The following is a 461,373-nucleotide window of genomic DNA, read 5'->3' as shown; positions in this document are numbered from 1 at the left end:
CTGGGTAAACCGGAGAATGGATTCTGGCGTGATCACCAGTCATCCAAGGTTAACGCCATTCGCACCCGCACCATGATCGAGCAGGCCGACCTCGTTGTCGTTCGTTTTGGCGACCAGTACAAGCAGTGGAACGCGGCTTTTGATGCAGGCTACTGCGCCGCATTGGCCAAGCCCTACATCACGCTTCACAGCGAAGACATCGTTCACCCGCTGAAAGAAGTCGACGCGCAAGCCCAAGCCTGGTGCACCACGACCGATCAGGTGGTTGAGACGTTGCGCTACGTACTATAAAGCCTGACCTTAAACAAAGAGTTTAATAGAGAGCTTAATAGAGAGCTTAATAGAGAGCTTAATAGAGAGCTTAATAGAGAGCTTAATAGAGAGCTTAATAAAGCGCTTTAATAAAGAGGACGCCCCATGCGCGAGAATGCCAAAACCCCCGAACGCCATGCCCAGCGCATGGCGGCCAAGCAGAAAATCATGAACGAGCGCATCGCCCGCGCCGATAAAGAGCAGGGCGTGCTGCTAGTGCTCACCGGCCCCGGTAAAGGCAAAAGCAGCTCCGGTTTTGGCATGCTCGCCCGCGCCCTGGGCCACGGTATGAAAGTTGGCGTGGTGCAGTTTATTAAAGGCGCCTTCAGCACCGGCGAAGAGGCATTCTTCCGCAACCTACCCAACGTGGATTACCACGTAATGGGGCAGGGCTACACTTGGGACACCCAAGACCGCGAACGCGATGTCGCCGCCGCCACTGCCGCCTGGGCAGAAGCCAAACGCATGCTGCAAGACGAAAGCTACCACCTGGTATTGCTCGACGAACTCAACATTGCCCTGCGCTACGAGTACCTAGACTTAGATCAAGTCCTCGACGATCTACAAGCCCGCCCAGCAATGCAGCACGCCGTCGTCACCGGCCGCTACGCTCCGCAACAGCTCATCGATCTCGCCGACACTGTCACTGAGATGAAAGTGGTTAAACATGCTTTCAAAGATCAAGGTATCAAAGCACAAAAGGGGATAGAGCTTTAATACGAAGTCTAAAGGGTAATGGAATAGTAAAACGCCGCCATCTGTTAAGTTGTAGCGCGGCGTAACGCTTGGCGAGGAACGAGCCAAAGGCACCCGCGAAGGCAGCGCCAGCTGCCCAAAGCCTGCTCCAGCTCAATTTTTCTGCAAAGGCACGTGACCTAAGCTAATTTTATGCATAGAGTATGGTTAGAGCAGCAAAACAAGCAAATAAGCAAATAAGCAAATAAGCGAATAAGTGAATAAGCGAATAAGCGAATAAGCGAATAAGCGAATAAGCGAATTTTGGATATACTTTTACATAATCAGATTAATAATTTATAGGTCAGTAGATTATAGGGAAATAGATAGATTAGATAACACCAATAAACGCAAAGACACGTTTGTCAGTATCGTGCATCGGGTTATATAAATTTTTTTACAAATAAAGGAGTCTGTCTTGAGCAATAATAAATTCTGGGGTTCCATTTCTCTTTTTGAAACGGGTCTGTCCGCTGCTGAATGGGCATGGAGAATATTTACACTGATAATAATTGGTGGTGGGGGAACGTTGACTGCACTGCTTGCTAAGGCCGATCCATTGCTTGAGCAATTAGGCCCCATTTATTGGGTATCTGTGGGCTTGATCACCTCATTAGTTATAGTATTTATTTTCTATTTGTTTAAGTCTGCTGTCCTGAAGCAAGCTGAAGCTGATTTTACTGCTGCAATGGCTATTCCCCCAAATACAATTAATCCACTACTCGACAATTTTCATGATGTTGTAATTCCTGTAGAAGATTTACGTCTGCCAAAATTACAGCTTCATGAGAACAAGCATTTTAAAAGATGTAAGTTTGTTGGTCCGGCGGCAATAGCTATATTGGGCGGTAACTACCTAAACTCAGGCTTTAGTGAGTGCGGGGATATTATAGCACTGCCTGATGATGTGTTGTTGACAGGCATTGTTGTGCTGAAAAATTGTACAGTAGAAAGCTGTGAATTTATTAGGATAACAATATTTACTGATCAAAATACTGCCAGAGGGTTTTCTGCGATTCCTGGCGCTCAGATTAAAGGTCTAAACGCGTAATAAAGCTATAATTTGCCTGTCTCCCGCAATCTTCAGTAGGCAAGTTATGAAGTTGAGCCTTAAGAAAAAACTGCTTTCGCCTAAGCTTTGGTAGGATCGAGAAAACAGACAAGAGTGGTCAGCATGCCGCGCTTTAAGCTTTATAAACGCGATCAGACCTCCATGGTGGTGTTCAACTACTAAGATCCGCTCCAACGCAGTGTATTATCTAATTGAGCACAAGTCAGGCCTATCCGTTTTCAAGGCCAAGTACCGCAAGGATGCGACCGCACGGCTGGCTATGATTATTCTATTAATTCAATTTATTCAAGGCGATACATCGATAATATGACGAGAAAAATACTAGGTTTGAAGGCGAAAAGAGAGATAGATGCCAAGCCCGCCGACGAAGTAGAAGATCAATTCCCTAATGATCCCGAAAAACGTTTTTTAAATGGCGTTGCTATTCATCCTTCCCCACGCATTTATTTAGAGCCTGGCTCTCAAGAGCGTACTGTGCGAGCGATGGATTTGATTACGCCCATTGGTATGGGGCAACGTGGGTTGATTGTGGCGCCGCCAGGCTCTGGCAAAACGACGATGTTAAAGCACATCTGTCAGTCCGTGGCAGAGGCGCATCCTGACATAAAACTGTATGCCTTACTGATTGATGAGCGCCCGGAAGAAGTGACCGATTTTAAGCGCAGTGTGTCGGCAGAAGTACATGCATCGTCTTCAGACGAAAGCTACACACACCATGTGCGTATGGCAGATAAGCTGCTTGAGACGGCGCGTAAGCAAGCAGGCGAGGGTCATAATGTGATGATTGTGATCGATTCGCTTACCAGACTCTCGCGCGTTCATAATGCCGAGCAGCGGGGCAATGGTCGCACTATGTCGGGTGGGCTGGATTCCCGCGCAATGGAAATCCCCCGAAAACTGTTTGGCGCTGCGCGAAAGATCGAAAACGGCGGATCGCTAACCATTCTGGCCACCGTGCTAGTGGATACGGGAAGTCGTATGGATCAGGTGATTTTCGAGGAGTTCAAGGGCACGGGCAATATGGAGCTCGTGTTATCCCGCGACGTGGCCAATCAACGGCTTTTCCCGGCGATCGATATTGCCAAAAGCAGTACCCGCCGCGAAGAGCTGTTGATTGATGCAAAGGATATTGAAAAAGTAAGAACGTTGCGTAGAGGTTTGACAGCGCTTAAGCCAGTAGAAGGCGCGCAGAAGTTGCTTGAGTTGTTGGATAAATATCCCACTAACGCCGAGCTGTTAGATGCATTTTTACCCGATTCGTGAAATATCGATAATAAAGAAGCTCACCTTTGTTTTTTTTTAAGAATACAGGGAGGTGAGCTTCTTGGGTAAGGTTTAACGATTACTTTGTTTATTATAGTTTAAGTTTGACTCGGGTACTGCTTTTCGAACCGGAAAGCCTGCAATCTCTTTGCGCTCAATAATGCTTTTTAACCGCCTTTCAATGGCGCAAAGATTTTTAAAGTCACTCATGTCGACTAAAGAGATGGCTTCACCTGAGGCACCCGCGCGACCGGTTCGGCCAATACGGTGGATGTATTCTTCTGGCTGAAAAGGTAAATCGTAATTCACCACACGACTCAGTTCATCAATATCCAAACCACGCGCGGCAACCCCCGTGGCGACCAAGTACTTTAGTTCGCCAGATTTGAACTGAGCCAAAATCTTTTCGCGCATGGCTTGGCTTCTATCGCCATGGATAGAGTCCGCGGTAATGCCGCGTTTTTCCAGCTGAGCAACAAGCTTGGCCGCATTGTGTTTTTTCTCGGTAAAAATAAGCGCCTGATCCCACTCTTGCTCATTAATTAAGTGACTCAACAAGGCTGACTTAGTGTCTTTGTCGACGGTGATTAACCACTGTTTGACATTAGCGGCGGCGCGGACATTGGGAGAAATGGATATTTCCGTTGCCAGATCGGTCATCTTGCTATCTGAAAAATCGTAGGCGAGGGCGCGAACGTCATCGGTGATGGTGGCCGAAAACAGTAGGTTCTGACGGTGTTCAGGCAGGCGATCTATGATTTTCTTGATATCGTCGACAAAACCCATGTCGACCATTCTGTCCGCTTCGTCCAGCACCATGACTTTCAGTTCATCAAAGTGCAGCGCACGCTGATGGGCCAAATCAAGTAATCTGCCCGGCGTGGCGACCAGAATATCCACCCCTTTGATCAGGCGTTCTTTTTGCGCTTCGGTATCCACCCCGCCATACATCGCCATCGAGGTTAACTGCGTGTGCTTAGCGTATTGCGCCACACTGGCTTCGACCTGAACCGCTAACTCACGGGTCGGCACGAGAATCAGCGCCCGTATGCGTTTGCCGCGTAACGTTCCCGCGTTGCTGAACCGTTCTAGCAGAGGCAGAACAAAGGCAGCGGTTTTGCCCGTTCCTGTTTGGGCGGTGGCGATTAAGTCGTTACCCGAAAGAATGGCAGGAATCGCTTGTTCCTGGATGGGCGTTGGCGTTTGGTAACCTAGTTCGGTAATAGCTTGAACAAGAGGAGGGGATAATCCTAGTTTTGAAAAGGGCATAAGGCGCTCTGACAGATGGTCGTAAGGTGTGGCGAAAAGAAAAGATGACGCATTATAGCGTAAAAGCAGCCGTTCATTGCTCGATTAGTGCAATTAGCTTGATGGCGCTGAATGGAGGTTTATATGATGAAATGAAAGGCATTCATAAAATTAATAGTAAGTGGTTTTTTGCTTATTGAATTTTAGTACTGAGTTTTTAACTTGGGTTCCAGTGTTACTAAACAGCATGTTATGAAAAAGAAATAGTGTATTGAATGTAATATGCACGTTAACCGGTCTATTGATTCACCTTAGCCTGCTGCTCCGCCTGATCCAAAAGCACCGGCCCGCTACCGACCTCTGCTAACTGGTCATCCGGGTTATAGAGTGGGCAATTGGTCATACTCAAACAGCCGCAGCCGATACAGCCAGTCAAGTTATCGCGCAGCTTTTGCAGATAAGCAATGCGCCCATCCAGCATGCGCTGCCAGTTTTTTGAAAGCTGCTGCCAGTCTTCAACCGTCGGCGTGCGGTTATTGGGCAGTGATTCAAAGGCTTGCTTGATCTCTTCAAGGCTAACGCCGACTTTTTGCGCGGCTTTGATGACCGAAATGCGCCTTAACACCTCAGGTTTATAGCGGCGCTGGTTACCGGCATTGCGAGAACTTTGGATCAACCCTTGCTGCTCATAAAAATGCAGTGCGCTGACGTTAATGCCACAACGCTTGGCCACTTTGCCGACACTCCAATTAGCTTCTGCCATCACGCACTCCTTAATTTTTTACCAATTTTACGCAAAAAACGCTTTACCTCAACTATTGTTGAGGTTTTAGCCTGTGAACTCCACTAACGCAAGGAGACACTTATGTACTTGGAACATGTAAATCTGGTCGTTGCTGATATGGAAGCCATGCTGAACTTTTACCGCGCCGTATTCCCACATTGGCGGGTGCGCGATGAAGGCCATGGCGAGTGGTACGGCAAACCGCGTAAATGGTTGCACTTTGGTGACGATGAACATTACCTGGCCTTAAGCGATCATGGCGAAGGGGAGAACCGCGATCTGAAAGGCCACAGCGTAGGGCTGGCCCATTTTGCTTATGTGACCGATAACCTTGATGCTGTAGTCGCCCGATTAACTAATGCGGGCTATGCCATTGCTAAACCGGGCTCGACAGAGCCGTTTCGCAAAAATGTCTATTTTGTCGATCCCGCCGGTTTTGAAGTGGAGTTTGTCGAGTATCTGAGCGACATCCCGGCCGAGCGGAATTTAAATCAAGATGCCCAGTAACATCAGTTCAGCACCCTACGGCGTACTGGGCTGTGATAAATTTAGATTTTATGCACCTAAAAATATTCTTTGAATAATCTGGTAAAATCTCTTTTTTGTTTTCAGTGAGATTTGAAAGCAAAAAGGCTATTAGAAAGTGAAGGGCGCTACTTAAGTCTATGTAAGAATCAGATGTCCCCGACAGAAGGCAAAGCATTCCCGCCTTATTTTTATGAAGCTACCTAGCCCCGGAATAGGTGCCAAGCCTATTTCGGGGCTAGGTAGCTTTTCAATAACGCCTTTGGCGCCGATGACCCTCATTAGGAACATCTAGATGATTCGTGAATACCGGGAGGCGGATATTGAGCACATTTTGGATATCTGGCTTTCAGCCTCGATTAAAGCTCACTCCTTTGCTGGATCAAAATATTGGCAGTCCAAAGTTAGTGAAATGCGTGATGTCTACATCCCCGCATCGGAAACCTTTGTCTATGAAGCTGATGAGCAAATAGCAGGGTTTTACTGCCTCTATGGAAATACGTTGGCAGCCGTTTTTGTGTCACCCAGCCTTCAGGGCCAAGGGATAGGGTCAGCGTTGATGGATGATGCCAAGAGCAGAAGGTCGTGTTTGCAGCTCAGTGTCTACAGCCAGAATGTACCCAGTATCAATTTTTATAAGCAGCATGGCTTTATTTCATTAGGTGAGCAGATTGATGAGCAAACGGGACAAGCTGAATTCATCATGGAGCATTACTGTTAATAGCGGCCAGCGGTCTGATCCTGATAGTTTAGAAATGACTAACTAAGTCCCGCAGGTCAATAGACGCTCCAATCCCGCTCCACCAGCAAGCATGCTACAAAAACCGAAAAATGAACGCCCGTAGCGCTATCCTCAAAGGGTATAATGTCAGCGGTCACGATGGAGTGGCTGTTTTGCGAACGTTCATGTTTAGCAGGTTTTTTGCTTGTTACAGGTTTTACTAAAGAAAAGGGTAGTCGTTCATGATTAACACCAAAATATACAAAGCGGTTTACGAACTTGCTGAAAAACTCATGAAGGCGGCCGATAAAGAGGATAGAGAGGCTTTCGATTCTCTATATGCAGAGTTGGAAGCTATCTGCACTGAGAACGAAAACACCGATAAGGATCACCCTGAGCAGTGGGAAACGCTGGCTGACTTTACTGAAGAGTTGGACGAGGCGCTGGCTGTCTACGAAAAAGCCTTTGAAAAAGCCGTCGCGGTTAATTCTAAAGACCACATGTCATCCATCGCCTTCTCTATGGCGAAGCTGCAGGTTGAACTGGGCCAGACCGATGCGGCTATCAATAACCTAAAAAATGCTCAAATGACCGCGAACAAAATAGAAGATGGCGAGCTTAAAGATGAAATTGATGAGCTGCTTGGAAAACTGACGGCGGGTTAAATTATTAAGCTGCTGTTTTGAATGTTATTCACGTTAGACATAAATGCACATGAAGCTTGATTGTGCTGGGTTTGCCTAAGACTAGGGACACTATCTTGACCAATAATGATATTTTTCGCCGTATACGCTACACCTTCGATTTAAAAGACAGCACCATCGTGGATATCTTCGCCTTGGCAGAGGTCAGCGTGGCTCAAGAGCAGGTCACTGCCTGGCTGAAAAAGGATGAAGACGACGCCTTTGTGACGATGAAGAACAGAGAGCTGGCGGCATTTCTGAACGGTTTTATTAGCTTTAAGCGTGGGAAGCGCGAAGGCCCCCAGCCTGCGCCAGAATCGCAGTTGAACAACAATATGGTGTTCCAGAAGCTGCGCATTGCGCTGAATTTAAAGGCTGAAGATATTCTGGCTATTTTTGAGCTGGCTGGTTTTCGCTTAAGCAATCATGAATTAAGCGCGTTTTTCCGCAAGCCAAGCCACAAGAATTATCGCGAGTGCAAAGATCAGGTACTGCGAAATTTCTTACTCGGCATCCAGCTTCAGTTACGCCCCAATCAACAACATCCCAGTGCGGAAGCATAACTGCCTAGCACAGCGTTAATAATCTGTATCGCCTCAGAGGCAAGGGGGATTAGCAATGGTCATCTCTTGCCTTATCAATCATGCTGCAACCGTGGCCAGCTATTACTTTTTTACGCACACAAAAATTGCATTGCCTGAGAGGCTGCTCCAGGGAGTGATTGTTTCATAATCGTGCTCAAACACATGCACTTCAAAGTACGGCGCTAGGAGGTCGATTAACTCCGCAAAGCTAACCGCCACCATGGGGTGCTCGTCGTTCCAGACCTGTGTCTCTTCTGCGTTGGTCTTCTCAATACTGAGCCTAAGCGACTGCTTTTCACCCTCCCCTCTGTAGTGCCAGCCCGAACGGAACGTGAACATATCCTCTGCTTGTGTGGCGCTGTGCTTAACAGATAAGCCGTTATCGATTTTGTCTTTATCGACCGCGTTAAAACAGAAAATACCGCCAGACTTGAGCGCGCGGTGCACGCTGGACATGCACGCTTCTAGCTTCTCAATCCCGTCGTTGTAGTGAATCGAGTATAAAAAACACGTAATTAAGTCTTGGGGGGCGTTAACTTCAAAATCACTCATGTCTTGCCGCGTAAATTGAGCTTCCGGGCAACGCATAGCGGCGATATCCAGCATGGGTTGATTGATATCAAGCCCACTGCTTAGGTAGCCAAAATCAATGAAATGACGCACGTGGGGGCCGGTACCACAGGCTAAATCGAGGTGGGTCGTTCCGTCGTTACCGAAGATCTGATGCAGTCTACGAATGGCATCGCTTTGCGCTTGGTAGTCAATATCCACGCACATCAAATCGTAGTAGCCAGAAAGGTCGGTATAGAGCGCGTTGACGGACATAGTAGCCTAATGGTGAGCACGGAAATAAGGGGGTGGCGCATAGTAAACGAGCGGATAGGGTTTGAGAAGCAGGTATAGCTTGGAGCTCTATTGTTACGCAATTACATCCCGCGGCCCTAAAGAAACCCTGACAATTACCGATAGATATCTAAGACCATCACGTTTTCTCTGGTCGTTGCTAAATACCACGAGAGCCCTCTATGCCCAGTATATTTACATTTATCTTCGCCTCCGTACTCCTCACTCTATCTACTCACGCTCATGCAAACACTAATGAGGCAGAAGCGGCGGCATTGGCGTGGCTAGAGGCTATTGATGTTGGAGAATATGAGCAAGCATGGGAATCTTCATCCAGGCTGTTACAAATACCATTGTCTCCTAATATGCTGGCCCGAACCATTGATGCTGCGCGCCGTGATTTCGGTGGTGTTCAATCCAGACGTCGAATAGGGGTCATCCGTGAAACCTCAATGCCAGGGGCTCCAGCGGGTGACTATACGGTTTTCACGTTCCAAACGCGTTTTGAAAATAAGCCGCAAATTATTGAAACTATTACCCCTCACTTGGAAGAAGGAATGTGGAAAGTAAGCGGCTACTATGTGAATTAGTCTTCGACTACAAAACCCGTTACAACCCATGCAGCTTTAAATTACTTTCACGCCGGTTGTGCGTGTTGCGCGCATAAATTCCCTATCGACACTATTCATGGCGAAGCTCAACGCGAGTGCTAAGTTATGTATATAACCCTCGGCTTTGAAAGCGGCCAATAGATTAATGCCAGGAATATAGCTTCAAGGTGCCGAGTGTGGGGAGTGATGATGGCTGCCCTTTCTCTCAAATCGCGCTGGTTCTGGCTATTGTTGGCCAGCTTGCTAGTGGCTGCGCTGTCGTTCACTTGGCAGGCTGTTGCGCAAACTAATCCTTCCAATGCTTTAGTTCTTAGCATTGACGGTGCTATTGGTCCGGCTACCAAGGACTATTTAGAGCGCGGTCTACGCAAGGCTCGCGAGCAGGGTAGTGAGGTAGTGATTGTTCAACTCGATACCCCAGGTGGGCTGGTAGACACCACCCGGGACATGATTCGAGTAATGCTCAATTCAGATATCCCTGTCGCAATGTATGTGTTTCCCAGCGGTGCCAGAGCGGCTAGCGCGGGTACCTATTTGCTCTATGGTAGCCATGTGGCCGCGATGGCCCCATCGACTCATTTAGGCTCTGCAACGCCGGTACAAATGGGCGGTGGCGGGTTGTCTGGCGGCGGTGCTGAAGAGGATGAAGACGCAGCAGACCAGCCGGGGCGTGAAAGCAGCGCTATGGAGCGTAAAGTGATGGAAGATGCGGTGAGCTTTATCCGCAGCCTAGCGGAACGCCATGGACGCAATGCCGACTGGGCTGAAGATGCCGTGCGCAATGCGGTTAATCTCACTGCCAGCGAGGCGCTGGAGCAGAATGTCATCGATGTGGTAGCACGTGATGTCGACGACCTGCTAGCACAGATCAATGGCATGACAGTCATCATGGAGCGCGGTGACTACACCCTTTCTACCGATAATCTCACCATTGAACGTTTTGATCCGGATTGGCGCACGCAAATCCTGTCACTGATAACCAACCCCAATATTGCGTACTTTTTAATGATTCTTGGTTTTTACGGGCTGATATATGAGCTTGCCAGCCCGGGAAGTCTATTTCCGGGCACCATCGGGATCATTTGCTTGCTGTTGGCTCTGTTTGCGTTTCAAGTGCTGCCGATTAACTACGCTGGATTAGCACTAATCGTAGTGGGATTGGCACTGATGGTGGGGGAGGCGCTCATGCCAAGCTTTGGCGTGCTGGGGGCCGGAGGCATTGTCGCCTTTGTGCTCGGGTCGGTCATGTTGATGGATGCCGAGTATCTCTCCATTTCATTGCCGCTTATCGTGGGGGTGGCACTGGTCTCAGGAGGCCTGATGCTCTGGACACTGGTACGCTTTGCAAAGCTTCGTCACCACCCGGTACATACTGGCGCGGAGCAGTTGATCGGCGCAATCGCCATTGCTCTGGAGGATTTTGAAACCAATGGCCATGTGCGCTTACACGGCGAGCGTTGGAATGCGGTAAGCGATGTTCCCGTTAAGCAGGGCGAACAGCTGACAGTGGTTCGCCTTGAAGGGTTGACGTTATACGTTTCGCCCAACTAGGGCCCGCAGCTGTCGGGGAGTTCTACGTGATAGTCCATCTGCTAGTGGAGGTGCCCCATGATTATTTCGTATTTGGTTCCTGTCGTACTGGTGTTGATGCTGATTGCTGCCTCGATCCGAATTCTGCCAGAATACAAGCGCGGCGTGGTGTTCTTTCTCGGTCGGTTTCAGAAGGTCAAAGGTCCTGGGCTAGTGATTGTAATTCCCGCCATTCAGAAAATGGAGGTGGTGGACCTGCGCGTCATTACCATGGATGTGCCGGAACAGGACGTGATCTCTCAGGATAACGTCACCGTTAAGGTTAATGCGGTGCTTTATTTCCGCGTCGTCGATCCAGAAAAGGCGATCATTCAAGTCGAGAATTTTACCCAGGCGACCAGTCAACTGGCGCAGACCACGCTACGTTCGGTGTTGGGTAAGCATGATCTGGATGAGATGCTTTCCGAGCGCGATAAGCTTAATGACGATATCCAGGAAATCATTGATACCCAAACCGAAGCGTGGGGTATCAAAGTCGCCAATGTTGAAATTAAGCATGTAGACTTGGATGAAAGCATGATCCGCGCGATTGCCCGTCAAGCCGAAGCAGAGCGCGAGCGACGCGCAAAGGTTATCCACGCTGAAGGTGAATTGCAGGCATCGAAGAAGTTGGTAGAGGCAGCCAATGTGATGCAGGAGAACTCGACTGCACTGCAGCTGCGCTACCTCCAGACCATGAGTGATATGAGCAACAAGAATGCGTCGACAATCGTTTTCCCACTGCCTATGGATATCATGGAGGCGTTCAAGGACATGAAGGCTAAACACATGGCATCTGGGCCGGATGCCCACAAAAGTGAAGGCTGATGCCTCCAAGCTTCATTATTCCCTTTTCAACCGCGATGGAACCTATGCTATACATTGCCGACACCCCTAAACCTCCTTATTACGCCGTTATTTTTACTTCACGACGCACCGAGGTCGATAATGGCTATGACGTAATGGCAGCAAGAATGGTTGAGCTTGCAGAACAGCAGCCAGGATTTTTAGGGGTGGAGTCTGCTCGCAATGAGGTGGGTGTAACGGTTTCTTACTGGACCGATTTGGCATCTATTAAAGCGTGGAAAGCCCATGCTGAGCATCAAGAGGCCCAGCGGCTGGGCCATCAGCAGTGGTACCAGCACTTCAAAACCCGTATTGCCAAAGTCGAGCGAGATTACGGTATTTAGCGGGTTGCTAACGACTCAACGGCTTACACCACCAGCCCCGCCAGTGCCTGCATCCCTATGGCCAGCGCCAGTACGACAACGCCTGCCACCAAACTCGTTATCAAGGCATGGCGTTTCCACAGTACCAGAACACGGTGGCCAAAGCGGTGAACCAGCCAGGCAAGGCCGAAGTAGCGCAAGCCGCGAGCAATTAATGCCGCCAGTACGAACAGCATAATTGGGTAGCCGGAAAGCCCGGCGGTAATCATCGCCACCTGGAAGGGGATTGGCAGTATGCCAATGGCCAAAATGGCGGCAAAACCGTACTGATCGAAAAATGTTTGGAATGCCTGGTAGCTACTCTGCATCCCCATAGATTCAATAAACCAGGTGCCCACCGACTCATAAAGCACTAAGCCAATGCTATAGCCCACCAGCGATGCGACGAGGCAGCCCGCAGTAGTGACCAATGCCAGTAACCACAGCCGCTGCCTATTAACGGCCATCAGCGGGATCAACACCAGCTCAATAGGAATAGGCAGAATAATCGTCTCCAAAAAGGAGAGGGTGGCGAGTAGCCACAACATATTGTTAGAGCGGTTAATACGCTCAAACCACTGTTTGGTGCGTCTGGATGCTATGGCCATGCAGGTCTCTACACTTCGGGATTAATGCGGCGATAGACAGACGCTAATAGGCTGTAGAGACCAAATGCGAAGAGTCCCAGCGCGACAAAACCCAGTAACCACTGGCCGTAGGGTTGGCTTCGCAGGGTGCTAAACACTTCGTCCATACCGCCTGCTTGATCAGGATTGATTTGATAAGCGGCGATGATGAAAAAGCTACCTACGATCACAAAGACAAGACCACGAATCACTAATCCGAAACGGCAGATAGGATAGGCCCATTGTTGCGTTTGCTGTGGCATAGCGAAGTGTTTGTCGAATTTGGCCTGGTAGCCTTTAAGTGCGTGGGCAATGCCTACGCCAATCATGATAAGGCCGACCCCGCCTACCAGCCAGCGCCCGAAAGGCTGCTGCATGAGCCAGCCCGCGACACCCTGTGAGCCGCCACCTGAATCACCTGAAGAACCCGCAAATTGAAAGATGAGCGTGGCGGCAAAAAAAGCCAACAACGTGTGGGTAATGGCGCTGGCCAATAAGCCCGCACGAATTGCCAGCCCCTTGGCGCCGTTGCCGTGATGGTCAGTGTCTTTAACCGCTTGGATGATTCGCCACATCGAGTAGCCCACCAAGCCGATGGCCATGATGGCTAACAAGACTTTTCCGAAGGGAGCGGTGAGCACGCGTTCTAAGGCGCCCCGACTGCCTTCTGTCTGGCCGCCTTGCCCAAAGGCTGCCAGCGCTGCGAGGCCGCCGACTAATACATACACAATGCCCCGAGAGGCGTAACCCATGCGGGCGAAAAGGGTAATCGCATCACGGTGGTCGGGGTTGTTCATACTATTAGCCATGGTGTCCTCCTGACATATTAGGCGTTGCGCATCCCTATGCAATCTAGTTCATATGGCGCTTATCAGCGGCCCATACTGGGCTTGTGCTGTGCTATTGTCCAGCCTAGTCCAAGCCCAAGTGTCAAAGGCTCTTTTTGAATAACACGAGCAATAGCATGAGTACTATTTCGTCACCTATCTTCTGGCGGGATGCGCGTATGCCCTACGTGGAACTGCGCAAGATTAGCGACGCGCGACAAGTTTGTTATGCGCCACATAGTCATACGCATTGGTCGCTGGGGGCCATTACCGCAGGTAACAGCACTTTTTGCTATCGCGATGCGGCGCATCAAATTAGTGCGGGAGACATCGTTTTGATGAACCCCCACTGGGTGCATGCCTGCAACCCCATCGAAAACCAGCCCTGGGCGTACATGATGCTCTACGTCGATACCGAGTGGCTGAGTGGACTGCGCTACCAATTAGGATTGTTAAATACGCCGGACTGGCAAGATATCGCTACCGCCGTTATTACCCAGCCAGCGCTTTATGCCGGGTACTGCGATATGGCCGCTTGTTTGTTGAATGAACAATGCGGCATTGGCGATAAGCAACTGGCGCTAGTCGAGTACTTGTCTGCCGTGCTGCAATTGCTTGCTCACGAGTCCCCTGCGGCATTACCCCAAGCACCCAGGGCGCTAGAACAGGTCGCGGCCTATTTGCGTGCCAATTGTACTGCTGATATATCGCTAGAACGCCTTTGTCAGCAGTCGGGCTATAGCGCTGGGCACCTGATTCGCATCTTTAAACAGCACTTCGGTCTAACGCCCCATGCTTACCTGATTAATCAGCGCATTCAAATGGGGCAGAAAGCGCTAAGGCACGGGCAACCTATTGTTGAGGCGGCTTTGAACGCTGGCTTTAATGACCAGCCCCACTTTCAAAGAACGTTTAAGCGGCTGGTAGCCGCGACACCCAACCAGTACCGCTATCCGTTACTCAACCAGTAAGACAATAGCGCTAGCCGCCAGGCAGATAGCAAGTGTTCGGTTAATCGTGAGTAAGACAATCGGACGATGAACATAGCGTTTCAGAAAAGCACCTGCATATACCCAGCTGGCTAGCGATAGCCAGCAAATAGGCAGATAGAGGCTGGCGAACAGCCATAGCTGATAGGGCTCATTCGCAGTCGTGTAGGCGCTAATGCCAGCGGCAGACGCCAGCCATGCCTTGGGGTTGAGCCACTGCATCATGGCGCCGGTCATAAACCCTGGCGCTTTGACGCCGCCTCGCTCCTGCAAACGCCCATCGTGCTGTAAAAGTTGATAACTGAGATAGAGTAAAAACAGAATGCCTGCCCAGCGTAAAAACGTTTCCAGCAGTGGCGCCACACTCAGTAGAGAGTAAAGACCAGCGCCGATGGCTAAAAATAGCGCGACAAACCCCAGCGTGGCGCCGGTTACAAAAACAAGCCCTTTAGCGATAGGGTAGTGCGTACCGCTACTCAAACAAACGACGTTGACCGGCCCCGGCGAAATAGACGCGGCAAGTGCAAATGCGGCCATGGGTAAGACTGTCGATGCTAATAAAACGCTCATTGTCATCCTCCTCGGTAGTGGAAGGAGTTTGCAATGGCGGCTGTTGGCGGTATTGCACAAAATTGAGGTGGTTGGTTAAGCAGTTGCCTTGCTAGTGCCCAAACACCGACCAGCCGGTATGCTGCACAAACATTTCGAGCGCCTGGGTGCCCAGCAAACTGTTGCCATAGGCATCCAGCCCCGGTGACCAAACGGCTATGGAACCATGGCCGGGTGCAATGGCCAGAATGCCGCCGCCCACGCCACTTTTGCCAGGCAGACCGACGCGGAAGGCGAATTCCCCAGAGGCGTCGTAGTGCCCGCACATCATCATTAGTGAATTGATACGACGTGCCCGCTGGGGGGCTACCACGCGAATGCCACTAGGTTTGTTGATGCCATCCGAGGCCAAAAACAGCCCGGCATGGGCCAGCTGCTCACAGCTCATGGCGATAGCGCACTGGTGAAAATAGGTGCCTAGCACCTTATCGACATCATGGCGTAGGCGGCCAAAGGCTTTCATAAAGTGCGCCAGTGAGGCGTTGCGGTCGCGGTGAGCCATTTCGGAAGCGGCCACCGCGTGGTCGAAGTAAATGCTGTCATCATCGGCGATATAGCGCACAAAGCTCAGGATCTCGCCCAGCGTCTCTCTGGGTTCATGGCCCATCATGATCGCATCGACCACCGCAATGGCGCCGGCATTGATAAACGGGTTACGCGGTTTGCCGCTTTCATGCTCAAGTTGAACAATGGAGTTGAAGGGATCCCCTGATGGCTCGCGGCCCACTTTTGACCACAGCGAATCACCCGCTTGGCCCAGCGCAATGGTCAGCGTAAATACTTTCGAGATACTTTGAATCGAGAAGGGCGTGGTAGCACAACCCGCCGAGTACACTTTGCCATCCACGGTGGCGAGCGAAATGGCAAATTGCTGTGGGTCAACATGTCCCAGCTCGGGAATATAGTCGGCAACCTTACCGCGTTCTTTGGCGTTTGCCATGGCGGCTGCAATGTCATTGATCAAGTCTTGCATGGGCGTATCGTGTACCGTCAATTGAGGCGGGGCATTACACTAGCGAAAACCAGTGGCGATGTCTGTTAAACATAGCGTCTCTTTTAAACATAAACGGTCTTATCACCTGCCAGTGCGCAAGATTCGGGTCGGCAACTTTCCTGTGAAGGCATAGGCTGAAAGGAACTAAGCAGCCCCGACGGCTAGAGAGATAACACAATGAATGACTATGAGCGTGTCGAAAAAGCCATGGCCTATATGGTGGCTCATGCGGCGGAACAGCCCAATCTGGAAACGGTGGCGGCTCATGTTCATTTGAGTGCCTTCCATTTTCAGCGGTTGTTTTGTCGCTATGCGGGGATTAGCCCCAAACGCTTCTTGCAGGCACTCACCTTAGAGCGCGGCAAGCAGTTGATGCAGTCGTCCACGTCTTTGCTAAATATCGCCCATACTCTTGGGCTTAGCGGTGGCTCGCGGCTTTACGACCACTTTGTTCAGTTAGAAGCAGTCACGCCCGGCGAGCATAAACGCCAGGGTGAAGGAGTGGAGATCGCTCACGGCGTTCATGCAACACCCCTCGGGAGCATATTCGTCGCGGTAACCCCCCGGGGAATCTGCCGGATGGGCTTTGTCGATGCGACGAATTCGGAGGAATTACTGGCACGGCTTGCCAAAGAGTGGCCGCTTTCCACACTTCATCACGATCCTGACGCCACGCGCTTTGCGGTAGAGGCGCTTTTCAACAGGTCGGGCGATGCCTCTGCCACTTTGTCGCTGCATGTGACCGGCACCAACTTCCAAATTGCCGTATGGCGGGCGCTGTTGACCATTCCCGAAGGCCAACTGGCCAGCTATTCGCACATTGCCCAGGCACTGGGCACACCCAAATCTTCCCGTGCAGTGGGCAATGCGGTAGGCGCCAACCCTATCGCGCTATGGATACCCTGCCACCGGGTGATTCAACAAAGCGGTGCCCTCGGTGGCTATCGCTGGGGCCTTGCGAAGAAGAAGATGGTGCAAGCCTGGGAACTGGCAACGGTCCACAGCGAGTCGCTTTCTCCCATGGTTACGTCTTAATCAATTAACCCATTGGCATCATAAAATGGGAAAGGGCCGGGGTAGGGATCGATAAACCCTTGGTGAGTCACCATACCGTTAGTCGCCGACCACTGGTGTAGCAGGTAACCGGGGGGCTCTAGCTGAAAGTGGGCGGGGCCGTCTGGGGTGAGATCCAAACTCACCTGGTGGGAAACGCCGGGGCAGCTAATCGCCAAGGTGTTAGCAAACCAAGCTTGGATCGAACGGTGCAGATGACCGCAGAGCACGCGCTCGACCTGGGCATGTTTTTCAATTACTTCAGCTAGCGCGTCTGGTCGCTTAAGCGGCTGGCGATCCATATGGTCGATGCCACTAACAAAAGGGTGATGATGCACCATGACGAGAGTCGGTTTTTCGGGCTGCTCTGCCAGCGTAGTGTCTAGCCACTGCAGGCTTTCATCGCTTAGCTCGCCATGGGGTTTGCCGGGTACCGATGAGTCTAGCCCTACAATGCGTACCGGATAGTCATCCACGACCCACTGTAAATAGTCGCGGTGCTGAAACAGATAACGGTGCTCGGGAAAGGCGGCGCGCAGATGCTCGCGGTCATCATGATTGCCAGGGATCAAGTACACGGGCAGCGTTAATTCAGCCAGGATCTGCTTAAAGGTGGCGTACTCGTCAGGATGGCCAAAATCAACCAAGTCACCGCTAATCAACACCAGGTCGGGCCGCGGCGCTAGCTGATTGAGCGTGCTAATTGCTTGGCGCAGCGCATTGGCGGTATCTACCTGGCGGTAAGAGAGTTTACCGCCCGCCTTGATATGCGGATCGCTAATCTGGGCGATTAGGCATTGCTGGGCATGAGGGGCTTTCTGAATGTTCAAACCTTGATCAGCCATTGGCCATCTCCTTGGCATTAACAGAGGCAGTGGGCTTATCTGGGTGAAAAAGCACCCTAGAAGGAAGTGCCAAACCAATGGCGGTTCCGTTTGGCCAGCGCTGGCGGGAGGGTGCCTCAATCTGGAGCGGTGAAGCGCCGCCGGTATCCACCATCAGGCGCTGGGTCTGGCCCAGGAAAATGCTTTGTATCACTTTCCCCTTTACATCGGCTTGGTCAACGGAAACCACCAGAATGTCTTCTGGACGGCAGTAGACAGTGGATACTCCCTGCAAATGGGCAGCGATTAGCTCACCGCCATGTACCACCAATCCTCCATCGGCGCGGGTGCTCAGGACGTCCAGGCAGTTCACCGCACCAATAAAATCGGCCACAAAGGCATTGGCTGGCTGGTGGTAAATTTCTTGGGGCGTGCCCAACTGCGCAATGCGTCCGGCCTGCATTACCGCGATGCGGTCACCCAAGGCCATCGCTTCGTCTTGGTCGTGGGTAACGTATACAGCGGTGGTGCCCAGTTCACGCAGTAGTTGGCCAATCTCGATGCGTAAGCGGTCGCGCAGTTTCGCGTCGAGAGCTGCCAACGGCTCATCAAACAGCAGCACCTTGGGGCGCACGGCGATGGCGCGGGCGAGGGCGACGCGCTGCTTCTGTCCGCCGGAGAGGGCATCGATACGCCGACCGCCAAAGCCCTGCAAGTCGACCATGCGCATCACTTCGTCAAGCCTTTGGGCAATCTCTGCCCGCGGTAAACGCTGTATTTTAAGGCCGTAGGCAATGTTGTCGGCGACGCTCATGTTGGGAAAGAGCGCGTAGTTTTGAAACACCATTCCTACATCGCGTTTCTCAATCGGCAGGGCGGTGACATCGCGCTCGCCAAACAGCACTTGTCCGCCTTTGTCGGGGCTTTCCAGGCCGCTAATAATACGCAGCGTGGTGGTTTTTCCGCAGCCGGACGGGCCCAGCAGTACTAGGGTTTCGCCCGCGTTAACCTGTAAATCAAGTGGCTGTAGCGCAGTAGTGCCACCTGCAAAGGTGCGACTGCACTGGTTTAGGGTAATGCTGACAGATGAACTCATAACGGATTCTCAAATAATAAAACTTAGCGGCGCTGCTCGGTGAGTCGACCTGCCCACTGAATCGCCACCAGCAAGGGCACGACCATGACCAGAAATATCAGCGTGTAGGCTGAGCCAATTTCCAGGCGCATCGAGGCGTAGCTGTCGGCTAAACCGACCGGCAGTGTTTTAGTTAGCGGGGTATGCAGCATCCAGGTAATGTTGAATTCACCGATGGATAAGGTCACCACCATCAGCGCTCCTGCAAGAATGCCGCTCATACAGTTGGGGATGACCACCCCGAAAAAGCGTTGCCGGAAGCTGGCGCCCAGGCTGGCGGCGGCTTCTTCAAGATGCGGAAGCTTGGCGGTTTGCATCACGGAGAGCACCGCGCGCACCATGAAGGGCAGGGTAAACAGCACATGGCCAACGAGGATAAATAGCCAGCTGCCGCGAAATTCACGGTAGCTGCCATAGGCGAGCAGTAGGGCAAGCGCGGTGGCCAGCCCAGGCACGGCAACCGGTAGCAGTAGGAGTTCTTCAATCGCGTTGGCCCAGCGGCGGCGGCTGCGCAGCAAACCATAGGCGGCGGGTACGCCAATCAGGATAGTGATCAGCAAGCAGGCCAGTGCCAGTTTAATGGAGAGCCAGATGGTATCGGCGTAGAGCTGCCACACCTCATTGACCCAGCGCAGGGTCAGACCACTCTCAAGACCCACAAAGTAGTTCTCGGTTAGCCCCGCCATGACCGACATGGCGACAGGCACAATCATGAACAGGCACACCAGCAGGGTGAAGCCTAATTGCAGCGTGAAGCGTAGGCGAGATTTCATACCGAAGCTCCCAAGTTGCCGCCTGCCAGCCTGCGGGCGAGGCTCAATGCCATCCAGGTGATCACGCCCAACACCACTGAAAGCGCGGCTGCCATGGCGAAATTGGCGTAGTTGGTGAACTCACCGTAGATATTGAGCGGCAGGATGCTTAAGCGTGTGCCCAGGGTAAACGCCGTACCAAAGGCGCCCATGCTGGTCGCAAAGCAGATGGCGCCGGTTGAGAGCAGCGCGGGTGCAATACCGGGCACGATGACGTCTTTGGTGACCTGCCAGGTGTTAGCGCCTAACGAGCGGGCTGCCTCTTCAAGGCTTTGATCCAGGTTGTCGCAGGCAGCCATCACGGTGGTGATAACACGAGGAATGGAGAAGTAGAGGTAGCCGATAAATAGCCCGGCCAGAGAGTAGGCGAAAATCCAGCGCTCGCCAAACAGCCACAGGCTGGTCTGCGCCAAGGCGCCTTGGCGTCCCCCCAGCATGATGACCAAAAAGCCCACTACCACGCCTGGAAAGGCCAGTGGAAAGGTGAGGATTGCCACTAGTATGGACTTGCCAAAAAAGCGCTGACGGGCGAGAAAAAAACCGGCAACGCCCGCAATGGCAACCGCTACCAGTGACACTATCAGCGAAAGGCCAACGGTGGTCGCTAGGCTGATTAAGTACTGACGATGGGTAAGAATGGTCAGGTAAGCACTGATGCCACTACTTGGGTCTGCCTCGTTACCCATCATAATCAGACGCGAAAAAGGCAGTAGCCAAAAGGCGCAGAAAATCACCAGGGCAGGCAGTAAGGCGAACATCGCGATAAGGCGTTTACGTCGGGCTGGGCCTGCCATAGTCGATGGTCTACTTAGGTAAGAAGCAGCCCTGGAGGGCTGCTTGGATGCCGCTGTCATGATTAACGAACCTCCGACAGATACCGCTCAGAGAAGCTACGTTGAGCAGCCGCCATAGCGGGGTAGTCAAGTGCTTCGGCGCGTGCATACTCGCTCTCGGGCAGGAAAACTTCACGTGCTTCAGGGGAAATGGCGCTGGCGCGCACGGGACGTAGGTAAGCGTCTGCCCATACCGCTTGGCCTTGATCAGACAGCACGAAATCAAGCACCTGTTTGCCGTTCTCGGGGTTAGGGCCATCTTTCACCAAGCTCATCACATAAGGCACCACCACGCTGCCCTCTTCGGGAATCACAAACTCAACGTTAGCCCCATCGCTATGGCGTGCACGGTAAGCGTTGAAGTCATAATCGAGAAGAATCGGGATCTCGCCGGAAAGCACTCGCGCATAGCTGGTTTGCTTGGGCACAATCGGGTCGTTTTCAGCAAGCTGGTTGAAGTAGTCGATCGCTGGGGTGAAGTCATTAAGATCGCCACCCATGGCTAGGTTGACCGCCACGGCACCGACGTAGCCGACAAAGGCGCTGGCCGGGTCAAGGTAACCCACCATGCCGCGATACTCGGGCTTGAGCAGGTCTTCCCAGGACGTGGGCACCGGGGCGCCATCCAAGGCGTCGACGTTGACCATAAAACCGAGGGTGCCAGAGTGAATGGCAAACCAGTTGCCTTCGGGATCTTTCAAACCTTCGGGTATCTCGTCCCAGTGCGCAGGCTGGTAGGGCGTCACTACGTCTTCTTCCATGGCTTGAATGCCGAAGGTCACCCCGTAGTAAACGACATCGGCCACCGGGCTACTGGCTTCGGCCACCAACTGGGCTAAGGATTGGCCGGAGTTTTTGTTGTCTTGAGGCACGCGAATGCCGGTCTCCTGTTCGATCAATCTCAGCTGCGTGCCCCAATCGGCCCATTCCGGTGGGCAGTTGTAGCAAATAGCGTTGTCGCTTGATTGCGCAAAAGCGCTTCCCGACGCGCTAATCACCGTCGTGGCCAATACCGCTTGATAAAGACGCTTGAGATTCATGACGTACTCCTCTATGAAGTGCCTAACATGGACTTACGGGATGTCGGGATTCCGACACTTTCGCCCTGACGCAATGCGTGGGGCAGGGGAGCAGGCGTACAGCGCTCTCCCCGAATCTTGGCTAACAAGGTGTGCACCGCGGCTCGTCCAATGTCGCTGCGCGGCTGATCAATAGTGCATAACGACGGATAGAGATGTTTGCCCAAGGCGATTCCATCAAAGCCCATGACGGAAAGATCCTCTGGCACCTTAAAACCGGCCCGCTGCAATTCGCCCATCAGGCTAATGGCGAGCAAATCGTTGCTACAGATCACTCCTGTGAGCGCATCAACGCCTTGTAACTTCGGTGTCAAACTGGTCAGGTCTGCTTGGGTATGACGTTCCATTTCAACCACCGGGTAGGGCTTGAAACCAGCGTCACGCATGGCATGGCAATAACCCTCATAGCGCTGTTTCGCACGGTCTGACTGCAATAAAGGCCCTGCTACCATGCCGATTCGCTGATGACTCAAGGCAAGTAAATGCCGGGTAGCGTCAGCGCCCGCGGTGTAGTTATCGACCCCTATTGAAGCAAAACCGCTCTGGCCAGGCGGGTTGTAGACCAGCAGACAGGGCGTGGTTTCCAGCCGCAGCTTTTCCAGGACAGCACTGTTTCCCGCATCGGCAACGGTGAGAACCAGGCCATCGACACGTTGACGGAGCATCTCTTCGACAATGTCACTTTCGCGATTGGCAGCGTACTCACTGGTTGTCACTATTAATGAATAGCCGCTAGCGCGAGCAGCCACTTCCATGGCCTGTAACTGTTCGGCAAATACCGGGTTATCGAGACTGGGCACCATGACGCCAATCATTTGCGTGGCCTGTGAGCGCAACTGCTGAGCCACTTTGTTGGGCCTGAACGAAAGCTGTTGAGCCGCGCTGAAAACTTTTTCGCGGGTAGCTGGACGCACTAGGTCGGGGCTTGAAAAAGCGCGCGCTGCGGTTGCCCTAGAAACGCCAGCAAGCTTTGCCACACTGAGTAAATCTGCCATGCGCCCGCCCTGATATGTTTGCAATGAGATCGATCTCATTTATTTGTAATCAGCCTAAAGAGGGCGTGTGACGGATTGATGTCGGTAAAATGTATTTTTGAGGAGAATTGTGTGACAAAGATACTGTTGCCTAAGAATTAGGGTGGGCGCAGAAAATATCTGAAGCTGGCTGCCCATCAAGCTAAATTAGATTCTTATCTATTAAAGTGTGTGTTAAATAAATAACTTTATAAAATAGTTGGTTTTTTATTGTGAAATATTGGAAATGATATAGCTTATATCTAATCGAAATTATTAATGATTAACCTTAATAATTTTAATAGATTTAATGAATAAAACAGTTGTTTATAGGTTGATTGTCTGTCAGTAATTAGTATTAAATACGCTTGGTTTTTCCAAAGCAGTTTTTTAGCGAGCGTTTCTGCAAAATGAAAATTAACGAATATTTTCAGGGTGTCGGTCATGTTTGACAGGCACCCTCTTTTTTTGGCGATAAGCACCGTTTTAGCGGGCATAGTCTTGGCTGGCTGCAGTTCTGGAGGCGGTGGCGCGAGCAGTGATCCCAATCAGGGGATTCATACGCCATCGCCTTTACCTTCCAACAGTGGCACCAGCACCGGCGCGACGCCTGTTGGGCCGTTAACGGTGCGCGTGGCGGTAGCCGATAGCGGCTTTGATGTGGCGGCTATCATCAACAATGAACGCGTTATTGATACCCTTAATATCCATACGGGTAACAGTGACGTCAGTGGCGGCGACGAATGGCACGGAAACGTGGTTGCCTCAACGATTACCAGTGGTGTGCTGGACAGTGCGCGTCTTGATCTCATTAAGGTCGAGAACGAGGGCGTTACGCGTAGCAGTGCCTTGGATTATGCCGTGGGTGAAGCGGCTCAACGTGGCGCTCGTGTCATCAATGCCAGTTTTTCTAAGCGCTTTATAGCCAGTGATCCGCGGCTTTCCTTTAACGGTGTCACCTCAGCAGAATCTTACCAGCGGGTCGTAAGCGCCAATGCCGGTAAAGGCGCTGTATATGTGGTGAGTGCGGGAAATGATGGTGCCGCTATTGATACACAAGGGCGGCCCATTTATGCCAGTCATCCTGATCTTTACAGCATGATGCTGATAGCGGTCGGTACCACTGCGGATGGCGAAATTCACCCATCCAGCAGCTACCCGGGTGATGACGCTAAATTACAGGAGCGTGCGATAGCAACCGACTACGTTAATCGGACGGTTGGTGCTCAAGGCACTTCTATTTCGGCGGCTCGTATCTCGGAATATGCGGCTGGCATCGTCGACCGATGGCCACATTTTAGCGCCCAGCAGGCAAGTCAGCGTCTGTTGGACACGGCCAGCCAAACGAGTGACCTGTATCAGCAGAATACATGCGGTGCTGATGCCAATGTGAACTGTGGTGCGTTTTATCTTGGTCAGGGGGAGGCCGATATTAACGCTGCGCTTGCCCCAGAAGGTGATTTAGTCGTTCCCCAAAGCGAACGCGTCGAAGTTGGGGGTGATGCTGCTGCAGGCTCTTTTATGCAGCTTTCGGGAGCGTACGGCAACGCATTGGCGGCGTCAGGTGTGCTCGACTCCGTGGCGGTATTTGATGACCTGGGCCGTGACTATCAGATGGATTTTGGCCAACAAACGCAACAGCGCGTAAAGCGGTCGAATCAGTTGCGCGATCAAATGGAGCGTATGTCACTAAGCTCGGCTCAAGCGGTCCAAACAGACACAATGGAGATGGATAATTACCGTTTCACTTCCCGCTCGAACGGTGGCGGTGAGCTTCTGAGTAGTCGTTTCGATGGGACGTTTGGTAACTCAATCCTGAGTGCTTTCAACTACGCGGGTGATCAAATTGACCCGATGAGTGGTTATGCGAATTCAGACATGATGCCAATGATTTCTTTCCAATCTGGCGCAACGATGACACAAGCGTTCGATAACGTGAATGGTGTGCAAACCCGCTACGATGTAACGGATAAATTTAGCCTGTTAGCGAAACATTGGGCGGGTGGGGTTGAGGATGACATGAGTTTTGCCAGCGACTATAGCGCCAATCGATCTGATATTGGCATGGCATATCAATTGACGCCGGGTATTAGCGTGAGTACTCAGATAGGCCGATTAGAGGAGGAGAATGGTCTGCTCGGTGCTAACGGTTCCGGGGCATTGGGTTTCGGCGAACATAATCAGATGACGTTCGTTGGCGCTGGCCTGCAGGCAAATGTGGGCAATGGCTTTGCTGCTTTTGCCGAGTTTGAGCAAGGGCGGGGTAATGCAGATGGCAGCGGTCTTGTAACACGCATTAAAGATATTAGTGCTCAGGAAATGGCACTGGGTCTGCAGTGGCAAAAGAAAGATGAGCGTGCGGCGTTAACGTTTCGCCAACCGTTACGCATTGACAGCGCGACGGCTGAGTTGAGCATACCCGTTGCCCGCACAGTAAGCGGTGAAGTGTTGCGAGAATCCCGCGAGGCGTCTCTCTCGCCTTCTGGTCGACAAATGGATATTGAGTTGGGTTATGCGTTTAAGCCCAGCGAACGTAGCCAGTTGCAGTTTAACCTTCTACACACATTAGAGCCTGAACACGACGCTGATGCTAGCTCAGACAGCGCGGCGATGGTGAACTATTTGGTAGCTTGGTAAACCCCCGTGGTTAATCAGCACGAGTACTGCTAATTTCGATACGTGCACTGTTGCACATTGCGCCGCTCAATACCTCCCGCTACAGTCTCGCTCTTGTTCCCAGGGCGAGACTTTTTTATGGCCACATTGATGATTCAAGGCACCACCTCGGATGCGGGTAAAAGTACCGTGGTGGCTGCGCTATGCCGCGTGCTGGCAAGGCGTGGCATCTCAGTGGCACCGTTTAAACCTCAGAATATGGCATTGAATAGCGCCGTGACCGTGGATGGCGGAGAAATTGGCCGTTCCACGGCGTTACAGGCGCAAGCCTGCTATTTAGCCCCCCACAGCGATATGAATCCGGTGCTGCTAAAGCCGGAAACGGATCGTGGTGCCCAGGTGATTTTGCGCGGTAAGGTGCATGGCCATATGGATGCCCTGGATTACCATGCCTATAAACGCACTGCGAAAGCGAGCGTGATGGCGGCTTGGCAGGCCCTGGAAAGCCGCTTCGATGTGATTATTGCCGAGGGCGCGGGCAGTCCTGCAGAAATCAATCTTCGCGAAGGCGATATCGCCAATATGGGCTTTGCCGAAGCGGCAAACTGCCCGGTATTGTTAGTCGGTGATATTGACCGCGGCGGCGTATTTGCCCAGTTGGTAGGTACGCTGGCGCTACTAAGTGAGAGTGAGCAGGCGCGCACCCACGGCTTTATTATTAACCGCTTTCGCGGTGATATTGCGCTACTCAACCCTGGACTTGAGTGGCTGGAGAAGCGCACAGGTAAACCGGTGCTGGGCACGCTGCCTTATTTACAAGGCTTGGTGCTCGATTCGGAAGATAGCATTGGCACTATCCAGGCAGAGAAGCAAAGTCACGTGCTTAATATCATTGTGCCCGCACTGCCGCGCATCAGTAATCACACCGACTTTGATCCGCTGCGTTTGCACCCTCAGGTTGCTTTAACCTTTATTGGGCCCGACCAGCCTATTCCCGCCGCCGATGTCATTATTCTCCCCGGCAGTAAAAGTACGGCCAGTGACCTTGAATGGCTGCAGCGCCAAGGTTGGGACAAGGCAATCCAGCGCCACCTGCGCTACGGCGGGAAAGTGCTGGGGATTTGCGGTGGCTTTCAGATGCTGGGTGAGTGGGTGGATGACCCTGATGGTCTGGAGGGGCAGCCAGGGAAAGTGGCAGGATTGGGATTGCTCTCGCTCACTACGCGAATGGTGGCGGGCAAGCAGCTTCGCAACGTGAGCGGCGTGTTGGTAGGAGAGGCGGCAAAGGTAGAAGGGTACGAAATCCATAACGGCGTCAGCGAAGGCCTCGCCCTGAGCAGGCCGCTATTTGATATCGATGGTCGACCAGAAGGCTCGGTCAGTGATGACGGACAAATCTTCGGCACCTATCTACATGGCCTGTTTGACCACCCAGAAGCTTGCTACGCGCTACTCAAGCAGTTGGGGCTCGCTGGCGGAGAGCAGAATGATTACCAAGCCCACCGCGAGCGCGAACTCGATCGCTTAGCCGATATGTTGGAAGCCCATGTTGATATTGAAGCCGTTATCGCACTGTTATAGTTTCAAAACCATGTGTTAAATCGTCTCTTTACCCCAGTGTTCCAGCAGAAGATCGATGAATAACTGCGCTGTGCTGGATAGGCTGTGTGAGTTGCTACGAACCAAGCCAATCGAACGCTGGATACGCGGCTCTGGCAAGTCACGAGAACAGAGCGTGTCGTGATCGGGGCCAGGCATGGTCATACGCGGCAAAATAGCCACGCCAAGCCCTGATTCGACCAGCCCCAAAGAGGTAGATAGGTGCTGTACCTCGTAAAAGCTATTGAGGTGGATGCCCTCCGCTGAAAGCGCATTATCCAGCAGTGTGCGGTTACCGCTATCGCGGCTTACAGTGATGAGCCGCACATCTTCTAAATCGCTCCATTCAATCTGCTGTTTGCTGGCAAGCGGGTGGTCCGAGCGCAGAGCTAGTACAAAAGGATCTCGCAGCAGCGGGGTAAAGCGCACCTCCGAGCTTTGTGCGCTGATCATGTTGATGCCGAAGTCCGCCTCGCCATTAATGACTTTTTCCAGCCCCTCGTTAGCGCTGACATCCAGAATTCGGATACGAATCCCTGGCCAAGCCTCGCTAAACACGCGAATGACACTAGGCAAAAAGTAGAAGGCCGCCGTGGGCAAGCAGGCAATCGTTACGGTGCCTTTTTTATGCGTGACTAATTCCCGAATCCCCAAAATAGAGGACTCGTATTCCTCTAACATGCGCCTAGCTCGCGGTAGAAAATCCGCCCCAATGGGCGTCAGCCGAGTGCGCCTAGTGGTTCTCTCAAGTAGTTCAACTTCAAGGAGTTCCTCTAATTTTTGGATACGCCGAGTGAGGGCAGGCTGCGACAGATGCAAGCGCTGCGCCGCCTCATGAAAGGTGCCCAATTCAGCGACCAAAATGAAGGCCTGGAGGTCAAGAAATTCGAGTCTATGCACCATAGGATTGTTGCACTTAAAAGGTGGATTAATAACCAAAACACATTAATGCAAAAAATGGATTTATGACACCCTATATTTGCATTTGAGACATTAAACATTGGCTGACATGCTCCTTTCATATAGTCATCGTGAACTATGGCGGAGCGATATGAACAGCATACCTTGTGTCATTATGCGGGGCGGCACCTCTCGAGGCCCCTTTATTCGAATGAAAGATCTGCCCAGTGACCAGGCCCAGCAGGCCGATATTCTGCTCAGCTTGATGGGGTCCGGGCATGCGCTACAGATCGATGGTATTGGGGGCGGCGACCCGCTCACCAGCAAAGTGGCCATTGTGGAGCGCTCGTCACACCCGGAAGCCGATGTTGACTACCTGTTTGCTCAAGTGGATGTGGTGAACAAGCGTGTCGACTTTAACCCGAACTGCGGCAATATGCTGTCTGCCGTCGGGCCGTATGCTATCGAGACGGGGCTGGTAGAACCCCAAGACGGTACTACCGTGGTGAAGGTGCATAACTTAAACACCCAGAGGCTGATTGAGTGTCATGTGCCCACACCGGGGAAGCAGGTGCAGTACGAAGGCAGCGTTACCATTAGCGGCGTTCCGGGAAGTGCTGCGGGCATTCAACTCAGTTTTTTAGACATCATGGGGAGCAAAACGGGCCAGCTGTTACCCACGGGAAACGCATGCGATGAGATCGCAGGTATCGAGGTGAGCTGTATCGATGCGGCCACCCCAATTATGCTGCTGCGCGCTGAGTCGGTCGGGTTAACCGGCCATGAATCACCTGCTGCGCTGGATAATAACGCAGCCTTGTTAACACGCTTAGAAACCCTACGCCGCGAGGCGGGGCTCCGAATGGGAATGGGCGATGTTAGTCAGAGTGTGCTGCCCAAGGTTGTGCTGATCTCGGCAACTGAAACGACATCGCACACGCTGAATGTTCGCTATTTTGTGCCCCATCGCTGCCACAAAGCGATTGCCGTGACAGGCGCGATGGCGGTGGCAGCCGCGATTAACGTGCCCGGCTCCGTTGCCAATCAAATGGCCATCAGCACTCAGAAGCTTTCCCATGGGCAGCTGCTATCACAGATTGTGTTAGAGCATCCTTCTGGTTCTATTGAGCTAACGGCCGAGTATCGCCAGCAGAATGCGTTTGACCTGGCGCGCGTATCGCTTATACGAACCGCTCGCAAAATTATGAGCGGACAAATTTTTTACGCGGCACCTTCAAAGGAAGCGGGTAACCACGCCATCGAAACCGTTGATTGAATAACCTTACCTTTATTACCAAAGACAATAATCAATAAAAGGAGTATCGCCATGACCACCCTGAAGAACACTTCTCTTAAGACCTTCAAGAAAGCGCTGTTGGTCGTTGCTTGTTCCACACTAGGCGCTATTAGTTTGAATGCCCAGGCTGACGATGTGATCGTGCCTGATACCATTCATTGGACCATTCCGTTTGGTGTCGGCGGGGGAACTGATGTATGGGCACGCTTCTTCACCACCTGGATGAGCGACCATATTCAAGGTAACCCTACGCTGGTGATCGATAACGTGCCTGGCGGTGGTTCTATCAACGGCAGCAACCTGTTCGCTATGCGGGCTGACTCGGATGGCAGTCAGTGGATTGGCACCTCTGCCTCCACCCAATATCCCGCCATGCTGGACGACCGCCGGGTCCGCTATAGCTACGATGATTGGACCCCGATTTTAGCGACGCCCACCGGTGGCGTGGTGTATGCCCAGCCGAGCTTGGGCGATACCGCTGAGGAAGTGCTGAACGCGGTCACTCACCAGCGTGTTAAATTTGCCGTGCAGAGCCATACAGGGCTGGAACTACCGGTGTTGATTGCGCTTGATTTGCTAGGTGCCGATGTTCAGGCCGTGTCTGGCATGCGTAGCCGAGGTGAAGGGCGGTTAGCCTTTGAGCGCGGCGAGGCGGATATCGACTTCCAAACCACCTCTGCCTATTTCAGCAGTGTAGAACCTTTGGTAGAGAGTGGCCGAGCGGTGCCGCTGTTTTCCCTGGGCGTGCTTAACGACAGCGGCGAGATCGTTCGTGATCCTGCCTTCCCTGACTTGCCGACCTTCAATGAAGTTTACGAAACCCTGCATGGCGAAGCGCCCAGTGGTGCCGCCGCCGAGGCGTATCGCAAATTCTTTGCCTCTGGGTTCACGCTGCAAAAATTGATCCTACTGCCTAGCGACGCCCCAGAAGCATTGATTCAGGAGTATCGCGATGCGGCGCGTCGTTTTGTGGGCACTGAAGAGTTCAAACAGGCGGCCATGGCCCAGCTTGGCCCCTACACGCCCGTCGTGGGGGAAGTCGTCGAGCAGCATCTGCACGATGCCATGACGCTTGATGATGCCACGCGACAGTGGTTGGTCGAATGGCTGCTCGAACAGCACGGTGCCCGTATTTAACACGCCAGTTAACACTAAAGAGGCACTGATAAAGCAGTGCCTTTGGGCTCCCTTACACTAAACAACATAAGAGCCACGACAATGTTAGATGTCTTATTCTCCAGTTTGGGGCAGTTGTTTACTGTTCCCCATATGCTGTACATGGTGATTGGTGTCCTCATTGGGTTGATTGTGGGCATTATCCCTGGGCTTGGCGGCATTGCCGGTATGTCGCTTCTATTACCGTTTCTTTATGGCATGGAGCCTTCCGTTGCTCTGGGCATGCTGATGGGTTTAGTCGCAGTGATCCCCACTGGCGATACGTTTGCCTCTGTACTGCTTGGCATCCCAGGCTCTAGTGCTTCCCAGGCCACCGTGGTGGATGGCTTTGCATTGGCAAAAAAAGGGCAGGCTGCACGAGCGCTCTCCAGTGCGTTTCTCTCGTCAATGATAGGCGGTCTTATTGGTGCGCTGGTACTCACTGCCTTTATCCTCATTGCCCGGCCTGTGGTGTTGTCGTTCTCTTCGTCAGAGCTGTTTATGTTGACGCTGCTGGGGCTGTCCATGGTGGCGGTCCTGTCTGGTAAAGATGTCTTTAAAGGTATTGCTGCCTGCGGTGTTGGCTTACTGGTCGGCACCATCGGTATGGCGCCCGCCACTGGGGAGTTCCGGCTGCCATTTGAAATTGACTACCTCTACGATGGATTGCCGTTAGTGGTAGTGGGGTTAGGTATTTTCGCGCTGCCTGAAATCATTGACCTATTAGTGAAGCGTGGCGCGATCGCCGAGCAGCCCTGCCAATTGGGCAAGGGCTGGAAAGAGGGTGTCAAGGACGTGGTTAAGCGGCCTGGTTTGGTGGCTCGCTGCGCGGGCATTGGCAGCTTGATGGGCACGATTCCTGGCTTGGCGGGCTCGGTGGTAGATTGGCTCACCTACGGCCATGCGGTGCAGAGTGCCAAGGATAAATCCCAGTTCGGTAAAGGCGATATTCGCGGTGTGATTGCCCCAGAGTCGGCGAACAACGCCTGTGCCTGCGGAGCGATGGTGCCCACGCTACTGTTTGGTATTCCTGGGTCTGGTACTGCGGCGGTGTTCTTAGGTGGTTTGCTATTGCTGGGCCTTCAGCCTGGGGTCAGCATGCTGGAAACCAACCTTGACCTGACTTACACCATTATTTGGTCATTAGCACTGGCGAATATTTTAGGCGCTGCGCTCTGTTTAGGCTTAGCGCGCCCGGTGGCCAGCTTAACGCGGGTGCCGTTCGTGATTTTGGCGCCGCTGATTACCATTTTGATTCTCTTTGCGGCTTATCAAGCAACGCGTTCGCTGGGGGATCTTTTTGCGCTCGGCATTATTGGTGCGATTGGCGTGCTGTTTAAGCAGGCCAACTGGTCTCGTCCCGCCTTCTTGATTGGCTTTGTGCTCGCGCCCGGTGCCGAAGCATACTTCTATCAAGCCGCCCAGTTTCAGGGGACAGAGGCCTTTATGCGGCCTGGTGTGCTGATTATTGGTGCTCTGATTGCGGCATCACTGGTACTTCCGCCTCTACGCAGCTACCTGCAAAAGCGTCGTCAAAGCGAGGAGTCCACTTCTCATCCGCTTCAGGAAGAGGTGGCTCCGCTGTCGCTGGGCGTTATTGATGTGGCACTGCTCGGCAGCCTGTTAGCAGGTGCCGCGTATATGTGGTGGGCGTTTGCTGATCTTTCCATGCTAGGGGGCATCATGCCCAGGCTGGCGATTGCTATTATCGTGGCAGCCTGCGTACTGGAAATTATTAGAACGGTCGTCAAACCGATGAAGTGGCAAACTCAAACATTAAGCCAGCAGTTGCTTTGGGTAGCCGGTTTCTTCGCGTTGATTGGAAGTGTCATGGTGTTCGGCTTCCTGTTTGCCGCTGCGGTATTTTGCCTTGGGTTCTTACTCGTGGTGGCGCGTATGAAGCCCGTGGCTGCCGTGGGGTTGGCGGCTGGGGTAACGCTTTTCCTGATGGGAATGGCGAACCTGCTAACGCTTACCTATCCGACAGGGATGCTTGCCGGTTTGTAAAAAAATGCGTTAGGGACGTAAACACAAAAAGCCATTAAATTGGCTTTTTGTGTTTAAAGAAATTAACGACTTGCGCGCTTCGCCATTACGGTAATTTCAACGCTGCTCCCGCCACATATATGAGTCGATTCGGTACAGGTGCGAGCAGGGTAGTGTCCAGGTTCAAAGTGCTCCGCGTAAACACTGTCCATGTCTTGAATAGCGTGTAGGTCAGTGAGATGTATATCCACCCGAACGATATCTGCAAGACTGCCACCTTCCATTTCTAGCATTCTTGACAGTGCGCGCATTACAAGACGCGTCTCTTCTTTTACATCGCCACGGGCGGCATGGCCGTTAGAGAGATCGGCCACGGTCAATCCGGAAATAAAGACATAGTGATCATCAACTACCATGTGGCTGCCGGGGAAATTGGGGGTGGGCATGGTAGGGTCATTCATAAAGGTGGGCATGCTAGCTCCTTCTAAGTGATGTTCACGCTTACGGTTCTCTTCGACAGGTTGTTAACAGTGGTGTTCAGTATCAGTAAAAATGAATGGAGGTCGCTTGAGGCACATCGCGCTGTCAAAACGGCGATAATTACTCTAGGCTTGCGGCTTTTTAGCCGGTGAGGATGATTCAAATGAAGGTCGTACACGTTAACGCAGAGGCCCATCGCAACGCCTGTCTGGCGCGATTATGCGCTGAGGTATACGGACAAGAGGCGGGTCTTACGCCGCTGGTCGTGTTCACCGGCACCTGCAGTGTGTTATTCCCTCAAGAAGCCGCACGACTGTTTGCTGCCGTTGACGGCCAGGGTAACCCCCAAGCGCTGGCGCTGCTAGTGCTGGACGAAGAGGGCGAGGGCATGACCGTGACCCACGCCTGTGCACTTGACCAAGTAGATGCCCAGCAGCGTTTGATTCGCGAGCTTACTCTGAAAGCGCCGCTACGTGTCGAAGTGGATAACGCTGAACAGGAAGCGTTCTATCAAAAAAGTGGCATTAAACGCTGGTTTGGCGGTGCGGATGGCAAACGTATAGGTTTAGGCGCACGCCACCCCGCCAAAAGCGTTAGTGAACTGGCAACCACCCTGGCTTTGGATGAAGCGCTCATTTTGCGCCGCTTTAAACATGACCCTAAGGCGTTTGAGGCTGCAAAGCAGGCCTTTTTGAAGGGTTTAAACGATTTTCCACAAACGCTTTAATGGCCCATTAGGAAACCTCTGATTAACTATTACGCTTGCCCAGATAAGCCGACTACTTCTTCGCTAGTTCGCGCATGGCCGTTTCCAACCCTTCAAGCGTCATGGGGTACATACGGTCTTCGATAATTTCTCGTATGAGATTAGTGGAGTAGGTGTACTCCCAGGCACGGGGTGGTAAAGGGTTAAGCCAAGCCAGACGCGGAAACGTTTCGCATAAGCGCTTAAGCCAAACGCCGCCCGCTTCGTCGTTAAAGTGCTCAACACTGCCGCCTGGGTGGGTGACTTCATAGGGAGACATGGCCGCATCGCCGACAATCACTACCTGGTAATCCGCACCGTAGGTATGCAAAACATCCATGGTCGGAATTCGTTCATTCCCACGACGCATATTATTTCGCCAAACCCCTTCGTAAAGGCAGTTATGGAAGTAGTAGTGCTCCAGATGCTTAAACTCTGAGCGGGCGGCAGAGAAAAGCTCTTCGCAGACGCGAATATGATCATCCATCGAGCCACCCACATCCAAAAATAGCAGTACTTTAACAGCGTTATGGCGCTCTGGGCGCATCTGTACGTTGAGTAATCCGGCGTCCTTGGCAGTTTCGCGGATGGTGCTATCCACGTCGAACTCATCTAATGCCCCTTGGCGGGCAAACTTGCGCAGGCGGCGAAGCGCCATTTTGATATTGCGCGTGCCTAATTCCAGAGAATCATCGTAATCGCGGAAGCGTCGCTCGTCCCATACTTTGGTGGCGCGGCGGTGGCGAGAGCCATCCTGACCAATGCGAATGCCTTCGGGATTGTAGCCGTAAGCGCCGAAGGGACTGGTGCCGCCGGTACCGATCCATTTGTTGCCGCCCGCGTGGCGCTCTTTTTGCTCCTCCAGGCGTTTTTTGAACGTCTCAATGAGTTCTTCGAGGCCGCCCAGGGATTCGATCTTGGCTTTCTCTTCATCCGTTAGCTGTTTCTCAAATTCCCGGCGCAGCCACTCATCGGGAATCAGCGCCTCAATGGCGGCGTCCATGTCCTCGAGGCCTTTAAACCAGGCGGCGAAGGCGCGATCAAAGCGGTCAAAGTGGCGTTCATCCTTGACCATCACCGTGCGGGCCACCTGATAGAAGGCTTCCATGTCGGCGAACACGACACCGCGCTCCACCACGGCGTGAAGATCCAGCAGCTCGCGTAGCGACACCGGGACGCCCGCGCGCTTGAGCGTTTCAAATAGGCCAATAAACATGGCTTAGCGGCCTGTGCCTTTCTGGCGACGAATCATAAACGCCAGGCGTTCAAGCAGTTGGGTATCCTGCTCGTTTTTGACCAGTGCCCCGGCCATGGGCGGCAGCGCTTTGGCGGGATCACGGTTGTAGAGTGCTTCTTGAGCAATATTGTCAGCCATCAGTAGCTTGAGCCAATCGACGAGTTCTGACGTGGAGGGCTTTTTCTTAAGTCCGGGCGCTTTACGTAGCTCAAAGAATACCTCCAGGGCTTCGCTGACAAGCTTGGGTGCGATATCCGGAAAGTGCACATCGACAATCGCCTGCATGGTCTCGCGGTCGGGGAACTCAATGTAGTGGAAAAAGCAGCGGCGTAGGAACGCGTCCGGCAGCTCTTTTTCATTATTCGAGGTAATAACGATAATCGGGCGCTGCTCGGCGCGGATGGTTTCGCCGGTTTCGTAAACGTGAAACTCCATACGATCCAGCTCTTGAAGCAGGTCGTTGGGGAATTCGATATCGGCTTTATCGATTTCGTCGATCAGCAGCACTACGCGCTCGTTGGCAGTAAAGGCTTCCCACAGTTTGCCGGGCTTGATGTAGTTGGCCACGTTCTCCACACCTTCCACACCCAGCTGTGAATCCCTAAGACGGCTGACGGCATCGTACTCGTATAAACCCTGGGCCGCCTTGGTGCTGGATTTGATATGCCAGGTAATCAACTGGGTATCGAGAGATTCGGCCAGTTCTTCGGCCAGTAGGGTTTTGCCGGTGCCCGGTTCGCCTTTGATTAACAGCGGCCGCTCAAGTACTACGGCGGCGTTGACCGCCTGTTTCAGCGCATCGGTTGCGATATAGGAAGAAGTGGATTCAAACGCCATGGGAGAGCCTCGGCTTGTCGAAAGCGTGGTGAAAATGATTCAAACAAGTGTACGTGAGGGTAAACCCCAAGGCCAACTAGCGGATTAACGGATTGGCGCTTAGCCCTGCCAATTTGGCGGCACTATGCCCTGGCGCTGCATTTGCCGGTATACCGTGGGCCTCGAAACCCCTAGCTCGCGAGCAACAGCGCTTATATTCCAGTGATGCCTTTTTAGCAGGTGGCTTAGCGAACTTGAAAGGGCTTCGTTCGTGTTGCCTTCAAGTTTTGCCGCCGTATTGCAGGTAATGCGCTGGCTTAGGCACTGCTCGGGCAAGTCATGAACGGTGATCTCGTCGCTTTCTGACGTGGCCATGGCAAAGGCCAGCGCGTTTTTTAGCTGGCGGATATTGCCGGGCCAGGCGTACGCGAGTAGGGCGCTAATGGCATCGGCCCGCAGGCGCGGTGATTGGCTGGAGGCTCTTGCTTGGATGATGTCATCAAAGACGCGACGAATAACGTAGAGTTTATCGGCGCGTTCGCGTAGCGCGGGCAGGCGCAATTGGGCGCCGTTAAGGCGGTAATAGAGATCTTCACGGAACTCACCCTGTTGGATCATCGCGTCAATATTGCGATGAGTGGCGGTAATCACCCGAATATCAACCCTCTCAGGCTTATTGGCCCCCAGTGGCATCACTTCACGCTCGGCCAGTACACGCAGTAGCCGGGTTTGTAGGGCCAGCGGCATATCGCCGATTTCATCTAAAAACAGCGTGCCACCGTGGGCCTGGGGAATTAGCCCACGCATGCCCTTGGCGCGCCCGCCGGTAAAGGCGCCGGGCTCGTAACCAAACAGCTCGCTTTCGATCAGCGCTTCGGGAATAGCAGCACAGTTCACTGCGATAAAAGGCCCTTTGGCACGGTTGCCGCTATCGTGTAACGCGCGTGCGACGACCTCTTTGCCGGTGCCGGTTTCACCGCTGATTAGCACATTAACGCTGGTTTCGTTGCGCAACCGCTCAGCCAGCTTCTGTACTTTACGCATGGCAGGATCATCAGCGCCTAGGCGTGCCAGTGGTTCCGGCAGGCTGATGGGAAGCGATTGCGCTTGCTGAACAGGTCTAGGGCGACGGGGCTCCAGCAAGCTAATAAAGTAAATGGTGTTGTCGACTCTGGCGCGAAAAGCGCGCAGTTGATCGTCGGTGGCGCTATTAATACTGAGCACATCGGCGATCTCACACTCGAATAGCTCTCCCAGTATTGGGCAGTGATGGACTGACCAGGGAGGCCAACGGCGTTGATGGCTGGCGATCAGTTCTCGGCCTACTGCGTTGGCGGCAATGACCTGTCCATTCTCTTCAATGGCGATGAGTCCACGCCCGTTCACATGCACGAACTCCCGCGAAGTATCCAGGCGCACCATCAGGCAGTCGCGGTAGCGCTGTAGAAAATAGGCGTCTTCAATCATGCGCGCGTAGAGCGTTACCAGAGAAAGGCTGAAGTTTTGGCTCTCATGCTGCGCAGGCGATTGCAGCGCCGAGATATCTAGCACAGCCATGACGTTGCCTTGCGGGTCGGCGATAGGGGCCGCTGTGCAGGTAAGCGAAATATGCGAGGCGTCGAAGTGTTCCTGGCGGTGGCAAATAATCGCTTGGCGATCATGCAGGCACGTGCCTACAGCACAGGTGCCCGCAAAGCGTTCGTCCCAGTCGGCACCGAGATAGAGGCCTGCTTTGCGCAGTTGCTGGTCTTGGTTGGGGTCGCCACGAAACTCAACGGTTATCCCGCGGTGGTCGGTGAGCAGCAGCACGTAGCCGAGCTGGGCGATTTGTTGATAGAGCTGGTCAACCCCGGCTCTTGCCACGTGGAGCAGTTCATCCACGGATTCGCGGTGCTCGATCAGGATTTGCTGGGGCACCACCCGGGCTGGGCGTGGCTGGGTGGGATCGAGCTGGTACTCGTTTAGGCAGCGCAGCCAGGAACGCCGAATGGTTTGCTGGGCCGGTAGCTGCGGAACTTCCAGGCCTTCGCCGAGCTGGAAAATATGCTCGATATGCTGGCGCTGAACGGATGGCAGCCGTGCAGGCAGAGGCGATTGAGTAGGCATGGCGTGGTTCACCGTGGGGATTGTTATTGTCCTTCCAGCCTATGCGCTTTGGCGTGGGTGTCAACGCAGTGCTATTACGCTGTTAGTCGTGGGTTACACCTGTAACGCCGTTTACAACTATATGTGACAGGTGTACGCCTTGAATAACGTCTAATAGATTATCTTTTTTTGATATTTATTTATATTTTTCAAATGCTTGTGGTTTTTCTGGATTGGTTGGCATGGCGGCTGCTTAGGGGTAGAGGTCTCACCAACAATTCAACAATAACAAACCATGGAGTACTCGCTATGTCCGAGATACCGGCACAAACTCAGCAAACCGCCACGGCTATTGTCCAAGAATGGCTAAGTGATTTTGATAAAGCGCTACAAGCCCAAGATATTCAGCGTGTTTTGTCGCTATTTGACGAGGAATGCTACTGGCGCGACTTTGTAACCTTTACCTGGAATTTAAAAACCTGCGAGGGAAAAGAGGCTATTCAGGCCATGCTCAATGCCACCCTGGAGAACGTGCGTCCTTCGAACTGGCAGCTAGAGGGCGAGGCTACCCAGAACGGCGATACTAGCGAGGCGTGGTTTACCTTTGATACAGCCGTCGCCAGCGGCAAAGGTTACTTGCGTCTGAAAGACGGCAAATGCTGGACGCTACTAACCACTATGCAGTCGCTTCATGATTACCCCGAGCCGCGTAAGCACAACCGGCCAAAAGGAGCTGAGCACGGCGCCAATAAACAGCGTGAAACCTGGTTAGAGTCACGGGAGCGTGAAGAGGCCGAGCTTGGCTACACCCAACAACCTTACTGTGTGATCATCGGCGGAGGCCAAGGTGGGATTGGCCTGGGGGCGCGGCTGAAGCAGATGGGCGTGCCGACTATCATTATAGAGCGCAACGAGCGGGCTGGAGACTCCTGGCGCAAGCGCTATAAATCCCTCTGCCTGCACGACCCGGTATGGTACGACCACCTACCCTATATTCCTTTCCCAGAAAACTGGCCGGTGTTCGCACCTAAAGACAAGGTGGGCGACTGGCTGGAGATGTACACAAACGTGATGGAGCTCAATTATTGGAGTTCCACCGAGTGTCAGAATGCGCGCTTCGATGAAGCCGCAGGCGAGTGGGTGGTTAATGTTAAGCGCAACGGCGAAGAGATCACGCTACGCCCGAAGCAGTTGGTGATGGCCACCGGAATGTCCGGGATGCCCAATGTACCGACATTTCCTGGCGCAGAGAGTTTTGCAGGCGAGCAGCAGCACTCCAGTCAGCACCCAGGGCCTGATGCTTATGCGGGCAGGAAGTGCGTGATTTTGGGCTCGAATAACTCTGCTCACGATATTGCCGCGGCCCTCTGGGAGCACGACGCCGATGTGACCATGCTGCAGCGTTCATCCACCCATATTGTTAGGTCAGACTCTTTGATGGAGGAAGTGCTGGGGCCGCTCTACTCCGAAGAGGCGGTGGCCAATGGCGTAACCCACGACAAGGCTGATCTGATCTTTGCCTCGATCCCCTACAAGGTGCTTCCGGACTTTCAGCGACCAGCGTTTGAGGCAATCAAACAACGCGACGCTGAATTTTATCAGAAGCTGGAAGATGCAGGCTTCCTGCTCGATTTCGGTGACGATGACTCTGGGCTGTTCTTGAAGTACCTGCGCCGAGGCTCAGGTTATTACATTGATGTGGGGGCCTGCGATTTAGTGGCCAACGGCGATATCAAGCTGCGCAGCGGTGTGGGCATTGAGCGCATTAACTCGCACTCCATCACGCTGACCGATGGCAGTGAACTTGAGGCAGATTTGATCGTTTACGCTACCGGCTATGGCTCCATGAATGGCTGGGCAGCACGGCTTATCTCTCAGGAAGTGGCAGATAAAGTCGGCAAATGCTGGGGCCTGGGCTCCGACACCACCAAAGACCCCGGCCCCTGGGAGGGCGAGCTGCGCAATATGTGGAAGCCCACCCAGCAAGAGGCGCTGTGGTTCCATGGCGGCAACCTGCACCAGTCACGGCACTACTCACACTATTTGGCGCTGCAGTTAAAGGCTCGCATGGAGGGGCTGGAAACGCCTGTCTACGGTCTGCAGCCCGTTCATCATACGTCTTAACAGGAAGGGTAACCCATGAGCCAGTCAAGCATGCAGGCAGCAGTTTGGTACGCAGCAAAAGATTTACGTGTCGAGCAAGTGCCGGTTCCCACTATCAGCGACCCCCATGAGGTGAAGGTGAAAGTGGCTGCCTGTGGTATTTGCGGCAGTGACTTGCACGAGTATGCCGCCGGGCCGATTTTTATCCCGGTGGGCCAGCCACACCCCATTAGCGGCGAACAGGCGCCGATCATTATGGGCCATGAGTTCGCTGGGGAAGTGGTAGAGATCGGCGAGAAAGTAACGCGGGTGAAGGTTGGCGACCGAGTGGCCATTGAACCCATTCTTTCACCCAATAAGGATGGCGCTTATCAGATGGAGCGCTACAACCTTACGCCCTTGCTGGGCTTTCATGGCCTCTCGGGCGGTGGTGGCGGCTTTTCCGAGTTCACCGTGATGGGTGAGCATATGGTGCACCAACTGCCGGATGATCTCAGTTACGAGCAGGGCGCACTGGTCGAGCCTGCTGCCGTGGCGTTGCATGCGGTACGCCAAAGCTGCCTAAAAGCCGGGGATAGCGCGGTCGTATTTGGTGCTGGACCAATCGGTTTGATGACCATCGAGGCGCTCAAGGCCGCAGGGGCAGCGCAGATTTATGCAGTGGAAGTGGCGCCCTCTCGCAAGGCCAAAGCTGAGGCGCTAGGTGCCACTGTGGTTGATCCGCAGCAAGAGGATGCCGTGGCGAAATTACAAGCCTTAAGCGGTGGCGGCGTTGACGTGGCGTTTGAGGTGACGGGCATTCCTGCCGTGCTCAACCAAGCGCTGCACAGCACCCATGAAGGGGGCGAAGTGGTGGTGGTAAGTATTTGGGAAGGAGAGGCCAGCTTTCAGCCTAACGACCTGGTCATCAAAGAGCGCACCATGAAAGGCATTATTGCCTATCGCCATGTTTATCCAGCGGTAATGGCACTAATGCAGCGTGGCTACTTCCGTGCCGAGGACATGGTCACCCAACGTATTCCGCTGGCGGATATCGTGGAGGAGGGCTTTGAGGCGCTGCTAAACGACAAAGCCCAAGTGAAAATCATCGTGACCCCTAGCCACTAATCTAAGGATTACAAAGCGTAAATAAGCTCATGTGATACTTTGTGATGCAAAAAGACCTCAAAGTGCGCAATGCTGGTGCATTTTGTTTGCTGCAGCGCGTCGAGAGTTGCTTTTAATCGAGCTGCTTCTTTTTAAGATATTGATATTTAAGTTTTTTTAAAATATTGGCACGCAGATCGCAATGTATATGGCAAAGGATGAGTGAATAGTGAAGCGCGATTAACCTCTAGTTTCTCTCCCTTCTTCATCTACATCGCTGCTTACCTTGTAGCGATAAACCGAGTGAGCTGGCGTGCTCCACCTGGGTCCCCTTCGGGGGACTTTTTTTGTGCCTGGATTTTATGTTATGGAAAACTATCAGAGTTCAGTTTCTTATAACAATATTTTACAAGATATTTGGAAACAGTGTTCGTATACTCTATACTGTATAGGAAAGCTGGATAGCAAGTACCGCAATCCCCAAGCGCAAGGAATTGCGCGCTGCATAGAGGATGACCCTGATGAGTAATATGAAACTGATTTCTGCCGCTGTAATCACTGCTGGTTTCGCACTGGCTAGCCAAGCGGCTCTCGCTTATAACGCTGGTGACGTGTTTGTCCGTGGCGGCGTTGCCCAAACGGATACGGGTTCAGGTAATGGTAATCTGAATGGTGATTCACTGAACGTGCAGAGCGCTCGCGGCTTCACCTTTGGTGCTGGTTACCTATTCACTGATAAGGTTGGTGTTGAGCTCAACAGTTCTGAGAAGTTCGAGCACGACCTCAACACGTCTGCTTTAGGCGATGTGGGTAGCGTTGACCGCTTACCTGTCAACCTACTGGTGAATTACTACCCAATGGGCGGCTTAGATTCTCGTGTTCAGCCTTACGTTGGTGCTGGCTTGAATTACACGCGTTTCTCTGGTGAACCCACCGGCGTAAGCATTGATGAAAGCTACGGCGCCATCGGCCAAGTAGGTGTTGATCTGGCGGTGACCGATAACGTTATGCTTAATGGTTATGCAAGCTACGCTGATGTGAACGCCGACATCAACGTTGGTGGTGAAGTTGATATTGAGCCGGTTACCATCGGCGGCGGTATTACTTACCGCTTCTAAGACTTGCCTGTTATATAGTGAACGTCAACGCTCGGCCTTGCGCCGGGCGTTGTTCGTTTAAGGCCATTGATAGTATCGTAAAGCACTTAAGGCGTTAGGTTAACAAAACCACTTTCCGTCACTGCGACGTTGTCTTCAATGCGAATTCCTCCGCAAGATGAGAGCTGGTCAATCAAATTCCAGTTCATTGGCAGCGAGCTGTTGCGCAGGGGGGCGAGCAGCATATTAATAAAATATAGCCCTGGCTCAATAGTCACGACCATTCCTGGACGGAGTGTGCGCGTTAATCTGAGTGCTGGGTGCTTTTCTGGAGCCGGCGCTGGAGTGCCGTCCGGATTACGCAATCCGGCAACATCGTGCACTTGTAACCCTAATGAATGGCCTAATCCATGAGGACAGAAAGCTCGGGTAACGCCTCCCTCAACTGCTTGCTCAGCGGTACCTGTGAAAAGATCGTGAGCGATCAATATTTCAGCAAGTTGGTGGTGCATTTGTTCGTGCAGTGCAATAAAACTAACCCCTGGAGCAATGCTGCTGACTAACTCATCTTTCAGACCGTGCATCGCCGTGACCAGCCGGCCAAACACAGCGGGAGCATCTGGGCCAGCGTAAGCGCGCGTAATATCGGCGCAGTAGCCGCGAAAACGACGCCCAGCATCGACTAACAGGCTATAACGCCGCTTGGGTGCATTTAGATCGTAGTGCTGATAATGCAGCACGCCAGCATGTTCATTTAATCCAATAATATTTTGATAAGGTACGTTTGACTCCCGCTGGCGGCTCGCCGCCAAGTAAGCCAACTGAATATCCAGTTCACTGGATGCGCCAATAAATGCTGCCTGGGCAGCTTCATGGCCCGCTATGGCTAAGCGGTTAGCTTCGCGAATACAGGCGATTTCATAAGGCGTCTTAAACATTCTCAGTTCATCAAGCGCACCGACAAGTTGCGTTGGCTGGCAAGCGGCTTTCAATGTTTGTATTGCGCTAGTAGAGAGCTGAGCGATATCGCCAATGATAGCGGCATTCCCGCTCACTGGTGGAGTGATCTTGTCACTGCAGAAGTGAACGTCGAACGCGGCTACCCAGGGTTCTTCAGGTAGATGCGTAGGTAAATGCCAAAAATCAGCGGGGGCGTACAAGTATAGCTGCGGGCGCTTTTCAGGCTGAATAATCAGCCAGCTATACTGCACATCAGCTAATCCCACCCAATGCATAAAGTGGCCGTACGACTGAAAAGTAGGCGTATGATCATCGGCAAAATGGACACTGGCATGTCCACTGTAAATAGCCAGACTGGTAAAGCTGTGCTCGGCCAAGATATCAGCATAAGCAAGCTGTAGGTGGGCTATATGATCTTGTTGCAAGTTAAAAAGAGAGTTTGACATGCAAGCCGTGTCCTTTCTCAAGTAAGCCTTGTTAAATATTGCTTCAAGTGTGAGGCGTAACGAGTTCACTCCAGAACCCGTCGAGTTCTGCGTGGTGATGGCTTTGATGTCGGTAGAGTCGTAGCTCCATAGGGACATCCCAGCGGCTATCACCCGCTCTCACCAATGTCCCTTGAGCTAGTTCAGCGGCAACATTGCGCTCCGGTAACCAGCTCATACCATAGCCAAGTAGCACAAGCTCTTTTATGCCCGCTGCATAGAGATTTTCACTCTGCGCAGTTAAATAACTACTCTGTGGCAGCCTAGCCAAATGGGCTTTAACGGCTGAACCAAGCAGTCCGCGTTTTGGATAGGCAAGCCATGGCGCTGGTTGGTGACGCGCCCCAGGCAGAAGGGCGCAAGGTGCCCCCTGGGGATTTAGTCCTGTCACCGGAATTAGCCTTTCATGGCCAATCACCCGGTAGTTACAAGCGCTGGTATCAATATCTAGATCACAGCGTCCTATCGGCCAGTAGCAAATGGCCAGATCGCACTCAGCACGCGCCAAGGCTTGAAAATAGTCATTGGCCACCCAGCCAGTCGCCCTTAAATAGGGCTGCACGCGGTCTTGCCAACCAGTGGATGCAAGCCACTCAGGCAAAAAATGCGGTAATAGGCTTTGTGGCGCCGCCACCATAATACGTCGCTGCTGGCCGGCATTTATCTCTCGCACACGGTCACGGGTCAGCCGCACTCGCTCGGTCACCTGTTCACACAGGGTCAGGAACTCCTCCCCGGCGGGAGTGAGCGAGAGGGGTAATGTTTGACGATTAATCAGCGTTACGCCCATCTCCTCCTCAAGTAGTTTGATCCGCCGGGAAAAAGTGGGCTGAGTTACGTTTTGATCATCTGCTGCGCGTGAGAAGTGCCGCGTCCTGGCCAGGGCGATAAAATCTTCTAGCCAGCGAATTTCCATGCTCTACCTCTTAGCGCCTTGGCTCGCTGTGTGATGTATGGTGCACTATTCATAGGCGCCTCTCCTCCACAGCGTGGCATGCCACACGGGTTCCGTCATCCTGCGTTTGCAGAACGGGAATCTCTTGCTTGCAGCGCGCATTGGCGTAGGGGCAGCGGCCATGAAATACGCAGCCGCTAGGGAGATTAACCGGGGTCGGCACCTCGCCAGTGAGACGAATATGCTGGGGCCGGTCATCCTTCAAACGTGGAATTGCCGAGAGCAGCGCCTGAGTATAGGGGTGGCGCGGCTTTTCAAACAGTGTCGCTGTGGTGGCAATCTCACATACCGTCCCTAAATACATCACGGCCACGCGGGTGCCAAAGTGCTCCACGACGGCTAGATCGTGGGTAATGAACAGATAGGTCAGGTTCCGCTCTTGCTGGGCTTCCATCAGCAGGTTGAGTACCTGTGCTTGAATCGAGACATCCAGCGCGGAAATAGGCTCATCGGCAACGATGAACTCAGGGTCAACGGCCAGAGCGCGGGCGATGGCAATACGTTGACGCTGGCCACCGGAAAATTCGTGGCCAAAGCGTTTGCCCCAGTCCGGGTCGATGCCGACCGAGCGCATTACCTCTTCCACCTTGTCGAGAATCTGTGGCCGTTTCCAGTCAGGGTGGTGTAGTCGTAGTGGCTCTTCCAGTGTTTGCTGAATGGTCATCCGCGGATTGAGCGACGCATAGGGGTTCTGGAAAATCATCTGCATCCGCTTGCGATACGGCAGCAGCTGACGCGAGCTTAAGTTATCAATGCGTTGGCCGTCGTAGCGTATCTCTCCCTCTGTGGGGGTAAGCAGCCCCATAACGGTGCGCGCCACGGTGGATTTGCCGCAACCAGACTCACCAACCACACACAGCGCTTCGCCGCGTTTGATATCCAAATTCACGCCATTAATGGCATGAACGTGCTCTTGGTGACGCACCAGCTTGCCGCCTTTAAAGCGCAGCTGATCGAGAAAATCGCCCGAAAGTGAAAAGCGCTTCTTCAGATCGCGAATCTGGAGCAGTGAGTCAGCGCTCTCTTCGTTCTGACGAGGAGTAGGATTATGGGTGTCCGTGATGGCCTCAGCGTGCTGACTCATGAGGTTTCCTCCTTCAAACGGCGATCTTCGAGCATTTCAGCCACCATATGACAGGCCACACGGCAGTTACCGGACTCAACAAATTCAGGCACCTGCTGGGTGCAGGCGGGGCGCGGCTGACCATCGGCACGATTGATAAAATCGCAGCGCGGATGAAACGCGCAGCCGCTTGGCAGGTTTGAGAGCGACGGCATGCTGCCGCGAATCTGATTGAGCTTTTCGCCGGGTGTTGCCATTTGTGGCAGGGCGTTGATTAACCCCTGAGTATAGGGATGCTGCGGGTCGTTAATGATTTCCCGGGTTGGACCTTGTTCAATGACACGTCCCGCGTACATGACCAGCATGCGCTGGGTCACCTGGCTGACTACGCCCAGGTCGTGGGTGATCAGAATCAAGCCCACATTATGCTGCTCGCATAGTTCTAGGAGCAGCGCCATGATTTCCGCCTGGATAGTCACATCGAGCGCCGTAGTGGGCTCGTCGGCGATGATGATGTCCGGGTCAAGTAGCAGGGCAATGGCAATAATAATCCGCTGGCGCATGCCGCCTGAAAGCTCATGGGGATACTGATCCAAGCGCGTGTCTGGCGAGGGAATCTGCACTTGACGCAGCTTATCTAACGCAATCGCGCGGGCTTCCTTTGAAGAAATACGGCGATGCGCTTTTAAGCACTCAACCATCTGCTCGCCAATGGAGAGCACCGGATTCAGCGTCATCATGGGGTCTTGAAATATCATCGAAACGCGGTTGCCGCGTACTTTACGCAGGCCGCGTTCAGACATGCGGTTAAGCACTTGCCCATCGAAATTGACAGTGCCGCCCGCGATAAAGCCTGGCTTGGCGATTAAATTGAGCAGCGAGAAGGCGGCGACCGACTTGCCTGCACCTGACTCGCCGACGATACCTAAACGCTCACCGCGTTCAAGGCTGAAACTAATGTCCCGCAAGGCGTGTACTTCACCCTGGCGCAAAGCAAAGCGGACATCCAGATTGTTGACTTCAAGTAGTGCCATGGTGTCCTCAGCCTTTGTAGAGTCGTGGGTTCATAACATCACGCAGCCAATCACCGAGTAAATTGATCGACAGCACCAGCACGACCAGTACCGCACCAGGAATTAAGGTAATCCACCAGGAGCCGGACTGAATGTAGTCAAACCCTGATTTGATCAATGAGCCAAGCGACGGGTGCGTCTCTGGCATCCCCAGTCCCAAAAACGAGAGCGCTGCTTCTGAGATAATCGCGTTGGCAATCTGCACGGTGGAAATAACAAAGATTGGCGACATGGTATTGGGCAGCACGTGGCGGAACATTATGCGCTTACTACGCAGCCCCATGACGCGGGCGGCGTCCACGTACTCTTTGTTTTTCTCAGCCAGCACCGAGGCGCGCACGGTACGGGCGTATTGCGGCCATTCGGCAAGGCCGATAATCAGGATCAACATCATTACCGCGTACTGGCTGTAGAAGGCACTGCCCATGGTCGCTTTGACCAAGGCGCCTACCACGATAGCAACCATCAGCGTCGAGAAAGAGAGCTGAATATCTGCCAAGCGCATCAAGATAGTATCGACGCGCCCGCCTAGATAGCCTGCCATTAGGCCAAAAGTGACCCCCAACAGTGCTTGCAGAATAACCGCGCCAAAGCCGATCAGCAGTGAAACGCGCGTGCCATACAGCACAATCGACCATAAATCGCGCCCTTGGGCGTCAGTACCCAGCGCGTACTGCTCATCTGCGCCTTCAATCCAGAAAGGCGGCAGCTCTGAAGCCATAATGTCAATCTGGGCGAGATCGTAGGGGTCAGTCGGCGCTAATAGCGGTGAGGCAAAGGCGGCGATGACCATGCAGATAAACACGGCCAAGCAGAGTTGGGCGGTACGGTCACGCTTGAAGCTGTACCACATATAAGAGTCGCGCAGACGTTCCCAGCGGTTGGGTGAAGCGCTCGCTTGTGGGGAATTACTTGTAGTGCTCATGCGGGCTTCCCGGTCAATTTGACGGTTGGGTTCACGAAGCCGTAGATAAGATCCACGATCGTATTGGTGACCACAAAAATAACGCCGACAATCATCAGGTAGGTCACGATTAGCGGGATATCGGCACGATTAATAGCGTCTAAAAACATCAGCCCCATACCGGGCCATTGAAATACGGTTTCGGTCAAAATGGTGTAGGCCACCATGGTGCCAATCTGCACACCGCCGACGGTAATCACCGGCAGCATGGTGTTTTTGAGGGCGTGAACGAAATATACGCGGCGCATAGAGATACCTTTAGCGCGGGCGTACTTCACGTACTCGGACTGGAGAACTTCCATCATTTCGGCACGGATAAGGCGAATAAATAGCGGTAGCATGATTGAGGCCAATGAGACGGCCGGCAATACTAAATGTTGTAAACCGTTCCAAGTCGCTAAGTTGGTATCCCAGTTACCCACTACATTAACCAGATCGTAGCCACGGCCAAAGGAGGGCATATTACCTTCAGTAGAAAAGAAAGCGTTTAGCCAAGCGCCCCAGCCAGTGCTTTCGGGGAAAAGCGTAACGGTAACGCCAATCGCAAAAATTTGAATCAGGACGATCGCGGTTAGAAAAACAGGGATGGAAATACCGATAATCGATATGCCCATAAATAGGCGTGAAATCGGTGAGCGGGGTTTGATCGCGCTATATACCCCGATAGGAACGGACAAAAGCACAATAATCATCGTCGAAGCAAATACCAGCTCGAGAGTGGCGGGTAAGTGCCGAGCAATGACTTCTAACGCCGGTTCACGGTAAAAGTACGAGTAGCCAAAATCACCTTGCACGGCATTTTTAGCAAAACGTACGTATTGCACTAAGAAGGAGTCATTGAGTCCTAGGCGTTCGCGAATTTCTTCACGTTCACTTTCGGGCACTGACTGGCCGACCATCTGCTGTACGGGGTCACCCAGGTTATCCTGAATGGCGAAGGCCAGCACGCTGATGACAAACATCACCAAAATCGCGTGCATCAGCCGCTTGATTAAAAAGGCAATCATGGCGTACGCCACCTATGTGAAGGGTTCATCAAAGAAAGTAGGGGCATGTTATTCAGAGCTCTCGCAGACTTTAACCGCAAATAAAAGGCTTCGCTCCCTGAACGATTGGGGAGCGAAGCAACATTGCGGTTTACTCTCTAGCAGTTAATGCTGCAGTGACTCTTTTTGATAAAACGCTATGCTACTGATTAGCAAAGGCGAATATTAGTCTTCGCTACGGTTAATGACTAAATCACCCAAATAGGGGAAGTCAATGGCGTTGACCACAGGCTCAACCTCGATGCCATCGGCTGCTGCGTAGGCAAGGTTCTGCCAATGCAGCATGATAAAGCCGACGTCTTCGTAAAGCATCGCTTCGGCTTCACGCAGCATTTCGTTGCGTTTTTCCAGATCGGTTTCGCTGTCTGCTTCGGTAACTAGCGCATCAATCTCTTCGTTGCAGTAGCTGCCGTAGTTGTACTGACCAGCGCCGGTTTCTTCATCAATACAGAAAGTGAGGTATTGGAAGAAGTTAGCGCTGTCTTCCGTATCGGCGTGCCAGCCAATCATCGCCATATCGGATTCGCGGGTATCGTATTCCGGCCAGTACTGGGCAAGCGGCATGGTCCGCAGGTCAACATCAATGTTGATCTGTGCAAGCATGTTGGCTACCGCTTGAGCAATCTGAGCATCGTTCACGTAACGGTTGTTCGGGGCAATCATTTCAACACTAAAGCCATCTTCATAGCCTGCTTCCGCCATGAGCTCTTTAGCACGTTCGATGTCGTAGCGCGGCACTAGATCCGCGTTATAGCCAGAGTAGCCCTCAGGGGAGAATTGGCCCGCGGGATTAGCAAAGCCGCGCATTAGACGGTCAGCAATGCCTTCCTGATTAATCGCTAGATCAACCGCTTGACGAACGCGAGCGTCTTGGAAGGCTTCAACGCGCTCTTCGTTCATTTGGAAGCCAATGATGCGGGTACCGTCAATTTCAACCAGGTTGACGCCGTCGGCATCACGCACCCGGTCTAAATCGTTAGGTGGTACGGCATCGATAAAGTCAACGCCGCCAGAAAGCAGTGCCGCAACACGCGAGGCATTCTCAGCGATAGGCGTCATTACGATGTTGGAAACGTTGCCTTCGCTTTCAGTATCCCAGTAATCTTCGAAGCGCTCGAAATCCACTCGGACGCCTTGGCGCCGGTCGGTGACAACGAACGGGCCTGTGCCTGAAACGTTGCGCGAAGCGAAGGAGTTGCCCGCTTTGACGATTTCAGCTTTATCGCTACCGTCTTCGGTTTCACCGGTGTAGAACTCGCTGTCCATCGGGAAAATGTACGTCGCGAGGTTGAGAAGCAGCGGGTAAGGCTCTGTCGTTACGATCTCAACGGTGTAATCATCAACGGCTTTAGCGCTGGCAACCGGTTCAAAAATGGCGCGGTAATCAGGGCTCTCTTTCAGACGCTCAATAGTCCATACCACATCTTTTGCGGTGAATTCGTTACCAGAATGGAAGGTAACGCCTTCGCGCAATGTCATGCGCATAGTGGTTTCGTCTACTTGTTCCCACTCTGTGGCCAGACGCGGCTCAAAATCAAAACCTTTGGTCCAGCGTACCAGAGGATCGAATGCCAGGTGAGAGAAGCGCAGCACGCCGCCAGAGAGCTGTTCATGTAAATCGAGTGTTTCAGGATCGGCAGAGTAACCGATGCGCAGTGTTTCAGCACTTGCTGTCATCGGTAGCAATGTTGTACCTGCAACCACTGCACCAATAACAGAAGCCAGTAGGGTTTTCTTGAACGTCATATTTATTCCCTTGGGTCATTGTTTATTGTTCGTTTTACGGGCACTTTTCCTCGCTAAACGAGGGAAATACCCTTAAAACAGACACGGTCAGCTTGAATGCTATGTTAGTAACATAGGCTAACAACATAGAGAGTGCCTATCGCGTCATACAATCGAAATAATGACAGACATCATTCGTCTGCTACATGACGTGGCTATTAGCGGTGCATGGGGGATTTTTTGATTAGACGAAAGTAGTAATCAAAAAGAGCGACGAGAATAGGCGGAGAAGCCATATGTTAAAAAAAATCACAATTGCAGCCATTGTCTGCTGCCTTCCTGGCTTGGCTATTGCCGGTGATACAATGGCAGGAAGTGTGGCTGAGCAAGTCGTAGGCAATGCGCAGGCAAATACATCGGAAATAGCCCCTCAGATCCAAGGGTCACTGGATGGTGAGCAACGCGAATGGTTTATTTTAAGTCATGGTAACGACTCAAATGCATCGTTCGTTGAGCTAGGTGATGATGTCGCAATCGATATTATCGGTTTTGTAGATGACGAAGCTTGGGAGACACAGGAAGCGCTCTCTATTAGCCTGACGGTAAGCGAAGAGCAGTTGATCAGTGCCGTGGTCATACATCCGTTAGGTACCTCACTATCACCCCCGCTGTATACTTCCGAAAGGGAAGGTTCCAAAGAGGGAGGGGTGGACATAACGCTCACCCACTATGAGCGTACCAGTCAATGGATTTACGTGTCTGGTAGAATAGAGGGTGTGTTAGCGCTCCAAGTCGAACTGGGTGAACCGCCGAACCAGGAAGAGATCATTGAAATTGATGTTGAGTTCGACGTTAAAGCACAAAAAATTGAGTTTTAGTCCCGCAGCCGATTCTCGTCGGCAGCGGGCCCTAACGCTGAGCTAAAACTACTTGGCGGCGTAGCGTAATAGGCGGTTAGTCAAACTGTTTGTGTAGCCACGCATTAATCGTATCGGATTCGTACATCCACTCTTCACGTCCGTCATCATGAATAATTTTTAAACAGGGTACTTTGACTTTTCCTCCACCCTCCAAGAGCGCCTGCTTATGCTCAGGATCCAGTTGGGCATCGCGCACCTCAATATTCAAACCTAGTCGCGCTATCTCTTTGCGAACCTTGATGCAAAATGGGCAGGTGCGAAACTGATACAGCGCAAGGCGCTGGCATGTCTGGTCAATTCGGGCTTGCTCTTCAGGCGAGCGCTCAACTGACTTAGGCGTGGAGAGCTTTTCAGAGATCAGCATAAACGGGGCAAGCACTAAGCGAACGCCACGGAAAAAATAGCGAATTAATATGCGCATCGGAAGGCTCCTTTTGCTGATGTTTAGGCTTACGTCAGCGTGACGAGTGGGAAGAGAATGATAGCCATCATTAATAAACGGTGGCCGCATCCTGCAACAACTGGAAGGATTTGTCACTTGAAGGGCGTTTAGGCGCAGTAAATCGCGGTTTAATGTGATGAGTGGATGAGCAAATTGAGTCGGCATGCTAGTCTATTCGGTCATTTTTACGCCATATTTTGGCTTTTTTATTTAACGAGTTTGCGAATAGTCTATTGGCGAATAATGGGGCGAAAGCCATGCATCTGCATATTATTGGTATCTGCGGCACCTTCATGGGGAGCCTGGCGCTGTTAGCACGTGAGCTGGGGCATCAAGTAAGTGGTTCTGACCAGCATGTCTACCCACCCATGAGTACCCAGTTGGTTGATGCGGGTATCACTTTAATGGAAGGCTATCACGCTGACCATCTATCGCCAGAGCCGGATCTCGTGGTGGTAGGTAACGCACTGTCACGCGGCAATAATGAGGTTGAAGCACTGCTCAACAGTGGCGTGCCTTACACCTCAGGCGCGCAGTGGCTGGCAGAGCACGTGTTGCCTGGCCGACGCGTGATTGCGGTAGCGGGTACCCATGGGAAAACAACCACCGCGAGTATATTAGCGTGGCTGCTGGAGAGTGGGGGGTTAACCCCAGGATTCTTAATCGGTGGCGTACCGCGTAATTTTGGTGTATCGGCGCGTTTAGGCGATGAGCGAGCACCTTTTGTAGTAGAAGCTGATGAATATGACACAGCGTTCTTCGATAAACGTTCCAAGTTCATTCACTACCGCCCACATATCGCGATACTCAATAACCTAGAGTTTGATCACGCGGATATATTCCCCGATTTGGCGGCCATTGAGCGTCAGTTTCATCATTTAGTGCGAACTGTTCCAAGCCGAGGCCAGCTTTTAGTGGCCGATGAACAGCCCGCCCTAGAACGCGTGCTTTCCCAGGGCGCATGGACACCGGTCGCCCATTTTGGTGACCAGACATCGAGTGAGTGGCAGCTTACCCTAGAGCGTGATGATGCCAGCCGTTTTCAGGTGCTTCACTGTGGTAGAGATTCCGGCCAGGATGAAGATGGTGTTGTCGAGTGGGCGCTTACCGGAGAGCATAACGCGCGCAATGCTCTGGCAGCATTAGCGGCAGCCAATCTTTGTGGGGTCGATTTAGTTCGTGGCTGTGCCGCGCTGGCACGCTTTGAAACCCCTAGAAGGCGGCAGGAAGTGCGCGGCGAAATCAATGGCATTCAGGTTATTGATGATTTTGCCCATCATCCCACGGCGATTGCCGCCACGCTTAAAGGGCTACGCGCGGCAACCACCAAAGGGCGGCTGTTGGCAGTGATTGAGCCGCGCTCCAACACCATGCGTTTAGGTGCGCTACGCGAACGTCTGGCCGAGAGTGTGGCTGATGCTGACGGTGTGTTCTGGTTTCAGCCCGCAGGGCTTGATTGGTCGATGGAAGCGTTAGTGGCCTCCCAGGGGGAGCGTGCTCAGTTGCATAGTGACATCGATCAGTTGGTAACAGCAGTGGTCACTCAAGCGTCACCCCTAGACCGTATTGTGGTGATGTCTAACGGTGGTTTTGAGGGGGTTCACGAGCGCTTGCTTGCCGCCTTAGCAACAGCCCAAGAAGCCGCCACCAAAGAGGGGTAAGCGTGACTAATCAATCTGAACTGGTATTTAAGAAGCCTATTACTGTCGCATTGACCGGTGCGTCGGGAGCGCAATATGGATTACGCCTGATCGATGTGCTGGTCGCTGCGGGGCATGAAGTGTGGGTCATGATTTCTAAAGCCGCGCACATGGTGATTGCCACTGAAACCGATAGCGAGCTGCCAGCGCAGCCCCAACGTTTAGCGCAGGCGTTAAGCGAGCGCAGTGGTGCACAGCCGGGGCAAATTCGCTGCTTTGGCCGCGAGGATTGGATGGCGCCGGTGGCCTCTGGCTCCGGCGCACCATCGGCCATGGTGGTTTGCCCTTGCTCAACGGGCACACTCTCGGCGGTAGCCACAGGGGCTAGCAATAATTTGATTGAGCGGGCGGCCGATGTAGCGATTAAGGAGCGCCGTATGCTGGTACTGGTGCCACGTGAAAGCCCGTTTTCCCCGATCCATCTTGAGCATATGCTGACATTAAGCCGACTAGGCGTCGTCATCTTGCCAGCGGCACCGGGGTTTTATCACTGCCCACAAAGCATTGATGACCTAATTGATTTTATCGTGGCGCGTATCCTAAACCAATTGGGAATTGAGCATTCGCTGGTTCCACGCTGGGGAGAGGTGGGTGGTGCTGGTAGTGTTTCATCAGTGAAGGATAATTAATCTATGATGTCGTGGGCGACGCTCTCGGTGTTTATTCCAACGTTTTTGTTTGTCTCACTTACTCCCGGCATGTGCATGACCCTCGCCATGGTGCTGGGAATGACCCAGGGCGTTAGGCGAACGCTGTGGATGATGATTGGTGAGTTGATTGGCGTCGGCTTGGTAGCGGCAGCAGCAGGTGCAGGGGTGGCGGCACTAATGCTTCGTCAGCCAGAGCTGTTCGTGTTGTTCAAATGGATGGGGGGTGCCTATTTAGGTTATTTAGGCATTATGATGTGGCGTTCCCGCGGGCGGATGGCGATCCCTAGCGAGCTGGACGCTGGCCCTCCGGTAAGCCGAGCACAACTGGCTATGCAGGGGTTTGTGACTGCGGTAGCAAACCCCAAAGGGTGGGCATTTTTTATGGTCTTGCTGCCGCCTTTTTTGGACAGTAGCCGCGCCTTGTCGGGCCAGCTCAGTCTCCTGATTGCGGTGATTTTAACCATCGAGTTTGCCAGTATGCTGATCTATGCTACCGGCGGTAAAACGCTACGTAATGTGCTCGGTAAAAGCGATAATGTACGCTTGCTTAACCGTATCGCCGGTACCTTGATGATTGGAGTGGGCCTGTGGTTGGCGCTCGGTTAATGTGTTTCTAAACCGGTGGTAACAGTCCCACTCGGGCGCTGATAAGCACCAGCGATGAGATGCTAAGCAGCAGCCAGGGGCAGGGGCGCAGAGGTGGGCGGGGTTGCTGTTGCCAGTGCAGCAAGGTCAGTGCGCAGACAACCAGACCCAGCAGCGCCCCTCCCACCAAATCACTAAACCAGTGTACGCCAACGACCAGTCTTGATAACGCCATAGGCAGCGCAAGCGCAAGCGCTATCCAGTATGCCCAAAAGCGTTTCTGGCGAGGGAGTTCAGCCGCTATAAACGCCGCAGTTAAACCAAACAGCACAACCGCCGTAGAGGTATGTGCACTTGGGTATGAAAACGACCCCATGAGATAGTCTGGTGTGTCAGGGCGTGATCGCCCAAAAAGTCCTTTCCCGATGATGTTAAGCAGCGCTACGCCTGCAAATGCGCCAGCCCAGTGCGAGAGGGCGTCCCAGCGTTTGACTGTCAATAACCACACTGCCCAAGGCAGAACCAGGGCGATAATGCCGAATGTGTCGCCGATTCGCGCCAGGATATTGCCCGCTGCGTAAGAAAAATCGCTCTGCAGTCCCGTAAACAGGCGATGAATAAAAACATCCATATTCAGCGGACCATTTTCGGTAATCACCATCAGTGTCCAGCCAGACAGGCTGCCAAGTGCTAATACCAGTAGCAGCAGTGAGGCCAGTGGTACGTCACCCGATTGGCTCATCGCAAGCCAGGGTCGCCTAAGCAACGGCAGACGACGCACGCTGCCTGCAATCGCCCGGTATAGTCGTCCATGCCGTGTCGCCTGGTGCCGACCCCAGGAAAAAATGATTGCGAGTATGACAATAATGACGGCCAGAACGAGCAACGCCGCTTCAAGGCCAGGCGGTAGATTTAAGTGGTGCTGCCATGTGCGACCGAGTAAGTAGCCGGGTAAAAGGTATGTAGGTGCCCATAGCGCAGCAGACGCTACGTTGGCCCAAATAAAGATGCGCGGCGGCATCCTCATCATACCGGCAACCAGTGGGATAATAGGTCTGACAGGGCCGACAAAACGGCCAATAAACACCGACCAGATGCCGTAACGCTCAAAGAAGCGTGCTCCTCGGCCCAGCCATTCAGGGTATTGTGAAAGAGGCCACCGTTGGGTGACTTGCTCGCGATGCTTGTACCCGAGCGAAAAGCTGATGCCGTCACCAAAAATGGCGCCCATAAAAGCCGCGCCAACCAACCATGCCAAGGCAATGTCTTGATGCCCTGCCAGCGAAGCTGCCGAGGTAATTAATACCACCCCGGGTACTAGCAGTCCCACCAGCGCAAGCGATTCCACTAATGAAATTATCAACACCAAACAAACTAATAGTGGCGGCGATGGCGTTAATGAGTGAAGCATATCGACTAGCGGCACATACATCTCCGGCGATAAAGAAGGGGCTTGGACTAAAAGGAAATTAAACGTTGGCGAGGGATTTTCCGCGGGCTTCAAGCCGCTTCACGTAACGCTCAAAGCTCTCTGCTCGGCTGGGCAAGCAGGCCGCTATGCGAGCTTCAAGTTGGCCAGTTTCAACCAGCACACTTTGCGAGAGCGCACGCTGTAGGCGCTCTCGCACTAAAAGCGCGCCACTTTCACTTGTGTCAGGCAGCACAAGCCAGAAAGTGGCATTGTCCGCGCGGCCAAGCACATCATGATCCCGGCAGCGACTATTCACTTCACGGCACAGAGCACCTAACAGCGCCGTCTGTGCTCGATGGCCAAACTGCTCCGCCGCCATATCCAATTGCGGCAGATGGAGTACTAATACAACTAACTGCTGATTGAGCATTGCTGCGCGCTGAAACTCACTATTCAAGCGCTCTTTTAGCGTGTCAATGTGGTAGGCATTGCAGTCGCTATCGTTTGGATCGGTAGCTCTAAGCAGCGCACGGCGACGGGCGTGCTCCCAGCGTGGTAGCGCCAGTAGTAAGGTTAAAGCGGCATATCCAACAATAATCGCTGGGGGAGCAGAAGCGATGGAGGGCAGCAGCCACCACAAAGGGCCAATAGCGATATTGATAAGTAGCGCAGCCCATAACGGTAATAATAAAAAAGCAGCGGTGATGGGCAGGCCTAACCAAATTGGCGATATCTGCTGGTGATAGTAAAAAGCGCTCAGCACTACTGAGTAGGTGCAGCAAAGCAAAATAATGCGCGGTAGATAGCTCTTTAGCCCTTGTCCAATATGCATTAGCAAGGCTGACATAAGTAGCAGGGTCATGAAGGTAGGAATAAGCAGGTCGCGGTAGTCTCCCATAGCATATAGCCAAAGGGCATAGCCGGTCATCAGCGCAATACTGGCGGCGTAAGCAAGCGTCATTAACCGCTTGGGAATATGGTGCTCCGTCATATCGTCTCCCGCACCCGCTCAGCCGGTAGCTTGCTCATCTCAAATACCGATAGCGTTGTCGGTTCGATATCAATTAATTCAAGGTATTCACTCGTGATATTGTCGGGTAAGTCTGCGAGCAGCAAGCTGCGACGTTGGGCGGCTTCTTTCGGTGTGCGTGCAAGAATCAAGGTGGCCAGCGTCGTGCTGCTTAAGCGGTATACGTTCTCAAAATCATGCGTCAATTCACAAAGTTTTTGTGCGGTTGGCCAGAGCTGATGGCGTTTTAAGTGCAGAATAAAGACTTCTGCATGAATGCCTTCACGCTCACAGCGCGTTTGTTCCCGGGTAATATCACGCAGTAATTGTTCTCCAGCCCATAGATTGAGGCCAGGAATCAAGCGTAAGCGTTGGCGAATAAACCCGTTCATATCAATAAGCTGTTGTGCTCTGGAAAGGGCCAGCAAGCCAAGTATAAGCAGACAACAGAGCAATAAAATAAATGCTGGGTTATCTAAATGAAATGCCACCATAACCGAACTAAGCAATCCAGCACTGAGATTAAATGCCGCCACCCAATTATTTTGAGGCAGCATCAGCATTGCAGCCCAGGCCCAAATTAAAATGCCGTGCCGCTCAGGCGCAGCCGCAATTAACGCGAACAGCAGCGCCCCCGGCACAATCTGCCAGGGTAAGCCCCGCGAGCGACGGTGACTGAAATCGAGCATGAGGGCGGTGATAAACAACCAGCCGACCGATAGCCAAAGCACCAATGCAGCTGCAGGTGGCGTAGAGGGTGTCCAGAGCGCCAACGCAACAGCAGCAGCTAAAAGATTGGCACGTAGCAGGCGTATTTTGTACTTGCTTTGCATGGTGACTTACTATTCGTCCTGAATAACCAGAAGTATCTGAGCAAGTGGGAGAGCGTATGATGGCTAACATACACAACATACATTAGCGCCTTGATCATCCTCAGTATAACGTTGAAATGGCGTAACATAAGCACAAACATGAAATTGACTGAATGCTTATGCCAAACCATGGCACTAAGTATATGGTTTCTTAACCACTGCACACGTTACCCTGATACTGTTTAGGGCATTATCAACCTTAGCTCGCGGGAGACAGTATGACCGTTTCAACACCGTTCCAAGAAGAGGCCCATCAGCACTTATCTACCGGAGATGTGCCCGCCTATGTCAAGGCCTTGGGGCAGGCAGCACGCCGCGCAGCTGGCAAGCTTCGCCGGGCAGATGCGGGACTGAAAAACCGTGCTTTGATGGCTATAGCGCAGCGTATGACAGAAGCGCGTGGTCGAATTCTAGACGCCAATGCTGAGGATTTACAACGTGGCCGTCAGAACGGATTGGATAGCGCGCTGTTGGATCGTTTAGCCCTCAATGATTCACGCGTGGATGCCATGATTGAAGGTTTAAACCAAGTGGCGAGTCTGCCGGATCCAGTGGGCGAAATAAGTGATATGCGCTATCGGCCCAGTGGTATACAAGTGGGCAAAATGCGCGTGCCATTAGGCGTTATCGGCATTATTTATGAGTCGCGTCCTAATGTGACGCTGGAAGCTGCCAGTTTATGTCTTAAGTCGGGGAATGCCTGCATTTTACGTGGCGGCTCAGAAGCCAGTGAGTCAAATGCTGCCATCAGTGACTGCATTCAAGCAGGGCTTGCTGATGTAGGTCTGCCAGCCGGTAGCGTTCAGGTGGTAGCGACCACGGACCGTGCCGCCGTGGGCGCTATGATTAGCATGCCAGAATATGTTGATGTCATTATCCCGCGTGGCGGAAAGTCACTGATTGAACGTATTACCCGTGAGTCGCGCGTGCCGGTCATCAAGCATCTCGACGGTGTTTGTCATGTTTACATCGATACCACCGCTGACCCTGCCAAAGCGTTAGCTATCGCCGTCAATGCGAAAACACACCGCTACGGCACCTGCAATACGATGGAAACCTTACTGGTCGATGCTCCGATTGCTGACCTGCTATTACCTGAGTTGGCCCGTGCTTATGCCGAACATCAGGTAGAACTGCGGGGTTGCCAGCGTACACGTGCTCTGCTGCCACAGGCCGTGGCGGCAGAAGAAGCGGATTGGTATGCCGAGTATTTGGCTCCGGTGCTGGCCATTAAAGTCGTTGATGGTATTGATGAAGCAATGACGCATATTGAGCAGTACGGCTCTCACCACACTGATGCGATTGTGACCCAGGATTATTCGCTTGCCCGACGCTTTATGGCGGAAGTCGATTCCAGCTCGGTAATAGTGAACGCTTCGACGCGCTTTGCCGACGGATTTGAGTATGGCCTGGGTGCTGAAATTGGAATTTCTACCGACAAGCTTCACGCTCGAGGACCGGTCGGTTTAGAGGGCCTAACGACGCAGAAATATGTGGTGTTCGGTGATGGCCAGGTGCGTGAGTAAGGTGGTGGCATGAGTCAGTGTTTGCAACGTATCGGTATGTTAGGTGGCACTTTTGACCCAATTCATTTGGGCCATTTGCGTAGTGCAGTAGAGTTGCATGAGGCACTGTCGCTTGATCGACTGCATATGATACCGGCTCAACAGCCGCTATTACGCGGTCAGCCTCACGTGCCAGCTCAACAGCGGCTGGCGCTGTTAAAAGCGGGTATCGGTGATACTCCTGGCTTGATAGCCGATAATCGCGAATTGCAGCGTGAAGGGCCTTCCTATAGCGCTGATACGCTTGCTGAGCTGCGTACTGAGTATGGAGAGCAGGCGCGCCTAATTATGGCTATCGGTTTCGATGCTTTTATGCGACTCGCACAGTGGTATCAACCGGCGCGTATATTTGATTATGCTCATCTCGTGGTTATTGCTCGACCCGGATATAGCGATCCGTTGCCACCTTCATTAATGGAACTGGTCGAGCATCGAGTAGTCGATAGCGTAGATACATTAATGCAGCGGCCATGTGGTGGCTATTTATCACTAGAGCTGCCGTCGCTAATGGCCATTTCGGCGACCTATATTCGCCAGCGACTCGAAGCGGGTAAAAGTGTGCGCTATTTAGTGCCACCTGCCGTCGAACAGGCGATTGCACACCATGGACTTTACCAACAGTGTGAATAGCACTGGCAGTCACCAAATAAGCCGTTACAATGGCCGGCTTTATTGACCGATTACCCCATGAGGTTGTCTTTAGGAGTCATGCACATCGATACATTGAAAAATCTAGCGGTTGACGCGTTAGAAGAACTGAAAGCACGCGACATTACGCAATTGGATGTCGCCAAATTAACCGAGGTCACCGACCTCATGTTGATTGCCAGCGGTACGTCGACCCGTCATGTCGCCGCTTTGGCACAAAATGTAGTGGAAAAAGCCAAGGCCGCAGGGCTTGGCCCGTTGGGTGTAGAGGGTGGCGATAACGCCGATTGGGTGCTGGTTGACCTGGGTGACGTTGTGGTTCACGTCATGATGCCTGAAGCGCGTACCCTCTATGATTTAGAGCGGCTATGGGCAGATCTGCCGAGTGATTCAGGTGCGATTGGTGAATCTCTGGAGCGCTTCCAAGAGCGAGCCGGCATGTCATGAAGATCCGGCTGTTAGCGGTGGGAAGCAAAATGCCTGCTTGGGTAGAAGAGGGCGTCGAAACTTACCGCAAGCGGCTACCGCGGGATTTTAATCTCGAGATAGAAGAGGTAGCGCTAGGTCAGCGCGGCAAAAACGCGGATATCGCCAAAGCGCGTGCTCAAGAGGCGCAGCGTATTCGCGATAAGCTGCGGGGTGATGAGTACGTAGTGGCGCTGGAAGTCAAAGGCAAGCCTTGGACCACCGAACAGCTGGCACAAGAAGCCGATGCCTGGCGCATGACAGGTCGCGATATCGTCTTGCTGGTGGGCGGGCCAGATGGTCTAGAGCCTTCGCTCTCAGCTGGCGCTGATAAAACGTGGTCGATCTCTCCGTTAACGCTGCCTCATCCGCTCGTGAGAATTATGCTGGCCGAGCAGCTCTACCGAGCCTGGACACTATTAGTGGGGCACCCTTATCACCGCTAACGACTGAGCAGTGAGCCATCTCTGTTTGCGTCCTGTTGCGCCCTTCGTTTGATTTGAGAGTCATCGTTACCATGCTCAAGCGCCCCAACACGCTAAAAAATTCTGAGCAAGAACTGCGTATTTTTCGTGTTAGAGCGCTGCTCGCCGTATTAGTGGTGTTGACTCTTGCAGGCTTATTGGCCGGGCGCCTTGTTTATTTACAGATTGTCCAACACGATATGTACAGCACGCGCTCTGAAAATAACCGAGTGCGCGTAGAACCATTGCCGCCTAACCGCGGCTTGATCTATGACCGCAATGGCGTGCTATTAGCTGAAAACCGTCCAACCTATAACCTGACACTAGTGCGCGAACGCGTCGATAATCTGGACGAAACCCTTGCGCTGCTGGTTGATCTGCTAGAACTGCCTGAAGAAGAGATTGAGGCGTTCAACGTGCGTTCACGGCAACGTCAAAGGCCTTTCCAACCCGCGCTGCTGACCAGCGATCTTAGCGAAGAGCAAATTGCCCGTCTGGCTGTTAATCGCCACCGCCTGCCAGGGGTGGAAATAGAAGCTCAGCCGCTTCGCTATTACCCAGATGCCGAAATTATGGCGCATGCGCTAGGTTACGTGGGCCGCATCAACGCTGAAGAGATGGAAACACTGGATGCGGGCCGTTATGCAGGCACTCACTTTATCGGTAAAACCGGTATCGAACGGTTTTATGAAGAGGAGCTGCATGGTCAGGCGGGCTTGCGTAAGGTAGAAACTAACGCCCGTGGACGAGTATTGCGAGAGCTGGGTCGAACGGACCCTGTGCCTGGGGAGAATTTAACGTTAACCCTCGATAAGTCACTTCAAATGCTGGCTTATGAACTGTTGGATGGACGTCGTGGCTCTATCGTGGCCATCGCGCCTGCCACGGGTGAAATTCTCGCCATGGTGTCGACACCGGGGTTTGACAGTAATCAGTTTGTCACCGGTATTGACGTCGCCTCTTATCGTGGTTTGCAGGAAGACCTTGATCTACCGCTTTTCAACCGAGCTATTCGTGGTCATTACCCTCCAGGCTCGACCATTAAGCCTTTTCTGGCCCTAGCCGGGTTGGTGAAAGGGGTAATTACTCCTGATAGCACGATTAATGATCCCGGTTATTACCAATTACCGAATGACTCACGGCGCTATCGCAACTGGTTGCGCTGGGGGCATGGTCGAGTCGATATGGAGCGCTCTCTCGCTGTTTCCAATAACACTTACTACTACACCTTAGCGCATGATTTAGGCATCGATAACCTCCATGAACAGATGAGCAATTTTGGCTTTGGTCAGCGTGTCGCTCACGATGTACAGGGAGAAAGCAGCGCTTTAATGCCCTCGCGTGATTGGAAGCGCGGTCGCTTTAATCAGCCATGGTATCCCGGTGAAACACTGTCGGTGGGCATTGGGCAGGGCTACTGGCAGGTGACGCCTTTGCAACTGGCCAGCGCTACAGCAACACTGGCTAATCGGGGACACTGGGTGAAGCCACGTTTAGCACGCCAGATTGGCGATACCCCTGTCCCACGCGACCTGCCTGAAACATTAGATGACATTCAATTAGCCAATGATAGCTGGTGGGATAGGGTATTCAGCGGTATGGAGAAAGTCATTAGTGGCACTGAGGGTACGGCGCGCCGAACAGGGGTGGGCCTTGAGTATCGTATGGGCGGTAAGTCAGGCACCGCACAGGTCTTTTCGCTAGGTCAGGATCAGCGTTATAACGCGGATGAGTTGGCGGAGCGCCTGCGTGACCATGCGCTATTCATGGCTTTCGCACCCTTGGAAGACCCCCAGATTGCCGTTTCCGTTATTGTTGAAAATGCCGGCGGCGGTAGTACCCACGCAGCGCATTTGGCCCGCGCCATGACGGATGCCTGGTTGCTCAAGGATGAGGCGCCTGACGCAGAGCAGGTGCGTGAAGTATTAGAAGAAGATAGTGCCAATGTGGAGGGTAACTAAGCCATGCCTTGGCATTACATAGCGCGCTCGATGCGTGGCTACCCGGTACGCCCGCCAGAGAGTGGAATTGCCCGGCGCAAAAGTATCTGGGAGCGGATCCATCTAGACCCATGGCTGCTTGGCTTACTACTGCTATTAATGGGTAGCGGCTTAATTGTGCTTTACAGCGCTTCGGGTCAGTCCATTGATGCGTTGATTGCACAAAGCATACGTTTTGGCATCGCATTGGTAGGCATGGTGATTATTGCCCAATTCTCACCCTCTACTTTCCTACGCTTTGCACCCCTGGCCTATGGTATCGGTGTGGCCATGTTGGTGGCCGTTGATGTTGTGGGGGATGTGGGCATGGGGGCCAAGCGGTGGTTGGAAATTCCTGGAGTGATCCGTTTCCAGCCATCTGAAATGATGAAACTAGCCGCCCCGTTAATGGTTGCAGCTTATCTCAATCGCTGTGAACTACCGCCGCGGCTACGCGATATTGTGGTGTGTGGGGTCATTATCGGCGTGCCCGTTGTATTAACGGCCATTCAGCCTGACTTAGGTACCTCTCTGCTGGTATCCAGCGCTGCCCTGATAGTGGTGCTGTTAGCGGGTTTGTCATGGCGCTTAATAGGTTTCATTACCGCGCTGGGGGCTGCAGGTGTGCCGGTATTATGGATGAATATGCACAACTACCAGCGCCAGCGGGTGTTGACGTTTCTCAATCCCGAAAGCGATCCATTGGGCGCCGGCTGGAATATCATTCAGTCGACCACGGCCATTGGCAGCGGAGGGCTATGGGGCAAAGGTTGGTTACAAGGTACCCAGTCCCAGTTAGAGTTTTTACCAGAGCGGCATACGGATTTCATTATTGCCGTCTTGGGCGAAGAGTTTGGCTTGGTCGGTATGTTGGTGCTGTTATGCCTGTATCTATTGATCGTGAGCCGTGGATTATGGATGGCCACCGCTGCTCAAGATACCTTTGGTCGCTTAGTGGCGGGCAGTATTATCCTCACGTTTTTTATCTATGTTTTTGTCAACATGGGCATGGTGAGCGGCATTCTACCCGTGGTAGGCGTGCCATTGCCGTTAGTGAGTTTTGGTGGCACCTCAAGCGTGACCTTGTTGGCGGGTTTCGGTATTCTCATGTCCATACATGCTCATCGGCGGCTGCTATCGCGCTAGCGAAGCTGCCCAGCCCAGACATATAAGTTCAGACGCCTGTGTTGCTCGGCAATGGAAAACTCAGGAATGGATGGTTCCAGAATTAATCGTTCTGGAATGAAGAGCTCAGGAGTGGAGAGTTAATGAACAAGGTACAAGGGAAGACGAGCAGCTATTTTTTGGCCGCCATGATGTGCTGGGTGACGCCCTCGACGTTTGCCGATGAGCTGCCTCCGCACTTTGCACCCACTCAGAATGCAGACAGCCAAGTGCTATTGGAAGAGCTTGTAGAGCAGGGGTTGCCCAAAGCGTGGCTTGAAGAGGCGCTGGGGAAGGCTAACTACACCCAGAGTGTCTTGGATGCTATGGAAGGGGCTGCCGAACGTCGTCTGACGTGGCATGAGTATCGCGCTATATTCATGACCCAGCAGCGCATTGAAGAGGGCGTTGAGTTTATCGACGCCCACGCCGACGCCTTGGCTCACGCCGAAAGCACCTACGGCGTGCCCGCTGAAATCATTACCGCTATTATTGGCGTTGAAACTTATTATGGTCGCCATAAAGGCCAGCACCGTGTGCTCGATTCACTGGCCACATTGGCTTTTCACCACCCGGCAAGGGGCGCTTTTTTCCGCGGTGAGCTGGCAGCTTTTTTACGTATAGCCTACGAGCAGCAGGTGGATCCTACCGAGCTACGCGGCTCTTATGCGGGGGCGATGGGCTATCCGCAATTTATTCCCACCAGTTATCAAGCCTATGCCGTTGATTTCGATGACGATGGCCGTCGCGACCTTTGGGAAAACCCGGTAGATGCGATTGGTAGCGTTGCCAATTATTTTGCCAGGCATGGCTGGAAATCTGGGGCCGATATTTACCACCAAGCCACTGGGCCAGAAACGTTATCTGAAGAGCTGTTAGAGGAGCTCTCATTTAACCAGACTTCACCTCCTGCGGTGAGCGTCGCACAGCTCGCAGCGAATGGTCTCGAGTCTAATGACCCGCTGGATGCGGAGCATTCGGTCATGCCGCTAGCGCTGGAGTTCGCCGATGGCGAGACCCAGTACCGGTTTGGCGAATATAATTTTTATGTGATCACTCGCTATAACCACAGCCACCTCTATGCCATGGCAGTCGCTGAGCTGGCGGAAGCGATCGCCGCATTGCACGATCAGCTGCATGAGGATGATATATGAATAGCAAGCTAACGATGGCCCGGCGTGCGGGCGGGTTGGTTGCTCTGCTGGCGCTGGTTAGTGGCTGTGCTAGTAACGAGCCCCAGCGAGTTGATACCTCTGGCTCGGCTAATCAAACAGCGGCCCCCGTATCGCCTGCTGCGAACACCAGTGGCGGCCGTTATGCCATGAATGGTGATGCTTACCCACTTGAGCCACCGGATGTTACCAAGGTGCCTGATGCAGAGCCGCGTATTGAGCAACCTTCTTCAGGCGGCAACCGCTCGACCTATGAGGTGTGGGGGAAGACCTACCACGTAATGCCAGATGCAACTGGCTATGAAAAACGGGGTACTGCCTCTTGGTATGGTGAAAAATTTCACGGTTACGCGACCTCAAACGGCGAAATCTATGACATGTATAAAATGTCGGCAGCGCATCGCTCGCTACCATTGCCCACGTTCGCTCGGGTAACGAGTTTAGATAGCGGGCAGTCGGTGATTGTCAGGGTAAATGATCGCGGCCCGTTTCATAGTGATCGTGAAATAGATCTCTCCTATGCTGCGGCAGCCCGCCTAGGTTTTCTCGACCATGGCACTGGATCGGTTAAAGTTGAAGCAATCAATCCACAACAGTGGCTAGCCGAGCGAGGAAGGGGTGGCAATGCTCCGGCGCAAGCAAGGGCTCCAGAGCCGAGACAAGTTGCTTCGAGCGCGCCGCCGGTCGTCACCCAGCAAGCGGCGCCTAGTGGGCCTGCGACTGAGACGCGATCACAGGCAAGTGTTCCTCCGCTAGCATCCAGCCAAGGCGGAACAGGTGACGCAGTTTATCTGCAGATTGCCGCTCTAGGTAATCCGGAAGGTGCACAGCAGTTACAGCAGCGTTTGCGGGTTGAACAGCCCCATGACGTACGTATTATGAGTGATGCCGACGTCTACCGCGTGCAAGTAGGTCCCATTAGACCTGGGCAAGAGACACAGGCACGTGAAACGCTGCGTCAAGCGGGGTTCCCTCAAGTCTTTGTTGTGCGATAATTAGCCCCCTATTTATTTCTTGTGGCGCGTCTTACGCGCCGCCGTTTTTTTACAAGTAAGCTTTGCAGGTAAGCTTTCAAGTTAAGTGAGACAACCGTATGAACGTGTTTACATCCATTGGTCGCTCTGCACGCCTATGCCTTTTTGCTGCAATGGCGACGGTTGCTGTGCCTGCCAGTGCCCAGCAAGTCCCTCAGCCGGTAATTCCGCAACCGCAAACCATTATCCCATCGGCCCCACAGTTAGCGGCGAGCTCGTGGATACTCATGGATGCTAACAGTGGTCGTATACTAGCGGAGCATAATTCCGATGAGCGTCTTCCTCCGGCGAGTTTGACCAAGCTGATGACGGCCTATTTGGTTGAACGTGAACTGGATCGCGGCACTATCAAGCCGACCGATATGATTAACATTAGCGAGAATGCCTGGCGTACCGGCGGCTCGAAAATGTTTATTGAGGTGGGGAATCAGGTTTCGGTTGATGACCTACTTCACGGTATCATTATTGTGTCGGGTAACGATGCCAGTGTCGCCATGGCAGAGCATTTGGCGGGTGGCGAAGCGCCCTTTGCCGATCTGATGAATCAGCATGCCACGCGGTTGGGTATGAACAACACCAACTTCCAGAACGCTACTGGGTTGCCGGCTGAAAATCACTACTCAACGGCCCATGACTTAGCACGTTTATCACAGCACATTATTAATGATTACCCTGATCATTACGAAATCTACTCCCACCGTACGTTTTCCTATGGCGGTATTGACCAGCCCAACCGCAACCGTTTGTTGTGGCGCGACCCGTCAGTAGATGGTCTGAAAACTGGCTGGACAACAGAAGCAGGCTTCTGCTTGGTGTCATCGGCAAAGCGCGAGGATATGCGCTTGATTTCTGTTGTGATGGGTACCAACTCCGATGAGGCGCGTGCTCAGGAAACCCAGAAACTTCTCAGCTATGGTTTCCGCTTCTTTGAGACCATGAAGCTCTATGAGCGTGGTGCCGTGCTGGCAACACCGCGGGTTTGGGGTGGCGATATCAATGAATTGCGGGTGGGTGTCGATGAAGAGGTCTTTATGACCCTGCCACGCAACCGTAATGAAGAGCTGCGTGCGCGTCTCAATCTGAATCCTGACCTTCAGGCACCGATCGCGATTGGTGATAAAGTCGGTACACTTGAAGTTCATCTCGGTGATGAAGTAGTGGGTGAGCGTCGCTTAGTGGCACTGGAAAATATCGAAGAGGGCGGTCTCTTCAAGCGTCTGTTTGATCAGGTTCAGCGCTTTTTTAGTGGTCTAATCAGTAAGTTTACCGATTAATTTTTGGTTAGGCTTAAGCCGTTGATTTTGTATTCGAAATGATGGGGTTGCTATGAAAAAAAGGACTCCACAGGGGCTGCGCGATTTACGTCAACCGGCGGTTCAAGAACCGCCTAAAATCACTTTTCCCTGTGATTACTCGTTAAAAGTCGTTGGCGATGCCGCTGACGATTTTCCTGCCTCTGTGTGCCAAGTTATTGTGCGTCATGCGCCGGATTTCGACGCCACGACAATGCAGGTGGTCGACAGTCGCAATGGCCGTTACCAATCGGTTCGTGTGGTGATCAGAGCGACCGGAGAGCAGCATATTAAAGAGCTGTTCGATGATCTCAAAGCCACTGGTCGTGTGCATATGGTGGTGTGATCGTGAGCGATCCCTCGCCCATTGGGTTGTATGTTCTTGGCCGCCAAGCCTACCAGCCAGTTTGGGAGGCCATGCGTGCGCTTACCGATACGCGCGATGCTAATACCCCTGATCAGTTCTGGTTGGTTGAGCACGACCCGGTGTTTACTCAAGGGCAGGCCGGCAAACCAGAACATTTACTTCTGCCTGGCGACATTCCTGTCGTGCATACAGATAGGGGCGGGCAGGTGACCTACCATGGGCCTGGTCAGGTGGTGTTATATCCATTGTTGGATGTACGACGAGGTAAAATTGGCGTGCGTGATTTAGTCACTGCATTAGAGAATGCGGTGATTGATGTTTTAAGCAGCTATGGGGTAAGCGCTCGTGCGCGGCCCGATGCGCCAGGGGTCTATGTAATGACGGCAGCGGGTGAGGCCAAAATTGCCTCTTTAGGACTACGTATTCGGCGTGGGGCAAGCTTTCATGGCGTGGCATTAAATGTCGATGGTGACCTATCGCCTTTTTTACGGATTAACCCCTGCGGTTATGCGGGTATGCCCATGGTGAGATTGGCCGACTTTACCACACTGCCAAGCGATCATCGGGTGGGAGAGCAGTTGGCGAAAGCCTTGGCCGGGCGACTAAGCCGAGAATTGGTCAGTGTTGACAGCTCGCCGTTATAAAACTGTCTTTATAATGTGATTCAAGCCGATGAAAAAGAGCAGTTTCAAACCTGTCTCGACCATGAGCTTCAATCACGGCAAGCTGTTCTGTGGTAACGCTGAGCCTATCCTACGTTAAACGCTGGGATCAGGTTCGGGTTTGCTTCCTGTTCTTGACCCGGGACGGCAGCGGGTGACGCAAGCCCCAAATTATTTTTCTCAAAAACCCGGTCCGCGCGGTAGCTAGAACGCACCAGTGGGCCCGATGGGACTTCCATAAAGCCTTTCTCCAGGCCGATCACGCGGTAACGATCGAACTCTTCCGGCGTAACCCACCGCTCTACCGGCAGGTGATTCTTGGTTGGGCGCAAATATTGGCCAAGCGTGACGATATCGACACCGATCTCCCGAAGGTCATCAAATGTCTGCAAAATCTCTTCGTCAGTTTCACCTAATCCAAGCATTAAACTGGTTTTGGTAATGATGTCAGGGCGATAGCGTTTGGCATGAGCAAGGACATCAAGCGTTTTACGGTAGCCAGCCCGACGGTCACGTACACGGCCTGTTAACCGTTCTACGGTTTCAACGTTTTGAGCAAATACTTGCAGGCCCGAATCGACAACTCGCTCAATTGCGCTCGATTCTCCATCAAAGTCGGGCGTTAGGGCTTCTACGACTACCTCGGGCGTACGCGCTTTAATCGCTTTAATGCAGTTGGCGTAGTGGGTGGCGCCACCATCGTCGAGATCATCTCGGTCTACTGAGGTGAGTACGATGTAACGCAGTCCCATCAACTCTACCGATTTGGCGGTGTTTTCAGGCTCCTCTAAGTCGAGCCAGCCTTGAGGGTTGCCGGTATCTACCGCGCAGAATCGACACGCACGTGTACATACTGAACCCATAAGCATGATGGTCGCCGTGCCGTTGCTCCAGCACTCGCCCATATTAGGGCAATGAGATTCAGCGCAAACAGTGCTTAGTCGGTGCGTAGCGACGTTTTTCTTGACCGCCTCAAAACGCTCCCCTCCAGGAATTTGTGCTCGCAACCACTTGGGCTTGCGTTCAAGAGAAGGGGCTTCTGCCTGCGCTTTGCGCTGCTTCATGCCATCCTTGATCACCGTCATGCCATGTTCATTACGGTATTTTTCACCGCTAGACACGCGTTGCGGAGGGATATTGCTCATAGGGACAGAGCCTCACTTTTGTGCGGTAGGTCGAGTACGGTTACGGGTGTTAAACCCTTACAAGACCAGCCAATTGATACCTGATTAATCGATACTAAATGCATCCGATATTTCATCGAGCTAATAATTACTAATGTAACATATCTCGCTGTCAACAGGACACCGCAACCCCTGGGTGAAAGCATTAGCAGGCAGGAGACACCTTGGCTTGGCAGCGGACTAGATGGTGCCTGAAAGTGGCGGCGATAGCTGGATAAATGACATCTCAGTTCATCCTGAAAGCCCTTTAGTGACGTTAAGGCGTAATATTCAAAACAGGCTTCAATATTTGTGCAAAGAATGCTACCACTGAATCTTTTGTGTTGTCTAAGCAGGCTGTCATTGGTCGCATAAGGCGTAATTATTAGGGGTAAAGATCGACGCCGTGAGCGTTGTGGCCTAAACTATATTGCACTGCAGCATCATTGCTTTCGGGTCTGATGCCGAAGCATCAACCCAAAAGGAGAACCTATGAACTTTCTCGCCAATCCTTTTCTTCCTGCTACCGCTTTCACAGGCGAATGGGGGAAGAAAAAAAATGATTCTACTACTTTGCCCAGTAGCGAGGAGCTTGCATCTCTTTTTGATCCGTTTGGGTTTGGGCGTGCAGCCTTCAATTACTGGCGCGACAGTGTTGAACGCAGCGTTTTATATCTGGATGTTATGCGCGAGCGTGGCAACCAGTACCTTGAACACATGGAGCAAACCAAGCCTAGTGTGTTGGGGTTTGATACCGAAGTATTAATGGATGGTCGAACGTTGCCGCGGCCAACCAACTATGAGTTGTTGCGCGTATTACCCCATGAAGGTACGGATATTGACCCAGAAAAACGCCCTTTTGTGGTGGTAGATCCCCGGGCGGGCCATGGGCCAGGTATTGGTGGCTTTAAACCTGATAGTGAGTTGGGTGTGGCGCTTAAAGCAGGGCATCCCTGCTACTTTATCGGCTTTTTGCCATTTCCTGAGCCAGGACAAACCGTCGAGGATGTGGTCGAGTCGGAAATTGCTTTTTTGCGCCATGTGATTGAACTGCATCCTGATACAACCGAAAAGCCCATGGTGGTTGGCAATTGTCAGGCAGGCTGGCAGCTCATGATGGCAGCAGCCTTGGAGCCTGATGTATTTGGTCCTATCTTGATTGCTGGTGCGCCTCTCTCTTATTGGGCGGGCGAGCATGGCAAAGCGCCTATGCGCTATACCGGTGGTATGACGGGAGGAAGTTGGGTTACTGCGCTCGCCAGCGACATGGGTAATGGGCTCTTTGATGGCGCATTACTGGTGCAGAACTTTGAGCGTCTCAATCCAGCCAATACCTACTGGAAAAAGCAGTACCACCTTTATGACAATATCGACACGGAAGCGGGCCGCTACCTTGAATTCGAACGCTGGTGGGGTGGCCACGTCGTATTAGGTGGTGAAGAGATTCAATATATCGTCGACAACCTGTTCATTGGTAATCGACTCTCTACCGCGCAACTGGTGACTAGTGATGGTCGCCGTATCGATCTGCGCAATGTACGTTCGCCCGTCGTGGTCTTTTGTTCACGAGGGGACGATATCACTCCGCCTCCTCAGGCGCTGGGCTGGATTCGTGATTTATACGAAGATGTAGACGACATCATCGCTCATGAACAGACCATCGTATATTGTCAGCACGATACTACCGGGCACCTGGGTATTTTTGTATCTGGTAGCGTATCGCGTAAAGAGCATACCGAGTTCACGGCGAACATGGATTACATCGATGTGTTACCGCCAGGGTTATATGAAACCACGGTAACACCAGCAGAAGAGGGTGAAGACGCTGAGTTATTCGAGCGTGATTACTTACTTGAGTTCATGCCTCGTGACTTTGAAGAGCTAGATCAAGCTGTAAAGCACAAACCTGAGGATGACCGTCGCTTTGCAACGGTGGCTCGTATCTCGGAAATTAACCTGGGTATGTATCGGCTCTTTATACAACCCTGGCTAAAAGCCATCATGACACCCGAGGCGGCGCGCTTGATTCGCCGTATGCAACCTATTCGGTTGGGTTATAAGCTACTGTCTGACCGCAATCCGTTGTCGGTACCATTACCGGTCTTGGCAGATGCGGTACGCAAAAATCGTCATCCAGTATCCCAGGACAATCTGTTTAAAGCGTTTGAGACCATGGGCTCTGATCAACTGGTTGCTAGCCTGAATGCGATGCGTGATCTGCGCGACAGCAGTACCGAAAAAATGTTTATGGAAATCTACGGTCAGCCGCTTTTGCAGGCCGCCGTTGGTCTCTATGGTGATGCCCATGTGCACCGCCGCCGCCCAGGCGCTGAGCCCGAGCATCGCCGCTTTCTCCAGGAGCGCCAGGAAGCGTTGCGCGAGAAAATTGCCCACGGTGGTGCCCATGAAGCGGTTATGCGTTCGCTTATCTATGTGGTGGGCGGTGCGCCAGCCACGGACGAACGTAACTTCAAGCGTCTTCGCGCTTCTCGGTCAGAGCTTGAGCCAGGCATCAAACTGAGTGAATTTAAACGCTTAGTCCGCGAGCAGTTCTTTATTTTGAAGCTAGACCGCGACCAGGCTTTGAGCTCGCTGCCTGATTTGCTCGCAGGCCAAAGCAACGATGAAATCGATGGCTGTATCAGCCACCTTGAACATGTGTTTTCCGCCAGTGGCGAGCTGACAGAACATGCGGCCGAGCGCTTTGATCAAATTAAAGCCCTGTTTGATCTAGCGCGGCCCAGTGCAAAGGCGGCGCCCGCTAAACCAAAAACGCCGTCAAAGCAGAAAGCCATCGCCAAGCCAAAAGCCAACGCGAACTCAAAGCCAACTAAGGCGAAAGCGATAACACCAGCCACGCCAACTGCCGGTAAGGCTGACACCGCTGCCAAGCCGAAAGTCGCCAGTGAAAAATCGACCAGTGAATCAGCAGCGACATCTGCAAAGCCATCAGATGCGAAAGCTAGGAATGTTAAGCCCACGCCGCAGTCCGCTAATTCTGAGACAGCTAAGCCTGAATTAGCTCATTCGACAGAAGCTAAGCCAGAAGCAGCGAAACCAGAAGTGGCTAAGTCAGAGAAAGCGAAGCCAGATGCACCGGCCAAGTCAACTCAAGAAACTATGCAACAGGGGGCTACTAAAACAGACACAGCGAAACCCGAACTGGATAAGCCCAAAGCAGCACCGCTGGCGTCAGTTAAGCCCGCAGCGATGAAAGAGGAAAAACCAGCTAAACCCTCTGCAACTGCTGAAGAAAGCACCAAGCCAACGACGCAACCTGATAGCACTAACGGGGGTGGTAAGCCACCCGGTAAGCGCTAAAACAGCACGTTAGCTCAAAGCGCCCCCGCCTATTTGGTGGGGGCGCTTTGTTTGTCTCAATACTTTTTGGGTTGCCGTAATGCCAGTGGCAGTCTAGTGTCTAGCTACTATTTATCTGAAACATAACCTTGGTTGCCTGAAATCTACGGATTCTCTCTACGACTTGGTTGCTACTGGCGCTTAGCCCAGGGCTGGGGTAGGGTAGGCGCATTTTTTCATCCGTATCTTTTTTAACGGGCGGTTTCATCCCGGCGATACGGCACCGAATTCAGGGCACGTGGTAGACAGCCCGTGCATTAGGAAAGTGGAGCACTATGGGCAAGTCACTGGTCATCGTCGAGTCGCCAGCTAAAGCGAAGACGATTAACAAGTATCTCGGCAACGATTTCATCGTGAAGTCGAGCGTGGGTCATATTCGTGACCTACCGACCAGCGGCTCAGGTAAGGCAGCCTCCGATCCTAAGGAGCGCGCGCGCCAAGCCGCAGCGACACGCAAGATGTCGGCGGAAGAGAAAGCAGAGTATAAAAAACGCAAAAGCCAAGATCAGTTAATTCGGCGGATGGGGATTGACCCGAACAACGGCTGGGAAGCACGCTACGAGGTGCTGCCCGGAAAAGAGAAAGTCGTTGCCGAGCTACAAAAGCTGGCTGAGAAAGCCGACGCTGTCTACCTCGCAACGGATTTGGATCGCGAAGGGGAAGCCATTGCCTGGCACCTGCGCGAGACCATCGGTGGTGACGACAGCCGCTATAAGCGTGTGGTGTTTAACGAAATCACCAAAAACGCTATTCAGGATGCCTTCAAAGCGCCCGGGGCGCTTAATATACCGCGGGTTGAAGCGCAGCAAGCAAGGCGTTTCCTGGACCGTGTCGTGGGCTTTATGCTTTCACCGCTGCTGTGGGCAAAAGTAGCGCGTGGCCTTTCGGCTGGTCGTGTACAGTCCGTCGCCGTTCGCTTGATAGTGGAGCGCGAGCGTGAAATCCGTGCCTTTATTCCAGAAGAGTTTTGGGATGTGCATGCCGATTTGGCCTCACCCGAAGGCGAGCTGGTGCGCTTTGCGCTGGTGCGTCAAGATGGCAAGGCCTTCCGGCCCACGTCAGAAAAAGACACCCTGGCGCGTATTGAGCAGCTTAGAAAAGCCAAGCTGGCGATTACTTCTCGTGAGGATAAGCCCACCAGTTCCAAACCTACAGCGCCCTTCATTACTTCGACGCTTCAGCAGGCGGCTAGTGGCCGGTTAGGTTTTTCTGTCAAGAAAACTATGACCATGGCCCAGCGCCTTTATGAAGCGGGCTACATCACCTATATGCGTACCGACTCCACCAATCTTTCAAAAGATGCCGTGGAAAGCGTTCGCAGTTATATCGGTGAAGAGTTTGGCGAGCGCTACCTTCCTGAAGCGCCTAATCGCTATAGCAGCAAAGAGAGCGCCCAAGAGGCCCACGAAGCGATTCGCCCCTCCAGTGTGGAACGTCAAGCATCCGACCTGGCTGGCATGGAGCGGGACGCAGAACGCCTTTACGAGCTTATCTGGCGCCAGTTTGTGGCCTGCCAAATGACCCCCGCTGAGTATCTGTCGAGCACGCTTAGCGTCGAGGTTGATGGGTATGAGCTGCGCGCTAAAGGGCGCGTGCTTAAATTTGATGGTTACACCCGGGTGATGAAGCCCAGTGGCAAAAATGAAGATCAAAGCTTGCCTGATTTGCCCAAAGGCACCTCCATGGCACTGGAAGCGCTTGATCCTCAGCAGCACTTTACCAAGCCAGCGCCACGTTACACTGAGGCAAGCTTGGTGAAAGAGCTGGAGAAGCAGGGAATTGGTCGTCCCTCTACCTATGCTTCTATCATTTCCACTATCCAAGATCGTGGCTATGTGAAACTGGAAAATCGCCGCTTCTATGCCGAAAAATTAGGCGATATCGTTACGGAACGGCTGAAAGAGTCCTTCCCCGATCTGATGGACTTCTCGTTCACCGCTCGCATGGAAGATAGTCTCGATGAAGTTGCCGAAGGCGAGCGTAACTGGCAGGCCTTGCTAGATGACTTCTACGGCGAGTTTCGTGAAGAATTGGCCAAGGCCGAAAGCGAAGATGGTATGCGGCCTAATCAGCCGGTATCGACAGATATCGACTGCCCAAGCTGTGGCCGTCATATGCAGATTCGTACTGCATCCACGGGGGTTTTCCTGGGCTGTAGTGGCTATAACCTGCCGCCAAAAGAGCGCTGTAAAACCACGATCGATTTGATTCCAGGCGAAGAAGCCGTTGCTGAAGATGCGGGCGAAGAGGCCGAAACCAACGCTCTGCGTGCCAAGCATCGCTGCACAAAGTGTGGCACGGCGATGGACAACTACCTCATCGACGAAACGCGTAAGCTGCATATTTGTGGCAACAGCCCTGATTGTGACGGCTACGAAGTTGAAAGCGGCAAATTCAAGATCAAAGGCTACGATGGCCCTGTCATTGAATGTGACAAGTGTGGCTCTGAGATGCAGTTGAAATCAGGTCGCTTCGGCAAGTATTTTGGCTGTACCAATAGCGAGTGTAAAAATACCCGAAAGCTATTGAAGAGCGGCGACGTGGCGCCGCCGAAAATGGATCCGATCCCAATGCCGGAACTGGCTTGTCAAAAGGTGGATGACCATTATGTGCTTCGCGATGGCGCGAGCGGGCTGTTTTTAGCCGCTAGCAAATTCCCCAAAAACCGTGAGACGCGGCCGCCGCTGGTGAAAGAGCTGAAAGCCCATGCCGAAGAGCTTCCCGAGAAGTATCACTTTATTCTCAAAGCGCCCAGTGAAGATCCGGACGGTCGCCCCGCTCAAATTCGCTATTCGCGGAAGACGAAAGAGCAGTACGTCATGACTGACGAAGAGGGTAAAGCGACTGGCTGGAAAGCCATGTTTGATGCCGGTAAATGGCACGTGGAGGACAAGCGTAAGTGAAAGCCCGGTCACGAACTAATCAGTTGCTTTACCAAGCAGAGCTGCTGACCACCTTGCCTGCGGGGGATGATGAACATGCCTCCGCAAGGCGGATGGCGTTGGAGGAGAGCGCTTTGGCGCTCTTTGAGTTGGCTTTAGAGTCGCTTTTACGTGAAGTTACCGAACATGCCCGTTTGTCAGAGCACCGCTGGAGCGTATTGTTATCCCACGAAGGTCCGGCTTTGGCAGAATTGCAGCGTCTTCGCGACTTAAAGGCTCAGCCAGAAAGTTGGCTAAATTGGCTGGCATTTCAGCTTGAGTGCCTGCATAGCGATGAAGGTGCGGCGCGTCGCACTGCACACAATCCCGCTATGATTGCGATCGGCAATCAAGCCGATTTACGTCAGCAGTTGCTAGACAATCTACAGTCTGCGAAGCGTGAAATTAGTGCTTTACGTGAAACCAGCCGCGAGTGGTAGCTCGGCTATTCACTAGGTTTGCAAGCAACCCGTTTTTATAAACGCGCATAAATAAGGGCGTTTTTGCACAACAGGGGTATCACCAGTATTAAGTATATGACGAAATTACTAACGGCGGATGCGGGAATAAGGTATAACAGCCACCATATGCGTCTAGTCGGTCAACCACAGGCTAATTTGTTTCGAGAGCTGCCATGTTTTTAGTTAATCGCCGTCGATTTCTAGCTCTGGTTCTGAGCTTGCCAGCGGTGGCCAGTGCTGCCGTCACAGGGTCAAGTCAGGCTGCTCCCTCTGACCTTATTGAGACAATGCTGACGCGTGCCCATTTGCCGCGCCATACTAACGAGGTATGGGTGCTGATTGAGGATCAAGAGGCGACGCTCAGCGTATTCCGGGGCAATGCGCTGTTAGAACGCTTTTCACCTATTTCATTAGGGCGCGCAGGCGCTAAAACTCAGCGTGTTCGTGGTGATAACGTAACGCCAATGGGCGAATTTCGTATTAACCGTTTTAATTACGAAAGCCAGTGGCGTACGTTCATGGGAATTGATTTCCCAACGCCTGCCCATGCTCGCATGGCGTTGGAAAGAGGGATTTATTCCCAAACTGATTATGAGGATTACTTCGATTTCTACCGACGTAACGGTCATCCGCCACAAAATACAGTCTTAGGTGGTGCGATTGGGATTCATGGGTTAGGTAGCGCAGACCCTAATATTCATGGTCGCTATCATTGGACCCAAGGGTGTATTGCCGTTACCAACGAGCAAATTGATCGCCTGGAAGAGCTAGTGGGTGTTGGCACCCGTGTAGTGATCCGTTAAGCTATTGCCGTTGAAGGAAGTTCGAGGTTTTTAAAAAGTGGCTATAGACAACCGCTGTAGTCTATTATAAAACAGCGTTTGACTTGCGTGCTTCGCAGCACAAGTCATTGTAAAGAACCTGCACCGCAGGTAGACAAATTTAAGCTAAGCACAGCAGTAAAGTGCGTAGACTTACTTTTGTCATACCCTTAATGTAGTACCCAAGGACGACTCAAGGAGAACACTATGACTCTGAAAACTACTCTGAAGATGACTGCTGCTGCCGCTTCTCTGGCAATTCTTGCAGGTTGTGCTTCTACCAGCGCTCTGGAAGAAGTTCGCATGACTGCAGAATCTGCACAAGCTGACGCTGCAGAAGCACGCAGCATGGCTTCACAAGCTATGAACACTGCAAACCAAGCCCAGCGCGATGCGCAGGCTGCTCTGCAGATGTCTGAGCAGAACCGTGAAGAAATGAACCGTATGTTCCAGCGTTCCATGCAGAAGTAATTCTGCTTGGGCTGTTGAGGGAGTCAACAGACTCTCTCAATAGTTGTTGGATGAAAGATGTAGTTAGTTGTACGTAGTAAGTGAATACGTTAGGCAAGCGGTTCTTGTCACTAGCTACGCAAAAAACCCCGCCTCGGCGGGGTTTTTTGTTAGTGCATTTTACTTATGCATCTTCTTTAGGTGTTGTTGATGCGCTCACCTCAACCTCGTTAATCAACTCAACAGGCTCGGGTTCTAGTACCGGTGCCTGAGGCCCGTAGAGCGCAATGAATTGACCGTCTGGCGCTTCAACGGCGCGTTCTATTTGCTCTGGGTCGATTTCGATATTGTTTTCCGTTAGTTCGGTGACTCGCTCAAGTGCGTTTAGCAGCGGCTCAAAGTCGCCTACATTCTCTTCCAGCTGCGGGAAAGACTGCACAAACAGCGTGCCATCCGCGCCCCAGCCTGCTTTAAACGGAGCGTCCATCAAATTGACCTGGGTCCCGCTAGGTAAGCGCTCGTAGAGCGATTCGATGTCTTCTGGGTACATACGAATACAGCCGCGGCTGACGCGCATACCGACGCCATCAGGGCGGTTGGTGCCGTGAATCAGATAGCTTGGCATCGCGAGTAGAATCGCGTGCTCACCAAGGGGATTATTAGGACCTGCTGGAACGATGGACGGTGCAGGTTCTCCGCGTTCAGCGGCTTCTCGACGCATGGACGATGGCGGTGCCCAGGCAGGGTCTTTAACTTTTACGGTGGTGCGTGTGATGCCCACAGGTGTCGCGAACTCCTCACGCCCTACGCTGACCGGGTAGGTTTCGACAATGCCGGGCTTATCGGCGGGGTAGTAGTAAAGACGCAGCTCAGAAAGATTCACCACAACGCCCTCACGTGGGGCTGGCGGTAAGATGTACTGAGCAGGGATCACTACTTCTGTACCTGCGCCAGGCACCCATAGGCTGACATCGGGATTGGCCATACGGATTTCTTCATAGCCAATGTTATGGCGCCGGGCGATATCGATCAGTGTTTGCTTGGGATCTTCAACCACTACCGTGTAGCGCTCGCCAATTACATCACCGCTTTCTGGTAGGCGGAAGTGACCACGTGGCAGCTCATCTTGATCAGCAACCTGAACGGCGCTATCAACGGCGTCGATGCTGACTTCCTGAGCTTGTTCCTGGGCCTGCTCTAGAGCCTGTTCTTGAGTCTGGCTGTCGGCCTGTTCGGCAGCCGGTTGCGCAAAAGCGGGGCTTGCCAAGCTCGCGGCTAATAGTACGGCCAAGCTAGTCGGGCCCCAGAGGGTAAAGCTGTCGCGAATGTTCATGATCGTTCCTAATGTGTTAATTCACTGCTGTTGCGCGTTGTTGGGCCACTATTGTTGACCAACGATTGCCGGTCAACTATGGCATGGCTATTGGCAAGTTTGCCCCAAGCTTCACGCCGCCGCTACTTTTTGATTAAGCATGCTGAGTAGGTTTTCGAGTTGCTGGAAGCGTTTATCGGCACTTTCCATAGGTAATTCAAATCTTAAGGTGTCAGAGCCGTCCAAACGGTAGTGCTTTGGAGAGGTCTGGATAAGTGTCACCAGGGTCAAAGGATCTACTTGAGTCGAGCCATCAAACAGTACACGCCCACGACTCTCGCCTGCTTCGATCTTGCTGATGCCCAGCTGCTCTGCGCGATGGCGGAGCTTTGTTTGGCGAATCAGATTTTTTAACTGCGCAGGCAGAAGGCCGAAACGGTCGATCAGCTCAACCTGTAGCTCTCTGAGTTCGCCATCGCTCTGAGTATTGGCAATCCGTTTATACATCACTAGCCGTTGCTGTACATCGTGAATGTAATCGTTTGGAATCAACGCGGGTAGATTGAGGCTAATTTCCACTCCTGTATTGAAGGGCGCATCAATATTGGGTGTTTTGCCCGAACGAATGGCCTTCACCGCACGATCTAGCATCTCCATATAGAGTGTATAGCCGATAGTTTCCATCTGGCCGCTCTGTTCATCACCGAGTAGTTCGCCTGCACCGCGAATTTCCATGTCGTGACTGGCCAGGGTGAAGCCAGCGCCTAAATCATCAGAAGCGCTAATGGCCTCTAGGCGCTTGATGGCATCTCGGGTCATCGATTTGGGCGGTGGTGTTAACAGATAGGCATACGCCTGATGGTGGCTACGGCCAACCCGGCCCCGCAGCTGGTGAAGCTGGGCCAAGCCAAACTTGTCAGCGCGTTCGATAATGATGGTGTTAGCGCTAGGCACATCAATACCAGTTTCGATAATGGTCGAGCACACCAGCACGTTAAAGCGGCGGTGGTAGAAGTCCGACATGATGCGTTCGAGGCTGCGCTCAGGCAGTTGGCCATGGGCAACGGCCACGCGCGCTTCAGGAATCAGCTCACGGATTTTTTCGGCACTGTTCTCAATGGTTTTGACTTCGTTGTGTAGCACATAGACCTGACCGCCGCGCAGTATCTCACGGAGCAGAGCTTCTTTAATAATACTGGCATCGTGCTGTTGAACGAAGGTTTTAACCGATAGGCGACGGGCGGGCGGGGTGGCGATAATCGACAAATCGCGAATGCCGCTCATCGCCATGTTCAGCGTACGCGGAATAGGTGTCGCGGTTAGTGTCAAAATATCGACTTCTGCGCGCAGCGTTTTGAGCTTCTCTTTCTGTGCTACCCCAAAGCGGTGCTCTTCATCGATGATGAGGAGTCCCATTTTGGGAAGCTCAACGCTTTTAGAGAGCAGTTTATGGGTGCCGATCACGATATCCGTTTGCCCGCTTTTAATACTCTCTAGGGTTTGGGTAACCTCTTTGCCGCTGGTGAAGCGAGATATCAAACCAATATTAACGGCGGTATCGGCAAAGCGGTCACGGAAATTTTCGAAGTGCTGGCGCGCCAGCAGTGTAGTAGGCACGAGAACCACTACCTGGCGACCTGACTGCACGGCGATAAACGCCGCACGCATTGCCACTTCGGTTTTACCAAAACCTACATCACCGCATACCACGCGATCCATGGGCTGCGGCGACGTCATGTCGCTGATCACTGCTTCAATGGCCGCATGCTGGTCAGGAGTCTCCTCAAACGGGAAGTTACTCGCAAAGCGAACATACTCATCGCCTGGTGCTTCGTAGACCACGCCCTGTTGAGCTTCCCTGCGCGCGTAAACATCCAAAAGTTCGGCGGCCGTGTCGCGAATCTTCTCGGCGGCTTTGCGGCGAGCTTTTTCCCACTGATCGGAACCCAGCTTATGCAGTGGCGCCAGTTCGTCACCGGCTCCGCTGTAGCGGGAGATCATGTGTAGGCTGTCGACAGGTACGTAAAGTTTGGCGCCATCGGCGTAGGAGAGCGCTAAAAACTCGTTTGCCTGACCACCGGCCTCTAACGTTTCCAGGCCTAGATAGCGACCAACGCCATGCGCCTGGTGAACCACCGGCGCGCCTTCGCGCAGTTCTGACAGGTGACGTACCGCTAGCTCGTTATCATCGGTGGCTTTTTCGCGCCGACGGCTCTGACGTACCACATCGCCAAACAGCTCTGTCTCGCTGATCACCGCAACGCTAAGAGTGTTCAGCCATAGCCCGCTGTCCACCAAGCCTTCGGTAATGGCATAGGTGTGATCGCTGGCGAGAAAATCATGAAAGCTGTCGGTATGCGAGAGCGAGAGCTTAAGTGGCGCCAATATCTCTTCCAGCGCTTCGCGGCGGCCCCTTGATTCGGCGACAAACAGCACTCGGGTGTCGGCATGAGACTTCAAAAATGCAGTCAGTTCGCCAAGCGGCTGCTTAGCGCGGGCATTGATAGAGAGTGTAGGCAGCGGTGCCGCTTCAGGCAGGTGGGCATGGCGCTGCTCGCTATCCTCAGTCAGCTCTATACGCGGACGAGCCTTTATAGCCGAAAAAACATCACTGACCGGGAAAAACGCCCGGTGCGGAGGCAGCAATGGGCGGGTCGGGTCGACGCCCAGGTTAACGTAGCGGGCGTCGATGGATTGCCAATGCTGCTCGGCGGCATCAAAAACCCCTGGCAGGAGTGCTACCCGGGTATCGTCGGTTAGGTGCTCAAACAGCGAGGCAGTCTGCTCGAAAAACAGCGGGAGATAGTGCTCAAGGCCCGGTGAGGGAATGCCCTTTAATGCATCGTTATAAAGGGGGCACTGGCGCGGATCGACATCAAAGAGGGTTTCAAACTGCTCACGAAAGCAGGCGATGGCGCTGCGGCTCAGCGAGTATTCGTGGGCGGGCAGTAACTCCAGCGTCTCAAGTTTATCGGTTGAGCGCTGGCTGCCGGGATCGAAGTGACGCAGTGTATCGATTTCATCGTCAAACAGGTCGATGCGGATTGGCTCGTCCATGCCCATCGCAAATAGGTCAATCAACGCCCCGCGCATGGCGTATTCGCCAGGTTCATATACTGTTTCCACAGCGCGATAACCGGCCCGCGAAAGTGATTCCCGGAACGCTTCGCGATTTAATCGCTCGCCGGTTTTGAGCGTCATTACCCGCCCGGCAATATACTCCACCGGCGGTAAACGTTGCATCAGCGTATTGATCGGCACCAATACAATACCGCGCACGCCATCTTGAAGCTGGCGCAGGGTGCGCAGTCTCGCAGAGACAATGTCTTGATGGGGCGAAAAGCTATCGTAGGGCAGCGTTTCCCAGTCGGGGAAAGGCAGTACCGGAACATCGCTATAAAAGTAGAGGTCTTGCTCCAGGCGCTGTGCACTGGCCGTATTGGGGGTGATCACCAATAGCGGGGCGTGCTTGGCCACGCGCGAAATAGCCAGAGCAGTCGCGCTGCCCGGTGGCGATGACCAGTAGAGAGTATCGCGAGTCCCTTGGGGCTGGGGTGGTTCGAGCAGTGAGAAAGTCGGCATAAGCAAGATATCGTTTTGCGCTGAAACGGAAAACAGATCATACACGATCACCCGTTTCAGTTAGAGTGCCGCGGCTTTAGGTAGCGGGTTAATCTGTCTAAAAGGCGTTTTGTAGTGAGATTGGCATTTCTGTAATACCCCTACATGTTGTGCGACTATCCTTTCATTGCGATGACTGCGCTCGCCCCGGATAATGTGTCACAAATATTGTCCATTACCTGATGAGGCCGCACGTGAGTCAGCAAGCGCTCGAAAACGTTTTTCAAGAATGGCAAGGCAACGAAGCCTTGGCGGAGCAGATGATCCCATTGGTAGGGCAGCTCTATCGTCAGAATAATGTCGTTGCCACCATGTTCGGACGTTCGCTTATTAAACGGTCGGTCATTCGTATTCTTAAAGACCACCGTTTCGTGCGGAAAATAGAGGGTACTGAGCTCTCCGTCGAAGATACCTACCCCATCGTGAAAGCGATGGTCGAGTTAAATCTCGGTCCTGCGCATGTCGATGTGGGCAAATTAGGGGTGATGTTCAAGCGCCAAGGCGGCGGAGATGTAGAGGCCTTTCTGCGCAAAGAGCTACATGAAATTATTGATGGCTATCAGCCTGGCGCCAGCACCGGCGAGCCACAGGATGTTGTGCTTTATGGTTTCGGGCGTATCGGCCGTTTGCTGGCACGAGTGATGGTGGAGAAAGCCGGTGGCGGTAATTTGCTGCGGTTGCGCGCTATCGTGGTTCGCGGGCGTGGCGATGTGGCTAAAGATCTTGAAAAGCGCGCCAGTCTGCTGCGTCGTGATTCCGTGCACGGCCCCTTCGATGGCACCATCATGGTCGATGCTGAGGCGCGCACGCTTACCGTGAATGGCAATGTTATTCAGGTTATTTATGCCGATTCACCGAGTGAGATCGACTACACCGCCTACGACATTAATAACGCCGTTATCGTTGATAATACCGGTATTTGGCGTGATGAAGAGGGCCTGGGTCAGCACTTGAAGTGTAAGGGGGCTGCCAAAGCGCTGCTAACGGCGCCGGGTAAAGGTGACATCAAAAATATCGTTTACGGCATTAATCACGAATCTATCGGCGATAACGACCTTATCGTTTCTGCTGCATCGTGTACTACCAACGCTATCGTGCCGGTATTGAAGGTGCTAAACGATCAGTATGGCGTGGTAAATGGTCACGTAGAGACCGTGCATGCATACACCAACGACCAGAATTTGATCGATAACTATCACAAAGGTGATCGTCGCGGCCGTAGTGCGGCGTTGAACATGGTATTAACCGAAACAGGTGCGGCTAAAGCTGTTTCAAAAGCGTTGCCTGAGCTTGAAGGTAAGCTGACTGGCAACGCCATTCGCGTACCGATCCCCAACGTTTCCATGGCCATTCTTAATCTGACCCTGGATAAAACGACGGACGCTGTTGCGCTAAATGATTATTTGCGTCGTATGTCGATTGAGTCTGGCTACCAGAAGCAGATCGACTTTGTTGATTCAGCTGAAGTGGTGTCATCTGACTTCGTAGGCAATCGCCATGCGGGTATTGTCGATGCTAAAGCCACTATTGCTAATGGTCATCATGCGGTTATCTATGTGTGGTATGACAATGAATTTGGCTATAGCTGCCAAGTCGTGCGTATTTTGCAGCAAATGTCTAATGTTCGTTTTTTGAAACTGCCACGCTAGAATATCGCTGGAGCAGCCTCACTGCAGGGCTCCCAGCTTTAATGTTGATGCAACGCCACCTTCGGGTGGCGTTTTTTTTTGCCTTGAGGGTGCCTTTTGCCAATGTATATAGCACTTTTGGCGATCATCAGGGATGTGGTCATTGGACGCGCTTATCTTTATAATAAGATGGATTTTTCGGGGTGGTTCAAGTGCTGCTTGGGCCGGACTGGTAACAATCTGAGCAGAAAACAACAATTCGCTGAGCAGAAAATAAGCATTCGAACCCCATACCTTCGTATATCCGATCCAACAACTGGGCGAGACTATGATCGAAGTCAAAAAAGGCCTGGATCTCCCCATCACGGGAGCGCCCGAGCAGCGTATTGAAGATGCGCGGTCTGTGCGCCATGTGGCAATCCTGGGTACCGACTACGTTGGCATGAAGCCAACCATGGAAGTTCAGGAAGGGGATAAGGTCAAACTAGGCCAATTGCTCTTCACCGATAAGAAAATTGATGGTGTGCGCTATACAGCGCCTGCTGCCGGTGAAGTGCTTGCAATTAACCGTGGCGAAAAGCGTCGATTATTATCTGTCGTAATCAAAGTAGACGAAACTGAGGAAGCGGTTGAATTCGCTGCTCATGATCGTAGTGCTATTGCACAGCTTGAGCGTCAGGTCGTTGTCGACCAACTGGTAGAATCGGGACTTTGGACGGCATTACGTACCCGTCCTTTCTCGCGTACTCCGGCTATTGATAGCACCCCGGTCGATATTTTTGTCACCGCCGTGGATACTCACCCGCTTAGTCCTGATCCTGCACTGATCATCAATGAGCAGTCTCAGGCATTTGAAGATGGCCTCAAGGTGTTAGCGCGCCTGACCGAGGGCAACGTCTTCCTGTGTAAGGGTGAAAACGCCTCAATTCCAGGTGGTGATGTAGAGGGTGTTAAAACCGAAAGCTTTGCTGGGCCACATCCGGCTGGTCTAGTCGGTACTCATATCCATTATCTCTCTCCGGTCGCACTGCATAAAAAAGTGTGGCACATCGGTTATCAGGACGTGATCGCGTTCGGAAAGCTGTTTGTGGAAGGTAAGCTGGATATGAGCCGAGTGGTCGCCATTGGTGGGCCGCGTGCTGAAAATCCTCGCCTGATACGTACGCGTGTCGGCGCTAGTACCGATGAACTCCTGTCCGGTGAAGTCATCAAACCCGATGACACCCGCGTTATCTCTGGTTCGGTATTCTCTGGTTTTGCCGCTGAAGGTAAGTTGACCTACCTTGGCCGCTTCAGCAATCAAGTGAGTTTGCTGGAAGAAGGCAATAAGCGTACGTTTATGGGTTGGCTCTCTCCCGGTGCTAATCGCCACTCTGTCTTGGGTATTTATATTTCCAAGATCAAGGGCCTGCATAACTATGCGCCGACTACCTCCACCAATGGCTCCGAGCGGGCGATGGTGCCGGTAGGTGTCTATGAGACTGTGATGCCGTTGGATATCATGCCAACTCAGCTACTGCGTTCGCTGATCGTGGGCGACATTGAGGTTGCTATGCAGCTTGGGTGTTTGGAGCTGGACGAAGAGGATCTGGCGCTGTGCACGTATGTTTGCCCTGGCAAATACGAATATGGCCCCATCCTGCGTGACAATCTCTCCATGATCGAGAAAGAGGCCTGATGATGGGTATTCAACAAACACTCCAAAATATCGAGCCGCATTTCCACAAAGGCGGAAAGTACGAAAAGTTCTATCCGTTATTTGAAGCGGTAGATACCATTTTTTACTCACCGCCGAGCGTGGCTAAAACCACTGCCCACGTGCGTGACGGTATCGATCTTAAACGCATCATGATTACCGTATGGCTGTGTACCTTCCCGGCAATGTTATTCGGCATGTGGAATGCCGGCTGGCAGGCCAATACGGCGATTGATGCAGGCTACGCTTCAATGGGTGGCTGGCGTGAAGCGATTCTAATGACCTTGGCGTCTGGGCACGATGCCAGCAGCCTGTGGGCCAACTTAGTTCTTGGTGCTACTTACTTCTTGCCTATCTACCTGGTCACCTTTGTGGTCGGTGGTTTCTGGGAAGTACTGTTTGCTATCAAGCGCGGTCATGAAGTCAATGAAGGTTTCTTTGTGACTTCCGTATTGTTTGCCCTGATACTGCCTGCAACGATTCCGCTTTGGCAGGTGGCTCTGGGTATCACCTTTGGTGTGGTGATCGGTAAAGAGATTTTTGGTGGTACAGGAAAGAACTTCCTGAACCCTGCGCTTACCGGTCGTGCATTTCTTTACTTTGCTTATCCGGCACAGATCTCCGGCGATTCTGTATGGGTAGCTGCTGACGGCTATACCGGTGCGACGGCGCTTTCGCTGGCCTTCCAGGACGGTATGTCTGCGCTGACGGACACTTTTAGCTGGTGGGATGCCTTTATAGGCTTTATCCCCGGTTCAGTGGGCGAGGTTTCAACACTGGCGATCTTTGTCGGCGCAGCCGTGCTGCTATGGACCCGGATTGCCTCGTGGCGAATCATGTTGGGGGTTTTCCTCGGTATGGTGGCTACCAGCACGCTGTTCAATCTGATCGGTTCTGATACCAATGCGATGTTCGCCATGCCGTGGTACTGGCATTTGGTGATCGGTGGTTTTGCGTTTGGTATGGTGTTCATGGCAACTGATCCAGTGTCAGCGTCTATGACCAACCAAGGCCGTCTGATATTTGGGGCGCTGATTGGTGTAATGACTGTCTTGATTCGCGTTGTGAACCCGGCTTTCCCGGAAGGCATCATGTTGGCGATTCTGTTTGCTAACCTGTTTGCACCGCTGATTGACCATTTCTTCGTCCAGGCCAACATCAAGCGCCGCGTCAAGCGTACCGGCGTTCCGGCCGAGGAGACTGCCTAATGGCACAAGGTAATAACTCCATCAAGAAAGTCCTGATTGTGGCGTTTGCACTGTGCATCGTGTGCTCCGTCATCGTCTCGACGGCGGCGGTCGCCTTGCGACCCATGCAGCAGCTTAACCAGGAACTCGACCGTAAAACCAATATCTTGAACGTCGCCAAGCTTTACGAGCCGGGCATGGACGTTGAAGAGGTGTTTGGCGAGCAAATCACTGCGCGAGTCGTAGACCTCGATACCGGTGAGTACTCCGATGAGTTTGATCCCGAGACCTACGACAGTTTTGAAGCTGCCCGTGACCCTGCTTCAGGTCGCACGCTTTCCGGTGATCAGGATATCGCAGGTCTATCACGGGTCGAAAACTACGCCACGGTTTACCTGATTGGCGGGGAAGAGGACCCGGAACAGATCGTGCTACCTATTCGTGGTCAAGGTCTTTGGGGCCTGATGCGTGGCTTCCTGGCAGTAGAGGGTGACGGCAATACCATTGTCAGTATCACTTACTACGAGCACAGCGAAACGCCGGGTCTTGGCGCTGAAGTCAACAATCCGCGCTGGCAAGCACAGTGGGAAGGTAAGAAAATTTACGATGAAGAGGGCGATCTCTCACCGGAAATTCACCTGACCAAAGGCGGTGCTAGCAGCGAATACGAAGTGGATGCGCTATCTGGTGCTACGCTTACCAGTAATGGCGTGACTAACATGCTGCAATTCTGGTTAAGCGAAGAGGCTTTCGGTCCCTATTTGGCTAAATTCCGCAGTGGCACTGAGCCGGAAGACGCCGAAGAGACTGATACCAACTTCGAAGACGTTGAGGGGGCCTGATCATGGCGGACGTAAATGCAAAAGGCGTTTTAACCGCGCCGATTTTCCAGAACAACCCCATTGCGCTGCAAATTCTGGGGATCTGTTCGGCACTTGCGGTAACCACCAGCATGAGCGTATCGCTCGTTATGGCGCTGGCGGTTATTTTCGTAACGGCATTTTCTAATCTATTCGTATCGCTGATCAGGAACCACATTCCTTCCTCGATCCGTATCATCGTGCAGATGACCATTATTGCCTCTCTGGTAATCGTGGTAGATCAGATTTTGAAAGCCTATGCCTATGAAATGTCTAAACAGCTGTCGGTGTTTGTTGGTCTGATCATTACTAACTGTATCGTCATGGGACGTGCAGAGGGTTTTGCGATGTCAAACACGCCTGGCATGTCTTTTTTAGACGGTATCGGCAACGGCCTTGGTTATGGCTTTGTCCTCATGGTGGTAGGTTTCTTCCGTGAGCTGCTAGGTGCAGGTAGCGTATTCGGTATCACTATCCTCCAGACCGTTCAAAATGGTGGCTGGTACGTTCCGAATGGCTTGCTGTTATTGCCTCCTTCAGCGTTCTTCATTATCGGCCTGCTGATCTGGGTGATGCGCTCCGTCAACCCAGAGCAAGTAGAAGATAATGAGTTCAAAATGAAGGAAAACACCAAACCCAAGGAGGCCGTGTAACATGGAACATTATCTGAGTCTTTTTGTTGCCTCGGTGTTTGTTGAAAACATGGCACTGGCTTTCTTTTTGGGGATGTGTACTTTTTTGGCAGTATCCAAAAAAGTCTCCTCAGCGATTGGTCTGGGTATTGCCGTAATCGTTGTATTAACCGTTACGGTGCCGGTGAACAACCTAGTATTCACCTACTTGCTACAAGAAGGTGCGCTGACATGGACCGGTATCAGTGGTGCTGAAAACATTGACCTATCGTTCCTGGGTCTACTCTCCTACATCGGTGTTATTGCTGCACTCGTTCAGATCATGGAGATGTTCCTTGATAAGTACGTGCCGTCGCTCTACAACGCGCTGGGTGTATTCCTGCCGCTGATTACTGTTAACTGCGCCATTCTTGGTGGCGTACTGTTCATGGTAGAGCGTAGCTATAACTTTGGTGAAGCCGTGGTATATGGCTTCGGCGCGGGCACCGGTTGGGCACTGGCTATTGCCGCCCTGGCGGGTATTCGTGAAAAACTGAAGTACAGCGATGTGCCGGGTGGCCTCCAAGGGCTGGGCATTACTTTCATCACCGTGGGGCTAATGTCGTTGGGCTTTATGTCCTTCTCAGGCATTCAGCTTTAATCGGAGCCGGTTTTTCCCAGCGGTGTTCAACACCGCTGGGTAATAGAAAACCTCCAGCAATAGGAAACCGACATGGTTGATACAACAGTCATCTTGCTCGGTGTTGTCATGTTCACGGTCATCGTTATTAGCTTAACGGCGATCATTCTGGCAGCGCGCAGCAAGCTAGTGAGTAGCGGGGACGTGACCATTGAGGTCAACGGCGATCCCGAGCACACTTTGAAAACCCAGGCTGGTGGCAAGCTGCTAAATACGCTTGCTGCTAACGGTATTTTTCTCTCTTCCGCCTGTGGTGGCGGTGGTTCTTGTGCTCAGTGTAAGTGCCGTGTGGAAGAGGGCGGTGGCTCTATTCTGCCGACTGAAGAGTCGCACTTCACCATGCGTGAGAAGAAAGAGGGCTGGCGCCTCTCTTGTCAGGTACCTGTCAAACAGGACATGAAAGTCGAAGTGCCTGAAGAAGTGTTTGGTGTTAAAAAGTGGGAATGCGAGGTTGTTGCCAACCCCAACGTTGCCACCTTTATCAAAGAGCTGAACCTGAAGCTGCCTGAGGGTGAAGAAGTTGCCTTCCGTGCAGGTGGTTATGTACAGCTCGTTGCACCGCCCTACGATATCAAGTTCGCTGATTTTGATATTGAGGAAGACTATCGTGGTGATTGGGAAAAATTTGATATGTTCAAAATTTCCCATAAGAACAACGAGGAAGTGATTCGCGCTTACTCGATGGCGAACTATCCGGATGAGAAGGGTATCCTCAAGTTCAACATTCGTATCGCGACACCGCCTCCTGGTACTAATCATCCGCCTGGCCTGATGTCTACCTTCGTCTTCAACCTTAAAGAGGGCGACAAGGTTACCGTTATGGGGCCGTTCGGTGAGTTCTTTGCTCGTGACACTGAAGCCGAAATGATCTTTATCGGTGGTGGTGCGGGTATGGCGCCTATGCGTAGTCATATCTTTGATCAGTTGAAGCGCTTGAAGTCTGATCGCAAGATTAGCTTCTGGTACGGTGCACGCTCCTGGCGTGAGACCTTCTATAATGAAGAGTATGATCAGTTAGCCGAAGAGTTCCCGAACTTCGAGTGGCACTTAGCACTTTCTGATCCACAGCCGGAAGATAACTGGGAAGGGCCGACAGGCTTTATCCATAACGTGCTGTACGAAAACTATCTTAAGGACCATCCGGCACCTGAAGATTGCGAGTACTACATGTGTGGTCCGCCGATGATGAACGCCTCAGTCATTAAGCTGCTGCTTGATATGGGCGTTGAACCAGAAAATATCCTACTGGATGATTTCGGTGGTTAAACAGTCGACGTAGTGTCGATAGTCGCTGTAAGCGGGGCTGGCCTTTTGGCTGGCCCCGTTTGTTTATAAGCACGTGTGAAGTGAAATGACGCATTACCGCGCTGATAAGAGAGGCTTGGCTCAGGTATAATCACTGTATTGATGAATAAACGTGAGGCACTTATCGCTACGGCTGTGGTCGGCAGGTAAGGCCAATAATTTAAAGCAAGACAATCTAATGCTGGGAGGTTGATATGACGATTTGGCTACTGGTATTCGGTTTCATGGCACTGATTATGGGTGCGATGGCCGTTGGCGTCATTATGGGCCGCAAACCAATTGCCGGTTCTTGCGGCGGCTTGAACCAAATAGGCATGAAGGACGGCTGCGATATCTGCGGCGGCAAAGATGAGGTTTGTGAAGAAGAGAACCGCAAGCGTGGTGGTGTGCGCCGCCGGAGCGACGAAAGCCGTGGTGCCGATTTGGGGTATGACGCGACACGTCGCTAACAAGGCTGCAGTGTATGCAATGGCACGATGATTGATCAAATATAGCAAGGGGACGCAGTTAAGCATGGCGGTTCACAATTACGATGTCGTGGTGATCGGTACGGGGCCTGCAGGCGAAAGCGCTGCAATCAATGCGGCAAAGCATGGAAAGCGGGTAGCGATCATTGAGAAGCAGGCTCAGGTAGGCGGTAACTGTACTCATTGGGGCACTATTCCTTCCAAAGCGTTGCGCCATCAGGTCAAACAGATCATGGCGTTCAACACGAACCGCATGTTTCGCGATATTGGTGAACCACGTTGGTTTTCTTTTCCCAAGGTGATGGAACGTTCAAGAGGCACCATCGACAAGCAGGTCGAAATGCGCACCACGTTTTATGCGCGTAATCGTATCGACCTGTTCCATGGTCTCGCCCGTTTTAAAGATGAGCACACTCTGGTCGTACGTGACCGTCAGGAAGGCATGGAAGAGCTTGTGGCCAAGAAAATTGTCATTGCCACCGGCTCGCGTCCCTATCGCCCGGCGAATATTAACTTCCGCCATCCGCGTATTTACTGTTCCGATACCATCTTGAGCCTTTCGCACACGCCGCGCACCCTGGTAATTTTTGGGGCAGGGGTCATTGGCTGTGAATACGCGTCGATATTTTCGGGATTAGGCGTCAAGGTTGATCTCATCAATAACCGAGGCAGCCTACTGTCATTCTTGGACGATGAGATCAGCGATGCGCTCTCCTACCATTTGCGGAAGCACGGCGTGTTGGTCCGCCATAATGAAGAGTATGAGAGTGTTGAAGGCGATGAATCAGGCGTCATCGTGCGACTCAAGTCGGGGAAGAAAATTCGCGCTGATGCCTTTTTGTGGGCCAACGGGCGTACGGGTAATACCGATAGCCTAGGCCTTGAAAATATTGGTTTAAAGGCCAACGGGCGAGGCCAGTTAAGCGTTGATGAGCACTACCGTACCGAAGTATCCCATGTTTATGCAGCGGGCGACGTTATTGGATGGCCAAGTTTAGCGAGCGCTGCCTACGATCAAGGCCTTAATTCATGCAACGAGCTGCTGGATAAGGAGTATCGCTTTGTCAGTGATGTGCCCACCGGTATTTATACCATCCCTGAGATTAGCTCGTTTGGACCAAATGAACGTGAGTTAACCGAAGCAAAAGTGCCTTACGAAGTAGGTAAAGCCTTCTTCAAAGACACCGCGCGCGCGCAAATTACCGGCGATACCGTGGGTATGCTTAAAATATTGTTCCATCAAGACACCTTGGAGATACTCGGGATACACTGTTTTGGTGACCAGGCGTCTGAAATTCTGCATATCGGGCAAGCGATTATGCAGCAGAAGGGTGAAGCTAATACGCTTAAGTATTTTGTTAATACGACGTTTAACTACCCAACAATGGCAGAAGCCTACCGTGTGGCCGCACAGAATGGCTTAAATCGGGTCTTTTAGAGGTTTTGAAAGTCGGCAGGGTTTAGCTGATAACCGATTGGGCATAAGCCTCTTCTGCATTATCTGATGTTGGAGAGGCGGGTGGCAACACGCTTTCAACGCGATTGCGACCCAGCGATTTAGCTTGGTAGAGCGCTTTATCAGCAAAAGAGTAAAGTTGCTCAAATGTCAGCGAACCGCCATCGCCTGTTGTTACGCCAATGCTAATGGTTGGGTTGGCGTGAAAGGCGAGTCCTACCAGCTTGGTTCCTTCAATCTCTAGGCGCAGCCTATCTGCCGCTTGCAGCGCATCGTGAGTGCTAGTGTTGGGCATTAATAAACAAAACTCCTCACCCCCTATTCGCGCTAATGTATCCGATGGTCGGCTGAGCTGACGCAGCTTTTTACTGATTTGTCGCAGTACCTCATCCCCAGTAGGGTGCCCATAGGTATCATTGATTTGTTTAAAATAATCTAAATCCAACAGCAGCAGACTGAGAGGCGTATTATCGCGCTGCGATTGGGTGAGTGCTGCGAACGCTGCCTTCACTAAATGGCGGCGATTATAAAGCCCGGTTAATTCATCGGTTAGTATCAGTTGATGCATCAAGTTACGCTGGCGATGTAAATGGACAAACGCCATGCAAAGCGTGATAGCGGCACTGACGACTAATACCAGCAGCACGCTAACGGCAAGTGATAGCCGCTGCATGGCATTGCGTTGTTGTATGGAAATCGTGTGAACCTTATCCAGTAACTGGTTATACAGCTCCGCCTGGGAGCTGCCCACCTCCATCGCAACACGCTGCAATTGGTCGAGAAGCTCAGGGCGTTGCTGAGCTTCTCGAGCCTGCTGAGTTAAGAGTGAAAGACGGTTATCAAGCTCAATGAAATCACGCTCGAGGTGTTTAACATCGGTAGTGAGATAGCGATGGCTCTCAATATTGTTTCGGATGTTACTAAGATGCTGTTTAGACAGAGCAATAAAATAATCAATGTACTCTATATGCTCGCTGCTGGGTTTGCGGCGGCCTTCTTCAAGTGCCGCCCGTAGCTTGGGAGTGGCTTGCTGAGCCAGCACAATATCACTTACCAGCGAGGTGTAATCGGCACTGGCTTTTTGACATGCACTATATACATAGCTGCTCATTACAACCGACATTGCACAGAGAATGACGGTGAAAAAAGCGGCTAGGCGTCTGCATGGCCGATGCAGGAGGCGGTAAATCATCACGAGGTAATCAACGAGCGGAGTGTGATGACGTCCCTCTGTGATGAGCTACGAATAAGAGACAGCATGTTGCTAAAGTAAGTGATTTCATAACAGTGCTTCCGTTGTAAAGGGCAGTTCTGCATGGCACCTCTCCTGTTTATGGTTAGGTAGTCCAATGAACAGCGTTGAAGATATCCTTTTGTAACTTAAGCACTTGCTTACAGCGTCTGCCATCCCACAACTTTACTAATCGCGGAATCATACTTTTACTTGTTATTATTGTTAGTTAATTTAAATCATTGATATTTATTGATATTTTTTATCATCTAAAGCTAAGCGCGCTTTTTCTTGCCAACTGCCTTCTAGTGATGCGGCTTGCATTAACGCCTTTCTTGCAGCCTCCGGTTCATCAAGCTGTAGCTGTAAAAGGCCCAGGTTTAGCCAAGCGGCGCCCATGCTGTTGTCCAGTTCGGTAGCTTGTTTAAACGCATCGCGTGCCTGCTCGGGCTGCTGATCAGCGTACAGCGCGTTGCCTAGCGCAAATTGCCCAATAGCATTGGTAGGGTGGTGCTCGCTAAATGTTTGCCAGCTTGATAATGCCGCATTAGGGCCGTTCGTTTCTTCGTAGGCACTGATGGCTTCAAGGGCATTTCGGGTGGTTATACCCGCAGGTAGTGTGCCGGGTTCGGCAACGACAAATCCCCAGCGTTCAGTGCGCGCCCAGGTGGCATCGAAACGGCTAAACGACATCGTATGGCGTTCAATCTCGCCGCTGCGCAGAATAAGCGTCTCACTGGGAAGATCATAGCCAATGGCCACCGCGTAATGCCACATCGGGTAAATGGGAAGCGATAAATTCTGCATCACCACCACCGGATCGCCTGCTGCCAAATGACCTAACAGAGCATCCATGGTGCCTCGAATGGGATAAGCGAGTTGATCATAGCGTCGCACGGTCGCTAGCATTTCTGGCTGTACGCTGCCATCCCGCTCAGGTAAGAACACTTGTGGAATCAATTGCTCAACATCTGTATCGACGCCTTGATGGTTAAGAACCATCGCCAGCGTGGCAGGGCCGCACTGAAACTCCGTTTGGGCGTAAAATGGGACGCTTGTGATTTCGGCGTGGGGCGGAAGCGCTTGATAGGTACTTTGTAGCAGTACCGGATTTCGTGCGCAGCCACTCAGCACTAGCAGCATAATAAAAACGCCCGCGAAGCGGGCGTTAGAAAGCATGTTATTCAAAAACGTATTATTCCAAAAATGAGTGGTCATCAGCTGGGTATCAGCGCGTAAACGGATAAACGTCGGTCAGGCCGAGAATATCGGTAATCAGCAGAATAATGAAGACGGCAAAGAGTGCACCGATTACGCCACCACCGGCACCGGCAGGCATCATCTCGAGCTGGTCAGCCATTTGCTTTGCTTCAGTATCGCTTAAGGCAGCAACGCGGGCATCGACTTCGTCCAGATCAACACCCTGTTTTAGCAGTTGATCCTGCACGTCGGCGCGGGCCAGGATCTCGTTAATGCGCTCACGGTCAGCGCCAGCACGATCAGCTGACAAAACAGATTGGGTAGAGACTAAATCAATGGATTGAGGCGCAGCGGGAGCCGCTGCAACGGGCAGGCTGGTAATAACAAGTGCCGCAATCAGCAGGGTGGAGAGGTATGCACGCAATGTTTTCATCGTCTTCTTCCTTATAGACTGGTCTGAGAGGGACAAGCATTTGTGTAGCTTGAACTATTTGGTCACGAATCAAGAGTATAGAAACAAATGGTCCAATTTTTAAGTCTAATGTGCAAAGTACTAATTATTTGCACTAATGCGATAGGTCCAGGCAGTTTCAGAAAGTAACCCCCGGCCTCCAGCCATGGTCATGGCGAGGTCATGTAAGCCAGGCCAAAGAGGCACCGTTGCGGCCCCTTTAACGGCTAAATCGAGTCTTTGTGCCATTAACAGCAATTTATGCAGACGCTTCATTGGCAGACGCCCAATCGCTTTTTGGTAGGCTGGGCGTCGTTTATCAAAAATCATTGGCTTTTGGCTTTTGCAGGCATGCTCAAAGCTTTGCCCTTGATCCAGATGTTGATGCAGCGAGAGCAGGGTGCGCAGCTCCCGGGTAAGTGCCCAAAGTACGATGGGCGCCTCGACCCCTTCACTACGCAAGCCAGTGACGATACGCGATGCGCGGCTAGGTTCTCCTTTTAGGCAGGCATCGGCCAAATTAAAAACATCGAAACGTGTGCTGTCTTCAACGCCTTGTGCAATGCTCTCGACGTTCAAGCGCGTGCCCTGAGGGTGAATCAACGCAAGTTTCTGCAGTTCCTGGTCGGCGGCCAGCAGGTTGCCCTCGGTTCGCTCACCCAACAGGCGAGCTGCATCAAGATCAATTTGTAAGCCGTGGAGTGACGCGCGATCTCGCAGCCAGTAACCTAACCGTGAAACATCGACGGGCCAGACTGGTACGAATAACCCTTGCTTATCCAGCGTTTTGAACCAGGCACTTTTCTGCTGCTTGGCATCTAATTTGCCCATGCTGATAAGCAAGATGTCATCACTGTTATCCAGAGTTTCAGCATACTGCGCTAGCGCTTTGCTGCCTTCTTGCCCTAGCTTTTGATTCCCCAAACGCAGTTCCATTAGCTTACTGGTCGCAAACAACGAGAGGTTGCTGGACATTTCCATCAACCGGCCCCAAGCAAAGTTGGGCTCTACATCGAGTACTTCACGCTCTTCAACGCCTGCTTGGCGAGCTGCTCTCCTTACAGCATCGCAGGCGTCGCGATGCTGTAAGGGCTCATCCCCCGCCACGATGACCACGCGGGGAAGCTTTTTTGCCAACGCAGCGGGTAGCTGATCAGCAAATACCTTCACTGCATGCCCTCAAGGTAAGCAAGCCGTTCGATGATTCGCTGCGATAGCTGACGTGAAAGCGTTTGCTTGGCCTCCGTCATCAGCGTTTCACGGTTGAGTAGGTCGTCATCGCTAACGCGAATACGCGTGCTCGTCGATACGGTCGCGTGATTGATGTGATAGGCATTGGAGGCCCGCTCTTGAACCGAAAGCGTCGTGCTTAGCGTTAGCTCGTGTTCGCGACTTCCACGGCCATCGCCTCCCAATCGCCGCTCAATTAACGCGGGCGTACCCAGAGTGACCCGCCATGGGGCATCTGTCGTTACCTGAGTACCCAGCTGTTGAAGGCGCAAAGCGACCTGTTGAGCCACGGCACTGTTAGTGTCGCCCTCTAGGGAAAGCGTGGGCAGCGTCGGCAGTGAATCAGTGCCACGTAGCTGAAAACCGCAGGCGCTGAGTAGCACCGCCGCTGAGGCGGCGATGCTGGCGGTTAAAAATGTGCGTCGGTTCATCCGCTCACCACGATGTTGACCAATTTGCCGGGCACCACGATCACTTTACGCACGGTGTTACCTTCAAGATAGCGCTGAACGTTTTCGTGCTCCATGGCGAGTTTTTCGATAGATACCTTATCAGCGCTTGCGGGCACTTCAAGGCGCGCGCGCAGTTTACCGTTGACTTGCACCACCAGCTCGATGCTATCGCGGGTAAGCGCTGTTTCATCCAAGGTAGGCCAAGTCGCTTCAATAGCCGGGCCTGTATGGCCGAATGCTTCCCACAAGCTATGGCACATATGCGGTGTAATCGGCGAGAGCAGCAATACGCCGGCTTCCAACGCTTCACGGCTAACGGCTAAGCCCAGTTCTGAAGTGTCCTCGAACTTACCGATTGCATTGGAAAGTTCCATCACTGCTGCGATTGCGGTATTGAAGGTAGTGCGGCGGCCAATGTCGTCACTGGCTTTTTTGATGGTCTCGTGGGTTTTACGCCGAAGAGCCTTTTGGTCATCGTTGAGCGCGTCAATGTCTAGCGTTCCTGGCGTGCCAGCTGCCAAGTGCTCATTCACCTGGCGCCATAGACGCTTCAGGAAGCGGTGGGCACCCTCAACGCCGGAATCCGACCACTCCAACGACTGCTCGGGCGGTGCGGCAAACATCATAAACAGGCGCACGGTGTCGGCACCGAACTTGTCGATCATCGACTGCGGGTCAACGCCGTTGTTTTTCGATTTGGACATCTTCTCGATGCCGCCCATCTCGACCGGATCGCCATCGCTCATCAAAATAGCGCTAAGCGGCCGGCCCTTTTCGTCGCGTTTCACTTCCACATCGGCCGGGTTAAACCACTGCTTGCCGCCGTTATCGGCAGGGCGGTAGAAGGTTTCGGCGATGACCATGCCTTGGGTCAGCAGCTGCTGGAACGGCTCATCGGAATCAACCAAGCCGAAGTCACGCATCAGTTTGTGGAAGAAACGGGCATACAGGAGGTGGAGAATGGCGTGCTCGATACCACCAATATAGAGATCGACTGGCAGCCAATAGTTGGCGCGCTCATCAAGCATGGCTTCAGTGTTATCGGCACAGCAGAAGCGCGCGTAATACCAAGACGACTCCATAAAGGTGTCGAAGGTGTCGGTTTCGCGCGTCCAACCATCGCCCAGGTCAGAGAACGCCGGCATCTTCTTCAACGGCGAGCCAGAGGCGTCGACGGTGACTTCCATCGGCAGCGAGACCGGCAGTTCGTCATCGGTGAGCGGAACAGTTTGGCCTTCCGGGCCATATTTGACCGGAATCGGCGCGCCCCAATAGCGCTGGCGGGCAACGCCCCAGTCGCGCAGGCGGTAGTTGGTTTTCACCTCACCACGGCCAAGCTCGGCCAATTTGGCAGCGATGGCATCAAAGGCCTGTTCAAAGCCCAGTCCATCGAATTCACCGGAGTTGACCACCGTGCCGTATTCAGCGTAAGCCGCTTCAGAAACGTCGGCGGGTTGGCCGCTTTCATCGGCAATGACCGGTTTGATCGCAATGCCGTACTTGGTGGCAAACTCCCAGTCACGTTGGTCATGGCCGGGAACTGCCATCACCGCGCCAGTACCAAACTCCATCAGCACGAAATTAGCCACGTAAACCGGCACTTCATCGCCCGTCAGCGGATGAACCGCCTTATGGCCAGTGAGCATGCCTTTTTTCTCTTTGGTGGCCATTTCCGCTTCTGAGGTGCCGCCTTTGGCGCACTCATCGCAGAAGGCTGCCAGCTCACTGTTCTGCTCAGCCGCCTGCTTGGCTAGCGGGTGGCCAGCGGCAACCGCGACATAGGTCACGCCTAGCAGCGTATCCGGGCGCGTTGTGTACACTGCCAGCGGGTCGCAGGTGTTGCCGTCTTTTGCCTTGATATCAAAAGTGAGCTCAACGCCGCGGGATTTGCCAATCCAGTTGCGCTGCATGGTTTTGACCTGCTCTGGCCACTCAACCTTATCCAGGTCAGCCAGCAGTTCATCGGCGTAGTCGGTAATTTTCAAGAACCACAGTGGGATCTCTTTGCGTTCAACCAGCGCACCTGAGCGCCAGCCGCGGCCGTCGATAACCTGCTCATTGGCGAGAACGGTTTGATCCACCGGGTCCCAGTTGACCGTCGACATCTTCTTATACACCAGGCCTTTTTCGACTAGCTTGGTGAAGAACCACTGCTCCCAGCGGTAGTAGCTGGTGTCACAGGTGGCGAACTCACGGCTCCAGTCGTAGGCAAAACCAAGCGCCTTCAACTGATTGCGCATGTAGTCGATGTTTTGATAGGTCCACTTGGCGGGCGGTACCTGGTTCTGAATGGCGGCGTTTTCCGCGGGCATACCGAAGGCATCCCATCCCATGGGCTGCATGACATTTTTGCCCTGCATACGCTGGTAACGCGACACCACGTCGCCGATAGTATAATTACGCACATGGCCCATATGCAGCTTACCGCTGGGGTAGGGGAACATGGAGAGGCAGTAGTACTTCTCGCGGTTCGCGTCCTCTACGGCTTTGAAGCACTGATGTTTGTCCCAATACTGTTGGGCGTCGCGTTCGATATCACGAGGGCTGTAGTGTGCGTCCATCGGTTTATTAATGCCTTGGCGTATTCGCCCAAAAGGGGCGCAAAGTGAATGTGAGATGAGATCTGTCAGATAAGTAAGGTCGATTGTATCCTATGCAGGTGTATCCTTGAACGGTAAGCCGATGATAGGAAACCGCATGCGTCGACAAAAGGAGAGGCACCATGAGTGAACAACAGAATGACAACCGCTTACGCGAAGGTTACGAACGATTGTTGGAGCGGATGCAGGGGGGTGCAAATGAGCTCACCTGGGAGAATTTGCAGAAGGATCTGGACGAAGCGGTCGAGTTTGAATCGGAGCTGGAAGAGTACACCAAAGACGAGCTAGCGTTGCTGCGCGCCTGGGTAGAGCGCGACCTTAAAGATATGCGCTACTTCATGGCGGATACTGGTAAACAGGTTGCCAGTTGGCTAGGTATCGACATTGACGGGCTTTCCCGTCGCGTAGCGGAATCGCTGCTTTCGATTGCCGACCGTAGTGTGGTGGAGCGCGAACGCTTTGAGGAAGACCTGGAAGCCGCCCGCGCCGACTACTGCGAAGGCGAAATGGCCGCGCCCGGTTTAATGGCCTGCACCCATTGCGATGCACAGGTAATGCTACCCACCGTTGCACGCCTGGAACCTTGCCATCAGTGCGGCCATCGCTACTTCTACCGGTTCCCCAACAAGATTGTCGAGACCTGAGCTTAACCAGAGCACTGCCCAGGCGGTTTAACCTGCCAGATAACTGACGCCTGCGATCGCACCCAGCGAAAGCAGGCTCATTATCGCTGCATAGAGCAGATTGTTTTTCATCATCCGGTAACCGCTTACTCCATAACGCCCCTGCAATGAAAGGTTGATCCCCGAAAGTGGCCCCACGCTGGTGCCCACCGCCCACGACGTTAACGCCACAAACGCAAACACGGTCTGTTCGCCACCCTGCAAATTAAGGATCGACGCCAGCACCGACACGCCAATAATCGGGTGCAGGCCCGCCAGCGCACTCAACGTAATGGCCGCGAAGCTGATCATCGCCTGCGGGGTGCCAAAGCGAGTGAATAGTGTCCAGTCGCTGCCTGCGGCAGCCGTGACCAGCGTCGAAAGGCCAATCGTCAAAAGTCCTGCGGCTAAAAACAGTGAAATCTCCCCACGCATGGCGGGTAAGCGCGTCGTGGTGTGTTGACGGATTCGCCGTAGGGTAAAGCGGGGCCCATGGTGCAAGTTACTCAGCACGGCAACGCTAGGCAGTAGAAAAGTGATAATGCTGACAATGGTGAGGGTAGGGGTGAGCCAAAAGTGAAACAACATTACCAGCAAGGCCATACCCACCGGCATAAGTAGGCTGCGCGGGGCTAGTGAAAAGCCATCTACCTCGGAAAGATCAAACCGACGACGTAATTCCAGCGTGGTTAACAGCCCCGACAGCATCGCCATGGGAAAACCCACCACGGCGATTTGTGCATACTCAACCTCCGGCACCAGTGCGATCACCACACCCATGGAAGCAAAAAACGGTGACCACAGTGCCGCGCTGGAAAGCCCGCGGTTGAGCGCTAACAGTTGCGGCGTCGTCAGCGGCCCCCGCCGGGCCAGTTTATCACCCACCATAAACACGGTAGAGAGATTCAAAATCGTGCCCAGAAAGTGAACCCCCAGCCAGGTACTCATCACGCCGCTGGCGCCGGTAACCCGCTTACCCGACGCGCCCTTAGTGCCTTGCTTACCAATCAGCGAAATAAAGCTAACGCCCACCAGCATCGCCGCCACAAAAGCATTGCCCTGCAACATTGCGGGCCAATCTACCTCAGCCCCATACACAAACCGCGCCACCAGCAGCATGCCCGCACCCAGCGCAATCAATACGCCCGCCTGAATCCGCGAACGCTTGGGAATATCCCGCCACAGCAACACAACTGCCGCCCACAGCAAATAGCTCACCGCATGCGCAGTGCTCAACCAGCCGGTAAAACCAATAATTTGCGCGATCAAACCAAACAGAATCAGCACGCCCGCCAAGCGCTGCCGAGGAGTCGTCTCTTGCATGCCAAACCCTTAATAGTGAATTAGCAGGCTAATCGGATTTGCGGAGGAAGGCCAGTGGCAACGACTTATGAAGCAAGAGGATCATGAATGTGCGACGAAAATTGGCACTATCCCCTGCATAGCCACATTCCGTAGCGCGTGGTAACGAGCGAAGCGAGGCACCCGCGAAAGTACCGCGCAGCGGTACTAGGCCAATGCAACCAACTGTCGGCCCCAAAAAGCAACTCTTTATTGCATTGGCACGTGACCTAAGCCAAATTTATCAATAAGGTATGGTTAATAAGTCACACACGGTCGCAACTGGAGCGTTTTAACGTAACCCAAGTGTGCCATGGCGGTAGCGTGGTTAGAGTAAATGCTTAGTAACTAAGTTATAGCATCCAGAGGGCTTGTTAAGCCCGCAAAATGTTGTCCAAGCACATGGGTATAAATCTGTGTGCTAGATACATCAGAATGCCCAAGTAACTCTTGAACCGTTCGAATATCCCTGCCGTTTCTAAGTAGCTCGGTAGCAAAGCTATGACGAAATGTATGGCAAGAGATCCGCTTATTAGTCAATTTTGCAGCCGCCACGGCTTTTTTTAACGCCTTCCTGGGTACAGAATCATGCAAATGGTGGCGACACATTACGCCAGTAACGGGATGGCGAGAAATGCTGCTAGATGGAAATAAATACATCCATGCATGCTGCCGGTAAGCAGAAGGGTATTTTTTTGCCAAAACACCTGGAATAGAAGGACCAATACTGTCCTGGTTGTCTCGTTCTTGTAGTGCTAACGCATTGCTGATGATATCGCGCGTGCTTTCATAAAGGGACGGGCTAAAGATGGTCACTCTGTCTTTTGCACCTTTACCATCTCTCACCGTTATTGATCCACGGGAGTAATCAATGTCTTTTACCCTTAAGCGCAGACACTCAGTAATTCGAAGGCCAGAGCCGTACAGAAGCGAAAAAATTAGTTTATCTCTACCGCTCATCTCCTTGAGGATACTAGCGACTTCAGCCGCCATGATCACTTCAGGCAACCGTTGTGGCTTGGAGGCATGCTTGAATTCAAGATCACCCAATGGCTGTTTCAGGAATTGGTTATACAAATATGCCAGCGCGTTCAACGCTATACGTTGGGTGTTGACAGCGACATTGCGTTCAGTGGCCAGGTGACCGAGGAAGCCCACAACTTCGGCTGCCCCCATTTCAGTTGGATGACGGCAATGGTTGTATCGAATAAAAAAGCGAATCCAGTAAATGTATGTTTTCTCAGTCCGAATGCTCATCCCACGGACGCGAATAGACGTGCGAACCTCATTTAGGAAAGGGCTACTGGCCATTTGGGCAAACTTTCTCAATTACTGTATATAAAGTCAGTATAATAAGGTATTCTTAATCTGCAATGCGCGTTTTTCCATATCGCTGGCGGGGTAAGTGCTCAAATTTGCAGCTGTGTATTAATAAAGCTTTTAAATAACAATTAGTTGATAAATTCAATTGTATGTTTATGTGCAATTAGTAAAGATGACTTAGAAAGATTACCCGCATGCGCATTTTTCTAGCGAGCTTTTGTATGGGGATTGGTGATTTATCAATGCTATCAATTGGTTGGTAGTTTTTGGCAGGGTTGGGCCTTCCAGAAAAGCGCGCATGCGCACTAATAAACTGTTAGAGAGAAAAAGAGGCAAGTTGTGGATCCAGGTTATGAAATGCTCTTTGAAACCACTATCCGATCCTTCATAGGGGATAAGGCATTCCATATTGCAGGGCAGGTTCATTCCGAAAAATCACGGAAAGATTGGTATCGAAAAGCAATCAAAAAGGTGATCCATAGAGTCTCGGAAATCGAAACGAGCACAAAGCACAAGGAGCAATTGTGCTATTGGAGCGAAAGGGCGCTTGGCTCTTTGAGTGAGCGTCCTTTTAACGAAACAGTGTTTACGTTGTGCCTGTTGAGGCTAGTAGCTTCTTTGGTTGGCTATTTCGGGGTAAGGCCATACAACATAGCTACGCCAGCATATTTCCAAACCCCGTCTCAGCACTACACCGAAATCATCGCTAACGGCGGTGATGTCATGCAGGATTACTACGATAAGAAGAGCTCGATAGAAACGAAAAGAAGGCTAATCCTTCAGCTCAAGCAAGAAGGGATGACAGATTTTGAAATCTCGTTGGTGTTCAATGTATCAGAGTATGAAGTTAGAAAACTGTGCAAAGAGCTCTAACAAATTGTTGTAGTTTGTTCCGGCCTTCGGCCTGCACCGGACGCCCCTGTCGGGCCGCCGCTAAACAAAAGCGTTAACCATAAAAGGAGAAAAGCAATGGAGATAAGTGCTGAAGTTTTGGAGCCGCAAGTTGCAGCTTCTGTGCGTGCATTAGAAAAGCTTTCGGCAAAAGAGAGGGAGAAGAAACCGAATGCACACTTTGCAGATGATTATAACCGGCTTCTAAATCTTGCTAAGGAAACCCTTCCGGAAGTTCCGAGAAAGCTATGGCCAGAAGAGGTAGGGAAAACCAATCCGGCAATGGGCCCGAACCACGCCGATGCTAACTATGTGGAAATACACTCATACCTTAACCAAGTCTTAGCGATACTATCTCAGAACATAGAGCCCGCCGAGGTACTTATGGGTTAACAATGCCAGTCACGGCGACGCCTACTACACTGCGGCTTCGCCTCCATTCCGTAGCCGCGCATGCTGGCTGGCGTTAGATTTCAGGAGAATGAATGTCGGATTTAGCATTAAGTGATAGCGGTGAACGGAAAACCGCCTCCGAATTTCATGATGACTACATGATGCATGGCGTCGAGTACCAAAGTTTCGTGTGTCCCTTCTGTTTTATTGGGCTCGTCGCAAAAGCTATTTATATTGATGGGCCTCAAGGAATATCTCCTCACTTTTCTTGCTTCCCAAAGAAACCGCATATAAATGGCTGCGATGGATATCCGGTGATTGATGGAAAAACAGTAAAAGAATCAAAGGTCAGCAATAAAATAAAGATCGGTAAAGACGAGTTTTCATTTCCGGAAAAGCTAGTCTCGCGAAGTAAGCCCTCACAAAACAAATTTATAGACGATTTCAGTCGACTCGTTGAAAACAATGACCCTGAAAAAGTGAAAGAAAGAAGAGATAAAGCAGGAAGAGAGCTTGGAAGTGCAAAATACACGTCCTCGATAATTAGATCTTTTGCATCTTCAAAGAAAGCGATTATATCGCTTGTTTATAAATACGCTAAAGAAGAAGGTTTGGCTGATGGAGACAGGAGAACGCTGCTAAAGGAGTCTTTGTCTAAAGCACCTATTGAGCTTGACGGCTACAAAACAAACTATCAAGTTGCTTTCCAAGGCACAAAATATTTCAGCAAATACAAAAAGATATGGAATGGAAGCGGTGTTGTAAAAATTAAAGGAAATTTTATCTATATCCTTTCTGATCAGCACACTGAGTATAGCGAAAATGATCATCGACATGAGCTAAATTTTTATGTAGCAGTAAGAATTCCTGGCGATCTAGAAGCCAGCCCAGCTTACCACAAGACCATTGTTGAGCGGTTGGTTAAAGCTCGAGAGAAAGAACTCGCTGTAAAATGGCATAGCTACGGTATGGCTAAGCTTGTATTGGACAAGGACTCAGTGCTTTTAGGAGTAGATAATCTCGACCATGTCTTTATTGAGAAAATCTAACAATTGTGTCAACGGGATTGGTTTTCCGCTAGCGCTCTAAACCGATCCGTTACGCTGGCGTTAAGCGCAAAGAGGTAATTCGTGAATTTCAACATAAGTGTTTGTTGCGAGACTTGTGACGAGAAGTCAAACTGCCGTTTAGGCATGTCCAATCGAGCATACCAACCACTCCGTTTTCGTTGCGCGTCTTGCGGTTCTCCCATTGATATAACAATGATTCCGGATTTTGAGAATGTGGGAATAGATATCAAGGTTTCCGGAGCTGAACAGGTCAAGAGTGAACACTTCGAGAAAGGTGTTAATTTCGTCGATTTGCATTTGGATTTTCCGGTCAGTTTTGGTGATTACGTGATGGGAATGACTCCATACATGGCGGCTAGGATGCGTATCGGTCATAAAGAAATGCAGATGCACTCTTTGCGTGTGAATTATTTAAACGAAGTATATGAAAGAGAAAAAGAAATAAAGTCTATTTTCAACCTATACAAGAAAGGAAAGGCTAACCTTTTTAGGAAAAAGGCACTTTCATTTTTAGGCTCTTCCATGGCCTGCAAGTCCCAGCTTGACCAAAACAGGGCCTTGTATTATGTGATTGAAAAATCGTTTTTCCCGTTTTCTGAACCAGAAAAGAACGTAGATGCGACAACTCTTTATACCGAAAAGCTCATGGAGTTGGAGAAGGCAAAGAAGGATAAGCTCGATAGGTTTATCAAGGAAATAGTAAACACTGGGTTCCTGAAAAATATTCAAGAGGACTGCTTAGAGATTTATCCAAGAATAATTGATATTGAGCTAATGCTTAGGCCTGCATTGTTTTTAGATTTTGACAAAGAATATCAAGGCAACCAAGTTCCATATCGTGTGTCTGCGCACGAGTTTGTGGATGCAAAAGATCTGTATAAAGATATTGCCGAGATAATTTCTAGAGCACTAGTTCTGGTTGCGGGATTCAATAACCTCCTTAAGCGCGATAGCCACGACGAATTCGAGAATGTACCCGGAGCCCCAAAGGATTTGGATAAGTTTGCTGACTTCCCATTGGGTAAAAAATTAGATTTTATTGATAAACCATGGTATGCGTTGGATGCAAAAGTAATGGACAATCAACTCCGAAATTCCGTGGCGCATTACAAGGCGGAATATGATGAGGTGTCTCAAGAAATAACTTATTATCCAAAGCGTGAAGGTATGAAGCAGCATAAATCAGAATCAATGTACTTCTTGGATTTTAGCCAGAGAATACTCATGGCTTTCAGGGAGCTACATAGGATGAATCACTTCACTAAATGCCTTTTCGTCTATTACTATTTAAGGGTGCTAGGTGAAAAAGGAACCCCAGTGTGATTTGTAGCAACTCGCTTAACCAGTGGGTGAAGCTGACCGGTACTCTGCTGCGCTCCGTTTCGGCAGCTTTCCCGAGGTGTTAGGTTTCACAAACAAGATTCGAGGTAACCTTGCAAAATACACTTTATACATCTCAAAAGAAGAAACTATTGGCTCAGATGGAGAAGTTAATCTCCGTCTTTGCGTAACCCTTGACACTGCGCCACAGCGACTGTCTGACTTCGCTGGCGGCATCGCTGAAATTTATGATGGTTACTCTACTTACACCTATAATTTCACAATAGAACTAGCTGGCTTTGATTCGCGTCGAATCGCACTGAAAAGTACTAATGGCGAGGAGAGTGTGATAAATCCTGAATTCATTAGAAAAGTCGATCAAGCAGATTCGTTCAACCAGCTAGAAGAGATTCCGCTGAAATTAAACCAAAACCTTTCAGGGTACATCGTTAGAAACTCAAGTTGGGGATTAAGATGAACCTTAACAATCGCAGGCACAGCGATGGCCTTTTCGTTGCGGCTTCGCCTTCACTGCAAAGCCACGCGTGCTGCGAGCGTTAAAGGTCACGATGGATACGTCTGAACACTGCAAAGAAGTCTACGCATACTTTGGCCTCGCAATGTATCGAGCACAATGTGTTGAGCAATCAATAATTCAGTTACTTATTTTCTATGATTTTTTTAAGGAGAACGTGCCTAAGTTTGAAAGTCGTCAGAAATGGGAAGCAGATTTTGATCGATTTGATGGCGCATTGTCGAAGAAAACTATGGGCCGCCTACTGGGTGCAATAAAAGAAACTGGTGTACTCGATAGCGATATTGAAAATACACTCTCACTAGCGTTGCAAAAAAGAAACTGGTTAGCTCATGCCTATTTTGTTGATCGTGCTTTGGATTTTATAAACGAAGCTGGCAGAAACAAGATGATAAATGAACTTGAAGATGCTATTAAGTTATTTAATTCAGTTGAAGACATTTTGAATCCGATTTCTAAATCTGCTGCAATTAAGTACGGTTTAACTGACGAGGTCTTGGAAAAGTTTAAAAATGAAATGTATGAGTCTGCGAAAGGTGACCTTTAACAAGGCCAGTCAGCATCGCTCCCTTTTCAAACCCGCTGCGCGGCTTTTCGGCCGCTGCTGGCTGCGTTAAGCATCACATGAATATAGAAGACTCAAACGAACCAATGTCTATGGATGAAGTTCTAGCTCACTTGAATGGTGAAAATATTCATGAATACCGGGCAGAAAAAGAACTCCGAATGAGAATTTCAGAGGAGTCTAAAAAATATGAAGGGTCTCCCTCTTCTGACTGGCCGCCTATAAAATTCAATTGGGATTTATCCTTTGAAGGCCAGCGCTTTTCATTGGACGGTACAAAAGCCGAGGAGTTTTTAGAATATTACCCAAAAGGCTTTCTTCTAGGCTATGTCAATCTACAAGATTTTGATTCTAAACTATGCCAATACAGTCGCCGTGATGAGGGTGAACTTTGGGATGTAGGGTCATCCGATAAGCTAGCTCGATTAATTGTTTATCTCTCAGAAAATAGAAAGATTTCACCTCCATTAGTGAAACCGCTCGAATCTGGAGAAGTCATCTTTAATGGCGGCCATCACCGATATGCAATAGCAAAAGAACTAGGCATCGTGAATGTACCTATACATATAGACCCCCAGTACAATAAAGAAATAGATTCGATTCTAAATATCGAGTGGCAAAATGCTTAACAAGTCAATCAAATTCGCGCCTTTCAGGCGCCGGACGCAGCAAAGCTGCGCCGGTTATTGAGGTGTTATGAGCATATCGAGCAAGCCAATAAGAGTTATTATTAATGCCAATTTTTATTAGTTACTCACATGAAAATAAAGACTTCGTCGATAAGCTTTCGATGCAGTTAGTTCATAGAAATATAAATGTATGGCTGGATCGCTGGGAACTGAGTATTGGTGATTCGATTTTTGATAAAGTACAAGAAGCTGTGGATGGTGCAAGCGCTCTGCTTGTCATTTTGTCAAAAGCATCTATCGCTTCCGAGTGGTGCAAAAAAGAGCTTTCTTCAGGATTTCTAAGAGAACTGGAGGAGAAGCGGGTTGTCGTTATGCCAGTTGTATTAGAAGACTGTGATATACCATTGTTTGCTCGAGGCAAACTCTATGCGGATTTTCGCACCAATTTCGATGATGGTTTGAAAACAGTAGTTGAGGGCATAGCTAAAGTTACAAACCCGTGCCTGGCAAGGATTAAAGAGCCTGAATATTATACTGATTGGTCTATTGATACTGGAGATATTAGTGGACAACTTGCGGTGATTTTGAACTACGTTCAGTTACCCAATGCACAACCATATACAGTTCTAACAAACATTGAGGTTTTAGCATCTCCAAGTGCATCTGCGATCTATCATGAAATTGCAGAAGAACAAGGTGATGATTTTGCAAAATTGAATGTGATGACTGCTATCTATAAACACTTCAAAAGCATACCTGATGAGAAGCCTCTACTTGCTAATCAAAGAGAGCAAGTGAAGCGATTTATAGTAGCGAATGGTAATGCAGATGAATTTTACGATTTGCGTATTGGAGTTAGGCGGCTGGGTGAGGACACAGGAAGAGATATACTCGTTCACACAACGAGCCTAATAACAGATACGTATACTCATATGAATCAGGTCTTGAGAAGCTCGAATGGAGCATAACAAGGCGCTGTTGTCGGATAAATTTTACGCTACGCTCCAAATTTACCGCAGAGCGCGGCGTTAGCCTCCTTTCCAAAGAGTGATGCCAATGCCCACAGAGTGGGGGAAATGGTTTGTTGAAAGAATTTCGGAGCTTGATGAAAGGCTCGGATACATCCTTGAGTTGAATCAAGTGCGTGAGCTTTGGCTTCAGGGTGAGTTGTATCTAATGTCAACTGACGTTCAGCAACTCAACTTGAACGTTAGAGATATAATTGCCGGTGGCTCAATTGATTTTGTCGGTGAATCCCCCAAAATGATCGCGGAGTTGAAAGTCTGCGGGCGAGGGTATTACAGCAAAATGCTGAACGGATTTTCTCTTACAGAGGATGTGGCATCGAAAAAGTCTTTTTCATTCGAAGACATGGCGAGCCATAGTGAAGCCGAAGGAAGTATTTTCAAGGATTTCTGTAGATTGTTTTCGGCCAACAGCGCCTATGAGAAATATATGATTATCGTTATTCCTAAAATACAAGGCCCTGACCGTCTCAGTGAAGTCTTGGAGGCTGCAAAGTTCCCCGGAGTGGAGGTCTCGCGGAGATTGCAGTGGTTTGATGTGAGAGTATTTTGCCTGCCAAAGTAGGCTAACAAGTTGCTGCACGCGGAAAGGCGTTAGCCATATGAACCAAGAAGAGCGTTGGAACCACATAGTGTCCCTTGATGACGAGCTTTTGAAGGGCGGTGTCATCTTATCGGAATGGTGCTCCTTCATCGTGCGAGAATCGGATCTGGCATTTGTGCATGGGGCGAACCTCGCATCAATATTGACAGCAGTTTCAGGTATCGAAACCTATCTGAGGTCCGAGTATGCCGGGAAGAAGCGCAGCAGCCTCTTTGAGCTAATCGATAATTCTCCCATAGCAAATGATCTTCGGTCTGATTTGCATAGGCTACGGAAGTACCGAAATAAGTGGGTGCACGTGAATGACCCGTGGGACGATCAGGAGTTGCTTGAAAATCCCGAACATGCGGAAAAAGAGCTGGAAGAAATGGCTCTGTTTGCCGCGAGGGCGCTGAGAAGGACAATTTATGAAAGTCCGTGGGTGTAAAATGGCTAACCAAGCAATCAAATTCGCTCCCTTCGGTCGCTGTACGCTCGTACCTCACACCGGTTATTGCTGCGTTAGGGGGCTGCAATATCCTCAGATGAGGAGGATTGCGGCTGCGAGGTAAGTAGTCCCGAAGTGATATCAGGCCTGATTGCGAGGTTTGGCGCGGTTGCTAAAATCCTCGCCTGCGTCGGCTATTAGTGTAGTTCGTCGATCAGCATGCTGCGGATGACGTGGGCCGCGTCAACTTGCTGGTCGCGCGTCCGCGATCGTGTACTGTTACATATTGACCTAGACCGGAGAACGCCATGCCTTCCCCCCTCGTGACCACCGACTGGCTGCAGGAGAATCTGGATAACGAACATTTGGTACTGATCGACGCTAGCATGGCCAATGTCGTTGGCAAGGAGCCGATCATTTATGACCGCCCGATGTTGATCCCGGGAAGTTTCCGAATAGACCTGGAAGGAACTCTTTGCGATACCGGAGCTTCCCAAGCCCACGCCTTCCCTACGGAAGAGCAGTTCACGGCGGAGGTCCGCAGATTGGGCATCGAGCCCGAGAGCCTGGTGGTGGTGTACGACGATCAGGGTATCTACTCGTCACCACGCGCCTGGTGGATTCTGCGGGCGATGGGCCTCAAACAGGTGTTTGTTCTGGATGGCGGCCTGCCGCAGTGGTTGGCCGAAGGTCGGGACACCGTTTCTGCTTCGGTGTCAGATGCGGCCAAGCATGGCAGCGTGGTTGGCAAGCTCGACGAGACCCTGGTTCGAGATTCTTCCTACGTTTTCCAGCACCTGGAGGACGAGCAAGTAACGGTCATCGATGCTCGATCACAGGCACGTTTCCTGGCGCAAGCGCCAGAACCCAGGCCTGGTGTGCGCGGTGGCCACATCCCCAATTCACTCAACCTGCCGTTTACAGAGGTGCTGGAGGGCTATCGGTTCAAGCCAGCCAGCCAGCTGGCGTCAACGTTTGCCCACCTCGCTCCCTCCCTTCAGTCCAGCAACGGACACCAACTGGTGTTTTCGTGTGGCTCCGGCATCACCGCCTGCATCATCTTACTGGCGGCCGAGCTGGCCGGGTATACTCAGTTATCACTGTACGACGGTTCGTGGGCCGACTGGGGCGGCAGTGAGTCGTTGCCGGTGGCGTAGCGGATATCATCTCGATACGAGATGAATTGGCAGTTCCTAACAATCACAGGCACGGCGACGTCTACTCCATTGCGGCTTCTCCTCCATTCCGCAGCCGCAGGTGCTGCCTGCGTTGAGTCTGTAGTAAAACTCCGATAACTGCTAAGTTTTGGTAGGATCGAGGAAACAGACGAGGAGTAGCCAGTATGCCGAACTTCAAACCCTATAACTAAGATCAAAACACCATGGTGGTGATCAGCTACCAATATCAGCTCCTGCCCAGCACCTTTGAATACGCAGCGCACTACCTAATCAAGCACACGCTAGACTTATCGTTTCTCCCCACAACCTGCCAAAATTTAGAGTAGGCGATTTGGTAATCCCCCGCCGAAATGATCCCTTCAAACATGTGGTTATTATCGTACTGCGTGCTTAGCGTGAAGCGATCGGTGAGTGTGTAGTTGTTAGTAATAAACGTGGCGACGTTCTCAAGCGACTAAACTGAACCCGAGCTACGGCAGCGAATACCGGCCTATTTTTTTATAAGTATTTGTGATGTCTGGCTTCCGCTTTAATAGTCACTGAGACACTGTAATGGATCTTATCAATGCAGAATAACGTCATGCAGGTCGGGTAATTGTTCCTAAAAACCCAACAGCCCGATGCGTGGGAAAAAGCACTGGTACATTTCTTTGGAGGCATTCCTTTGACCAATACTGCATTACGTTTGTGGGAAGGTTTTCCCGGGGCCACCGTGCAATCCAATGGCGTGCTGTTTGAAGGCCTCGACCGTAAGCTGTCGCCGTTGCCTGAAAGCAAAGACGCAGCGGTACATAATCCGTCGCTCAACCTGGCAATGCGCTTTCGGGTCTCCGGTGACTTTGAGATCAATATCACCGCTACGCTGACTGCCGCCAACTCCACCTACTTCCTGTTTCACGGGGTTATCCCGATGGTGCAGGACGAGTGGTACTACGCGCAGAGCACCTTCAAGGTCCAGATCGTCAATGGTGACTGGTGTTACTGGACAATGTATCACCCTGACAATACCGAGTCGGGAAATGCTGCTGCCAGTGTCGGCACCAATGTGGTTTACACCTTCAAGCGTGAGGGCACCGAGCTTGTGTTCCTCACCAACGGTGTGGAAGTTACCCGTCAGTCGGATATGTGTCTGTTTGCCGATGGGGTGGTTTATCTAAGCCTGGATGAAGTGAATGTGGGTGCGACGTTCCTTGTCACCCAGATCACCACTACCGATACCGTGGAAGAGACGCCTGTGCGTAGCGTGCCTAAGACAGCGGGCACCTTGCGTGACAAGGCCGGTAAGTTCCGCATCGGTACCGCGGTGTCCACGTACCCGATGGTGTTCGATGAGCAGTACCGCACGATTCTGGGCAATGAGTTTAACCAGATCACCCCAGAGAACTGCATGAAGTTCCAGTTCATCCAGCCTGCCCGTGGGGTCTACGACTTCTATGAGTCGGATAAGCTGGTCGACTATGCCGAACGTAACGGCATGGAGGTGCATGGCCACACGGTTGCGTGGAACGAAGCGACCCCGCAGTGGCTGTGGGATGGCTGGCTCGATGGAACCATCACCGCTACCGAAGTAGGCGAGATCCTCGACGAGCATATCGAGAGGTTGTTCGGTCGCTATAAGGGCCGCATGGTCTCTTTCGATTTGATCAACGAGCCTTTTCTGGACTGGACAGACCAGCTCCGTGATTCCGTCTGGTACCAGGCATTAGGACGTGGCTACATTGAACGGGCGTTACGTAAAGCCCATGAAGTGGATCCGGACGTACTACTGTTCATTAACGAGTGGGGTTGTGAAGAGGCGGGTGACAAACAGGACTTCCTGTTCAACCTGGTGGTCGAGTTGCAGACCGCCGGCGTGCCTATTCATGGCATCGGCTTGCAGATGCACGAGGACGTGAATGCTGAGTACCAGAGGAGCTGGCGACCCAATACGCCGTCCGTGACAAAGGCACACTTGAAGTCGGCCATTGCCCGCTTCAAGTCGCTGGGTATCGAGGTACGGCTGTCGGAGCTGGACATTAACCAGTATCAGATCTATGCCGATACCCCCCAGACCGTAGCCGATTTGTATTCCCAGTACTTGGAAGCGTGCATCGAAGAGGGTGCGCACTCGTTCACCATGTGGGGCTTCACCGATCGTTGGTCGTCACTCAATGAGTGGTACGACTATTACAACCATGGTAACGGGCTGATCTATGATGCCCAGTATCAACCCAAGTTGTCCTACCGAGCGCTTTCCAATAAGTTGGATGAGATGGCAAGTTCTCTTACCTCCCTCTGAAAGCAATGATCTTATGAACATCAGCATCAGATAGAGGCGGCTAAACGGCTCAGATGAATGTCCAGGCCAGTACCCTTGTCACCTTATTTCCCTGTTTCATCTCTATTTCCCGGCTATCAACGACACCGAGCTTACGAATTAGCTTCATGGCAGGCTTAATATTGTCGGCTTTTGAAACCAGGCTACTAAACCAGCGGCATTGAGTTGAATACACTTGGCTTTCTCTTATTAGCTTTTTAAGAAACAGCTGTTCGCCCCCCTTACACCAAAGCTCTGCTCCCAGCCCGCCAAAATTCAGAACGGGTGATTTAGTTTTTGTTTTTTGTTCACCACGACTACGCGCAAGGTTATTGAGCTTACGCTGGCTACCTTTAAGTGCTTCGTCTAGCGAGGCATGGAAGGGTGGGTTGCATACGCTGACGTCAAAGAACTCCCCCGGTTGAATGATCCCTTCAAAAATGTGGTTTTTATCGTGCTGCGTGCGCAGCGTGAAGCGATCTTTGAGTGTGGGGTTGTTGGCGATAATCGTAGCGACGTTCTCCAGCGACTGAGCGTTAATGTCACTACCCACACACTGCCAGCCGTAAATTTGGCAGGCCAGTAGCGGGTAGATGCCATTGGCTCCCGTCCCTATATCGAGCAGCTTGATGCTGGGCTGTTCACATCCAGGCCCCATTAAGTCCGCCATGTAATGGATATAGTCGGCGCGGCCTGGGATGGGTGGACAAAGCGCACCCTCTGGAATGTCCCAATCGACAATATTGTAGTATCGGTTTAATAACGCGGCGTTGAGCGTTTTGACTGCCAATGGGTCTGCGAAATCGATGGAACGCTCGCCATGAGCATTCGGTTTTACATGGACGGCTAGTGCTGGGTGGGTTTTTACAAGAGCTGGAAAGTCATAGCCTTGGTTGTGTAGATTCTTCGGGTGCAGGCCTTTGCGAACGGACCTAGCTCGGCTTTTTTCACTTCCATGGAGGGTATTCACAGTCATAGGCCCGAGGCGTTGAGTTAAATAGTCGCGTGGGTTTTGCTTGGTCCGTGATTATAACCTTAATAAAGGAGAGATAATGTCTAACACTGCCATTGTGCTCGGCGCGACGGGAGCTATAGGTACGCAATTAGTCACTCAGATAAGCCAACGCAAGGATGTGGCTCAACTCATTCTCATCACCCGCCGTGAATTAAATCTGCAGCATGATTTTCCTAACGCCATCATTGCAAAAATCCACACGCATGTTGTTGATTTTGAGCAGTTGGAACGCCAAGCAACAGCTTTGATACCCGCGGGTGCTGTTGCCTTTGTCGCACTGGGTACAACCAAAAAGCAAGCTGGCAGTGAGAAGGCATTTCGCCATATTGATCATGGTTTGGTGCTTGCGTTTGCCCGTGCCTGTAAGGCAGCAGACGTTAGCAGGTTAGGAGTGGTCACCGCGCACGGCGCTAATGTCAGTTCTGCGGTTTTTTATAATCGCGTTAAAGGAGAAGTGGAGCGCGATATCCAGGCGCTAGGGTTGCCAAGCGTGTTTTTTGCGCGGCCTTCGTTGTTGTTAGGGCGACCCAATGATGGTCGCTTTGCCGAAAAGCTGGGAAGGGTGTTGCTTACTCCTACTGCGGCATTATTGCCTAAATCAATTCGCCCAATCTCGACTAAGTGCGTCGCGGCCGCAATGATCGCGGTAGCTTTTGATGCAGGCTCTATGCCCCCATCTGTTGTACTAACAAATGCGGCAATGCATAAGCATGAAAATTGAGTTGCTTGCGGTCGTCTTTGGCGTTACTTCATGCTGCTCACGAGGGTTTATCGTAGGCTCATTACCACCGCTACATGGCAGGAGGACGGGTGGAGGTAGTGATTTCCATTCAGGCTTTGAGGCCTGAATGGAAGCCCTTGGGCAGTGTCAGTTAGTTGCTTGGCTGGGTGTGCCGACTAATTCGTGCTCACGTATAGTGAACTCGGTGGCCATCTCATTATTGACGTAGCTCTCCATATCGTTATCCATATAGCAATCGATTGAGAGTGTAGGCGGATCGAAATAGCGCAACTGACGTTTTAGATAATTGTTATACAGATAGCGGTTGTAAACGGCCCAGCAGTGAAACGTCAGGAAGGTAACGACAAAACCGACCAGGACTATTTTTAACATGACCGATTCAATGAGCTGATCAAGGATCGCCTCTTCCACGATGAAAAACATATACATCCTAGTCATCACCAGTATCCACAGTGCAAGGGTGGCAAGGGTGATTAAGGTATCCCGGGATCGGTAACCCCAACCTTTCTGGCAGGGGTTGTCGATGATGACGGACATTAATTTATTGTTCATGGAATTGCTCCCCTCGGTCCGGACTAGTCCAGGTGGCGTGCCTTCCCTTTTGGCGCATCATGGCTTTAGGGAAGGCGATAATGACGGTGATCATATTGAGAATCCAATAGGCGAACGGGTACCAGATACTCCAGTAGACGCAGCGGAAGATCTCTTTGTCGTAGCGGCTGTCAATATAGAAACTGACGGTGAATTGGATAAAGCTGATGGCGATCAAAAGACTGCCAAAATACGACAGTAGCTTGGCAGTGACAGGCCATGCCAACGGCATAACAAGTTGAGAGGACAGCCAGATGATTAGCAGGGTGATAACCGAGTAGCACCAAACCACGCTGACGATATATTCCACCATGAGCAGCCAGAAGCGCCGGTTTTTCCAGCGAATGGTCTGAGAGAAGTAGCGCAGGAAAACCTCGCCCCCTCCTTGAGCCCATCTCAGTCGCTGTTTGAAAAGTCCGCGCAGAGTTTCCGGCATTAATACCCAGCACATGGCTCTGGGCTCGTAGCGTACATGGCCGCCTGATAGCTGTAACCGCCAGCTCACATCGATATCTTCGGTGATCATGTCCGTATTCCAACCACCGATTTCTTCCAGGGCAGTACGCCGAAACGCGCAGATGACACCGGAAATGGTGAATACCATCCCGTAGATGCGCTGGGCACGTTTGATTAGGCCAATAATGGCTGAGAATTCACCCGTTTGTATCTTACCAATGGCAGTAGAGCGGGTTCTCACCCGTGGGTTGCCGGTCACGCCACTGACCTTTGGGCTTCTAAGGAAGTGGGTAACCATATAACCGATGGCGTCATAGTCGAGTATGGCATCCCCATCGATCCCAACAATGATGTCTCCTTTGGCATGGCTTAAGCCATGGTTCATGGCGCTGGCCTTGCCCTGGTTGGCTTGATGCAGCACTTTTAGCCTGGGGTACTCCAGTGCTAAGGCATCAAGCCGACTGGCGGTGTCATCCTTGCTACCATCATTAACGGCAATCACATCCATGTGTGGGTAGTTCTGCCTAAAGAGGTGATGAATAGTTTCCTTCACATTGGCCCCTTCGTTATAGCAAGGCAGCAGAACCGTTACGCTGGGGGCACTTTCGTCCCAGACGAATTTTTCGGGCCAGGGTTGCTTACGCTCCCAGTGCAGGTGAAAGTAAATACCGCCACATATCCATATGGTCGCCATCAGGCTGGGGTAGCCAAGTGTGAAAATTGCGAGATGGTCGAGTATGTTCATTCGATAGCCCTAAACCGACGTCCGATGGAAAATACTGGTCTCATCACATTCATATCAGGATGGTTTTCAATAAAATTGTCCGGATAGTAACCAATGTGCTTGATGCCTTCTTCACGCAATATGCGCACCCATTCGGCGATCTCCTTACTGGGGATAGGCGTTTGGGTATTCCAATTTTTGGTTTGTAGTTCGAACACCAGTTGATCCGCACTCACCTGTGCCAACGAACGCTGTGCAAGGCTTCTTAGCCATTCATTGGGATTTTCCGCTTCTTCCATGTACGGCATGGCCATGAGTGCAACGTAGTCGTAGCTATCGGCGAAGCTTTGAATATCTTGGGCAAACCAGCGTTGGCTTTCGGGTTCCATCACTGTGACGGCATAGATATTGCGCGAAGTGGTAAACTCTTTATTGTCGACCTGACGATAGTAGTTAGCCGCCTGAGCCAGCTCGTCTGTGAAATCGGTCAGGTAGTCGGTCTTAAAGCGGGTCCACATGGCCATCAGGTTTTCGTCATTACGGATAGCGTTGATATCGTTGGGCAGTGAAGCGCGCTCATAGGCTGCCAAGGCCTCAGGGGTGGCGTCTTCAAAATCGGTAAAGAAGGCGTCATCGTGAAATAGCAGGCCATCGAACTTGGTCAAGCGGCCAAGGTCTTGGTAGATATCACGAATGGCTTGACGGTTCTCTTCCACGAAGGGCGAGAGCCGACGGTAGTGGTCTGGAGATTCCTTACCGGTTCTCACATCGGTGACGTACTGGTAGCCTGCCCCCAAGTCAAACGACATCACCGGCATCCACGCATAGACTTTCACACCGGCGCGCTTCTTTAATTGCCAGGCCACTCGGTTAAACAGGTCGGCCCTGACCGGTAAGTGTCGGTTAGGAAAGTAGAGTGCATCGGCCACGCCATCAGCATCCGGGTCTGCATAGGCTTGAAGGTAAACAGTACTGACGCCATAGCGGTAAATACGCTCAATCAACTGATCGAGATTTTGCGCCTGTTGTTCCGGGTCATCGTCAAAAACGTAATCCAGGTCAACGTGCACAATGCGCAGGTCCTCTCGCTCCCATACGCGGTTAGAAAGCATCTCCTCAATGGTTTGCAGGCTGGTTTCCTGGTCAATAAGGTAGCGGTTCACCGTACTCAAGGAGTCGTTTAACTGGTTGGGTTCACTGAGCAGGCTAAACGTGTAGTCCATGCCATATTCGGCGGCGATATTAATTGTCGCCTGGCTGTAAGCCCCGTAGGGCCACACCATAATGCGCGGAGTGTGGCCTAACTCCTCTTGGAAACGCTGCTGGGTTTGAGCCATATCGTTGCGTATCCGCTCAATATAGGCGGCTTCGCTTTCATAACCACTGCGCGGATTCCAAATGCTGGTCACAGCAGCAGGCTGTTCGTTGCCCATGGGGTTGCCGATAGCACCGTAATGAAGGTTGTAGGTGTGAGAGGCAATTTCCACCAGCGGTGATTCATCCAGGGTTCTGAGCTGGTCCCATGAGAGAAAGCGATCGCGGGGCAGGGTGGTTTCGCCGTAGGGCACCCGTTCACCCGCAGGGACATCCAGCCAGCTGCCGACGACGGCTTGAACGGCGGGGAAGCCATATAGTTTGAGTAGCGGAAAGACGATGTCGTAAAAGCTACGATAACCATCATCGAAGGTCAGCAGTACCGCTTTTTCCGGCAGTGGTTGTCCCCCCGCTTTGGCATCAATAATCTGCTGCAAACTCACTGGATGATAACCACTCACTGCCATCAGGTTGAAGTGTTCGATTAAGCGGTTGCGGGTGATGGTCTGCGAATAGATGTCCAGGTCGGGAGTGACACTGGAATCCACAATGTCGTGGTAACTGATCACCACGAAATCATCCGGTGAACGAGCGGCTTGGGCGTGCTGAATGTTGACGATCACCAGCAAAACCGCACTCAGTACAATGACGCGCCAGAGTGTCATAGGAATCTCCATACAAAGCCGGCTGAAATAACATTGTCGTATTCAGGTACTCCGTCGTAGACGGCTCTTTCGCGGGCAATGCCGTATTCAAAGTTCACGGTAGGAAGTAGCTCCCAGCTATGCTGATAGCCAATCGACCAAGTGTTTTCATTGTCGTAATCTTCCTGCCAGTAGCGACCTGAACCAAGGGTAAGCGACTGTATAAAGGACTGGCGGTAATCGATGGGAGTCTCATAGTTGACGCTCAATACAGCGGACAAACTGGCATCGCGTCGCGGGTTGAAATAACTGGCTTCAACCTCATCATTGCGTGACGCAGACGCTTGAACTTCGCCGTTTATTTGCCAGCGGTCCAGATGGTAGAGCGTTTGATTCCAGTAGCCGTAAACGGATTGACGCAGGTTGCTATCGTCAAAGTCGGTAGCCATGACGCCGATGGCACCGGTACCGCGTTCGTCGCGCCGATAGGCTATTTGGGCACGATAGCGGTCGGCATAGATGCCATCACGCAGCGCCCGCAGTGGTGTGCCGGTGGTGTTGATTTCGACGCCCAGCGTGGTGGTCAAATGATCGGTTGGAGCGTACTGAAGTTCGGCAAGCGCCATAAAATCGTCGTTGAGCTGTGACCCATGGCCCGCCGCCAGGGTTACCGTGGCCGGATGCAGGTTCCATTCGTAGCCCGCAATGTTATAAGACGCATATAGGTTTTCATCTTGAAACTCCCCAAATTGGCCAATACGCTGAGCGAAAGGGCGAGAACCGCTGTCGTTGCGGGGGCCGTCAAGGCGGACTTCATACTGCCATTCCCGCGAGGCTTGGGTGCCGCTTCCTTGGCCTTTACTGCGCTCAAACGAACTGCTCAATTGAGGGGCGCGTAGCTCACGCCAGTCCCGGGCCATTTCGTCGCGAGACGCACTTGGCCGGGCTTCTGCAATTTCTTTAGCGATTTTGGTGGTGGTGCCTTCCCACTGGCCGCGCTGCAACCGGGCCCGCAGTATTCCGTGACGGACGGAGTCCTGCCTATCCTCTGGCATTAATGGTGCCGCGTGCTGGTAAGACTCCTCGGCTTGCCGCGGCCAGCCCCGGAGGCGCTCAAGGTCTCCTTTCATTAGCCACAAATAAGGATCCCCAGGTGCTTGGCTTTGATACGCGGCTAGGCGTTCGCTAGCCTCTCCGATACGGCCGCGCCAGGCTTCAAGTAGCACGCCGAGGAGTAGGACTTTCTGGTAGTTGGGGTTTTCAATACGCAGGGTCCGGGTGAAATCCAGACGTTGCTCTGGTTCAACCGCGAGCCACTCATCCAATAATGCATCTGCATCACTGAAGCGTCTGGCATCGGTATAGCTGTAAAAAAGCCCTTCATTTAAGGGGTCGTCAGGGTTGGTCGCCTGCTTGGGGTCTTGCCGAATCAGGTTTTCGTAGAGCACGATAGCTTCATCGGGGCGACCCATGCCATTTAATGCGTGGGCTCTGGAACGGGTCACGTAGCTGGGCAGCTGGCCATGCTGGTTTTCAAGCCTAACGGCCAGCGCCTCCGCTTCAGAGAAGCGCCTTAATTCGGCTAGCGCTACCACCTTGTCATATTCGGCGAGGGTAACCAGCTCCTGCGGCGCATCTTGGTTGCTCAGTACGCTGTTCAGTTGCTCTAAGCCGCTGGTGATTCGAAAGGGTTGTTCGGTATGAATACCCAGGCGTATATCAGTTACCCCTTCATAATAGGTAAGCCATAGGCGGTCACTCTCGCTGAAGACCGATGGGTTAGCATCCATGAGGCGGCGTGCCGCATTGCTGGCGCCAAGACCTACCGCTAGACGATAAAGCGCCTGTAGTTCGGCTGTGTTGCTGGGGTCTTGTGTGACCAGCGCCTGGCGGGCATCCAATTCTTGAACGGCGTTAGCGGTACGTGCTGCTAGATAGCCCCTGGCTTCGAGTCCAGCGGTCGTCGTGCCAGCTACCTGGGTGTACTGCTGCAGGGATATATCCGCCAGGGTATAGTTGTTCATATCGGTATGTACTAACGCCTGGCCTAGCCAGCCCTGGGCGTTTGACGGGTCGCGATAGGTGAGTGCTCGAAATAGTTCTAGCGCCTGATCGTATTCACCCACACTACGTGCGGCCCCGGCGAGATTGGCCAGTTCGGAATCACTGTAATCTTCTGTTTGACACCAGGTGCATACGGCCAGTGCCTCCTGATGACGACCGTCGCGCACCAGCAGCGCCACCAGATCTTCGCGAACTCGAATATCGCGTGTTTGGTAATAAAGTGTCTTTAAGCCGTCGATTGATGTTTCCATAGCCCCTTGGCGTGCTTGAATAACCAGTGCTTCGCGTTGCGCGTCGGTCGCCGTTTGCGCTTGCGCCGTGCCTGTCGCTAGGCAGGCAAGCAGGCAAATTGGCAGTAGGGAGCTAGGACGGTTATGCATGGTGATATTCCTACCCTGGGGGCTAATGACAACGGTTTGTAATCAAATGTATACTTCCAGTATATAGGAGTATCTTTGAGTAAAAATTAGAATAAAACGTGAACTTGAAGAGGAATATCGTCAGTATAAGAACTGAGAAATTTCATTAACGGCCCATGAAATCGGCCCTTATGCCCGCCGTTGCTAGGTTTAGCGACACAAGTAAAAAAGCGTTGGTTACTCTCAAATCGGCTTTAACCAATGTGGTCTAACCTAGTGAAACGTTTTTGTTGTCAGATTTCTCAGTTAAAAATTAGCTGTAACTTACGATAAGTTACACAAAAAGAAGGGGAAGCCATCCACTATTAAGGCGCTTGTTTTTGTGTTGCTGTAAGCGTCACTGTCGCGACATGAAAAACAACCATGTGGGGGTATGCCACTACTCAATGTGCCGAAAGTAAGGCGGCGGCCCGCTATTTGCAGCTGAGTTTGCTAGGGAAGTGGTATTTGAAGATGCAAGTGGGCTGAGCGTGGCTTCTACCGGCATTGCGCTACGCACCTGTTTTATCGTTTAAAGCAGAAGGGCACTAGGCGTTTCTCTTGGGGCTTTCTGATAGCGATGAGGAGTGGAAAATTATCGTGCAAGTGTTTATTGGCCAAAGGTCTGCCTACTACTCATTGGCATAAAGACCAAGCAGCTAATGAGAAAGAGGCATTTGCTCAATGCAGTGAGCAATGGCGATGACTGAATAGCAGTGTCAGTAAAAAGTGATAAAGCCTTTCATTTATGACTCTTAAGGCTGACGGGCGGTTTCAAGCTGCTCTATCATCCTACGTGCTGCATTGGAGAGTGTTCGGTTGGTATGCACCAGATAACCCAGCGGGCGGTGAATAGGGGCAGTATCGACGTCAAGTTCAACAAGTTCACTATCGATCATCTTTTCCGGCAGCAGGCTCCAGCCTAATCCTACGCTGCACATCATTTTTAGTGTCTCTAAGTAGTTGGTCGCCATACTCACCGGTAGCCTTAGCCCTGCTTCAGTGAAGCGCTGCGCAATCAGTGAACCGGTAAACGTTTTTGCGCCGGGCATTACACAGTTGAAATCGCAAAGCGCGGACAACGATAAACCTCCTTTGTGGGATTTTGTATGGGCGTTAACATGGGCGGTGAGAGGGTGATCCGTGGCGCAGGCAAAACAGAGACGGTCGCGCCAAAGCTCAACCACCTGAAGTTGCTCGTGAGGGTGGGGGGCAAGTGTTACCACGGCCATTTCCAGCGTGCCGTCCAGTACGTCTTGGTAAGCCTGCTCTGAGTCTAGAAAGTGTAGGTCGAGTTCGACCTCCGGGTGGCGCTGGGTATACTGCTTTAATAGCGGCGGTAAGCGGTGCAGGCCAATGTGATGGCTGGTGGCCAATGTTAATTTACCGCCGACTTGGCCGGAAAGGTTCGCCAGGGCGCGTCGGCTATCTTCGACGGTAAACAGAATACGCCGCGCTTGGGGCAGCAATACACTGCCCGCTTCCGTTAATGCAATCCGCCGACCGATGCGGTCAAACAGCCGTGTGCCCACCTGCGATTCCAATGTGGCGATACGTTTGCTGATGGCGGGTTGGGTGAGATGAAGCTGTTCAGCCGCGCGTGAGAAACTTTGCGTATCAGCAACGGCCATAAAGGCTTGCAAGCTTTGTGTATCCACGACGTATCCCTGATCAGCTATTCCTATATGGAATCCAATCTATGAATAACATGAATTGCTTTTATGCGCGAGTCGCGTAACACTCAGTTCATCGTCATATAAGCAGCACGTAGAGGCTGCCATACCGAACTAGCAGGGCACCGCCCCGGAGAGCCACATGTCAGGTCAAACCCTTTACGACAAGCTTTGGAATCAGCACCTGGTCAAGCAGCGTGATGACGGCACCGCGTTGATCTATATCGACCGCCAACTGCTTCACGAAGTGACTTCGCCCCAAGCGTTTGAAGGCCTGCGTTTAGCGAATCGCAAGCCATGGCGCTTGGACGCCAACTTGGCGACGCCTGATCACAACGTGCCCACTACGGTGAAAGAGCGCGCCGAGGGCAATAGTGGCATTAAAGACCCAGTATCGCTGATTCAGGTACAGACTCTGGACGACAACTGCCTTGAGTACGGCATTGAAGAGTTCAAAATCAATGACCCGCGCCAGGGGATTGTGCATGTGGTTGGCCCCGAGCAGGGCGCCACGCTGCCAGGCATGACGGTGGTATGCGGCGACTCCCATACTGCTACCCACGGTGCCTTTGGTGCATTGGCCCACGGTATTGGCACGTCCGAAGTCGAGCACGTCATGGCGACCCAGTGTTTGCTGGCGCAAAAGATGAAGAATATGCAGGTGCGCGTCGAAGGCGAGCTGGGACTGGGCGTCACCGCTAAAGATGTAGTGTTGGCGATTATCGGCAAGATCGGCACCGCTGGTGGTACCGGCTACGCCATTGAGTTTGCCGGCAGCGCGATTGCCTCGCTTTCCATGGAAGGGCGTATGACCGTATGTAATATGGCCATCGAAGCAGGCGCACGGGTGGGTTTGATTGCGGTCGACGACACCACCATTGATTACCTTGCCAAACGCCCCTTTGCCCCTACCGACGCGCAGTGGGAAGGCGCCGTGGCTGACTGGCGTAATTTGGTCTCTGACGATGACGCCCAGTTCGATAAAGTGGTTACCTTGAAAGCGGAAGAGATCGAGCCTCAAGTGAGTTGGGGTACCAGTCCTGAAATGGTCACCGGTATTTCTGGCCAAGTGCCTGACCCGCTAGCCGCGCTGGATGAAACCGTGCAGCGCAGCCACACTCGCGCGCTGGAATATATGGGGCTTCAGGCCAACCAAAAAATCACCGATATCAAGTTGGATAAAATCTTTATTGGCTCCTGCACCAACTCGCGTATTGAAGATTTACGTGAAGCCGCCAAAGTCGCTAAGGGCAATAAAGTGGCTGATTCCATCAAGCTGGCCATGGTGGTGCCGGGGTCTGGCTTGGTGAAGCGCCAAGCAGAAGCGGAAGGTTTGGATAAAATCTTCATTGAGGCTGGTTTTGAGTGGCGTGAGCCAGGCTGCTCCATGTGTTTGGCCATGAACGCAGATAAGTTGGGGGCCGGTGAACACTGTGCTTCTACTTCTAACCGCAACTTTGAAGGACGCCAAGGCTATGGCGGCCGCACGCACTTGGTCAGCCCCGCCATGGCAGCAGCAGCGGCGATTGCCGGTCATTTTGTTGACGTTCGTAGCTTGCCTGCCAACGACGCCACTCACGCACAGGAGGCCTAAGCCATGAAAAAATTTGAACGTTTTGAAGGCGTGGTAGCGCCTCTAGATCGCGCCAACGTCGACACGGATTTGATTATCCCCAAGCAGTTTTTGAAATCGATCAAGCGCACCGGCTTCGGCGTTAATTTATTCGACGAACTGCGTTACCTGGATGAAGGCCAGCCGGGGCAGGATTGCTCACAGCGCCCGCTGAACCCTGATTTTGTCTTGAACCAGCCGCGCTTCAACGGCGCGGAAGTGCTACTTGCTCGACGCAACTTTGGCTGCGGTAGCTCTCGCGAGCACGCGCCTTGGGCACTGGAAGATTTCGGTTTCAAGGTAGTGATTGCGCCTAGCTTTGCCGATATCTTCTATAACAACTCGTTCAAGAACGGCATTTTGCTGATTACCTTCCCAGAAGATGTGGTAGACCGCTTGTTTGCTGAGGTGGATGCCAATGAAGGCTATCAGTTGGATGTGGACTTGGAGCATCAGCGCGTCATTACCCCTAGCGGCGAAATTTTAGAGTTTGAAGTGGATGAGTTCCGCAAACACTGCCTGCTGGAAGGGCTGGACGATATTGGCCTGACGCTAAAAGATGAAGACGCCATTCGTGCCTTTGAGCAGAAGCATAAGGCCGCGCGTCCCTGGTTATTCCGGCAGTCTGCGTAATTTTTTTTGCGATTCCTCTATATGGCGGTAAGGGCAGGTCGACGTCACACAGGCCTGCCCTTACCCCTAAGTTATTTCATTGTAAGTGCTAAGGATTCAGCATGACTCATAAGGTATTACTGCTGCCGGGTGACGGTATTGGCCCCGAGATTGCTGCCCAAGCAGCACGTTTGTTGAAGGCGTGCCAAGAAACAGGTTTGGATATTGAAGTAGAAGAGGGCTTGGTGGGTGGCTCCGCTTACGATGTTCATGGCGAGCCACTGCCCGCGGAAACCCTTGAAAAAGCCAAAGCCGCTAGTGCTATTTTGCTGGGTGCTGTGGGTGGCCCCAAGTGGGACAAAATTGAAGACCTTTCCAAGCGTCCCGAAAAAGGGCTGCTGGGGCTGCGTAAAAATCTGGGGTTATTTGGCAACCTGCGCCCGGCAATGCTCTATCCGCAGTTGGCCAGCGCCTCCAGTCTCAAGCCTGAGCTAGTGGCTGGGCTGGATATTATGATTGTTCGCGAGCTGACGGGCGGTATCTACTTCGGCCAGCCTCGTGGCATAGAAGTACGTAACGGCGAGCGGGTGGGCTTTAACACCTACATCTACTCTGAAAGCGAAATCGAGCGCATTGGCCGTGTCGCGTTTGAAATGGCCCAAAAGCGCGGTAAAAAACTCTGCTCGGTCGATAAAGCTAACGTGCTAGAAGTCACCATTCTGTGGCGTGAAGTGATGGAGCGTTTGGCGCCAGAGTACCCTGACGTTGAACTCTCCCATATGTACGTGGATAACGCCGCTATGCAATTGGTGCGCGCGCCCAAGCAGTTTGATGTGGTGGTCACCGGCAATATGTTTGGCGACATTCTTTCTGACGCCGCCGCGATGCTCACTGGCTCTATTGGTATGCTGCCTTCTGCATCGCTTAACGAAAGCGGTCAGGGCATGTACGAGCCATGCCACGGCAGCGCGCCGGATATCGCTGGTCAGAACGTAGCGAATCCTTTAGCGATGATGCTCTCTGTCGCCATGATGCTGCGCTACTCTCTGAATGAAAATGCCCTGGCGGAGCGTATTGAAGCCGCTGTGGGCAGTGTGCTGGATGATGGTCTTCGCACTGCGGATATTGCTTCTGAAGGTATGCAAACCATCGGTACCGATGCTATGGGCGATGCGGTATTGGCAGCGTTTGCTAAGCAGTAAAGTAGTGACTGCGTTAAGGGCGCCTGGGACAAGCCGTAGAGGGGGTCATTTGCCATGGATGGCAAATGTAGCGCCCATGGATGGGTTTACAGTGCCCCTCGAAGGCTTGTCGCAGGGATAGCCCTTAACCTATCTACTGACTTCAAAAAATCAGCGTAAAGAATTGTGTATAATACCAAGACTCATTCTTTGCAGGAGGACTTCATATGTTGAAAGTCGGTTTCGTGGGATGGCGCGGCATGGTGGGCTCTGTATTAATGCAGCGCATGCTGGAAGATGGTGATTTTAACGGCATCGAGCCGGTGTTCTTCACCACCTCCCAGGTTGGCCAGCCTGGCCCCGATATCGGTGTGGATGTGCCTCCGCTTAAAGACGCCTTTGATATTGAAGCGCTCAAAGCGCTGGATGTCATCGTGACCTGCCAGGGCGGTGACTACACCAAGCCGGTTTACAAAGATCTGCGTAACGCAGGCTGGAAAGGCTACTGGATTGACGCCGCCAGCACCCTGCGTATGGAAGATGAAGCGACAATCGTGCTGGATCCGGTGAACCGCAAGGTGATCGATAACCAGCTAGCTAAGGGCGCGAAGACGTTTGTCGGCGGCAACTGCACTGTGAGCCTTATGTTGATAGGCTTAGGCGGTTTGTTCGAAGCCGATATGGTGGAGTGGATGACCTCCATGACCTACCAAGCGGCCTCAGGCTCGGGTGCCAAGCATATGCGCGAGCTGTTGAACCAAATGGGTCAACTGCACGACAGCGTTGGTGAAGAGCTGAAGGATACGTCCAGTGCGATTCTGGATATCGATCGTAAAGTAACGGCTGCGATGCGCAGTGGTAACTTTCCGACCGAGAACTTCGCCGCGCCGCTGGCGGGTAGCCTGCTGCCGTGGATCGATACCAAGTTAGATAACGGCCAGAGCCGCGAAGAGTGGAAGGGCAGCGTTGAGACCAATAAAATTCTTGGCCTCGATAATAACCCGATCCCCATCGATGGCCTATGTGTTCGTATTGGCGCGATGCGTTCGCACAGCCAGGCGTTCACCATCAAGCTAAAGCACGATGTGCCGCTGGATGAGATCGAAGATCGTATCGCCAAGCACAACGAGTGGGTCAAGCTGATTCCTAACGATAAAGACGCCACCATTGCTGGCCTAACGCCCGCGGCTGCCACTGGCACCCTGCAAGTGCCGGTCGGCCGCCTGCGTAAGATGCAAATGGGCGGTGAATACCTTTCAGCGTTCAGCGTCGGTGACCAGCTGTTGTGGGGCGCCGCAGAGCCGCTTAAGCGTATGTTGAAGATTCTGCGCGAACAGTAATTATTTGTTGTTGTACGCCAGTCGAAAACGGGAAGCTGTTCGCAGCTTCCCGTTTTTTTACGCTGCCATCCATCACGGTAGTGGGAAAAGCAGCGTTATTTCGTTAAGTTATGATAAAAGAGTCGTAATACAATAAGCTTGCATGAGTAGTAAAAAAGTAAGTAAGCGATCAGGGAACATTCATGAAAAAAACACTGACATGGATTACATGGCTCTCGTTGAGTGCAGTAAGTCCCTTTGCGCTGGCCGTTGGGCTGGGGCAAGCGAGTGTCAGCTCGTATCTGAATGCGCCTTTAGACGCCTCAATCCCACTATTGGAAAGCGGCGATTACGGGCTAGACGCTATTCGTGTGAGTGTTGCTGAACCGTCTGATTTCGCCGCAGCAGGTCTTGAGTGGACGCCGTTAGCGGCCAATGTCCGCGCTCAGGTTGTCGAGCACCAAGGGCAGCGGCAGGTGCGGTTAAGTTCTGAGCAAACGATGCAGGAGCCCTGGTTGGATTTGCTGTTGACCGTTGAGTTTCCCGGCGGGCAACAGTTTCGCGACATAACCTTACTATTTGATCCCCAAGGCTACTCCCAGAATCAAGCGCCGACTCCCAATGCTGCCTCCAGCCCGCCAGCGGCAAGCAATGCCGCCACACCTGCGGTAGCTCAACCCAGCTCGACAGTACCGCCGAGTGCCTATATAGGCAGTGGCGATACGTTATGGGGCGTCGCAGAGCGGCTTAAGCCTTCGCAAGCCAGCGTGCAGCAGATGATGGTGGCGCTGCTGGAGGCCAATCCTGAGGCCTTTCCATCGGGCAATATAAATGACATGCGCGCAAGCCAAACGCTGCGCGTACCTGGCACAGAACGAATTCTCGCACGCTCCCATCTAGACGCAGGCGCCGCTATTAAAGCGATGAATGAAGCTTGGCGTTCACGCCGCAACGGCTCATTGCAGGCGGTGTCGCTACCCGATGTCGAAGTTGACCCGGTTGCAGTGACTGCCAGCCAAACCTTGACCGCTAATGAGGCAAATGAACCTGCTAATGCGCTCGCCGCTGGCGGTTCAGAAATGGATGAGCCAGAAGCGGGCGAGCCGGTAGCGAGCGACTCAGCAGCGCTTGAAGTAGAAACCGACGAGCCTGAAGCGTTGACGCGTGCAGAGCTGACTGAGCAACTGCGTTTAAGCCAAGCAATGCTTCAACAGGTGCTTGAAGAGCGCGAATTAATGCGCGCCGAGCTGAATGAGTTGCGGGGTGAAGTCGCCTCGCTGACTCAGGCACTTAGTGATGCCTTGGCTGCTCAACAGCCATCACCAGCGCCACTGGTTGCCAGCATGGACGAGACGGAACGCCCGGGTGTGGCTGCCTTGCTTGAGCGCTATCAGTGGCCGCTGGCGTTGACCGCTCTTGCCCTGCTATTGGCTCTGTTGGCATGGCTACGTAAGCGACGTGAAGAAACTTGGGAAGACGTCCCGCTTGCCGAGCCAGTGGTGACGAGAACGGTTTCGCCCAGTGCTGCGCCTAAGGCAGCGCCTATGCCTGAAGCAATTTCAGTCGCTTACCCCATCCGCGCGAAAAGTGATGGAACTGATGAACAGCATGCCGAGGGCAGCCCACCCGTAGCGCATCACAACGAGTCGGCATCCGAGCCTGAGTCCGATATAGCCGAGGCTAATGCAGAAAAGACTGATGCGGATGAAATAAATCCTGCGTCATCAGTGAATACAGATGATTGGTTAGTCGATGAGCAAGGGTACGCGCATGAGCAGGCTGACTCGCTAAGTTATGAAAAAAGCCAGGCCGCCGGGTTGGCTGAGCAAGGCAGACAGCGGCGGTTGGGTTTGCATGCGGTTCCCGATGATAGCCAGTCAAACGTCTCATTAGCACCCCCACCAAGTTCTTTGCCTATGAGCCAGATGCTGGCCGGATTACAGCTGGCTCAACCTGCGCCAGCATCTGAGGGCGAGCCCGAAGTGGCGGCGGACGCTGGTCATCGTTTTATCGATTATCACCCGCCGATTTTAAACAGCGCCCTCAGTCACCAAGATGGCCTGCGCACCGAAACCCCCATGCAGCCCACTGTCGAGTTTTCCAACCAAACGTATGCCGAGCCTCTCAGACCTGCAAAGCATTCGCGTAGGCCAATTGAGGAGGAGTGGGAAATTGAAGAGGTAGCATTCAAGCCGCGAGGCCTGGATAATAGTGAACCTCCAAAATCTTCAAAATGACGTGGCTTGATGACGCTGTACTATCACTTCGATGAGAAAATTCCGCTTGCTGGCCGTTTGGTAATGGGTATCGAGTACGACGGTACTCATTACTGTGGTTTTCAGCGCCTTAAGCACGCCTCCTCTGTCCAGGCTTCGTTAGAGGCTGCACTTTCCAAGGTGGCCAATGAGCCTATTCAGGTGCATGCCAGCGGTCGCACTGATTCGGGTGTGCATGCCACGCGCCAAATCGTGCATTTTGATCCCACTGCGAAGCGTTCTGAGAAAGCCTGGATCTTTGGTGCCAACACCCATTTACCCCGCGATATAGCCGTACGCTGGGTGAAACCCGTGGGCGACGACTTTCATTCGCGCCTTGGCGCCCTGGGGCGGCGCTACCGCTACGTCCTGCTGAACCAGATTAGCCGCCCCGTACTGGAGCGGGCCAATGTCACCTGGTGTCGTGATCCATTAGATGCCGATGCTATGCACCGAGCAGCCCAGGCGCTGGTAGGTGAGCACGATTTTTCGAGTTTTCGTGCTGCGGGCTGTCAGTCCAAAACCCCCTGGCGGCATATGCACTTTGTCGACGTGAAACGTTACGGCCAACTGGTAATGATCGATATTCAGGGCAATGCGTTTTTACACCATATGATTCGCAATATTGCCGGGGCGCTGGTAAGCGTCGGGCGCGGGGCTCAGGATGAAGCGTATATCGGCAAACTGCTGGCGCTGCAAAATCGCCGCAAGGGCGATGTGACGGCGCCTGCCAGCGGGCTGCATTTTGTGGATTCGGTTTATGATGAGCGTTTTGATCTGCCCAAAGAGCCGCTGGGGCCTCATCTGCTCTCGTTTACCGGTGAATGGACGGGAGAGCGTGAGCTTCCCGATACGCCGCGGATTGCCTACCGTCGCAGCCGCACACTGAGTAACGCGCCGTTTAACTCTGAGCAGGAGAGGTCGCTATGAGTACGACACCGCTTGCCCGCACTCGAATTAAATTCTGCGGCTTTACCCGAACTGAGGATATTGACCGAGCCGTGGCGCTGGGTGTGGACGCATTGGGTTTAGTTATGTGGCCCAAAAGTGCGCGTAGCGTGAATGTTGAGCAACTAGCGGCGCTCTCTGCTCGTGTGCCCGCATTCGTGACTCGCGTAGGGCTGTTTGTCGATCAGCCTGCTGAACTCATCGAGCAGTGCTTGCCCTATCTTGATATGCTTCAGTTTCATGGCAATGAGACGCCCGAGGAGTGCCAGCGCTTTGCACGACCCTGGATGAAAGCGCTGCGCATGCGCGATGAGATAGATCTCGCCCATGAAGTAGAGCGCTATCATCACGCCCAGGCGCTGCTGTTAGACGCCTATCGACCGGGAACGCCGGGGGGCACGGGGGAGACTTTTGATTGGTCGAGAATCCCCGCAAATCTTGCAAAACCTGTTATCCTCGCCGGTGGGTTGAGTGCTGATAACATTGCTGATGCTGTTCGTCAGGTAGCGCCTTATGCAGTGGATGTGTCAGGCGGTATTGAAGCCTCCCACGGCTGTAAAGATGCCAACAAAATGGCGGCTTTTGTACGTCATTTGGCGCTCGCCGACGCTTGTTAGCGTTCGTCGGATACGTTTATATGCACTTAATTTGAGTGTAATTGATGCGTGTAGCTTATGGGTATTTTATCGAGCTACGTTTTTAAGTTGATTCATTTATTGTTTGCCTGTTCTGGCGATCTTGTGAGGTATCTCTGTGACCGTTTCTAAAACCAAGTTCAGCGACCTGACCCGAATGCCGGATGCCCGTGGTCATTTTGGCCCTTACGGCGGTCGGTTTGTGTCAGAAACACTGAGCTTTGCGTTGGAAGAGTTGGAGCAAACGTACTTAAGTCTGCGAGATGATCCCGACTTCCAAGCCGAGTTTGATTACGATCTTGCCCACTACGTGGGTCGTCCATCACCGCTCTACCATGCTAAGCGTTGGTCGGAGAGTCTTGGGGGCGCGCAGATTTGGTTGAAACGGGAAGACCTGAACCACACCGGCGCTCACAAGGTTAACAACACCATTGGTCAGGCACTGCTGGCCAAAAAAACCGGCAAGCCACGTATTATCGCAGAAACCGGCGCGGGCCAGCATGGCGTCGCCTCAGCGACCGTAGCCGCTCGCCTAGGGCTTGAGTGCGACGTGTATATGGGGGCTGAAGACGTTCAGCGGCAAAAACTGAACGTCTATCGTATGCGCCTGTTGGGCGCACGGGTCATTCCGGTAGAGTCCGGCACCCGTACCCTTAAAGACGCCATGAACGAAGCGCTGCGCGACTGGGTCACCAACGTTGATAACACCTTCTATATCATCGGTACCGTGGCAGGCCCGCACCCTTATCCGATGTTAGTGCGCGATTTCAACGCGGTGGTGGGGCGCGAAGCGCGTCGTCAGTCGCTGGAGCAAATCGGCCGTCTACCCGATGCACTGATTGCCTGTGTCGGCGGCGGCTCTAATGCCCTTGGCCTGTTCTATCCGTTCGTTGAAGATGACGACGTTGCCATGTACGGCGTTGAAGCCGGTGGCGATGGCGTTGAAACCGGGCGCCACGCTGCGCCGTTAGCGTCCAATGCGCCGCGCGGCGTCCTGCACGGTAACCGCACCTACTTGATGTCTGATGAAGCCGGGCAGGTGTCGGATACGCACTCCATTTCAGCCGGCCTGGATTATCCTGGTGTCGGCCCAGAGCACGCGCTGTGGAAAGATGTGGGGCGGGTCTCCTATGTGGCCGCTAACGATAAAGAAGTGCTGGAAGCATTTCGCGAGCTGACGCATATGGAAGGCATTATGCCTGCCCTTGAGTCCGCCCATGCGTTGGCCCATGCCAAAGTATTAGCGCCGACCATGCGTCCTGACCAGCATATCGTGGTTAACCTTTCCGGGCGTGGCGATAAAGACATCATGACCGTTGCTAAGATTGATGGCATCGAATTTTAAGGTCAGCTTTTTTAAGGGCGAGCATGAACCGTATTGATCAGCGTTTCAGTGAACTTAAACAGCAGGGCCGCAAGGCCTTGATCCCTTACATCACCGCAGGTGATCCAGCCCCGCAGTACACCGTGGGTTTTATGCATGCACTGGTGGATGCGGGCGCCGATGTGATTGAGTTGGGCGTGCCGTTTTCCGATCCGATGGCCGATGGCCCGGTGATTCAAAAAGCCTGTGAGCGTGCTTTAAAGCAGGGCACACGACTGGTTGACCTTATGCAGATGGTCAAAGAGTTCCGCCAAACCGATACCACGACGCCGGTTGTACTAATGGGATATTTGAATCCTATTGAACGCATTGGCTATGAGAGCTTTGCCGATCAGGCGGCCAGCGCGGGCGTAGACGGGGTATTGATCGTCGATATGCCGCCGGAAGAGGCAGAGGAGATCGGTCCTCTGCTGAAATCTCGTGATTTGGCAGCGATTTTTCTCGTTGCGCCTACCACTTCTAACGAGCGTGCCGCTACAATATGCGCCCATGGTGAAGGCTACCTATACTATGTTTCGCTGAAAGGCGTGACGGGAGCCGCTACCTTAAACGCAGACGATGTCGCTGAACACTTGGCGCCGCTGCGCGGGATGACTGATTTGCCGCTTTGTGTCGGTTTCGGTATCCGTGACGGTGTGACCGCCGCTGAGGTAGCTAAAGTCGCCGATGGTGTGATTGTAGGCAGTGCCTTGGTTAACCGTATCGCCGAGAGCCAGGACGCGCCGGAAACCATTGCGGGCCAGTTGAAAAGTGTATTAGCAGAAATGCGTACGGCGATGGATGCCTAAAGCTAGATGCTTTATCGCCTATACTGAATAGATAAACGACACTCATTGAGTCTGGTTTTGCCAGGCGTTGACGTATAACGGAAGCCTTTTTGATATGAGCTGGTTAGACAAGATCGTACCCTCAATGGGTCGTATCCAGCGTAAAGACCGTCGCGCTAGCGTTCCCGACGGCCTCTGGCGTAAATGTCCCAAGTGCGAAGCGGTTCTCTATCTCCCTGAGCTTGAGAAACACAATAGCGTCTGTCCCAAGTGCGACCATCACCTGCGCTTGACGGCACGTAAACGCTTGGACTGGTTCCTGGATAAAGCTGGACGTGAAGAGATCGCGGCAGAGATCGAACCCAATGATCGGTTGAAGTTTCGCGACTCTAAAAAATACAAGGACCGCCTGACCGCTGCGCAAAAAGATACTGGCGAGAAAGATGCGCTGGTCGCGATGCGCGGTGAACTGGATGGTTTGCCGGTCATCGCCGTTGCCTTTGAGTTCACCTTTATGGGTGGCTCTATGGGGGCGGTGGTCGGTGAGAAATTTGTGCGCGCCGCTACCCTGGCCCTGGAAGAGAATATCCCGCTGGTGTGTTTTGCGGCCTCGGGTGGTGCGCGCATGCAGGAAGCGCTCTTCTCGTTGATGCAGATGGCTAAAACCTCCGCAGCGCTTGAAAAGCTCAAGCAGGCGGGAGTGCCGTATATTTCTGTGCTTACTGACCCTGTGTTTGGCGGTGTCTCAGCCTCGCTGGCTATGCTCGGTGATTTAAATATTGCTGAGCCTAATGCGTTGATTGGCTTCGCTGGCCCAAGGGTAATCGAACAAACGGTGCGTGAAACCCTACCCGAAGGGTTCCAGCGTAGTGAGTTTCTGCTTGAACATGGCACTGTCGATATGATCGTTCATCGTCATGAAATGCGTGCCCGCGTGGGCAACGTGCTACGCAAGCTTACTCATCACGATGCGATGCTGATTAGTTCGCCGGGCACTGACGAAGTGGATATTGCTGAACCCATCGTTGAGGAAGCGACATTAGCAGACGCTGCTAACGTCACTTTTGACAAGGTCGAGGCGACGAAGAAAGACACTCCTCCTGCTAAGAGTGATGACCATTCACGCAATGCCTGATTCTCTAGCGCCACACTCTTTACAGCCACGTTCGTTACAGCAGTGGCTGCAGCATTTGGAAACGCTGCATCCGGTCGGTATTGATATGGGGCTGGAGCGGGTTTCCAAAGTGGCGCAGCGTATGGGGCTGTTTTCAAGCCCTATTGCCCCTCATGTTATTACGGTTGCAGGCACCAATGGCAAGGGTTCTACCCTTGCCATGATTGACAGCGTTGCCCGTGCCCATGGTTGGCGAGTAGGTGCCTACACTTCTCCCCATTTATTGCGCTACAACGAACGCGTTAAAATTGACGGTCAGGAAGCGAACGATCAGCTGCTTGTGCAAGGGTTTGAGCAGGTCGAACGGGCGCGATTGCAGGACAGTGAAATAAGCCTGACCTATTTTGAAGCCGGCACACTGTGTGGGCTTTGGTGTTTAGCCAATGCGAACCTTGATTTGGCGGTACTTGAAGTAGGCCTTGGTGGAAGGCTTGATGCGGTCAATATCATTGATGCGGATGTCGCCATCGTGACGACCATTGCTCAGGACCACGCTAACTTTCTAGGCACCGATTTAGCCCAGATTGGTAGAGAAAAAGCCGGTATTTTTCGTACCGACCGACCTGCCGTACTCGGCAGTGAAACGCTACCTTCAAGCGTTGTGGAGTGTGCCCAAGCGCTAGGGGCGCCTACGTTTAGCTTGGGCCAGCAGTTTAGCCATCAGATGATAGCCAGTGAGCATTTTCAGTGGCGTTGGCAGAGTCAGGATTCAAGTGGGCAAAGTGTTACCATCGATGAACTTCCCGACCCCGGGTTGCCTATTGATAACGCCGCTACCGCTTTACAGGCACTCTTACTCGTTGGGGTTGAGTTAAGCCAGTCTAACGTCCAAACGGGGCTTGCAACGGTACAATTAGCAGGACGCCTTCAGTGGATGGGACCGTGGTGCCTGGATGTAGGGCATAATCCCCATGCTGCCGCGTATGTCGGCCGCCATTTACCTTCTCCGCCAGAAGGGGGAAGGCAGTGGGGCCTTATCGGGATGTTGAATGACAAGGATATTGACGGTGTCGTACAGGCATTATCTTCTCGCATCAGCGATTGGGTGTGCGTGTCGCTGTCGGGCGAACGAGGTTGTCTGGCAAGTGAGTTGTCGCAATATATTATTGCTCAGGGAGGGCGGGTGCACTTTTGCGCAGATTCGCCGCAAGCTGGCGTCGATTGGTTAGCTAAGGTGTTAACGCCCAATGATCGTGTCTTGGCTACCGGGTCGTTCTTTACTGTAGCGGCATTGCTAGCTCAGCCACTGCCAACAGGCGCTGCTTCGCTTGATGGAGACGGAAATGAAATACGGTAAAACCGAACGCATTAGCGGTATTGTAATTTTACTCGCGCTGCTGGCGATTTTTGTGCCGTGGCTAATGAGTGATCCTGCACCCCGGGAAGATCGCCCTCAGCCGAACTTCGTGATTGAGCAGCCGGTTGAAGTGGAGCGCCGGAACGTACCCGCACCCGAGATGCCCTCTACCATCAACGAGCCTTCATTATCTTCATCCCCTAGTGAAGAGAGTGAGGATGGTTTTATACCTATAGATGCTGATCCGCGATCACCGCAAACCGATCAAATCGCGGCCTCGAGTGAATCGACTTCCAGTGCTGAAGCGGCTCGGTCAAGTGAGCCCGGTGAAGCCCCGGCGATATCCGATAGTGACCCCATCGCTGATTTAATTGCCTCGAACAGTGGTAGTGGACAAAACAGCGCTGGAAGCTCGTCACAGAGTGCCTCCACTCCTTCATCCAGCGCGCAGGGAGAGTGGGCGGTGCAAGTGGGCAGCTTTGGTGAGCCAGCAAATGCTCAGCGGCTTAGCGCAAAGCTATCAGAAGAAGGATTTAGCGTTTATCAGCGTGAGCGTGATAACAATATGACCACTGTATTTGTGGGCCCATATGCCACCTCCGAAGACGGTGAATCTGCCATGTCCTCGATTAAAGAACGCGCCAATGTTCAGGGCCTTCTTGTTCGAGTAAGAGACTAAACCATGGCGTTAACATGGATTGATGCGGTGTTCTTGGCCGTGCTGGCGCTGTCGATGCTAGCCGGGTTTGTAAGAGGGTTTGTACGCGAAGCGTTAGGACTGGCCGCCTGGGTGGTGGCGTTAATGGTGGCCAGAGTGCTGGCTGAACCAGTGGCCGAACTGATGAGCGGCTTCATCGAAAGCTTTGACGCCCGTCTTGTGCTGGCTTTCGTGCTGGTAATATTTGCCGTTATTTTACTCTGTGGCATTGTTATTCGCTTGGTGCATGCTGCGGTTGAGTGGGTAGGGATGGGGCTATTGAACCGCGTGGCGGGCGCCGCTTTTGGCGTTGCACGCGGGGCCGTCATTTTACTCGTGGCGACGGTGCTGATCACGCTGACTCCATTGTCTGAGCTGCAGGCGTGGCAGCAAGCAGAACTCCGCCCGACATTTATTCAATTACGCGATTGGGCGGTCAGCCAGTTAGACCAGTGGGATCGTGAGCTCCCCGAGGCACCGTCGTCGTTGCGCGACATTTCGCTACCCGAGCTGCGCCTGCCAAGTGGGGCGCAGCGGGAAGTTATCCCGGCGGGTGATTGACCTGCTACTGATTTTTGATTCTACGAACGTTCGGGTTTGCATAGGTAACTGACTTAGGTAAGTGACTAAAGTAAGCCATGGCATTAAGCGAGGTAACGTGAATGTGCGGTATAGTGGGCCTTCTGGGCAAGCAGGCGGTAAATCAGGGAATCTACGATGCCCTGACCGTACTTCAGCATCGTGGCCAGGACGCTGCCGGCATGATGACATGGAGCGAGGGACGCTTCCTACTGCGCAAGAGTAACGGCTTGGTACGTGATGTATTTCATACCCGCCACATGGCCCGTCTGAAAGGCAACCTGGGCATTGGTCATGTACGTTATCCAACGGCTGGCTCTTCTAGCGAAGCCGAGTCGCAGCCGTTCTATGTCAACTCGCCTTATGGTATTGCGCTGGCGCACAACGGTAACCTGACCAACTCAGAGCAGTTGAAGCAGGAGCTGTTCTCGACCGATTTACGCCACATTAATACCAGCTCCGATTCCGAAGTGCTGCTCAACGTGTTTGCCCACGAGCTGGGCAAGCAAGGGCTTCATCTGGAAGCAGAAGATATCTTCGACGCCGTGCGCCGGGTGCATCGACGCTGCAAAGGCGGCTACGCCGCCGTCGCGATTATCAATGGCTTTGGCATGGTGGCGTTTCGCGACCCCTTCGGCATTCGCCCGGTGGTATTCGGCACCCGCGAAGAAGAGAACGGTCAAGCGGTAATGATCGCTTCCGAATCTGTTGCACTGGACGTCGGCGGCTTTGAGCTGGAGCGTGATCTGTCTCCTGGAGAAGCTATATTTGTCGATATTGAGGGCAATATTCACACTCAGGTGTGCGCTGACCGCCCACAATTACGCTCGTGTATTTTTGAACACGTCTATTTAGCGCGCCCGGACTCACTGCTGGATGGTGCCTATGTTTACGGCACCCGCATGCAGATGGGGCGTAAGTTGGGTGACCGCATTCTTAACGAGTGGCCCGATCACGATATCGATGTGGTTATTCCAATCCCCGATACGTCTCGCACCTCTGCGCTCGAAATGGCGCAGCACCTGGGTGTGACTTATCGCGAGGGGTTCATGAAGAACCGCTATATTGGCCGTACTTTTATTATGCCGGGGCAGACGCAGCGTAAAAAATCGGTACGCCAGAAGCTCAATGCCATCGACGTTGAATTTAAAGGCAAGAACGTACTGCTGGTGGACGACTCTATCGTGCGTGGCACCACCTGTAAGCAGATTATCCAAATGGCCCGCGATGCAGGGGCGCGTAAGGTCTATTTTGCCTCTGCAGCGCCGCCAGTTCGCTTTCCCAACGTGTATGGAATAGACATGCCAGCCGCGTCTGAGCTGATTGCCCACGGCCGTAGCGAAGACGAAGTCGGTGATTTAATTGGGGCTGACCGTATTTTCTATCAGAACCTGGAAGATCTAAAAGCGGCGTGTCGTGAAGTGAATCCTGAGATGGAAGAGTTCGATTGCTCGGTGTTTGACGGTAACTACGTGACGGGTGATATTGACGACGCTTACTTGGCAGCGCTTGAAGCTAGCCGTAATGATTCCGCCAAGGATCAGAGCGCTGGTGACCATGCCCTGGTCGATATGCATAATCAGGATGATGACCTGGACGATTAGGAGAGAAGTCTAATGCATGATGATAATCACCAGGAAGACGGTCACCAGAATGAGTGGTCATTAGAGACGCTGGCGATCCGTGCGGGCCATCAGCGCACTTTTGAGCAAGAACACTCTGAACCAATCTTTCCCACCTCTAGTTTCGTCTATGAGAGCGCCGCTGAAGCGGCGCGTAAGTTCGGTGGACAAGAGCCGGGCAACGTTTACTCGCGCTTTACCAATCCCACGGTGCATACCTTTGAACGTCGCTTAGCGGCGCTTGAGGGCGGAGAGCGCTGTGTTGCCACTAGTTCGGGTATGTCCGCGATTCTTTCTACCGCGCTGGCGATGCTCTCGGCAGGTGATGAAATTGTTGCTTCTCGATCGCTGTTTGGCTCAACGGTTAGCCTGTTCGATAAGTACCTGGGTAAATTTGGTATTACCACGCGTTATGTGGAGCTTTCCAGCATCGCTGCGTGGGAGGCTGCTATTACCCCCAAAACGCGTCTACTGTTTGCCGAAACACCTTCAAATCCACTTTCAGAAATTGCTGATATCCCGGCCCTGGCCGCATTGGCCAAACGTCATGACGCGCTGCTGGCGATTGATAACTGTTTCCTCACACCGGCACTTCAGCAGCCATTAGCGCTAGGTGCGGATTTGGTCATTCACTCGGCGACTAAATATCTGGATGGCCAGGGCCGGGCGATTGGCGGGGCGGTAGTGGGCAGCCATGCGCTGCTTGAAGAAGTCTTTGGCGTAGTACGTACCTGTGGGCCGTGCCTTAGCCCCTTCAACGCATGGATCTTCACCAAAGGCTTGGAAACTCTGTCGCTGCGTATGAAAGCGCACTGTGAAAATGCCTTAACGCTAGCGCGCTGGCTGGATGCTCATCCGGCGGTTAATCAAGTTTTCTATAGCGGCCTGGAAAATCATCCCCAGCATAACTTGGCCAAACGGCAGCAAAAAGGGTTTGGTGCGGTGTTAGGTTTTGAGGTGAAGGGGGGGCAAGAGGGCGCCTGGCAGGTAATTGATGCTACCCGTATGCTCTCTATCACGGGTAATTTAGGTGATGTTAAAACCACCATTACCCATCCTGCGACGACCACGCATGGTCGTTTATCCGATACGCAAAAAGAAGCGGCGGGTATTGCGCCTGGACTTATTCGCGTAGCGGTAGGCCTTGAGAGCCAGCAGGATATCCAGCGGGATCTTGCACGCGGCCTAGATATTCTTGCTGGTTAGTTGGGGTTCAGTAACCTGGCATGAAAATGAAAAACCCACCTTTGAAAGGTGGGTTTTTTCATACTATTGAAACCCAATGCGTCATAAGCTTTGCAAGCAAAGAATCGTTATGTGTTTCAAGAAGCGTTGCGGTGAGGCAGATCTGACAACGCAATCTGGTCTTCATTGCTGGAAGAGTGATTGGTGTTAGAGCTTGGTGCAACAACGGTGTTGTTCTTTGCATCGCCGTTGACCAAAGGCAAGTCAGCTGGTGTCACGTACAAGTTGTCAGTGCTGTGATTCACCGAAGAGCTAGGGTGAATAATCTGATTAAGTTCGCCAGAGCCCTGTTCGGCTAAAACAGCTGTAGAAGTCAATGTCATTGCAATAGCGGTGATAAGGGTAATTTTTTTCATGATTGGCGCTCTCTAATAGAAATTTGATGTACCGTTTTTGAGTCAGATGCTAGATGTCTTTTAGGACATGCACTAATAGTAAGCGCGCAAATAAAATGATAAAATTGATTAAATTTGCTAATTATATTCGAATTTATAGAATGAATTGTCATTTGTTCGTTTAGAAAGGTGCACTGTGTAAAATCGTTAGCCGTTTATTCAATGGTTTTTACGAATGAAATATTCTGCTTTTTTCAGAGGTTTTCATTAGCCTCTAGCGGTAAAGTTCTGGAGGTGGCCGAACAGCGTTGGCCACGTTTTGTGGGCGCGCTGAATAAGTCTAAGTCGCCATGGAAAAAATGAGGAATACCACAATGTGGCGAAATAGTCGCAGCGGTTGGGGGTTGATCAGTATTCTATTTCATTGGCTAAGTGCGTTGACCATCATTGGCCTGTTTGCACTGGGCTGGTGGATGACCGACCTGGGCTATTATGACCCTTGGTATAATCAGGGGCCGTGGGTACACCGCTCGATTGGGATCCTGCTGTTGCTGGCTACATTGGCGCGTTTGGTATGGCGTTTCGTCCAGCCATCGCCCCATGCAGAGGGCAGCCGATTAGAAACTATCGCGGCCCATATCGGTCATATTGCACTCTATGTGCTTGTTTTAGTTGTTATGGTGAGCGGCTATTTAATTTCTACTGCCGATGGCAGTGGTATTAGCGTGTTTGGTTGGTTTGAGGTACCTGCTCTGCTATATGACCTCCCAAACCAAGCAAGTCTGGCGGGCAACGTCCACTGGTACAGTGCCCTGGCGTTGATGATTTTAGCAGCGGGTCACGCTATGGCTGCCTTTAAGCACCACTGGTTAGGCCAGCATACAACGTTGGTGCGTATGTTGAACCCAGCGCATAGCCAAGTCGGCAATCAAAACGCTCCAAGATAATGACGTTGTCTGTTGACGAGTTTTTCTAAACACTGCGGATAAGAGGTTTGACTGTCCGCGGTGCCTATTAAGTAAAGCAAGGAGCAATTCAATATGTTCAAGAAGACAGCATTTGCATCTGCGATCGCCGCTGTAGCGCTGGTACCATTCAGCCAAGCCCAAGCAGCTGACTATCAAATTGATACCGAAGGCCAGCACGCCTTTGTTCAATTTAAAATCAGTCACCTCGGCTTCTCCTACATTCTAGGTAGCTTTGAAGAGTTTGACGGCCAATTTGCTTACGATCCTGAAGATTTAGATGCCTCTTCAGCGGAAATTGAAGTTCAGGTGGAAAGTCTAACGACTAACCATGCTGAGCGTGATCGCCATATCTTGAGCGAAGATTTCCTCAATGCCAGCGAATTCCCGACAGCGACCTTTGCCTCTACAAGCTTTGAGTCCACCGGGGACGATGAAGGCGTACTGACAGGTGATCTCACTCTGCACGGCGAGACTCAAGAAATTGAAATGCCGGTTAAGATGATCGGTGAGGGTGATGACCCCTGGGGTAACTACCGCGCTGGTTTCGAAGGCAGCACGATGCTGAAGCTGAGCGATTACGGTATCGACATGAGTGATTTCCCGGAAACTATGCACGAGTTAGAGCTATACGTTACGTTTGAAGGTATTCGTCAGTAACAGCTTGCTGTTCTGTGTACGCCACTGCCCTCTAAGGGGCGGTGGCGTTTTACGTTAAATCCGATGCATTATTAATTCGTCAAAATGAGGAGAGATTGCTTGGCAGCCGTCCTGCATCAAAAAGAGTTGGCGATAACCCTATGGCGCCAAACATGGCCGATGGCCATTGGGGTATTGGCGCTATTGGGTTTTCAACTTGTTGATAGCGCATTCATTGCTCGTTTGGGAACGGCCCCGTTGGCCGCGCAGTCATTTACCTTTCCCCTGTCGTTTCTGATTATCGGCATTCAGGTAGGGATGGGTATTGCAATTGCCGCGCTTATTTCGCGGGCATTGGGAGCGGGTGAGGAGGCCCGGGCGAGACGCTTAAGCAGTCTGGTATTAATGGCCGGTGGTGGCGTTATCGGCCTTTTGGCGATCGCTTTATGGGCATTCTATGCGCCTATCTTTCAACTGCTGGGCGCGGATGAAACGACGCTTTCCTATATCCGCATTTATTGGGCGCCTCAGTTGCTATCCGCATGGTTGGGAGCGCTGCTTTATTTTAGCTACAGCGTTTTCCGTGCCCACGGTGACACCCGCCTACCAGGCAAAATGATGGTACTCAGTAGCCTTGTTAACCTTGTTCTCGATCCACTGCTGATTTTTGGCATAGGCGAGTGGGAAGGCTGGGGTCTCCCTGGTGCCGCCTGGGCAACCGCGATCGCATTTTCAGTCGGGTTGTTGGTGACCACGCGTAAATTACTCAAGCGCGAGTGGGCCGCACGAGAAGGGCTATGGCTGGAAGCGAAGCACTCTTGGCGGCCCTTCACGGGCATTGCCGCGCCTGCAATGGTTAGCCAATTGATGCCGCCCTTGGCGGCGATGCTGGCAATTTCCGTTGTAGCGGGCCTAGGTGAAAGTGAAGTGGCTGCCTGGGGCTTGGCGAGCCGTTTGGAAACCCTCTCGTTGATGGTGATACTCGCCATGACTATGTCGCTGCCGCCGTGGTTGGGTCGTTGTTACGGTGCTGGTGATTGGGGGCAGATTCAGCAGTTGATGAGTTTGGCAATTAAAGTGGCTCTGTTCTGGCAGTTAGGGCTTGGGGTGTTATTGGCCCTGGTAGCGCCCTGGCTGGCCATGGCGTTAGCAGGTAACCCGGATGTACAAAGCGAATTAACGCTGCTTATCCGCTTTTTACTGCCCAGTTACTCGGCCCTGGGGGTCTGTATGTTGGTGGTTTCTGCAGGTAATGCGCTGGGCTGGCCGCTGCGAGCCATGCTGCTTTCGAGCGCACGGCTATTTATTTGTTATCTACCCTGCCTGTGGCTGGGCTCGCAGTTCTTCGGGTGGTGGGGGCTAGCCGCAGGGGCGGCCATAGGTAACTTACTGGCGGGATTTACGGCTTGGCAAGTGATGCGACGTATATTATCCCGCCCGCATCGGCAGGCGGGATTTGTTAATTAATGACAAAGTTGGCAATGTTGTTTTGAAACAGAGCAAAGAACGCGTCGGTGTCTTCTTATTTGTACCATGGGTAAAGGGGGCTATCTGCCGCCATGATTTATACAAGGGTACGCTGAGTGTGCCGAAGAGTTGATTGATCTGTTAAGTGCCATGCACACAAAAACGCCCAGGCTTCCCTGGGCGTTTTTACGTTAGATAAAATGCTTACTAACTAGTCGTTTACAGCGGCAATAGCTTTAGCCAGGTAGGGCAGGTTCTCTTGTGAGAAGCCCGCTACGTTGGCGCGGCCTGAGCGAACCATATAAATCCCAAACTCGTCGCGTAAACGGTCCACTTGTTCCGGCGTTAGGCCGGTATAGGAGAACATTCCGCGCTGTTCAGCGACACAGGCGTACTTCTGATCCAGGCCATAAGGCTTCAGCGCTTCTACGAAATCGCGACGCAACGTGTTGATACGATCGCGCATTTCGGTCAGCTCTTCACGCCACAACGCGGTTAGCTCTGCGTCATGGAGAATCTCACTGACGATAGAGCCACCGTGTGCAGGCGGATTCGAGTAGTTTTCACGGGCAACGATGGCGACTTGAGAACGGATGTTTTCCATCTGCTCGCTGTCTTTGGCGACCATGATCAAGCAGCCGGTGCGCTCGCAGTAAATGCCAAAGTTCTTTGAGCAAGAGCTGGTGATGATGGCTTCATCGAGGTTTTCGGCCAGTAGACGGACGCCATAAGCATCTTCGTCCAAGCCTTCGCCAAAGCCCTGATAGGCAAAGTCGATCAGCGGAAGAAGTTTGCGTTCACGGACAATTTCCAACACTTCCTGCCACTGGTCGTGGGAAAGGTCGAAACCCGTGGGGTTATGACAGCAGGCATGCAGTACCACTACATCACCTTCTGGAATACTTTTCAGCGCTGATCGCATCCCGTCAAAATCCAGACGGTTGTCGGGATCTACGTAGGGATACTTGTGCAGCTCAATACCCGCCGCGGTAAAAATACCGTGGTGGTTTGGCCACGTTGGGTCACTTACCCAGATGCCCTTACCCGGCAGCTGTGAGGCAATAAAATCAGCGGCCAAACGAAGGGCACCGGTACCACCAGGCGACTGAGTTGCACTCGCGCGGTTGGCTTGCAGTACCGGGGACTCAGCGCCAAATACCATGGGAAGCACTACTTCGCCGTAGCTGGGCGCACCATGAGAACCGATGTAGGTTTTCGTCGTTTCATTCTTGAGCAGGCGAGCTTCTGCTTCCTTAACGGCGCGCATTACCGGCGTATTGCCTTGGGTATCGCGGTAAACACCAACACCTAAGTCTACCTTTTGTGGATTGGTATCTTTTTTGAAAGCTTCGATCAGCCCGAGAATGGCGTCTCCTGGGACTCGCTCAATATGCTCAAACATTTATTCGGCTACCTCGTCGGTTCTGGCGGCAAGAATGAAGTCATTTAGGTGCAGGCCATTGATAGCGTGAGACCACCATGTGACGGTGGCTTTGCCCCACTCGGTCACAATAACGGGGTGATGGCCGGCCTGCTCTGCAATTTCGCCAACGCGTTGGGTAAATGCCAAAGCGCTAGCAAAGTCACGAAAGGTAAAACATCGCGACAGCTTCATGATGCCATCGTGCTCGACAATCTGCCACTGGATGAGGTTTTTTAACCGTTCATTAACTTCCTTTTGGCTTAGCGGCTGCGCATTTTTACTGCAGGGTTCGCAAAGCTGTTTGGCGAGCGTTGTCATTGGTCCTCTCCTGCTAGTTAGGCGTTATTCTCTAGCGTAGAAGGCATACGCGGTCGCGACCAACGTCCTTGGCACTATAAAGTGCTTGGTCAGCCCGTTCGATTAAGCTAGTAAGGTTCACCACAGCGATACTCAGCGATCCCAATGCTTAACGTGACATGGCCTACTCCCATGCCAAAGTCTCGTGCGCTGATAGCTTCTCGTAATCGGTCTGCAAGCGTATGGCATTGCTGTAGCGGCGTGAGCGGCAGCACTACCATAAACTCTTCTCCTCCCAATCGGGCGATCATGTCTTCACAGCGAAGTAGCGATTGGGCCTGTATAGCCAGCTGCTTGAGTACGTGATCCCCATGCAGGTGCCCCCAGCGGTCATTAAGGCGTTTAAAATGATCGATATCGATCATCATAATAGATAGCGGTGTGCCGTGGCGGGTGCTGAGTGAGGCGACGTTCGTTAGGTGCACCATCAATTTTCGCCGATTGGGTAACTCGGTCAGTGGATCGGTATCGCACAGCTTACGAAGCCGCTGTTCCTCGGATACCTGATCGCTTATGTCCATCATGATACCGTTCCACTGGACGCCATCGTGAACCAGTTCTGGCTTTGCGCTGACGGCAATCCAGTGAGGCTTCCCTTTAGGAAAGGGTAGCCTAAAGCGTGTTGTAAGAGGCAGCATCCATCGCGCGGAACGCTCAATCGCCGACATGATTTTGGGGTGATCGTTGCCAGTTAGTTGCTCGACGAGTTGTCCTGCATTGCGAGCGAGCAGATCCCGGTCAATATGTTTGAGGCCCACGCCACCTCCCTCTAAATAAGGGAAGCGCATATGACCGTTATGAGCACGGTGGAACTGAAAGATGACACCAGGGATATGGGGGACTAATTTATCTGCACTGACTTGCTGTGGTGTGTCTATATCATTCACGGGCATGCGTGAATCTCCAAACATATGCCAATTTAAATTCGATCGTGAAGATTAGCGCTATTTTCGTAAACGGGATGTAAGTCATTACAGACAAAACGGCTATTATTTATATTTATTTAGAATATATTTATTATTTTTATTTATATATTCGATTGCATTCTAAGTAATCGATAAGGCGTTATTGGCATTTAATGATAAAATTAATTACTTTTTTGCATATTAAATATTTTTTTTATTCCTAAGGTGGTTTCTTGGACGTAGTACGAGAACAAGCGTCTCAGCCGAATGGCTTGGTGAGTTTAGTGGGGGCAGGACCTGGCGATCCCGAGCTATTAACGCTTAAAGCATACAAGCGTCTGCTGTCAGCGGAGGTCGTACTGTATGACCGCTTGGTCAGCGATGAAATCGTCGCGTTTATTCCACCCCAAGCACAGCGTTTTTACGTGGGTAAAGCCCGTTCGCAGCACAGTGTGCCTCAGGATGGTATCAACCAAGCGTTGGTGAAATGGGCCCAGCAAGGCAAGCGCGTAGTGCGCCTTAAAGGCGGCGATCCGTTTATCTTTGGTCGCGGCGGGGAAGAGCTTGAAGCCCTGGTGGCAGCGCAGGTCAGTGTAGAAGTGATACCAGGTGTCACGGCGGCATCGGGTTGCGCGGCTTACGCGGGGATACCCTTGACGCATCGCGATCATGCTCAGTCCGTTCGCTTTGTGACTGGACATTTGCAGCAGGGTGAGTGTGAGCTTGATTGGGATGCGCTCGCGCGACCAGGACAAACGCTAGTGTTTTATATGGGGTTGGGGAGCGTTAACGTTATTAGTCAGGCGCTGATGAAATACGGTTTAGCCCCGCAAACACCGCTCGCTTTGATTGAGCAAGGAACGACGCGCCAACAGCGCACCCATATAGGAAGTTTGTCAGCGTTACCCGATACTTTCTTGGCGGGCGAGATTAAACCACCTACGCTGCTAATAGTGGGCAGCGTGGTCTCGCTGCACACGGCACTTAGTTGGTTTGATGCCAATGAGGGTCAAGCATCGGGTTTTTACGAGGGTAAACATCCGGCCTCGTCCAAATCTGATTAATTCTAAGGTTGCGCAGTAACACTGCAGCAACATTTGTATACGATTTTACTAACAGACTGGCTAGATACAGTGAGCTGTGTATGCTTAAGGGGAGATCATCCACGGCTAGCAATATATAAGCAGAGCAACACCGTTAGCTTGGGCAAACGTTAGCTTAGACCATTGAGGAACACGTAATGTCAGAAGAAAATCATTCGGATCACCCAACACCGGCACCGGCCAATAAGCCTGAGCCAACAAAAAAAACAGAGCTGGCTAAAAAAACGGATATGAAAACCCTCTTTCAAGATAATCGGGTCAAAGCGATTGCCGGTATTGCTGCCATCGCCGTTATCTGGGCGATTATGGCGCAGTCTAACGCAGGGTCTCGTCAGGATCGCGTTGACAGCTTGGAAGAGCAGCTCGCCAGCGCTGAGCAAGAAAACAGCCAAATGAGCCAGCGCATTAGCGAAATTGAGGAAGCTGAAACCAATTTAGCTGCGCTGCAAGAGGAGATGGCTTCTCTTGAGGCTCAGCAGGAGGAGGCCAACTCGTCGCTTGAGAGCGCTCAAACCAATGTCAGCGATGTGCAGTCGCGGTTAGAAGAACTGGAATCCCAGCGTAATGCGCTGGAAGAGGAAATTGCCTCGCTTAATGAGCAGGTAGAGAGCGCTGAGAGTGAGATGACGACGTTGCGTGAAGAGCGCGATGAGATCACCAGCACTCGTGATGAGGCGGAAAGTACCCTCCAGCAAGTAGAAGAAGCGCGTTCTAGCGCTGAAGAAGCTCGTCAGGAGGCTGAAGCCGCCCGTCAGGAGGCTGAGGAGCAGCGTCAGCAAGCGGTTGAAGAACTGGCCAACACGGAAGAGGAGCTGTCTGGGCTAGAAGAGCAGATTAGTCAGTCAAATGAACAGTTAAGCGGTTTAGAAGAGGAAATCTCAGCTGCCCAAAGCGAGCTTGATGAGTTAAAAAGCGAGCGTGACTCCATCACTAGCGAACGCGATGAACTGCAAAACGAAGTTGATTCGCTAACGGCGCTTCGCGAAGAGGAAGAGCAGAGCTTGAGCGATGTGCGCACCGAGCTCGATGACGTCATGGTCGCTTTGGAGATGGGCCGCGAAGAAGTATCGAGTGTTGAAAGCGATATTGAAGAGCGTGAGAGCCAGCTGGAGCGTTTAGAGGGCCAGTTAAGCGAATGGCGCGACGAGCTGTCGACATTAGATAGCCGTTTGGCCGATGCGGAAGAGTCCGCTGGTGAAGCGACTTCATCCTCACAAGAGAGTGCCGGTGGCTCTTCTGAAGGTAGCGCTTCTGAAGAAAACTCCTCTGAAGAGAGCTCCTCCGAGAGCAGTTCTGCTAATGAAGGCTCTGATGAAAGCGCCAACGATAGCGACGGTGGAAGTGAAGAAGCGCAGCAAAATGCCGGCTAAAAATCGTTGTAAGCTGTTGCCGTGATGGCTTAGTTATAATGTGAAGAGAACAAGAGCGGATGTCGGGCAACCGGCATTCGCTTTTTGTTTGCTGGTTTATGATTGAGCCCCCGAGGAGTATCATCCACTCAACGTTAATTAAGTGCCTAAATGAGGAGTGCCATTGAATGGATGGGGTTAAACATATTATTGCAGTGGCATCGGGTAAAGGTGGCGTGGGTAAATCCACGGTCACCGTTAACTTGGCGTTAGCACTGGCTGCACAAGGGTATCGTGTAGGTGTTCTTGATGCCGATATTTACGGCCCTAGCCAGGCTCAGATGCTGGGCGTTAAAGAGGGCGTGCGCCCTCAAGCGGCAGCCAACGATAAATTTCTGCCGCTGGAAGCACACGGCCTACAAGCCATGTCGATGGCGTTTATGGTCAATACGCGCGAACCGATGGTATGGCGTGGCCCCATGGTCGTGGGTGCTTTTCAACAGATGCTGACGCAGACCCAGTGGGACAATCTCGACTTTCTACTGATCGACATGCCGCCGGGTACTGGCGATATCCAACTGACGCTGGCGCAGAAAGTGCCGGTGGCAGGTGCTGTGATCGTCACAACGCCCCAGGATATTGCGCTGTTAGATGCCCGCAAAGGCATTGAGATGTTCCGCAAGGTCAATGTCCCGGTACTCGGCGTGGTAGAAAACATGAGCCTTTACCATTGTGAAAATTGCGGCCATGAAGCGGCTATTTTTGGTACCGGTGGTGGCGACAGTATCGCGCAAGAGTACGACACCCAAGTGCTTGGACGTCTGCCGCTCACGCTCTCTATTCGTGAATTGACGGACTCAGGCCGCCCGAGCGTCATATCTGAACCAGAGGGTGCGGTTAGCCAGACCTTTGCTGCTATCGCCCAAAAAGTAGCCGAGGCGGTTAATGCCAACCAAGGCGATGGTCCCACTATTTCTTTTAGCGAGTGATGAAGTAACACATGAGTATCAAATCTGATAACTGGATCCGCCGCATGGCCAAGAGCGATGCGATGGTTGAGCCTTTTGAACCCGAACAGGTGCGCTATGTAAATGACCAGCGCGTTATTTCCTACGGTACTTCAAGCTATGGCTATGACGTGCGCTGTGCTGATGAATTCAAGGTCTTCACCAATATTCACTCAGCGATTGTGGATCCGAAGGCATTTGATGAAAAAAGCTTCGTCGATATTAAGGGCGATGTGTGCATTATTCCGCCGAACTCATTTGCACTGGCGCGCACGGTCGAATACTTCCGTATCCCGCGTAATGTGCTGACGATCTGCCTAGGTAAATCCACCTACGCGCGCTGCGGTATTATTGTAAACGTAACGCCGTTGGAGCCGGAGTGGGAAGGCCACGTGACCTTAGAGTTCTCTAACACCACCAATCTGCCCGCGAAAATCTATGCCCATGAAGGTGTCGCGCAGATGCTGTTCTTAGAGTCTGATGAGGTGTGCGAAACCTCATATAAAGACCGTGGCGGAAAGTATATGGGGCAGCGAGGGGTTACGCTGCCGCGTACCTAGTCCTGCAAAATGCATTGCCAAAAAAAGCGCCTTGCGGCAAAACCGTAAGGCGCTTTTTGCTGCTTGCTGTGAGGATACAAGTCTAGCTTTAAGACTCTTCGTCGAACTCCTCATCAAGCTCTTCAGCCGCATCTGCATGGGAGAGGCGCATGCCGTGTTCGGGCAGTAGGTGGCCATCCATTTTGGCACCTTCTGGACTGAACTGTAGCCTGCCTTCTAAAAACCACTGCACGGCAATGGGATAAAGCAGGTGCTCGCGAGAGCGCACCTTTTCCTGCAACGTTTCCACCGTATCGTCAGCGCTGACCTGAAGCTCGGCCTGGAGTACCACGGGCCCCCCGTCCAGCTCTTCGGTGACGAAATGAACGCTACAGCCATGGCTTGCAACGCCGTCTGCCAGAGCGCGGGCATGGGTGTTGAGGCCTTGGTAAGCAGGGAGCAGTGACGGGTGAATATTGAGCATACGGCCCAAAAATCGTTGTACAAAGCGAGGTGTCAAAATACGCATGAAGCCCGCCAGAACGATAAGGTCCGGCTCGTGACGCTCGATGACCTTGATCAGGGCGCCGTCATAGGCTTCACGGCTATCATATTCGCGATGGGGCAGGGCCACCGCTTCAATACCTGCTTCGTGGGCACGCTTTAAACCATAGGCATCAGCGATATTGGAGATGACGGCAACAATCTCGCCACCGCCTAGCCGGTCATGGGATTGGGCTTCAATTAATGCCTGTAGATTGCTGCCATTGCCTGACACCAGCACCACGATGCGACGCGCACCGAGAGGGTCTGGAACCACATCTCTAATGGTATCGCTTTGGTAGTCCGTATTGGTCATGCCGAGAGGTTCTCCAAAATAACGGCGTCCTCTTGGCGATCAACGATCTGCCCTAGGCGATAAACAGTTTCGCCTTCGGCTTCCAAGTGAGCGGTTGCCTGTTCAGCTTGCTGTTGGGAGACCACGACCACCATACCAATACCGCAATTAAGCACGCGATGCATTTCGGTTTCATTGACGTTGCCCTGGGCCTGGAGCCAATCGAACACGGCAGGGCGCTCCCAGCTGGCAATATCAATATGCGCCGCGAGATTATCAGGCAGTACGCGGGGAATATTTTCAAGCAGCCCGCCACCAGTAATATGCGATAAGGCGTGTACTGCAATATCGCTGCCGCGCATTAAAGAGAGCAGGGATTTTACATAGATGCGAGTAGGCGCCATTAGCGCATCACCGAGAGACTTGCCGTCAATGTCGGTGTCTAACGAAGCGTTGCTGACGTCGAGTATTTTACGAATCAGTGAGTAACCGTTGGAGTGGGGACCTGATGAGGCCAGCCCCAGGATCACGTCGCCTTTGGCTACTTTACTACCATCCAGGATGTCTGCTTTTTCAACAACGCCAACGCAAAAGCCAGCTAAATCGTAATCGCTGCCTTCGTACATGCCCGGCATTTCCGCGGTTTCACCGCCGACTAACGCGCATCCCGCTAGCTCACAGCCAGCGCCAATACCGGTGACAACATCAGCGGCAATATCCACATCGAGCTTGCCCGTGGCATAGTAGTCAAGAAACAGTAGCGGTTCGGCACCTGCCACGATCAAATCGTTGACACACATAGCGACTAAATCAATACCAATCGTGTCGTGTTTGCCAAGATCCATCGCTAGGCGCAGTTTCGTGCCGACCCCATCGGTTCCGGAGACAAGTACGGGTTGCCGATAGCCTGCTGGAATTTCACACAGCGCGCCAAAACCGCCCAGCCCGCCCATTACCTCTGGGCGAGTAGTGCGTTTGGCAACGTGTTTGATGCGGTCAACCAGGGCATTACCGGCATCAATATCGACGCCTGCGTCCTTATAGCTGAGGGAAGGAGTAGCCGAAGAAGAGGAGGTCTCGGTCATGACAGATCCTGTGAAGCAATTAGCGGTGCTGGTAGTGCTGGCGACAAGGCCAGAGCTGGGCTTAACTTTGGCGGATTGTAACACTCAGCGGCTCAGGTCGCACCGCTGTTACACATGTTGAAAAGCAGGCGAGCAGCTTTTGCTCATATGCGGCATAGTAGTGATAAGTAAAATAGCGACGATTATTGAAAATAGTGGGATTAAATCCACTTGTGAGAGGAAACTATGCGGAATTCTTGGTGGGGCGTCCTATTTTTGGTGGTGATTGGCGGCGCAATTTATTTGCTGGATGCAGTACTGATGCCTTTTATTGCTGGGATGATTCTCGCTTACCTAGCCGATCCGCTAGCGGACCAGTTCCAGCGCTGGGGCATGAATCGCCTGGTAGCGGTGAGTAGCGTATTTTTGGTGCTCCTCATCGTTCTCGTCATCAGTTTGCTTATATTAATTCCGCTGTTGGTACAACAGCTTAAACAGCTGGGAGAGGCTATTCCGAGCGTCTTTACCTGGGTAGAAACTGTACTCGCTCCGCAAGTTCAGGAGTGGACTGGCTACGATGTAACGACAGAATTAACCAATGTCAGAGAAACATTGGCCGAAAACTGGCGTGATGCGGGAGGATATTTAGCCCAGGCATTAGGCCAAATTGGCCGTTCCGGTATGGCGTTTGTGTCCTGGATTACCTATGTGGCGCTGATCCCCGTTGTGACCTTTTATTTGCTTCTGGATTGGGATCGGCTGCTCGATAACATTGCCAACCTGATTCCGCGTCAGTGGGCAGATGATACTTTTCGCTTGGCGCGCCGCTGCGATGAGGTGCTCTCATCGTTCTTACGCGGACAGCTGTTGGTCATGCTGTGTTTAGGGATTATTTACGCGGTTGGTTTGACGTTGATGGGGCTGAATTTTGGTCTGCTCATTGGTTTTGTTTCTGGGCTGGTCAGTATCGTGCCATTCTTGGGCTTTATCGTTGGCTTAGTCATCGCCCTCGTTGTCGCTCTTTTTCAATTCGCGACCTGGTGGGCGGTACTGGGGGTTATCCTGGTATTCAGTATTGGTCAAATGGCAGAGAGCGTTATTCTGCAACCTAAGTTATTAGGCGATAAAATTGGCCTTCACCCGGTTGCGGTTATATTCGCCGTGTTGGCAGGCGGCAATCTGTTTGGATTGACAGGCGTGTTGCTAGCACTACCGGTGGCAGCGATTATTCTGGTGCTACTGAAAGAGGTTAAAGTTCGCTATCAGCACAGTGAGCTGTACGACGAAAATAACACCGACAAACATAACAGCATCATTGAAGTCAGTTCTTCATACCATGATGAGCCGAACCGTGATGAGCAACGTCGTAAAGATTTAGGGGAGTCCCCATGAGCCGAGTACCGGCACAGCTTCCACTGGGAATTGGGTTGCGTGATGATGCTACTTTCGATAACTATTACGCGGCGCGGGCGAACGCGCCGCTGGTAGAGCACATTACCCAGCAGTTAACCACCGAGGGTGAACAGTTTCTTTACCTTTGGGGGGCGCCTGGTGTCGGCCGTAGCCATCTACTCCAAGCAGCCTGTCATGCCGCTTCGGATGCTGATAAACGTGCGCTCTATTTGCCCCTGGGTGATTTAGGACACTTTCCGCCGTTGATGCTCGAAGACATTGAGCGCTTGGATCTGGTGGCGATTGACGATCTGGAGTGCGTAATTGGTCGTAAACGCTGGGAGGAGGCGCTGTTTCACGCTTTTAATCGGTTGCGTGATGCGGGTAAAAAATTGGTGATAGCGGCGAGTGCGTCTCCACGCCAGCTTAATGTAGTGCTGCCTGATTTAGCGTCGCGTTTAACGTGGGGGGTTACGTTTCACGTTCACCCGTTAGATGACGACGGCGAGCGTTTAGAGGCGTTAAAGTTGCGTGCCAGCGTGAGAGGAATGCAGCTGCCAGATGACGTAGGGCGCTATATTTTGCATCGTGGCCCGCGTGAACTAGGGGAGTTGTGTCGCGCTGTGGAAACCCTCGATAAGGCTTCTTTGACTGCCAAGCGCAAGCTAACGATTCCGTTTGTGAAATCTGCACTCAGTTGGTGAAGTCATTGTTACTACAAACTGCTAGGGCTGTAACCAAAACGCCCCGCTGGCCGAGCCAGCGGGGCGTTGTTGCCGCTCTACTTAAAAGCACATGCGGCCCACGTAAACCTGTTTGGTTTAAGCGGTTTTCGTCATTTTGCTAGCGACAGTTTGCGCTTGCTTGACGTTATCTTCCGTGATTTTTTGGCTCTTCTGAATAAAATCCTGCTGCAGCGACACCACTTTATCCGCATCGCCTTTGGCGCGTTCAGCTAGTTCTTTAGCCACTTTTTGCTGGCTTTCCATGTAGCTACGCAGGCCTTCAGGATCTTTTACGTCCATCATCTGGCGCATTTGCGCAACGCCTGTATCGAAATAGGCTTTGCTAGCATCCATCTGTGCATTGACCATTTTTTCAGTGTAATCAACGCTCAGGGCCATGTAGGCACGAACAGGAGCCATGAACATATTGTCAAACTGTTGAGTCATTTCGTTAGTATTTAATGTACGCATCGTCATACCCTCCAGGGTTTAGTTTTGCCAGAAGCAGCTATCCAGAGGTTGGCGCTGCTTATTGAATAATTAGCTTTTTAGCGCTCCGCTTTTAAAAGCTATCTTGCGGTGCAGCATAGCAAGTGTTTTTGTGCAGTGCAACATGCGGCGTTTAGATTTTCTTTTTTATGCGTGATTAGCCTGCGTGGATAAGCTGGCTCGATTGCAGGTCGAGCTAGTGTACTGACGTATTTACCGCTGTGCTCTAACCAGCTAGCTTGAAGGTAGGTGTTGCCGATGGCGAACGATATTGCGGCTGCATGCTCAGATAATTAGCACGACTAATCTTACTGATGGGAGGCAAGTGCAATGGCAACAAGGATGGAACGCGACAGCATGGGCGAATTGGAAGTGCCTTCTGACGCCCTCTACGGCGCGCAGACCCAACGGGCTATCAATAACTTTCCTGTATCTCACACACCTATGCCCACCGCCTTTATTCATGCAGTGGCGCGCATAAAGCTGGCGGCAGCCCGGGCTAATCAAGCCCTGGGGGGGTTAGATAGCGAGCGTGGCGAAGCGATTCAAAAAGCGGCTCGGGAAGTATTAACGGGCAAGCATGATCAGCATTTCCCCATCGACGTTTTTCAAACCGGCTCAGGCACCTCTACCAATATGAACGTCAACGAAGTGTTGGCGACCTTGGCAAGCCGTGAAGGCGTTGAGGTAACCCCCAATGATCACGTTAATATGGGGCAGTCGAGTAATGATGTGATTCCAACCGCTATTCATCTTTCGGCGGCTATCGCAGTGCACGAATCTCTGCGCCCAGCGCTGGTTCACCTGCGCGATACCATTGACCAGCGGGCTAGTGAACTTAGTCATGTGGTTAAAACCGGCAGGACTCATCTAATGGATGCTATGCCGTTGCGCATGGATCAAGAGCTGGGTGGCTGGTCGAGTCAGCTAAATCAGGCCATTGAGCGTTTCGATAGCGCTATGAAAAGGCTCTGTCGACTAGCGCAGGGGGGAACCGCTGTGGGCACCGGCGTTAACGCACCAACCGGTTTCGCTGAGCAGGTTGCCCAAGAGCTTAGCGAGCAGACGGGATTAATGTTCACGCCTAACGACAGCTTCTTTGCCAGCCTATCGTCCCAGGACGCGGCAGTAGAGCTTTCAGGTCAGTTAAAAGGCTTGGCCTGTGTGATTATGAAAATTGCCAATGACCTGCGTTGGATGAACTCTGGTCCACTGGCTGGGCTGGGAGAAATTGAGCTTGAAGCATTGCAGCCTGGTAGCTCGATTATGCCGGGCAAAGTCAATCCGGTGATTCCAGAGTCAGCCGCCCAGGCGGCCGCGCAAGTGATTGGCTTAGATACCGCCATTACGGTTGCCGGACAAAGCGGCAACTTTCAGTTAAACGTTATGTTGCCGCTGGTGGCTTCCAACCTGCTTACCTCCATTAGCTTAATGAGCAATACTGCTCGGCTGCTAGCGGATAGGGCCATTGCGACCTTTAAAGTGCGTGAAGAGAATGTAAAACGCCCATTAGCGAAGAACCCCATCTTGGTAACGGCGTTAAATGGGGTAATCGGTTATAACGCTGCCGCCGCCATCGCAAAAGAGGCCTATCAGGCGGGCAGAGCAATCATTGATGTCGCCGAAGAGAGAACCGATCTCGATCGCGAAACGCTGGAGCGGCTGTTAGATCCATCGGTGTTAACTCAGGGAGGCATCCCTGAGTAACACGGTACAGTTTGGCTTAACACAGTGACTGCGAACTCAGGTCTCTTGTTCTTCCGTTTTGCCTTCGTGAATGGTCTCGTTGGCCTCGCTACGCTCTTCTGCGCTGGCTTCTGGCGTTTCGGCTTCGTTTTTGCGCGAGGGGCGATAGCAAAACGTTGCCAATATCGGGAAGTGGTCAGAACCGTAGTAGTCAAGTCGCTTCATGCCTACCAGCGTGAAGTGTTCTGTGACGAAAATATGATCCAGGGGCCAACGCAGCAGTGGGTATTTAGCATGGAAGGTACTGAACAGGCCGCGTCCTCGGCGTGGATCAAGCATGCCCCCAATACGGCAAAAAAGCCGTGTGGTACGTGACCATGCAACGTCATTCAGGTCTCCAGCCACTAAGGTTGGCTGGGGGTCTTCATGAATTTTTTTTCCGACCAGTAACAGTTCAGCGTCGCGCCAAAGGGATTTTTCACTTTCGCTAGGGGCAGGTGGGCGAGGGTGTAGGGCGAAGAGACGGACCGAGTCACCATTGGCGAGCGTTACTCGGGTATGAATAGATGGAATGTCATCTTGAATCAGCCATTCAACCGACGTGTTAGTCAGTTCAAGCTGCGAATAAAGGTGCATGCCGTAAAGGTTGTCTAGCGGGATTTTTACGTTATTGGGCCACTGCTCTGCTAGCGCTGGATCAAGCTGGTCTTGCCACCATTGATCAGACTCAAGGGTCAGAACAATGTCAGGCTGATGCTGTTTGATCATATCAATCAGCGGTTGAGCTTGGCGATTAGGTGTCAGTACATTCGCGATTAGCAGCGTGATGGTTTTGCCATCGTCGTTGCTCTTTGCCGTTTTAACCTGAATCGGCCAAAGGCGAGTAAACGGCATGATGTAGAAGCCTTGAATCAAAAAGGTGATGCCTGACGCAAGTAGCGTTACCCACTGCGAAGTACCCCCTTCCAGTAGTACAGCGGCTAATAGCCAAGTGATGATCGCTAGGCAGGCAATCTGCAAGCGTGGAAATTCAAAGCTGCGGATCCACCACCAATGTAATTCAATTCGCGCAATCAGCGTTGACAATAATAGCGCGATGGCTATGCATCCCAGCAAAATGCCCAGCATGGTTTATCTCCTTATAGGTAACGCCAAGAACATCAAAACACCTAGCCTAGCGCTATAGAGATATAAGTGTCGAATTAAACAACTTTTGTTAAAACAGTTAGTGCCGTGGCATAAGTGCTAGGAGCAGGAAATAGCTTGCAATTCAGGGATGAAAGCGTAAAATACGCATCCGTTGCTTAGCTAGCGCCATCGTTTTCAGCGCGCAATAGGACCATAGCTCAGTTGGTTAGAGCGCCACGTTGACATCGTGGAGGTCGGCGGTTCAAATCCGCCTGGTCCTACCAGTTTTATGCTAACACCTCTTTCTAGGACCATAGCTCAGTTGGTTAGAGCGCCACGTTGACATCGTGGAGGTCGGCGGTTCAAATCCGCCTGGTCCTACCAGCTGACATCAAAAGCACCCCGGCATTTATTGCACGGGGTGTTTTTGTATGGGCGCCTTAGCGTTCCATTAAGTCGGTCAGCTCTGTATGACGTATAAATGTGGCGACTAATGCTTCAATGCCTGCTTGGTCTTGTGGGGTAAAGCGCGCATGGAGAGGGCTATCCAGGTCAAGAACCCCCCATAGAGTGCCGTTGGTCACAATGGGTACTACCAGCTCGGAGCGCGAATTGGCATCGCAGGCAATATGGTCGGCCACGGCATGCACATCGTCGACCCGCTGGGTGATTTGCTGGCGTGCAGCGGCACCGCAAACCCCTTTGCTGAAAGGGATGGGGTGGCAGGCTGGTTGCCCCTGAAACGGTCCTAGGCCCAATACATCAGGCTGGCGCTGAAGATAAAAGCCAACCCAATTTAAGTCGCTTAGCTGCTGCTGAATAAAGGCACAGGTTTGAGCGCTATTAGTCAGCCAGTCACGTGTGTCGAGTAGCGCTTCAAGCTGGCGATTTAAGAAGGGGTAGTCAACACTCTTTTGCATAAGGTGCTCCTATTCTACTAACGCAACAGGCCGACACGTTGGTATAGGGGGTTACCTATATGTGTCGGCCTGATGTCATCTATTGATAGCGAATTCTTGGTATTACTCGATCCAGCCAGGTACCGCCGCGCCTTTAAAGAGCTCTTCCGCTTTTTCGATCACTTCATCGCGCTGATAGGCGTCGACCAATTGACGGATCTCTTCGCGCTCTTCGTCACCACCGCGTACGGCGATCAGGTTGACGTAGGGAGACTCAGGACCTTCTTTGATCAATGCGTCGTCCAGGCTTAAGCCAGCTGGCTGTGCGAACGTATTGTTGATGAAGGCCATGTCGACATCTGGCAATACGCGAGGAAGCTGGGCTGCCTCAATTTCGCGGAAACGAAAATCGCGGGGATTTTCAGCAATATCAATAGGCGTTGATTCTAGAAATTCAGGATCGTTAAGGGTAATCAAGCCTTCGTTGTGCATCAGAATCAGTGCACGACCTTCATTGGAAGGGTCGTTGGGCAGTGCAATTTGTGCACCTTCAGGCAAGTCATCAATGCTGTCGTACTTTTCAGAATAAGCGCCGATCGGGTACACAAAAGTGTAGCCAGCAATGGCTAAGTCATAGCCGCGGTCTTCAACCATTGACTGCAGATAGGGTTCGTGCTGATAGGCATTGGCGTCCAAGCTGCCGTCGGCCAGAGCGGCGTTGGGCGTGACGTAATCAGTGAACTCGATGATTTCTACATCCAGGTCATACTCTTCTTTAGCAATACGCGCCGCAACTTCCATCACTTCGGTTTCAGGACCTGCAACGGTACCCATTTTAATGCTGCGCGTTTCAGCATTTGCCACGTTAACCGCCAGGGCGAGGGCTGTAAGACTGCCAATTATCAATTTTTGCATAGGGTTTCTCCAGTGACGTTGTACATAATGGTGCAATAATGCGGCAATAAAAAACCGTTGTCTAATTCGATTTGGTTATATTGAATTGTTGGGATATTAGGCGCCTATTTACGATCACTTTTGCGTACTAAGTAATCACCCAAGCTCTGGAAGGCTTGCACCATGATCACCAGAATAACGACGGTAATCATCATAATGGTGGGGTTGAAACGGTTATAGCCGTAGCGAATGCCTAGGTCGCCCAGGCCGCCACCGCCGACAGCACCTGCCATCGCAGAGTAGCTAACCAGCGTGACAGCGGTAATGGTTAACCCCGTCATGATCCCGCCTCGGGCTTCTGGAATCAGTACCTTGCAGATAATTTGCCAAGGCGTTGCCCCCATGGCTTGGGCGGCTTCGATTAAGCCTGGGGAGATTTCATTCAGCGCGCCTTCAACTAAGCGCGCCACGAATGGAATAGCCGCAATGGTAAGCGGTACCGACGCGGCGTTAATGCCAATCGAGGTACCCACCAACATGCGCGTAAAGGGAATGATCGCCACCATTAAAATAATAAAAGGGATCGAGCGGCCAATATTGGTCACAATGCTCAACGCTTGGTTGAGCACGGGTTTCGCTAATATTTGGCGTGGGCGTGTAACGTACAGCATCACTCCAAGCGGAAGGCCAACGAGAGTGGAAATAAGTCCTGAAACGGCCACCATATAGAGGGTATCCAGCGTGGCCTGTAAAATAAGATCAATCATTGCGCTGGACATGGCCGAGTACCTCTACCTGTAGTTGATGAGATTCAAGATAGGTCATGGCTTGTTGGGTTTGTGACGGCGTGCCCAACAATTCGGCGATCATCAGACCCAATGTGCGCTCCTGGATCGACTCTACCTTGGCTTGCAGAATGCTGACATCGACCCCGCATTCCCGGGCCAGACGCGAAATCAACGGCGTAGAGACCGCATCGCCCGAAAACGTTAGGCGTACTACCGGGTGGGTATTTGCGCCGGGGGCATCAAGAAGCCTTTCAATCAGTTCTTTAGGTGGCGTGAGCTGAAGAAAATCATTGAGAAACTCACGGCCCAGCTGAGTGCGGGGAGCGGTGAAGAAATCACCCACTTCAGAGTCTTCTACCAGTTTACCATCTGAAATCAAGCTGACCCGATGGCAAATTGATTTAACCACTTCCATCTCGTGGGTGATCAATAAGATGGTAATACCCAGTTGATGGTTAATATCGCGCAGCAACTCCAGTATCGAGCTGGTGGTTTGTGGGTCTAGTGCAGAAGTGGCCTCATCGCATAGCAATACTTGTGGCTTACTGGCTAGCGCCCGGGCAATGGCCACTCGCTGCTTTTGACCGCCAGAGAGTTGAGCTGGGTATTGATCAGCTTTATCCGCTAAGCCGACCATCTCCAGCAACGGAATAACGCGATCACGAACGGTGTGGCGTTTTTGCCCCATTAGTTCCAGAGGTAGGGCAACGTTGTCGAACACCGTACGCGTGGTTAGCAGGTTAAAGTGTTGAAAAATCATGCCGATGCGATGTCGGGCTCGGTTAAGCGCCGCGTTGCTAAGGCGGGTCATCTCTTGACCATCTACTGTGACGCTGCCACTTGTCGGGCGTTCTAATAGATTAACGCAGCGAATCAGCGTCGATTTGCCCGCACCCGAGAGGCCAATAACACCATGAATCGTGCCCTTGGGAACGGTTAAATTGGCGTTTTTGAGTGCATGGACGTCATTTGAGCCGCTGCCCCTGGTGTTACTAAAATAAGTTTTACTGACGTTGCTAAGTTCAATCATAGCGTCTGCCTTACAGGTAGGCCGAAGACGGAGTGCGGGGTGCAAACTGAGGGCGAGCCAGTCCCGAATGGGAAATAAAAAAGGCCACCCTGATGGGCGGCCATTAACGCTGGACACACCCGTTTAGCTGCACTTCACCCATCAGTGACCAATACTACGTCAGAGAATAAGTGGACGCCCGCAATCTGGGTACAAATCGGCGTCATTACATTTGCGAAAAATTTTAGAGATAAGCAAGTGTTTTGTCAATTATAACGGTCTGATTTTATGGTTGAAGTGTTTATTATAGTCATATTATCTAATGCTTGGAGGCGCTTAAGGATATAAGTCTGCAGTGTAGATTTAGAATCCGACTCGCTAGATAAATACTATCTAAGTTGGCTCAACGTTTGAAAAGAAGATGGCATAGAATACCCTGGCCAATAAACCATCATTGCTGCATAAACATGGAGCATTGACAGACGCTTTCGCCAGCAGTTTTCAGGATCATTACTACTGATGTTATCAGGTGGTTTTTAACATCAGGTTTCAACAGCAGGTTTTTAACACATTGGTTTAACCACTTAGGAGTGACTGGCTTTATGTTTACCGGCATTGTGCAAGGAGTGGCCAGCGTTGTGGCAGTGCGTGAGCTTGATGATTTTCGCGTCCATGTCGTGAAAATGCCTCCATCAATGCGCGAAGGGCTTGAGATAGGCGCTTCTGTTGCTCATAACGGCGTTTGCCTCACGGTAACTGCCATAGACGGCGATAACGTTAGTTTTGATTTAATGCGTGAAACGTTACGACTGACCAATCTTGGTGCAATTGCCCCAGGGCAATGCGTCAATATAGAGCGCGCGGCGCGCTTTGGAGATGAGATTGGTGGTCACTCCATGTCGGGCCACATAATTTCTATGGCAGAAGTAGTGGCTATCGAGGAAGCGCCTAACAATCGTCGGCTGTGGTTTTCACTGCCTGAAAGGCTAGGGCGCTTCGTGTTTGAAAAAGGCTATATCGGCGTAGACGGTATTAGTCTGACCATCGGGGATGTACGGCATACTGAAGGTGGTGGCGTAGAGTTCAGCGTCAATTTAATTCCAGAGACGCTATCGCGCACCATGCTGCAGCATCGAGCGCCTGGGGATAAGGTCAACATCGAAATTGACCCGCAAACTCAGGTAATCGTTGAAACCGTTGAGCGAGTGCTATCTCAAAAAAGTGGGTTTCAGTAAAGCGAAATTCAATTGAGGGAGCAGCAACGTGCATAATGAGCTCTTTTGGCCACCATCTTGACCGATCGGTTAAATTATGGCCTAAAGATTGCTTGGTATTTGGCGGCGGGGCTTCTCCCGCATACATTGGTCGCCTTGCTAAGGCGCTCGCATCACGGTGAGCGTTTCGGTAATATGTGCGGCTTTTCTCAGCACCAGAACGCATACTCGTGCGGCATTAGCGCTAAGGACAACAAGATTCATGAAACTTCTGGATAACTATTTCAAGCTCACCGAGCACAAAACCAATGTGAAAACAGAAGTTATCGCCGGGATCACAACGTTCCTGACGATGGCCTACATTATATTCGTCAATCCGAGCATCTTGTCTGAAGCGGGTATGGATTACGGCGCGGTATTCGTTGCAACTTGCTTGGCTGCAGCGATTGGCTGTTTCGTGATGGGCCTTTGGGCCAACTACCCTATCGCTCAGGCGCCAGGTATGGGGTTGAACGCCTTCTTCACCTATGGCGTTGTACTGGGCATGGGGTATACCTGGGAGGCGGCATTAGGGGCCGTGTTCTTCTCCGGTTTAACGTTCTTCATGCTAAGCATTTTTAGAATTCGGGAATGGATTATTAACTCCATTCCCATGGCTTTACGACTTGGAATCGCCGCCGGTATTGGTCTTTTCCTGGCAATGATAGCCCTTAAAAATGCCGGGATTGTGGTTGCAAATCCTGCAACCTACGTTTCGCTAGGTGATCTCTCTCAGCCACCGGCTATTTATGCGCTGTTAGGTTTCTTTGTGATTACCGCGCTCTCTTACCTGCGGGTCACCGGTGCGGTAATGATCGGTATTTTGGGCGTCACCGTGATTGCGATAGCGCTTGGCCACAATGAGTACGGTGGTTTGATGTCCATGCCGCCGTCGATTGCCCCTACGTTTATGGCTATGGACTTAATGGGCGCGCTGGATGTAGCGATGCTCAGCGTGATTTTTGCCTTCCTGTTTGTGGATCTGTTCGATACGTCGGGAACGCTCGTAGGCGTTGCTCATCGAGGAAAATTGCTGGATAAAGATGGCAAGCTACCGCGGCTGGGTCGTGCCATGATGGCTGACAGTACCGCGTCAATGGCGGGCGCCGCATTGGGTACTTCCACTACAACGAGCTACATTGAATCTACTGCGGGTATCGTATCGGGTGGTCGTACTGGCTTAACGGCAGTGGTCGTTGGCGTTATGTTCCTTATCAGCCTTTTCTTCGCGCCCCTGGCGGGTTCAATCCCGGCCTACGCAACAGCAGGCGCGCTGCTGTATGTGGCGGTACTGATGGCGGGAAGTCTGGCGCATGCGAATTGGGAAGATCCGACAGATGCAGCGCCGGTACTGATTGCTGCCCTGGCGATGCCGCTGACATTCTCTATTGCCGAGGGGATAGCGCTTGGCTTTATTAGCTACGTTGCGATCAAAACACTATCGGGACGGTTTAGCGATCTGAACCCGGCCGTCGTTATTTTGGCGCTGCTGTTTGCAGGACGGTATCTATTCTTGGTGTGATCGGCTTTTCCCCTTTTAACATTTAACTTTTTTACTCAATGAGAGACGCGATGAGCATCTACGGCGACTACATCAAGTCCGTTATCCGCACGGTTCCCGATTGGCCTGAACAGGGCGTGAATTTTCGCGACATCACGCCCTTATTGCAGAATAGCGCTGCCTTTCGCAAGCTGATCGACAGCTTTGTGCATCGCTATCAGGAAATGAACCTGGATGCCATCGCGGCGATTGATGCGCGCGGTTTCATTATTGGCGCGCCGCTGGCTTATGAGTTGGGGTGTAGCTTTGTGCCGGTACGTAAGAAGGGCAAGCTACCCTTCAAGACGATTAGTGAAACCTATACGTTGGAGTACGGCCATTCGGAAGTTGAACTGCATTCCGATGCGTTCCAGAAGGATGACCGTATCCTGTTGATGGATGATTTGATTGCCACCGGTGGCACCATGCTAGCCGCGGCTAATCTCATTCAGCGCAGTGGTGGACGCGTAGTAGAGACGGCCACGATTATTGATCTACCCGAGCTGGGTGGTTCACAGAAAATTCGCGATGCGGGTTACAGCGTATTCGCAGTTTGTTCATTCAACGAAGACGAGTAATTCCCATGAGCAGCGACCGTTATCACCAACACTTCACTGTTTCCTGGGATCAGCTTCATCGTGATGTGCGTACGCTTTGCCATCAGATGATCGAGCGTGACTTTAAAGGCATCGTGGCCATTACCCGTGGTGGCTTGATACCTGCCGCTCTGATTGCTCGTGAGCTGGACATCCGCCTGATCGATACGGTGTGCATTAAAAGCTACGATCATATGGATCAGGGCGGTCTGGATATCATGAAAGGCGTCGACCACGACGGCGATGGGTGGCTGCTGGTCGATGACTTGGTGGATACTGGCAAAACTGCGCGCGCAGTTCGCAAAATGTTGCCGAAGGCTCACTTTGTGACTATTTATGCCAAGCCTGACGGTCGCCCTTTGGTGGATCAATACTTAACGGAAGTGGCGCAGCAGTGCTGGATTCAGTTTCCGTGGGATATGGGCGTTGCTTACGTTGAGCCGCTTGTCGATCAAATGAAGAGGTAATGATGACCAATCCACTTCCTGAAGATTGGAGTCAGTGGCTGGGTAATGAGTTTCAGACCGACTATATGCTGTCGCTAAAAGCGTTTCTGGCGCAGCAGAAAGCGGCTAAAAAGATCATTTATCCGCACTCTTCACAATGGTTTCGTGCCTTTGAGTTGACCCCATTGAGCGAAGTGAAAGTGGTCATTTTAGGGCAAGATCCTTACCATGGACCGAATCAGGCCCACGGCCTCTGTTTTTCCGTGCAGGCAGGTGTTCCCGTGCCGCCGTCGCTGGTCAATATCTATAAAGAGCTGGCTAGCGATGTGGGGTTTACCCCTGTTCGCCATGGTCATCTTGAGGCGTGGGCTAAACAGGGCGTGTTATTGCTCAACACGTCGCTAACCGTAGAGCAGGGCAATGCGGCCTCTCATCGTGGAAAGGGGTGGGAGCCGTTTACCGATCGTGCGATTGAAACCGTCAGCGAGCATGCCCAGCCGTGTGTGTTCCTGTTATGGGGGAGCCATGCGCGTCAGAAGAAGGCGTTAATCGACCAGCGGCGCCACTTGATACTCGAAGCCCTGCACCCTTCGCCGCTCTCCGCGCACCGAGGCTTTTTCGGCACTCGGCATTTTTCCCAAGCAAATCAATTCTTACAAGCCCATGGGCGGACGCCAATTGAGTGGCAATTGCCGCAAACCCCTTAACCTCTTAACGGGATGCAGGTAGAATGTGCGCAATTTTGCGCCTAGTGATAGATCCCAGGTTGCCATTCTGAATCTCCTGCAGTGAGGAAGTCCCATGAGTGTTTACGCCATTAACCATCCGCTTGTTCAACATAAGCTGGGACTGATGCGCGAAGTTGACCTAAGCACTAAGAGCTTTCGTGAGCTGGCAGGTGAAGTCGCTAAACTGTTGACCTATGAAGCAACGAAAGGTCTGGAGCTGGAAGACCATGAAATCCAGGGGTGGAACGGTGAGCCAATTGCGACACGGCGCCTGAAGGGTAAAAAAGTCACCGTTGTGCCGATTCTGCGTGCAGGCTTGGGTATGCTGGAAGGCGTCACTGATTTGATCCCTAGTGCCCGAGTGAGCGTTGTCGGCTTGTACCGTGATGAAGAGACCCTGCAGCCGGTGCCTTATTTCGCCAAATTTGCTAACGATATCGAAGAGCGCATGGCGATTGTCATTGATCCCATGCTCGCCACCGGCGGTTCGATGGTCGCCACGCTGGACATGCTGCGTGAACGTGGCTGTGAGCACATGAAAGTGATTGTGCTCGTCGCTGCTCCTGAAGGGATCAAGCGGGTGCAGGAAGCTTATCCCGATGTGGAAATTTACACCGCCTCGGTCGATGATCGACTCGATGAAAACGGCTATATCGTCCCCGGTTTAGGTGACGCTGGTGATAAGATTTTCGGGACGCGCTAAGCACTCCTCATAATATTGCCCCTTACGCTTCGCGTTAGGGGCATTTTTTTGCACACCTACTTTCTAATAAACACTAGGGATTTATCTTATGCGTGAAGCTGATAGCCCGGCTGAGTCGTGGCCAAAAATACTTTTAACCGGCGCACAGATGCTATTTGTCGCCTTTGGTGCCTTGGTATTAGTGCCGCTGCTGACTGGACTTGACCCTAGTGTTGCGCTGTTTACTGCGGGTGCAGGCACGCTGATATTTCATGCTGTAACTCGTCAGAGTGTGCCGGTTTTTTTAGCCTCATCGTTTGCTTTTATAGCACCTATTCAAGGTTCTGTAGCCAGCTTTGGCATACCGGCTACGATGGGCGGGCTGATGGCGTCGGGACTTGTTTACGTCGCTATTTCCCAAGCTGTGCGCTTAAAGGGCACTGAATGGTTGCACCGCTTACTGCCCGCAGTCGTCGTGGGTCCGGTCATTATGGTGATTGGTTTGGCGTTAGCGCCGGTGGCGGTGAGTATGGCCACCGGTGAAACCAGCGATAACATTGGCTATGGCGCGGCAATCTTCTTATCCATGACCAGCCTGCTGGTAACGTTACTGCTCGCGGTGTTTGGTCGCGGCCTACTGCGCCTAGTACCCATTATTGGCGGAATTGTGACAGGCTATTGTTTGGCACTGTTGATGGGGTTAGTCGATTTTACGCCGGTTCGAGAAGCCGCCTGGTTCTCGGTGCCCAGCTTTACTGCACCCAGTTTTCATTGGGCCGCTATTCTATTTATGATTCCGGTCGCTATCGCCCCGGCGGTAGAGCATATTGGGGATATGGTGGCAATTGGCTCGGTAACTCGCAAAAACTACCTGGAGAAACCCGGCCTGCATCGCACCCTGCTAGGTGACGGGTTGGCGACCAGTGTGGCAGCACTGTTTGGCGGGCCGCCAAATACGACTTACTCAGAAGTGACCGGTGCGGTAACGCTGACGCGGGCGTTTAACCCCAAGTACATGATTGTTGCTGCGATTCTTGCCATTGTGCTGGCCTTTGTGTCGAAGCTTGGCGCACTGCTTCAAACCATCCCAGGGCCAGTCATGGGCGGTATCATGACGCTGCTGTTTGGTTCGATTGCGGTGGTCGGCATGAATACCTTAGTACGGGCAGGGCAGTCGCTGACGGCGCCACGCAACTTGGTTGTGGTCTCGCTGATATTGGTATTTGGGATTGGCGGCATGCAGTTTGGCGGTGGTCAGTTTACGCTGCAGGGCGTCAGCTTAGCCGCCTTGGTGGGTATTGCGTTGAACTGGCTATTACCCCAGGAGCAAGAGGGCGAGTAAAGTCATCCTCTATAACCCTGTTTGCATCGTTGGGATGGCAGCGTTTAGTGATCTTCAGGAGTGTTAGCAGCATGGAAAACGAACTAACTGCACCCTTTCCCATTTTAGGGGTTGCCGCCTGGAGCGGTACGGGTAAAACGACGCTGTTAGAGAAGTTGCTGCCACGCCTAGCTGAAGATGGCTTGAAAGTGGCCGTAATCAAACATGCCCACCACTCGTTTGAAGTAGACCAGCCCGGTAAGGATAGCTACAAACTGCGCAGTGCTGGTGCCGCGCCTGTACTTGTGGCTTCCCGCCAGCGTTTTGCGCTGATGCAGGAAACCCCCGGCAACGGAGAGCCTGATTTAGCCGAGTTAATTGCCATGATGGTCCCGCATCATCCCGATTTGGTGATTGTTGAAGGCTTTAAAGCTTGGCCGATTCCTAAGCTAGTGCTTTATCGAGCTGAAGTAGGCGATGCTACTATTTTAACCGGGCCATGGGTGGAGGCGGTCGCACTGAACGCGTCACCGCCTATCAATTTAGCGCCGTCAGTAGCCCAGTTAAATCTAGACGATAGCGACGCGATAGCCCATTGGATAGTCAATTGGGTAAGCAAAAAAACGACGCCATGTTTTAAATGATTCAGTTTCAAATGCTTCAGCTTCAAAAAAAGGAACGGTGACAGCATGCAACTAACCCACCTTAATACCCGTGGCGAAGCCAATATGGTAGATGTTGGCGATAAACAAGAAACCCGTCGAGAAGCTATCGCTTCGGGTCGCATCATGATGCAGCCTGAAACGCTGAAATTGCTAAGCGACGGTGAGTTGCCTAAGGGCGATGTGCTAGCCACCGCGCGTATCGCCGGTATCCAGGCTGCTAAACGTACTCATGAATTGATCCCACTGTGTCATTCATTGGCACTATCCAAAGTGTCGGTTGAGTTCGATATTGATGTGGCCGAATCGTGCGTCCATGTGACTTCACTATGTCGTTTAAATGGACGCACTGGAGTTGAAATGGAAGCGCTTACCGCCGTCTCGGTAGCCTGTCTGACGCTTTACGATATGTGTAAGGCGGTCGATAAAGGTATGCGTATCGAAGCCATCCAGCTGGATAGTAAGCAGGGGGGGCAGCGCGGTGATTATCAGCGGACAAATTCTCAGGTGCCGATTGTAACGGGTGAAGGCGTGCCGGGAGAAGTAAGTTTGGGCGAACGTTGCCCATCGCCCTGCGTGCGGGTTAAGTTTTTAGCTGAACTGCGTGAGCGTTTAGGTGAAAGCGAGGCAGTGGTCAGTCTGGATCAGCTTGCGAGCCGAGATATTAGCGGCTTAAAAGCTGCCTTGGCGGAGCGCGATAGTCGCTTTAAGCAACTCACCGACCAGCGAACGCTGTGTGCGATTAATCAAGTGATGGCGAATGATGATGCGTTAGTGACCGATGACGACGAAGTGGCATTTTTCCCACCGGTCACGGGGGGGTAGAGTGGATATGGGGCTGGATATTAAAGTAGCGATACAAGCAGCGCCTTTCCCGATGGACTATGGATATGGCGATGCACTAGCAGGACGCAGTGACATTGGCGCGGTGGTTAGCTTTACCGGGCTGGTGCGTGATTTTAACGAAACGCCAGACGTTACGGGGCTAACGCTGGAGCACTATCCGGGTATGACCGAGCGCACGTTGACCGAGATTGGTGAGCAGGCTTGGCAGCGTTGGTCGCTGCAGGCAGTCCGGATTATTCATCGCATCGGTTATCTGGCCCCGGGCGATCCGATTGTTCGCGTGCTAGTCGCTAGCGCTCATCGCCGCGAAGCCTTCGAAGCCTGCGATTTCATCATGGATTTTCTCAAAACCCAGGCGCCATTCTGGAAGAAAGAGCACTCGACCCATGGCGAGTATTGGGTCAAAGAGCGCCACTCTGATCAACAGGATGCCGCGCGCTGGGACTAAGAGTGTCGTGTTGCTGTGCGGCGCGATTAAATGACTCGGCCCTAGCGATTGGCTGCATTGTCATACTCAGCAGGTTCAGGCATTTCGGCGGCCATGATCTGTAAATGCACATCTGGCAGGTGCTGCATATGCGCTGCTAGCCAGTGCACCAGGCGAGGCTGCAATGCTTGGCGCAAGTCGGCCAGTGTCTCCGCGGCAATCTCTTCAAGTTGGTCATCCAGCCAGTCGCTAAAACTATCTTCATCTAGCGGGCTGGCGCCCGAAGAGTCTAGCATCAATCGGCCAATACGCGCCCAGCCAATGTCAGTTGCGGTGACTGGTAGCGCTAAGTACAAACTGCCCCGGCGGGCCGTTTTGGCGTCATTCACTTCTAGACCAGGATGGGGCACGACGCTGTTTTGACTGACAATGCAGGGGGGCTGCGGGTAGCGCGCCTCACAGCGCAATCCATGATTGTCAAAGCAGATTAAATCGCCATTAATCGGCGTTAGCGGTGCGCTGATGCCCAGCTGGCTAGCAATGGCCTGATGGGCCTGCTGGTGTCGCGCTTCGCCATGAACGGGCAGCAGATATTTCGGTTTAACCCAGTGATAAAGCTTGATTAACTCATCCTGAGCAGGGTGCCCGGTGGCATGTAATTCGGGATGATTGAATTCATCATAGATGCGCACACCAAATTGCGTCAGACGCTTTTTAAGCTGTTCAATGGGGCGTTCATTGCCCGGAATGGCTTTAGCCGAGAAAATGACGTTATCACCTGACTGAAGGTCAACAAAGGGGTGGCGGCCCTGGGCAAGACGCTGGAGCGCCGCACGGGGCTCCCCCTGGCTGCCGGTGGCGATAATGACCACTTCATCCGGTGGTAAATAACCGAGATCGTGATTCGGCACCAGCGGCGGTAAATCATCCATATAGCCGAGCCCCCGCGCGACACTCACCATGCGCTCCATGGAGCGCCCCATCAAGCTGATGCGCCGGCCGCATTGGTGAGCTGCACGTCCTATGGCCAACACCCGTGCCAGATTGCTAGCGAAGCAAGAGACAACGACGCGGCCCTGGCAGTTGCTGAGGGTTTTTGTCAGCGCTCTGGCGACATCGCCCTCACTGCCGGAGTGCCCTGGCATTGGCGCATTGGTCGAATCGCCAACGACTAAATCGACCGGTGCGAGCGCCCTAAACTGTGCGGCGCTCATCGGTGTACCAATCAGCGGTTCAGGATCGAGCTTCCAGTCACCGGTGTGTAAAACACGGTAGCCACCGGCCATCATCATTAAGGCACAGCTTTCGGGAATTGAGTGCGTCAAAGGGAGGTAGCGTAGCGTAAATGGCCCGCTTTCAAGCGCCTCGCCTGGTTCGATAACTTGGATAGCGGCACTACTAAGCTGATGTTCAGCAAATTTCAGTCTCAACAACCCAGCCGCCAATGGGGTGGCATAAATAGGGCAGTTCCACATCGGCCAGAGCCAGGCGACTGCCCCTATGTGGTCTTCATGTCCGTGGGTGATGTAAAGCGCTTTGGGTACGATCCCTAATGCTTTCAGGGTATCGAGATTAGGAACCTGAAGCGGTGAGTTGGGAAGATCCTGGCGAATCATCATGCCGCAGTCGACGGCAATCCAGTGATCGTCATGGCCGTATAGCGTTAGATTCATTCCAATCTCACCGCATCCCCCTAGCGGCAGCATGCGCAGCGGTGGACGACGACGGGGACGAATTTGAACGCGTGGTGAATGCATCAGTTATGAAAAGCCTAAAAAGTAGTGCCTTAACTATACGGGAAGGCAGGGGCGGCTAACAATCATCCTTGGCCTTCCGATACAATACGCAGTCTAAGTCGCTGGTTTATCATAATTAGCGTAGAAATAGGTCAAGAGTAAATTACATGTCTCATTATTATCGTTTAGTTGTGTCCTGTCCCGATCAAGTAGGTATTGTGGCTCGCGTTTCGAGCTTTATTGCCCATCAGGGTGGCTCGATCACCGAAGCAAGCCAGCACTCTGACTTAGAAACCGGCTGTTTTTTTATGCGTTACGAAATTTTGGCAGATTCAGTGGCTATGTCGGTAGAATCGCTACGTGCATCGTTTGAAACGGTCGCTAGCGAATTCAATATGCAGTGGTCACTGGTCGATACCCAGAAGCGTCGTCGGGTGGTGTTAATGGTGTCGCGGGAGTCGCACTGCTTAGTGGATCTGCTTTATCGCTGGCAGGGAGGTGAACTGGATTGCGATATTGTTGGAGTGATCTCAAACCATGACGACATGCGTTCATTGACCGAGTGGTACGGCATCCCTTACCACCATGTGCCGGTCGATGCTGAAAACAAGCAGGCGTCGTTTGCCGACGTTCAGACTGTAATCGATAACGCCCGCGCTGACTGCATCGTGCTGGCACGCTATATGCAAATCCTACCGCCTGACTTGTGTGCACGCTATGAAGGTCGGGTGATTAACATTCACCATAGTTTTTTGCCCTCTTTCGCTGGTGCTAAACCTTACCACCAAGCGTATCAACGCGGTGTTAAATTGATTGGCGCAACCTGTCACTATGTCACCGAGGAACTCGATGCTGGCCCGATTATCGAACAGGATATTCATCGTGTTAGTCACTGTCATACGCCTACTGATTTAGTGCGCTTTGGCCGAGACGTTGAAAAGGCGGTTCTAGCGCGCGGTTTACGCTGGCATCTTGAGGATCGTGTGCTGGTTCATGGCAATAAAACGGTGGTCTTTAGCTAACGATTGGTAACGTAAGAGGTCGCTATGTCATTCGCGCAAAGTGTATTAGCGCCTTGGGCGCTAGTGCTTACCTCACTACTCTCGTTAAGCGTGGTAGCCTGGGCACTTTTGCGTCGGCCTTGGCAAGCGCTAATCAAGGATGGTGCACTTCAGCATCGCTGGTTAGGGGCAACCCTAGCGGTAGTGCTGATGTGGCAACTGCGCGCTCAAGCAGTGGACTGGCTAACGCTGCACCTTGTCTTTACGGTATTGATGACTCTGGTATTTAAAGCACCGTTAGCACTCATCAGCAATGTACTGATTAATGTGGCGATGGTGGTAATAGGCCGCAATGAGTGGATGCTGTTAGGCGCTAACGTACTGGTAACAGGGGTGGTGCCAGCAGCCATCATTGGCACGGTATGGCGGCTGGTCGATCGCCGACTGCCGGATAATCTGATGGTGTTTCTATTTGCCTGCGGTTTTTTCGGTACGGCGCTGGCTACGCTGGGGGGCGGGTTAGTAGCGGTGCTACTGATCACCGTAGCAGGTACCGACCCTGACGCTATTTATCTAGCCCAAGAGTATGCACGCTTCTTGCCCTTGTTAATGCCTTCGGAAGCGTTTATCACCGGCATGCTGCTGAGTATCCTGCTGGTCTATCACCCTAATTGGGTGGCCACTTTCAATGACCACCGCTACATCGATATGCAGTGAAGGTGATGTTAGCCGAGAGCCTGACCATTGCCGCCGCGAATAACGCCAACGCCCACTCCTTCGATATTGAGCGACTGGGAGCGAAGATCGATTTCAATGGGCGCAAAGTCTGGGTTTTCAGCAAACAGCGTTACCTGATGTCCTTGGCGCTTGAAGCGCTTGACGGTCACTTCATCATCTAAACGCGCCACCACAATCTGGCCATCGCGCACTCGCTCAGTGCGATGAACAGCCAATAAGTCACCCTCTAAAATGCCAATATCCTTCATTGAGAGTCCCCGGACGCGCAGCAAATAGTCGGCCTTAGGGGTGAAGTACTCAGCAGGCAGCGGGCAGTAGCGATCTATATGTTCTGCAGCGAGAATGGGGCTTCCAGCGGCGACTTCACCAATGACAGGCAGTCCAGCCGGTGGTGATTCAATATGATTGGCAACGGGTAACGTAGCCACGCTGCTGTCCACTATTTCCTGGGGCTCTTGGTTGGGCAGGCGAATGCCGCGTGACGTATTGCGGATAATGCGAATAACCCCTTTTCGTTCAAGCGCACGAAGGTGTTCTTCAGCTGCATTTGGGGAGCGGAAACCGAGTGCTTTAGCAATCTCAGCACGGGTCGGAGGGTAGCCAAATTCGCCCATGGTCTTAACGATAAAATCAAATACGTGCTGTTGGCGAGCGGTTAGCGGACGCGACATACCAGACTCCAAAAATAGTGAATAGACAGTAACAAGTTAAATGTCGACTTAATCGATAAGTGTTTAAGTATACAGTATGTTCCTCTGTCCAGTATATGGCTTGTCAATGCCTATTGCCGGAGGCGGTGAATTTTTCCTAATCGTTTGAAACTAAGTTTTTACTTATTTACTTGGCCGCATTTCATTAACAAATCAAGCGTTGAGCCTGTCAAAGTTATGGCATAGTATTTTGCTATGTTTTAAACACTCGTTTCCCTGGAGAGCAACATGGCTCAATCTGATACGGTGACCCGTATACTTGATACCGCGGAAGTGCTGTTTGCAGAGCGTGGTTTCGCTGAAACCTCGCTGCGCAATATCACTAGCAAAGCGCGCGTCAATTTAGCGGCCGTGAACTATCATTTCGGTTCAAAGAAAGCCTTGATTCAGGCCGTTTTTTCTCGCTACTTGGATCCCTTTACACAGCGTTTTCATACTGCGCTTGATAAGCTTGAAGCCCAGCACACAGGGAGCGTTATCCCGCTTGAAACGCTACTCGAAACAATGGCTACCACTGTGCTGGCAGTGCCAGCTGAGCGTAACAGCCTAAAAGTTTTTATGCGCTTATTAGGCCTGGCCTATAGCCAGGCGCAAGGACATCTTAGGCGCCATATTCAGCAAGAGTATGGTGATGTGTTTACCCGCTTTACCGAACTTGTGCGTCAAGCAACGCCAGACTTGCCTGACGCGGAGCGCTTTTGGCGGCTACACTTTATGCTCGGCACGGTAATTTTTACGCTTTCTGGTCTTGATGCGCTGCGTGATATTGCTGAAAAGGATTATCACGAGCAGGTCACCGTACGGGATTTAGTTCGACGGTTGCGTCCGGTAGTTGTCGCTGCCATGAATGCACCGTTACCCCCAGCACTCGAAGAAGGAAAATATGCGAACGCCCAGGCTAGCTGAGCTACCCCCAACGGAGAGTATCTGGTTAGAAATAGACACCACTCAGCAGCAGCTACGCTGCTGGCGAGGGGCAAAAGTTCTCCATGAGTGTGAGATATCGTCTGGTGCCGCTGGTAGTGGTGAGCGCAATGGTAGCGGTAAAACCCCCCATGGTTGGCACTATATAAGAGCGGCCATTGGTGACGGTATGCCAGAAAATGCGGTATTTCGTGGGCGGCGCTGGACAGGCGAGACTTTCTCCCCTGATCTCGCTGATGCGCATCCTGAGAGAGACTGGATCTTGACGCGTATTCTGTGGTTGTGCGGGCTAGAAAAAGGCGTTAATCGTGGTGGACAAGTAGACTCTCAGCGGCGCTATATTTACCTACATGGCACGCCGCCCGACGAGCCAATGGGGGTGGCCGCTTCCCATGGCTGTGTTCGTTTACGTAATAGTGATTTGCTCTATATATTTTCGCTAGCGGTGCCAGGCACGCCGGTTTGGCTACACGGTGGTCGGCAGTGCTTTGATTAATCAGGTTTTGACACCGCTAGACGATCGTCTAAAATCATCGCCCCTTTTATTGGTGGACCTATCACGATGACTCAACCGTTAGGCCCGGTCATGCTCGACCTTGAAGGCACGAAATTGACGGCCACAGAAAAGCGCTTGCTCACTGAACCGGCGGTAGGGGGTGTCATCTTATTCGCCCGGAATGTTGAGAATGGCTACCAGGTACGTCAGCTATGTAGCGATATTCGCCGCGTACGCGCTGATTTGCTGATTGGGGTTGATCAAGAGGGCGGGCGTGTCCAGCGCATTAAAGAGGGGATGACTCGCCTTCCTGCCATGGCGCGTATTGGCGAGTGTTATCGCGACATTCCGGAAGATGGGCTTGTATTGGCAAAAGATGCTGGCTGGCTATTGGGCATGGAAATGGCAGCCTGTGGGTTGGATCTTAGCTTTGCGCCGGTACTGGATGTGGAGAGCGGGGTCTCTAGCGTTATTGGCGATCGAAGCTTTAGTAGTGACCCCCATCATGTCGCGCAGCTCGGCGGCGCTTTCATTTTAGGGCTTCACGATGCCGGCATGGCCGCCGTGGGAAAACACTTCCCTGGCCATGGTGGCGTCGCGGCTGACTCTCACGTTGCACTGCCGGTGGACGACCGTTCATTAGAGGCGATTAAACAGCGCGACCTTGTGCCCTTTACCCATCTCGCCACCCAGTTAGAGGGTGTTATGCCTGCCCATGTGATTTACCGCGCTTTTGATAGCCGCCCTGCCGGATTTTCTCCGAGTTGGCTTGGGATGCTTCGCGAATCGCTGGGGTTTAAAGGCTGTATTTTTTCTGATGATTTAAGTATGGCAGGTGCCCACGAAGCGGGCGGCCCCAGGCAGCGTGCTCAAGCAGCACTATCGGCGGGGTGCGATATGCTGCTGGTATGCAATGATCGAGCAGCCGCGCTTGAGGTCGTTGAGGCTTGCAAAGGTATTGAAACGAAGCGTCCTGCCAAGCTGCGCTATAGCCGAGCACGGCCTGATTTGGATGCTTTAAGCGCGCTGGGTCGTTGGCGTCGGGCCCACGCGAAGCTGGAAGCATTGGCTGATAGGCCGAAACCGAATGCTGTGTAAATGCACACTGCTGATGTAAACGAAGCTTTTAACCCGCCTGGAGTTTAGATGTCAAAGTTGGATAAAGAAGCATTAGAGTCACTGGACTCAATGCGTGAGTTGATGGATAACGCCGACTGTCTGATTTCTCAGCAAGAGGTAGAGCGGGCGCTTGATCGTATGGCGGAAGCGATTACCCGGGATTTAGGAGACAAGCTGCCGGTTTTTTATTGCGTCATGAATGGAGGCCTGATCACCACTGGCCATCTGCTTACCCGGTTAGGTTTTCCTCTTGAAGTGGACTACCTGCACGCCACTCGTTACCGCAACGAGCTGCGCGGCGGCGAACTCTTTTGGCGCGTTTCTCCCGAAGTGCCAATGGCGGGTCGCCACGTGGTGATTGTCGATGACATCTTGGATGAAGGTGCGACGCTAGCCGCCATTTTGGCATACTGTGAAGAAGCCCAGGCAGCCAGTGTCACGACCGCTGTGCTAGTGGATAAGCAGCATAATCGTAAAGCGGTACCAGGCTTAAAGGCCGACTACTGCAGTTTAGAAGTCGCCGACCGGTATGTGTTTGGCTTCGGTATGGACTACAAGGGCTACTGGCGCAATGCGCCAGGTATTTTTGCCCCAAAAGGTATGTAGCTGATCGCCTAGAAACGGGGCTAGCGGGGCGAGAAGCGCCTCGCTAGTCCCGTTTCTGCAATCATCCGTGTTGAGATCTCTTCTACCGAGAAGCGCGTCGCATCGATATAGGGTATGTGCATCGAGCGGTAGAGTGACTCTGCTTGTTCCACTTCTTTAAGGCATTGATCCATTGAGCTGTAACGACTATTAGGGCGTCGCTCATTGCGGATCGCTGACAGTCGCCGAGCATCGATGGTTAACCCAAACAGTTTTTGTCGGTGGGGCGCTAGCGCTTTGGGTAGCTTTAACATGCCATCTTCGTCTAAATCATCTTCCGTCAGCGGATAGTTAGCCGCGCGAATACCAAATTGAAGCGCCAGATACAGAGAGGTGGGGGTCTTGCCGCAGCGCGAGACGCCGACCAAGATAATATCTGCCTTGTCGTATTGGTGAGTACGTGCACCGTCATCGTTATCCAGCGCAAAATGCACTGAGTGGATGCGGTCCATATAAACATCATCGCTACCAATCGAGTGGGTGCGCCCAACGCTGTAGGAAGAGTGAGTGTCTAGCTCTTGTTCCAGCGGCTCTAGGAAGGTTGAAAAGATATCAACTTTGAACCCAGAGGCCTGGCGAATGACGTTGCGAATTTGTTGATCAACGATGGTGTCAATAATGATTGGGCGATGCCCGTCCCGGCTGGCCGTCGCTTCAATGATTGCTGCTAACGCTTGCGCTTTTTCCAGCGTGTCGATATAGGGCTTGGTCTGCATGTCGATCTCAACATCGCTGAACTGAGCAAGCAAGCTGCGCCCTAAACTCTCCGCCGTGATGCCGGTACCATCAGAGATAAAAAAAGCCGTACGTTTCATAGTGACATCCAGTGTTAAGTAACCACCCTATTGTGTGCCGAGCCGATGGCTAGGGCAACTTGCTATCAGTGTTTGAAGCGGCATTGTGAGGGCGACTGACTACACAAATAGCTAAAAAAGCCCTGCTGTTGTAAAAATCCTCCATTCCCTTCGCTGTTAGACCAATGGCGAATACATTAGCGCGGTGCTAGGGTGTCTCAATGAATAATCCATGATGCTAAGTCTTAACGACATTAGTCATCGTGTCGACGTCTATGAGCGAGGGGGTTACGTGGAAGAGTACATTCTGTGGTTCGATCAATTAGGCATGACAGACGTCGAACGGGTGGGTGGTAAAAACGCCTCGCTAGGTGAAATGATTTCTAACTTATCAGGTGCTGGAGTAACGGTGCCTGGTGGTTTTGCCACTACTGCCCATGCTTACCGCGAGTTTCTCTCCCACGAAGGACTTAACGAGCGCATTAATGCCACGTTGGCGCGCTTGGACGTGGACGATGTTAAAGCGCTAGCCGAGGCAGGTCGCAACATTCGCCAATGGATAATCGATACGCCATTACCACCTACGTTTGAAGCGGCTCTACGGGATGCCTACGGCCAACTGCAGCAACAGCACCCGCTTTTAAAAGTTGCCGTACGCAGCTCGGCCACCGCAGAGGATCTACCCGATGCCTCCTTTGCAGGTCAACAGGAAACCTTCCTGAACATCGAAGGCTTTGACAATATTAAGCGTGCAGTACACGAGGTTTTTGCCTCGCTGTTTAACGATCGTGCTATCTCCTACCGAGTGCACCGCGGCTACGCCCATGAAAATGTCGCCCTGTCGGCGGGCATTCAGAAAATGGTTCGCTCTGAGACCGGTGCGGCAGGCGTGATGTTTACCCTAGACACCGAATCCGGTTTTAAAGACGCCGTTTTTGTCACTGGCTCCTGGGGCTTGGGCGAAACCGTGGTACAGGGCGCAGTCAATCCCGATGAGTTCTACGTGCACAAGCCGACCCTGGCGGCGGGCCGCCCTGCGGTGTTGCGCCGTAATTTGGGCTCCAAGCTTATCAAGATGGTTTATGGCCAAGATGCCAGCGCTGGCAAATCGGTTGAAACTGTCGATGTACCCCATGCTGACCGCAGCCGTTTCTGTATCAACGATCAGCAGGTGATGGAACTGGCCCGTCAGGCGATGACCATTGAGCAGCACTACCAGCGACCTATGGATATCGAATGGGCGCTAGATGGTGATGATGGTGAACTTTATATCGTTCAGGCGCGTCCTGAAACGGTGGTTTCCCAGCAGGAGGGCGGTAAGCTTGAGCGCTTCCAGCTGCGTGAGAAGGGCCGCACGCTAATCACTGGCCGGGCGATTGGTCAGCGCATTGGTCGGGGCACCGTCAAAGTCGTACTCAGCCCTGACGACATGGATAAGATCCATGATGGCGATATCCTGGTCACCGATATGACCGACCCGGACTGGGAGCCGATCATGAAACGGGCTTCCGCGATCGTCACCAACCGTGGCGGGCGTACCTGCCACGCAGCGATCATCGCCCGCGAACTGGGCATTCCCGCGGTGGTAGGCTGTGGGGACGCGACGACTCAATTAAGAGAGGGTATCGACGTCACGGTCTCTTGTGCGGAAGGCGACACCGGTAATGTTTATGAGGGGCTGCTGGAGTTTGATTGCAAAGTCTCAAGCGTCGATGCGATGCCTGAGATTCCATTCAAAATCATGATGAATGTAGGCAACCCTGATCGCGCCTTTGGTTTTGCCAGCCTGCCTCACGCAGGCGTAGGCTTGGCGCGTTTGGAATTTATCATTAACCGCATGATCGGTGTTCATCCTAAAGCGTTATTGGAGTACGACACGCTGCCGGTGGATTTACAGCAGGTGATCGATTTACGTACCGCGGGCTATGCCGACCCTGTCAGCTTCTATGTCGATAAACTGGTTGAGGGTATCTCCACGCTAGCGGCGGCGTTCCACCCTCAGCGTGTTATCGTGCGGCTATCTGACTTTAAATCCAACGAATATGAGAACCTGATTGGCGGTAAGCTTTATGAGCCTGGCGAAGAGAATCCCATGCTGGGTTTCCGCGGGGCATCGCGCTACATCTCAGAGGCATTCCGTCCCTGCTTTGAGCTAGAGTGCCGGGCGTTGAAGCGGGTACGTGAAGAGATGGGCTTTGAGAATGTCGAAATTATGGTGCCCTTTGTGCGTACTACCGATGAAGCACGTGAGGTAGTCGAACTGCTCGCCGCAAACGGTTTGGAGCGGGGCGGTCCAACAGGTCTTAAAGTGATCATGATGTGCGAGCTGCCCGCCAACGCGCTGCTGGCCGATGAGTTCCTCGAGTATTTTGATGGGTTCTCTATCGGGTCTAATGACCTGACCCAGCTAACGCTAGGGTTGGATCGTGATTCCGGGATTGTGGCGCACCTATTTGATGAGCGTAATGGCGCCGTTAAAAAGCTGCTTGCCATGGCGATTCAGGCCTGTAAGGCCAAGGGGAAATATGTCGGCATTTGCGGGCAAGGACCGTCAGACCATCCAGATTTGGCGAAATGGTTAATGGAGCAGGGTATCGATTCTGTATCACTTAATCCTGACGCCGTGTTGGAAACCTGGTTTATGCTAGCAGGGCAAAAGATCGATTAATGGGAGTCCTGTTTTAGCTTTATTTTACGCCCGGCCATTGTGCCGGGCGTTGATGTTTTTATAGGCTACTCTTTTATGTAGTTCTGCTATTTCACTAGTCGGAGAGCGGCGAGATGTTCCCAAGACGGGTTAAATTTTTATTGCCAGGATTGCTGGTATTACCACTGTATAGCTGGGGGTTTAGCTATGAGACACCCTCAATTTCGCCTGAAAGTGAGTCGGGTTATGAAGAGAAGCCAGGTTGGGAAACAAAGTCGTTTGCGGTGGCTGCGGCCAACCCTTTAGCCACGGATGCGGGGTATCAGGTTCTCAAAGCTGGCGGCAATGCCATTGACGCGGCCATTGCCGTCCAAATGGTGCTGAACTTGGTCGAGCCTCAGTCGAGTGGTATTGGGGGCGGGGCTTTTTTGATGTACTTCGATGGTAATCAAGTGAGCGCCTACGATGGCCGTGAAACCGCGCCCCAAGGCGCTAATGGTGCGCTGTTTATGCAAGATGGCGAGCCGTTGGCGTTTAATGAAGCAGTGGTTAGCGGTCTTTCCGTGGGAGTGCCAGGTACGCTGCGTATGCTAGAGAAAGCTCACGCTGAGCAGGGCGAGTTAGCCTGGGAGGAGCTGTTTACCCCGGCAATCACTCTGGCCGAAGAGGGTTTTGCGGTTAGCAATCGACTGCATGCCAGCTTGGCAAATGATGAATTCCTGCGCCAGGACCCAGTAGCAAGCCAGTTTTATTATGATTTAGACGGTGAGCCTATTGCCGTTGGTGAAACGCTTAAAAATCCTGCCTTGGCTGCCGTTCTTCGCCGCGTCGCTGCGCAAGGTAGTGCTGCCTTGTACGAAGGAACCGTTGCACAAGACATCGTTGAGCGCGTCCAGAACCACCCAAAGCGCCCAGGCAGTTTGACGCTTGAGGACATAAGTGGCTACGAAGCGGTTAACCGCGAGCCGCTGTGCACGCCTTGGCAGCAGTGGGAAGTATGCGGTTTCCCTCCACCCTCATCGGGCCATCTGACCGTGATGCAAATTTTAGGCATGCTTGATCAGCAGCCACTGCTTGAAGCCCCATTAGATAGTGGTGCGCCAAGCAGTGGGTGGTTGCATATATTCTTGGAAGCCTCACGCCTGGCATTTGCTGATCGCGGTCGTTACATCGCCGATCCTGACTTTGTCGAGGCGCCGGGTGGCGATTGGTCGTTAATGTTGGCCCCGGAGTATCTAGAGCAGCGCAGTGCACTTATTGAAGAGATGAGTATGGGTGATAGCGCCGAACCGGGTAACCCTGGCGAACTTAACGTTAGCTGGGCTAGCCAGCCCAGACAGCCCGAGTATGGTACCAGCCATATCAGTATTGTGGATGATGAAGGCAATGCGGTGGCTATGACCACCACCATTGAGCAGGCATTTGGGTCGCGGATTATGTCCGATGGTGGCACGGGGTTAGCGGGTGGTTTCCTGCTCAATAACGAGCTCACCGATTTTTCATTTACACCTGAAGTGGATGGCGAGCCCGTAGCGAACCGGGTAGAACCCGGCAAGCGTCCACGCTCCAGCATGAGCCCAACCCTAGTATTTGATCAAGAAACTGGCGAGCTAATCGCCAGTTTGGGCTCACCAGGTGGTGCTGCCATTATTCATTACACTGCCCGCACGCTAGTCGCGCTGCGCGACTGGGGGCAGAATGCTCAGGAAGCACTCAACCTTCCTCATGCCATTACGCTGGGCGGGGATGTCTATGTGGAAGAGGGCCGTTTTCCTGAGGCAACCATCGAATCACTGCGCGAACGTGGTCATACGGTAAGCGAGCGAGAGCTAACCAGCGGCCTTCAAGCCATTATGCGCCTTGATGATGGCACTCTGTTTGGGGGCGCTGACCCCCGGCGTGAAGGGGTGGTAATGGGTGACTAGGCCAACCGCTATTGGCGAAGCCAGTTGCGCAGCTTCACTAGCATTAGCGCACCGTCGCTTAATTCGCGACGGACTTGAATAAGCTCGGTTAAACGATCTGGGTAGTCGGTGATAATTGCATCGACACCCAGGTCAATCAGCGTCGACATTCGGGCTCTATCATTGACGGTCCAGGCATGTATTTCGTAGCCATACAGTCGTGCTAAGTGAACTTCACCTTCTGTAATGCGATTATGGCGTAGCCCAAGGGCCGCAAAGTCACGCCGGTTGAGCGTGCCGGGCAAAATAAGCTGAGCCAGCAAGGTAACGCGCAGCGATGGCGCTCGCTGACTCAAATATTTCAGTAATGATGGCGACATGGTTGCCATGCGCATGTCCATTAGCGCATTGGGAAAGCCGCACGCTGTATAACCGTCGAAGGCGCTTTGTTGGGTCGCCCAGCAGCGATAGCGCAAATCACTCTCTGTATTTAAGGCCTTGATAACGGCATCGGCTAGTACCTGTTCTTGGCCAGACAGGGGCTTGATGTCGATCATTAGTCCGGCTTTTCCACGCACCCTTTGCAGCGCATCATCCAAGCCTGGAATATTCTCACCTTGAAAAGCATCGCCAAACCAGCTGCCCACATCAAATTGGCTGAGTTGCTCTCTGGTAAGCTCGCCAAACTCACGGTTGTCACCGGTTAACCGTGCCATGCTGCGGTCGTGGTAAAGCATCACCTGCTGGTCACGGCTCAAACGTACATCTATCTCGATATAGTCGGCGCCATCAATCAGTGACTGTTCCAGCGCGGCAAGGGTATTTTCAGGCGCCACCATGGAGCTTCCTCGGTGGGCGATTACTGCAACATTGTCACGAATTTCAAAGCTATTGAGTATCCACCACGCTTGCAGACCGGCAAACACCAGCACGCTGAGTTCAACCGCCCAGGCGAGACGTCCCGCGTTAGTATCTTCCGGTGGAGCCGCAGGGCGCGATTCTTGATGCGCTAGCTGCATATACAAACAGGCAGAAAGCAGAGCATTGGCGGCAATACCCACAAACGTAATGGCCAGCGTTACCAACACATAGCCCAGTAAGTAGGCCAACATTGCCGGAATCAGCACTGCGTTATGTTCGGGTAGCCACCACAGTAGCGGCGTGAACAGACGGTCGAATAGCAGAGTGATCAGCAGTGGAAGGCTGATAATAATCAGCAGCAAAAACAGAACTGCTGCCCCAATCGAACGACGCCAGCCGCGGGTTAAGCTAACACTGCGCTTAAGTGCTCGCCAGGGATTGCATCTTTCCAGGGCTACTAAGGGCAGTGCGAGCAGCCAGCGCAGATAGAGCCATGATGCCGCCCATATCCAGGCAATAGTCAGAGGTAGAGCACAGCTAATGAAATACCACAGCGCGGGGGGGCGCACTCGCTGTAAATAGTAGGGGTCTATGTCGCTGAGCCAGAAACTATACAACCAAGCCAGCCCGATCATAAAAGGGGCCAGGAGCAGTAAATGTGTACCTACCTGAAGAATCACCAATCCCGAGAGTGCTGGCAAACGTCTAGTGCTCAGCCAGAGTGCTTCAAGCGCGAGGCGATAATGATTGTCACGGGGCCTAGTCGCAACTTGCAGCATCCCTGCCTGTTGCCAATAGATAATTAAAAAAGTGAACCCAAGTCCTACCAACATACCCACCAAGCCGAGTGGGCTAAACAGCAGCGTGATCAATTCATCGTTGGTGACGACTGTGCGGTTAAGTTGGGCAAGCAATCCACGTATCACCCAGGTAATAGCGGGCAGCAGCAGTGCAGAAGCGAGCAGCGTGAAAAACAGATGATAGGCGATCAAAGGGCGAAGATGATCGCGCAGCGTGCGTAGTAAGGCAGAGCCAAGATGGGTCAAAGGCTGCATCGTCACTAAACGGAAAGAATGGATCACCAGGGTGGCAGTAACCGCCACGCCTGGCAAGCGGATCGATTAGCATTGAGAAACAATGCCCTTAATACTTAGGGCAACGGCAGCTCATGCTCGGCAACAATAATGCCGTTGTTATCTGCATACAGCCATTGACCGGGCTGAAAGGTAACACCGGCAAACGTTACGTCAATATCACGTTGGCCTTCACCGCGTTTTTCACTTTTGCGTGGATGGCTGCCCATCGCCTGTACGCCAAGAGGAAGGGCGGCGAGGATATCCACGTCACGCACGCAGCCGTACATGACAACACCTGACCAACCATTCGCGACGGCTTGTTCAGCGAGCATGTCACCCAACATGGCGCAGCGGTGTGAGCCACCGGCATCCACCACCAGCACCGCGCCGTTACCCGGCTCAGCGACAGCCTGCTTCACCATGGAGTTATCTTCAAAGCATTTTATCGTACGAATAGGGCCATAAAAGGCTTCAAGGCCGCCAAAGTTTGCAAGCAGCGGGTCAAGTACTGCGACCTCAGGATGCGCATCGCAAAGGTCAGGGGTCACTATATCAATCGAATTCGTCATCATATGCTCCTAGGGGTAAAAACAGCTGGCATTCCAGCACCTTATAGAGGGAGTAAATAAAAAACGCCCCGCCCTGAAAAACAGTGGCGGGGCGTTCGGTCATCGACTCAGAAAATGCCATGTTTCACATTTTCTGCGATGGTGCGAGCATCGGCGATGGGGCGGTCTCAAAAGCGCCTAATGACTAAGCTTCTTGAGCGACCGGAATCACGTTTGAGGCGATTTTTTGATACTCCTCAATTTCGTGAAAATTCATATAACGATAAATCTCGCCCGCCATAGCGTCAAACTCACCCATATAGCGCTGATACTCTTCAACGCTGGGTAGGCGTCCTTCTACCGCGGCAACGGCCGCCAGTTCCGCCGAGGCAAGGTACACATTGGCACCGTCGCCAAGGCGGTTCGGGAAGTTCCGTGTAGACGTAGACACAACGGTGCTCTTGGCAGCAACGCGGGCCTGGTTACCCATACACAGTGAACAGCCCGGCATTTCCATGCGCGCACCGGCACGGCCGTAAATACCGTAGTAGCCTTCTTCGGTCAGCTGATGCTGATCCATTTTCGTCGGTGGTGCCAGCCACAGCCGAGTTTTTAAACTACCGGCAGGCTGCTTTTCAAGCAATTTGCCAGCAGCCCGGAAGTGGCCGATGTTAGTCATGCAAGAACCGATAAAGACTTCGTCGATTTTCTGGCCAGCAACTTCAGACAGTAAACGTGCGTCGTCTGGGTCGTTCGGCGCACAGAGAACGGGCTCTTTAATTTCAGCCAGGTCGATCTCGATAATTTCAGTATATTCGGCATCCTGGTCGGCACGCATCAAACTCGGGTTGGCCAACCATGCTTCCATACCTTCAATACGGCGACTGATGGTGCGTTCGTCACCATAACCGTTGCCCATCATCCACTTCAGCAGGGTAATGTTGGACTTCAAATATTCGGTCACGCTCTCTTCTGACAGGGTAATCGTACAGCCAGCAGCAGAACGCTCGGCAGACGCATCAGAAAGTTCAAAGGCTTGCTCGACAGTCAGATCTTCCAGACCTTCAATTTCCAACACGCGCCCTGAAAAGGCGTTTTTCTTGTTGGATTTATCAACGGTCAGCAAGCCCTGTTTGATGGCGTACAGCGGAATAGCATGAACTAAATCGCGCAGGGTAACGCCGGGCTGGCGTTGGCCCTTAAAGCGAACCAGTACTGACTCTGGCATATCCAGTGGCATTACGCCGGTGGCAGCCGCAAACGCTACCAGGCCTGAACCCGCCGGGAATGAGATGCCCAGCGGGAAGCGGGTGTGCGAGTCACCGCCGGTGCCCACCGTGTCGGGCAACAGCATGCGGTTCAGCCAGCTGTGGATGATGCCGTCGCCGGGGCGCAGCGAAACACCGCCACGGTTCATGATGAAGTCAGGCAGAGTGTGATGCGTATCCACATCTACCGGCTTTGGATAAGCGGCGGTATGGCAGAACGACTGCATGACCAGGTCGGCTTGGAAGCCCAGGCAAGCAAGGTCTTTCAGCTCATCGCGGGTCATCGGGCCGGTGGTGTCTTGAGACCCAACGGTGGTCATTTTAGGCTCGCAGTACATGCCCGGACGAACGCCGTCCAAACCACACGCTTTGCCAACCATCTTCTGGGCTAAGGTAAAGCCTTTGCCAGTATCTTTAGGCTGATCGGGTAGGCGGAAAACGTCAGAGGCCGGTAGTCCCAAAGACTCACGCGCTTTGCCGGTTAGTCCGCGTCCAATAATCAGGGGAATACGGCCACCAGCGCGGACTTCATCCAGAATCAGCTGTGTTTTGAGTTCAAAGGTAGTGATGACGTCATCGCTGCCATGCTTGCAGACTTTGCCAGCGTAGGGGTATACGTCGATGACATCGCCCATGTGCAGATTGGTAACGTCCATTTCAACTGGCAGAGCGCCTGAGTCTTCCATGGTGTTGAAGAAAATAGGCGCAATTTTGCTACCAAAACAAAAACCGCCAGCGCGCTTATTCGGGGCGTAAGGAATATCGTCGCCGAAGAACCACAGCACGGAGTTGGTGGCTGACTTACGCGATGAACCGGTGCCGACCACATCACCTACATACACAACCGGGAAGCCTTTGGCTTTTACGTCTTCGATCTGTTTGAGCGGGCCAGTGGTGCCTTGCACGACGGGCTCGATGCCATCACGCTCGTTTTTAAGCATCGCATTGGCGTGCAGCGGGATGTCAGGACGTGACCAGGCATCCGGCGCGGGAGACAGGTCATCCGTATTAGTTTCGCCGGGCACTTTAAATACGCTGAGAGTAATTTTATCAGCCAGCGCTGGTTTAGAGAGGAACCACTCTGCATCGGCCCAAGATTGAATCACATCTTTTGCAACGCTATTGCCGTTTTTGGCGCGACTTTCCACATCGTGGAAGGCATCGAACATCAGCAGTGTGTGCTTAAGCTGCTCGCCAGCTTCATGCGCTAGCTCTTCGTTATCGAGCAGTTCGACCATTGAAACTATGTTATAGCCACCCTGCATGGTGCCAAGCAGTTTAACGGCGTGCACCTTATCAATCAGCGGAGAGCTTGCTTCACCTTTGGCAATGGCCGTTAGGAAGCCGGCTTTTACGTAGGCGGCTTCATCAACGCCAGGCGGTACGCGATTGGTGATTAAATCAAGAATAAACTCCTCTTCACCGGCCGGTGGCGTTTTAAGTAGTTCAACCAGTGACGCTACTTGTTCGGCGGTTAGGGGTTTGGGCGGGATGCCCTCAGCAGCACGTTCCTCGACATGTTGGCGGTAAGCTTCAAGCACGTTGGGGCCCTCTCATCTACGTTCTCATTTACTTTATGGTGACGGCCTATACGTTGCACGGTGGTAGCAGCGCAGGGTTAAAAGCAGGGCCATTCACATATGACATACGCTTGACAAACAGCATATGGTTGGATGGCTGAGATTCTACGGCAAACTGTCGACAATGTTAAGCTGGCAAGAGGAGACGACTCTTGTACTTTGTGTTGATGTCGCGATCAGAATGAATCAAAAAAGCGCGCTTAATTAGTCGATTAGCTCTAGTTCAGGAAAGTTTTTTTCTCTTTCTAAGTTAACCTAAGCATGTGCAGGTGTGATTAACGTTACAGCGCGTTACCATAGTCCTCAATTTATTACCTTAGAGTCATCATGCTGCTGTGTAGCTATAAGTATCAGAGTGTCAGCCAGTAAAACGTGGCGATGAATGATGCCTATAAAGTGTGTGGAGCACTTTTGGGACCACTGCTACATTAGTAATAATCGATGTTAGGTATTAACAACCGCAAGCAACAGGGACTAAGCGCCTTGCGCGCTTAAATGTTGTACAATAGTGAAATACAAGATCGGTAATGGTGTTATGTTGATACAACCCAGTGCATTACATACGAGTGCCTTGAAAACGGCTGAGCATAGTGTGAAAGCTGATGATCTGCTGCCAGAAAGTTTGCACCAGTTTTTGGGCTGCGATACCCCTAGAGAGTGGTTGCAGTGGGCGCTTGAAAACCCTGAAACACTGCTTATAGACCATGCTCAGTGCGAGAAAAAAGCGGCTTCCACGGCAATGAGTTTGCTTTATCGCTACGTTGATCAACCGCTGTTGCTTAGCAAAATGTCACAGTTAGCGCGCGAAGAGCTGCTGCATTTCGAGCAAGTGGTAGCGTTAATGGAAGCACGTGGCGTTGCCTACCAACACTTAACGGCATCACGCTATGCGGAAGGCCTACGGAGACACTTACGTAGTAACGACCCCGAACGGCTCATCGATGTGTTAATCATCGGTGCGCTTATCGAAGCGCGTAGCTGTGAACGATTCGCTTGCTTGATTCCCTATTTAGATGAAGAGCTAGCCAAGTTTTATCGCACCTTGGTGAAATCAGAAGGTCGTCATTTTGAGGACTATTTGTTACTGGCTCGCCAGCAAACATCGGACTCAATTGATGAGCGGATCGCTTTTTTTGTAGCGCGTGAAGCGGAGCTGATTACTTCGCCCGATACGGCTTTTCGTTTTCATAGCGGTGTGCCAGCTTAAGCCGCTTAGCCCGGCAGGATGTTTATCATGCGCGATGCTCGTGAGACTGACCAGTTAACCCTCTTTGGCCATTTTTCGCTTACCCAGGGCGAAGATGTACTAACCCACTTTAGCTACGACAAAGTAAAGGCGCTGCTTGTTTATCTTCTTTTGCATCGCCAGCCTGTTAATCGTGCGGCTTTAGCAGAGTTGTTGTGGCCCGATCAAGGGTTATCGTCAGGCAGAACCAACCTGCGTCATGCGCTGCACTGCTTACGCCAGTCGTTGGGAGAGAGTGCCGACCAGGTGTTAAGCGTCTCTCGGCAAACAATTGCTTTTCAACTCCCTGCTCATTGGCAGGTAGATCTTCATACGCTGCAGCAATTGCTGGAAGGGCCGCGTGATTTAGATACCCTTGAGGCATTAATGTCTTGTTATCAAGGCGATTTGATTGAAGAGCTTCAATTAACCAACTGTAGCGAATTTCAGCGTTGGTTAGTCCAGGTACGTAATGAGTGGCGCCAGCGTGTCATTCGTTTTGCTGAACAGGTGCTTGAAGCCCATACAGATGTACCTGATCCCATTCTGGAAACCTTGGTTAGCCGCTTTTCAGGCTACGGCCCATTTCATGAGCGTTTGGTTCGTCAACTCGCTGAACAGAACCAAATGGCCGCTGCCCATGAGCAGTACAATAGCTATTTGCAGCTCTTAGCCCTATCAGGTCAGCAGCCTGAGCCCAGCTTTTTACAGTTGGCTAGCTTCTGGTCAGATGGGCACCATGATCCGCGCATGATGAGTCCACAAGGTGCTTTTTCCCGAGCACTGGCCGCGGACAGTAAACCCCTGCGTGAAGACGAAATTGAGCTGCGCCAGCTCTCCGTAATGGCTATTCGCCTGCACCTAAAAGGGGAGTGGCAGGATCGGGCGGCGACACGCCACTGCCTTACGCTGCAGCTAGAATTACTGCGCTGGTTAGAGCAACAGTGCCATCACCTGGGTGGCTTTTGGCTTCCAGGTGCTACTGGGGGGTTAGGGTTGGCGTGTTTTGGTACTCACGGACCCGCGCATCAATTAGCGGAATTGGTGGCGCTTTATGAGCATTGCCGCCAGGCTCTGCCTCAAGAGAGTGCCCGCCACTGGTCTGGTGAAGGGGACGTGCCGCAATTTGAACTGGCCGCTGGCTTACACAGTGGTCGAGTTGTCTATCTCCCTGAGCGCCAGTTAGCGGACCCTCTTGGGCAGGTGACGCAAACCTCGTTAGAACTTATGAGCGCAGCTGAAGGCAGTGAGCTGGTTATTTCTCAAGAAGCCAGCCAACACATGCCGCCGGCGCTCGATTTACAGCCGAGGCTGGTATCACGCTTGATAGCTAGCGACGGTCGCGTTCGTTTACGTGCCCTGGTGCTGGGTCAAAACGAAGGTGGCCGCGACGCCTTGCCGCCGAGCTTGGTTGGCCGTGAAACGTCATTGCGTACTTTACGTGATGCACTGGCACGAGCGGGAATTGGCTTACGTCAAAGCGTTTTGGTGCGTGGGGCATCGGGCATGGGGAAATCGGCATTAATGGTCGGTTTTCGCCAATTAGAGCTAAGTCGTGATGCGGCGATTTGTTGGCAGCCCACCACGCGGCTGTCGGTGCTGGATCCTTATGGCGTTGCCCGTACGCTGGTTGGCTGGTATCTCAAACAGACGCTGACCGTTGAATCTATTCACGAGTTACAGGCAACATTGGGCTTCGATCAGCTTGCCCCAGACCGCCAGCTTCTATTAGAGCAGGCACTTGGGGTGCAAGAAGTACAGGAAATTACCCAGCTTGCTCAAAGCGGTGAGGCCGTTGAGCTGGTGGTAATGTTGCTTCACCGCTTAATAGAGCGCCAGGCGACCACCCATACGCTTGTGCTAATGATCGATGATCTACAGTGGCTTGATGAGCCTTCTTTCAAGGTCTTGGCCGGACTCCAGGCACGTTTACCCATTAATACAGCCTTTATGTTGGTTGCCAGCCACCATGGCAGGGAAGTGCTGCCAGTGAAGCTGCATTGGGACCAGCAGATTAGTTTAGGCAATCTGGATGCCTTGCAGTCTTCGCGACTGCTGTCACAGCTGTCACGGCGTTACCGCATTCACCTGAGTCCTCGGCTGCGTAATCAGATTATTGAGCGTTGCGATGGCGTGCCGCTCTATATGCAGGAGATTTGCCGTCGCTTGGATATGGATCGTCGGGAAGGCCGCAGTGTCCAGTTTGATGAGCTTCCCAAGGGGTTGTTAGGGCTTTTGGCAAGCCGTATCGACCAGCTTGAGGTGGATCGCGAAATTGCCCATGTGGCGGCAGTGCTTGGTAAGCGTTTCCGGCTGGACTTCCTGCTTGAGTGCAGTGGCTGGGAAAAAGGGCGGCTTAACCAAGCGCTTGAGCATATGCGGGTACTGGAGATTGTCGAGCCGGTCGATAAAGACAGTGGCGAGCACGAATACCAGTTTAGCCATCAGCTGCTGCAAGAAGCCGCTTATTTATCCTGCCCACGTGATGTCCGTGTAAAGCTTCATCAGCAGGTGGTGACCTTAATTGAGGAGCGCTTCCCGGTATGGATTAGTCGCCACCCTGGCGATTTTGCGACCCATTTGCGGCGTAGCGGTCATTATGCCCGCGGCGCACGCTATTTTGAGCTGGCCGCCCGCGAAGCGCTCAAAGTGAGCGCTAATAAAACGGCACTTCGCATGGCCGACTTTGGTTTAGCCAGCCTGCGTCACGTTGATCACGAGATCGAGCGTGAAGTCAGCCTGCTCACCGTGCGCGGCCAGGCAGCCTTTTCATTAGAAGGGCATGGTTCGCCGACCGCTCATGAAAGCTTCGTGCGCGCCAGAGAGCTGCTGCGGGAGTCGGGTAGTGATAGCCTCGAAGACCCGGAAGACCTTGAGCAGATATTTCTAGTTAAATGGGGGCTGTGGGTCGGTCGTAGTCAGCGCTATGCCCATGCGGATGCGTTTGCCTTGGCCTCGACCTTGGCCGATATCGCGTCACGCCTCGAAGACCCGCGCTATCGCCGTTTAGCCGATTATGCCCGGGCTAATTGCGAGTATTGGGCTGGACGCATTCAGCAGGCGCACGATCATCTAGATGAAATCGATCCGCTTAATGCGCAGATGATGATTGAGTGGCTGCCGTTCTCCGATCACCCGCAAGTCTCTGCCGCTTGTTTCCAAGGCTGGGCGCTCTGCTTACGTGGCGATTATCAGCGTGCCGAGCGTCAAGTTTCAGCGGCCATTCGGTTGGCGGAGAAGATTGCTCACCCCGGCACCTTGGCCCTGGCGCTGCTATTTGCGGCCGCGCTCTATCGTCAATTAGGTCACGTGCACCTAGCTGCGCGACACGCAGAACGGGCGGCTGCAATGACCGGTACTCCTGATCTACAGCTATGGCAAATTTCTGCACAAAGCATTCTTGGCTGGCAGCGGGCATTAGCGGGTGATGCCACCGGGTTAACGCAATTGCGCGATAGTCTAGAGCAAATGGCGGAACTCAATGGGCGTGATCGCTATCAGCGGCCAGTACTGTGGTACTCGGACGCCTGTATTGAGCTTGGCGAGTTAAACGCTGCAGAAGATTACCTTGATCAGTGCCTGGTGATTGCTCGAGAGCGCACTACGCTCTTTCTGCCTGAATTAGCCACCCAGCTAGCCAAAGTGCGTGATTTGCTGGGTCACCCAGCCAATGAAGTCAAAGCACTGGCAGAAATGGCGATTAACCAATCCCGCGAGCATGGCAATCGTCATCAGGAACTAGCGGCCCTGGAGCTATGGTTGACGCGAATAGAGCCAAATGACCAGCAGGCCAAGGAGTGCTTCCGCCATTTGTTGAGCGAAGTCAGTCACAGTGATGCCCCGGTACTGACGCGTTGGATCAGTTTGCTGGATCGGCGTTTACCGCATCCAGTGGATATCGAGAGCTAATAGCGCAGCTTCATGGTGTCATTAGGGTAAGGTGCGCTGATGTTTAGCGGGTATCTTGCTCTAGCCACGTTAGCGTGGCGAGCGCCTCGTCACGGTGCTCGCCGCATACGCTAGCATCAAAGTTAAACCGCTCGCAGACTCTGGGGCGGCTCGGATCGCCGAACAGGCGGCACAGGTTATCCTCGTCTAACTGCACGCAGCGAACGCCTGCTGGCTTGCCTTCAGGCATGCCGGGTATGGCTGAGCTAATTGAAGGCGCTATACAGCAAGCGCCACACCCCGCACGACATCCTTCACTCATATCGCAACACTGGGTGAAGACAAGGCCATTGCGCCCTTATTGATGCCTTCAAAGGCTTGGATGCGCGTGGTTATACCGCTTTGCGTGGCTACCTCTTTAGCCAACCAAGCGGCGATATTTTCTACCGTGGTGGGGCCGGGCAGGACGGCACATAGCGACTGTGGCAGCGTAATGGAAAAATCACCTTGGGCGGCCCGGTAGCCGCAGGTAAGGAAGTCATTATCCTGTGAGGAAATATCCGCTTCTTCAAGCAAATAGCGATTTTCCAACCATGTCGCCCACTGCTGTTCGAGCTTGGGTTGACGTACGCCCTGCTGAAAGATATACAGTCGTGAACGGTGTCCGTGGGCGATACGCTGGCAGTTGCCTAGATGGCGCTTTAGGCCGTGTGTGTAGCCATAGGCAGCGCCATCAATGGCTTCATCGCTAAGCGTTAAGGTGACCCGGTGGACATTCTCTGGCCGCTCTTGGGTCAGCTGCTGGCTTAAATGCTCAGCAACCGTCTCAAGTTCAATGGTTTGCCATGGCAGCAGGCTAAACGCTTCTTTCGGGCCGCGCACTTCCATCGAATAGGGTATGTTGGTGCGAACGCATAGGCCTTCGGTGCATTCGGTGACACTGACGCCTGGCGCTTGCATGGGGACTAGCAGGGTATGATCAAGCCCGTTGTCCAGGGTGCGCTTGATCCATGGTTTTACTTCACCAAAATCAAACAGCATGCCATCTTCGCCTAGCTCGCCATCCAGTACTGCATCCACCTGCCAGCTACAGCCGACTAAGCCACGCTTGGAACACCAGAGAGAGACGTCGATATGCGTCAGTTGTGTAACGAATAAAGACATTAATCAAAACCTGCTAATTTGTGCATTTGCAGCGATAAGCGCCACTGCGGGTTGGCCATACAGTAAGCGGTCGCTTCATTAACGGTGGTCTTAGCCTGATTGAGCGGAGTAAGATCCATTGGCTGTAGAAAAAAGTGGCGAAACCCAAGGCCCGAAAACTGCTCAGGAGGAGCGTCCACCTGAGGGTAAACAAGCTTTAATTCATCGCCCTGGGTAATGGCTAGCGGATTGCTACCTTTAGGACTTACACATAGCCAATCAATACCAGGGGGCGGTGCAAGTGTGCCATTCGTTTCGACGGCCACCTCAAACCCATGGCTGTGCAGTGAGGCAATTAATGCCGCGTCCAGCTGCAGTAAAGGCTCCCCGCCGGTAAACACCACATAGGGCGTTGCCTCACCACTTTGGCTGGGCCATAGCGAGACAATATGTTCCGCAAGGGCGCTGGCAGTGGCAAATTTTCCGCCGTTGATGCCATCGGTACCGATAAAGTCAGTATCGCAAAAGGTGCATTTAGCCGTTGCACGATCGGCTTCACGGCCCGACCAGAGATTGCAGCCGGTAAAGCGACAAAAAACACTTGCCCTGCCTGCTTGGGCGCCTTCTCCCTGCAGAGTGTAAAAGGCTTCTTTGATTTGATACATCAGGGCTGACCTATCGTGTTGGCAGGGCTATATGCAAGAGGGTCAGTGACACCATTGGCGGCAAAAGCGGCTAGCCGTTCGCGGCAGCTGCCGCACACACCGCAGGCGAATTCGCGGCCTTCATAGCATGTCCAGGTGTCACGGTAATCCAAACCCATGGCCAGACCGTCGCGCAAGATGTCTGCCTTGCTGGCTGAGAGGTAGGGAGCGTGAAGCTTGACGGGCTCGAAATTGGCGATTCCGGCGACGTGATTCATGGCTTCCACAAATTCAGGCCTGCAGTCGGGGTAGAGAATATGATCGCCGCCATGGGCTCCGTAATCGACGCGCCCGGCTCCTATGTTGACTGCTTTGGCAATCGCAAGTGAGAGCAAAATCATATTACGATTAGGTACCACCGTTGCGCGTAAATTATCCGTGGCGTAGTCGCCGTGAGGCATTGTTTGGTCTGGATTGGTGAGCGCTGAATTATTGATCAAGCCGTGAATTGCTCGAATGTCGATCACTTGGTGTGGCACACCAAGTGAGGTGCAAACTTGGCGAGCCGTATCAAGTTCTCGGGCATGGCGCTGACCATAGTCAAACGAGAGCGCGTGTACGCTGAGGCCTTCACGCAGTGCGCGGTGCAGTACGGTAAAGGAGTCCATTCCACCGGAATAGATAACGACCGTCGTGGCGCTATTGGGCGCTGCAGGGGATATTGATGACATGAGGAAACACTCGTTGTCGGAGAATTTATTAATCGCGAACAGCACTAAGCTGGCGCGGCGATCCGGGGTCCGGTCCGGAAGGGCGGCAGTTTACGCAATAGCCGTTAATCTGACCAGTTTTAGCGCACATTGAGCCAAAAACTTTGTTGGCGGGCAGCATTAATATCAACATGCTACGCTAAGCGTCCACACTGTTAGAGGGATACCGATGGCCATCATTGAACACAGTGAAATTGTTAATGCACCACCCGAGCGCGTGTTCGAACTCTTACGCCGTGTGGAAGACTTTGCTGACTACTCCGATATGATTCGCTCTATCGACTCACTTGGTGAGAATCGTTATCGATGGCACGTGCGGGCAGTGGGTATGGATTGGCCTTTTGATGTCTTGGTTACCGAGATCCAGCCGCCACATGTGCTTGCTTGGGAGTCGTTAGACGGCGTTAAAAACCAGGGGCGATATCAACTTCGTGAAGTGCCAGAAGGCACGGAAGTGTCGCTGACACTAAGTTATGAGATCCGCAACCGATTAATGGAAAAAGCCGTTAACAAGGCCGCAAAGCCGTTAGTGGGTAAAGTAAGCCGACAAATCCTTGAGCGCGTTCAGGCGCGTTTAAATCAATAACGCCGCACTAGGCGGCGCATTGATCATCAAACCGTGGAGTTATTGAGATTTATGCATTGAGGCATCAAGGTGATCGACGACCTCCGCCCAATCGGCATCTTCATCAACCGCTTCTTTAAGAAACTCTGCCTGTCCTTCGTTCCAGCAAGGGGCTTCAGCAAGGGGCATTGTTTCTGGCAAAGGAGCATTGCGTTGTATAAAGCGTTCTATGGAGGCTGTGTCAGAAGCAAGGCCCAACTGTTCAAATAGCTCGCTAAAATGGTGTACCGGTTTTTCCATAATCTGTTGCTCCTTCAAACTGTTAGGTTAACTCCCTTCACCATAGCCTGAATCTCAGCTAATGCCAGCACTGCGGCATTCATGAAGTGTTAACGCTCACCGACGAGTGGCGTTAAAAAGCGCTGCCGCTGATCTTCTAAAGCAAGGGGCTGTGCCAATAAATGGGTAAGCTTAGTGTACGCGGCTTCCGGCGTCATGTTATCGCCTGCCATAATGCCTGCGTCGCTGAGACCATGCCCCGCTGCATAAGCACCTAGATGAACGCTGCCCTGGGGGCACTGGCTAATAGCCGCGATCAGCTTGCCTTCCCCACTGGCTTTAGCTAGAACATCCAGCAGGCTAGGGTCATTGGGTAGATTGCCCGCACCCCAAAGCTGGAGTAGTGCCCCTTTAACACGCGAATCACTGAGCCATGCATCCAACTGCCAAGCTGAAATACCTGGCCAGAGTACAATGCGAACGACTTCCCCTTGATTAACCAAACGGTAGTCAGGGAGTTCGAAGCGGGGTGCGCCCCGTTGCTGGACCCCGAGTCCTCGGCTAGGGTAATAAACGAAATCGTTGCCCACTCGCTCGCCAAGCAACGGGTAGTTAGGGCTGGCAAAAGCGTCAGCCGCATTGCTGTGCTGTTTGATGGCGCGAGTGCCACGGAATAGCTTCCCTGCAAAGTAGATGACCACTTCTTGTAGTGCAGGTGTGGCGGCAAACTTCAGTGCCCCATGTAGGTTCTCTAGGGCGTCACTTTTTGGGGTTTCCAGAGGAAACATGGACCCGGTGACGACAACTGGGCGGTCTACGCCCTGCAATTGGTAAGCAAGGCTAGCCGCGGTCCAGGAGAGAGTATCGGTGCCATGGATGATCACAAAACCAGCGTAAGAGGTCAGTTGGTCGTTAATATCCCGGGCCAGTTGTTGCCAAGTAAGCGGCGTGGCAGCGCTTGAGTCTATCAACGTCGAGTAGCTAATGACTTCATATGCGGGAAGCGCCTGCTGATGTGCAAGCGGCAGTTGAGTAAGCGCTTCTGCCATTCGGGTCGCAAAGTTACCACCTGGAGCTAGCCCATTGGCGTTCGGTTGCATCCCAATCGTACCACCGGTATAGATCACTAGAATGCGTTCTTCGGTCGAGGTATTACTGGCTAAAGGGGAGTAGGGGGGCATAGCCGTCTCCTAAGGTTTTGGATGAAACCTGCGAATCAGTTACTGCGTGCGACCCGCTCTACCAAAAGTCCACCGCTTTGGTCATCGAGGCGTTGATTACGTCCCGCTAGCAATGCAAAGCCACAGCAAGCCGTAATCAGGGTGATTAACAGCCAGGCAATATGCGAAGTGCTCGCGCCTGATTGAAGCATCACACCCACGCCGAATGGCCCGAGTGCTGCCAGTGTATAACCACCGCCCTGAACAAGGCCTGAAAGTTGGCCTGCAAGACGTGAATTGGCTGTGCGCAAGACTAACAGACTTAGCGCTAAGCTAAAGCTGCCACCCTGGCCAATACCTAGCAGAGCTGCGCCGGGCCATTTCCATATCAGTGGTGCGATAAGTAGCATCCAGAGTCCCATGGCGGTGCATAGTAAAACTAGCAACAACGCGGGGCGTTGATCTCGCCCCATGCGTGCTATCCAGGGAGCCCCTAACGCAGACACCAGTTGGCACATAATCGATACAGCCATGGTCCAGCCTGCATCGGCTTCGTTATAGCCGCGATCGACTAGCAGGGTGGGTAGCCACCCAAAAACGATATATGCCATGGAGGATTGAATTCCCATAAACAGCATGACGTGCCATGTCAGCGGCTGTTTAAGCAGGCGTAGAATGCCGCTTTTAGGGGCAGTAGGTGTATTCGATCGGTAGGCGCGTGGCATTTGATAGTGCCACAGAATAAGCGCTAGCAGTGCCAGCAAAGACCAGCTTATTAGGCTTGCCTGCCAACTGCCCAGCAGTTGCGTTAATGGCACGCTTAGGCCAGCGCCCAATGCGCCACCACAGCAGAGCGCCATGGTATAGAGGCCGGTCAATAAGTCGGCACTGTCCGGAAGTTCACGTTTCACCAGGGCGGGCAATAAGGTGCCGCTAATGCCAATGGCACAGCCTGCCATGGCAGAGCCGACGAATAACACACCGGGAAGCGGCAAGCCACGCAAAATAAGCCCTGCGGTGAGAAGTATCAGCGCCCAACTCAGCGCCCGCTCACTGCCTATTCGCTTGGCAAGCGCAGGGGCAAGTGGCGCAGAAAGGCCTAGAAAAAGCACGGGAAGCGTGGTGAGTAGCCCCGCCGCGGTTGCTGATAGCCCCGCGCTCTCTTGTAAGCGCGTTAGCAAAGGGGCGACGGATGACATGGCAGGGCGTAAATTTAGCCCTACCACGACCATTAGCAAAATAAACGTAATTGAACGACGCGATGCCATATCGATGCTTATTTCATACCAATGCTTACTTAAGGTGGGGGCGCAAGTCTCCGCGAACGGCATCGAGTAGCGTAATAAAGTGATAGTCTTGTGAGGTGTCTAGGCAATCCACTCTGACGTTAGTGCGCATGCCTTTGTCCATCTGAAGCTGATCAAATATTTCTAATGTGAGCTTGCGTGCAGGTTTATCACCTGGCGCCATAATGCCGTCTTCCAGGGTAAAGGTTTCAAGCAGGGTAACGCGTACGCGGGTGCTATTTCCCTCGCTCAGCACGCGGCGCACAAACAGCCAGCCTTCGCAGGGCAGGGCGTGGTTGTCATCGCGTTGGCGCAAGAAGATGGTGCGATAACAAGCGCCTTCGATAGAAGCCTTTTCAGCCATGCTGCGGTAAGCCTGCATCACTTGATTTGCAGATGCCCGAGCGTCTTCTAAACGCTGCACAATACCTTGATGCTCGCGGCTGAGTTGCTCTTGACGCTGAAACGTCAGCCATTGGCGATACTCCGCCATAAGTTGAGAAGACGCCATAATCACTCCATGAAAAGTTGTTCATGCCTAACGGCTAAAATTGCTGTCCGATACTAAGGGCTGGAATATGTAAAGGCGACACCTTCGCATATTCCAAGAAGCCGCGCTAGCGGCGAACGCGGCGCTTGCGTTCACCACCGGTATTTGCACTCTGCCCTTCAGGTTTGCGTTTGGCACGAGGCTGGCGCTGATTGCGTCGGCCATTCTCGATGGGCTCTGGTTTGATGGTGGGATCAGGTTCAAAACCAGGTTCTATATGCTTCGGCAGCGTCTGTTTAATCAGCCGCTCAATATTGCCCAGCAGACCGTCTTCATCGACACATACCAGCGAGACAGCTTCACCATTGCTGCCAGCGCGCCCGGTGCGACCAATGCGGTGGACGTAATCTTCCGCTACGTTGGGCAGGTCAAAGTTGACGACGTGCGGGAGCTCATTAATATCAAGGCCGCGTGCAGCAATATCGGTAGCCACGAGCACCTGTAAATCGCCACTTTTAAATGCCGTTAGCGCGCGGGTGCGAGCGCCCTGGCTTTTATTACCATGGATCGCCATGGAGGGGATGTCCTGCTTGGATAGCTGTTCTGCAAGACGGTTAGCGCCATGTTTGGTACGCGTAAATACCAGCACTTGGAACCAGCCATTCTGTTGAATTAAGTGGGCCAGCAGTTCGCGCTTTTTCTCACGATCTACACGGTAAATGGCCTGTTCAATTTTCTCAGCGGTAGCGTTGCGTGGGGCCACTTCGATCATGGCTGGATTGTCCAGCAACTGTTGAGCCAGGGTTTGAATCTCATTCGAGAACGTGGCAGAGAACAGCAAATTTTGGCGCTTTTTAGGCACTAGTCGCAGTAGGCGTTTGATGTCATGGATAAAACCCATATCAAGCATGCGGTCTGCTTCATCTAATACTAATATTTCTACCGAGGAGAGGTCGACATGCCCCTGCTGGTGTAGATCTAAAAGACGGCCAGGTGTGGCAACCAGTACATCCAAGCCGGCTTTGAGTGCGTCGATTTGAGGTTGCTGACCTACGCCGCCAAAGATAATGTGCGAGCGCAGTGCTAAATGTTGGCCATAAGTTGATACGCTTTCGCCTACTTGAGCAGCAAGCTCACGAGTAGGGGTCAGCACCAATGCGCGCACCTGACGTTTGCCAGGGCGCTTGCCGGTGTTTAGGCGTTGCAACATTGGCAGTGTAAAACCTGCAGTTTTACCAGTACCGGTTTGGGCGCTGGCTAGCATGTCACGACCTTCTAATACGACAGGGATGGCCTGTTGTTGGATCGGCGTAGGTTCGGTGTAACCTTGCGCTGTGACGGCGCGTAATAGGTCGGCGTGCAGGCCAAGTTCAGAAAAGCTCATGCGTTCTCCGCAGTCACCTAGTGTGTTACTACCGGTAATTGGTTGTTTCCACTAGATGTAATGTTCAAAAAGCGAGGTTGATTGATCTTCGCGGCAGCGAATCTCAGCGTGCCGCGATGGTCGTTGGTTAGCCGTGGATGACCGTGACAGGAGACGTGAAGACTACAGTACCTAGTAGCACTGCGATCTGATATGCACGGGCAAATCAGAAAACTTACGTATCAGTAATAAGCCGAACAGTGTAACACGATTATATGACGTCAGCTTGCTTGGCTGTCTCGTGTCAGCGAAGAGTGCTGGGCATGTAAAGGAATCAGTCGAGCCAGTGTTGCAGGCGGTAATTGAAGCTGGGCAAGTTCTCCAGGCGTCAAGGCAAAAAACTGTTCAGGGGTAAACACGCCTAATTGAAATAACTGGCGCGCCGTTGCTGGCCCTAGCCCCTCTAGGGCTAGTAGCCGTCGTGCAAACAGTGAAATCAAACGGTTTTTCTGTTGATCATTTAGCTTGTCGGTCGCGGTTTGATAGTAGTCACCCGCGCGCAAGGTAATAAATTGCTCAATACGTTCAAGCGCTGCGAGCGTTGATGCATCGAGTGAGTGCACTGCTAACTGATCTAGCAGGGCATCGTGACTGTGCAATGCTGATTCAAGGGTTGTGAGTGAAACTTTTCCCTCCAGCATCGTCGTGACTGTCTGCATCAGAGTGTTCACTGCATCGCGCAGTTGCACAGCGGGTAATGCAGCAGTGTTGTTCGGTTCATCTGTCATGGGAGCATCCCTGAGAAAGCTGGATTAAGCGTAGGTCAGTAAGCTACGTTTAGAAAACCGTGAATTACTTAAAATAATTGCCTTGGCGTATTTGGGTAGCAATAAGCGCGGCAGCTTGATCCCAGCTTTCACTTAGCGCTCGCACTAGTGCCGGGTAGCCGTCTGTTTCCAGTGGGGTCTCGGCGTGAAAATTCTCCATTACCAGTAGCTCACCAGCAGCGTTTAATAATTGCCATTGGCCACTAGCGACGGCTACGCCATCAAATCGACCTTGAAACTGGTCAATGCTTAGACGCAGGGTCAGTGCGTCAGAGGGTTCATTCTCTGCGCGTATAACCCTGAGGGTTGGCAGTGCTTGCGATAAGTTGGCACGCATTCTTCGCTCTAACTGACGATCCAGTCCTTCTGCCCATTGATGTTCACGTGCAGCGTTCAGCGTAATGTCGTCCAGCTGCATCACTATGCCGTCTACATCTAGGTAGTGGGCCAGCCGAGGCGCGCTTAGAACGAGCGTACCCTCGGGCTGGTTTGTGGTGCTGCTCATTTGGCCGGTCGGCAGCATATAGCGCGCAGGAGGGGCGACACTGCTGGCACAAGCCGATACCAATGCGCAGATCATGAGTAGCAGTAAACACTTGATCCAGTTCGTCATACTTCTCCCTATAAGCATGGAGGTCTCCTTAATCACGTGGCGCGCGCGGAATGGGGTCTTGGGTATCCAGGTTGTCAAACAGCAGAGCCCTGGGATTGTCATTAAGCGTGCGGGTAAGTGGCTGCAAATCACGCATTAAACGATCCAGTCGTTCGATGGCAGTGGTGAGCTCTTGATAAGCGGGCGATGACGGAGACAGCCCTTCAAGCGTGCTACGCAGTTCCTCAAGAGTCCCGTTTAGGTTGCCACCAATCGCCTGGGTCTCAGGATCATTCAGTAGCTCATTGATAGAAGCGCTGACTTCACGCACTTCATTAAGCACGCTTTCGGAGGCCTGCAAGTTACGATCCAAGCCAGCGAGTAACGGCTCAACCTCAAGGTCGTTCAATTTTTCAAGCAAATCGGTCACTTGCGCTTGAATCTGTGCAAACCCACCCGCCACAGTAGGGAATACGGCGCGCTCGGAAAAGCGTTCGGCAACATACTCATCGGCCAAGTCGCGATTGAAATTCAGGTCGACAAACAGCGCACCTGTTAGCAAGCTGCCACTTTTAAGTGACGCGCGTAGTCCAAGACCAAACATGCGTTCAAAACGTGCTTCCCACTCCTCTAAATCAATATCACTATTTTCAATGCCCAGGCGCTGAGGCTCTATTCTAATCAGTACGGGAATTGCAAAGCGCGCACGAGAATCGGGTTGGGGGGCTGTGAAGTTCCACGGTACTGCGGCAACGGTACCTATACGTACGCCGCGAAACTCTACAGGGGCTCCCTTGGTAAGTCCGCGCACCGTCTCGTCTACCAGCAGTACATACTCTAAGTAGCGATTAAATGTGCCTTCCCGGGCGGCGTCCTCATCCGCGTAGAGGGTGAAGCGAGTATTGGCTTCGACTGGCTGGCCCATTGGCAGGTCTTCAGGCACACCAAATGTCACGCCACCACCGAGTAACGCCTCGATGGATTCAACATTCACCCGCAAGCCATCGGCACCCAATCGAAAATCCACGCCGCTAGAGGTCCAAAAGCGTGTGCCGTCAGTCACTAAGTCGGTATAGGGCTCTTCAATAAATACTTGGTGCTGCATGGTGCGCGATTCTGGTTCAAAGCTGTTTTCTTCAATACGCCCTACGGTATAGCCCTGATACGAGACCGGGTCGCCGACGCGTAATGAGTTTCCTAGCTGGCTAGTTAAGCTAAGCCGCAGTCCTGCCTGCCCGGCAGGGGCCACAGGGGGGATGTCGCTAACAGGAAATTCGCGCCTTGGTGCGTCTTCGGTGCCTGGCTCAAGTTGAATATAAGCTCCCGATAGCACGGTGCCTAAACCGCTAATCCCTTCACGACCAATTCGCGGTTTGACTACCCAGAAGCGGCTGTCTTCGCGCAGCATATCTTCTACTTCTGGCTGGATGCGAGCTTTTAAAACGGCATGAGAGAGGTCGTCGGAGAGGCTTACGCTTTGCACTCGCCCGATTTCCACATTGCGGCTGCGAATAAGCGTATTGCCCGCTTCAATACCTTCTGCGCTCTCCATGGTCAGTGTTACCAGTGTGCCGCGGCTAGAGTAGTTGTCATACACCAACCATAGGCCTATTGCGATGGCAACGATCGGTACTACCCAGATAGGGGAAAGGCGGGTTTGACGCGAAGTTTTGGCCTTATTTAAATCCTGCTCACTGCTGGGTTCAGTGTTGCTTTGATTGGTATTAGGCGGTGTTTCATTAGCCATCAACAGGTTCCTTGGTGGCCGTTTTACGGCGAAGAAGATAGTAGCGAAGAGAGTTTCGTTGTGGGAGAGGGGTGTCCCAAATTAAGCGTGGATCAAAGGTCATCGCTGCCAGCATGGTTAACACAACTACGGAGCCGAAGGCGAGCGCTGCTGGCCCTGGTGTAATAGACATTAATGATCCTGCGCGAATCAATGCCACTAATATAGCCACCACAAATACATCCACCATGGACCAACGGCCAATAAATTCTGTTAGTCGATACAGCCGGGTGCGGCTTTGTGCATTTAGTACGCTGCTACGCCTTACCACTAAGCAAAGCCACGTTAAGGCGACCAATTTGCCCACTGGAACAATCACGCTGGCGATGAAAATGACGGCTGCGATTGGCCAGGAGCCCATTTGGATCAGCTGAACGACGCCGCCAATAATGGTGGATGGTGAGGAGTTGCCCAAACTGGTGGTGGTCATAATCGGGTAGATATTGGCAGGAATGTACATGATGGCTGATGCCCCCAGCAGTGCCCAGGTACGCTGTAAGCTATGGGGTAAACGCCGGTGAAGTTTTTCGTGACAGCGCACGCAATGCCCGCGGCCGTGTGGTGATAGGCGATTAATAAGTCCGCAGGTGGGGCAGCCCGTTAGCCCTTGATCCGCGGCAGGCATGCCCGTTTGAGTGTTATCAGGAGATAGTGGCTCCCCCTCAAGCGAGAACCACATCCAATCCGCATCGATAGACTGAGTCGTCATCAGCAGCAGCAGCGCAAAAGTGCAAAAGGCCCAAAAGGAGATGCCCACCTCAACCTCAGCCAAACCGGCGATTTTTATGAGGCTGACGAGGGCGCCAATGATGAATACATCGGCCATCATCCATGGTATTAGATGCGCTAATGAGCGGGCTATATCGCGGCTAAAGGGCAGGGGTTGGTCGCGCAAGAGGCCAAACTGGAGCCAAAGCACGCCAAGCAGGTATACCGCTGGCAATACCACTATGGTCATGATGATGGCGATCGCAACGAGGGGTTGGTGAAAGCCAATCAGGGCAGTGGCGGTCTGCGTCAGCTCAATGCGGTTGCTAATCCCGCTAACGGTAAAGCTAATAAAAGGGAATGAGACGGCCACCATCAGTGCAATGAGAGATGCGATGGCAAGCGCCATGCTGCGCTGCGCCGGGTAGCGGTGGCGTTTGACTAGAACATGCGAGCACCTAGGGCAGCTTGCTCTCTCGCCAGAGCTTAGCGGTGGTAGTGCGGATACCCAGTCACATTCATGACAGGCGCGCAAGCGCCTTCGCTGAGTGCGAACCTCAGGCGGTGAGCGGTCAACGAGGGGGGTGTTAACCGGTAGTGTGCGGCGTTTAATCAATCGTTGCTGGGGCAAAAACCAAAACTCTCAGTGCGAATGCCTAGCTAAACTACTAGGATGTGGCGAATTAAGCTGTTAATTACACATTTTAGCAAGTCTATGTCACTGAAATAATGTTCAAAAACATAGCCAAGCCGCTTGACCATGGCATTAGTTTAGACAACGATGCTGCGGCGCAATGGCAAGCTGAGTGTGACAGCATAAATGACCGCTTTCATATTCTGTCAGGATAGTTGCTTAACAGAAGGTCGCAATGTGTTAGTTATCATTGCTAGGAATAGCATCTTACTGACTAGGCTGAAGCGGTATTAAGATGCACCACCCTGAAAATTAGTGCCGATCATTATGTCATGAAGGAAATGAAATGTTGCTCCCCATATTAGCGGTTTTGTTTGGTTTGATCTTGTTGGTTTGGAGTGCTGAAAAGTTTATTGACGGTGCTGCAGCAACATCGCGTTGGCTTGGGCTTTCACCGCTGTTGATCGGCATGCTGGTTATCGGGTTTGGTACGTCAGCGCCGGAAATGATGGTTTCAGTGCTGGCGGCATTGGACGGCAACCCCGGTTTGGCGGTGGGTAATGCTTATGGCTCGAATATTGCCAATATCGGTTTGATTCTAGGCCTGATAGCGCTTATTTCGCCGTTGGCTGTTCACTCCAGCGTTATTCGCAAAGAGATGCCGATACTCATGCTGGTCATGCTGGCGACTGGCTTAATGCTACTGGATGGATTTGTAGCACGTTGGGAAGCTATCTGTCTCTTACTGGGATTAGTAACTTTTATCGTTGTCAGTATCGTCCGCTCACGCAGCCAGCCAGACGATGCAATCGTCTCTGAAGTCGCTGAGACACTGGATAGCAAGCCGATGTCTCGTGGTAAGTCCATTATGTGGACCCTGGTAGGCCTGCTTCTACTCATTGCAAGTTCACGCCTATTGGTGTGGGGGGCAGTGGAGATTGCGGTTCGTTTTGGCGTAAGTGACCTGATCATTGGTTTAACAGTGGTAGCGATTGGTACCTCGCTACCGGAGCTTGCTTCTTCGGTCAGCGCCTTGCGACGTAAAGAGCACGATTTGGTGCTAGGCAATGTGGTGGGTTCCAACTTATTTAATAGTTTGGCCGTGGTTGGGCTTGCGGGTGTGATCGCCCCTATCGAAGCCGGACGGGAAGTATTGGTGCGCGACTGGAGCGTAATGACCGGTATGACGCTTCTGATGATCCTGTTTGCGTTTTCTTGGCGTGGCCGTCCACGGCGCATTAATCGTTTGGAAGGCGGTATTCTGTTAGCACTATTTATCGCATACACCGGTTATATGGTCAGCGTTGTCATCATGTCACGGTAGCGGTACTAGGATGTGTTGTGCACCGCTCTAGTGCTTGGTGCGTCAATGCGACTCATCTTGGACATCTATTGATTATTGTATGATGATTGTCCAAGAAGGGCGTGGTCAAAGGTCATTAGCAGCGCAAAAGAATAAGCTTAGTGCTTATAACTAAAAGTGTCGTGCCACTAAGGCTCAACTAAGCTTGTTTGAACCCTTTTATGGGATACCGATTCAGGTCTTAGGAGAGTGAAATGGAACTTGATCCCCTCGTGTTATCGAGATTGCAATTTGCGTTCGTTGTATCGTTTCACGCAATCTTCCCCGTCTTTACTATTGGCTTGGCGTCCTACATTGCGCTGCTTCATGGCCTGTTCTTCAAAACGAAAAACCCAGCCTGGGATCGCCTGTCGCTCTTCTGGACAAAGGTGTTCGCCGTTGTCTTTGGCATGGGGGTGGTGTCTGGCATTGTGATGTCGTTCCAGTTTGGTACTAACTGGAGCAATTTTTCACAAGCATCCTCGAATTTTCTCGGCCCTATGCTGAGCTATGAAGTGGTGACTGCTTTCTTCTTAGAAGCGGCTTTTCTGGGTGTCCTGCTATTTGGGCGTGGAAAGGTTCCTCAAGGTGTTCATCTATTTGCGGCCATTATGGTAGCTGTTGGCACCTTCATTTCGTCCTTTTGGATTCTATCGGCTAACAGTTGGCTGCACACGCCTGCAGGAGTAGAGCTGATCGACTTCCGTTTCCATGTCACCTCTTGGACAGAGGCGATCTTTAATCCGTCGTTCCCATACCGCTTTATGCATATGGCCGTTGCCTCCTTCCTGACAGGTGGTTTTGTCGTCGCCGGGGTGAGCGCTTGGTTTCTGTTGCGCGACCGGGACCCGGAAGCTAACCGCCGTGCGCTCTCAATGTGCCTTTGGCTGCTGCTGTTTTTGGCGCCTACCCAGGCCGTTATTGGCGATTTCCATGGCATCAATACGTTAGAGCACCAGCCGACTAAAGTGGCTGCGATGGAAGGGCATTGGGAAACCTCCGGTAATGTGCCGCTGCTGTTATTTGCCATTCCTGATCAAGATGCGCAAACCAATCACTTTGAGCTGGGTATTCCTAACCTGGCCAGTATCATCTTGACCCACTCTATCGATGGGGAGGTGCCGGGTATTAGTGAGGCGGCGCCTGAAGAGCAGCCGCCGGTGTTGATCGTCTTCTGGGGTTTCCGAGTCATGGTAGGGATTGGCCTGTTAATGATTGCAGTGGCGTTAACGGGATTAGTGTTACGCCTTAAAGGGCGTATTTATGATAAACGGCTATTTTTAAAAGGCTTGACTGTCATGATCCCCATGCCATTTGTCGCTGTTCTGGCGGGTTGGATCGTGACTGAATCAGGGCGTGCGCCTTGGCTTGTTTACGGAATGATGACGCATGCCGAAGGCTTGACGCCTTCACTAACGGGCCCTATGGCGCTATTTACGCTGATTGGCTATGCCTTGGTTTACGGTGTGGTGTTTTACGCGGGCATTTACTACCTCACGCGCGTGGTGCGCAACGGCATGCTACCGGAAGAAGAGCGCGATACCACCGACGAGAACTTCAAGCGCCCCATGCGCCCCATGTCTGCTGCGCATACCCCTTTTGACGATGACGTTGACCCGGTGAGGAGCTAATCATGAGCTTAGAAATGTTTGATTTAACGTTGATCTGGGCCTTCATCATCGGTTTCGGCATCATGATGTATGTGCTGATGGACGGATTTGATTTGGGGTTGGGCATTCTCTACCCCTTTGCTCCCGATGAGGATGCTCGTGATGTGATGATGAACTCGGTGGCACCGATATGGGATGGCAACGAAACATGGCTGGTGCTAGGTGGCGCTGGTTTATTGGGCGCTTTCCCGCTGGTTTATTCGGTGTTCTTGCCAGCTCTGTACATCGGCGTCTTCTTAATGCTGGCAGGCTTGATCTTCCGCGGCGTGGCCTTTGAGTTTCGCTTTAAATCTCGCCGTAACCGCCGCTGGTGGAACCGTGCTTTCTGCTGGGGGTCGGCGGTTGCCGCCTTTGCACAAGGTGCCGTGGTAGGGGCCTATATCCAGGGCTTTCCGGTTGAGAATTTCGCCTACGTGGGCGGTGCCTTTGACTGGCTAACGCCGTTCTCAGTGCTGACAGGTCTTGGCCTGATGGCAGGCTACGCGCTGCTAGGGGCGACTTGGCTAATACTCAAATCAGAGGGCCATGTGCAGGATTGGGCCTATAAAATTACTCCGCTGCTGCTGGCGCTGGTGCTGTTTGTTTTCGCCGTGATTAGCCTCTGGACGCCGTTTGTGAATCCTAGGGTATGGGAGCGCTGGTTCGGCAATATTCAACTAATTTGGGTTTTTCCATTTGCTGCCTTGGCCTGTGCTTTTGTGGTTTTCCGTTCGGTACAGAAGCGCCGTGAAGGGGTGCCTTTCCTGGCCACTATCGGCATTTATGTCTTCACCTATCTAGGCCTGATTGTAAGTAAATGGCCGGTGATCGTACCGCCGGATTATACCCTTTGGGATGCTGCTTCCTCACCGGAGTCACAGCTGTTCATGCTAGTAGGTATGGTGTTCGTTATCCCGATTATATTGACCTATACCGCCTGGACCTATTGGGTATTCCGCGGCAAGGTGCGTGTAGGCGAGGGATACCACTGATCCATGGTAACTGAAGATGCGCTCTCTTTGACGCCGCGCAGTTGGCTGCAAACATTGGCTAAGGGAGAGCGTAAACGCCTGCTAGGCTCTGTACTTTGCGGCGTACTGGCAGGTAGTCAAACGATTGCCGTGGTAGTGGGTCTTGCCTGGCTTATTGATCAGTTAATAGTTCACGACCAGTCGCCAACGTCATTACTGCCAATATTTTGCTTGCTGGTGGGCTGTGTTTTTTTGCGCGCGGTCTTTCAGTGGGGACATGAAACGCTGAGCTTGGAAGCGAGCCTGCGAATTCGTCAGCGGGCTAGAGCTCAGTTGTTAGATAAATTATCTGAATTGGGTCCCGTTTGGCTTACCAGTCAGCATAGTGGTTCGTTAGCCAGTCAAGTGGTTGAACACATCGATACGTTAGAGGGTTACTTCGCGCGCTTTTACCCTCAACTGCGTATCACGTTCTGCTTGCCGCTGTTGATCTTGGCGGTGGCAGGCTGGCTCGATTACTTGGTGGCGCTGTTTCTGCTGCTTTCTGCACCGCTCATTCCGCTTTTTATGGCGTTGGTCGGTATGGGGGCGGAGCGCCTCAACCGTGATCAATTCGTTGCGGTATCGCGATTATCTGCGCATTTTATTGATCGCGTACGTGGTATGACGACATTGCAATTATTCGGCCGGACATCTGCTGCACAGAAAGATGTTTGGTATGCCACCGACGAATATCGTCGTCTAAGTATGCGTACTTTGCGCTTGGCTTTTCTCTCCTCTGCCGTTCTCGAGTTCTTTTCTTCAGTCGCGATTGCGGTGGTGGCCATGTATGTCGGTTTTGGCCTGTTGGGATATATCGAGTACGGGCCCTCTCCGTCACTGACACTTTTTTCGGGTTTGGCGGTGCTACTGCTCGCCCCCGAATTTTTCCAGCCTCTTCGTACGCTTTCTCAGCACTATCATGATCGCGCGGCGGCACTCGGTGCAGCTGAAAGTGTGGTGAATATACTTAATCAGCCAAGCTTGGTGAGCGTTCATCGCCATTTGCCTTTGCTGTCAGAAAGATCAGCTATCGAATTAACCGCTGCCTGCGTTGCTTATCCCAGCCGAGGGCAAGTAATAGGACCGATCAATCTCACTGTCCAAAGAGGGGAAGTGGCGGCGATAAGCGGACCTTCCGGTAGCGGAAAGTCGACACTGTTGGCGCTACTGGCGGGCTTTGTCGCCCCTAGTGCTGGAGAGTACCGGCGGCAGGTAAATGGCCATTATGCCTGGCTGGATCAGCAGCCTTGTCTCCTGCACGGCAGCTTGATTGATAATCTCCGCTTAGCGGCTCCTGAAGCTTCTCGTGAAGAAATGGTCACAGCGCTTCAGCGCGCAGGTTTTGGTGCTTTTTTGACGCAGTTACCCGAAGGCCTAGATACATTAATTGGTGAGCGTGGAGTCGGACTGTCGGGTGGCCAAGCCCAGCGTTTGGCACTTGCCCGTGTTTATCTCAGTAATGCTCCACTGGTGCTGTTAGATGAGCCTACTGCAAGTTTAGATCAAGAGACAGAGCAGTTCGTTATGGCGGCTTTACTTGAGCTTGCTCAAGAGGGGCGTACTCTTGTGATTGCTACTCACCATTCTGCTGTCATCGGCGTTGCCCATCGTCACTTTGCTTTTGAGAAGGGTGAATTGATCGAGGTGGTCTCATGATGGGTATTTACCGCGAATTCCGCCCTTGGTTGCTGCTTTTAGTTCAAAGGCGCAGGCGCTTCTTGCTAGGTGCTTTGTTGGTATGGATCACCCTGGTGGCAGGGCTGGCGCTGCTGGGGCTATCGGGTTGGTTTATAGCCGCCAGCGCATTGACGGGGATCGCTTTATCCTTAGGCCTTCCAGCGCGACTGGATGTGTATGTTCCCGGCGGTGGCATTCGTTTTTTCGCTTTGGCGCGTACCGTCGCTCGTTATGTTGAGCGGCTGTATAACCATAATACTGTGTTAACACTACTTGCTGACTTGCGGTATCGGGTGTTTGGCAATTTAACGCATTTCCCTGATGTCCGCTTGCACGGTGAGCGTGCCAGCGACTGGCTGAGCCGGTTAACGGCGGATATCGACACCCTGGATAATTTTTATTTGCGGCTCTTGGTGCCACCGTTAGTTGCGCTGCTCGGCGTGGTGGTCGTTTCGCTTTTTGTGGCTATTTGGTTGCCGGGTGTCGCCGTACTGTTGGCGTTGACGCTAGGCTTGCTTTGGTTAGTGGCAACACTCTTAGCTGCTATCTGGGGGTTTTCGCAAAGCTATCAGCAGGTGGTTGATCAGCAGTCGCTACGTCGTTTAGTGGTTGACCAAGTGCTGGCCTCGGCTGAGTTGATGAGCTACCAAACGACCGATTGGCATCGCACGCTTATCGCCAGTCAAGAGCGACGGGCTTTTAGCAACTTGCGGCGGTTAGGGCGTAAGACTGCGCTATTAAATTGCTTAATAAGTGTTGTTAGCGGAGTAATGGTAGTCGCCGTCGTATGGTTCGCCAGTCTTATGTTTAGCCAACAGTTGGTGGCGGGACCTATTCTGGTGATGGCTGCATTAATAGCGCTCGGGTTGAACGAGGCGTTTATTATGCTACCTGCCAGTTTTATAAAGCTCGGCGCGAGCTATGCAGCGGTTCAGCGGTTAAATGAATTAACCGATGTTCCCTCGGCAAGTAAAACCTCGGCTACTTTACCAGACGATCGCGGCCTAGATATTCGGGCGAATCAGCTATCTCTGCGATATGCCCAGACTCTTGAGCCCGCGTTGAGTAAGGTTGAGTTTCACCTGCCCGCCGGAAAGCGAGCGGTGATAACTGGCAACTCGGGAGCCGGTAAATCGTCTTTAGCTCGTCTGTTAATGGGGCGCTTAAAAGCGACGCAGGGAGAGGCGTTGGTAGGCGGGGTGCCATCGTTGCAACTTTCGACTGCAAGCCGTGCCCATCACTTTGCTATGCTTACTCAGCAGGTTGACCTTTTTGATGATTCTCTAGCCGAGAATTTACGTATTGCCAACCCTGCCGCTAGCGATGGCATGCTTTGGGGTGTGTTGAGCGCGGTAGCGATGGATCGTTGGGTTGAGCAGTTGCCAAAAGGTTTGGCGACAGCGGTGGGTGAGAAAGGTCATCAGCTTTCGGGTGGTCAGGGGCGGCGTATAGCACTAGCACGACTGATGCTATGTAACCCTCAAATTGTGATTCTAGACGAGCCATTTGCTGGTGTTGATGCGACGACAGCTAAGCACATTGCGACTTCCCTGGATAAATGGCTGATCAATCGAACGGCTATCTTCTTTGTTCATCAAGTGAGTTCGCTAGATTTATTGCCTGGGGTTGAGTACCACTGGCATCTGGATGCCGGTAAACTTAGCCAATGTCCGCTTGGATAATCGATAGTGAGTGACATTAATTAATTGATAAGGCAGCTAGGAGCCCTTCATGCACGAATTTTTACGCGACCTTCCCAAAGTAGAGCTCCATTTGCATATCGAAGGCTCATTGGAACCAGAGTTAATGTTTGCGTTAGCGCAGCGAAATGGGATCGATCTACCTTATGCGACAGTTCAAGAAGCCAAAGATGCTTATCGCTTCAACGATCTGCAGGGGTTTCTGAATCTCTATTTTCAGGGGATGAGCGTGCTTCGTAGTGAAGAAGACTTTTATGACCTGGCGATGGACTATTTCAAGCGTGCGCGGGGGGAGGGTGTTGTTCATATCGATATGCACTTTGACCCACAAGCGCATTTACAGCGTGGCGTTCCCCTTGAGGTAGTCATGGCTGGATTATTGAAAGCCAAGCAGGAAGCTGAAGAAACACTCGATCTCTCTATCGGCATGATTATGGCTTTTTTACGCGACCGTCCCGCAGAAGAGGCATTGCATGTACTGGAGCAAGCCGCTCCCTATTGGAAAATGATAGATGCTATCGGCCTGGATAGTGCTGAACAAAACAACCCGCCGGTAAAATTTGCTGAGGTGTTTAAACGCGCTAAGCAGCTTGGGCTTGTGCGCGTGGCTCATGCTGGCGAGGAAGGCCCCGCAGACTATATTAAAGATGCTCTGGATGTGCTTGATGTTCAGCGCATTGACCATGGGGTGCGTTGTTTAGAAAGTGACGAGGTAGTAGAGCGTCTGCGCAGCGAGCAGGTTGTTCTAACGGTTTGCCCGCTCTCAAATGTCAGCTTAAAAGTAGTCGAGGATCTGCGTGATCATCCGCTGCCCAAGCTTGTGGCGGAAGGACTCAAAGTAACCATTAGCTCGGATGACCCCGCCTATTTTGGTGGTGGTATGTTGACCAACCACATTGCTTGCGCTGAAGCGTTTGGCTGGGATGAAGCGGTTTTTCGTCAGTTAACGCGTAATGCTATTGAAGAAGCCTTCACTACTCAGGCACGTCGCGCTGAGCTGTTTGCGCGTTTGATGGCATTATAAAGAAGCTAACATCTAATTTAATTGATTGAATGTGTCAGTCGCTTAATGCAGAGCTAGGTTTTTGCTCATAAATATTCAAATCACTGTTGACCCTGGCGGTGAATCGGGTAGTATACGCCACACGTCAACGGGGCACGGCCTTGATGACCAGCTCTTTAACAATTTGATCAGGTAATTCATGTGGGCGCTTGCTGACGTTGGTGACAAATCACCAAATATCAAGGCAAGCGGTCATGACAATGTAAATTGAAATGAATTCGTTTGAACCTTGAGCCAAGTTTGATTCGCTTTTGTTGCCTTCGGGTGACGAGTAAGGATCACAATGATTGTAAACTGAAGAGTTTGATCATGGCTCAGATTGAACGCTGGCGGCAGGCCTAACACATGCAAGTCGAGCGGTAACAGATCTAGCTTGCTAGATGCTGACGAGCGGCGGACGGGTGAGTAATGCATAGGAATCTGCCCGGTAGTGGGGGATAACCTGGGGAAACCCAGGCTAATACCGCATACGTCCTACGGGAGAAAGGGGGCTTCGGCTCCCGCTATTGGATGAGCCTATGTCGGATTAGCTAGTTGGTGAGGTAATGGCTCACCAAGGCGACGATCCGTAGCTGGTCTGAGAGGATGATCAGCCACATCGGGACTGAGACACGGCCCGAACTCCTACGGGAGGCAGCAGTGGGGAATATTGGACAATGGGGGCAACCCTGATCCAGCCATGCCGCGTGTGTGAAGAAGGCCTTCGGGTTGTAAAGCACTTTCAGCGAGGAAGAACGCCTAGTGGTTAATACCCATTAGGAAAGACATCACTCGCAGAAGAAGCACCGGCTAACTCCGTGCCAGCAGCCGCGGTAATACGGAGGGTGCAAGCGTTAATCGGAATTACTGGGCGTAAAGCGCGCGTAGGTGGCTTGATAAGCCGGTTGTGAAAGCCCCGGGCTCAACCTGGGAACGGCATCCGGAACTGTCAGGCTAGAGTGCAGGAGAGGAAGGTAGAATTCCCGGTGTAGCGGTGAAATGCGTAGAGATCGGGAGGAATACCAGTGGCGAAGGCGGCCTTCTGGACTGACACTGACACTGAGGTGCGAAAGCGTGGGTAGCAAACAGGATTAGATACCCTGGTAGTCCACGCCGTAAACGATGTCGACCAGCCGTTGGGTGCCTAGAGCACTTTGTGGCGAAGTTAACGCGATAAGTCGACCGCCTGGGGAGTACGGCCGCAAGGTTAAAACTCAAATGAATTGACGGGGGCCCGCACAAGCGGTGGAGCATGTGGTTTAATTCGATGCAACGCGAAGAACCTTACCTACCCTTGACATCTACAGAAGCCGGAAGAGATTCTGGTGTGCCTTCGGGAACTGTAAGACAGGTGCTGCATGGCTGTCGTCAGCTCGTGTTGTGAAATGTTGGGTTAAGTCCCGTAACGAGCGCAACCCTTGTCCTTATTTGCCAGCACGTAATGGTGGGAACTCTAAGGAGACTGCCGGTGACAAACCGGAGGAAGGTGGGGACGACGTCAAGTCATCATGGCCCTTACGGGTAGGGCTACACACGTGCTACAATGGCCGGTACAAAGGGCTGCGAGCTCGCGAGAGTCAGCGAATCCCTTAAAGCCGGTCTCAGTCCGGATCGGAGTCTGCAACTCGACTCCGTGAAGTCGGAATCGCTAGTAATCGTGAATCAGAATGTCACGGTGAATACGTTCCCGGGCCTTGTACACACCGCCCGTCACACCATGGGAGTGGACTGCACCAGAAGTGGTTAGCCTAACGCAAGAGGGCGATCACCACGGTGTGGTTCATGACTGGGGTGAAGTCGTAACAAGGTAGCCGTAGGGGAACCTGCGGCTGGATCACCTCCTTAAACGATGCGTCACAGTCAGTAAGCGTCCACAATGAATTACCTGATCAGATATAGAGCAAACGGTAAAAGCACGATCCCCTCTTGGGTCTGTAGCTCAGTTGGTTAGAGCGCACCCCTGATAAGGGTGAGGTCGGCAGTTCAAGTCTGCCCAGACCCACCAAATTTTATCTCTCGCTGCGTTATTTTATGACTCGCATAGCAGGCTATGTGTCGCCATAAAATGCCTTGCGTTAAATAAAATTGGCCAGAGGTGAATGTGACGAAGAGTGACTCGATGGGGCCATAGCTCAGCTGGGAGAGCGCCTGCCTTGCACGCAGGAGGTCAGCGGTTCGATCCCGCTTGGCTCCACCATTACGCTATCACGCTGTTTCACCTTAACTACCGTTTGTGAATGTTTCGTGACCACTGATAAGTCGCTGTGTTGTCGTTATCGCACGCCGCTTTATCACTGTTCATTGAACAGCCGCTCTTTAACAATGTATATCATGCTGACAAGAACACTTCGCAAGAAGTGGTCTTAAATTGTGATACGTCTCAAGCGTATCCGGCAAAATGAAACGTGATCATTGCGACATCCAGACTCCTTCGGGTTATAGGGTCAAGCAATGAAGCGCACACGGTGGATGCCTAGGCAGTCAGAGGCGATGAAAGACGTGGTAGCCTGCGATAAGGTTCGGTGAGGTGGCAACAACCTGTGACCCGGACATTTCTGAATGGGGAAACCCACTGGCCATAAGGTCAGTATCTTACACTGAATACATAGGTGTAAGAGGCGAACCAGGGGAACTGAAACATCTAAGTACCCTGAGGAAAAGAAATCAACCGAGATTCCCCTAGTAGCGGCGAGCGAACGGGGACCAGCCCTTAAGCATGTGAATGATTAGGCGAACAGATTGGGAAGTCTGGCCGTAGCGGGTGATAGCCCCGTAGTCGAAAATCTGATCATGTGAAATCGAGTAGGTCGGGGCACGAGAAACCTTGACTGAAGACGGGGGGACCATCCTCCAAGGCTAAATACTCCTGACTGACCGATAGTGAACCAGTACCGTGAGGGAAAGGCGAAAAGAACCCCGGAGAGGGGAGTGAAATAGATCCTGAAACCGTGTGCGTACAAGCAGTAGGAGCAGACTTGTTCTGTGACTGCGTACCTTTTGTATAATGGGTCAGCGACTTATATTCAGTGGCGAGGTTAACCGTATAGGGGAGCCGTAGGGAAACCGAGTCTTAACTGGGCGACACAGTCGCTGGATATAGACCCGAAACCGAGCGATCTATCCATGAGCAGGGTGAAGATTGAGTAACATCAATTGGAGGCCCGAACCAGGATCTGTTGAAAAAGATTTGGATGACTTGTGGATCGGAGTGAAAGGCTAATCAAGCTCGGAGATAGCTGGTTCTCCTCGAAAGCTATTTAGGTAGCGCCTCACGTAGTACCGCCGGGGGTAGAGCACTGTTTCGGCTAGGGGGTCATCCCGACTTACCAACCCGAGGCAAACTCCGAATACCGGTGAGTAACGCGTGGGAGACACACGGCGGGTGCTAACGTCCGTCGTGAAAAGGGAAACAACCCAGACCGTCAGCTAAGGTCCCGAAATCCTGGTTAAGTGGGAAACGATGTGGGAAGGCTCAGACAGCTAGGAGGTTGGCTTAGAAGCAGCCATCCTTTAAAGAAAGCGTAATAGCTCACTAGTCGAGTCGGCCTGCGCGGAAGATGTAACGGGGCTAAACCAGGTACCGAAGCTACGGGTTCATCCTTAGGGATGAGCGGTAGAGGAGCGTCGTGTACGCCAATGAAGGTGGATTGAGAAGTCTGCTGGAGGTATCACGAGTGCGAATGCTGACATGAGTAACGATAAAGGGAGTGAAAAACTCCCTCGCCGGAAGACCAAGGGTTTCTGTTCGACGCTAATCGGAGCAGAGTGAGTCGGCCCCTAAGGCGAGGCCGAAAGGCGTAGTCGATGGGAAACGGGTCAATATTCCCGTACCGGACATGGTTGCGATGGGGGGACGAAGAAGGCTAGGTGAGCCAGGCGTTGGTTGTCCTGGTGAAAGTGAGTAGGCTTGGATCTTAGGTAAATCCGGGATCCTTTAAGGCCGAGACACGAGATGAACTGACCACGGTCAGGAAGTCACTGATGCCACGCTTCCAGGAAAAGCCTCTAAGCTTCAGATCATGTGCGACCGTACCCCAAACCGACACAGGTGGTCAGGGTGAGAATCCCAAGGCGCTTGAGAGAACTCGGGTGAAGGAACTAGGCAAAATGGTGCCGTAACTTCGGGAGAAGGCACGCCGGCGTAGGGTGAAGAGACTTGCTCTCCTAGCCCGAACCGGTCGAAGATACCAGGTGGCTGCAACTGTTTATTAAAAACACAGCACTCTGCTAACGCGCAAGCGGACGTATAGGGTGTGACGCCTGCCCGGTGCCGGAAGGTTAAATGATGGTGTTAGCCGCAAGGCGAAGCTCTTGATTGAAGCCCCGGTAAACGGCGGCCGTAACTATAACGGTCCTAAGGTAGCGAAATTCCTTGTCGGGTAAGTTCCGACCTGCACGAATGGCGTAATGATGGCCACGCTGTCTCCACCCGAGACTCAGTGAAATTGAAATCGCCGTGAAGATGCGGTGTACCCGCGGCTAGACGGAAAGACCCCGTGAACCTTTACTATAGCTTCACACTGGACGCTGATGTTGCCTGTGTAGGATAGCTGGGAGGCTTTGAACTCTGGACGCCAGTTCGGAGGGAGCCAACCTTGAAATACCAGCCTGGCATCATTGGCGTTCTCACTCAGGTCCGTTATCCGGATCGAGGACAGTGTGTGGTGGGTAGTTTGACTGGGGCGGTCTCCTCCTAAAGAGTAACGGAGGAGCACGAAGGTACCCTCAGCACGGTCGGACATCGTGCATTGAGTGCAAGAGCATAAGGGTGCTTGACTGCGAGACAGACACGTCGAGCAGGTGCGAAAGCAGGTTCTAGTGATCCGGTGGTTCTGTATGGAAGGGCCATCGCTCAACGGATAAAAGGTACTCCGGGGATAACAGGCTGATACCGCCCAAGAGTTCACATCGACGGCGGTGTTTGGCACCTCGATGTCGGCTCATCACATCCTGGGGCTGAAGTCGGTCCCAAGGGTATGGCTGTTCGCCATTTAAAGTGGTACGCGAGCTGGGTTTAGAACGTCGTGAGACAGTTCGGTCCCTATCTGCCGTGGGCGTTGGATGTTTGAGAAGGGCTGCTCCTAGTACGAGAGGACCGGAGTGGACGACCCTCTGGTGTTCCGGTTGTCACGCCAGTGGCATTGCCGGGTAGCTATGGTCGGACGGGATAACCGCTGAAAGCATCTAAGCGGGAAGCCCCCTTCAAGATGAGACATCCCTGAGGCCTAGAGCCTCCTGAAGGGCCCAGCGAGACCAGCTGGTTGATAGGCACGGTGTGGAAGCGCTGCAAGGCGTTGAGCTAACGTGTACTAATGGCCCGTGAGGCTTGACCCTATAACACCCAAGGGGTCTGGTCGTGATGATGACGTGAAGGAACCGGATACGCAGCGTGTGGCCCAGGCAATAAAATGCCGGGGCGGCAGGCAATGAGACGATCACAATTTAGTTAAAAACCGTCAGCATGATATATAGCCAGTTACGCCTGACGACCATAGCATGCGTGAACCACCTGATCCCTTGCCGAACTCAGTAGTGAAACCGCTTAGCGCCGATGGTAGTGTGGGGTCTCCCCATGCGAGAGTAGGTCATCGTCAGGCACCTATACCGTACCCCAGCTTCGAAAGAAGCTGGGGTATTTTAGTTGTGCGCAAGACAACAAGGGGTCTCCCCAGGGAGAGTCTCGGAGCGCCGGCCGCCGGATGGCCGGCCCAGCCATCGTCAGGCACCTATACCACGAAGAACCCAGCCACCCGGCTGGGTTTTTTGTGTGCATGGAAGAAAAATGAATAAAAAAGCCGCCTGGCAGACGGCCTATAAAAACGGATAATTATTTATCCCTTCGGTGCTGGCACTGTCCGCCTGCCCAGGTTTCATAAATAGCGCGGTCGTCCGCCAGCATCATTAGCGCAAACAGCCGCTCACCAAGCGTGGTGCAATGATTGATTCGTCGAGAGAGTAGCGATGTTGCCTGGGTGTCAATCACCACAAAGTCAGCCTCAAGGCTAGGAGCGAGCTGGCCGATATGGCTATCCAGCGAGAGGGCTTTCGCATTCCCCATGGTTAATCCATAAAACCCCTGCCACGCGGTAAGAGGCTGCCCGCCCAGTTGACCCACTTGATAGGCCGCTTTAAGCGTTCCAAATCCCGATAAATCAGTGCCTGCGCCGATATCGCTGGCAAACGTATATGCCATGCCCGTCTGTTTGGCTGCTTCCCGGTCGAATAACCCGCTACCCAGGAAAAGATTGGAGCTGGGGCAAAAGGCAATATTGGCGCCTCGATCCGCCAAACGCGTGCGCATGCCGTTATCAAGATGAATGCCATGGGCGAAGGTGCTACGGGGGCCAACGAGACCAGCTTCTTCGTAAACGGCTAAGTAATCTCGACTGCCTGGGAATAGTTCGGCTACCCAGTCTAACTCACCGCTATTTTCAGCCAAATGAGTCTGTAACCAAAGGGTTGAGTCATTACGTAAGAGGGCACCGGCAGCATCCATCTGCGTTTTGGTCGATGTAGGCGCAAAGCGCGGCGTGACGCTATAGCCCAGTCGGCCATTGCCGTGCCAATCCTCAATCAATCGTTCGCTGTCAGCAATGCCTGATGCGCCGTCCAATAGCGCATCAGGCGCGTTACGATCCATCAATACTTTGCCGACCAGCATTCGCAGCTGGCGTTTCTGGCAGGCGGTGAAAAATGCATCTACGGAGCCAGGATGGCTAGAGCCGAATACCTGGGCAGTGGTAGTACCCGCACGCAGCATTTCATCCAAAAAAGCATTAGACAGCGCTTCAGCATGAGCATGATTAGCAAAGCGACACTCTTCGGGAAAGGTGTAGTCGTTCAGCCAATCGAGCAGTTGGCGGCCATAAGACGCCATGATGTCCAGCTGGACATAGTGCACATGGGTATCGATAAACCCCGGCATAATCAGTTTGTCACGATAATTGAGAACGTCAGCACCTTTGGGGAGTGAAGGTGAGAGTTCGGCGAAATGGCCGACGGCATGAATATGCTGGCCTTTTAACCAAAGCAATCCGTCGCCGTAATACTCTAAACTGCCCGGTTCGGGCGTATCGCCATCGCCAGGGTCGCGGGCAAAACTTATCAATTCGGCACGAATAAACGTATTGGTCGAAGAATTCATATTAACTCGTGATTGTCGGGGAGTCGGTCATAAGCGTTCGCACTGCCTGGGAGTCAAGACCGCGGTTTTCTTGAGAAGAGGGCGTGTCCGTTAGCCAAAGCAGTTCAGCCACCACCGTTAACGAAATTGCGTAGGGCGTTTTATTGCTCAGCTTAGTGGCGTGGATGCGTCCGATGGGGCTTCGCACGCGCAAAATTTGTTCGGGAGAGTAGCCATCGCGCTTGAGGCGTCCTTCAAAGCTAGCCCATTTGCTGTCAGAGCCAATCAGTCCAATCGACACTACGTCCTCGCGCTCAATCAGCGCGGCGATCAGGGCATAATCTTCGTCATGGTTGTGCGTCAATACCAGCGCATGGGTATCTGTAGGCAAGGCAGCGACACTTTGCTGTGCATCTTGAAGTGGATAGCAACTCAGTCGCGGCTGTTGCTGATACTGGTCGGCAAAAACATCTATACGGCTATCGTACCAGTGCAAGTGCCAGGGAAGCGGCGCACTTAGCTTCACGATTTCCTGACCTACATGGCCTGCACCAAAAATGGCGATGTGCGTTGTAGTGCCTGGAAAGGCTTCCAAAAGGATATTGACGAAGCCGCCGCAGCACTGTCCGCTTCGTCCGCCCAGAGAAAAGGCTTCCAAGCTGAGGCCGTAGCGTTTTTCTGCCAAGCAAGCGCGTGCAGCGGTAATGGTTTGCCACTCAAAGGTACCGCCACCTAGCGTATCGAAGATATCAACGTCGGTGATAACCATGCGTGCACCAGGCTCCCGGGGGGTGGATCCTGCGCTGGTCACCTGGGTGGCTAATACATGCGGAATGCCGTCTCGCTGTAGACGGTGTAGCGCCGCATGCCAGGTTTCTGGGGTTTGACTAGAACTCACAGCACTTTCTTCCTGATAGAGTTGGCTGCCAGCATGACCCGCTCCGGCGTGGCCGGTGTATCTAAGTGGGGAGAGATGGCGTAATCAGTCAGGCTCGATAGCGCATCACGCAGTGCCGACCAGACACAAATACTCAGCATAAAAGGGGGCTCGCCCACTGCTTTTGAGCGGTACAGACTAGCCATGGAGTTGGGATGCCCCTCCATTAGTGCGACATTAAAGATAGGCGGTAGGTCGCCAAAGGTAGGAATTTTATAGGTTGCAGGTCCATCGCTGACCAGCACACCTTTATCATTCCACTTAAGCTCTTCGCTGGTTAACCACCCCATTCCTTGAATAAAGCCACCTTCCACTTGGCCAATATCAATGGCGGGATTTAGTGAGTCGCCGACATCGTGCAAGATATCGACGCGGTCGACCTGATACTCTCCGCTCAAGGTATCGACGCTTACCTCTGCCACTGCTGCCCCAAAGGCGAAGTAGTAAAAGGGTCGGCCCTGACCAACAGAGCGATCATAGTGAATGAGCGGCGTGGCATAGAAGCCTTTTTCTGACAGAGATATGCGATTGAGATAGGCTGTTTGTACCAACTCACCCCAAGGTATACGGCGTTCACTCTCGCCGAATCCTGCTATCAGCATGCCATCCTCTAAGCGCATGCCTTCACGGTCTAGGCCCTGCGCAAAGTGGCCTGCAGCAAAGTCGAATAGGCGATCACGCAGTTTGCTGGCTGCGTCCCGCGCTGCCATACCGTTTAAATCAGCGCCGCTTGAGGCTGCAGTAGGAGATGTGTTGGGGACTTTATCGGTTCGCGTAGCGGTAATGCGAACATTGTCTAAATCGAGTCCCAGCTCTCGGGCCACTACCTGGCAAATCTTGGTATGCAGACCTTGTCCCATTTCGGTACCACCGTGATTGATCATCACGCTGCCATCGGTGTAAACATGCAGAAGGGCGCCCGCCTGATTAAGATGCTGAGCGGTAAACGAAATGCCAAATTTAACCGGGGTAAGTGCCAATCCTTTCTTAATAACAGGGCTAGTGGCATTGAAGTCACTGACCGCTTTGCGCCGTGACCAGTAATCGCTGTCGCCTTCGAGTGTTTCAACGAGTGTATGTAGGAGTTGCCGCTGGTCGATCTGCTGGCCGTAGTGAGTCACCTCGCGGCCATCGCGGTAGAAATTACGTTTACGCACGGTCAGGGGATCTTCACCAATCTTGCGGGCAATATCATCCATGGCCGCTTCGATAATCATCATTCCCTGAGGGCCACCGAAACCCCGAAATGCGGTATTTGACGCGGTGTGGGTTTTTGCCCGATGACCGACTACCTGGGCATCTCCCAGCGAGTAAGCGTTGTCAGCGTGGAACATGGCGCGATCAACGATAGCGTCGGAGAGATCCGGCGAGTAGCCGCAGTCACCGATCACTGTGATCTCACCACCCTGAATAACCCCCTCTGCATCAATAGCGAGTCGATAGCGGTTTTGGAAGGGGTGGCGTTTACCCGTGGCGCGCATATCTTCGCTGCGCGGTAAGCGCAAGCTAACCGACTTGCCTGTGCGACGCGCTATAATCGCGGCGATGCATGCCCATGGCGATGCTTGAGTCTCCTTACCGCCAAACCCCCCGCCCATACGTCGCACTTCTACGGTCACTGCATGAAAAGGAATAGCAAGTACTTCGGCTATTAGCTTTTGCGTTTCGCTCGGATGCTGATTTGAGGTATGGACGATAACGCCTTCATCCTCGGTAGGATGAACCACGCAAGCCTGGCCTTCCAGATAGAAGTGCTCTTGACCACCGACGAATAGCTCACCTTCAATAATTTGCTCCGCTTGACCAAGCGCCTGTTGCCAATCACCACGCGTTTGAACATGAGTGGGGCGTACAAACTCTTCGCGCTCTGACGCCGCCACCGGATCTAAGCTTGCAGGCTGCTCATCTATATGGATAGCTGCTAATGCTACCGCACGGCGAGCTGCCAACAGCGACGTTGCGGCGACGGCAAAAAGGCATTGACCTGCATAGCTGATCGCTTGATCGACAAAGATAGGGTCGCCAGGAAATACCGGCCCGATATCGGTATGGCCCGGTACTTCATGAAAGGTAATGACATCGACAACCCCAATTGCCGCTTTCACTTTGGTGAGATCAAGCTGCGTTAAGGTGCCGTGGGCGACAGGGGATAGGCCAAGCGCCACATGGAGAGCGTTGGCGGGCAGTACCAAGTCGTCAATATAAGCGGCCTTGCCGGTGACGTGCTTTTCCGCACTCTCGTGAAAGCTTGCGCTTCCCGCCTGTCGCTGGCCACTACTGTCCACCGTATGGCGCGCTAAGGGGCCAGAGCCTTGAATGTGGTCGTGTAGTTCACGACGGGCACGGCTGCTATCGCCGTCCAGTTTAGTGAGCGTACGCATGGAGCATCACCTCGTGGTCGGGCGCTGAGAGAGAAAGATAGAGACGCTCAAGCAAATTCTTGGCGGCTTGTTGGCGATAATGCTGACTGCCCCGCACATCACTCATGGGCTGGAAATCACCTTCGAGTGCCTGCTGAGCGGCGCGAAAAGCTTCCGCAGTCATGGTGCAACCTTCGAGCGCTGCTTCGGTAGCTTTCGCACGTTTAGGAGTAGCGGCCATCCCGCCAAAAGCGATCCTTACATCGTGCAAGATACCTTGTTCAATGCGGTAGCTAAAGGCACCGAGTAGCGCAGAGATATCATCTTCGCGACGCTTGGATAATTTCCAGACGCGTAATTGACTGCCCTCAACCGGCTGGGGAATGAAAACCCGCGCAACGACTTCATCCGCTGCCAAGGCGGTCTTTTTGTAATCAAGGAAGAAATCCTCCAGCGCTAAGCAACGCTTGCCGTTGGTGCTGGCGAGTTCCACCTGAGTGCCCAAGGCAAGTAGCACGGGGGGCGTATCACCAATAGGGGAGGCATTGGCGATATTGCCACCCAGCGTTCCCCGATTACGGATTTGCTGGGAGCCAAGCCGGTGCAGCAGATGAGCAAATGCAGGAAAGTGTGTTTCAAACAACGGTTCGATCTGGGTATAGGTAACCCCGGCGCCTATCCACCAGCCACTCTGATTCTCATGCGTGGCCTCTTCAACCGTTAACAGCTCAGCAACCCTGGAAACGTCTATCAACTGAACAAGCGGCGCCAAGCGCTGAGTGCTTTCCAGCCAGAGATCAGTGCCTCCTGCCACTAGCCGTGCCTGGGGAGCTTCTTGACGCAATTGCGTTAACTCTTCCAAAGACGTTGGCTGAGCAAAAAATGGCGCTGTTCCTAACGAATCAATGGATTGAGAGTCGCTTTCTGCCGCTGGTAGCGTCGCGTCGAACCAAAGTGGGCGTTCGTAGAGAATATCGTTCATACGCAGCGCTGCATCGCGGATAGGGCGATAGCCGGTGCAGCGGCACAAATTACCACCCAGGGTGGCTTCTAGGCGTTCTGGTGACAGTTGTTGTAACAGCGGAGCAGGGCGCTGAGTAAGGTCGCTATGCAGGGTGAAAAGTGACATGACGATACCCGGCGTACAAAAACCGCACTGGCTACCATGGCATTCGATCATCGCTTCCTGGGCGGGATGAAGGTCTCCCCCTTGGGCTAAACCTTCAACGGTAACAAGATGCCTACCCTGTAATTGATGCGCTGGCGTGATGCAGGCATTAGCGCTGGCAAATCTACGTATGTCAGTCGAGGGGTCACCAATGGCAACGGTGCAGGCGCCACAGTCACCTGACGCGCAGCCCTCTTTGGTACCCTTTAGTGCTAAATGCTCACGTAATAGAGTTAAAATGCTCGTGTCTGGTGAAACATTACACTGCTGAAGGGTACCATTAAGCAGGAACTCAAGCGTTGCCATGCCAAACTCCACTGTGATTGTATAGACCGGGATTGTGCTGACCGATCGGTCAATATGTGTTGAGCTTGGGACAAAATTGCTAACCTTGCAAGTATTTGATCACTGCACAAGAGTGGAGCAATCTTGACGGTAATGCTGACTTTTGGGGCGCTTTGCCTATTCATTCACGCGACTAAGGAAAACCGTTAATGACCGCTGTCACCGTCACTCATGAAAGCCCAAGCCGTGAAAGAGTAGAGACAAGTATTCTAATGGCCGCTGAACAAGTGTTTTCTCAGCACGGTTACCGTGGAGCTAGCCTGCAGGTGATCGCTGATCGAGCCGGTCTCCCCAAAGCCAATATTCTGTATTACATGGGAAGCAAGCAAGCACTTTACGTGCGACTGCTTAATCGCATGATGCATCGCTGGAACGAAGTGCTTGAAGACATCACACCTGATAGCGATCCAGCGACAGTGCTTAGTGACTTTATTCGCACTAAAATGGTGCTTGGCCAGCGCTACCCGGAAGGCTCTAAACTCTTTGCGGCCGAAATTTTAGCCGGTGCCCCTTTCTTAAGTGATTACTTGGCGGGTGAACTGCGCAATTGGGTGACGTCCCGCGCTGAAATTATTCGTCAGTGGTCGGCGCAAGGAAAAATGGATGCTGTCGACCCTAGGTGGCTCATTTTCCTAATCTGGTCTGCCACTCAGCACTACACTGAATATAGTGCTCAGGTCAGCGGTATTCTAGGCCGCGATGCGTTAACGGAAGATGATCTTGAGTCCATCTCAGCCTTTCTTGAGCACGTCATTCTTAAAGGCTGTGGAATCAATCAGGTTAGAGCTAATACTGACTGGGTGGAAAAGTGAGCACCCAATGAGTGTTTTGCCCATTGACCAATATCTGAACCATCTTAAAAGCGTCTTAACCCAAAGCAATCGGTTGATGCTGATTGCCCAGCCTGGTGCGGGCAAAACTACGCGTGTCCCTATCTGTTTACTGGAAGAGCAGTGGGTCAAAGGGCAAAAGCTACTTTTACTTGAGCCCCGGAGGGTAGCCGCGCGTTTGGCGGCGAGCTTTATGGCCCAACAGTTGGGAGAAAGCGTTGGTCAAACGGTGGGGTATCGCATGCGGGGCGATAGTTGTGTGAGCGCGCAAACCCGCTTAGAGGTAGTGACCCAAGGCGTGCTTACCCGCATGCTGCAAGATGACCCACTGTTAGAAGGCGTTGCCGGGGTCATTTTTGATGAATTTCACGAGCGTAGTTTAGAAGCGGATGTGGGCTTGGCACTGACACTGGATGTGCAAAGCAGTATCAGAGACGATTTACGCCTACTGGTGATGTCGGCAACCCTGGATGTCGAAGCGCTCAAGCGGGTTCTGGGCGATCAGGTGACGGTCATTGAGTGTCATGGGCGACAGTTTCCGGTGTCGACGGTCTATCGTCCTTCACTAGGTGGTGAAGAGGGTGTCAGCCACGCGCTTCGGGTGGTCGAGGAAGCGCTTTTGATGCCTGATACCCAAGATATATTAATTATTCTACCTGGTGTCGCCGAAATAAACCGTTTGGTACAGGTGTTGGAAAGGGTATTGCCCAATCTCGAAATACGGCCTCTGCATGGCAGAATGAGTGTCGCTGAGCAGCAGGCAGCCTTGGCGGCGAACACATCAAAGCAGCGTATTATTGTCTCCACTGCCATTACCGAATCGAGTATTACTGTGGATGGGGTAAACGTAGTGATTGACGGCGGTCTAGAGCGAGTACCTCTTTTCCAGTCGCGTACCGGATTAACCCATTTAACGACTCGGCGCATTAATCGCGCCAGTGCTGATCAGCGACAGGGTCGAGCAGGTCGCCAAAGGGAAGGACGTTGTTATCGGCTTTGGGCCCAGGAGCAGACGCTAGCGCCTTACGGTGAGCCTGAAATTCAGCAAGCTGATCTATCCTCCCTGGTGCTCGAACTAGCGTTCTGGGGCGTCGGATCGCCTCAAGCGCTAAGCTGGGTTACCCCGCCGCCAGAAGGCGCCTGGCTCAGTGGCCAAGCACTGCTGATGCAGTTGGGTGTATTAGATGAGCACCACAAGTTAACCCCTTTAGGTAGCCGTTGTGCGAAGTGGCCCGTTGAACCACGCATAGCGGTGATGTTGGAGCGGGCTTCAGAGTTCAATGCTGGGCCCTTAGCCTGTGGATTAGCAGCATTATTGGAGGAGCGCGATAGTTCCGAACGCTCGATATACGATGCACTGGCCCTGCGCTTTCGCCAGCCTAAACGCTTCCCCAGTTGGCAGCGCGAAGCGCTAAAACTGGCGAGAAAAGCAGGCGTCGTACTAGGTGACGCCTTATTGGAGCCGCTTGGGCCGCTCTTAGCACTGGCATACCCAGAGCGCATTGGTCAGCAAATAGAGCCCGGTAAGTTTCGGCTGGCGAATGGTAAAACCGCCACACTGCCTTTAAACGATACGCTGGCGCATCAGCCCTATTTAGTTGTCGTTGCCTTAAAAAGCGTCGCAGACGATCAGGCGCGCGCCATGACAGCTGAGCCGTTGTCATTGGAGTCACTGCTTTTACTATATCCTGATATTCGACACTGGCAGCCGCGCGTAGCATGGTCGCAAGAGCAGGGGCGTTTAATCGGTGAAGAGGTGCAGGCACATGCAAGCCTTATCATTGCTAAGCGGTCTTTAGCCCACTTGCCTGACGAAGCAGTGAAAGAGGCGTTAATAAATGCACTGCGACAGCAGCCTGATCTGTTGTTTGACGATAATTTGCAGCAGCTACGCGGCCGAATGGCTCTGTTGCGTGAAAAACTGGGGGATGTTTGGCCTGATTGGTCAGAACAGGTGCTATCAGCTTCATTGGATGGCTGGTTAGCTCCTTATCTAAGCGGTATTAATCGACTGAGTCAAATTAAGAAATTGCCCCTAGAGCGCTATCTGCTCAGTACACTGCCTTGGGAGACACAAAATGAATTGGAGCAGTTAGCTCCGCGTACGCTAGAGGTTCCTAGCGGTAAGCAGGTTGGTTTAGATTACCTGCCGTGCCTTTCCCAGTGCCCACCTGTTTTAGCTTTGAAACTGCAAGAAGCCTTTGGCTGGCGTGTAACGCCAACCGTTGCCAATGGTGCTGTTGCGGTGATGATCCATCTGCTTTCGCCAGCAAGACGGCCGCTCCAAGTCACTCAGGATCTAGTTAGCTTTTGGCAAAATGGCTATCCAGAGGTGCGCAAGGAGATGCGTGGCCGCTATCCAAAGCATCCGTGGCCTGAAGACCCGTTGACCGCAACGGCGACTGCACATACTAAGCATAAACCGAAGTAAACGGCCGATGATTCCTTGTATGTTTGCTTATTCATTGCGTTTTTCTGGAATTTCGTCAGGAATACGATAGCGTACCCCTTCTACTTGATCTTCTTCGTAACGTTGATTTTCTTCTTCTGGTACTACACCGATGACCGTTTTCTGAGAGCCGTCGGGCCATGTGTATGTAGTACAGCCTGCGAGTAGCAGTAGTGGGAAAATTGCGAATAAGCTTTTAGCTGGTAGGGTAAGGCAACGCTTGAACATGAGGCTCTCCATTGGGGGGCGCTTAATTCTGAGGAAATTAAGTATCGCATATTGGGAACTATAGATTGCCATTGACCTGCCTGTAAATGCTTAGAATCCTTCCTTTTATCCTGACGTAATTCTTTTACCTGCCTAATATAAGGAGAGGTAACCCTGTGTTTTAAAGGGAACTGAAGTGCAAATAACCATCGGAGGTTTTATGTGGTCAGTGGTGAAGTCTGTATTGGCGGCCTTGCTGGGTGTTCAGAGCAACCAAAAGAGGCAGGAGGACTTTAGTAGTGGCAGGCCCGCAGCGTATATCGTCACTGGGATTGTTATTACGCTGCTGTTCGTTTTGGTGCTTGTCGTGTTGGCAACGTTGGCTGCCCGCTGAAAAGCGTTGATAGCGATCTATAAGCAAAGCGTGACGGATCCCACATGTTTTCTATACTGCTAATATCTCATTTACTCCTGCCCTAATTTAAAAGCAGGTGATAAGAACAATAAGATTGGAGGTATCTATGCGATCAGCATGGCGGTGGCTGGTAGTCACTTTCTTCTTGATGAGCGGGTTGCAGGCTCAGGCTAGCGATTGGAACATGCGCGTCGGGGTAACCGATGTTAGTGCCGATATTTTCGGCTTACACATGTCGATTTTTTGGATATGTGTTGTCATCGGTCTAGTGGTGTTTGGGGCAATGTTTTACTCACTGTTTCGCTACCGTCACTCAAAAGGTGCAAAAGCCGCCAACTTTCATGAGCACACTAGTGTGGAAGTACTTTGGACAGCCATTCCTGTCTTGATTTTGGTTGGCATGGCAGTTCCTGCTACGGCAACGCTTAAAAATATGTACGACTCTTCAGAGGCCGAGTTAGACGTCATGGTTACAGGCCAACAGTGGCGCTGGCGCTACGAGTACCTGGGGGAGGATGTCGCGTTTACTTCTAATATGAGCACACCCAGGTCACAAATTAGTGGGGATGAGACGCGTGGAGAGCATTACTTATTAGAAGTGGACGAGCCGCTAGTATTACCCATCAATCGCAAAGTACGTTTTCTGATGACATCAGATGACGTTATCCACTCATGGTGGGTGCCTGATTTAGCGGTTAAGCAGGATGCGATCCCCGGTTTTATTAATGAAAATTGGGTAAAGATCAATGAGCCGGGTATCTACCGTGGGCAATGCACTGAGCTGTGTGGTATCAATCACGGCTTTATGCCGGTGGTGGTGCACGCTGTGGAGGAGGAGGAGTTTGAAAGCTGGCTGACTGAGCGTAAAGAGGCTGCTGAACAGGAAGCCATGGGTGTTGATCGTGAGTGGGGGATGGAGGAGTTAGTGGAGCGGGGCGAGTCGGTTTATCAGTCGATCTGTATCTCTTGTCATCAAAGCGAAGGTCAAGGAGCGCCGCCTGCGTTTCCTGCGCTGGCGAATAATGAACAGTTGATAAGCGATGTGGATTGGCACCTCAATAAGGTGGTTAACGGTGTGTCGGGTGCGGCGATGCCAGCGTTCCGGAATACCTTGAACCCCGTTGAGATCGCAGCAGTTGTCACCTATACGCGTAATGCCTGGGGTAATGATACGGGAGATGTCGTACAGCCTTCTAAAGTAGCTGAGTTAATTGCCCAGTGATGTTGGTTTGTCACTCAATCAGACAACAACAATATTTCGGAGAGACACATGGCGCCCAAACCACTTCCTCAGCCACCGCTGCAACATAGCACCACGGCCGTCGCCGATGGGCATTCCCACGGAGATACTGCGCCGCCGAAAGGCATTTTGCGCTGGCTACTGACAACCAATCATAAAGAGATAGGCTCTCTTTATTTAATTTTTTCGCTGACGATGTTTTTTATTGGCGGCATATTTGCCCTGGTGGTGAGGGCGGAGCTTTTTCAGCCCGGTCTTCAGTTGGTCGAGCCCGAGTTCTTCAACCAGATGACCACTATGCACGGTTTGATCATGGTGTTCGGAGCCGTGATGCCCGCTTTCACCGGGTTAGCTAACTGGATGATACCATTACAAATTGGGGCGCCAGACATGGCGTTACCTAGGTTGAATAACTTCAGCTTTTGGCTGCTCCCTGTGGCTTTTACATTGCTGCTATCAACCCTTTTCATGCCTGGCGGCGGTCCTAATTTTGGCTGGACTTTTTATGCACCGCTGTCGACCAACTATGCGCCTCCTTCCACCACCTTTTTTATTCTCTCATTACACCTTGCCGGTATCAGTTCGATATTGGGGGCTATCAATATTATTGCCACTATCTTAAATATGCGGGCTCCGGGCATGCGTTTAATGGATATGCCGCTCTTTGTCTGGACATGGCTGATTACTGCCTTTCTGCTAATCGCAGTAATGCCGGTTTTGGCAGCAGTCATTACGATGATGCTTATGGACATTAACTTTGGAACCAGTTTCTTTGATGCCGCGGGCGGGGGCGACCCTGTTTTATTTCAGCATCTCTTCTGGACGTTTGGTCATCCTGAAGTGTATATCATGATTTTACCCGCTTTTGGTATTGTCTCGGTGATTATACCAACCTTTGCACGGAAACCATTGTTTGGTTATGCATCAATGGTTTATGCCACATCGGCTATTGCGTTCCTGTCATTTTTAGTCTGGGCGCATCATATGTTTGTTGTGGGAATGCCGTTGGTGGCAGAGCTGTTTTTTATGTATACCACTATGTTGATCGCCGTGCCGACAGGGGTAAAAGTGTTTAACTGGATCACTACCCTATTCCGTGGTTCGATCAGTTTTGAAGCGCCGATGTTGTTTGCCCTTGCCTTTGTCGTGTTGTTCACTATTGGCGGTTTTTCAGGGCTAATGCTAGCGATTGCACCAGCCGATTTTCAATATCATGATACCTATTTTGTAGTGGCACACTTCCACTATGTGTTAGTCCCTGGGGCGATCTTTGCCATTATGGCGGGGGTGTATTATTGGTTGCCTAAATGGACGGGGCACTATCCTAACGAACGTCTTGCTCAATGGCATTTCTGGTTCTCAATTATTGGCGTGAACCTAACGTTCTTCCCAATGCATTTCGCTGGTTTGGCGGGCATGCCTCGTCGTATCCCAGACTATGCACTGCAGTTTGCTGATTTCAATTTACTGTCCAGCATCGGGGCATTCTTCTTCGGTACATCACAGTTGCTGTTCGTTTTGGGGGTCATACTGTGCGTTCGTGGTGGAAAAAAAGCGCCAGCAAAAGCTTGGGAGGGTGCGGAAGATTTAGAATGGACAGTACCCAGTCCGGCACCACTGCATACGTTTGAAACGCCACCGGTTTTTCATCGTACTTCTCACTAAAACGACATGAACCGTATAGGCCCAAGAGGTGTTATGGACAGTCGAGAGCAAAACCAGGTGGGAGTGCGCCGAACGGTCATTAGAACACTGGCCGTACTGGTCGGTATGTTTGCCTTTGCTTTTGCCTTAGTGCCGCTATATGACGTTTTTTGTCAAATTACAGGTATTAACGGCAAAGTCGATGCAACTGCACAAAGTATCGTTCATGAAGAAGTGGACGAGTCTCGTTACATTAACGTGCAATTTGTCATTCGAGGTAGCCCAGGCCTAGCATGGAAAATGAGTGTTGAAATGCGGCAGATGAGCGTGCATCCAGGGCAAACAGCGGAAGTCGATTTTACGTTTACGAATAACAGCCATAGTGAAAGTTGGGGGCGGGCTGTGCCGAGCGTCTCTCCTTCAAATGCGACCCGCCATTTACGTAAAGTGAGCTGTTTCTGTTTTGAGGAGCAGCTATTACAGGGGGATGAGCGCTTGACCATACCCCTTGTATTCCAGCTAGCACGAGACCTTCCAGAAGATATCAATACTATCACGCTGGTGTATACCCTATATCCAGTTGAGCGTGCAGTTCAGAACGCCTCACTGGCTAATGCTAGCAATGCCAGATTGTTAAAAGAGCCCAACAACGAGTTACAGAACAATAAAACGGTGGGAGAAACGATATGAGCAGTGGTAGCTATTACGTTCCGGCGAGTAGTCGCTGGCCGGTTCTCGGTTCGATAGCACTCGGGTCGGTGATGCTGGGAACGGGTATAAAGCTTGTTTACGACACTGGGCTGCCGCTGATTTTAATTGGCGTGTTGGGCATACTGGCTGTTATGGGGCTTTGGTTCCGGGATGTGATCAGTGAGTCTCGCGGAGGACTTTATGATGCGCAAATGGATCGTTCGTTCCGCTGGGGGATGGGCTGGTTCATTTTTTCAGAAGTCATGTTCTTCGCCGCTTTTTTTGGTGCGCTTTTTTACGTCAGGATGTTTACTCTTCCTTGGCTGGGGGGAGAAGGAGCAAAAGGGGTGTCGGCGTTACTATGGCCTGACTTTGTTGCTACATGGCCACTGCTGAATCCTCCAGATGATTCCATTGCTGGCCCTCGGCAAGTTTTTAGCCCTTGGCAACTTCCTCTCGTCAATACACTTATTTTGATTACATCAAGTATTACGCTAACAGTTGCTCATGAAGCTTTAAAAGTGGGTTACCGGCGAACTTGCCGTAACTGGCTGACTGGTACGGTGCTGTTAGGGTGCTGCTTTATAATGATTCAAGGTGTTGAGTATTATGAGGCTTATACGCATTACGGTATTACATTGGAAGCCGGTATTTTTGGTGCAACGTTCTTTATATTGACAGGCTTTCATGGGCTACACGTGATTATCGGCACGATCATTCTTGCCACCATGTTGGTCCGAATAATTAAAGGTCATTTCGCAGGCGAAAATCATTTTGGTTTTGAAGCATCGTGTTGGTATTGGCACTTTGTTGATGTGGTATGGGTCGGGCTCTTTATTTTCGTTTATGTTTTATAGAGTGACTAACCTAATTGGCCGGACCAAAAGCCAAAAATGATGAGGGTCATTAATAGACAAGCTAGTCCGATACGCCATTTAAGGGATACAAGTAAGCGACGAGACGAGGAGTCATCACGCAAGAGAAAGCCGGCTCCCATGGCTAAGCAGATGACCATCGCGATAAATACGGCGGCAATGAGTAGTTGTAACCACATGATGAAACCCTCTCTGCAATGGCGTTTTTATAGCTGGTGTTTTTTCTGGAGTTTGCTGGTGGCATTAGGTATCAGTTTAGGACTATGGCAGTGGGAGCGGGCAGATGACAAGCGTTTAGCCATCGCCGTTCGCGATGCAGCTCCTGACTTGGTGCAACCCACCATACAGCCACCCCAAGGCGCCCAAGTAACGTTAAGGGGAGAGTACTTGGCTGAGCATACGCTCTACTTAGATAATCGAATCCTGGAGGGAAGGGTGGGTGTGGCGGTACTGACGCCACTGCGTGATAGCTATGGACAGCTTTGGCTAGTGCAACGTGGCTTCTTAGCTACAGGGCCACTTCGTGAGCCACCCCAGGCAGTTACCCCAAGCGGTATTGTGGAGTTGAGCGGTGAGTGGCAGGAAGTGCAGTCAGGTGGACCACTGTTTGGAGACAATAAAGAAGGGGTAAGACTGCAGCAGCTAAGTCTTGAACCATGGCGGGCGGTGCTGGGCTCTTTTAGCTATGAGGGTTGGTTACATGCTAGTGAAGGGGACGGAGTTCTTGCCCCTTGGTGGGAAGCCAATGTTATGCCGCCTAGTCGCCATATGGGCTATGCCTTCCAGTGGTGGGGTTTAGCATTGGCTGCTTTCATTGTCATGGTTATCGGCGCTCAACGCTTGCGTCGTGATGCGGTTCAAAGATGGTCATTACGCAATAAAAATAAATAGGGTGAATACTATGCATGATGCCAAATACATTCGTCGTCAGCGGCTCAAGTTAATACTTATTTTTGTCATATTCGCGGCACCCATGGTCGCCGCTTGGGGGATGGTGGAGCTTCGTATTGGCATACCTGATCGCCATACAGCGCATGGCGATGTCGAACTTGCGTTACCTATGCTTGATAAATGGCCCTTGACAACGTTCGCTGAGAACGAAGAAGACGAGTGGATTCTGGCATTTGATTGCACCCAGCAGTGTGAAGTGCGTCAGGATGAACTGTGGAGAGTTCACCGTGCTTTAGGAAGCGAGGCGCCTAGACTAAAGCGTCTAAGAATCGGCGGAAGTCCTGAACCGCTACCGGGAGAAGCAGCCAGCGAGTGGCAGCGCTTACCCACTTGGCATAAAGAAAACTCAGTTTGGTTGCTCGATCCTTCGGGGCGTCCGGCATTGGCATTTGATCAAAATGTCGCGACCAAATACTTGCTCGACGACATTCAGCACCTTTTTAAAGTCAACCCTCAGTGACGTGCACTAACCTCTCTTGCTAGGGGAATACCATGGACGATGTATACGGGCGCCGTTTGAAGTGGTTAGTGCGATTGACGTTGATAGGAACTCTTTTTACCGCAGTGGTTATGTTAGTTGGTGCATGGACACGATTAGTCGATGCTGGTCTGGGTTGCCCTGATTGGCCTGGGTGCTATGGAAAACTGATAGTCCCTGATAGTGACCTTACCACGCTGCGTCACCCAGATGTGCCTTTGGAACCCTTTAAAGCATGGGTGGAAATGATCCATCGTTATATCGCTAGCGTGCTTGGATTAGTGGTGCTGAGCGTTGTTGCGTTAGGTTGGCCGTTACGCCAGCGGGGCGGTTATCCATGGCGTCTAAGCTTGACGCTCCTGGCGGTGATTATATTGCAAGGTGCCTTCGGTGCTTTCACGGTGACGCTTAAGCTATGGCCACAAGTGGTTACCCTTCATCTTTTGGGTGGGCTAAATGTGTTGCTACTTTTTTTTGGGTTGCACCTTCGTTTACGTCGCGCTCACAGAAGTCCAATAAGTGAACCTCGTCGAGCTGATTTCTGGTGGGGAGTTGCGGCTTGTTTACTCGTAGGACAATTAGCTTTAGGAGGGTGGGTATCCACTAACTATGCAGGCATCGCTTGCCAAGGGTTCCCCACTTGCAATGGCCAATGGTGGCCTGAATTAGATTTAAGCGAGGGTTTTCATCTTACCCAAACGGTGGGTCCAAATTACTTGCATGGCCAGTTACATGCCGAGGCTCGCATCGCGATTCATGTTGTTCATCGCCTAGGCGCCTTCGCTTTAGGGGTGGGATTGTTAGTGCTTTGGTGGCGCCATCGACATTGGCAGTATGTCGCTAAACCACTCGCGGTCGTCGTTTTTCTTTATGCTTTGCAAGCCCTTTTAGGCATCGCCAATGTGTTGTTATGGCTACCTTTATGGCTGGCATTGCTGCATACGGCAGGCGCCATCGCATTATCTCTTGGGCTCGTTTGGGCATGGTGGTGTTGGCGCTACCATGAGGATGGCGTTTACTCAGAGACGCCTCGTACGATTTATAGCAACGTTATCGTTGACTGAAGGGGTCAGGCTGCTATGCGAAATGTAACAATGACACAGTCTGCACCCCTGCCTCACGTGGCATGGGGCTGGAGAGAGCTACTCGGGCTCTGCAAATTAAAAGTGGTGGCTGTGATGTTGGTGTGTGCCGCCGTGGGGGCGGCGTTAGCAACTCCAGGCCTGCCACCGATGTCAAACGTTCTCTTTGGCCTAGTCGGTATCGGCTTAGCTTCCTGCGGTGCGGCTGCTTTTAATCACGTTGTGGATCGCCATTTTGATGCAGTAATGACGCGTACCTCACGCCGCCCGGTTGCTAGCAAGCGGCTGCCTGTGCCGGTAGCGCTTGGGTGGGCGAGTCTACTTGCCGTATTGGGTTTGGCGCTATTGGCTTGGCAGGTTAATCAACTAACGGCCATACTCACCTTTGCTTCCGTGATTGGTTATGCGCTGATTTATACTGCTTTTCTCAAGCGGGCAACGCCTCAAAATATCGTTATTGGCGGTGTGGCTGGCGCGGCACCACCGCTGTTGGGGTGGGTTGCGATTACGGGGCAAGTCTCACCTGAACCGCTGCTATTGATGTTAATTATTTTTGCTTGGACCCCACCACATTTCTGGGCTCTCGCTATTCATAAGTGTGACGACTATGCACTAGCGGGAATTCCAATGTTGCCCGTTACTCACGGCATTCCATTTACGCGGCTGCAAATTTGGTTGTATGGCTGGCTGACGGTATTAGCTACTTTGCTACCGGTAATGATTGGTATGAGTGGCGTTCTCTATTTGTTCATTGTGCTATGCCTGAATGCGCGGTTCATGTTCTGGAATTGGCGTGTATGGCGCGGACAAGATCCCGCTGCACCAATCAGTGCATTTTGGTTCTCCATTCGCTATCTGCTAGGTGTTTTCGCTGCACTGTTACTTGATCACTATGCTTCGGCGCTTGCTTGGTAATCCAGCGGAGAAAGGTGTTCGGTGGAACAACCATTTAGCTTGAGGGCGCTCACGTGTGGATCACATTGGCTTAATGGTGGTATAAGGGGGTACAATTTTCGTCAAGTAATTTATACGTTTAATGAGGAATTTCATGAATTCGACGGGAGCGCTAATTTTACTAGCGGTGGCGATTGCAGTAATAGCAGGGTTGTGTTTTTACGCATGGACTCTACGCAAAGAAATTAACCGCCGAGAAGCTTACCGACGTGATGAAGATGCTCGCGCTCAACAAAATAGCTTAGAAAACCTTGATTACGTGGCCAGCGCGCTCGTGCAAGAGCAGGTTGATATTACTGAGGGAGCTTGGCGATGCAAGGTATTACTTGAAATTGTCGATCCTAGTTTAACCGAGAGGAGTGAGTTTCAGGCATTTGCTGAGCACTACAGCCGCACTCGTCACTTAAAAACGCATTCTGCTCGCCAGCAATTGACCGCTCGAGAGCGTATGCAGGAAGACAAAGAGCGATTGATGGTAGAAAATGATATGCGCGAAGAGGTTCTAGAAGCCGCCAGACAAGTCCTGAAGTGGCGTGCCAAAGGTTCAAGTGCGCTGCATTAAACAACGGTTTTGGCGACTTTTAGTCGCCAAAAAGCATAGCATGCTATTTTTTAGTGCCCATTGTGGCAATTTTGCTATGCTGAGTGATGTCGGTATTGGCAAGAAGTTGATATCTTGGCATTGTTGCCTTCTTGCGCTTAAGCGTTAATGATAGGCACACCGTTCTATGTCGACTGGGTGTTAGGTGATTAGTACGTCATTATTAGTACTGGGAGCTTGGTGCCATTGTCAGCGATGTAGAGCAGGCGAAAAATGGATGCTCTCGCAATAAGAAGCATTGGATAGATTTGGTCAATTATGACCATTTCAGCATTGGATCAAGAAGGAGTCTTGCATGAAAAAATCAACGACTGGCTTGCTAATCGGTTCCGCACTGGTAGTAGGTCTATCTGGCTGTGCTAGCTCGGCCTCACAGTCCTCCAGCCAATCAAGTGCTAGCAGCGACCGCAGCTGGTACCAACACCCTGCAGTATGTGGTTTAGCAGGTAGTTTGATCGGTGGCAGCATTGGCTATGCCACCAGCAGTAGTTCTGACGAAGAAAGCGGTGCTGCTACCGGTGCTGTTGCCGGTGCTGCTATCGGCGGTCTGCTATGTGCTGACCGTACTCCTGAGCCGGTTGCTCCGCAGTGCCCAAGCTATGGTGAAGTACCTGCAGGCGTTGCTGTCGACGCCGAAGGTTGCCCGCTAGATTCTGACGGCGACGGTGTGCCTGACTACCGTGACCAGTGCCCAGGCACACCAGCTGGCGTTGAAGTTAATGCCAACGGTTGCCCGCTTGATTCCGATAACGACGGTGTTCCGGATTACCGTGATCAGTGCCCGAACACGCCAGCAGGCGTAGAAGTTAACGCACTGGGTTGCCCGGATAGCGTTGTACTACAAGAAGTTAACTTCGAATTTGACTCTGCACAACTGACTTCTAACGCACAAAGCGTACTGAACGGTGTTGCTGAGCGTCTGGTTAATAACCCAGACGTACGTGTTAGCATCGAAGGCCATACTGATTCACGCGGTTCTGACGAGTATAATAAAAACTTGTCACAAGAACGTGCACAATCTGTTGCTAACTACTTAGCAAGCCGTGGCGTGCAAGCCAACCGTATGCGTGCGGTAGGTTACGGTGAAGAGCAACCGATCGCTTCCAACGAAACTGAAGAAGGTCGCTTCCAGAACCGTCGCGTTGAACTGGATGAGTGGAACTAAGTCCACTTATCTTCTGAGGTTTGTAGACGCCCTATAACCGGCTAACTGCAATCCACAGGTAAAGAAACGGGAGGCTTATGCCTCCCGTTTTTATTTTAAGTCTGCTAGGCTTGGCGCTGTTTAATAGTGATACATTTTGCACCTCCCAAGACCATTGATAGCGAAATGTGATCCTTGGTATGGATCACCACTGCGCTCAAGGAACCTGAATGCCTATTGTTACTCTGCCTGACGGCAGTCAAAGAACGTTTGAAGCACCGCTGACCATTATGCAGCTCGCAGAATCCATTGGCCCTGGTTTGGCTAAGGCCTGTATCGCTGGAAAGATCGATGGTGTGCTGGTGGATGCCGCTGACCTAATCGAGCAAGATGCAACAGTTGCGATAATTACCGCCCGTGATGATGAAGGGTTGGAAATTATTCGCCACTCTTGCGCTCACCTTGTTGGTCATGCGGTTAAGCAGATGTATCCCGAGGCCAAGATGGCCATCGGACCAGTCATTGATGACGGTTTTTATTACGATATTGAATTTGGTCAACCCGTCACCCCGGAAGACTTGGAGGCGATCGAGGCTCGCATGCAATCGTTGATTGAGCGCGAGTACGATGTTATCCGCGAATACGTGGATCGCGACCAGGCAATGCTGACTTTTTTACACCGCGATGAACCATATAAGCAGGAAATTATTCGCGATATTCCTGATGACGCGACAATTCGGCTTTATCATCACGAAGAATACACTGACATGTGCCGCGGTCCGCATGTGCCGAATACCCGCCACTTAAAAGCCTTCAAGCTGACCAAGTTGGCCGGTGCTTATTGGCGCGGAGACGCTGCCAACACTATGCTGACGCGTATTTATGGCACCGCATGGGGCGACAAGAAACAGCTTAAGGCTTACGTCAAACGTCTTGAAGAGGCGGAGAAGCGCGATCATCGTAAGTTAGCGCGCCGGCTGGATCTCTTCCATATGCAGGAAGAGGCGCCGGGGATGATTTTTTGGCATCCAAACGGCTGGGCGCTGTGGCAGCAGATCGAGCAATATATGCGAAACGTCTACAAAGAGGGGGGGTACCAAGAAATACGCTGTCCTCAGATTATGGACGTATCGCTTTGGAAAAAATCAGGGCACTGGGATAACTACGCGGACGGCATGTTCTTTACTGAATCCGAAAAGCGTGAGTATGCCCTTAAGCCGATGAACTGCCCTGGGCATGTTCAGGTGTTTAATTCTGGTTTGCGCAGCTATCGCGAATTGCCCGTTCGTTTTGGTGAGTTTGGTGGATGCCACCGTAACGAGCCTTCAGGTGCTTTGCACGGCATTATGCGTGTGCGGGCATTTACCCAAGATGATGGCCATGTTTTTTGTACGGAAGCTCAAGTTGAGCCGGAAGTGACTGATTTTCATCGCCAGGCATTAAAGGTGTATAGTGATTTTGGCTTTGAAGATATAGCCATTAAAATTGCTCTTCGCCCAGACAAACGCATTGGCAGTGATGAGGTTTGGGATCGGGCAGAAGATGCGCTGCGTAGCGCATTGAAAACCTGTGACGTTGAATGGCAGGAACTTCCTGGCGAAGGCGCTTTCTACGGCCCCAAGATCGAATACCATATGAAAGACTGCCTGGGGCGTGAATGGCAGGTCGGCACTATGCAGGTCGATTTTATGATGCCAGAGCGGCTTGGGGCCCAGTATGTGACTGAAGAAGGCCAGCGCAAGTCGCCGGTAATGTTACATCGTGCTATTGTAGGGTCCATGGAGCGCTTCATTGGCATCTTGATTGAACATTATGCGGGCGCTATGCCATTATGGCTTGCGCCACAGCAGGCGGTTGTCATGATTATTACCGATTCACAGCGAGAATATGCGCTTGATTTGGAGAAACGCCTGCAAAAAAGTGGCTTACGTGTTAAAGCGGACTTGAGGAACGAGAAGATCGGCTTTAAAATCCGTGAGCATACGTTACAGAAAGTTCCCTATCTCCTTGTGGTAGGAGATAAGGAAGTCGAAGCTGACTCAGTGGCCGTGCGAACACGCAGCGGCGAAAACCTCGGTACAATGACGGTCGATGAGTTTATTGAACGCCATACTGTCGAGAGAGCAGCCCTGGCGACATCGTCAATTGCCTAAGGAGACGGAACGATCAAGAGAAGCAACCAGCGCGGGCGTCCAGCAGACAAACGCCCACCAATGAACGAGCGAATTGTCGAAGAAGAAGTACGTCTTATTGGTAGCGACGGTGAGCAGTTGGGTGTCGTGCCCACCACCGAAGCGCTAGAGCGTGCTGAATCTGAAAGCTTAGACCTCGTGCAAATTTCGAATGCCGACCCCATCGTCTGTAAGATTATGGATTACGGCAAGTTCGTTTTTGAGACCAAGAAGCAGAAAGCGGCTCAAAAGAAGAAGCAGAAGCAAATCCAGGTCAAGGAAGTCAAATTCCGTCCTGGCACCGATGAAGGCGATTATCAGGTCAAGCTTAAAAACCTGACGCGCTTTTTGGAAGGTGGTGACAAGGGCAAAGTCACACTGCGCTTCCGTGGTCGTGAAATGGCGCACCAGGACATCGGTCGTAAGCTGATGGAAAGGATTGCGGCAGACCTGGAAGAGATCGGAGCGGTAGAGGCATTTCCAAAAATGGAAGGCCGCCAGATGATCATGATTATTGCCCCGAAAAAGAAGTGATCCAACGGCGATGTCAACGGGCCACCGTTAAACCGGTGGTCGGCCCTGGGTTTTCTAAAAAATATCGAGCGGAGTTTTCCTCATGCCGAAAATCAAAAGCAACAGTGGCGCTGCCAAGCGCTTCAAGAAGACTGCTAATGGCTTTAAGCACAAGCAGTCTCACCGTAGCCACATCTTGACCAAGAAAACGACCAAGCGTAAGCGTCAACTGCGTGGGATGAAGCAAATCCACGCGTCTGACAAAGCGCTTATCCAGCGTATGCTGCCGAATCTGTAAGTCGGGTTTTCGTTTTTCTGGGTGCACAATTTTTTGCCCCAGCCTTAAAGTCAGGAGTGTGTTATGACTCGAGTTAAACGTGGCGTAGTAGCGCGTCGTCGCCATAAAAAAGTATTGAAGCTTGCTAAAGGTTACTACGGTGCCCGTTCGCGCGTTTTCCGCGTTGCTAAGCAAGCCGTTATTAAAGCTGGTCAGTATGCCTATCGTGACCGTCGCAACCGTAAGCGCCAATTCCGCGCGCTATGGATCCAGCGTATCAACGCCGGTGCACGTATTAACGGTATGTCTTACAGCCGCTTTGTCGGCGGTCTTAAGAAAGCCGGTATCGAAATCGACCGTAAAGTATTGGCCGATTTGGCAGTACACGAGAAGGCTGCATTTGCTGCCATCGTGGAAAAAGCCAAGGCTGCCCAATAAGGTAGTTTGTGATGGGCTTTTGCCCGTGCAACGTGCCTGAGGTCATTTAAGAGTGACCCATCCAGGGGAAGAGCAGCCGCTCTTCCCCTGTTTTTTTGTCACCTTCAACGTGCCACGCCATCTTCAGGGATGGACACCGCTTAATTCGGAGTGAAACGGATGGATCACCTTCCTACTCTGGTATCTGAGGCTCGCGACGCCATTCAGGCTGCGCAGAGTGTCGCCGCACTAGACGAGTTACGAGTACGCTACTTAGGTAAGAAAGGTGAGGTAACTGCCTTGCTGAAAGGCCTGGGGAAACTGTCAGCCGAAGAGCGCCCGGCAGCGGGTGAGCGTATTAATCAGGCCAAGCATACCCTAGCCGACGAAATTGATGCCAAGCGTCAGCAGCTTGAAAGTGCTGCGCTGAATGCGCGTTTGGCTGCTGAAAGTATAGATGTCACATTGCCTGGGCGTGGCCAAGCCGAGGGCGGACTGCACCCTGTGACGCGGACGCTTGAGCGTATAGAGGGACTGTTCACTCGTATTGGTTATGATGTGGCGGTAGGGCCTGAGATTGAGGATGACTATCACAATTTCGAAGCCCTCAATATTCCTGCCCATCATCCCGCTCGCGGTATGGCTGATACCTTCTATTTTGATGCCACACGCCTGCTCCGTACTCACACCTCGCCGGTGCAAGTGCGCACGATGAAAAACAGTGAGCCCCCCATCCGTATTGTTTGCCCTGGGCGCGTCTATCGTAGCGACTCAGATCTGACCCACACGCCCATGTTCCATCAAGTCGAGGGGCTGTTGGTCGATGAGGGCGTTAGCTTTGCCGATCTCAAAGGTACGATCGAAGATTTTTTGCAGGCATTTTTCGAGCGCGATGATCTTTCTGTACGTTTTCGTCCTTCTTACTTTCCATTCACAGAACCTTCCGCGGAAGTGGATATTCAGTGCGTGATGTGTAGTGGGTCAGGCTGTCGCGTCTGTTCCCATAGCGGTTGGCTGGAAGTGATGGGTTGCGGCATGGTTCATCCTGAAGTGTTCAGGCATTCGGGTATCGATACTGAGCGCTATACTGGTTTTGCCTTCGGAATGGGGGCTGAGCGTTTGGCAATGCTGCGCTACGGCGTAAATGATTTACGCCTGTTTTTTGAAAACGATCTGCGTTTTTTACGTCAATTCGCTTAAGGCCGCCGCCGAATACAGGATCAACGATGAAATTTTCAGAACAGTGGCTGCGCGAGTGGGTATCGCCGCAGCTTGAAACGCAGGCTATGGCCGACCAAATCACCATGGCGGGTTTGGAAGTCGACGCTGTTGAAGCGGTAGCAGCCGAATTCAGCGGTGTCGTGGTGGCTGAGGTGCTGAGTAAAGAGAAGCACCCTGACGCGGACAAGCTCAATGTGTGCACCGTTGATGACGGTAGTGGGGAACCTGTTCAGGTTGTCTGCGGAGCCCCCAATGTCGATGTTGGTCAGAAAATTCCCTTTGCCCAGGTAGGTGGCGTACTGCCAGGTGATTTCAAAATCAAAAAAGCCAAACTGCGCGGCGTTGAGTCGCGTGGGATGATCTGTTCTGCATCGGAGCTTGGGCTTGAAGAAGAGACTTCGCCCGGCATTCTGGTGCTGTCGTCCTCCGCACCAGTGGGTATCGATTTCAGAGAGTTCATGCATTTTAACGACATGACGATTGAGGTCGATCTGACGCCCAATCGCGGTGACTGCCTAAGCATTAAGGGGCTGTCCCGTGAAGTTGGTGTGCTAAACCGATTGCCGGTTAAGGGGCCAATAATAGAGCCGGTGGCTGCTGAGATTCAGGATAGCTTCGCGGTTAGAATTGAAGCACCTGAGCAGTGTCCGCGCTATATCGGCCGTGTGATTAAGGGCGTCAATGTTAAGGCTGAAACACCCCTTTGGATGGTTGAGCGTCTGCGTCGCAGTGGCGTACGTTCTATTGACCCAGTGGTGGATATTACCAACTACGTCATGCTGGAATTAGGCCAGCCAATGCACGCTTTTGATCGTGACAACCTGCAAGGGGGCATGGTTGTGCGAATGGCTAAGCCAGGCGAGAAACTAACGCTGCTGGATGGTAATAATATAGCGTTGCGCCCTGAAACACTGGTTATCGCCGATCATTCTGGGCCGCTTGCCATGGCAGGAGTGATGGGGGGTGAAAACTCCGGCGTTAATGAAAATACCCGAACTATTTTTCTTGAGTCAGCCTTCTTTACGCCGCTTGCGATTGCAGGCCAAGCTCGCTCTTACGGATTGCACACTGATGCATCACATCGCTTTGAACGCGGCGTCGATCCGCAGTTAACGCCAGTTGCCGTCGAGCGGGCTACTCAGCTTTTAATTGAGATTTGTGGTGGTCAGGCTGGGCCTGTTGTTGAAGAGAAAAGTGCTGAGCATATGCCCGCAGAGCGCGCCATCATATTGCGCAGCAAGCGTTTGGAACAAGCGCTTTCCAAGACCCTCGACAGCGATGACGTGAGCGATATTCTTCAGCGTCTTGGGCTTGATGTCAGCATGCAAAGTGCCGATTGGGCAGTCACTGCACCCAGTTGGCGCTTCGACCTTGCCATTGAGGAAGACCTCATCGAAGAGGTGGCGCGCATCCATGGCTATAATAATTTGCCAGTACGTCGTCCGTCGGCACGCTTAGCGCTTCGTTCTGCGAATGAGGCGACACTCACTCAGTCGCGTCTGCGTCGTCAGATGGTTGCCCGTGGCTTTCAAGAAGCGATTACCTACAGCTTTGTCGCGCCTGAGTTGCAAGCGACGCTGTTGCCGCATGCCGTCACACCCGTGCTTGCCAATCCCATCTCGGCTGATTTGTCGGTAATGCGCGCAAGCTTATTTCCTGGCCTTGTTCGCGCCATGGAATACAACCTCAATCGTCAGCAAACCCGCGTGCGTTTATTTGAAACCGGGCTAGTATTTAACGGCGAGTTGGATGCTTTGTCGCAGGTACCGATGCTGGGTGCATTAGTGTGTGGCCCGCGTGAAGCCGAAGGATGGAGTGGCGCAAAAGACCGCGTCGACTTTTATGATCTGAAAGGTGATCTAGAAAGCGTCATCGCCTTGGGTGGTGATGCCGATGCTTGGCGGTTTGAGCCCGCAGAGCACCCTGCGCTTCATCCTGGCCAAAGTGCGCAGCTGTTGCATAACGGTAAACCTGCGGGCTGGATTGGTACACTGCACCCACAAGTACGAGCAACGCTGGGCCTGAAAATGGATGCTGTGTTGTTTGAAGTACGCTTGGATATGCTAAGCCAGGGTAGTGTGCCTGCCTTTGAACCGTTATCGCGCTTTCCAGAGGTGCGCCGTGATTTGGCGTTTATACTCAAGGAAGCCACTCCTGTTCAATCGTTGCTGGATTGTGCAAAAGAGCAAGCGGGGGATTATCTGCAGGATATCAAACTATTTGATGTTTATGCGGGTAAAGGGGTCGCTGAAGGACACAAGAGTATTGCGTTGGGCTTGACCTGGCAGCATCCATCGCGCACGCTAAACGATGAAGAAATCAACCAGTTGGTCGATTCAATTGTGACACAAGTGCGTGTCAAGCTGGATGCTGAGCTGCGCGGCTAGTAAGTAACTTAAGCTACTGCTTAGGCCACGCCACGATGCTTATCACGTTCTTGGCAATGCGTTTGCTACTGTACGGTTGATACGGTGCGTTTGACGCTGTATCTGCTTCAAGGATAAGGAGAAACCTTATGGGTGCGTTGACCAAAGCAGAATTAGCTGAGCATTTGCATGCTGAGCTAGCCCTGTCCAAACGAGAAGCGAAGGCCATGGTCGAAGCTTTTTTTGAAGAGATTCGAGCCTGTCTCCGTGAGAATGAACAGGTGAAGTTATCCGGATTTGGTAACTTTGATCTGCGTGATAAGCGCGAGCGACCAGGACGAAACCCCAAAACCGGTGAAGAAATTCCGATTTCTGCGCGGCGGGTGGTAACGTTCCGTCCAGGGCAAAAGCTCAAGCAGCAGGTAGAGCATTACGTGGGTGGCGAGTAATATTTTTTCAGTTTAGGCATATGAGCTTTGTCTAATATCGTCTTATCCTCAAAAAGGAGTGCCTTTGGGCGCTCCTTTTTGTTTTGGTAATAAGTCCAGAGTCGCGAGACTATGTATGTGGCTAGTGCAGCTACACGCTACCGCCTTCAATTAGCCACGCTATTACCACTTTAATGATGTAACCCAGCATGCCAGCACCCAGTACGACAAACAGCATGATGGTGCCAAATTTGCCAGCGTTGGACTTTTTAGCCAAGTCCCAAATAATAAAGCACATAAATATAATTAGCCCACCAACCATGATTGGAGTAATCCACGTCTCAAAAGTTTGCTGCATAGGGACTCCTAAATGTTGTGTGTAGGCCGCGCATTGCGGGTTGTGTGTTTCATTCTACCCAGCCATGTTAATATTTGAGCAAATTCATCGGGTATTTGTCGACTTGAGGGTTGGCACTGTGACACTTTGACAGGGGAGTGACGATGCCGAAACTGAATATTTTGGTGGGTACCATGTATGGCGGTGCTCTAGACGTAGCAGAACAAGTAAAGCCTCTTTTTGAGCAGGCTGGTTACACTGTGGTGATTCATGAACAGCCTTCAATAAACGATGTTGTAGAAGGTGACGCTGATTTAGCCCTTTTTTGTGTATCAACTACGGGTAGTGGAGATTTTCCGGGTAGCTTTGTCCCATTTGTACGTAATCTTCGTGATCAAAGTCCAGCACTCACTTCGCTCCGCTACGGGCTAATAGCATTGGGCGATAGTTCTTATGGCGATACCTTTTGTGGTGCAGGTCGCGCGTTAGATGCGCTGCTATTAGATCATGGTGCCACTCGATTAGGTGAGCGTTTAGAGATTGATGCTATGGAGACTTTCATGGCCGATGATGCGGCTATTCCGTGGGTTGAAGAGTGGATTGTTGCCCAGCAGTTAGAGGTCGTTTGAGCGATGCAGCAGGCTCCTTCCTCTCCAGAGCGCATAAGCGTTGCGATAGGTGTGTGTTTGGTGATGCTGGCAACGTTGCCACGTTATATGGCGGGTGGTCATGAAACGCGTCTAACTCTCATTGTTATCGCCTTTGCGTTGGTCGCTTTTGCAGCCCTTGTTCAATGGCGCCTATTGGCGGTTGCTTCTCGTCAACGTTTGCCAAAGCTGTTGAAACGGCTAATCGCGATGTTGTTACTTGGGGCGGCGGTAATGGGAGTTTGGCACGCATTGTTTACTGATTGGATCAGTTGGCAGGTATTCATCTCTCATGGCGCAACCCTTGGAGTGCTTCTCCATACGCTCAGTTTATGGTGGTCGAAAGAACGCCAGCCTGTCTAGGGTGATGTAATATCTAGGAGCTTGAATTGAAAAAGTCGCTGCCCGTGTCACAAAGCAGTAGAATGGTATAAATATCGCAGCATGGGGCTAATAATGATGCCAAGTACGCCCGAAAGTAGCTAATTCATCAATTATTACCTTGTTTTTGCAGTCACTGCCCCCATGTTGCGAGCATGGCGCTTGCCACCATGCGCTGGGGTTCTTAAAATTGCCCCTTTGATCTTTTTAGATCCAGTCAGCACAATTACATGCAATCAACACAACGCCCAGCCGTTAGAGGACAATTCATGCAAGTTTCTGTCGAGACGACCTCCCAGATCGAACGCCGCATCACCATTCAAGTGCCGGCTGCCGAAATTGACGAGGCCGTTAGCGCTCGCTTGAAAGACACCGCGAAGAATGTTCGCTTGAATGGTTTTCGCCAGGGCCGGGTGCCGATGGCAGTTGTTCAGCAGCGCTACGGCCAAGACGTACGTAACGAAGTGGTTAGTGAGGTGATGCGTGAACGCTACGTGCGCGCTATTACCGAAGAAGGCCTGAACCCGGCTGGCTTCCCGCAAATCGAGCCTTCTGTTAATGAATCAGGCAAAGACCTTGAGTTCGTGGCGGTAATGGAAATCTACCCCCAGGTAGAGCTGGCTTCAATCGAAGGCACTGACATTGAACGCCCTGTGGTATCCGTTAGCGATGCGGATGTCGATGAAATGATCGATACGTTGCGTAAGCAAAACGCCGCGTGGGAAGAAGTCGATGCTGCTGCAGCCGACGGTGATCAAGTGACTATCGATTTCCAGGGCTATATTGGTGACGAGCCGTTCGAAGGCGGTAGCGCAGAAGGTCATTCACTGGTCATTGGTTCTAATAGCTTTATTCCAGGGTTTGAAGAGCAGTTAATTGGTGCCAAAGCGGGCGAAGAGAAAACACTTAACGTTACTTTCCCGGCGGATTACCAGGCTGAACACTTGGCTGGTAAAGAAGCAACCTTCAAAGTGACGGTTCATAAAGTCAGCAGTCAGAAGCTGCCTGAGGTAGATGCTGAATTTATCGAGCGTTTTGGTGTTGAAGGCGGCGATCAAGAAAAATTCCGTGCTGACATCAAAAAGAACATGACCCGTGAAGCATCGCAAGCGGTGGATAATCGCGTTAAGCAGCAAGTGCTAGATGCGCTTAAAAAGGTTAACGAAATTCCCGTTCCAAGCGCATTGGTTCAGCAAGAAACTGACGGCATGAAGCGTCAAGCGGCTCAGCAGTTCGGATTGGGCGAAGATTTTGACGTCAGTCAATTGCCTAACGAACTTTTCGAAGAGCAGGCTAAAGGCCGCGTTCAAGTCGGCTTGTTGCTAGCGGAAGTGATCAAAGCTAACGAACTCGACGCTGACGATGACGCTATCAAAGCAAAAGTAACCGAGCTTGCTGAGCAGTACCAAGATCCAGAAGAAGTGGTTAGCTACTACATGGGTAACGAGCAGCTGAAAACCCAAGTGAAATCTGCCATTCTCGAAGAGAAAGCGGTGGCGAAGCTGCTCGAGCAAACGAATATTAAAGACGTTGAAATGTCTTATCAGCAAGCTCTTGCCGCTGCTCAACAGCAGGCAGAGCAAGATGAGGGTGCTGAAGAGGGCGAGAAAGCTAACGCCTAACACCCTGGAGCGTGGCGCACCCCTATGTCGGTGCGCCTTTCCCTTCTCGGACGCAAGGAATCACCTGAATGAGTGAGTTTGATATTCAAAACGCCGGCGGTTTAGTGCCCATGGTGGTTGAGCAGAGCGCCAAAGGGGAAAGAGCCTACGACATTTACTCACGCCTGTTAAAAGAGCGTGTGATCTTTTTGGTAGGCCCTGTAGAAGACTACATGGCTAATCTGGTTGTCGCTCAGTTGTTGTTTCTGGAGTCAGAAAATCCAGACAAAGATATTCACCTGTATATCAACTCGCCAGGTGGTTCAGTCACCGCGGGGATGTCGATTTACGACACTATGCAGTTCGTGAAGCCAGATGTGTCCACGGTATGTATTGGACAAGCGGCTAGCATGGGTGCGTTGTTGTTAACAGCAGGTGCTGCTGGCAAACGTTATTGCTTACCCAATTCACGTGTGATGATTCATCAGCCGCTCGGTGGCTACCAAGGCCAAGCATCTGACATTGAAATTCATACCCGTGAAATTCTGGGTATACGCGAGAAGCTTAATCAAATTCTTGCCCACCATACGGGTCAAGATATTGAAACCGTCTCGCGTGATACAGACCGGGATAACTTTATGAGCGCCAATAAAGCCAAAGAGTATGGCTTGATTGATGCAGTGCTGGATAAGCGGCCTACATCCTGATAGCGTGATAGGATTCTGCTTTTCTAACGAGCTTTTCCGGCGGCGTAAGCCGCCGCAGTGATAGAGGTATGCGAATGGCCGACGGCAAAGGCAAAGACGAAGGTGGCAAACTGCTCTACTGCTCGTTTTGTGGTAAAAATCAAAACGAAGTACGAAAGCTGATTGCGGGCCCGTCCGTCTATATCTGCGATGAGTGTGTCGACTTATGTAATGACATCATTCGCGAGGAAGTTCTCGAAGCCGATGCCGAGAGCGACGACGAGCGTTTACCTACGCCTCGCGAAATACGTCATACGCTAGATGATTACGTCATCGGACAAGATCGCGCCAAAATGGTGCTTTCTGTAGCGGTCTATAACCACTACAAGCGTCTAAAAACGGATGTGCGCGACGGCGACGTTGAGCTAGGCAAATCGAACATTCTGCTAATTGGCCCCACGGGTAGCGGTAAAACGTTGCTGGCGGAGACCATGGCGCGGCTGCTGAATGTACCGTTTACCATTGCAGATGCAACGACGCTTACCGAAGCAGGTTATGTCGGTGAAGATGTTGAAAACATCATTCAGAAATTATTGCAGAAGTGCGATTACGACGTCGAAAAAGCTGAGCGCGGCATTGTTTATATCGATGAGATAGACAAGATTTCGCGTAAATCGGATAACCCTTCAATTACTCGAGACGTGTCGGGTGAGGGTGTTCAGCAGGCACTGCTCAAACTAATTGAAGGTACGACCGCGTCAGTGCCTCCCCAGGGTGGGCGTAAGCACCCGCAGCAGGAGTTTGTCCAAGTCAATACGGGCAATATTCTGTTTATCGTTGGTGGCGCATTTGCGGGGCTTGATAAAGTAATTCGGGATCGCGCTGAGAAAGGCGGTATCGGATTTAATGCGGCAGTGAAGAGCAAGGAATCCTCCCGTGGGGTGGGTGAGCTGCTGGCTGACGTTGAACCCGATGACCTCGTGAAGTTTGGCCTGATTCCTGAGTTTGTAGGTCGCCTGCCCATCATCGCGACGCTGATGGAGCTCACTGAAGATGCATTAGTGCAGATTCTGACAGAGCCGAAGAACTCGCTGGTTAAGCAGTACGCCAAACTGTTTGAAATGGAAGATGTAACGCTGGAGTTCAGAGATGAAGCGTTACGAGCCGTGGCTGAAAAAGCCATGGAGCGTAAGACAGGTGCTCGTGGCCTGCGCTCTATTTTAGAATCTGTGCTGCTAGACACCATGTATGAAATTCCGTCGCTTGAAGGCGTCAGTAAAGTCGTGATTGATGGCTCGGTGATTGCTGGTGAGAGTGAACCTCTGTTGATTTACTCTCAGCAGGAAGAAGCACGTGTCGACGGCACTGATGGTTAGTCGCAAGTCGACCAGCCGACCCCAGCTTTAACCGCTTGCGCTAAAACCAAGGGGTCGCTTAGGCGACCCCTTGTTGTTGAAGAGCGTTTTTGCGAAGTGTTACTGCCCAGTCCGCTCAAAGCTACCGTGTTAATAGCCAGTTGATTGACGACTCTGCAGTACTTTTCCAAGTACTCTTTTTTAAGTACTCATCCGATTTGCCGAGGAACGTCTGCGATGCAGCAGAACGCCGAACAGACACAATGTCTACCCCTTTTACCATTGCGCGATGTGGTTGTTTATCCGCAAATGGTCATCCCCCTATTTGTAGGTCGTGAAAAGTCTATCCAGGCGCTAGAAGCGGCTATGGAGGCTGATAAGCGAGTGTTGCTGGTGGCTCAGCGCGAAGCATCTCAGGATGAGCCAGATAACGCTGATCTTTATTCTATGGGAACCGTGGCTGACATTATGCAGCTGCTGAAGCTTCCTGATGGCACGGTCAAAGTCCTCATTGAGGGTAACTTTAGGGCGGATGTCCTGAGCGTCGAAGAGAATGACGCCGGCTACACCCAGGCGCATTTAACGCCACGAGAGAGTGAGCCACTTACCACTCGTGAGCAAGAAGCGCTGGTTCGCGTATTGCTTAACCAGTTTGAGCAGTACGTGAAATTGTCCAAAAAAGTCCCTAACGAAGTCCTGAACTCCTTGTCAGGGATTGAAGATCCAAGCCGCTTGGTGGATACCATTTGTGCTCACTTATCGCTCAAAATTGGCGATAAACAAGAGCTGTTAGAGATGGATCGGGTGCGTGATCGCATTGAGCACCTAATGGCGCTGATTGAGTCTGAAATCGATCTCCTTCAAGTAGAGAAGCGCATCCGTTCGCGGGTCAAGGAGCAGATGGAAAAGACCCAGCGTGAGTACTATCTCAACGAGCAGATGAAAGCCATCCAGAAAGAGATGGGTGAGCTGGATAATGTGCCCAATGAGGCTGAGAAGTACGAGCTGGCGATTAAAGAATCCGGTATGCCGAAAGAGGCGTCTGAGAAGGCTACACAAGAGCTAAACAAGCTCAAAATGATGGCCTCAAACTCCGCAGAGGCGACCGTAGTGCGCTCCTACCTTGATTGGTTGGTGGCAGTGCCCTGGAAAAAGCGTACGCGGGTCAAGCATGATCTCGTGAAAGCACAACAAGTGCTTGATGAAGACCATTACGGACTGGAAGAGGTCAAGGCACGCATTTTAGAGTATCTTGCCGTGCAGACGCGTGTGCGCAAGATGAAAGGCCCGGTGCTGTGCTTGGTGGGGCCGCCAGGGGTAGGTAAAACATCGTTAGGTCAATCGATCGCGCGCGCCACTAATCGCAAGTATGTGCGTTTGGCGTTGGGTGGCGTGCGTGACGAATCTGAAATACGCGGTCACCGGCGGACTTACATCGGGTCATTGCCCGGCAAAATGATTCAGCGGATGAGTCGCGCTGGCGTTAAAAACCCGCTGTTCCTGTTAGATGAGGTGGATAAGCTCGGCATGGATCATCGCGGTGATCCCGCTTCTGCATTGCTAGAGGTGCTCGACCCTGAACAGAACAACAGCTTCAGCGACCACTATCTAGAACTTGACTACGATCTTTCAGAGACGCTGTTCATCTGTACCGCTAACTCGATGAATATTCCCAGCGCACTGCTTGATCGTATGGAGATTATTCGTCTGCCCGGTTACACCGAAGATGAAAAATTGGCCATCGCCAAGCGCTATTTATTGCCTAAGCAACTAGCCGCCAACGGGTTAAAAGGTGATGAGTTAACCTTAGAAGACAGCGCACTATTGGAGCTTATTCGCTATTACACCCGTGAAGCAGGTGTGCGTGAGCTTGAGCGTCAGATTGCCAAAGTGTCGCGAAAAGTGCTCCGTGAGCGTCTTGAAAAAGAGCGCGACCCGGCATCTGAAAAAGCTGGGAAAAGCTTAACGGCTGAGCAGATTGAGCACTATGCAGGTGTTCGTCGCTATAGTTACGGGTTAGCGGAGCAAGAAGATCAAGTTGGCCGTGTCACAGGTCTTGCCTGGACATCTGTCGGCGGCGAATTGCTTAATATTGAGTCAGTGGTTACGCCGGGTAAGGGGCGAATTAACAAAACCGGCTCACTGGGTGATGTCATGAAAGAGTCGGTTAGCGCCGCCCACACAGTGGTCAGAGCTAGGGCAGAAGCGTACGGAATTGATCCAGAGCGGTTTGAAAAAGAGGATCTGCACATTCACGTACCAGAAGGCGCCACACCGAAGGACGGCCCCAGTGCAGGTATTGCGATGGTGACAGCGATTGTTTCCGCTTATACCCAGCGGGCAGTGCGTTGTGACGTGGCCATGACCGGTGAAGTCAATCTGCGCGGTGAAGTGATGCCAATAGGCGGTCTGAAGGAGAAATTGCTGGCAGCCCGCCGCGGTGGTATAAAGACTGTGCTAATTCCTGAAGAAAACCGCCGTGATCTCAAGGAAGTACCTGACAATATCAAAGGAGCATTGGATATTCGTCCGGTACGTTGGATAGATGATGTCTTAGCCGTAGCTCTAGTTGCTAAGGTAGAAGAAGGTGCAAAGTTGAAAGGTAGCGACGCATCGTTTACCAATACCGTAGTTGCTAGTACTCATTAAGCTGTTAAAGTCCACTTTGGTCTTTAATTTTACTTAATATCTATGCTCGTTGCTATACGTGGCGGGTATCTCACGGCATGGTTGCTTGACAGATGTTTCAAGGCATTGCTATAAAACGCAGCTATGTTTTGTTCGTCGTATCCATCGGTGACCATGCCGTTCAGAGCCATTTTTTTAAAACAGTCAAGGGGTGAAGAGTGAATAAGTCCGAGCTGATTGAAGCCATTGCCGCGTCTGCAGATATCCCAAAAGCAGCGGCAACCCGCGCATTGGATGCCATGGTGGAGTCTGTCACCGATAGCCTTAAGAAGGGCGAAAGCGTATCACTGGTAGGTTTTGGTACCTTCGCAATTAAAGAGCGTGCAGCACGAACTGGCCGTAACCCACAAACGGGTCAGCCAATTCAGATCAGTGCCGCCAAAGTACCCAGCTTCAAAGCAGGTAAAGCGCTGAAAGACGCCGTCAACTAATTTGACCGCGTTTGCTGTAACCTTATGGGCGCATCGCACTGGCGATGCGCCCATGTTATTTTCTGGCCCTCTATTTGTTAGGATTTAGCGGGTCAATGTGTTTGGCTGTGACAATCTGAGGCTAGCATGCTGCAAAGTATTCGAGATGGCTCCAGGAGCTGGGGTGCCAAAATTATTATCGGTGTTATGGTCGCGGCCATGGCACTTTTCGGGATTGAGTCTCTGTTCGGGGTTTTTGGCAGCGATCCAAACGAAGTAGCAAGTGTCAACGGCCAGCCGATTATGCGCCAACAAGTTGAGCTTGAAGTTCAGCGTGCCTTACGATCAGGCCAGGTGCCGCCGGAGCAGGAGCGTGCCCTGCGCAGTGATATGCTTGATCAGCTCATCACCCAGCAACTGCTATCTCAATATGCTGAGGATGGCGGTTTTAGCGTATCCGATGAGCAGTTAGACCAGATGATTGTCAGCCTACCTGAATTCCATGACCAGGATGGTCGCTTCTCCGCTGAAGTATTCCGTAACCGGTTGGCGGGCGCTGGTTATACGCCCATGTCATTTCGCCAGGAGCTACGTGTCGATATTCAGCGGCAGCATTTGCAACAAGGGTTAGCCTTCAGTGATTTCAGCCTGCCCAATGAGCAAGAGCGCTTGGCGGAATTGCAGCGCCAGCAGCGTAGCTTGCGCTACGTTGTGCTGGGTGGCGATGACGTAGAGGCTGATATCAATGTCAGTGAGGAAGATCTTCAAGCATTTTACGATGCCCACCAGGAGCGCTATGAGCGTCCTGAGCAAGTGCGCCTTGAGTATGTAATAGTTGATCGTCAAGCAATGGCTGAAGGCCGCGACGTAGACGAAGAGGCATTACTTGATGCATGGCGTGAGCAAAACCGTGATGCTGATCGTCAAGTTTCTCACATTATGATCACGTTTGGTGACCAGCGCACCCGTGATGAAGCTCAGGAAATGGCCGAAACAGCCAAGGAAGCGTTGGATAGCGGTGAATCGTTTGCCGATACCGCGCTTCGTTACTCTGATGATACGGCCAGTGCTGAAGAGGGTGGTGATCTCGGGGTTATCAGCCGGGGATTCTTTGGTGAAACGTTTGATGAAGCTGCATTCGGATTAGACGAGGGTGATATTTCTCAGCCGATTGAGTTGGACAGTGCTTTCCACATCATTCAAGTAACGGATATTCAAGGCCCGACGTTCGAAGAGCAGCGCGATGAGTTGGCGCGTGAAGTGGCGCTACGTGACGTTGATGATGAGTTTAATCAGCGGGTTCAGCAGCTAATTGATGAAAGCTTTGCTGCAGACGATCTGCAAAGTGTGGCTGAGAGCATTGGTCTGACCCTCAATGAGAGTGATTGGCTGGCTCGTGACGATCAGGCTGAAGGCGTGTTATCTGAGCCTGGCGTGATGTCCGCAGCGTTCAGTAACGATGTATTGGAAGAGGGTTATAACAGTGAAGTTATCGAGTTAGATCAGGATCGCCGCATGGTATTGCGAGTTGCTGAAAAGCGCGACGCGACAATATTATCGTTGGATGATGTCCGTGAAGAGGTTGAAATTTCAGTGGCTGCTGATCAGCAGCAGCAAGCTCTACGTGAAGAGGCGCAATCACTGATTTCAGAACTGCAATCAGGTGAGCAGTTGGACATCGATTGGCTCGAAGCTAATAACGTTAGCCGTCAAGCTGATACCACCGTACCGCAAACGATTGTTCAGGAAGCTTTCCGCATGCCTCGTCCAGATGAGGGCGAAAGCGTTTATCGTGCCGTTGAGCTTCCCCAAGGTGTTGCCGTTGTTGCGTTGGATAGCGTTACTGATGGTGAAATCGATGAGCAAATGGAAGCGTTTGTCTCACAAATGGCTGAACAATTGCGTGCCCAATCGATCCTGCAGGGATTGATTGATGACTTGCGCAGTGACGCAGACATAGAGCGGTAGAATGTTTTTAAGCAAGCCAAAAAAGCCGATCTCGCGATCGGCTTTTTTTAAACCCGTAAACAGGGCTCAGGCATCAGGTAATTCGGTGAAAGAGAATTGACGCAACCTTGGTGCCGTGTGATCTGAGCGTTCAACCACGATATCCCAACCATGCTGGGTATTCCAATCGCCTAACACATAACGTTTGGCGGGTACTTCCTCAACTGTTAGGTCATGTACGTGAGGGCGGTGAGTATGACCATGAATCATGGTGGCAACACCAAACCGCTCCATTAGCGTGATAACTTCCTGCTGTGTCACATCCATGATGGCCTCAGCTTTATTGGCGTTAGCCTCGCCCGACTGCATGCGTAGGCTTTTGGCCAGTTCTAAACGTTGTTCCAGCGGTAGAGCCAGCATCTGCGCCTGCCACTCTGGATTGCGTGACTGCTGACGAAAAGCCATATAGGCTTCATCCTGGGTGCATAAGCTATCGCCGTGAAGAAGTACCACGGGTACCCCCTGAAGCTCGACCTCCTCAATGTCAGATAGCAGTATCGCCTGGCAGGCGTTAACAAAGCGTTCACCGAGTAAAAAATCACGGTTACCATGCATCAAATAGACAGCGGTGCCCTCGCTGCTAAGCTTTTTTAAGCGCTGAATGACGTCTTGGGCGACAACGCTAAGCGGATGAGTAGCGTTGTCCAAAAGATCATCACCAATCCAGGCGTCAAAAAGATCGCCCAGAATGTACAGGGCATCGGCTCCTGGGGCGGTTTGTTCAAGGTAGCGGTAAAACCCCTGATTAATCTCAGGGGTATCGCTACTCAAATGCAGGTCAGCAACAAGCAGTGTGCGCATAAGGCTCCCGGGGTTATTCCGCTTCCTTAACGTAAGCGCGCTCGATAATGACATCCTCAGAGGGAACGTCGGCGTGCATGCCGCGACGCGAAGTGGCTACGTTTTTAATTTCGTTGACCACATCCATACCGTCAACGACTTCGCCAAACACCGCATAGCCCCAGCCTTGAAGATTTTTACCGCTATGATCCAAAAAGCTATTGTCGCCCACGTTGATAAAAAACTGTGCCGTTGCAGAGTGCGGATCCTGGGTGCGAGCCATGGCTAACGTACCGATAGTATTTTTTAAGCCGTTGTCGGCTTCGTTATCGATAGGATCACGGGTCGGTTTTTGCTCAAAATCTTTATCGAAACCGCCGCCTTGGACCATGAACCCATCAATTACTCGGTGAAACAGCGTACCGTCATAAAATCCGTCACGAACGTACTGCTCAAAATTCGCCGCGCTAATCGGCGCTTTTTCGTGGTTCAGGGCGATAGTGATGTCACCGTGGTTCGTCTGTAATACGATCATAGGTAAATTCCTGTTCAATAAAGGCGTTCGCCTTGGCGCTGTGCATCGGCGTCACGTTATAATAGCGGTTTTGCCCTGCACCGCGAAGGGCCGTAGGAGTATCCTATGTCTTCACGGACCAGCACGCCATCCACCACGAGGTTATCAAACACCACCATGACCAACGAGACCACCCCAGCGCCGAACTTCATTCGCAACCAAGTACGCGACGAAATCGAGGGCGGCCAGGTCACTAAAATCGTGACGCGCTTCCCCCCGGAGCCCAATGGCTTTCTGCATATCGGCCATGCGAAGTCGATCTGTCTAAATTTCGGGCTGGCGGAGCAAATGGGTGGCGAGTGTCATCTACGTTTTGACGACACCAACCCTGCCAAAGAAGAGCAGGCCTACATCGATGCGATCAAAGAGGACGTCAGTTGGCTAGGCTTTGAATGGGCAGGCCCGGTGCGTTTTGCTTCTGACTACTTCGATCAGCTCTACGCTTGGGCGCAGCACTTAATGCGTGAAGGCAAAGCCTATGTCGACGATCTTTCCCCGGATGAAATCCGCGAGTATCGCGGTACTTTAACCGCGCCGGGCAAAGCCAGCCCTTACCGCGAACGCAGCGCCGAAGAGAACCTGGATCTACTGGCGCGTATGCGCGAAGGCGAGTTTGGCGAAAGTGAAAAGGTCGTGCGCGCCAAGATTGATATGGCCTCACCCAATATCAATCTACGCGACCCGATAATTTATCGAATTCGCCACGCCACCCATCATCAAACCGGTGATAAGTGGAAAATCTATCCTTCTTACGACTTTACCCATGGTCAGTCAGACGCCATCGAAGGTATTACGCACTCGATCTGCACCCTGGAATTTGAAGATCACCGCCCGCTGTACGAGTGGTTTTTAAATAATCTACCGGTGCCCGCGAAGCCGCGCCAAATCGAGTTTGCACGACTGAATCTCGACTACACCCTGACTTCCAAGCGTAAGCTGAAGCTGCTGGTGGATGAGCAAATCGTCGACGGCTGGGATGATCCGCGCATGCCGACGATCTCCGGTATGCGTCGCCGCGGTTATACGCCAGCGTCTATTCGTAAATTCTGCGAAATGATTGGCGTTACCCGCGCTGACGGTGGCTTAGTCGATATTGCCATGCTCACCCATGCGATTCGTTCTGACCTTGAAGACAATGCTCCCCGGGCCATGTGTGTGTTAAACCCGTTAAAGGTCGTCCTTACTAACGTGCCTGAAGATCACGAAGAGATGTACGAAGTGCCGGGACATCCTGCGCGTGAGGACATGACAATGCGCAAGGTGCCGTTTGCTCGTGAGCTATATATCGATCAAGACGACTTTATGGAAGATGCCCCTAAGAAGTTCTTCCGCCTCGCGCCAGGTAAAGAAGTACGCCTGCGCAACAGCTATGTGATTCGCTGTGACGAGGTGATCAAAGACGCCGACGGTGAAATCACTGAACTGCACTGCTCGGTCGACTTCGATACGCTGGGTAAAAATCCCGAAGGACGTAAGGTCAAAGGTGTTATTCACTGGGTCAGCGCTGCACACGGTGTGCCGATAGAAGTGCGCCTTTACGACAATTTGTTTACCGTTGAACAGCCGGATCGCGATAAAGATGTCGACTTTCTTGAGCACCTAAATCCAAATTCTTTGGTCGTTTGCCAAGCAATTGGTGAGCCTAGCCTTGCCGAGGCGACACCTGAATCACGTTTCCAGTTCGAGCGCGTCGGCTACTTCTGCGCTGACCGTCACGACTCTACGCCAGAGCATTTGGTGTTTAACCGTACCGTGGGGTTGAAAGATAGCTGGGCTAAAATCAAGCAGAAGGGCTAAAACAAACATGGATAGCCACATGCATATTTACAATACGCTGACGCGCCGCAAAGAACCTTTCACCCCGCTTGAAGCGGGAAAAGTAAGCATGTATGTGTGCGGCATGACGGTGTATGACTACTGCCACCTAGGGCACGCCCGCGTCATGGTCGCCTTTGACGTTATCACCCGCTATCTGCGTGAGCGCGGCTACGACGTTAACTACGTGCGTAACATTACCGATATTGACGATAAAATTCTCAAGCGTGCCGAGGAGAATGGCGAAAGCATCACCGCGCTGACCGAGCGCATGATTGACGCTATGCACGAAGACGAACAGCGTCTATTTGTTTTGCCACCAAATCACGAGCCACGTGCCACCGGCCATATCGGTGATATTGTGGCCATGATTGAAACGTTGATTGAAAAAGGCTTTGCCTACGCCGCAAATAATGGCGATGTTTACTACCGAGTGCGCAAATTTGCCAATTACGGCAAGCTAAATAACCGCCAGCTTGACGATATGCGGTCTGGCGCACGGGTTGATGTGGATGTTCATAAAGAAGATCCGCTCGATTTCGTGCTCTGGAAGGCTGCCAAGCCGGGGGAGGCGCACTGGGCGTCCCCCTGGGGTCACGGTCGGCCCGGTTGGCACATCGAGTGCTCGGCCATGTCGACCTGCTGCTTGGGTGACACCTTCGATATTCACGGCGGCGGGCCGGATCTAACCTTCCCACACCATGAAAATGAGATCGCACAAAGCGAAGCGGCCACCGGCAAAACCTACGTTAATACCTGGATGCACGCCGGCGCGGTGCGGGTGAACCAGGAGAAGATGTCCAAATCACTGGGCAACTTCTTCACCATTCGCGATGTGCTGGCCGAGCACGATCCAGAAGTCGTGCGCTTTCTGCTGGTGGCTAGCCATTACCGTAGTCCGATTAACTACTCGGTCGATTCACTGACTGAAGCGCGTAAATCGCTAACGCGCTTGTACACAGCACTGGAAGGCCTTGAGCTAGGTGAGGCAAGCGGTGACGCTTCAGCTTATCTTGAGCGCTTTACCCAGGTAATGGATGATGACTTCAATACGCCCGAAGCCTTGGCGGTGATGTTTGAGCTGGCTCGCGAGGTCAATCGTGCCAAGCAGGAACAGCCCAATGAAGCCGCCAAACTTGGGAGCGAGTTAAAACAGCTTGGTTCTATTTTGGGACTTCTCCAGCAAGCGCCACAAACGTTCTTAAAAGGCACTCAGCAGCAGGGTATGCCGCTTAGCGAGAGCGAGATCGAAGCAAAGATCGCCCAGCGCATCGAGGCTAAGGTGAATAAAGATTTCGCCCAAGCAGATGCCATTCGCGATGAACTTGCCGCTTTAGGGATTATTCTCAAGGACTCCCGAGAAGGCACGTCTTGGGTATTGGAAGCGCCATAACCCAAAACCTTCATCACTCGTTGGTGGCTTATGCGCTAACTTAAACGCTGAAGGCTCTTATAATGCCTATATAAGAGCCTCAGACGTTAAGAGCCCACTTCAAAAGGAATTCAAAGATGCGCTTTTCAGCTAAATTTTTAATTGCTAAGCCCTTGGTTGCTGCTTGTGCCGTATCGCTGGCGGCATTCTCTCAAGCCAGTGCTAACGAACCCGTGGTGGTGTCATCCAAAATTGACACGGAAGGGTCAGTATTGGGCGAGCTGATTATACAAACGTTAGAGCGGCATGATATTGCGACCGAAAACCGATTACAGCTGGGCGGCACTAGCGTTGTCCGCACAGCCCTGGAAGCGGGCGAAATAGACCTTTATCCTGAATACACGGGTAATGGTGCGTTCTTTTTCGATATGACCGACAGTCCCGTATGGAATAATGCTGATCAAGCTTATGAAACCGTACGTGAGCGTGACGCACAGCAAGGCTTGATATGGCTGCAGCCTGCCAGCGCTAATAACACCTGGGCAATGAGTATTCGTAAAGATGTTGCCACTGAAAATGAGCTGGAGAGTCTAGAAGATCTCGCCGCTTATTTGGCCGATGGCGGTGATTTCAAGTTTGCCGCTAGCGCTGAATTTGTTGAGTCTGCACAGGCGCTCCCTGCATTCCAGGAAGCCTACGGTTTTGAGTTAAGTGATGACCAGTTGCTGGTGCTCTCTGGTGGTAATACCGCCGCTACCATGCGTGCTGCTGCCCAACAGACCAGTGGTGTTAACGGCGCCATGACCTATGGAACAGACGGTGGTTTAAGCGCGCTGGGTTTGGTTGTTCTTGAAGATACCCTGGGCGTTCAACCCGTTTATCAACCTGCACCGGTAGTGCGTGAGAGCGTGTTAGAAACATATCCTGAAATGGAAACATTACTGAACGACGTTTTTGCTACCCTCGATTTGGTCACCCTGCAATCACTCAATGCAGATGTTGCCGTCAACGGTCTATCTCCAACCCAAGTGGCAAGCGACTACCTTGATACGCTGGATAACTAATTAATGTCGCTACTGGATGCTCTGCCCACCTCGCGGTTTCGTTGGGAGGGGCGGCACCCTAACATTGTGCTGGTGAGCCTTAGTCTTATCATGCTGGCCGCGTTCTGGTTGTTGGACGTGGTGAGTATGGCCCCCAATCGTATAGTGTTAGGAACAGGTTACGGTGCGCTTGATGCCCTTGGTTGGCCAGGCGCACTCTTGACCACACTGCTTATTAGCACCATCGGTATTTTAGCGTTGCAGCCGAGCCAGCGACACTATCACGCTTTGTTAGCGGCGGTGGTGATATTGATGTCCCTCATGCCCGTGGGATTGATTACCAGCAGCTATTTGCTCGTTGATCCCGAACTTCCCCAGGCGCGTTTGGGTTTGGGGGCAGCGTACTGGGTCACCCTGTTTGTGCTGCTGCTGTGCCTGATTGAAATTCGATTACGATTAAACCTTACTCGCCTCTGGCCCACGCTGTTGTTAACTGGGGTGGCGCTGGTGTGGTGGCTATGCGCAGCGTTCTGGCTGGATAGCCTTGCGCTGGTACAAGAGTTCAACGCGCGAGATCAACAGTTTCTTCGCGCTATCGGCCAGCACGTAAGGCTGGTAGGAATCGCCGTTAGCATTAGCGTAGTAATGGGCTTAGTACTAGCCATGCTGATGCGTCGCTATGTACGCTTGCAGAAAGGCGCTTTTGCGGTACTTAATTTTCTACAGACGATACCCAGCCTGGCGCTATTCGGTCTATTGCTGGCTCCCCTTGCTTGGCTTGCCACGAACGTGCCTTTCTTGGATCGGCTAGGCGTTAGTGGTATCGGCACAACCCCTGCCTTGATCGCCTTGATTGCCTACAGCCTGTTACCCATGGTGCGTAATACCTACACTGCACTTGAAGAGGTAAGCCCTGATACATTAGAAGCGGCCAAAGGGATGGGAATGCGTGCTGCCCAGCGCTTTTGGCAGGTGCGCTTGCCGCTGGCACTGCCGGTGCTGTTGGAAGGGGTGCGTATAACCACTGTCCAGGCAATTGGGCTGACTGCCGTTGCTGCCCTGATTGGTGCGGGCGGGCTTGGAACCTTTATTTTTCAAGGCTTAGGCCAAGCGGCCATGGACATGGTTCTGCTCGGTGCACTGCCCATTTTAATGCTGGCTCTGGTGGTTGATGCAGGCTTAGGTGCGCTTGCTGAAGCGCTGCGCCCCGGAGGAACAAGATGATTGAGCTTTCCCATGTCACAAAGCGATTTGGTGAAGAAACCGCGGTGGATGATATTTCGCTGCGCGTACCGAAAGGCAAATTCTGTGCGTTAGTGGGAACGTCTGGCTGTGGTAAATCGACCACGCTGCGTATGATCAATCGCTTAATTGAGCATAGCGAAGGCGATATCCTTCTGGATGGGCAGGCGATAGAGGTATATGACCCGGTAAAGCTACGCCGTCGAATTGGCTACGTTATTCAGCACACAGGTCTGTTTCCCCACTGGAGTGTGGCACGCAATATCGGTTTGGTGCCGCGTCTATTAAAGTGGTCGGCAGCGGAAGTTCAGGCACGAGTAGAAGAGTTGATGGACTTGCTGGGCTTACCAGTGGGTGAGTTTGCCCACAAATATCCTCACCAGCTCTCTGGTGGCCAAGCGCAGCGGGTCGGCGTAGCACGGGCACTCGCTGCTGACCCCGATATTTTGTTAATGGACGAACCCTTCGGCGCTCTTGACCCGATTACGCGTGAAAAACTTCAGGACGAACTGGCTAAGCTACAGGCGCGGTTACACAAGACCATTGTCTTTGTCACGCATGACATGGATGAAGCCCTTAAGTTAGCAGATCACCTTGTGGTGATGCGTGAAGGTCGAATCGTGCAACAGGGTTCTCCGCTAGCACTGCTCCAACATCCCGGTGATCCCTTTGTAGAGTCAATGTTAGGAGGGCTCGAAAGAGGCCTGAAGCAGGCCGCTTTAACGCGTGTTAAAGACCACATGACCTCTATGGGCCAAACTTTACCTGCGCAATCCCGCATTCCGGCGGGTTTTTCGCTGCGCCAGGCGCTCTCCATGATGCTGCGGGATCATAGTGACCGGCTGACTGTCGTTGACCAGCATGACGTGCCAATCGGCGAGCTTTCGCTGCGCAGGGTTATTAAGGAAGCCCAACTGGATAAAGGAAGCGTGCGTGAGTAATTCGCTAGGCGTTGCGCAACAGCGTCAACAAACTCCTCAGTGGCTGTGGCCACTATTATGGGGGGCATTGCTTCTAATTAGCGTCGTGGGGATGGCTGCAGCCGAGCCACTATTTCGCTGGGTTGAGCCTGATGCTCGCCAGGTGATCTATGAGCGTGCCGATTTTTATGTCCTGCTTGGGCGCCATTTGTTAGTGGTGGGCATTGCGGCTATTGTGACGATTATGGTCGGCGTGCTAGCGGGCATTGCAGTCACGCGTGAGCGGGGAAGTGATTTCCTGCCTCTGGTTGGTCAATTAGCCTCTCTTGGACAAAGTTTCCCCCCGGTGGCCGTCCTGGCGCTGGCGGTACCCGTACTGGGGTTTGGTACGCTACCCATTATTGTCGCCTTGATTCTCTATGGGCTGCTGCCCATCGTGCGTAACACCCTGACCGGTTTGCAGGAAGTTGATGCCGATATTAAAACCGCGGCCCACGCTATGGGTATGACACCCACCCAGACTCTGTGGCAAGTTGAACTGCCGCTGGCAGCGCCGGTGATAATGGCGGGCATACGTACCTCGGTGACCATTAATATCGCCACCGCCGCCCTGGGGGCTACCGTAGGGGCAAGTAACCTGGGTGATCCGATCATATCCGGTATTGTGAATGGCAATATGGCTTATGTGGTTCAGGGCGCGCTGACCATTGCGTTACTGGCATTAACCATGGATAGCCTATTTGAAGTGCTGCAGCGTCACCTACGCTCGCGTCTTTCTGCGTCATAATCTCATACGCCTGAGTGTAGCTAAGGGCTTCTGAGCTTGTCTGCGCCTTAAGTTGTATCCCTAAAGTTCTTGTGCTGCGTTACTGTCGCAGTAGTTGCGTTGGCCTATGGCAGATAAATCCACTGGCATAAACGGTCAATACCAACAACACTGCCCTCAAAAGGGGTAAAACAAGGACAATAATGATGACTCAATATGTACACCAGCCGGACTTCATGACCGGCGACGAATTTTCGATTCCCACCTTTAGTTTGCTCAATCCTGAGGGCGAGCTCTATAGCGGCGGTACCGAACCCGTCCTGGAGCGTGATCACGCTCGGCGTATCTACCAAGCAATGCTTGCTACGCGTATTCTGGATGAACGAATGATGGCTGCTCAGCGTCAAGGGCGGCTCAGTTTCTATATGCAGTGTACCGGCGAAGAGGCCGCCGTTGTGGGCGCTACCGCCGCGCTGAACGACGCTGATATGATCATGGCGCAGTACCGCGAGCAGGGCGCTCTGATGTATCGCGGCTTCTCAATCGACGAATTTATGAACCAGCTGTTTGGCAACGAGCTGGATTACGGCAAAGGCCGTCAAATGCCGATTCACTATGGGTCGCGTAAGCTGCACTACATGACCATATCGTCTCCCCTAGCGACTCAGATTCCTCAGGCCACAGGCTACGCTTACGGACAAAAATTGGCGGGTAACGGTCACTGCACGTTAACGTTTTTTGGCGAAGGCGCTGCCTCCGAGGGTGATTTCCACGCCGCGCTTAATATGGCCTCTGTGCATCAGGTGCCGGTGATTTTCTTCTGCCGTAACAATGGTTATGCCATTTCCACGCCTGCCGTCGAGCAGTTTGCCGCCGACGGTATCGCCCCGCGTGCTTTTGGCTATCACATGCACGTGATCCGGGTCGATGGTAACGACGTGCTGGCGGTCTATGAAGCAACGCGTCAGGCACGCAAGATTGCCGTTGAGCAAAATCAACCGGTATTGATTGAGGCCATGAGCTATCGCCTTGCCGCGCACTCGTCTTCTGACGATCCCTCTGGCTATCGCTCGAAAGATGAGGAGGAAGTGTGGCGTGCCAAAGACCCACTGCTGCGGCTACAAAAATGGCTCTTGAAGAAGCAGTGGTGGAGCGAAGAAGAGGAGTCTTCCCAGCAAGAAACCCTTCGCCGTGAAGTGCTGGAAACCATGAAGCGGGCTGAGAAACGTTCATCGCCGCCGCTAGAGAGTTTGATCAGCGATGTGTATGCCGATATTACCCCTGCGCTGCAGCACCAATTCGATCAGTTAAAACGCCATATTCGTCGTTACCCAGAGGCTTATCCCCGCGGGGCTCAGTCGTTGGATTTAGACGTGGGCACCGAGACTGATACTCAGGGAGAGGCGTAACATGGCTAACATGAACATGCTCCAGGCGATTAATAATGCGCTGGATATCGCCATGGCAGAGGACGAAAAAGTTATCTGCTTTGGTGAAGACGTGGGTATTTTTGGGGGTGTCTTTCGGGCGACCAGTCACCTGCAGGAGAAGTATGGCAAAGCGCGCTGCTTCAATACCCCACTGGTCGAGCAGGGCATTATCGGCTTTGCCAATGGCTTGGCGGCACAGGGCTCGGTGCCTGTGGCAGAAATACAGTTTGCCGACTATATCTTTCCAGCGTTTGACCAGATTGTTAACGAAACGGCCAAGTTTCGCTACCGTTCGGGCGATCTGTTTAACGTCGGTGGTTTGACCATTCGCACACCTTACGGCGGCGGTATCGCCGGTGGTCTCTATCACTCCCAATCTCCCGAGGCCTACTTTACCCATACGCCCGGTTTAAAAGTGGTCGTCCCACGTAACCCCTATCAAGCGAAAGGGCTACTGCTTGCCGCGATTCGCGATCCGGATCCAGTGCTTTTTCTTGAGCCTAAGCGTCTTTATCGCGCTTCCGTCGGCGAAGTGCCCGAAGAGGATTACCAGCTACCCATTGGCGAAGCCGAAATCACCAAAGAGGGCACGGATATTACCGTGGTGGGCTGGGGCGCGCAGATGGAGGTGATTGGCAAAGCGGTCGAGTTAGCTGAAGAGCAGGGCATTGCCTGTGAAGTGATCGACCTGCGCTCACTGCTGCCCTGGGATGCGGATACGGTGGCTGAATCAGTGTTAAAAACCGGCCGACTCGTGGTCAGCCATGAAGCTCCGTTAACCGGTGGCTTTGCCGGCGAAATCGCTGCCACTATTCAAGAGCGTTGTTTTCTCTACCTGGAATCGCCCATTGCCCGGGTGACAGGTTTGGATACGCCTTTTCCACTGGTGCTGGAAAAAGAGTATCTGCCTGATCACCTGAAAATTTTTGAAGCGATTCGCGAAAGCGTCAACTTTTAGCGGCTATTAATGCCTAAGAACGCATGGGGAGAATAACAATGAGCGATTTTCTACTGCCGGATATTGGCGAAGGTATTGTCGAGTGTGAAGTGGTTGAGTGGCGCGTTGCGGAAGGCGATACGATTGCCGAAGACCAGCCCATTGTTGAAGTCATGACCGACAAAGCGCTGGTTGAGATCACCGCCCCCGAAGCGGGTATTGTGACGAAGCTTTATGTGCCCCAAGGGCAAATTGCCAAAGTACATGCGCCCTTGTATGCCTATCAAATCGACGCAGAGAGCCAAGCAGATACCGATGAGGCCCAGACCGCCGAAGCTCCATCGACTGACGATGAGGTGTCGGTAGAGCAGCCATCAAGCCATTCCAAGCCAAGCTCGCCAAAGCCCGCCCCATCAACGGCAGCCTTATCACAGACGGCGACTGCTGGGGAATATGTGCCTGGGCATGGAAAAGTACCTGCTAGCCCTGCGGTAAGGCGCTTAGTGCGCGAGCATTCTCTACAGCTTAAGGAGATTGCGGGCAGCGGCAAAGATGGCCGAGTGCTGAAAGAGGACGTGCTGGCGCATCTTGACCACGCGGTGCAAGCAACAGCCACTTCTAATCAAAAGACGGGGCAATCTGAACCTGTAGCACCCAGAGTGGAACCGCTACGCGGTGTGCGTGCAGTGATGGCCAAGCGAATGGTAGAAGCGGCCAGCACCATCCCCCATTTTCATTACGGCGAAGAGATTGACGTTACCGCGTTGGTGGCATTGCGTGAACGTTTAAAGCCGCTGGCAGAGGTTCAGGGCGAGCGACTCACCTTGATGCCATTCTTTATGAAAGCCATGGCGCTGGCGGTGGCCGAAGAACCTATTGTTAACGCCCAGTTAAATGCAACTGGGGATGAGTTGCTCTACTACCCCCAGTGCAATATCGGTATGGCGGTTGATAGCAAAGCCGGCTTGCTGGTACCCAACGTCAAAGGCGTGGAACGCTTAACGCTGCTTGAAATTGCCCGAGAAGTTGGGCGTTTGACCACGGCGGCAAGGGATGGGCGGGTTGAGCAGGCCGACCTAAAAGGAGGCACGATTAGCATTTCCAATATCGGTGCGCTCGGTGGTACCTACGCAGCACCTATCATTAACGCGCCGGAAGCGGCGATTGTGGCGATTGGTAAAACCCAGTGGCTGCCAAGATTTGATGAGCAGGGTGAAGTGCAACGTCGCGCGATTATGACGATTACCTGGGCGGGTGATCATCGCTTTATTGATGGCGGTACAATCGCACGCTTCTGTAATGCCTGGAAGGGCTTTCTGGAAGCACCGGAATCCATGCTGCTCCACTTGGGCTAACAGGCCACACCATGCCTCAGGCACCGCTTCAGCAGTTTTACATACCTGAAGAGCAGTCGGTATATCTGCTGAGCCATCATGATGCCCGCAAGCTCAAAGACTGGGTGGCGCTGTGTCAGGCGCAGCTCACCCAGTTGGGCTATAAAGGCATTGAGTTAATCGGCAAGGGGGCGTACGGCTTTGTATTTGCTGGCAGTGCCCCCAGTGTTGGCGTGGGCGCTAACCCGAACTACGTGTTCAAGTTTTCACGCATTACCCTACCAACTCATCTACAAGAGCGCCTTGAAGAAGAGGCGTTTATGCTCGATCAAGTCTCCCACCCGCGAATCCCAGGGTTGATCACCTATCAGCGCTCGCGAGGGCAATCAATTCTGGTAATGGAGCGGGCGCCTGGCCTGAATCTCGAACAAGTGTCGCTCAAGCATGGACGGCTATCGCCCCGTTTAATCGTCCGTATAGCATCGCAGTTGGCTGATATTCTTATCACGCTTCGACGCGAAACGGGCGCCCAGTCCCGGCCAGTTGTGCATGGCGATATCAAGCCCTCCAATTTGGTGTTCGACGCTGAACACGAGTCCATCGCGCTGATTGATTGGGGGTCATCGGTATTTGCTCAGCTAGATGCTCAGCTGCAGTTTGTGAGCGCCAATGTAATGGAGCTGATGTCGGATAATCTGCAGCAAACCAATGCCCGCCTGGGGGATGTGTACTTTATCGGAGAGGAGCAGTTGAACGGGGCGCTCTCATCTCCGCGGTTTGATGAGCAGGGGGCCGCAGGTACTCTCTATGCGTTGGCATCGGCCCAATCCTGTCGGTTTGGTCATCGAGCGATTCCCGCCAGTTCGCTGGGCTTGCCGATGGAGTTTGCCCGCACTCTGGATGGCATGCTCGACCCTGACCCTCAGGTGCGGCGTAAAGCGGGCGACTACTTTTTAAACAACATGCCGCGTATGGCCAAGGTGGTAATGATCGATCTGCCCGCATCGCTCAATGTACCGCTGGTACCGGTATGGGCGCGCCCCGCGCATCAGGAGATCGATACCGTGGTATATAGCTCGCGCAAAGCCTTCCTGCGTGAAGCGAGTGCCCAAGAAACCCTGAATGATGTCAATGACGTACAACTCGACCGCTATTACAAGCAGTTTATGCAAGGCATGGGCGAGACCGAAAAGGCATTTTTGGCCTCGGTAAGCCGGTTAGGTAAATACCCCGTCGTGGGTGGTTTGGCGGTGCGCTGGGAGCGGGAAGGGGTATATATCGATTCGTCGTTAAACCTCCACGACCCAGCACTCAAGCCTGCCTTTATCGAAGCAGTGAATAACATGGTCCACTTGGCGCGGGCCATTCATCGCCAAGGGGTATTTAAAAGCTGCCTGTTTAACGCACGCCAGACACTGCATTTAGAGCGCGCTTCAGCCGAACATGCGTTTATAAGCGAGCCAGGCATGGCGATTAGCTACGAACTTAGCGCAGTGCCAGAGCTCGAAGATCGCACCCGCCAGCACAGCTACTTTGAAGATGGACCCGATCCTGAAGAGCTGCTTGTGCTTCCTGAAACGATAATGCACGTGCTTCAGCAGCTTAACGATATTCACCACACCGGCATGATTATTTTTGAAGCGTTACCTCAGCACCTCAAAATACATAGCTACTACCGCTTGCTGGATCCGGCCCGAGAGGGCGAGTTTCGCACGCTGCTAGCGCGCATTCTCGCTTCAGTAGACCAAATAGAGGGTCTAGGCGTCTCGGGCTACATGAAGATGCCCTACAAAGACACTCGTTACTTTACCCACTTGGAAAGCCAGCCCAAACGCTACTACCCCCGCGACCCGCGGGAGTATGTCCGAAGGGCAACAACGTCCTAATCACGCTGGCTTAGTCAATGCTAGCTTCATCAAGTGTATTACCTTCCTCCTGATTGGCCAGCCAGTTGATCAGTTTCTCAGCAAGCTCGTCACTAGCGATACCAAACGCATTAACCACATCAGGTATATCGGTGCTTATTGATTGCGCGCTGGTGGTAAAGCTCTGAGTGGCGATTGATGCGCGGTTTTGGGTGCTGACTAGCTGAACATCGAGCTGAATTTTCACAGTGGGCGGATGGGTAGCATAGTCGCTCTGAAAGTGACGTAGTTCGCTGAGCAGCAGTCGCTCGGAAGGAAGGCTATCGCTACCCACGCTGGCAAATAGGCGGCTCTGCTGTAAGCCAGTGATCAAGCGCGACTGAAGTAAATCAGGAGCATCCTCCTGCCAGCGGGCGCCTTCATAAACGTTAACGACATTGCCCTCTGGATAAACCACAATGCGGTTGCTACTCAGTAAATATCCCGCCTGGGGAGCAGCCACCGCAAGGCGTTGGCGGGTCGTTAAAGAATCGGAGGAAGGATTAACGGGCTGTACATCGCTACTGGGCAGGCGATACAGCGTTGCTGGTTCATTTTCGGGCAATATTGAACAGCCACTGCTGAATAGCAAAGCAGTGCAAACTAAAACGATAACGATAGGGCGCAAAATCATGGACGGAACTCCTCTACCTGATCACGGCCCAGGAAAAAGTCTGTTGGGCTCTCCTCTAGCTGGCGGGTAATACGATCCAATGTATCGAGGGTGGAGCGCAGCGAAGAGAGCGCCGGGGCAATATCTTGCGCGCCCTGCAGGCTGCCTTCTATAGCGCCAGCGTTAGTCTCTACTAATTGCTCAATACGCTGAGCCGCGCGAGCCACATCATCGCTAGCATCTGCGGCGCTCTGCATTACCAGCCGGCCATCTTGACGCAGCAACTGCGTTGCTTCCTGGCTAAGTGCGTCGATGCTGCTAAGCGTGGTCGTCGCTTGGCGAGCCGCCTCGCCGAAAAGCGCCATGTTTTGGTCCAGTGCGTCCTGCTGAGTGGCGATCATTTCGGTGATCTGAGCAATGTTGGTTAAAATATTGCCCGTCTCCTCACGGTTATTGTCGTCAAACAGCTCGTTAACGTTTTTCAGGATTGAGTTGATGTTCTCAATCATATCTTCGCCTTCATCGAACAGCGTGGCGATGGGTGAAGGGTCTGCGCTTATGAACGGTGCTTCGATATCCGATTGGTCAATCAGCAGCGGGGCTTCCGGGGTACCGCCGTGAAGTTGCACGGACATGCTGCCGGTAATACTGGCAAAGGCGAGTTTTGCCCGGGTGTCTGTTTTAATCGGCGCGTCATCGTATACGCGGATATGGGCAATCACCTGCCGTGGGTCATCAGGATTGAGGTTCAGCTCGGTAACGTCCCCCACCTCAATACCGTTATATTGTACTCGGCTGCCGACCGATAAGCCGCTGACGCTGCGCTCAAAAAGAATACGGTAAGGCTGGTAGCTACGTTCACCAGCTGCATAGCTCATCCATAGTGCAAACAGTAGCGCCGCGACGGCGGTTCCCAGTGTGAACAACCCTATCAAAACGTGATGCGCTCGGGTTTCCATCGACCCTCACTCCTGAGTGTAAGCATTCGTTGAAGAGGCGGTATGAGCATGCTGAGCGGCGCGACCACGCGGCCCGTGAAAGTAGTCTTGAACCCACTTGTCGTCGGTATCCGCCACTTTATCAATGGTATCTACGACTAATACGCGTTTTTGTGAGAGTACCGCTACCCGGTCGCAGGCGGCGTAGAGCGTATCCAAATCATGGGTAACCAGAAATACGCTGAATCCCAGCGCATCGCGAAGGGTGACCAGCAACTGATCGAAGGCCGCTGCGCCGATAGGGTCAAGCCCGGCGGTCGGTTCATCAAGGAATAGAATCTCAGGGTCAAGTGCTAAGGCGCGGGCGAGGGCGGCGCGTTTGACCATGCCGCCAGATAGCGACTCAGGAAATTGCAGCGCAGCCTGTGGCGGAAGCCCGACCAACGATAGCTTTACCCTGGCGAGGTGCTCGGCGTCTTCACGGGGTAGCCTGGCATGTTCAATCAGAGGTAGGGCGATATTCTCTTGCAGGTTCAACGAGCTAAACAGCGCACCGCGCTGAAAAAGCACGCCAAAACGCCGCTCTATTAGGCTGCGCTGTGCATCGTTAAGCTCGTTAAGGGTCGTGCCAAGGACTTCAACCGTGCCGTCATTGGGGCGCTTCAAGCCGACGATGCTGCGCAACAGCACTGATTTACCGGTCCCTGAACCGCCTACAACGCCGAGGATTTCCCCGGGTTCGAGGGTTAAATCTAAGTTTTCGTGAACCACATGAGCGCCAAAGCGATTGACCAAGCCTCGAACCTTAATGACCGGTTGGTTGTTTTGCTCTGTCGGATTATCTGAATCGATCACCAGCCCATCTCCATAAAAAATAGTGCGGCGACGGCATCAATCAGAATCACCATGAAAATCGACTGAACGACGCTTGACGTCGTGTGTTCGCCCACCGACTGTGCGCTGCCGCTGACCTTAAAGCCTTCAAGGCAGCCGATAACGGCGATCACAAAGGCAAATACCGGTGCTTTGCTAAGACCTACCAAAAAATGCGTTACCGACACATCTTTTTGCAGCGTGGTCATAAACTGGGTAAGTGAAATATCCAGGGATAGGGAGGTGACCATAGCGCCTCCCATTAGCCCGCTGAGCATACCCACGAAGGCGAGCATGGGCAGGCTAATCAACATTGCCATTACCCGTGGGAGCACCAAAAGCTCGATAGGATCTAGCCCTTGGGCCTTCAAGGCATCTATCTCTTCGTTGGATTTCATGGCGCCGATCTGGGCGGTAAAAGCACTGGCGGTTCGTCCCGCGAGTAGTATCGCAGCCAGCAGAACGCCGAACTCTCGCAAGAATGAGAACGCAACAAGATCGATGGTATAAATCGTGGCGCCAAAATCCTGCAAAACGGTAGCGCCAAGGAAAGCGACGACGGCACCCACCATAAAGGTGAGTAGCGCGACGATGGGGACGGCATTAAGACCGCTCTGCTGAATATGGGCCACAGTGGCCGTTAAGCGCCAGTGGCGTGGCCGCAATACCAAGTGGAAGAGGGTGGCCATGACAAGGCCAATAAAGGCCAACAGCTGGCGCTGCTGAGACCAAAGCCCCAGCATTTGTTGGCCCACGCTGGCAAGCGCTTGGCTAATACGCGAATAGGAGGGGGGATCAACGTCAAGCGGCGTTTCCATGGCTTCGGCAATGCGAATAAGCAGCGCCTGCTGTTCTCTCGGCAGCTCTGCTGCCCAGTCGGCTACTGCCTGCGCTTTCTCAACGCCAATCAGCTCTACAACAAGTATGGCACCGGCAGTATCAAGGCGCGTGATCGCGTCTAACGAAACGGTCTCATCCGTTGGCTTGCCAAGCTCTAAATTAATAAGCTCTGTGTGAATAAGCGCCGTTTTGATATGCCGGTAGTTGGCAAGCGTCCACTCGCCTTTGAGCGCTACTGTTTGATCATGACGCGCTATCCACTCGCTTGGCATCCCCACTCCTTGGCGCTCTTGATATCTATGCGCTTGTTTAGAAGTCTATGATGCATTCAAACGAGCGTTAGTGAAAGCCTCCCTGGCTCAAACCTACCTTATAGAGCGGTTTCTTGGCGCTAGTTCCTGCTTTATCTGGCTAGCGACTTCTTTGAGGCGTGGCCCTAGATTATTCACCAAACGATCGTGATCCAAACGCAGGCTGGATCCACCGCAGTTTATTGCCATTACTTCCGCACCGCCCTCTAATATCAGCGGCATGGCTACCGCGCTAATATCGCGCTGCCAATCTTGCTCAGAAAGGCAAAAGCCGTATTGAGCATAGTCCTTCAGGCTCTGTTGAATACCTGCTTCATAACGTGGCCATTCATTGCCATACTCGTCCGCCAGCTCTCGGAGCACTTGTCGACGGCGTTCGTCTGATAAACCGCATAGCCAGGCGCGTCCAATAGCCGAGGTAGCAATCGGTAGGCGTGAGCCTGCATCTAAACGAATAATCAGCGGGCCATGGCCATGACAGGTTTCCAGATAAACCATGTCGCTCCGGTCGGCGCCGCCCAGGCTAACGTTGCAGTCAGTGGCGTCGGCAAATTTCTGCAGATGCGGACGGGCAATTTCGCGAATGCCCATATTGGCGAGAAAACGATACCCCAAGGCTAAAACACCTGGCCCAAGGCGGTATTTTTCCAGGTGGGTGTTGTGCTGCAAATAGCCTAACTGGGTAAGGGTATAGGTTAACCGTGAAACCGTGGGGCGAGGGATGTTAGTTCGTTTAGAGAGTTCAGCATTACCTAAATACTCTTCACCAGCGCCAAAGGCGCGTAGTAACTCTAAACCGCGGGCGAGCGCGGTCACAAAGTTACGATCTTTTCCTGGCAGCTGTGGGTCGTCAGCATCAGTGTCAGTGGGGTGCATTCAGTGTCCCAACAATTGGTGGCTTATGGCGCCCAGTATCGCATATCTACTTTGGCGCAGCTGTTATGCCCATCAACGAAAAGGCGTCCGCTATAAAACTAACTCAGCGGTCAAGACGCCCAATAATGGTGGCGATACCCTGACCAACACCAATACACATAGTGACCAGCGCATAGCGCCCGCCAGTGGCTTCAAGCTGGCGTAACGCCGTTAGCGCCAGGCGCGCCCCTGAAGCGCCCAGCGGATGGCCAATGGCGATTGCACCACCATTGGCGTTCAAACGTGGGTCATCGACAGAAAGCCCCAACTGCTGCACGCAGCCAAGCACCTGCACAGCAAAGGCTTCGTTAATTTCGATAACGTCCATTTGCTCAAGGGTAAGACCCGCACGTGCAAGTGCCTTTTGCGAAGCGGGAACCGGCCCCAGGCCCATTACGCGTGGTGCAACGCCGGCAACGGCGCTGGCAACAATGCGTGCGCGGGGCGTTAAACCCACACGCTCGCCGACAGCTTTGGAGCCTACAATTAAAGCAGCCGCGCCGTCATTGAGGCCTGAAGCATTACCGGCGGTAACGACGCCGCCTTCAAAAAGTGCGCCCAGTTGGGCCAGTTTGGCTTGGGTGCTTTGCGGACGGGGGTGTTCGTCTTTATCTACCAACAATGGCGGCTGCTTGCGTCCTTGGGGAACCTCAACGCCAAACATCTCGCCGTCGTAAAAACCTGAGGCTAGCGCTTGGGCATAGCGGGCCTGGGAGCGGGCGGCAAACGCATCGCTGGCTTCACGGTCGATGTTGAGGTCGTGGGCTATGTTGTCAGCAGTTTCCGGCATGCTGTGGCTGCCGTACTCTTTGGCAATCCAGGGATTGGGAAAGCGTGAGCCAATCACCGTATCGTACATCGGCTGATTGCGAGCGTAAGGGGAGTCCGCTTTACCCAATACATAGGGCGCTCGGGACATGGACTCCACGCCACCTGCTAGAAATAGCTCACCTTCGCCCAGCCGCGCTGCCCGGGCGGCATCCATCATCGCTGCTAAGCCGCTACCGCAAAGTCGGTTAATGGTTTGTCCCGCCACTTCGATAGGCAGGCCTGCCAAGAGTGCACCATGGCGAGCCACGTTACGGGAATCCTCACCCGCCTGGTTAGTACATCCCGCCAGCACCTCTTCATAGCTCTCTGGCGCAAAAGGATTGCGGGCTACCAGTGCTTTCAGGGTTAAGCCCAGCATTTCATCTGGGCGAATAGCCGCTAAGCTGCCGCCGTGGCGACCAAAAGGGGTGCGTAAACCGTCGTAAATATAGGCGTTTTGCATGGTGTTGCTCCTTGTTGTTGGGGTGACCTTAAGCAGCGGTTAGCGACATTTGCAGTGCGGCACGGCGGCGCAGCCACGGACTTGGCCGATAGCGTGGGTCGCCGGTGGCATCAAGTAGGTTGGTCAGTATCGTCATAATGCGTGTGGCGCCGTAATGGTCGCCCATGCGCAGCGGGCCGAAAGGGTAGCCCAGGCCAAGCTCAACCGCCCGGTCTATAGTGGCGGGAGCGGCGACACCTTGCTGGGCAATGTCGGCACCGACGTTAACGATGCAGGCAATAACGCGCTGCAGAACGAAGCCGTTACTGTCGTGAAGCGTGCTCACCGGCGTACCATCGTGATTGAGCAGGCTTTGAGCTGCCTGAATAAAAGCCGTTTGAGTCATCGGTGTGGTCATTAGGCTGCGACGTTGATCAAGCCCAGCGAGCATATCCACCGCGACACACTGCTTGGCGTCGACCCCCTGGCGTAGTGCGCAGCTAGTGGTATCTTCGCCGAAAGGGGTAAGCAAACAGAGCGCTTGTTCAGACGGCTGCTTGCCGGTTTCTAACGTCCAGCCCGCCGCATTCACTAGCGCAGTGAGTGCTTTTGAGCTCTCGGGGTCTTCACGGCTAACCCATACTGGGCAAGGTGAGGCAGGCTTGATGGCCGGCTCATCCGGCATCTGCTGCTTGCCTTCTACGTAGCGGTAAAAGCCTTCGCCGGTTTTGCGCCCCAGCAAGCCCGCGGTGAGGCGTTGCCGGGTTAACGGTGAAGGACGAAAGCGCGCTTCCTCATAATACTGGTGATACACCGACTCCATTACGGCGTGGGAGACATCTAGCCCGGTAAGGTCAAGCAACGTAAAGGGGCCCATTCGGAACCCGCCTTGATCGACCATGATTCGGTCAATGGTGGCTGGGTCGGTAACGCTTTCCCCTAAAATACGCAGCGCTTCGGTACCAAAGGCACGCCCGGCATGGTTAACCAGAAACCCAGGTGTATCGGTGGCCTGGGCAGTAAAGTGGCCCATAGCTTCCCCTAAGGCATTAACCCGTTGGGTAACGTCCTCTGCAGTGCGCAGGCCAGGAATAACCTCGGCAATCTTCATTAGCGGCACGGGGTTAAAGAAGTGAAAACCGATCACTCGCTCCGGATGCTGGCAGGCGGCGGCAATGGCCGTAACGGAGAGCGAAGAGGTATTGGTCGCCAATACTGCCTGCTGGCTGACGATGCTTTCTAAATCGCTAAATAGCCCCTGCTTGGCCTCCAGTTTCTCAACAATGGCTTCGACGACAATATCGCAGGGGGCAAGGGCACTCAGCTCACGTGCTTCAATCAACCGTTGGCTATAGTGCTGTGCTTGTTCGTTAGTGATGCGCTGTTTCTCAGCGCTTCGCTGCCATAGGCCATTGATAAACGTTTTGGCTTCTTGTACAGCACCCTCCTTCACATCGAACAGCATGACGTCAAGGCCTGCTTGGGCAGCCAACTGCGCGATGCCGCGACCCATGGCGCCAGTGCCGACAATACCAAGCGTGGTGAAAGGCGAAGGTGTTGGTTCATTAGCCATACGCTAAATCCTCTCTGCAAATGGGGTCTTTTGTGTATTGTGATTCTGCATTGCAAAATGGTGTTTCAATTATTGACTGCCATCCTAGGCTATGCAAAAGTGCCTGACAAGAATAGTGGACAATAGTTTTGCTATGCAAAATATGTGTGCTGTCCACGTTTAGCACTATTTCTAATCATAAAACGCTAATGATAAAAACTGTTGCCACCAGGAGCCGTCATGATTCGCGATCCCGAATTAATTAACCAGCTTGTCGACACCATCGCCCGCTTTGTCCGTGAGCGCCTAATTCCCAATGAGGCACGTTTAGCCGAAGAGGATGCGGTGCCCCCGGAAATTCTTGCGGAAATGAAAGAGATGGGGCTTTTCGGGCTATCGATTCCAGAGGAGTACGGCGGCCTGGGCCTGACCATGGAAGAAGAAGCGCTGGTGGCGATGGAGATTGGCAAGACATCCCCCGCCTTTCGCTCGGTGTTTGGCACCAACAATGGCATTGGTGCCCAGGGTATTTTGATTGATGGTACTGACGAGCAGAAAGCCAAATATGTGCCGCGTTTGGCCACTGGCGAAATTCTTAGTTCGTTTTGCCTTACCGAGCCAGATTCAGGTTCCGACGCTGCCAGTCTGCGTACGACGGCGGTGCGCGATGGCGATCACTATATTTTGAACGGTACCAAACGCTATATCACCAATGGCCCAGAAGCCGACTTGTTTACCGTCATGGCACGCACTGATCCCTCTAATAAAGGCGCGGGCGGAATCTCAGCCTTTATTGTGGAAGGCGATACTCCTGGGTTAATCCGTGGGCCAGCGGATAACAAGATGGGGCAGAAGGGCGCTCATACCTGTGACATTATTTTCGACAACTGCCGAGTGCCCGCTGAAAATATTATTGGTGGTAAAGAGGGCCAAGGCTTTAAAACGGCGATGAAGGTGCTCGATCGTGGGCGGCTGCATATCTCAGCGGTCTGCGTAGGTGTGGCTGAGCGCTTAGTGGAAGAGTCGCTTCGCTACACCATGGAGCGTAAGCAGTTTGGCGCCGCGCTTGCTGAGCATCAACTGATCCAGGCGATGCTGGCGGACAGCAAAACGGAAGCCTATGCAGGCAAAACCATGGTGATGGATGCCGCACGACGCAAAGATGATGGTGAAAACGTCTCAACGCTGGCCTCTTGCTGCAAGCTGTTCTGCGCTGAAATGGTTGGCCGTGTGGCTGATCGTGCGGTTCAGGTGCATGGCGGTGCGGGCTATATGTCCGAATACGCGGTTGAGCGTTTTTATCGTGATGTGCGCCTATTCCGCATTTACGAAGGTACTACTCAGATTCAGCAAATCGTTATTGCCCGGAATATGGTGCGGGAGGCGTCCTAATGGCTTTGTCGGTTCCCTACCAAGCACCGGACGAAAATATTTTTGGTCGCCTTGCCAGCGAGCTGGTGGCTGAACTTCCTGACCGGCTCAGCACCCGCGTGCTTGAGAACGCCAAGCGCCTGGCTGAGCAGCCTGCCATTGTGGATGGCAACGTGCGCTGGAGCTATGCGCAGCTTGGACAGGAAATAGATGCCGCCTGTGAGTGGTTAAGCGCAATGGGTATTCGTCCGGGCGATCGCATTATGACGGTGAGTGAAAACTGTCGTGCCTTGGTTGTACTGCTGCTGGCTGCCAGTGAACTGGATGTATGGGTAGCGATCGTTAATTCTCGCCTCTCAGCACAGGAAGTTGACCTGATTCAGGGCAATTGCCTACCCAGGCGTGTGTTCTATACCTGCGATGCCTCGCCAGAGGCGTGCCAGCACGCCGAGCGTAATGCCGCTGACCGCTACCAGCATCCTCAGTTGGGCGGGCTGGCGATTTCACCGCTGTTTGAGAGTGAACCCGAGCCAGTCTGCGCAAGCGGTGCCGACCAGGTCGCGGCGATGATTTACACCTCTGGCACCACCGGCACCCCCAAAGGGGTCATGCTGACCCACCGTGGGATTCTTTATATCGCTTCGATTTCAGGTGGTATGCGCCACTTGAGTGAAGGGCAGCGGGTGTATGGCGTATTGCCAATGTCCCACGTGTTTGGCCTTTCATCTGTGTGTATGGGATCGCTGTATAACGGTGCCTGCCTATACACCGTACCGCGTTTTGATGCCGCTCAACTGTTGGCAACGCTCAAGCAAGAGCGAATTACCGTTCTCCAGGGTGTGCCTGCGATGTATGCCCGGGCGCTGGAGTTTTTAAAGCGCGAACAGCTACCGTTAGAAGCGCCTGAGCTGATTTACATCTCTGCAGGAGGTTCACCGCTAGATAGCGATACCAAGGTTCGGGTAGAGGCGGCTTTTGGCCTGACACTGCATAACGGCTACGGCTTAACCGAGGCTAGCCCTACCATCAGTCAAACGCGTATCGATGACCGTCACGCCAACAGCACCGTGGGTCGCGTGTTGCCTCTGCTGGAGTATCGTCTGGAGCCACTCAGTGACAGCGGCACTGCCGAACAGCCGGGTGACGAAGTGGGTGAGCTATGGGTGCGCGGGCCTAATATTATGAAAGGCTACTTCCGCCAGCCGGAAGCTACCCGCGCCACCCTAACCGAAGACGGTTGGCTTAATACCGGCGATATCGCCAAACTCGATCACGATGATCAACTTTATATCGTCGGACGCAGCAAAGAGCTGATTATCCGCTCAGGATTCAATATCTATCCGCCGGATGTGGAAGCGGTGATTAATCAGCATCCTGCTGTCACGCTAACCGCCGTTGTGGGTCGCCAAATCGCTGGGAACGAAGAAGTGGTGGCATTTGTGCAGTGTGAGCCTGGCGTTGAGGTGGATATGGCGGAGCTCAAGGCGTTTATCGCCGAGCGGCTTGCACCCTACAAACGGCCTACCCAAATCGTATTAATGGACACATTACCTTCCACCGCCAGCGGCAAAATACTAAAGGGTCGACTGCGGGATTTAGCTCAGCAGGAGAGCGCTTCATGAGTCAATCGGAGTCGTCTCAACAAGCGCTTATGGGCTATCACGATCTGCTGGGTATGCATGTGGTTGAGTGGCAGCAAGACCGTGCCGTGGTTGAACTCACCATTGAGCCAAAGCATCTTAACCGCAGCGGCAATGTTCACGGCGGCGTGTTGGCGTCAATGTTGGATAGCGCTCTGAGTCTTGCGGGTCTGCACTGTGATGTGCCGGGCAATATTCGTCGGGGAATGACACTGTCACTGACCACTACCTTTGTGGGGCCTGCACGGCAAGGCGTTCTGCGGGCAACGGGTACGTTGCGCGGTGGCGGCCAGAAAACCTATATGACCAGTGGTGAAATTGTCGATGAAAAGGGCAACTTAGTCGCGATGGGTGAGGGTTCCTTTCGGCGTCGCAGTGGTAGTGAATCGGCTGAGGGATTTCCGAAAAACAAACCAAGGGAGCCCGCTGAGTGAGCCCAGCCCGCCTGCGGGTCTCTTTGTTACTACTGGTCACCCTGGCAACGCTGTTTCATCTGGTGGTCGGTAGTCTGTTTTGGCAAGCGGTCGGTATCACGGCGCTGCTGCTCTATTTATCAACACTGGTGGGCAAGCTGACACGGATGGCCAACGGGTTAATCCTAGTAGCCCTCATACTATCGCTGCTCGCGCTTTGGCGATCGCCTAACCCCGGTCAGTTGCTGTTTGACGCCAGCGGCCGTTTTGCGTTTTTTGCCACCTTTGTGGTCGCGCTGAGTATGCTGCGCTTACCTGCCTATCGCTCACGTTTAGTGCGCCGCTGCGGAAAAAGCATGCTGCTTCAACCGCCCAGCCGTCGTTATCCTATTTTATCGTTAGGCTCGGCGCTGTTTGGCATCATTCTCAATATCGGCGTGCTAAACCTGTTTGCCGCTATGATTGAGAAGAGCAATACGTTAAGTGCAGCTCAAGGGCGCGTTTGGGTAAGGGAAGCTCGCCAGCGACGCATGATGCTGGCGCTGCTGCGCGGATTTTCTCTTGCTCCGCTGATTTCCCCCATGGGCATTGGGGTGGCCGTGGTACTTTCTAGCCTTCCTCAGGTCACCTGGCTACAGCTTGCGCCGTATATTTTGGGCGCAGCGGCACTTGTTTTTCTAGCAGGTTGGGCCATTGATTTTCTCACCGGACCACATCCCCCCGCCAATAAAGCCACGGTAGTCACCCCCTCGCTACGCCCGTTGGCCCAGTTTTGCGTACTGCTAATGGGGATTGTGGCGTTGGTGTTTAGTATTGCTTGGCTATTAGAACTGCGCTTACCTATTGCCGCGCTGTTAGGTGCACCCACAGGAGCGCTGATTTGGCTGGCCTTTCAACGGCGCAGGCTTGGCTATTTGGGTTTACCCGCAGCGGTTAGCGCAGTACATCGTCAGTTGCCGTGGCTGTTGTCGCCCAGTGCCAATGAGATTGTGGTGTTAGGGGCGGCTGGCTATTTGGGACATTTATGCGTCGGGTTAGTCGATACCCAGCAATTGGCACCACTACTCACTGTGTTAAACCAGTGGGGCGCCTTCAATGCCGCGCTGGCCATGCTGATGGTGGTCGGGCTGGCCCAAGTAGGCGTTAATCCTATTGTGACGGTAACGCTGCTAGTCGGCCTACTGCCGCAGCTAGCCATTGAGGGGCTAACGCCACCGCTGATTGGCTCATCGCTTATGGTCGGTTGGGCGCTAGCGCTAATGTCATCGCCGATGACGGCATCAATGCTGATTTTGTCCCGGTTTACCGGCGTACCTTCCACACGCATCGGCTACCGCTGGAACGGCCGGTTCTTGTTAGCTTCCATTCCGCTATTGGCAGCGTGGTTTGTGTGGTCGCCTTTTTAAGACGTCGCGAGATAGAGTAAGCGCTTGACCTTTAGTGGGCATTTTTCTATTGTGTTTCTTATAAAGTAAAATAATATTTCGCTATGCAAAATGGTGTAGTGGCTTTTTCATTAGAATAGAGAGTTGGCTAGTTACGCAATTGGAGCACGCCTTATGAAAATCCTCGTCGCGGTGAAACGCGTCATCGACTACAACGTCAAAATCCGCGTTAAGGCGGACCACTCTGACGTCGACCTTACCAACGTCAAAATGGCCATGAACCCCTTCTGCGAAATTGCCGTGGAAGAGGCGGTGCGCCTAAAAGAGAAGGGCGTTGCCACGGAAGTCGTCGCCGTCACGGTAGGCCCCAAAGCCGCCCAGGAGCAGCTGCGTACCGCGCTGGCGCTGGGTGCCGACCGCGCCATCCATATCGAAACCGATGAACGCGCCGAATCCCTGGCCGTGGCCAAGTTGCTGGCCAAAGTCGTCGAAGAAGAGCAGCCGGGGTTGGTGGTGTTGGGTAAACAGGCCATCGACACCGACAACAACCAGACCGGCCAAATGCTCGCCGCGCTGACCGGCCTGCCCCAAGGCACCTTCGCCTCGGAAGTCGCAGTGGACGGCGACAAGGTGAACGTGACGCGGGAAATCGACGGTGGCCTGCAAACCATCGCCCTGACGCTACCGGCGATTGTCACTACCGACCTGCGCTTGAATGAGCCGCGCTACGCCAAGCTTCCCGACATCATGAAGGCCAAGAAAAAGCCGCTGGAGGTGAAAACCCCCGCCGACTACGGCGTCGAGGTTGCCTCCAAGGTCAGTCTGCTCAAAGTAGAGTCGCCCGCCGAGCGCAAAGGCGGCGTCAAAGTCGCCTCGGTAGACGAGCTGATCGACAAACTGAAAAACGAAGCCAAAGTTCTTTGAGACAAGTACTTTGCTACAAGCGCTTTGAAAGGAGTTGATGCCATGAGCATTCTGGTACTTGCGGATCTACACGAAGGCCAACTGGCCGGTGCCACCGCCCACGTCGTGGCGGCTGCGGCAGCCATCGGTGGCGATATTGACGTGCTGGTGGCCGGGGAAGGCGTTCAAGCCGCGGCGGACGCCGCCGCTAAACTCGACGGCGTGAGCAAAGTCCGCGTTGCCGATAACGCCGTTTACGCCCACCAGCTGGCCGAGCCCATGGGCGCGCTGCTGGTGGAGCTGGCCGACGGCTACACCCACGTGCTGGCCAGTGCCTCCACCACCGGCAAAAACGTGCTGCCGCGCCTGGCCGCGCTAAAAGACGTCAGCCAGCTCTCGGACGTGATCGCCGTGGACAGCGCTGATACCTTCAAGCGTCCGATCTACGCCGGAAACGCCATCGCGACGGTGAAAAGCGACGATGCGCTCAAGGTCATCACCGTGCGCACCACTGGCTTTGATGCGGTCGGCACCAGCGGCAGCGCGACGGTGGAAGCCGTCGATACCGTGGTAGAAAACAGTCAATCCAACTTCGTCAAAGAAGAGCTGGCGAAGTCGGACCGTCCCGAGCTGGGCGGTGCCAAGGTGGTGATCTCTGGTGGCCGCGGCATGGGCAACGGTGAAAACTTCAAGCTGCTCGACGGCATTGCCGACAAGCTGGGGGCGGCGATTGGCGCCTCCCGCGCTGCGGTGGACGCAGGTTTTGTGCCCAACGACATGCAGGTCGGCCAGACCGGTAAGATCGTTGCCCCGGATCTGTATATCGCCGTGGGTATCTCGGGCGCCATCCAGCACCTGGCGGGCATGAAAGACTCCAAGGTGATCGTCGCGATCAACAAAGACGACGAAGCACCGATCTTCCAGGTGGCGGACTACGGCCTGGTGGGGGATCTGTTCGAGATCCTGCCGGAGCTTGAGAGCAAGCTGTAAGCGCAGCTAAAAGCAGTTCACGGAAGGCCCCAATCGGGGCCTTTTGCAGATTACCTCACAATAATAACCAGCGAGTTGCCCCATGCTAACGCGCCTAACCGCCTCGTTAACCCTACCGGTGATCGGTTCCCCGATGTTTATTGTTTCTGGGCCAGAACTGGTGATTGCCCAGTGCCAAGCGGGCATAATCGGTGCTTTTCCAGCCCTTAACGCCCGGCCAGCGGAAGCATTATGCGAATGGCTGCAAAAAATTACCCAAACCCTGGCTGACTATGACGAGCAACACCCCGAACAACCCTCAGCGCCCTTTGCGGTAAACCAAATCGTGCACCCCACCAATGATCGCCTAGAGCACGATGTCGCATTATGCGCTGAGTTCAAGGTGCCGCTGGTCATCACGAGTCTGCATGCGCCTAAACAGGTGGTAGAGCAGGTTCATGCCTACGGCGGGCTGGTGTTTCACGATGTGACCACGTTGCGACATGCCAAGAAGGCGATCGATGCGGGGGTCGATGGTTTGATACTGGTATGCCACGGCGCAGGTGGGCATGCCGGGCGGTTAAACCCCTTTGCGTTTGTGGCCGAAGTGCGCCGCTTTTACGACGGCCCGCTGGTGCTGGCGGGGGCGATTACCAAAGGTGAACAGATTGTTGCCGCCCAGGCGTTAGGGGTGGATTTGGTCTATATGGGTACGCGCTTTATCGCCAGCCAAGAGGCAAATGCTCAAGCGGCCTATAAACAGATGGTGTTGGACGCAGCGGCAGGCGACATTGTTTACACCAACCTGTTTACCGGCGTACACGGTAACTATCTGCGGCAAAGTATCGAGCAGGCGGGATTAGACCCCGATGCACTACCTGAAGGCGATAAAGCCTCTATGCGCTATGGCTCAAGTGGTAGTAGTAGGGCTAAAGCGTGGCGGGATATCTGGGGTGCGGGACAGGGCGTGGGCGGTATTGCCTCTATGCGCAGCGTGGCCGAAGAAGTAGCCACGCTGCGCCATGATTACCAGAAAGCGCTGGATCATTTGCGGCGGCTTTGACGAAACGCCGCCACCCGCGCGTGAAAATCTTCCGACGCTTTACACTGATCCTGAAGCTCTCCCTCTAATTGCATCGTGTCACTAAGCGAGCGCTGCGCCGCTTCCCGCAATGCGCGCTTGGTGGCACTTAACGCCTGGGGTGATTGCGCTACCAGCGCTTGGGCTAACGAACGAGCTTCCACTAACACCTGGTTATCTTCGGCGACTCGGTTAGCCAAACCGAGCGCCACGCAGCGCTCGGCAGTGATAGGTGTCGCTAGCGCCGCCATCTCAAACGCCTGGGCGTGACCAAGCTTGCGCACCAGATGCCAGCAGGCGCCCCCATCGGGGATGAGCCCAATATTGATAAAAGCAAGCTTCAGGTAAGCGGAGCGGCCCATCACCACCATATCGCTAGCGAGAACATAGGAAACACCGATGCCCGCAGCCGCACCGCTAACCGCAGCAATCACCGGTTTATTCATTGCCATTAAATTGCGCAGGGCGGGCAGAAAAAGAGTCTCCAGCCGTTCGCTGGCGGGCTGAGACGTCGCCTTCTCAAACTCCGCCAGGTCAGCGCCAGCGCAAAACGCACTCCCTTCACCGCGCAGAATCACACAGCGAACTTGCTTATTGTCAGCCACCTCCGCCAGGGCCTCATTGAGTGCCAGAGCGGTGGCTTCATTCAGGGCATTGCGTACTTCTGGACGTGCAATGGCGACTTTGACGATGCCGTTTTCAATCGCGCTGACAGTCACCAACTCGCCGACGTCATCTGGCATGTTTCGCTCCCTCATTAACTTTTCTGGCAACGTGCTCAGGCAACTTTTAACAGCTCGCTGGCCGTTTCGAGATGATAGTCGCTGTCGCCCAGGTAGTGATCGAACATGACCAGATGCTTGGCGTAGTTAGCGACATAGCACTCTTCGGTCATACCCATCGCTCCATGAAGCTGGATAGCCTGTTCGGCAATGAAGCGTGCCGATTCGCCACAGTAGGCTTTAGCTGCAGCAATTTTATAATCCCGCTCACCGGCAGGAAGAGTGAGGCTAGTGGCGGCCAAAATTGCCATCGAGCGGGACTGCTCCAGGTGTAAGTGCATATCCACCATGCGGTGTTGCAGCGCCTGGAAGGTCGAAAGCGGCACGCCAAACTGCTTACGCTCTTTTAGATAGATTAGGGTTTGATCGCAAGCCTCTTCCATTGCGCCTATAGCTTGGGCGCAGAGCGCTGCGCGACCCAGGGCCAGCACACTGGCCAGGGCCTTACTGACATCTTCGCTTAGGCAGTTTTCTGGTGGCAGCGTGACGTTATCCAGCGTCAAATCACCGGCAGGCTGGTCGTCGATAGTGCGATAGTGGTGCGTAGATATGCCCGGTGCATCAGCGGGCATAATAAATAGCCCTAGCTGGCCGTTATCTAACTGAGCGGTGACCAACGTAGCCGCAGCGGCCTCCAGGTTCAGTACCACGTCTTTTCTACCGGTTAGCTGCCATTGGCCGTCTTGCTGGGTAGCCTGGGTAGCTACCGAAAAGGCATCGTAGCGGGCGCCAATCTCCTGCCAAGCAAACGCCAATTGGTGCTCGCCCTCTAGCAGTGGTGCTAGCCACCGGGTTTGCTGCTCGCTGTTGGCGGTAAGGGCCAGCAGTTGGCCAGGTAGCACTAGGCCAGCCAAATAGGGTTCGGGCACTAAGCCGCGCCCCAATGACTGCATAATAATCATCAGGTCGGTGCCATCGCCCCCTAGCCCGCCAACGTCTTCGCTGAAAGGCATATGCAGCAGTCCCAGCTCGGCAAAGGTGCGCCATAGTGCAGAAGCGCCGTTTGAAGCAGCGGCCAGCATAGTGCGGCGCTGTTCGGGGGAAACTTGATCAGCCACCAAGCGGGTGAGCGTCTCTTCGAGCATTCGCTGCTCGTCAGTTAAAGCAAAATCCATGGTGACCTCACATATTTAAAATGGTTTTGGCGACAATACTTTTTTGTATTTCATTGGCGCCGCCATAAATCGACAACTTGCGGCGATTGAAGTACTGGGCGCTAGCGGCAGCGCTTTGGGCGCGTTCTTCATCCAGGCAGTCATCGCCATGCAGGAAATCAGGAAAAAACGGCAGTGCGGAGGGACCAAGAGCTCGGCGAGTCAGTTCACTTAGCTCCTGGCGGAGCTCTGAACCGCGCACTTTCAGAAGCGAGCTTTCTGCGCCCGGAACGCCACCGTCACGGGCTGCGGCAATCACGCGAAGATTGGTCACTTCCAATGCCATTAGCTCAAGTTCCGCTTTCACTACCCGCTGGCGGAAGCTGGGCAGCTCCAGCAGCGGTTTGCCGCGATGTTGAATCCGGCTAGCCAGGGACTTCAAGTGACGTAAGGCTTGCTTGGCGTGTCCAAGCCCTGCAATGCCCGTGCGTTCGTGGGTGAGCAGAAACTTAGCGCAGGTCCAGCCTTGGCCCTCTTCTCCGACACGGTTTTCAACGGGTACGCGAACGTTGTCTAAAAATATCTCGTTAACTTCGTGGGCACCATCCAATGTAATAATCGGCCGCACGGTAATGCCAGGGGTCTGCATATCGATCAGCAGAAAGCTGATCCCCGCCTGCTTCTTGGCATCCGGGTTGGTACGCACCAGACAGAACAGCATGTTGGCGTGCTGACCCAGAGTGGTCCAGGTCTTCTGTCCATTGACGATATAGTGGTCACCATCGCGCACGGCGCGGGTATTCAGGCCCGCCAAATCGGAGCCAGCGCCCGGCTCTGAGTAGCCTTGGCACCACCAATCCTGATTGCTCAAAATGCGCGGCAGATAGTGCTGTTGCTGCTCGGCGCTGCCGAACTTCATAATGACGGGGGCCACCATGTTAACGCCAAAGGGCACAACCGTAGGGGCATGGGCAGCGGCGCATTCTTCGTCGAAAATATGCTTCTGTACCGGACCCCAGCCAGGGCCGCCGTACTCCGCTGGCCAGTTAGACGCTAGCCAGCCCTGTTCGCTGAGAATGTTCTGCCAGCGTAGGTGATCATCGGCGCGTAGGTGACGCCCCAAGCGAACGCGTTCGCTGATATCGCTGGGCAACGCATTGACTAGAAAGTGCCGCACTTCTTCGCGAAATGCCTGCTCTTCAGGGCTAAAGGTGAGATTCATTGTTATGCGTCCTTAGCAGTCGAGATAGCAGTTGAAAGTGTGGCCTGGCGGTGTGGCCCACCGAGGTGACGCGGATAGTCCAACCCTTCCACCGCAAGCAAATCGATGTCGCTTGCGCGGTAGCAATAGCCCTGTTCGGCAATACTGACACTCACCTGTTCAAGCGCTGACTGCCTTTCACTGGTCGGGGCTTGCTGAATGACAGCATGCATCTCGTGAAGGATGCTTTTTTGCTGGCTGACCACGACGTTTAGCCGCAACGCTTTAAGAGTGAGTGCGGCGCACTGCTGGGTAATTGGCTCTGCACATAAGTTGACTAGCTCTGCTATATGGCCGTTTTCAGCCATGATCAGGCTTAGCGCAGTATCGCTGGAGCTGCTGGTTCCAATCTCTTCCAGTGCGATAACCGGGCACGCTTTGCCCGAAACCCTCTGGGCATTTGGTGCCAGTAGGCAAATGTCGGTGGCGTCGTCGGGTGCGCTGGTCAAGCTAATACCCGCCTTTTGCGCGGCTTTGTGTAGGCGTTCAAATAGCGGATGCTCACCGATCAGCGCAACGTGTTTAAAAGCACTGGCTTTCTCAATATCGGGCACAGAGTGTGGGCTGCGTGCGGCAAAAAACAGATGAATAAGCCCGGCGCGCTGGGGGGAGTCCATACAGGCTAGAAACAGCTCTCGCTCGCGGCGTAATCCGGCCTCTAGTGACTCGGCGTCCGCGCAGGCCTGAATCGCTTCAACAATGCGAAACGGCGAGAACAGTTCGGGAGAGTGTTGGTTAAGCTGGTCCAGCGTCGCAGTGATGGCCTGGGGATTCGCCGCAGGGGCAGGAAGTAGGCCGGTGATACGGGGCGTTTGTGCGCCTGCCAGCACTTTCTGGGCGGCGGCTAAACCCGCTTCAAGGGGCGATGGGGCGTCGCTAATGGCGTCGATAATGCCTGCTTCTAGCGCTTCTTCAGCCTCTACAAAGCGACCGCTGGTAATCATCTCTAATGCGCGCTCAACGCCGACTAAGCGTGGTAAACGTTGAGTACCTCCGGCGCCAGGCAGTAGGCCAAGCTTTACCTCTGGTAGCCCTACGCGGGTTCCCGTCAGCGCCACTCGGTAGTGGCAACCTAATGCCACTTCCAAACCACCGCCCAGGGCCGTGCCGTGTAGGGCGGCAATCAGTGGTTTTGGGCAGGCTTCCAGTTGGGTAATTACATCGGGGAGCAGAGGAGCTTGGGGAGGTTTCCCAAACTCACGAATATCCGCCCCGGCAATAAAAGTGCGGCCATCGGCTAGCACAACCAGCGCTTTAGCATCTGTGTCGGCAATACCTTCTTTGAGCGCGTTGATTAAGCCACTACGCACGGCGTGCCCCAAGGCATTAACCGGTGGGTTAGCGATCTGTATAACGCCTATATCGCCGTGGCGCTGGTAGTGAACGGACATAGCTTGCTCCCGTGTATGTATCGTGGCATTAAGGCTGATAAATGTTAGAAGACTGGTTTGAATCCAGCGTTGTCCAAGGCTTCTCTACGTTCTGCCATCCAGCCGGAAATAAACGCCTCTTCATCTTCAGGGGCATCCGCCTTGTAGTGTTCCCAGGCATCCATCAGTAGCGTCTGGCGCTCGACCAGCGAGTTTTGATGCGCTTCCATTTCATCTGTCCAAACCCCAGTGTCGCGATAGTAATCAACAACCGCATCGTGGAAAGGCACCACCCAGGTCATATTCTGGTTTTCCAGCGCATAACCGCTGGCGCCTGGCGCATTGTCTTTATAGTCGTCAAATGATTCGACCAGCGTGGTGATCAGACCTTGAACGGTTTCAGGAGCAAGGTCGGCATTGCTGACCATAATGGGATACGGGTAGCTGGCGCTGGCCAGTGGCTGATCGGCGTCTATACCTGCTCCCGAGGTCACGTCGTGAGGCTGAAAGTAGGGCGCAACTTCAAGTATGCGCGCCCAGCCCGCTTCATCTTCAGTGGGTAGTTCAGGCCACTGAAGGCCACGTGGACTTGCAGCAAGGCGCTGTGCCGCTGGGGTGACGGTCGTGGTGATAGCGGCATCAGCTCGTCCGCTGATGATGCCATCGAAGGCGGCGTTGTAACCCGGAAAGTCGACTCGCTCAACGTCGTCCCAGGTTAATCCGGCGAAGGCGAGATACGCCTCCGCAGCTTTATTTAGCGCGTCATCGCCGCGCAAGTACGCTAGCCGCTTACCTTCAAGATCAGCTATTGACTCGATTTCCACGTCACCGGCAACCGCCATGCCCAAGCCAAAGCTAGCAATCGACGTACTGATAACGCGAATAGGCTGCGGGCCCCAATCGGGCCGTGCAAACATCATCACGCCTTCTGAACCGTAGTAACTGGCGATACCGCATGCGCATAAATCTACACGACCGGTTTTCAGGGGTGTCATGCGCATGGTGTCATTTTCACCAGGAATAACTCTGGACTGAGTACCATGCTCTTCCTGCAACAGTTGGCTAATCGCCATGATTTGCGCATTGCCACTGGTGCCCGTGCCGTAAGCCGTCCAGTTCAGCGTACTAGGCATGGCGTTAGCGTGGCTCGTGATGAGTAATCCTGCAGCCAAGCTGCTTAGTCCGAGGGCGAGTATTGTTTTTGTGCTCATAAGTTTTCTCGACGTTTAGGTTAAGCGTTGGCAGTCAGCGAGCGCTGATGGTGGCGCTGGCTTAAACGCGCCATCAATACGGCGGGCACAAGCGCAGCAACAGCGAGGCTGATTAGCTCCCACTGGCTAAGCGGTACCATTCCGCCGCCGGGTAGCGCCAGTAGTAGACCCGCGATTAATACCAGGGCGCGAATAATGATCTCCTGCAGTGCGCCGTAGCCAAGCCGCCCAACGCCCATCAGGTAGCCCTGCATGGCGGAGGCGAACAGGATGATGCCAATCACTGCCTGGATAAACACAGCCACGATGATGAGCGGCTCACCTTGCATAATCAGCGCTGGGTTAAGCACGAACAGGAAGGGAATAAAGTAGATCACGCTACCTAGCCGCATCGCCTGCAGCCCGGTGGCCATTGGGCGGGCACCGGCCACGGTCGCGGCGGCAAAGGCACCAAGTGCAACCGGTGGAGTAATGAAACTCAGCATGCCCCAGTAAAGGATGAACATATGCACCGCCATGGGATCCAGTCCGCCGCCCTGGATCAAAGCAGGTGCCAGAGCCACCGCCAGGAAGATGTAGGCGGCGGTCACGGTCATACCAATACCCAGTACGAAGCTGGTCACGGCGCCCATCAGCAGCAATAGCGGCACACTACCGCCAGCGATGTTGATAAAGTCGTTGGCGATGGTGCCGGAAAGGCCGGTCATAGAGAGCGCGCCGACCAACATGCCCACGCCTGCCAAAATCGCGATAAGCTCGGCGAACAGTTTTGCCGCTGATGAAAGCGTATCGGCCACATCTTTCCAGCCCCAGCGGTTGTGCTTAGAGAGCTGGTTGAGTACCAGTAACAGTGCAGTGGCGTAAAAGGGCGCTACGGCTTCGCGCTGCATAATCAACAGCATCCATACCAGTAGCGCGAAGACGAAAACAAAGTACCAGCCCTCTTTCAGGGTTTGCTTAATTGAAGGTAGCTCATCGACAGGCAAGCCTTTGATGTCATTGCGCGCCGCGTAAGCGTCAATCTGTATAAACAGACCCAGGAAATAAAGAATGGAAGGAATCACTGCCGCTAGCGCAATGGTGGCGTAGGGAACATCCAAAAACATTGCCATCACAAAGGCGGTGGCCCCCATCACTGGCGGCATTAATACACCGCCGGTTGACGCGCAGGCTTCAACACCACCTGCAAAGGAGCGGCTCATACCGATTCGACGCATGGCTGGAATGGATAGTACGCCAGTGGTCAGCACGTTGCTGATTACGCTGCCGCTCATAGAGCCCATTAGGCCACTTGAGAAGATCGAGACTTTAGCAGGACCACCGCGCACATGACCCAATAGGGCAAAGGCTAAATTAATAAAGAATTTACCCCCGCCGCTTTTTTGCAGCACCACACCAAAGACTAAAAAGCCTATCACCAGACCTGCAAAAGCCTGCAGCGGCACACCCATGATGCTTTCGGTGCTCATGGTGTGATACATGGCCGTTTCTTCAAGAGTTGAAGGAAACGCTTGAATAGGGCCGGGGACGATATCGGCCACCAGCGGGTAGAGTGAGAACACCCCGGCAATAATCGCAATCGGCAAACCACCCGCCCGGCGCGACGCTTCAATAATTAATAGCCAGAAAGCGTAGCTGGCATAAATGGCCATATCCGGGGCAGCAAATGCCCAACCACGTTCAAGAATCGGTACGGCGTTATAAACAAAGTAGCCACCGATGATAAGCGTAGTGGCACTGAGTAAATAGTCGTACCACGGGATAGGCTGCTCTTGCTGGCTACTTCGCATGGGCCAGAGCAAAAAAACAAGCGGTAGTAAAAGTGCGACGACCGCATAGTAGAACTGTGTTTCCAGGCCAGTCACAAAAGTAAGCCAGCCAATATTAAACAGGTAATCCAGGGTCATCAGCATCAAGACCACGGTGACCGTGCCTGGTACCCAGCGCAACGCGGTGGGAAGCTGACGAATTTGGCTGATTTTTTCTTTAACCTGCTGAGTGTTCGCAGGCGAGGTATCTGTGGTCATTGGGACATCCGTCAATCAGCAAGGGGCGGCGAACGCCGCCCCGTGGAGTCTTACTCGAAGATCGGTTCGAAGCCGGCATCGTTCAGTGCGGTGGCGCGGGCTTCCATCCAGTCGGCAGTAAATGCTTCATTATCACTGGGCGCGTCTTGCATAAAACTTTCCCAAGCACTTAGCAGCACGTTCTGACGCTCAACGAGCTTGTCTTGATGTGCCTGCATTTCATCAGTCCACACATCAATCTCTTTGTAGTACTCCACTACAGCATCGTGAAACGGCACTACCCACTGAAGATCCTGCTGCTCAAAGGCATAGCCAAGCGCTCCTGGAGCGTTGTCTTTATAGTCGTCAAAATTTTCCTGCATTGCTTTGATCAGGCCATATGCGACGTTGTCTTCCAAATCCTGGTTGGCAACCACGATGGGGTAAGGGTAGCTGGCGCTGGGCACAGGATTGTCGGCACTAATGCCGCCTGCGCCGGCAGTGACTTCATGGGGGCGGAAGTAAGGTGCAACGGCGGCCATACGCTCCCAGCCTGCTTCATCTTCCGGGTCCAGCACTGGCCAGCTGATGCCACGTGGGCTGCTGGCAAGCTGCTGGGCAGGCGGCGTCACCGTGGTAGTGAACGAGGCGTCTACATCACCAGCGATAATGCCGTCAAAAGAACGCCCGTAGCCGGGGTAATCAACCCGTTCTACGTCGTCCCAGGTAAGACCTCCAAAAGCGAGATACGCCTCGGTGCCTTTATTAAGCGCATCGTCACCGCGGATATAGGCAATGCGCTTGCCCGCCAAGTCGGCAGGTGTTTCAACGTCCAAGTCGCCCGCGACCGCAAGGGATAGGCCAAAAGAGGCAGTCGACGTGGTAATGACGCGCAGCGGCTGAGGGCCCCAGTCACGGTCAGCAAACATCATTACACCTTCCGCACCGTAGTAGCTGGCGATGCCGCAGGCGCAAAGATCAACGCGGCCCTGCTTAAGGGGGGTCATACGCGATACGTCGTTATCACCTGGCAGTATACGTACCGATGAGTTGTACTTATTTTGCAGCATATTGCCAATGGCGACGGCTTGGGCGTAGCCACTAGAGTTGGTGCCATAGGCGGTCCAGGCCATGGTGTTAGGTAGTTCAACTTCACTTGCATGGCTGATCGAAGCGCCGAGGAGTGAGAGAGGTAGGGCGGCAACGAGTAGGCGGTATGTTAATGGGCGCATTTAGATGCTCCTTTATTGTGGTTGTGATGACAGTGGTGGTTACGTTCCGTTACTTTATGTTTTGCTATGCGGTATTGTATTTTGCTAAGTGGTCGGATGATAGTAGAGAAGCCGCTGGGTAGCTGTCAATGCCGTTGTCTTCAGCAACGTTTGTTGGTAATGGATAGACACAAAAAAGCCAGGCAATGGCCTGGCTTTTCAAAGAGATAGCTCAATTAATGCATTAGGAAAATTCTCGCCAAGCCGCGTAAGTACTCAGAAATACCCGCCCCGTTAGCGCCTCCAGGAAGTCACTCTTTTTTAGCTGGTCCATCACGGGGCCTTTGACTTCAGATAAATGCAGCTTCACATCGGAGTCTTTCAAGCGTGCGTTGATCGCATCCAGGCTCTCAAGTGCCGAGGCATCGATTAGATTAACCGCTGAGCAGATCAGCACCACGTGCTCAAGCTCAGGATGGCTGGCGACGAGGTTATATACGGTGTCTTCCAAATAGCGGGCATTCGCAAAATAGAGGCTTTCATCTATGCGTAGCAGCGCCACGTTATTGACTGTTTCCACATCGTGGCGGGTAGTGTTTCTAAAGTGTTCAGTACCGGGAACGCGACCTACCAAGGCGCTGTGAGGACGGCTGGTACGGTAAAGAAATAGCGCTATTGAAAGGGTGACACCGCCGATAATGCCCGCTTCAACGCCTTCACATAGTGTGAGCACGATAGTCACCGCCATCGCGGCAAAATCGCTCCGAGAGTAGCGCCAGGTTTGGCGCAACATGGGGATATCCACGAGCGTTAAGATGGAAACGGTAATCGTCGCCGCTAGCGTTGCAATGGGTAGATAATAGAGCCAACCGGTAAATAACATAGTGACCAGCGCAATACCCAATGCCGCAAAGGCACCGGCAGCGGGGGTTTGTGCGCCTGCATCGTAGTTAATCACCGTGCGAGAAAGGCCACCAGTCACGGGCATGCCACTTGAAAAACCAGCGGCAAGATTGCTGGCCCCCAGACCCACTAACTCTTGGTTTGGTGAAATGCGCTGGCGCCGTTTAGCGGCGAGCATTTGACCCATGGAAACCGATTCCACAAAGCCTACTAGGCTAATCAGTAACGCAGGAATCAATAGAGCCCGCCATAGCGAGTAGTCTCCCCAAGGAAAACTCAAAGTGGGTAAGCCACTTGGAATGCTACCCACTACGGTTACACCAGTCTCAGCTAATTGCCAGTGCCAGGTGATTAAGGTGGTAATGACCACTGCGAATACCGGACCGGCTTTTGCAATCAAGTCCGCTAAAGAGAGGGGTAAGCCTAATTTGTGCAGGGTGGCTTTGCCGTGGCGTCGCAGAACAATCAAAAATAGAAGGGTTCCGCCGCCAATCAGTAAGGTGGGTAAGTGGTAGGTAGGTAAATTGGGTACTAGTGTGACCAGGCGCTCCACGAGAGTGAAACCGCTGCTTTCAATCCCCAGCAAGCTGCCAAGTTGGCTAGCCGCGATCAAAATGCCCGATGCCGTTAAGAAGCCGGAGATCACCGGGTGACTTAGGAAGTTGCTGAAAAAGCCCATTTTAAGCAGGCCCATTACCACCAACATTCCCCCTGAGAGCAGCGACAGTATTAGCGCAGCCTGTAAATAGATGTCGGTCCCCGTTGGTGCTACCGACGAGAGAGCCGCGCCGGTCATCAGCGCGATGATAGCCACTGGCCCGACCGCCAGTGTTTTGCTGGTACCAAACAGGGTGTAGACCAATTGCGGCAAAATACTGGCGTACAGACCAACTACGGCAGGTAGCCCCGCCAACAGCGCATAGGCAAGTGACTGAGGAATGACCATCACTGTGACGATCAATCCCGCCAAAAGGTCGGCCCCCAGCAGGCGTTTATGATAGTGGGGCAGCCACGTCAAAATGGGCAAATAGCGCTTTAGCATGGGGTCCAGGTGTTTTGGGTAGTGTAGAAGAGAAAGGGTAAGGGATATTTCATTTAGTTGCAGTGCTTATATTCATTTGCTCTTCACTAACCTGATGCTGGAAAGGAGGCTTGAGTGTTCGGCCTCTTCCCCCAAAGTGCTACTTCTTTCATTAGCGTAACCCGCTAAGATTAGCTGCAAAGTGGAGTTAAGCTACTTTCTCCATGGTGTTAATTACTCAATAACGTCAATAAAAAGAGTATGACTTATGCGTGTGCTGCTATTGCTGGTTCCACTGCTGCTGTTGGCAATGTCGTTGGGCCTTGCCGCTCAAGGCGGGCTGTTGATTTACGCGGGGCTACTGTTCGCTGCCTTAGGAGGTGGGGCTAGTTTGCTCATTGCGCTGGAGGGTGTTTATCGTGCAGATCAGCGTCGTCTGGAGCAGCGACAGCGTGGTTTTAAATCGTTGCGCGATTATCGTTCTCTACGCGCTATGGCCTACCGGTTAATGAACCGGGCTAGTAGTACCGCAATTGCCTCGGCAGAAGTCTCGCACTATGCCGATCTGATGGATCAGCGCCTCACCCAGCAAGAAACCATGGCCCGAGAGGCTTCATCCAGCATGACCGCCATTAACGCCGCTATTATGCAGGTCAGTGCCAGCGCCAGCCAAGTAGCGGCGTTAGCCGAGAGCGCTCGGGAAGCCAGTCATCATAACCATGCAGAACTAGACGATATCATTCAGGATATGAGCGATGTTGCCGAGCGCTCCCATCAAGCGCTGGGAATGCTCACCGCGTTGAACGACAAAATTGAGCGAGTGCGCAGCGTCACCTCGATGATTGAGGATATTGCCGAACAGACCCATTTGCTATCGCTTAATGCCTCTATTGAAGCGGCGCGCGCCGGTGAGCACGGCAGAGGGTTTGCCGTCGTGGCTGGTGAAGTACGCAATTTAGCACTGAAGACCTCCACCGCTACACAGAGTGTTGATGAGCTCGTCAAGGATATGCATGCGAGTGGGCAAACCGTGGTCGACACCATTGGGGATTTAATGGCTCGTATCAGCGAGCGATCAAAAGGCCTGCAGGTAGTGGGCAATAGCCTCAGTACTATGACGCAAGAATTTGATCAGGTGCAGAGCGAAATTACCCGTGTCGCCGATGCGATGGAGAATACCCGTCAGCATAGCCAAACCGTCGCCGACAGCCTGCGTCAGTTAGAAGATGATGTCGACGAAGGCAACCGCAATATGCACGACTTGGCAGAACAGGCCCGTGCATTGATGGAAGCCGCAGAAGGCGTCGATGGAGAACTGGCGCAACAGCATTTAGAAGGACGCCACCAGCAGGTTTATCATGCTGCACGATTAACCGCTGACAAATTAGGCAAGCTGCTTGAAAAGGCGATTGCCAGCGGCGAGCTTTCAGAAACCAAACTGTTTCAGCCCCATTACGAACAAATTCCCGGCACCCAGCCGCCACTGTATAAAACCGGTTTTGATACCTTTACCGACAAGCATTTGCCTAGCTTGCAGGAGCCACTGCTGACGCAATTGGGCTTGAGCTACGCGATTGCCTGTGACCGTAAAGGCTATGTGCCGACCCATAATCAAGCGGTCAGCCGAGAACCCACCGGCGAGTACGCGCACGACTTGAAGTTTTGCCGCAGCAAACGAATTTTTGATGACCCTACTGGTAGCCGCTGTGGTGCCCATGAAAAACCATTACTGCTACAAACTTACAAGCGCGATACCGGAGAGATCATGCATGATCTCTCGGTGCCGGTATATGTGCAGGGTAAACACTGGGGCGGCTTCCGGGTGGGTTATCAACCTGAACGTGATACAGCATCCACGCCGTTGCTTGAAACAAGCTCAGGGGCTGGCTCACCTCCTCCACCGGCATTAACTAGCCGTCGCGTAGCGCGTGCGTGATTGCCACGCCGACCAAGAGTAGAGCGCGAGCCCGATCCAAATAAGCACAAAGGTCGCCAATTGGATAATGCCCAGAGGCTCGCCGAATACGGTTAACGCGATCAGGAATTGAATGCTGGGGTTGATGTACATCAAAAACCCCAGGGTCGCTAATCGCAATCGACGAGCCGCGCCTGCAAATGCCATTAACGGTAGCGCCGTCAATGCACCGCTGGCGATCAATAGGCTCGTCGTTGAGGTATTCTGCATAAAGTGTGATGTGCCGTTCCAGCTTAACCAGGTCAGTGCGATCAGGGCGAGGGGGAATAGCAGCAGGGTTTCCACAAACAGCCCTGATAAACCGTCCAGCGGTACCTGCTTGCGAAACAAGCCGTAACTGCCGAAGCTTAACGCCAATAGCAGACTAATCCAGGGCAGCTCGCCAAGCATTACGAACTGCGTAGCAATCGCGATACTGGCCAAGCCCAGCGCCACCAGCTGCAATTTAGCCATCACTTCCCGCAGCACCAGCATGCCGAGCGCGACGTTTACTAGCGGTGTTAAGAAGTAGCCCAGGCTCGCCTGTAATACCTGTTTGGACTCCACTGCATAGATATAGATGCCCCAGTTAAAGGCAATCAGCAGGGCGCAGGCCAACACCCGCCCCAACCGCCTAGGTTCACCAAGTGCCGCGACCACCGGTGGCCAGCGGCGCAGTATAGTGATCAGGCCGACCAAAAACAGGCATGCCCAAATAATACGGTGAATCAATATTTCAAAAGCGGGAACACCGTCAAACAAGGCAAAAAATAGCGGAAAACAGCCCCACATCGTGTAGGCGGTTAGCCCAAACATAACGCCTTTGACTGCGTCAGGGTCGCGTGTTGGAGTAGGAAGCATAGCAGCCTCATTATTTAAAGATGCTAATCTAGCATAAACGTTGCCTTGAGACTGACGAATTGGAGGTGTTAAGTGAGTCAACTTAGGAACACGCTAGTGCAGTGCGATTTGCGTTGGGAAGACCCTCAGGCCAACCACGCTCATCTTGAGCAGTTACTCGGCGAACTGGATAGCCGTGATACGGACCTTATTGTATTGCCTGAAATGTTTGCCACTGGCTTCACAATGAATTCCCGCGAAATGGCTCAGCCGATGGCAGAGAGCCAGAGCGTTGCTTGGCTGCAGGCCCAGGCGAAGGCCCGTAACTGCGTGATGACCGGCAGTGTGGCGATCGAAGAGAACGGTGAATTTTATAACCGATTGATTTGGGCGACGCCGCAGGGAGAGTTAACCCATTACGATAAGCGCCACTTGTTTCGTATGGCCGGTGAGCACGAACGTTACGGGATGGGTAGTGAGCGCAAAGTGGTGGAGCTCAATGGCTTTAAGCTGCTGTTAAGCGTTTGCTATGACCTGCGTTTTCCGGTGTGGATGCGCCAGCAGCCAGCAGAAGGTGAGCATTTCGAGTATGATGCGCTGCTGTGTATCGCCAATTGGCCAGCACCGCGTCGTCACCCCTGGCGTACGCTGCTACAGGCCCGCGCGGTAGAGAACCTAAGCTATGTGATTGGCGTTAATCGCGTTGGAGAGGATGCCAAAGGGCTTGCCTATAGCGGCGACTCCTTATTGGTCGACTTCAAAGGCGAAGCGTTAATTGATAAACCTGCCCATACCCCGTTTATAGAGACGGGCAAGCTGGATAAAACTGCCCTTGATGCTTTTCGTGAAAAATTCCCTGCCTGGCAAGATGCCGACCATTTTAAGCTGCTGCCAGGAGTGGGTTAATGATGCGCCTTGATCGCTTTTTGAGTGAAACTTCGCCGCTGACTCGCAGCCTTGCAAAACGGGCGCTCAAAAATGGTGAAGTCACCTTAAACGGTGAGCCAATTAAACAGTCGGCGACTCAAATCGATACCGATAATGATGTCGTGGTGTTAAATGGCGAACGGCTAGCGCTGGTAGGCGTTCGTTATATTATGCTGCACAAGCCTGTTGACGTTGAGTGCAACGCCCGTCGTGGTCTTTACCCACGGGCGATCGATCTAATCGATGTGCCCAAAGCCGAGCGCCTTCAGCCGGTAGGGCGGTTAGATGTGGATACTACGGGACTGCTGCTATTAACTGACGATGGTCATTGGTCGCATCGGGTTACCTCGCCTCGCCATCGCTGCGCCAAAGTGTATATCGCTGAGCTAGCTGAACCCATGGAAGGGGCGGCGGCAGAGTGGGCGATTGGCCAAGTAGCGGAGGGCATTATGCTGGATGGCGAGGAGACGCTGACTCAGCCAGCCACCCTAAGGTTTCTATCGCCAACTCAAGCTGAGTTGACGATTACCGAAGGGCGCTATCACCAGGTGAAGCGCATGTTTGCTGCCTTGGGTAACCATGTGAACTCACTGCACCGTAGTTCCATTGGGGATTTGGCTCTGGATGAAAGTTTGGCTCCTGGCGAATGGCGGGAGTTAACCGCCGAAGAAATCGCGCTTTTCTGAATTCTGCTTTACACCCTATTTGCCGCTTCACGCATTGGAAGCGGCTTTATTTTTGGCAAAATCTTTATACCGTTATCTTGCAGGCTTGCCTCGGCAATTCTCATTATGGTGCTAATCAGATAGAAACGTCGTCAGTTAAAGCGGCCATCCACCAGCACGGTTGCAATTGCATCGTCAGCCTTTACCTAGTCAGTTGTAAGAGGCCAGATGCGCGGCGGCAATCAGCGCTTGGGTATAAGCGTGCTGAGGTGCTGAAAGCACTTCCAGGCAGGGGCCTTGTTCGACCACTTCGCCATCTTTGAGCACCATAATGCGGTGCGCCATTGCGCGAATAACGGCTAAATCGTGGCTAATAAACAGATAGCTCAGTTGGTGGCGGGCCTGTAGATCACGCAGTAGCGTCACTAGCTGCTTCTGCACCGTGCGATCTAACGCAGAGGTGGGTTCATCAAGCACCAGTAGTTCCGGCTCCAAGATAATCGCTCGGGCTACGGCAATCCTTTGGCGCTGACCGCCGGAGAATTCATGGGGGTAGCGCGCGGCGCAGCTCTTGGGTAAGCCCACTTCATGCAGTGTTTGATTAACCCGCTGGGTGACTTCCTCATCTGTAAGGTGGGGGTAATGAAAGCGCAATCCCTCGCTCACGATATCAAACACCGGCATACGCGGTGAAAGCGCGCCATAGGGGTCTTGAAACACTATCTGCAAACGGTGGCGTTGGCGGCGCAAATCGTCACCGGTTAGGCTGCTTAACTGATCACTACCTAAAGTGATGTCACCTTGGCTGCTCACCAGTCGCATGACAGCGGATGCCAGCGTGGTTTTACCCGAGCCGGACTCACCCACAATGCCCAGGGTCTCACCCGGTTGGATATAAAAATCGGTAGGTTGAACCGCCACAAAGGGTGGGGGCTGGCGCTTGAATAGCCCCGTTTTCGGCCGTTTAAAGCTAACACTTAACTGACGAGCCGTGAGCAGCGGCGGGGCTTTTACTATGGCCTGGGGTCTACCTTCCGGCTCAGCAGCGAGTAGCGCTTTAGTGTAATCGCTTTGCGGTTGCTGAAAGACTTGCTCTACCGGGCCGATTTCTTGGATGTCCCCCTGGTACATCACGCAAATGCGATCTGCATGACGTCGCACCAGATTTAAGTCATGGCTGATAAACAGCATGCCCATGCCATGGTGATCGCGGAGCTCACGCAGCAAGGCGAGAATCTCTTGCTGTACGGTGACGTCCAGCGCTGTGGTGGGTTCATCGGCAATGAGCAGTGAGGGATTGTTGGCAATTGCCATGGCAATCATCACCCGCTGACGCTGACCTCCTGAAAGCTGATGGGGCCAAGCCTCCAGTAACTCATCGGCACGCGGCAGTTTCACTTGTTCCAACAGCTCTTTGCTGCGCTTACGCGCCGCGTGGCCGCGCAGGCCCTGATGCAAGCGAAGTGTCTCACCAATCTGCTTACCAACGCGATGTAATGGGTTCAGCGAGGTCATCGGTTCCTGGAAGATAAAGCCAACACGATTCCCGCGCACGCCGTTCCACTGCGCTTCCGTTAAGCTAGCAAGGTTGGTATCTCCCAGCCATCGTTCGCCCTGGATAGAAGCATTACTCGGTAGCAAATTGACCATGCCCAGTGCCGAGACTGATTTGCCCGACCCCGACTCACCGACAATCGCCAGCGTTTCACCCGCATTGATAGTCAGCGAAAGGGCGTGCACAACCGGGGTCTCCCCAAAGGCGATATTGAGGTTTTCAATGCGCAGAAGTGGGTTAGGCATGGGTGACCTCCTGAGCTGTGCCGATTTGGCGCTGCTGTACGTGACGAGGGTCAAAGGCATCGCGTAGCCCTTCGCCAATAAAGACCAGTAGCGACAGCATGATTGCCAGCGTCATAAAAGCCGTGATGCCCAGCCAAGGTGCGTGCAGATTGTTTTTGCCCTGGGCTGCCAGCTCACCCAGGGAGGGAGCGCCCGGGGGTAGCCCAAAACCGAGAAAGTCCAGCGCAGTGAGTGTGCCAATGGCGCCGGTAAAGAGAAATGGAATAAACGTCAGCGTGGCGACCATGGCATTGGGCAGCACGTGTCGCCACATGATTAACCGTGACGGCAAGCCCATCGCTTTGGCCGCACGCACATACTCCAAGTTGCGCGCGCGTAGGAACTCGGCACGCACGATATCCACCAAGCCCAGCCATGAGAAGAGCAGCATGATGCCCAGCAACCACCAGAACCCTGGTTGAACAAAGCTGGCTAAAATAATGAGCAGGAACAGAACCGGCAATCCTGACCAGATTTCAGTAATTCGCTGACCGATCAAATCCACTTTGCCGCCAAAATAACCCTGCACACCGCCTATGACAACGCCAATGATCAACGACCCTGCGGTTAGCACAAGAGCAAACGCAACAGAGAGTCGGAAACCATAAATGACCCGGGCCAATACATCACGCCCTTGATCATCCGTGCCAAGCCAGTGACGTCGATCCGGTGGTGCTGGGGAAGGGCGAGTCATATTCATATCGAGGGTTTGGTAGGAGTAGGGGATCGCTGGCCAGAGAGCCCAACCATGATCACTAATTTGCTGTTGGATAAACGGGTCTAAGTAATCGGTACGCGTAGGAAGAAAGCCGTCAAATTGGGTTTCTGGGTAGTCCACTAGCATTGGTACATACCATTGGCCGTCGTACTGCATAATGATCGGCTTGTCGTTGGCGATTAGCTCGGCAAACAGGCTAATGATAAACAGCGTGGCAAATAGCCAGAGCGATATACGGGCGCGACGATTAGCTTTAAAAGCTGCCAATCTACGCTGGGTAATTGGTGATAAACGGAGTGCAAATGACGCCATTATCATGACTCCCGGGTCGAAAAATCGATACGCGGGTCTACCCACACGTAGGTCAAATCAGATACCAGCTTGAGGATTAAGCCAATCACGGTATACAGGAACAGGGTGCCGAAAATCACTGGATAATCCCGTTGCATCACCGCCTCAAAGCCAAGCAAACCCAATCCGTCCAGGGAGAAAATGACTTCTATTAACAGTGCGCCGGTAAAGAAAATCCCAATCATGGCGGCAGGCAGGCCCGCAATAATGATCAGCATGGCATTACGAAATACGTGGCCATAGAGTACGCGGCGTTCATCGGCGCCTTTAGCCCGGGCGGTAATCACATACTGTTTATGGATTTCATCGAGAAAGCTGTTTTTGGTCAGCATGGTGAGCGTAGCAAAGCTGCCAATCGCGGCGGCGATGACCGGTAGCGTAATATGCCAAAAGTAGTCTTTAACCTTTCCCCATGTTGAAAGCTGATCGAAGTCAGGCGAGGTCAAGCCGCGTAAAGGAAACAGATCCCAATAGGTCCCCCCGGCAAATAGCACGATCAGCAAAATCGCAAACAAAAAACCAGGAATGGCGTAGCCAACAATTACCAAACCCGAAGACCAGACATCGAACCGTGAGCCGTGGCGCAGGGCCTTTTTGATACCCAGGGGAATCGAGATTAAATAGACTAGCAGGGTGGTCCAAAGTCCCAGTGATATGGAAACCGGTAGGCGCTCAATCATGAGCTCGGTCACCGGTCGGTCTCGGAAAAAGCTAGTGCCAAAATCCAGAGTGAGATAGTCCGCCATCATGCCGATAAAGCGTTCGTGGGCTGGCTTGTCAAAACCAAACTGCTGCTCGAGTTGCTCGATAAAGCGTGGATCAATGCCCCTGGCACCTCGGGAATCATCGCTTACGCGCACATCGGCACCGCCCATATCCAATCGGGTGCTGGCCATGGCATCTGCGCCTTCGAAGCGTGCCAACATTTGGTCAATAGGCCCACCTGGGGCCGCCTGAACAATCATGAAATTAAGTAGCATGATGCCGAAAAGAGTCGGAATCATTAGCAGCAATCGGCGTAGGGTATAGCGTGCCACAGAGCACTCCATGGTTCTTTTAGATTAAGCCGTTGAGAATAAACCGTTGCGAATATGTCGTAGATACTACCAATCAGCGGCGGAGCTGTAGTTCTGCTTCACGGTCGGTATCTACCCACCACGCATCCATATCCATAGCGTACTTTGGAAAAGGTTCGGGATAGCCAAATTTATCCCATATCGCTATGCGAGTTTCCCCTGAGTGGTAATGGGGAATGACATAAAACCCCCAGCGCAAGACCCGATCCAGTGCCTTGGCCGCGGTATCGAGCTCTTCGCGGCCATCGGCCCGAATTAACGTTTCCACCAGTGCATCCACAGCCGGGTGGGCGAGTGCCATGCGGTTACGGCTTTGTGGCGCCTCCGCAGCGGCACTGGTCCAGAAGTCGCGCTGCTCATTTCCTGGATTATTGGACTGAGGGAAATGACTAATCACTATGTCATAGTCGTAATTGCGCTGCCGATTTAAAAACTGATTGATATCAACGATGCGCAGTGAGGTTTGAACGCCCAGCCGAGCCATATTGCGCAGCATGGGTTGGACCACACGCTCAAGGCCGGAGTCGTAGAGTAAAACCTCCAGGCTTAAGGGTTGTCCGGTTGCTTGATTCACCAGAATGCCGTCTTCAACGCGATACCCAGCCTCACGAAGAAGGCCAAGCGCTTTACGCAATCGTTCCCGCAGTTCCGTGGGTTCATTGATAGGCAACGGCTCAGTGAAGATACGGTCAGAGCCATGGGAAGCTATCAACTCCTCTCGGTAAGGCTCCAGGAGCGCCAGTTCTGCATCTGAAGGTAAGCCGGTTGCCTCCATTTCAGAATTTTGAAAAAAACTCTCGGTACGTCGGTAGGTATCGTAGAAAATATTGGTATTGAGCCAAGGAAAATCGAAGGTGAGGCTCAACGCCTCTCGCACTCGAGGGTCTTGGAACTTCTCTTTACGCAGGTTGAAGACGAATGCCTGCATCATGGAAGGATTCACGTCGGGCACTGTCAACCGCTTCACCAAGCCCTCTTCATAGGCTGGGAAGTCGTAGCCAATTGCCCAGGTGGCAGCGCGGGCATCAATACGAAAATCCGTCAGGCCCGCTTTAAACGCTTCCCAGGCAATATCTCGATCCCGGTAGTAGTCATACACAATCCGATCAATGTTGTAGCGACCAACGTTAACCGGCAGGTCTTTCCCCCAGTAATCTTCATCGCGCTGATAAACAATGCGCCGGCCTGGATCTACTTCGCTAATCCGGTAAGGACCAGAGCCAGGATGCGCAGCTAGCGTGGGTGAGGTGAATTCACGCGGTTCCCAGTAGTGGCGCGGCAGTATGGGCAGTTGAGCAACGATTAACGGCAGCTCTCTGGAGTCAGTATCGCTAAAGGTAAAGCGTACCTGATGCTCGTTTAGGGCAATGGCTTCGTCAACGCCAGCGTAGTAGCTGGCGTAAAACGGGTTGCCTTCTTCACGTAGCAGGTTCAGCGAAAACACCACATCATAAGCAGTGACGGGCTCGCCGTCTTGAAAGCGTGCTTCTGGACGCAGGTCAAATTCGATCCAATGCCGGTCAGGATCGAGGCGTACCCCCTCAGCTAGCAATCCATAAAGGCTAAACGGCTCATTCGGGTTGCTGGCCATGAGGGTATCGTAAATTTGCGAAACGCCGGTAGCAGGCGTGCCGCGAATAATAAAGGGATTGGTAGAATCGAAACTGCCCCCCACGGCAGTATGGGTGATGGTACCGCCCTTGGGGGCTTGCGGGTTTACATGTGGGAAGTAGGGGAAATCAGCGGGTAACTCGGGGCTATCGTAAAGCGATAGCCCGTGAACGGTCTCAACAGGTACCACGTTGTTAGCGTCAGTATGTAAATCACCGACAACATTGCCGCTTGAAGCGCTGATTGGTGAATCGACACTGGCGGTTACTTCTGTGGCCAGTAACGGTACGTGGATAAGCAAGCCACAGATGAGCAGAAGCGATTTCGCCAAAAACAGACCACGCGGCATTGGTGACATCCCATGTGAACAAAGCCAACTATTTAACCCGGTTTCAACGCCCTGAAAGTGTCAGGAGTTGGCCCGGTTGTAAAGCGCTGGGGCGGTCAATTGCATTCCAGCGGATTAGATCTTGCTGGTCAATATTATAACGAGCGGCAATCGCTGAGAGACTGTCGCCTCTTTCCACTCGGTGAGTGTCATTGCTGTTGGACTGCGCGATCGTTGGAACGTTACCACGAGAAAGCTGAGCCAATACCTGAGTGTCAACCTCTTCCGGGACTAGCAGTGTTTGCGCGCTGCGCGGATCAATACTGCCATTGAGCAAGCCGGGGTTTAATTCGGCTAATGCTCTCTGGCTGACATCCAGCAGTTGTGACGCTTCTGACAAGCTAACCGCATGAGCTAATTGCACTTTAGCGAAGGCAGGATCGACATGGATTTCAGGTAAACGAACGCCGTACTTCTCAGGGTCGTTGATGATAGTGGCGATCGCTTTCAGCTTAGGAACATACTGCATGGTTTCGTAGGGCAGTGAGAGATCCCAGTAATCGCCACTCAGGCCTTGCCCTTGCGCACGACGCTGGGCGTTATTAACCGTACCCGCGCCGGCGTTGTAGGCGGCTAACGAAAGCATAAGGTCACCTTCGTACCACTGGTCTGCCTGCATTTCCAGGTAGTCCAGCGCCGCGCCGGTCGATGTCACTACATCTAAGCGGCCGTCATAACTACCGTTACGCACCAAGCCCAATGCGTCACCCGTGCCTGGCATGAACTGCCATAGGCCAGCGGCACCGCGGTGGCTACGCGCCCCGGGATCGAAAGAGCTTTCCACGAACGGTATTAAGGCCACTTCACCAGGCAACCCACGCTCACTCACTTGCTGGGTAATCCAGGCAAGCCAGGGAGTCGCGCGTTCAGTAATTGTGACAATGTTTTCCGGGCTCGAACGGTAGTGTTCAATCCATTCATCCACCCGTGCCTGCGCTTCCGCTGGCAACGATTTTTCTTGCCACTGAAAGCTTTTACGTAAGGTAGTCCAGGCATCCTGGGGTTCAAGCTCTAGCGCCTCCCAAAAATGGGTTTGGAAAGGTGTAGGGTAGGGCGTGGTATCGCTTGACGACAGGTTAGATGCAGCACTCGATGAGGCGGTGGCTGCATTTGTCGATCCCGGGGTGTATTCATAGGCTTGAGAACTTGCCGCAGCGGCTAACATTAGGCCCATAATTACGGTACTGCCAGCGCTCAGCATTAAGCGCTGGCGAATCGTTCGATAGGTCATAGTTGCATTCGTTTGGTTTCGATAGCGTTCTTAGAAACGGTTCTTCCACTCGCGTAGAGTGGTGAACGTAGCGAGATCATTGTCATTAACACCCTGAGTACCTGCCGCTTGGCGCACGCTATCAGTGCCCACGCGAAGGTAGGGATTAATTTTCAGCTCGCGTCCTATCGTGCTGGGTAAGGTGGGGCGATCCAATGCCCGCGCCTTTTCACACTCCTGCAAGGCGTGTTTAACGTCTTCGTTTTCAGGGTCCGCAGCACGGGCAAACGTAAGGTTTGCCTGCGTATACTCATGGGCTGCAAAGACCAGTGTATCTTCAGGTAGTTCCGTAAATTTGTTCAATGAGGCAAACATCTGTTCTGGAGTGCCTTCGAATAAACGGCCACAACCAGCGCAAAAAAGAGTGTCGCCGCAAAAAAGGAGCGCCGGAATACCCGAAGTAAAGTAGCTGATATGATCCAGCGTATGGCCAGGTGTCGCGATGACATCAAATAAACGGCCCATGATGCGGACTTCGTCTCCGTCGCCAACCGTTTTATCAATCCCTTTAATATTGGGATTGGCTGGGCCAATGACATATGGCGAATAGCGTTTAATTAATTCCGCTAAACCACCGGTATGATCATGATGGTGATGTGTGATCAGAATGCTTTCGAGGGTTAGCGACTCACGTTCAAGAAGCTCGATCACGGGGGCCGCTTCACCTGGATCCACCACACAAACGCTTTGGCTGTTATCTTGTCTTAATAGCCAAATATAGTTGTCGCTAAGGGCAGGGATCGGTGTCACGCTCATCATCGGCGAGATCCTTTAGATTTCGAAAATACAAAATTCAGTAACCAATATGCGTCAAAACGCTAAATATAGCGCTGCTTCTTGATCATAAACTCGATCTTAAGAAAGTAGCACTGAATCGGTGTAACCAAGGCGTTCAAAAGCAGTTACTGTGGAGGGAAGCGCTGTTCATGTCAAATTCGACCACGGCCAAGACACTCGCTAAGCGCTTAATAAGTAGCCATCCTTATTGGCAGTCCGAAGCTGGCCGTTCGCTATGGGAAACGCAGCGAGCCTGTTTAGGACCGGTAGTGGAATCACGGGTGGGCGGCCACAGCCTGGAACTGAGCATGGGGCCGGCATTAATGACCATGTCTGCAATTCCTCACTCTATAAGCTGGTCGCCTACTCGTCAGTTAGCCTATAGTGATAACACCTTAATATGCCCACCTGAGCACCTAGCGCTACCAGACCGCTGTTTGGATGTGATGGTCATTCATCACTGGCTAGAGTATTTAACCGATGCCCATTTCACGCTACAGGAAGCTGCGCGGGTGACCGCCGATAATGGCATTTTGGTTCTATTTGGTTTTAACCCCATTGGTGTAAGTGGGCTGGCTCGCCAGTGGCGTAAAAAACAAGGACAGTTTCCTTGGGACGGCACATGGCGTTCTGCTAGTCGTTTGCGCGACTGGTTGGCGTTTGTCGACTTTGAGGTGGAGCGGGTAGACTATTGTTGTTTTCGTGGTCGAATGAATGCCAAGTGCGGTGAGTATTGGGAGTCGTTAGGGCGCAGACATAACTTGCCGCTAGGTGAGAGCTACATGATTCAAGCCAAGCGCCGACAGCGTCACGCACCTGTGCAGCGCTTGAAGTTTGGCTTAGAGGCCCCCGTTTCTCCCGCCTCATTAGGTGTCACCCGATCAGGATCATCGGCCCACTACCAACCTTACCAAGAGCTCCCAACTAACGCTCAGACTCATCAAGCAAAGGCTCATCAAAACAAGGATTAAGAGATTGACTAAAGAGGCTGCCGGACATCTACCACGGGTAACGGTGTACACCGATGGAGCTTGTCGGGGCAATCCAGGCCCTGGCGGTTGGGGCGTTGTGCTAGCCAGCGGCGAGCACGAAAAGACGTTAAAAGGATACGAAGCAGACACCACCAATAATCGTATGGAGTTAATGGCCGCTATTATGGCCTTACGAACGTTGAATACGGCCTGTGAAGTGGCGTTATGGACGGACTCACAATATGTTCGCCAAGGTATTACACAGTGGATTCATAATTGGATAAAGCGTGGTTGGAAAACGGCTGCTAAGCAACCGGTTAAGAACGCTGAACTATGGAAAACGCTGCACGAAGAGACCCAACGCCACAGGGTAGAATGGCACTGGGTGAAAGGGCACAGCGGCCATCCTGGAAACGAACGGGCTGACTCACTGGCCAATGAAGCCATTGATGAGCACCAAAAAAGGAGAGCGTGATGCGCCAGGTAATCCTAGATACTGAGACTACGGGTATCGACCCTAAAGATGGCCATCGCTTGGTAGAAATTGGCGCGATTGAGATGGTTAACCGCCGTTTTACTGGCCGCACCTATCATCAGTATATTAACCCCGAGCGCCATATCGATGCTGAAGTGGTCGCCGTTCACGGGATTGACGATGCTAGAGTGGCCAATGAGCCGGTGTTCGCGGAAATAGCCGACGATTTCTGGGCCTTTATTGAAGGCGCCGAGCTGGTAATTCATAACGCCCCCTTCGATGTGGGGTTTATTGACCACGAACTGGGCATGCTCAATCAGCGGCGTAAAGCCCCTGCTTTGGGGCCGGTGCGTGATCACTGCGCGGTGTTGGATACCTTGACGATGGCCCGGGCCATGCACCCAGGCCAGCGCAATAGCCTCGATGCGTTGTGCAAGCGTTATGATATTGATAATGGCCACCGTGTTTTACACGGCGCTCTTTTAGACTCCGAAATCCTCGCGGAAGTTTATTTGGCGATGACCGGTGGGCAAACTGCGCTGACGTTAGATGCGGCCTCTGCAGCGGAGCAGGAGCAGGCTGACACCTCTAATGAAGGGCTATCGATTCAGCGTCTATCGCTCACGCCAGGTCAGTTGCGCGTGGTGCGCCCAACCGAGCAAGAGCAAGCGGCGCATAAGGCGAAGTGCGAAGCGCATCAGCTAACGTGGTTTGAGGGTGCGTCCAGCGATGCTTAGGCGAGAAATTCCTCATCATGAACCGGCCGGCCGGGTAATTCGTCTTTCGCGCAGTATGTTGGCGCCTGCCCCGTTAGCCGGCAGTGGCGAGCTAACCCCGCTGCAGCCTTATCAGCCTTGGACAGAGCAGATGCAGCCACTGTGTTACTGGGATGATGAGCCGGTAGCACTGCTGGTTGAGCCTCAGGCTGGAAGTGGCTGGATTGACGGTCGACAATGGATGAGCGAGCTTTCCACCGCTTGGTTTAGTCTGCTCTCTACGGCGCTTCAGGTGGGTGCATGGTTAGAAAACCACCGCTTCTGCGGGCGCTGTGGTGCACCAGCCACCAAGCTTACTTCAGAATTTGCCATGCACTGTCACGCTTGCGGGCACCGCAATTACCCCCGAATTTCACCTTGCATTATTACCCTAGTGACCAGTGGGGAAGCGATGCTGTTGGCGCGAAGTCCACGTTTTCCGCCAGGTCGTTACTCAACGTTGGCTGGGTTTATCGAGCCGGGAGAATCTGCGGAAGAGGCAGTGCATCGGGAGGTGTTTGAAGAAGTGGGCGTGCATATTGACCAACTGCGTTACTACCAGAGCCAAGCATGGCCATTCCCACACTCACTAATGTTTGGTTACTTTGCCGAAGCAACGACTCGTCGTATTCGCATTGATGGGGTAGAGATTAGCGATGCTGCGTGGTTTTCGCCTCGCCAGCTTCCATCTCTACCGCCGCCTTACTCGATTTCACGCGAATTGATCGAAACCCATTTGGCACGCTGGCGCGAATAAACGGCAGGGTGCAGGTAGGGCGATTATTCGCTGGGAAATAAGCTTGTCAGCTTAGTGGCCAGCATGACATTGCCGGTCGCTTTAAGCTTGCCGGTCATGAACGCCGTCATGCCATTGATATCGCCGCTCATAATCCCTTTAAGGGTATCTGTCGTCAGACTTAAGCTGACGGAAGGATCATCGTGCTCACCTTCTTGTACATCCAACGTGCCATCTTTGATGTTCAAGTAGTAGCTGCCCGCATCCGAGAAATGGAATTGGAAAACTTCATTCATGCCCTCGGCCGCTTCGGGGTTGAAACGCGCTTTCAGCTTCTCAAGGGTATTGTTGGACATAATATATCTCTCAATTAGGTAAATCAGACTAAGGCTAGCGATAATAGCCTCAAGAAACAATCGTAGTGGCAGGTGAGGTTATTTCATACATGCGTTTCAATCAAGCGCCGTGGTAGCTCCCCGCAACATTTTGGCAAAGTGTTCGTCATAAAAGAATCAATTTTGTTAATGGAGATCGTCAATGAATGATTGGATAGCAGAAATAGGCATGTTTGTTGTGCAAACCACTATCGTTATGACGCTAATAGGCATTGGATTGCTGCTCATAGCGCGAACGAAACAAGACAAAGGGAGCGACTTGAAGCTTTGTATTGAGCCGCTCAATGACCAGCGCCGTCGCCGTGGCCGCCGTTTGCGGCTAGCCGCTACGCTGCCAAGTGCTCGCAAAAAACTACTGAAAGCATTCCGTAGCGAGGATAAAAAACGTCAAAAGGTACCCAAGGGGCATCAAGAAACGGCCCAACCACCGCGAGTATGGGTGCTTGATTTTCATGGTGACCTGAAAGCATCGCAAACCGAGCACTTCGCGCAAGAGGTGTCAGCGATTATTGATGTTGCTACCCAAAACGACGAGGTAGTGGTACGGCTAGAGTCCGCAGGTGGTCTGGTGCATGCTTATGGGTTGGCTGCCGCTGAGTTAGACCGCCTACGCACGGCAGGATTAACCACAACAGTCTGTATTGATAAAGTAGCGGCGAGTGGTGGCTACCTGATGGCCTGTTCCGCGCAGCACATCAAGGCTGCGCCTTTTGCGGTCATTGGTTCTATTGGCGTGGTGGCGCAAGTGCCTAATATCCATCGTTTGCTTAAACGCCACGATATTGACGTTGAGCTACTGACCGCCGGTAAATACAAGCGCACCTTGACAGTGTTGGGTGAAAACACTGAAGAAGGGAAAGCAAAGTTTCTAGAAGACTTAGAGAACACCCATCACCTATTTAAAAGCTATGTGGCTGAGCGCCGTCCCGCCATGGATATGGATACGATTTCCACCGGGGAAATTTGGTACGGCAGTGAAGCCTTGCCCCAACGGCTTATTGACAGTGTGGGTACCAGCGAAGCCTATCTGGTTGAACGTATGGCAGAGGCTCACGTATTCACTGTCAAGCTTGAGGCACCCAAAACCGTCAGTCGAAAGCTTGGTTTGGCAGTGTCGGCAGGTGTCGAAAAAGCTGCACTTAAGGCGCTTGGTCTAATCGACGCCGCTGGGTGGCAGCGGCGCTGAGTTTTACGCTGGGTCTCTAAAGGGCCGTTTATGCGGCGTAATGATGTGCCAAGGTATCGATCACTGCCTTGGCACTTTCACTGCTCAGAGAATAATAGATCGTTTGTGACTCTCGTCGGGTATCGACAAGCCCGTCACGTCTCAATATGGCAAGGTGCTGGGAAAGAGCTGACTGACTTAACGCAAGTTGTTGATTAATTTGCGTCACCGACAGCTCTTTTTCGGCAAGCAGACAGAGTATTTGCAGTCGTTTTTCATTGGCCAGCGCTTTTAGCAGGTTGGTTCCCGCCTCAATAGCGCGACAGTTATGTTCAAGCAGGCGTGTAGCGGCGCTTGTAGAAGCAGACATAATGATCTCCTTGCCTACACTGTTACATCAGCGTTTTATAAGCATTGTTTTAGAGGCGTTTACGTTGTCGAGGCATCGTCGCGTCGCGAGGACCAAGTTGTTTAATGATCAGTAATTTAGCGAGTTTTGTCCAAGCTGCTGTTTAACGATTAATCAATGGTAGGCAATAGTTTGCTCGCTTGTCGACAATGGGGCTGGTTTCACTACTGTTTAGGCGGGTCTTCCGCCCCTAGCATGAGGATGAATTGACTATTTACTCCCTGCAGTGTCAACAATCCTTCTATCACTCCATGACAATAAAGATAGCGACATATGAGCCGCTTCCTACTGTGGAGGTGGCTACCCACTCAGCGGTGCCTGAGTGGGCGGGTTCGTGAACCCATTGATCCGATTGCTAGCTTCAAGTAGGTGTTAGTAGACGGCCGCTTTCCAGCCACCGACAGTTAGGGCAGCTTTCATTACCCGACTTTTAATACCTCGCAGAAGCCGTATAATGTTCTGCCCTGAATAGTGCTCGTCTTATCAACGTTGATTTACTAGCTGCACTTACTCCCCGAGGGTTCCCTAACCCCTCTTATCTATCAAAAAAAGGTCTATCTGCATGTTTGTATTGAGTGATACTCAGCACCACCGTTGCCTAATGGTCATGGTGGCTTTTCATATTGGCATTATTGCCGCCAGTAACTATTTAGTTCAGCTGCCGTTTACGCTGTTTGGTTTTCATACCACTTGGGGCGCGTTTAGCTTTCCGTTCATCTTTCTAGCCACTGATCTAACGGTACGTTTGTTTGGTAAAGGGCCGGCTCGATCGATTATTCTGCGCGTTATGATGCCCGCGCTGCTGGTTTCCTACGTGGTATCAGTCGTGTTTCCCCGCGGTAGCTTTGCTGGGGTTGGGGCGTTAACTGAATGGAACCTTTTTGTTGCCCGAATCGCGCTCGCAAGCTTTCTGGCTTATGTGATTGGCCAATTGCTGGATGTTCAGGTGTTTGACCGTTTACGCCAATGGGCATGGTGGGTGGCTCCCGTTTGCTCGACGGTGCTGGGTAATCTAGCCGACACTTTTGCATTCTTCTCGGCGGCGTTCTATAACAGCCCAGACCCGTTTATGGCCGCCAATTGGATAGAAATTGCAGCCGTCGACTATGCGATTAAGTTAGCCATCAGCCTGCTGTTTTTCCTGCCGCTGTATGGCTTGTTACTTGCCTGGCTAACGCGCCGCTTGGTTGTCTGGACAGGTCAAGTGGATGCCACTCCACGCACTGCTTAACCGCGTTAATACCACCGTAACCGCTAAGGTTTAGGAGCAAGCATGACTAACGTTGCCAACGTTGATCTCCATTTTATCGATCTGCCCGCTGAAGAAGCCGCAGCGGATACCACACCGCTAGTGGTGATCCACGGCTTGCTAGGTAGTGCCGATAATTGGCGTTCACATTTAAAAGTGTGGCAGCGCACTCGCCGTGTGATTGCATTAGACCTGCGCAACCATGGCCGCTCGCCCCATGTGGAGGGAATGCGTTACACCACTATGGTCGGTGACGTTATCGCGCTACTCGATAAGCTCTCGATCGAGCGCGCTCATGTGCTGGGCCACTCCATGGGGGGCAAAGTTGCGATCAGTTTGGCCCGTTTGGCGCCTGAGCGGGTGGCGTCGTTGGTGGTGGCCGATATTGCTCCAGTGGCTTATGAGCACGGTCATGACGATGTCTTTGCCGCGTTAGACAATGTGCGGGAAGGGCAGCCCAAAAATCGCCGCGAAGCCGATGAGTTACTTGGAGAGCATGTCGATTCCAGGCCCACGCGGCTGTTTTTGGCTACCAACCTTGTGCGCAATGACGATAATGTGATGGTGCTAAGAGTAGGATTAGATGAGATTAAGCGAGGTTATAGCAATATCATCGACGTGCCGGATGGCAAGCAGCCTTACGAAGGGCCTTCGCTGGTGCTGCGCGGCGGTGATTCTCATTACGTAGCCGACGACATGTTACCTACGCTCCGTGAAGTGCTGCCCCGCGCCCGAGTGGTAACGCTTAAAAATGCCGGTCACTGGCTACATGCCGATCAACCAGAAGCTTTCCAGCAAGCGGTCATGGCGTTCATAGATGGGCAGTAAAGCTTTACTTTCAGAGCGGTGTCACTGTTAGACCATGCTGTGACGGGTAACGTAAAAAACGGTTCAGTATGCGATAGCTATCCACGTCAAAGCTTGCAGGTGTATCTGCAAGCTTTTGTGCTTTTTCAAGACTTGATGCACTGCCTAGATAGCACCATTGACGAACCACATGCCATGCAGGTGCTTTAGCGCTCGCTGAATGCTCCTCAATAGCAATGCTGCCCGGCCATGGCCAAACATTCACCTGTAACTGCGTAAGCGCCGCCTGAGCCCGCTGGGTATGCTCTGTTAGCGACTCCTGGCCATTACATGCCCCGCGGCACTTGCCTATCTGATTGGCAAAACAGCGCCCCTTACCTTTTTCAAGCCCCAACACCCGCGGGCAGAGCTGCTGCTCCTCGGCAATACTTCGAAGCGCATTCTTGGCCTCGCGGGCATTACGAAATAATCCATACAGTGTGCCGCCTAGAGGTTGGTCCAAGGCGTTGCCGTCGAGAAGTTCAGGGCGACAGGCTTGCTCCTCCCAGTGCCAAGTAGTCAACTTACGCTGTTTGCGTAGCTGCCGGTTCATGATCGGCATCAGCGTTTTAACCAGCTGTGCTTCGCGTAATTGGGCGCCTAAATCACCCGCGGTCTCTTCCCAATCAATATGTTGAACTTGCTGGGCTAGGCGCATCTCTTTGTCATCTTGGTGGTCGCGCTGAAAATGGCCTAATACACGGCTCCGCAAGTTAATGCTTTTACCGACATACAAAGGCAACTGGTTGTGGCCGTAAAACAGATAAACGCCAGGGCTGTTAGGTAACCCTTCGAGTTGAGCGCTATCAAGATGGGCGGGCAGCGTCCGATGGCGGCGCTCATCACCCAATAGGCTCTGCCACACTTCATAGCTATGCTCAATTTGCCACGCTTGCCATAGGGCCCAGAGTGCTTCCACATCGTCGCCAGCACGGTGGCGGCGGACAGCTGTGATGCCGTAGTGGCTAAGCAGGGCGTTGAGGTTGTGCTGACGCTTCTGAGGGGCAATACGGCGAGATAAACGCAGTGTGCATATCAAGGACGCTCTGTAATCCTGCCCGGCGCGCCTAAACTCGTTGCGTAAGAAACCATAGTCAAAGCGTGCATTGTGCGCCACGAGCTGGCCGTCACCCAGCCACTCACGAAGTGACTCAGCTATCTGCCCAAAGCGGGGGGCGTCGCTGAGCATGTCGTCATGAATCCCTGTGAGCTGAGTAATTTGAGCGGGTACTTTGCACTCTGGGTAAATTAAGCTCGACCAGCGGTCACTTACTTTGCCGTTGATGACTTTAAGAGCGGCTATTTCAGTAATTCGATCACGCGTTGCGCGAGTGCCCGTGGTCTCAACATCGACAAAAATTAAAGTTGTTTCGCTCATGCGGCGCCATGCTGGAAATTGAAGAGCAATAAGGGTTGAAGGGCTATAAGGCGTGAGGATCTACCGCTAAACGCGATACGGGTAATTGAGCGCTAGTAACCCCCGTTTGCTGTAAAAATGTTTCAAATGCTGCGTAACGGTGGCTGTCCAAGGCCGATGGGTTTAGCGCCATCCGGCGCAGAATATCTTCCCACGCAGCGGCATTTATGTCGTTATCGACCACAGGGTAAGCGCTAATCATCAGTTCCCAGGCAGCGTCGGGATTATCGATGATCCAGTGACTTGCCTGTTCAAGGGCAAGCACAAAGCGAGACCAGGTATCGGCACGGCGAACAAGGGTGTCGCTATTGGCCAATACCACCAAGCCGTCAATACGAGGTATATCTAATTCATCGAAACGAATGATGTGGGTGTTAATACCTTCTGTCGCCAACTGCTGAGGAAGGTAGTGGTAAAAGCCATCGGCCACGGCATCGATTTGACCTTCTCTCATGGCTCGAATCGGGTCGAAGTGTAAGTTGAGTGGGGGGGTAAAATCATCGGTTTGCTGCACAGAGCGAGGCAGTAAGCGAGGAATACTGAGGTCGCGGCCTTCATCAGTGGTATAACCGTAATGTAGCCCTGCCAGAGTGTTTTCTGTTTCAGGTTGCTCATCACCCATCACCACCACTGCCGTTAATGAGGTTTCGATCAAGGTTGCAATTCGAGTGATCGGTGCGCCTCTGTGGGCATGTAGGTGAAGCAATGGCTGGCGGGTTAATGCCAAATCGACTTCGCCTGCGGTTAGCAGCTTGATCGCAATAGAAGGATCGGCGGGGGTCTGTAGCTCTACTTCAAGACCCTGGGCCGCATATAGGCCACGTTCCTGAGCAATTACTAAGGCTGCGTGCTGGGGGCTCAAATACCAGTCCAGCATCAGCGTCACGCGTTTAACCGGCGGTGGTTCAAGAGGCGGTGCCGGCGTGAGTGCCATGGTGGGGACTTCGTCTTCGCTGACGCTTTCCGCAGGACGCCATAATGCATCAGGCACCTCAACATCGGTATCAAGCGTTAGTGGGGCTGCTTCTTGGGTGCTTTCTGTACTCTCTTCATTTGCGTAACTGGCTGAACTTAAAAACAATAAGGTAATGAATAGACTTAGCCGGACAGGGTGCCAATAGCGTGATAGGCAACGCAACATAGTCAGTAACTCCAAATGTTGTAACGGCAAAGTGTAGCCGCCCAGGAAAGCTTCTGACTAGCCCTTTAGCCACAAGAGCGCACGGAGAAGGCACAGTAAATTCAACGGTTACATGTAATAATAGCGATGTATTGGTGTAGAGACGGAGAGTCATGGACGCAATTTATATGTTCTTTTTGGTAGGCGGTTCGCTGATGGCACTCAGCATTTTGGCCAGCCGTTTATCGTCAATGATGGGTGTTCCGCTGCTGTTGATCTTCCTTGGGCTAGGCATGCTAGCAGGTGAAGAGGGCGTTTTAGGCGTTGTGTTTGATGACTACTCCATGGCTTTTGCAATCGGCCATCTCGCGCTCGCCATGATATTGCTAGACGGTGGTTTACGCACCCGCCTTAAAACCTTCCGGGTTGGTTTTAAGCCCGCGCTCTCCCTAGCGACCTTCGGGGTCTTTATCACCAGCGCTATCGTTGGTGTGATCGCCATGTGGATTTTTGACCTCACTATTGTGCAGGGCCTGCTAGTCGGTGCCATTGTGGGCTCTACCGATGCCGCGGCGGTTTTCTCTATGCTTAGCGGACGGGGCGTTAATCTCAACGAGCGGGTGGGCGCCACGCTTGAAATAGAATCAGGCACCAACGACCCGATGGCCATTTTCCTAACCTTGATGCTCGTCGAACTATTGGTCGGTGATATTGGTGGCCCTGCAGAAACACTGCTGTTTTTCATTTCTCAGTTTGGTATTGGTTTAATTGTTGGCCTTGGTGGCGGCTGGCTAAGTGCAAAACTGCTGCGTTGGCTGGATTTGGCGCCGGGCCTTTATGCGATGCTGGCATTAGCAATGGGTTTCAGCGTGTTCGGCTTGACCAGCGTACTAGGGGGTAGCGGCTTCTTGGCGATCTACCTTGCCGGTTTGATGATTGGCAACCAACCAGGACGCCATCTAAATTTTATTCTCCCTGTTCACGATGGCTTGGCGTGGCTCAGCCAAATCGGACTCTTCTTGGTGCTAGGTCTACTCGTCACGCCTAGCGAGCTTTGGGACGTCGCACTGCCCGCTGGGTTAGTGGCGCTGGCGCTTATTTTTATCGCCCGCCCCCTGGCTGTGCTGATAACCATCAAGCCGTTTTTCAAATTTCGTTGGCGGGAAACCTTCTTTATTGCCTGGGTTGGTTTAAGAGGGGCGGTACCGATCGTATTGGCTATCTTCCCGGTGATTGGTGGCGTCGAAAACGCCTCGCTCTACTTCAACGTCGCCTTCGCGGTGGTATTAATGTCGCTGCTGATTCAAGGCGGCTCGCTAACGCTCATGGCGAAGTGGTTAAGGGTAGAAGTGCCGGTTGGCACCGTACCCAACCGACGCGGCCCGTTGGGGATTCTGCCAGAAAACGACTTTGAGCTGTTCGTATACGGAGTAGAGAACCAGGATTTAGAAGACGTGCCCATTCGGCTACTGCGTTTTCCATCAGGGGCGCTTATTTCCGCGTTGTTCCGTAATCACACCATGCTGCACCCCAAGGGCAGCACGAGGCTCAAGCTTGGAGACGTTATCTGCGTTATTGGCCGTTCAGAAGACCTGTACTCCCTGAACCGGCTATTCAATGGTGACGCCAAGCTTAAGCAGGAACGAGCTTTCTTCGGTACCTTTACCTTGGACGGCAGCGCGCAAATGCAGGATATCGCCCAAGCCTATGGTCTCACGTTAAGCCCAGGTGAGCAGAACATGACACTGGCTGAATTCATTGCTCTGCGCGTAGGTGGTCATCCTGTCATCGGTGATGACGTCGACTGGCATGGTATTCATTGGGTGGTCAGTGATATGGAAGGCGGAAATATTACCCGCGTCGGGTTACGTTTGTACTAAAAGGTGTTGACTTAAAAAGAAAAGCTGCTAGTATATGCACCCGTAAGCCGGAGGGATGGCAGAGCGGTTGAATGCACCGGTCTTGAAAACCGGCGTAGGTGAATAACCTACCCAGGGTTCGAATCCCTGTCCCTCCGCCACCTCGACTTTAAAACCCCTGATTCGTCAGGGGTTTTTTCGTTTCTAAGCTCGGCGTGTCCTGCCAAGCAAGCCTTCAATTAACTGCACTGGTTTTTCACTGTGTCCATAATGTGTCTGGCGCTGTTTCGCAACATCTGCCGGTGTGCTGCCTGTTGTGCGATTCCCTAGCCGGTTAACTGCATCTCTTGCACGGTGCGACGCCAGGTGAGCGTACTTCTCTGTCATCTTCACAGTGGAGTGCCCAAGCACCTCTTTTACATCCAGTAGCGGCACGCCTTCGCTGACCATCCAGCTCATCGAAGATGCTGGCTCCGATGCGGAGCGCCAGCGCGGCGGTATGTTCAGCTTTTAGGGGTTGCGCTGTAGATCTGGCTGCGGAAAGAGTTCGGGAGGCACACGCAGGTCATTCGGGATAGAAATGAAGGTACCAATCCACGAAGGCTTGAATGCCTGCTTTAACCGGAGTCGAGGGTCTATAACCTACCGCCTGGTGCAGCGCCGAACTGTCGGCGAAGGTATCTGAGACATCGCCGGGTTGAAGCGGTAGAAGCTCTCTAATCGCCAACTTGCCGAGTATCTCCTCAATGGCGGTGATACATTCGCCAAGGCTGGTCGGGGTCTGATTACCGATGTTGAAGATTCGATAGGGTGCATTGCTACTCGCAGGTGATGGGGCGTCGCTGTTCCAGGCAGCATCTGGTGTGGCGATCTGGTCACTAGATCGAAGCACTCCTTCGACGACATCATCGATGTAGGTGAAATCGCGGCTATGGTGACCATGGTTATATACCTGGATTGGCTGCCCAGCCAGGATGTTGCGAGTGAACTTGAATAGTGCCATGTCAGGTCGACCCCAGGGCCCGTAGACGGAGAAGAAACGCAGGCCTGTGGTCGGAATCTGGTAAAGATGACTGTAGCTGTGGGCCATCAACTCGTTTGCACGCTTGGTGGCGGCGTAGAGCTGCAGCGGATGACTGACGTCATGATCCTCAATGCAGGGCATATGTGTGTTAGCCCCATATACACTGCTGGTGCTGGCATAGGTGAGGTGAGCGACCTTCTGGCGTCGACAAGCCTCAAGGAGCACGCAGAAAGCGGTAATATTGCTCTCGATGTAAGCCAACGGTGCCTCTATAGAGTGTCGAACTCCGGGCTGGGCGGCTAGATGGATGACCCGGTCGAAGACATGTTCAGTGAAACAGTGATCTACCGCCTCGATATTCGCCAGGCTATCGCGCACAAAATAATAGCTCCCGGTGCTTTCAGCGGCGACGGTTTCCAGCGCCGCGAGTCGGGCCTCCTTGAGATTTGGATCGTAGTAGTCATTGACGCTGTCGAAGCCTACTACGCTATCGCCACGTTTAAGAAGAGCCCGCGCCACATGGAAGCCGATAAAGCCTGCATTACCTGTAACCAGCACCTTCATTAGCGTTCCTCTTCGAGCACTTCGGACGCATCATCTTGTTCATTGGGAATGTTTTGGTATAGCCCTGCCATGACGGAGCCGTCAAGCGTGGTCGGTGCCACAAAGAGCGGCGCAGCGGTGACATCCCCTTCGCAGGCGGTGAAGGCGCTGCCTGGGATAAGCCACCAGTAATGGCTGTTCTGGTGACCAAGGTAGAGTGCCTTGCTGAGATCGGCACAGGCGAGGCTTGACTCCTTGCGCTGATCGACCAGCATCCAGCGCTGGTTTGGTGCCTCCTGCAGCCAAGCGAAGGCGCGTAGCAGCTCCGCCTCTCCCTTCGTGTGATAGCCAAAGTGCACGATGGGCTGACGGGCCTGGAGCACGAACTCTTCACCGAAGTCGGGTAGGGCCAGCCAGGCGTTTGGTCCGGTCAGCGATACCACCTCCTGCATCATCCTTTGCGGCGAACGGGTTGAGTTAAGCTGCTGATAGCCCAAGGTCGACCATAGTACCCAAAACACCGCCAGCCAGACGGTCAGCCCTAGCATGCCGCGGCGTGGCCGCAGCCAAAAGAGCAGCCCTGCCGCCGTGACGCCCAGCAGGATCCACCAACCCCATGGCGTGACGTTGTATTTGGCGGCGAGCTCGGTCAGCTCTGACAGTCCGAAGGCACCCAGTAGCCCAGCGGCGAGAAAGGTGCCGCCGAGTAGGGCCAGTAAGCCGGTGGCAAGCCAATGCAGGCCCTGCTTGCACAAAAGGCCCGGCAGCAGTGGTGCCATGGCCAGCACCAGTAGCGGAGAGGTTGGCAGCATATAGACACCGCGCTTACCCGGCGACAGCGAGAAGAACAGCACTACCAGCAGCGTGCCGCTGAGTGGCAGCATTACTCGGGCATCAACGCGGCAGGCGCGATGCCACCAGGACGGTACTAGCCAGGGCAGCCCCAATATCAGCGGCAGCCAGACCCAGGGCAGTACCGAGACAATGTAGTAATGCCAGGGTTTGACATGATGCCAGGCGCTAGCTAAGCGCTTGCCGGTTTGCTTGAATAGAATGTTATCGCGATACGCGGTTAGCCCCGGTTCATCACTGAAGGTGGTGATCAGCGCCATCGGAATCGCCCATAGGCCCGCGACCCCAATAATCAGTGCTAGGCCAAACCCAAGTTCCTTCAGGCGCAGCGGCGTGGCCTGGTCGCGCCAGGCCAGCAGTGCCCATGCAGGCAGCATCAGCAGTGGCAAGAAGCCGACACCCTTGGTGATGATGCCAAGTCCCATTGAGGCACAGCCCAGATACCACCACCCCCTCGCTGGGCCGAGCAGCGCATGTCGCATTAGCCCGTAGGCACCCAGAGTGATCCACAGCGTGACCAGCATGTCTATCTGGGCAGTGCGAGCCTGCAGCTCGAACTGGAAGCACGAGAGCAGAGCTAGACCAGCGAGCAGCGCCACCCGGCGACCGTGCAACCGACTTGTTAGGTCCATCACCAGTGCCAGTGTACCCAGGGCACCCACCAGAGAGGGCAGCAGGAAGCCCAGCCGCACCGAGCCAGTCAGTTGGATCGCGGCGGCCATAGCCCATATGAAAACCGGTGGCTTGTCGGGGTAGGGTTCACCGGCACGATGCGGGATCCACCACTCTCCCGTCTTGAGCATTTCCAAGGCGTTGAGGGCGAAGCGCGGTTCGTCGGCGGGCCAGGGGTCACGCAGGCCGATCCCGACGCTGAGAAAAAGCGCAGCGAACGGCAATAGCCATATCCAGTGCATCGAGGGCAGGTGGTGCAGGTAGGCAGGGCGTGACAGGTGCGCAATATGGCGCGGATGCAAGGAGGTCATGACTTGGCCAGTTGCTCGCGAATCTCGCGGCGGATTAGTATCAGGTTGCGAGCGTAGATAAATAGCCCGGCCCCTTGACCGACGATGAACACTGGGTCGTTCCTGTAGATCGCATAGGCCAGCAGGGTCGTCCCCCCAGCCAAACTGAAGAACCAAAAGGTTCGCGGTATTATACTGCGTCGAGCCCGCTCGCTGGCCAGCCACTGGATCAGGAAACGAGCAGAGAACAGCGCCTGTCCCAGGAAGCCGACTCCCAGCCATAACCACTCAGTGTTCATGTCTCGTACCAAGTTGCGTCGGGTCGGCGAGTCTCGCCGACCGATGGGCTTCCAGAGGGGCTGGCATCCGTGATCGGCGGCGCAGCCACATCACTCCCGCCATGTCGATCAGGCCGGCCCAGAGCCGATCATTGAGGCCATAGTGTGAGCGGCCAGCACCTCGCGGGCGGTGGTTGACCGGCAGCGAGATGCAGCGACCACCCTGAGATTGGATCAGCGCTGGCAGGAAGCGGTGCATGTGATCGAAGTAAGGGAGGCGCAGAAAGGCGTCGCGATGGATGACCTTTATCCCACAACCGGTGTCCGGCGTGGCATCCTTGAGAAGACGGGCGCATACGCCATTGGCAATTCGTGACGAGACGCGCTTGAGCCAGTTGTCGTGGCGCTGAGTGCGATGGCCGGCAACCAAGCTAACATCGCCCTGACAGGCCCGTTCGATCATGGTTGGCAGATCCGCGGGGTCATTTTGACCATCGCCGTCCAGGGTGGCCAGCCATTCGCCGCGGGCCTCGTGTCCGGCCTGCCACACCGAGGTGCTCTGCCCGACGCTCTCAGCGTGGCGCAGGGGGCGGAGTCGTGAATCCGCTGCGGCCCGTGCTTCAAGCTGCGCCCAGGTCTCATCCTGGGAGGCGTCGTCTATGATGAGCACCTCATGATCGATGGTAGCCAGTGCATCGGCAATTTCGTCCAGTAGGCCAGGGAGATTGCCCGCTTCGTCCCGGGCGGGAATGATCACGGATACTAATGGGGGGCATAAAGTCACAGCGGGCATTCCTCCTTGAAGAGATGCTTGACGAGGCGGCGTTCTGGCACTCCATTATTACTATAGACTTATGCGGTAAAATTGCGGCTTTTGTCTGGTAAACGGGTAGATTTCGGCGTTTCCCAGCCCAATAGCAGTTGACTGTCCCACTCGCTCAATGAATGTCCTAATCGCTGTAATATGACTCGCCGGTCAAGGCTTTCTGCCAACTGGTCTCGTGCGGTAACGTTGGCGATACCTCCGTCTGTTAAAGCGTGTTTTATACATATTGAGAACTCCATCGACACAGATTGACTGTAACTACAGTCATTGTAAATAATGGCAAGCCAATAATAAGTACTGAGTTTAATCTATACTGATTATTAATCTTCTGCTCCTATCGTATAAACATGATATTTGTCATGTAGTATCAATTTTTCTCGCTCTAGAGTGGCGCCTTTAACACTACGTCAATTCAAATGATAATGAGCGAAACTTATCTATGAATAATCTATTTACACTTAGTTGTTTGCCACAAGAGCAATTAAATTTAGCTAGCTCACACGAAAACAATGAGCTCCAGCGCTACCGTTGTCTAGAACTCAGCTTCCTTGCCATTCACCCGCCGGTTAGCCGTCTTATGAAGGCGATCGGTATGGAGTGTTTAAACCGTCTTTGCAACTTGCACGATGTAGCAAAGCGCATGGACCTCGTGGCATGCGTTGATGAGATTCTATTGAAGAAACTTCCCTCGTATTACAACAAAAACAAGCAACATTACTATGTGATAGACGAGACAATGGGACGCAAGGTACTTAAACAGGCTGAAGAAGCAGCGATTGAGACGTACACGTTCTTTGGATGGATGCTTGAAACGAACGCCACACCTGAGCTACATCAACTTTTATTTAATTTCGTAATGCAGAAAAAAATGAGTACCAAGTACTTCAAGAGTGTAGAGAACATTTGGAAATAAGTTTTTCTGAATCTTTCATGCGCGAAAATATTTGAGAGATAAGATTAAGCCCATGGTTACGTCCGTACCAAGAAAATCATTGCTAACATTGACGTTTTATAGGCTCATTTATCCGCCAGTAGCGGCCTTTAAGGATGTTAACATGTATACCATAGCCATTCTGCGAACCATTGTTGTTCACTATTTTCAGGGAAAATTTTATTTTTAAGCCATCCTACTTATTCCATTGCATGTGAGTTTAATCATTTCGAATTGGTTTCAGTTGGGTCGCTAAAGCATTAAAAAACTTATATTGCGTTGCACAAAAAAATTGTTATATCTTAAAGCAGCAAAGGAAAAACCTGACCAAGAAGCGCCTAATCAAGGCGCGTTTATATGCTAGATTACATTTTGAGGTATTATAATGAATACAGTGACTGATAAAGCCCCACAACAGATTGAACCCGATTTTGTATCACCGATGCGTTCTTTCTCACTGACTGCGCTTGATTACTATGAACAGTTTCTGAGCATACGAATGGATATAGCCCGCGCCTATTCCGATATGGCCATTGCTCAAGCACGTAGTTGGCTTGATGTAAAAGACTCGGAAAGCTTCAAAAAAGCTGTGGAAACTCAGCAAAAAACCGTCGGTGATTTTATGGAACGTGTGAAAGAAGACACGAAAAAAGTGACCTCTATCAATAAAAGCTTTGCTCAAGATAGCCAAAAAAAAGCTGAAGAAGCCAGCAATAAAGCGGTAGAAACGGCTAAGAAATAAGTTTGCTGGCGGAATTGCAAAACGCCGCGTCCTGATGGGCGTGGCGTATTTTTTAACAAAATTAATTTTTAATAAAGCAAAGCTGCCAAATGCGATATTTTCGTTCGAGCCGTAGTCAGGTTCACTCTTCATTGCTAGTCTGGATTTTACACAGTACCTCATCGACCCATACAAGCAGCTATTAATGCCGCCAAAAGACTTTTTACCAATGCTCAGTCGACTACTATTTAGCTAGCTTCTGCGGCCCATACACACTATCACCTTACCCATTGGATCGTACTAGGGGAGCTCGATCAGCCCGAAACCAACCGCCTGACGAGCCAGAATAACTCTATCTTGTAGGAGAAGTTGTCACTTATCGGCACTGGGACTCGGAGGGCGCCACGGATATTGACAGCCGACTTTGATGAACTTGATTCGCAGATTTCCCGGCACTGATTAACCAACTAAGTTCATTACTGAATCCGTATGATTAATTCCTTATTCGCTGCCAGTTTAAGCGGCGCTTACTTCGCATTAGTGGTTGCGCGCCTAGCGATGAATTGACTCTTCGCATTGCTCAGGAACGCACCCAGCGATGGGTGGAAACATTGCCTTGCAGAAACGTTTGAATTTGAGCTACAAAGCGTCAGAGAGTGGAAAATGCCCATGGCCAGCAATTCCATAATCTAGTGTTATCCACTGAAACCGTAGGTGGGATCGCTGAATAAGCTGGACGGATAGCTAATTTCTGTTTACTTAACAGCAGTCTTGCAACATGACTCGACAGTGACCTGATCCTGCCGGACCACCCCAAGCTGAATAAAAGGTGCAACGCATGACTCAAGTAACGCTCAACGCCGACGACAGTAGGTTGTTTGTCCAGGGCGTCGACACCGCCATTGCCGTATATCATGAAGCGGCCACTCGAATGAATGGGAGTCTTCCCCCCTTGGGGATGGATGATCAGCCGCCTACCGACATTGATTATACACAGGATCCTATGGTGGTTACTGGACTGCTGACCACACTGCGAAGCCTAAAGGATTTACGCGATGCTATTCGCCAGCCCATAGGCCAACAATCGGCCATCACGGTGGAAGTTGATATTGATGAGTGTGGGCGTGACCTCATCACTATTCTGGTGCCAAGCCCTATCGCCACCGACGAGGCCGATAAACTGCTGATGCAAGCGATCTACTATGCCAACGCCAAAACCCAGAACCATGAGGTGTTGCGCCTTATAGAGCAAATGCAATAAACACCCTGCTTGCTAATCAGTACCAAGGGAGCGCGTGAGGGCTCCCAGATTGATGGGTTCACCCGTGCCAGCGTCACGGATCCGCACAATAAAAGAATCGTCTTCGAGGTCGCCATGCCGGGCCACTTGGCTTGGCTCACTCCGGTGAAGCCAACGGCGTTAAGGGCGGCCATCACTTGAGTCATTCTGCAGACTGTCTCTTCATGGAATGCTTCAATGCGTTCGGTAATGCTGCGAATCATGATGTTGGCGCGCTCGGCACGTTAGAAAGTATGCTCTCCGCAAAAGTCCATCCATTTTGTGGTATTAGATTTCAATGAAATAAGGTTGATCCATAGGTCGATGCTTAAGTGCTTCTGCCAGCACCGTAGGCTTTCGATACGAAAAAGCCCCTAAATTCGTTAGGGCCTTTTTCGTTGTGTGGTTTTTTCACTGATCATCGGAAAAAATACTCTTTGGTCATCATTAATTACTACGCTTGTGCCTGCATTTATGCGAGGTTAGCGGCCAGCAGCTCATCGATACTTGCATAAATGCTCGCCGCGTTCCCTGAAGTGGACTGCATCTATCTTCACACTATTGGCAGCAACCCAGGCAACCCTGACCGGCACACCCCGGTGGCCATTGCTGCGTTTGAGAGGTTTCATGTTTCTAAAAATTCTTCTCTGGGCCATTCGAGTACTGGTGTTCTTGATGGTAGTTGTCTGCCTATTGCCGTTGATACCCAGTGGGCAGTGGTGGATAAGGCTGTGGGATTTTCCGCGTCTGCAGTTAACGGTCGCACTACTGGTGCCATTGATCATGCTGGGTGTCCACGCGTGGCTGGCGCGACCGGCAAAAGAGCACGCCGCGTGGATAGCGGTAATTCTAGCGGTCGCGGGGTGGCACTTGTATCACATCTTGCCTTTTACATCGGTTTGGCCGACCGAGGTGCCCACGGCTGAGGTACAGCCCGGCGGCGACCGGACGACATTAAAAGTCCTGACCGCAAACGTGACCTTCACAAACGACCACTACGCCGAGTTGCTGGACATGGTGCAGAGTGAAGACCCGGATCTGCTCTTGCTGATTGAGGTCGACAGTTCATGGGTTGAGGGGCTGGCGCAGCTTGACGAGCATTACGACTACCGCATCGGCGAAGATCGTGACGAAGGGCAGGGGCTAATGCTCTGGTCGCGTTATCCGTTGCTGGAAAAGGAGGTCAAGTACTTGGTCTCTGATCGACGCCCTTCGGTCTTTGTAACTCTTGACGTCCCTGGCATTGGCCCGGTGCGGTTCGTGGGTGCTCATCCGGTGCCGCCGGGACTGCAGGAAAGGGTCGCTGGTGATGACGATATTGAGAACCGACGAGACAGCCGTGAGCGCGATGCCGAACTGATGCTGATTGCCCGCCATGTGCAGGAAGACCCGGACAACCGCTGGATAGTGACAGGCGACTTTAATGATGTGGGGTGGTCCTACACGACACGGCTGTTCGCCGACCTGAGCGACCTGAAAGACCCGCGGCGCGGCAGGCGATTACTGAGCACCTACCATGCGGATTACCCCTTGTGGCGCTACCCCATTGATCATCTATTCGTTTCTGATGGCTTCCACCTGGTCGATCTTGATCGGGTAAGGGTAGTCGGCTCTGATCACTTCGGTATTTTTACGACGCTGGCTGTTGGGCGTAAAGACCAGGAAAAGCCTGAGGCGTCGGGCGAAGAAGAGCAAGAAGCTCAGGAGATGGTAGAGGAGGGGGCCGAAGACGCCGCCGAACACGACGGCAATTCATCCGAAGCTGACTAAACCGCGCATAGCGTAATAACCCTAACAAGGCGAGTCACGGCGACGTCTACTGCATTGCTGCTTCGCCTCCATTCCGTAGCCGCGCATGCTGGCTGGCGTTTTGCTTCAGAAAAGGTGCGATTAGTACATTGAACGACTGGATTATCATTATTTTGCTGACGCTGATACCTGGGATCGCGATGCCGATCGGAGCGTCCTTAGCCGGGCTCGAACGTATCCGGCCACGCTGGCTTGAATCTGAGGTTCGCCACAGCGTAATTGCCTTTGGTGGGGGAACGCTTTTGGCAGCAGTCGCGCTAGTTCTTGTTCCAGAGGGGATAAGAAACCTGGACACACTGCTGATAGTCGTATGTTTTATGAGTGGCGCTGCGGCATTCCTGTTGCTCGACGTACTCCTGACTGCCAAGGCTACTCCGGCGAGCCAACTGGTGGCGATGTTGTCCGATTTCGTCCCCGAAGCCCTGGCTCTTGGTGCCACCTTCGCCGTCTCTAAGGCTTCGGGGGTGTTGCTTGCAGGAATTATTGCGCTACAGAATCTTCCGGAAGGTTTTAACGCCTGCGGAGAGGTTACAAATTCGACCCATTATCGTGTTTCACAGGTGGTTGGCGCATTCACTCTGATGGCCTTGTTAGGTCCCATTGCGGGGCTAACCGGATATTTTGTCTTGTCGGGTTTTCCGGAACTTGTTTCTGCTATCTCGCTATTTGCCGCTGGAGGTATCCTATACCTGATTTTTCAGGATATTGCGCCGCAGGCCAAACTGGAAAAGCACTGGGCACCCCCACTAGGCGCTGTAGCAGGTTTTTTACTCGGCGTTATGGGTAAAGTTGCAGTTGGCGCATAAAGGGGCAGTGGTTCTCGGCCGAGGCTGCGTGAAAACCCCAAATCAGTTGGCGATTACAGTGCTCAGCCGTTTTACCCTCACTACCAGGCCAGCAAGACAGACCAGAACGCCTATAGCAATGGAGCGTCTGGCCTTTTTCGACGTTCTTGAAGCCGCCAAACTAGTCGCTCTCTCGCGGGACAGCGATATTCATTACGTTTGGGCACGTAACGGAATGCTTCTCTGGGAAGCATTCCTTTGGCCTGATTCTGCGAGGTTTTGGGCTTGGGAAGATACGCCGTGATACCGGCCTCGTGACACGCAAGAATCTCCTCTGAGTAGTCGAGGGTTATTGAACGTTGTTGAGCAGGTCGCCCATCTGCTGTTGGGAAAGCCGGGTATTCGCCATGTAGTAAACGATATCGCCATCTTTCAGTGGTCGGTCGTTGGCGGGGTTAAGCATGTTGCCATCGCCATCTTCCTCACCACTGGTAAGCCCTAATACGGTGGCGTTACAGACGTTTTTTGCCTGTACGAACAGGTCGCCGAAGGTGGCACCTGAGGGCGGGTGATTTAATCGGGTCTGGTATTGGGTGGCGCCTCGATCGACGGCCAGCAGCTCGTTGACTACCCGTGAGATGCCTGCATCGGACGCGGAGCGAACTAGCATTTCCAGCGCCAGCGCCTGAGTACATTCGATGCCCGGAAGGGTGCGCCGTAGCATGGCTGCGGTGTCCGGGTTGGCACAGTGGGCCACGATGTGGGCCTTTGGCCCTTTTAGGCTGTAAGCGCTGAGCGCCACGGTGGCAACTCGGTCATCGCTGGTGTCGTAAATAATAATGCGACTAGCGCTTTCGATCCCTGCCCGCTTAAGCAGCTCGGCGTTCGAGAAGCTCTCACCTTTGATAAACTTCAAGTCGGCCGGGCGTGGGTTACTCATTTCCTTGGTGACGCAGAGCACGACTTCATCAGGCAGGCCCTTGTCGGCCTTCAGGATATCCAGAATGCGTTCTGTGGTTTCGCCGTGCCAGCCAATCACCAGGGTATGGCCGGATAAATGGCTAAAATCGCCTTTGCCTTGCATCTGCAGTCTCCAGAAGGTTGAAATGGTGACAGTGGCTTTACCGATCAGCGCGGCAAATAGTGAAATGCCGCCTGGGATGAGGTAAAGCGTGGCGATCCACTTGCCAGCCACTGTTTCGGGGCTGAAATCACCGAACCCCACGGTACTGGCAACCACCACGTAAAAATAGAGCCAGTCGGTGAAAGTGTCGGCCATCGTCTCGCCTACCAGCGAGAAAAGGGCCCAGCTGGTTCCCATGTGGGCCAGCACCACAAGCAGAAGAAATGTCCACGTGATTTGCAGCGTTGAAGCTTTTAGCACGCGGATTAGATGCTGAATAACAGGCATAACGCTCTCTTACGGTAATGGTGTGCCAATGGGACGGGCATGGCTAAGAAACGGGCGCTTGAAGAAAACAGTTGCTAGAAAAAACAAAAAAAGGCCGCTATCGGCGACCTTTTACTTTTTTCATGTTCGTGAACGTCGGTAGATGACACAGCATCGCTTAAGCGAAGCGCTTGGCGATCCAGGAAAATGCGCTGTCGGTCAGCGACTTTTTACCGTGATGTTCGCGGTGCTGGCTCCAGACCATGCCGCCTGATACCACCACAAGGCTCATCAACATACCGGCAAGAACTAGTTCGTTCATGGCTTACCTTCCTCATCCGAGGTTTTATCCCGTTCTACGTAACCATAGCCGAATGACCCTACAAAGATCAAGAGTATACCCAGCCCTACGCCCAGCCAGACATTATCGGTATTCAGGCTAGGGTTGGTTACCACCCAACCTGCAGTGAAGCAGGTGGCGACCACGATCACGCCCACATTGCGGGTCGCTTCCAGGAACTGTTGTCGCGTCGCCCGTGCGCCGGCTCTTCGGCGTTGGGCCAAGGCCTGGCGTTCCTGCAGGCTTTTTCTTAGCCTGGCGCGCAAGGCGTCTTGTGGATCCTTACCACCCTGTGGTTCTTTCAAGTGGCCTCCTGTTAACCAGCCTATTTGCTGTGAAGCGCAAGGTGGATGCTATTAAAAGCCGGATTTATTGATTTGGGTTCCACGCATACAGTCGCCATAAACCATTGTATCACCGGCTTCTTCAGCTAATTGGCGGCAGTCGGCGGTTCTGGATGAGGTGGGGCCTGAGCTGCAGCCTGCCAGCATAAAAACGAGTAGGCAAAGGGGGATGAGGGATTTCATTGGTAACTCCTTGTCAGCCATTCTATCTACGACCATTTAACCTCATCGACGTCCGATGTGTCGATGGATGGCCGGGGAACATCCTGCAGGGCCTTTAGGTCATAGCAGCCATGTTCATGGATCAGGATAAGCAGATGGATCGTGTATTTGCGTGGGATCATCATCACAGTCAGGTGGTATATCGCATTCCAGGGCACCACTATGACGATGGCAGGAAAGACAGTGACCTTTCACCCGTATGGTTGCCTGCCGAGGAGTCGGATTTGCCGGAGGGAGTCACGGTGGAGGATCTGCGTACTGTTTCGGTAAAGGAGTGAGGCTGGAAATGGAGCATCCTTGCTCCGCCTATTGGTCCGCCCATGGGTAAAGCATGCCTGCGCTAGGTCTTGTCAGGAGAAGCGCCGACGTTTGAAAGAAACATCGCGTAGGTAGACAGGGTTCGTGCCTATCCGACGAATGTTGGCCCAGGTGCCCTTGTAGTAGGGGATGCGGTTGCGATCCGTCCATTCGCTGATGACATCTCCCTGCACGCCGTTCGGGTAGCCAAACATCATAAACACCTGACCACGCTTTAAGTCGGGCTCCAGGTAGGCCATGGCGGTAGTGGCGCCGTAATCGTTGTAGACTTCGACGATGTCGCCGTTAGTAATACTCAACGCCTGTGCATCTAATGGGTGTATTTCCAACGGTGCCATGGGATAACGGCCCTTGCGAAAGATCAGGTGCTGGTCGTGGTAGGCAGACTGCCAGATATGGTTGGTTCGCCCATTATTGATCCAGAACTCATGCGTCTCTTTTTGTCGTTGCACTACCTCGGGGTAACCGTTCCAGGGGGAAGGCTGAAAGTGGGCCTTACCGTCGTTAGTATCGAAGCGGCCGTCGGTATACAGCATTTCAGTGCCGATGAGTTTGCCATCCTGATACTCCTTGATGGGGAGCTGGACACCGTTATTGCCCGCCGCGCGAAGACGTTCGTAGGTGGCCAGGTGACCGGTGGCGCCGCCCTGACTGTCAACCTTCTTCTCGTGAGCCATGCGGAAACCGTCATTGAAGGCGTCCTCCTCTGTACGCCAGTCAAAGCCGCTGAAACGACTGACCATGGTGGCGTTACCCGCTGCCTCATAGCGTTGCTTGAGGGCGTTGGCCATGTCCGCAGCAATCAGGCAGTCCGGTTTGGCCAGCCCTGGGGGATCCATAAAGCGCTCGGATAGCCGCAGTCGTCGCTCGCCATTCATTGAGGTGAGGTTCATCTCACCCGGATGGGCGGCTGGCAGCACAAGGTGTGCGTGTTCGGCGAACTTGGTGCGATACAGGTCGATATCGACAATGAAAAGACCGCCCTTGTTCTTGACTGCGTCATAGGCAATCTCGATCAGTTCGTCGCTACTGGTGCCGCGGGCCTGTGCCAGTGCCTGATTGACGATGGCGGCACGCTGCTTGACGACCTGACGGTAGGTCTCGGCATTGAGGGTGGTTTGGAACGCGTTACAGGCCCACACCGTCAGCATCATGCCGTTGCCGTCAATCAGTTCCTGATCAATGTAGGGAGCGGGACGACCACCGGGGTAGGGGGGGCGCACATAGCCCTCCTGATGACCGCCCATGCGTACTACGCCGGTGCCACGCTTGCCAACATTGCGCGTGGCCAGCGCAAGATTGACGATAGCAGACTGAATCCGATAGTTGTCGTTTCCCCAGATCACCCCTTTTTCGTAAGCGTGCATGGTGCGCGGTGGATGACCACTCATCTTGGGCCTGTAGGCCCACTCGGCGGCCTTGATCAGATCGTCCCGGCTGACGCCGGTGATCCGGCTGCACTCCTCCAGCGTCATGCGGTTGACGGCCAGAATCGCCTCGAAGCCACTGGTGTGTTCGTCGATAAAGGCCTGGTCTTGCCAGCCCTGATCGACCACATGGCTCAACAGCCCATTGAACAGGGCGGTATCGGTACCCGGTTGAATCGCCAGATGAAGCACATTCTCCTTGCCAGCAATCGTTTCACAGATGGCTACGGTGGGGGTGCGGCGTGGGTCTACCAGAATGACCTTGCCTCTGCCCACGGTCTCGCCAGGGAACCATGCCTGTTTCTTGGCGATATTGGTGCCGCGCAGGTTCGGCTCCCAGTGAGCGAGAAACCAGTTGGTTTGGGTCTCGTAGGAGTTTCCGCCAATGGAAAAAATGACATCCGCAACTTCAGCGTCCTCGTAGCTGTTGTTCAGCTCACCGATACCCATGTCACGGCTGGCATGGCACTCAGAGTTGTAGGCGGGCCGGTTATGAATACGCACCATCTTTGATTGAAGGCCATCAAAAATCAGCTTGCCGGTGGCCCAGGTGTTCTCGAAACCACCTCCGGCACCGCCGTGGTCGAAGAGGTTGAAGAACAGCTGATCGGGGCCCTCGGTGTCAAGGATTCGCTGGGTCAGCCCGGAGTAGAGGGCCATGGCCTGTTGCCAGTTGGTTTCCACCCAGTCGTCACCGGTGTACATCAGGGGATATTTAAGCCGCCGCTCGCTGGTGGGGGTGCTTTCCGAATACATCACGCTGGCCATCTGCCCGCCACGGGTGGATGAGAGGCCCTGGTTAACACTGCACTCCTTGTCGGGCAGAATCATGATGTTGTATTCGCGGCCGTCGTGATCCCTGATCTGGTTGGCCATGGCCGGTGTCATGGTGACCTGCATGGGGGCAAGCTGCTGGGTGAAGTCGAGGCCTAGCGCATTATCACTGGGCGTTCTGCCTCCCTCCTGGTTGGCTGGCCACTTATAGACATGATAACCGCAGCCGACAATGCAGAATTGGCAGGCCAGGTTGGTTTTCTGGGCATTGGTCGGAGGTAGCGGGATACGGTCCTTGAACTGCGTCATTATAGTTCTCCCGATTCAGATGATATTGGCCTGGCGGCCATAGATAAGGCCGTCAATCGACAGGGCAAACAGGGCATCCTCCGCCGGGTCATACTCAAGGATGATGCGGGGCAGGTTCTCGGTCGCCTGTCCAATGACCATCTGGCCGGTGTTGTCGGGGTCGAAGATGCTGTAGTGGCACGGACACTTGAAGGTTTCTGATGCCTGGTCATAGTTCACCGGGCAACCCATGTGGGTGCATTGGGTACTATAGGCCACCACGTCGTTGGCTGGACCGACCCCGCTCTTGACTTCACGGCCTCTGCGGATCATCACGCAGGGCGAACGGTTATCGGGGTAGTTGAAATAAAGCGGCTGGTTGATCTCCAGCTCGCTGAGCATGGCGATCATCTCCCTCGGGTAAGGCAGCGTAGTGCTTCCTGCAAGGGTAGAGGGGTTGCCATTCTGTGCATGGGTGATCGGTGACAGCGGTAGGGTACTCAAGGCTGCGCTGCTGCCGGTTAGCTTGAGAAAGCTACGGCGACTCAATTGTGCCATTGGCTGACACTCCGTTGTTGTTGGAACGCCCGAGCCGGGTTAGTAATATATGGATATCCGTATTTAATCCACATCTCAGCCTAGTTCTGCCTGGATAACCGCGCAAGATCAGATAACTCATCAACCATGGGTGCTATTGGGGCTTAATAATGTTGGTTTTAGTGGCTTTTCGTCAGACTTTTCCCTCCATTTTTCCATCTATTTCAGCCTCCGTTGATTGCTAGCTGCATAAAGCGCATCCACTTAGGCAATCGCCGTCTTCGCACTGCTATTTTGAAATTAAAAAGACTACGTATTCACTATATTATACTAAAGTATATTCTTTTTTTTATCATAAAGTTACGATTTTTTCGTGGTGGAAAGAAAGCAATATATTGAATACGTAGTCTTTTTCTTCTAGAACTGTTGGTGTTGATCGTTACCACGCCTTACCTGATCAAGCCGTGGCGGTGAACTTGCAGCAACAATAACGACAAAAGGAGCCAATCAAATGCACCACTTCCCACTTACTCCATTCAAAATCTCACTTATGGCCGGCGCGATTACCCTGGCAATGGCCACCACGGCAGCAGCGCAGGCAGAACGCGTGATCAATATTAGCTTGCCGCTTGGGCCTGAATCTCAGCAGGGGGTCGGGATATTAAAGTTCGGCGAAGAGTTAGAGCGTCTTTCAGAAGGGCGCCTGACCATCGAACCGCACTACAACAATGCCTTGGGCGCCGAGCGCGAGGTCGTCGAGGGCATGGGGTTCGGCATCATCGATGCTGGCATTACCTCAACGGGGCCGATGGGCGGCTTTGTCGATGAATTCATGCTGTTCGACCTGCCCTATATCTTTGAAAATCATGAGCACGCCTATGCCTTCCTTGATAGCGAGTACGGCGAACAGTTGGCGCAGCTCGCTGAAGATCAAATGAACGTCAAGTTTCTGGCATGGATGGAAAACGGTTTCCGCCATAACACCAACTCGGTACGTGCGCTCCATACCCCGGCCGACCTTGAGGGAATCAATCACCGCACCCAGGAAAGCCGAGTGCAGGTGGATACCTGGGAAGCGCTGGGAGCCAACGCCACCCCGATGGCCTGGACCGAGGTCTATACCGCTCTACAGCAGGGGGTAATGGATAGCCAGGAGAACCCGTTGCCGACTATCTACGATGTCAACTTCTACGAAGTGCAGGACTACCTGAACCTGACTCAGCACGTGTACTCCCCGGCGCCTCTGATGATGGGACTAGATCTGTTCAATTCATTCAGCGAGGAAGACCAGGCGATTATTCTTGAAGCGGCGCAAATTGCCCTGCCTTTTCAAAGAGAAGCAAGCCAAGAGCTCGAACAGCGCTATCTCGTGCAGCTCGAAGAGCTGGGCATGACGGTCACCAAGCCTGACCTCGCGCCGTTCCGTGAGGCGGTCCGCCCTGTCATCGAGGAGTGGTCACCGACTGTTGGTGAGGAGCTCGTCGAGGCAGCGATCAATTTCGAGCATTGATTCTCCCTTCTACACGCGGGGGGTAAGCCTCCCGCTCTCTCATCATGGGTGAGGCAGCTATGAAGTCTTTTCTGATACAGGTCAATAAAGCCATTGATCAGTTTAATCGGCTGGTGGGCTGGAGTTTGGCATTGTTGCTACTGACCATGACCGTACTAATTTTTTGGCAAGTGTTTGCCCGGTTCGTTGTCGGTAAGCCGCTGTTCTTCTCAGATGAAATCGCGCGCTTTGCAATGATCTGGCTGACGTTTATCGGTGCCGGTTACGCCTATCGGAAAGGCGCCCTGATTTCAGTCGATATTCTGCTTGAGTATGCCAATGCACGCTTCGCCTGCGCCTTACGCGTGGTGGTCGTACTTTGCTCTGCGCTGTTCGCGCTGATCATCGTGAAATATGGCTTTGATCTGGTGGGGCGTGTTGCCAGTCAGACTGCGCCCAGTACCCGTGTATCGATGATGTGGCCCTACATGGCGGTTCCTTTGGGTGGCATCGTCATTCTGGTCAACAGCGTTGGGCTACTGATCGATGAAGTGGTCGGCAATGCTCACTCCAAACAGGCGGAATACCAGCCGCCGGAGGTCATTTAACATGGCTCTGTTGTTGTTTCTACTGTTGCTTGGTCTGTTTGTTGCCGGTGTGCCTATTGCCTTCTCGCTGGGGCTGGCTTCGGCCATTACCGTGTGGCATGGCGATTTAATGCCCATGCTGATCGTGACCCAACAGTTGATCAGCTCGGTAAACTCCTTTCCGTTGATGGCCATCCCATTCTTTATCCTGGCCGGATTTCTGATGCAGCACGGCGGCATTTCCGAGCGCCTGGTGAATTTCTCGAACACGCTAGTGGGTGGCATGACGGGTGGATTGGCCATGGTCGCGATTGTCACTTCGCTGTTCTTTGCCGCCATCTCCGGGTCAGGTGCTGCCACGACAGCCGCGATTGGCTCGATCCTGATACCTGCCATGATCGCCAAGGGGTACCCGGGCAGTTATGCCGCGTCGAATCAGGCCGCTTCGGGGGCACTTGGGGTGATCATTCCGCCCAGCATTCCTCTGATCCTTTACGCGATAGCAGCGAATGTGTCGGTCGGTGACATGTTCATTGCGGGTATCCTGCCGGGTATTCTGGTGTCTGTCTCGTTGCTGATCTTCGCTTACCTGTTTGCCCGCAAGAACGGTATTGGCGGCAACCAGCGCAGCACAGTGAAGGAAATGTTGCAGGCGGCCCGTAAAGCATTACTGGCGATTCTGATGCCTGTGATCATACTTGGCGGCATCTACGGCGGTATCACGACACCCACCGAAGCGGCGGTGATCGCGGTAGCCTACTCCTTTATTGTCGGTTTCGTGGTCTACCGTGAGATTAAAGTGCGCGATCTGATGCGCATCTTGCAGGAGTCAGCGGTAACCACGGCGGTCGTACTGAGCATTATCGCCGCCGCCGGACTCTATGGACGCATCCTGCAGAGCTTGCGGGTGCCCACCATGGTGTCCGACTTTGTGCTGGCTACCATCGGTAGCCCGCTTGCCTTCATTATCATGGCCAACTTGCTGCTGCTATTCGTCGGTATGTTTATCGAAGCGGCTGCGGCAATTCTTATCTTTGTACCGATACTGTTGCCCATTGCCCTCAGCTTCGGCTTCGACCCCGTACATTTCGGCATCATTATGGTGGTCAATCTGGCCATGGGTATGTTTACCCCGCCGGTGGGGCTGAACCTGTTCGTTGCCTCGCAGATTTCCAGTATCGGTATTGCCCGGTTAACCAGGGCGATTCTGCCCTTTGTTGCCATTGTGCTTATCAACGTGCTGATCATCAGCGTGATTCCTGCACTATCCACGTGGCTACCGTCGCTTTGATAGCACGTTTCACCCTTTCATCGAACAAGGAGAACAACCATGTCAGTTATCGAAAGCCTCGTGCCACGGCAAGGATTGAAGGTTCTGATTACTGCCGGGGCCAACGGCATTGGTTTGGCGATTGCTAAGGCATTCAAGGAAACCGGCGCCACTGTGCATGTCTGCGATGTGGACGAAGCCGCGCTGGCTGCGTTGCCCGAAGGGATCTCTTACACGCTGGCGGATGTGAGCAAACCTCAGGATGTCGATCGATTGTTTGGCGAAGTAAATGCACTGGGTGGGCTGGACGTGGTGGTCAACAACGCAGGAATCGCTGGGCCAACGGCGGGGGTTGAAGAGATCGATGAAGAGGCGTGGTGCCGCACCATCGATATCAACCTGAACGGCCAGTACCGTGTCGCTCATCGGTCGGCCGCGTTACTCCGCGAGAGCCAGGGACTGATGATTAATCTCGCTTCGGTGGCTGGGCGACTTGGGTTTGCCTATCGTACGCCTTATGCGGCAAGTAAATGGGCGGTGGTTGGCCTGACCAAGAGCCTGGCCTGCGAGTTGGGGCCCGAGGGTGTTCGGGTGAACGCCATCTTGCCGGGGATCGTGCGCGGCCCCCGAATCGAAAAGGTGATTGAAGATCGCGCTAGCAAGCGGGGAATCAGCTATGAGGCGATGGAGCAGGAGAACCTCGCTAAGGTCTCCATGCGCAAGATGGTAGAACCCACGGATATAGCTGCCATGGCGCTGTTTTTGTCGGCCCCCGGTGGCGCCAATATTTCAGGGCAGGCGCTGAGTGTGTGCGGCAACGTCGAAACACTTTAATCAGAGGCATCGATCATGCAGACAGAGACATCACAGACCGCTGGCGCTGCCTCGCAACTCAAGATCGGGATAGTCGGGGCAGGCCTGATTGGCCGTGCCTGGGCCATCGTGTTTGCCCGGGCGGGATTCAACGTTAGCTTGTACGACGTGAATGCATCGGCCCTGGAAAACGCCGACGAGGCCATCCGGCAGTCGCTAGCCGACTTGGAGCAGGCGGGCTTGGTCACTGAAGTTGAGCAGGTGATGGCGCATATCCATATGGAGGCTGACCTAGCTCGCGCCATGCAGGACGTTGGCTACGTACAGGAGTGCGGGCCTGAAAGTATAGAGGGCAAGCGAGCCATCTATCGTGAGCTTGAAATGGTCGTTGCCGATGACACCATACTAGCCAGTTCCACCTCTGGTATTGCGGCTTCCCGGTTCAGCGATCATCTACGCTGTCCGGAGCGCTGCCTCGTTGCTCATCCGGTGAACCCACCTTATTTGATCCCGCTGGTCGAGGTGGTACCTACCCCCGATACCAGCGAGTCCGCGACGAAGACGACCTTGCAACTGATGGAAGCGGCTCAGCAGGCACCGATTCTGGTACGCAAGGAGATTGAAGGTTTCGTGCTCAATCGCTTGCAGGGGGCACTTCTGAATGAAGCGCTAAGGCTTTTCCGTGATGGGTATGTGTCGGCGGAAGATCTCGACAAGACCGTGAAGCAAGGGCTAGGGCTGCGATGGTCGTTCATGGGACCGTTTGAAACCATCGACCTCAATGCACCCGATGGCGTGGTGGACTATGCCAGCCGCTATGGTCCCTTGTATCACCTGGTAGACCAGCAGCGGGGTGGAGAGAACCCCTGGGATGAAGACACTCTGAAAGCACTGAATGAAGAGCGTCGTGCACTGCTACCTCCTTCAGAGCTCCATGCTCGCCATGAGTGGCGTGATCGCCGACTAATGGCGCTGATGGCACATCAACGCTCGATGAATGACTAAGCAGCTCGCGATAATACAATAAGGAGACATCAACATGGCTCAGAAACGTAAAGTGATCATTTCCTGCGCGGTGACCGGTGCGATCCACACCCCGTCAATGTCGCCGCACTTGCCGGTCACACCTGAGGAAATTGCCGAAGCGAGCATTGCCGCCTCCGAGGCTGGCGCCGCTATTCTACATCTTCATGCACGTGATCCCGATACAGGCAAGCCTACCCAGGATCCGGCGATGTTCGAACGCTTTCTCCCCAGGATCAAGGCATCGACTAATGCGGTCATCAACCTGACCACAGGGGGCAGCCCGCACATGACGGTCGACGAGCGTATGCGACCAGCCATGGAGTTCCAGCCTGAGCTGGCCTCGATGAACATGGGGTCAATGAACTTTGGTCTGTTTCCGATGCTCAATCGCTACCAGTCGTTCGAGCATCAGTGGGAGCGTGACCACCTAGAAAATAGCCGTGATCTAGTGTTTAAGAATACTTTTGCAGATATTGAAAAAGCGATCACACTCGGTACCCAAAATGGCACGCGGTTCGAATGCGAATGCTACGATATAGGCCATCTCTATAACCTGCGCAACTTGCTGGACAGAGGGGTTGTTGGTGGCAAGCTCTTTGTTCAGAGCGTGTTTGGAATTCTGGGTGGTATCGGCCCGCACCCGGAGGATGTCATGCATATGCGGCGCACTGCTGACCGCCTTTTCGGGGATGGCTACGAGTGGTCAGTGTTGGGGGCTGGAAGCCACCAAATGCGGATCGCCGCCCAGTCAGCCGCTATGGGAGGGCATGTGCGGGTAGGGCTTGAAGACTCTTTGTGGCTGGAACCGGGCAAGCTGGCCCAGAGCAATGCCAGCCAGGTAACACGGGTACGTGAACTGCTGGAAGCTCTCTCCTTTGAGATTGCCACCCCTGACGAAGCTCGCGAAATGCTAGAGTTGAAAGGTGCTGACCAAGTCGGCTTCTAATTGACCTTCGCACGTCACCTGCACTGTTGAAAGGCCCTAGCGACAGGGCCTTCTCAGCTTTGGTAAGTTAACCCAGTTCGTTAACCCATAAGCCAATAAGTTGAATAAATGAAGAGAAAATCCGTCACTTCGCGCGATGTAGCTCAGCTTGCCGGTGTTTCGCAATCAGCCGTAAGCCGCAGCTTCTCACCGGCGTCCAGTGTGTCAGAAAAGACGCGTAAAAAAGTGATGGATGCGGCACGCACGCTGGGATACCGACCTAACACCATCGCCCGCTCACTGATTACCCGCTCTAGCCGGACTATCGCGGTAGTCACCTATAGTCTTCAAAACCCTTTCTATGCCTACCTGCTTGAGAAAGCGTCACGCTTTCTACAAGAGCAGGGGTACCATCTATTGCTGTTTTTTGCCCCGCAAAATGGCGATTTCGACATGATGGTCGACGACCTGATCCGTAGTCAGGTAGAAGGGGTGCTGATGCTAGCCATCACCTTAAACCAGCACCAGGCGGCAGAGGTGGCAGACTTCGGGATTCCAGTCGTCATTATTAACCGTACCGTGGAGTATTCAGGCATTAGCCAGGTGGGAAGCGACAACTATCAAGGCGGCTATTGGGCTGGTCGCTACCTTGCCTCTTTAGGGCGCCAACGGATTGCCTATTTGGCTGGCATACCCGAGTCCACCACCAATCGCCAGCGTGAGGAGGGTTTTAAAGCGGGCTTGGCAGCAGAGGGGCTGGAGTGCTTTGCCTACGATATAGGTCACTATCGTTATGACGACGCCTGCGATGCTACGCGCCGCCTTTTCTCTACTCGTCGACCCGAAGCTACCCCAGATGCCTTGTTTGCCGCCAATGACTTGATGGCGATCGCAGGAATGGAGACATTACGCGATGAGTTGCATCTAGTCGTTCCGGAAGATGTATCGGTTATCGGTTTTGATGATATGGCGATGTCTGCGTGGCCCAGTCATTCGTTGACGACCCTGCAGCAGCCCGTCGAACAGATGATTATCAAGGCCACCGAGCTACTACTTACCCATATCAGTGATCCTGATGCCTTGCCTGAGCAGGTCGTGTTGCCTGTCACGCCGAGAATCCGCAGAAGTACATCGTCGATACTTTCCACTGAGTCGGTCAAAAGCGGAAGTAGATGAGGGCGTAATAAACCGCGCCGAGCAAATGTTCTTGCTTACAAATAGATTGTGTTTGGCTTGCTTTCAACTACTATGCGATTAATACCTAACTCCTCTGGATATGCCACCATGTTAAAAGGTTTGATCGTCTGTTTTGCGGTGCTTTTTGCGCAATTGGCGGTGCTGCATGTAATTGATGCTCGGCTTTACAACGCTTCGCAGGATGTCCGTCAAACGGTGGCAACCACCTTGACGCCGAATAAAGACGAACATGATGACGAAGAAGAGGTTCAGGGATAGACGTAACGAAGGGGGTTACGCATTTCACCTAGCCATTCATTAAAGGGCCTGCCATGAGCGTTGGTCGGCCCCCTGTTTGCGCGCTGGCGCTCGTAGTCATCCAGCCCGTCCCAGTCGTGAACAATAAGTATGCTGCCCTTGGCGTCATCTTCGCCCACAACAAAATAGCCCTGGAAGTTCTCCTCATTCACGCTGTAAGAGATATTGCTCCTACAGGTGACAAGGCCATGACCGGCATTGCCACTGCAATAAGAGTCAATGTACTCGTGGGAAGTAGCATTTTTTATTTTTAATATGCCCAGGGAGGTGCTCAATAAGCATAGATATTGCGTCGTGCGCTTGCACAACGTTGAAAGAGCATTGGCGAAGAGGATAGTGTGTATTAGACAAAGGCTTGCGTATGGAACTCGGTAACGGCATTCTTGTCAGTTGTTGGAAATACCTTTAGGGAGCATGAATACATGGCTTACAACGATACACGTACGGCTCGTACCCAGTCGGGTGGCGTTGCTAACAGTGTTAGTACTAACAAGGTGTTGCGAAACACTTACGCGCTGCTGGCGATGACGCTGCTGTTCTCGGCAGTGACAGCAGGTGCGGCAGTTGCACTTGGCATTCAGCAAATGAACATCTTTGTGTTCTTCATTGGTGCCTATGGCCTGATGTTCCTTGTCCACAAAACCGCGAACTCTGCAGCGGGCTTGCTGGCCACGTTTGCCTTTACAGGCTTCATGGGCTTCACATTAGGGCCAATTCTTTCTGCCTACCTGACGCTGCCTAACGGCGGTGCGTTGATCATGAATGCGCTGGCTATGACAGGCCTGACTTTTGTGGGTCTCTCCGCAGTGGCGTTAACCACCAAAAAAGATTTCAGCTTCTTGAGTAATTTCCTGATGGCCGGTGCCATCGTGTTGATTCTCGCCATGGTTGCTGGATTTTTCTTTAACATTCCTGCGCTTTCACTCATGGTTTCGGCTGGTTTTGTGCTGTTTGCTTCAGCCGCTATCCTGTATCAAACCAGCGAGATTATTCACCGCGCCGGTGAAACCAACTACATTCTCGCTACCGTGACGCTCTACGTTTCGATCTACAATCTGTTTGTGAGCCTGCTTTCAATTCTAGGCATCATGAGCAACGATTGATCTAAGAAAGCGATAGACGATATGACAGGCCCTATTTAGGGTCTGTTTTTTTTTAGCGCAATGGCCACTAGTCATCTATCTCTAATCATCAACCATCAGGTATCAATATGATGCAGTACGGTTTATTGGTGATGGGTGCACCATACAGCAGCCCGGCACCGCACTCTGCATTACGTTTCGCCCATGCCGTGCTGGCGCGGGGGCATCAACTCTCGGGTGTTTTTTTCTATCATGACGGCATTCATAATGCGTCATCATTGATGGCGCCTCCACAGGACGAACTCAACCTGCGTGATGCCTGGGTTGAATTGAATCAGCAGCATTCAATTCCTCTGGATGTCTGTATTGCTGCGGCCCTGCGGCGCGGTTTAATGAATGAGGCAGAAGCGCAGCGGCATGGAAAACAAGCGTTTAATCTATCTCCTCCTTTTGAGCTGACCGGTCTTGGCCAATTGCTTGACTTACAGCACCGCGTTGATCGTTTCATCACTTTTGCTTGAAAGGAAACCCCATGGCGACATCCGATGCGCTGTTAGTGATTATTCGTCACGCTCCACACGATTCAAACTGGTTACGTGAAGGCTTAGATGCTGCCTTGGTGGCTGCGGCGTTTGGTCAGCCTGTGCACCTACTGTTTATGGGGCAGGGGATATTGGCGCTGCTGAAGGAGCAGGGCAGTGGAGCTCCTGGGCAAAAAACGACGCTGCCCACTATCGACATGTTGGAAATGTACGATATAGATCAGCTTTGGGTAGGCCAGGAAGCACTGCAAGCGTTGCACCTTGGACCCGGTGCGCTGGTGGAAGGGGTAACTGTGATAGCTGAACGAGAGATACCTGATCTATTGGAAAATCACGCCAGTATACTCAATTTCTAGCAGGATAATGATGATTCTACACATCCTCACCAAAGGGCCTCACAGCAGCGCCTGTCAGCAGATGGTGCGAGCATTGGGAGAGCAGGACTCGATGGTACTGATCGAGGAGGGGGTCTGTGCTGTACTTGATCCAGCCTGGGCCATTTGGCAGCAATACGCTTCGCGTATTTTCATATTATCGGAAGACCTCATGTCTCGGGGGCTTGCCAGCATTGCGGCAGAGCACCAGCTGCCTACCTTAGACTTGGATGGCTTTGTGGCGCTAACAGAGCAGTATGAAAAAACAGTTACGTGGTATTAAATTATGTCAGATTTAAAAATATACCGTTATCTTGATTTGCAAAATAAATATCCGCTGGATCCGGAAGGCTACCTAGTTAATCAGTCAGAGTGGGACTCGTCCGTCGCTCATTTAATGGCTGAAGAAGAGGGTTTGACGCTGACCGCTGAACACTGGGAAATCATTGAGGTCGTTCGGGCATTCTACCAGCGCTATGAAATGGCCCCGGCCATGCGGCCACTCGTTAAGGCAACAAAAATTGCGCTAGGAGAAGAGAAGGGCCGTTCAATTTATCTGATGCAGCTCTTCCCCGGTAGTCCGGCAAAACGAATTGCCCGCATAGCGGGGCTGCCAAAACCTACCAACTGCCTTTAATGCTGTTAATTAATGCCGCATGTGCTCATTACGCCGTTTCGCCGCGAGTACACACAGATAGCACTACTGCGTCGTCCTGACTGGTGGAGACGAGCGCATGGCCCATATCACTATCAAAATAAATGCTGTCACCTTCGGTTAGAGCGAGTGGCGCATAGAACTCGGTGTAAAGCATGATATCGCCATGCAACACTATCAAAAACTCTTCGCCATCGTGACGCACCCACTGGTGATACTCATCAAAACTGCGTGCCCGCACGATGGTTTTAAAAGGGATCATGCGCTTTTGGGCTAACTGGTGGCCCAGTAGTTCGTGCTCGTAAGTCGGTGTGGGGTGAAGTTGCCCTTTGCCTTTACGGGTTAGATCGCGCCGCCCCATGGTGTAGCGTTCACGTTTAGGCGGCGTAAGCAGTTGGGGGAGGTCGATATTAAGCCCGGTAGTCAGCTTCTGCACCACGCTAAAGGTAGGTGAAACTTGGTCATTCTCTATTTTTGAGAGCGTGGAGCGGGCAAGCCCTGTGCGCTGGCTAACGTCTTCCAAGGTCCACTGATTGGCAAGGCGGATTTGCTTGAGGCGTTCACCCAGGCGTAGCGGCTCAACAAACGGTTTGCTACCCGATGCGATACGCAGCGCGGCATGCTCTTCAGAAGTGGCGGTCATAGGTTGTCACAGTGGCTGCGTTTGCTTGGGCATTGAAAACGCGCATGATACCACAGCCCAAACGCCTACCGTTGAGCAGAACGCAGTAAGCATACGCTAGGGAACTTCCGCAAAGGGCAGCCCCAAAAGCGCTTTCAAATGCGCCTCTACGCCACTGGCTAACGACTTAGGGTTATAGCCACCCTCAAGCACAGAAACAATCCGGTTTTCGGCATAGAGCGTGGCAATTTCCATAGCCATATGCGTCACCCAGTAGAAGTCCTCATCTTCAAGGCAAATATCGCCCATTGGATCATCGCGATGAGCGTCAAAACCGGCCGATATCATTACCAAGTCGGGTTTGAAAGCGTGCAGTGCGGGCAGCCAGTGGCGCTCGATAATACGTCGAAACTCAGGGCCATCGGTGCCTACTTCAAGCGGCGTGTTAACAACGTTTTGCCACTCACTGCGTAAATAGCGCCAGGGATAAAATGGGTATTGGAAGCTGGTGCAAATCAGCACCTCCGGATCGTTTTTGAAGATATCAATGGTGCCATTGCACTGATGCACATCGAAATCCAAGATGGCAATCCGTTTGGCACCATACTTAGCTCGCGCGTGGGCAGCACCGACGGCAATATTGTTATAAAAACAGAATCCCATGGCATCGCTGGCTTCTGCATGGTGACCAGGGGGCCTGACTGCACAAAAAACATTGTCAGCTTGGCGTTTAAACACCTGGTCTACACCGCGAATTACCGCTCCTGCTGCCACCCGCGCAGCTTGGAGGCTATCCGGGTTCATCATGGTGTCGCTGTCTAGCGAGACAATGCCCTCCCTCGGTAAACTCTTTTCAAGGGCGCGCAGATGACGTAAGGGGTGTACCCTGGCCAATGACTCTTCACAGGCTTCTTTGGCATCCGCCTGCATGGTTTGTTGCAACAGGCCAGCAAGCGATAGGCGAGCGCGAATAGCCTCCAGACGTTGGGGACTTTCGGGATGCTCCGGTCCCATATGGTGCAATGAGCAGTCTGGGTGGGTAAGGTAGGCGGTAATCATTCAAACGCTCCGTTATTATTGGTGTCACCTTAATCGCCTCCAGGCCCTATACGACAGTGTCAATAAGTCGTACAGCCGCTATCAATATCAGGGGAGACTCATTTGTGAGCACACGCTTTTTGCATCATTTTTTTGAACCCCGCACGATAGCGGTGTTTGGTGCCTCTGAAAAACCCGCTTCGTTGGGCGGTTTAGTGCTGCGAAATATTCAGGAAGCGGACTTTAAAGGCACGCTTTGGGCAGTCAATCTTAAGGGGTACTCCACGGTGTTTGGCGCCCCCTGCGTAAGTCGTGTCGGTGAATTGCCTGAAATACCAGATCTGGCCGTCATTTGTTCACCTATAGATGGTGTTCCTAGTTTAATCAAAAAACTTGGCCAGCATGGTGTTAAAGCTGCACTTGTTCTCTCTGGCGGCGCCTACCTTGATCGTGACAAAGGCAATAAAGGCTCTATTCGGGAACAGATGCTGAGTGCGGCACGGGTATCGGGGATTCGCGTGCTGGGCCCGGAGTGTATGGGGCTGATTGTGCCGGGTAAAAAACTCAACGCTTCTTACGCCAGTCAGCCAGTGAAAGCTGGCCGCGTCGCTTACCTGGGCCAGTCGGGTATGCTTGCCAATGCGATGATCGATTGGGCTGCGGGACGTGATGTAGGGTTCTCTCACCTGATTACCGTGGGTGACAGCGTAGATGTTCTACTGCCTGATCTGATTGATTACGTGAATCAGTTCTCACCTGCTCAGGCTATTTTATTGCACCTAGAACGCATCAGCGACGCCCAGCACTTTATGACCGCCGTGCGTGACGCCTCACGCAACCGCTTGGTATTGGCGATTAAAAGCGGCCGCACCCCAGAATCGGATATCTCCGGCATGGCCCCAACACCCGGTATCGCGAATCGCGACGTGGTGTTTGACGCCGCTTTTGCCAGGGCCGGCGTGGTTCGGGTTGATGACTCTGACGAGCTGCTTGATGCGCTGGAAACCCTGTCCCGGATGAAACCCCTTAAGGGCGACCGCTTGGCCATCGTATCTAATGGCTTGGGGCCAGCCATGCTTGCGATTGATAAGCTGATTAGCGCAGGTGGAAAGCTGGCTGAATTCAGCGCTGAAACTCAGGCCGAGCTGCACCGTAGCGAAGTCGATATGAGCAAGCCGGGGGAGAACCCGGTGGATTTGGGTGGTAACGCCTCACCTGAACGGTTTGTTCAAGCGCTTGAGATCGTCGCCGCCGATGCAAATGTCGATGCCGTGCTAGTGGTGCACGCCCCTACACGCATGGCTCCCTCCCTGGTGACGGCCCAAGCCTTAATCGATAACCGTAAGAAGTTTCGCCGCAATCTGCTCACCAGCTGGATGGGGTTAAAAGAGGCCCTCAACGCTCGCCACGCCTGTAATTTAGCCGGAATACCAACCTACATTTCGCCTGAAAAAGCCGTTAAAGCGTTTATGCATATGGTGATTTACCAGCGCGCTCAGGCGCTATTGCAGGAGATTCCTCCCAGCCTGCCATTTTCCACCAGTCCTGAAATACGTGCCCAGTGCCGCAAGCTGATCAAGCAGGCAAAAGAGCAGGGCAGACAGACATTAACCCACTCTGAAACGGCGCAAGTGCTTGAGGCTTATGGCATCCCCACCGCACCCAGTGTGTATTTGGCCACGCCTGAAGACGCTCTTGCCAGAGCGGGCGAAATCGCCGGTACCAAAGCGCTTAAAGTCGTTCATGAAGGCAACTGCCGTCCTTATCGGTACCGTAAGCATCCGCATAAAATTTCGGCGGGCTTGTTACAGGATTTAGAAACGCCGGAGCAGGTGGCGGCAGGCGTGCGTACATTGGGCGATAAAGTGTTTGAGAAATTTCCCGAATACGCGATTCGTGAGTACTGTTTGCAGCCAATGCAGCGTGGCAAGCATTCAATGCAGATTTGTGCTGGCATTACTCGCGATCCGGTATTTGGTCCGCTTATTGTGTTTGGGATCGGTGGTTATAAAGTTAACGTTCTGGCTGATCGCCAAGTCGCCTTGCCGCCACTTAACATGAGCCTGGCCGCCGATGTTGTTGGGAGGACTCATGCAGCATCATTGATTCGTGAGCACTCCGCCGACCCTGAGCGTGATATACAGCACCTATGTCAAATGCTCGTCAAGCTGTCACAAATGGCATCCGATTTGAGCGATCTCCGTGGTTTGGAAGTGAACCCACTGCTGCTCAATCGTGATGGGATGGTCGCCGTCGATTTCGCCATGGATCTAGGCTCGCCGTCGCGCTTCGCCATCATGCCGTACCCTGAAGAACTGCGGGAGTGGGTGACACTGAAAAACGGTTGGCAGGTCGAAGTAAGGCCCATTCGTGCCGAAGATGCCCATCTAATAACCACCTTTCATCGTCAGCTTTCAGAAGAGAGTATTCGCTTTAGGTATTTTCACAATAAATCCAATTTAACCCAGCGAGATTTGTCGATTCTGTCGCATATTAACTATGACCGACAGATGGCGTTTATCGCTGAGCATTTGAGCGAAGATGGTAGTAAGGAGATGCTAGGCGTCGTGAGGGTATGGAATGATGCTGATAATATCCGCACAGAGTTTTCGGTCATCATTCGTGATGATTTGCAGGGGCTGGGGATTGGCAGTCTTTTGATGAAGAAGATGATCGATTACTGCACCAATATCGGCACACTGGAGATGATTGGCAAGATCATGGTCGATAACCACCCGATGCGTGCGCTAATGAAGCACTTGGGGTTTAAATGCCGTTACAACATGGAAGAACAAGTTATTGATGCCGTGCTACGTCTCAACGAACCCGAAAGTGAATGGCAGCGGCACCGCCTTGAAAGTCTGCCGGACTAAGCGCGTTGTTAATCCAAAAGGCCTGCATCGTCATTGGCAGGCCTTCAACGATCGCGAATTATGGTGCCATGCGGAAGCGGCTCCAAGTACCCCCATCGCGTCGTTCAAAACGCAGCCGGTCATGTAGTCGGCTGGGTTGGCCCTGCCAGAACTCGATCATTTCCGGGGCAACGCGATAACCACCCCAATGGATAGGGCGGGGAATATCCTGGCCATCGTAGGCTTGTTCAAAGCGCTTTTGACGCTCTTCAATCCAGTTACGACCCGGAATCACCACGCTCTGGGTGGCAATCCAGGCGCCAAGCTGGCTGCCACGAGGGCGACTGGCAAAGTACTCATCAGACTCATCGGCGGACACCTGCTCAACAGGGCCTTCGATACGCACTTGGCGAGAGAGTGAGGGCCACCAAAAGGTCATGGCTGCGTAAGGGACATTGCTCAGCTCGCTGCCTTTGTGGCTATGGTAGTTGGTAAAAAACACCATGCCGCGTGCATCAAACCCTTTCAACAAGACGACCCGTGAATGTGGCCGGCCTTGGCTATCAACGGTGGCAAGCGTCATGGCGTTGCCATCTTTACCCTCTTTTTCCAGCGCAAGGGTGAACCACTCGTCAAATAACACAAATGGATCGTCGGGTGCCTGGGACTCGTCTAGCCTGCCGCCTTCATAATCACGCCTGATATCGGCTATGTTACGTGTCATCGAATACACCTCCCTTGAATTTCATCCATGTTCGCTGGTCTGCCTTTAAAGCTCAAGTGACCGACATCAATGCGTGTTAAACGCGTTGCGACTATCGATTGCGGCTAACTGTCTCGCATTCTAGGAGAATGCCCAAATAAATGCGAAGCTATCTCACCATTAAGAGCTTACCAACGGTTAGCTCATCACTGCTGATTCACCAACGCTTAGAGGATAGGGTTATGGGCAATCCCAGGGTAGCGATTAATGTATGGGATATTTGGATTCGCCTGTTTCACTGGGGATTAGTGGCGGCGGTGTTGGTTTCATTTTATACCACCAAGACCAGTGGCGTGCCTTTTCTGTTTCCTATTGAGGGGCACGCTCAAGCGGGCTATCTGGTTCTTGGGCTGCTGATTTTCCGCTGGTTATGGGGTGTGCTGGGTAGCGTGTATGCGAGATTCGAGACGTTTCTATACCCACCGGCAAAAACGATTGCCTATTCAAAGGCCCTCATCAAGCGTCAACCCAATGTGTATGCCAGCCACAATCCGTTAGGCGGCTGGATGGTGTTGGTGATGCTGCTCTCACTCAGTTTTCAAGCAGTGAGTGGTCTGTTTTTGAGTGACGATATTTTTTTTCAAGCGCCGCTCTATGGTTTATTGGGTGACGCAGTGGGCGGCCAGTTGAGAACATTGCATCAGTGGAACAGCAATCTGTTGATCATTTTGATAGGGCTGCATTTGGTTGGGTTAGTCGTGCACCGACTGCTAGGAGAGTCGCTGTTAACTGCTATGTTGGTGGGTAACAAGCGTTTTTGCCAGCAGCCTGCGGATGCACGTAGCGAGGCTTTAAACACGGCCACACTGCGTTTACGCGCAGTGGGTGTGCTATTAATTGCTGCTGGCGTCGTACTATGGCTTTGGTTTTAAGGCGTCTGCTTTTGACGTCTTTTTTGAAGTAATTGGCGACTACGAAAACGGGCGTAGCTCATGCACCCAGCAAATAGCGCCATGGCAACTGCCGCTTCTAAAAGTCCGCGAACGCTCTGCCCGGGCAGCGTTGCCAACATTATCCCTTGGGTAAAGTAGAGCAGACTAACAAACGCGAGCCACGCATGACCCCGTGCTCGCTGGCCAATGATCGAGGGCAAAAACAGCACCAGAGGCAGGACAAATGCCACCACCGGGCGCCAGTTAAACTCATCGCCTTGAACCAGGAAACCACGGTAAATAACCAACACCAGTAAAATAGCGAAGCTAGCTAAGACCAGTTGGCGGCTTCTCATGGTGAGTTTATCTACCCCATGCCGGGCCTCTATGTCTTCTAGCCACTGTCTCATAAAGCCTCCTGACGCATCTTGTGCAGTGCCAGGGCCAGTCGTGCCATCCGTTTACCCTGAGCAACGCAAAGTGCGCGTTCGTGCTCATCGACCGAGCGGTCGCTACGTGTTCCAGCCAAATGGCTTGAACCATAGGGCGTGCCACCTGTGCGGGTCTCTAGCAACGTGGTTTCGCTGTAAGGAACGCCTGCGTAGACCATGCCGTGATGCAGTAGCGGTACCAGCATGGTGAGTAGGGTGCTCTCTTGCCCACCGTGCAGGCTTGAAGTCGAGGTGAATGCGGTTGCGGGTTTGTCTATCAAGGCGCCGTTCATCCACAGGCTGCTGGTGGAATCGATAAAATATTTAAGTGGCGCAGCCATGTTACCAAACCGAGTGGGGCTGCCTAGTGCTAACGCGCTGCAGTTGCGCAGGTCATCCAGGTCGGCGTACACCGCACCTTCTGCAGGAATTTCTGGTTCTACGGCTTCACAGGTGGTTGAAACCGGAGCCACCGTGCGCAAACGCGCCTGGATGCCGGGAACGCTTTCTACGCCAGCTGCAATCTGCTGCGCCATGGTGGCGGTTGCGCCTGAGCGTGAGTAGTAGAGAACCAAAACGTACGGTGTCATTTCACTCATCATTATTCCTGGATAGGATCATGGAAACTGTTACGGGAATAGGCCATTAGCTGGGCGCCTATGTTACCAGAGCTATGGGTAATTCCGGGTAGGGGAGTCACGCATTTTGTCTCTCAGGCAGGCGTAGATAGACCCAAGCGGAAGTGCCATCGCGAAGAGTCACCATTACTCTTTCGTAGCGAATACCTAGACGCTCATAGCGGTCAAGGCGGGCGAGCTCATCGGCATTGACGCGTAGCAGTAGACCTTCTACATCACTTTCGGATTGCGGTGATAGGTCAAGACCGTCACGCTGATAGCCTTCAAGCACGGCAGATGAGGGGGCGCCAAAGCTCCCCATTACCACCAAACGGACAGGGGCGTAGCGTAACGTACCGTAGACAAAGACCTGATGGGTGCGTTGTTCGATGTCAGCTAACCCATCGGGTGGTTCATAAAACCATGGGCTAAGCATGGTTAACCAAAGCCAGCCGAACACGCAGAGAAGCCCGGAACCACTGACAATCACCAGGCGTTTGAACCAAACCGTTTCAACCAAATCAGAGCGCCTTTCGATAAAGGATTAAACATGGGTTGCATAGCTTGGCGCGCCCACTTGACGAAGACAAGCCCCATGTTATCGACTTATCTAATCTGCTTAAGCAAAGTCACTGTGTTTGCTAGGCTATATAAGCAAACTAGGTGATTATTAGACCCTGCCGGAGGAGCCTGCAATGAATCAGCCACTTCGTGATGATATGGATTTTCGTGCCCTCATAGGTGATGTCAAACCGCTGCCACCTAGCAATCGTGCAGATCCTGGCGCGCAGCGTAAAAGCCCTTCCGAAGCCCAGTTGGCCCAGCGTGAATGGGCGGAAGAGGAGAGTGGGGCGCGCAACTTTTTATCTGATGACTTTGTCGACTTACTGCCTCCGTTTGACCCTATGGAGTATCGCCGTGAAGGCATTCAACAAGGCGTGGTCGATAAATTAAGACATGGTGGCTATAGCGTTCAGTCACAGCTGCATCTGTTAAGGCGGCCGTTAAGTGAGTGTCGGCGCATGCTGTTCCCGTTTATTCAGGAAGCCTATGCTCACGATTTGCGATCGGTCATGATCGTTCACGGCCGTGGGCGTGAGATTGATAGCCCCGCTAACGTATTACGTTCATACCTTGCCAAGTGGCTCTGTCAGTTTGAGGAAGTGCAGGCGTACGTATCCGCTCAACCATCAGAAGGGGGGCTTGGCGCAACCTGGGTGATGCTGCGTAAAAGTGATCGCGCTAAAGCCAATAACCGAGAGCGCCAGCAGAAACGGCGCGGATAACCCTGCTGTTTAACTTTATGTGTTAAACAATAGGAAAAGGGCAGCCTCAGCTGCCCTTTTAAGTCTAGTTTTCTCTATTTATTAGTCGTTAAACGACGTTCAAATAGTGCCTGACGCTCTTCCACATCGGTCTGGTAGCGGACGCTGAAAAAACTGAGCGCCCGAAGGGCATCTTCTGGATGCTGGTCATCGCGTAGCGCCATGGCAGTGAAGCCACAGCGACGCATATATTCAAGCTGATCGACCAGTACGTCACCTACCGCACGCACTTCGCCAGTGTAGCCATAACGCTCGCGCAGTAGGCGGGCAATCGTGTAACCACGGCCATCTGTAAACGCTGGAAAATCAACCGCGATAGCGCTGGCACGACTAAGCTGTTGGCCTATTTCAGCATTAAGCTCTGTATCGCTAGTGAGCAGCGGCGCAAGCTCATCGTCTTCCTGGTTGGCTTGCCATAGCGCCAACGGTACAAACGCCGGACGCTGCTCAGGTAGCGCTTCTTGATCGTAGGAGACGCACCATGCGTTTTCCGCCGCCAACTCGCCGTTAGCAATCAAATGATCGACATGAACCGGTCTCTGTTCAACCGCTTCAGTTTGCGTCTCATCGGCTTTATTAGTGGTAGGTTTGTTAGGCATAGACACGCTCCTTAAAGGGTTTTAGACCAATACGGCGGTAGGTATCCAAGAAGCGTTCGTCTTCATGACGCTGGGCCACATAGACTTCCAATACTTTTTCGACGACATCCGGCACGTCAGAGCGGAAAAATGATGGGCCTAGAATTTTACCCAGTGACGCATCATCGGTGGAGTTACCGCCAATGGAGATCTGGTAGAACTCTTCGCCTTTCTTATCGACGCCCAAGATGCCGATATGGCCTACGTGGTGATGACCACAAGCATTCATGCAGCCGGAAATATTCAGATCCAGCGGGCCAAGATCATATAAGAAATCTAGATCTTCAAAGCGTTCCTGCAGTGCCTGTGCGATAGGAATAGACACCGCATTGGCTAGGCTGCAGTAGTCACCGCCAGGGCAGCAGATAATATCGTTGAGCGTGCCTACGGTGGGGTTCGCCATACCCAGCGCGTCAAGCTCTTGCCAAAGTGCTTCCAGCTCGTCGACCGGAACGTCAGAAAGCACCAGATTCTGCTCGTGGGTGACGCGCACTTCACCAAAGCTGTAGCGATCGGCTAAATCAGCCACGGCTTCCATCTGATCGGCGGTGACATCCCCGGGCGCGTGTTCGCGGCGCTTCAGCGATAGCGTTACGGCTTTATAACCAGGCACCTTATGATCGGTTACGTTGTTAGTGACAAATCGTGCAAAGCTACGATTTTCTGCACGCAGCCGGTCAAATTCTTCGTTAGCGTTTGCTGCCACCGGGCGACGATCCGGCTCGGGGAAGTGAACTTTAGCCGCATCGACCGCTGCTTGGTTAAGCGTCTGCGGGCCGTCTTTCAGATGCGCCCACTCTTCATCCACTCGACGACGGAACTCTTCAATGCCCAGCGCTTTGACCAGGATTTTAATCCGCGCCTTGAACTTGTTATCCCGACGGCCGAACTGGTTATACACCCGCACACAGGCTTCCAGATAAGTCAGCAGGTGCTGCCAAGGCAGGTCTTCACGCACTACATCGGCAATCATTGGCGTACGGCCCAGGCCACCACCGGCGAGGACTTTGATACGCAGTTCTCCGTCGGCATTGCGCCACAGGCGCAGACCAATATCGTGAACCTGAATCGCTGCGCGATCTTGAGAAGCGCCACTAACGGCAATTTTAAACTTGCGTGGCAGGTAGGCAAATTCTGGATGCAGCGTAGACCACTGGCGGATAAGCTCACACCAAGGACGAGGGTCTTCCACTTCATCGTTGGCAATGCCGGCAAACTGATCGCTTGTGGTGTTACGAATGCAGTTACCGCTGGTTTGGATAGCGTGCATTTGTACTTTGGCGAGATCAGCCAAGATATCCGGCACGTCTTCAAGGGCAGGCCAGTTCAACTGCAGGTTTTGCCGTGTCGTAAAGTGGCCATAACCGCGGTCATAGCGGCGCGTAATCTCAGCAAGCGCGCGTAGTTGATTACCCGCCAGCATGCCGTAAGGGATCGCAATACGCAGCATGGGCGCATGGCGTTGAATATAGAGGCCGTTCTGCAACCTTAATGGGCGAAACTCTTCCTCTCCCAAACGCCCGGCGCGGTAGCGTTCCATTTGGTCGCGGAACTGAGCGACACGCTCATCAACCAGTGTTTGGTCGTGAATATCATAACGGTACATGTGGCACGATCCTGCTAAAAAGCGAAATGGTCACGTTGAGACGGACGTTAATGTAGCGTCACCTTAACGTGGGCGTCATATTCTACAAAAGAATATATAATTATCTTTTTATCACTAAAAGCTATTTAGAAGGCGCAGAGATCATTGCGCCTTTGTTTAAAACTGGAGCAAGCCAGCGTTTACGCTGCCATACCCATAAAAATCCTAAGGAATTTATCAACCGGTAACACAGCTGCATCAGCCATATACCTAATAAGCCATGCCCTAAACCGATACCTACCCACCATGCCAGAGGCAAAAATAACAGCCACTGCATGCCCAGCGTTAAAAACATAACCGTACGTTGAGCGCCCGCACCCATTAACGCTTGGGCTAATACCAAGGCTGCGGCATCGAGCACAATCATCAAGCCGGTTAGCTGAAGGGGAAGTTTGCCCAGCATCACCAGGTCACTACTGCTGAAGAAGATGTTCAAGACGTACTCAGGAACGATCAACATAGGCAGCGCTAAAACAACCAGCAACAGCCAGGCAACGCGCAGCGCATCCAGTCCCCAGCGGTGCGCTTCCTGTTGGGCATCCCGCCCCAGCGCTTCGCCCACCAAGCTCATCGCGGCAACGCCGACACCCACTCCTGGCAATATCAGCAAGAGCGATAAATTAATCAGCACATGGCCAACCGCGACACTCGCCGTGCCGAGCTGGCTTAGCAGCCAAAATAGTACCGCGTAGCCCGCTGCAAACAAAAGCTGTTGTAGCGAGTGGGGCGCGGCAAGCGCTAAGGTTGTGCGTAGGGTGACTAAGCACGCAACACTTTTTATAAAAAGCGGGGAAGTAAGGCGTTGCGTGCTTACCCACCACCACGCGATCAACCCTACAAAAAGCGATAGCGTGGTACCGGCACCAGCTCCACTAGAGCCCATTTCCGGTAAGCCCGCCAAGCCATAAATCAAACCGGCACTGGCCACTACATTAAGTATATGGACGGCCACAATAATGCGCAGATAGAGATGAGTCTGCTGACGACCGTTCCAGTAACCGCGAAAGCAAAGCGTTAAAGCAATGGCCGTTAACGACATGACACGCCAGCGAAAATAATCCACCGCAACGCGTTGAACACTTTCGATTTGGGTAATAAAGCTAATCAGCAGCGGTGCGTGCCACCACGCCAGAAACGATAACGGTAGCGCAATGGCACACCCGATAAAGATCCCTGACTGCAGTGGGTGAGCCACATTGACGTGGCAGGCCCCCGTGCGTTGCGCCGTTTGTGACTGCACGCTGGAAGAGAGGCCAAATACCAACGCGGTCAGCATGAACATGGCGTATCCACCTACGCCAACACCGGCCAGCGCCACTTCACCTAAATGCCCTACTAAAGCAGCATCAATCAAGTTGAGCATGCTTTGTGAGAGCATGCCCAGCATGATGGGTAAGGCAAGACGAATTATCTTGCCGTGACGGCGAGCGACAAGCAGCACTAGTCAGCTCGGGTCGTAGGAGAGTACCGGTGAGAGCCAACGCTCCATTTCTTCAAGGGGCATCTGTTTACGCGCGGCGATAGCCTCGACCTGATCGCGGGTAATTTTACCGGTGGAGAAGTACTTAGACTGCGGGTGAGCAAAGTACCAGCCGGAAACCGCTGCGGCAGGCCACATGGCGAAGTTTTCGGTCAACTCTAGGCCGGTATTTTCAGTGGCATCAAGCAGCCGGAATAGCGTGGCTTTTTCGGTATGGTCCGGGCAGGCGGGATAGCCGGGGGCAGGGCGGATGCCCTGATACTTTTCAGCGATCAAGGCATCGTTGTCCAGCGTTTCCTCCGGTACATAGCCCCAAAACTCTTTACGCACCCGTTCGTGCATACGTTCGGCGAAGGCTTCTGCTAGGCGATCCGTCAACGCCTGTACCATAATCGCATTGTAGTCGTCGCCTGCCGCCTCATACGCTTTGGATAGCTCATGAATACCGTGACCCGTAGTGACCGCGAAGCCGCCAATCCAGTCGGCTTTGCCGCTCTCTTTCGGGGCTATGAAGTCGGCCAGGCTGTAGCAGATACCGTCGCGCCCCTTGGTGGTTTGCTGACGAATGTGATGCAGACGCTCAATTACTTCACTGCGCGACTCATCGGCGTACACCTCAATCACGTCGTCATCCACGCTGTTGGCGGGCCACAGGCCGATAACACCACGGGCCTGAACACGCTTCTCTTCGACAAGCTTGCGCAGCATGACTTTGGCATCTTCAAACAGGTTACGGGCGGCTTCGCCGACGACCTTGTCGTCGAGAATCTTGGGATACTTGCCCGCTAGCTGCCAGCTCATGAAGAAGGGCGTCCAGTCGATGCGCTCGATCAGCTCTTCCAAGTCGTAGTCGTCGAAGGTTTTTAGCCCCAGCATATTGGGCTCGGCGGGGGTGTGGACGCTCCAGTCGGTACGAAAGCGCCGCTTGCGGGCCTGGGTGTAGTCCAGATCCGCTGCTTTGGGGCGGCGCTTGGCGTTACGTTCGCGAACCTTTTCGTACTCTTCACGAATCTCGGCGACGTAAGGTGTTTTTAAAGCAGGCGTCAATAATTTGCCCGCTACCCCAACGGCACGGGAAGCATCGGTGACATAAATCACCGGATGCTCGTACTGCGGTTCGATCTTCACCGCGGTATGCGCTTTAGAGGTGGTGGCACCGCCAATCAGCAGCGGCAGATCCATCCCGCGGCGCTGCATCTCTTTAGCGACATGCACCATTTCATCCAGCGATGGCGTAATCAGGCCCGAAAGTCCGATAATATCGGCATTGTGCTCTTTGGCCGCCTGCAAGATCTTATCTGCGGCGACCATAACGCCCAGATCGATCACCTCGTAGTTATTACACTGAAGCACCACGCCAACGATATTTTTGCCGATATCGTGGACATCGCCTTTGACCGTGGCCATCACGATCTTGCCTTTGGCCTTGGTCTCTTCACTCTTCTCGGCCTCGATATAGGGAATCAAGTAGGCTACGGCCTGTTTCATCACCCGCGCAGACTTCACCACCTGGGGCAGGAACATCTTGCCGTCGCCAAACAGATCGCCGACCACGTTCATACCGTCCATCAGCGGGCCTTCGATGACCTCAATCGGGCGCTCGGCCTCGGCGCGGGCCTGCTCGGTGTCATCCTCGATATACACCGTAATGCCTTTAACCAGCGCGTGTTCAATGCGCTTATTGACCGGCCAACTGCGCCATTCGAGATCCTCTTTTTTGGGAGCGCCGCTACCGTCACCTTTATACTTATCGGCAATATCCAGCAGCCGCTCGGTGCCGTCGCTGCGCCGGTTAAGCACCACGTCTTCTACAGCATCGCGCAGCTCGGCGGGCAGGTCGTCGTAAACGGCAAGCTGGCCCGCATTGACGATACCCATGCTAAGACCGGCACGAATCGCATGATATAGAAACGCCGAGTGGATCGCTTCACGCACCGGGTTGTTGCCGCGGAACGAGAACGAAACGTTGGAGACACCGCCGGAAACCATTGCGTGGGGCAGGTTGTCGCGAATCCACTGGGTCGCTTCGATAAAGTCGACCGCGTAGTTGTTGTGCTCTTCAATACCGGTAGCGATGGCAAAGATATTCGGGTCAAAGATGATATCTTCGGCGGGAAAGCCGATTTCATCGACCAGCAGGCGATAGGCGCGCTGACAAATTTCGGTTTTGCGGGCGAAGGTATCGGCCTGGCCATCTTCATCAAAGGCCATTACCACGATGGCAGCGCCAAAGCGGCGGCACTTGGTTGCCTGTTCGCGGAAGGCGGCTTCGCCCTCTTTGAGCGAGATGGAGTTCACCACCGCCTTGCCCTGGACGCACTTGAGGCCCGCCTCGATGATCTCCCACTTGGAGGAGTCGATCATAATCGGCACGCGGGCAATATCCGGCTCGCCGGCGATCAAGTTAAGAAAGCGCTCCATGGCTTCCTTGGACTCGAGCATGCCCTCGTCCATATTGATGTCGATGACCTGAGCGCCGCTTTCGACTTGCTCAAGGGCGACTTCCAAAGCGGTGGTGAAGTCTTCTTCTACTATCAAGCGCTTAAAACGCGCCGAGCCGGTGACGTTGGTACGTTCACCAACGTTGACGAACAACGAGTCGGCTTCAATGTTGAACGGCTCTAGACCGGATAGACGGCAGGCGCGGCTGCGCTCGGGAATAACCCTGGGCGTCATATCGCGAACAGAATCAGCAATAGCGCGAATATGCTCGGGCGTTGAGCCACAGCAGCCGCCGATAATATTGACCAGGCCGCTGGCGGCAAACTCGCTAACGATCTCCGACATCTCCTCCGGCGTTTGGTCGTACTCACCAAACTCGTTGGGAAGACCCGCATTGGGGTGGGCGGAGACAAAGGTGTCTGCTTTGGTAGAGAGCTCTTCCAGGTAAGGGCGCAGCTCTTCGGCGCCCAGGGCGCAGTTTAAACCCACCGACAACGGCTGGGCGTGGCGTACCGAGTTCCAGAAGGCTTCGGTGGTTTGACCCGAGAGTGTACGTCCTGAGGCATCGGTAATGGTGCCGGAGATCATTACCGGCAGGCGCTCGCCGCGGTCATCGAACAGCTCTTCCAGGGCATAGATCGCGGCCTTGGCGTTAAGCGTATCGAAGATGGTTTCGATCATGATCAGATCGGCACCGCCTGCAATTAACGCTTCGGCGGCTTCATAGTAATTCTCGCGCAGCTCATCAAAAGTGACGTTACGCTTGGCGGGATCATTCACATCCGGCGATAGCGAGGCGGTGCGTGAGGTGGGGCCCAACACGCCGGCCACGTAGCGGGGCACGCCGGTTTCAGCGGCCACAGCGTCGCAGACCTCTCGGGCTATGCGCGCTGACTCGCGGTTGAGCTCAACCACCAGCGATTCCATACCGTAATCAGACTGTGACAGCTGAGTGCTATTAAAAGTGTTGGTCTCAATAATGTCGGCACCAGCTTCCAGGTAGTCACGGTGAATCCGGGTGACTACATCAGGGCAGGTGAGTGCGAGCAGATCATTATTGCCTTTGAGATCCGAGGGCCAGTCGCTAAACCGCTCGCCGCGAAAATCCTCCTCGCTCAACTGGGCATTCTGCAGCATGGTGCCCATGCCGCCGTCCAGAATCAGGATACGTTCGGCAAGGCGTTGGGTGAGGGTTGCGATCAAAGCACTATCAGCCATGGCAGGGGGAGTTCTCCAGCGTCACAGTCGTCAAAGGGGATGTTGTTATCGTCGGAAAAGCAGCATCTGTCGTTATAAGGCGCATAATGATAACAAAAGGGATGGCAAAAGGCGCCCCTGGGGAGCGCTATACGTTGCATAAGTAAAGACAATGAATACGCGATCCTGAAACGCCACACTTAAATAGCCTACTAAAACAGTCGGGATTGTGTCAGCGCGCTGTTTTGCTTACCATAGACACAAATGACATGTGAAGTGGCGCCGCCACTACCACGGGAGGAAGACAGCCCTCATGACCACGATTAGCGAAAAAAACACTACCGCTGATACTCAAGGTATCGACATTACCGATAGTGCACAGGTTTACCTCGCGGAACTGCTTGAAAAACAGAATGTTGAAGGCATTGCCGTCCGTATCTTTATTACCCAACCAGGCACGCCCTACGCGGAAACGTGTTTGGCTTACTGCCGACCCGGTGAAGAAGAGCCTACCGATGTCACGCTGGAACTCGAGAAAATCAATGTATTTCTCGATAAGAACAGCTTGGCCTTTTTGGAAGAAGCGGTGGTTGATTTCAACGCCGACCGCATGGGTGGGCAGCTGACGATCAAAGCACCCAACGCCAAAATGCCGAAGGTGAATGCAGATAGTCCGCTTGAAGACCGTATTAACTACGTACTTTACAGCGAGATCAACCCTGGTCTTGCCGCGCACGGCGGTGAAATTAAGTTGGTCGAACTGACGGAACAGCAATACGCCGTCCTCGCCTTTGGCGGCGGCTGCCAGGGTTGTGCAGCGGTTGATTTGACCCTGAAAGATGGGGTTGAAAAAACCCTGATGGAGCGTATACCAGAGCTTGCCGGTATTCGCGACGTTACCGATCATAGCGATACTACAAATGCCTACTATCGCTAGATAAAAGGTTAGTAATGCTCAAAAGCCCAGCTTTAGTCGCTGGGCTTTTTTTCGTCTCTGGGTTGTTTAGCCTGACTCACTGTTCTGCTTGGAAAGCGCATCGGGGAGCGCCGTTAGCTGTGTTTGTAGCGCTTCCATACGGCTCCAAAGCTTCTCTTGCCACGCTTGCTGTAGTGCAGCTTCTCGCTCGGCATGCTGCTGAGCTTGGCTGCTTATCGCGGCTTTGGCCTCATCAAGCTGCTGGGTCAGCGCTTTCTCCTGCTTGTGCAGTGCCGTCATTGTCTGCTTTTGCTCGCTAATCTGTTGCTCGCGTTCGCTGGCTTCCAGCTGAAGTTGATGCATAGCCTGCTGCTTTGTTTTTAGCTCCTGACTCAATGTCTCAATGCGCTGCTCTGACTGCTGCAAACGTTTTTGGTAACTCTTCTCTTCCTGGGCGCGCGCCTGCTGAGCACCATCCAGCATCGCCATCAGCCTTCCTTCAGCCGCCTCATGGCGCTGCTCCTCTTGTGCTAAGCGCTGCTCCCACGCTACCTGTTGCTCGCTGAGGGCGTTGCTATGCGCTTTGCGCTGTTCGCCTGCCTGGCTCTCTAACTGCTGCTGTGCTTGCTTCAGTTGAGTTGCTTCTTCTTGCGCTGCTTCAGCTTGTTGATGCCAGTGATGTTCGCTGGTTTGGCTAGCGGCCAATTCCCGGTTTAACGCCTCCATGCGCTGCTCCATATGACGCAAGTGCTTGGCGAGGGCGCTTTCGCGCTGCTCGGCGTTAGCGGCCTGCTGTTGAGCGTCATCTGCGAGCTGCTGGGCGTCTGCCACCTGGCGATTGGCATCTTCGCGATAGTGGAGCAGCGTTTGATTCGCTACCTCTTGTGCCTCGCGCCATAGCTCGCTGGCCATGGTCACCACGACTTCCGGCACTCCCTTGGGTGGCGGCACATCGCGATTCTGCTCTCGCTCACTGCGCCACAAGCGAAAGTGATCACTAATTGTCGTGAAGCTGCCGGTACCCAGCACATCGCGAATACGCTGCACGCTAGGCGTATCGCCACGGGCCAATAGGGCATCAATCGCTTGCTGAACATCACTGTACTGAATGCCATTGCGGGCCATGGAGTGATCCTTTCTTGAGAGCTTCTGTAACTGCCATTGTCGTGATTCACCAAATAAAAAGCAATTATTACGTATTATGTAATACGTAATAATATTTATGATCTTAGATATAAATTCAAGATTACCCTTATTATCTTGAATTTATAGTGCTACAACGGCACACTTCGACACTAGGCTGCTATTAAAAGGATATGTATGAATGCCGAGTAAGCTAATCCCTGCGGCCATAACGCTAAAGCCTTCGGAAACCTCGCTCATAAGCGGCCAGCTCAGTGGCCGAATTAACGCCCAAAATGATGCTCAGGCGGTTACGGCGTGGCTTGATGAGTACGTTGATAGCCCACAAACCTGTAAAGCGTACCGTCGGGAATCTGAGCGTCTCTTGCTGTGGTTAGCTAACCAGGGACTGACACTGGCAGATATAAACCGCGAGCTATTGCGCCAGTTTGAAGCTTTCCTGACTGACCCTCAGCCCAGAGAGCAGTGGGTGGGTCCTTCCAAGCCTCGAGCGCACGCGGATTGGCGTCCTTTTCGTGGTGGGCTGTCTCCCGCCAGCCGTCGCCAGAGCCTTGTGATACTGCAAGGTATGTTTGGCTGGTTAGTTGAAGCGGGGTGGGTTAAACACAATCCATTTCGCTTGATGAGGGACAAGTCGCGCCGCCTGAACAACCAAGCGCCAAGTATTGAACGCTATTTAGAGAGCGAGTTATGGGCTTGGCTATGGCGTTGGCTTAATGAGCCCATTGCCACTGTAGAGGGCAGTCGAAAGCATTTCGAACAGGCAAGGCGGCGCTTTATGTTTGGTTTTGCCTACTTGCTTGCGCCGCGCATCAGTGAAATGGCAGACGCATGCATGGGCGATTTTCAGCGCAGCGAAGGGCGCTGGTGGTGGAATGTCGTAGGAAAGGGCAGCAAGATGGCGCGAATTCCGCTACCTGACGATATGCTGGACTGCCTTCGGCAATGGAGGCAGGCGCTGGGTTTAGCTGACCAGCCGAGCGAACTAGAAACGAATACACCGGCGCTAAGAGCCCTAGATGGCCAGCGAGGCCTGGGACACAACCAGCTTTATCGATTAATTCGGGCTACGTTTCAAGAAGCGGCACAGGCGCTTGAAGAAAGCGGCGGCGCTGAGCAGCACGTCAACGCGCTGCGTAAAGCAACGCCTCACTGGCTACGGCATACCTCAATTACACATCAAGCACAATCGGGTATAAGCCTGCGTCATCTAGCCGAAAGCGCTCGGCATGCTCGCCTCGATACCACCTCACGTTATCTGCATACTGAAGATATCGAGTGGCATAGCGAGCAGCAGCGTCATCGTTTAAGCAATACAGGCCCTGATGATTCCCTCAAGCCATCATCGACTCGTTATAATGGGGCAAGTTCTTAGGATCCGTAATAGACATCATTCTTACTTTTCGATACCAATACAGAAGGAAACGCCATGAGCACTTCCGGCGCCGAACAGGCCCAGCAAGAGCTGATTGAAGATTTTGAAATTTTTGATAACTGGATGGATCGTTATCAGTACATTATCGATATGGGTAAGCAGCTACCTGATTTTCCCGATGAGTGGAAAATCGAAGAGTTTAAAATTCAGGGCTGTCAGTCAAATGTATGGATGCGACATCAAGAGGAGGGCGACAAGCTGATTTTTAAGGCGACATCCGATGCGGCTATCGTTTCCGGCCTAATCGCCGTGCTGCTGCGAATTTATAGCGAACGCACAGCCGCTGAGATTCGCTCTACCGAACCCCACTTTTTGAAAGATTTAGGATTGGATAAGCACCTTTCTCCCACGCGCAGCAATGGCCTGCACGCCATGCTTGAGAAGATTTACGCAGTGGCTCAGCAAAAGTCGCAATAAGGGTTGGGGAGGCTAGCGAGGGGGATGATCATTGCAGCAGGGCGGTGATGCATCCTCGTCTTCGCGACAAAGCTGTTCGCTGCGACCGCCGGGAACCGGATCCATACCACCAGGGCTGCCCGGATGGCACTTTACAATACGCTTGACGGCCATCCAGCCACCTTTTATTGGTCCGTGCACCTGAATCGCTTCAATTGTATAAGACGAACAGCTCGGCCAAAAACGGCAGCGCGGACCTAAAAGCGGGCTAAGCGTGTACTGGTAAACCTTGATGCAGCCAATCATTATGCTCATCAATACCCAGCGTAGGCCTGAAAACAGCGAGGAAAGCCAGCGACGATTCATGGCTAGGATGATGAGGCTTTGTTGCCGTAGAGGTCGTCAGGGTCAATCAGCGGAGTGCTGGTGATCGCTGCTTTTTGATCATCCACTGCAATATAGAAGCAGCTACGACGCCCAGTGTGGCAAGCAGGTCCGGTTTGCTCAACGTGCAGTAATAGCGTATCGCCATCACAATCAAGCGCGGCGGAGATAAGTCGCTGCTGCTGGCCTGATGACTCTCCTTTACGCCACAGCTTTTTACGTGAGCGCGAGTAGTAACAGACACGCTGAGTCGTTAATGTCTCTTCGAGCGCCTGGCGATTCATCCATGCCATCATCAACACTTCTTTGGAGTCATGCTGCTGGGCAATGGCAGGAATCAAGCCATCGCTATTAAAGCGAACCGCCGCCAGCAGGGTGGGGGCAGCGGGAAGGGTATCATCAGGTGTGGCTCGCTCAAGCTGCTTAAAAAGGGCATCTGGAGCCACTTGATCAAAACGGGACATACTTTTTTCTCGCTAGCTGTTTAACATAGCTGCTCAACACATCAGCTTGTTCGACAATCTTGGCAGAGCCCCTGGAGCTCAATCGTTTGGCGCTCAACGTTAAACCCTTGGCTCTTGGCCAATGCCGCCAGTTGATCACTTATCTCATCTAGATGCAGCTCTTCCACATAGCCACAGTGACGACAAATGAGCAGCTGAAAACCATGCACATGCTCAGGACATGCACAGGCCACATAGGAGTTCTGAGACTCTATTCGATGCACCAGGCCCTGATCAATTAAGAACTCAAGCGCTCGATAGACTGTTGGGGGCCGAGCAGCTGCGTGTTCCGTAGAGAGCTTGTCAAGCAGATCATACGCCTTCAAACCACCCCCGTTTTCGGCAATAAGTTCCAGCACACGCCGACGGATGGGGGTGAACCGAACGCCACGGAGATGACATTGAGACTCAGCCTGCTGCAGTAGTGTATTCGCTTGGGTCATGGGCAACTCGTTGAACGTGGTTAGCCTAGGCTCTCGTCACTAGTCTACGCGCCGGCGGCGGAGTTGCCAGAGCTTTCGACCAGCTCGCTTTGGCGAGCAAAATGGTGCTGGGCAAAGGCGACACGCTCTTTTGCAGGCACGCCATCAGGCTGACGCTCAATCAGATCAAGACGGCGGCGCAAGCCTTCACCATTGGTCATTTGAATAGCCAGCCCTGGACGGGCGTTAAGCTCAAGTAGCATGGGGCCGTATTTACGGTCTAACACCATGTCGGTACCCAAGTAGCCTAATCCTGTCATTTCATAACAGCCTGCGGCCAGGTTAAGCAGCGTTTCCCATTGCGGCACGACCAGGCTCGCTAAGTCGTGCCCCGTATCAGGGTGGCTAAAACATGGCCGGTCAAACTGAACGGCACGCAATGCAGCGCCTGTTGCAATGTTCAGCCCAACGCCCACCGCCCCTTGGTGCAAGTTAGCCTTGCCATCAGAAGCCGCCGTTGAGAGGCGCATCATGGCCATGACAGGGTAGCCCTTAAAGACGATAACCCGAATATCGGGGACCCCTTCATAGGTGTAATCCATCAGGCTTTCATCGAAATTAATCAGCGTTTCAATTACCGCCACATCGGGCGAGCCGCCCAGCGAGTATAGGCCTGAGAGAATATTCGACACATGACGCTCAACATCGGTAAGCGTTAGCTTGGCACCACTTGGCTTGATAAAGGCGTTATCCTCCACCTTTTCGATCACAAGAATGCCCTTGCCGCCGCTTCCCTTGGCAGGCTTGATAACAAAACCTGCGTGACCAGTAAGCATTGCCCCAATATGTTTGACGCCAAACTGGGTTGTTACCGTACCAATTAGTTCTGGCGTGGTAATGCCATACTGCTGAGCCAGCAGCTTGGTTTTAAGCTTGTCATCCACTAGAGGATAAAGTCGCCGTTTATTATAGCGGCCAATATAACGAATATTGCGCCGATTCATGCCAATGATGCCCTTGTCACGCAAGCGTGTTGGCCAAGTCCAATTGTTAAACAAACTCATGATGGTTTCTCATCATCAGTAATTGGCTTGAAACGGCGCAGTTCTAACAGGCGGTAGCCCGTGTAACTGCCGAGCAACAAAATCAACGCCATCAATATCAACTGCACGCCTAAGAAGTTGAACGTGATGTGACGCACCCAGGGATTATTCATCGCCAGGTAAGCAAGGACAGCCGTAATCAAGCTACCGCCACCTTGAATCAACACCTGCTTAGGACCTTCCTCTTCCCACAAAATCGACATCCGCTCAATGGTCCAGGCAAGGATGATCATTGGGAAGAAGGTGATGGTTAAGCCAGCGCTAAGCCCCATACGATAAGCCAGTACCGTGAAGATAGAGATTATCGCGATCACCGTTATGATGACCGCGGATACCCTGGCTACCAATAGTAAGTTGAGATAGGACAGATAGTTACGAATAATTAAACCCACCGCGACGATTAGCAAGAAGCCGATCAAGCCAGTTGGCAGAGTCGTTTGGATGAAGGCGAGGGCGATCAATACCGGCATAAAGGTACCGGACGTTTTAATGCCCACCAGGACGCGCAAAAACACCACCATTAACGCGCCAATCGGAATCAGCAGAATGGTTTGGAATAGCGCTTGTTCCTCCAACGGCAAGCTGTGAATGGAGAAGTTCAGCAGAGTGTCTTCTGAATAATGATTGCGAACCGCTGCAGAAGCCGGTTGATCGTGGGTCATCATGGCAAACGTAACCCGCGAGTTTGTGCCGCCTTGGACTTCTAAAACGGCTCGGCCGCCAGTTTCCCACAACAGCAGGTTATCGGGCTTGCCTTGCTCGCCTGTCAGTGGATTAAAAATCGACCACTGTTCGCCTGACTCATCAAATACCTGGATCCAACTGCTCAGCGTTTGGCGGCGACGACCATCTTCTAACAGCAAACCGCTTACTTCACGAGCATAAACGCCTGCCTGATTGAGTAACCGCACCACCAGAGCTGCTGGATTCTCTTGAGAAAGCAGCAGACGAGCGTTTTCCCCCTGACGCTCGCCATTTACATCTTGGATTAGTTCCCGGGCGAATGTCGCGTTGTTCGCACTTCGCGCCCAGGCTTGTTCGATCAGTTGGCTGGCCGCCGTGTCATAGGGGCTTTCCCAAGGTGTTACCGGGGTCATTTCAGGCGGTGCTTGTACGGGGGAGCGGGCATCTTGCGACACCAGCATTTGCACCGAGTAGTATAACGTTTGGCTGCCCACTGCCTCGCGAATAGTCCACTGAGCCGTGCGACCTAACTCATCCGCTTGATAGGCCAGGCCAAAGCCTGAGGATGCGGTATTTTCGGTCAACACACGATAGCCTGCCTGATGAGAAGGCAGGGCTAAATCGACCTGTACCGGACCGTCCTGAGCATTGAAGGTAATGCCAGCTTCAATTTCCCATACCTGGCGCTGCTCGCCGGGCAACCAAGGAATTTCAAACTGCACATGGCGATGCACACTGGTAGCAATACCTGCGACCAGCAACAACCCGACAATGATATAAAACATTAACCGTGACATGGAGATTCCTTTCTGGGTTTAGCGCCAGGGAAGAGCAGTTACTCTTCTGTATCGTCTTCATCAACCGCTTCATCAGCAGCAGCTTCATCGGCTGGCTCGCCACCAGGAAACTCGGGGCGCTCATGTATATACGTGTCGGCAACATCAATCACCGCAATATCTAGCAAGAAACGGCGACCAAGCAGGACAGGGTAATCAAGATGCGAGCGGTCATTGAGGGTAAATTCCACGTTTTCGCGAATAGGCCCTAAGGTCATTAGCAAAGAAATAACGGGGCGCGACTCTTCACCCGACGCCTGAAGGATACGCACGCGGCGCACTATGGGTGCTTCAATCCACTCATCACGCTGCGACTCAACAGCCACATCGTCGTCGTTGAGGGCCAGTTTAAAGCGCACCCAGTCTTCACCATCACGCTCAAAGCGAGTGATTTCGGCGGCAGATAACGACGATGTATTGGCACCTGAATCAACACGCGCCTTAAGGTAGGTACCCAAGCTCGGGAGACCGACCCATTCACTGCGTCCCAGAAGGGTTTTAGTGGTTAGCGTCTCATCGATTTCACACTCTTCACGGATGATGACCGGCTCTTTACCACTTACTTCTAACTGCTGAACATCTTGCCGTAGATAGCGCAACAAACTGCCTACTTCCCGCATGTCGGCAGTCAGTGTTTGCTGCTGGTCCAATTGGCGCGCCTGAAGCTCAGAACTCGAGTCGCATTGCTGTGCCAACTGACTTTCTAGTTCCAGGATACGAGCATTGAAAGACGCTTCACTTAAAGGAGGCGGTTCATTAGTTTCTGGCTGGGTTGTTGCTGCACAGCCTGCGATTGAAGACGACAAGCCAGCTATTAGCCACAAAACACCTGGGCGCATAACGAGAGATATCCTTGGACAATAGGTGGGGGAATGATAAGGAGATGGGCGACTAGTGTCCAACGACATCACATTATTTCGGATACATGGTTGCACAAGGAGGCTCAAAATAATTAACTTTCCTGGCAGGGGGCGTACTTTCAACGATAGGCGCCTGACATAGGCGAACATAAAGGCAAGGATAAAATCGCTTGTTGTCAAAAACTCTATGTCATGCAATTCAACGACAAAGCTAGTGAAAATGTACTAGCCTTGTAAAACTAAGAACAATGCAATTTACAGGGACTGTTAGATGCTGAATAAAGAATTTAGCCTACCTTCGGTCATTCTGATAGTGGAGGATCAGGCGACGGATGCGCTCGCGTTATCCGAGGCCGTACGAGACCTGGGTGAGGTGTATATAGCCAGTGATGGGGTCTCAGCGGTACATGTTGCAAAAGAGCATAAGCCTGACCTTGTGCTTTTAGACATAGAGATGCATGGCATGGATGGTTTTGCGGTCTGCAAGGCATTCAAAGCAGACCCTGAATTGTGCAACGCATCTATCATTTTTGTCACCTCACATTCCCAGACTGATAATGAGCTGCGGGCGCTTGAATATGGTGGTGTAGACTTTATTAGCAAACCGCTCAACTTTCCTGTGGTAAGAGCACATGTTAAAGCACATCTCACCTTGAGAACGGAAGCAAAGAGATTAGCTTACCATGATGCACTAACCGGCCTACCAAACCGTGCCTTGCTTCAAGAGCGTTCGGAACAAGTCTTGATTAATGCCAACCGTAATCACACTCGTGTGGCAATGCTGTTACTGGATTTCGATAACTTCAAAGGCATCAATGACAACTTGGGCCACTTCATTGGCGATGCACTATTAAAAGAAGCCAGTGTACGCTTGACCAATGCATCGCACACATTGGATACGGTCAGCCGGCAGGGAGGCGACGAGTTCACCATTCTCATGACCAATGTGAATAGTTTTGAAGTGGTAGCAGGCTTAGCGGAAAAGCTATTGAACGAGATTGCCACGCCGTTCATCCTGGACGGTCATCGCTACGACCTGAGTGCAAGCATGGGCATTAGTTTGTTTCCGGACGATAGTGACAACATTGAATTGCTTTATCGTCATGCCGGTGCTGCTATGTACCAAGCAAAGAAAGAAGGACGTAATCGTTATCACTTCTTCTCGCCCGAGATTGACAATAGCATTCGCAATCGACACTTTCTTGAACAGAAAATGCGCAGTGCTCTCGAAAATGGTGATTTTGAAGTGTTCTACCAATCGAAGGTGGACAGTAAAAGTACTGCCGTCATTGGTATGGAGGCGCTGGTACGTTGGCGTGATTCAGACGGAGGGGTGATTTCGCCAGCGGACTTTATTCCCTTAGCAGAGGAAACAGGACAGATTATTCCTATCGGCAAATTTGTATTGCAAAAGGCCTGCGAGGACACACAGAGACTGATAAAGGAAGGGTGGCATCTTATCGTTAGTGTCAATATTTCCACCGTTCAGTTTCTTGATGAGTCTTTCTTGACAATGGTAAAAAACATTCTGCTTGAATCGGGACTAAAACCTGAGTTTCTTGAGTTAGAGATTACAGAAGGGGTTCTGGCAAAGGATATTAGTCACACTCAGCACATCCTCTCATCCCTACGCGAACAAGGCATACGTATTGCTATTGACGACTTTGGAATAGGTTACTCCAGTTTGGCTTACCTTAAACGTTTCCCGATTGATGTTTTAAAAATCGACCAGAGCTTTGTTAGAGACATGCTTATTAGTAAAAGTGATATAGCCATTATTGAAGCCATTATTAAGTTGGCTCAAGCCCTCAGCCTTGAGTTAGTGGCTGAGGGCGTTGAACAACAGGAGCAGGCTACTTCTTTACGTAGCCTTGACTGCCAAACCATGCAAGGCTATTTGTTTGCCCGCCCAGTTCCGTTTGTTCAGTTTAGAGCTCTACTTTGGCAGATGACTACCCCCGCTGATTAGGCCCATAACAGGCTAATTATGAACTTAGCAGCAACTAACGGCGCAAAGACCCTCTTCGCAGGTATCATTTACCCATAGCGGGAAGATAATTACATATGAATAATAAAGTCCCTCTAGCCCGCACTAATCGCTGGGCCATTGTCAGCTTAATTACAGGCGTCACGTTGAGCGTTGCTGCTTGGTGGGTAGTTGCAAATTTCAATCAGCATCAACGTGAACAGGCTGTAACCACTGCAGCCGAAGCTGCTGCAGATAGAGTAGTTAGTCGCATTGAACTATATCAATACGGATTGCGCGGGGCTCGCGGCGCTATTCAAACGATGGCAGGAACTCAGGCCATCACACGAGAGGGTTTTGACCTTTATAGCAAGACGCGCAATGTTGACGAAGAGTTTCCTGGGGCGCGGGGCTTTGGTTTTATTCGTCGGGTTCCGCAGCTGGAAGAGGCTGAATTTCTCATGAAGGCCCGTGCCGATGGGATGCCTGACTTCACCATTCGACAGCTGACACCCCATAATTCAGAACGTTATGTCATACAATATATCAATCCGGCTGAGCATAATCTCGCCGCCATAGGGCTCGATATTGCTTCTGAGGGCAACCGCCGACAAGCTGCGCTTTCTTCAATGCAGAGCGGTGAAGTGCGGTTAACAGGGCCAATTACGCTGGTACAAGCCACAGGAAAGCCGCAGCAATCTTTTTTGATTCTCATGCCTATCTATCGAGACGGTAGCATACCCGAGACCCTCGAAGAACGAGAAGCTCAGGCATTTGGATGGAGCTATGCCCCGCTAAGTATAGATGCCGTGCTCAATGGGCTACGGCCACCAGAGCAGGCAATTAGTATTGAATTGCGTGATGTTACCGATCCTGAAAATAGCGTTGAGTTTTACACCAGTGCCGATGAAAGCTCAGCAGATATAGTGCTTTCGCGCACAATCGAACGTAATGTGTATGGGAGGCAATGGGAGCTTCAGTTTGAAGCCCATCCACTGTTCATCCGTGAGTTGCAACAGCTTTCTCCTATTCTGGTGTTAGGCATAGGACTGTTGCTCTCCTTGTTAATGGCGACTCTGGTGGGGGTTCTTAGCATCAGTCGCAAACGACAACAGAGTGTTATCGCAGGGCAGGCGAAGCTAGCAGCCATTGTCGAAAGCTCAGCCGACGGCATTATTGGCATGGATCGTAATGGCTATGTCACTAGTTGGAACAAAGGGGCTAAAGATTTATTTGGATACAGCGCTCAAGAGGCTTTGGGAGAACATATAACTGATCTGATAGTGCCAGAGCAAATGCAAGAAGAGGAGGATAACTTACTTGATTGCATTCGAGCGGGAAAGCCCACCTCTACATTTGAAACTCAGCGACAACACAAAAGCGGAAAGCTCATTCCGGTGTCAGTTACCATTTCACCTATTTTTAATTCCGATGGCTATGTTACCGGTGGAGCCAAAACAATTAGAGACATTTCAGAAAGAGTCGCCGCCGATGCACAAATTCATGAGCTGAATAGCAGTCTAGAGGCTCAGGTGGCTCAGCGTACTTCTGAGCTACTCCAGCTTAACGTCTTATTTGGCAGCGTGTTGAGTTCAGCTTCAGAGGTGGCAATCATTGCCACGGACTTGCTTGGCGTTATTAAAGTCTTTAATACCGGAGCTGAACGTCTACTGGGGTATCAGGCAGCTAGTGTGATTGATCAGCATAATCTGGTTGATTTCCATACAGATGACGAGATGGCAACACGTGCCAACGAGCTGACCGCCCAGTATGGTTACACGATTGAGGGATTACGCGTCTTTGTCCACGAGGCTGAGTTGCATGGCGCCGACACTCGCGAATGGACTTACCTTTGCAAAAATGGGGATATTTTACCGGTCTCGATGTCTGTCACCGCAATGTATGATGACCATGGCGATATCAACGGTTATTTAAGCATTGCCGTGGACTTGACGGCACAAAAGGCTTCCGAAAGTGCTGTCTCATCTGCCCGTGATCAGCTGCTTATGGCAGCCGATGCGGCGGAGCTAGGGATTTGGTCAATGGATCTAACAGATAACTCGCTAAGCTGGAATGATCGAATGTTCGATCTTTATGGCCTGCCACCGAGTTTACGTGATGAAGGGCTAAGGTATGAACATTGGTATAACAGTATTCATCCAGATGATGTTGAGATGGCAGACAATCAGTTACAGATGATGCTCGAGAACGGGGACGATTATAATCCCGTTTTTCGTGTGGTACGCCCTGATGGCACGATGCGCACTGTCCAGGGAGGAGCGCAAGTTGAACGCGATGAAAGAGGTTCGGCGGTAAGAATTACGGGCATCAATCGCGACATTACCGCCCAGCTTGAGCTCCAGGCACACTTGCTGGATGCTAAGGAGCAAGCAGATGCCGCTAGCGCGGCTAAGTCATCTTTTATGGCCAATATGAGCCATGAAATCCGCACGCCAATGAATGCAGTACTTGGCATGCTGCATTTAGTCAAAAATACCGGCTTGGATGTTCGCCAGCTAGACTACATCAGTAAGGCAGAGTCGGCGGCAAAATCACTACTTGGGTTGTTAAATGATATTCTTGACTATTCCAAGATCGACGCTGGCAAGCTGCAACTGGATGAACATGTTTTTGATCTCGAAGTCTTAATGCGTGACTTAGCCATTATTCTTGCCGGCAATCTTGCTGGCAAGGATGTTGAAGTCATGTTCGACCTTGACCCTCAACTTCCCAGTGCACTTTCGGGTGACGGTTTACGATTACAGCAGGTATTGGTAAATCTAGCCGGGAACGCTCTCAAGTTTACTCAACACGGGCAAGTGGTTGTTAAAATAGAACAACTCCATAGGCAAGCCGATGAGGTGCGCTTAAGCATTGAAGTCACAGATACGGGGATTGGAATCAGTCCTGACCAACTCGAACGTATTTTTGATGGCTTTACCCAAGCTGAAGCTTCTACTACCAGACGCTTTGGTGGCACAGGGCTGGGCTTGGTAATCTCCCGGCGACTCATTGAGTTAATGGGCGGAGAACTGCATGTCAGTAGCGAATTAGGGATCGGTAGCCGCTTTTGGTTTGAAATTAATTTGTGTGTCGTTCAAGAGTTAACGTTAAGCACCTTATTATCTGAGCCTGTCCAATCTAAGCGTATGCTAGTCGCAGATGATAATGAGGTCGCTGGTGAACTGTTGGTGCGAATGGTTGAAATAATGGGATGGCAGGTGGATCTTGTTGACGATGGCCAACGAGCCGTCGATCAAGTATTGCAGATGCAATTTGAAGGCAACCCCTACGACATGATCCTTATGGATTTACGTATGCCTCATATGGATGGTTTGTCAGCTGCACGTAAAATACATCAAGAAAGTCCCAATGAAACCCCTACAATCATTATGATTACCGCTTGCGGTCAAGAGGTGCTCTCGGATTCACAGCAAGCGGGTGATGCACCGTTTGTTGACTTCCTCAACAAACCCGTCACGCCACAGCAATTAGCACATTCGATAAACTATGCGCTGATGTCTAAAGGCATGAAACCACCCCCCAGCAATGTCGTGGTAACTCCGCCGAAGCGTTTAGAAGGGCTGCATTTTTTGATTGTTGAAGATAATATGTTAAATCGGCAGGTTGCCTTTGAGCTACTAAAAAACGAAGGGGCAGACGTTGCCCTCGCAGAAGGTGGACTTGAGGGTGTGCAGCTAGCGACACAACCAAACCCTACGCCTTTTAATGCGATTTTGATGGATATTCAAATGCCGGACATCGATGGATTTGAAGCTACCCGGCGGATACGCGCTAACAAAGAGCATGGTTCTGTAAAGATCATCGCCATGACAGCCAATGCTTCAGAGCTTGATAAGCAAGCGTGTTATGAGGCCGGTATGGATGATCATCTCGGCAAACCGATTGACCTTGATAACATGGTCACCACGCTTTTACACCATGCTAAACGCGAAACGGTTAAGCCTGAAGCGCCACCATCTTCATCCGTGGCGCTTAATGTTGACGTGGAACCAGAAGCCTCTATTAGCCGTCGTTTTGGCGGTAATCGAAAGTTAGTCCGGACAGTACTGAGCAACTTCGCAGAAGAACAAACCAAACAACTCGCCCGTTTGAAGGAGGCCTTTGAGCAATTCGACGGGGTAAGAGCTGCCAGTTTGCTGCATGCCATTAAGGGGAGTTCCGGCACCATGGGCGCAGTGGCTCTTTCAGAGCGGGCAGGGGCTCTTGAGCATGAATTACTGCACGCAGATGAAAATAGCAGGCAACAGCTATTACGGGATGAAACACACGTTGATGCTCTGAGTGCACTGTTACACGTTAGTGACAACCTATTAAGAGAGATATTTGACCTACCATCAACTGTGCCTTTACCAGTGAATGAAAGTGATGCTTCTCTACCCATTGAACAGTGGCAGGAAGCATTGCGAGATATCTTGCAGTTATTGGAAATGGGTGGCATGCAGGCGGTAGAGAAGAGTGAATCACTCCAGCTCGTCACTCCGCAGGCAATGCGATCAGATTATGCTATTTTTCATGATTTAGTTAAGTCCTTGGATTTTTCGGCTGCACAACTTGCCGGTCAAGAACTGCTGAGCTCAAACTGAGGAACTAACAGTGCAACATTGGCAAACCGTCGCGAAATCCAAGCCCAAACTGCTGCTAGTTGATGATCAGCGCATCAATATAATGGTTTTATATGAGTTGTTTCGCGAGGAATGCGAAGTGTTCATGGCCACAGAGGGAGCTCAAGCCCTGCAAATGTGCGAAACGATAACGCCGGATTTGATCCTGTTGGACGTCCATATGGATGTTCTGGACGGTCATGAGGTATGCCGACGTCTGAAAGCCGCACCTGCAACGCGTGATATACCCATCATCTTTGTAACGGCTCAGGGTGAAGAAGAGGATGAGGTGCTAGGGCTTGAACTCGGTGCTGTTGATTTTATCGTCAAGCCAATTAATCCGGTCATTGTTAAAGCGCGCGTTAATACACACCTGACTCTCAAAAGGCAGAGTGACTTGCTGCGCTCATTTGCGCTGCTTGATGGCCTAACTGGTGTAGCGAATAGACGGATGTTTGATGAACAGCTTGATCGCGACTGGCGCCAATGCCTGCGGGAACAACTTGCGTTGTCGGTGATTATGATCGATGTGGACTATTTTAAGCGTTACAACGACTTATATGGTCACTTGAAGGGCGACGATTGCTTACAAAAGGTAGCTAAAGCACTAACTGATGTATCTCTCCGGCCATACGATTTGATTGCGCGTTATGGTGGTGAAGAGTTTGCTTGCCTATTACCTAAAACAGATTTGAAGGGCGCTATAAACGTTGCAGAGCGTATCAGGGCAAGCGTGCAAGCGTTAAAACTTGAACATTTAGGCTCTGATATAGAACAGTATGTCTCAATCTCGCTGGGCGTGGCATCTGTTGTACCCGACAATAATAGCGGGGCGCAAACACTATTGTCTGAAGCTGATAAGCAATTGTACGGAGCGAAGCAAGCTGGACGAGCACGCGTTAGTTATCAAGCATAGCGGGACAAGCGAAAAAAGGATGGGCTTTAAAAGCTAGAGAAGCACAATTATAAAATAACACGCACCATATTTAACATAATATATATTAAGCGAACCCATAGGCAGCTGTAGCCATGACCGCTTAAGTGCACTATGCTATTAAAATATTCGACAATAATTGTACTTTAACCCGCTTTCATATAGGAAATGACGACATGATTCGCATTGGTCTTGTCACGCTGCTCTTCTTACTCGCTGGCTGTGCTAGCGTTGATATTGAAGACTATGCAGATTCGGAACCTCGGCTTGATATCGCTGAGTACTTCGCAGGGACTACACGCGCATGGGGCATGGTGCAGGATTACTCCGGCGAGGTACAGCGACGTTTTACTGTGGAGATCCAAGGCAGTTACGAAGATGACACCCTGACGCTGGACGAGTCTTTCGTGTTTTCAGACGGTGAAACCGATCGACGCGTTTGGACATTTGAGCGAATTGATGAACACCACTGGATTGGCACTGCCAATGACGTGGATGGCCAAGTAGAAGCACGTCAATACGGTCATGTTTTCCACATGCGCTACCCGCTGGAGATCGAAATCAATGGCCGAATGATCACATTCTCCATGGATGACTGGATGTACCTTCAGCCGGATGGCCGCTTGATCAACCGAACGGCAATGCGCAAATTTGGCTTTACGCTTGGCGAAATTACGTTAGTTTTCGATAAAAGCGGGATTTAGAAAACTGATCTTCGACAAAAATAGGCGCTAGGCCGTTGAGCCAACTCACTTAATGAAATCCAGCAAAAAAAGCAGCCTGCTAATTAGCAGGCTGCTTTCATATCTTACCGCTGACGTTTTACTCAAACGCTGCTTATTCTGGAGCTGCGTAGGAGCCATCTTCCTGGTGAACTTCATTGCCAGTAATCGGTGGCGTGAAGACACAGGCAACGGTCATGCCTTTCTCTTTACCGCGCAGCAGGTGTTCGTCGTGCTGATCTAGCAGATAAATATCTCCTGCTTTGATTGGCCAAATTTTACCGTCGGCCAGCGTTTCGACTTCACCTTCACCTTCGTAGCAAAATACAGCTTCGTAGTGGTTTTTGTAGTGAATATGTGTCTCGGTGCCTGGGAAAATGCGGGTGATATGGAACGAGAAACCTGCATTATCGTTAGCCAGGACAAGGCGTGTGCTGTCCCAGTTGCCGTTTTCGGCAGTTACCAGGCGTTCCGTTTTGCGTGCTTCTTCAAGATTACGAACGATCATAGAAATACTCCGTTGCGTAGTGGCTGGCGACTACCAGCCAATTTATCCCTAACTAAAAACCGTGAGCTTACGCTCTTAATCCTAACGGCTAATTACTCGCTAGCAACTGCCTTTACGCACATTTCTAGAATATCGAGTGCTTCAAGCAAGTCTTCATCCGTGATGGTAAGCGGACAAAGACACTTCACCACTTCACCATCCTGACCGCTGGTTTCAATCACTAAGCCATGCTCAAAAGCTTTGCTGGTAATCTTATCAGCGATGTCACCCGATACTACGTCAATACCACGCATTAGACCGCGACCACGCTCGGTAGCAGGCATGCCGCTCTCTGTAAGCAGCGCTGCGAGCTTTTGGAAACGCTCTTCTACAATACGCCCTTTGCGCTGAACATCACGCTCAAAGGTGTCATTAGACCAGTATTTTTTTAGCGCGGCGGTCGCTGTGACCATTGCCAAACTGAACCCACGAAAGGTGCCGTTGTATTGACCCGGTTTCCATTTGTCCAGCTCAGGGCGCATCAGTACATGGGCAAATGGCAGACCGAAACCAGAGAGCGATTTCGAGTTGGTAATGATGTCAGGCGTAATACCCGCATGTTCGAAGCTAAAGAACTTACCAGTACGGCCACAACCTGCCTGAATGTCGTCCACAATGAGCAAAATATCGTGGGCGCGGCAGATGCTTTCCAAACGCTTCAGCCAATCCAGACCCGCAACATTAATCCCGCCCTCGCCTTGCACGGTTTCAATAATGACACCGGCTGGAATATCCAAACCGCCAGATTTATCGCTGAGCAGTTTTTCAAAGTAATCCAGCGTATCGGTGTGCTCACCCATGTAGCCGTCATAAGGCAGGAAGCTGGCACCCTGTGTTGGGATACCCCCTGTCGCTTCACGGAACTTACGGTTACCCGTCGTCGCCAAGGCACCCATAGTGACGCCGTGGAAACCATTAGTGAACGTAACAATATTGTGGCGACCTTTGGCAACACGGGCCAGGCGGATAGCCGCTTCTACTGCATTGGTACCGGTTGGGCCAGGTAGATGCACTTTATATTCAAGGCCACGCGGCTTGAATATAACCTCTTCAAGCGTTTCCAAATAATCGCGTTTGGCATTGGTCCACATATCCAACCCATGAACAACACCGTCAGTGGACAGGTAATCGATCATGGCCTGTTTCATATGCGGATTATTATGACCATAGTTAAGCGTGCCCGCGCCGGCGAGGAAATCAATGTACTCACGGCCGTTCTCATCGGTTAGGCGCGCATTTTGCGCTTTGGTAAATACCACCGGAAATGAACGAGAATAAGTACGTACATTGGATTCCATGCGTTCTAGCGTCTGGGTCTGCATTAGCGACCTCCTTGGTCAATTATTGCCTTAAGGCGTTACCAGCCGGGAGCAACATGAGCGGGAAAAATAGTTTGTTCCTATCGAATATAAACGTAATAGGAACAGTGTATTAAATGCGGTCTGTTTGAAATGGACCAATACGAACCAAGTTTTCCGGATCATGCTCACCACCGAGCTGTTCGGTAGAGAAGTATTCGCGACTATTTAACGGTGCATGCCAACGCGAAGCTAAACGGCGAAAGAGCCCCCATGAAGCTAAATTATCGGGGGTAATAGTGGTTTCAAGGTGGTGAACATCGTCAAGCTCAGGGCGCGACATAATAGCCTCCACCAGGCGACGTGCAAGACCTGTACCGCGGGCTTTTTCGCCTACGGCTACTTGCCAAAGAAAGTACGTATCTGGCGCATTATCCTTTACATAACCAGACACAAAACCAACCACCTCGCCCTCTTCGTTCGTAGCTACCGCGCAGGTATCACGAAACTGCGTTGCCAGTAACAAGTATGCGTAAGCAGAATTCACATCCAGCGGCGGGCAGGCTTTGATCAGCTCATAAACCCCCCAGCCGTCATCTGCATTGGGCTTGCGGATGAAAAGCGGCATCTCTGCATGCCCTACAACGGCATCAGCCACCGTTGGCCGGGCGAGGTCAGCAGAGGGAGTAAAAGGTTGTATTGGCGTACTCATAGTTATGCTTCGCTGTAGCGAATTTGATGTCCATTATAACAGCTGATTATGAGCAATTCAAAAACCATATTATTCTCCACCCTGATTTCCATAATTTTTTGTTATGAACTGACTGCCTTTAGCAGCGTGCTCACGCTTAGTCTTGCATCCCTGCTTTTAGAATAGCGCAACTCAAAAACAAAAAAAGGCGCACCACCGGATACGCCTATTAAAGTGTTCAAAAACTTTGAACCCGTTTAAGTCTGTAGGGAGGTTAAGGCATTAAGTGCGTGTAAGCGTACGCAGCGTAACGAATTCCTCAGCTCCTGTTGGGTGAATGCCCACCGTGCGGTCAAAATCCCGCTTGGTAAGCCCCGCCCTCACCGCAATGGCGATACCTTGAATGATTTCGCCAGCGTCATCGCCTACCATATGAGCGCCCACTACCACATCCGAGGCGTCATCGACCACTAGCTTCATCAAGGTACGTTCTTGGCTACCCGATAGAGTGTGCTTCATGGCGCGAAAATCAGTGCTATAGACACGGATATGGGGGAATTTTTCTCGGGCCGCTTCTTCGGAAAGTCCCACGGTACCGATGTTTGGGTGGCAGAAAACGGCGGTGGGTATCGTTGAGTAATCCAGCGGCTCAGGAAGCGTATCGCCAAAATGGAACTCGACAAGCTGCATCGCCTCTGCCAAGGCCACAGGCGTTAACTCAGGCCCAGCAGTTAAATCACCCAGTGCGAGAATCGAAGGTAATGATGTTTCAAAACGTTCATTGACAGGGATTTTGCCCGATTCATCCAAGCTCACTCCCAACGTCTCAAGTCCTAAATCTACAATATTGGCTTTACGCCCCGTCGCTGCCAGCACTACATCGACTTCCAGCACCTCACCGCTAGTGAGGTGAACGTTATATGCATCCCCAATCGCTTCTATGCGCTCGATATTGGTATTGAAGTGTAGGTTCACTCCTTTTCTCTCCATCTCAGCGCAGGTGAAGTCGCGTACCTGTTGATCAAAGCCTTTCAAAAAAAGCTCGCCCCGATAAATCAAATGCGTCTCACTGCCCAGCCCGTTAAAAATGCTGGAAAATTCAACGGCAATATAGCCTCCACCAAGTACCAGGAATCGCTTGGGGAACGCCTCTAAATCAAAAATCTGGTTGGAATCTAATGCGTATTCACTGCCAGGAAAATCAGGCACCCAGGGCCACCCGCCTGTTGCGAGCAGAATTTTTTTGGCCGTCAGCGAACTATTTCCGTGCTCACCACTTAGCGTTACGGTGTGAGCGTCGGTTAATGTTGCCCGTGCGTTAAATAGTGATACACCTGCGCCTTCAAGCATGCGTTGATAGATGCCGTTGAGACGCTTAATTTCGCTGATTTTGTTGTCACGTAACGTTGCCCAGTCAAACGTAGCGGGGCCAGGCAACTGCCAGCCAAAACCGGCAGAATCATCAAAGCTGTCATGGAAATGGGCCGCGTAGGAGTAAAGCTTTTTAGGGACGCAGCCGACGTTGACACAGGTTCCCCCCAGGTATCGATCTTCGGCAATCGCCACCTTAGCGCCCGTAGCGGCTGCCCTTCGGGCAGCACGCACACCACCCGAGCCTGCGCCGATTACCAGAAGGTCATATTCGTATTCAGAAACGTCTGCCATCGTATGCTCCTGTGGAGTTAAACATTTGCGCCTCCTTGAGGTCAGGCAAGATAATTGACCTGGCCGTCAGAGAGGGTTAAAACCATTGACTGCTATTTTATACTGCATATTGCTCGATACTTTATACTGGCTAAGAATTAACATTCCGCTTTTCGATCAGCGACTTAACTCTATTTAACCCTGTTGGAGACCGTATGTCTGACTCTATTGCGACGCTACTCGACAATAATCGCGCCTGGGCTGAGCGCATGTGCGAAGAGGATCCCGAATACTTTAAACGTCTCTCAAGTCAGCAGAACCCAGATTATTTATGGATCGGCTGTTCAGATAGCCGTGTGCCTGCCAATCAAATTATTGCACTCCCGCCTGGGGAAGTTTTCGTACACCGCAACGTCGCCAACTTACTTCACCACACCGATATGAACGCCCTCTCGGTGGTTCAGTTTGCAGTTGATGTTCTTAAAGTCAGTCATATTATGATTGTCGGCCACTACGGTTGCGGGGGCATTAAGGCCGCCATGATGGGTGGCGAATGTGGTGTAGTCGATTACTGGCTGCATTCGGTTCGAGAGCAGTATAACCGTCACCGAGACTCGCTAGATCATCTTCCTATGGAAGATCAAATTGACCGCATGTGTGAGCTTAATGTTAAAGCTCAGGTCAATAGCTTATGCCGTACCAAGATTTTGCAGCGCGCTTGGCAGCGTGGCCAGCAAATCTCGGTACATGGCTGGGTTTACGGTTTAAGTGATGGCCGCGTTAAAGATCTTAATTGCACCATTAGCGGCCTGGAGCAGGTAGAGACACTTTACCGCATTGATCGTATAGAAAAAGGCGATTGATCACCCTCTTTACCGCCTACCGCTGCTTAGTCGTAGCGGTAGGCACGATGACAGCTTTTACAGCTTGCGCCAACGTCGGAAAGCGCTCTGGCAGTTTCGCGAAGATCATCTTGCTCAGCTACGTTGACCAAATTGGCAATTTTCTCTTCAAGATCAGTAAAACCAGCGGCAAACTCATCCCACTCCTCCCAAATAGAAGCGCGCGCCTCGGAACCACCGCCATGCGTGCCGGCTATAAATGCCGGTAATAAATGTTCTGCGCTTGCGCGTGCCTGTAGCTCCTCCAAACGCGGCGCAGCGGCCTCAACATCTTGATTATTAACCAGATCAAAACGCAGCTGCCGAATCAGGCTTTCAATATCCTTAAGCTCCTCACGACGCCATATGACGGCCTCACGGTCGCTTGCGAAAGGCGTGTCGCTAGCTGCTTGTGGCATTGCTAACGCGCCATTCACAGGCTCTTCAGCTCCAGCCAGTGGCGTGCACAGCAGAAGTGCCAATGCACTAACCAAAGTACTATTAAAAACAGGACCCAAAACGATGCCAGAGAAAGCCCTTTTTGAGTGATAGCGCTGCTGCATAATGGCTTCCTATGGATGGTTGAATCATTAATTTCTTAAATAAATAGAGCGCTAGCCAATGGGGCAGGTGACGCCAGTGCCTTTTAAACCGCAGTAGCCATTAGGATTTTTGTCGAGATACTGCTGATGATACGCCTCGGCATAGTAAAAGGTTTCTAATGGTTTTATCTCGGTGGTAATCGCTCCCCTACCCGCTTTATCTAGCGCCTGTTGATACGCGGCCGCGCTCTGCTCGGCTGCCTCTAATTGCGCTTGGCTGGTAGTGAAAATGGCCGAACGATACTGTGAGCCAATGTCGTTCCCTTGGCGATTCCCCTGGGTTGGGTCGTGCTGCTCCCAGAACACTTGCAGTAACGTTTCAAGGTCAACTTGCTGTGGATCATAAACGACCCGTACCACTTCAGTGTGGCCGGTACGCCCCGTGCACGTCTCATCATAAGTCGGGTTGGGCGTTTCACCACCGGCATAACCCGCCGCAGTAACATAGACACCTGGCAACTGCCAAAACAGCCGCTCAACACCCCAGAAGCAACCCATCCCAAGGACAATTTCCTCATGACCACTCGGAAATGGCGGATGTAGTGAGTGACCATTGATGGTGTGTACATCGCTTGTCTCAATAGGGACATCGCGCCCAGGCAATACACGGCTAGCATTAGCTTTAGAAAATAGCGACATAACGCCCTCACTTACTGCTGTAAAATTGTCGGATCACCGGAACGGGTAAAGGTGTAGATCAAATCGACGGCTTGATTGGTACCCGATACGGCCTGTAAATAGAGATTACGCCATAACGTGTAGCGTAGTGTTAGTTCTGCAATTGGCGAGAAAATTCCGACCCCATAACTAATTCTAAGATCGTCAGTCAGTTGGCCGCTAACAGCGACTTGACTATCCTCGCCCGCACCGGCGGTGTCTAGCGTAAGATCGTCAATACCAAATGCCTCCCCAATAGAGCCTACCGCGCCGCCAGTGCGCCCTAGTGACATACCGATCAAGGCAGTAGTGAGTGCGCTGTCCATACCGCCGCCAGAAGCATCCGGCGCACGACCCCGTAGCAGGTATGAGAGCGCACGAGATTCATTCATTGCCGGTTCAGAAAAAATCAGAACATTCGGCTCTTCGGCACTACCTGTTACACGCAGGCCCGCAATCACATCGTCTTCGGTGATATCCGGATTGCGAATAGCTTCAAAATCAAGGGTAGGCAGTCCCGGTGGACCGCTAAACAGCAGTTCTCCGCGACGAATAACCAAGTCCTGACCGAAGGCTTGGAAACGCCCATTGACCAAATTAACATCCCCAAACAGCTGAAGCGCACCGCTACTTTGACGGATTTCCAATGCGCCCCCTAGTCCAGACTCTAAGCCGTAGGCGGATATCTGCATATCGCTGCCCAGTGTTAGCGTCACCAAGACGTCAAGGGCCATGCCGGTAGCAGCGAGCTCATCCGCAGCGCTAGGGTCATCACTACTAGCGGCAGCCCGCTGCGCCTCAATTTCTGCCTGTCGGTCATCACGCTCAGTAATGATGATTTCATCCCCACTCGGCGTTACTGCTGATGACGGCATATCGCCAATTTCCAATCGCGCCCAGGGTAGATTGATATCGCCTCTCACCTGCAGTCTTTCAGGCGTTACTCGAATACGTATGTCAGGTGCAGCTTCTAGACGACCAAATTGTGGTAAGACAACCAGAATAGGCTCTTGAACTGCATTTAGATCGACCCCAATTCGCCAATCATCGCCGCTAGGCCAGTAGGCATCACCCGTGATTTCTAATCGGCCACGCTCCGCGGCTAGATAGCCGTCAATATCACCCTGCTCACCGTCAAAAGAGACCACCAGCTCACCATCTTGAACATCCACGGGTATTTCGGGACCGTTTACCCGGATACCACGAAGCCCAAGCTGGCCCTGTAAATCAGGCTGAGCAGTCGTGCCGGTAATTTGCACGTTGCCGGTCAAGTCGCCTTCCAGCCGATCCATCCCCACAAGCATGGGCCGATAAGGCTGTAGCGATACGTTCTCCGCCCGTAGCTCGCCTGCTAACTCACCTCTGCCCAGTGGGTCGTTGATCGACAGGTTCAGGTTTAGATCGCCCGCTTCGGCCAGCGAAAACACCACGTTGGCGTCTGCCTGCGCTTGATTAGCCTCAATCTGAGCGTCTAAATTTATTTCAGGCAGTTGCACTGGCTGACCATAATCATTGATAGCGGTCACTGAGAGCTCACTCAGTATCTGCAGATTAGCCTGCCACTGGGCTCCGCCCTGGCTCCAATTAGCGTCGAGATCCGCCGTCGTGTCACCCTCTAGCTGCCACTCTTCGGGTAAAAAGGGCTCTAGCATCTCCATTGGCACTTCACGTAGCGTAAGCACGGCATTGCCCTGTTGAGCCGATGCATTGATCTCTTCTTCAGAGCACACCAGTCCGCCCTCTTCGCGGCGTAAACAGAACGGGGCTATGTTTGCCTGACCACTGGCCATGTTATAGCGCACGTCTAAGGGGTTTTCGAGACGTATATTGCCTGCTTCAGAGTCGATTTCAAGCGGTGTGATTCGCGCTTGGTACAGCTGGATCTGTTGATTTAAACCCCCATCAAGTGCGAGCAGTGCTCGGCTCAAAACACCGTTTTCGGCACCCTGGGCGGCAAGCTCCAGACGATGTTCAGATAGACGTCCTGACAGATTGGCATCGATACTTGTTAATGCCTGACCACCTGCATTTACATTTTGTAGCGCGAGCTGAACATCAAGGTTAGGGTCATCAATGCCCTGAACATCAGCATCCAGGGTAAGTCGTTCAATGCGGTTCTGGCCAAAACGTAGTCCATCACCCTGTAGATTGGCGAGTACTTGCGGCTGATTAAAACTGCCGCTGGCCTCTAGTGTACCGGCGATAGTGCCCGCCAAGTCAGGAGAAAGCGTTTGCAGCTGGCGTAATGCGATGTCAGCATTTAACGACATGGCCTCTTCACTGATTTGCCCAGCCGCCTCTAAACGATTATCCCCTTGTGTAAACAGCAACTCCTCAATATCCAGTTCCAGGTTGCTGTTAGCATTAAAGACCGCTTGCAGGGTTAGCGGGTAGTCACGCAACTCACCGTCAATCGCTAAGTTGGGCACGCTAATCGCCCACAGGTCATCTTGCTGGCGCAGCTTGAGCTCGATGTCGCCGTTTAAATTACCCTCTAGCTGGTCTACGAAGTGGGCAGGGTTAAATTGATCCAGACGAATCGTCGTGTTGACCTGTAGCGGTGCTATCCAACTAATGTTGCCTTCGCTGCGCAGGGAGCTTTCGTCCACTGCGAGAGTGAGTGGTTGCCAGCTAAACTGCTCAAGATCACCCTGACCGGTGACATTAATTTGAGTGCGCGGCAGGTTCGGGCCTTCAACCGCCATGGCCAACTGAGCACTATAATTGCTCAGGCTACCCGTTACCTGTAGATCCAAGTCATCAACTATATAGGCTTGGGTTGCCTCTACTTCAGTGCTCTCATCGACGCTGTCATTTCTCTGGTCATCCCCGCTGACAGGTAAAGGCCACTGTACTTGGTCACTTTGCAGCTGAAGTTGAAACGGCAGTGTCGGGGCGAGTGCATCGACTTGACCACTCAATGACGCATTGACCTTGCCCGATGCATCCAACTGCGCTTCAAGCGCATCCAGTGGTCCAGACAGCGTTAAGGTTAAAGTTTCGCCACTGAGTTCAGGGTAACTCTCAGTTAAAAACAGTTCGACGGCTAAGCGAGCTTCGAGTGGGTAATTATCGGTTAACTTAGCGTTCGCAGTTAATTCAGCCTCAGCATCCGGGGTAACAACGTAAAGCTCGGTGACTTCAACGGTATCTCCCTCGGTTAACAACCCAAGCCGCAGTCGCTCGACGCGGTATTCGGTTGCCCCTTCCAATCTAAAATCGTTTACCGTGAATTCAGGAATCTGAATATCTACTGGTAGGGAGATATCGGGCAGCTCCAGGCGCCCGCGTTCTTCGAGCTGTTGCTCTGGCGGTTCCACCGCCGCTACGGCCTCTTGGGGTGGTTGGTTGAGCAAGATAGCGGCATCGATGGCCTCCGCATAAAGGGGTGTTTCAATGCCTTGAGTCAGCAGGACGCCCGCTGATGGAGGCAAATAGAGGCGTGGCTGCTCCAAATGGGTTGGCGAGAGTTTTACGGTGTTCCCTTCTGCAATAGCCGCCGAGCTAAGAGAGTTCCATACCACCTCTGTGCCATCGGCAAGGCGCACATTGACATCATCAAGTTGTAGCGAGCGTAACTCGATAGGAAAGGGAAAACGAATAGTCAGCGGCGGGCCATCCTCTTCAGGCGGGGGTTCCTGTTCACTGGACGGGCCTAATCGGATATCAGCACCTGCGACGCGGAGCGTTTCGATACATAACCGACCTGATAATACACAGTCATCCGCCCATTGCAGCTCAACTTCATCAATACGGATACGGGTTTCACCCAGCTGCAGCTGGAAATCTTCAAGCAGGAAGTGATCAAGCAAACCACCTTCATGATGCGCATAAGTAAAAAAATCGCGCTGCTCACCCTGCGAAAGCAATACCCCGGTGCCCCAAGGCGATAGGGCTATCCCAACAATTAACGCTACAATGCCCAATAACCAAATGGGCAATACGATGGCAAGGCGTAAAAGGCTCCATAACAGGAGCCCAGTGCGATCTTTGGGTGATAGCCGCTGGCGCTTATCAGCAGAAGCTGGTTCAACCTGAGACAAATTTCTCTCCTAGAATTCCGGTCCGATGGAAAAGTGCAAACGCCAATCGTCTTCGTGGTCAAAGGGATGCGCGATATCGAAGCGAATTGGCCCGACCGGTGAAACCCAGCGAACACCAGCACCTGCGCCCGTTTTCAAATCATCGGGTCCCCAGTTATCAAACGCGTCACCGTTATCTACAAACGTGGCTGCCCACCAATCGCCGGTCACGCGACGTTGATACTCCAGGGTCGAGCTAAGCATTTGTTGACCACCGCGAAGACGCCCCTCTTCGTTGCGCGGGGATAGGCTCTCGTAGGAGTAACCGCGCACACTGCGATCGCCACCGGCAAAAAAGCGCAGCGAGGGGGGGATTTTGGCAAAGTCATCTGTCTCAATGGCGCCTAAACTAATACGCGCTAAAAAGCGGTTATTATTGCCGATCATGCGGATCCATTCAGTATCCCCCGTCATGCGAGCAAACTGCGCATCAGAGCCCCATACGGTATCCGAGTACTCTAGAGAAAACTGTTGGCGATCGCCCCAGATCGGGAACCGTTGGGGGCGTGTCCGGGTACGCGACCACTGGATGCCAGGATAGAAAAGCCATACTTGATCAGCCTCGCCGCCCTGTTCGAAATCTTCGTAGGTGGTTCGAAAGTAAAGCGTTTGAACCCAGTCATTATCAAACTCCCAGCGTCGAGCCACTTCAACAGTGCCTTCTAACGATTGGGTATCGCTATCATCAATATTACGAATGCCGTATTGGAGTTGATAACTATCGCGCAGCGGGTCTTCAAGCGGAACGTTATAGACCCCTGTGAAACGCTGTTCTGGGTCGGATAAATAGAGATCATGATCCAGGCTATGGCCGTAGCGATTGATCCACGGCTGCTCCCAGCCAAAACGCAGACGCGGGCCTACATCTGTAGCAAAACCGATGCCGACTTCAAACTGATGACGATCAGCGGGTTCGACACTGACATCAATGGGTAGCTGAGTATCGCTAGGACTGTTGAGACTCAGCGCACTAACTAAAGCCGCGCTAGTTACTCGTGGGCGCTCGGGCTGCGATGCCGTGGCCTCACTCCACCAAGGGTCACCGCCACCAGTAGGAGAAATTGCCAGCTCTTGGGCTGTTTCAAGGCGCGGACGAACCGACACTGAGCTAAACCAGCCAGTTTCGGCAAGAGATTGATTATATTCAGCGAGCGTTTTCGCGAGATAGGGGTCACCCTTCTTAAAGGGTCGTATGCGAAGTAACCGGTCAATCTCAATATGACTACCCGTGATGGAAGTATCGCCAAACTGATAGCGTGGGCCGCTGTCGAAATCCATATAGAGACGTGCACTTTGCAGATACGGGCGCACTTCCATGCGTCGATCGGTAAACCCCCAGTCAAAGTAGCCCCGTTCTATTGCCAAACCAGAAAACTGGCTTCGCAGCCGATCCCAGGGGGCATGGCGAAGTACGTCACCCTCCTTCAAAGGAAAATCTTCTACTGCCTGCTGAAAAGGTGGATCGTTACTGGCATCCCCTTCAACGTTAATGGATAGAATCTCAATTTCTATCTGGGGCCCAGGCTCAATGTCGAGCCACACGCGCTCATCAGTGGAACGTTCAAGGGTTATTTCAGGTTCATAATAGCCGTAGACACGCATGGCTTCCTCAGTACGGCGGCGTACCTCGCCTTCTAGCCGCACCTCGGTGTACTGCTCTGCATCAATGTTTTGTAAATAGGCTTGGATATTACCTTCGACTTCTTCGGAGACTCCCTCGATAGTCGCGTTTAATGCCCAAGCGCCATGTGATACATATAACAGTGGCAGCACTACCAACATTGTGCGGCCCGTGGCTGAAGTCCATCGCCGTTGTCTTCCCATACATTTTTATCCTAACCTAAATCAGCGGCTTCATTATAAGCATTTCAACAGCCAAGCATTTCAATTACTGAGCAATTCAATATCCTGGCATTTCAAGACGTTAGTAAACACATGCTTGAAATGAAGATCACATGCGCTGTAGGCAGTGTTAACGCAACATTTCTAACTGGGCACTAAAGGCAAGCTGAGCTTGACGCACTTGCCGCACATCACTCTCGAGCGCACCTAAGCGTTGAGACCACTCCTGCTCCAATGCCTCAAGTTCTGCTTGATCTGCTGGCGCTTCGATCTCAGCAACGAATTCATCAAAGGAGGTTTGCAACTCATCAAAACGCGATTCAATGGCATTTCTCTGCGCTGACAGCTGCTCTTCCCAATCACTGATGGCATTATTAATCTGGCTATCTAGCGCGGATAAGCGCTGCTCGGTTAATTGTTCCAGGTGAGCAACCTCTTCCACTAAGTTACGACGCCCGGATGTGCCTGTTTGTTCCAGTGCATCAAGAGATTCTCGCATTGCCAATAGCTGGCTATCTCTTAGCTCGGCTTGCTCCCTTAGCTGCTCCAGTTGCTGTAACAACGTATTAATAGAATCGCTTGAAGCCATATCCTCATTGATTGTAAGCAAGCTATATAATTCTTCGCGCGTGTCGGTCAGCGAAGTAGAGAGTTGCTCCTGCTCTTGGAACAGCGTTGACATCTGAGCTTGTACAAAGGTTATCGTATCTTGTACATCGGTGTCATTCGAATCCAAACGAGCATGCACGTTAGATACTTCCCCACTCACGCGGCGTAGCTCACCTAAAAGTCTTTCACGTTCGTACCAAAGTCCAGCCGCCGCCGCGCCTAACAGAGCAATAATGAATATCAAGCATAACCACAGCGGCCACAGGGTAGGCCCCTTACGGTGGCGCAAATGTTGCGCCGTCAAGCTTTGATCCACATCGGGTACAATACGAGAAGAGGCGGTGGAGTCTGGCATGACATTTCCTCAAAGAGTCTTCGGGTCGGCACGACGGCCTATACCTCGGTACATTAAGCCGCAGCTGGCGACAAACTCGGGGTCGTATATATTGCGTCCATCTAATACGAGCTTAGCGTTTAATAGCGAACCGAGTCGATGCCAGTCTGGGTTCCAATACGTTTTCCATTCTGTTACTAGCATCAGTGCGTCAGCCCCTTCACAAGCTTGGTAGGGGTCATGAGTAAACGTACGCAGGTCATCGCGTTCGCCTACCAAAGCGTGAAGTGCGGGCACGGCAGCCGGGTCGTGTAACTGAACCTTAACCCCTTGCGCCCAAAGCGCCTCGAGCAGTGTTAACACCGGGGCATGGTCAATACGCGCAGTGCCAGGTTTAAACGCAGCCCCCCAGATAGCAACGGTTTTACCTTCTATTTCGCCAGAAAAGTGAGCCCAGAGTTTCCGGAACAGTGTCTCTTTTTTCTGCTCGTTAATATCCATCACCTGTTCGAGCAGTGCTGAATAGCGGCCACTTTGTAACTGGACATCGGCCAAGCGCATCAAATCACGCGAGAAGTTGGGCCCACCAAACCCGCAGCCTGGATATAGGTATTCAAAGCCGATACGTGAATCGGCGCCCATCCCCTGGCGAACATGCTCAACATCCACCCCGAGAGTATCAGCTAAGCCTGCAATTTCATTCATATAACTAATACGCGTAGCGAGCATGCCATTGATGGCTAGCTTGGTCAGCTCAGCCGCTCGGCGCGGCATGCATTGAAACACTTCACTGCGCCGATTAAAGGCACGTAGCAGTTCTCTGGCCACCTGTTCGCCAACCGCATCGTCACAGCCTAACAGACGCCGGGTAGGGCGAGTGAATGAGTCCCATGCCCGCCCTTCTTCTAGGGTATCGGGCAGCGCGACACTGGTGTGCTGGGCACCCATCAGCGCATGCAGGCGTTCGGTCTCGCCGACCGGGAAGGTTGAGTTGTTGATCAGCACAATCCCGCGCTGATCAGCAAATAGCGGGGCCTCAAGTAGCGCACTCGCCTCTAAGCGCTGACCAGGCGACAAGCCCAGCCAGATCACCTCAGGAATAGCGGCATCTTGAAGTTGCTCGATGACCTGTAACGTACCCTCCGCCAAGCCCTGCTCAAGATGCGTCATTAAGTGCGGTTCACTGCGTAACCAATCTACTTGTGACAGTGTTGACCAAGGCGAGCCCTCATGGGGTAACCATTGAACCTGATGACCCACCCAAGCCAACGCAGCCGCGGCCGTCGCTGCGCTTAATTCGCTACCGTACAGTAACACCCGCATACGTTACTCTCCCTGTTGGTAACGTGATAGCAAGGTTTGAAAAGCTTCTCCAAACTCTGGGTGACGTCGTGCATAGGCGAGTGTGGCTTCAAGATAACCCAATGGATGGCCACAATCGTAGGTTGTGCCCTGCATGCGATATGCCTGAACACCGGACTGTTCGCGCAGCGCCTCCAGTGCATCGGTCAACTGAATTTCGCCACCGGCACCGGGAGGGGTTTTTTCCAGTATTGAGAAAATGCTGCCTGGTAACGCATAACGGCCTATTACCGCTAGATTTGAGGGTGCAGCATCACGCTTAGGCTTTTCCACCATGCCAGCTAAATCCGCTGACTCATTTGGCGCGGGCACATCCCCGACGGGTGCCACAATGCCGTATTTTTCTACCTGCTCCCACGGCACCTCTTCCACCATCAGCTGCGCTGTGTTCTGTTGATCGAACGCCGCCAGCATGCCGGCCAAGTCGGTGGCAGAGTTGGCGCTATTATCAACCAACACATCGGGCAGCAGGACTGCGAAAGGTTCGTCGTCACCAATAATTGGTCGAGCGCATAGCACTGCATGCCCAAGCCCTAGCGGGACGCCCTGTCGAATGCTGATAATATTGACGTCGTCAGGCACCAAGTTGCGCAACATCGTCAATAGTTCATGCTTACCCTTTTTTTCGAGGCTAGCTTCCAGTTCGGCATGGGTATCGAAGTGGTTTTCGATAGCGCTTTTATTACTACTGGTGACCAACACAATATCGCGAATGCCAGCAGCAATCGCTTCTTCGACGACGTACTGGATCACTGGCCTATCGACAATCGTAATCATCTCCTTGGGAATGGCTTTCGACGCTGGCAAGCAGCGGGTACCAAACCCAGCAACAGGAAGTACAGCTTTACGAATCATAGCAAGGTCCTTTTCATGCGTTTCGACACAGGAGTGGTTAGAATGTCCATAATACTGAAGGCGTGAGTGGATGCCACCTCGCCAATGGCGATAACGAGTGCTAATAGCCAATCACCAGCAATTAGTCGTCAACTTTTCGCTTAATGCTTTATGACAACGGGAGCCACAACATGCAAGCGACACCACAGGATAGCACTGCTGATCACTATCAAGGCAATGTCGATGCAGCGGAAGTTGCCAAATTTGAAGTACTTGCTAGTCGCTGGTGGGATACTCAGGGCGAATTTAAACCGCTTCACGACATCAATCCTCTACGCCTTGATTTTATTGATGCGCGTGCGGGTTTAGCGGGTAAAAAAGTGCTTGATGTAGGCTGCGGTGGCGGTATTTTAAGCGAATCAATGGCCAACCGCGGCGCGAAGGTTACCGGTATTGATCTGGGTGAAGCACCTTTGGCAGTGGCTCGACTACACGCAGAAGAGCGTGGCGTTCAGGTTGATTATCAGCACATCAGTGTGGAAGCCATGGCCGTTCAAAAACCAGGGTTTTACGATGTCGTCACCTGTATGGAAATGCTTGAGCATGTACCCGACCCTGCCTCTGTCATTCGCGCCTGCAGCGCCTTGGTACGCCCAGGGGGGTATGTTTTTTTCTCCACGCTTAACCGCACTCCCAAATCCTATGCGTTCGCCATTTTAGGTGCCGAGTACGTACTTAGGCTGCTGCCCAGGGGAACGCATAATTACGCAAAATTTATACGCCCTTCTGAAATGGCTGCCTGGTCGCGTGACAGTGGTTTAGAAGTACGTGAACAGACAGGACTGACGTACAATCCGTTAACGCGCCACTATCGCTTAGTCAGCCATGATGTATCGGTCAATTACATGATGTACTGCCGCAAGGTGAGCGATTAAATGCCAATGCCAGCGCCTCAAGCGATCCTTTTCGATTTAGATGGAACTCTGGTTGATACTGCACCTGACTTGGCCAAAGCAACCAATGCATTGCGTCTTCATCATGGGCTACCACCGCTCCCTTTTGACGCTATTCGCCGCCAGGTTTCTAATGGCGGTAGTGCTCTGGTCACACTGGCCCTTGAGTTAGATGTCTTATCTCAGGAACATACCCAGGCTCGTGAGTTTCTACTTGATGCCTATGAGCAGGCAGTCGCCGTCGACAGCCGAGTTTTCTCGCCTCTCGATGTCTGGCTGCAAGATTGGCATGACGATCAACGGCCTTGGGGAATCGTCACCAATAAGCCGCGCCGTTATACCCTGCCGCTATTAGAAGCACTATCACTACAACCTGGTGCTTTACTGTGCGCGGATGACTTAAGCGTTAAAAAACCTGCGCCTGAGCCGCTCTGGGAGGCTGCCCGCCGTTTAGGGGTTGAACCTGAGCAGTGCTGGTATATTGGCGATCATGCGCGGGATATCGAGGCGGCAGTAGCGGCCGGAATGACCGCCGTCGCGGTTGGATATGGATATATCAGTGATGAGGATGATTACCAGCAGTGGCCTGCTGATTTGTGGTTTAAGGAGTGCGAAGCACTCGTCGATGCCCTTAGCGCCTTCAAACGCTAACTGAAGGCGGGCATCGACGCGACGCTTACCCCGATAACGGTTAAACCCGGGGGGGTTGGGCATCAAGCTTTTGACCGCTGGTGCCTGCGCTATCTGGCCCCATTAACCAAAGGTAGGTAGGCATAATGTCTTCTGGGGTACGTAACGTGAACGGGTCTTCGCCAGGAAACGCAGTACGCCGCATTTGCGTTCGTGTGGCGCCTGGGTTAAGCGAATTAACACGGATATTGGACTGATTATTCAGTTCATCAGCCAGTACGTCGACGAAGCCTTCAGTAGCAAATTTAGAGACGGAATAGGCACCCCAGTAGGCACGCCCTTTTCGGCCAACGCTGGATGAGGTGAAAATCACAGAGGCGTCTTCAGACTGTTGCAGCAGCGGCAACAATGCCTGGGTCATCCAGATAGGGCCATTGATGTTAACCTGCATCACTTGCTGCCACAGCTCAGGATTGTATTGCTCGAATGGCGTGATGCGTCCTAGCAGCCCCGCGTTATGTAGAAGACCGTCTAAGCGACCAAACTCCTTATCGAGTGTTTCGGCCATGTCATGAAAATCTTTGAGCGTAGCGCCTTCAAAGTTCAGCGGAAAGATCGCCGGTTGAGGGCCACCCGCCGCTTCGATTTCATCGTAAACACGCTCTAATTTGGCAATAGTGCGCCCCAATAGAATCACGGTGGCACCGTGTTGGGCATAGCTTAACGCTGCCGCACGGCCAATCCCGTCCCCTGCGCCGGTTACCAACACGATGCGATTTTCCAATAGACTGGGCGCTGGTTGATAGTCGATCTTGCAGCTCATGCTGATTCCCTGAAGCAAAAATAGATCAAAAAATTTTAACTCGCTGATTGGCGTAAAAAGTCATTGGCAAGCCCCGCCGCACTGCTTTGCGGATAGTCATCGCGCACTTGCTCAAGTAGCTCTCGACTGCGCTCCGCCTCGCCTTTACGCGCTTTCACCAAGCCTAACTTATAAATCGCGTCAGGTACTTTAGTGCTACCGGTGTATTTATCGATCACACGGCTAAACGCTTGATCAGCGGCATCCAGCTCGCCTTCCGCAGCATATAGCTCGCCCAGCCAGTAGTGACCATTAGCCGTTAGACTAGTATCAGGGTAGTCGGTAACGAAGGCTTCAAAGGCCGCGATCGCTTCGTCAAAACGACGCGCCTGAACATGCCCGAAGGCGGCTTGGTAATCGGCTTGGGCGTCCTCACTGACATTGCGGCTAGAGGGTGCATTGACAACCTTCTCGACGGCTTCAGGCTCTACCGCTGGGGTTGACTGCTCAATTTGAGTTGGGCCGCTGCTCATCAGCCGATCTTCAATATCGAGGTACTGCTGCTGTGATTGGCGACGCAGCTGTTCCAACTGGTGACGCAGTTCTTCGATCTGACCGCGTAGCTGCTGGATTTCCTGCTGGTGCTCTTGTACCTGGTTAAACAACACAAGATTGCCGCTGGATGCTTCCTGGCGCTGCGTCTGTTGATAGAAACTGCTGCTGTTGGAAGAGTTAGATAGGTCTTGCACGAGCGGCTGTTGAGCGGCGGCCGTTAAAGGCAATACGGATAGCGGGAGCGCTATAGCTCCCGCACCGCACAGCCTCTCAACGTAACGCTTGAGACTGTGATTCATGATGGCTCCGTAGATAAAAACGGCGTGCGGTTAGCACGCCGCCTTCATCGATAGTTAAAAGCTCAGTAGCTTAATGCTCAGTAATTAAATACAACGCGACGGTTCTGTGAGTAGGCGCTTTCGTCTTGACCATTAACGGCCGGACGCTCTTCACCATAGCTAACCACGCTCATTTGAGCAGAAGAAACGCCCTGAATATTCAGAAAACGCTCTACCGCTCCAGCGCGACGCTCACCCAGCGCCATGTTGTACTCACGGGTACCGCGCTCATCCGTATGCCCGTGAAGAACCACTTGAGCACTCGGGTTTGCACGTAAGTAACGTGCATGAGCCATTACTACAGATTCGTACTCGCTTTTAATGGTATCGCGGTCGTAATCGAAATAGATGGTGCGTACTTCTGGAATACGTGAATCAGCCTGCTGACCAGCACCTGAACCCGAACCAGTAGAAGAACCATACTGACTACCCGTGCCTGTGCCCGAGGTGCTAGATCCGGTAGTGCTGCCATCCTGGCTACCGTACGAGTCACCATCTTGGGTTCCGCCGGTGCTGGAACAGCCAGCGATTACCACGATAGATAGCGCTGCTGCTAGTGAGCGAGCCAACGGTTTAAGTTGCATAATCAGACTCCTTGCCTGAAAACTAAAAAATTTCGATATTAATCAATTGTGTTGATCAATTTAAGAAGGGTGACCAAGCTGGGTCACGGACATCGCCCTGTGCTGATGGCAGTCTAAATGAAGAGCGACCATCAGCCGAAACAGCACTTAGCACCCCACTACCACCCTGTTGGGTAGCGAAGATTACCATGGTCCCGTTCGGCGCAACACTAGGAGATTCATCTCTTGTTGATTCACTGAGTACAACCAAGCGGTTACCGCTTAGATCTTGCTTTGCCACTTGATAACCATTACTTGAACGGTGGATCAAGAATATCTGCTCACCATCCGGTGAATAACGTCCGCGAGCATTATAATTACCTGTAAACGTCAGGCGCTCAGCTTCGCCGCCGCCCATGGAGTACTGGTAAAGCTGCGGGCCACCGCTACGGTCAGAAGTAAACAACAAGCTGCGACCATCTGGCCCCCAAGCAGGCTCAGTATCGATGCTGTTGTTATTAGTAATGCGCTCTACTGAACGATTGGCGACATCCATGATATAGATTTCAGGCTGTCCATCTTTAGACAGAGACATGGCGATACGCCGGCCATCAGGTGACCATGCTGGTGCACCGTTAATACCGTCAAATGACGTGGCCATAACGCGCTGTCCAGTGGCTACATCCTGGATATAGATTGCTGGGCGTTCAGTTTCAAAAGAGACATAGGCAAGCTTAGAGCCGTCAGGTGACCATGCAGGAGACATAATAGGTTCATCAGAGGTCAACACCTGTTCGCTGCGGCGGCCATCGGCATCTGCAACGTACAAGCCAAACTGCATATTGTCACCAACACCCTGGGCAGTGACGTAAGCAATTTTGGTTGAAAAAGCTCCCCGAATATCGGTGATCTCTTCAAAGATTTGATCGCTGATATAGTGAGCGGCACCACGCAGGTCATTGCCTCTCACGGTCACGGTTTCGCCAATCATCCGGCGTTGGCCGCTAATATCCATCAGCTCAAACTGTATTTCAAAACCACCGCTGGTTTGCTCTGCCCGGCCTACTACCAAGTAGCGCACATCTAGCGACCGCCACGTACCGAATTGAACATCGTCGGATTGACTAGGCTGTTCAAACATAGCGCTACGCTCTAGCGGGTCAAAATAGCCACTACGCTCAAGGTCATCTTGGACAATCTGTGCAACATCTTCAGGCATTCCTTCTGAGCCTGCGAAAGGCACCACGCCAATCGGCAGCGCTTGATCACTGCCTCGCGTAATCTCAATGGTTAAGTCAGCACTTGCCACACTGCTGACTAGCAGCAGTAGACAGAACAACCATACTTTGCTCAAACTTTGCATCAGCGAACATCCCCCGGGGTAAATCGCAGATTAAACTGACGTAAATTACGCTGCTGATCGGCTGGTAAATCTCGCAATTCACCAAACGGTGCAGCATGTTCCACGGCCTGCATGACAGACCGGTCAAAAGCACTATCGCCGCTTGATGTCACAATCGACGTTGCCAGCAACTCTCCTGAAGGCCCTAGCCGTACCTGTAGGGTAGCACTCATCGCATCACTTGCACCGGGCGGAATCACCCACGCCTGCTCTACAGCGCTACGGACGATGTTGATAAAGCTGTTGGCAGCCTGTTCGGCCTGCTGAGCATTAGCCGCGGCTTCCGCTTCACCTGCCAACTGGCGCTGCATGGCTGCCTCTGCTGCTTCAGCCGCTTGGCGTTGACGCTCTGCTTCTGCTTCGCGTCGCTGCTGCTCTTCCGCTTCTCTTTGGCGCTGGGCTTCCGCCTCTCGCTCTCGTTGAGCCGCCTCCTGCTCACGTAGCTGCTCTTCTTCGGCTTCACGTTGGCGCTCTGCTTCGGCCTCTTCCTGGCGCTGCTGCTCTGCCGCTTCGCGCTCTCGTTCGGCTTCGGCCTCTTCCTGGCGCCGCTGCTCTGCCGCTTCACGCTCTCGTTCGGCTTCGGCCTCTTCCTGGCGCTGCTTTTCAGCGGCTTCCTGCTGGCGCCGAGCCTCTTCAACTTCACGCTGACGCTCAGCGATAGCTTCCGCTTCGGCTTCACGTTCAGCGGCCTCAACGGCTTGTTGCTCAGCCTGTGCAGCCGCTTCTGCAGCACGACGCTGCGCTTCAGCTTCCGCAGCCTCACGCGCTGCTTCCAAGGCTTGCGCTTCTGCTTCAGCCGCCACCTGAGCAGCTTCTTCTGCCGCTTGCTGTTCGGCTGCAGCCTGCTGCTCACTGGCAGAGGGTTCATCGGGCGCTTCAGGTTCTGTCGGCGCCTCCGCTGGCGCATTCATCGCCGCTTGCTGTTCTGTTGCCTGCTGAGCCTGATCGGTAAACGTTTCCGTACTCACCAGCGTCGCTTGAACGATCGACGAACTATCGGGCTCCGCCGTTCGGGTCGGCAAACTGATTAAGCTAAACAAGACAATGGCGACGTGCACGCCAATCGCCAGAACAGTCGGCCACTTATAGCCAACATCTTGAGGATCGCGCGGTGTGTTTACTGCCATATTCGCGCTACCCTTACCCATCTTGCGGCGGCTCTGAAAGCAGCCCCACGTTAGCTACTCCGGCGCCTTGCAACGTGCTCATCAAGACGACAATCTGTCCGTAAGCCACATTACGGTCACCGCGTACCATGACGGGCGTACCTGGACGGCGTTCTAGAATCGTTGCCACTCTTGCAGACATCTCATCCAGGGTCACTGACGTAGAGTCTTCCCCAAGCGTGATGAAGTACCCCCCATCGCTATCAACCGAAATAATGATCGGATCATTATCTTCCTGGGTCTCAATGGGTTGAGAGGTCACTTGCGGCAACTCAACTTGCACGCCCTGGGTTAGCATAGGCGCAGTAATCATAAAAACAACTAGCAGTACCAGCATAACGTCAATGAAAGGGACGACATTAATCTCCCCCATTGGCTTGCTTTTACCACTACGATTAAAAGGACCTTGCATGGCTGTCTCCCTTAACCCGCACTTGGCTTGCCATCACGACCTTGCAGATTGCGGTGCAGGATAGCGTGGAACTCCTCGGCAAAATCTTCGTATTTGCCAAGTAAGCGAGAAGATGTGTTCGACAAACGGTTATAGAAAATAACCGCAGGGATAGCCGCGAAAAGACCCATTGCAGTTGCAATAAGCGCTTCTGCAATCCAGGGGGCTACCGTTGCAAGTGTCGCCTGTTGTGTCAGCGAAAGCGCTTGGAATGAACCCATAATGCCCCATACTGTGCCGAAAAGACCGATATACGGACTGGCAGAAGCCACTGTAGCTAGAAACACCAGATGCTGGGTTAAGCGATCCTCTTCCCGAGACCAAGCAACGCGCATGCTACGTTGGACACCTTCCAAAACGGTGTCAGCGTCTCGGGTTTTAGGCATTAAGCGATTAAATTCCCGAAACCCCGACTGAAAAATATGCTCAGCGCCGTGGCGCGGGTCATCAGCGGGAATTTCACGATAGAGCTCGTTTAAGTCGACACCTGACCAAAAAGACTCCTCAAATTGGTTGTACTCTTTCTTGGCACGGCCCAGCGCAATGCTGCGCTGGAAAATGACCACCCAAGAGAGGATCGACCCCACCAACAGTAGCAACATAACCAGCTGCACCACGGTGCTGGCATTCATTATCAAGTGGGGAATGGACATGGTGTTATCGTTCACAGGTGCCCTCATCAATCTATTAGGGTCGGCATTGCCGACGCAGTGAATGACCTCTTGGTTAAGAGGCCCGTATTAAAATATTAAGCGATGTTGGCCATGCTTTAGGACGCATACGCTCGACGCTCAAACAGGCTATCTCGACTGTGGCTGAGCAGAGGAGTTCCTCGTCACGCCAAACTTGCTGCTCAAATGTCATTCGACAACGCCCAAGTTCTATAACGTGGGCAGTGATTACCAATGCGTCATCCAGACGAGCCGGTTTCGCGTAGTGACAGGCCAAGCGGTATACCACTAGCTGTGTACCTTCGTCTAGCAGCGTTTGCTGATTAATGCCTAATTGACGTAGCCATTCGCTACGTGCACGTTCCATAAACTTCAAGTAGTTAACATAGTAGACAATGCCACCAGCGTCAGTATCCTCCATATAAACGCGCAACGGCAGGCGGTAACCTTTCTGTGCACTAGCGCTCACGGACGGCGCTCCCCTTCCATATCGGTCGCCTGCTTGTGGGGCACTCGGTCGAAGTGCAGCCACGCTTGGCGGGTAACGACACGTCCGCGAGGTGTGCGCATAATCAAACCTTGTTGAATAAGGTAGGGCTCGATCACATCTTCGATGGTGTCGCGCTCTTCACTGATGGCCGCCGCAAGTGAATCAATGCCTACAGGGCCGCCATCGAATTTGTCGATCATTGCCAGTAGTAGCCGACGATCCATGTGATCCAACCCATGGTGATCCACGTTGAGCATATTAAGGGCGGCATCCGCTGTGGCGACATCGACAACGCCGTCACCTTTCATTTCTGCGTAATCACGCACTCGGCGCAATAGTCGGTTGGCGATTCGCGGTGTTCCACGTGAGCGCTTCGCCACTTCAACTGCACCTTCGTGACTGGTTTTAACGCCCATTAGGCGAGCCGAACGCGAAACAATTTCTGTCAACTCTTCGAGGTTATAAAATTCAAGACGCTGAACAATGCCGAAGCGGTCGCGCAGTGGAGAGGTTAGCAAGCCCGCCCTGGTGGTCGCGCCCACCAGGGTAAACCGGGGCAGGTCCAGCTTAATAGAGCGTGCGGCCGGACCTTCGCCAATCATGATATCCAGCTGGAAATCTTCCATGGCGGGGTAAAGCACTTCTTCGACGACGGGAGACAGGCGGTGAATTTCATCGATGAAAAGTACGTCGCCAGGCTCTAAATTCGTCAGCATGGCGGCGAGATCCCCTGCCCGTTCAAGCACCGGGCCGGAGGTCGATTTCATTCCAACCCCCATCTCAGTGGCAATAATATGGGCGAGTGTCGTTTTACCTAACCCAGGAGGGCCAAATACCAGGGTGTGATCCAGGCTCTCTTCGCGCAGCCTTGCAGCGCCGATAAAAATTTCCAGTTGTTCACGCACACGCGGCTGGCCAATATAGTCATCCAACCGCTTGGGGCGAATTGCGTAGTCAATACGCCCCTCTCCCTGTTCAGGTTCAGCGGCGATCAGCCGATCGTGTTCTAGCATAGATACTCTTCTTTATGGCGATTCAAATGCAAACTTTACCCAAATCTAGCACTGTAAAACCATCCACTTAGCCGTTCATTCGTTGAGTCAGTGCGGCTTTTATCAGTGCCTCGGTTGACTGATTGGGGTCGATATCGGCGAGCATTTTGGATGCCTCAGTCAGCTTATACCCCAAACTGACTAATGCAGCTTCTGCATCAGCAAGGCTATCGCGAGCAGATACTTGCCCATTAGCGGCCTCAAGAGGCAGTAGCGCATTGCTACCGTTCTCCCACTCAGGGAAACGATCTCGCATTTCAATGATAAGACGCTCAGCCGTTTTCTTACCCACCCCTGGCAGGGTTGTCAGCGCTTTACTGTCATCGTCACGAACGCAGCGCATAAAGGCATCTTCATCCATACCTGATAAAATCGCTAACGCAAGCTTAGGTCCTACACCGTTGACTTTAATCAAGGCTCGAAATAAGGCGCGCTCATGCTCTCTACCAAAACCATACAGTAGATGAGCGTCGTCACGAATAGTGAGGTGGGTGAACAAAGCAACATTTTCGCCGACGGCCGGAAGTGTCACCAGGGTATTCATTGACGTTTCCAGCTCATAGCCGACGCCATGAACGTCGATCACAATCCAGGGAGGTTGCTTTGCCAATAGCTGGCCACTCAGACGTCCAATCATAAAATCGCTCGCACTGGGGTGAATAACAATAGAGTGAAAAACAAACGTTTACTATAAAGCGACTCTGTACAGATGACCAGTAGTTCAGCCGTCGGCACAGAGGGAATTAAAGCCGCCAGCGGCCGGTGGAGCGACGGCGACCCCGAGATGGCGCGGCGGGCAAACCATGGCTGATAAAGACAGAGCCGTTATAAGCATGGGTTAACGCAATGGCCAGCGCGTCGGCTGCATCAGCCTGGGGAGTAGCAGAGAGCTGCAGAATAGCGGTCACCATGTGCTGTACCTGCTCTTTATCCGCGCCACCCTGCCCAGTCACCGCCTGCTTTATCTGCCGCGCGGCGTATTCGGCAAGGCTCAAGCCATGATTGGCCATACACACCATTGCCGCCCCCCGAGCCTGGCCCAGCTTTAGCGCGGAATCAGGATTTTTGGCCATAAACACCCGCTCAATGGCGACCTGATCGGGGCGATGCAAGCCGACGACTTCGCTAAGACCTGCATAAATTTGTGCCAAACGCTGCTCTAGCGCACCCTCTGCCGTACGAATACAGCCACTTGCTACGTAGCAGGGTTTAACGCCAATAACATCGATCACTCCGTAACCAGTTACCCGGGAGCCAGGGTCTATGCCCAAAATGCGGATGGGTACGACGGGCTTTTGCTCTTCCATGGCATCGGTACTCGTGTGACTAGAACATACAAAAACACCGACGCCGTAGCGTCGGTGTGGAGCGGCCAACCGTACAGATTTATTCGGCGGCGGGGTCCGCTTTGACTTTCTGGCGTAGACGGATATTCAAATCTTTCAACTGCTCGGGGCTGACTTCGCCCGGTGCATTGGTCATCAAACAGGCAGCGCTTTGGGTTTTCGGGAAAGCGATAACTTCACGAATGGTTTTGGCACCCACCATCAGCATGACCAAGCGATCCAAACCGAAGGCTAAGCCACCATGGGGCGGAGCGCCGTACTGGAGCGCATCCAACAAGAAGCCAAATTTCTCTTGAGCCTCTTCTTCACCAATACCCAGGATCTCGAAAACGGTGCTCTGCATGGTCTGATCGTGAATACGAATAGATCCACCGCCCAGCTCTGTACCGTTGAGCACCATATCGTAGGCACGTGAAAGCGCGCTAGCAGGGTCAGCCTTCAACTCTTCTGGGCTGCAAGAGGGTGCTGTGAAGGGGTGGTGAAGCGGGCTAAGACGACCGTTGTCGTCAGCTTCAAACATCGGGAAGTCGACGACCCATAGCGGCGCCCACTCCTGCGTGTAGAGCTCCAGGTCAGCCCCTAATCTAACGCGCAGCGCGCCAATGGCTTCGTTGACGATACGGGCTTTGTCGGCACCGAAGAAGATAATGTCACCATCTTCAGCGCCCACGCGATCGAGCAGCTCTTCAACGATGTTTTCCATAAACTTGACGATCGGCGACTGCAGACCTTCAAGCCCTTTGGCGCGCTCGTTGACCTTAATCCACGCCAAGCCTTTGGCACCGTAGATGCCGACAAACTTGGTATATTCGTCGATCTCTTTGCGCGATAGCTTGGCGCCGCCGGGTACTTTCAGTGCTGCAACACGGCCATCATCTGCACTAGCGGGGCCAGAGAAGACTTTGAAATCAACTTGCTGCATTAAGTCGTCGACGTCGGTCAATTCCAGCGGGATACGCAGATCCGGCTTATCTGAACCGAAGCGATTCATCGCTTCCTGCCAAGTCATGCGCGGGAACTCAGGAAGTTCGGTTTTTAGCACGTCCTGGAAAAGCTGACGAATCATGGCTTCGGTAATGCCCATGATGTCACTCTCTTCCACAAACGACGCCTCAATATCAATCTGGGTAAACTCAGGCTGACGGTCGGCACGCAGGTCTTCGTCGCGGAAGCACTTGGCAATCTGGTAGTAGCGGTCAAAGCCAGCCACCATCAACAGTTGCTTAAACAACTGCGGTGATTGTGGCAAGGCAAAAAAGCTGCCCGCATGGGTACGGCTAGGGACGAGATAATCGCGTGCGCCTTCAGGGGTCGCCCGGGTGAGTACCGGTGTTTCGATATCCAGGAAGCCCTGGTTTTCGAGATATGCTCGTACGTTGTGAGAAATACGCGAACGCAGGCGCAGCTTCTCGATCATATCCGGACGACGCAGGTCGATATAGCGATGCTTCAGACGCACCTCTTCACCTACTTTGCCATGCTCATCCAGCTGGAACGGCGGTGTAATCGCCGTATTAAGTACTTCGACGTCCTTCGCCAGCACTTCAATCATGCCTGTTGGCATGTTGGGGTTTTGGGTACCTTCAGGGCGCAGCCGTACGCGTCCAGTGATGCGCAGGACATACTCACTGCGGGCACGGTCGGCAGTTGCGAACGCCTCGGCGGTATCAGGGTCGACAACGAATTGAGCGATGCCGTCGCGATCGCGCATATCGAGGAAAATTACCCCACCGTGGTCGCGGCGGCGGTGAACCCATCCGCATACCGTAACCGTTTGATCCACCAAAGTTTCGTTTAGCTGGCCGCAATAATGGCTGCGCATGTCAAATCCTGTTCTGTTACGTGGCAATTAGTGTGTCGCGGGCGTCCCGACCCTGACTACCGCAGCTATGCCGCGGCGCCTTTGTCGCTGGGAGTAACGCTCTTGGGAGTAGCACTGGTATCGCTTGATTTAGCGGCATCTGCCGGAGCAGTTTTGCCGTCAGCAACCAGATTCTTTTTGCTACCCGTTTTGAAATCGGTTTCATACCAACCACCGCCGGCTAAGCGAAAACCCGCTGCCGAGACAAGTCGCTCCAAGCGATCGCTTTGGCATGCAGGGCAATCCTTGAGAGGATCGGCACTAATTTTTTGCAATTTTTCCAGGCGATGGCCACAGGCCTTGCACTCATATTCATAGATGGGCATGTTAATGGCTCCTAAAAAGCTCAACCCTGACAAACTACGTTCTTTTAAGACCCAGTCCTGACGGACCTAGTACTGAAAGAAAATAAATAGTGGCGAACACAAACGCTGCTAGGCTGCCAATATGTGGCCAGTCGGGATAAATTCCAAGGCTGCGGTTGATAAAGCGCCGCCATTATACCCTTTTGTGACCCCTGCCGAGCAAGGTTATGAAGCCTTCGGTAACTATTGGAGAGAATAAAATGCCTCATGCGGTGATACTGGACGCACAAAGCCTAGGCCCTGAGATCAATTTAAGCGCCATTGAAGAGTCGGTCTCACACCTTGAGGTGTTTGAGCAAAGTTCAACTCAGCAGGCGCTTGAGCGCCTTACTAACGCCGATATCGCGATCGTAAATAAAGTAGTACTAGACGCTGAAACCTTGCGGCAGCTGCCTAAACTGAGATTAATATGCGTATTAGCGACAGGCCTTAACAACATCGATCTAAATACCGCAAAAGATCAGGGTATCGTGGTTAAAAACGTTGCAGCTTACGGCACCGCCAGCGTTTCCCAGCACACCTTGATGCTGATACTTGCCCTGGCCAACCGGCTTCCTCGCTACCAGCGGGACGTCGCTGCAGGTGAATGGCAGCGCAGCGCCTTCTTCTGTTTGCAGGATTATCCTACGTTACAGCTGTCCGGCAAACATTTGGTGATGGTGGGTCAAGGTGAGCTCGGCACGGAAGTGGCACGTCTGGCAGAAGCGTTTGGTATGCAAGTGACGTTTGCTGCTCGGCCAGGCAATGAAGCGAATGATAAGCGCCCTGCACTGGATGATCTACTTCCCGATGCCGACGTTATCAGCTTGCACTGCCCTTTGAGCGAAGCCACTCGACATTTGATAAATCAACAGCGCTTGTCTCACGTTAAGCCCTCGCTGCTATTGGTCAACTGCGCCCGCGGCGGCGTTATCGATGAAGTCGCCGCACTTGAAGCGCTGCGCAACGGCAAGATTGGTGGACTGGGCGTTGATGTACTACCCGCTGAGCCGCCTAGAGAGGGGCACCCACTACTAGATGCGCTCAGCGAGCCGCTGAACTTAATCGTTACTCCTCACAACGCGTGGATAACACCGGAAGCCCGCCAGAATATTGTTAGCCTGACGGCTAACAATATCCGTGACTGGAAAGACGCTTCTTAGGACTTTGACGATACTTTCTGAGTAACCATAGGGCCTTCAATGGCCCTATTGGGTGCCAAAGTGACCTGGCGCGCGGCAATTGTTGAGCACCTCAAGCTCAACGTGAGTAACTCGTGCCCCTTCTGAACCTTGCCATAGCCATTCACTTAACAGCTTAACTGCGTCGGTATGCCCGCACATAAGTACCTCGACGCGTCCATCGGGTAGATTTTTGGCATAACCGGTGATGCTATGTTGAAGCGCTTTCTCTTGAGTAGCGCGCCGATACCAGACGCCTTGTACTTTTCCCGTGACCACGGCGCGTACACAGCAATTAGTCATACTCACCTCCCTCGCTACCAGCAAGTTATACGTACTCATGCTTAATCAACACCGCACTATTGCGCGGAATCAATGGTCGTCCTCGACGCAACAATAAAGATCGAGTGAATGCTGCCCCAAATAGCAGTATCAGCGAACTGTAGTAGACCCACAGTAAAATCATTACCACGGACCCGGCCGCACCGTAAGTAGAGGCCGTTGCTGTATAAGCCAAATAAACCGAGATAACGCTGCGTCCTATGGTGAAAAGCACGGCTGTGACAACGGCGCCAATAAGCACGTCTTGCCAGCGAAGCACCACATCGGGAAGTACCTTAAAAATAGTCGCAAATAGCATTGTCACCATGGCGACAGAAATAAGTGATTCAAGCGTCGTGGTAAATAGACTAACAAACGGGAGTAAGTTATCCGCAGCTAAAAGCATACCGCGCAATACGACCCCTAACACTAATGAAACAAGCAGTATAAACCCAATAGAAAGCACAACCGTCAGTGATAGCAATCGGCTCTTGATAAACCGTAAAGCACTATTTGACGTTGGCTTGGCAGTGACGCCCCAAATAGTATTGAGTGAGAACTGCATCTGGGCAAAGACCGTTGTAGCACCAACTATTAGGGCGCCCACGCCTAATAATGTGGGTAGTAACCCCGACTCTTCTATTCTAGATTGGGCAACGGCTTCTTGTATGGCCACAGCGGCATCCATACCTAAAGTGCCCTGTAGTTGAGCCACTATTTGCCCTTGAGCCGCCTCCTCGCCCATCACCACACCGATGACGGTGACCGCAATAATGATTGTGGGGGCGAGTGAGAAAAGCGTGTAAAACGCAAGCGAACCGGCATAGCTAAACGCATTACGCTCTAGCCATAACGCAGTCGCGTCTTGCGTTACCTTCCACCAGAAGTTAGCCGCACGTTTAATCATATCCACTCCCTGTGCCGTCGGTATCGAGGTGCGTTATAAGTATTATCAATAAGCTTTTTCATAGCATACCTAACCACAGCGTTTAGCGCAGTTTTCTGGTACGTTGCACATCTAATATCACCACCCCCAAAGGAAGCTTGGATGGCCACCGATATTGCGCGCTCTGCGACCGCCTACGACTTCGACTGCTTGGTGTTTATTGGTCGCTTTCAGCCTCCTCACCTCGGACATTTAGCGATTATTCGAGAGGCATTGAAACGTGCTCGCCAAGTGATCGTATTAGTAGGTTCAGCTTGGCAAGCGCGCTCATTACGAAATCCCTGGCGCTTTGATGAGCGCCAAGCCATGCTTCGTGCAGGATTCGATGAGGCTGAAAATCAACGTTTAGAAATCACGCCTCTACTGGATGCTCTCTATAACGACGACGTTTGGGTGCGCGACGTGCAGCGTAAAGTGCGCGATATAGCGGCGCCCACGAATGCTCGTCTACCGCGTATTGGCTTGATTGGAGCCAGCCGCGGGCAGTCAAGCTACTACCTTTCGCTGTTTCCTCAGTGGGAGTCGGTCAGTGTCCCTTCGGTAGAGGGAATTTCAGCCAGTCAAATTCGTGAGCGCTTGTTTCGCTCGCCCAGCTCAACGAACGACTATCTTAGTACCGGGGCATACCACGACCTGCCTCCTGGCGTTGTCGAGAGTGTCAAAAAGTTTTGTCAGGTAAGTGCCTATCAGCGGCTCTTGGAAGAGCAGCAGCTATTGGACCAGTATCGCCAGGCATGGGCACAAGCGCCCTACCCACCTATTTTTGTTACCGTGAATGCGGTAGTGGTGCAGTCCGGTCATGTGCTCTTGGTGCGGCGAACAGCTGCGCCGGGCAAAGGGCTTTACGCCCTCCCCGGGGGATTTATTAACCCTCATGAACGCTTGCTAGATGCTTGCTTACGTGAACTACGCGAGCGCTTGCGTTTAAAAGTCCCTGAACCCGTACTCAAAGGCTCACTGCGTGGTCAGCGATTGTTTGATGAGCCCCACCGCAGTTGGCGCGGCCGGACATTGGCGGAAGCTTTCTACTTTGCGCTGCGTCCAGATCAGCAGCTGCCTCGACTAAAGCCTGTCAAAGGGGGTGAACATGCGCGCTGGGTGGCGCTTGCCGACCTTGAGCCGGAGAGCCTGTTTGAAGACCATTTCTTTATTATTCAGAATTTTTTAGGTCTTCCCGCCGATTTTGGCAGTAGCTAAACGCCCCTATTGGCTCGTCAGGTTATGCTTGCAAAAAGTCCCGCGGCAATTTCATCATTTGTCGCCACAACCGCTCTACACCTGGCTTATGCACCATCGAGCATCGGTATAGGCGAATCTCCAAAGGAATATCCCAGCTTTGGTCACCCGCCCGAACCAAACGACCGCTTTTTAGCTCTTCACGAATACAAAAATCGGGTATCCACGCCACACCAACGCCTTGTAATACCATGCCTTTTAGACCTTCAGCCATGGCCGTTTCGTAAACGGTGCGAAGTTTCATTCTTAGCGGGTCATTTTTTAACAGCATGCGGACACTGCGACCTAAAAATGCCCCTTGTGTGTAAGAGAGGTAAGGAATCGAAGTATCGTGCTGAAGTGAAAACTTAGGCTGCCCCTGTGCATCAGGTAGTGAAACGGGCAACATATTGACCTTACCAATCGAGAAAGAAGGAAACACCTCCGCATCCAGTTGCATCGTCGCAAAAGGGTCGTAGTAGGCCAGCATCAAATCGCAGTTGCCCTCTCGTAATACATGGATAGCCTCTCCCACGTTCATGGCCACCAAGCGAGTCGGCAGCTCACCCAAGCCCTGCTGCAATCGAGATATCCAGGGCGGATAAAAACTCAATGCGAGTGAGTGTGCCGCCACAATATCGAGCGCCTCATTGGCGATTGACAGGCCCCGCAAATGGCTAAGCGACTCGTTTAGTTGCTCGACCAGATTGCGCGCTGTTACCAAAAATAGCTGCCCTTCCGGCGTCAGCCCTACGGGTGTAGTAGAACGATCGACAAGAGTCACATCAACCGCTTGTTCCAAGGCCCGGATACGGCGACTGAATGCCGGCTGCGTAACGTGCCGTTGACGCGCTGACGCAGAGAAACTACGCGTGTTGGCAAGCGCCACAAAGTCTTCTAGCCATTTCGTTTCAAGATTCACCCGGTGACTCCTTGTCTCACCCATCGTGCGCGCACAATGATTTTTCTTTTATGCTCTGCAACCTATTGAACCGGTGCCATCAAATAAGCGGCACGAGAGACGACTTTCATCCACACTGAGCGTTGGTTAATTTCATCTATGCTCACTCGGCGGCATTGGGCAAAGTCATTTTCTAGCATTACCTGCACGCTGGCAGCAAAATCCTGGCTTGGGATAAAGGCGGTTATTTCAAAATTCAACCGAAACGAACGGTTATCCAGATTCACCGTACCCACGGTTGCTGCTTCGTTGTCTACGAGTATGACTTTTTGATGTAAGAACCCGGGAAGATAACGGTATATTTTCACACCAGCTCTTAACATATCAGGCAAGAATGAAAATGCAGAGAGAAAAACCAGTAAATGATCTGGGCGCTCCGGGATCATTACCCGTACATCCACACCGCGCATAGCCGCCAGGCGTAGCGCATCCTGCACGCCTTGATCAGGTACAAAATAAGGACTGGTCACCCACAGGCGTTGTTTTGCACTATGAATAACCTGCTGAACCAGCAGACTGGCGGTATCTTGGCGATCAGCGGGACCGGATGGCACGATAACGACATGATGATCGGTTGAGGAGCACGTCTCCGCCATCCAGTTCAGACTTATCACTTCATCCGTTGCCCAGTGCCAATCTTCCCAAAACGCCTCCTGCAGGCCCAATACACTCGGCCCTTGAAGCTTTAGGTGGGTGTCTCGCCAAGGCCCATGGCGGGGATCCTCGCCCAAATACTCGATCCCGACGTTGAAGCCACCCACCCAGCCCTCCTTTCCATCGATAACCGTTACTTTTCGATGGTTGCGGAAGTTAAGCTGAAAACGGTGTTTAAAGCCACGGGAAGAGCGAAAAGCACTGACTGCCACCCCGTCGCTGATTAAATCATTGAGGTAACTATCAGCTAGTTTGCGGCTACCCACTTCGTCATAGAGAAAATAGACTCGCACGCCCCGCCGAGCGGCACTCTGCAAATGGTGCTTTAAGCGCTGACCGAGGGCGTCGCTGCGAACGATAAAAAACTGCAGCAGAATATACTGCTCAGCCCGATCAATACCGTCAAAAAGGCTTTCAAACGTTGCTGGTCCGTCAATGAGAAGTGTCGCGTTATTGCCATGGGTTAATGGCATCATGGCAAGCTGTTCAACCGCCTGAATATCCGCATTACTAGAGGGCGCGACATAAGGCTGAACATTGGCTCGGTAGCGCACAAGAACTCGGCGTAGCACGGTATCCCGCTGGCCTCGGGCAGATACGTAGCCATAAAAACGCGGCCGCCCGAAAAACCAGTATGCAGGAAGCGCGACGTAGGGGAACGTCAGCAGCGATATAATCCATGCCACGGCCCCTTGAGAAGTCCGGCTGGACATGAGGGCCATAATAGCTGAAACGATACCCATTAGGTGTATCAATAAGATGCCGGTCCCTAGCAACCAGGAGGTCATAACCACGTCCTCATAAAGCAAGGGCCTCGCCGTCAGCGAAGCCCTTATGCGTTCAAAGCCTAATCAATCTTATCATTCTGTCATGCTGACTGAGCGATAATCTCTTTCCACTTGGCAGGCCCTGTTTGATGGACCGATGTGCCTTGGCTATCAACGGCCACGGTTACCGGCATATCCTCGACTTCAAATTCGTAGATCGCCTCCATACCTAAATCTTCGAAACCGACTACACGCGATTTCTTAATCGCTTGGGCGACCAGGTAAGCCGACCCACCAACCGCCATTAAGTACACTGCTTCGTTGTCACGAATCGCATCAATAGCGGTTTGGCCACGCTCTGCTTTACCAACCATACCCAGCAGGCCCGTCTCTTCCAGCATGGTGCGGGTAAATTTGTCCATCCGCGTGGCAGTGGTGGGACCAGCGGGGCCCACGACTTCATCGCCAATGGGATCAACCGGACCAACGTAGTAGATAAAGCGCCCTTTCATATCTACAGGTAGGGGTTCGCCTTTGGCCAGCATATCGACCATGCGCTTATGGGCAGCATCGCGGCCGGTCAGTAGCTTCCCATTCAACAGCAGCGTATCACCAGGCTGCCAGGTTTTGACTTCAGCGGGTGTTATCGTATCAAGATTGACGCGTTTGACGTTTTCACCCTCCTCGCGAGTAATTTCTGGCCAGTCCTCAAGCTTCGGCGCTTCTAGTGTCGCAGGGCCGGAGCCATCCAAGGTAAAGTGGACGTGCCGGGTCGCCGCGCAGTTGGGAATGATCGCTACGGGCTTGTTGGCCGCATGGGTCGGATAATCCCTGACTTTAATATCCAGCACGGTGGTTAAGCCGCCTAACCCTTGAGCACCGATGCCGCTTTTATTGACCTTCTCAAACAGCTCTAAACGCAGCTCTTCGGCACGATTGCTGGGTCCGCGAGCCTGCAAATCCTGAATATCGATGGGGTCGAGCAGCGCCTCTTTGGCAATCATCATGGCTTTTTCGGCGGTACCGCCGATGCCAATTCCCAGCATGCCTGGCGGGCACCAGCCAGCGCCCATCTTGGGTAGCTGCTCCATCACCCAATCAACCACGCTATCAGAGGGGTTAAGCATCGCAAACTTGGACTTTGCCTCGCTGCCACCGCCCTTCGCGGCAACATGAATATCGACACTGTCGCCAGGCACAATCGAGTGGTGAATAATGGCCGGTGTATTATCTTTGGTATTGGCCCGTTTGCCGTCAGGATCCGCCAGTACCGAGGCACGCAGAATATTATCCGGTAGCAGGTAAGCGCGACGAACACCTTCGTTAACCATGTCGTCGAGACTCATATCCGCTTCCCAGGTAACGTTCATGCCTACGTGAACAAACACGGTGACAATACCGGTATCCTGACAAATCGGGCGATGCCCAGTAGCGCACATACGAGAGTTAATAAGAATTTGCGCAATGGCGTCTTTGGCTGCCGGGTTCTCTTCACGCTCGTAAGCGGCCGCCATGGCGTCAATAAAATCTTTGGGATGATAATAAGAGATGTATTGGAGAGCATCGGCAACGCTTTGAATAACGTCGTCCTGGCGAATCACGGTCATGGACTAACAGCTCCTAGGTTATCGACTAGTCAGCGGCATTCTTTCGCAGCTGCGTAAGTGCCGTCTTAGCGTGTGAGCAGTATACCGTATTGACCCACCTCCGGCAGCCCTCCCACCTGTCTAACGATTGGCTATCGCTAATGCATTGGTCGATGTTACCTACTAAGAAAGATAACGGTATAAAATAGTTATAAGCGCATTTATACTTAGCCAAAGAGCGTCTTACGTTTGCTGACAGCGAGGACACAGATAGAGCCTTCGTGATCCAACCATTTTGCGCTCAATAACCGAGCCACAGCGGTGGCACTCAAGACCTGCCCGCTCGAAAACGGTAAATCGCCACTGCCTGCGCGGCTCGCCTGCTTCTTTAGCCTGCTTGATCCACGCCTCACGATTGGTGACGCCAGCGGTTTTATAGGCTTGGCGGGTAATCTCAATAATGCAATGAGCCAACGTGTGTTGCTGATCGAGGGTTAAATCAACTGGTCGAGCGTTGGGCGGCAAGTGGGCGAAAAACAGAATTTCAGAACGCAGATAATTGCCCAATCCTGCCACCAGCCCCTGATCAAGTAGCAGCGCCCCTAAGCTTCGCTTGTGAAATTGCTTTGAATTCAAGCGCTGCAGAACGTCTTCTGGGGTTACTTCCTGACTCAACAAGTCAGGGCCCAACCGAGCTAAAAATGGGTGCTCAGCGAGTGTTTCTTGGTGCCAGAGCGAAATATCGGAGGCACTATAGAGACTGGCGCAGCGCCCTTCTGCGGTTAATCGAACGCGAAGCGTGCGCTTTGTAAGGGGTGGTTTATCTTCACCATGCAGCTTCCAAACGCCGTAGAGCTGATTGTGGGAGTAGAGCACGCGCTGATCAGCAAAACGAATTAGCATCGCTTTGCCCCAGGTATCTATTCGCGCAACACGAATGCCAATAAACGAAGCTGCCTGATCGGCCAGTTCTGGAAAGGCAAACCAAGCATCTTCGATAACCCGCCCGCCTATCTGTTGTTCAATACGATCCGCAGCGCGGCGAATTTCTGGGCCTTCCGGCATATCGCTAGCCCAGCGCCAGCTGTTTTTCTTTCATCTGATGCAGCTGATCGCGCAGCCGCGCCGCCTCTTCAAACTCCAGGTTTTGTGCGGCTTCGAACATGGCATCCTCAAGCTTACTAATGGCACCCAGCAAGTCATGCTTACTCATGCTGGTCACATCGTACTCTGCCGCACTTTCCGCCACTTTACGTTCATTGCCACGCCGACGACTGCTCTTCTTACCCGGCGCCTGGGCGGCTTCAAGAATATCAGCTACCGAACGGGTCACCGTTGTCGGCGTAATACCATGCTCTAAATTGTGTTCGGTCTGTTTGGTGCGTCGGCGCTCGGTCTCATCCATCGCTTTTCGCATCGAGTCGGTAATGCGGTCACCGTAAAGAATCGCTTTACCATGCGCATTACGAGCGGCACGCCCGATGGTCTGTATCAAGGAACGCTCAGAGCGCAAGAACCCTTCTTTGTCCGCATCTAAAATCGCCACCAGCGACACTTCGGGAATATCCAAGCCTTCACGTAGCAGGTTAATGCCCACCAACACATCAAATTTACCTAGGCGCAAATCACGAATGATTTCGACCCTTTCGACGGTATCGATATCGGAATGCAAGTAGCGCACGCGAATACCATGCTCATCAAAGTATTCGGTCAGGTCTTCCGACATACGTTTCGTCAGCGTGGTTACCAGTACCCGCTCGCCTACCGCAGTGCGCAGGCCAATTTCCGAGAGTAGATCGTCAACCTGTGTACTGGCGGGTCGTACTTCAATTTCCGGATCCAAAAGGCCTGTGGGCCGCACGACTTGCTCAACGGTTTGGCTGGCATGCTCATCTTCGTAGCGACCTGGGGTGGCGGAAACAAAAATGGTTTGCGGGGAAATCGACTCCCACTCTTCAAATTTCATTGGCCGGTTATCGAGCGCTGACGGCAGACGGAAGCCGTATTCGACAAGCGTCTCTTTACGCGAACGGTCGCCTTTATACATGCCGCCCACTTGAGGAACACTGACGTGGGATTCATCGATAAACAGCAGCGCGTCGTCAGGCAAGTAGTCAAAAAACGTCGGCGGTGGCTCGCCAGGGGCACGCCCCGAGAGATAGCGTGAGTAGTTCTCTATGCCGTTGCAATACCCCAGCTCCAGCATCATCTCAATATCATAGAGCGTCCGCTGCTCCAGTCGCTGAGCCTCTACTAAGCGGTCGTGCTTGCGCATCCACTCGAGGCGCTCTTTAAGCTCGGCCTTAATAGCATCAATTGCCCCTAAAATAGTTTCCCGGGGTGTCACGTAGTGGGATTTGGGGTAGATCGTCATCCGCGCCACTTCGCCATGCACCGCCCCGGTCAGCGGATCAAACATACGGATCGTGTCGATCTCACTGTCAAACAGCTCCACCCGAACGGCCTCTTCGTCAGAGTCGGCGGGGAAGATATCGATCACGTCACCGCGCACGCGGTAAGTACCGCGGCGGAAGTCCATATCATTGCGGGTATATTGCAATTCGGCTAAGCGACGAAGGAAAGCGCGCTGATCGATGAGCTCTCCACGGCTGAAGTGCAGGCGCATTTTCAGGTACTGGTCGGGGTCACCCAGGCCGTAGATGGCTGAAACCGATACGACAATAAGCGCATCGCGGCGCTCTAAAAGTGCTTTAGTGGCCGAGAGACGCATCTGCTCGATATGGTCGTTGATGGAAGCATCTTTCTCGATAAACGTATCCGACGAAGGCACATAGGCTTCCGGCTGATAGTAGTCGTAATAGGAGACAAAATACTCCACCGCGTTATCAGGAAAAAACGCTTTAAACTCACCATAAAGCTGAGCAGCGAGGGTTTTGTTCGGCGCCATCACAATGGTGGGACGCTGCTGCTGCTGAACGATATTGGCCATGGTGAACGTTTTACCTGACCCCGTCACCCCGAGTAGCGTTTGATGAGCAAGCCCTGATTCCAGGCCACTAATCAGTCCTTTAATGGCGGCAGGCTGATCGCCAGCAGGCTGAAATTTTGACTGTAATCGAAAGGCTTTGCTCATCGGTGCTCCAAATCATGGGAAAACTAGACAAGATTAACTACACAAGACGCGTGGCGATTTCGACCGTGGACTCCGTCATCAATCGCTGGATAGGGCAGCGATGGCTGATGTCTTCAAGCCTGGCGCGCTGCTCGGGATCATCAATACCGTGAAGCTCTAACGTGACATCAAGCTTGTAGACCCCCTTTTTTTCTTGGCTATCGTCCCGCTGCACCGTGACGGTAATACCCTCAAGCGGCCACGCCTTGCGCTTGGCATACATCTGCACCGTAATTGCTTTGCAGGTACCTAAGGCGATATCGAAATAGTCGTGTGGGTCAGGTGCGCTTCCTTCACCACCGACTACCGCCGGCACATCCCCATACAAATCTTCCAGGCCATTCACCTGAACTCGCTGCCGAAAAGCATGGTTGCGTTCACTAACGACGGTAATCGGTATGTGCATTAGGAGACCTTTATACCTAACTTAAGTTTTTCAATGGCGTTTATCAGCGTTTCACGCTTCGCTCGGCCATCAACATCCGCCCCATGGCGACCCACTTCGGCGCTGTCAACGCCATCAAGCATCATCAATGCCGTGGTTATTTTATTCACCTGCTCGACCGATTTTACACCCTGAAATGTTAACGACTGCTGCGCCATACCGTTTCCCTACCTGTTGACCTGTGCAAAACTGATACAAGGCAAAGAGTCTAGCACGCTAATAGTGCCTTGCAATTAATGCTGGCTGCCCGCATTTAATATCATCACTCGCACGCTCTATCATGGGTAAACCGTTACCCCGTTTGCACCACACCACTTTCTTCAGGAGTTTTTTATGGCGACCGTTACCGCTAGCAATACCGCCCTTGGCAGCGTCCGCCTTCGTCACTTAGCCGCGCTAGATGTGAAAGGGGCAGATGCAGAGAAATTCCTTCAAGGCCAGACCAGTGCTCAGGTCAGCCTAGCCGATGGACGTTTTGCGCCACTCACCTGCTTTTGTACGCCCAAGGGCCGCATGCTGGCTAACGCTCAGTTAATGCGCCTAGGAGACGACCATTTCCGCCTCATACTAAGTAATACTTTATTAGACAGTTTAGCCAACCATCTGAAAAAATTCGCTGCTTTCTATCGCGCAGAACTGACTCCCCTGCCCGACATCACATTTGTCGGTGCCAGTGGTGAGGCCGAGTCCCTTGCTGACCAACTGGACGTACAGTTACCAGAGCAAGTCGGCACCCACATCAATAACGAACGTGCCTGCGCACTGCGTTACCCTGGTGAGACACCCCGCTGGTTAATATGTTTCGATCACGCCATACAGTCTGACATTGAGGACGACGAAGCGAGCCGCAATGCTTGGCAGCTTGAAGATATTCGAAGCGGCTTGGCGTGGCTAACCGCTGACCAGCAGGATCATTTCTTACCCCAGATGCTAAATTGGGAAGCGCTAGGCGGCATTAGTTTTAAGAAGGGCTGCTATACCGGCCAAGAAGTGGTGGCCAGAGCGCACTTTCGCGGCCAAGTTAAAAAACGCCTAATGCGCATTAGCGTCACAACCGCCACGCTGCCCGACGTGGGTGGCAGCGTGGTTAATGGTGACGGAAAATCGGTGGGCGAAGTGGTGGTTAGCGCGTTTAACCAACAGGGGGACGTTGAGCTACTGGCAGTAATGAGCACCAAAGTAGCGGAAGAATCCACGCCTCTCTTTCTAGCAGAAGCGCCAGCTACCCTAGAAGCGCTGCCCTATGCCATTGAGCGAGTAGATCCAGAGCAATTGGCCATCAGCATTAACGCCTAACGCTAGGCTTTAACGTAAGCCAACATCATGCCTGTGTTAAACCAAACAGCGTCGCGACAGTAGCGCTGCTTTGATCTGCTACTTCATCTGGGGTTTGCTTGCGCAGTTGGGCCACCACTGCGCATACATCGGCAATACGACTCGGCTCATTACGCATGCCCTGATAACCACTTAACGGCATATCGGGGCTATCGGTTTCCAGCACAAAAGCGCCATCCGGTAGCGCCTTAACTGCCCGCCGCAAGCGCTGAGCACGCTCATAGGTCACGGCACCACCCAAACCCAATATAAACCCCAAGTTGAGAAACTTAGTCGCTTGTTCGATTGAGCCTGAGAAGGCGTGAATGAGTCCCCCCTTAGGCAGCGCAAGCTGACGAAGCCGTTTAGCGACTTGATCGTTAGCATGTACGCAGTGCACCACTACCGGCAGGGAGTGCTGCTTCGCTAGCTTCAACTGGGCGTCAAAGAAGTGCCACTGTGTTTCTAGGGTGTTTTTAAAACGGCCATCGATACCGCACTCACCTACCGCGACTACCTCAGGATGCTCACCAAGCTGTTGGTCGAGGGCAGCAATATCCGATTGCTGATGCTGGTCTAAGAAGTAAGGGTGTAGACCTAGGCATACCGACGTATCCGCCCGCTCCCCGAGCCTCAGCACCTGCTGCCAGCGGGCTCGTGTTGTCCCCGGTACGATAAAGTGCCTGACACCCACTGCCTCAGCGGCCTCGTATACCTCAGCTCGATCATTATCGAACTGGCTGAAATCGAGATGGCAGTGGGCATCAATCAACATGGGGACGCCTAGACTTAAAACAACTTAGTGTTCTCGGGTAGGCTGGAAGCGAATATCCGGCCAACGCTCCTGAGTCATCTGCAAATTAACCCGGGTAGGCGCAATGTAGGTGAGGTAGCCACCGCCATCAATCGCCAGATTATTGCTGGCTTTACGCTTAAACTCTTCAAGCTTTTTAGCATCTTCGCAGTAGACCCAGCGAGCAGTCTGGACATTAACTCCCTCATAAAGACAGTCGACCTTGTACTCCTCCTTGAGGCGATGAGCGACCACATCGAACTGCAGGGTACCCACGGCGCCGAGAATCAGGTCGTTGTTGTCCATCGGCATAAAGACCTGAGTAGCGCCTTCTTCGGAAAGCTGCTGCAAGCCTTTTTGGAGCGCCTTCATTTTTAAGGGATCTTTAAGCCGCACACGTTTGAACAGCTCAGGAGCAAAGTGGGGTATACCGGTAAAACGCATATCTTCACCCACGGTGAAGGTATCGCCGATCTGAATCGTACCGTGATTGTGCAGGCCGATAATATCGCCTGGCCAGGCTTCTTCGACCTGGGAGCGGTCAGAGGCCATAAAGGTCAAAGCGTCAGCGATTTTGACATCTTTACCAATACGCACATGGCGCATCTTCATGTTCTTTTCGTACTTGCCTGAGCAGACCCGCAAAAAGGCGATGCGATCGCGGTGATTGGGGTCCATGTTGGCCTGGATTTTAAACACAAAACCGGTGAAACGATCATCATCGGAAGTGACTACACGAGTATCGGTTTCGTGGGCCTGGGGCGGTGGCGCGTACTCGACGAAACCATCCATCATTTCGCGCACCCCAAAATTCCCCATGGCAGTACCGAAATAAACTGGCGAAAGCTCACCACGACGATAAGCGTCCAGGTCAAACTCATGGGAGGCACCACGCACGAGTTCCACTTCCATGCGCAGCTCTTCTGCTTGGTCTTCACCCAGAATGGCATCTACTTCAGGATTATTTAGTCCCTCAATGCGCTTATCATCAGGGATACGGCTTCCCTGCCCCTGGGTATAAAGGTGAATCACATCGTTATAGAGGTGGTAAACGCCCTTGAAATGACGGCCCATGCCAATCGGCCAAGTCATTGGCGCACACTGAATATTTAAAACGGTTTCGACTTCATCCATGACTTCAATAGGATCACGGATATCGCGGTCCATTTTATTGATAAAGGTCAGGATCGGCGTTGTACGCAGACGACATACTTCCATCAACTTGATAGTACGATCTTCAACGCCCTTTGCGCCGTCGATGACCATCAAAGCAGAGTCCACCGCGGTGAGTGTACGGTAGGTATCTTCAGAGAAGTCTTCGTGACCAGGGGTGTCCAGCAGGTTGACGATACGTCCACCATAGGGGAACTGCATTACCGAGGTAGTCACAGAGATACCCCGCTCCTGCTCCATCTTCATCCAATCCGACGTTGCGTGGCGGTCATTACGCTTGCTTTTGACCGAGCCGGCCAACTGGATAGCGTTGCCAAACAGCAGCATCTTTTCAGTAATGGTGGTTTTACCAGCGTCAGGGTGCGAAATGATCGCAAAGGTGCGTCTAAGCCCCGCTTCTTGGGCTAACTGAGTCTCTTTCATTGTGCCTCTTTGAAAATATTTACTCCGCGACGCTTTCCAGTGATTGATTAGCGCGCGGTGAGCAATGACCATTGGGACAATTGTAACGCCTGGAGACTGCTTTTGTCGCGGCTGGCTTTATGAGTGACCAAGCCGTAAAGAGACCAAAAAAAACGCTGACCTGGTCAGCGTTTTTAATGAAACAAGCAATGAGAGGCAACTCCTAACCATTAGGCGTAGGTATTTACCTGAGTACCGACATTACCCTCTTTGGCTAAATCCGGCTGAGCGCCAGTGTCTGCAGAAGCCATTATTTCGGTCACTTGTTGTGCCTGGGTATCTAGCGCTTCTTTAAACACCTGCATTTGCGCTTGCTCGGGAGTTTGCGCTTGATTCATATAAAGCGATGCACTGACTGAACTGCTAATGCCTACATCCATATTTCCACCTCATGGTATGCAAATGTACTTACAAACTAGCAAAGCACTAGATCACGCGCAAAGATATCGTCCCTATGACTACTGCCAGCATCTACTACTATCGACCTAACTCACCTAATCATTAACGAGTATAGCGCCCATTTAAAACCTGTCAGCGCGAAATGGCTTCATATCAATCGCGGTTGGCTGCCCTTCCATCATATCCGCCAGCAAGTGGCCCGTTGCAGGACCAAGAGTAAACCCTTGATGCCCATGTCCAAAGGCAAGCCATAGGCCTGGGTGGCGTGGCGCTGGACCAATCACCGGCTTCATGTCAGGCAAGCAAGGCCGCGCGCCTTTCCAAGGCGTTTCATCGCGTCGATCACCGAGTGGAAACACGCTACGTGCTACTTTTTCAGCAGCCCCCAGCTGGTTCACATCGGCGGGAGCATCCAAGCGATCCAACTCAGCTCCGGTGGTTAAGCGAATGCCTGCATTCATTGGCGCCAGCAGATAGCCAACCTCTGCATCCATAACCCAGTAATTGAGTTTGGCCGGGGGCTGAGAAGCGTAGTGCATGTGATAGCCACGTTTAACAAAGGTCGGGAAGTGATAGCCGAGCTCTTTGAGCCAGCTACCCGCCCAGGGGCCCAGCGCCACAACAACTTCGTCGGCTTCAATCGTTTCAGCGGCTGTGCTGACCTGCCACCGGGTACCCACCTGCTGAACCGATTGAATATCCGCCTGCAGGATACGACCACCATCATTACTAAATGCTTGTGCATAAGCCGCTACCAGCGCGCCAGGATCGGCAACGGTCCAGGGATCAAGCCAGTGAATGGCGCCAATAATGGTATCGCTCAGCGAGGGCTCTTTTTCCGCAAGCGCCCCTCGATCTAATTGCTCGAACTGAACACCATAAAGACGCCGCGCCTCTTCGGCGTCTTGTAACCGAGCGGCCAGTTTTTCAGGGGTACGGTAGAGCTCAAGCCACCCCTGTTTACGCACCAAGTGCTCTGCGCCAGCGGCTTCAATCATTGGGCCGTGGGTTTTCAATGAGAGTTGAATCAACGAGGCGTATTCCGGCACGATTTTCTGGTAAGCCTTCGGTGCGGAGTTCAACCAATAACGCAATAGCGGTGAAGCGGCGTTGACCATACCGGCAGGACGATAGCGGATATCAACCCGACGGTTAGGTAAAACACTGAGTAGCGTTTTGACATCCCGAGGGAACGGGTAAGGCCTTACCGCCTCACGTTGAATAATGCCCGCATTGCCAAACGAGGTTTCCCGACCAGGCTGAAGGCGGTCCACTACGGTGACATCATGTCCGCGCTGGCGTAAATGCCAAGCAATACTGACACCCACCATGCCTGCTCCCAAAACTACCGTTTGACGCGCCATTTTGATGCACTCCGATTTGCCGATTTAGAACCACGATTGGTGATCAATAACTATTTGAAAAATATCACCAAACCAACCGCATTAATACAGTAGAAAACGCTATTTTGACTCTTGAAATAAGTCATTATTGCTGCCAAAAGGGCTAATGAGGATGACAACACTATTAGCGGCATAACTATTGCTTAGTTTCTATTAGGAAACCATAACAGCACTCGATTAGAGCTGTTGTAACGGTATCTTCCCCTTCCGCGCACCACCTATAAAGCACCAAAGAGAAGCGCACTTGCACCAAAAGATGCCAAGGACACCACCATGCCTGCGACACTAAATTTGAACAGCTCGCTGATCGATACACTCTGGGTACTCTGGGCGGCGGCCCTGGTATTTGTGATGCAAGCCGGCTTTCTTTGTTTAGAGGCAGGCACTACACGAACCAAGAATGCCATCAATGTCGCTATGAAAAACGTAGCGGACTTTGCCATTGCCGTCAGTGTTTTTTGGTTAGTGGGTTTTGGCATTATGTTTGGTGACTCCTACCACGGCTTGATTGGTACCTCGTTGCTCGGCTGGCAGCTTGACGCTTCCGGCAGTTGGGTAATTACGCTGTTTATTTTCCAGGCAATGTTTTGCGCCACCGCCGCCACCATTGTGTCTGGGGCGGTGGCGGAACGTATGCCCTTTCTGGCTTATACCTGGACAGCTTTATGGACTGCTCTAATTATCTACCCGGTATTTGGCCACTGGGCCTGGGGCGGACTTTTAGGCGGTGCGGAAGGCTGGCTAGGATCGTTTGGGTTTGTCGATTTTGCTGGCTCGACGGTTGTTCATAGCGTGGGAGGCTGGATAGCGCTAGCAGCGGTACTCACTATCGGCCCACGCAATGGACGCTTCTCGCAAGGCAAGTCGCCCACCGCCTTTCCCTCAGGCAATCTGCCGCTCGCCATGTTGGGCGCTCTGTTTATGATACTTGGCTGGTTCGGCTTTAACGGCGGCAGCACACTGGCGGTGACTGATCAAATACCCAGCATTTTGGCCAATACTGTTCTCGGCGCCGTGGGCGGGATACTATCGGGCATGTTGATGGGATTTCGTACGCGACGCTACGCCGATGTGATGTACGCCATTAATGGCGCCATTGCAGGACTGGTCGCCGTCACTGCCAGCGCTCACGTCATTTCGCTACAGGCCGCCTTTGGATTAGGTGCGGTTAGTGGTGTCCTCATGGTGTTGACCAGCGAATGGTTACTAAGAAAGCACATTGATGATGCCGTTAGTGCTATCCCCTCCCATCTAGTATCGGGCATTTGGGGCACACTGGCTTTACCCTGGGTGGCCGACTTAACGCTTATGGACAGCGGCTTGTCCCGGCCCACTCAGTTTGGCATTCAGCTACTTGGCGTTATCGTTTGCGGTGTTTGGAGCTTTGGCAGCGCATGGCTGCTATTTCGAATCACCCGGCGCTTTCTGCCGTTACGCGTCTCGCCTGAAGCAGAAAAAATGGGCCTCAATTTAGCCGAGCATGGCGCCAACAACGAGCTGCACCAACTACTCGAACATATGCGGCAACACGAACAACAGGGGGATATGCGCCAACGCATAGAGGCCGACCCGTTTACCGAAGTAGGTGAAATAGCCGCCAGCTACAACCGGGTAACGGCGGCCCTGGAAACAGCCGTTGGGCATACCCGTGTGATGATACGCAACCTACGCGATGGTGTGATTACCTGGCAGGCTGATGGGGCTCTAACCAGTCTGAACCCTGGAGCAGAGCAGCTTTTCAATGTCAAAGCAGCAAACCTTATTGGTCAACCCGTCTCACATCTATTGCCTGGCTTTACGCTAACCCCCGGCGCGCGCCATGAAATTAAACGACGCTGCGATGATAAGCGTATTCGCTATTTGGAAGTTCAGGTTAGCGAAGGTGCTAGCGGCTCTGCATCAGAGCGCTCTGGCATGGTGCGCGACATTACCGAGCGCAGACAGCTTCAAGAGCAGTTAAACAGAGAGCGAGATCTTGCTCGTACTACGCTGGCTTCCATAGGTGATGGCGTTATTACCTGTGATGCCAGCGGCAACGTCACCTTTCTCAACACAGAAGCGCAACGCTTAACCGGCTGGACACTCGAAGAAGCAATGGATAAACCCATTCATTTGGTATATCCATTACTCGAGGAAGCCACTGGCGAGCTACTCAGCAACCCAGCCCGGCAAGTGCTAACGCAATTAACTTCTGTTCACTCCACCGAGCATTGCCTACTGGTACAACGTGACCAGTCGCATACCCCCATCCAACATAGTGCCTCACCCATACGTTCTCGTAGTGGTATCACTCTTGGGGCAGTCGTTGTCTTTCAAGATGTAAGCCTCACTCGCCAACTGACAGAACAGCTGAGTTACCAAGTAAGCCACGATAATCTAACCGACTTACTTAATCGGCGTGCGTTTGAATCAGCGCTCACCGCGCTGCTGAATCGCGATGATGGCCAACACATTCTCTGCTATCTCGATCTTGATCAGTTCAAGATAGTTAACGATACCTGCGGCCATCTAGCGGGCGACGAACTGTTACGGCAAGTGTCATTAAAGCTGAAATCCCATGTGCGCAGTAGCGATATTGCCGCTCGCCTGGGCGGCGATGAGTTTGCCTTACTGCTACCGGACTGCGGTCTTGATAAAGCACTTGTCATTACCGAAGCTCTGCGCTGCGATATCGAAAGTTATCGATTTTCCTGGCAAGAGCACACCTTTGGGATTGGGGTTAGCATTGGCTTGGTTGAACTCAACGCTGCTCAGCCCATGCAGCTTAGTCAAGCACTACATGCTTCTGACGCAGCGTGCTACGCCGCAAAAGAGGCAGGACGAAATCGAATCCATTGCTATCAACCCGATGACCATTCGTTACTGGAGAGGCATGGTGAACTGCAGTGGGTTCAGCGCCTGCAAAATGGCCTTGATAACGATGCTTTTCGACTTTTTGCCCAACCGATTAAAGCCATATACGGTGACGTTACCGCTTATCGTGAGATTTTGCTCCGTCTGGAAGAGCATGGTGAACTTATCGCCCCTGGAAGCTTTTTACCTGCCGCTGAGCGGTACCACTTTATGGTGCGCATTGATCGCTGGGTAATTCGTAACACCCTGGCATGGCTAGGAGATCAAAATCGCCACTCATCTCCACCAAACCATAGCCTGTGGGGTATCAATTTATCAGGGGCTTCGCTATCCGATGCTGATTTTTGTCACGACCTCATCACCCAAGTCTCTACAGCAGACCTACCCCACGGTACGCTCTGTTTCGAAATTACTGAAAGCACCGCTATCGCCCAGCTCTCCAGGGTAAAAGCGCTCATTAACACCCTGAAAGATTATGGCTGCCGTTTTGCATTAGATGACTTTGGAACCGGGCTCTCCTCCTTCAGCTATTTGAAGCAGTTACCCGTCGACTATTTAAAAATTGACGGCAACTTTATCCGCAATGTGCATCAAGACCCGATTGATCGGGCAATGGTTGAAGCCATTCACGCGGTGGTTAAGGCACTGGGGATCAAGACGATCGCAGAGTTTGTTGAAACTCAGGCTACGCTAGACACACTGCATCAGATGGGCATTGATTATGCGCAGGGGTATTTACTAGGCATGCCGGAACCGCTTACCAACATGGCCGGCAACCGCATTAGAGTCATGCCGCGTTAGCAAAAATGCTAAAAATCGAAAACAAAAAAATCCCAACAAAGGGCATAAGAACTGAAAAATAGAAACTAAAAACAGGAGGAAATAACAGGAAGAGTACATGGGGGGTAATGGGGTGGATGATGGGACTTGAACCCACGACCACCGGAGTCACAATCCGGGGCTCTACCACTGAGCTACACCCACCACAACCTAAAACTGGAAACGCAAACATTGTCACTGGGGTGGATGATGGGATTTGAACCCACGACCACCGGAATCACAATCCGGGGCTCTACCCCTGAGCTACACCCACCATAGACAATCTTACGTAAAAACAGGTATTACATACTTGAAGATATAATTCTCTGACGGGTTGTTACCACTGAAGTGAGTGGCACGCCCAGCAGGAATCGAACCCGCAACCTACGGCTTAGAAGGCCGTTGCTCTATCCGGTTGAGCTATGGGCGCACAATAAGCATTCAGAAATAACGAATACTGATGAGCACTAGACCACAACCAAAGCTTGGAAAAGCAAGCTACTACCTTTCACGTTTAGGTGTGGTCGGGATGGAGGGATTCGAACCCCCGACATCCTGCTCCCAAAGCAGGCGCGCTACCAGACTGCGCTACATCCCGATTTTTATCACCCTAGACGCTACCGCTTGGTCCGTCTCAAGCGAGGCATATATTACTATTTTTAATTTTAAAGTCAACCATTAAAGTGATTGTTCATGAAGGCGCTTTGCCTGGATGCCCTAGCGTGCGAAAATTGCCGCCTTTGAAAGCGCTGTCGTACGAGCGCTTGGTATCAGGATTTATCTAGACAGTAGCGCGCGCAGCAAGCTTCCAGACATAGCCTCAGCCTTTTAACGTCCACAGGGATTCCATTACATGACCGCCCAACTAATCGATGGGAAAACCATCGCTGCTACTGTTCGTCAACAGGTTGCCGAGAAAGTCGCCGCACGCCGTGAAGCTGGCGCACGAGCACCGGGACTAGCCGTGGTTGTAGTCGGGGACGATCCCGCCTCTCAAGTTTATGTCAATAATAAGCATCGCGCCTGCGAGCAGGCAGGCATTCTTTCCTTTCAGCACGCCCTACCGGCCACGACATCTCAGCAAGCGCTAGAAGCACTCGTTGACCAACTCAATAACGACACCACTGTTGACGGCATACTGGTTCAACTACCGCTACCCAAACACTTGGATGCTGGCCCTATTTTAGAGCGTATTCGCCCTGATAAAGATGTTGATGGCTTTCACCCCTATAACATCGGGCGCCTGGCACAGCGTATGCCTGCGCTACGCCCATGCACACCTAAAGGCATCATGACACTACTGGCACAAAGCGATATTGCGCTACGCGGCCTGGATGCCACCGTTGTAGGTGCTTCTAACATTGTTGGGCGCCCGATGGCGTTGGAATTGATGCTCGCCGGGTGTACCACCACCGTTTGCCATCGGTTTACTCAAAACCTTAAAGATCACGTTAACCGCGCGGACATCCTGGTCGTGGCCGTCGGCAAGCCGGGTATTGTCAAAGGTGAGTGGATTAAGCCTGGGGCAATCGTGATTGATGTGGGCATTAACCGCCAAGATGACGGCACGCTAAAAGGCGATCTTGATTTTGCCGCCGCCGCTGAACGCGCCAGCTTTATCACTCCCGTCCCCGGCGGCGTTGGGCCAATGACTGTCGCGACGCTGCTTGAAAACACATTGGAAGCCGCTGAGCAACATGATTCAGCACCACTGACTCACGGCTGATTTCCCCCTATCGATGCAGGAGCATGGCGCAGTGAAGCGTATTGGAATTATTGGCGCAATGGCGCAGGAAGTAAGCACTTTGGTAGATCAGCTAGACAATGCTGAACGCTATGAACACGCTGGATTTACATTTCATACCGGGACACGTTATGGCCTTGAAGTGATTGTGCTGCAATCAGGCATTGGCAAGGTCAACGCAGCAGTGGGTACCGCTATTTTATTAGAGCGCCACCAACCCGACGCTATTATCAATACAGGCTCTGCCGGTGGTTTTGCCACCGACTTAAACATTGGCGATGTGATTATTTCTGATGAAGTACGCCATCATGATGTTGACGCAGTCGTATTTGGCTATGAGATAGGTCAAGTGCCGGGGATGCCCGCCGCTTACCTAGCCGACACAGCACTACGTGAAGTAGCGCGCAACGCTATTACATCGTTAGGGGAGGTCAAGGTTCGCGAAGGGTTGATCGCCACCGGTGATGCTTTTATGGCCGACCCAGCACGAGTGGAAGCGACTCGCGCGCAGTTCCCAAGCATGCTTGCCGTAGAGATGGAGGGCGCCGCTATTGCTCAAACGTGCCACCTCTACCAATGCCCTTTCGTGGTTATCCGCGCGCTCTCGGACATCCCCGGCAGCGGTGATAACCATCTCTCTTTTGATGAGTTTCTGGAAGTGGCCGCCGACCATTCATCGCGAATGGTCGATCAAATGCTGAAGCAGCTCGGTGACGGCTAGTTCATAAGCTCATTTAAGCGGTCGACGCCTCGTCGACCGCTGAGCAACTCATGTGATCAGAACGCCTTACGCTTTAATTGCCCAATCCAGCGACTCACCCGCCAGCAATGGGATAATTTGCTCGCCCTGGGCGTAAGGGTAGCTTTCCGGCAGCCGCCACTCGCGACGCTCTAGCGTTATGGTGTCTGCGTTAGGTACAAGCCCATAAAAGCGCGGCCCATTTTGGCTTGCAAAGGCTTCCAGCTTGTCTAGCGCATTCATTTCATCGAAGGCGGCGGCGTAAAGCTCTATGGCCGCGGGTGCAGTATAAGCACCCGCACAGCCGCAGCTTGACTCTTTAGCACCTTGAGAGTGTGGGGCACTATCGGTACCCAAAAAGAACTTGTGGCTACCACTGGTGGCGGCTTTGAGCAGTGCTTGGCGATGCTGTTCGCGCTTGAGAATCGGCAAGCAGTAGTAGTGAGGACGGATGCCGCCAACCAACATTTTATTGCGATTGAAGAGTAAGTGATGGGCCGTAATCGTCGCGGCCACATTGTCCGGCGCTTGAGCGACAAACTCTGCCGCCTGCTGAGTAGTGATATGCTCAAACACCACTTTCAGCGTTGGGTGGCGCTTCAGCAACGGCTTCATCACTTTTTCGATAAACACCGCTTCGCGATCAAAAATATCAATCTCTGCATCGGTCACTTCACCATGCACTAAGAGCGGCATACCCACTTTCACCATCATGGCAATGGTTGCATCACAGTGAGCGATGTCCGTAACACCAGAGTCAGAGTTCGTAGTGGCCCCTGCTGGGTAAAGCTTCACTGCTTTCACTAAACCGCTTTGCGCCGCGCGCTCAATCTCATCCGGTGGCGTGGTATCGGTGAGATAAAGAACCATTAATGGCTCGAAGGCACTGCCCGCTGGCAAGGCGTCTAAAATGCGTTGACGATACTCAAGCGCCTGCGCGGTTGTGGTGATTGGCGGCGTCAAATTGGGCATGATAATAGCGCGCCCCATCTGTGCTGCGGTATGGCCAACTACCGCCCTTAACGCGTCATCATCGCGTAAATGCAGGTGCCAATCGTCGGGGCGAGTCAGTGTTACAGTGTCCACGGCAAGTCCTGTCCTGGTGTGATGTCAAAACGAGAGGGAAGGATAGTATACGCAATTGAGCGCTTGGATAAATCCACTCTTCGAGCACCACACCCTTGCCTAAGTGTCGTATCATGGCGGCACTTTTTCTTAATGAACCCGTTTTAACGGCTAGGGTTGTTAGCTCGCTTTAAACGTTAAGGATCCGATTGTATATGCAGAATGTGCGACGTTATGCGGATATCATTGCCAGCCTGGAGGGCGTGTTATGGCTAAGCCTGGCTTGGTCAATTTCGCTTTCTGTCCATATAGGCAGCAACGAACCAACTCTTGCCAGCTTGTTAATGATTGGTGCGCTCGTGGTGTTCTGCTGGGCGCATCGACCATTGCGTTTTTTGTTAGGTCGCTACCATATTCGCAAGCGGCGAACCGATATGTGGATTCATATTTTAGCCCTGCCTCTGCTGCTAGCAATGTTCTTCCACATTATGCTCGAAGCCCTGTTAGGCAGTGCCTGGTTACCGCCAAAAATGCTGCTGTTTAATATCCTGGCCTCTGCTGGCTGGGCTACATACGTCATGACTTTGTTTATTAAGTTTGTCATTCACGGCATTAAAACCAAGACGAAGTAACCTCCTCATGCCCACCGCCTTACCGCTTCCGCTCTCTACGCCCAATCGAAACTTAGTGCGCCTCACTATTGTGCGCGGCATCACCTGGACGGGTTTTTTACTGGCGATTATTGTCGGGGTCGAGCTGCTCGCTTTCGATTTACCGGTGACGGCGGTGGTGAGCGTGGTAATCGCGATGGGCGTACTCAATATCGCCACCTGGTGGCGGCTGGGGCGACCTCGCGCCGTCACCCACCTCGAATATTTGCTGCATCTATTGGCCGACATCGCCGGGCTCACGCTACTGTTTTACTTCTCGGGCGGCTCGACAAACCCCTTTATTACTTACTACTTGGTGCCCGTCACGATTGCCGCAGCCACCCTACCCTGGCGCCATGCCTGGATCATTGCCGCGTGCTCTATGGCGGGCTATACCTTTTTGATGTTCACTTACCATCCGATTCCACAGCTGGGCCATATTAATAGTGATAGCCCTTTGAGCCTGCACATATTAGGTATGTGGCTAAACTTCGGGCTGTCAGCAGGGTTGGTGACTTTTTTCATCTACAAAATGGCCCATGCGCTGCGCAGTCGTGACCAGGCGCTCTCCCGCACCCGGGAGGCCGCACTGCGCAATGAGCAAGTATTGGCGGTCGCTACACAGGCAGCGGGTACTGCACATGAACTGGGTACACCGCTCTCTACCATGGCGGTACTGCTTAAAGAGATGCAGGCCGACGCGGCACCTGCTTCAGAGCTGCATGAGGACATTTCACTACTACGCCAGCAGGTGGACGTATGCAAGTCACGGCTGCAGAATTTAGTCACTAATGCGGATCGACGCCGCATGGCTGAGCCCGAAGTGCTTGACGCAGAGGTATGGCTAGCCGGGGTCGTGCAGCGTTGGCTGGTACTAAGGCCGGATGTAAGCCATCAGTTCGATGTAGCGGAGAGGCGAGGAAGACCATGGCTAGCGGTTGACGCCACGCTCGACCAAGCACTAACGAATTTGCTTAACAACGCCGCCGATGCCAACCCGGAGCACATTGCGATCCGCCTGGATTGGCAAGAGGAAAGCGTGGTGATCGATATTCGAGATCACGGCCCGGGAGTCGCCATGTCGATTGCCGATCAGTTGGGTGAGACGTTTATCTCCACCAAAAGCAAAGGCATGGGCATTGGCCTGTTTTTAACTCATGCCACCATCAATCGCTTTGGTGGCGGCGTAAGCCTGTATAATCACCCGGAGGGGGGTACGCTAACAGAAGTTACGCTGCCTCGCTGCGCGGCTCCCAATTAATAAACGGCCGCCCCTGGCATCTCCTTTAAGGGATTGAGGACATAATGCAAACGCGAGAGCAACGCCTGCTGATTGTTGATGACGATGAAATGTTTTGCCATGTGCTTAACCGCGCTTTAACGCGCCGTGGTTACGAGGTGATCGTTGCCCACGATGCCGACCAGGCGCTGGCAATGGCCGCGCAATACTCACCCACCATGGCAACGCTTGATCTTAAGCTGGAAAACAGCTCAGGCTTAAAATTACTCCCTGAGCTATTGGCCATCACCCCCCACTGTCGCATCGTGGTACTCACTGGCTACTCAAGCATTGCCACGGCGGTTGAAGCCATTAAGCTCGGCGCCGTCAATTATCTTTGCAAGCCCGTAGACGCTGACGATGTGCTCATCGCTTTTGAACGCCAAAGCGGTGACCCGGACATTGAGCTGGCTGATAACCCGCCCTCGATTAATCGCATCACCTGGGAGCATATTCAGAAAGTATTGCAGGAGCATGATGGCAATATATCCGCCACTGCCCGGGCGCTGGGCATGCATCGCCGCACTCTGCAGCGTAAATTACAAAAACGTCCGGTGCGGCGTTAAACGCTAACTTAATAAGCTCTGCGCTCTAAGACCCGCCCCCGCATGATGACGATAGGTTATAGCGGGGGCAGGATTGCTTCGTTAATGCGCTGTCCAACCTAAGTCGATATTAAAGCTTGACCCGGTCATGGCACTGGCTGCGTCGGACGCCAGGTAGGCGACAAGCTGCGCCACTTCTGCCGGCTCGATCAAGCGCTTGATCGCCGCCTGCTTCAACATGACTTTCTCGATGACTTCCTGCTCATCCATGCCGTGCAGCTTAGCCTGGTCGGCAATTTGATTATCCACCAGCGGGGTTTTTACATAGGCAGGGCAAACCGCATTGGCGGTAATACCCTGCTCGCCCCCCTCCAATGCCGCCGTTTTGGTCAAGCCAATCATGCCGTGCTTGGCACTGATGTACGCGGCTTTACCCGGTGAGGCCACTTGGGCGTGTATCGAGGCCACATTAACGATGCGTCCCCACCCCTTTTCACGCATGTGCGGCCATGCCGCCTGAGTCAGTAAAAAAGGCGCCGTCAGCATCAGATCCATAATCTGGCGCCACTTCTCTTCAGGAAACGTTTCAATCGAGGCAACATGTTGAATACCGGCATTATTAACCAGTATATCGACACCACCAAAGCGCTTGACGGCATCGGCCACCGCTGCCCGACAGGCATCAGCGTTGGTGAGATCCGCTTCAAAAAAAGCGGCACCGGACTGCTCAGCAATCGCTTTACCCGCAGGGTTAAAGTCCACCGCAAGCACTTGATGTCCTAGTTCGCAAAAGTGCTTAACAACCGCCGCGCCAATACCACTACTGGTTCCGGTTACCAGGGCTACACGCGGTGTTGCAACTGATGGGGAAGTCATTGGCAATTCCTTTTCATAGTTATTTAGTCATAGGTGTTTAAAGAATATTATTAGTATAGCTGTGCTTTTCTAGCCGATAGGCTCTTCGACGGGTTGCATTAAACGCATCATCATTAGCTGAGCCAACCTGGCAGCCTCCTGCATCGTTTCAAGCTCTTGCAAATCACTCAGAATTACCCGCTTATAGAGTTCGTATCCACCAGGCAGGCGTTCAAGAGATAGCTGATAGGCACCGGAGGGTAATGAAAGCGTTAACGAATCGCTTATGGGTTCAGTGAGACAGGATTGATTTGGCACCACTACCAGCCAGAGTTCACAGGGTGTAATCAACGCGCCCACCATACTGTCAGTACCATGATGCTGAAAACATAGCGCATCAACCCCTAAGCGCGGGTTCCAACCCTTCTGTTGTTTGATCCCAGGTAGGTGCAAATCTCGATATGCTTTCGTCAGCTCAGCAAGAAATGCGTATTCGTCAGCAGTGAGCGTGTACATAGGCTTGTTAATAATTCCCAGGTGATAACAGGCTTTAATGGTCAGTGTAGCGAGCTGCTATTGGCGTAACGCGCTCTGCTCAGCCACAATGGGCTCAGATTTATCGTCTAGCCAACGACTTATTTAATTCAGTTGCGGCCCCACTTTGTAACTTACCCTGCTTATCGTAAAGGAGCGCCCCCATGTTTGTGGTTATTTTTGGTCGAATGTCATGTCCCTTCTGTGTTCGTGCCAAGCACCTAGCGGAACACCTGGAAAAAGCCGGTAAGATTGAAGGATATCGCTATGTTGATATGCCTTCAGAGGGTGTGACGAAAGAAGATATTGCCAAAACTGCAGGCAAACCCATTCATACCGTACCCCAGGTATTTGTTGATCAAACCCATGTAGGCGGTTTTACAGAATTTGATCAGTTTGTGCGCGACAAGCAACTACTGGCAGTTTAATTGCTTTCGGCTGTTCAAGAAGCGGCCCCCCGTTAAAACCCTCGTTAAACCCCGTTGAACCCTTGCCTTCCTCGCTTGCCTATACTGATAAGTTACTTAACGGCTCACGCGAGGTGCGCCATTTTTGGGCAAGGAGTTCACCATGCAGCGTCAGGAGTTTGTTCAGCAGCTGTGGCTAGACTATGTACATACCCACCCCAGCATAGGGGCATTGCGGCTATGGCCTCTTACGACCGCGGCCGAGTACTTAACATTAGTAACGCTCAATTATGGCCCTTTCACCGCCACCGCACTCAGCGGCAATCTCGCCCACATGGGATACCGCGCAATCGGTCATTACGCCATGGCTGACAAAGGATTGCTTGTGCATTTGCTCGCGCCAAGTGATGGCAGTAGCTGGCTGATACTCGCAGAACTCCAGATTGGCACATTATCCAAAGCACCACGGGAAGCCATTGAAGGACTGGTGCGACAATCGCATCCACAAGACTGCAAAGGGCATAATTTACTCTGCCGTGGCAGACCATGGCCCATGCCCTCCTGGGCGCTTTACCAGCAGCTGCAAAATGCCCACCCACTGGCTGCCTGGCTTTCAATAATGGGCCCCCGCCTACATCACGCAGGCTTTGATTGCGCCGAACTAGGTGAATCTTTAGAAGTTTTGGATCAACGCCTTAATGAAGTGGGAATGCCGAGTCTAAAAGGCCAGCAAAACGGTGTTTTCCCAGTCTCATCACTAATCGATCATCGCTTTTATCCCACCACTCCACAAAAAACAGTCTTTGCCGATGGCGATGAGCACCGCCTCTGCTTAGGGGGGCTAGCGCTCGTACAAAAGCACGTTGAAGATAATTACAAACGTATTGCCGACGTCCTGCTGCCTCATCACACACGTTGTGAAATGGCGTGAGACGCTAATCTGATAAGAGTTAGCGTCTCACTTGCTTGTATGAGGTCTAATTTGAGACCCCAAAACTCGCTCAATTAGGCATCAAATGTCATTTCGGGCACATGATCCGGCACGATCAGCTTGCCAGCAGTTTTCTCGATGATCTCTTCAACGCTGACGCCTGGCGCACGCTCCTTGAGAATGAAGGCGCCGTCTTTGATCTCCAAATAAGCCAAATCTGTCAGCACACGGTTAATACAGCCTGCGCCGGTCAACGGTAGTTCGCATTTTTCTAACAGCTTGGATTCACCATGTTTGGAGGCATGGGTCATAGTGCAAATAATGTTGTCGGCACCGGCGACTAAATCCATGGCGCCACCCATACCTTTGATGAGCTTGCCTGGAATCATCCAAGACGCGATATTGCCCTGCTGATCCACCTCGAAGGCGCCCAGCACCGTCAGATCCACGTGGCCACCACGAATCATCGCAAAGGATTCTGCTGAAGAGAAAATTGCCGCGCCGGGGCGAGCGGTCACTGTCTCTTTACCCGCATTAATCATATCCGAATCAAGTTCTTCTTCAGTGGGATAGCGTCCCATCCCCAGCAGTCCATTTTCAGATTGCAGCATGACATCAATGCCATCGGGGATGTAATTGGCAACCAGAGTGGGGATACCAATGCCCAGGTTGACGTAAAAACCATCTTGAAGTTCGCGGGCGACACGCTGAGCCATCTGTTCTCGTGTTAAAGCCATGGTGACTTCCTCTTGTTGAATCGTTAAATGAGAAACTAGTGAGACATTCGAAAGTTATGTTTTTGAAAAAGCGGCGACTCAGCTACGCACCGTGCGTTTTTCAATACGCTTTTCAAACGTGCCTTGAATAATCCGATCCACATAAATACCCGGCGTATGGATCTGGCTTGGTTCAAGCTCACCCGGTTCCACAATTTCTTCAACTTCCACCACGGTGATTTTTCCAGCAGTAGCGGCCATGGGGTTAAAATTTTGCGCCGTATGGCGGTACATAACGTTGCCATAGCGGTCTGCTTTCCACCCTTTAACGATAGCGAAATCACCCTTAATGGCTTCTTCTAAAATATAATGACGGCCATTAAATTCGCGGACTTCTTTACCATCACCAATCGGCGTGCCATAGCCAGTGGCGGTGTAAAATGCCGGAATCCCCGCACCACCCGCGCGCATTTTTTCTGCCAACGTGCCTTGTGGGGTTAACACCACCTCAATTTCATCATTGAGCATTTGCTTCTCAAACAGAGCGTTTTCACCGACATAAGAGGCCAAAATCTTACTGATTTGACGATCTTCAAGCAGTATCCCCAATCCAAAACCATCTACACCACAATTGTTGGAAACCACGGTGAGATCATTGACGCCGCGGCGCTTGATTTCCGCGATCAGATTTTCGGGAATCCCGCACAAACCAAAGCCGCCAGCGATAACGGTCATACCACTTTCGATGCCTTCCATTGCTTCTTCGTAGGAAGATACACGCTTATCGAATCCTGCCATTGTAGTGCCTCACCTTGTTGTCATTGATATGAGTTGTCAGTGATACGAACTGACGTTGATGCATAAAACGCACCGACGTTAGTGTCAGTGTTGTGCCAGATGATATATTTGTTAAGTTTGTTTTTCTTATCAATTTATTTTTAAAACTTATAAAAGGCCCTTTATGACCGTCAAACAGCTACGCGCCTTTCTGGCGGTCGCCCAAACGCTTAGCTTCACTCAGGCCTGTGAGCGGCTGCATTTATCCCAACCGGCGCTCAGTTTGGCGATTAAAGGGTTGGAAGAGTCATTGGGCGGCAAGCTGTTAATACGCAGCACCCGCAGCGTCAGATTAACCCCAGAAGGCGAGTCACTGCTACCGCTAGCCAAACACCTGTTAGCTCAGTGGGACAATACCGAGGAGCGTTTACGCCAGCGCTTCACGCTTCAGTTGGGTCGGCTGAGTGTCGCAGCGATGCCTGCCTTTGCCTGTAATTTGCTACCTGCCGCGCTGGTAAAGTTTCGCCAGCAGTACCCGAAAATCAACATTACTGTCCATGATGTGATCAATGAAGAAGTGACCGAAATGGTACGCTCACGGCAGGTGGAAATGGGAATTGCCTTTTCTCCTGAAGGGACCGGCAGCCTGCTATTTACCCCCTTGTTTGAAGATCATTTTGTAGCAGTGGTTCCACCCACTTCCCATTTGCTTCAGGCCTCACAGCTCGAGTGGTCAACGCTGCTCAGCCAGGATTTCATTACTCTTCAGCGCCCTTCGATGGTGCGCCGCTTACTTGAACAAGAACTGCGCAAGCAGGATATGGAGCTCCCGGTGGCGTTTGAAAGTCATCAGCTCTCTACCGTTGGTAGAATGGTAGCCGACGGTTTAGGGGTGAGCGCGGTGCCGTCTATGTGTATTCGACAAATGCATGAACTGGGCGCCCGATGCATACCGCTAACAGCGCCAGCCATCTCTTGCAGAGTGGGCATTTTGACCCACCAAGAGCTTTCTGTTGCTGCCCATGCACTACGCACCGTCCTCCTTAAGACCGTCCAAGCACCTTCCCTCTCTTGCGACTAACCCCCTACTAAGTTGATGAGACACACAGGGTTTCTGCTGGGCAGCGTGACTAGGATCATTTAGCATTCAGTATTACGCTATTCGTCCGACGGTAAGGAAACGTGGTATGCCTATTTTAAAGGGGCTTGTCAGCGCGCTGCTGCTAACGCTCAACACACTGTTCTGGGGCGTACCTCTCATTCTTTTGACGCTGCTCAAAGTCATTGCTCCTGGGCATCGACTGAAACAGAAGGTAATGCCAGGGTTATATGCCGTGGCCCTTAACTGGATTGGCTTTAACCTGTGGTGGATGCGGCACTGGCTCAAGCCTGACGTCAGCATTACCGTTCCCGAGCAGTTGAGTCCACAGCAGTGGTGGCTGGTGATATCCAATCACCGCAGTTGGACTGATATATTTATGCTTTTCATGGCGTTACACCGTCGCATACCGATGCCACGCTTTTTCCTTAAACGTCAGTTGATCTGGATCCCTATCGTCGGTTTGGCTTTTTGGGCACTCGAGTTTCCTTTCATGCGTCGCTTTAGCCGCGAGCAAATAGCCAAAAATCCCAAACTGGCCACCATTGACCGAGCATCCACAGAACGCATGTGCCAGCAGGCACGGAATGCGCCTATTTCGATTTTCAATTTTGTCGAAGGTACGCGTTTTAGCGTCGCCAAGCGTGACAAGCAACAAAGCCCTTATCGCCACTTGTTGCGCCCGAAAGCAGGTGGCGTTGCACAGGTTCTTAGCCTGCTAGGTAATCAGTTAGATGGTATCCTAGACGTGACGATCAGCTATACCAATCCATCCCCTACTTTTTGGGGTTTCTTGTGCGGCAATGAGGCGCCCATTACGCTGCACGCACGGCAACTGGATATTCCCCAGTGGATGTATGCCCCAGACAACCACGACGAAAAGCAGCATAAGGAACGTTTCCACACATGGATCAATTCACTCTGGCTGGAAAAAGATGGGTTGTTGGACGGCAGAACCGATCACGACTAATGGTTGTGTTAAGCAGTTGCCTATTAGCAGGAATGATTGCCGGCTGTGCCAGTAACCCTCAATCATCATCCCAGCGTACATCGGCTCCCAGCGCAACACAGATACGTGGCGACTGGGTTCAGGTGCAGCGCGGTGACACTCTTGGCAAGATGGCGGCTCGCGCTAATGTACCGTTAGAACGCTTACAGCGGTTTAACCCAGGCGTGGATGCCCGTCGTCTCGAAGTAGGTCAACGCTTGCTAATTCCCACCCAGCAAGAGCGAGCACCTTCAGGCGGCCCCTACCGTTACCAGATTCGTCCTGGTGATACTTTCTCGAGCGTCGCCCGACATTTTGGCACCACCAGCGGCCGCATCCAAAGTGCCAACCCAAGCGCGTCACCCACTAACCTGCGAGTCGGGCAAGTGGTCAGTGTTCCGCTAAGCGGCTCAGCTACGCGAAGTGCTGCTAGCAGCGGAGGTTCATCCAGCGCTAACCGACCCGCTGCTGCTCCGAGTAGCGCCCCTAGTCAGGCTCTTCCCGCTTCTGCTCGCCGCTGGCCCTGGCCGTTAGACGATTATCGTGTGGTGAGACGTTTTGGACCAGACAACCGAGGCACTCTGCAGCCGATGCTACTGGCGACTCAAGCTGGCGCCCAGGCAAAATCTGTCGCCCCGGGAGAGGTACGCTTTGCCAATGGGATGCGCCAGTTAGGTGAAGTCGTGATCGTGCACCATGCCGACAATCTTCAAACCGTATACGCCCTTTGTGAACGCGTGCTGGTGGAGGTAGGCAAGCAGGTGAATACAGGGGATGCGCTTTGCGAAGTGAGTCAAAGTGATGCCACTCAGCGCTACGATCTTCTCTTTGATCTACGCCAGGGCGGCAAACCTATCGATCCCAGGCAAGTGCTGCGCTAAATCAATAGCCCGATAAGACCGTTATTGAAGACCGTTTATAACAAGAGCGGGCACTGCCTAAGCAGAGCCCGCAGGTAAGTGGTCTCGATGCTAACCGCGGTAATAGCCCGGTTTTACAAACGGCGTGGGGGTTACAACCATCGGTAATTGCTTACCGCGCACGACGGCAAATACGCTTCTTTGCGGCGCCTCCCACTCTCGCGTCACATAGCCCATCGCCACCGGCTTACCGATGCTTGGACCAAAGCTGCCCGATGTCACCACCCCAATCTCATTGCCTGCTTCGTCTACCAGTTGGGCGCCCTCGCGTACGGGCGCACGACCGTCGGCCAACAGCCCAACGCGCTTGCGGGTATGATCTTTGGCATCGACTTGATGAAGGATAACGTCCGCGCCTGGGAAACCTCCGGGGCGCTCGCCACCGTGGCGACGCGGCTTACCAATCGCCCAAATCAGCCCGGCTTCGACTGGCGTCGTCTGCATATCCATATCATGGCCATAAAGGCATAGCCCTGCCTCAAGGCGCAAAGAGTCCCGCGCGCCCAAGCCAATGGCTTCTACCTCTGGCTCTGCCAGCAGGCGCTCTGCGAAGGCTTCACAGGCGTCAGACGCAACCGAAATTTCAAATCCATCTTCACCGGTATAACCACTGCGGCTCACCCACACGTCATGCCCTGCAATGTTGAAACGCCCATGCTGCATAAAGACAAGCTCACACGCCTCGGGGCAAAGCCGCTGCATCACATCACGCGCCTCAGGTCCTTGCAGTGCCAGCAGGCCGCGGTCTAGCGACTCAATCGTATGGGTCGATGCCAAATTGAGACGCAAATGAGCTAAATCTTGATCCTTGCAGGCAGCATTTACTACCAGGTAAAAATGATCGCCCGCATTTACCACCATCAGGTCATCGATAATTCCACCTTCAGTGCTGGTGAAAAGACCATACCGCTGCGCGCCTTTTTCCAATCCCATCAAATCAGCAGGAATTAACGTTTCAAGGGCTTCGGCGACATTATCACCGGAAACAGTAATCTGCCCCATGTGTGAAACATCAAACAGGCCGCACTTTTGGCGGGTGTGCTCATGCTCTTTTTTGACACCCAGCGGATACTGCACTGGCATATCGTAACCTGCGAAAGGGACCATTTTGGCGCCTAACTTTATGTGCAGCGCGTGAAGCGGTGTTTGCTTTAATTCGGACACAGGGCTTTCCTCACTTAAAAAATTGCTCGCTCAAAAAGGAACGGGAAGCCACTTACTTAGTAAGTGGCTTCCCGACTCAATCCTTATTCACATTTTATCGTTATAGCAGCCCACGTGGGTGAGCCACTGGATTATTGGTCGTGTTCCAGCTCTTCTCCCGGCAGTACGTCTTTGCCGTCGAAGTAGTCCTTGGTTAGTTTAAAGACTACCGGCGAAAGCAGTGCCAAGGCAATCAGGTTGGGAATCGCCATCATGGCATTAAAGGTATCCGCCATTAGCCAGATAAAGCCCAACTGGGCGATAGCGCCTAAAGGGATTGCCAGCACGAACAGCACGCGATAGATCATAATAGAGCGCGTGCCAAACAGGAACTGGCAGCACTTCTCACCATAAAATGACCAGCCAAGAATGGTGGTAAAGGCAAAGATCGCTAAAGCGACTGCCACAATCTGATTACCAAAGCCCGGCAATGCAGCGTCGAATGAGAGCGCCGTCAGTGAAGCGCCCGCCTCGCCCTCAATCCACACCGTCGAGGTCAAAATCACCAGTGCCGTAATGGTGCACACAATGATGGTATCGATAAACGTACCCAGCATGGCGATTAACCCCTGACGCACAGGATTTTTGGTTTTGGCCGCCGCATGGGCGATAGGCGCACTGCCTAGTCCCGCCTCGTTCGAGAAGATACCTCGCGCGACACCAAAGCGAATGGCGGCCATTACCGCCGCCCCGGCAAAACCACCTGCTGCCGCCATGGGATTAAAGGCGTAGTTGAAGATCAAACCAAAGGCCTCACCAATCTGCCCAGCGTTAATGATCAACACCAGCAGACCCGCTGCCACGTATGCGATGCCCATAATCGGCACCAACTTGCCTGCGACTTTAGCGATACGCTTGATACCACCCAGAATGACCGCGCCAGCCAGTACCATAATGACCACGCCCGTGAGCCAGTGCGGCACGCCGAAGGTGGCGTCCATGGCATCGGCTACGGAGTTGGACTGAACGGTATTGCCGATCCCGAAGGCAGCGACAGCGCCGAAAAAGGAGAACAAACCACCCAACCATAGCCACTTTTTGCCCAGGCCATTTTTGATGTAAAACATCGGCCCGCCCACGTGATAGCCGGTGCTATCAGTTTCACGGTAGCGAACCGCAAGCACCGCCTCGGCAAATTTTGTCGCCATCCCCACTAACGCAGTAATCCACATCCAAAAAACAGCACCGGGCCCACCCAAGGCGATGGCAGTGGCTACCCCAGCAATATTCCCTGTACCGATTGTCGCCGAGAGTGCCGTCATCAAAGCGTCAAAGGGAGATATTTCACCTTCATCGCTCTCTTTGGTTTTCGACTTATCTGCACTAGGTTTAGTATCGCGGCCCGCCCACATTAGCTTGAAACCCATGCCGAGCTTTCTAATCGGCATCAGTTTCAAGCCAAGCTGTAGGTAAATGCCTACACCCAGCAGCAAAATCAACATGACGGGGCCCCAGACCACGCCGTTGATCGCCCTTAAGAGGCTAGTTAATGTTTCCACGTGCTTCTCCTTATTTGGTTGTTTGATTCGTCACAGTGATCAAGCTTAATAACGTTGCTAGGGGTCATTAGCATACGATTTGAACGTTTTACACTATAAACTTAGCAATCATCTAGGGTGATGTCGCTTGCGCATAGAGGATGCCGCTTTTTTAATAACCCCACAGTATCCGATACATTACCAGTGCATGTGGCGTAACAGGCTCGCCTTAAAATTCTCTATGAAGCTCTCTGTGGAGCAAAGAAGAAATTTGTTTCCGATTGGAAACACGTTAACATGCACCCTTATTCGCTCGGCTATTGACCAAGCCATGTAACACACTAAGTGCTTGGTATTGTATCAAACGGTGCACCATTCGCAGTCGCCAAGGCGAGCGACAACCGCTAGTATGCTCGGGTCCAGAAAACTGTTTCATATAGGAAAACATCATGAGCAATCTTCCTGCCAATCTTCGTTACGCTGAAAGCCACGAGTGGGTCCTAGACCACAAAGATGGCACCGTTACCGTCGGCATTACTGATCACGCCCAGCAAGCGCTTGGTGACGTGGTATTTGTGGAATTGCCGGAAGTGGGAGCTGCGCTGACAAAAGGCCAAGAGTTTGGTGTCATCGAATCGGTTAAAGCCGCTTCTGACCTCTACTCCCCCGTGGCTGGCGAAGTCATCGAAGTCAACGACGCCCTTGAAGACGCCCCCGAGACAGTCAACGAAGCGCCCTATGAAGGCGGTTGGATCATGAAAGTCCGCTTAGACAGCGATACTATTGATGGCTTGTTAGATGCAGATGCCTATCAAGCAACGCTAAGCGCTGACGAATAACATTTGTAGTTGAGCCTGCCCTCGCGGCAGGCTTTTCGCTTTTTACCCCTGCACGGTCTCTCTTAACGTTCGGAATCTTCCCATGCCTTTTGAAACACGCCGCCTGGCCGAGTTGGCCGACCACGATGCTTTTATCAAACGTCACAATGGCCCAAGTCAGGATGACGTCGCCACGATGTTAAAAGCGCTCAATATGCAGCACATGGAAGATCTGATCGAACAGACCGTGCCAAGCGACATTCGCCTTGGGCGCGAGCTAGCACTTGAGGAACCCCGCAGTGAGGCTGAAGCATTAGAGTATTTGGCACAGCTAGCCCGACAAAATCGTGTGGCTAAAAGCTATATTGGTCAGGGCTATTACGGTACTCACATGCCGGCGGTGATTCAGCGCAATGTGTTGGAAAATCCCGGCTGGTACACGGCTTACACCCCCTACCAACCAGAGATTTCTCAGGGTCGCCTCGAAGGTTTACTGAACTTCCAGCAAGTTGTGATGGACTTAACCGGCATGGAGCTTGCGAATGCTTCGCTGCTCGACGAAGCGACTGCCGCTGCCGAAGCCATGGCGTTGTGCAAGCGTGGCAATAAAAAAAGCAAATCCAACGCCTTCTTCGTCGCCGATGACGTTTTTCCGCAAACGCTAGATGTGGTTAAAACCCGTGCCGACTTCTTTGGCTTTGAACTGATCACTGGCCCTGCCGAGGAACTGGCCAACCACGATGTGTTTGGGGCCCTGGTACAGTACCCGTCTGCCAGCGGTGAAGTTCGTGACTTAGCGCCGCTGTTGAGCGCGGCCGCCGACCAAAACATTATGACCTGTGTGGCCACCGACCTTTTAAGCCTTGTACTGCTGAAAGAGCCCGGCAAACTTGCCGCCGATATTGTAGTAGGCAACTCCCAGCGCTTTGGCGTGCCGATGGGCTTTGGTGGCCCTCACGCGGCGTTTTTTGCCACTTCAGATAAGCTGAAGCGCTCTATTCCAGGGCGTATCATTGGTGTGTCCAAAGATAGCCGCGGCAATACGGCGCTGCGCATGGCCATGCAAACTCGCGAGCAACACATTCGCCGCGAGAAAGCCACCTCCAACATCTGTACGGCCCAGGCGCTGCTGGCCAATATTGCTGGCTTTTATGCGACCTATCACGGCGCCGATGGTCTGCGCAAAATTGCGGGGCGCGTTCACCGCCTCACCACCCTGCTTGCTGAGGGGCTTAAGCAGGCAGGCGTATCGCTCGCTCATCATAGCTGGTTTGATACGCTATGCCTGACCGGCGTTGATGCAGGCAAGATCCATGGCCGCGCCATGACCCACGATATTAACCTGCACTACTTCGCCAATGGGGATGTGGGCATCAGCCTCGATGAAACCACCACCGCCCACGATGTAGCCACCTTGTTTGACGTGCTGCTGGGTGATGAGCACGGCCTTTCCGTTGCCGTATTGGATGAGCAGGTGGTGGCGAACGGCGACTCGGGTATTCCCGCTACTTGCCAGCGCGAAAGCGACTTTTTGAGCCACCCTACGTTTAGTCGCTACCGCAGCGAAACTGAAATGCTGCGTTACTTGAAGCGTCTGGAGAATAAGGATCTGTCGCTTGCCCATGCCATGATCCCGCTCGGCTCCTGCACCATGAAGCTCAACGCCACCAGTGAAATGATCCCCGTTTCCTGGCCGTCGTTTGCGCATCTTCACCCGTTCGCACCTCGCGATCAGGTGGCTGGTTATCATCAAATGATCGATGAACTATCGGCCTTCTTAGTAGAAGTTACCGGTTATGATCATCTCTCTATGCAGCCCAACTCCGGCGCGCAGGGTGAATACGCAGGCTTAGTGGCTATTCGCCGCTATCAGGCGGCTCAGGGCGAAGGTCATCGTGATATTTGCTTGATTCCTAGCTCCGCCCACGGCACCAACCCTGCCTCTGCAGCCATGGTGCAGATGAAAGTCGTCGTGGTGGAATGCGATCAAAATGGCAATATCGATATGGCTGATCTACGCGCGAAAGCCGAGCAGCATCGCGATCAGCTGTCTGCCATTATGCTGACCTACCCATCGACCCACGGCGTGTTTGAAACCAGCGTGCGTGAAGCGTGCAAGATCGTTCACGACAATGGCGGTCAGGTCTATATTGACGGCGCTAACATGAACGCTCAGGTGGGCTTAACGCGCCCGGGCGATTTCGGCGGCGACGTGTCCCACCTCAATCTACATAAAACGTTCTGTATTCCTCATGGCGGCGGCGGCCCAGGCATGGGCCCTATTGGTGTTAAAGCCCACCTCGCCCCCTATGTGTCTAACCACGTGGTAACCCCGATCAACGGTGTCAATAGTGATAGCAGTGCGGTATCCGCAGCCGCGTTTGGCAGTGCCTCGATCTTACCGATATCGTGGGCCTACATTAAAATGATGGGAGCGCGCGGTCTGCGTGAAGCTACCGAGCTTGCCATCCTAAACGCCAACTACATTGCCAAGCGATTGGAAGCGTCATTCCCCATTCTCTACCGTGGCCAGAACGGCACCGTCGCCCACGAATGCATCATCGATATTCGTCCCCTCAAAGCGGCCTCCGGCATTAGCGAAGAGGATATTGCCAAGCGCTTAATGGATTACGGTTTCCACGCGCCGACCATGTCCTTCCCGGTACCGGGCACGCTGATGATTGAGCCGACCGAGTCGGAGTCACTGTATGAAATTGATCGTTTCTGCGATGCTATGATCGCTATCCGGGAAGAGATCGCTCGGGTAGAGAGCGGTGAATGGCCACTGGAGAATAATCCGCTGGTCAATGCGCCGCATACTCAGGCGGATCTGATGGATAGCCACTGGGAACGGCCTTATAGCCGTCAGTTGGCAGCCTTCCCCACTGCAGCTGTGCAAGCCGCCAAATACTGGCCCGCCGTTAACCGGGTTGATAACGTGTTTGGCGATCGTCAGTTGATCTGCTCTTGCCCCAGCATTGACGAGTATCGCGACTAAGCGCCACTCAATCGCCCCTGCTGCCTTAACTAACTTGATGGCACCAGGGGCGTTTTTTCGTGCATACGCTGGGCGTGAAAACCGTTTAACAGCTTTTCGTAGCGCTTAGGGAGCACGGAGTCGCGGCGGCGAAGCAGGTAGAGCACTTCATTGACCGCATTGGGCAGGTTGAGGGCTTTGACCTGGCGCTGCCAGGGTGACGTTTCCAGCACCAATCTCGATACCACGGTAAAGCCTAGCCCCCTGGCGACTGCATCCAGCACCATGCTGACTTCATTGGTGAAACCTTGATGGCGGAAATGCGTCATTGAGCGAAACTCATCGGGATAATTAGCCCGTAACAGCGCGTTGGCATGGTTGATGCCATCGTAATAGTTGAGAAAGCCGATGCCCATCAAATCAGACAACGTGCTGCCCGCAAAGTCAGCGGGAACCACCAAACAGAGCGGTTCCTGATGCCAAATAGAGCAATCAAGCTCTGGGTGGTTCATCGCTTCCGTTACAATGCCAATATCGTAACGGCCTTCTAACAGATCATTCACAATTTCATGGTTAAAAGCGAAGCTATAGTTGACCGTTAAATTGGGATGCATTTGCTGTTGACCCAATATATACGGATAAAACATCAACCCTACGCTTCCCGGTGAAGCAATACGGCAGTCGCCACTGTCTAGTGAATCATCGTCCAAGCCGTGACGAAACTGCTCGTGCTCGGCAAACAGCTTTAACGCATAATCATAAGCGCGCCGTCCCGTTTCGGTTAGCGTAAAACTACGCCCTTTGCGTTCTAGCAGCTCTTTATTTAAATAGCTCTCCAACTTGCGTACATGCTGGCTTACGCCGGGCTGCGTCATTTCTAAGCGGTGAGCAGTTCGGGTAAAACTGCCTGTTTCCACTAACGTAATAAACGTACGAAAATATTGGGCATTAAACATAGTAAAGAACCATTGTCTTTAGCAGCCATTCTTTTAAACATACTTCATAGTAACACAGCGGCCTGGGTAGCCGTTGCGCCACTGTACCGACTGCCAGAGCATGGTAGACTGCCAATAGCACTTAAACGACCAGGGACAGGAGCACTAATGACCGCAACCTTTCAACCCCGCGCCACCCTTTCAAGCATTATTTCCCCTGAGGGGAGCCTTGAAGTACTTTCTCAGCATGAAGTTAATCGTCTCCATAGTACTTCTAAAAGCGGTCTTCATGACCTGCTCCGGCAATGTGCGCTGGCGGTACTAAATTGCGGTAATCCAAGCGACGACAGCGTGGCGATTTTAGAAGCCTATAAAGATTTTGATATTGAAGTAATGCAACAAGACCGCGGCATTCGCTTAAAACTGACTAATGCGCCAGCGGAGGCGTTTGTAGATGGCCGCATGATTCGCGGTATTCGCGAGCACTTATCGTCAGTCATTCGCGATATTGTTTACGTCTATAACGAAATCCAACACCACAACCGCTTCGACCTTAGCACTGGCGAAGGTACCACCAATGCGGTCTTCCATATACTGCGCAAAGCGGGCACGTTAAAACCCGGCCGCGACCCCAGTTTAGTGGTGTGTTGGGGTGGGCACTCTATTTCTCGAGAAGAGTACGAATACACCAAAGACGTTGGCTATCACTTAGGCCTACGTGATTTAGATATCTGCACAGGCTGTGGGCCTGGCGCGATGAAAGGCCCAATGAAGGGCGCTAACGTCGCCCATGCCAAACAGCGTCGTAAAGAGGGCCGCTATTTAGGCATTTCTGAGCCCGGCATTATCGCCGCAGAAGCGCCTAATCCCATCGTTAATGAATTGGTGGTAATGCCGGATATTGAGAAACGTCTGGAAGCATTCGTGCGCCTCGGCCACGGCATTATTGTTTTCCCTGGCGGTGTTGGCACGGCGGAAGAGATCCTCTATTTATTGGGTATTTTGCTACACCCAAGCAATAAAGATATCCCTTTCCCGTTAATTTTCACTGGCCCTGCCGATTCCGCTGCCTATTTTCAGAAAATTGATGAATTCCTGGTTTATACGCTCGGTGAGGATATTCGTCGCTATTACACGATTATCACCGGCGATCCGGTTGCGGTGGCGCGCACCATGCGCCATGGCATCGACGAAATCGCCGAATTCCGGCGTACGCACCAGGATGCGTTCTACTACAACTGGCGCTTGACCATCGCACGTGAATTTCAGGCCACTTTCGAGCCGACTCATGAAGCCATGCGCTCGTTAGCGCTCCATCGCCAACAACCCACCCATGAGCTTGCGGCCAACCTACGCCGCGCGTTCTCAGGGATAGTCGCTGGTAACGTAAAAGAGCCGGGCATTCGCGCTATTAAAGCCCACGGCCCCTTTGAACTCACCGCTGAACCCGAATTGATGCAGCGCCTGGATGAGCTTTTAACTTCCTTCGTCGCACAAGGCCGAATGAAACTTGACGGACAGCCATACACGCCCTGCTACGTTCTGAAATAGCACTCATCAATCCATATAAACCGCTATTTAATAGCGGTATGTAGAAGGAAACCGGGATACCTCTATGTTGATTGCGTTAATGACGCTATTAGCCGCTGGTATCGTCAAAGGTGCTATTGGCTCTGGTGTCCCGGTTATCGTCGTGCCTGTCCTCACGATGCTCTACGATGTGCAACTCGCGATTGCGGTACTGGTTGCTCCCAACCTGATCAGTAATGCATTACAGGTGTGGCAATACCGGCGGCACTTACTGCCATTACGTTTTTTGGCTGCATTCTCTCTCGCAGGTGGACTGGGTATTGTGCTTGGGACGTGGGGGCTGGTGGTACTTTCAGCAGACCTACTGTCCCTTGGGGTGGCGGGCGCGATTGTGCTGTATTTGGCTATTAAGGTGGCGAGACGCCGTATGGCGCTGCCGTTTAATGTCGCTGAGCGAATAGTGATCCCCGCCGGGCTACTGGCGGGAGTATTGCAAGGCGCCGCAGGAATGTCGGCCCCTGCGTCGGTGACATTTTTAAATGCCATGCAACTGGAACGTCGGGTCTTTATCGGCTCCATTTCTGTCTTTTTTGTTGCCATTACCAGCGTGCAAATTCCAGCGCTTTTAAGCGCGGGCATTTTAACCCTAGAACGTTTTCTCTACAGCGTTGTTGCCTTGATTATTATTGTGGTCGCCATGCCGCTCGGTGCGCATTTGGGCAAGCGACTGCCCCATCGCTGGTTTGATAATCTGATAATGCTGCTACTGGCGGGTATCGCCTGCAAAATTTTTATCGATGCCTGGTTGGCCAGCTAGGTACTCGCCGCGCCTTTTCGCTCTAATTAAGCAATATCGGGAACCATTGCAGAAAAAAAGAGCCAGAATAGCTACACTTAGAGGCCTTGCCTCACGACGCACCATTGAAAGGAACTCAACATGTCGATGATAAATCAACTAAAAGACGTCAATACGAAAGATTTTGCCAAGCACTGCTATGAAAGCAGCAGCGTTGAGAAACTCCGTGCTGCATCAGAAGGCAGCCCCGACCAAGCGGAAATGGAGCATTGGGGGATAACGGAAGGACAGTGGGAAGAAGCTATCGTGGCGGCCTTAGCGGATCATGAAGCTAAAGAGTAAAGCCAAAACTCTCCAATGTTTTTAGTGATTAATCAATGCGCCCTATCGGATTCCCGATAGGGCGCATTGTTTTATTCCGCCTGTGAAAGGGCGACGCCCCCATACTCTTCACGAAGACGCTCTAGCTTCGCCACTTCGCTTTCGCTGAGAGCGGGCGACGCCCATAACGGCTGGTCATCAGCACCTCGGAGGCCTTCCAAGGTTATCGTCAGCGCCGCATCATGAGGTATTTGGATATCCCCCCACGGGCCAAAACGGTTGGGAGCAAGGCTCAATTTCAGCGTTTCTCCAGGCTCAATGCCTCCCGCGACAACGTAGTAAAACGACTCATCAACCCAGGGTAAGGAGCGATCAGGGCTAGTCAACACGCCTCTCAGGAAAAGTTCGGATATGACCTGATCAGTGCCATTGGCGACTTCAAGGTCTATGACGGGCTCAGAGGCTCCATAGGGGCTTTCCGCCATGTAATAGCGAGCTTCATCAATGCTGAATCGTGCTAACTGCTGCTGGTCACTGCTGGCTTTAGCCTGTTTCTCTTCCAAGCGTCTTAACGTACGAATGGCCAGTTCACGTTCGCGTGACCGTCGCTCGCGAAGTATCTGGTCGGCTCGATGAATAACCTGATCCCCCGTTAATCCGTGCATTTGAAAATTAGCCGACTCAGCGATTTCAGCTGCATTCATACGGTGAGGATTAATAATATCAAGCCCATCGAACGTGGACGCAGTGGCAATAATGATTAGCCCCTGATCAAAATCATCGCGCTTATAAGTCGGCAGTGAATTGCGCACTTTCTCGACCGAAACCACTGACGCTGGCATGGAGCTGGTGTCAATTTTGGGATCTGAGCAACCCGCTATCATGAATAATGATAGTGCTATTGCAGACAGCCTTAGAAGGCTCCACATACACTCACCTCAACGCAAACAAAGATAAAAAATTGCAGAAGAGCTTAACGGAAAGTGCCAAACACCACTACCCTTTGAGACCGCCACGTTAATTTCGTCACTAACTGGGTGGCAATCCACCCGCGTTTTATCTTAACTGCTAGTTTAGATTAGATCGCTGACAATCAAACCAAGGTGCCACCTATCGTAATTGGCGGCAAGGTGATTATCTGTCAGTGCACATTCGTCATCTAAATCAAGAAAACTTAAACCCTAACAACTTTATAAAAAAGGAGTCCGAAGATGCTAAAAATTGGTTTTATAGGTCTTGGCTTAATGGGCCAGGGTATGGCTGAAAACCTCATTAGGCATAAATTCCCTTTGACGATTATGGCGCATCGCAACCGCGCGCCTATAGAAACGCTTTGCGAGTTAGGCGCAAAAGAGGTGGGAACACCCGCGGAAGTTGCTTCACAAAGTAACATCGTTTTTGTTTGTGTCAGTACCAGTGAGCAAATGGAAAATATTACTCTGGACAGTGAGGGACTTCTTGCAGGTGCGAAGCCTGGGCTGATTATCGTTGATTGCTCGACATCGCTACCTCAATCGACACAACGGTTATCCGCGCGAATCGAAGCTGCAGGATGCCACATGTTAGACGCTCCATTAGCAAGAACGCCGAAGGAGGCCCGCGAAGGTCGGCTCAATGTCATGGTGGGAGGAAGCCAAAAGATAGTCGACCAGGCGCGGCCTGCCATAGAAGCCTTTGCTGAAAATATATTTCATGTTGGAGAGCTAGGGTCAGCGCACAAACTTAAACTGATCAATAACTATCTTTCGCTTGGCGCCGCAGCCCTGGCGTCAGAAGCAGCAGCCATGGCGGCCAACATGGAGGTTGATCAACACAAATTATATGACGTGTGTTCACAAGGCGGCGCCAATAGCGCCATGTTCAACGCCGTTATGCCCTGGGTGCTTGAAGCAGATGAAACGCGGTTGCGCTTTAGCCTGGGCAATGCCGGTAAGGACATGGGTTATTTAAGCGAAACGATAGCGGCATCTGGTTTCGAGAGCATGATGCTGCCCGCCTTACGCGAGGTGTTAAAGCAAGCTGAAAACGTACTGGGTAGCGACCAGTATGTGCCTCGGCTTTACGACGCCAGCATGCTGCGAAATAAAAAAAATCAGTAAGCCTCCCCATTAAGCGAGTCGACATTGGAAGGCTACTGGTTAAAAGCAGGCAAAACATCGGCGTGCCGATTACACATTAAAGAAGTTCGCCACGTCGATGTTATTGGATTGCGCTATTCACAACATCTGCTGCTCAGTACGTTCCCGGGTAACTGCCACCATCCAGCAGTATATTTTGTCCGGTCATATAACCGGCCTGAGCGCTACACAGAAACGCACAGAAGGCGCCAAACTCTTCCGCCGTGCCGAAGCGCTGTGCAGGGACTTTTTGACGAAAGGAGTCCCGAACGCTTTCGTATTCCTGGTTGGATGATTTAGCGACGTTTTGATGGGTGCTCTTTAATCGATCAGTATCAAAAGAGCCTGGTAACAAGTTATTGATTGTCACGTTGCGCCCAGCCAACTGCGGCTGGCGAGCCAACCCCGCAATAAAACCCGTCAACCCACTGCGAGCCCCATTGGATAGCCCCAAAATATCGATAGGTGCTTTAACGGCTGCAGAGGTGATATTAATCACCCGGCCAAAGCCCCGTTCCGCCATTGCATCCACCGTTGCCTTAATGAGTTCAATAGGGGTGACCATGTTGACATCGACAGCGTCTAACCAGTCCTGCCTTGACCACTCTCTGAAATCACCTGGGGGAGGACCGCCTGCATTATTAATCAATATATCTATTTGGGGGCAAGCGGCTAACGCCGCTTCACGTGTCTTTTCTAGTGAAATATCCCCCGCCACGGTGAGCACCGTCACATCAGGGTTCATTTGCCTTAAATGAACCGCTGTTTCTTCAAGCAAATGAGAGGAACGTGCATTGATAACGACATTCGCCCCCTCCATGACCAACGCCTCGGCACACCCCTTTCCGAGACCTTTGCTCGCAGCACACACCAGTGCCCAACGTCCTTCAATTCCCAGTTCCATTTTTCTGCTCCTGTTTCGCCAGTGATCGATTTATAGGGACTGCTCAAGCATCCACTGATAATCCTGTTCACTTGCAACGCGGGGATTCGTTTTATGGGTGTGATCAGCTAAAGCGCCTTTGATAATTCGCGGGAATAGCGCTTGGGACACGTCCAATTCCGCTAAACCCATGGGTAACTCGAGGCGCCTACTCATGTCTTTAATGGCAGGTCCAATATCATCGGGGCTATGGAGCTGCATCGTCTGAGCGATGCGTTCAAGCTTTTGCTCATGCTTTACAGAATCACAGCTAGAATTGAACTCAATAACCGCGGGCAGGAAAATGGCGTTGAGCGTGCCGTGGTGAAGGCGCGGATTAATACCGCCTAACGAATGACTCAAACTATGTACGCACCCTAGTCCTTTCTGAAAGGCCATCGCACCCTGCATCGAGGCACTCATCATATTCATACGTGCTTCCCGATCACCGGGGTTGCGCGTTGCCCGCTCAATATTCAGCCAGCCGCGGCGTAGTCCGTCCAACGCGATGCCGTCAGCAGGCGGATTGAAAGCCGCCGACATGAATGTTTCAAGGCAATGAGATAAAGCGTCCATACCCGTGGCTGCCGTCATTTGTGCGGGCAGACTCAATGTTAACTCAGGGTCACAAATTGCAGATTTAGGTACCAAGTGGGGTGATAACAGGCCAACTTTACGTCCATCTTCCAGAATCAAAATCGCCCCGCGGCCTACTTCACTCCCGGTGCCTGCCGTTGTTGGAATAGCGATCACAGGTGCCGTGGCGGCGGTAATTCGTTCTGAGCCTCCCTCAACCACCGCAAAGGACTTCAAAGAGCCTTCATGGGTACCGCAAATAGCCACCCCTTTCGCAAGATCGATTGAGGAACCGCCTCCAATCGCAATGATGCCATCGAATCCTCCATCTCGGTATAAAGCAGTGGCCTCTCGAACGGCAGCCTCATTGGGGTTGGGAGGCGTCTGATCATAAATGGCTGGCGCTGGATCACGGAGATGCTTCAGTACCTGGTCAACAATACCCGCCGCCCGCACTCCCGCATCGGTCACTACCATTGGATGTCGAATGCCCAGGCGATCACACTCCTGCTGCAACAACGAGGCGGCCCCGAAATCAAATTGAATTTGAGTGACATAGTTGATTATTGCCATTTCATTACCTTTGGAATTGTTAGTGTTTTTAAGTAATAACGTACTCTCGTACGGCGAACAAGCCTGCTCATGAAACGCCACCAGCAAATATCGTTAAGCGTAATTTCGGCCAATTTCCCTCCTAAAAAGCCAGAGGAGAAGCGTCAAAATAGAACTAAAGTCTACAAAATATGATTATTGAACACAATGGTCGTTAATGCTAGATTTGTTTTGCCAATCGATAAATACACAAAAACCGAGGCTCACATAAAAATGATCAATAAAACTAAATCACTCAAGCACATCACTGCTCTACTCCTACTAACAGCATCCAGTTCAGTACTGGCGGCCTACCCTGAAAAACCTATTACTATTATCGTTCCATGGGCCGCAGGTGGCGGCACAGATGCGACCGCGCGCACCATTGCCGCTGCGTTGGAAGAGCAATTGGGCCAAACCGTCAATGTGGTTAACCGTACAGGTGGTAGCGGTGTGGTCGGCCACAGTGCCATGGCGAGTGCAAAACCGGATGGTTACACCCTGGGTTTGGCAACCGGTGAGCTCAATATGATGCACTGGCAAGGCTTAACCGATCTGACTTATGAGGACTTCACCCCGATTGGTCAGATCAACTTTGATTACGCCGGTATTCAAGTAGCCGCCGATGCTCCTTACGACTCGGTACAAGAACTCGTTGATGCTATTGCTGAGCAACCTATGGGTACCTTTAAAGCATCAGGTACAGGACAAGGTGGTGTATGGCATCTCGCCTTTGCGGGTTTCTTGATGGATCAAGGGCTTGAAGCCAACCGCGTAACCTGGATCCCCAGCCAGGGCGCTGCGCCAGCAATGACAGAACTCGCAGCTGGTGGTATCGATATTGTGCCGAGCTCAGTTCCCGAAGGTCGCTCGATGATCGAAGCCGGTCGTGCCAAAAGCCTGGGCATAATGGCACCAGAGCGCATTAACAGCTTCCCCGATGTCCCCACCATTAATGAAGCCATCGGCAGTGATTATCTCGTTGGTGAATGGCGAGGCATCACTGGCCCCAAAGGTATGGATGAGGAAATCGTGGCGACCCTTGAGGAAGCGCTAGAGGCCGCCTACAACAGCGATACCTATCAAGACTTCATGGCTAAACAAGGCTTTGGCACCGAATGGCGTAATGCCGAAGAGTTTGGTGAGCTAATGGTCGAAATGGATGCTGTGTATGGAGAAATTATTGAGAACGTTGGGCTGAGCCAATAAGGGGATAGTCAACATGAGAGATCTCCTTTTGGGGCTAGCCTTCATGCTGCTTGGCGCGGTTGTTATAACTGTCGCTAGCCAGTACCCAACGATGGCAAGCCTTCAATATGGTCCATCTCTGTTTCCCTCCCTCATTGGGGGAGGGTTTCTCATAGGGGGACTGGTACTTTCGGCCACGCAGCTACCTACGCTAAAACGCCAGCTGTCTGGCACAGAGGCGAATGAAGGCAAGCTATTCGACTTACGCTCTATTCTTGTCTCACTTCTCCCCTGCGCACTTATTATCTTTTATATATTCGCTAGCGAGTTCCTTGGCGCAGCCCTGTGCCTGGGCATCATTATGTTCGTGCTCATGCTGGTGAGAAAGACCTCCCTGCCCTTGGCACTGCTTGTCTCCCTTGTCGCGTCCCTCATCATCTATTTTCTATTCTCGCGATACCTGCTGATCCCCCTTCCTGAAGGGCTAATGAATTTTTGGGGTTAGATTATGGAAGCATTTCTGTTAGGGCTGCAGCTCGTTTTTAATATAGAAACAATACTGGTGATCTTTGCAGCCGCTATCTTCGGTGTGTTCGTCGGGGCTGTGCCAGGCCTGACTGCTACGATGGCCGTTGCGCTGCTGGTCCCCATCACCTTCTACATGGACCCCACACCAGCCATTGCGGCCATTGTCACCACATCGGCCATGGCCATCTTTGCTGGGGATATTCCCGCCACCTATTTGAACATTCCCGGCACGCCCTCTTCGGCTGCCTATGTCGCCGATTCACATCTATTGGCGCATAAGGGCCGAGCCAGAGAAACACTGGGCATGAACTTGATCTGTTCGGTGTTTGGCGGTCTATTCGGAACATTAATCCTGGTCTTTGTTTCCCCTTCATTAGCCGAGGTGGCGCTTCAGTTTAGTTCTTATGAATATTTCTGGTTAGCACTACTGGGGTTAAGCTGTTCTATTTTTATCTCCATTGGTTCCAGGGTTAAAGCCTTTCTCTCTTTAATGATCGGTTTACTACTCTCGACTGTCGGCCTGGATATGATGAGTGGTGCCCCCCGCTTCACTTTCGGCATCCCAGACCTGATGGGGGGGATTAACTTCATTCCAGTGATGATCGGTATGTTCGCCCTCAACGAACTCATGCTGTTTTATGGTTCGCGCAATGAGGGAAGAGAGCTGCCGTCGTTATCCAAAGATAGTGTTTTCAAGCAGGCACCGAAGCATATAAAGGCTTATTGGCCAAATATGATAAGAGGCAGCTCGATTGGAACGCTGATTGGTGCACTTCCCGGTGCGGGAGCTGACATTGCAGCCTGGATCGCTTATGCCGTTGGCAAAGGCCGCTCTAAACAGAAACAAGCTTATGGAACCGGTCATATCGAAGGCATTGTCGATGCCAGTTCTGCCAATAACTCGGGGATTAGCGGCGCTTGGGTGCCGGCCTTGGTATTCGGGATTCCGGGTGACTCGATAACCGCCATTGTTATTGGCGTGCTCTACATGAAAGGCATGAATCCTGGCCCCACCATTTTTATGGATGGCACCGGCTTGATCTATGCGCTTTTCATTGTGTTCTTTATTGCCAACTTAATCATGCTACCGATTGGCTATGCGGCAATAAAATCTGCCAAGGTGTTCATATTAACGCCCCGCAAGATCCTGATGCCGATCATCTTGTGCTTCTGTCTCGTCGGCGCCTTCTCTATTAATAATTCGATTACCGATGTCTGGATAATGCTCCTGATCGGGTTTATCGCTTCCATCCTGGCCCGGTGTGATTTTCCAATGGCACCGGCGATTCTGGGTCTAGTGCTGGGCACGACACTGGAAAACAGTTTTATGAGCTCAATGCTGAAAAGCAATGGCGATCTGCTGAGTTTCTTTTCGCGCCCCATCAGCGCCGGTCTTGGTGCGCTCGTTATCTTGCTATGGCTCTCTCCGTTATTAGTCATGGCCTACAAAAAAATCAAAAACAATAGCCATAATAAAGCGCAGAGGATTTCATGAAACGCTATACAAAAGGTTGGTTGGAAGACGTACTGGTTAGCCTGTTCATGGAGGCCGGGGCCTCTCGTGAAGTGAGTGAAACGACCAGTGCCATTCTCATTGAAGGAGATTTGTTAGGTCATCACACCCATGGCATAAAACTGGCTAACGGTTACTTAAAAGATTTGAAGTCGGGCCATGCGTGCGGTGACCACAACGCGATGGTCTTGAAAGAGATCAGCTCAGTCGCTGCCCTGGTGGATGGCCACTATATTCTTGGCCCTTATCTAGTGCAAAAAGCGCTGGAACGCAGTGCAGCGGCGGCAAGAGAGTCTGGGATTGGTATTGTGAGTATCAAGCGCTCACACCATATCGCCTGCCTGGCGTCATACTTGCAGCCTTTCGTCGAGCAAGGCTTGATGCCGATCATTATGACCTCGGATCCAGCGGTGAAATCGGTGGCTCCGTTTGGCGGTCTCTACCCTGTTTACACCCCCAACCCCATTGCAATGGGCATCCCCAGTCGCGTTCAGCCGATCATGATGGATGTCAGTATGTCGACCGTCACGAACGGCAGTGTTGCTAAAGCTAACGCCGAGAAAACCAAAATGGCGCACCCCGTCATCCTGACAAATACGGGCGTTGCTAGCGACGATCCAGCGGATTTTTTCAGCGACCCACAGGGTAGCATCCTGCCGCTTGGTGGCCAGGAATTCGGTCATAAGGGGTTTGCGATGGGATTGATGGTCGAGGCCCTGACCTCGGCATTAGGCGGATTCGGTCGTAAAGACGAGCCCAGCGGTTGGGGAGCCTCTGTCACGGTGATGGTGATCGACCCCGCGCTATTCGCAGGCACAGAGGCGTTCCTTGATGAAACGGATCATTTGGTTAAAGCGTGCCTGAGTTCTCCCCCCGTAGTTCCACAGCGTCCTGTGCGCATGCCTGGCCAAGCGGGCCTTAGCCGACGTGCAGAGTATCTTGATCAGGGTATTCCACTGCCTAACGATGTCGTGGTCGAGCTGCAGAAGGCAATTGATGACTCCTCTTTGAAGGGTCGTTTTTAAGGGGCCTTCGTGTCTGGTTTATAAAAGGGATAACTATGATGTTTGAGCATAATATGGTGCAGCTCACCAACGCTCAGGGTAAAACGGTAGCAGCCAGAGTCGATGGCAATACGCTCCATCTACTTGCTGAACCCCTCTATCCGATTGCATTAGAAGCCGCCAATAAGGGGTTGCGCCTATTTGACGTCGCCAAGAAGTACGCTACAGATGAAATGCTGGATTATGACCAAACGATCCGTGAGCAAAGGTTGTGCCCGCCCATAACGCACCCCGATCCAATGCATTTGGTACTGACCGGTACCGGTTTAACGCATATGGGCAGTGCGGCACCACGCAATAAAATGCATCAACAGAGCAGCGAAGAGAGGCCCTCCCAACAGGAAACGGCTACCGATACGCAAAAAATGTTTCAGCTCGGCGTTGATGGCGGCAAGCCTAGTGATGGCGAAGTCGGCGTACAACCTGAATGGTTTTACAAGGGAACCGGCCACATACTCAAAGCCCCCTATCAGCCGATTGAAATGCCTGAGTTTGCGCTAGACGGTGGCGAAGAGGCTGAGCTGGCGGGCGTCTATATCGTCAACAATGAGGGGCGCGTGTTCCGAATCGGCTATACGCTGGGCAACGAATTTGCGGACCATGTGACGGAAAAGCAGAATTACCTTTATCTTGCCCATTCCAAACTGCGTGAATGTAGCATCGGCCCGGAAATTTTTGTCGATGAGCTGCCTGAAGAGGTCATCGGACGGGTATCAATTCTGCGCCAGGGAAATACGCTATGGACACATTCGTTCTCAAGCGGCGAACGACACATGTGTCACTCCCTAGCCAACCTTGAATTTCACCACTTCAAGTATGCCCAATTTAGCGTACCTGGGCAGGTACACGTGCATTTCTTTGGCGCCGCCATTCTCAGCTTTGCTGATCAAGTTCAGCTTGCCGATGGCGATGAAATGCGCATCGAATGCGACATTTTATCCCGCCCGCTCAGCAATACTTTAAAACATGCCGAAGCTAGGGAAGCG

Annotated in this window: 418 protein-coding genes, 9 tRNA genes, 3 rRNA genes and 2 pseudogenes (2 of these 432 only partly in view); 240 read left to right on the top strand and 192 right to left on the bottom strand. The window is 52.5% G+C overall.

What is annotated here, in order from left to right; genetic code table 11:
- The 4 genes from AC5TBW_RS11120 to rho form a co-directional block, all read left to right on the top strand.
- A protein-coding gene (locus AC5TBW_RS11120; RefSeq protein WP_495508637.1) for a YtoQ family protein crosses the window boundary here: on the top strand, positions 1 to 291 show its 3' portion. 144 nt of this gene lie to the left of the window's left edge; the window shows 291 of its 435 coding nt (coding positions 145-435); the start codon falls outside the window, past its left edge; the stop codon is at positions 289 to 291.
- A 126-nt stretch (positions 292 to 417) separates the two neighbouring features.
- A complete protein-coding gene (gene cobO, locus AC5TBW_RS11115) occupies positions 418 to 1,029 on the top strand; it encodes a cob(I)yrinic acid a,c-diamide adenosyltransferase (protein ID WP_495508636.1) in 612 nt (203 codons plus the stop codon).
- 436 nt (positions 1,030 to 1,465) lie between these two features.
- A complete protein-coding gene (locus AC5TBW_RS11110) occupies positions 1,466 to 2,098 on the top strand; it encodes a hypothetical protein (protein ID WP_495508635.1) in 633 nt (210 codons plus the stop codon).
- 327 nt (positions 2,099 to 2,425) lie between these two features.
- Positions 2,426 to 3,382 carry a transcription termination factor Rho gene (rho, locus tag AC5TBW_RS11105; protein WP_495508634.1) on the top strand — a complete coding sequence of 319 codons (957 nt, stop codon included), beginning with the start codon at positions 2,426 to 2,428 and terminating at the stop codon, positions 3,380 to 3,382.
- A 72-nt stretch (positions 3,383 to 3,454) separates the two neighbouring features.
- Here the strand turns inward: rho and AC5TBW_RS11100 are convergent, their stop codons facing one another.
- Complete coding sequence (locus AC5TBW_RS11100) at positions 3,455 to 4,651, bottom strand: DEAD/DEAH box helicase (RefSeq protein WP_495508633.1); 1,197 nt, start codon at positions 4,649 to 4,651, stop codon at positions 3,455 to 3,457.
- A gap of 277 nt (positions 4,652 to 4,928) precedes the next feature.
- A complete protein-coding gene (soxR, locus tag AC5TBW_RS11095; RefSeq protein ID WP_495508632.1) occupies positions 4,929 to 5,393 on the bottom strand; it encodes a redox-sensitive transcriptional activator SoxR in 465 nt (154 codons plus the stop codon).
- Between the two features lie 102 nt (positions 5,394 to 5,495).
- On the opposite strand from soxR, the gene AC5TBW_RS11090 reads away from it, so the two are divergent.
- From AC5TBW_RS11090 to AC5TBW_RS11075, 4 genes are all read left to right on the top strand, one after another.
- The gene (locus tag AC5TBW_RS11090; protein ID WP_495508631.1) at positions 5,496 to 5,921 is read left to right on the top strand and encodes a VOC family protein; all 426 of its coding nucleotides are present in this window, start codon (positions 5,496 to 5,498) and stop codon (positions 5,919 to 5,921) included.
- Positions 5,922 to 6,234: 313 nt separating this feature from the next.
- Entirely contained in the window at positions 6,235 to 6,660 is a 426-nt protein-coding gene (locus AC5TBW_RS11085) for an N-acetyltransferase (RefSeq protein ID WP_495508630.1), read from the top strand.
- Positions 6,661 to 6,902: 242 nt separating this feature from the next.
- Entirely contained in the window at positions 6,903 to 7,325 is a 423-nt protein-coding gene (locus tag AC5TBW_RS11080; RefSeq protein ID WP_495508629.1) for a tetratricopeptide repeat protein, read from the top strand.
- A gap of 95 nt (positions 7,326 to 7,420) precedes the next feature.
- Entirely contained in the window at positions 7,421 to 7,906 is a 486-nt protein-coding gene (locus AC5TBW_RS11075; protein WP_495508628.1) for a YehS family protein, read from the top strand.
- Positions 7,907 to 8,008: 102 nt separating this feature from the next.
- On the opposite strand, the gene AC5TBW_RS11070 is transcribed toward AC5TBW_RS11075, so the two are convergent.
- On the bottom strand, positions 8,009 to 8,752 hold the full coding sequence (locus AC5TBW_RS11070; RefSeq protein ID WP_495508627.1) for a class I SAM-dependent DNA methyltransferase: 744 nt from the start codon (positions 8,750 to 8,752) through the stop codon (positions 8,009 to 8,011).
- A gap of 200 nt (positions 8,753 to 8,952) precedes the next feature.
- Here AC5TBW_RS11070 and AC5TBW_RS11065 point away from each other — a divergent pair, with 200 nt between their 5' ends.
- The 4 genes from AC5TBW_RS11065 (at position 8,953) to AC5TBW_RS11050 (ending at position 12,140) form a co-directional block, all read left to right on the top strand.
- Positions 8,953 to 9,360, top strand: a complete 408-nt coding sequence (locus tag AC5TBW_RS11065; RefSeq protein WP_495508626.1) for a DUF4019 domain-containing protein — start codon at positions 8,953 to 8,955, stop codon at positions 9,358 to 9,360.
- A gap of 210 nt (positions 9,361 to 9,570) precedes the next feature.
- On the top strand, positions 9,571 to 10,932 hold the full coding sequence (locus tag AC5TBW_RS11060; protein ID WP_495508625.1) for an NfeD family protein: 1,362 nt from the start codon (positions 9,571 to 9,573) through the stop codon (positions 10,930 to 10,932).
- A gap of 57 nt (positions 10,933 to 10,989) precedes the next feature.
- Positions 10,990 to 11,778, top strand: coding sequence for a slipin family protein (locus AC5TBW_RS11055; protein WP_495508624.1), 789 nt, complete (start codon positions 10,990 to 10,992; stop codon positions 11,776 to 11,778).
- Between the two features lie 44 nt (positions 11,779 to 11,822).
- Positions 11,823 to 12,140 carry an antibiotic biosynthesis monooxygenase family protein gene (locus AC5TBW_RS11050; RefSeq protein WP_495511954.1) on the top strand — a complete coding sequence of 106 codons (318 nt, stop codon included), beginning with the start codon at positions 11,823 to 11,825 and terminating at the stop codon, positions 12,138 to 12,140.
- 23 nt (positions 12,141 to 12,163) lie between these two features.
- Here AC5TBW_RS11050 and AC5TBW_RS11045 read toward each other — a convergent pair whose 3' ends face one another.
- Together AC5TBW_RS11045 and AC5TBW_RS11040 are read right to left on the bottom strand one after the other, a co-directional pair.
- The gene (locus tag AC5TBW_RS11045) at positions 12,164 to 12,766 is read right to left on the bottom strand and encodes a YqaA family protein (RefSeq protein WP_495508623.1); all 603 of its coding nucleotides are present in this window, start codon (positions 12,764 to 12,766) and stop codon (positions 12,164 to 12,166) included.
- 8 nt (positions 12,767 to 12,774) lie between these two features.
- Positions 12,775 to 13,593 carry a DUF1206 domain-containing protein gene (locus AC5TBW_RS11040; protein WP_495508622.1) on the bottom strand — a complete coding sequence of 273 codons (819 nt, stop codon included), beginning with the start codon at positions 13,591 to 13,593 and terminating at the stop codon, positions 12,775 to 12,777.
- A 155-nt stretch (positions 13,594 to 13,748) separates the two neighbouring features.
- Here AC5TBW_RS11040 and AC5TBW_RS11035 point away from each other — a divergent pair, with 155 nt between their 5' ends.
- The gene (locus tag AC5TBW_RS11035) at positions 13,749 to 14,582 is read left to right on the top strand and encodes an AraC family ligand binding domain-containing protein (RefSeq protein ID WP_495508621.1); all 834 of its coding nucleotides are present in this window, start codon (positions 13,749 to 13,751) and stop codon (positions 14,580 to 14,582) included.
- On the opposite strand, the gene AC5TBW_RS11030 is transcribed toward AC5TBW_RS11035, so the two are convergent.
- Together AC5TBW_RS11030 and AC5TBW_RS11025 are read right to left on the bottom strand one after the other, a co-directional pair.
- Positions 14,568 to 15,176: a LysE family translocator gene (locus tag AC5TBW_RS11030; protein WP_495508620.1), complete on the bottom strand. Its 609-nt coding sequence runs from the start codon at positions 15,174 to 15,176 to the stop codon at positions 14,568 to 14,570. The genes AC5TBW_RS11035 and AC5TBW_RS11030 overlap by 15 nt on opposite strands.
- Positions 15,177 to 15,261: 85 nt before the next feature.
- Positions 15,262 to 16,182: a glutaminase gene (locus AC5TBW_RS11025; protein WP_495508619.1), complete on the bottom strand. Its 921-nt coding sequence runs from the start codon at positions 16,180 to 16,182 to the stop codon at positions 15,262 to 15,264.
- Positions 16,183 to 16,380: 198 nt separating this feature from the next.
- Here AC5TBW_RS11025 and AC5TBW_RS11020 point away from each other — a divergent pair, with 198 nt between their 5' ends.
- Positions 16,381 to 17,238, top strand: a complete 858-nt coding sequence (locus tag AC5TBW_RS11020) for a bifunctional transcriptional activator/DNA repair enzyme AdaA (RefSeq protein WP_495508618.1) — start codon at positions 16,381 to 16,383, stop codon at positions 17,236 to 17,238.
- Here AC5TBW_RS11020 and AC5TBW_RS11015 read toward each other — a convergent pair.
- The 6 genes from AC5TBW_RS11015 to AC5TBW_RS10990 all read right to left on the bottom strand — a co-directional run bounded on the left by AC5TBW_RS11015 (position 17,235) and on the right by AC5TBW_RS10990 (position 22,934).
- On the bottom strand, positions 17,235 to 18,101 hold the full coding sequence (locus AC5TBW_RS11015; protein ID WP_495508617.1) for a phosphodiesterase: 867 nt from the start codon (positions 18,099 to 18,101) through the stop codon (positions 17,235 to 17,237). The genes AC5TBW_RS11020 and AC5TBW_RS11015 overlap by 4 nt on opposite strands.
- Positions 18,094 to 19,176 carry an ABC transporter ATP-binding protein gene (locus AC5TBW_RS11010; protein ID WP_495508616.1) on the bottom strand — a complete coding sequence of 361 codons (1,083 nt, stop codon included), beginning with the start codon at positions 19,174 to 19,176 and terminating at the stop codon, positions 18,094 to 18,096. Before AC5TBW_RS11010 ends, AC5TBW_RS11015 begins: the two co-directional genes overlap by 8 nt.
- Before the next feature lie 23 nt (positions 19,177 to 19,199).
- Complete coding sequence (locus AC5TBW_RS11005; RefSeq protein WP_280103733.1) at positions 19,200 to 19,988, bottom strand: ABC transporter permease; 789 nt, start codon at positions 19,986 to 19,988, stop codon at positions 19,200 to 19,202.
- Positions 19,985 to 20,821, bottom strand: a complete 837-nt coding sequence (locus tag AC5TBW_RS11000) for an ABC transporter permease (RefSeq protein ID WP_495508615.1) — start codon at positions 20,819 to 20,821, stop codon at positions 19,985 to 19,987. Before AC5TBW_RS11000 ends, AC5TBW_RS11005 begins: the two co-directional genes overlap by 4 nt.
- Before the next feature lie 62 nt (positions 20,822 to 20,883).
- Entirely contained in the window at positions 20,884 to 21,900 is a 1,017-nt protein-coding gene (locus tag AC5TBW_RS10995) for an ABC transporter substrate-binding protein (protein WP_495508614.1), read from the bottom strand.
- An 11-nt stretch (positions 21,901 to 21,911) separates the two neighbouring features.
- Positions 21,912 to 22,934, bottom strand: coding sequence for a LacI family DNA-binding transcriptional regulator (locus tag AC5TBW_RS10990; RefSeq protein WP_495508613.1), 1,023 nt, complete (start codon positions 22,932 to 22,934; stop codon positions 21,912 to 21,914).
- A 462-nt stretch (positions 22,935 to 23,396) separates the two neighbouring features.
- On the opposite strand from AC5TBW_RS10990, the gene AC5TBW_RS10985 reads away from it, so the two are divergent.
- Together AC5TBW_RS10985 and AC5TBW_RS10980 are read left to right on the top strand one after the other, a co-directional pair.
- A complete protein-coding gene (locus tag AC5TBW_RS10985) occupies positions 23,397 to 25,589 on the top strand; it encodes a S8 family peptidase (protein WP_495508612.1) in 2,193 nt (730 codons plus the stop codon).
- A 117-nt stretch (positions 25,590 to 25,706) separates the two neighbouring features.
- Positions 25,707 to 27,149, top strand: a complete 1,443-nt coding sequence (locus tag AC5TBW_RS10980; protein ID WP_495508611.1) for a cobyric acid synthase — start codon at positions 25,707 to 25,709, stop codon at positions 27,147 to 27,149.
- Positions 27,150 to 27,164: 15 nt separating this feature from the next.
- Here the strand turns inward: AC5TBW_RS10980 and AC5TBW_RS10975 are convergent, their stop codons facing one another.
- Positions 27,165 to 27,848, bottom strand: a complete 684-nt coding sequence (locus AC5TBW_RS10975) for a LysR substrate-binding domain-containing protein (protein WP_495511953.1) — start codon at positions 27,846 to 27,848, stop codon at positions 27,165 to 27,167.
- 39 nt (positions 27,849 to 27,887) lie between these two features.
- A pseudogene (locus AC5TBW_RS10970) lies at positions 27,888 to 28,070 on the bottom strand (helix-turn-helix domain-containing protein); the annotation flags it as partial.
- Positions 28,071 to 28,218: 148 nt separating this feature from the next.
- Here AC5TBW_RS10970 and AC5TBW_RS10965 point away from each other — a divergent pair.
- The 3 genes from AC5TBW_RS10965 (at position 28,219) to AC5TBW_RS10955 (ending at position 32,526) form a co-directional block, all read left to right on the top strand.
- A complete protein-coding gene (locus tag AC5TBW_RS10965; protein WP_495508610.1) occupies positions 28,219 to 29,343 on the top strand; it encodes a 4-oxalomesaconate tautomerase in 1,125 nt (374 codons plus the stop codon).
- Positions 29,344 to 29,394: 51 nt separating this feature from the next.
- Entirely contained in the window at positions 29,395 to 30,501 is a 1,107-nt protein-coding gene (locus AC5TBW_RS10960; RefSeq protein ID WP_495508609.1) for a tricarboxylate transporter, read from the top strand.
- Positions 30,502 to 30,582: 81 nt separating this feature from the next.
- The gene (locus AC5TBW_RS10955; RefSeq protein ID WP_495508608.1) at positions 30,583 to 32,526 is read left to right on the top strand and encodes a tripartite tricarboxylate transporter permease; all 1,944 of its coding nucleotides are present in this window, start codon (positions 30,583 to 30,585) and stop codon (positions 32,524 to 32,526) included.
- A gap of 62 nt (positions 32,527 to 32,588) precedes the next feature.
- Here the strand turns inward: AC5TBW_RS10955 and AC5TBW_RS10950 are convergent, their stop codons facing one another.
- Positions 32,589 to 32,978, bottom strand: coding sequence for a RidA family protein (locus tag AC5TBW_RS10950; protein ID WP_495508607.1), 390 nt, complete (start codon positions 32,976 to 32,978; stop codon positions 32,589 to 32,591).
- A 170-nt stretch (positions 32,979 to 33,148) separates the two neighbouring features.
- On the opposite strand from AC5TBW_RS10950, the gene AC5TBW_RS10945 reads away from it, so the two are divergent.
- Positions 33,149 to 33,712 (top strand): hypothetical protein, encoded by a 564-nt coding sequence (locus AC5TBW_RS10945; protein WP_495508606.1) that lies wholly within the window; start codon positions 33,149 to 33,151, stop codon positions 33,710 to 33,712.
- A gap of 52 nt (positions 33,713 to 33,764) precedes the next feature.
- Here the strand turns inward: AC5TBW_RS10945 and AC5TBW_RS10940 are convergent, their stop codons facing one another.
- The 3 genes from AC5TBW_RS10940 to AC5TBW_RS10930 form a co-directional block, all read right to left on the bottom strand.
- Positions 33,765 to 34,946: a vWA domain-containing protein gene (locus AC5TBW_RS10940; RefSeq protein WP_495508605.1), complete on the bottom strand. Its 1,182-nt coding sequence runs from the start codon at positions 34,944 to 34,946 to the stop codon at positions 33,765 to 33,767.
- A gap of 3 nt (positions 34,947 to 34,949) precedes the next feature.
- Positions 34,950 to 35,804 carry an AAA family ATPase gene (locus AC5TBW_RS10935; RefSeq protein WP_495508604.1) on the bottom strand — a complete coding sequence of 285 codons (855 nt, stop codon included), beginning with the start codon at positions 35,802 to 35,804 and terminating at the stop codon, positions 34,950 to 34,952.
- Positions 35,805 to 35,903: 99 nt separating this feature from the next.
- Positions 35,904 to 37,889, bottom strand: coding sequence for a sigma-54-dependent Fis family transcriptional regulator (locus tag AC5TBW_RS10930; RefSeq protein WP_495508603.1), 1,986 nt, complete (start codon positions 37,887 to 37,889; stop codon positions 35,904 to 35,906).
- Between the two features lie 288 nt (positions 37,890 to 38,177).
- On the opposite strand from AC5TBW_RS10930, the gene AC5TBW_RS10925 reads away from it, so the two are divergent.
- From AC5TBW_RS10925 to AC5TBW_RS10915, 3 genes are all read left to right on the top strand, one after another.
- Positions 38,178 to 39,992 carry an NAD(P)-binding domain-containing protein gene (locus AC5TBW_RS10925; protein ID WP_495508602.1) on the top strand — a complete coding sequence of 605 codons (1,815 nt, stop codon included), beginning with the start codon at positions 38,178 to 38,180 and terminating at the stop codon, positions 39,990 to 39,992.
- Between the two features lie 15 nt (positions 39,993 to 40,007).
- The gene (locus tag AC5TBW_RS10920; RefSeq protein WP_495508601.1) at positions 40,008 to 41,078 is read left to right on the top strand and encodes a 2,3-butanediol dehydrogenase; all 1,071 of its coding nucleotides are present in this window, start codon (positions 40,008 to 40,010) and stop codon (positions 41,076 to 41,078) included.
- Between the two features lie 500 nt (positions 41,079 to 41,578).
- On the top strand, positions 41,579 to 42,175 hold the full coding sequence (locus tag AC5TBW_RS10915) for an OmpW/AlkL family protein (protein ID WP_495508600.1): 597 nt from the start codon (positions 41,579 to 41,581) through the stop codon (positions 42,173 to 42,175).
- An 86-nt stretch (positions 42,176 to 42,261) separates the two neighbouring features.
- On the opposite strand, the gene pepQ is transcribed toward AC5TBW_RS10915, so the two are convergent.
- The 7 genes from pepQ to AC5TBW_RS10880 all read right to left on the bottom strand — a co-directional run bounded on the left by pepQ (position 42,262) and on the right by AC5TBW_RS10880 (position 50,446).
- A complete protein-coding gene (gene pepQ / locus AC5TBW_RS10910) occupies positions 42,262 to 43,560 on the bottom strand; it encodes a Xaa-Pro dipeptidase (RefSeq protein ID WP_495508599.1) in 1,299 nt (432 codons plus the stop codon).
- Positions 43,561 to 43,603: 43 nt separating this feature from the next.
- Positions 43,604 to 44,515: a LysR family transcriptional regulator gene (locus AC5TBW_RS10905; RefSeq protein ID WP_495508598.1), complete on the bottom strand. Its 912-nt coding sequence runs from the start codon at positions 44,513 to 44,515 to the stop codon at positions 43,604 to 43,606.
- A gap of 49 nt (positions 44,516 to 44,564) precedes the next feature.
- The gene (locus AC5TBW_RS10900; protein WP_495508597.1) at positions 44,565 to 45,638 is read right to left on the bottom strand and encodes an ABC transporter ATP-binding protein; all 1,074 of its coding nucleotides are present in this window, start codon (positions 45,636 to 45,638) and stop codon (positions 44,565 to 44,567) included.
- Positions 45,635 to 46,651, bottom strand: a complete 1,017-nt coding sequence (locus AC5TBW_RS10895; RefSeq protein ID WP_495508596.1) for an ABC transporter ATP-binding protein — start codon at positions 46,649 to 46,651, stop codon at positions 45,635 to 45,637. The genes AC5TBW_RS10900 and AC5TBW_RS10895 overlap by 4 nt, the downstream gene beginning before the upstream one ends.
- Positions 46,652 to 46,658: 7 nt before the next feature.
- Positions 46,659 to 47,615, bottom strand: coding sequence for an ABC transporter permease (locus AC5TBW_RS10890; protein ID WP_495508595.1), 957 nt, complete (start codon positions 47,613 to 47,615; stop codon positions 46,659 to 46,661).
- On the bottom strand, positions 47,612 to 48,661 hold the full coding sequence (locus tag AC5TBW_RS10885; RefSeq protein ID WP_495508594.1) for an ABC transporter permease: 1,050 nt from the start codon (positions 48,659 to 48,661) through the stop codon (positions 47,612 to 47,614). The genes AC5TBW_RS10890 and AC5TBW_RS10885 overlap by 4 nt, the downstream gene beginning before the upstream one ends.
- Positions 48,662 to 48,865: 204 nt before the next feature.
- Complete coding sequence (locus tag AC5TBW_RS10880; protein ID WP_495508593.1) at positions 48,866 to 50,446, bottom strand: ABC transporter substrate-binding protein; 1,581 nt, start codon at positions 50,444 to 50,446, stop codon at positions 48,866 to 48,868.
- A 275-nt stretch (positions 50,447 to 50,721) separates the two neighbouring features.
- Here AC5TBW_RS10880 and AC5TBW_RS10875 point away from each other — a divergent pair, with 275 nt between their 5' ends.
- Positions 50,722 to 51,303: a hypothetical protein gene (locus AC5TBW_RS10875; protein WP_495508592.1), complete on the top strand. Its 582-nt coding sequence runs from the start codon at positions 50,722 to 50,724 to the stop codon at positions 51,301 to 51,303.
- A 76-nt stretch (positions 51,304 to 51,379) separates the two neighbouring features.
- Here the strand turns inward: AC5TBW_RS10875 and AC5TBW_RS10870 are convergent, their stop codons facing one another.
- Positions 51,380 to 51,766 (bottom strand): glutaredoxin family protein, encoded by a 387-nt coding sequence (locus AC5TBW_RS10870; protein ID WP_495508591.1) that lies wholly within the window; start codon positions 51,764 to 51,766, stop codon positions 51,380 to 51,382.
- A 278-nt stretch (positions 51,767 to 52,044) separates the two neighbouring features.
- Between AC5TBW_RS10870 and mpl the strand changes: the two genes are divergently transcribed.
- Genes mpl through AC5TBW_RS10855 form a run of 3 tightly spaced genes read left to right on the top strand, consistent with a single transcriptional unit; the run spans position 52,045 to position 54,743 of the window.
- Positions 52,045 to 53,448: a UDP-N-acetylmuramate:L-alanyl-gamma-D-glutamyl-meso-diaminopimelate ligase gene (gene mpl / locus AC5TBW_RS10865; protein WP_495508590.1), complete on the top strand. Its 1,404-nt coding sequence runs from the start codon at positions 52,045 to 52,047 to the stop codon at positions 53,446 to 53,448.
- Positions 53,449 to 53,468: 20 nt separating this feature from the next.
- A complete protein-coding gene (locus AC5TBW_RS10860; protein WP_495511952.1) occupies positions 53,469 to 54,116 on the top strand; it encodes a flavin prenyltransferase UbiX in 648 nt (215 codons plus the stop codon).
- Between the two features lie 3 nt (positions 54,117 to 54,119).
- A complete protein-coding gene (locus AC5TBW_RS10855) occupies positions 54,120 to 54,743 on the top strand; it encodes a LysE family translocator (RefSeq protein WP_495508589.1) in 624 nt (207 codons plus the stop codon).
- A 7-nt stretch (positions 54,744 to 54,750) separates the two neighbouring features.
- Here the strand turns inward: AC5TBW_RS10855 and AC5TBW_RS10850 are convergent, their stop codons facing one another.
- The 3 genes from AC5TBW_RS10850 to AC5TBW_RS10840 are packed head-to-tail and all read right to left on the bottom strand — an operon-like array spanning position 54,751 to position 57,975.
- Positions 54,751 to 56,148, bottom strand: a complete 1,398-nt coding sequence (locus AC5TBW_RS10850) for a bifunctional DedA family/phosphatase PAP2 family protein (RefSeq protein ID WP_495508588.1) — start codon at positions 56,146 to 56,148, stop codon at positions 54,751 to 54,753.
- Positions 56,149 to 56,191: 43 nt separating this feature from the next.
- Positions 56,192 to 57,124 carry a diguanylate cyclase domain-containing protein gene (locus tag AC5TBW_RS10845; protein WP_495508587.1) on the bottom strand — a complete coding sequence of 311 codons (933 nt, stop codon included), beginning with the start codon at positions 57,122 to 57,124 and terminating at the stop codon, positions 56,192 to 56,194.
- Positions 57,121 to 57,975 carry a hypothetical protein gene (locus AC5TBW_RS10840; protein WP_495508586.1) on the bottom strand — a complete coding sequence of 285 codons (855 nt, stop codon included), beginning with the start codon at positions 57,973 to 57,975 and terminating at the stop codon, positions 57,121 to 57,123. The genes AC5TBW_RS10845 and AC5TBW_RS10840 overlap by 4 nt, the downstream gene beginning before the upstream one ends.
- Positions 57,976 to 58,232: 257 nt before the next feature.
- Here AC5TBW_RS10840 and AC5TBW_RS10835 point away from each other — a divergent pair, with 257 nt between their 5' ends.
- From AC5TBW_RS10835 to lipB, 11 genes are all read left to right on the top strand, one after another.
- Positions 58,233 to 59,540: a glutamate-5-semialdehyde dehydrogenase gene (locus tag AC5TBW_RS10835; protein WP_495508585.1), complete on the top strand. Its 1,308-nt coding sequence runs from the start codon at positions 58,233 to 58,235 to the stop codon at positions 59,538 to 59,540.
- Positions 59,541 to 59,549: 9 nt separating this feature from the next.
- Positions 59,550 to 60,209, top strand: a complete 660-nt coding sequence (gene nadD, locus AC5TBW_RS10830; protein ID WP_495508584.1) for a nicotinate-nucleotide adenylyltransferase — start codon at positions 59,550 to 59,552, stop codon at positions 60,207 to 60,209.
- Between the two features lie 78 nt (positions 60,210 to 60,287).
- Positions 60,288 to 60,674: a ribosome silencing factor gene (gene rsfS, locus AC5TBW_RS10825; RefSeq protein WP_007112938.1), complete on the top strand. Its 387-nt coding sequence runs from the start codon at positions 60,288 to 60,290 to the stop codon at positions 60,672 to 60,674.
- Positions 60,671 to 61,138, top strand: a complete 468-nt coding sequence (rlmH, locus tag AC5TBW_RS10820) for a 23S rRNA (pseudouridine(1915)-N(3))-methyltransferase RlmH (RefSeq protein ID WP_495508583.1) — start codon at positions 60,671 to 60,673, stop codon at positions 61,136 to 61,138. The genes rsfS and rlmH overlap by 4 nt, the downstream gene beginning before the upstream one ends.
- A gap of 71 nt (positions 61,139 to 61,209) precedes the next feature.
- Positions 61,210 to 63,117 carry a penicillin-binding protein 2 gene (gene mrdA / locus AC5TBW_RS10815; RefSeq protein WP_495508582.1) on the top strand — a complete coding sequence of 636 codons (1,908 nt, stop codon included), beginning with the start codon at positions 61,210 to 61,212 and terminating at the stop codon, positions 63,115 to 63,117.
- A 3-nt stretch (positions 63,118 to 63,120) separates the two neighbouring features.
- Positions 63,121 to 64,281 carry a rod shape-determining protein RodA gene (gene rodA / locus AC5TBW_RS10810; RefSeq protein ID WP_495508581.1) on the top strand — a complete coding sequence of 387 codons (1,161 nt, stop codon included), beginning with the start codon at positions 63,121 to 63,123 and terminating at the stop codon, positions 64,279 to 64,281.
- A 122-nt stretch (positions 64,282 to 64,403) separates the two neighbouring features.
- Positions 64,404 to 65,453 carry a lytic murein transglycosylase B gene (mltB, locus tag AC5TBW_RS10805; protein WP_495508580.1) on the top strand — a complete coding sequence of 350 codons (1,050 nt, stop codon included), beginning with the start codon at positions 64,404 to 64,406 and terminating at the stop codon, positions 65,451 to 65,453.
- Complete coding sequence (locus tag AC5TBW_RS10800) at positions 65,450 to 66,466, top strand: septal ring lytic transglycosylase RlpA family protein (RefSeq protein WP_495508579.1); 1,017 nt, start codon at positions 65,450 to 65,452, stop codon at positions 66,464 to 66,466. Before mltB ends, AC5TBW_RS10800 begins: the two co-directional genes overlap by 4 nt.
- Positions 66,467 to 66,564: 98 nt before the next feature.
- On the top strand, positions 66,565 to 67,779 hold the full coding sequence (locus AC5TBW_RS10795) for a D-alanyl-D-alanine carboxypeptidase family protein (protein WP_495508578.1): 1,215 nt from the start codon (positions 66,565 to 66,567) through the stop codon (positions 67,777 to 67,779).
- Between the two features lie 52 nt (positions 67,780 to 67,831).
- Entirely contained in the window at positions 67,832 to 68,143 is a 312-nt protein-coding gene (locus AC5TBW_RS10790; protein ID WP_495508577.1) for an HP0495 family protein, read from the top strand.
- A gap of 2 nt (positions 68,144 to 68,145) precedes the next feature.
- Positions 68,146 to 68,808: a lipoyl(octanoyl) transferase LipB gene (lipB, locus tag AC5TBW_RS10785; protein ID WP_495508576.1), complete on the top strand. Its 663-nt coding sequence runs from the start codon at positions 68,146 to 68,148 to the stop codon at positions 68,806 to 68,808.
- Between the two features lie 104 nt (positions 68,809 to 68,912).
- On the opposite strand, the gene lipA is transcribed toward lipB, so the two are convergent.
- Complete coding sequence (lipA, locus tag AC5TBW_RS10780) at positions 68,913 to 69,971, bottom strand: lipoyl synthase (RefSeq protein ID WP_495508575.1); 1,059 nt, start codon at positions 69,969 to 69,971, stop codon at positions 68,913 to 68,915.
- A 510-nt stretch (positions 69,972 to 70,481) separates the two neighbouring features.
- Here lipA and AC5TBW_RS10775 point away from each other — a divergent pair.
- The 5 genes from AC5TBW_RS10775 to AC5TBW_RS10755 all read left to right on the top strand — a co-directional run bounded on the left by AC5TBW_RS10775 (position 70,482) and on the right by AC5TBW_RS10755 (position 78,023).
- A complete protein-coding gene (locus AC5TBW_RS10775; RefSeq protein WP_495508574.1) occupies positions 70,482 to 73,310 on the top strand; it encodes a DUF3141 domain-containing protein in 2,829 nt (942 codons plus the stop codon).
- A 314-nt stretch (positions 73,311 to 73,624) separates the two neighbouring features.
- Positions 73,625 to 76,252 (top strand): type I DNA topoisomerase, encoded by a 2,628-nt coding sequence (topA, locus tag AC5TBW_RS10770; RefSeq protein WP_495508573.1) that lies wholly within the window; start codon positions 73,625 to 73,627, stop codon positions 76,250 to 76,252.
- Positions 76,249 to 76,710 (top strand): DUF6586 family protein, encoded by a 462-nt coding sequence (locus tag AC5TBW_RS10765; RefSeq protein WP_495508572.1) that lies wholly within the window; start codon positions 76,249 to 76,251, stop codon positions 76,708 to 76,710. Before topA ends, AC5TBW_RS10765 begins: the two co-directional genes overlap by 4 nt.
- A 194-nt stretch (positions 76,711 to 76,904) precedes the next feature.
- On the top strand, positions 76,905 to 77,534 hold the full coding sequence (locus AC5TBW_RS10760; RefSeq protein ID WP_495508571.1) for a L,D-transpeptidase family protein: 630 nt from the start codon (positions 76,905 to 76,907) through the stop codon (positions 77,532 to 77,534).
- A gap of 225 nt (positions 77,535 to 77,759) precedes the next feature.
- Entirely contained in the window at positions 77,760 to 78,023 is a 264-nt protein-coding gene (locus tag AC5TBW_RS10755) for an Lpp/OprI family alanine-zipper lipoprotein (protein ID WP_022523170.1), read from the top strand.
- A 163-nt stretch (positions 78,024 to 78,186) separates the two neighbouring features.
- On the opposite strand, the gene AC5TBW_RS10750 is transcribed toward AC5TBW_RS10755, so the two are convergent.
- Positions 78,187 to 79,335, bottom strand: coding sequence for a L,D-transpeptidase family protein (locus AC5TBW_RS10750; RefSeq protein WP_495508570.1), 1,149 nt, complete (start codon positions 79,333 to 79,335; stop codon positions 78,187 to 78,189).
- A gap of 111 nt (positions 79,336 to 79,446) precedes the next feature.
- Positions 79,447 to 82,896, bottom strand: a complete 3,450-nt coding sequence (gene mfd, locus AC5TBW_RS10745) for a transcription-repair coupling factor (RefSeq protein WP_495508569.1) — start codon at positions 82,894 to 82,896, stop codon at positions 79,447 to 79,449.
- A 233-nt stretch (positions 82,897 to 83,129) separates the two neighbouring features.
- Here mfd and AC5TBW_RS10740 point away from each other — a divergent pair, with 233 nt between their 5' ends.
- The 9 genes from AC5TBW_RS10740 (at position 83,130) to sthA (ending at position 92,827) form a co-directional block, all read left to right on the top strand.
- Complete coding sequence (locus AC5TBW_RS10740) at positions 83,130 to 84,584, top strand: glyceraldehyde-3-phosphate dehydrogenase (protein ID WP_495508568.1); 1,455 nt, start codon at positions 83,130 to 83,132, stop codon at positions 84,582 to 84,584.
- 307 nt (positions 84,585 to 84,891) lie between these two features.
- Positions 84,892 to 86,241: a Na(+)-translocating NADH-quinone reductase subunit A gene (locus tag AC5TBW_RS10735; RefSeq protein WP_495508567.1), complete on the top strand. Its 1,350-nt coding sequence runs from the start codon at positions 84,892 to 84,894 to the stop codon at positions 86,239 to 86,241.
- Positions 86,241 to 87,467: an NADH:ubiquinone reductase (Na(+)-transporting) subunit B gene (locus tag AC5TBW_RS10730; RefSeq protein WP_495508566.1), complete on the top strand. Its 1,227-nt coding sequence runs from the start codon at positions 86,241 to 86,243 to the stop codon at positions 87,465 to 87,467. The genes AC5TBW_RS10735 and AC5TBW_RS10730 overlap by 1 nt, the downstream gene beginning before the upstream one ends.
- Positions 87,467 to 88,288 (top strand): Na(+)-translocating NADH-quinone reductase subunit C, encoded by an 822-nt coding sequence (locus AC5TBW_RS10725; RefSeq protein WP_495508565.1) that lies wholly within the window; start codon positions 87,467 to 87,469, stop codon positions 88,286 to 88,288. Before AC5TBW_RS10730 ends, AC5TBW_RS10725 begins: the two co-directional genes overlap by 1 nt.
- Positions 88,289 to 88,290: 2 nt before the next feature.
- Complete coding sequence (locus tag AC5TBW_RS10720) at positions 88,291 to 88,959, top strand: NADH:ubiquinone reductase (Na(+)-transporting) subunit D (RefSeq protein WP_133732372.1); 669 nt, start codon at positions 88,291 to 88,293, stop codon at positions 88,957 to 88,959.
- A gap of 1 nt (position 88,960) precedes the next feature.
- The gene (gene nqrE / locus AC5TBW_RS10715; RefSeq protein ID WP_240719763.1) at positions 88,961 to 89,578 is read left to right on the top strand and encodes an NADH:ubiquinone reductase (Na(+)-transporting) subunit E; all 618 of its coding nucleotides are present in this window, start codon (positions 88,961 to 88,963) and stop codon (positions 89,576 to 89,578) included.
- A gap of 72 nt (positions 89,579 to 89,650) precedes the next feature.
- Positions 89,651 to 90,883, top strand: a complete 1,233-nt coding sequence (gene nqrF, locus AC5TBW_RS10710; RefSeq protein WP_495508564.1) for an NADH:ubiquinone reductase (Na(+)-transporting) subunit F — start codon at positions 89,651 to 89,653, stop codon at positions 90,881 to 90,883.
- Positions 90,884 to 91,116: 233 nt separating this feature from the next.
- Complete coding sequence (gene nqrM / locus AC5TBW_RS10705; protein ID WP_022523176.1) at positions 91,117 to 91,371, top strand: (Na+)-NQR maturation NqrM; 255 nt, start codon at positions 91,117 to 91,119, stop codon at positions 91,369 to 91,371.
- Between the two features lie 64 nt (positions 91,372 to 91,435).
- Positions 91,436 to 92,827, top strand: coding sequence for a Si-specific NAD(P)(+) transhydrogenase (gene sthA / locus AC5TBW_RS10700; RefSeq protein WP_495508563.1), 1,392 nt, complete (start codon positions 91,436 to 91,438; stop codon positions 92,825 to 92,827).
- Positions 92,828 to 92,849: 22 nt separating this feature from the next.
- Here sthA and AC5TBW_RS10695 read toward each other — a convergent pair whose 3' ends face one another.
- From AC5TBW_RS10695 to leuS, 6 genes are all read right to left on the bottom strand, one after another.
- Positions 92,850 to 93,956 (bottom strand): GGDEF domain-containing protein, encoded by a 1,107-nt coding sequence (locus tag AC5TBW_RS10695; RefSeq protein ID WP_495508562.1) that lies wholly within the window; start codon positions 93,954 to 93,956, stop codon positions 92,850 to 92,852.
- Positions 93,957 to 94,325: 369 nt separating this feature from the next.
- A complete protein-coding gene (locus tag AC5TBW_RS10690) occupies positions 94,326 to 95,255 on the bottom strand; it encodes a PA2778 family cysteine peptidase (RefSeq protein ID WP_495511951.1) in 930 nt (309 codons plus the stop codon).
- A gap of 49 nt (positions 95,256 to 95,304) precedes the next feature.
- Positions 95,305 to 95,709, bottom strand: a complete 405-nt coding sequence (locus tag AC5TBW_RS10685; RefSeq protein WP_495508561.1) for a PA2779 family protein — start codon at positions 95,707 to 95,709, stop codon at positions 95,305 to 95,307.
- 120 nt (positions 95,710 to 95,829) lie between these two features.
- Positions 95,830 to 96,897 carry a DNA polymerase III subunit delta gene (gene holA, locus AC5TBW_RS10680; RefSeq protein WP_495508560.1) on the bottom strand — a complete coding sequence of 356 codons (1,068 nt, stop codon included), beginning with the start codon at positions 96,895 to 96,897 and terminating at the stop codon, positions 95,830 to 95,832.
- The gene (locus AC5TBW_RS10675; protein WP_495508559.1) at positions 96,894 to 97,388 is read right to left on the bottom strand and encodes an LPS-assembly lipoprotein LptE; all 495 of its coding nucleotides are present in this window, start codon (positions 97,386 to 97,388) and stop codon (positions 96,894 to 96,896) included. The genes holA and AC5TBW_RS10675 overlap by 4 nt, the downstream gene beginning before the upstream one ends.
- Positions 97,385 to 99,970 (bottom strand): leucine--tRNA ligase, encoded by a 2,586-nt coding sequence (leuS, locus tag AC5TBW_RS10670; protein ID WP_495508558.1) that lies wholly within the window; start codon positions 99,968 to 99,970, stop codon positions 97,385 to 97,387. The genes AC5TBW_RS10675 and leuS overlap by 4 nt, the downstream gene beginning before the upstream one ends.
- A 161-nt stretch (positions 99,971 to 100,131) precedes the next feature.
- Between leuS and AC5TBW_RS10665 the strand changes: the two genes are divergently transcribed.
- The gene (locus tag AC5TBW_RS10665; RefSeq protein ID WP_495508557.1) at positions 100,132 to 100,653 is read left to right on the top strand and encodes a zinc ribbon-containing protein; all 522 of its coding nucleotides are present in this window, start codon (positions 100,132 to 100,134) and stop codon (positions 100,651 to 100,653) included.
- Positions 100,654 to 100,680: 27 nt separating this feature from the next.
- Here AC5TBW_RS10665 and AC5TBW_RS10660 read toward each other — a convergent pair whose 3' ends face one another.
- Entirely contained in the window at positions 100,681 to 101,994 is a 1,314-nt protein-coding gene (locus AC5TBW_RS10660; RefSeq protein WP_495508556.1) for a hypothetical protein, read from the bottom strand.
- A gap of 366 nt (positions 101,995 to 102,360) precedes the next feature.
- On the bottom strand, positions 102,361 to 103,323 hold the full coding sequence (locus AC5TBW_RS10655) for an integron integrase (protein WP_495508555.1): 963 nt from the start codon (positions 103,321 to 103,323) through the stop codon (positions 102,361 to 102,363).
- A gap of 351 nt (positions 103,324 to 103,674) precedes the next feature.
- On the opposite strand from AC5TBW_RS10655, the gene AC5TBW_RS10650 reads away from it, so the two are divergent.
- The 12 genes from AC5TBW_RS10650 (at position 103,675) to AC5TBW_RS10595 (ending at position 114,250) form a co-directional block, all read left to right on the top strand.
- Entirely contained in the window at positions 103,675 to 104,208 is a 534-nt protein-coding gene (locus AC5TBW_RS10650) for a hypothetical protein (protein ID WP_144813448.1), read from the top strand.
- A gap of 96 nt (positions 104,209 to 104,304) precedes the next feature.
- Positions 104,305 to 104,619 (top strand): hypothetical protein, encoded by a 315-nt coding sequence (locus AC5TBW_RS10645; RefSeq protein WP_495508554.1) that lies wholly within the window; start codon positions 104,305 to 104,307, stop codon positions 104,617 to 104,619.
- Positions 104,620 to 104,711: 92 nt separating this feature from the next.
- Positions 104,712 to 105,668, top strand: a complete 957-nt coding sequence (locus tag AC5TBW_RS10640) for a hypothetical protein (protein ID WP_495508553.1) — start codon at positions 104,712 to 104,714, stop codon at positions 105,666 to 105,668.
- A gap of 213 nt (positions 105,669 to 105,881) precedes the next feature.
- A complete protein-coding gene (locus tag AC5TBW_RS10635) occupies positions 105,882 to 107,012 on the top strand; it encodes a hypothetical protein (RefSeq protein WP_495508552.1) in 1,131 nt (376 codons plus the stop codon).
- A gap of 22 nt (positions 107,013 to 107,034) precedes the next feature.
- Positions 107,035 to 107,487, top strand: coding sequence for a hypothetical protein (locus AC5TBW_RS10630; protein WP_495508551.1), 453 nt, complete (start codon positions 107,035 to 107,037; stop codon positions 107,485 to 107,487).
- A gap of 214 nt (positions 107,488 to 107,701) precedes the next feature.
- A complete protein-coding gene (locus tag AC5TBW_RS10625) occupies positions 107,702 to 108,091 on the top strand; it encodes a hypothetical protein (RefSeq protein ID WP_495508550.1) in 390 nt (129 codons plus the stop codon).
- Positions 108,092 to 108,201: 110 nt separating this feature from the next.
- Positions 108,202 to 108,738, top strand: coding sequence for a ParB/Srx family N-terminal domain-containing protein (locus AC5TBW_RS10620; RefSeq protein ID WP_495508549.1), 537 nt, complete (start codon positions 108,202 to 108,204; stop codon positions 108,736 to 108,738).
- Positions 108,739 to 108,842: 104 nt separating this feature from the next.
- The gene (locus AC5TBW_RS10615; RefSeq protein ID WP_495508548.1) at positions 108,843 to 109,706 is read left to right on the top strand and encodes a toll/interleukin-1 receptor domain-containing protein; all 864 of its coding nucleotides are present in this window, start codon (positions 108,843 to 108,845) and stop codon (positions 109,704 to 109,706) included.
- Positions 109,707 to 109,794: 88 nt separating this feature from the next.
- The gene (locus AC5TBW_RS10610) at positions 109,795 to 110,328 is read left to right on the top strand and encodes a hypothetical protein (protein WP_495508547.1); all 534 of its coding nucleotides are present in this window, start codon (positions 109,795 to 109,797) and stop codon (positions 110,326 to 110,328) included.
- Between the two features lie 37 nt (positions 110,329 to 110,365).
- Complete coding sequence (locus AC5TBW_RS10605) at positions 110,366 to 110,794, top strand: hypothetical protein (RefSeq protein ID WP_495508546.1); 429 nt, start codon at positions 110,366 to 110,368, stop codon at positions 110,792 to 110,794.
- Positions 110,795 to 111,102: 308 nt separating this feature from the next.
- Complete coding sequence (locus AC5TBW_RS10600) at positions 111,103 to 111,951, top strand: sulfurtransferase (RefSeq protein ID WP_495508545.1); 849 nt, start codon at positions 111,103 to 111,105, stop codon at positions 111,949 to 111,951.
- Between the two features lie 616 nt (positions 111,952 to 112,567).
- Entirely contained in the window at positions 112,568 to 114,250 is a 1,683-nt protein-coding gene (locus AC5TBW_RS10595) for an endo-1,4-beta-xylanase (RefSeq protein WP_495508544.1), read from the top strand.
- Positions 114,251 to 114,299: 49 nt separating this feature from the next.
- On the opposite strand, the gene rlmF is transcribed toward AC5TBW_RS10595, so the two are convergent.
- Positions 114,300 to 115,244, bottom strand: a complete 945-nt coding sequence (gene rlmF / locus AC5TBW_RS10590) for a 23S rRNA (adenine(1618)-N(6))-methyltransferase RlmF (RefSeq protein WP_495508543.1) — start codon at positions 115,242 to 115,244, stop codon at positions 114,300 to 114,302.
- Between the two features lie 76 nt (positions 115,245 to 115,320).
- Between rlmF and AC5TBW_RS10585 the strand changes: the two genes are divergently transcribed.
- On the top strand, positions 115,321 to 116,004 hold the full coding sequence (locus tag AC5TBW_RS10585) for an NAD(P)H-binding protein (protein ID WP_495508542.1): 684 nt from the start codon (positions 115,321 to 115,323) through the stop codon (positions 116,002 to 116,004).
- Positions 116,005 to 116,151: 147 nt separating this feature from the next.
- Here the strand turns inward: AC5TBW_RS10585 and AC5TBW_RS10580 are convergent, their stop codons facing one another.
- The 5 genes from AC5TBW_RS10580 to AC5TBW_RS10560 form a co-directional block, all read right to left on the bottom strand.
- Positions 116,152 to 116,577, bottom strand: coding sequence for a hypothetical protein (locus tag AC5TBW_RS10580; protein WP_495508541.1), 426 nt, complete (start codon positions 116,575 to 116,577; stop codon positions 116,152 to 116,154).
- Positions 116,567 to 117,817 carry a poly-beta-1,6-N-acetyl-D-glucosamine synthase gene (gene pgaC, locus AC5TBW_RS10575; protein WP_495508540.1) on the bottom strand — a complete coding sequence of 417 codons (1,251 nt, stop codon included), beginning with the start codon at positions 117,815 to 117,817 and terminating at the stop codon, positions 116,567 to 116,569. Before pgaC ends, AC5TBW_RS10580 begins: the two co-directional genes overlap by 11 nt.
- Positions 117,814 to 119,775: a poly-beta-1,6-N-acetyl-D-glucosamine N-deacetylase PgaB gene (gene pgaB / locus AC5TBW_RS10570; protein ID WP_495508539.1), complete on the bottom strand. Its 1,962-nt coding sequence runs from the start codon at positions 119,773 to 119,775 to the stop codon at positions 117,814 to 117,816. Before pgaB ends, pgaC begins: the two co-directional genes overlap by 4 nt.
- The gene (pgaA, locus tag AC5TBW_RS10565) at positions 119,772 to 122,198 is read right to left on the bottom strand and encodes a poly-beta-1,6 N-acetyl-D-glucosamine export porin PgaA (RefSeq protein ID WP_495508538.1); all 2,427 of its coding nucleotides are present in this window, start codon (positions 122,196 to 122,198) and stop codon (positions 119,772 to 119,774) included. Before pgaA ends, pgaB begins: the two co-directional genes overlap by 4 nt.
- Positions 122,199 to 122,971: 773 nt before the next feature.
- On the bottom strand, positions 122,972 to 123,874 hold the full coding sequence (locus tag AC5TBW_RS10560; protein ID WP_495508537.1) for a LysR family transcriptional regulator: 903 nt from the start codon (positions 123,872 to 123,874) through the stop codon (positions 122,972 to 122,974).
- Positions 123,875 to 124,031: 157 nt separating this feature from the next.
- On the opposite strand from AC5TBW_RS10560, the gene leuC reads away from it, so the two are divergent.
- The 15 genes from leuC (at position 124,032) to AC5TBW_RS10485 (ending at position 141,177) form a co-directional block, all read left to right on the top strand.
- On the top strand, positions 124,032 to 125,483 hold the full coding sequence (leuC, locus tag AC5TBW_RS10555; protein WP_495508536.1) for a 3-isopropylmalate dehydratase large subunit: 1,452 nt from the start codon (positions 124,032 to 124,034) through the stop codon (positions 125,481 to 125,483).
- A 3-nt stretch (positions 125,484 to 125,486) separates the two neighbouring features.
- Positions 125,487 to 126,134 carry a 3-isopropylmalate dehydratase small subunit gene (leuD, locus tag AC5TBW_RS10550; protein WP_495508535.1) on the top strand — a complete coding sequence of 216 codons (648 nt, stop codon included), beginning with the start codon at positions 125,487 to 125,489 and terminating at the stop codon, positions 126,132 to 126,134.
- A gap of 101 nt (positions 126,135 to 126,235) precedes the next feature.
- Positions 126,236 to 127,315: a 3-isopropylmalate dehydrogenase gene (leuB, locus tag AC5TBW_RS10545; RefSeq protein WP_495508534.1), complete on the top strand. Its 1,080-nt coding sequence runs from the start codon at positions 126,236 to 126,238 to the stop codon at positions 127,313 to 127,315.
- Positions 127,316 to 127,521: 206 nt separating this feature from the next.
- Positions 127,522 to 128,634, top strand: a complete 1,113-nt coding sequence (asd, locus tag AC5TBW_RS10540) for an aspartate-semialdehyde dehydrogenase (protein WP_495508533.1) — start codon at positions 127,522 to 127,524, stop codon at positions 128,632 to 128,634.
- A gap of 182 nt (positions 128,635 to 128,816) precedes the next feature.
- Positions 128,817 to 130,850, top strand: coding sequence for a type IV pilus assembly protein FimV (locus AC5TBW_RS10535; RefSeq protein ID WP_495508532.1), 2,034 nt, complete (start codon positions 128,817 to 128,819; stop codon positions 130,848 to 130,850).
- A gap of 9 nt (positions 130,851 to 130,859) precedes the next feature.
- The gene (truA, locus tag AC5TBW_RS10530) at positions 130,860 to 131,798 is read left to right on the top strand and encodes a tRNA pseudouridine(38-40) synthase TruA (protein ID WP_495508531.1); all 939 of its coding nucleotides are present in this window, start codon (positions 130,860 to 130,862) and stop codon (positions 131,796 to 131,798) included.
- Positions 131,795 to 132,433, top strand: a complete 639-nt coding sequence (locus tag AC5TBW_RS10525) for a phosphoribosylanthranilate isomerase (protein WP_495508530.1) — start codon at positions 131,795 to 131,797, stop codon at positions 132,431 to 132,433. The genes truA and AC5TBW_RS10525 overlap by 4 nt, the downstream gene beginning before the upstream one ends.
- A 175-nt stretch (positions 132,434 to 132,608) precedes the next feature.
- On the top strand, positions 132,609 to 133,796 hold the full coding sequence (gene trpB / locus AC5TBW_RS10520) for a tryptophan synthase subunit beta (protein ID WP_495511950.1): 1,188 nt from the start codon (positions 132,609 to 132,611) through the stop codon (positions 133,794 to 133,796).
- A 23-nt stretch (positions 133,797 to 133,819) separates the two neighbouring features.
- Positions 133,820 to 134,623, top strand: coding sequence for a tryptophan synthase subunit alpha (gene trpA, locus AC5TBW_RS10515; protein WP_495508529.1), 804 nt, complete (start codon positions 133,820 to 133,822; stop codon positions 134,621 to 134,623).
- Positions 134,624 to 134,717: 94 nt separating this feature from the next.
- On the top strand, positions 134,718 to 135,737 hold the full coding sequence (gene accD, locus AC5TBW_RS10510) for an acetyl-CoA carboxylase, carboxyltransferase subunit beta (protein ID WP_495508528.1): 1,020 nt from the start codon (positions 134,718 to 134,720) through the stop codon (positions 135,735 to 135,737).
- Positions 135,730 to 137,073 carry a bifunctional tetrahydrofolate synthase/dihydrofolate synthase gene (folC, locus tag AC5TBW_RS10505; RefSeq protein WP_495508527.1) on the top strand — a complete coding sequence of 448 codons (1,344 nt, stop codon included), beginning with the start codon at positions 135,730 to 135,732 and terminating at the stop codon, positions 137,071 to 137,073. Before accD ends, folC begins: the two co-directional genes overlap by 8 nt.
- Positions 137,060 to 137,752 (top strand): SPOR domain-containing protein, encoded by a 693-nt coding sequence (locus tag AC5TBW_RS10500; protein ID WP_495508526.1) that lies wholly within the window; start codon positions 137,060 to 137,062, stop codon positions 137,750 to 137,752. Before folC ends, AC5TBW_RS10500 begins: the two co-directional genes overlap by 14 nt.
- 3 nt (positions 137,753 to 137,755) lie before the next feature.
- Positions 137,756 to 138,331: a CvpA family protein gene (locus tag AC5TBW_RS10495; protein WP_495508525.1), complete on the top strand. Its 576-nt coding sequence runs from the start codon at positions 137,756 to 137,758 to the stop codon at positions 138,329 to 138,331.
- 101 nt (positions 138,332 to 138,432) lie between these two features.
- Positions 138,433 to 139,953 (top strand): amidophosphoribosyltransferase, encoded by a 1,521-nt coding sequence (purF, locus tag AC5TBW_RS10490; RefSeq protein ID WP_495508524.1) that lies wholly within the window; start codon positions 138,433 to 138,435, stop codon positions 139,951 to 139,953.
- Between the two features lie 12 nt (positions 139,954 to 139,965).
- Positions 139,966 to 141,177 (top strand): O-succinylhomoserine sulfhydrylase, encoded by a 1,212-nt coding sequence (locus AC5TBW_RS10485; RefSeq protein WP_495508523.1) that lies wholly within the window; start codon positions 139,966 to 139,968, stop codon positions 141,175 to 141,177.
- A gap of 116 nt (positions 141,178 to 141,293) precedes the next feature.
- On the opposite strand, the gene AC5TBW_RS10480 is transcribed toward AC5TBW_RS10485, so the two are convergent.
- Positions 141,294 to 141,572, bottom strand: coding sequence for a hypothetical protein (locus tag AC5TBW_RS10480; protein WP_495508522.1), 279 nt, complete (start codon positions 141,570 to 141,572; stop codon positions 141,294 to 141,296).
- A 353-nt stretch (positions 141,573 to 141,925) separates the two neighbouring features.
- Here AC5TBW_RS10480 and AC5TBW_RS10475 point away from each other — a divergent pair, with 353 nt between their 5' ends.
- The 3 genes from AC5TBW_RS10475 (at position 141,926) to AC5TBW_RS10465 (ending at position 144,622) form a co-directional block, all read left to right on the top strand.
- Positions 141,926 to 142,498, top strand: a complete 573-nt coding sequence (locus AC5TBW_RS10475) for a cytochrome b (RefSeq protein ID WP_495508521.1) — start codon at positions 141,926 to 141,928, stop codon at positions 142,496 to 142,498.
- 93 nt (positions 142,499 to 142,591) lie between these two features.
- The gene (locus AC5TBW_RS10470) at positions 142,592 to 143,176 is read left to right on the top strand and encodes a YceI family protein (RefSeq protein ID WP_495508520.1); all 585 of its coding nucleotides are present in this window, start codon (positions 142,592 to 142,594) and stop codon (positions 143,174 to 143,176) included.
- Positions 143,177 to 143,275: 99 nt separating this feature from the next.
- Positions 143,276 to 144,622, top strand: coding sequence for an MATE family efflux transporter (locus tag AC5TBW_RS10465; RefSeq protein WP_495508519.1), 1,347 nt, complete (start codon positions 143,276 to 143,278; stop codon positions 144,620 to 144,622).
- A gap of 211 nt (positions 144,623 to 144,833) precedes the next feature.
- Here the strand turns inward: AC5TBW_RS10465 and AC5TBW_RS10460 are convergent, their stop codons facing one another.
- The 3 genes and pseudogenes from AC5TBW_RS10460 to AC5TBW_RS10450 form a co-directional block, all read right to left on the bottom strand.
- A complete protein-coding gene (locus AC5TBW_RS10460; RefSeq protein ID WP_495508518.1) occupies positions 144,834 to 146,024 on the bottom strand; it encodes an amino acid aminotransferase in 1,191 nt (396 codons plus the stop codon).
- Positions 146,025 to 146,363: a 4a-hydroxytetrahydrobiopterin dehydratase gene (locus AC5TBW_RS10455; protein ID WP_495508517.1), complete on the bottom strand. Its 339-nt coding sequence runs from the start codon at positions 146,361 to 146,363 to the stop codon at positions 146,025 to 146,027.
- Positions 146,364 to 146,394: 31 nt separating this feature from the next.
- Positions 146,395 to 147,295: pseudogene (locus tag AC5TBW_RS10450) on the bottom strand (GGDEF domain-containing protein).
- Between the two features lie 245 nt (positions 147,296 to 147,540).
- Here AC5TBW_RS10450 and cobA point away from each other — a divergent pair.
- The 4 genes from cobA to dcd all read left to right on the top strand — a co-directional run bounded on the left by cobA (position 147,541) and on the right by dcd (position 151,326).
- Positions 147,541 to 148,371: a uroporphyrinogen-III C-methyltransferase gene (gene cobA, locus AC5TBW_RS10445; RefSeq protein WP_495508516.1), complete on the top strand. Its 831-nt coding sequence runs from the start codon at positions 147,541 to 147,543 to the stop codon at positions 148,369 to 148,371.
- A gap of 176 nt (positions 148,372 to 148,547) precedes the next feature.
- Entirely contained in the window at positions 148,548 to 149,780 is a 1,233-nt protein-coding gene (locus tag AC5TBW_RS10440) for a coiled-coil domain-containing protein (RefSeq protein ID WP_495508515.1), read from the top strand.
- Between the two features lie 167 nt (positions 149,781 to 149,947).
- A complete protein-coding gene (gene apbC, locus AC5TBW_RS10435; RefSeq protein ID WP_495508514.1) occupies positions 149,948 to 150,748 on the top strand; it encodes an iron-sulfur cluster carrier protein ApbC in 801 nt (266 codons plus the stop codon).
- A gap of 11 nt (positions 150,749 to 150,759) precedes the next feature.
- Positions 150,760 to 151,326 (top strand): dCTP deaminase, encoded by a 567-nt coding sequence (dcd, locus tag AC5TBW_RS10430; protein WP_495508513.1) that lies wholly within the window; start codon positions 150,760 to 150,762, stop codon positions 151,324 to 151,326.
- Positions 151,327 to 151,414: 88 nt separating this feature from the next.
- On the opposite strand, the gene purN is transcribed toward dcd, so the two are convergent.
- Positions 151,415 to 152,164, bottom strand: coding sequence for a phosphoribosylglycinamide formyltransferase (purN, locus tag AC5TBW_RS10425; RefSeq protein ID WP_495508512.1), 750 nt, complete (start codon positions 152,162 to 152,164; stop codon positions 151,415 to 151,417).
- Positions 152,161 to 153,228, bottom strand: a complete 1,068-nt coding sequence (gene purM / locus AC5TBW_RS10420) for a phosphoribosylformylglycinamidine cyclo-ligase (protein ID WP_495508511.1) — start codon at positions 153,226 to 153,228, stop codon at positions 152,161 to 152,163. The genes purN and purM overlap by 4 nt, the downstream gene beginning before the upstream one ends.
- Positions 153,229 to 153,453: 225 nt before the next feature.
- On the opposite strand from purM, the gene AC5TBW_RS10415 reads away from it, so the two are divergent.
- Both AC5TBW_RS10415 and hda read left to right on the top strand, forming a co-directional pair.
- Positions 153,454 to 154,599 carry an AI-2E family transporter gene (locus AC5TBW_RS10415; RefSeq protein ID WP_495508510.1) on the top strand — a complete coding sequence of 382 codons (1,146 nt, stop codon included), beginning with the start codon at positions 153,454 to 153,456 and terminating at the stop codon, positions 154,597 to 154,599.
- Entirely contained in the window at positions 154,596 to 155,303 is a 708-nt protein-coding gene (hda, locus tag AC5TBW_RS10410) for a DnaA regulatory inactivator Hda (protein WP_495508509.1), read from the top strand. The genes AC5TBW_RS10415 and hda overlap by 4 nt, the downstream gene beginning before the upstream one ends.
- A gap of 117 nt (positions 155,304 to 155,420) precedes the next feature.
- Here hda and AC5TBW_RS10405 read toward each other — a convergent pair whose 3' ends face one another.
- The gene (locus AC5TBW_RS10405) at positions 155,421 to 155,795 is read right to left on the bottom strand and encodes a phasin family protein (RefSeq protein WP_495508508.1); all 375 of its coding nucleotides are present in this window, start codon (positions 155,793 to 155,795) and stop codon (positions 155,421 to 155,423) included.
- 348 nt (positions 155,796 to 156,143) lie between these two features.
- Between AC5TBW_RS10405 and AC5TBW_RS10400 the strand changes: the two genes are divergently transcribed.
- A complete protein-coding gene (locus AC5TBW_RS10400) occupies positions 156,144 to 157,520 on the top strand; it encodes a class II fumarate hydratase (protein ID WP_495508507.1) in 1,377 nt (458 codons plus the stop codon).
- Positions 157,521 to 157,556: 36 nt separating this feature from the next.
- Here AC5TBW_RS10400 and AC5TBW_RS10395 read toward each other — a convergent pair whose 3' ends face one another.
- On the bottom strand, positions 157,557 to 158,627 hold the full coding sequence (locus tag AC5TBW_RS10395; RefSeq protein WP_495508506.1) for an endonuclease/exonuclease/phosphatase family protein: 1,071 nt from the start codon (positions 158,625 to 158,627) through the stop codon (positions 157,557 to 157,559).
- Positions 158,628 to 158,834: 207 nt separating this feature from the next.
- Between AC5TBW_RS10395 and AC5TBW_RS10390 the strand changes: the two genes are divergently transcribed.
- Both AC5TBW_RS10390 and AC5TBW_RS10385 read left to right on the top strand, forming a co-directional pair.
- Positions 158,835 to 158,911, top strand: a tRNA-Val gene (locus AC5TBW_RS10390).
- A 23-nt stretch (positions 158,912 to 158,934) separates the two neighbouring features.
- Positions 158,935 to 159,011, top strand: a tRNA-Val gene (locus AC5TBW_RS10385).
- 56 nt (positions 159,012 to 159,067) lie between these two features.
- On the opposite strand, the gene AC5TBW_RS10380 is transcribed toward AC5TBW_RS10385, so the two are convergent.
- The 4 genes from AC5TBW_RS10380 to AC5TBW_RS10365 all read right to left on the bottom strand — a co-directional run bounded on the left by AC5TBW_RS10380 (position 159,068) and on the right by AC5TBW_RS10365 (position 162,238).
- Complete coding sequence (locus tag AC5TBW_RS10380; protein WP_495508505.1) at positions 159,068 to 159,547, bottom strand: GAF domain-containing protein; 480 nt, start codon at positions 159,545 to 159,547, stop codon at positions 159,068 to 159,070.
- 102 nt (positions 159,548 to 159,649) lie between these two features.
- A complete protein-coding gene (locus tag AC5TBW_RS10375) occupies positions 159,650 to 160,441 on the bottom strand; it encodes a MetQ/NlpA family ABC transporter substrate-binding protein (protein WP_495508504.1) in 792 nt (263 codons plus the stop codon).
- A 104-nt stretch (positions 160,442 to 160,545) separates the two neighbouring features.
- The gene (locus AC5TBW_RS10370) at positions 160,546 to 161,199 is read right to left on the bottom strand and encodes a methionine ABC transporter permease (protein ID WP_495508503.1); all 654 of its coding nucleotides are present in this window, start codon (positions 161,197 to 161,199) and stop codon (positions 160,546 to 160,548) included.
- A complete protein-coding gene (locus AC5TBW_RS10365) occupies positions 161,180 to 162,238 on the bottom strand; it encodes a methionine ABC transporter ATP-binding protein (RefSeq protein WP_495508502.1) in 1,059 nt (352 codons plus the stop codon). The genes AC5TBW_RS10370 and AC5TBW_RS10365 overlap by 20 nt, the downstream gene beginning before the upstream one ends.
- Before the next feature lie 581 nt (positions 162,239 to 162,819).
- Between AC5TBW_RS10365 and AC5TBW_RS10360 the strand changes: the two genes are divergently transcribed.
- From AC5TBW_RS10360 to moaE, 10 genes are all read left to right on the top strand, one after another.
- Positions 162,820 to 163,452: a riboflavin synthase subunit alpha gene (locus AC5TBW_RS10360; protein ID WP_495508501.1), complete on the top strand. Its 633-nt coding sequence runs from the start codon at positions 162,820 to 162,822 to the stop codon at positions 163,450 to 163,452.
- A 241-nt stretch (positions 163,453 to 163,693) separates the two neighbouring features.
- Positions 163,694 to 164,992 carry an NCS2 family permease gene (locus AC5TBW_RS10355; RefSeq protein WP_495508500.1) on the top strand — a complete coding sequence of 433 codons (1,299 nt, stop codon included), beginning with the start codon at positions 163,694 to 163,696 and terminating at the stop codon, positions 164,990 to 164,992.
- A 50-nt stretch (positions 164,993 to 165,042) separates the two neighbouring features.
- Positions 165,043 to 165,588: an adenine phosphoribosyltransferase gene (locus AC5TBW_RS10350; RefSeq protein WP_495508499.1), complete on the top strand. Its 546-nt coding sequence runs from the start codon at positions 165,043 to 165,045 to the stop codon at positions 165,586 to 165,588.
- 5 nt (positions 165,589 to 165,593) lie between these two features.
- Positions 165,594 to 166,073, top strand: a complete 480-nt coding sequence (gene gpt / locus AC5TBW_RS10345) for a xanthine phosphoribosyltransferase (RefSeq protein ID WP_427388234.1) — start codon at positions 165,594 to 165,596, stop codon at positions 166,071 to 166,073.
- Between the two features lie 2 nt (positions 166,074 to 166,075).
- Positions 166,076 to 166,759, top strand: a complete 684-nt coding sequence (ung, locus tag AC5TBW_RS10340; RefSeq protein ID WP_495511949.1) for a uracil-DNA glycosylase — start codon at positions 166,076 to 166,078, stop codon at positions 166,757 to 166,759.
- 94 nt (positions 166,760 to 166,853) lie between these two features.
- Positions 166,854 to 167,483: a uracil phosphoribosyltransferase gene (gene upp, locus AC5TBW_RS10335; RefSeq protein WP_495508498.1), complete on the top strand. Its 630-nt coding sequence runs from the start codon at positions 166,854 to 166,856 to the stop codon at positions 167,481 to 167,483.
- A gap of 88 nt (positions 167,484 to 167,571) precedes the next feature.
- Positions 167,572 to 168,804, top strand: a complete 1,233-nt coding sequence (locus tag AC5TBW_RS10330) for a uracil-xanthine permease family protein (RefSeq protein ID WP_495508497.1) — start codon at positions 167,572 to 167,574, stop codon at positions 168,802 to 168,804.
- Between the two features lie 71 nt (positions 168,805 to 168,875).
- A complete protein-coding gene (gene mobB / locus AC5TBW_RS10325) occupies positions 168,876 to 169,427 on the top strand; it encodes a molybdopterin-guanine dinucleotide biosynthesis protein B (protein ID WP_495508496.1) in 552 nt (183 codons plus the stop codon).
- A 45-nt stretch (positions 169,428 to 169,472) separates the two neighbouring features.
- Positions 169,473 to 170,270 carry a cyclic pyranopterin monophosphate synthase MoaC gene (gene moaC, locus AC5TBW_RS10320; protein WP_495508495.1) on the top strand — a complete coding sequence of 266 codons (798 nt, stop codon included), beginning with the start codon at positions 169,473 to 169,475 and terminating at the stop codon, positions 170,268 to 170,270.
- A 7-nt stretch (positions 170,271 to 170,277) separates the two neighbouring features.
- Positions 170,278 to 170,739, top strand: coding sequence for a molybdopterin synthase catalytic subunit MoaE (moaE, locus tag AC5TBW_RS10315; protein ID WP_495508494.1), 462 nt, complete (start codon positions 170,278 to 170,280; stop codon positions 170,737 to 170,739).
- Positions 170,740 to 170,780: 41 nt separating this feature from the next.
- Here moaE and AC5TBW_RS10310 read toward each other — a convergent pair whose 3' ends face one another.
- The gene (locus tag AC5TBW_RS10310; protein ID WP_495511948.1) at positions 170,781 to 172,391 is read right to left on the bottom strand and encodes a ribonuclease J; all 1,611 of its coding nucleotides are present in this window, start codon (positions 172,389 to 172,391) and stop codon (positions 170,781 to 170,783) included.
- A gap of 230 nt (positions 172,392 to 172,621) precedes the next feature.
- Between AC5TBW_RS10310 and purU the strand changes: the two genes are divergently transcribed.
- On the top strand, positions 172,622 to 173,476 hold the full coding sequence (gene purU / locus AC5TBW_RS10305) for a formyltetrahydrofolate deformylase (protein ID WP_495508493.1): 855 nt from the start codon (positions 172,622 to 172,624) through the stop codon (positions 173,474 to 173,476).
- A gap of 24 nt (positions 173,477 to 173,500) precedes the next feature.
- On the top strand, positions 173,501 to 174,172 hold the full coding sequence (locus AC5TBW_RS10300) for an energy-coupling factor ABC transporter permease (RefSeq protein WP_495508492.1): 672 nt from the start codon (positions 173,501 to 173,503) through the stop codon (positions 174,170 to 174,172).
- Positions 174,173 to 174,180: 8 nt separating this feature from the next.
- On the opposite strand, the gene lexA is transcribed toward AC5TBW_RS10300, so the two are convergent.
- The gene (lexA, locus tag AC5TBW_RS10295; protein WP_495508491.1) at positions 174,181 to 174,864 is read right to left on the bottom strand and encodes a transcriptional repressor LexA; all 684 of its coding nucleotides are present in this window, start codon (positions 174,862 to 174,864) and stop codon (positions 174,181 to 174,183) included.
- 267 nt (positions 174,865 to 175,131) lie between these two features.
- Between lexA and AC5TBW_RS10290 the strand changes: the two genes are divergently transcribed.
- The 4 genes from AC5TBW_RS10290 to AC5TBW_RS10275 all read left to right on the top strand — a co-directional run bounded on the left by AC5TBW_RS10290 (position 175,132) and on the right by AC5TBW_RS10275 (position 178,048).
- Complete coding sequence (locus AC5TBW_RS10290) at positions 175,132 to 175,809, top strand: TetR/AcrR family transcriptional regulator (RefSeq protein ID WP_495508490.1); 678 nt, start codon at positions 175,132 to 175,134, stop codon at positions 175,807 to 175,809.
- A complete protein-coding gene (locus tag AC5TBW_RS10285; protein ID WP_495508489.1) occupies positions 175,787 to 176,323 on the top strand; it encodes a L,D-transpeptidase family protein in 537 nt (178 codons plus the stop codon). Before AC5TBW_RS10290 ends, AC5TBW_RS10285 begins: the two co-directional genes overlap by 23 nt.
- Positions 176,324 to 176,389: 66 nt before the next feature.
- Positions 176,390 to 177,421 carry a beta-N-acetylhexosaminidase gene (nagZ, locus tag AC5TBW_RS10280; RefSeq protein WP_495508488.1) on the top strand — a complete coding sequence of 344 codons (1,032 nt, stop codon included), beginning with the start codon at positions 176,390 to 176,392 and terminating at the stop codon, positions 177,419 to 177,421.
- A gap of 48 nt (positions 177,422 to 177,469) precedes the next feature.
- On the top strand, positions 177,470 to 178,048 hold the full coding sequence (locus AC5TBW_RS10275) for a hypoxanthine-guanine phosphoribosyltransferase (RefSeq protein WP_007114399.1): 579 nt from the start codon (positions 177,470 to 177,472) through the stop codon (positions 178,046 to 178,048).
- A gap of 20 nt (positions 178,049 to 178,068) precedes the next feature.
- Here the strand turns inward: AC5TBW_RS10275 and ppsR are convergent, their stop codons facing one another.
- Complete coding sequence (ppsR, locus tag AC5TBW_RS10270) at positions 178,069 to 178,902, bottom strand: posphoenolpyruvate synthetase regulatory kinase/phosphorylase PpsR (RefSeq protein ID WP_495508487.1); 834 nt, start codon at positions 178,900 to 178,902, stop codon at positions 178,069 to 178,071.
- Between the two features lie 271 nt (positions 178,903 to 179,173).
- Between ppsR and ppsA the strand changes: the two genes are divergently transcribed.
- The gene (gene ppsA, locus AC5TBW_RS10265; protein WP_495511947.1) at positions 179,174 to 181,549 is read left to right on the top strand and encodes a phosphoenolpyruvate synthase; all 2,376 of its coding nucleotides are present in this window, start codon (positions 179,174 to 179,176) and stop codon (positions 181,547 to 181,549) included.
- 113 nt (positions 181,550 to 181,662) lie between these two features.
- Positions 181,663 to 183,453, top strand: coding sequence for a gamma-glutamyltransferase (gene ggt / locus AC5TBW_RS10260; protein WP_495508486.1), 1,791 nt, complete (start codon positions 181,663 to 181,665; stop codon positions 183,451 to 183,453).
- Between the two features lie 8 nt (positions 183,454 to 183,461).
- Here the strand turns inward: ggt and AC5TBW_RS10255 are convergent, their stop codons facing one another.
- The 3 genes from AC5TBW_RS10255 to acnB form a co-directional block, all read right to left on the bottom strand.
- Positions 183,462 to 185,348 (bottom strand): glycerophosphodiester phosphodiesterase family protein, encoded by a 1,887-nt coding sequence (locus AC5TBW_RS10255; protein ID WP_495511946.1) that lies wholly within the window; start codon positions 185,346 to 185,348, stop codon positions 183,462 to 183,464.
- 95 nt (positions 185,349 to 185,443) lie between these two features.
- The gene (gene rraA / locus AC5TBW_RS10250; RefSeq protein ID WP_495508485.1) at positions 185,444 to 185,941 is read right to left on the bottom strand and encodes a ribonuclease E activity regulator RraA; all 498 of its coding nucleotides are present in this window, start codon (positions 185,939 to 185,941) and stop codon (positions 185,444 to 185,446) included.
- Positions 185,942 to 186,122: 181 nt separating this feature from the next.
- Positions 186,123 to 188,726, bottom strand: coding sequence for a bifunctional aconitate hydratase 2/2-methylisocitrate dehydratase (gene acnB, locus AC5TBW_RS10245; RefSeq protein WP_495508484.1), 2,604 nt, complete (start codon positions 188,724 to 188,726; stop codon positions 186,123 to 186,125).
- 574 nt (positions 188,727 to 189,300) lie between these two features.
- Between acnB and AC5TBW_RS10240 the strand changes: the two genes are divergently transcribed.
- Positions 189,301 to 189,972: a MiaE family protein gene (locus AC5TBW_RS10240; protein ID WP_495508483.1), complete on the top strand. Its 672-nt coding sequence runs from the start codon at positions 189,301 to 189,303 to the stop codon at positions 189,970 to 189,972.
- 27 nt (positions 189,973 to 189,999) lie between these two features.
- A complete protein-coding gene (locus tag AC5TBW_RS10235) occupies positions 190,000 to 193,899 on the top strand; it encodes an ATP-binding protein (protein WP_495508482.1) in 3,900 nt (1,299 codons plus the stop codon).
- Positions 193,900 to 193,942: 43 nt separating this feature from the next.
- On the opposite strand, the gene AC5TBW_RS10230 is transcribed toward AC5TBW_RS10235, so the two are convergent.
- Genes AC5TBW_RS10230 through queC form a run of 4 tightly spaced genes read right to left on the bottom strand, consistent with a single transcriptional unit; the run spans position 193,943 to position 196,396 of the window.
- Positions 193,943 to 194,200 (bottom strand): YkgJ family cysteine cluster protein, encoded by a 258-nt coding sequence (locus AC5TBW_RS10230; protein ID WP_495508481.1) that lies wholly within the window; start codon positions 194,198 to 194,200, stop codon positions 193,943 to 193,945.
- The gene (locus AC5TBW_RS10225; protein ID WP_495508480.1) at positions 194,197 to 195,042 is read right to left on the bottom strand and encodes a 6-pyruvoyl trahydropterin synthase family protein; all 846 of its coding nucleotides are present in this window, start codon (positions 195,040 to 195,042) and stop codon (positions 194,197 to 194,199) included. Before AC5TBW_RS10225 ends, AC5TBW_RS10230 begins: the two co-directional genes overlap by 4 nt.
- Complete coding sequence (gene queE, locus AC5TBW_RS10220; protein WP_495508479.1) at positions 195,042 to 195,686, bottom strand: 7-carboxy-7-deazaguanine synthase; 645 nt, start codon at positions 195,684 to 195,686, stop codon at positions 195,042 to 195,044. Before queE ends, AC5TBW_RS10225 begins: the two co-directional genes overlap by 1 nt.
- Entirely contained in the window at positions 195,686 to 196,396 is a 711-nt protein-coding gene (gene queC / locus AC5TBW_RS10215) for a 7-cyano-7-deazaguanine synthase QueC (protein ID WP_495508478.1), read from the bottom strand. The genes queE and queC overlap by 1 nt, the downstream gene beginning before the upstream one ends.
- 208 nt (positions 196,397 to 196,604) lie before the next feature.
- On the opposite strand from queC, the gene AC5TBW_RS10210 reads away from it, so the two are divergent.
- Positions 196,605 to 197,021, top strand: coding sequence for an SRPBCC family protein (locus AC5TBW_RS10210; RefSeq protein ID WP_495508477.1), 417 nt, complete (start codon positions 196,605 to 196,607; stop codon positions 197,019 to 197,021).
- Positions 197,022 to 197,060: 39 nt separating this feature from the next.
- Here the strand turns inward: AC5TBW_RS10210 and AC5TBW_RS10205 are convergent, their stop codons facing one another.
- The 9 genes from AC5TBW_RS10205 to AC5TBW_RS10165 all read right to left on the bottom strand — a co-directional run bounded on the left by AC5TBW_RS10205 (position 197,061) and on the right by AC5TBW_RS10165 (position 206,107).
- Positions 197,061 to 197,300: a DUF2789 domain-containing protein gene (locus tag AC5TBW_RS10205; protein WP_495508476.1), complete on the bottom strand. Its 240-nt coding sequence runs from the start codon at positions 197,298 to 197,300 to the stop codon at positions 197,061 to 197,063.
- Between the two features lie 89 nt (positions 197,301 to 197,389).
- The gene (locus AC5TBW_RS10200; protein ID WP_495508475.1) at positions 197,390 to 198,460 is read right to left on the bottom strand and encodes an asparaginase; all 1,071 of its coding nucleotides are present in this window, start codon (positions 198,458 to 198,460) and stop codon (positions 197,390 to 197,392) included.
- A 35-nt stretch (positions 198,461 to 198,495) separates the two neighbouring features.
- Entirely contained in the window at positions 198,496 to 199,707 is a 1,212-nt protein-coding gene (locus tag AC5TBW_RS10195; protein WP_495508474.1) for a CynX/NimT family MFS transporter, read from the bottom strand.
- Between the two features lie 25 nt (positions 199,708 to 199,732).
- The gene (locus AC5TBW_RS10190) at positions 199,733 to 200,236 is read right to left on the bottom strand and encodes a hypothetical protein (protein WP_495508473.1); all 504 of its coding nucleotides are present in this window, start codon (positions 200,234 to 200,236) and stop codon (positions 199,733 to 199,735) included.
- Positions 200,237 to 200,342: 106 nt separating this feature from the next.
- Complete coding sequence (locus AC5TBW_RS10185) at positions 200,343 to 201,599, bottom strand: DEAD/DEAH box helicase (protein WP_495508472.1); 1,257 nt, start codon at positions 201,597 to 201,599, stop codon at positions 200,343 to 200,345.
- 260 nt (positions 201,600 to 201,859) lie between these two features.
- Entirely contained in the window at positions 201,860 to 202,366 is a 507-nt protein-coding gene (locus AC5TBW_RS10180; RefSeq protein WP_495508471.1) for a helix-hairpin-helix domain-containing protein, read from the bottom strand.
- Positions 202,367 to 202,430: 64 nt separating this feature from the next.
- Positions 202,431 to 203,018 carry a PqiC family protein gene (locus tag AC5TBW_RS10175; RefSeq protein WP_495508470.1) on the bottom strand — a complete coding sequence of 196 codons (588 nt, stop codon included), beginning with the start codon at positions 203,016 to 203,018 and terminating at the stop codon, positions 202,431 to 202,433.
- Positions 203,019 to 203,046: 28 nt separating this feature from the next.
- Positions 203,047 to 204,744: an intermembrane transport protein PqiB gene (pqiB, locus tag AC5TBW_RS10170; RefSeq protein ID WP_495508469.1), complete on the bottom strand. Its 1,698-nt coding sequence runs from the start codon at positions 204,742 to 204,744 to the stop codon at positions 203,047 to 203,049.
- Positions 204,737 to 206,107 (bottom strand): PqiA/YebS family transporter subunit, encoded by a 1,371-nt coding sequence (locus AC5TBW_RS10165; protein WP_495511945.1) that lies wholly within the window; start codon positions 206,105 to 206,107, stop codon positions 204,737 to 204,739. The genes pqiB and AC5TBW_RS10165 overlap by 8 nt, the downstream gene beginning before the upstream one ends.
- Before the next feature lie 364 nt (positions 206,108 to 206,471).
- Between AC5TBW_RS10165 and AC5TBW_RS10160 the strand changes: the two genes are divergently transcribed.
- The 11 genes from AC5TBW_RS10160 to rrf all read left to right on the top strand — a co-directional run bounded on the left by AC5TBW_RS10160 (position 206,472) and on the right by rrf (position 220,145).
- Complete coding sequence (locus AC5TBW_RS10160) at positions 206,472 to 207,449, top strand: calcium/sodium antiporter (protein WP_495508468.1); 978 nt, start codon at positions 206,472 to 206,474, stop codon at positions 207,447 to 207,449.
- A 233-nt stretch (positions 207,450 to 207,682) separates the two neighbouring features.
- Positions 207,683 to 209,098, top strand: a complete 1,416-nt coding sequence (locus AC5TBW_RS10155) for a cytochrome ubiquinol oxidase subunit I (protein ID WP_495508467.1) — start codon at positions 207,683 to 207,685, stop codon at positions 209,096 to 209,098.
- A gap of 2 nt (positions 209,099 to 209,100) precedes the next feature.
- Positions 209,101 to 210,108, top strand: a complete 1,008-nt coding sequence (cydB, locus tag AC5TBW_RS10150; protein ID WP_495508466.1) for a cytochrome d ubiquinol oxidase subunit II — start codon at positions 209,101 to 209,103, stop codon at positions 210,106 to 210,108.
- Positions 210,109 to 210,111: 3 nt separating this feature from the next.
- Complete coding sequence (cydD, locus tag AC5TBW_RS10145) at positions 210,112 to 211,785, top strand: thiol reductant ABC exporter subunit CydD (protein ID WP_495508465.1); 1,674 nt, start codon at positions 210,112 to 210,114, stop codon at positions 211,783 to 211,785.
- Positions 211,782 to 213,488, top strand: a complete 1,707-nt coding sequence (cydC, locus tag AC5TBW_RS10140) for a thiol reductant ABC exporter subunit CydC (protein WP_495508464.1) — start codon at positions 211,782 to 211,784, stop codon at positions 213,486 to 213,488. The genes cydD and cydC overlap by 4 nt, the downstream gene beginning before the upstream one ends.
- Positions 213,489 to 213,537: 49 nt before the next feature.
- A complete protein-coding gene (locus AC5TBW_RS10135; RefSeq protein ID WP_495508463.1) occupies positions 213,538 to 214,530 on the top strand; it encodes an adenosine deaminase in 993 nt (330 codons plus the stop codon).
- A gap of 330 nt (positions 214,531 to 214,860) precedes the next feature.
- Positions 214,861 to 216,393, top strand: a 16S ribosomal RNA gene (locus AC5TBW_RS10130).
- Between the two features lie 83 nt (positions 216,394 to 216,476).
- A tRNA-Ile gene (locus tag AC5TBW_RS10125) sits at positions 216,477 to 216,553 on the top strand.
- A gap of 116 nt (positions 216,554 to 216,669) precedes the next feature.
- Positions 216,670 to 216,745 (top strand) — tRNA-Ala (locus AC5TBW_RS10120).
- A 245-nt stretch (positions 216,746 to 216,990) separates the two neighbouring features.
- A 23S ribosomal RNA gene (locus AC5TBW_RS10115) occupies positions 216,991 to 219,882 on the top strand.
- Positions 219,883 to 220,029: 147 nt separating this feature from the next.
- Positions 220,030 to 220,145, top strand: a 5S ribosomal RNA gene (gene rrf, locus AC5TBW_RS10110).
- Together the 16S, 23S and 5S rRNA genes with 2 tRNA genes alongside form the textbook arrangement of a ribosomal RNA operon.
- 230 nt (positions 220,146 to 220,375) lie before the next feature.
- Here rrf and guaD read toward each other — a convergent pair.
- From guaD to xdhA, 4 genes are read right to left on the bottom strand one after another with little or no spacing between them, the layout of a single operon-like run.
- Positions 220,376 to 221,692: a guanine deaminase gene (gene guaD, locus AC5TBW_RS10105; RefSeq protein WP_495508462.1), complete on the bottom strand. Its 1,317-nt coding sequence runs from the start codon at positions 221,690 to 221,692 to the stop codon at positions 220,376 to 220,378.
- A gap of 1 nt (position 221,693) precedes the next feature.
- On the bottom strand, positions 221,694 to 222,569 hold the full coding sequence (xdhC, locus tag AC5TBW_RS10100; RefSeq protein WP_495508461.1) for a xanthine dehydrogenase accessory protein XdhC: 876 nt from the start codon (positions 222,567 to 222,569) through the stop codon (positions 221,694 to 221,696).
- The gene (gene xdhB / locus AC5TBW_RS10095) at positions 222,566 to 224,989 is read right to left on the bottom strand and encodes a xanthine dehydrogenase molybdopterin binding subunit (RefSeq protein WP_495508460.1); all 2,424 of its coding nucleotides are present in this window, start codon (positions 224,987 to 224,989) and stop codon (positions 222,566 to 222,568) included. The genes xdhC and xdhB overlap by 4 nt, the downstream gene beginning before the upstream one ends.
- Positions 224,973 to 226,442, bottom strand: a complete 1,470-nt coding sequence (gene xdhA, locus AC5TBW_RS10090; protein ID WP_495508459.1) for a xanthine dehydrogenase small subunit — start codon at positions 226,440 to 226,442, stop codon at positions 224,973 to 224,975. The genes xdhB and xdhA overlap by 17 nt, the downstream gene beginning before the upstream one ends.
- A gap of 188 nt (positions 226,443 to 226,630) precedes the next feature.
- Between xdhA and AC5TBW_RS10085 the strand changes: the two genes are divergently transcribed.
- A complete protein-coding gene (locus AC5TBW_RS10085; RefSeq protein WP_495508458.1) occupies positions 226,631 to 227,293 on the top strand; it encodes a TetR family transcriptional regulator C-terminal domain-containing protein in 663 nt (220 codons plus the stop codon).
- A 7-nt stretch (positions 227,294 to 227,300) separates the two neighbouring features.
- The gene (gene hrpB, locus AC5TBW_RS10080) at positions 227,301 to 229,742 is read left to right on the top strand and encodes an ATP-dependent helicase HrpB (RefSeq protein ID WP_495508457.1); all 2,442 of its coding nucleotides are present in this window, start codon (positions 227,301 to 227,303) and stop codon (positions 229,740 to 229,742) included.
- A 27-nt stretch (positions 229,743 to 229,769) separates the two neighbouring features.
- On the opposite strand, the gene AC5TBW_RS10075 is transcribed toward hrpB, so the two are convergent.
- Positions 229,770 to 229,988, bottom strand: a complete 219-nt coding sequence (locus tag AC5TBW_RS10075) for a hypothetical protein (protein ID WP_495508456.1) — start codon at positions 229,986 to 229,988, stop codon at positions 229,770 to 229,772.
- Between the two features lie 175 nt (positions 229,989 to 230,163).
- Here AC5TBW_RS10075 and AC5TBW_RS10070 point away from each other — a divergent pair, with 175 nt between their 5' ends.
- The 5 genes from AC5TBW_RS10070 to AC5TBW_RS10050 all read left to right on the top strand — a co-directional run bounded on the left by AC5TBW_RS10070 (position 230,164) and on the right by AC5TBW_RS10050 (position 234,813).
- On the top strand, positions 230,164 to 230,361 hold the full coding sequence (locus tag AC5TBW_RS10070; RefSeq protein WP_495508455.1) for a DUF2970 domain-containing protein: 198 nt from the start codon (positions 230,164 to 230,166) through the stop codon (positions 230,359 to 230,361).
- Between the two features lie 127 nt (positions 230,362 to 230,488).
- Positions 230,489 to 231,604, top strand: coding sequence for a cytochrome c oxidase subunit II (coxB, locus tag AC5TBW_RS10065; RefSeq protein WP_495508454.1), 1,116 nt, complete (start codon positions 230,489 to 230,491; stop codon positions 231,602 to 231,604).
- Positions 231,605 to 231,652: 48 nt separating this feature from the next.
- On the top strand, positions 231,653 to 233,287 hold the full coding sequence (gene ctaD, locus AC5TBW_RS10060) for a cytochrome c oxidase subunit I (protein WP_495508453.1): 1,635 nt from the start codon (positions 231,653 to 231,655) through the stop codon (positions 233,285 to 233,287).
- Between the two features lie 33 nt (positions 233,288 to 233,320).
- The gene (locus tag AC5TBW_RS10055) at positions 233,321 to 233,956 is read left to right on the top strand and encodes a cytochrome c oxidase assembly protein (protein ID WP_495508452.1); all 636 of its coding nucleotides are present in this window, start codon (positions 233,321 to 233,323) and stop codon (positions 233,954 to 233,956) included.
- On the top strand, positions 233,953 to 234,813 hold the full coding sequence (locus tag AC5TBW_RS10050; protein WP_495508451.1) for a cytochrome c oxidase subunit 3: 861 nt from the start codon (positions 233,953 to 233,955) through the stop codon (positions 234,811 to 234,813). Before AC5TBW_RS10055 ends, AC5TBW_RS10050 begins: the two co-directional genes overlap by 4 nt.
- A 5-nt stretch (positions 234,814 to 234,818) precedes the next feature.
- On the opposite strand, the gene AC5TBW_RS10045 is transcribed toward AC5TBW_RS10050, so the two are convergent.
- Positions 234,819 to 235,010: a DUF2909 domain-containing protein gene (locus AC5TBW_RS10045; RefSeq protein ID WP_495508450.1), complete on the bottom strand. Its 192-nt coding sequence runs from the start codon at positions 235,008 to 235,010 to the stop codon at positions 234,819 to 234,821.
- On the opposite strand from AC5TBW_RS10045, the gene AC5TBW_RS10040 reads away from it, so the two are divergent.
- From AC5TBW_RS10040 to AC5TBW_RS09980, 13 genes are all read left to right on the top strand, one after another.
- A complete protein-coding gene (locus AC5TBW_RS10040; protein ID WP_495508449.1) occupies positions 235,009 to 235,722 on the top strand; it encodes an SURF1 family protein in 714 nt (237 codons plus the stop codon). The two genes, AC5TBW_RS10045 and AC5TBW_RS10040, sit on opposite strands and share 2 nt — an antisense overlap.
- A gap of 10 nt (positions 235,723 to 235,732) precedes the next feature.
- Positions 235,733 to 236,242 carry a redox-active disulfide-containing membrane protein gene (locus AC5TBW_RS10035; RefSeq protein WP_495508448.1) on the top strand — a complete coding sequence of 170 codons (510 nt, stop codon included), beginning with the start codon at positions 235,733 to 235,735 and terminating at the stop codon, positions 236,240 to 236,242.
- Between the two features lie 32 nt (positions 236,243 to 236,274).
- Positions 236,275 to 237,324, top strand: a complete 1,050-nt coding sequence (locus AC5TBW_RS10030) for a COX15/CtaA family protein (RefSeq protein WP_495508447.1) — start codon at positions 236,275 to 236,277, stop codon at positions 237,322 to 237,324.
- Between the two features lie 15 nt (positions 237,325 to 237,339).
- On the top strand, positions 237,340 to 238,257 hold the full coding sequence (gene cyoE / locus AC5TBW_RS10025) for a heme o synthase (RefSeq protein ID WP_495508446.1): 918 nt from the start codon (positions 237,340 to 237,342) through the stop codon (positions 238,255 to 238,257).
- A 133-nt stretch (positions 238,258 to 238,390) separates the two neighbouring features.
- A complete protein-coding gene (locus tag AC5TBW_RS10020) occupies positions 238,391 to 238,858 on the top strand; it encodes a DUF2489 domain-containing protein (protein WP_495508445.1) in 468 nt (155 codons plus the stop codon).
- A 334-nt stretch (positions 238,859 to 239,192) separates the two neighbouring features.
- The gene (locus AC5TBW_RS10015) at positions 239,193 to 240,062 is read left to right on the top strand and encodes an OmpA family protein (RefSeq protein ID WP_495508444.1); all 870 of its coding nucleotides are present in this window, start codon (positions 239,193 to 239,195) and stop codon (positions 240,060 to 240,062) included.
- A gap of 209 nt (positions 240,063 to 240,271) precedes the next feature.
- Complete coding sequence (gene thrS / locus AC5TBW_RS10010; RefSeq protein ID WP_495508443.1) at positions 240,272 to 242,194, top strand: threonine--tRNA ligase; 1,923 nt, start codon at positions 240,272 to 240,274, stop codon at positions 242,192 to 242,194.
- Positions 242,195 to 242,254: 60 nt separating this feature from the next.
- On the top strand, positions 242,255 to 242,746 hold the full coding sequence (gene infC, locus AC5TBW_RS10005; protein WP_007114346.1) for a translation initiation factor IF-3: 492 nt from the start codon (positions 242,255 to 242,257) through the stop codon (positions 242,744 to 242,746).
- 82 nt (positions 242,747 to 242,828) lie between these two features.
- Positions 242,829 to 243,023: a 50S ribosomal protein L35 gene (rpmI, locus tag AC5TBW_RS10000; protein WP_007114345.1), complete on the top strand. Its 195-nt coding sequence runs from the start codon at positions 242,829 to 242,831 to the stop codon at positions 243,021 to 243,023.
- Positions 243,024 to 243,086: 63 nt separating this feature from the next.
- Positions 243,087 to 243,440, top strand: a complete 354-nt coding sequence (gene rplT / locus AC5TBW_RS09995) for a 50S ribosomal protein L20 (RefSeq protein ID WP_078087679.1) — start codon at positions 243,087 to 243,089, stop codon at positions 243,438 to 243,440.
- 159 nt (positions 243,441 to 243,599) lie between these two features.
- Positions 243,600 to 244,619, top strand: a complete 1,020-nt coding sequence (pheS, locus tag AC5TBW_RS09990; protein ID WP_495508442.1) for a phenylalanine--tRNA ligase subunit alpha — start codon at positions 243,600 to 243,602, stop codon at positions 244,617 to 244,619.
- Between the two features lie 26 nt (positions 244,620 to 244,645).
- Positions 244,646 to 247,027, top strand: coding sequence for a phenylalanine--tRNA ligase subunit beta (gene pheT, locus AC5TBW_RS09985; RefSeq protein WP_495508441.1), 2,382 nt, complete (start codon positions 244,646 to 244,648; stop codon positions 247,025 to 247,027).
- 128 nt (positions 247,028 to 247,155) lie between these two features.
- On the top strand, positions 247,156 to 247,455 hold the full coding sequence (locus tag AC5TBW_RS09980) for an integration host factor subunit alpha (protein ID WP_035579533.1): 300 nt from the start codon (positions 247,156 to 247,158) through the stop codon (positions 247,453 to 247,455).
- A 130-nt stretch (positions 247,456 to 247,585) separates the two neighbouring features.
- Here AC5TBW_RS09980 and AC5TBW_RS09975 read toward each other — a convergent pair whose 3' ends face one another.
- Positions 247,586 to 247,792, bottom strand: a complete 207-nt coding sequence (locus tag AC5TBW_RS09975; RefSeq protein ID WP_495508440.1) for a DUF2788 domain-containing protein — start codon at positions 247,790 to 247,792, stop codon at positions 247,586 to 247,588.
- Positions 247,793 to 247,935: 143 nt separating this feature from the next.
- Between AC5TBW_RS09975 and AC5TBW_RS09970 the strand changes: the two genes are divergently transcribed.
- The 8 genes from AC5TBW_RS09970 (at position 247,936) to AC5TBW_RS09935 (ending at position 257,507) form a co-directional block, all read left to right on the top strand.
- Positions 247,936 to 248,400: a flavodoxin gene (locus tag AC5TBW_RS09970; RefSeq protein WP_495508439.1), complete on the top strand. Its 465-nt coding sequence runs from the start codon at positions 247,936 to 247,938 to the stop codon at positions 248,398 to 248,400.
- Between the two features lie 3 nt (positions 248,401 to 248,403).
- On the top strand, positions 248,404 to 248,781 hold the full coding sequence (locus AC5TBW_RS09965; RefSeq protein WP_495508438.1) for a hypothetical protein: 378 nt from the start codon (positions 248,404 to 248,406) through the stop codon (positions 248,779 to 248,781).
- Positions 248,782 to 249,068: 287 nt separating this feature from the next.
- The gene (tig, locus tag AC5TBW_RS09960) at positions 249,069 to 250,421 is read left to right on the top strand and encodes a trigger factor (protein ID WP_495508437.1); all 1,353 of its coding nucleotides are present in this window, start codon (positions 249,069 to 249,071) and stop codon (positions 250,419 to 250,421) included.
- A gap of 68 nt (positions 250,422 to 250,489) precedes the next feature.
- Entirely contained in the window at positions 250,490 to 251,107 is a 618-nt protein-coding gene (clpP, locus tag AC5TBW_RS09955) for an ATP-dependent Clp endopeptidase proteolytic subunit ClpP (RefSeq protein ID WP_113270706.1), read from the top strand.
- A 74-nt stretch (positions 251,108 to 251,181) separates the two neighbouring features.
- Positions 251,182 to 252,462, top strand: coding sequence for an ATP-dependent Clp protease ATP-binding subunit ClpX (clpX, locus tag AC5TBW_RS09950; RefSeq protein ID WP_495508436.1), 1,281 nt, complete (start codon positions 251,182 to 251,184; stop codon positions 252,460 to 252,462).
- Between the two features lie 216 nt (positions 252,463 to 252,678).
- Positions 252,679 to 255,090: an endopeptidase La gene (gene lon / locus AC5TBW_RS09945; RefSeq protein WP_495508435.1), complete on the top strand. Its 2,412-nt coding sequence runs from the start codon at positions 252,679 to 252,681 to the stop codon at positions 255,088 to 255,090.
- A 197-nt stretch (positions 255,091 to 255,287) separates the two neighbouring features.
- Positions 255,288 to 255,560 (top strand): HU family DNA-binding protein, encoded by a 273-nt coding sequence (locus AC5TBW_RS09940; RefSeq protein ID WP_007114333.1) that lies wholly within the window; start codon positions 255,288 to 255,290, stop codon positions 255,558 to 255,560.
- Positions 255,561 to 255,686: 126 nt separating this feature from the next.
- Positions 255,687 to 257,507 carry a SurA N-terminal domain-containing protein gene (locus AC5TBW_RS09935; RefSeq protein WP_495508434.1) on the top strand — a complete coding sequence of 607 codons (1,821 nt, stop codon included), beginning with the start codon at positions 255,687 to 255,689 and terminating at the stop codon, positions 257,505 to 257,507.
- 66 nt (positions 257,508 to 257,573) lie between these two features.
- On the opposite strand, the gene AC5TBW_RS09930 is transcribed toward AC5TBW_RS09935, so the two are convergent.
- Both AC5TBW_RS09930 and AC5TBW_RS09925 read right to left on the bottom strand, forming a co-directional pair.
- Complete coding sequence (locus AC5TBW_RS09930) at positions 257,574 to 258,347, bottom strand: UDP-2,3-diacylglucosamine diphosphatase (protein ID WP_495508433.1); 774 nt, start codon at positions 258,345 to 258,347, stop codon at positions 257,574 to 257,576.
- A 13-nt stretch (positions 258,348 to 258,360) separates the two neighbouring features.
- Positions 258,361 to 258,861 carry a peptidylprolyl isomerase gene (locus tag AC5TBW_RS09925; protein ID WP_495508432.1) on the bottom strand — a complete coding sequence of 167 codons (501 nt, stop codon included), beginning with the start codon at positions 258,859 to 258,861 and terminating at the stop codon, positions 258,361 to 258,363.
- 156 nt (positions 258,862 to 259,017) lie between these two features.
- Between AC5TBW_RS09925 and AC5TBW_RS09920 the strand changes: the two genes are divergently transcribed.
- From AC5TBW_RS09920 to AC5TBW_RS09875, 10 genes are all read left to right on the top strand, one after another.
- Positions 259,018 to 260,697, top strand: coding sequence for a glutamine--tRNA ligase/YqeY domain fusion protein (locus AC5TBW_RS09920; RefSeq protein ID WP_495511944.1), 1,680 nt, complete (start codon positions 259,018 to 259,020; stop codon positions 260,695 to 260,697).
- A 19-nt stretch (positions 260,698 to 260,716) separates the two neighbouring features.
- Positions 260,717 to 262,108 carry a cysteine--tRNA ligase gene (gene cysS / locus AC5TBW_RS09915; RefSeq protein ID WP_495508431.1) on the top strand — a complete coding sequence of 464 codons (1,392 nt, stop codon included), beginning with the start codon at positions 260,717 to 260,719 and terminating at the stop codon, positions 262,106 to 262,108.
- Positions 262,109 to 262,224: 116 nt separating this feature from the next.
- A complete protein-coding gene (gene osmF / locus AC5TBW_RS09910) occupies positions 262,225 to 263,151 on the top strand; it encodes a glycine betaine ABC transporter substrate-binding protein OsmF (RefSeq protein WP_495508430.1) in 927 nt (308 codons plus the stop codon).
- Positions 263,152 to 263,154: 3 nt separating this feature from the next.
- Complete coding sequence (locus tag AC5TBW_RS09905; protein ID WP_495508429.1) at positions 263,155 to 264,354, top strand: ABC transporter permease; 1,200 nt, start codon at positions 263,155 to 263,157, stop codon at positions 264,352 to 264,354.
- Positions 264,351 to 265,313 (top strand): ABC transporter ATP-binding protein, encoded by a 963-nt coding sequence (locus tag AC5TBW_RS09900; RefSeq protein ID WP_495508428.1) that lies wholly within the window; start codon positions 264,351 to 264,353, stop codon positions 265,311 to 265,313. The genes AC5TBW_RS09905 and AC5TBW_RS09900 overlap by 4 nt, the downstream gene beginning before the upstream one ends.
- On the top strand, positions 265,306 to 266,079 hold the full coding sequence (locus AC5TBW_RS09895) for an ABC transporter permease (RefSeq protein ID WP_495508427.1): 774 nt from the start codon (positions 265,306 to 265,308) through the stop codon (positions 266,077 to 266,079). Before AC5TBW_RS09900 ends, AC5TBW_RS09895 begins: the two co-directional genes overlap by 8 nt.
- Positions 266,080 to 266,264: 185 nt before the next feature.
- Positions 266,265 to 267,467 carry a thiamine pyrophosphate-dependent dehydrogenase E1 component subunit alpha gene (locus AC5TBW_RS09890; RefSeq protein ID WP_495511943.1) on the top strand — a complete coding sequence of 401 codons (1,203 nt, stop codon included), beginning with the start codon at positions 266,265 to 266,267 and terminating at the stop codon, positions 267,465 to 267,467.
- Position 267,468: 1 nt separating this feature from the next.
- Entirely contained in the window at positions 267,469 to 268,446 is a 978-nt protein-coding gene (locus AC5TBW_RS09885) for an alpha-ketoacid dehydrogenase subunit beta (protein ID WP_495508426.1), read from the top strand.
- A gap of 38 nt (positions 268,447 to 268,484) precedes the next feature.
- Positions 268,485 to 269,780, top strand: a complete 1,296-nt coding sequence (locus tag AC5TBW_RS09880; protein WP_495508425.1) for a 2-oxo acid dehydrogenase subunit E2 — start codon at positions 268,485 to 268,487, stop codon at positions 269,778 to 269,780.
- Positions 269,781 to 269,791: 11 nt separating this feature from the next.
- Positions 269,792 to 271,645, top strand: coding sequence for a protein kinase domain-containing protein (locus AC5TBW_RS09875; protein WP_495508424.1), 1,854 nt, complete (start codon positions 269,792 to 269,794; stop codon positions 271,643 to 271,645).
- Positions 271,646 to 271,655: 10 nt separating this feature from the next.
- Here AC5TBW_RS09875 and AC5TBW_RS09870 read toward each other — a convergent pair whose 3' ends face one another.
- From AC5TBW_RS09870 to AC5TBW_RS09840, 7 genes are all read right to left on the bottom strand, one after another.
- Complete coding sequence (locus AC5TBW_RS09870) at positions 271,656 to 272,297, bottom strand: ABC-type transport auxiliary lipoprotein family protein (RefSeq protein WP_495508423.1); 642 nt, start codon at positions 272,295 to 272,297, stop codon at positions 271,656 to 271,658.
- Complete coding sequence (locus AC5TBW_RS09865) at positions 272,294 to 273,235, bottom strand: MlaD family protein (RefSeq protein ID WP_495508422.1); 942 nt, start codon at positions 273,233 to 273,235, stop codon at positions 272,294 to 272,296. Before AC5TBW_RS09865 ends, AC5TBW_RS09870 begins: the two co-directional genes overlap by 4 nt.
- A 6-nt stretch (positions 273,236 to 273,241) precedes the next feature.
- The gene (locus AC5TBW_RS09860; protein WP_495511942.1) at positions 273,242 to 274,066 is read right to left on the bottom strand and encodes an ABC transporter ATP-binding protein; all 825 of its coding nucleotides are present in this window, start codon (positions 274,064 to 274,066) and stop codon (positions 273,242 to 273,244) included.
- Entirely contained in the window at positions 274,066 to 275,199 is a 1,134-nt protein-coding gene (locus tag AC5TBW_RS09855; RefSeq protein ID WP_495508421.1) for an MlaE family ABC transporter permease, read from the bottom strand. The genes AC5TBW_RS09860 and AC5TBW_RS09855 overlap by 1 nt, the downstream gene beginning before the upstream one ends.
- Before the next feature lie 93 nt (positions 275,200 to 275,292).
- The gene (locus AC5TBW_RS09850; protein WP_495508420.1) at positions 275,293 to 276,114 is read right to left on the bottom strand and encodes an IclR family transcriptional regulator; all 822 of its coding nucleotides are present in this window, start codon (positions 276,112 to 276,114) and stop codon (positions 275,293 to 275,295) included.
- Between the two features lie 103 nt (positions 276,115 to 276,217).
- Entirely contained in the window at positions 276,218 to 277,426 is a 1,209-nt protein-coding gene (locus tag AC5TBW_RS09845) for a 3-oxoadipyl-CoA thiolase (protein WP_495511884.1), read from the bottom strand.
- Between the two features lie 28 nt (positions 277,427 to 277,454).
- Positions 277,455 to 278,978 carry a 3-hydroxyacyl-CoA dehydrogenase gene (locus AC5TBW_RS09840; RefSeq protein ID WP_495511883.1) on the bottom strand — a complete coding sequence of 508 codons (1,524 nt, stop codon included), beginning with the start codon at positions 278,976 to 278,978 and terminating at the stop codon, positions 277,455 to 277,457.
- 219 nt (positions 278,979 to 279,197) lie between these two features.
- Between AC5TBW_RS09840 and AC5TBW_RS09835 the strand changes: the two genes are divergently transcribed.
- From AC5TBW_RS09835 to AC5TBW_RS09805, 7 genes are all read left to right on the top strand, one after another.
- Positions 279,198 to 280,349, top strand: a complete 1,152-nt coding sequence (locus AC5TBW_RS09835) for an acyl-CoA dehydrogenase family protein (protein WP_495511882.1) — start codon at positions 279,198 to 279,200, stop codon at positions 280,347 to 280,349.
- On the top strand, positions 280,349 to 281,950 hold the full coding sequence (locus AC5TBW_RS09830) for a class I adenylate-forming enzyme family protein (protein ID WP_495511881.1): 1,602 nt from the start codon (positions 280,349 to 280,351) through the stop codon (positions 281,948 to 281,950). The genes AC5TBW_RS09835 and AC5TBW_RS09830 overlap by 1 nt, the downstream gene beginning before the upstream one ends.
- On the top strand, positions 281,947 to 282,402 hold the full coding sequence (locus AC5TBW_RS09825) for a PaaI family thioesterase (protein ID WP_495511880.1): 456 nt from the start codon (positions 281,947 to 281,949) through the stop codon (positions 282,400 to 282,402). The genes AC5TBW_RS09830 and AC5TBW_RS09825 overlap by 4 nt, the downstream gene beginning before the upstream one ends.
- The gene (locus tag AC5TBW_RS09820) at positions 282,399 to 283,787 is read left to right on the top strand and encodes a hypothetical protein (RefSeq protein WP_495511879.1); all 1,389 of its coding nucleotides are present in this window, start codon (positions 282,399 to 282,401) and stop codon (positions 283,785 to 283,787) included. Before AC5TBW_RS09825 ends, AC5TBW_RS09820 begins: the two co-directional genes overlap by 4 nt.
- A 153-nt stretch (positions 283,788 to 283,940) precedes the next feature.
- Positions 283,941 to 284,690, top strand: coding sequence for an electron transfer flavoprotein subunit beta/FixA family protein (locus AC5TBW_RS09815; RefSeq protein ID WP_495511878.1), 750 nt, complete (start codon positions 283,941 to 283,943; stop codon positions 284,688 to 284,690).
- A gap of 42 nt (positions 284,691 to 284,732) precedes the next feature.
- Positions 284,733 to 285,659, top strand: a complete 927-nt coding sequence (locus tag AC5TBW_RS09810; protein WP_495511877.1) for an electron transfer flavoprotein subunit alpha/FixB family protein — start codon at positions 284,733 to 284,735, stop codon at positions 285,657 to 285,659.
- 82 nt (positions 285,660 to 285,741) lie between these two features.
- Positions 285,742 to 286,701 (top strand): NAD(P)H-dependent flavin oxidoreductase, encoded by a 960-nt coding sequence (locus AC5TBW_RS09805; RefSeq protein ID WP_495511876.1) that lies wholly within the window; start codon positions 285,742 to 285,744, stop codon positions 286,699 to 286,701.
- Here the strand turns inward: AC5TBW_RS09805 and AC5TBW_RS09800 are convergent.
- From AC5TBW_RS09800 to AC5TBW_RS09765, 8 genes are all read right to left on the bottom strand, one after another.
- Entirely contained in the window at positions 286,683 to 287,462 is a 780-nt protein-coding gene (locus AC5TBW_RS09800; protein WP_495511875.1) for an enoyl-CoA hydratase/isomerase family protein, read from the bottom strand. The two genes, AC5TBW_RS09805 and AC5TBW_RS09800, sit on opposite strands and share 19 nt — an antisense overlap.
- Before the next feature lie 35 nt (positions 287,463 to 287,497).
- Positions 287,498 to 288,616 carry an acyl-CoA dehydrogenase family protein gene (locus AC5TBW_RS09795; protein ID WP_495511874.1) on the bottom strand — a complete coding sequence of 373 codons (1,119 nt, stop codon included), beginning with the start codon at positions 288,614 to 288,616 and terminating at the stop codon, positions 287,498 to 287,500.
- Positions 288,617 to 288,623: 7 nt separating this feature from the next.
- Positions 288,624 to 289,817 carry an acyl-CoA dehydrogenase family protein gene (locus tag AC5TBW_RS09790; protein ID WP_495511873.1) on the bottom strand — a complete coding sequence of 398 codons (1,194 nt, stop codon included), beginning with the start codon at positions 289,815 to 289,817 and terminating at the stop codon, positions 288,624 to 288,626.
- A gap of 2 nt (positions 289,818 to 289,819) precedes the next feature.
- Entirely contained in the window at positions 289,820 to 291,247 is a 1,428-nt protein-coding gene (locus AC5TBW_RS09785; protein WP_495511872.1) for an enoyl-CoA hydratase/isomerase family protein, read from the bottom strand.
- 44 nt (positions 291,248 to 291,291) lie between these two features.
- The gene (locus AC5TBW_RS09780; RefSeq protein WP_495511871.1) at positions 291,292 to 292,437 is read right to left on the bottom strand and encodes a TAXI family TRAP transporter solute-binding subunit; all 1,146 of its coding nucleotides are present in this window, start codon (positions 292,435 to 292,437) and stop codon (positions 291,292 to 291,294) included.
- Positions 292,438 to 292,457: 20 nt separating this feature from the next.
- Positions 292,458 to 294,464 carry a TRAP transporter permease gene (locus AC5TBW_RS09775; RefSeq protein WP_495511870.1) on the bottom strand — a complete coding sequence of 669 codons (2,007 nt, stop codon included), beginning with the start codon at positions 294,462 to 294,464 and terminating at the stop codon, positions 292,458 to 292,460.
- A gap of 50 nt (positions 294,465 to 294,514) precedes the next feature.
- A complete protein-coding gene (locus AC5TBW_RS09770; protein WP_495511869.1) occupies positions 294,515 to 295,675 on the bottom strand; it encodes a TAXI family TRAP transporter solute-binding subunit in 1,161 nt (386 codons plus the stop codon).
- Positions 295,676 to 295,898: 223 nt separating this feature from the next.
- Entirely contained in the window at positions 295,899 to 297,599 is a 1,701-nt protein-coding gene (locus AC5TBW_RS09765; RefSeq protein WP_495511868.1) for a SulP family inorganic anion transporter, read from the bottom strand.
- A gap of 247 nt (positions 297,600 to 297,846) precedes the next feature.
- Here AC5TBW_RS09765 and AC5TBW_RS09760 point away from each other — a divergent pair, with 247 nt between their 5' ends.
- Positions 297,847 to 299,514 (top strand): methyl-accepting chemotaxis protein, encoded by a 1,668-nt coding sequence (locus tag AC5TBW_RS09760; RefSeq protein ID WP_495511867.1) that lies wholly within the window; start codon positions 297,847 to 297,849, stop codon positions 299,512 to 299,514.
- On the opposite strand, the gene rarD is transcribed toward AC5TBW_RS09760, so the two are convergent.
- Entirely contained in the window at positions 299,485 to 300,393 is a 909-nt protein-coding gene (rarD, locus tag AC5TBW_RS09755; RefSeq protein ID WP_495511866.1) for an EamA family transporter RarD, read from the bottom strand. The two genes, AC5TBW_RS09760 and rarD, sit on opposite strands and share 30 nt — an antisense overlap.
- Positions 300,394 to 300,465: 72 nt before the next feature.
- Here rarD and AC5TBW_RS09750 point away from each other — a divergent pair, with 72 nt between their 5' ends.
- Positions 300,466 to 301,278: an amidohydrolase gene (locus AC5TBW_RS09750; RefSeq protein WP_495511865.1), complete on the top strand. Its 813-nt coding sequence runs from the start codon at positions 300,466 to 300,468 to the stop codon at positions 301,276 to 301,278.
- A gap of 2 nt (positions 301,279 to 301,280) precedes the next feature.
- Positions 301,281 to 301,985 (top strand): pseudouridine synthase, encoded by a 705-nt coding sequence (locus AC5TBW_RS09745; RefSeq protein WP_495511941.1) that lies wholly within the window; start codon positions 301,281 to 301,283, stop codon positions 301,983 to 301,985.
- A 189-nt stretch (positions 301,986 to 302,174) separates the two neighbouring features.
- Here AC5TBW_RS09745 and AC5TBW_RS09740 read toward each other — a convergent pair whose 3' ends face one another.
- From AC5TBW_RS09740 to gloB, 6 genes are all read right to left on the bottom strand, one after another.
- Entirely contained in the window at positions 302,175 to 303,764 is a 1,590-nt protein-coding gene (locus AC5TBW_RS09740) for an ABC transporter ATP-binding protein (protein ID WP_495511864.1), read from the bottom strand.
- Positions 303,757 to 304,833, bottom strand: a complete 1,077-nt coding sequence (locus AC5TBW_RS09735; RefSeq protein ID WP_495511863.1) for an ABC transporter permease — start codon at positions 304,831 to 304,833, stop codon at positions 303,757 to 303,759. The genes AC5TBW_RS09740 and AC5TBW_RS09735 overlap by 8 nt, the downstream gene beginning before the upstream one ends.
- A 2-nt stretch (positions 304,834 to 304,835) precedes the next feature.
- A complete protein-coding gene (locus AC5TBW_RS09730) occupies positions 304,836 to 305,909 on the bottom strand; it encodes a microcin C ABC transporter permease YejB (protein ID WP_495511862.1) in 1,074 nt (357 codons plus the stop codon).
- Between the two features lie 73 nt (positions 305,910 to 305,982).
- Positions 305,983 to 307,908 (bottom strand): extracellular solute-binding protein, encoded by a 1,926-nt coding sequence (locus AC5TBW_RS09725; RefSeq protein WP_495511861.1) that lies wholly within the window; start codon positions 307,906 to 307,908, stop codon positions 305,983 to 305,985.
- Positions 307,909 to 307,951: 43 nt separating this feature from the next.
- Entirely contained in the window at positions 307,952 to 309,178 is a 1,227-nt protein-coding gene (locus tag AC5TBW_RS09720; RefSeq protein ID WP_495511860.1) for a transglycosylase SLT domain-containing protein, read from the bottom strand.
- 30 nt (positions 309,179 to 309,208) lie between these two features.
- Complete coding sequence (gloB, locus tag AC5TBW_RS09715) at positions 309,209 to 309,976, bottom strand: hydroxyacylglutathione hydrolase (protein ID WP_495511859.1); 768 nt, start codon at positions 309,974 to 309,976, stop codon at positions 309,209 to 309,211.
- A gap of 167 nt (positions 309,977 to 310,143) precedes the next feature.
- On the opposite strand from gloB, the gene AC5TBW_RS09710 reads away from it, so the two are divergent.
- From AC5TBW_RS09710 to nudC, 4 genes are read left to right on the top strand one after another with little or no spacing between them, the layout of a single operon-like run.
- Entirely contained in the window at positions 310,144 to 310,965 is an 822-nt protein-coding gene (locus tag AC5TBW_RS09710; protein WP_495511858.1) for a class I SAM-dependent methyltransferase, read from the top strand.
- A 4-nt stretch (positions 310,966 to 310,969) separates the two neighbouring features.
- Positions 310,970 to 311,440 (top strand): ribonuclease HI, encoded by a 471-nt coding sequence (gene rnhA / locus AC5TBW_RS09705; protein WP_495511857.1) that lies wholly within the window; start codon positions 310,970 to 310,972, stop codon positions 311,438 to 311,440.
- Entirely contained in the window at positions 311,440 to 312,177 is a 738-nt protein-coding gene (gene dnaQ, locus AC5TBW_RS09700; RefSeq protein ID WP_495511856.1) for a DNA polymerase III subunit epsilon, read from the top strand. The genes rnhA and dnaQ overlap by 1 nt, the downstream gene beginning before the upstream one ends.
- Complete coding sequence (gene nudC / locus AC5TBW_RS09695; protein WP_495511855.1) at positions 312,170 to 312,952, top strand: NAD(+) diphosphatase; 783 nt, start codon at positions 312,170 to 312,172, stop codon at positions 312,950 to 312,952. Before dnaQ ends, nudC begins: the two co-directional genes overlap by 8 nt.
- Positions 312,953 to 312,975: 23 nt before the next feature.
- Here the strand turns inward: nudC and AC5TBW_RS09690 are convergent, their stop codons facing one another.
- A complete protein-coding gene (locus tag AC5TBW_RS09690) occupies positions 312,976 to 313,287 on the bottom strand; it encodes an SCP2 sterol-binding domain-containing protein (RefSeq protein WP_495511854.1) in 312 nt (103 codons plus the stop codon).
- 181 nt (positions 313,288 to 313,468) lie between these two features.
- On the opposite strand from AC5TBW_RS09690, the gene sohB reads away from it, so the two are divergent.
- The gene (gene sohB / locus AC5TBW_RS09685) at positions 313,469 to 314,512 is read left to right on the top strand and encodes a protease SohB (protein WP_495511853.1); all 1,044 of its coding nucleotides are present in this window, start codon (positions 313,469 to 313,471) and stop codon (positions 314,510 to 314,512) included.
- 28 nt (positions 314,513 to 314,540) lie between these two features.
- Here the strand turns inward: sohB and AC5TBW_RS09680 are convergent, their stop codons facing one another.
- Complete coding sequence (locus tag AC5TBW_RS09680; protein ID WP_495511852.1) at positions 314,541 to 314,861, bottom strand: ArsR/SmtB family transcription factor; 321 nt, start codon at positions 314,859 to 314,861, stop codon at positions 314,541 to 314,543.
- 601 nt (positions 314,862 to 315,462) lie between these two features.
- On the opposite strand from AC5TBW_RS09680, the gene AC5TBW_RS09675 reads away from it, so the two are divergent.
- Together AC5TBW_RS09675 and AC5TBW_RS09670 are read left to right on the top strand one after the other, a co-directional pair.
- Entirely contained in the window at positions 315,463 to 316,131 is a 669-nt protein-coding gene (locus AC5TBW_RS09675) for a 7-cyano-7-deazaguanine/7-aminomethyl-7-deazaguanine transporter (protein WP_495511851.1), read from the top strand.
- 42 nt (positions 316,132 to 316,173) lie between these two features.
- Positions 316,174 to 316,977: an alpha/beta fold hydrolase gene (locus AC5TBW_RS09670; RefSeq protein WP_495511850.1), complete on the top strand. Its 804-nt coding sequence runs from the start codon at positions 316,174 to 316,176 to the stop codon at positions 316,975 to 316,977.
- A 10-nt stretch (positions 316,978 to 316,987) separates the two neighbouring features.
- On the opposite strand, the gene AC5TBW_RS09665 is transcribed toward AC5TBW_RS09670, so the two are convergent.
- Positions 316,988 to 318,373 (bottom strand): 3'-5' exonuclease family protein, encoded by a 1,386-nt coding sequence (locus AC5TBW_RS09665; protein WP_495511849.1) that lies wholly within the window; start codon positions 318,371 to 318,373, stop codon positions 316,988 to 316,990.
- A 43-nt stretch (positions 318,374 to 318,416) separates the two neighbouring features.
- Positions 318,417 to 319,553: an ABC transporter substrate-binding protein gene (locus tag AC5TBW_RS09660; protein ID WP_495511848.1), complete on the bottom strand. Its 1,137-nt coding sequence runs from the start codon at positions 319,551 to 319,553 to the stop codon at positions 318,417 to 318,419.
- A 152-nt stretch (positions 319,554 to 319,705) separates the two neighbouring features.
- Here AC5TBW_RS09660 and AC5TBW_RS09655 point away from each other — a divergent pair, with 152 nt between their 5' ends.
- Entirely contained in the window at positions 319,706 to 321,412 is a 1,707-nt protein-coding gene (locus AC5TBW_RS09655) for a potassium/proton antiporter (protein ID WP_495511847.1), read from the top strand.
- A 49-nt stretch (positions 321,413 to 321,461) separates the two neighbouring features.
- Positions 321,462 to 321,552, top strand: a tRNA-Ser gene (locus AC5TBW_RS09650).
- A gap of 404 nt (positions 321,553 to 321,956) precedes the next feature.
- On the opposite strand, the gene AC5TBW_RS09645 is transcribed toward AC5TBW_RS09650, so the two are convergent.
- Genes AC5TBW_RS09645 through AC5TBW_RS09630 form a run of 4 tightly spaced genes read right to left on the bottom strand, consistent with a single transcriptional unit; the run spans position 321,957 to position 325,834 of the window.
- On the bottom strand, positions 321,957 to 322,979 hold the full coding sequence (locus tag AC5TBW_RS09645) for an NAD-dependent epimerase (protein WP_495511846.1): 1,023 nt from the start codon (positions 322,977 to 322,979) through the stop codon (positions 321,957 to 321,959).
- Positions 322,979 to 324,793, bottom strand: a complete 1,815-nt coding sequence (locus AC5TBW_RS09640; RefSeq protein ID WP_495511845.1) for an ArnT family glycosyltransferase — start codon at positions 324,791 to 324,793, stop codon at positions 322,979 to 322,981. Before AC5TBW_RS09640 ends, AC5TBW_RS09645 begins: the two co-directional genes overlap by 1 nt.
- Positions 324,790 to 325,071: a lipid-A-disaccharide synthase N-terminal domain-containing protein gene (locus tag AC5TBW_RS09635; RefSeq protein ID WP_495511844.1), complete on the bottom strand. Its 282-nt coding sequence runs from the start codon at positions 325,069 to 325,071 to the stop codon at positions 324,790 to 324,792. Before AC5TBW_RS09635 ends, AC5TBW_RS09640 begins: the two co-directional genes overlap by 4 nt.
- Positions 325,061 to 325,834 carry a glycosyltransferase family 2 protein gene (locus AC5TBW_RS09630; protein ID WP_495511843.1) on the bottom strand — a complete coding sequence of 258 codons (774 nt, stop codon included), beginning with the start codon at positions 325,832 to 325,834 and terminating at the stop codon, positions 325,061 to 325,063. The genes AC5TBW_RS09635 and AC5TBW_RS09630 overlap by 11 nt, the downstream gene beginning before the upstream one ends.
- A gap of 481 nt (positions 325,835 to 326,315) precedes the next feature.
- On the opposite strand from AC5TBW_RS09630, the gene AC5TBW_RS09625 reads away from it, so the two are divergent.
- The 5 genes from AC5TBW_RS09625 (at position 326,316) to AC5TBW_RS09605 (ending at position 331,422) form a co-directional block, all read left to right on the top strand.
- Positions 326,316 to 326,789: a hypothetical protein gene (locus AC5TBW_RS09625; protein ID WP_495511842.1), complete on the top strand. Its 474-nt coding sequence runs from the start codon at positions 326,316 to 326,318 to the stop codon at positions 326,787 to 326,789.
- Between the two features lie 403 nt (positions 326,790 to 327,192).
- Complete coding sequence (locus tag AC5TBW_RS09620; RefSeq protein WP_495511841.1) at positions 327,193 to 327,549, top strand: phasin family protein; 357 nt, start codon at positions 327,193 to 327,195, stop codon at positions 327,547 to 327,549.
- 817 nt (positions 327,550 to 328,366) lie between these two features.
- A complete protein-coding gene (locus AC5TBW_RS09615) occupies positions 328,367 to 328,789 on the top strand; it encodes a hypothetical protein (RefSeq protein ID WP_495511840.1) in 423 nt (140 codons plus the stop codon).
- A 645-nt stretch (positions 328,790 to 329,434) separates the two neighbouring features.
- Complete coding sequence (locus tag AC5TBW_RS09610; RefSeq protein ID WP_495511839.1) at positions 329,435 to 330,577, top strand: endonuclease/exonuclease/phosphatase family protein; 1,143 nt, start codon at positions 329,435 to 329,437, stop codon at positions 330,575 to 330,577.
- Between the two features lie 128 nt (positions 330,578 to 330,705).
- On the top strand, positions 330,706 to 331,422 hold the full coding sequence (locus AC5TBW_RS09605) for a ZIP family metal transporter (protein WP_495511838.1): 717 nt from the start codon (positions 330,706 to 330,708) through the stop codon (positions 331,420 to 331,422).
- 328 nt (positions 331,423 to 331,750) lie between these two features.
- On the opposite strand, the gene AC5TBW_RS09600 is transcribed toward AC5TBW_RS09605, so the two are convergent.
- From AC5TBW_RS09600 to AC5TBW_RS09585, 4 genes are all read right to left on the bottom strand, one after another.
- Positions 331,751 to 332,812 carry an ion channel gene (locus AC5TBW_RS09600; protein WP_495511837.1) on the bottom strand — a complete coding sequence of 354 codons (1,062 nt, stop codon included), beginning with the start codon at positions 332,810 to 332,812 and terminating at the stop codon, positions 331,751 to 331,753.
- A 157-nt stretch (positions 332,813 to 332,969) separates the two neighbouring features.
- Complete coding sequence (locus AC5TBW_RS09595) at positions 332,970 to 333,113, bottom strand: hypothetical protein (RefSeq protein ID WP_495511836.1); 144 nt, start codon at positions 333,111 to 333,113, stop codon at positions 332,970 to 332,972.
- On the bottom strand, positions 333,110 to 333,436 hold the full coding sequence (locus AC5TBW_RS09590; protein ID WP_495511835.1) for a hypothetical protein: 327 nt from the start codon (positions 333,434 to 333,436) through the stop codon (positions 333,110 to 333,112). Before AC5TBW_RS09590 ends, AC5TBW_RS09595 begins: the two co-directional genes overlap by 4 nt.
- 51 nt (positions 333,437 to 333,487) lie before the next feature.
- Positions 333,488 to 333,658, bottom strand: a complete 171-nt coding sequence (locus tag AC5TBW_RS09585) for a hypothetical protein (protein ID WP_495511834.1) — start codon at positions 333,656 to 333,658, stop codon at positions 333,488 to 333,490.
- A 134-nt stretch (positions 333,659 to 333,792) separates the two neighbouring features.
- On the opposite strand from AC5TBW_RS09585, the gene AC5TBW_RS09580 reads away from it, so the two are divergent.
- Entirely contained in the window at positions 333,793 to 333,975 is a 183-nt protein-coding gene (locus AC5TBW_RS09580; RefSeq protein WP_495511833.1) for a hypothetical protein, read from the top strand.
- A 72-nt stretch (positions 333,976 to 334,047) separates the two neighbouring features.
- On the opposite strand, the gene AC5TBW_RS09575 is transcribed toward AC5TBW_RS09580, so the two are convergent.
- Together AC5TBW_RS09575 and AC5TBW_RS09570 are read right to left on the bottom strand one after the other, a co-directional pair.
- Complete coding sequence (locus AC5TBW_RS09575) at positions 334,048 to 336,525, bottom strand: arsenate reductase (azurin) large subunit (RefSeq protein ID WP_495511832.1); 2,478 nt, start codon at positions 336,523 to 336,525, stop codon at positions 334,048 to 334,050.
- Positions 336,526 to 336,540: 15 nt separating this feature from the next.
- The gene (locus tag AC5TBW_RS09570) at positions 336,541 to 337,062 is read right to left on the bottom strand and encodes an arsenate reductase (azurin) small subunit (protein WP_495511831.1); all 522 of its coding nucleotides are present in this window, start codon (positions 337,060 to 337,062) and stop codon (positions 336,541 to 336,543) included.
- A 490-nt stretch (positions 337,063 to 337,552) separates the two neighbouring features.
- On the opposite strand from AC5TBW_RS09570, the gene AC5TBW_RS09565 reads away from it, so the two are divergent.
- From AC5TBW_RS09565 to AC5TBW_RS09500, 14 genes are all read left to right on the top strand, one after another.
- Positions 337,553 to 338,551, top strand: coding sequence for a TRAP transporter substrate-binding protein (locus AC5TBW_RS09565; protein WP_495511830.1), 999 nt, complete (start codon positions 337,553 to 337,555; stop codon positions 338,549 to 338,551).
- Between the two features lie 59 nt (positions 338,552 to 338,610).
- Positions 338,611 to 339,138 (top strand): TRAP transporter small permease, encoded by a 528-nt coding sequence (locus AC5TBW_RS09560; protein ID WP_495511829.1) that lies wholly within the window; start codon positions 338,611 to 338,613, stop codon positions 339,136 to 339,138.
- Between the two features lies 1 nt (position 339,139).
- Positions 339,140 to 340,408, top strand: a complete 1,269-nt coding sequence (locus tag AC5TBW_RS09555; protein WP_495511828.1) for a TRAP transporter large permease — start codon at positions 339,140 to 339,142, stop codon at positions 340,406 to 340,408.
- A gap of 39 nt (positions 340,409 to 340,447) precedes the next feature.
- Positions 340,448 to 341,221 (top strand): SDR family oxidoreductase, encoded by a 774-nt coding sequence (locus AC5TBW_RS09550; protein ID WP_495511827.1) that lies wholly within the window; start codon positions 340,448 to 340,450, stop codon positions 341,219 to 341,221.
- 15 nt (positions 341,222 to 341,236) lie between these two features.
- Positions 341,237 to 342,205, top strand: coding sequence for a 3-hydroxyacyl-CoA dehydrogenase (locus AC5TBW_RS09545; RefSeq protein ID WP_495511826.1), 969 nt, complete (start codon positions 341,237 to 341,239; stop codon positions 342,203 to 342,205).
- A gap of 34 nt (positions 342,206 to 342,239) precedes the next feature.
- The gene (kce, locus tag AC5TBW_RS09540) at positions 342,240 to 343,172 is read left to right on the top strand and encodes a 3,5-dioxohexanoate:acetyl-CoA acetone transferase (RefSeq protein WP_495511825.1); all 933 of its coding nucleotides are present in this window, start codon (positions 342,240 to 342,242) and stop codon (positions 343,170 to 343,172) included.
- 108 nt (positions 343,173 to 343,280) lie between these two features.
- Positions 343,281 to 344,327: a LacI family DNA-binding transcriptional regulator gene (locus tag AC5TBW_RS09535; RefSeq protein ID WP_495511824.1), complete on the top strand. Its 1,047-nt coding sequence runs from the start codon at positions 343,281 to 343,283 to the stop codon at positions 344,325 to 344,327.
- 108 nt (positions 344,328 to 344,435) lie between these two features.
- Positions 344,436 to 344,606 (top strand): hypothetical protein, encoded by a 171-nt coding sequence (locus AC5TBW_RS09530; RefSeq protein WP_495511823.1) that lies wholly within the window; start codon positions 344,436 to 344,438, stop codon positions 344,604 to 344,606.
- 53 nt (positions 344,607 to 344,659) lie between these two features.
- Positions 344,660 to 344,899, top strand: a complete 240-nt coding sequence (locus AC5TBW_RS09525) for a hypothetical protein (protein WP_495511822.1) — start codon at positions 344,660 to 344,662, stop codon at positions 344,897 to 344,899.
- 168 nt (positions 344,900 to 345,067) lie between these two features.
- Complete coding sequence (locus AC5TBW_RS09520) at positions 345,068 to 345,748, top strand: Bax inhibitor-1/YccA family protein (RefSeq protein WP_495511821.1); 681 nt, start codon at positions 345,068 to 345,070, stop codon at positions 345,746 to 345,748.
- A 110-nt stretch (positions 345,749 to 345,858) separates the two neighbouring features.
- Entirely contained in the window at positions 345,859 to 346,248 is a 390-nt protein-coding gene (tusD, locus tag AC5TBW_RS09515) for a sulfurtransferase complex subunit TusD (RefSeq protein ID WP_495511940.1), read from the top strand.
- A gap of 11 nt (positions 346,249 to 346,259) precedes the next feature.
- On the top strand, positions 346,260 to 346,625 hold the full coding sequence (gene tusC / locus AC5TBW_RS09510; RefSeq protein ID WP_495511820.1) for a sulfurtransferase complex subunit TusC: 366 nt from the start codon (positions 346,260 to 346,262) through the stop codon (positions 346,623 to 346,625).
- Between the two features lie 10 nt (positions 346,626 to 346,635).
- Positions 346,636 to 346,926: a sulfurtransferase complex subunit TusB gene (gene tusB, locus AC5TBW_RS09505; RefSeq protein ID WP_495511819.1), complete on the top strand. Its 291-nt coding sequence runs from the start codon at positions 346,636 to 346,638 to the stop codon at positions 346,924 to 346,926.
- Between the two features lie 3 nt (positions 346,927 to 346,929).
- Positions 346,930 to 347,280: a TusE/DsrC/DsvC family sulfur relay protein gene (locus tag AC5TBW_RS09500; RefSeq protein ID WP_495511818.1), complete on the top strand. Its 351-nt coding sequence runs from the start codon at positions 346,930 to 346,932 to the stop codon at positions 347,278 to 347,280.
- Positions 347,281 to 347,308: 28 nt separating this feature from the next.
- Here the strand turns inward: AC5TBW_RS09500 and AC5TBW_RS09495 are convergent, their stop codons facing one another.
- Positions 347,309 to 347,941, bottom strand: a complete 633-nt coding sequence (locus AC5TBW_RS09495; protein ID WP_495511817.1) for a helix-turn-helix domain-containing protein — start codon at positions 347,939 to 347,941, stop codon at positions 347,309 to 347,311.
- Positions 347,942 to 348,037: 96 nt separating this feature from the next.
- Positions 348,038 to 348,979 (bottom strand): histone deacetylase family protein, encoded by a 942-nt coding sequence (locus tag AC5TBW_RS09490; RefSeq protein ID WP_495511816.1) that lies wholly within the window; start codon positions 348,977 to 348,979, stop codon positions 348,038 to 348,040.
- 104 nt (positions 348,980 to 349,083) lie between these two features.
- Here AC5TBW_RS09490 and AC5TBW_RS09485 point away from each other — a divergent pair, with 104 nt between their 5' ends.
- Positions 349,084 to 351,831, top strand: a complete 2,748-nt coding sequence (locus AC5TBW_RS09485; RefSeq protein ID WP_495511815.1) for a bifunctional acetate--CoA ligase family protein/GNAT family N-acetyltransferase — start codon at positions 349,084 to 349,086, stop codon at positions 351,829 to 351,831.
- Positions 351,832 to 351,889: 58 nt separating this feature from the next.
- Here AC5TBW_RS09485 and pdxH read toward each other — a convergent pair whose 3' ends face one another.
- The gene (gene pdxH, locus AC5TBW_RS09480; RefSeq protein WP_495511814.1) at positions 351,890 to 352,534 is read right to left on the bottom strand and encodes a pyridoxamine 5'-phosphate oxidase; all 645 of its coding nucleotides are present in this window, start codon (positions 352,532 to 352,534) and stop codon (positions 351,890 to 351,892) included.
- A gap of 221 nt (positions 352,535 to 352,755) precedes the next feature.
- On the opposite strand from pdxH, the gene AC5TBW_RS09475 reads away from it, so the two are divergent.
- Positions 352,756 to 353,445, top strand: a complete 690-nt coding sequence (locus AC5TBW_RS09475; RefSeq protein WP_495511939.1) for a cytochrome b/b6 domain-containing protein — start codon at positions 352,756 to 352,758, stop codon at positions 353,443 to 353,445.
- On the opposite strand, the gene AC5TBW_RS09470 is transcribed toward AC5TBW_RS09475, so the two are convergent.
- The 3 genes from AC5TBW_RS09470 to AC5TBW_RS09460 all read right to left on the bottom strand — a co-directional run bounded on the left by AC5TBW_RS09470 (position 353,442) and on the right by AC5TBW_RS09460 (position 355,013).
- A complete protein-coding gene (locus tag AC5TBW_RS09470) occupies positions 353,442 to 353,855 on the bottom strand; it encodes a DUF2069 domain-containing protein (RefSeq protein ID WP_495511813.1) in 414 nt (137 codons plus the stop codon). The two genes, AC5TBW_RS09475 and AC5TBW_RS09470, sit on opposite strands and share 4 nt — an antisense overlap.
- Positions 353,852 to 354,475: an NAD(P)H:quinone oxidoreductase gene (gene wrbA, locus AC5TBW_RS09465; protein WP_495511812.1), complete on the bottom strand. Its 624-nt coding sequence runs from the start codon at positions 354,473 to 354,475 to the stop codon at positions 353,852 to 353,854. Before wrbA ends, AC5TBW_RS09470 begins: the two co-directional genes overlap by 4 nt.
- Before the next feature lie 97 nt (positions 354,476 to 354,572).
- A complete protein-coding gene (locus AC5TBW_RS09460) occupies positions 354,573 to 355,013 on the bottom strand; it encodes a gamma-glutamylcyclotransferase family protein (RefSeq protein ID WP_495511811.1) in 441 nt (146 codons plus the stop codon).
- Positions 355,014 to 355,188: 175 nt separating this feature from the next.
- Between AC5TBW_RS09460 and smrA the strand changes: the two genes are divergently transcribed.
- Positions 355,189 to 355,779, top strand: a complete 591-nt coding sequence (gene smrA / locus AC5TBW_RS09455) for a DNA endonuclease SmrA (protein ID WP_495511810.1) — start codon at positions 355,189 to 355,191, stop codon at positions 355,777 to 355,779.
- Positions 355,780 to 355,853: 74 nt separating this feature from the next.
- Here the strand turns inward: smrA and AC5TBW_RS09450 are convergent, their stop codons facing one another.
- From AC5TBW_RS09450 to metH, 4 genes are all read right to left on the bottom strand, one after another.
- On the bottom strand, positions 355,854 to 356,417 hold the full coding sequence (locus AC5TBW_RS09450; RefSeq protein WP_495511809.1) for a DUF934 domain-containing protein: 564 nt from the start codon (positions 356,415 to 356,417) through the stop codon (positions 355,854 to 355,856).
- Positions 356,410 to 358,062 (bottom strand): nitrite/sulfite reductase, encoded by a 1,653-nt coding sequence (locus tag AC5TBW_RS09445; protein WP_495511808.1) that lies wholly within the window; start codon positions 358,060 to 358,062, stop codon positions 356,410 to 356,412. The genes AC5TBW_RS09450 and AC5TBW_RS09445 overlap by 8 nt, the downstream gene beginning before the upstream one ends.
- Before the next feature lie 121 nt (positions 358,063 to 358,183).
- Complete coding sequence (locus AC5TBW_RS09440; protein WP_495511807.1) at positions 358,184 to 359,542, bottom strand: MATE family efflux transporter; 1,359 nt, start codon at positions 359,540 to 359,542, stop codon at positions 358,184 to 358,186.
- A 3-nt stretch (positions 359,543 to 359,545) separates the two neighbouring features.
- A complete protein-coding gene (gene metH, locus AC5TBW_RS09435; protein WP_495511806.1) occupies positions 359,546 to 363,241 on the bottom strand; it encodes a methionine synthase in 3,696 nt (1,231 codons plus the stop codon).
- Positions 363,242 to 363,533: 292 nt separating this feature from the next.
- On the opposite strand from metH, the gene nfuA reads away from it, so the two are divergent.
- Positions 363,534 to 364,157 carry a Fe-S biogenesis protein NfuA gene (nfuA, locus tag AC5TBW_RS09430; protein ID WP_495511805.1) on the top strand — a complete coding sequence of 208 codons (624 nt, stop codon included), beginning with the start codon at positions 363,534 to 363,536 and terminating at the stop codon, positions 364,155 to 364,157.
- Positions 364,158 to 364,223: 66 nt separating this feature from the next.
- Here nfuA and AC5TBW_RS09425 read toward each other — a convergent pair whose 3' ends face one another.
- Positions 364,224 to 365,261: a DNA-binding protein gene (locus AC5TBW_RS09425; protein ID WP_495511804.1), complete on the bottom strand. Its 1,038-nt coding sequence runs from the start codon at positions 365,259 to 365,261 to the stop codon at positions 364,224 to 364,226.
- A 199-nt stretch (positions 365,262 to 365,460) separates the two neighbouring features.
- On the opposite strand from AC5TBW_RS09425, the gene AC5TBW_RS09420 reads away from it, so the two are divergent.
- Both AC5TBW_RS09420 and AC5TBW_RS09415 read left to right on the top strand, forming a co-directional pair.
- A complete protein-coding gene (locus AC5TBW_RS09420; protein WP_495511803.1) occupies positions 365,461 to 366,654 on the top strand; it encodes a tyrosine-type recombinase/integrase in 1,194 nt (397 codons plus the stop codon).
- 54 nt (positions 366,655 to 366,708) lie between these two features.
- Entirely contained in the window at positions 366,709 to 367,131 is a 423-nt protein-coding gene (locus AC5TBW_RS09415; protein ID WP_495511802.1) for a SufE family protein, read from the top strand.
- Positions 367,132 to 367,143: 12 nt separating this feature from the next.
- Here the strand turns inward: AC5TBW_RS09415 and yidD are convergent, their stop codons facing one another.
- From yidD to AC5TBW_RS09385, 6 genes are read right to left on the bottom strand one after another with little or no spacing between them, the layout of a single operon-like run.
- Complete coding sequence (yidD, locus tag AC5TBW_RS09410; RefSeq protein ID WP_495511938.1) at positions 367,144 to 367,425, bottom strand: membrane protein insertion efficiency factor YidD; 282 nt, start codon at positions 367,423 to 367,425, stop codon at positions 367,144 to 367,146.
- Between the two features lie 53 nt (positions 367,426 to 367,478).
- Positions 367,479 to 367,958 (bottom strand): phosphoribosyl-AMP cyclohydrolase, encoded by a 480-nt coding sequence (gene hisI, locus AC5TBW_RS09405; protein WP_495511801.1) that lies wholly within the window; start codon positions 367,956 to 367,958, stop codon positions 367,479 to 367,481.
- A 41-nt stretch (positions 367,959 to 367,999) separates the two neighbouring features.
- Positions 368,000 to 368,440 carry a transcriptional repressor gene (locus AC5TBW_RS09400; protein ID WP_495511800.1) on the bottom strand — a complete coding sequence of 147 codons (441 nt, stop codon included), beginning with the start codon at positions 368,438 to 368,440 and terminating at the stop codon, positions 368,000 to 368,002.
- Between the two features lie 44 nt (positions 368,441 to 368,484).
- Positions 368,485 to 369,483, bottom strand: a complete 999-nt coding sequence (locus AC5TBW_RS09395) for an alpha-L-glutamate ligase-like protein (RefSeq protein ID WP_495511799.1) — start codon at positions 369,481 to 369,483, stop codon at positions 368,485 to 368,487.
- A complete protein-coding gene (locus AC5TBW_RS09390) occupies positions 369,480 to 371,003 on the bottom strand; it encodes an inactive transglutaminase family protein (RefSeq protein WP_495511798.1) in 1,524 nt (507 codons plus the stop codon). The genes AC5TBW_RS09395 and AC5TBW_RS09390 overlap by 4 nt, the downstream gene beginning before the upstream one ends.
- 38 nt (positions 371,004 to 371,041) lie before the next feature.
- Positions 371,042 to 371,881: an ATP-dependent zinc protease family protein gene (locus tag AC5TBW_RS09385; protein WP_495511797.1), complete on the bottom strand. Its 840-nt coding sequence runs from the start codon at positions 371,879 to 371,881 to the stop codon at positions 371,042 to 371,044.
- 292 nt (positions 371,882 to 372,173) lie between these two features.
- On the opposite strand from AC5TBW_RS09385, the gene AC5TBW_RS09380 reads away from it, so the two are divergent.
- From AC5TBW_RS09380 to AC5TBW_RS09365, 4 genes are all read left to right on the top strand, one after another.
- Positions 372,174 to 373,871: a putative bifunctional diguanylate cyclase/phosphodiesterase gene (locus tag AC5TBW_RS09380; protein ID WP_495511796.1), complete on the top strand. Its 1,698-nt coding sequence runs from the start codon at positions 372,174 to 372,176 to the stop codon at positions 373,869 to 373,871.
- Between the two features lie 95 nt (positions 373,872 to 373,966).
- Positions 373,967 to 378,475 carry a PAS domain-containing hybrid sensor histidine kinase/response regulator gene (locus AC5TBW_RS09375; protein WP_495511795.1) on the top strand — a complete coding sequence of 1,503 codons (4,509 nt, stop codon included), beginning with the start codon at positions 373,967 to 373,969 and terminating at the stop codon, positions 378,473 to 378,475.
- A gap of 10 nt (positions 378,476 to 378,485) precedes the next feature.
- Positions 378,486 to 379,409, top strand: coding sequence for a diguanylate cyclase domain-containing protein (locus AC5TBW_RS09370; protein WP_495511794.1), 924 nt, complete (start codon positions 378,486 to 378,488; stop codon positions 379,407 to 379,409).
- 194 nt (positions 379,410 to 379,603) lie between these two features.
- Positions 379,604 to 380,131, top strand: a complete 528-nt coding sequence (locus AC5TBW_RS09365; RefSeq protein ID WP_495511793.1) for a DUF3833 domain-containing protein — start codon at positions 379,604 to 379,606, stop codon at positions 380,129 to 380,131.
- 133 nt (positions 380,132 to 380,264) lie between these two features.
- Here AC5TBW_RS09365 and AC5TBW_RS09360 read toward each other — a convergent pair whose 3' ends face one another.
- The 4 genes from AC5TBW_RS09360 to gorA form a co-directional block, all read right to left on the bottom strand.
- The gene (locus AC5TBW_RS09360) at positions 380,265 to 380,657 is read right to left on the bottom strand and encodes an ectoine synthase (RefSeq protein ID WP_035558199.1); all 393 of its coding nucleotides are present in this window, start codon (positions 380,655 to 380,657) and stop codon (positions 380,265 to 380,267) included.
- A gap of 92 nt (positions 380,658 to 380,749) precedes the next feature.
- Positions 380,750 to 382,018, bottom strand: a complete 1,269-nt coding sequence (ectB, locus tag AC5TBW_RS09355) for a diaminobutyrate--2-oxoglutarate transaminase (protein ID WP_495511792.1) — start codon at positions 382,016 to 382,018, stop codon at positions 380,750 to 380,752.
- Between the two features lie 109 nt (positions 382,019 to 382,127).
- Positions 382,128 to 382,706, bottom strand: coding sequence for a diaminobutyrate acetyltransferase (gene ectA / locus AC5TBW_RS09350; protein WP_495511791.1), 579 nt, complete (start codon positions 382,704 to 382,706; stop codon positions 382,128 to 382,130).
- 261 nt (positions 382,707 to 382,967) lie between these two features.
- Positions 382,968 to 384,350 carry a glutathione-disulfide reductase gene (gorA, locus tag AC5TBW_RS09345; protein ID WP_495511790.1) on the bottom strand — a complete coding sequence of 461 codons (1,383 nt, stop codon included), beginning with the start codon at positions 384,348 to 384,350 and terminating at the stop codon, positions 382,968 to 382,970.
- A 194-nt stretch (positions 384,351 to 384,544) separates the two neighbouring features.
- Between gorA and can the strand changes: the two genes are divergently transcribed.
- The gene (gene can / locus AC5TBW_RS09340; RefSeq protein ID WP_495511789.1) at positions 384,545 to 385,192 is read left to right on the top strand and encodes a carbonate dehydratase; all 648 of its coding nucleotides are present in this window, start codon (positions 384,545 to 384,547) and stop codon (positions 385,190 to 385,192) included.
- 26 nt (positions 385,193 to 385,218) lie between these two features.
- On the opposite strand, the gene AC5TBW_RS09335 is transcribed toward can, so the two are convergent.
- The 7 genes from AC5TBW_RS09335 to galU all read right to left on the bottom strand — a co-directional run bounded on the left by AC5TBW_RS09335 (position 385,219) and on the right by galU (position 395,553).
- Positions 385,219 to 385,629 carry a c-type cytochrome gene (locus tag AC5TBW_RS09335; protein ID WP_495511788.1) on the bottom strand — a complete coding sequence of 137 codons (411 nt, stop codon included), beginning with the start codon at positions 385,627 to 385,629 and terminating at the stop codon, positions 385,219 to 385,221.
- Positions 385,630 to 385,824: 195 nt separating this feature from the next.
- On the bottom strand, positions 385,825 to 386,451 hold the full coding sequence (gene msrA, locus AC5TBW_RS09330; protein ID WP_495511787.1) for a peptide-methionine (S)-S-oxide reductase MsrA: 627 nt from the start codon (positions 386,449 to 386,451) through the stop codon (positions 385,825 to 385,827).
- An 11-nt stretch (positions 386,452 to 386,462) separates the two neighbouring features.
- A complete protein-coding gene (gene tamB / locus AC5TBW_RS09325) occupies positions 386,463 to 390,512 on the bottom strand; it encodes an autotransporter assembly complex protein TamB (RefSeq protein ID WP_495511786.1) in 4,050 nt (1,349 codons plus the stop codon).
- Between the two features lie 9 nt (positions 390,513 to 390,521).
- Positions 390,522 to 392,375: an autotransporter assembly complex protein TamA gene (gene tamA / locus AC5TBW_RS09320; protein ID WP_495511785.1), complete on the bottom strand. Its 1,854-nt coding sequence runs from the start codon at positions 392,373 to 392,375 to the stop codon at positions 390,522 to 390,524.
- A gap of 148 nt (positions 392,376 to 392,523) precedes the next feature.
- Positions 392,524 to 393,357: a hypothetical protein gene (locus AC5TBW_RS09315; protein ID WP_495511784.1), complete on the bottom strand. Its 834-nt coding sequence runs from the start codon at positions 393,355 to 393,357 to the stop codon at positions 392,524 to 392,526.
- Positions 393,358 to 393,366: 9 nt separating this feature from the next.
- Positions 393,367 to 394,659, bottom strand: coding sequence for a nucleotide sugar dehydrogenase (locus tag AC5TBW_RS09310; RefSeq protein ID WP_495511783.1), 1,293 nt, complete (start codon positions 394,657 to 394,659; stop codon positions 393,367 to 393,369).
- Positions 394,660 to 394,662: 3 nt separating this feature from the next.
- Positions 394,663 to 395,553 carry a UTP--glucose-1-phosphate uridylyltransferase GalU gene (galU, locus tag AC5TBW_RS09305; RefSeq protein WP_495511782.1) on the bottom strand — a complete coding sequence of 297 codons (891 nt, stop codon included), beginning with the start codon at positions 395,551 to 395,553 and terminating at the stop codon, positions 394,663 to 394,665.
- 170 nt (positions 395,554 to 395,723) lie between these two features.
- Between galU and ubiG the strand changes: the two genes are divergently transcribed.
- Positions 395,724 to 396,467: a bifunctional 2-polyprenyl-6-hydroxyphenol methylase/3-demethylubiquinol 3-O-methyltransferase UbiG gene (ubiG, locus tag AC5TBW_RS09300; protein WP_495511781.1), complete on the top strand. Its 744-nt coding sequence runs from the start codon at positions 395,724 to 395,726 to the stop codon at positions 396,465 to 396,467.
- A complete protein-coding gene (locus AC5TBW_RS09295) occupies positions 396,468 to 397,136 on the top strand; it encodes an HAD-IA family hydrolase (RefSeq protein ID WP_495511780.1) in 669 nt (222 codons plus the stop codon).
- Between the two features lie 40 nt (positions 397,137 to 397,176).
- On the opposite strand, the gene AC5TBW_RS09290 is transcribed toward AC5TBW_RS09295, so the two are convergent.
- From AC5TBW_RS09290 to AC5TBW_RS09230, 13 genes are all read right to left on the bottom strand, one after another.
- Complete coding sequence (locus AC5TBW_RS09290) at positions 397,177 to 397,938, bottom strand: YciK family oxidoreductase (protein WP_495511779.1); 762 nt, start codon at positions 397,936 to 397,938, stop codon at positions 397,177 to 397,179.
- A gap of 35 nt (positions 397,939 to 397,973) precedes the next feature.
- On the bottom strand, positions 397,974 to 398,771 hold the full coding sequence (ybgF, locus tag AC5TBW_RS09285; protein ID WP_495511778.1) for a tol-pal system protein YbgF: 798 nt from the start codon (positions 398,769 to 398,771) through the stop codon (positions 397,974 to 397,976).
- A 77-nt stretch (positions 398,772 to 398,848) separates the two neighbouring features.
- A complete protein-coding gene (gene pal, locus AC5TBW_RS09280) occupies positions 398,849 to 399,394 on the bottom strand; it encodes a peptidoglycan-associated lipoprotein Pal (protein WP_495511777.1) in 546 nt (181 codons plus the stop codon).
- Between the two features lie 55 nt (positions 399,395 to 399,449).
- Positions 399,450 to 400,736 carry a Tol-Pal system beta propeller repeat protein TolB gene (gene tolB, locus AC5TBW_RS09275; RefSeq protein WP_495511776.1) on the bottom strand — a complete coding sequence of 429 codons (1,287 nt, stop codon included), beginning with the start codon at positions 400,734 to 400,736 and terminating at the stop codon, positions 399,450 to 399,452.
- Entirely contained in the window at positions 400,736 to 401,902 is a 1,167-nt protein-coding gene (tolA, locus tag AC5TBW_RS09270; protein ID WP_495511775.1) for a cell envelope integrity protein TolA, read from the bottom strand. Before tolA ends, tolB begins: the two co-directional genes overlap by 1 nt.
- 13 nt (positions 401,903 to 401,915) lie before the next feature.
- The gene (tolR, locus tag AC5TBW_RS09265) at positions 401,916 to 402,353 is read right to left on the bottom strand and encodes a protein TolR (protein ID WP_495511774.1); all 438 of its coding nucleotides are present in this window, start codon (positions 402,351 to 402,353) and stop codon (positions 401,916 to 401,918) included.
- An 11-nt stretch (positions 402,354 to 402,364) separates the two neighbouring features.
- The gene (gene tolQ / locus AC5TBW_RS09260; protein ID WP_495511773.1) at positions 402,365 to 403,045 is read right to left on the bottom strand and encodes a protein TolQ; all 681 of its coding nucleotides are present in this window, start codon (positions 403,043 to 403,045) and stop codon (positions 402,365 to 402,367) included.
- 73 nt (positions 403,046 to 403,118) lie between these two features.
- Positions 403,119 to 403,532: a tol-pal system-associated acyl-CoA thioesterase gene (gene ybgC / locus AC5TBW_RS09255; RefSeq protein WP_495511772.1), complete on the bottom strand. Its 414-nt coding sequence runs from the start codon at positions 403,530 to 403,532 to the stop codon at positions 403,119 to 403,121.
- Complete coding sequence (gene ruvB / locus AC5TBW_RS09250) at positions 403,529 to 404,566, bottom strand: Holliday junction branch migration DNA helicase RuvB (protein WP_495511771.1); 1,038 nt, start codon at positions 404,564 to 404,566, stop codon at positions 403,529 to 403,531. The genes ybgC and ruvB overlap by 4 nt, the downstream gene beginning before the upstream one ends.
- A 67-nt stretch (positions 404,567 to 404,633) precedes the next feature.
- Entirely contained in the window at positions 404,634 to 405,242 is a 609-nt protein-coding gene (ruvA, locus tag AC5TBW_RS09245; protein ID WP_495511770.1) for a Holliday junction branch migration protein RuvA, read from the bottom strand.
- 106 nt (positions 405,243 to 405,348) lie between these two features.
- The gene (gene ruvC, locus AC5TBW_RS09240) at positions 405,349 to 405,912 is read right to left on the bottom strand and encodes a crossover junction endodeoxyribonuclease RuvC (RefSeq protein ID WP_495511769.1); all 564 of its coding nucleotides are present in this window, start codon (positions 405,910 to 405,912) and stop codon (positions 405,349 to 405,351) included.
- A gap of 79 nt (positions 405,913 to 405,991) precedes the next feature.
- On the bottom strand, positions 405,992 to 407,773 hold the full coding sequence (aspS, locus tag AC5TBW_RS09235) for an aspartate--tRNA ligase (protein ID WP_495511768.1): 1,782 nt from the start codon (positions 407,771 to 407,773) through the stop codon (positions 405,992 to 405,994).
- Between the two features lie 65 nt (positions 407,774 to 407,838).
- On the bottom strand, positions 407,839 to 408,138 hold the full coding sequence (locus AC5TBW_RS09230) for an FmdB family zinc ribbon protein (RefSeq protein ID WP_495511767.1): 300 nt from the start codon (positions 408,136 to 408,138) through the stop codon (positions 407,839 to 407,841).
- Positions 408,139 to 408,377: 239 nt separating this feature from the next.
- Here AC5TBW_RS09230 and AC5TBW_RS09225 point away from each other — a divergent pair, with 239 nt between their 5' ends.
- Positions 408,378 to 409,319 carry a D-2-hydroxyacid dehydrogenase gene (locus AC5TBW_RS09225; RefSeq protein WP_495511766.1) on the top strand — a complete coding sequence of 314 codons (942 nt, stop codon included), beginning with the start codon at positions 408,378 to 408,380 and terminating at the stop codon, positions 409,317 to 409,319.
- A 45-nt stretch (positions 409,320 to 409,364) separates the two neighbouring features.
- Here the strand turns inward: AC5TBW_RS09225 and AC5TBW_RS09220 are convergent, their stop codons facing one another.
- On the bottom strand, positions 409,365 to 409,640 hold the full coding sequence (locus AC5TBW_RS09220; protein WP_495511765.1) for an acylphosphatase: 276 nt from the start codon (positions 409,638 to 409,640) through the stop codon (positions 409,365 to 409,367).
- A 25-nt stretch (positions 409,641 to 409,665) separates the two neighbouring features.
- The gene (locus AC5TBW_RS09215) at positions 409,666 to 410,565 is read right to left on the bottom strand and encodes a YihY/virulence factor BrkB family protein (RefSeq protein ID WP_495511764.1); all 900 of its coding nucleotides are present in this window, start codon (positions 410,563 to 410,565) and stop codon (positions 409,666 to 409,668) included.
- Between the two features lie 141 nt (positions 410,566 to 410,706).
- On the opposite strand from AC5TBW_RS09215, the gene AC5TBW_RS09210 reads away from it, so the two are divergent.
- Positions 410,707 to 411,801 carry a bifunctional nicotinamide-nucleotide adenylyltransferase/Nudix hydroxylase gene (locus tag AC5TBW_RS09210; RefSeq protein ID WP_495511763.1) on the top strand — a complete coding sequence of 365 codons (1,095 nt, stop codon included), beginning with the start codon at positions 410,707 to 410,709 and terminating at the stop codon, positions 411,799 to 411,801.
- Positions 411,802 to 411,823: 22 nt separating this feature from the next.
- Here the strand turns inward: AC5TBW_RS09210 and AC5TBW_RS09205 are convergent, their stop codons facing one another.
- The 7 genes from AC5TBW_RS09205 to AC5TBW_RS09175 all read right to left on the bottom strand — a co-directional run bounded on the left by AC5TBW_RS09205 (position 411,824) and on the right by AC5TBW_RS09175 (position 419,523).
- A complete protein-coding gene (locus AC5TBW_RS09205; RefSeq protein WP_495511762.1) occupies positions 411,824 to 412,741 on the bottom strand; it encodes a LysR substrate-binding domain-containing protein in 918 nt (305 codons plus the stop codon).
- A 62-nt stretch (positions 412,742 to 412,803) separates the two neighbouring features.
- Entirely contained in the window at positions 412,804 to 414,222 is a 1,419-nt protein-coding gene (cls, locus tag AC5TBW_RS09200) for a cardiolipin synthase (RefSeq protein ID WP_495511761.1), read from the bottom strand.
- Between the two features lie 80 nt (positions 414,223 to 414,302).
- A complete protein-coding gene (locus AC5TBW_RS09195; RefSeq protein WP_495511760.1) occupies positions 414,303 to 415,808 on the bottom strand; it encodes a fumarate hydratase in 1,506 nt (501 codons plus the stop codon).
- Positions 415,809 to 416,030: 222 nt separating this feature from the next.
- A complete protein-coding gene (gene nei, locus AC5TBW_RS09190; RefSeq protein ID WP_495511759.1) occupies positions 416,031 to 416,852 on the bottom strand; it encodes an endonuclease VIII in 822 nt (273 codons plus the stop codon).
- Between the two features lie 4 nt (positions 416,853 to 416,856).
- Complete coding sequence (gene uvrB, locus AC5TBW_RS09185) at positions 416,857 to 418,881, bottom strand: excinuclease ABC subunit UvrB (protein ID WP_495511758.1); 2,025 nt, start codon at positions 418,879 to 418,881, stop codon at positions 416,857 to 416,859.
- Between the two features lie 37 nt (positions 418,882 to 418,918).
- Complete coding sequence (locus tag AC5TBW_RS09180) at positions 418,919 to 419,326, bottom strand: OsmC family protein (RefSeq protein WP_495511757.1); 408 nt, start codon at positions 419,324 to 419,326, stop codon at positions 418,919 to 418,921.
- Positions 419,326 to 419,523, bottom strand: a complete 198-nt coding sequence (locus tag AC5TBW_RS09175; RefSeq protein WP_008957999.1) for a hypothetical protein — start codon at positions 419,521 to 419,523, stop codon at positions 419,326 to 419,328. Before AC5TBW_RS09175 ends, AC5TBW_RS09180 begins: the two co-directional genes overlap by 1 nt.
- A 175-nt stretch (positions 419,524 to 419,698) precedes the next feature.
- Here AC5TBW_RS09175 and ygfZ point away from each other — a divergent pair, with 175 nt between their 5' ends.
- Positions 419,699 to 420,661: a CAF17-like 4Fe-4S cluster assembly/insertion protein YgfZ gene (gene ygfZ / locus AC5TBW_RS09170; protein ID WP_495511756.1), complete on the top strand. Its 963-nt coding sequence runs from the start codon at positions 419,699 to 419,701 to the stop codon at positions 420,659 to 420,661.
- A gap of 25 nt (positions 420,662 to 420,686) precedes the next feature.
- Here the strand turns inward: ygfZ and AC5TBW_RS09165 are convergent, their stop codons facing one another.
- From AC5TBW_RS09165 to AC5TBW_RS09150, 4 genes are all read right to left on the bottom strand, one after another.
- The gene (locus AC5TBW_RS09165; RefSeq protein ID WP_495511755.1) at positions 420,687 to 421,454 is read right to left on the bottom strand and encodes a TatD family hydrolase; all 768 of its coding nucleotides are present in this window, start codon (positions 421,452 to 421,454) and stop codon (positions 420,687 to 420,689) included.
- Between the two features lie 24 nt (positions 421,455 to 421,478).
- A complete protein-coding gene (locus tag AC5TBW_RS09160; RefSeq protein ID WP_495511754.1) occupies positions 421,479 to 423,068 on the bottom strand; it encodes a peptide chain release factor 3 in 1,590 nt (529 codons plus the stop codon).
- 209 nt (positions 423,069 to 423,277) lie between these two features.
- A complete protein-coding gene (locus AC5TBW_RS09155; RefSeq protein ID WP_495511753.1) occupies positions 423,278 to 423,487 on the bottom strand; it encodes a putative motility protein in 210 nt (69 codons plus the stop codon).
- 141 nt (positions 423,488 to 423,628) lie between these two features.
- Positions 423,629 to 424,870, bottom strand: a complete 1,242-nt coding sequence (locus tag AC5TBW_RS09150) for an NAD(P)/FAD-dependent oxidoreductase (protein ID WP_495511752.1) — start codon at positions 424,868 to 424,870, stop codon at positions 423,629 to 423,631.
- A 312-nt stretch (positions 424,871 to 425,182) separates the two neighbouring features.
- Between AC5TBW_RS09150 and amt the strand changes: the two genes are divergently transcribed.
- Positions 425,183 to 428,563, top strand: a complete 3,381-nt coding sequence (amt, locus tag AC5TBW_RS09145) for an ammonium transporter (RefSeq protein WP_495511751.1) — start codon at positions 425,183 to 425,185, stop codon at positions 428,561 to 428,563.
- A gap of 108 nt (positions 428,564 to 428,671) precedes the next feature.
- Here amt and AC5TBW_RS09140 read toward each other — a convergent pair.
- The 4 genes from AC5TBW_RS09140 to AC5TBW_RS09125 form a co-directional block, all read right to left on the bottom strand.
- Positions 428,672 to 428,746 (bottom strand) — tRNA-His (locus AC5TBW_RS09140).
- Between the two features lie 34 nt (positions 428,747 to 428,780).
- Positions 428,781 to 428,855: transfer RNA gene (locus tag AC5TBW_RS09135), tRNA-His, on the bottom strand.
- Positions 428,856 to 428,934: 79 nt separating this feature from the next.
- Positions 428,935 to 429,011, bottom strand: a tRNA-Arg gene (locus tag AC5TBW_RS09130).
- Between the two features lie 91 nt (positions 429,012 to 429,102).
- Positions 429,103 to 429,179 (bottom strand) — tRNA-Pro (locus AC5TBW_RS09125).
- Positions 429,180 to 429,434: 255 nt separating this feature from the next.
- On the opposite strand from AC5TBW_RS09125, the gene folD reads away from it, so the two are divergent.
- Positions 429,435 to 430,307 carry a bifunctional methylenetetrahydrofolate dehydrogenase/methenyltetrahydrofolate cyclohydrolase FolD gene (gene folD, locus AC5TBW_RS09120; RefSeq protein ID WP_495511750.1) on the top strand — a complete coding sequence of 291 codons (873 nt, stop codon included), beginning with the start codon at positions 429,435 to 429,437 and terminating at the stop codon, positions 430,305 to 430,307.
- 31 nt (positions 430,308 to 430,338) lie between these two features.
- A complete protein-coding gene (mtnN, locus tag AC5TBW_RS09115) occupies positions 430,339 to 431,046 on the top strand; it encodes a 5'-methylthioadenosine/S-adenosylhomocysteine nucleosidase (protein WP_495511749.1) in 708 nt (235 codons plus the stop codon).
- Between the two features lie 66 nt (positions 431,047 to 431,112).
- Here mtnN and pyrC read toward each other — a convergent pair whose 3' ends face one another.
- Positions 431,113 to 432,150: a dihydroorotase gene (gene pyrC / locus AC5TBW_RS09110; protein WP_495511748.1), complete on the bottom strand. Its 1,038-nt coding sequence runs from the start codon at positions 432,148 to 432,150 to the stop codon at positions 431,113 to 431,115.
- Positions 432,151 to 432,344: 194 nt separating this feature from the next.
- Between pyrC and AC5TBW_RS09105 the strand changes: the two genes are divergently transcribed.
- The 3 genes from AC5TBW_RS09105 to AC5TBW_RS09095 are packed head-to-tail and all read left to right on the top strand — an operon-like array spanning position 432,345 to position 434,624.
- Positions 432,345 to 432,761: a hypothetical protein gene (locus AC5TBW_RS09105; protein ID WP_495511747.1), complete on the top strand. Its 417-nt coding sequence runs from the start codon at positions 432,345 to 432,347 to the stop codon at positions 432,759 to 432,761.
- A 7-nt stretch (positions 432,762 to 432,768) separates the two neighbouring features.
- Positions 432,769 to 434,040, top strand: a complete 1,272-nt coding sequence (locus AC5TBW_RS09100; protein WP_495511746.1) for an ATP-binding protein — start codon at positions 432,769 to 432,771, stop codon at positions 434,038 to 434,040.
- Between the two features lie 44 nt (positions 434,041 to 434,084).
- Positions 434,085 to 434,624, top strand: a complete 540-nt coding sequence (locus AC5TBW_RS09095) for a response regulator transcription factor (protein ID WP_495511745.1) — start codon at positions 434,085 to 434,087, stop codon at positions 434,622 to 434,624.
- 81 nt (positions 434,625 to 434,705) lie between these two features.
- Here the strand turns inward: AC5TBW_RS09095 and AC5TBW_RS09090 are convergent, their stop codons facing one another.
- Both AC5TBW_RS09090 and hybE read right to left on the bottom strand, forming a co-directional pair.
- The gene (locus tag AC5TBW_RS09090; RefSeq protein ID WP_495511744.1) at positions 434,706 to 435,479 is read right to left on the bottom strand and encodes a 3-hydroxybutyrate dehydrogenase; all 774 of its coding nucleotides are present in this window, start codon (positions 435,477 to 435,479) and stop codon (positions 434,706 to 434,708) included.
- Positions 435,480 to 435,548: 69 nt separating this feature from the next.
- A complete protein-coding gene (gene hybE / locus AC5TBW_RS09085; protein ID WP_495511743.1) occupies positions 435,549 to 435,974 on the bottom strand; it encodes a [NiFe]-hydrogenase assembly chaperone HybE in 426 nt (141 codons plus the stop codon).
- 182 nt (positions 435,975 to 436,156) lie between these two features.
- Here hybE and AC5TBW_RS09080 point away from each other — a divergent pair, with 182 nt between their 5' ends.
- Positions 436,157 to 436,420: a GrxA family glutaredoxin gene (locus AC5TBW_RS09080; protein ID WP_008958014.1), complete on the top strand. Its 264-nt coding sequence runs from the start codon at positions 436,157 to 436,159 to the stop codon at positions 436,418 to 436,420.
- 142 nt (positions 436,421 to 436,562) lie between these two features.
- On the top strand, positions 436,563 to 437,330 hold the full coding sequence (locus AC5TBW_RS09075; RefSeq protein WP_495511742.1) for a VOC family protein: 768 nt from the start codon (positions 436,563 to 436,565) through the stop codon (positions 437,328 to 437,330).
- Positions 437,331 to 437,404: 74 nt separating this feature from the next.
- Here AC5TBW_RS09075 and AC5TBW_RS09070 read toward each other — a convergent pair whose 3' ends face one another.
- On the bottom strand, positions 437,405 to 438,067 hold the full coding sequence (locus AC5TBW_RS09070; RefSeq protein ID WP_495511741.1) for a CoA transferase subunit B: 663 nt from the start codon (positions 438,065 to 438,067) through the stop codon (positions 437,405 to 437,407).
- A gap of 78 nt (positions 438,068 to 438,145) precedes the next feature.
- Positions 438,146 to 438,844, bottom strand: coding sequence for a CoA transferase subunit A (locus AC5TBW_RS09065; RefSeq protein ID WP_495511740.1), 699 nt, complete (start codon positions 438,842 to 438,844; stop codon positions 438,146 to 438,148).
- Between the two features lie 163 nt (positions 438,845 to 439,007).
- Between AC5TBW_RS09065 and AC5TBW_RS09060 the strand changes: the two genes are divergently transcribed.
- The 3 genes from AC5TBW_RS09060 to AC5TBW_RS09050 all read left to right on the top strand — a co-directional run bounded on the left by AC5TBW_RS09060 (position 439,008) and on the right by AC5TBW_RS09050 (position 441,791).
- Positions 439,008 to 439,904 carry a LysR family transcriptional regulator gene (locus AC5TBW_RS09060; RefSeq protein WP_495511739.1) on the top strand — a complete coding sequence of 299 codons (897 nt, stop codon included), beginning with the start codon at positions 439,008 to 439,010 and terminating at the stop codon, positions 439,902 to 439,904.
- A 106-nt stretch (positions 439,905 to 440,010) separates the two neighbouring features.
- Positions 440,011 to 440,892, top strand: coding sequence for a 1-acylglycerol-3-phosphate O-acyltransferase, YihG family (gene yihG, locus AC5TBW_RS09055; RefSeq protein ID WP_495511738.1), 882 nt, complete (start codon positions 440,011 to 440,013; stop codon positions 440,890 to 440,892).
- Positions 440,892 to 441,791, top strand: coding sequence for a LysM peptidoglycan-binding domain-containing protein (locus AC5TBW_RS09050; protein ID WP_495511737.1), 900 nt, complete (start codon positions 440,892 to 440,894; stop codon positions 441,789 to 441,791). Before yihG ends, AC5TBW_RS09050 begins: the two co-directional genes overlap by 1 nt.
- Positions 441,792 to 441,881: 90 nt before the next feature.
- Here AC5TBW_RS09050 and gcvT read toward each other — a convergent pair whose 3' ends face one another.
- Entirely contained in the window at positions 441,882 to 442,994 is a 1,113-nt protein-coding gene (gene gcvT / locus AC5TBW_RS09045) for a glycine cleavage system aminomethyltransferase GcvT (protein ID WP_495511736.1), read from the bottom strand.
- A gap of 131 nt (positions 442,995 to 443,125) precedes the next feature.
- Entirely contained in the window at positions 443,126 to 444,532 is a 1,407-nt protein-coding gene (locus AC5TBW_RS09040) for an alanine/glycine:cation symporter family protein (RefSeq protein ID WP_495511735.1), read from the bottom strand.
- A 428-nt stretch (positions 444,533 to 444,960) separates the two neighbouring features.
- Here AC5TBW_RS09040 and gcvH point away from each other — a divergent pair, with 428 nt between their 5' ends.
- Positions 444,961 to 445,350 (top strand): glycine cleavage system protein GcvH, encoded by a 390-nt coding sequence (gcvH, locus tag AC5TBW_RS09035; protein WP_495511734.1) that lies wholly within the window; start codon positions 444,961 to 444,963, stop codon positions 445,348 to 445,350.
- 82 nt (positions 445,351 to 445,432) lie between these two features.
- Entirely contained in the window at positions 445,433 to 448,327 is a 2,895-nt protein-coding gene (gene gcvP, locus AC5TBW_RS09030) for an aminomethyl-transferring glycine dehydrogenase (RefSeq protein ID WP_495511733.1), read from the top strand.
- A gap of 29 nt (positions 448,328 to 448,356) precedes the next feature.
- Here the strand turns inward: gcvP and AC5TBW_RS09025 are convergent, their stop codons facing one another.
- The gene (locus AC5TBW_RS09025; protein ID WP_495511732.1) at positions 448,357 to 449,262 is read right to left on the bottom strand and encodes a LysR family transcriptional regulator; all 906 of its coding nucleotides are present in this window, start codon (positions 449,260 to 449,262) and stop codon (positions 448,357 to 448,359) included.
- Positions 449,263 to 449,409: 147 nt separating this feature from the next.
- Here AC5TBW_RS09025 and ppnN point away from each other — a divergent pair, with 147 nt between their 5' ends.
- The 3 genes from ppnN (at position 449,410) to AC5TBW_RS09010 (ending at position 451,909) form a co-directional block, all read left to right on the top strand.
- Positions 449,410 to 450,792, top strand: a complete 1,383-nt coding sequence (gene ppnN / locus AC5TBW_RS09020) for a nucleotide 5'-monophosphate nucleosidase PpnN (protein ID WP_495511731.1) — start codon at positions 449,410 to 449,412, stop codon at positions 450,790 to 450,792.
- A gap of 64 nt (positions 450,793 to 450,856) precedes the next feature.
- Positions 450,857 to 451,588, top strand: coding sequence for a sulfite exporter TauE/SafE family protein (locus AC5TBW_RS09015; RefSeq protein ID WP_495511730.1), 732 nt, complete (start codon positions 450,857 to 450,859; stop codon positions 451,586 to 451,588).
- A gap of 120 nt (positions 451,589 to 451,708) precedes the next feature.
- Positions 451,709 to 451,909, top strand: coding sequence for a hypothetical protein (locus AC5TBW_RS09010; RefSeq protein WP_495511729.1), 201 nt, complete (start codon positions 451,709 to 451,711; stop codon positions 451,907 to 451,909).
- 71 nt (positions 451,910 to 451,980) lie between these two features.
- On the opposite strand, the gene AC5TBW_RS09005 is transcribed toward AC5TBW_RS09010, so the two are convergent.
- Positions 451,981 to 452,817: a DUF6694 family lipoprotein gene (locus AC5TBW_RS09005; protein ID WP_495511728.1), complete on the bottom strand. Its 837-nt coding sequence runs from the start codon at positions 452,815 to 452,817 to the stop codon at positions 451,981 to 451,983.
- Positions 452,818 to 453,099: 282 nt separating this feature from the next.
- On the opposite strand from AC5TBW_RS09005, the gene AC5TBW_RS09000 reads away from it, so the two are divergent.
- Entirely contained in the window at positions 453,100 to 453,987 is an 888-nt protein-coding gene (locus tag AC5TBW_RS09000; RefSeq protein ID WP_495511727.1) for an NAD(P)-dependent oxidoreductase, read from the top strand.
- 133 nt (positions 453,988 to 454,120) lie between these two features.
- On the opposite strand, the gene AC5TBW_RS08995 is transcribed toward AC5TBW_RS09000, so the two are convergent.
- On the bottom strand, positions 454,121 to 454,909 hold the full coding sequence (locus AC5TBW_RS08995; protein WP_495511726.1) for an SDR family oxidoreductase: 789 nt from the start codon (positions 454,907 to 454,909) through the stop codon (positions 454,121 to 454,123).
- A gap of 30 nt (positions 454,910 to 454,939) precedes the next feature.
- Positions 454,940 to 456,076 (bottom strand): 4-hydroxybutyrate dehydrogenase, encoded by a 1,137-nt coding sequence (gene gbd / locus AC5TBW_RS08990; RefSeq protein ID WP_495511725.1) that lies wholly within the window; start codon positions 456,074 to 456,076, stop codon positions 454,940 to 454,942.
- Between the two features lie 252 nt (positions 456,077 to 456,328).
- Here gbd and AC5TBW_RS08985 point away from each other — a divergent pair, with 252 nt between their 5' ends.
- The 5 genes in view from AC5TBW_RS08985 to araD1 are tightly spaced (at most 38 nt apart) and all read left to right on the top strand, a layout consistent with a single transcriptional unit that may run on beyond the window.
- The gene (locus AC5TBW_RS08985; protein ID WP_495511724.1) at positions 456,329 to 457,303 is read left to right on the top strand and encodes a tripartite tricarboxylate transporter substrate binding protein; all 975 of its coding nucleotides are present in this window, start codon (positions 456,329 to 456,331) and stop codon (positions 457,301 to 457,303) included.
- Positions 457,304 to 457,316: 13 nt separating this feature from the next.
- On the top strand, positions 457,317 to 457,787 hold the full coding sequence (locus AC5TBW_RS08980) for a tripartite tricarboxylate transporter TctB family protein (RefSeq protein WP_495511723.1): 471 nt from the start codon (positions 457,317 to 457,319) through the stop codon (positions 457,785 to 457,787).
- Between the two features lie 3 nt (positions 457,788 to 457,790).
- Positions 457,791 to 459,305, top strand: a complete 1,515-nt coding sequence (locus AC5TBW_RS08975) for a tripartite tricarboxylate transporter permease (protein ID WP_495511722.1) — start codon at positions 457,791 to 457,793, stop codon at positions 459,303 to 459,305.
- Positions 459,302 to 460,348 carry an Ldh family oxidoreductase gene (locus AC5TBW_RS08970; protein WP_495511721.1) on the top strand — a complete coding sequence of 349 codons (1,047 nt, stop codon included), beginning with the start codon at positions 459,302 to 459,304 and terminating at the stop codon, positions 460,346 to 460,348. The genes AC5TBW_RS08975 and AC5TBW_RS08970 overlap by 4 nt, the downstream gene beginning before the upstream one ends.
- A 38-nt stretch (positions 460,349 to 460,386) precedes the next feature.
- On the top strand, positions 460,387 to 461,373 hold the 5' portion of the coding sequence (gene araD1 / locus AC5TBW_RS08965) for an AraD1 family protein (protein WP_495511720.1). It continues 18 nt past the right edge of the window; only the first 987 of its 1,005 coding nucleotides appear in the window; it begins with the start codon at positions 460,387 to 460,389; its stop codon lies off the right edge, out of view.

This window comes from Vreelandella sp. ssv (assembly GCF_059448525.1).
This window is presented reverse-complemented; position numbering and strand designations above follow the sequence as displayed.

Bases quoted from the DNA above. Each gene is read 5' to 3' on its own strand.
- cobO (WP_495508636.1), top strand. From the start codon at position 418: ATGCGCGAGAATGCCAAAACCCCCGAACGCCATGCCCAGCGCATGGCG.
- rho (WP_495508634.1), top strand. From the start codon at position 2,426: ATGACGAGAAAAATACTAGGTTTGAAGGCGAAAAGAGAGATAGATGCC.
- AC5TBW_RS11100 (WP_495508633.1), bottom strand. From the start codon at position 4,651: ATGCCCTTTTCAAAACTAGGATTATCCCCTCCTCTTGTTCAAGCTATT.
- soxR (WP_495508632.1), bottom strand. From the start codon at position 5,393: ATGGCAGAAGCTAATTGGAGTGTCGGCAAAGTGGCCAAGCGTTGTGGC.
- AC5TBW_RS11090 (WP_495508631.1), top strand. From the start codon at position 5,496: ATGTACTTGGAACATGTAAATCTGGTCGTTGCTGATATGGAAGCCATG.
- AC5TBW_RS11085 (WP_495508630.1), top strand. From the start codon at position 6,235: ATGATTCGTGAATACCGGGAGGCGGATATTGAGCACATTTTGGATATC.
- AC5TBW_RS11080 (WP_495508629.1), top strand. From the start codon at position 6,903: ATGATTAACACCAAAATATACAAAGCGGTTTACGAACTTGCTGAAAAA.
- AC5TBW_RS11070 (WP_495508627.1), bottom strand. From the start codon at position 8,752: ATGTCCGTCAACGCGCTCTATACCGACCTTTCTGGCTACTACGATTTG.
- AC5TBW_RS11065 (WP_495508626.1), top strand. From the start codon at position 8,953: ATGCCCAGTATATTTACATTTATCTTCGCCTCCGTACTCCTCACTCTA.
- AC5TBW_RS11060 (WP_495508625.1), top strand. From the start codon at position 9,571: ATGGCTGCCCTTTCTCTCAAATCGCGCTGGTTCTGGCTATTGTTGGCC.
- AC5TBW_RS11055 (WP_495508624.1), top strand. From the start codon at position 10,990: ATGATTATTTCGTATTTGGTTCCTGTCGTACTGGTGTTGATGCTGATT.
- AC5TBW_RS11050 (WP_495511954.1), top strand. From the start codon at position 11,823: ATGCTATACATTGCCGACACCCCTAAACCTCCTTATTACGCCGTTATT.
- AC5TBW_RS11045 (WP_495508623.1), bottom strand. From the start codon at position 12,766: ATGGCCATAGCATCCAGACGCACCAAACAGTGGTTTGAGCGTATTAAC.
- AC5TBW_RS11040 (WP_495508622.1), bottom strand. From the start codon at position 13,593: ATGGCTAATAGTATGAACAACCCCGACCACCGTGATGCGATTACCCTT.
- AC5TBW_RS11035 (WP_495508621.1), top strand. From the start codon at position 13,749: ATGAGTACTATTTCGTCACCTATCTTCTGGCGGGATGCGCGTATGCCC.
- AC5TBW_RS11030 (WP_495508620.1), bottom strand. From the start codon at position 15,176: ATGACAATGAGCGTTTTATTAGCATCGACAGTCTTACCCATGGCCGCA.
- AC5TBW_RS11025 (WP_495508619.1), bottom strand. From the start codon at position 16,182: ATGCAAGACTTGATCAATGACATTGCAGCCGCCATGGCAAACGCCAAA.
- AC5TBW_RS11020 (WP_495508618.1), top strand. From the start codon at position 16,381: ATGAATGACTATGAGCGTGTCGAAAAAGCCATGGCCTATATGGTGGCT.
- AC5TBW_RS11015 (WP_495508617.1), bottom strand. From the start codon at position 18,101: ATGGCTGATCAAGGTTTGAACATTCAGAAAGCCCCTCATGCCCAGCAA.
- AC5TBW_RS11010 (WP_495508616.1), bottom strand. From the start codon at position 19,176: ATGAGTTCATCTGTCAGCATTACCCTAAACCAGTGCAGTCGCACCTTT.
- AC5TBW_RS11005 (WP_280103733.1), bottom strand. From the start codon at position 19,988: ATGAAATCTCGCCTACGCTTCACGCTGCAATTAGGCTTCACCCTGCTG.
- AC5TBW_RS11000 (WP_495508615.1), bottom strand. From the start codon at position 20,821: ATGGCAGGCCCAGCCCGACGTAAACGCCTTATCGCGATGTTCGCCTTA.
- AC5TBW_RS10995 (WP_495508614.1), bottom strand. From the start codon at position 21,900: ATGAATCTCAAGCGTCTTTATCAAGCGGTATTGGCCACGACGGTGATT.
- AC5TBW_RS10990 (WP_495508613.1), bottom strand. From the start codon at position 22,934: ATGGCAGATTTACTCAGTGTGGCAAAGCTTGCTGGCGTTTCTAGGGCA.
- AC5TBW_RS10985 (WP_495508612.1), top strand. From the start codon at position 23,397: ATGTTTGACAGGCACCCTCTTTTTTTGGCGATAAGCACCGTTTTAGCG.
- AC5TBW_RS10980 (WP_495508611.1), top strand. From the start codon at position 25,707: ATGGCCACATTGATGATTCAAGGCACCACCTCGGATGCGGGTAAAAGT.
- AC5TBW_RS10975 (WP_495511953.1), bottom strand. From the start codon at position 27,848: ATGTTAGAGGAATACGAGTCCTCTATTTTGGGGATTCGGGAATTAGTC.
- AC5TBW_RS10965 (WP_495508610.1), top strand. From the start codon at position 28,219: ATGAACAGCATACCTTGTGTCATTATGCGGGGCGGCACCTCTCGAGGC.
- AC5TBW_RS10960 (WP_495508609.1), top strand. From the start codon at position 29,395: ATGACCACCCTGAAGAACACTTCTCTTAAGACCTTCAAGAAAGCGCTG.
- AC5TBW_RS10955 (WP_495508608.1), top strand. From the start codon at position 30,583: ATGTTAGATGTCTTATTCTCCAGTTTGGGGCAGTTGTTTACTGTTCCC.
- AC5TBW_RS10950 (WP_495508607.1), bottom strand. From the start codon at position 32,978: ATGCCCACCTTTATGAATGACCCTACCATGCCCACCCCCAATTTCCCC.
- AC5TBW_RS10945 (WP_495508606.1), top strand. From the start codon at position 33,149: ATGAAGGTCGTACACGTTAACGCAGAGGCCCATCGCAACGCCTGTCTG.
- AC5TBW_RS10940 (WP_495508605.1), bottom strand. From the start codon at position 34,946: ATGTTTATTGGCCTATTTGAAACGCTCAAGCGCGCGGGCGTCCCGGTG.
- AC5TBW_RS10935 (WP_495508604.1), bottom strand. From the start codon at position 35,804: ATGGCGTTTGAATCCACTTCTTCCTATATCGCAACCGATGCGCTGAAA.
- AC5TBW_RS10930 (WP_495508603.1), bottom strand. From the start codon at position 37,889: ATGCCTACTCAATCGCCTCTGCCTGCACGGCTGCCATCCGTTCAGCGC.
- AC5TBW_RS10925 (WP_495508602.1), top strand. From the start codon at position 38,178: ATGTCCGAGATACCGGCACAAACTCAGCAAACCGCCACGGCTATTGTC.
- AC5TBW_RS10920 (WP_495508601.1), top strand. From the start codon at position 40,008: ATGAGCCAGTCAAGCATGCAGGCAGCAGTTTGGTACGCAGCAAAAGAT.
- AC5TBW_RS10915 (WP_495508600.1), top strand. From the start codon at position 41,579: ATGAGTAATATGAAACTGATTTCTGCCGCTGTAATCACTGCTGGTTTC.
- pepQ (WP_495508599.1), bottom strand. From the start codon at position 43,560: ATGTCAAACTCTCTTTTTAACTTGCAACAAGATCATATAGCCCACCTA.
- AC5TBW_RS10905 (WP_495508598.1), bottom strand. From the start codon at position 44,515: ATGGAAATTCGCTGGCTAGAAGATTTTATCGCCCTGGCCAGGACGCGG.
- AC5TBW_RS10900 (WP_495508597.1), bottom strand. From the start codon at position 45,638: ATGAGTCAGCACGCTGAGGCCATCACGGACACCCATAATCCTACTCCT.
- AC5TBW_RS10895 (WP_495508596.1), bottom strand. From the start codon at position 46,651: ATGGCACTACTTGAAGTCAACAATCTGGATGTCCGCTTTGCTTTGCGC.
- AC5TBW_RS10890 (WP_495508595.1), bottom strand. From the start codon at position 47,615: ATGAGCACTACAAGTAATTCCCCACAAGCGAGCGCTTCACCCAACCGC.
- AC5TBW_RS10885 (WP_495508594.1), bottom strand. From the start codon at position 48,661: ATGATTGCCTTTTTAATCAAGCGGCTGATGCACGCGATTTTGGTGATG.
- AC5TBW_RS10880 (WP_495508593.1), bottom strand. From the start codon at position 50,446: ATGACGTTCAAGAAAACCCTACTGGCTTCTGTTATTGGTGCAGTGGTT.
- AC5TBW_RS10875 (WP_495508592.1), top strand. From the start codon at position 50,722: ATGTTAAAAAAAATCACAATTGCAGCCATTGTCTGCTGCCTTCCTGGC.
- AC5TBW_RS10870 (WP_495508591.1), bottom strand. From the start codon at position 51,766: ATGCGCATATTAATTCGCTATTTTTTCCGTGGCGTTCGCTTAGTGCTT.
- mpl (WP_495508590.1), top strand. From the start codon at position 52,045: ATGCATCTGCATATTATTGGTATCTGCGGCACCTTCATGGGGAGCCTG.
- AC5TBW_RS10855 (WP_495508589.1), top strand. From the start codon at position 54,120: ATGATGTCGTGGGCGACGCTCTCGGTGTTTATTCCAACGTTTTTGTTT.
- AC5TBW_RS10845 (WP_495508587.1), bottom strand. From the start codon at position 57,124: ATGACGGAGCACCATATTCCCAAGCGGTTAATGACGCTTGCTTACGCC.
- AC5TBW_RS10840 (WP_495508586.1), bottom strand. From the start codon at position 57,975: ATGCAAAGCAAGTACAAAATACGCCTGCTACGTGCCAATCTTTTAGCT.
- AC5TBW_RS10835 (WP_495508585.1), top strand. From the start codon at position 58,233: ATGACCGTTTCAACACCGTTCCAAGAAGAGGCCCATCAGCACTTATCT.
- nadD (WP_495508584.1), top strand. From the start codon at position 59,550: ATGAGTCAGTGTTTGCAACGTATCGGTATGTTAGGTGGCACTTTTGAC.
- rsfS (WP_007112938.1), top strand. From the start codon at position 60,288: ATGCACATCGATACATTGAAAAATCTAGCGGTTGACGCGTTAGAAGAA.
- rlmH (WP_495508583.1), top strand. From the start codon at position 60,671: ATGAAGATCCGGCTGTTAGCGGTGGGAAGCAAAATGCCTGCTTGGGTA.
- mrdA (WP_495508582.1), top strand. From the start codon at position 61,210: ATGCTCAAGCGCCCCAACACGCTAAAAAATTCTGAGCAAGAACTGCGT.
- rodA (WP_495508581.1), top strand. From the start codon at position 63,121: ATGCCTTGGCATTACATAGCGCGCTCGATGCGTGGCTACCCGGTACGC.
- mltB (WP_495508580.1), top strand. From the start codon at position 64,404: ATGAACAAGGTACAAGGGAAGACGAGCAGCTATTTTTTGGCCGCCATG.
- AC5TBW_RS10800 (WP_495508579.1), top strand. From the start codon at position 65,450: ATGAATAGCAAGCTAACGATGGCCCGGCGTGCGGGCGGGTTGGTTGCT.
- AC5TBW_RS10795 (WP_495508578.1), top strand. From the start codon at position 66,565: ATGAACGTGTTTACATCCATTGGTCGCTCTGCACGCCTATGCCTTTTT.
- AC5TBW_RS10790 (WP_495508577.1), top strand. From the start codon at position 67,832: ATGAAAAAAAGGACTCCACAGGGGCTGCGCGATTTACGTCAACCGGCG.
- lipA (WP_495508575.1), bottom strand. From the start codon at position 69,971: ATGAGCAATATCCCTCCGCAACGCGTGTCTAGCGGTGAAAAATACCGT.
- AC5TBW_RS10775 (WP_495508574.1), top strand. From the start codon at position 70,482: ATGAACTTTCTCGCCAATCCTTTTCTTCCTGCTACCGCTTTCACAGGC.
- topA (WP_495508573.1), top strand. From the start codon at position 73,625: ATGGGCAAGTCACTGGTCATCGTCGAGTCGCCAGCTAAAGCGAAGACG.
- AC5TBW_RS10760 (WP_495508571.1), top strand. From the start codon at position 76,905: ATGTTTTTAGTTAATCGCCGTCGATTTCTAGCTCTGGTTCTGAGCTTG.
- AC5TBW_RS10755 (WP_022523170.1), top strand. From the start codon at position 77,760: ATGACTCTGAAAACTACTCTGAAGATGACTGCTGCTGCCGCTTCTCTG.
- AC5TBW_RS10750 (WP_495508570.1), bottom strand. From the start codon at position 79,335: ATGAACATTCGCGACAGCTTTACCCTCTGGGGCCCGACTAGCTTGGCC.
- mfd (WP_495508569.1), bottom strand. From the start codon at position 82,896: ATGCCGACTTTCTCACTGCTCGAACCACCCCAGCCCCAAGGGACTCGC.
- AC5TBW_RS10735 (WP_495508567.1), top strand. From the start codon at position 84,892: ATGATCGAAGTCAAAAAAGGCCTGGATCTCCCCATCACGGGAGCGCCC.
- AC5TBW_RS10730 (WP_495508566.1), top strand. From the start codon at position 86,241: ATGATGGGTATTCAACAAACACTCCAAAATATCGAGCCGCATTTCCAC.
- AC5TBW_RS10725 (WP_495508565.1), top strand. From the start codon at position 87,467: ATGGCACAAGGTAATAACTCCATCAAGAAAGTCCTGATTGTGGCGTTT.
- AC5TBW_RS10720 (WP_133732372.1), top strand. From the start codon at position 88,291: ATGGCGGACGTAAATGCAAAAGGCGTTTTAACCGCGCCGATTTTCCAG.
- nqrE (WP_240719763.1), top strand. From the start codon at position 88,961: ATGGAACATTATCTGAGTCTTTTTGTTGCCTCGGTGTTTGTTGAAAAC.
- nqrF (WP_495508564.1), top strand. From the start codon at position 89,651: ATGGTTGATACAACAGTCATCTTGCTCGGTGTTGTCATGTTCACGGTC.
- nqrM (WP_022523176.1), top strand. From the start codon at position 91,117: ATGACGATTTGGCTACTGGTATTCGGTTTCATGGCACTGATTATGGGT.
- sthA (WP_495508563.1), top strand. From the start codon at position 91,436: ATGGCGGTTCACAATTACGATGTCGTGGTGATCGGTACGGGGCCTGCA.
- AC5TBW_RS10695 (WP_495508562.1), bottom strand. From the start codon at position 93,956: ATGAGCAGCTATGTATATAGTGCATGTCAAAAAGCCAGTGCCGATTAC.
- AC5TBW_RS10690 (WP_495511951.1), bottom strand. From the start codon at position 95,255: ATGCTTTCTAACGCCCGCTTCGCGGGCGTTTTTATTATGCTGCTAGTG.
- AC5TBW_RS10685 (WP_495508561.1), bottom strand. From the start codon at position 95,709: ATGAAAACATTGCGTGCATACCTCTCCACCCTGCTGATTGCGGCACTT.
- AC5TBW_RS10675 (WP_495508559.1), bottom strand. From the start codon at position 97,388: ATGAACCGACGCACATTTTTAACCGCCAGCATCGCCGCCTCAGCGGCG.
- leuS (WP_495508558.1), bottom strand. From the start codon at position 99,970: ATGGACGCACACTACAGCCCTCGTGATATCGAACGCGACGCCCAACAG.
- AC5TBW_RS10665 (WP_495508557.1), top strand. From the start codon at position 100,132: ATGAGTGAACAACAGAATGACAACCGCTTACGCGAAGGTTACGAACGA.
- AC5TBW_RS10660 (WP_495508556.1), bottom strand. From the start codon at position 101,994: ATGCAAGAGACGACTCCTCGGCAGCGCTTGGCGGGCGTGCTGATTCTG.
- AC5TBW_RS10655 (WP_495508555.1), bottom strand. From the start codon at position 103,323: ATGGCCAGTAGCCCTTTCCTAAATGAGGTTCGCACGTCTATTCGCGTC.
- AC5TBW_RS10645 (WP_495508554.1), top strand. From the start codon at position 104,305: ATGGAGATAAGTGCTGAAGTTTTGGAGCCGCAAGTTGCAGCTTCTGTG.
- AC5TBW_RS10640 (WP_495508553.1), top strand. From the start codon at position 104,712: ATGTCGGATTTAGCATTAAGTGATAGCGGTGAACGGAAAACCGCCTCC.
- AC5TBW_RS10635 (WP_495508552.1), top strand. From the start codon at position 105,882: ATGATTCCGGATTTTGAGAATGTGGGAATAGATATCAAGGTTTCCGGA.
- AC5TBW_RS10620 (WP_495508549.1), top strand. From the start codon at position 108,202: ATGGATGAAGTTCTAGCTCACTTGAATGGTGAAAATATTCATGAATAC.
- AC5TBW_RS10615 (WP_495508548.1), top strand. From the start codon at position 108,843: ATGCCAATTTTTATTAGTTACTCACATGAAAATAAAGACTTCGTCGAT.
- AC5TBW_RS10610 (WP_495508547.1), top strand. From the start codon at position 109,795: ATGCCCACAGAGTGGGGGAAATGGTTTGTTGAAAGAATTTCGGAGCTT.
- AC5TBW_RS10605 (WP_495508546.1), top strand. From the start codon at position 110,366: ATGAACCAAGAAGAGCGTTGGAACCACATAGTGTCCCTTGATGACGAG.
- AC5TBW_RS10600 (WP_495508545.1), top strand. From the start codon at position 111,103: ATGCCTTCCCCCCTCGTGACCACCGACTGGCTGCAGGAGAATCTGGAT.
- rlmF (WP_495508543.1), bottom strand. From the start codon at position 115,244: ATGACTGTGAATACCCTCCATGGAAGTGAAAAAAGCCGAGCTAGGTCC.
- AC5TBW_RS10585 (WP_495508542.1), top strand. From the start codon at position 115,321: ATGTCTAACACTGCCATTGTGCTCGGCGCGACGGGAGCTATAGGTACG.
- AC5TBW_RS10580 (WP_495508541.1), bottom strand. From the start codon at position 116,577: ATGAACAATAAATTAATGTCCGTCATCATCGACAACCCCTGCCAGAAA.
- pgaC (WP_495508540.1), bottom strand. From the start codon at position 117,817: ATGAACATACTCGACCATCTCGCAATTTTCACACTTGGCTACCCCAGC.
- pgaB (WP_495508539.1), bottom strand. From the start codon at position 119,775: ATGACACTCTGGCGCGTCATTGTACTGAGTGCGGTTTTGCTGGTGATC.
- pgaA (WP_495508538.1), bottom strand. From the start codon at position 122,198: ATGCATAACCGTCCTAGCTCCCTACTGCCAATTTGCCTGCTTGCCTGC.
- leuC (WP_495508536.1), top strand. From the start codon at position 124,032: ATGTCAGGTCAAACCCTTTACGACAAGCTTTGGAATCAGCACCTGGTC.
- leuD (WP_495508535.1), top strand. From the start codon at position 125,487: ATGAAAAAATTTGAACGTTTTGAAGGCGTGGTAGCGCCTCTAGATCGC.
- leuB (WP_495508534.1), top strand. From the start codon at position 126,236: ATGACTCATAAGGTATTACTGCTGCCGGGTGACGGTATTGGCCCCGAG.
- asd (WP_495508533.1), top strand. From the start codon at position 127,522: ATGTTGAAAGTCGGTTTCGTGGGATGGCGCGGCATGGTGGGCTCTGTA.
- AC5TBW_RS10535 (WP_495508532.1), top strand. From the start codon at position 128,817: ATGAAAAAAACACTGACATGGATTACATGGCTCTCGTTGAGTGCAGTA.
- truA (WP_495508531.1), top strand. From the start codon at position 130,860: ATGACGCTGTACTATCACTTCGATGAGAAAATTCCGCTTGCTGGCCGT.
- AC5TBW_RS10525 (WP_495508530.1), top strand. From the start codon at position 131,795: ATGAGTACGACACCGCTTGCCCGCACTCGAATTAAATTCTGCGGCTTT.
- trpB (WP_495511950.1), top strand. From the start codon at position 132,609: ATGCCGGATGCCCGTGGTCATTTTGGCCCTTACGGCGGTCGGTTTGTG.
- trpA (WP_495508529.1), top strand. From the start codon at position 133,820: ATGAACCGTATTGATCAGCGTTTCAGTGAACTTAAACAGCAGGGCCGC.
- accD (WP_495508528.1), top strand. From the start codon at position 134,718: ATGAGCTGGTTAGACAAGATCGTACCCTCAATGGGTCGTATCCAGCGT.
- folC (WP_495508527.1), top strand. From the start codon at position 135,730: ATGCCTGATTCTCTAGCGCCACACTCTTTACAGCCACGTTCGTTACAG.
- AC5TBW_RS10500 (WP_495508526.1), top strand. From the start codon at position 137,060: ATGAAATACGGTAAAACCGAACGCATTAGCGGTATTGTAATTTTACTC.
- AC5TBW_RS10495 (WP_495508525.1), top strand. From the start codon at position 137,756: ATGGCGTTAACATGGATTGATGCGGTGTTCTTGGCCGTGCTGGCGCTG.
- purF (WP_495508524.1), top strand. From the start codon at position 138,433: ATGTGCGGTATAGTGGGCCTTCTGGGCAAGCAGGCGGTAAATCAGGGA.
- AC5TBW_RS10485 (WP_495508523.1), top strand. From the start codon at position 139,966: ATGCATGATGATAATCACCAGGAAGACGGTCACCAGAATGAGTGGTCA.
- AC5TBW_RS10480 (WP_495508522.1), bottom strand. From the start codon at position 141,572: ATGAAAAAAATTACCCTTATCACCGCTATTGCAATGACATTGACTTCT.
- AC5TBW_RS10475 (WP_495508521.1), top strand. From the start codon at position 141,926: ATGTGGCGAAATAGTCGCAGCGGTTGGGGGTTGATCAGTATTCTATTT.
- AC5TBW_RS10470 (WP_495508520.1), top strand. From the start codon at position 142,592: ATGTTCAAGAAGACAGCATTTGCATCTGCGATCGCCGCTGTAGCGCTG.
- AC5TBW_RS10460 (WP_495508518.1), bottom strand. From the start codon at position 146,024: ATGTTTGAGCATATTGAGCGAGTCCCAGGAGACGCCATTCTCGGGCTG.
- AC5TBW_RS10455 (WP_495508517.1), bottom strand. From the start codon at position 146,363: ATGACAACGCTCGCCAAACAGCTTTGCGAACCCTGCAGTAAAAATGCG.
- AC5TBW_RS10440 (WP_495508515.1), top strand. From the start codon at position 148,548: ATGTCAGAAGAAAATCATTCGGATCACCCAACACCGGCACCGGCCAAT.
- apbC (WP_495508514.1), top strand. From the start codon at position 149,948: ATGGATGGGGTTAAACATATTATTGCAGTGGCATCGGGTAAAGGTGGC.
- dcd (WP_495508513.1), top strand. From the start codon at position 150,760: ATGAGTATCAAATCTGATAACTGGATCCGCCGCATGGCCAAGAGCGAT.
- purN (WP_495508512.1), bottom strand. From the start codon at position 152,164: ATGACCAATACGGACTACCAAAGCGATACCATTAGAGATGTGGTTCCA.
- purM (WP_495508511.1), bottom strand. From the start codon at position 153,228: ATGACCGAGACCTCCTCTTCTTCGGCTACTCCTTCCCTCAGCTATAAG.
- AC5TBW_RS10415 (WP_495508510.1), top strand. From the start codon at position 153,454: ATGCGGAATTCTTGGTGGGGCGTCCTATTTTTGGTGGTGATTGGCGGC.
- hda (WP_495508509.1), top strand. From the start codon at position 154,596: ATGAGCCGAGTACCGGCACAGCTTCCACTGGGAATTGGGTTGCGTGAT.
- AC5TBW_RS10405 (WP_495508508.1), bottom strand. From the start codon at position 155,795: ATGCGTACATTAAATACTAACGAAATGACTCAACAGTTTGACAATATG.
- AC5TBW_RS10400 (WP_495508507.1), top strand. From the start codon at position 156,144: ATGGCAACAAGGATGGAACGCGACAGCATGGGCGAATTGGAAGTGCCT.
- AC5TBW_RS10395 (WP_495508506.1), bottom strand. From the start codon at position 158,627: ATGCTGGGCATTTTGCTGGGATGCATAGCCATCGCGCTATTATTGTCA.
- AC5TBW_RS10380 (WP_495508505.1), bottom strand. From the start codon at position 159,547: ATGCAAAAGAGTGTTGACTACCCCTTCTTAAATCGCCAGCTTGAAGCG.
- AC5TBW_RS10375 (WP_495508504.1), bottom strand. From the start codon at position 160,441: ATGCAAAAATTGATAATTGGCAGTCTTACAGCCCTCGCCCTGGCGGTT.
- AC5TBW_RS10370 (WP_495508503.1), bottom strand. From the start codon at position 161,199: ATGTCCAGCGCAATGATTGATCTTATTTTACAGGCCACGCTGGATACC.
- AC5TBW_RS10365 (WP_495508502.1), bottom strand. From the start codon at position 162,238: ATGATTGAACTTAGCAACGTCAGTAAAACTTATTTTAGTAACACCAGG.
- AC5TBW_RS10360 (WP_495508501.1), top strand. From the start codon at position 162,820: ATGTTTACCGGCATTGTGCAAGGAGTGGCCAGCGTTGTGGCAGTGCGT.
- AC5TBW_RS10355 (WP_495508500.1), top strand. From the start codon at position 163,694: ATGAAACTTCTGGATAACTATTTCAAGCTCACCGAGCACAAAACCAAT.
- AC5TBW_RS10350 (WP_495508499.1), top strand. From the start codon at position 165,043: ATGAGCATCTACGGCGACTACATCAAGTCCGTTATCCGCACGGTTCCC.
- gpt (WP_427388234.1), top strand. From the start codon at position 165,594: ATGAGCAGCGACCGTTATCACCAACACTTCACTGTTTCCTGGGATCAG.
- ung (WP_495511949.1), top strand. From the start codon at position 166,076: ATGACCAATCCACTTCCTGAAGATTGGAGTCAGTGGCTGGGTAATGAG.
- upp (WP_495508498.1), top strand. From the start codon at position 166,854: ATGAGTGTTTACGCCATTAACCATCCGCTTGTTCAACATAAGCTGGGA.
- AC5TBW_RS10330 (WP_495508497.1), top strand. From the start codon at position 167,572: ATGCGTGAAGCTGATAGCCCGGCTGAGTCGTGGCCAAAAATACTTTTA.
- mobB (WP_495508496.1), top strand. From the start codon at position 168,876: ATGGAAAACGAACTAACTGCACCCTTTCCCATTTTAGGGGTTGCCGCC.
- moaC (WP_495508495.1), top strand. From the start codon at position 169,473: ATGCAACTAACCCACCTTAATACCCGTGGCGAAGCCAATATGGTAGAT.
- moaE (WP_495508494.1), top strand. From the start codon at position 170,278: ATGGGGCTGGATATTAAAGTAGCGATACAAGCAGCGCCTTTCCCGATG.
- AC5TBW_RS10310 (WP_495511948.1), bottom strand. From the start codon at position 172,391: ATGAATCTAACGCTATACGGCCATGACGATCACTGGATTGCCGTCGAC.
- purU (WP_495508493.1), top strand. From the start codon at position 172,622: ATGTCTCATTATTATCGTTTAGTTGTGTCCTGTCCCGATCAAGTAGGT.
- AC5TBW_RS10300 (WP_495508492.1), top strand. From the start codon at position 173,501: ATGTCATTCGCGCAAAGTGTATTAGCGCCTTGGGCGCTAGTGCTTACC.
- lexA (WP_495508491.1), bottom strand. From the start codon at position 174,864: ATGTCGCGTCCGCTAACCGCTCGCCAACAGCACGTATTTGATTTTATC.
- AC5TBW_RS10290 (WP_495508490.1), top strand. From the start codon at position 175,132: ATGGCTCAATCTGATACGGTGACCCGTATACTTGATACCGCGGAAGTG.
- AC5TBW_RS10285 (WP_495508489.1), top strand. From the start codon at position 175,787: ATGCGAACGCCCAGGCTAGCTGAGCTACCCCCAACGGAGAGTATCTGG.
- nagZ (WP_495508488.1), top strand. From the start codon at position 176,390: ATGACTCAACCGTTAGGCCCGGTCATGCTCGACCTTGAAGGCACGAAA.
- AC5TBW_RS10275 (WP_007114399.1), top strand. From the start codon at position 177,470: ATGTCAAAGTTGGATAAAGAAGCATTAGAGTCACTGGACTCAATGCGT.
- ppsR (WP_495508487.1), bottom strand. From the start codon at position 178,902: ATGAAACGTACGGCTTTTTTTATCTCTGATGGTACCGGCATCACGGCG.
- ggt (WP_495508486.1), top strand. From the start codon at position 181,663: ATGTTCCCAAGACGGGTTAAATTTTTATTGCCAGGATTGCTGGTATTA.
- AC5TBW_RS10255 (WP_495511946.1), bottom strand. From the start codon at position 185,348: ATGCAGCCTTTGACCCATCTTGGCTCTGCCTTACTACGCACGCTGCGC.
- rraA (WP_495508485.1), bottom strand. From the start codon at position 185,941: ATGATGACGAATTCGATTGATATAGTGACCCCTGACCTTTGCGATGCG.
- AC5TBW_RS10240 (WP_495508483.1), top strand. From the start codon at position 189,301: ATGTTGATACAACCCAGTGCATTACATACGAGTGCCTTGAAAACGGCT.
- AC5TBW_RS10235 (WP_495508482.1), top strand. From the start codon at position 190,000: ATGCGCGATGCTCGTGAGACTGACCAGTTAACCCTCTTTGGCCATTTT.
- AC5TBW_RS10230 (WP_495508481.1), bottom strand. From the start codon at position 194,200: ATGAGTGAAGGATGTCGTGCGGGGTGTGGCGCTTGCTGTATAGCGCCT.
- AC5TBW_RS10225 (WP_495508480.1), bottom strand. From the start codon at position 195,042: ATGTCTTTATTCGTTACACAACTGACGCATATCGACGTCTCTCTCTGG.
- queE (WP_495508479.1), bottom strand. From the start codon at position 195,686: ATGTATCAAATCAAAGAAGCCTTTTACACTCTGCAGGGAGAAGGCGCC.
- queC (WP_495508478.1), bottom strand. From the start codon at position 196,396: ATGTCATCAATATCCCCTGCAGCGCCCAATAGCGCCACGACGGTCGTT.
- AC5TBW_RS10210 (WP_495508477.1), top strand. From the start codon at position 196,605: ATGGCCATCATTGAACACAGTGAAATTGTTAATGCACCACCCGAGCGC.
- AC5TBW_RS10205 (WP_495508476.1), bottom strand. From the start codon at position 197,300: ATGGAAAAACCGGTACACCATTTTAGCGAGCTATTTGAACAGTTGGGC.
- AC5TBW_RS10200 (WP_495508475.1), bottom strand. From the start codon at position 198,460: ATGCCCCCCTACTCCCCTTTAGCCAGTAATACCTCGACCGAAGAACGC.
- AC5TBW_RS10195 (WP_495508474.1), bottom strand. From the start codon at position 199,707: ATGGCATCGCGTCGTTCAATTACGTTTATTTTGCTAATGGTCGTGGTA.
- AC5TBW_RS10190 (WP_495508473.1), bottom strand. From the start codon at position 200,236: ATGGCGTCTTCTCAACTTATGGCGGAGTATCGCCAATGGCTGACGTTT.
- AC5TBW_RS10185 (WP_495508472.1), bottom strand. From the start codon at position 201,599: ATGAGCTTTTCTGAACTTGGCCTGCACGCCGACCTATTACGCGCCGTC.
- AC5TBW_RS10180 (WP_495508471.1), bottom strand. From the start codon at position 202,366: ATGACAGATGAACCGAACAACACTGCTGCATTACCCGCTGTGCAACTG.
- AC5TBW_RS10175 (WP_495508470.1), bottom strand. From the start codon at position 203,018: ATGACGAACTGGATCAAGTGTTTACTGCTACTCATGATCTGCGCATTG.
- pqiB (WP_495508469.1), bottom strand. From the start codon at position 204,744: ATGGCTAATGAAACACCGCCTAATACCAATCAAAGCAACACTGAACCC.
- AC5TBW_RS10160 (WP_495508468.1), top strand. From the start codon at position 206,472: ATGTTGCTCCCCATATTAGCGGTTTTGTTTGGTTTGATCTTGTTGGTT.
- AC5TBW_RS10155 (WP_495508467.1), top strand. From the start codon at position 207,683: ATGGAACTTGATCCCCTCGTGTTATCGAGATTGCAATTTGCGTTCGTT.
- cydB (WP_495508466.1), top strand. From the start codon at position 209,101: ATGAGCTTAGAAATGTTTGATTTAACGTTGATCTGGGCCTTCATCATC.
- cydD (WP_495508465.1), top strand. From the start codon at position 210,112: ATGGTAACTGAAGATGCGCTCTCTTTGACGCCGCGCAGTTGGCTGCAA.
- cydC (WP_495508464.1), top strand. From the start codon at position 211,782: ATGATGGGTATTTACCGCGAATTCCGCCCTTGGTTGCTGCTTTTAGTT.
- AC5TBW_RS10135 (WP_495508463.1), top strand. From the start codon at position 213,538: ATGCACGAATTTTTACGCGACCTTCCCAAAGTAGAGCTCCATTTGCAT.
- guaD (WP_495508462.1), bottom strand. From the start codon at position 221,692: ATGAATTCTTCGACCAATACGTTTATTCGTGCCGAATTGATAAGTTTT.
- xdhB (WP_495508460.1), bottom strand. From the start codon at position 224,989: ATGCGTACGCTCACTAAACTGGACGGCGATAGCAGCCGTGCCCGTCGT.
- xdhA (WP_495508459.1), bottom strand. From the start codon at position 226,442: ATGGCAACGCTTGAGTTCCTGCTTAATGGTACCCTTCAGCAGTGTAAT.
- AC5TBW_RS10085 (WP_495508458.1), top strand. From the start codon at position 226,631: ATGACCGCTGTCACCGTCACTCATGAAAGCCCAAGCCGTGAAAGAGTA.
- hrpB (WP_495508457.1), top strand. From the start codon at position 227,301: ATGAGTGTTTTGCCCATTGACCAATATCTGAACCATCTTAAAAGCGTC.
- AC5TBW_RS10075 (WP_495508456.1), bottom strand. From the start codon at position 229,988: ATGTTCAAGCGTTGCCTTACCCTACCAGCTAAAAGCTTATTCGCAATT.
- coxB (WP_495508454.1), top strand. From the start codon at position 230,489: ATGCGATCAGCATGGCGGTGGCTGGTAGTCACTTTCTTCTTGATGAGC.
- ctaD (WP_495508453.1), top strand. From the start codon at position 231,653: ATGGCGCCCAAACCACTTCCTCAGCCACCGCTGCAACATAGCACCACG.
- AC5TBW_RS10055 (WP_495508452.1), top strand. From the start codon at position 233,321: ATGGACAGTCGAGAGCAAAACCAGGTGGGAGTGCGCCGAACGGTCATT.
- AC5TBW_RS10050 (WP_495508451.1), top strand. From the start codon at position 233,953: ATGAGCAGTGGTAGCTATTACGTTCCGGCGAGTAGTCGCTGGCCGGTT.
- AC5TBW_RS10040 (WP_495508449.1), top strand. From the start codon at position 235,009: ATGATGAAACCCTCTCTGCAATGGCGTTTTTATAGCTGGTGTTTTTTC.
- AC5TBW_RS10045 (WP_495508450.1), bottom strand. From the start codon at position 235,010: ATGTGGTTACAACTACTCATTGCCGCCGTATTTATCGCGATGGTCATC.
- AC5TBW_RS10035 (WP_495508448.1), top strand. From the start codon at position 235,733: ATGCATGATGCCAAATACATTCGTCGTCAGCGGCTCAAGTTAATACTT.
- AC5TBW_RS10030 (WP_495508447.1), top strand. From the start codon at position 236,275: ATGGACGATGTATACGGGCGCCGTTTGAAGTGGTTAGTGCGATTGACG.
- cyoE (WP_495508446.1), top strand. From the start codon at position 237,340: ATGCGAAATGTAACAATGACACAGTCTGCACCCCTGCCTCACGTGGCA.
- AC5TBW_RS10020 (WP_495508445.1), top strand. From the start codon at position 238,391: ATGAATTCGACGGGAGCGCTAATTTTACTAGCGGTGGCGATTGCAGTA.
- AC5TBW_RS10015 (WP_495508444.1), top strand. From the start codon at position 239,193: ATGAAAAAATCAACGACTGGCTTGCTAATCGGTTCCGCACTGGTAGTA.
- thrS (WP_495508443.1), top strand. From the start codon at position 240,272: ATGCCTATTGTTACTCTGCCTGACGGCAGTCAAAGAACGTTTGAAGCA.
- infC (WP_007114346.1), top strand. From the start codon at position 242,255: ATGAACGAGCGAATTGTCGAAGAAGAAGTACGTCTTATTGGTAGCGAC.
- rpmI (WP_007114345.1), top strand. From the start codon at position 242,829: ATGCCGAAAATCAAAAGCAACAGTGGCGCTGCCAAGCGCTTCAAGAAG.
- rplT (WP_078087679.1), top strand. From the start codon at position 243,087: ATGACTCGAGTTAAACGTGGCGTAGTAGCGCGTCGTCGCCATAAAAAA.
- pheS (WP_495508442.1), top strand. From the start codon at position 243,600: ATGGATCACCTTCCTACTCTGGTATCTGAGGCTCGCGACGCCATTCAG.
- pheT (WP_495508441.1), top strand. From the start codon at position 244,646: ATGAAATTTTCAGAACAGTGGCTGCGCGAGTGGGTATCGCCGCAGCTT.
- AC5TBW_RS09980 (WP_035579533.1), top strand. From the start codon at position 247,156: ATGGGTGCGTTGACCAAAGCAGAATTAGCTGAGCATTTGCATGCTGAG.
- AC5TBW_RS09975 (WP_495508440.1), bottom strand. From the start codon at position 247,792: ATGCAGCAAACTTTTGAGACGTGGATTACTCCAATCATGGTTGGTGGG.
- AC5TBW_RS09970 (WP_495508439.1), top strand. From the start codon at position 247,936: ATGCCGAAACTGAATATTTTGGTGGGTACCATGTATGGCGGTGCTCTA.
- AC5TBW_RS09965 (WP_495508438.1), top strand. From the start codon at position 248,404: ATGCAGCAGGCTCCTTCCTCTCCAGAGCGCATAAGCGTTGCGATAGGT.
- tig (WP_495508437.1), top strand. From the start codon at position 249,069: ATGCAAGTTTCTGTCGAGACGACCTCCCAGATCGAACGCCGCATCACC.
- clpP (WP_113270706.1), top strand. From the start codon at position 250,490: ATGAGTGAGTTTGATATTCAAAACGCCGGCGGTTTAGTGCCCATGGTG.
- clpX (WP_495508436.1), top strand. From the start codon at position 251,182: ATGGCCGACGGCAAAGGCAAAGACGAAGGTGGCAAACTGCTCTACTGC.
- lon (WP_495508435.1), top strand. From the start codon at position 252,679: ATGCAGCAGAACGCCGAACAGACACAATGTCTACCCCTTTTACCATTG.
- AC5TBW_RS09935 (WP_495508434.1), top strand. From the start codon at position 255,687: ATGCTGCAAAGTATTCGAGATGGCTCCAGGAGCTGGGGTGCCAAAATT.
- AC5TBW_RS09930 (WP_495508433.1), bottom strand. From the start codon at position 258,347: ATGCGCACACTGCTTGTTGCTGACCTGCATTTGAGTAGCGATACCCCT.
- AC5TBW_RS09925 (WP_495508432.1), bottom strand. From the start codon at position 258,861: ATGATCGTATTACAGACGAACCACGGTGACATCACTATCGCCCTGAAC.
- AC5TBW_RS09920 (WP_495511944.1), top strand. From the start codon at position 259,018: ATGACCAACGAGACCACCCCAGCGCCGAACTTCATTCGCAACCAAGTA.
- cysS (WP_495508431.1), top strand. From the start codon at position 260,717: ATGCATATTTACAATACGCTGACGCGCCGCAAAGAACCTTTCACCCCG.
- osmF (WP_495508430.1), top strand. From the start codon at position 262,225: ATGCGCTTTTCAGCTAAATTTTTAATTGCTAAGCCCTTGGTTGCTGCT.
- AC5TBW_RS09905 (WP_495508429.1), top strand. From the start codon at position 263,155: ATGTCGCTACTGGATGCTCTGCCCACCTCGCGGTTTCGTTGGGAGGGG.
- AC5TBW_RS09900 (WP_495508428.1), top strand. From the start codon at position 264,351: ATGATTGAGCTTTCCCATGTCACAAAGCGATTTGGTGAAGAAACCGCG.
- AC5TBW_RS09890 (WP_495511943.1), top strand. From the start codon at position 266,265: ATGACTCAATATGTACACCAGCCGGACTTCATGACCGGCGACGAATTT.
- AC5TBW_RS09885 (WP_495508426.1), top strand. From the start codon at position 267,469: ATGGCTAACATGAACATGCTCCAGGCGATTAATAATGCGCTGGATATC.
- AC5TBW_RS09880 (WP_495508425.1), top strand. From the start codon at position 268,485: ATGAGCGATTTTCTACTGCCGGATATTGGCGAAGGTATTGTCGAGTGT.
- AC5TBW_RS09875 (WP_495508424.1), top strand. From the start codon at position 269,792: ATGCCTCAGGCACCGCTTCAGCAGTTTTACATACCTGAAGAGCAGTCG.
- AC5TBW_RS09870 (WP_495508423.1), bottom strand. From the start codon at position 272,297: ATGATTTTGCGCCCTATCGTTATCGTTTTAGTTTGCACTGCTTTGCTA.
- AC5TBW_RS09865 (WP_495508422.1), bottom strand. From the start codon at position 273,235: ATGGAAACCCGAGCGCATCACGTTTTGATAGGGTTGTTCACACTGGGA.
- AC5TBW_RS09855 (WP_495508421.1), bottom strand. From the start codon at position 275,199: ATGCCAAGCGAGTGGATAGCGCGTCATGATCAAACAGTAGCGCTCAAA.
- AC5TBW_RS09850 (WP_495508420.1), bottom strand. From the start codon at position 276,114: ATGCACCCCACTGACACTGATGCTGACGACCCACAGCTGCCAGGAAAA.
- AC5TBW_RS09845 (WP_495511884.1), bottom strand. From the start codon at position 277,426: ATGCAAAACGCCTATATTTACGACGGTTTACGCACCCCTTTTGGTCGC.
- AC5TBW_RS09840 (WP_495511883.1), bottom strand. From the start codon at position 278,978: ATGGCTAATGAACCAACACCTTCGCCTTTCACCACGCTTGGTATTGTC.
- AC5TBW_RS09835 (WP_495511882.1), top strand. From the start codon at position 279,198: ATGATTCGCGATCCCGAATTAATTAACCAGCTTGTCGACACCATCGCC.
- AC5TBW_RS09830 (WP_495511881.1), top strand. From the start codon at position 280,349: ATGGCTTTGTCGGTTCCCTACCAAGCACCGGACGAAAATATTTTTGGT.
- AC5TBW_RS09825 (WP_495511880.1), top strand. From the start codon at position 281,947: ATGAGTCAATCGGAGTCGTCTCAACAAGCGCTTATGGGCTATCACGAT.
- AC5TBW_RS09815 (WP_495511878.1), top strand. From the start codon at position 283,941: ATGAAAATCCTCGTCGCGGTGAAACGCGTCATCGACTACAACGTCAAA.
- AC5TBW_RS09810 (WP_495511877.1), top strand. From the start codon at position 284,733: ATGAGCATTCTGGTACTTGCGGATCTACACGAAGGCCAACTGGCCGGT.
- AC5TBW_RS09805 (WP_495511876.1), top strand. From the start codon at position 285,742: ATGCTAACGCGCCTAACCGCCTCGTTAACCCTACCGGTGATCGGTTCC.
- AC5TBW_RS09800 (WP_495511875.1), bottom strand. From the start codon at position 287,462: ATGCCAGATGACGTCGGCGAGTTGGTGACTGTCAGCGCGATTGAAAAC.
- AC5TBW_RS09795 (WP_495511874.1), bottom strand. From the start codon at position 288,616: ATGGATTTTGCTTTAACTGACGAGCAGCGAATGCTCGAAGAGACGCTC.
- AC5TBW_RS09790 (WP_495511873.1), bottom strand. From the start codon at position 289,817: ATGAATCTCACCTTTAGCCCTGAAGAGCAGGCATTTCGCGAAGAAGTG.
- AC5TBW_RS09785 (WP_495511872.1), bottom strand. From the start codon at position 291,247: ATGTCCGTTCACTACCAGCGCCACGGCGATATAGGCGTTATACAGATC.
- AC5TBW_RS09780 (WP_495511871.1), bottom strand. From the start codon at position 292,437: ATGAGCACAAAAACAATACTCGCCCTCGGACTAAGCAGCTTGGCTGCA.
- AC5TBW_RS09775 (WP_495511870.1), bottom strand. From the start codon at position 294,464: ATGACCACAGATACCTCGCCTGCGAACACTCAGCAGGTTAAAGAAAAA.
- AC5TBW_RS09770 (WP_495511869.1), bottom strand. From the start codon at position 295,675: ATGCGCCCATTAACATACCGCCTACTCGTTGCCGCCCTACCTCTCTCA.
- AC5TBW_RS09765 (WP_495511868.1), bottom strand. From the start codon at position 297,599: ATGCTAAAGCGCTATTTGCCCATTTTGACGTGGCTGCCCCACTATCAT.
- AC5TBW_RS09760 (WP_495511867.1), top strand. From the start codon at position 297,847: ATGCGTGTGCTGCTATTGCTGGTTCCACTGCTGCTGTTGGCAATGTCG.
- rarD (WP_495511866.1), bottom strand. From the start codon at position 300,393: ATGCTTCCTACTCCAACACGCGACCCTGACGCAGTCAAAGGCGTTATG.
- AC5TBW_RS09745 (WP_495511941.1), top strand. From the start codon at position 301,281: ATGCGCCTTGATCGCTTTTTGAGTGAAACTTCGCCGCTGACTCGCAGC.
- AC5TBW_RS09740 (WP_495511864.1), bottom strand. From the start codon at position 303,764: ATGCCTAACCCACTTCTGCGCATTGAAAACCTCAATATCGCCTTTGGG.
- AC5TBW_RS09735 (WP_495511863.1), bottom strand. From the start codon at position 304,833: ATGGCGTCATTTGCACTCCGTTTATCACCAATTACCCAGCGTAGATTG.
- AC5TBW_RS09725 (WP_495511861.1), bottom strand. From the start codon at position 307,908: ATGCCGCGTGGTCTGTTTTTGGCGAAATCGCTTCTGCTCATCTGTGGC.
- AC5TBW_RS09720 (WP_495511860.1), bottom strand. From the start codon at position 309,178: ATGACCTATCGAACGATTCGCCAGCGCTTAATGCTGAGCGCTGGCAGT.
- gloB (WP_495511859.1), bottom strand. From the start codon at position 309,976: ATGATGAGCGTGACACCGATCCCTGCCCTTAGCGACAACTATATTTGG.
- AC5TBW_RS09710 (WP_495511858.1), top strand. From the start codon at position 310,144: ATGTCAAATTCGACCACGGCCAAGACACTCGCTAAGCGCTTAATAAGT.
- dnaQ (WP_495511856.1), top strand. From the start codon at position 311,440: ATGCGCCAGGTAATCCTAGATACTGAGACTACGGGTATCGACCCTAAA.
- nudC (WP_495511855.1), top strand. From the start codon at position 312,170: ATGCTTAGGCGAGAAATTCCTCATCATGAACCGGCCGGCCGGGTAATT.
- AC5TBW_RS09690 (WP_495511854.1), bottom strand. From the start codon at position 313,287: ATGTCCAACAATACCCTTGAGAAGCTGAAAGCGCGTTTCAACCCCGAA.
- sohB (WP_495511853.1), top strand. From the start codon at position 313,469: ATGAATGATTGGATAGCAGAAATAGGCATGTTTGTTGTGCAAACCACT.
- AC5TBW_RS09680 (WP_495511852.1), bottom strand. From the start codon at position 314,861: ATGTCTGCTTCTACAAGCGCCGCTACACGCCTGCTTGAACATAACTGT.
- AC5TBW_RS09675 (WP_495511851.1), top strand. From the start codon at position 315,463: ATGTTTGTATTGAGTGATACTCAGCACCACCGTTGCCTAATGGTCATG.
- AC5TBW_RS09670 (WP_495511850.1), top strand. From the start codon at position 316,174: ATGACTAACGTTGCCAACGTTGATCTCCATTTTATCGATCTGCCCGCT.
- AC5TBW_RS09665 (WP_495511849.1), bottom strand. From the start codon at position 318,373: ATGAGCGAAACAACTTTAATTTTTGTCGATGTTGAGACCACGGGCACT.
- AC5TBW_RS09660 (WP_495511848.1), bottom strand. From the start codon at position 319,553: ATGTTGCGTTGCCTATCACGCTATTGGCACCCTGTCCGGCTAAGTCTA.
- AC5TBW_RS09655 (WP_495511847.1), top strand. From the start codon at position 319,706: ATGGACGCAATTTATATGTTCTTTTTGGTAGGCGGTTCGCTGATGGCA.
- AC5TBW_RS09645 (WP_495511846.1), bottom strand. From the start codon at position 322,979: ATGAAGGTGCTGGTTACAGGTAATGCAGGCTTTATCGGCTTCCATGTG.
- AC5TBW_RS09640 (WP_495511845.1), bottom strand. From the start codon at position 324,793: ATGACCTCCTTGCATCCGCGCCATATTGCGCACCTGTCACGCCCTGCC.
- AC5TBW_RS09635 (WP_495511844.1), bottom strand. From the start codon at position 325,071: ATGAACACTGAGTGGTTATGGCTGGGAGTCGGCTTCCTGGGACAGGCG.
- AC5TBW_RS09625 (WP_495511842.1), top strand. From the start codon at position 326,316: ATGAATAATCTATTTACACTTAGTTGTTTGCCACAAGAGCAATTAAAT.
- AC5TBW_RS09620 (WP_495511841.1), top strand. From the start codon at position 327,193: ATGAATACAGTGACTGATAAAGCCCCACAACAGATTGAACCCGATTTT.
- AC5TBW_RS09615 (WP_495511840.1), top strand. From the start codon at position 328,367: ATGACTCAAGTAACGCTCAACGCCGACGACAGTAGGTTGTTTGTCCAG.
- AC5TBW_RS09610 (WP_495511839.1), top strand. From the start codon at position 329,435: ATGTTTCTAAAAATTCTTCTCTGGGCCATTCGAGTACTGGTGTTCTTG.
- AC5TBW_RS09600 (WP_495511837.1), bottom strand. From the start codon at position 332,812: ATGCCTGTTATTCAGCATCTAATCCGCGTGCTAAAAGCTTCAACGCTG.
- AC5TBW_RS09595 (WP_495511836.1), bottom strand. From the start codon at position 333,113: ATGAACGAACTAGTTCTTGCCGGTATGTTGATGAGCCTTGTGGTGGTA.
- AC5TBW_RS09585 (WP_495511834.1), bottom strand. From the start codon at position 333,658: ATGAAATCCCTCATCCCCCTTTGCCTACTCGTTTTTATGCTGGCAGGC.
- AC5TBW_RS09580 (WP_495511833.1), top strand. From the start codon at position 333,793: ATGGATCGTGTATTTGCGTGGGATCATCATCACAGTCAGGTGGTATAT.
- AC5TBW_RS09575 (WP_495511832.1), bottom strand. From the start codon at position 336,525: ATGACGCAGTTCAAGGACCGTATCCCGCTACCTCCGACCAATGCCCAG.
- AC5TBW_RS09570 (WP_495511831.1), bottom strand. From the start codon at position 337,062: ATGGCACAATTGAGTCGCCGTAGCTTTCTCAAGCTAACCGGCAGCAGC.
- AC5TBW_RS09565 (WP_495511830.1), top strand. From the start codon at position 337,553: ATGCACCACTTCCCACTTACTCCATTCAAAATCTCACTTATGGCCGGC.
- AC5TBW_RS09560 (WP_495511829.1), top strand. From the start codon at position 338,611: ATGAAGTCTTTTCTGATACAGGTCAATAAAGCCATTGATCAGTTTAAT.
- AC5TBW_RS09555 (WP_495511828.1), top strand. From the start codon at position 339,140: ATGGCTCTGTTGTTGTTTCTACTGTTGCTTGGTCTGTTTGTTGCCGGT.
- AC5TBW_RS09550 (WP_495511827.1), top strand. From the start codon at position 340,448: ATGTCAGTTATCGAAAGCCTCGTGCCACGGCAAGGATTGAAGGTTCTG.
- AC5TBW_RS09545 (WP_495511826.1), top strand. From the start codon at position 341,237: ATGCAGACAGAGACATCACAGACCGCTGGCGCTGCCTCGCAACTCAAG.
- kce (WP_495511825.1), top strand. From the start codon at position 342,240: ATGGCTCAGAAACGTAAAGTGATCATTTCCTGCGCGGTGACCGGTGCG.
- AC5TBW_RS09535 (WP_495511824.1), top strand. From the start codon at position 343,281: ATGAAGAGAAAATCCGTCACTTCGCGCGATGTAGCTCAGCTTGCCGGT.
- AC5TBW_RS09530 (WP_495511823.1), top strand. From the start codon at position 344,436: ATGTTAAAAGGTTTGATCGTCTGTTTTGCGGTGCTTTTTGCGCAATTG.
- AC5TBW_RS09525 (WP_495511822.1), top strand. From the start codon at position 344,660: ATGAGCGTTGGTCGGCCCCCTGTTTGCGCGCTGGCGCTCGTAGTCATC.
- AC5TBW_RS09520 (WP_495511821.1), top strand. From the start codon at position 345,068: ATGGCTTACAACGATACACGTACGGCTCGTACCCAGTCGGGTGGCGTT.
- tusD (WP_495511940.1), top strand. From the start codon at position 345,859: ATGCAGTACGGTTTATTGGTGATGGGTGCACCATACAGCAGCCCGGCA.
- tusC (WP_495511820.1), top strand. From the start codon at position 346,260: ATGGCGACATCCGATGCGCTGTTAGTGATTATTCGTCACGCTCCACAC.
- tusB (WP_495511819.1), top strand. From the start codon at position 346,636: ATGATTCTACACATCCTCACCAAAGGGCCTCACAGCAGCGCCTGTCAG.
- AC5TBW_RS09500 (WP_495511818.1), top strand. From the start codon at position 346,930: ATGTCAGATTTAAAAATATACCGTTATCTTGATTTGCAAAATAAATAT.
- AC5TBW_RS09495 (WP_495511817.1), bottom strand. From the start codon at position 347,941: ATGACCGCCACTTCTGAAGAGCATGCCGCGCTGCGTATCGCATCGGGT.
- AC5TBW_RS09490 (WP_495511816.1), bottom strand. From the start codon at position 348,979: ATGATTACCGCCTACCTTACCCACCCAGACTGCTCATTGCACCATATG.
- pdxH (WP_495511814.1), bottom strand. From the start codon at position 352,534: ATGACACGTAACATAGCCGATATCAGGCGTGATTATGAAGGCGGCAGG.
- AC5TBW_RS09475 (WP_495511939.1), top strand. From the start codon at position 352,756: ATGGGCAATCCCAGGGTAGCGATTAATGTATGGGATATTTGGATTCGC.
- AC5TBW_RS09470 (WP_495511813.1), bottom strand. From the start codon at position 353,855: ATGAGACAGTGGCTAGAAGACATAGAGGCCCGGCATGGGGTAGATAAA.
- wrbA (WP_495511812.1), bottom strand. From the start codon at position 354,475: ATGAGTGAAATGACACCGTACGTTTTGGTTCTCTACTACTCACGCTCA.
- smrA (WP_495511810.1), top strand. From the start codon at position 355,189: ATGAATCAGCCACTTCGTGATGATATGGATTTTCGTGCCCTCATAGGT.
- AC5TBW_RS09450 (WP_495511809.1), bottom strand. From the start codon at position 356,417: ATGCCTAACAAACCTACCACTAATAAAGCCGATGAGACGCAAACTGAA.
- AC5TBW_RS09445 (WP_495511808.1), bottom strand. From the start codon at position 358,062: ATGTACCGTTATGATATTCACGACCAAACACTGGTTGATGAGCGTGTC.
- metH (WP_495511806.1), bottom strand. From the start codon at position 363,241: ATGGCTGATAGTGCTTTGATCGCAACCCTCACCCAACGCCTTGCCGAA.
- nfuA (WP_495511805.1), top strand. From the start codon at position 363,534: ATGACCACGATTAGCGAAAAAAACACTACCGCTGATACTCAAGGTATC.
- AC5TBW_RS09425 (WP_495511804.1), bottom strand. From the start codon at position 365,261: ATGGCCCGCAATGGCATTCAGTACAGTGATGTTCAGCAAGCGATTGAT.
- AC5TBW_RS09420 (WP_495511803.1), top strand. From the start codon at position 365,461: ATGCCGAGTAAGCTAATCCCTGCGGCCATAACGCTAAAGCCTTCGGAA.
- AC5TBW_RS09415 (WP_495511802.1), top strand. From the start codon at position 366,709: ATGAGCACTTCCGGCGCCGAACAGGCCCAGCAAGAGCTGATTGAAGAT.
- yidD (WP_495511938.1), bottom strand. From the start codon at position 367,425: ATGAGCATAATGATTGGCTGCATCAAGGTTTACCAGTACACGCTTAGC.
- hisI (WP_495511801.1), bottom strand. From the start codon at position 367,958: ATGTCCCGTTTTGATCAAGTGGCTCCAGATGCCCTTTTTAAGCAGCTT.
- AC5TBW_RS09400 (WP_495511800.1), bottom strand. From the start codon at position 368,440: ATGACCCAAGCGAATACACTACTGCAGCAGGCTGAGTCTCAATGTCAT.
- AC5TBW_RS09395 (WP_495511799.1), bottom strand. From the start codon at position 369,483: ATGAGTTTGTTTAACAATTGGACTTGGCCAACACGCTTGCGTGACAAG.
- AC5TBW_RS09390 (WP_495511798.1), bottom strand. From the start codon at position 371,003: ATGTCACGGTTAATGTTTTATATCATTGTCGGGTTGTTGCTGGTCGCA.
- AC5TBW_RS09385 (WP_495511797.1), bottom strand. From the start codon at position 371,881: ATGCGCCCAGGTGTTTTGTGGCTAATAGCTGGCTTGTCGTCTTCAATC.
- AC5TBW_RS09380 (WP_495511796.1), top strand. From the start codon at position 372,174: ATGCTGAATAAAGAATTTAGCCTACCTTCGGTCATTCTGATAGTGGAG.
- AC5TBW_RS09375 (WP_495511795.1), top strand. From the start codon at position 373,967: ATGAATAATAAAGTCCCTCTAGCCCGCACTAATCGCTGGGCCATTGTC.
- AC5TBW_RS09365 (WP_495511793.1), top strand. From the start codon at position 379,604: ATGATTCGCATTGGTCTTGTCACGCTGCTCTTCTTACTCGCTGGCTGT.
- AC5TBW_RS09360 (WP_035558199.1), bottom strand. From the start codon at position 380,657: ATGATCGTTCGTAATCTTGAAGAAGCACGCAAAACGGAACGCCTGGTA.
- ectB (WP_495511792.1), bottom strand. From the start codon at position 382,018: ATGCAGACCCAGACGCTAGAACGCATGGAATCCAATGTACGTACTTAT.
- ectA (WP_495511791.1), bottom strand. From the start codon at position 382,706: ATGAGTACGCCAATACAACCTTTTACTCCCTCTGCTGACCTCGCCCGG.
- gorA (WP_495511790.1), bottom strand. From the start codon at position 384,350: ATGGCAGACGTTTCTGAATACGAATATGACCTTCTGGTAATCGGCGCA.
- can (WP_495511789.1), top strand. From the start codon at position 384,545: ATGTCTGACTCTATTGCGACGCTACTCGACAATAATCGCGCCTGGGCT.
- AC5TBW_RS09335 (WP_495511788.1), bottom strand. From the start codon at position 385,629: ATGCCACAAGCAGCTAGCGACACGCCTTTCGCAAGCGACCGTGAGGCC.
- msrA (WP_495511787.1), bottom strand. From the start codon at position 386,451: ATGTCGCTATTTTCTAAAGCTAATGCTAGCCGTGTATTGCCTGGGCGC.
- tamA (WP_495511785.1), bottom strand. From the start codon at position 392,375: ATGGGAAGACAACGGCGATGGACTTCAGCCACGGGCCGCACAATGTTG.
- AC5TBW_RS09315 (WP_495511784.1), bottom strand. From the start codon at position 393,357: ATGCCAGACTCCACCGCCTCTTCTCGTATTGTACCCGATGTGGATCAA.
- AC5TBW_RS09310 (WP_495511783.1), bottom strand. From the start codon at position 394,659: ATGCGGGTGTTACTGTACGGTAGCGAATTAAGCGCAGCGACGGCCGCG.
- galU (WP_495511782.1), bottom strand. From the start codon at position 395,553: ATGATTCGTAAAGCTGTACTTCCTGTTGCTGGGTTTGGTACCCGCTGC.
- ubiG (WP_495511781.1), top strand. From the start codon at position 395,724: ATGCAAGCGACACCACAGGATAGCACTGCTGATCACTATCAAGGCAAT.
- AC5TBW_RS09295 (WP_495511780.1), top strand. From the start codon at position 396,468: ATGCCAATGCCAGCGCCTCAAGCGATCCTTTTCGATTTAGATGGAACT.
- AC5TBW_RS09290 (WP_495511779.1), bottom strand. From the start codon at position 397,938: ATGAGCTGCAAGATCGACTATCAACCAGCGCCCAGTCTATTGGAAAAT.
- ybgF (WP_495511778.1), bottom strand. From the start codon at position 398,771: ATGAATCACAGTCTCAAGCGTTACGTTGAGAGGCTGTGCGGTGCGGGA.
- pal (WP_495511777.1), bottom strand. From the start codon at position 399,394: ATGCAACTTAAACCGTTGGCTCGCTCACTAGCAGCAGCGCTATCTATC.
- tolB (WP_495511776.1), bottom strand. From the start codon at position 400,736: ATGCAAAGTTTGAGCAAAGTATGGTTGTTCTGTCTACTGCTGCTAGTC.
- tolA (WP_495511775.1), bottom strand. From the start codon at position 401,902: ATGGCAGTAAACACACCGCGCGATCCTCAAGATGTTGGCTATAAGTGG.
- tolR (WP_495511774.1), bottom strand. From the start codon at position 402,353: ATGCAAGGTCCTTTTAATCGTAGTGGTAAAAGCAAGCCAATGGGGGAG.
- tolQ (WP_495511773.1), bottom strand. From the start codon at position 403,045: ATGTCCATTCCCCACTTGATAATGAATGCCAGCACCGTGGTGCAGCTG.
- ruvB (WP_495511771.1), bottom strand. From the start codon at position 404,566: ATGCTAGAACACGATCGGCTGATCGCCGCTGAACCTGAACAGGGAGAG.
- ruvA (WP_495511770.1), bottom strand. From the start codon at position 405,242: ATGATTGGACGTCTGAGTGGCCAGCTATTGGCAAAGCAACCTCCCTGG.
- ruvC (WP_495511769.1), bottom strand. From the start codon at position 405,912: ATGGAAGAGCAAAAGCCCGTCGTACCCATCCGCATTTTGGGCATAGAC.
- aspS (WP_495511768.1), bottom strand. From the start codon at position 407,773: ATGCGCAGCCATTATTGCGGCCAGCTAAACGAAACTTTGGTGGATCAA.
- AC5TBW_RS09230 (WP_495511767.1), bottom strand. From the start codon at position 408,138: ATGCCCATCTATGAATATGAGTGCAAGGCCTGTGGCCATCGCCTGGAA.
- AC5TBW_RS09225 (WP_495511766.1), top strand. From the start codon at position 408,378: ATGCCTCATGCGGTGATACTGGACGCACAAAGCCTAGGCCCTGAGATC.
- AC5TBW_RS09220 (WP_495511765.1), bottom strand. From the start codon at position 409,640: ATGACTAATTGCTGTGTACGCGCCGTGGTCACGGGAAAAGTACAAGGC.
- AC5TBW_RS09215 (WP_495511764.1), bottom strand. From the start codon at position 410,565: ATGATTAAACGTGCGGCTAACTTCTGGTGGAAGGTAACGCAAGACGCG.
- AC5TBW_RS09210 (WP_495511763.1), top strand. From the start codon at position 410,707: ATGGCCACCGATATTGCGCGCTCTGCGACCGCCTACGACTTCGACTGC.
- cls (WP_495511761.1), bottom strand. From the start codon at position 414,222: ATGACCTCCTGGTTGCTAGGGACCGGCATCTTATTGATACACCTAATG.
- AC5TBW_RS09195 (WP_495511760.1), bottom strand. From the start codon at position 415,808: ATGACCGTGATTCGCCAGGACGACGTTATTCAAAGCGTTGCCGATGCT.
- nei (WP_495511759.1), bottom strand. From the start codon at position 416,852: ATGCCGGAAGGCCCAGAAATTCGCCGCGCTGCGGATCGTATTGAACAA.
- uvrB (WP_495511758.1), bottom strand. From the start codon at position 418,881: ATGAGCAAAGCCTTTCGATTACAGTCAAAATTTCAGCCTGCTGGCGAT.
- AC5TBW_RS09180 (WP_495511757.1), bottom strand. From the start codon at position 419,326: ATGCACATACCGATTACCGTCGTTAGTGAACGCAACCATGCTTTTCGG.
- AC5TBW_RS09175 (WP_008957999.1), bottom strand. From the start codon at position 419,523: ATGGCGCAGCAGTCGTTAACATTTCAGGGTGTAAAATCGGTCGAGCAG.
- ygfZ (WP_495511756.1), top strand. From the start codon at position 419,699: ATGGCGACCGTTACCGCTAGCAATACCGCCCTTGGCAGCGTCCGCCTT.
- AC5TBW_RS09165 (WP_495511755.1), bottom strand. From the start codon at position 421,454: ATGTTGATTGATGCCCACTGCCATCTCGATTTCAGCCAGTTCGATAAT.
- AC5TBW_RS09160 (WP_495511754.1), bottom strand. From the start codon at position 423,068: ATGAAAGAGACTCAGTTAGCCCAAGAAGCGGGGCTTAGACGCACCTTT.
- AC5TBW_RS09155 (WP_495511753.1), bottom strand. From the start codon at position 423,487: ATGGATGTAGGCATTAGCAGTTCAGTCAGTGCATCGCTTTATATGAAT.
- AC5TBW_RS09150 (WP_495511752.1), bottom strand. From the start codon at position 424,870: ATGGCGCGTCAAACGGTAGTTTTGGGAGCAGGCATGGTGGGTGTCAGT.
- amt (WP_495511751.1), top strand. From the start codon at position 425,183: ATGCCTGCGACACTAAATTTGAACAGCTCGCTGATCGATACACTCTGG.
- folD (WP_495511750.1), top strand. From the start codon at position 429,435: ATGACCGCCCAACTAATCGATGGGAAAACCATCGCTGCTACTGTTCGT.
- AC5TBW_RS09105 (WP_495511747.1), top strand. From the start codon at position 432,345: ATGCAGAATGTGCGACGTTATGCGGATATCATTGCCAGCCTGGAGGGC.
- AC5TBW_RS09100 (WP_495511746.1), top strand. From the start codon at position 432,769: ATGCCCACCGCCTTACCGCTTCCGCTCTCTACGCCCAATCGAAACTTA.
- AC5TBW_RS09095 (WP_495511745.1), top strand. From the start codon at position 434,085: ATGCAAACGCGAGAGCAACGCCTGCTGATTGTTGATGACGATGAAATG.
- AC5TBW_RS09090 (WP_495511744.1), bottom strand. From the start codon at position 435,479: ATGACTTCCCCATCAGTTGCAACACCGCGTGTAGCCCTGGTAACCGGA.
- hybE (WP_495511743.1), bottom strand. From the start codon at position 435,974: ATGTACACGCTCACTGCTGACGAATACGCATTTCTTGCTGAGCTGACG.
- AC5TBW_RS09080 (WP_008958014.1), top strand. From the start codon at position 436,157: ATGTTTGTGGTTATTTTTGGTCGAATGTCATGTCCCTTCTGTGTTCGT.
- AC5TBW_RS09075 (WP_495511742.1), top strand. From the start codon at position 436,563: ATGCAGCGTCAGGAGTTTGTTCAGCAGCTGTGGCTAGACTATGTACAT.
- AC5TBW_RS09070 (WP_495511741.1), bottom strand. From the start codon at position 438,067: ATGGCTTTAACACGAGAACAGATGGCTCAGCGTGTCGCCCGCGAACTT.
- AC5TBW_RS09065 (WP_495511740.1), bottom strand. From the start codon at position 438,844: ATGGCAGGATTCGATAAGCGTGTATCTTCCTACGAAGAAGCAATGGAA.
- AC5TBW_RS09060 (WP_495511739.1), top strand. From the start codon at position 439,008: ATGACCGTCAAACAGCTACGCGCCTTTCTGGCGGTCGCCCAAACGCTT.
- yihG (WP_495511738.1), top strand. From the start codon at position 440,011: ATGCCTATTTTAAAGGGGCTTGTCAGCGCGCTGCTGCTAACGCTCAAC.
- AC5TBW_RS09050 (WP_495511737.1), top strand. From the start codon at position 440,892: ATGGTTGTGTTAAGCAGTTGCCTATTAGCAGGAATGATTGCCGGCTGT.
- gcvH (WP_495511734.1), top strand. From the start codon at position 444,961: ATGAGCAATCTTCCTGCCAATCTTCGTTACGCTGAAAGCCACGAGTGG.
- gcvP (WP_495511733.1), top strand. From the start codon at position 445,433: ATGCCTTTTGAAACACGCCGCCTGGCCGAGTTGGCCGACCACGATGCT.
- AC5TBW_RS09025 (WP_495511732.1), bottom strand. From the start codon at position 449,262: ATGTTTAATGCCCAATATTTTCGTACGTTTATTACGTTAGTGGAAACA.
- ppnN (WP_495511731.1), top strand. From the start codon at position 449,410: ATGACCGCAACCTTTCAACCCCGCGCCACCCTTTCAAGCATTATTTCC.
- AC5TBW_RS09015 (WP_495511730.1), top strand. From the start codon at position 450,857: ATGTTGATTGCGTTAATGACGCTATTAGCCGCTGGTATCGTCAAAGGT.
- AC5TBW_RS09010 (WP_495511729.1), top strand. From the start codon at position 451,709: ATGTCGATGATAAATCAACTAAAAGACGTCAATACGAAAGATTTTGCC.
- AC5TBW_RS09005 (WP_495511728.1), bottom strand. From the start codon at position 452,817: ATGTGGAGCCTTCTAAGGCTGTCTGCAATAGCACTATCATTATTCATG.
- AC5TBW_RS09000 (WP_495511727.1), top strand. From the start codon at position 453,100: ATGCTAAAAATTGGTTTTATAGGTCTTGGCTTAATGGGCCAGGGTATG.
- AC5TBW_RS08995 (WP_495511726.1), bottom strand. From the start codon at position 454,909: ATGGAACTGGGAATTGAAGGACGTTGGGCACTGGTGTGTGCTGCGAGC.
- gbd (WP_495511725.1), bottom strand. From the start codon at position 456,076: ATGGCAATAATCAACTATGTCACTCAAATTCAATTTGATTTCGGGGCC.
- AC5TBW_RS08985 (WP_495511724.1), top strand. From the start codon at position 456,329: ATGATCAATAAAACTAAATCACTCAAGCACATCACTGCTCTACTCCTA.
- AC5TBW_RS08980 (WP_495511723.1), top strand. From the start codon at position 457,317: ATGAGAGATCTCCTTTTGGGGCTAGCCTTCATGCTGCTTGGCGCGGTT.
- AC5TBW_RS08975 (WP_495511722.1), top strand. From the start codon at position 457,791: ATGGAAGCATTTCTGTTAGGGCTGCAGCTCGTTTTTAATATAGAAACA.
- AC5TBW_RS08970 (WP_495511721.1), top strand. From the start codon at position 459,302: ATGAAACGCTATACAAAAGGTTGGTTGGAAGACGTACTGGTTAGCCTG.